Origin of the sequence: Cyclobacterium sp. 1_MG-2023 (genome assembly GCF_030546805.1) — a bacterium.
Lineage (GTDB): Bacteria > Bacteroidota > Bacteroidia > Cytophagales > Cyclobacteriaceae > Cyclobacterium.
Genome location: NZ_JAUOPC010000001.1, coordinates 1 through 461,373, shown reverse-complemented (window position 1 = coordinate 461,373; position 461,373 = coordinate 1). Strand labels below are relative to the sequence as shown.

The 461,373-nt window shown below is 37.8% G+C and carries 337 protein-coding genes, 1 tRNA gene, 1 pseudogene and 1 riboswitch (1 of these 340 only partly in view); of the genes and pseudogenes, 142 read left to right on the top strand and 197 right to left on the bottom strand.

Annotated elements, in window-relative coordinates; all coding sequences use genetic code 11:
- Positions 1-663, bottom strand: partial view of an AraC family transcriptional regulator gene (locus tag Q4534_RS01695; RefSeq protein ID WP_303611435.1) — the 5' portion only. Its footprint begins 207 nt before the window's first position; 663 of the gene's 870 nt are visible here — the first part of the coding sequence; the start codon lies at positions 661-663; its stop codon lies beyond the left edge, outside the window.
- Between the two features lie 508 nt (positions 664-1,171).
- On the opposite strand from Q4534_RS01695, the gene Q4534_RS01690 reads away from it, so the two are divergent.
- The 4 genes from Q4534_RS01690 to Q4534_RS01675 are packed head-to-tail and all read left to right on the top strand — an operon-like array spanning position 1,172 to position 8,443.
- On the top strand, positions 1,172-4,261 hold the full coding sequence (locus Q4534_RS01690) for a TonB-dependent receptor (protein ID WP_303611434.1): 3,090 nt from the start codon (positions 1,172-1,174) through the stop codon (positions 4,259-4,261).
- Between the two features lie 12 nt (positions 4,262-4,273).
- Positions 4,274-5,755, top strand: a complete 1,482-nt coding sequence (locus Q4534_RS01685; protein ID WP_303611433.1) for a RagB/SusD family nutrient uptake outer membrane protein — start codon at positions 4,274-4,276, stop codon at positions 5,753-5,755.
- A 31-nt stretch (positions 5,756-5,786) separates the two neighbouring features.
- Entirely contained in the window at positions 5,787-7,265 is a 1,479-nt protein-coding gene (locus Q4534_RS01680) for a sulfatase (protein ID WP_303611432.1), read from the top strand.
- Complete coding sequence (locus tag Q4534_RS01675) at positions 7,265-8,443, top strand: exo-alpha-sialidase (protein WP_303611431.1); 1,179 nt, start codon at positions 7,265-7,267, stop codon at positions 8,441-8,443. Before Q4534_RS01680 ends, Q4534_RS01675 begins: the two co-directional genes overlap by 1 nt.
- A gap of 1,125 nt (positions 8,444-9,568) precedes the next feature.
- On the opposite strand, the gene Q4534_RS01670 is transcribed toward Q4534_RS01675, so the two are convergent.
- Together Q4534_RS01670 and Q4534_RS01665 are read right to left on the bottom strand one after the other, a co-directional pair.
- Positions 9,569-10,726: a hypothetical protein gene (locus Q4534_RS01670; RefSeq protein ID WP_303611430.1), complete on the bottom strand. Its 1,158-nt coding sequence runs from the start codon at positions 10,724-10,726 to the stop codon at positions 9,569-9,571.
- A 196-nt stretch (positions 10,727-10,922) separates the two neighbouring features.
- A complete protein-coding gene (locus tag Q4534_RS01665) occupies positions 10,923-11,726 on the bottom strand; it encodes an alpha/beta hydrolase (protein WP_303611429.1) in 804 nt (267 codons plus the stop codon).
- A 474-nt stretch (positions 11,727-12,200) separates the two neighbouring features.
- Between Q4534_RS01665 and Q4534_RS01660 the strand changes: the two genes are divergently transcribed.
- Together Q4534_RS01660 and Q4534_RS01655 are read left to right on the top strand one after the other, a co-directional pair.
- On the top strand, positions 12,201-13,097 hold the full coding sequence (locus Q4534_RS01660) for an alkaline phosphatase (protein WP_303611428.1): 897 nt from the start codon (positions 12,201-12,203) through the stop codon (positions 13,095-13,097).
- 539 nt (positions 13,098-13,636) lie between these two features.
- Positions 13,637-15,298, top strand: a complete 1,662-nt coding sequence (locus Q4534_RS01655; RefSeq protein WP_303611427.1) for a DUF4038 domain-containing protein — start codon at positions 13,637-13,639, stop codon at positions 15,296-15,298.
- Between the two features lie 121 nt (positions 15,299-15,419).
- Here the strand turns inward: Q4534_RS01655 and Q4534_RS01650 are convergent, their stop codons facing one another.
- The gene (locus Q4534_RS01650) at positions 15,420-16,670 is read right to left on the bottom strand and encodes a hypothetical protein (RefSeq protein ID WP_303611426.1); all 1,251 of its coding nucleotides are present in this window, start codon (positions 16,668-16,670) and stop codon (positions 15,420-15,422) included.
- A 362-nt stretch (positions 16,671-17,032) separates the two neighbouring features.
- On the opposite strand from Q4534_RS01650, the gene Q4534_RS01645 reads away from it, so the two are divergent.
- From Q4534_RS01645 to Q4534_RS01620, 6 genes are all read left to right on the top strand, one after another.
- Entirely contained in the window at positions 17,033-18,286 is a 1,254-nt protein-coding gene (locus tag Q4534_RS01645; protein ID WP_303611425.1) for an exo-alpha-sialidase, read from the top strand.
- Positions 18,287-18,696: 410 nt separating this feature from the next.
- A complete protein-coding gene (locus Q4534_RS01640) occupies positions 18,697-20,976 on the top strand; it encodes an N-6 DNA methylase (RefSeq protein ID WP_303611424.1) in 2,280 nt (759 codons plus the stop codon).
- Entirely contained in the window at positions 20,969-22,387 is a 1,419-nt protein-coding gene (locus Q4534_RS01635) for a restriction endonuclease subunit S (protein ID WP_303611423.1), read from the top strand. Before Q4534_RS01640 ends, Q4534_RS01635 begins: the two co-directional genes overlap by 8 nt.
- Before the next feature lie 12 nt (positions 22,388-22,399).
- Positions 22,400-23,374, top strand: coding sequence for a hypothetical protein (locus tag Q4534_RS01630; protein ID WP_303611422.1), 975 nt, complete (start codon positions 22,400-22,402; stop codon positions 23,372-23,374).
- Between the two features lie 35 nt (positions 23,375-23,409).
- On the top strand, positions 23,410-24,753 hold the full coding sequence (locus tag Q4534_RS01625; protein ID WP_303611421.1) for an ATP-binding protein: 1,344 nt from the start codon (positions 23,410-23,412) through the stop codon (positions 24,751-24,753).
- Positions 24,750-27,920, top strand: a complete 3,171-nt coding sequence (locus tag Q4534_RS01620; RefSeq protein WP_303611420.1) for a type I restriction endonuclease subunit R — start codon at positions 24,750-24,752, stop codon at positions 27,918-27,920. The genes Q4534_RS01625 and Q4534_RS01620 overlap by 4 nt, the downstream gene beginning before the upstream one ends.
- A gap of 131 nt (positions 27,921-28,051) precedes the next feature.
- Here the strand turns inward: Q4534_RS01620 and Q4534_RS01615 are convergent, their stop codons facing one another.
- Positions 28,052-29,227 (bottom strand): hypothetical protein, encoded by a 1,176-nt coding sequence (locus Q4534_RS01615; RefSeq protein WP_303611419.1) that lies wholly within the window; start codon positions 29,225-29,227, stop codon positions 28,052-28,054.
- A gap of 332 nt (positions 29,228-29,559) precedes the next feature.
- Positions 29,560-29,663: riboswitch (SAM riboswitch) on the top strand.
- A 241-nt stretch (positions 29,664-29,904) separates the two neighbouring features.
- Between Q4534_RS01615 and Q4534_RS01610 the strand changes: the two genes are divergently transcribed.
- The gene (locus Q4534_RS01610) at positions 29,905-30,429 is read left to right on the top strand and encodes an OsmC family protein (RefSeq protein ID WP_303611418.1); all 525 of its coding nucleotides are present in this window, start codon (positions 29,905-29,907) and stop codon (positions 30,427-30,429) included.
- A gap of 970 nt (positions 30,430-31,399) precedes the next feature.
- Here the strand turns inward: Q4534_RS01610 and Q4534_RS01605 are convergent.
- The 7 genes from Q4534_RS01605 to rhuM (Q4534_RS01575) form a co-directional block, all read right to left on the bottom strand.
- Positions 31,400-32,515 carry an ATP-binding protein gene (locus Q4534_RS01605; protein WP_303611417.1) on the bottom strand — a complete coding sequence of 372 codons (1,116 nt, stop codon included), beginning with the start codon at positions 32,513-32,515 and terminating at the stop codon, positions 31,400-31,402.
- 2 nt (positions 32,516-32,517) lie between these two features.
- Positions 32,518-33,318 (bottom strand): alpha/beta fold hydrolase, encoded by an 801-nt coding sequence (locus Q4534_RS01600; protein ID WP_303611416.1) that lies wholly within the window; start codon positions 33,316-33,318, stop codon positions 32,518-32,520.
- A gap of 720 nt (positions 33,319-34,038) precedes the next feature.
- Entirely contained in the window at positions 34,039-35,004 is a 966-nt protein-coding gene (locus tag Q4534_RS01595) for a TIGR03571 family LLM class oxidoreductase (protein WP_303611415.1), read from the bottom strand.
- Positions 35,005-35,104: 100 nt separating this feature from the next.
- Positions 35,105-36,313, bottom strand: coding sequence for an MFS transporter (locus Q4534_RS01590; RefSeq protein ID WP_303611414.1), 1,209 nt, complete (start codon positions 36,311-36,313; stop codon positions 35,105-35,107).
- Between the two features lie 118 nt (positions 36,314-36,431).
- Entirely contained in the window at positions 36,432-37,004 is a 573-nt protein-coding gene (locus Q4534_RS01585; protein ID WP_303611413.1) for a Crp/Fnr family transcriptional regulator, read from the bottom strand.
- Positions 37,005-37,444: 440 nt separating this feature from the next.
- Entirely contained in the window at positions 37,445-37,846 is a 402-nt protein-coding gene (locus tag Q4534_RS01580; protein ID WP_303611412.1) for a hypothetical protein, read from the bottom strand.
- Between the two features lie 108 nt (positions 37,847-37,954).
- Positions 37,955-38,566, bottom strand: coding sequence for a RhuM family protein (gene rhuM, locus Q4534_RS01575; protein WP_303611411.1), 612 nt, complete (start codon positions 38,564-38,566; stop codon positions 37,955-37,957).
- A gap of 835 nt (positions 38,567-39,401) precedes the next feature.
- Here rhuM (Q4534_RS01575) and Q4534_RS01570 point away from each other — a divergent pair.
- Positions 39,402-39,560 (top strand): hypothetical protein, encoded by a 159-nt coding sequence (locus Q4534_RS01570; RefSeq protein WP_303611410.1) that lies wholly within the window; start codon positions 39,402-39,404, stop codon positions 39,558-39,560.
- 47 nt (positions 39,561-39,607) lie between these two features.
- Here the strand turns inward: Q4534_RS01570 and Q4534_RS01565 are convergent, their stop codons facing one another.
- Both Q4534_RS01565 and Q4534_RS01560 read right to left on the bottom strand, forming a co-directional pair.
- Positions 39,608-40,222: a hypothetical protein gene (locus Q4534_RS01565; protein ID WP_303611409.1), complete on the bottom strand. Its 615-nt coding sequence runs from the start codon at positions 40,220-40,222 to the stop codon at positions 39,608-39,610.
- Positions 40,219-40,563 (bottom strand): PadR family transcriptional regulator, encoded by a 345-nt coding sequence (locus Q4534_RS01560; RefSeq protein WP_303611408.1) that lies wholly within the window; start codon positions 40,561-40,563, stop codon positions 40,219-40,221. The genes Q4534_RS01565 and Q4534_RS01560 overlap by 4 nt, the downstream gene beginning before the upstream one ends.
- Positions 40,564-41,568: 1,005 nt before the next feature.
- Here Q4534_RS01560 and Q4534_RS01555 point away from each other — a divergent pair.
- Positions 41,569-41,808, top strand: a complete 240-nt coding sequence (locus Q4534_RS01555; protein WP_368509145.1) for a Fic/DOC family N-terminal domain-containing protein — start codon at positions 41,569-41,571, stop codon at positions 41,806-41,808.
- An 87-nt stretch (positions 41,809-41,895) separates the two neighbouring features.
- Here the strand turns inward: Q4534_RS01555 and Q4534_RS01550 are convergent, their stop codons facing one another.
- The 8 genes from Q4534_RS01550 to Q4534_RS01515 form a co-directional block, all read right to left on the bottom strand.
- Positions 41,896-42,699, bottom strand: coding sequence for a site-specific integrase (locus Q4534_RS01550; RefSeq protein WP_303611407.1), 804 nt, complete (start codon positions 42,697-42,699; stop codon positions 41,896-41,898).
- A gap of 347 nt (positions 42,700-43,046) precedes the next feature.
- A complete protein-coding gene (locus tag Q4534_RS01545) occupies positions 43,047-43,841 on the bottom strand; it encodes a hypothetical protein (protein WP_303611406.1) in 795 nt (264 codons plus the stop codon).
- A gap of 162 nt (positions 43,842-44,003) precedes the next feature.
- A complete protein-coding gene (locus Q4534_RS01540) occupies positions 44,004-44,168 on the bottom strand; it encodes a hypothetical protein (protein ID WP_303611405.1) in 165 nt (54 codons plus the stop codon).
- Positions 44,169-44,210: 42 nt separating this feature from the next.
- Complete coding sequence (gene rhuM / locus Q4534_RS01535; protein WP_303611404.1) at positions 44,211-45,191, bottom strand: RhuM family protein; 981 nt, start codon at positions 45,189-45,191, stop codon at positions 44,211-44,213.
- A gap of 500 nt (positions 45,192-45,691) precedes the next feature.
- Positions 45,692-47,074 carry a tRNA uridine-5-carboxymethylaminomethyl(34) synthesis GTPase MnmE gene (gene mnmE / locus Q4534_RS01530; RefSeq protein WP_303611403.1) on the bottom strand — a complete coding sequence of 461 codons (1,383 nt, stop codon included), beginning with the start codon at positions 47,072-47,074 and terminating at the stop codon, positions 45,692-45,694.
- Positions 47,074-47,526 (bottom strand): thioredoxin fold domain-containing protein, encoded by a 453-nt coding sequence (locus tag Q4534_RS01525; protein ID WP_303611402.1) that lies wholly within the window; start codon positions 47,524-47,526, stop codon positions 47,074-47,076. Before Q4534_RS01525 ends, mnmE begins: the two co-directional genes overlap by 1 nt.
- 160 nt (positions 47,527-47,686) lie before the next feature.
- Entirely contained in the window at positions 47,687-48,358 is a 672-nt protein-coding gene (locus tag Q4534_RS01520; protein ID WP_303611401.1) for a metal-dependent transcriptional regulator, read from the bottom strand.
- A 251-nt stretch (positions 48,359-48,609) separates the two neighbouring features.
- Entirely contained in the window at positions 48,610-49,737 is a 1,128-nt protein-coding gene (locus tag Q4534_RS01515) for a glycosyltransferase (protein ID WP_303611400.1), read from the bottom strand.
- A 36-nt stretch (positions 49,738-49,773) separates the two neighbouring features.
- On the opposite strand from Q4534_RS01515, the gene Q4534_RS01510 reads away from it, so the two are divergent.
- Both Q4534_RS01510 and Q4534_RS01505 read left to right on the top strand, forming a co-directional pair.
- A complete protein-coding gene (locus Q4534_RS01510) occupies positions 49,774-50,589 on the top strand; it encodes a 2,3,4,5-tetrahydropyridine-2,6-dicarboxylate N-succinyltransferase (protein WP_303611399.1) in 816 nt (271 codons plus the stop codon).
- A gap of 14 nt (positions 50,590-50,603) precedes the next feature.
- Positions 50,604-51,206: a tetratricopeptide repeat protein gene (locus tag Q4534_RS01505; protein ID WP_303611398.1), complete on the top strand. Its 603-nt coding sequence runs from the start codon at positions 50,604-50,606 to the stop codon at positions 51,204-51,206.
- 1,014 nt (positions 51,207-52,220) lie between these two features.
- Here the strand turns inward: Q4534_RS01505 and Q4534_RS01500 are convergent.
- On the bottom strand, positions 52,221-52,919 hold the full coding sequence (locus Q4534_RS01500) for a molecular chaperone DnaJ (protein WP_303611397.1): 699 nt from the start codon (positions 52,917-52,919) through the stop codon (positions 52,221-52,223).
- 749 nt (positions 52,920-53,668) lie between these two features.
- Between Q4534_RS01500 and Q4534_RS01495 the strand changes: the two genes are divergently transcribed.
- The 5 genes from Q4534_RS01495 (at position 53,669) to Q4534_RS01475 (ending at position 58,055) form a co-directional block, all read left to right on the top strand.
- Positions 53,669-54,121 carry a DUF937 domain-containing protein gene (locus tag Q4534_RS01495; protein ID WP_303611396.1) on the top strand — a complete coding sequence of 151 codons (453 nt, stop codon included), beginning with the start codon at positions 53,669-53,671 and terminating at the stop codon, positions 54,119-54,121.
- Positions 54,122-54,153: 32 nt separating this feature from the next.
- Positions 54,154-54,561 carry a DUF4332 domain-containing protein gene (locus tag Q4534_RS01490; RefSeq protein ID WP_303611395.1) on the top strand — a complete coding sequence of 136 codons (408 nt, stop codon included), beginning with the start codon at positions 54,154-54,156 and terminating at the stop codon, positions 54,559-54,561.
- 213 nt (positions 54,562-54,774) lie between these two features.
- Complete coding sequence (locus tag Q4534_RS01485) at positions 54,775-56,307, top strand: helicase HerA-like domain-containing protein (protein WP_303611394.1); 1,533 nt, start codon at positions 54,775-54,777, stop codon at positions 56,305-56,307.
- 20 nt (positions 56,308-56,327) lie between these two features.
- Positions 56,328-57,551, top strand: a complete 1,224-nt coding sequence (locus Q4534_RS01480) for an NAD(P)/FAD-dependent oxidoreductase (RefSeq protein WP_303611393.1) — start codon at positions 56,328-56,330, stop codon at positions 57,549-57,551.
- Between the two features lie 153 nt (positions 57,552-57,704).
- A complete protein-coding gene (locus Q4534_RS01475; RefSeq protein ID WP_303611392.1) occupies positions 57,705-58,055 on the top strand; it encodes a hypothetical protein in 351 nt (116 codons plus the stop codon).
- Positions 58,056-58,203: 148 nt separating this feature from the next.
- Here the strand turns inward: Q4534_RS01475 and lhgO are convergent, their stop codons facing one another.
- Both lhgO and Q4534_RS01465 read right to left on the bottom strand, forming a co-directional pair.
- Positions 58,204-59,403 (bottom strand): L-2-hydroxyglutarate oxidase, encoded by a 1,200-nt coding sequence (gene lhgO / locus Q4534_RS01470; protein WP_303611391.1) that lies wholly within the window; start codon positions 59,401-59,403, stop codon positions 58,204-58,206.
- Between the two features lie 112 nt (positions 59,404-59,515).
- A complete protein-coding gene (locus Q4534_RS01465) occupies positions 59,516-60,196 on the bottom strand; it encodes a hypothetical protein (protein WP_303611390.1) in 681 nt (226 codons plus the stop codon).
- A 232-nt stretch (positions 60,197-60,428) separates the two neighbouring features.
- Between Q4534_RS01465 and Q4534_RS01460 the strand changes: the two genes are divergently transcribed.
- Positions 60,429-61,622 (top strand): Gfo/Idh/MocA family protein, encoded by a 1,194-nt coding sequence (locus Q4534_RS01460; protein WP_303611389.1) that lies wholly within the window; start codon positions 60,429-60,431, stop codon positions 61,620-61,622.
- Positions 61,623-61,798: 176 nt separating this feature from the next.
- Positions 61,799-63,976, top strand: a complete 2,178-nt coding sequence (locus Q4534_RS01455) for a DUF5916 domain-containing protein (protein ID WP_303611388.1) — start codon at positions 61,799-61,801, stop codon at positions 63,974-63,976.
- Between the two features lie 13 nt (positions 63,977-63,989).
- Here the strand turns inward: Q4534_RS01455 and Q4534_RS01450 are convergent, their stop codons facing one another.
- On the bottom strand, positions 63,990-64,934 hold the full coding sequence (locus Q4534_RS01450; protein WP_303611387.1) for a phytanoyl-CoA dioxygenase family protein: 945 nt from the start codon (positions 64,932-64,934) through the stop codon (positions 63,990-63,992).
- Positions 64,935-65,198: 264 nt separating this feature from the next.
- Here Q4534_RS01450 and Q4534_RS01445 point away from each other — a divergent pair, with 264 nt between their 5' ends.
- Both Q4534_RS01445 and Q4534_RS01440 read left to right on the top strand, forming a co-directional pair.
- Positions 65,199-67,691 carry a PIG-L family deacetylase gene (locus Q4534_RS01445; RefSeq protein WP_303611386.1) on the top strand — a complete coding sequence of 831 codons (2,493 nt, stop codon included), beginning with the start codon at positions 65,199-65,201 and terminating at the stop codon, positions 67,689-67,691.
- A gap of 96 nt (positions 67,692-67,787) precedes the next feature.
- Entirely contained in the window at positions 67,788-69,518 is a 1,731-nt protein-coding gene (locus Q4534_RS01440) for a sodium:solute symporter (protein WP_303611385.1), read from the top strand.
- Positions 69,519-69,956: 438 nt separating this feature from the next.
- Here Q4534_RS01440 and Q4534_RS01435 read toward each other — a convergent pair whose 3' ends face one another.
- Positions 69,957-70,802 (bottom strand): DUF2911 domain-containing protein, encoded by an 846-nt coding sequence (locus Q4534_RS01435; RefSeq protein ID WP_149393287.1) that lies wholly within the window; start codon positions 70,800-70,802, stop codon positions 69,957-69,959.
- Positions 70,803-71,037: 235 nt separating this feature from the next.
- Between Q4534_RS01435 and Q4534_RS01430 the strand changes: the two genes are divergently transcribed.
- Positions 71,038-71,964 (top strand): glyoxylate/hydroxypyruvate reductase A, encoded by a 927-nt coding sequence (locus Q4534_RS01430; RefSeq protein ID WP_303611384.1) that lies wholly within the window; start codon positions 71,038-71,040, stop codon positions 71,962-71,964.
- A 21-nt stretch (positions 71,965-71,985) separates the two neighbouring features.
- Entirely contained in the window at positions 71,986-72,822 is an 837-nt protein-coding gene (locus Q4534_RS01425) for a universal stress protein (protein ID WP_303611383.1), read from the top strand.
- On the opposite strand, the gene Q4534_RS01420 is transcribed toward Q4534_RS01425, so the two are convergent.
- Positions 72,809-73,516, bottom strand: a complete 708-nt coding sequence (locus Q4534_RS01420; protein WP_303611382.1) for a tetratricopeptide repeat protein — start codon at positions 73,514-73,516, stop codon at positions 72,809-72,811. The two genes, Q4534_RS01425 and Q4534_RS01420, sit on opposite strands and share 14 nt — an antisense overlap.
- Before the next feature lie 121 nt (positions 73,517-73,637).
- Here Q4534_RS01420 and holA point away from each other — a divergent pair, with 121 nt between their 5' ends.
- The 9 genes from holA (at position 73,638) to trmB (ending at position 84,187) form a co-directional block, all read left to right on the top strand.
- Complete coding sequence (gene holA, locus Q4534_RS01415) at positions 73,638-74,663, top strand: DNA polymerase III subunit delta (protein ID WP_303611381.1); 1,026 nt, start codon at positions 73,638-73,640, stop codon at positions 74,661-74,663.
- 14 nt (positions 74,664-74,677) lie between these two features.
- A complete protein-coding gene (locus Q4534_RS01410; RefSeq protein ID WP_303611380.1) occupies positions 74,678-77,680 on the top strand; it encodes a tetratricopeptide repeat protein in 3,003 nt (1,000 codons plus the stop codon).
- On the top strand, positions 77,680-79,353 hold the full coding sequence (locus Q4534_RS01405; protein WP_303611379.1) for a TonB-dependent receptor: 1,674 nt from the start codon (positions 77,680-77,682) through the stop codon (positions 79,351-79,353). Before Q4534_RS01410 ends, Q4534_RS01405 begins: the two co-directional genes overlap by 1 nt.
- Before the next feature lie 138 nt (positions 79,354-79,491).
- The gene (locus Q4534_RS01400; protein WP_303611378.1) at positions 79,492-80,148 is read left to right on the top strand and encodes an SPOR domain-containing protein; all 657 of its coding nucleotides are present in this window, start codon (positions 79,492-79,494) and stop codon (positions 80,146-80,148) included.
- 1 nt (position 80,149) lies between these two features.
- Positions 80,150-80,851: a MotA/TolQ/ExbB proton channel family protein gene (locus tag Q4534_RS01395; RefSeq protein ID WP_303611377.1), complete on the top strand. Its 702-nt coding sequence runs from the start codon at positions 80,150-80,152 to the stop codon at positions 80,849-80,851.
- A 1-nt stretch (position 80,852) separates the two neighbouring features.
- The gene (locus Q4534_RS01390) at positions 80,853-81,245 is read left to right on the top strand and encodes a biopolymer transporter ExbD (protein WP_303611376.1); all 393 of its coding nucleotides are present in this window, start codon (positions 80,853-80,855) and stop codon (positions 81,243-81,245) included.
- 3 nt (positions 81,246-81,248) lie between these two features.
- Entirely contained in the window at positions 81,249-82,202 is a 954-nt protein-coding gene (locus Q4534_RS01385) for an energy transducer TonB (protein WP_303611375.1), read from the top strand.
- Between the two features lie 9 nt (positions 82,203-82,211).
- Positions 82,212-83,519, top strand: coding sequence for a folylpolyglutamate synthase/dihydrofolate synthase family protein (locus tag Q4534_RS01380; protein WP_303611374.1), 1,308 nt, complete (start codon positions 82,212-82,214; stop codon positions 83,517-83,519).
- Between the two features lie 2 nt (positions 83,520-83,521).
- A complete protein-coding gene (trmB, locus tag Q4534_RS01375) occupies positions 83,522-84,187 on the top strand; it encodes a tRNA (guanosine(46)-N7)-methyltransferase TrmB (protein ID WP_303611373.1) in 666 nt (221 codons plus the stop codon).
- Here trmB and Q4534_RS01370 read toward each other — a convergent pair.
- Positions 84,184-84,813: a phosphoribosylanthranilate isomerase gene (locus Q4534_RS01370; protein ID WP_303611372.1), complete on the bottom strand. Its 630-nt coding sequence runs from the start codon at positions 84,811-84,813 to the stop codon at positions 84,184-84,186. The genes trmB and Q4534_RS01370 overlap by 4 nt on opposite strands.
- Before the next feature lie 52 nt (positions 84,814-84,865).
- Between Q4534_RS01370 and Q4534_RS01365 the strand changes: the two genes are divergently transcribed.
- From Q4534_RS01365 to Q4534_RS01335, 7 genes are all read left to right on the top strand, one after another.
- Positions 84,866-85,555 carry a hypothetical protein gene (locus Q4534_RS01365; RefSeq protein WP_303611371.1) on the top strand — a complete coding sequence of 230 codons (690 nt, stop codon included), beginning with the start codon at positions 84,866-84,868 and terminating at the stop codon, positions 85,553-85,555.
- On the top strand, positions 85,542-87,179 hold the full coding sequence (locus Q4534_RS01360; protein WP_303611370.1) for a S8 family serine peptidase: 1,638 nt from the start codon (positions 85,542-85,544) through the stop codon (positions 87,177-87,179). The genes Q4534_RS01365 and Q4534_RS01360 overlap by 14 nt, the downstream gene beginning before the upstream one ends.
- 69 nt (positions 87,180-87,248) lie before the next feature.
- A complete protein-coding gene (gene rpe / locus Q4534_RS01355) occupies positions 87,249-87,902 on the top strand; it encodes a ribulose-phosphate 3-epimerase (RefSeq protein WP_303611369.1) in 654 nt (217 codons plus the stop codon).
- A 119-nt stretch (positions 87,903-88,021) separates the two neighbouring features.
- Positions 88,022-88,534: a hypothetical protein gene (locus Q4534_RS01350; protein WP_303611368.1), complete on the top strand. Its 513-nt coding sequence runs from the start codon at positions 88,022-88,024 to the stop codon at positions 88,532-88,534.
- Positions 88,535-88,629: 95 nt separating this feature from the next.
- Positions 88,630-89,628 (top strand): hypothetical protein, encoded by a 999-nt coding sequence (locus Q4534_RS01345; RefSeq protein ID WP_303611367.1) that lies wholly within the window; start codon positions 88,630-88,632, stop codon positions 89,626-89,628.
- A 165-nt stretch (positions 89,629-89,793) separates the two neighbouring features.
- The gene (gyrA, locus tag Q4534_RS01340) at positions 89,794-92,346 is read left to right on the top strand and encodes a DNA gyrase subunit A (protein ID WP_303611366.1); all 2,553 of its coding nucleotides are present in this window, start codon (positions 89,794-89,796) and stop codon (positions 92,344-92,346) included.
- A gap of 33 nt (positions 92,347-92,379) precedes the next feature.
- Positions 92,380-93,591, top strand: a complete 1,212-nt coding sequence (locus tag Q4534_RS01335; protein ID WP_303611365.1) for a tetratricopeptide repeat protein — start codon at positions 92,380-92,382, stop codon at positions 93,589-93,591.
- Between the two features lie 339 nt (positions 93,592-93,930).
- Here the strand turns inward: Q4534_RS01335 and Q4534_RS01330 are convergent, their stop codons facing one another.
- Positions 93,931-95,391 carry a DASS family sodium-coupled anion symporter gene (locus Q4534_RS01330; RefSeq protein WP_303611364.1) on the bottom strand — a complete coding sequence of 487 codons (1,461 nt, stop codon included), beginning with the start codon at positions 95,389-95,391 and terminating at the stop codon, positions 93,931-93,933.
- 290 nt (positions 95,392-95,681) lie between these two features.
- On the opposite strand from Q4534_RS01330, the gene Q4534_RS01325 reads away from it, so the two are divergent.
- Positions 95,682-98,873 carry a PVC-type heme-binding CxxCH protein gene (locus tag Q4534_RS01325; protein ID WP_303611363.1) on the top strand — a complete coding sequence of 1,064 codons (3,192 nt, stop codon included), beginning with the start codon at positions 95,682-95,684 and terminating at the stop codon, positions 98,871-98,873.
- Positions 98,874-99,128: 255 nt separating this feature from the next.
- On the opposite strand, the gene Q4534_RS01320 is transcribed toward Q4534_RS01325, so the two are convergent.
- The 8 genes from Q4534_RS01320 to Q4534_RS01285 all read right to left on the bottom strand — a co-directional run bounded on the left by Q4534_RS01320 (position 99,129) and on the right by Q4534_RS01285 (position 108,269).
- On the bottom strand, positions 99,129-99,386 hold the full coding sequence (locus Q4534_RS01320; RefSeq protein WP_303611362.1) for a hypothetical protein: 258 nt from the start codon (positions 99,384-99,386) through the stop codon (positions 99,129-99,131).
- A gap of 120 nt (positions 99,387-99,506) precedes the next feature.
- Positions 99,507-100,166: a LytTR family DNA-binding domain-containing protein gene (locus Q4534_RS01315; RefSeq protein ID WP_303611361.1), complete on the bottom strand. Its 660-nt coding sequence runs from the start codon at positions 100,164-100,166 to the stop codon at positions 99,507-99,509.
- A 43-nt stretch (positions 100,167-100,209) separates the two neighbouring features.
- Positions 100,210-101,625 (bottom strand): sensor histidine kinase, encoded by a 1,416-nt coding sequence (locus Q4534_RS01310; RefSeq protein ID WP_303611360.1) that lies wholly within the window; start codon positions 101,623-101,625, stop codon positions 100,210-100,212.
- Between the two features lie 1,874 nt (positions 101,626-103,499).
- Positions 103,500-104,822, bottom strand: a complete 1,323-nt coding sequence (locus Q4534_RS01305; RefSeq protein ID WP_303611359.1) for a fibronectin type III domain-containing protein — start codon at positions 104,820-104,822, stop codon at positions 103,500-103,502.
- A gap of 449 nt (positions 104,823-105,271) precedes the next feature.
- Entirely contained in the window at positions 105,272-105,490 is a 219-nt protein-coding gene (locus Q4534_RS01300) for a hypothetical protein (RefSeq protein ID WP_303611358.1), read from the bottom strand.
- A gap of 55 nt (positions 105,491-105,545) precedes the next feature.
- Positions 105,546-106,196, bottom strand: a complete 651-nt coding sequence (locus Q4534_RS01295) for a hypothetical protein (RefSeq protein WP_303611357.1) — start codon at positions 106,194-106,196, stop codon at positions 105,546-105,548.
- Between the two features lie 168 nt (positions 106,197-106,364).
- Positions 106,365-107,078, bottom strand: coding sequence for a CPBP family intramembrane glutamic endopeptidase (locus Q4534_RS01290; RefSeq protein WP_303611356.1), 714 nt, complete (start codon positions 107,076-107,078; stop codon positions 106,365-106,367).
- A gap of 48 nt (positions 107,079-107,126) precedes the next feature.
- Entirely contained in the window at positions 107,127-108,269 is a 1,143-nt protein-coding gene (locus Q4534_RS01285) for a serine hydrolase (RefSeq protein WP_303611355.1), read from the bottom strand.
- A gap of 272 nt (positions 108,270-108,541) precedes the next feature.
- Between Q4534_RS01285 and Q4534_RS01280 the strand changes: the two genes are divergently transcribed.
- Positions 108,542-109,630: a serine hydrolase gene (locus Q4534_RS01280; protein WP_303611354.1), complete on the top strand. Its 1,089-nt coding sequence runs from the start codon at positions 108,542-108,544 to the stop codon at positions 109,628-109,630.
- A 1,272-nt stretch (positions 109,631-110,902) separates the two neighbouring features.
- Here the strand turns inward: Q4534_RS01280 and Q4534_RS01275 are convergent.
- Positions 110,903-112,141, bottom strand: coding sequence for a S9 family peptidase (locus Q4534_RS01275; protein WP_303611353.1), 1,239 nt, complete (start codon positions 112,139-112,141; stop codon positions 110,903-110,905).
- A gap of 388 nt (positions 112,142-112,529) precedes the next feature.
- On the opposite strand from Q4534_RS01275, the gene Q4534_RS01270 reads away from it, so the two are divergent.
- The 4 genes from Q4534_RS01270 to Q4534_RS01255 are packed head-to-tail and all read left to right on the top strand — an operon-like array spanning position 112,530 to position 116,672.
- Positions 112,530-113,783 carry a lamin tail domain-containing protein gene (locus Q4534_RS01270; RefSeq protein ID WP_303611352.1) on the top strand — a complete coding sequence of 418 codons (1,254 nt, stop codon included), beginning with the start codon at positions 112,530-112,532 and terminating at the stop codon, positions 113,781-113,783.
- Positions 113,784-113,794: 11 nt separating this feature from the next.
- The gene (locus Q4534_RS01265) at positions 113,795-114,466 is read left to right on the top strand and encodes a DUF4956 domain-containing protein (protein WP_303611351.1); all 672 of its coding nucleotides are present in this window, start codon (positions 113,795-113,797) and stop codon (positions 114,464-114,466) included.
- A complete protein-coding gene (locus Q4534_RS01260; RefSeq protein WP_303611350.1) occupies positions 114,463-115,449 on the top strand; it encodes an HlyD family secretion protein in 987 nt (328 codons plus the stop codon). The genes Q4534_RS01265 and Q4534_RS01260 overlap by 4 nt, the downstream gene beginning before the upstream one ends.
- A 2-nt stretch (positions 115,450-115,451) precedes the next feature.
- Entirely contained in the window at positions 115,452-116,672 is a 1,221-nt protein-coding gene (locus Q4534_RS01255; protein ID WP_303611349.1) for a hypothetical protein, read from the top strand.
- Between the two features lie 297 nt (positions 116,673-116,969).
- Here Q4534_RS01255 and Q4534_RS01250 read toward each other — a convergent pair whose 3' ends face one another.
- Positions 116,970-117,842 carry a 3'(2'),5'-bisphosphate nucleotidase CysQ gene (locus Q4534_RS01250; protein ID WP_303611348.1) on the bottom strand — a complete coding sequence of 291 codons (873 nt, stop codon included), beginning with the start codon at positions 117,840-117,842 and terminating at the stop codon, positions 116,970-116,972.
- Entirely contained in the window at positions 117,843-118,814 is a 972-nt protein-coding gene (locus Q4534_RS01245; protein ID WP_303611347.1) for a phosphotransferase, read from the bottom strand.
- Positions 118,815-119,317: 503 nt separating this feature from the next.
- Here Q4534_RS01245 and Q4534_RS01240 point away from each other — a divergent pair.
- The gene (locus Q4534_RS01240; RefSeq protein WP_303611346.1) at positions 119,318-121,057 is read left to right on the top strand and encodes a c-type cytochrome; all 1,740 of its coding nucleotides are present in this window, start codon (positions 119,318-119,320) and stop codon (positions 121,055-121,057) included.
- Between the two features lie 66 nt (positions 121,058-121,123).
- Entirely contained in the window at positions 121,124-123,346 is a 2,223-nt protein-coding gene (locus tag Q4534_RS01235; protein ID WP_303611345.1) for a PQQ-binding-like beta-propeller repeat protein, read from the top strand.
- Between the two features lie 194 nt (positions 123,347-123,540).
- Here Q4534_RS01235 and Q4534_RS01230 read toward each other — a convergent pair whose 3' ends face one another.
- The 8 genes from Q4534_RS01230 to Q4534_RS01195 all read right to left on the bottom strand — a co-directional run bounded on the left by Q4534_RS01230 (position 123,541) and on the right by Q4534_RS01195 (position 135,437).
- Positions 123,541-123,873: a DUF2149 domain-containing protein gene (locus Q4534_RS01230; RefSeq protein ID WP_303611344.1), complete on the bottom strand. Its 333-nt coding sequence runs from the start codon at positions 123,871-123,873 to the stop codon at positions 123,541-123,543.
- Positions 123,854-124,453 (bottom strand): MotA/TolQ/ExbB proton channel family protein, encoded by a 600-nt coding sequence (locus tag Q4534_RS01225; protein ID WP_303611343.1) that lies wholly within the window; start codon positions 124,451-124,453, stop codon positions 123,854-123,856. Before Q4534_RS01225 ends, Q4534_RS01230 begins: the two co-directional genes overlap by 20 nt.
- Positions 124,437-125,132 carry a hypothetical protein gene (locus Q4534_RS01220; protein ID WP_303611342.1) on the bottom strand — a complete coding sequence of 232 codons (696 nt, stop codon included), beginning with the start codon at positions 125,130-125,132 and terminating at the stop codon, positions 124,437-124,439. Before Q4534_RS01220 ends, Q4534_RS01225 begins: the two co-directional genes overlap by 17 nt.
- A gap of 1 nt (position 125,133) precedes the next feature.
- Positions 125,134-129,852, bottom strand: a complete 4,719-nt coding sequence (locus Q4534_RS01215; RefSeq protein ID WP_303611341.1) for a cobaltochelatase subunit CobN — start codon at positions 129,850-129,852, stop codon at positions 125,134-125,136.
- Between the two features lie 59 nt (positions 129,853-129,911).
- Positions 129,912-130,985: an HmuY family protein gene (locus tag Q4534_RS01210; protein WP_303611340.1), complete on the bottom strand. Its 1,074-nt coding sequence runs from the start codon at positions 130,983-130,985 to the stop codon at positions 129,912-129,914.
- A gap of 5 nt (positions 130,986-130,990) precedes the next feature.
- Positions 130,991-133,312 carry a TonB-dependent receptor domain-containing protein gene (locus tag Q4534_RS01205; RefSeq protein ID WP_303611339.1) on the bottom strand — a complete coding sequence of 774 codons (2,322 nt, stop codon included), beginning with the start codon at positions 133,310-133,312 and terminating at the stop codon, positions 130,991-130,993.
- A gap of 90 nt (positions 133,313-133,402) precedes the next feature.
- On the bottom strand, positions 133,403-134,629 hold the full coding sequence (locus Q4534_RS01200; RefSeq protein WP_303611338.1) for a GTP-binding protein: 1,227 nt from the start codon (positions 134,627-134,629) through the stop codon (positions 133,403-133,405).
- Positions 134,630-135,125: 496 nt separating this feature from the next.
- On the bottom strand, positions 135,126-135,437 hold the full coding sequence (locus tag Q4534_RS01195) for a hypothetical protein (protein ID WP_303611337.1): 312 nt from the start codon (positions 135,435-135,437) through the stop codon (positions 135,126-135,128).
- A gap of 195 nt (positions 135,438-135,632) precedes the next feature.
- On the opposite strand from Q4534_RS01195, the gene Q4534_RS01190 reads away from it, so the two are divergent.
- Both Q4534_RS01190 and Q4534_RS01185 read left to right on the top strand, forming a co-directional pair.
- Positions 135,633-136,184: a DUF2911 domain-containing protein gene (locus Q4534_RS01190; RefSeq protein ID WP_303611336.1), complete on the top strand. Its 552-nt coding sequence runs from the start codon at positions 135,633-135,635 to the stop codon at positions 136,182-136,184.
- A 3-nt stretch (positions 136,185-136,187) separates the two neighbouring features.
- A complete protein-coding gene (locus Q4534_RS01185; RefSeq protein WP_303611335.1) occupies positions 136,188-137,321 on the top strand; it encodes an amidohydrolase family protein in 1,134 nt (377 codons plus the stop codon).
- Between the two features lie 210 nt (positions 137,322-137,531).
- On the opposite strand, the gene Q4534_RS01180 is transcribed toward Q4534_RS01185, so the two are convergent.
- The 7 genes from Q4534_RS01180 to Q4534_RS01150 form a co-directional block, all read right to left on the bottom strand.
- On the bottom strand, positions 137,532-137,906 hold the full coding sequence (locus Q4534_RS01180; protein WP_303611334.1) for a GxxExxY protein: 375 nt from the start codon (positions 137,904-137,906) through the stop codon (positions 137,532-137,534).
- 102 nt (positions 137,907-138,008) lie between these two features.
- Positions 138,009-138,743 (bottom strand): LytTR family DNA-binding domain-containing protein, encoded by a 735-nt coding sequence (locus tag Q4534_RS01175; RefSeq protein WP_303611333.1) that lies wholly within the window; start codon positions 138,741-138,743, stop codon positions 138,009-138,011.
- A 6-nt stretch (positions 138,744-138,749) separates the two neighbouring features.
- Positions 138,750-139,784, bottom strand: coding sequence for a sensor histidine kinase (locus Q4534_RS01170; RefSeq protein ID WP_303611332.1), 1,035 nt, complete (start codon positions 139,782-139,784; stop codon positions 138,750-138,752).
- Between the two features lie 5 nt (positions 139,785-139,789).
- A complete protein-coding gene (locus Q4534_RS01165; protein WP_303611331.1) occupies positions 139,790-141,010 on the bottom strand; it encodes an ABC transporter permease in 1,221 nt (406 codons plus the stop codon).
- Positions 141,011-141,012: 2 nt separating this feature from the next.
- A complete protein-coding gene (locus tag Q4534_RS01160; RefSeq protein ID WP_303611330.1) occupies positions 141,013-141,756 on the bottom strand; it encodes an ABC transporter ATP-binding protein in 744 nt (247 codons plus the stop codon).
- Between the two features lie 7 nt (positions 141,757-141,763).
- The gene (locus tag Q4534_RS01155) at positions 141,764-142,966 is read right to left on the bottom strand and encodes an efflux RND transporter periplasmic adaptor subunit (protein ID WP_303611329.1); all 1,203 of its coding nucleotides are present in this window, start codon (positions 142,964-142,966) and stop codon (positions 141,764-141,766) included.
- Positions 142,967-142,977: 11 nt separating this feature from the next.
- Positions 142,978-144,303, bottom strand: coding sequence for a TolC family protein (locus Q4534_RS01150; protein ID WP_303611328.1), 1,326 nt, complete (start codon positions 144,301-144,303; stop codon positions 142,978-142,980).
- Positions 144,304-144,501: 198 nt separating this feature from the next.
- Between Q4534_RS01150 and Q4534_RS01145 the strand changes: the two genes are divergently transcribed.
- The gene (locus Q4534_RS01145; RefSeq protein WP_303611327.1) at positions 144,502-145,176 is read left to right on the top strand and encodes a MarC family protein; all 675 of its coding nucleotides are present in this window, start codon (positions 144,502-144,504) and stop codon (positions 145,174-145,176) included.
- 244 nt (positions 145,177-145,420) lie between these two features.
- Here the strand turns inward: Q4534_RS01145 and Q4534_RS01140 are convergent, their stop codons facing one another.
- From Q4534_RS01140 to Q4534_RS01030, 23 genes are all read right to left on the bottom strand, one after another.
- Positions 145,421-146,878 carry a CotH kinase family protein gene (locus Q4534_RS01140; RefSeq protein WP_303611326.1) on the bottom strand — a complete coding sequence of 486 codons (1,458 nt, stop codon included), beginning with the start codon at positions 146,876-146,878 and terminating at the stop codon, positions 145,421-145,423.
- A 106-nt stretch (positions 146,879-146,984) separates the two neighbouring features.
- Entirely contained in the window at positions 146,985-147,308 is a 324-nt protein-coding gene (locus Q4534_RS01135) for a Spy/CpxP family protein refolding chaperone (RefSeq protein WP_303611325.1), read from the bottom strand.
- Positions 147,309-147,753: 445 nt separating this feature from the next.
- Complete coding sequence (locus Q4534_RS01130; RefSeq protein WP_303611324.1) at positions 147,754-148,182, bottom strand: DsrE family protein; 429 nt, start codon at positions 148,180-148,182, stop codon at positions 147,754-147,756.
- A gap of 46 nt (positions 148,183-148,228) precedes the next feature.
- Positions 148,229-151,339 (bottom strand): efflux RND transporter permease subunit, encoded by a 3,111-nt coding sequence (locus tag Q4534_RS01125; protein ID WP_303611323.1) that lies wholly within the window; start codon positions 151,337-151,339, stop codon positions 148,229-148,231.
- An 11-nt stretch (positions 151,340-151,350) separates the two neighbouring features.
- Complete coding sequence (locus Q4534_RS01120; protein ID WP_303611322.1) at positions 151,351-152,514, bottom strand: efflux RND transporter periplasmic adaptor subunit; 1,164 nt, start codon at positions 152,512-152,514, stop codon at positions 151,351-151,353.
- Positions 152,511-153,980 carry an efflux transporter outer membrane subunit gene (locus Q4534_RS01115; protein ID WP_303611321.1) on the bottom strand — a complete coding sequence of 490 codons (1,470 nt, stop codon included), beginning with the start codon at positions 153,978-153,980 and terminating at the stop codon, positions 152,511-152,513. The genes Q4534_RS01120 and Q4534_RS01115 overlap by 4 nt, the downstream gene beginning before the upstream one ends.
- A gap of 440 nt (positions 153,981-154,420) precedes the next feature.
- The gene (locus Q4534_RS01110; RefSeq protein ID WP_303611320.1) at positions 154,421-155,209 is read right to left on the bottom strand and encodes a phospholipase A; all 789 of its coding nucleotides are present in this window, start codon (positions 155,207-155,209) and stop codon (positions 154,421-154,423) included.
- A gap of 386 nt (positions 155,210-155,595) precedes the next feature.
- A complete protein-coding gene (locus tag Q4534_RS01105) occupies positions 155,596-155,895 on the bottom strand; it encodes a hypothetical protein (protein ID WP_303611319.1) in 300 nt (99 codons plus the stop codon).
- Positions 155,896-156,034: 139 nt separating this feature from the next.
- Complete coding sequence (locus tag Q4534_RS01100; RefSeq protein WP_303611318.1) at positions 156,035-156,667, bottom strand: response regulator transcription factor; 633 nt, start codon at positions 156,665-156,667, stop codon at positions 156,035-156,037.
- Positions 156,660-158,366 carry an ATP-binding protein gene (locus Q4534_RS01095; RefSeq protein ID WP_303611317.1) on the bottom strand — a complete coding sequence of 569 codons (1,707 nt, stop codon included), beginning with the start codon at positions 158,364-158,366 and terminating at the stop codon, positions 156,660-156,662. Before Q4534_RS01095 ends, Q4534_RS01100 begins: the two co-directional genes overlap by 8 nt.
- Before the next feature lie 94 nt (positions 158,367-158,460).
- A complete protein-coding gene (locus Q4534_RS01090; RefSeq protein ID WP_303611316.1) occupies positions 158,461-159,024 on the bottom strand; it encodes a hypothetical protein in 564 nt (187 codons plus the stop codon).
- Between the two features lie 198 nt (positions 159,025-159,222).
- A complete protein-coding gene (locus Q4534_RS01085; protein WP_303611315.1) occupies positions 159,223-159,366 on the bottom strand; it encodes a hypothetical protein in 144 nt (47 codons plus the stop codon).
- Between the two features lie 61 nt (positions 159,367-159,427).
- Positions 159,428-159,595 carry a hypothetical protein gene (locus tag Q4534_RS01080; RefSeq protein ID WP_303611314.1) on the bottom strand — a complete coding sequence of 56 codons (168 nt, stop codon included), beginning with the start codon at positions 159,593-159,595 and terminating at the stop codon, positions 159,428-159,430.
- Positions 159,596-159,643: 48 nt separating this feature from the next.
- Positions 159,644-160,801, bottom strand: a complete 1,158-nt coding sequence (locus Q4534_RS01075; RefSeq protein WP_303611313.1) for an ABC transporter permease — start codon at positions 160,799-160,801, stop codon at positions 159,644-159,646.
- 44 nt (positions 160,802-160,845) lie between these two features.
- Positions 160,846-161,613, bottom strand: a complete 768-nt coding sequence (locus Q4534_RS01070) for an outer membrane lipoprotein-sorting protein (protein WP_303611312.1) — start codon at positions 161,611-161,613, stop codon at positions 160,846-160,848.
- An 18-nt stretch (positions 161,614-161,631) separates the two neighbouring features.
- A complete protein-coding gene (locus Q4534_RS01065; protein ID WP_303611311.1) occupies positions 161,632-162,906 on the bottom strand; it encodes an FtsX-like permease family protein in 1,275 nt (424 codons plus the stop codon).
- A complete protein-coding gene (locus Q4534_RS01060) occupies positions 162,903-164,060 on the bottom strand; it encodes an ABC transporter permease (RefSeq protein ID WP_303611310.1) in 1,158 nt (385 codons plus the stop codon). The genes Q4534_RS01065 and Q4534_RS01060 overlap by 4 nt, the downstream gene beginning before the upstream one ends.
- On the bottom strand, positions 164,057-164,761 hold the full coding sequence (locus Q4534_RS01055) for an ABC transporter ATP-binding protein (RefSeq protein WP_303611309.1): 705 nt from the start codon (positions 164,759-164,761) through the stop codon (positions 164,057-164,059). The genes Q4534_RS01060 and Q4534_RS01055 overlap by 4 nt, the downstream gene beginning before the upstream one ends.
- A gap of 10 nt (positions 164,762-164,771) precedes the next feature.
- The gene (locus Q4534_RS01050; protein WP_303611308.1) at positions 164,772-165,875 is read right to left on the bottom strand and encodes a hypothetical protein; all 1,104 of its coding nucleotides are present in this window, start codon (positions 165,873-165,875) and stop codon (positions 164,772-164,774) included.
- 26 nt (positions 165,876-165,901) lie between these two features.
- Positions 165,902-166,489, bottom strand: a complete 588-nt coding sequence (locus Q4534_RS01045) for a TetR/AcrR family transcriptional regulator (protein WP_303611307.1) — start codon at positions 166,487-166,489, stop codon at positions 165,902-165,904.
- A gap of 316 nt (positions 166,490-166,805) precedes the next feature.
- Positions 166,806-168,335, bottom strand: a complete 1,530-nt coding sequence (locus Q4534_RS01040) for a serine hydrolase (RefSeq protein WP_303611306.1) — start codon at positions 168,333-168,335, stop codon at positions 166,806-166,808.
- 34 nt (positions 168,336-168,369) lie between these two features.
- Positions 168,370-168,855 (bottom strand): hypothetical protein, encoded by a 486-nt coding sequence (locus Q4534_RS01035; RefSeq protein WP_303611305.1) that lies wholly within the window; start codon positions 168,853-168,855, stop codon positions 168,370-168,372.
- A gap of 90 nt (positions 168,856-168,945) precedes the next feature.
- Positions 168,946-170,043 (bottom strand): AI-2E family transporter, encoded by a 1,098-nt coding sequence (locus Q4534_RS01030; RefSeq protein ID WP_303611304.1) that lies wholly within the window; start codon positions 170,041-170,043, stop codon positions 168,946-168,948.
- A gap of 525 nt (positions 170,044-170,568) precedes the next feature.
- On the opposite strand from Q4534_RS01030, the gene Q4534_RS01025 reads away from it, so the two are divergent.
- The 4 genes from Q4534_RS01025 to Q4534_RS01010 all read left to right on the top strand — a co-directional run bounded on the left by Q4534_RS01025 (position 170,569) and on the right by Q4534_RS01010 (position 179,296).
- Positions 170,569-172,755 carry a polysaccharide lyase family 8 super-sandwich domain-containing protein gene (locus tag Q4534_RS01025; protein WP_303611303.1) on the top strand — a complete coding sequence of 729 codons (2,187 nt, stop codon included), beginning with the start codon at positions 170,569-170,571 and terminating at the stop codon, positions 172,753-172,755.
- Between the two features lie 43 nt (positions 172,756-172,798).
- Positions 172,799-174,106 (top strand): sulfatase-like hydrolase/transferase, encoded by a 1,308-nt coding sequence (locus Q4534_RS01020; protein WP_303611302.1) that lies wholly within the window; start codon positions 172,799-172,801, stop codon positions 174,104-174,106.
- Between the two features lie 474 nt (positions 174,107-174,580).
- Positions 174,581-177,601: a TonB-dependent receptor gene (locus Q4534_RS01015; RefSeq protein WP_303611301.1), complete on the top strand. Its 3,021-nt coding sequence runs from the start codon at positions 174,581-174,583 to the stop codon at positions 177,599-177,601.
- Between the two features lie 24 nt (positions 177,602-177,625).
- On the top strand, positions 177,626-179,296 hold the full coding sequence (locus tag Q4534_RS01010) for a RagB/SusD family nutrient uptake outer membrane protein (protein WP_303611300.1): 1,671 nt from the start codon (positions 177,626-177,628) through the stop codon (positions 179,294-179,296).
- Between the two features lie 229 nt (positions 179,297-179,525).
- On the opposite strand, the gene Q4534_RS01005 is transcribed toward Q4534_RS01010, so the two are convergent.
- From Q4534_RS01005 to Q4534_RS00985, 5 genes are all read right to left on the bottom strand, one after another.
- Entirely contained in the window at positions 179,526-179,765 is a 240-nt protein-coding gene (locus Q4534_RS01005; protein ID WP_014022169.1) for a hypothetical protein, read from the bottom strand.
- A 92-nt stretch (positions 179,766-179,857) separates the two neighbouring features.
- Positions 179,858-183,013 (bottom strand): efflux RND transporter permease subunit, encoded by a 3,156-nt coding sequence (locus tag Q4534_RS01000; protein ID WP_303611299.1) that lies wholly within the window; start codon positions 183,011-183,013, stop codon positions 179,858-179,860.
- Positions 183,014-183,021: 8 nt separating this feature from the next.
- Positions 183,022-184,071, bottom strand: a complete 1,050-nt coding sequence (locus Q4534_RS00995) for an efflux RND transporter periplasmic adaptor subunit (RefSeq protein WP_303611298.1) — start codon at positions 184,069-184,071, stop codon at positions 183,022-183,024.
- Between the two features lie 39 nt (positions 184,072-184,110).
- Complete coding sequence (locus tag Q4534_RS00990) at positions 184,111-185,472, bottom strand: TolC family protein (RefSeq protein WP_303611297.1); 1,362 nt, start codon at positions 185,470-185,472, stop codon at positions 184,111-184,113.
- A gap of 66 nt (positions 185,473-185,538) precedes the next feature.
- Complete coding sequence (locus tag Q4534_RS00985; RefSeq protein WP_303611296.1) at positions 185,539-186,000, bottom strand: GbsR/MarR family transcriptional regulator; 462 nt, start codon at positions 185,998-186,000, stop codon at positions 185,539-185,541.
- 391 nt (positions 186,001-186,391) lie between these two features.
- Between Q4534_RS00985 and Q4534_RS00980 the strand changes: the two genes are divergently transcribed.
- Both Q4534_RS00980 and Q4534_RS00975 read left to right on the top strand, forming a co-directional pair.
- Entirely contained in the window at positions 186,392-188,848 is a 2,457-nt protein-coding gene (locus Q4534_RS00980) for a TonB-dependent receptor (protein WP_303611295.1), read from the top strand.
- Between the two features lie 52 nt (positions 188,849-188,900).
- Positions 188,901-190,214 (top strand): PepSY domain-containing protein, encoded by a 1,314-nt coding sequence (locus tag Q4534_RS00975; protein ID WP_303611294.1) that lies wholly within the window; start codon positions 188,901-188,903, stop codon positions 190,212-190,214.
- A 329-nt stretch (positions 190,215-190,543) separates the two neighbouring features.
- Here Q4534_RS00975 and gndA read toward each other — a convergent pair whose 3' ends face one another.
- Positions 190,544-192,442 carry an NADP-dependent phosphogluconate dehydrogenase gene (gndA, locus tag Q4534_RS00970; protein WP_303611293.1) on the bottom strand — a complete coding sequence of 633 codons (1,899 nt, stop codon included), beginning with the start codon at positions 192,440-192,442 and terminating at the stop codon, positions 190,544-190,546.
- 119 nt (positions 192,443-192,561) lie between these two features.
- Between gndA and mnmA the strand changes: the two genes are divergently transcribed.
- From mnmA to Q4534_RS00955, 3 genes are read left to right on the top strand one after another with little or no spacing between them, the layout of a single operon-like run.
- The gene (mnmA, locus tag Q4534_RS00965; protein WP_303611292.1) at positions 192,562-193,776 is read left to right on the top strand and encodes a tRNA 2-thiouridine(34) synthase MnmA; all 1,215 of its coding nucleotides are present in this window, start codon (positions 192,562-192,564) and stop codon (positions 193,774-193,776) included.
- A gap of 1 nt (position 193,777) precedes the next feature.
- On the top strand, positions 193,778-194,503 hold the full coding sequence (locus Q4534_RS00960) for a pseudouridine synthase (protein ID WP_303611291.1): 726 nt from the start codon (positions 193,778-193,780) through the stop codon (positions 194,501-194,503).
- A 26-nt stretch (positions 194,504-194,529) separates the two neighbouring features.
- Positions 194,530-196,026, top strand: coding sequence for a M28 family peptidase (locus Q4534_RS00955; protein ID WP_407933565.1), 1,497 nt, complete (start codon positions 194,530-194,532; stop codon positions 196,024-196,026).
- A gap of 44 nt (positions 196,027-196,070) precedes the next feature.
- On the opposite strand, the gene Q4534_RS00950 is transcribed toward Q4534_RS00955, so the two are convergent.
- Together Q4534_RS00950 and Q4534_RS00945 are read right to left on the bottom strand one after the other, a co-directional pair.
- Entirely contained in the window at positions 196,071-196,832 is a 762-nt protein-coding gene (locus Q4534_RS00950; protein ID WP_303611289.1) for a GDSL-type esterase/lipase family protein, read from the bottom strand.
- A 133-nt stretch (positions 196,833-196,965) separates the two neighbouring features.
- Positions 196,966-198,768, bottom strand: a complete 1,803-nt coding sequence (locus Q4534_RS00945; protein WP_303611288.1) for a sensor histidine kinase KdpD — start codon at positions 198,766-198,768, stop codon at positions 196,966-196,968.
- Between the two features lie 1,841 nt (positions 198,769-200,609).
- Here Q4534_RS00945 and Q4534_RS00940 point away from each other — a divergent pair.
- From Q4534_RS00940 to Q4534_RS00925, 4 genes are all read left to right on the top strand, one after another.
- Positions 200,610-203,984, top strand: coding sequence for a SusC/RagA family TonB-linked outer membrane protein (locus tag Q4534_RS00940; RefSeq protein ID WP_303611287.1), 3,375 nt, complete (start codon positions 200,610-200,612; stop codon positions 203,982-203,984).
- Positions 203,985-203,995: 11 nt separating this feature from the next.
- A complete protein-coding gene (locus Q4534_RS00935) occupies positions 203,996-205,672 on the top strand; it encodes a SusD/RagB family nutrient-binding outer membrane lipoprotein (RefSeq protein WP_303611286.1) in 1,677 nt (558 codons plus the stop codon).
- Positions 205,673-206,558: 886 nt separating this feature from the next.
- The gene (locus Q4534_RS00930) at positions 206,559-209,948 is read left to right on the top strand and encodes a SusC/RagA family TonB-linked outer membrane protein (protein WP_303611285.1); all 3,390 of its coding nucleotides are present in this window, start codon (positions 206,559-206,561) and stop codon (positions 209,946-209,948) included.
- Positions 209,949-209,966: 18 nt separating this feature from the next.
- Positions 209,967-211,643: a SusD/RagB family nutrient-binding outer membrane lipoprotein gene (locus Q4534_RS00925; RefSeq protein ID WP_303611284.1), complete on the top strand. Its 1,677-nt coding sequence runs from the start codon at positions 209,967-209,969 to the stop codon at positions 211,641-211,643.
- 198 nt (positions 211,644-211,841) lie between these two features.
- Here the strand turns inward: Q4534_RS00925 and Q4534_RS00920 are convergent, their stop codons facing one another.
- From Q4534_RS00920 to Q4534_RS00885, 8 genes are all read right to left on the bottom strand, one after another.
- Complete coding sequence (locus tag Q4534_RS00920; RefSeq protein WP_303611283.1) at positions 211,842-213,833, bottom strand: LruC domain-containing protein; 1,992 nt, start codon at positions 213,831-213,833, stop codon at positions 211,842-211,844.
- A 557-nt stretch (positions 213,834-214,390) separates the two neighbouring features.
- Entirely contained in the window at positions 214,391-216,754 is a 2,364-nt protein-coding gene (locus Q4534_RS00915; protein ID WP_303611282.1) for a PDZ domain-containing protein, read from the bottom strand.
- 347 nt (positions 216,755-217,101) lie between these two features.
- A complete protein-coding gene (locus tag Q4534_RS00910; RefSeq protein ID WP_303611281.1) occupies positions 217,102-218,904 on the bottom strand; it encodes an FISUMP domain-containing protein in 1,803 nt (600 codons plus the stop codon).
- 157 nt (positions 218,905-219,061) lie between these two features.
- Positions 219,062-220,837 carry a BspA family leucine-rich repeat surface protein gene (locus Q4534_RS00905; protein WP_303611280.1) on the bottom strand — a complete coding sequence of 592 codons (1,776 nt, stop codon included), beginning with the start codon at positions 220,835-220,837 and terminating at the stop codon, positions 219,062-219,064.
- 485 nt (positions 220,838-221,322) lie between these two features.
- Positions 221,323-222,405, bottom strand: a complete 1,083-nt coding sequence (locus Q4534_RS00900) for a hypothetical protein (protein ID WP_303611279.1) — start codon at positions 222,403-222,405, stop codon at positions 221,323-221,325.
- 126 nt (positions 222,406-222,531) lie between these two features.
- Positions 222,532-224,448: a PQQ-binding-like beta-propeller repeat protein gene (locus tag Q4534_RS00895; protein WP_303611278.1), complete on the bottom strand. Its 1,917-nt coding sequence runs from the start codon at positions 224,446-224,448 to the stop codon at positions 222,532-222,534.
- Positions 224,449-224,650: 202 nt separating this feature from the next.
- Entirely contained in the window at positions 224,651-225,451 is an 801-nt protein-coding gene (locus Q4534_RS00890; RefSeq protein WP_303611277.1) for a response regulator transcription factor, read from the bottom strand.
- Positions 225,452-225,877: 426 nt separating this feature from the next.
- Positions 225,878-227,848 (bottom strand): sialidase family protein, encoded by a 1,971-nt coding sequence (locus Q4534_RS00885; protein WP_303611276.1) that lies wholly within the window; start codon positions 227,846-227,848, stop codon positions 225,878-225,880.
- A gap of 673 nt (positions 227,849-228,521) precedes the next feature.
- Here Q4534_RS00885 and Q4534_RS00880 point away from each other — a divergent pair.
- Positions 228,522-229,844, top strand: coding sequence for an alginate export family protein (locus Q4534_RS00880; RefSeq protein ID WP_303611275.1), 1,323 nt, complete (start codon positions 228,522-228,524; stop codon positions 229,842-229,844).
- 362 nt (positions 229,845-230,206) lie between these two features.
- Complete coding sequence (locus Q4534_RS00875; RefSeq protein WP_303611274.1) at positions 230,207-230,845, top strand: hypothetical protein; 639 nt, start codon at positions 230,207-230,209, stop codon at positions 230,843-230,845.
- A 128-nt stretch (positions 230,846-230,973) separates the two neighbouring features.
- On the opposite strand, the gene Q4534_RS00870 is transcribed toward Q4534_RS00875, so the two are convergent.
- The 14 genes from Q4534_RS00870 to Q4534_RS00805 form a co-directional block, all read right to left on the bottom strand.
- A complete protein-coding gene (locus Q4534_RS00870; RefSeq protein WP_303611273.1) occupies positions 230,974-231,618 on the bottom strand; it encodes a carbonic anhydrase family protein in 645 nt (214 codons plus the stop codon).
- A gap of 206 nt (positions 231,619-231,824) precedes the next feature.
- On the bottom strand, positions 231,825-233,429 hold the full coding sequence (locus Q4534_RS00865; RefSeq protein WP_303611272.1) for a SulP family inorganic anion transporter: 1,605 nt from the start codon (positions 233,427-233,429) through the stop codon (positions 231,825-231,827).
- Between the two features lie 113 nt (positions 233,430-233,542).
- The gene (locus Q4534_RS00860) at positions 233,543-233,791 is read right to left on the bottom strand and encodes a hypothetical protein (RefSeq protein WP_303611271.1); all 249 of its coding nucleotides are present in this window, start codon (positions 233,789-233,791) and stop codon (positions 233,543-233,545) included.
- Between the two features lie 472 nt (positions 233,792-234,263).
- Positions 234,264-234,932, bottom strand: coding sequence for an ABC transporter ATP-binding protein (locus Q4534_RS00855; protein ID WP_303611270.1), 669 nt, complete (start codon positions 234,930-234,932; stop codon positions 234,264-234,266).
- Between the two features lie 40 nt (positions 234,933-234,972).
- Complete coding sequence (locus Q4534_RS00850) at positions 234,973-237,339, bottom strand: ABC transporter permease (protein ID WP_303611269.1); 2,367 nt, start codon at positions 237,337-237,339, stop codon at positions 234,973-234,975.
- Positions 237,340-237,507: 168 nt separating this feature from the next.
- The gene (locus Q4534_RS00845; protein WP_303611268.1) at positions 237,508-239,937 is read right to left on the bottom strand and encodes an ABC transporter permease; all 2,430 of its coding nucleotides are present in this window, start codon (positions 239,935-239,937) and stop codon (positions 237,508-237,510) included.
- 11 nt (positions 239,938-239,948) lie between these two features.
- A complete protein-coding gene (locus Q4534_RS00840; protein ID WP_303611267.1) occupies positions 239,949-242,363 on the bottom strand; it encodes an ABC transporter permease in 2,415 nt (804 codons plus the stop codon).
- Positions 242,364-242,374: 11 nt separating this feature from the next.
- Positions 242,375-244,744 carry an ABC transporter permease gene (locus Q4534_RS00835; protein WP_303611266.1) on the bottom strand — a complete coding sequence of 790 codons (2,370 nt, stop codon included), beginning with the start codon at positions 244,742-244,744 and terminating at the stop codon, positions 242,375-242,377.
- 93 nt (positions 244,745-244,837) lie between these two features.
- Positions 244,838-247,234, bottom strand: coding sequence for an ABC transporter permease (locus tag Q4534_RS00830; protein ID WP_303611265.1), 2,397 nt, complete (start codon positions 247,232-247,234; stop codon positions 244,838-244,840).
- Positions 247,235-247,245: 11 nt separating this feature from the next.
- Positions 247,246-249,678 carry an ABC transporter permease gene (locus Q4534_RS00825; RefSeq protein WP_303611264.1) on the bottom strand — a complete coding sequence of 811 codons (2,433 nt, stop codon included), beginning with the start codon at positions 249,676-249,678 and terminating at the stop codon, positions 247,246-247,248.
- Positions 249,679-249,767: 89 nt separating this feature from the next.
- Complete coding sequence (locus tag Q4534_RS00820; protein WP_303611263.1) at positions 249,768-252,164, bottom strand: ABC transporter permease; 2,397 nt, start codon at positions 252,162-252,164, stop codon at positions 249,768-249,770.
- Between the two features lie 48 nt (positions 252,165-252,212).
- Positions 252,213-252,908 carry an ABC transporter ATP-binding protein gene (locus tag Q4534_RS00815; protein ID WP_303611262.1) on the bottom strand — a complete coding sequence of 232 codons (696 nt, stop codon included), beginning with the start codon at positions 252,906-252,908 and terminating at the stop codon, positions 252,213-252,215.
- A 52-nt stretch (positions 252,909-252,960) separates the two neighbouring features.
- Positions 252,961-254,211 carry an efflux RND transporter periplasmic adaptor subunit gene (locus tag Q4534_RS00810; protein WP_303611261.1) on the bottom strand — a complete coding sequence of 417 codons (1,251 nt, stop codon included), beginning with the start codon at positions 254,209-254,211 and terminating at the stop codon, positions 252,961-252,963.
- A gap of 3 nt (positions 254,212-254,214) precedes the next feature.
- Positions 254,215-255,561, bottom strand: a complete 1,347-nt coding sequence (locus Q4534_RS00805) for a TolC family protein (RefSeq protein ID WP_303611260.1) — start codon at positions 255,559-255,561, stop codon at positions 254,215-254,217.
- Positions 255,562-255,768: 207 nt separating this feature from the next.
- Between Q4534_RS00805 and Q4534_RS00800 the strand changes: the two genes are divergently transcribed.
- The 4 genes from Q4534_RS00800 (at position 255,769) to Q4534_RS00785 (ending at position 261,874) form a co-directional block, all read left to right on the top strand.
- Positions 255,769-257,133, top strand: a complete 1,365-nt coding sequence (locus tag Q4534_RS00800) for a sigma-54 dependent transcriptional regulator (protein ID WP_303611259.1) — start codon at positions 255,769-255,771, stop codon at positions 257,131-257,133.
- Positions 257,133-258,485: a PAS domain-containing sensor histidine kinase gene (locus tag Q4534_RS00795; RefSeq protein WP_303611258.1), complete on the top strand. Its 1,353-nt coding sequence runs from the start codon at positions 257,133-257,135 to the stop codon at positions 258,483-258,485. Before Q4534_RS00800 ends, Q4534_RS00795 begins: the two co-directional genes overlap by 1 nt.
- 277 nt (positions 258,486-258,762) lie before the next feature.
- A complete protein-coding gene (locus Q4534_RS00790; RefSeq protein ID WP_303611257.1) occupies positions 258,763-259,311 on the top strand; it encodes an ECF-type sigma factor in 549 nt (182 codons plus the stop codon).
- Between the two features lie 7 nt (positions 259,312-259,318).
- Positions 259,319-261,874, top strand: a complete 2,556-nt coding sequence (locus Q4534_RS00785; RefSeq protein ID WP_303611256.1) for a serine/threonine-protein kinase — start codon at positions 259,319-259,321, stop codon at positions 261,872-261,874.
- Positions 261,875-262,007: 133 nt separating this feature from the next.
- On the opposite strand, the gene Q4534_RS00780 is transcribed toward Q4534_RS00785, so the two are convergent.
- Complete coding sequence (locus Q4534_RS00780) at positions 262,008-263,546, bottom strand: thiol-activated cytolysin family protein (protein ID WP_303611255.1); 1,539 nt, start codon at positions 263,544-263,546, stop codon at positions 262,008-262,010.
- A gap of 288 nt (positions 263,547-263,834) precedes the next feature.
- Between Q4534_RS00780 and Q4534_RS00775 the strand changes: the two genes are divergently transcribed.
- A tRNA-Val gene (locus tag Q4534_RS00775) sits at positions 263,835-263,909 on the top strand.
- A 12-nt stretch (positions 263,910-263,921) separates the two neighbouring features.
- On the opposite strand, the gene Q4534_RS00770 is transcribed toward Q4534_RS00775, so the two are convergent.
- Positions 263,922-264,212 carry a chaperone modulator CbpM gene (locus Q4534_RS00770; protein WP_303611254.1) on the bottom strand — a complete coding sequence of 97 codons (291 nt, stop codon included), beginning with the start codon at positions 264,210-264,212 and terminating at the stop codon, positions 263,922-263,924.
- The gene (locus Q4534_RS00765; RefSeq protein ID WP_303611253.1) at positions 264,205-265,110 is read right to left on the bottom strand and encodes a J domain-containing protein; all 906 of its coding nucleotides are present in this window, start codon (positions 265,108-265,110) and stop codon (positions 264,205-264,207) included. Before Q4534_RS00765 ends, Q4534_RS00770 begins: the two co-directional genes overlap by 8 nt.
- 115 nt (positions 265,111-265,225) lie before the next feature.
- On the opposite strand from Q4534_RS00765, the gene Q4534_RS00760 reads away from it, so the two are divergent.
- Positions 265,226-265,621: a hypothetical protein gene (locus tag Q4534_RS00760; RefSeq protein WP_303611252.1), complete on the top strand. Its 396-nt coding sequence runs from the start codon at positions 265,226-265,228 to the stop codon at positions 265,619-265,621.
- Positions 265,622-266,344: 723 nt separating this feature from the next.
- The gene (locus tag Q4534_RS00755; protein ID WP_303611251.1) at positions 266,345-270,403 is read left to right on the top strand and encodes a PAS domain S-box protein; all 4,059 of its coding nucleotides are present in this window, start codon (positions 266,345-266,347) and stop codon (positions 270,401-270,403) included.
- A gap of 216 nt (positions 270,404-270,619) precedes the next feature.
- On the opposite strand, the gene Q4534_RS00750 is transcribed toward Q4534_RS00755, so the two are convergent.
- The 13 genes from Q4534_RS00750 to Q4534_RS00690 all read right to left on the bottom strand — a co-directional run bounded on the left by Q4534_RS00750 (position 270,620) and on the right by Q4534_RS00690 (position 288,231).
- Positions 270,620-271,555 carry an RraA family protein gene (locus Q4534_RS00750; RefSeq protein WP_303611250.1) on the bottom strand — a complete coding sequence of 312 codons (936 nt, stop codon included), beginning with the start codon at positions 271,553-271,555 and terminating at the stop codon, positions 270,620-270,622.
- Between the two features lie 104 nt (positions 271,556-271,659).
- Positions 271,660-273,147 (bottom strand): mandelate racemase/muconate lactonizing enzyme family protein, encoded by a 1,488-nt coding sequence (locus Q4534_RS00745; RefSeq protein ID WP_303611249.1) that lies wholly within the window; start codon positions 273,145-273,147, stop codon positions 271,660-271,662.
- A gap of 16 nt (positions 273,148-273,163) precedes the next feature.
- Entirely contained in the window at positions 273,164-274,441 is a 1,278-nt protein-coding gene (locus Q4534_RS00740) for a mandelate racemase/muconate lactonizing enzyme family protein (protein ID WP_303611248.1), read from the bottom strand.
- A gap of 127 nt (positions 274,442-274,568) precedes the next feature.
- Positions 274,569-275,498: an RraA family protein gene (locus tag Q4534_RS00735; protein ID WP_303611564.1), complete on the bottom strand. Its 930-nt coding sequence runs from the start codon at positions 275,496-275,498 to the stop codon at positions 274,569-274,571.
- A gap of 83 nt (positions 275,499-275,581) precedes the next feature.
- On the bottom strand, positions 275,582-276,895 hold the full coding sequence (locus tag Q4534_RS00730) for an enolase C-terminal domain-like protein (protein ID WP_303611247.1): 1,314 nt from the start codon (positions 276,893-276,895) through the stop codon (positions 275,582-275,584).
- 18 nt (positions 276,896-276,913) lie between these two features.
- Complete coding sequence (locus Q4534_RS00725) at positions 276,914-277,789, bottom strand: 2-hydroxy-3-oxopropionate reductase (RefSeq protein WP_303611246.1); 876 nt, start codon at positions 277,787-277,789, stop codon at positions 276,914-276,916.
- Positions 277,790-277,849: 60 nt separating this feature from the next.
- Entirely contained in the window at positions 277,850-279,010 is a 1,161-nt protein-coding gene (locus tag Q4534_RS00720) for a mannonate dehydratase (protein WP_303611245.1), read from the bottom strand.
- A 20-nt stretch (positions 279,011-279,030) separates the two neighbouring features.
- Positions 279,031-280,464, bottom strand: a complete 1,434-nt coding sequence (locus Q4534_RS00715) for a GntP family permease (RefSeq protein WP_303611244.1) — start codon at positions 280,462-280,464, stop codon at positions 279,031-279,033.
- Between the two features lie 4 nt (positions 280,465-280,468).
- On the bottom strand, positions 280,469-281,242 hold the full coding sequence (locus Q4534_RS00710; RefSeq protein WP_303611243.1) for an HpcH/HpaI aldolase/citrate lyase family protein: 774 nt from the start codon (positions 281,240-281,242) through the stop codon (positions 280,469-280,471).
- A gap of 153 nt (positions 281,243-281,395) precedes the next feature.
- A complete protein-coding gene (locus Q4534_RS00705; RefSeq protein WP_303611242.1) occupies positions 281,396-282,928 on the bottom strand; it encodes a SusD/RagB family nutrient-binding outer membrane lipoprotein in 1,533 nt (510 codons plus the stop codon).
- Between the two features lie 50 nt (positions 282,929-282,978).
- Positions 282,979-286,440 carry a SusC/RagA family TonB-linked outer membrane protein gene (locus Q4534_RS00700; RefSeq protein ID WP_303611241.1) on the bottom strand — a complete coding sequence of 1,154 codons (3,462 nt, stop codon included), beginning with the start codon at positions 286,438-286,440 and terminating at the stop codon, positions 282,979-282,981.
- Positions 286,441-286,479: 39 nt separating this feature from the next.
- Positions 286,480-287,514, bottom strand: a complete 1,035-nt coding sequence (locus Q4534_RS00695; RefSeq protein WP_303611240.1) for a FecR family protein — start codon at positions 287,512-287,514, stop codon at positions 286,480-286,482.
- Between the two features lie 129 nt (positions 287,515-287,643).
- The gene (locus Q4534_RS00690; protein ID WP_303611239.1) at positions 287,644-288,231 is read right to left on the bottom strand and encodes an RNA polymerase sigma factor; all 588 of its coding nucleotides are present in this window, start codon (positions 288,229-288,231) and stop codon (positions 287,644-287,646) included.
- A gap of 584 nt (positions 288,232-288,815) precedes the next feature.
- On the opposite strand from Q4534_RS00690, the gene Q4534_RS00685 reads away from it, so the two are divergent.
- From Q4534_RS00685 to Q4534_RS00655, 7 genes are all read left to right on the top strand, one after another.
- Positions 288,816-289,055, top strand: a complete 240-nt coding sequence (locus tag Q4534_RS00685) for a MoaD/ThiS family protein (RefSeq protein WP_303611238.1) — start codon at positions 288,816-288,818, stop codon at positions 289,053-289,055.
- 1 nt (position 289,056) lies between these two features.
- Positions 289,057-289,470, top strand: a complete 414-nt coding sequence (locus tag Q4534_RS00680) for a molybdenum cofactor biosynthesis protein MoaE (protein WP_303611237.1) — start codon at positions 289,057-289,059, stop codon at positions 289,468-289,470.
- A gap of 36 nt (positions 289,471-289,506) precedes the next feature.
- The gene (moaA, locus tag Q4534_RS00675) at positions 289,507-290,496 is read left to right on the top strand and encodes a GTP 3',8-cyclase MoaA (RefSeq protein WP_303611236.1); all 990 of its coding nucleotides are present in this window, start codon (positions 289,507-289,509) and stop codon (positions 290,494-290,496) included.
- A 30-nt stretch (positions 290,497-290,526) separates the two neighbouring features.
- Complete coding sequence (locus Q4534_RS00670; RefSeq protein WP_303611235.1) at positions 290,527-291,723, top strand: molybdopterin molybdotransferase MoeA; 1,197 nt, start codon at positions 290,527-290,529, stop codon at positions 291,721-291,723.
- A 4-nt stretch (positions 291,724-291,727) separates the two neighbouring features.
- Positions 291,728-292,876 carry an XdhC family protein gene (locus Q4534_RS00665; RefSeq protein WP_303611234.1) on the top strand — a complete coding sequence of 383 codons (1,149 nt, stop codon included), beginning with the start codon at positions 291,728-291,730 and terminating at the stop codon, positions 292,874-292,876.
- A 98-nt stretch (positions 292,877-292,974) separates the two neighbouring features.
- Positions 292,975-293,343: a hypothetical protein gene (locus Q4534_RS00660; protein WP_303611233.1), complete on the top strand. Its 369-nt coding sequence runs from the start codon at positions 292,975-292,977 to the stop codon at positions 293,341-293,343.
- A 51-nt stretch (positions 293,344-293,394) separates the two neighbouring features.
- Positions 293,395-294,261, top strand: coding sequence for a helix-turn-helix domain-containing protein (locus Q4534_RS00655; protein WP_303611232.1), 867 nt, complete (start codon positions 293,395-293,397; stop codon positions 294,259-294,261).
- A gap of 81 nt (positions 294,262-294,342) precedes the next feature.
- Here Q4534_RS00655 and Q4534_RS00650 read toward each other — a convergent pair whose 3' ends face one another.
- The 3 genes from Q4534_RS00650 to Q4534_RS00640 form a co-directional block, all read right to left on the bottom strand.
- Positions 294,343-295,431, bottom strand: a complete 1,089-nt coding sequence (locus Q4534_RS00650; RefSeq protein ID WP_303611231.1) for a cytochrome-c peroxidase — start codon at positions 295,429-295,431, stop codon at positions 294,343-294,345.
- A gap of 34 nt (positions 295,432-295,465) precedes the next feature.
- Positions 295,466-296,308, bottom strand: a complete 843-nt coding sequence (locus Q4534_RS00645) for an MbnP family protein (protein ID WP_303611230.1) — start codon at positions 296,306-296,308, stop codon at positions 295,466-295,468.
- Positions 296,309-296,559: 251 nt separating this feature from the next.
- Positions 296,560-296,964, bottom strand: a complete 405-nt coding sequence (locus Q4534_RS00640; RefSeq protein WP_303611229.1) for a hypothetical protein — start codon at positions 296,962-296,964, stop codon at positions 296,560-296,562.
- A 671-nt stretch (positions 296,965-297,635) separates the two neighbouring features.
- Between Q4534_RS00640 and Q4534_RS00635 the strand changes: the two genes are divergently transcribed.
- The gene (locus Q4534_RS00635; RefSeq protein ID WP_303611228.1) at positions 297,636-297,941 is read left to right on the top strand and encodes a type II toxin-antitoxin system HigB family toxin; all 306 of its coding nucleotides are present in this window, start codon (positions 297,636-297,638) and stop codon (positions 297,939-297,941) included.
- A gap of 18 nt (positions 297,942-297,959) precedes the next feature.
- Complete coding sequence (locus tag Q4534_RS00630; RefSeq protein WP_303611227.1) at positions 297,960-298,352, top strand: type II toxin-antitoxin system HigA family antitoxin; 393 nt, start codon at positions 297,960-297,962, stop codon at positions 298,350-298,352.
- 21 nt (positions 298,353-298,373) lie between these two features.
- On the opposite strand, the gene Q4534_RS00625 is transcribed toward Q4534_RS00630, so the two are convergent.
- The 3 genes and pseudogenes from Q4534_RS00625 to Q4534_RS00615 form a co-directional block, all read right to left on the bottom strand.
- Positions 298,374-299,180: an alpha/beta hydrolase family protein gene (locus Q4534_RS00625; protein WP_303611226.1), complete on the bottom strand. Its 807-nt coding sequence runs from the start codon at positions 299,178-299,180 to the stop codon at positions 298,374-298,376.
- A 13-nt stretch (positions 299,181-299,193) separates the two neighbouring features.
- Positions 299,194-300,312: pseudogene (locus Q4534_RS00620) on the bottom strand (Zn-dependent alcohol dehydrogenase).
- Between the two features lie 108 nt (positions 300,313-300,420).
- The gene (locus tag Q4534_RS00615; protein ID WP_303611225.1) at positions 300,421-301,623 is read right to left on the bottom strand and encodes a family 43 glycosylhydrolase; all 1,203 of its coding nucleotides are present in this window, start codon (positions 301,621-301,623) and stop codon (positions 300,421-300,423) included.
- 288 nt (positions 301,624-301,911) lie between these two features.
- On the opposite strand from Q4534_RS00615, the gene Q4534_RS00610 reads away from it, so the two are divergent.
- A complete protein-coding gene (locus Q4534_RS00610; RefSeq protein WP_303611224.1) occupies positions 301,912-302,355 on the top strand; it encodes a DoxX family protein in 444 nt (147 codons plus the stop codon).
- Between the two features lie 301 nt (positions 302,356-302,656).
- Here Q4534_RS00610 and Q4534_RS00605 read toward each other — a convergent pair whose 3' ends face one another.
- From Q4534_RS00605 to Q4534_RS00590, 4 genes are all read right to left on the bottom strand, one after another.
- Positions 302,657-303,427: an SDR family oxidoreductase gene (locus tag Q4534_RS00605; RefSeq protein ID WP_303611223.1), complete on the bottom strand. Its 771-nt coding sequence runs from the start codon at positions 303,425-303,427 to the stop codon at positions 302,657-302,659.
- 710 nt (positions 303,428-304,137) lie between these two features.
- The gene (locus tag Q4534_RS00600; protein ID WP_303611222.1) at positions 304,138-305,154 is read right to left on the bottom strand and encodes a zinc-binding dehydrogenase; all 1,017 of its coding nucleotides are present in this window, start codon (positions 305,152-305,154) and stop codon (positions 304,138-304,140) included.
- 192 nt (positions 305,155-305,346) lie between these two features.
- Entirely contained in the window at positions 305,347-306,387 is a 1,041-nt protein-coding gene (locus Q4534_RS00595) for a sterol desaturase family protein (protein ID WP_303611221.1), read from the bottom strand.
- A gap of 92 nt (positions 306,388-306,479) precedes the next feature.
- A complete protein-coding gene (locus tag Q4534_RS00590; RefSeq protein WP_303611220.1) occupies positions 306,480-307,556 on the bottom strand; it encodes an amidohydrolase family protein in 1,077 nt (358 codons plus the stop codon).
- Between the two features lie 332 nt (positions 307,557-307,888).
- Between Q4534_RS00590 and Q4534_RS00585 the strand changes: the two genes are divergently transcribed.
- A complete protein-coding gene (locus Q4534_RS00585; protein WP_303611219.1) occupies positions 307,889-310,588 on the top strand; it encodes a discoidin domain-containing protein in 2,700 nt (899 codons plus the stop codon).
- Positions 310,589-311,009: 421 nt separating this feature from the next.
- Here Q4534_RS00585 and Q4534_RS00580 read toward each other — a convergent pair whose 3' ends face one another.
- Both Q4534_RS00580 and Q4534_RS00575 read right to left on the bottom strand, forming a co-directional pair.
- Positions 311,010-312,017 carry a metallophosphoesterase gene (locus tag Q4534_RS00580; protein WP_303611218.1) on the bottom strand — a complete coding sequence of 336 codons (1,008 nt, stop codon included), beginning with the start codon at positions 312,015-312,017 and terminating at the stop codon, positions 311,010-311,012.
- Positions 312,018-312,119: 102 nt separating this feature from the next.
- Positions 312,120-312,752 carry a pyridoxamine 5'-phosphate oxidase family protein gene (locus tag Q4534_RS00575; protein WP_303611217.1) on the bottom strand — a complete coding sequence of 211 codons (633 nt, stop codon included), beginning with the start codon at positions 312,750-312,752 and terminating at the stop codon, positions 312,120-312,122.
- Positions 312,753-313,008: 256 nt separating this feature from the next.
- Here Q4534_RS00575 and Q4534_RS00570 point away from each other — a divergent pair, with 256 nt between their 5' ends.
- The 4 genes from Q4534_RS00570 to Q4534_RS00555 all read left to right on the top strand — a co-directional run bounded on the left by Q4534_RS00570 (position 313,009) and on the right by Q4534_RS00555 (position 316,112).
- Positions 313,009-313,455, top strand: coding sequence for a Fur family transcriptional regulator (locus Q4534_RS00570; RefSeq protein ID WP_407933564.1), 447 nt, complete (start codon positions 313,009-313,011; stop codon positions 313,453-313,455).
- Between the two features lie 436 nt (positions 313,456-313,891).
- Positions 313,892-314,491, top strand: a complete 600-nt coding sequence (locus tag Q4534_RS00565) for a hypothetical protein (protein WP_303611216.1) — start codon at positions 313,892-313,894, stop codon at positions 314,489-314,491.
- A gap of 229 nt (positions 314,492-314,720) precedes the next feature.
- Positions 314,721-315,137, top strand: a complete 417-nt coding sequence (locus tag Q4534_RS00560) for a hypothetical protein (RefSeq protein WP_303611215.1) — start codon at positions 314,721-314,723, stop codon at positions 315,135-315,137.
- Positions 315,138-315,248: 111 nt separating this feature from the next.
- Entirely contained in the window at positions 315,249-316,112 is an 864-nt protein-coding gene (locus tag Q4534_RS00555) for an SDR family NAD(P)-dependent oxidoreductase (RefSeq protein WP_303611214.1), read from the top strand.
- Here the strand turns inward: Q4534_RS00555 and Q4534_RS00550 are convergent.
- On the bottom strand, positions 316,109-316,903 hold the full coding sequence (locus Q4534_RS00550; protein WP_303611213.1) for an SDR family oxidoreductase: 795 nt from the start codon (positions 316,901-316,903) through the stop codon (positions 316,109-316,111). The genes Q4534_RS00555 and Q4534_RS00550 overlap by 4 nt on opposite strands.
- Before the next feature lie 117 nt (positions 316,904-317,020).
- Between Q4534_RS00550 and Q4534_RS00545 the strand changes: the two genes are divergently transcribed.
- The 5 genes from Q4534_RS00545 to Q4534_RS00525 all read left to right on the top strand — a co-directional run bounded on the left by Q4534_RS00545 (position 317,021) and on the right by Q4534_RS00525 (position 320,859).
- Positions 317,021-317,482, top strand: a complete 462-nt coding sequence (locus tag Q4534_RS00545) for a DUF1456 family protein (protein WP_303611212.1) — start codon at positions 317,021-317,023, stop codon at positions 317,480-317,482.
- A gap of 28 nt (positions 317,483-317,510) precedes the next feature.
- A complete protein-coding gene (locus Q4534_RS00540; RefSeq protein WP_303611211.1) occupies positions 317,511-318,299 on the top strand; it encodes a polysaccharide deacetylase family protein in 789 nt (262 codons plus the stop codon).
- Between the two features lie 308 nt (positions 318,300-318,607).
- The gene (locus Q4534_RS00535; RefSeq protein WP_303611210.1) at positions 318,608-319,633 is read left to right on the top strand and encodes a sugar kinase; all 1,026 of its coding nucleotides are present in this window, start codon (positions 318,608-318,610) and stop codon (positions 319,631-319,633) included.
- Between the two features lie 22 nt (positions 319,634-319,655).
- Positions 319,656-320,108, top strand: coding sequence for a YhcH/YjgK/YiaL family protein (locus Q4534_RS00530; protein ID WP_303611209.1), 453 nt, complete (start codon positions 319,656-319,658; stop codon positions 320,106-320,108).
- 88 nt (positions 320,109-320,196) lie between these two features.
- Positions 320,197-320,859 carry a bifunctional 4-hydroxy-2-oxoglutarate aldolase/2-dehydro-3-deoxy-phosphogluconate aldolase gene (locus Q4534_RS00525; RefSeq protein WP_303611208.1) on the top strand — a complete coding sequence of 221 codons (663 nt, stop codon included), beginning with the start codon at positions 320,197-320,199 and terminating at the stop codon, positions 320,857-320,859.
- A 270-nt stretch (positions 320,860-321,129) separates the two neighbouring features.
- Here Q4534_RS00525 and Q4534_RS00520 read toward each other — a convergent pair whose 3' ends face one another.
- The 3 genes from Q4534_RS00520 to Q4534_RS00510 all read right to left on the bottom strand — a co-directional run bounded on the left by Q4534_RS00520 (position 321,130) and on the right by Q4534_RS00510 (position 323,019).
- Positions 321,130-321,576: an SgcJ/EcaC family oxidoreductase gene (locus Q4534_RS00520; protein WP_303611207.1), complete on the bottom strand. Its 447-nt coding sequence runs from the start codon at positions 321,574-321,576 to the stop codon at positions 321,130-321,132.
- 152 nt (positions 321,577-321,728) lie between these two features.
- Positions 321,729-322,127 carry a hypothetical protein gene (locus tag Q4534_RS00515; RefSeq protein WP_303611206.1) on the bottom strand — a complete coding sequence of 133 codons (399 nt, stop codon included), beginning with the start codon at positions 322,125-322,127 and terminating at the stop codon, positions 321,729-321,731.
- Positions 322,128-322,668: 541 nt separating this feature from the next.
- The gene (locus Q4534_RS00510; RefSeq protein ID WP_303611205.1) at positions 322,669-323,019 is read right to left on the bottom strand and encodes a hypothetical protein; all 351 of its coding nucleotides are present in this window, start codon (positions 323,017-323,019) and stop codon (positions 322,669-322,671) included.
- Between the two features lie 421 nt (positions 323,020-323,440).
- On the opposite strand from Q4534_RS00510, the gene Q4534_RS00505 reads away from it, so the two are divergent.
- Positions 323,441-324,151, top strand: coding sequence for a class I SAM-dependent methyltransferase (locus Q4534_RS00505; protein ID WP_303611204.1), 711 nt, complete (start codon positions 323,441-323,443; stop codon positions 324,149-324,151).
- 2 nt (positions 324,152-324,153) lie between these two features.
- Here the strand turns inward: Q4534_RS00505 and Q4534_RS00500 are convergent, their stop codons facing one another.
- Both Q4534_RS00500 and Q4534_RS00495 read right to left on the bottom strand, forming a co-directional pair.
- Complete coding sequence (locus Q4534_RS00500; protein ID WP_303611203.1) at positions 324,154-324,720, bottom strand: acyl-CoA thioesterase; 567 nt, start codon at positions 324,718-324,720, stop codon at positions 324,154-324,156.
- Between the two features lie 783 nt (positions 324,721-325,503).
- A complete protein-coding gene (locus tag Q4534_RS00495) occupies positions 325,504-326,670 on the bottom strand; it encodes a hypothetical protein (protein WP_303611202.1) in 1,167 nt (388 codons plus the stop codon).
- Positions 326,671-326,943: 273 nt separating this feature from the next.
- Here Q4534_RS00495 and Q4534_RS00490 point away from each other — a divergent pair, with 273 nt between their 5' ends.
- Both Q4534_RS00490 and Q4534_RS00485 read left to right on the top strand, forming a co-directional pair.
- Complete coding sequence (locus tag Q4534_RS00490; protein WP_303611201.1) at positions 326,944-328,119, top strand: GDSL-type esterase/lipase family protein; 1,176 nt, start codon at positions 326,944-326,946, stop codon at positions 328,117-328,119.
- 56 nt (positions 328,120-328,175) lie between these two features.
- Positions 328,176-331,703, top strand: coding sequence for a PVC-type heme-binding CxxCH protein (locus tag Q4534_RS00485; RefSeq protein ID WP_407933563.1), 3,528 nt, complete (start codon positions 328,176-328,178; stop codon positions 331,701-331,703).
- 537 nt (positions 331,704-332,240) lie between these two features.
- Here the strand turns inward: Q4534_RS00485 and Q4534_RS00480 are convergent.
- The 26 genes from Q4534_RS00480 to Q4534_RS00355 form a co-directional block, all read right to left on the bottom strand.
- A complete protein-coding gene (locus tag Q4534_RS00480; protein ID WP_303611199.1) occupies positions 332,241-333,635 on the bottom strand; it encodes a VWA domain-containing protein in 1,395 nt (464 codons plus the stop codon).
- A gap of 585 nt (positions 333,636-334,220) precedes the next feature.
- Positions 334,221-335,510, bottom strand: coding sequence for a toxin-antitoxin system YwqK family antitoxin (locus tag Q4534_RS00475; RefSeq protein WP_303611198.1), 1,290 nt, complete (start codon positions 335,508-335,510; stop codon positions 334,221-334,223).
- 77 nt (positions 335,511-335,587) lie between these two features.
- Positions 335,588-335,926, bottom strand: coding sequence for a hypothetical protein (locus Q4534_RS00470; RefSeq protein ID WP_303611197.1), 339 nt, complete (start codon positions 335,924-335,926; stop codon positions 335,588-335,590).
- A 249-nt stretch (positions 335,927-336,175) separates the two neighbouring features.
- Positions 336,176-336,553, bottom strand: a complete 378-nt coding sequence (locus Q4534_RS00465; RefSeq protein ID WP_303611196.1) for a hypothetical protein — start codon at positions 336,551-336,553, stop codon at positions 336,176-336,178.
- A gap of 264 nt (positions 336,554-336,817) precedes the next feature.
- Complete coding sequence (locus Q4534_RS00460; RefSeq protein WP_303611195.1) at positions 336,818-337,285, bottom strand: hypothetical protein; 468 nt, start codon at positions 337,283-337,285, stop codon at positions 336,818-336,820.
- 71 nt (positions 337,286-337,356) lie between these two features.
- Complete coding sequence (locus Q4534_RS00455) at positions 337,357-338,124, bottom strand: hypothetical protein (protein WP_303611194.1); 768 nt, start codon at positions 338,122-338,124, stop codon at positions 337,357-337,359.
- 458 nt (positions 338,125-338,582) lie between these two features.
- Positions 338,583-338,879, bottom strand: a complete 297-nt coding sequence (locus Q4534_RS00450) for a type II toxin-antitoxin system RelE/ParE family toxin (protein WP_303611193.1) — start codon at positions 338,877-338,879, stop codon at positions 338,583-338,585.
- Entirely contained in the window at positions 338,876-339,091 is a 216-nt protein-coding gene (locus tag Q4534_RS00445; protein ID WP_303611192.1) for a hypothetical protein, read from the bottom strand. The genes Q4534_RS00450 and Q4534_RS00445 overlap by 4 nt, the downstream gene beginning before the upstream one ends.
- A gap of 554 nt (positions 339,092-339,645) precedes the next feature.
- Positions 339,646-340,191 (bottom strand): dihydrofolate reductase family protein, encoded by a 546-nt coding sequence (locus Q4534_RS00440; RefSeq protein WP_303611191.1) that lies wholly within the window; start codon positions 340,189-340,191, stop codon positions 339,646-339,648.
- A gap of 139 nt (positions 340,192-340,330) precedes the next feature.
- Entirely contained in the window at positions 340,331-340,762 is a 432-nt protein-coding gene (locus tag Q4534_RS00435) for a hypothetical protein (RefSeq protein WP_303611190.1), read from the bottom strand.
- Positions 340,763-341,254: 492 nt separating this feature from the next.
- Positions 341,255-341,662: a putative signal transducing protein gene (locus Q4534_RS00430; protein ID WP_303611189.1), complete on the bottom strand. Its 408-nt coding sequence runs from the start codon at positions 341,660-341,662 to the stop codon at positions 341,255-341,257.
- Between the two features lie 61 nt (positions 341,663-341,723).
- Complete coding sequence (locus Q4534_RS00425) at positions 341,724-342,059, bottom strand: hypothetical protein (RefSeq protein WP_303611188.1); 336 nt, start codon at positions 342,057-342,059, stop codon at positions 341,724-341,726.
- A gap of 366 nt (positions 342,060-342,425) precedes the next feature.
- A complete protein-coding gene (locus Q4534_RS00420) occupies positions 342,426-344,072 on the bottom strand; it encodes an FAD-dependent oxidoreductase (RefSeq protein ID WP_303611187.1) in 1,647 nt (548 codons plus the stop codon).
- 12 nt (positions 344,073-344,084) lie between these two features.
- A complete protein-coding gene (locus tag Q4534_RS00415) occupies positions 344,085-344,357 on the bottom strand; it encodes a UBP-type zinc finger domain-containing protein (RefSeq protein ID WP_303611186.1) in 273 nt (90 codons plus the stop codon).
- A 66-nt stretch (positions 344,358-344,423) separates the two neighbouring features.
- A complete protein-coding gene (locus tag Q4534_RS00410) occupies positions 344,424-344,666 on the bottom strand; it encodes a hypothetical protein (RefSeq protein WP_303611185.1) in 243 nt (80 codons plus the stop codon).
- A gap of 54 nt (positions 344,667-344,720) precedes the next feature.
- Positions 344,721-345,233, bottom strand: a complete 513-nt coding sequence (locus Q4534_RS00405; protein ID WP_303611184.1) for a serine hydrolase — start codon at positions 345,231-345,233, stop codon at positions 344,721-344,723.
- 77 nt (positions 345,234-345,310) lie between these two features.
- Positions 345,311-345,766, bottom strand: coding sequence for an RES family NAD+ phosphorylase (locus Q4534_RS00400; RefSeq protein WP_303611183.1), 456 nt, complete (start codon positions 345,764-345,766; stop codon positions 345,311-345,313).
- Positions 345,767-345,768: 2 nt separating this feature from the next.
- Positions 345,769-346,188, bottom strand: coding sequence for an MbcA/ParS/Xre antitoxin family protein (locus tag Q4534_RS00395; RefSeq protein ID WP_303611182.1), 420 nt, complete (start codon positions 346,186-346,188; stop codon positions 345,769-345,771).
- A gap of 376 nt (positions 346,189-346,564) precedes the next feature.
- On the bottom strand, positions 346,565-347,518 hold the full coding sequence (locus Q4534_RS00390) for a calcium/sodium antiporter (RefSeq protein WP_303611181.1): 954 nt from the start codon (positions 347,516-347,518) through the stop codon (positions 346,565-346,567).
- A gap of 509 nt (positions 347,519-348,027) precedes the next feature.
- Positions 348,028-350,328 (bottom strand): DUF1566 domain-containing protein, encoded by a 2,301-nt coding sequence (locus Q4534_RS00385; protein ID WP_303611180.1) that lies wholly within the window; start codon positions 350,326-350,328, stop codon positions 348,028-348,030.
- Positions 350,329-350,799: 471 nt separating this feature from the next.
- Positions 350,800-351,309, bottom strand: coding sequence for a hypothetical protein (locus tag Q4534_RS00380; RefSeq protein WP_303611179.1), 510 nt, complete (start codon positions 351,307-351,309; stop codon positions 350,800-350,802).
- A 198-nt stretch (positions 351,310-351,507) separates the two neighbouring features.
- On the bottom strand, positions 351,508-351,963 hold the full coding sequence (locus tag Q4534_RS00375) for a hypothetical protein (protein ID WP_303611178.1): 456 nt from the start codon (positions 351,961-351,963) through the stop codon (positions 351,508-351,510).
- Positions 351,964-351,973: 10 nt separating this feature from the next.
- Positions 351,974-352,540, bottom strand: a complete 567-nt coding sequence (locus Q4534_RS00370; protein ID WP_303611177.1) for a hypothetical protein — start codon at positions 352,538-352,540, stop codon at positions 351,974-351,976.
- A gap of 159 nt (positions 352,541-352,699) precedes the next feature.
- On the bottom strand, positions 352,700-353,548 hold the full coding sequence (locus Q4534_RS00365; RefSeq protein ID WP_303611176.1) for a hypothetical protein: 849 nt from the start codon (positions 353,546-353,548) through the stop codon (positions 352,700-352,702).
- A gap of 431 nt (positions 353,549-353,979) precedes the next feature.
- Positions 353,980-354,741, bottom strand: a complete 762-nt coding sequence (locus Q4534_RS00360; RefSeq protein ID WP_303611175.1) for a hypothetical protein — start codon at positions 354,739-354,741, stop codon at positions 353,980-353,982.
- Positions 354,742-355,163: 422 nt separating this feature from the next.
- The gene (locus Q4534_RS00355; protein ID WP_303611174.1) at positions 355,164-363,281 is read right to left on the bottom strand and encodes a malectin domain-containing carbohydrate-binding protein; all 8,118 of its coding nucleotides are present in this window, start codon (positions 363,279-363,281) and stop codon (positions 355,164-355,166) included.
- 222 nt (positions 363,282-363,503) lie between these two features.
- Here Q4534_RS00355 and Q4534_RS00350 point away from each other — a divergent pair, with 222 nt between their 5' ends.
- Positions 363,504-364,724: a multidrug effflux MFS transporter gene (locus Q4534_RS00350; protein WP_303611173.1), complete on the top strand. Its 1,221-nt coding sequence runs from the start codon at positions 363,504-363,506 to the stop codon at positions 364,722-364,724.
- An 81-nt stretch (positions 364,725-364,805) separates the two neighbouring features.
- Positions 364,806-366,425, top strand: coding sequence for an ABC-F family ATP-binding cassette domain-containing protein (locus Q4534_RS00345; RefSeq protein ID WP_303611172.1), 1,620 nt, complete (start codon positions 364,806-364,808; stop codon positions 366,423-366,425).
- A gap of 66 nt (positions 366,426-366,491) precedes the next feature.
- On the opposite strand, the gene Q4534_RS00340 is transcribed toward Q4534_RS00345, so the two are convergent.
- From Q4534_RS00340 to Q4534_RS00330, 3 genes are all read right to left on the bottom strand, one after another.
- Positions 366,492-367,901 (bottom strand): Gfo/Idh/MocA family protein, encoded by a 1,410-nt coding sequence (locus Q4534_RS00340; RefSeq protein ID WP_303611171.1) that lies wholly within the window; start codon positions 367,899-367,901, stop codon positions 366,492-366,494.
- A gap of 56 nt (positions 367,902-367,957) precedes the next feature.
- A complete protein-coding gene (locus Q4534_RS00335; RefSeq protein WP_303611170.1) occupies positions 367,958-369,064 on the bottom strand; it encodes an acyltransferase family protein in 1,107 nt (368 codons plus the stop codon).
- Positions 369,065-369,342: 278 nt separating this feature from the next.
- Positions 369,343-370,437, bottom strand: coding sequence for an SGNH/GDSL hydrolase family protein (locus Q4534_RS00330; RefSeq protein WP_303611169.1), 1,095 nt, complete (start codon positions 370,435-370,437; stop codon positions 369,343-369,345).
- Positions 370,438-370,530: 93 nt separating this feature from the next.
- Here Q4534_RS00330 and Q4534_RS00325 point away from each other — a divergent pair, with 93 nt between their 5' ends.
- The 5 genes from Q4534_RS00325 to Q4534_RS00305 all read left to right on the top strand — a co-directional run bounded on the left by Q4534_RS00325 (position 370,531) and on the right by Q4534_RS00305 (position 380,145).
- Positions 370,531-371,919 carry a sulfatase-like hydrolase/transferase gene (locus tag Q4534_RS00325; RefSeq protein ID WP_303611168.1) on the top strand — a complete coding sequence of 463 codons (1,389 nt, stop codon included), beginning with the start codon at positions 370,531-370,533 and terminating at the stop codon, positions 371,917-371,919.
- Positions 371,920-372,214: 295 nt separating this feature from the next.
- On the top strand, positions 372,215-374,050 hold the full coding sequence (gene glmS, locus Q4534_RS00320; protein ID WP_303611167.1) for a glutamine--fructose-6-phosphate transaminase (isomerizing): 1,836 nt from the start codon (positions 372,215-372,217) through the stop codon (positions 374,048-374,050).
- A gap of 27 nt (positions 374,051-374,077) precedes the next feature.
- Positions 374,078-376,288 carry a DUF4954 family protein gene (locus Q4534_RS00315; RefSeq protein ID WP_303611166.1) on the top strand — a complete coding sequence of 737 codons (2,211 nt, stop codon included), beginning with the start codon at positions 374,078-374,080 and terminating at the stop codon, positions 376,286-376,288.
- Positions 376,289-376,500: 212 nt separating this feature from the next.
- Positions 376,501-378,468: a hypothetical protein gene (locus Q4534_RS00310; protein WP_303611165.1), complete on the top strand. Its 1,968-nt coding sequence runs from the start codon at positions 376,501-376,503 to the stop codon at positions 378,466-378,468.
- Between the two features lie 9 nt (positions 378,469-378,477).
- Complete coding sequence (locus tag Q4534_RS00305) at positions 378,478-380,145, top strand: hypothetical protein (protein WP_303611164.1); 1,668 nt, start codon at positions 378,478-378,480, stop codon at positions 380,143-380,145.
- Here the strand turns inward: Q4534_RS00305 and Q4534_RS00300 are convergent.
- Positions 380,112-381,392, bottom strand: coding sequence for a glycosyltransferase family 2 protein (locus tag Q4534_RS00300; protein ID WP_303611163.1), 1,281 nt, complete (start codon positions 381,390-381,392; stop codon positions 380,112-380,114). The genes Q4534_RS00305 and Q4534_RS00300 overlap by 34 nt on opposite strands.
- Before the next feature lie 107 nt (positions 381,393-381,499).
- On the opposite strand from Q4534_RS00300, the gene Q4534_RS00295 reads away from it, so the two are divergent.
- Positions 381,500-382,087, top strand: a complete 588-nt coding sequence (locus Q4534_RS00295) for a tRNA-(ms[2]io[6]A)-hydroxylase (protein WP_303611162.1) — start codon at positions 381,500-381,502, stop codon at positions 382,085-382,087.
- A 15-nt stretch (positions 382,088-382,102) separates the two neighbouring features.
- Here Q4534_RS00295 and Q4534_RS00290 read toward each other — a convergent pair whose 3' ends face one another.
- The 12 genes from Q4534_RS00290 to Q4534_RS00235 all read right to left on the bottom strand — a co-directional run bounded on the left by Q4534_RS00290 (position 382,103) and on the right by Q4534_RS00235 (position 396,293).
- Positions 382,103-383,104: a 3-hydroxyacyl-CoA dehydrogenase family protein gene (locus Q4534_RS00290; RefSeq protein WP_303611161.1), complete on the bottom strand. Its 1,002-nt coding sequence runs from the start codon at positions 383,102-383,104 to the stop codon at positions 382,103-382,105.
- A 64-nt stretch (positions 383,105-383,168) separates the two neighbouring features.
- Positions 383,169-384,245: a Gfo/Idh/MocA family protein gene (locus Q4534_RS00285; protein WP_303611160.1), complete on the bottom strand. Its 1,077-nt coding sequence runs from the start codon at positions 384,243-384,245 to the stop codon at positions 383,169-383,171.
- Between the two features lie 71 nt (positions 384,246-384,316).
- Positions 384,317-385,144 (bottom strand): DUF1080 domain-containing protein, encoded by an 828-nt coding sequence (locus Q4534_RS00280; RefSeq protein ID WP_303611159.1) that lies wholly within the window; start codon positions 385,142-385,144, stop codon positions 384,317-384,319.
- Positions 385,145-385,178: 34 nt separating this feature from the next.
- The gene (locus Q4534_RS00275) at positions 385,179-388,292 is read right to left on the bottom strand and encodes a PVC-type heme-binding CxxCH protein (protein WP_303611158.1); all 3,114 of its coding nucleotides are present in this window, start codon (positions 388,290-388,292) and stop codon (positions 385,179-385,181) included.
- A gap of 17 nt (positions 388,293-388,309) precedes the next feature.
- The gene (locus Q4534_RS00270; protein ID WP_303611157.1) at positions 388,310-389,191 is read right to left on the bottom strand and encodes a phytanoyl-CoA dioxygenase family protein; all 882 of its coding nucleotides are present in this window, start codon (positions 389,189-389,191) and stop codon (positions 388,310-388,312) included.
- A 30-nt stretch (positions 389,192-389,221) separates the two neighbouring features.
- The gene (locus Q4534_RS00265; RefSeq protein ID WP_303611156.1) at positions 389,222-389,983 is read right to left on the bottom strand and encodes a DUF1080 domain-containing protein; all 762 of its coding nucleotides are present in this window, start codon (positions 389,981-389,983) and stop codon (positions 389,222-389,224) included.
- A 26-nt stretch (positions 389,984-390,009) separates the two neighbouring features.
- Positions 390,010-391,308: a Gfo/Idh/MocA family protein gene (locus tag Q4534_RS00260; protein WP_303611155.1), complete on the bottom strand. Its 1,299-nt coding sequence runs from the start codon at positions 391,306-391,308 to the stop codon at positions 390,010-390,012.
- A gap of 610 nt (positions 391,309-391,918) precedes the next feature.
- Positions 391,919-392,791, bottom strand: coding sequence for an SMP-30/gluconolactonase/LRE family protein (locus Q4534_RS00255; RefSeq protein WP_303611154.1), 873 nt, complete (start codon positions 392,789-392,791; stop codon positions 391,919-391,921).
- A 55-nt stretch (positions 392,792-392,846) separates the two neighbouring features.
- Positions 392,847-393,731 carry a sugar phosphate isomerase/epimerase gene (locus tag Q4534_RS00250; RefSeq protein WP_303611153.1) on the bottom strand — a complete coding sequence of 295 codons (885 nt, stop codon included), beginning with the start codon at positions 393,729-393,731 and terminating at the stop codon, positions 392,847-392,849.
- 22 nt (positions 393,732-393,753) lie between these two features.
- Positions 393,754-394,545, bottom strand: a complete 792-nt coding sequence (locus tag Q4534_RS00245) for an SDR family NAD(P)-dependent oxidoreductase (protein WP_303611152.1) — start codon at positions 394,543-394,545, stop codon at positions 393,754-393,756.
- Between the two features lie 2 nt (positions 394,546-394,547).
- Positions 394,548-395,573: a zinc-binding dehydrogenase gene (locus Q4534_RS00240; protein ID WP_303611151.1), complete on the bottom strand. Its 1,026-nt coding sequence runs from the start codon at positions 395,571-395,573 to the stop codon at positions 394,548-394,550.
- A gap of 21 nt (positions 395,574-395,594) precedes the next feature.
- A complete protein-coding gene (locus tag Q4534_RS00235; RefSeq protein WP_303611150.1) occupies positions 395,595-396,293 on the bottom strand; it encodes an orotidine 5'-phosphate decarboxylase / HUMPS family protein in 699 nt (232 codons plus the stop codon).
- A 444-nt stretch (positions 396,294-396,737) separates the two neighbouring features.
- On the opposite strand from Q4534_RS00235, the gene Q4534_RS00230 reads away from it, so the two are divergent.
- Both Q4534_RS00230 and Q4534_RS00225 read left to right on the top strand, forming a co-directional pair.
- On the top strand, positions 396,738-397,094 hold the full coding sequence (locus Q4534_RS00230; protein ID WP_303611149.1) for a hypothetical protein: 357 nt from the start codon (positions 396,738-396,740) through the stop codon (positions 397,092-397,094).
- A gap of 8 nt (positions 397,095-397,102) precedes the next feature.
- On the top strand, positions 397,103-398,245 hold the full coding sequence (locus tag Q4534_RS00225; protein ID WP_303611148.1) for an NAD(P)/FAD-dependent oxidoreductase: 1,143 nt from the start codon (positions 397,103-397,105) through the stop codon (positions 398,243-398,245).
- 34 nt (positions 398,246-398,279) lie between these two features.
- On the opposite strand, the gene Q4534_RS00220 is transcribed toward Q4534_RS00225, so the two are convergent.
- The 3 genes from Q4534_RS00220 to Q4534_RS00210 are packed head-to-tail and all read right to left on the bottom strand — an operon-like array spanning position 398,280 to position 402,323.
- Positions 398,280-399,305: an SMP-30/gluconolactonase/LRE family protein gene (locus Q4534_RS00220; RefSeq protein ID WP_303611147.1), complete on the bottom strand. Its 1,026-nt coding sequence runs from the start codon at positions 399,303-399,305 to the stop codon at positions 398,280-398,282.
- Positions 399,306-399,309: 4 nt separating this feature from the next.
- On the bottom strand, positions 399,310-400,482 hold the full coding sequence (locus tag Q4534_RS00215) for an aldose epimerase family protein (protein ID WP_303611146.1): 1,173 nt from the start codon (positions 400,480-400,482) through the stop codon (positions 399,310-399,312).
- Positions 400,479-402,323: a glycoside hydrolase family 2 protein gene (locus Q4534_RS00210; RefSeq protein ID WP_303611145.1), complete on the bottom strand. Its 1,845-nt coding sequence runs from the start codon at positions 402,321-402,323 to the stop codon at positions 400,479-400,481. The genes Q4534_RS00215 and Q4534_RS00210 overlap by 4 nt, the downstream gene beginning before the upstream one ends.
- 404 nt (positions 402,324-402,727) lie before the next feature.
- On the opposite strand from Q4534_RS00210, the gene Q4534_RS00205 reads away from it, so the two are divergent.
- The 6 genes from Q4534_RS00205 (at position 402,728) to Q4534_RS00180 (ending at position 419,325) form a co-directional block, all read left to right on the top strand.
- Positions 402,728-408,415, top strand: a complete 5,688-nt coding sequence (locus tag Q4534_RS00205; protein ID WP_303611144.1) for a PKD domain-containing protein — start codon at positions 402,728-402,730, stop codon at positions 408,413-408,415.
- Entirely contained in the window at positions 408,412-409,440 is a 1,029-nt protein-coding gene (locus Q4534_RS00200) for a PorP/SprF family type IX secretion system membrane protein (protein ID WP_303611143.1), read from the top strand. Before Q4534_RS00205 ends, Q4534_RS00200 begins: the two co-directional genes overlap by 4 nt.
- Before the next feature lie 237 nt (positions 409,441-409,677).
- On the top strand, positions 409,678-415,398 hold the full coding sequence (locus tag Q4534_RS00195) for a PKD domain-containing protein (RefSeq protein WP_303611142.1): 5,721 nt from the start codon (positions 409,678-409,680) through the stop codon (positions 415,396-415,398).
- Positions 415,395-416,426, top strand: a complete 1,032-nt coding sequence (locus Q4534_RS00190) for a PorP/SprF family type IX secretion system membrane protein (protein ID WP_303611141.1) — start codon at positions 415,395-415,397, stop codon at positions 416,424-416,426. Before Q4534_RS00195 ends, Q4534_RS00190 begins: the two co-directional genes overlap by 4 nt.
- Positions 416,427-416,599: 173 nt before the next feature.
- Positions 416,600-418,036 (top strand): pectate lyase, encoded by a 1,437-nt coding sequence (locus tag Q4534_RS00185; protein ID WP_303611140.1) that lies wholly within the window; start codon positions 416,600-416,602, stop codon positions 418,034-418,036.
- An 89-nt stretch (positions 418,037-418,125) separates the two neighbouring features.
- The gene (locus Q4534_RS00180; protein WP_303611139.1) at positions 418,126-419,325 is read left to right on the top strand and encodes a Gfo/Idh/MocA family protein; all 1,200 of its coding nucleotides are present in this window, start codon (positions 418,126-418,128) and stop codon (positions 419,323-419,325) included.
- Between the two features lie 101 nt (positions 419,326-419,426).
- Here the strand turns inward: Q4534_RS00180 and Q4534_RS00175 are convergent, their stop codons facing one another.
- Complete coding sequence (locus Q4534_RS00175) at positions 419,427-419,876, bottom strand: KTSC domain-containing protein (RefSeq protein ID WP_303611138.1); 450 nt, start codon at positions 419,874-419,876, stop codon at positions 419,427-419,429.
- Between the two features lie 454 nt (positions 419,877-420,330).
- Between Q4534_RS00175 and Q4534_RS00170 the strand changes: the two genes are divergently transcribed.
- The gene (locus Q4534_RS00170) at positions 420,331-421,566 is read left to right on the top strand and encodes an aryl-sulfate sulfotransferase (protein WP_303611137.1); all 1,236 of its coding nucleotides are present in this window, start codon (positions 420,331-420,333) and stop codon (positions 421,564-421,566) included.
- A 195-nt stretch (positions 421,567-421,761) separates the two neighbouring features.
- Here the strand turns inward: Q4534_RS00170 and Q4534_RS00165 are convergent, their stop codons facing one another.
- Positions 421,762-422,862 carry a PKD domain-containing protein gene (locus tag Q4534_RS00165; protein ID WP_303611136.1) on the bottom strand — a complete coding sequence of 367 codons (1,101 nt, stop codon included), beginning with the start codon at positions 422,860-422,862 and terminating at the stop codon, positions 421,762-421,764.
- Positions 422,863-423,379: 517 nt separating this feature from the next.
- Here Q4534_RS00165 and Q4534_RS00160 point away from each other — a divergent pair.
- Positions 423,380-424,267 (top strand): carbon-nitrogen hydrolase, encoded by an 888-nt coding sequence (locus tag Q4534_RS00160; RefSeq protein ID WP_303611135.1) that lies wholly within the window; start codon positions 423,380-423,382, stop codon positions 424,265-424,267.
- Positions 424,233-425,309 carry an agmatine/peptidylarginine deiminase gene (locus Q4534_RS00155; protein WP_303611134.1) on the top strand — a complete coding sequence of 359 codons (1,077 nt, stop codon included), beginning with the start codon at positions 424,233-424,235 and terminating at the stop codon, positions 425,307-425,309. Before Q4534_RS00160 ends, Q4534_RS00155 begins: the two co-directional genes overlap by 35 nt.
- Positions 425,310-425,561: 252 nt before the next feature.
- On the opposite strand, the gene Q4534_RS00150 is transcribed toward Q4534_RS00155, so the two are convergent.
- The gene (locus Q4534_RS00150) at positions 425,562-425,906 is read right to left on the bottom strand and encodes a helix-turn-helix domain-containing protein (RefSeq protein WP_303611133.1); all 345 of its coding nucleotides are present in this window, start codon (positions 425,904-425,906) and stop codon (positions 425,562-425,564) included.
- A 112-nt stretch (positions 425,907-426,018) separates the two neighbouring features.
- Here Q4534_RS00150 and Q4534_RS00145 point away from each other — a divergent pair, with 112 nt between their 5' ends.
- The 5 genes from Q4534_RS00145 to Q4534_RS00125 all read left to right on the top strand — a co-directional run bounded on the left by Q4534_RS00145 (position 426,019) and on the right by Q4534_RS00125 (position 430,946).
- Positions 426,019-426,396: a DoxX family protein gene (locus tag Q4534_RS00145; RefSeq protein WP_303611132.1), complete on the top strand. Its 378-nt coding sequence runs from the start codon at positions 426,019-426,021 to the stop codon at positions 426,394-426,396.
- Between the two features lie 226 nt (positions 426,397-426,622).
- On the top strand, positions 426,623-427,639 hold the full coding sequence (locus tag Q4534_RS00140; protein ID WP_303611131.1) for a ligase-associated DNA damage response exonuclease: 1,017 nt from the start codon (positions 426,623-426,625) through the stop codon (positions 427,637-427,639).
- Positions 427,636-429,255: an ATP-dependent DNA ligase gene (locus tag Q4534_RS00135; RefSeq protein ID WP_303611130.1), complete on the top strand. Its 1,620-nt coding sequence runs from the start codon at positions 427,636-427,638 to the stop codon at positions 429,253-429,255. The genes Q4534_RS00140 and Q4534_RS00135 overlap by 4 nt, the downstream gene beginning before the upstream one ends.
- Before the next feature lie 266 nt (positions 429,256-429,521).
- A complete protein-coding gene (locus tag Q4534_RS00130) occupies positions 429,522-430,322 on the top strand; it encodes an AraC family transcriptional regulator (protein ID WP_303611129.1) in 801 nt (266 codons plus the stop codon).
- 84 nt (positions 430,323-430,406) lie between these two features.
- Positions 430,407-430,946 carry a cupin domain-containing protein gene (locus tag Q4534_RS00125; RefSeq protein ID WP_303611128.1) on the top strand — a complete coding sequence of 180 codons (540 nt, stop codon included), beginning with the start codon at positions 430,407-430,409 and terminating at the stop codon, positions 430,944-430,946.
- A gap of 227 nt (positions 430,947-431,173) precedes the next feature.
- On the opposite strand, the gene Q4534_RS00120 is transcribed toward Q4534_RS00125, so the two are convergent.
- On the bottom strand, positions 431,174-432,574 hold the full coding sequence (locus Q4534_RS00120) for an acetylxylan esterase (protein WP_303611127.1): 1,401 nt from the start codon (positions 432,572-432,574) through the stop codon (positions 431,174-431,176).
- A 332-nt stretch (positions 432,575-432,906) separates the two neighbouring features.
- On the opposite strand from Q4534_RS00120, the gene Q4534_RS00115 reads away from it, so the two are divergent.
- Together Q4534_RS00115 and Q4534_RS00110 are read left to right on the top strand one after the other, a co-directional pair.
- Positions 432,907-433,977, top strand: coding sequence for a glycoside hydrolase family 43 protein (locus tag Q4534_RS00115; RefSeq protein WP_303611126.1), 1,071 nt, complete (start codon positions 432,907-432,909; stop codon positions 433,975-433,977).
- 88 nt (positions 433,978-434,065) lie between these two features.
- Positions 434,066-435,160: a HAMP domain-containing sensor histidine kinase gene (locus Q4534_RS00110; protein ID WP_303611125.1), complete on the top strand. Its 1,095-nt coding sequence runs from the start codon at positions 434,066-434,068 to the stop codon at positions 435,158-435,160.
- 57 nt (positions 435,161-435,217) lie between these two features.
- Here Q4534_RS00110 and Q4534_RS00105 read toward each other — a convergent pair whose 3' ends face one another.
- On the bottom strand, positions 435,218-436,222 hold the full coding sequence (locus Q4534_RS00105; protein WP_303611124.1) for a bifunctional oligoribonuclease/PAP phosphatase NrnA: 1,005 nt from the start codon (positions 436,220-436,222) through the stop codon (positions 435,218-435,220).
- 43 nt (positions 436,223-436,265) lie between these two features.
- Positions 436,266-439,100 carry an RNA polymerase-associated protein RapA gene (gene rapA, locus Q4534_RS00100; protein ID WP_303611123.1) on the bottom strand — a complete coding sequence of 945 codons (2,835 nt, stop codon included), beginning with the start codon at positions 439,098-439,100 and terminating at the stop codon, positions 436,266-436,268.
- A gap of 406 nt (positions 439,101-439,506) precedes the next feature.
- Between rapA and Q4534_RS00095 the strand changes: the two genes are divergently transcribed.
- The 9 genes from Q4534_RS00095 (at position 439,507) to Q4534_RS00055 (ending at position 448,397) form a co-directional block, all read left to right on the top strand.
- On the top strand, positions 439,507-440,559 hold the full coding sequence (locus tag Q4534_RS00095; RefSeq protein WP_303611122.1) for a CNNM domain-containing protein: 1,053 nt from the start codon (positions 439,507-439,509) through the stop codon (positions 440,557-440,559).
- 294 nt (positions 440,560-440,853) lie between these two features.
- Positions 440,854-441,435, top strand: coding sequence for a Crp/Fnr family transcriptional regulator (locus Q4534_RS00090; RefSeq protein WP_303611121.1), 582 nt, complete (start codon positions 440,854-440,856; stop codon positions 441,433-441,435).
- 85 nt (positions 441,436-441,520) lie between these two features.
- Positions 441,521-442,144, top strand: coding sequence for a hypothetical protein (locus tag Q4534_RS00085; RefSeq protein ID WP_303611120.1), 624 nt, complete (start codon positions 441,521-441,523; stop codon positions 442,142-442,144).
- Positions 442,145-442,596: 452 nt separating this feature from the next.
- On the top strand, positions 442,597-444,444 hold the full coding sequence (locus tag Q4534_RS00080) for a pyridoxal-dependent decarboxylase (protein ID WP_303611119.1): 1,848 nt from the start codon (positions 442,597-442,599) through the stop codon (positions 444,442-444,444).
- 85 nt (positions 444,445-444,529) lie between these two features.
- Entirely contained in the window at positions 444,530-444,919 is a 390-nt protein-coding gene (locus Q4534_RS00075) for a VOC family protein (RefSeq protein ID WP_303611118.1), read from the top strand.
- 351 nt (positions 444,920-445,270) lie between these two features.
- Positions 445,271-446,725, top strand: coding sequence for an Ig-like domain-containing protein (locus Q4534_RS00070; protein ID WP_303611117.1), 1,455 nt, complete (start codon positions 445,271-445,273; stop codon positions 446,723-446,725).
- A gap of 115 nt (positions 446,726-446,840) precedes the next feature.
- Positions 446,841-447,269 carry a (deoxy)nucleoside triphosphate pyrophosphohydrolase gene (locus Q4534_RS00065; RefSeq protein ID WP_303611116.1) on the top strand — a complete coding sequence of 143 codons (429 nt, stop codon included), beginning with the start codon at positions 446,841-446,843 and terminating at the stop codon, positions 447,267-447,269.
- Complete coding sequence (locus Q4534_RS00060; protein WP_303611115.1) at positions 447,266-447,802, top strand: Crp/Fnr family transcriptional regulator; 537 nt, start codon at positions 447,266-447,268, stop codon at positions 447,800-447,802. Before Q4534_RS00065 ends, Q4534_RS00060 begins: the two co-directional genes overlap by 4 nt.
- 52 nt (positions 447,803-447,854) lie before the next feature.
- Positions 447,855-448,397, top strand: coding sequence for a DinB family protein (locus tag Q4534_RS00055; protein WP_303611114.1), 543 nt, complete (start codon positions 447,855-447,857; stop codon positions 448,395-448,397).
- A 29-nt stretch (positions 448,398-448,426) separates the two neighbouring features.
- Here Q4534_RS00055 and Q4534_RS00050 read toward each other — a convergent pair whose 3' ends face one another.
- A complete protein-coding gene (locus Q4534_RS00050) occupies positions 448,427-448,771 on the bottom strand; it encodes a helix-turn-helix domain-containing protein (protein WP_303611113.1) in 345 nt (114 codons plus the stop codon).
- Between the two features lie 94 nt (positions 448,772-448,865).
- Between Q4534_RS00050 and nfsB the strand changes: the two genes are divergently transcribed.
- From nfsB to Q4534_RS00015, 7 genes are all read left to right on the top strand, one after another.
- A complete protein-coding gene (nfsB, locus tag Q4534_RS00045) occupies positions 448,866-449,525 on the top strand; it encodes an oxygen-insensitive NAD(P)H nitroreductase (protein ID WP_303611112.1) in 660 nt (219 codons plus the stop codon).
- A gap of 577 nt (positions 449,526-450,102) precedes the next feature.
- Positions 450,103-451,632 (top strand): tetratricopeptide repeat protein, encoded by a 1,530-nt coding sequence (locus Q4534_RS00040; RefSeq protein WP_303611111.1) that lies wholly within the window; start codon positions 450,103-450,105, stop codon positions 451,630-451,632.
- Between the two features lie 258 nt (positions 451,633-451,890).
- Positions 451,891-453,993, top strand: coding sequence for a prolyl oligopeptidase family serine peptidase (locus Q4534_RS00035; RefSeq protein WP_303611110.1), 2,103 nt, complete (start codon positions 451,891-451,893; stop codon positions 453,991-453,993).
- Between the two features lie 68 nt (positions 453,994-454,061).
- Positions 454,062-455,552 carry an arylsulfatase gene (locus Q4534_RS00030; RefSeq protein ID WP_303611109.1) on the top strand — a complete coding sequence of 497 codons (1,491 nt, stop codon included), beginning with the start codon at positions 454,062-454,064 and terminating at the stop codon, positions 455,550-455,552.
- A 292-nt stretch (positions 455,553-455,844) separates the two neighbouring features.
- Positions 455,845-456,390: a hypothetical protein gene (locus Q4534_RS00025; protein ID WP_303611108.1), complete on the top strand. Its 546-nt coding sequence runs from the start codon at positions 455,845-455,847 to the stop codon at positions 456,388-456,390.
- 360 nt (positions 456,391-456,750) lie between these two features.
- A complete protein-coding gene (locus Q4534_RS00020) occupies positions 456,751-457,647 on the top strand; it encodes a YHYH protein (protein WP_303611107.1) in 897 nt (298 codons plus the stop codon).
- Between the two features lie 83 nt (positions 457,648-457,730).
- Positions 457,731-458,351, top strand: a complete 621-nt coding sequence (locus Q4534_RS00015; RefSeq protein ID WP_303611106.1) for a toxin-antitoxin system YwqK family antitoxin — start codon at positions 457,731-457,733, stop codon at positions 458,349-458,351.
- A gap of 99 nt (positions 458,352-458,450) precedes the next feature.
- Here the strand turns inward: Q4534_RS00015 and Q4534_RS00010 are convergent, their stop codons facing one another.
- Positions 458,451-459,545 (bottom strand): hypothetical protein, encoded by a 1,095-nt coding sequence (locus tag Q4534_RS00010; RefSeq protein WP_303611105.1) that lies wholly within the window; start codon positions 459,543-459,545, stop codon positions 458,451-458,453.
- Between the two features lie 24 nt (positions 459,546-459,569).
- Positions 459,570-460,949 carry an FAD-dependent oxidoreductase gene (locus tag Q4534_RS00005; RefSeq protein WP_303611104.1) on the bottom strand — a complete coding sequence of 460 codons (1,380 nt, stop codon included), beginning with the start codon at positions 460,947-460,949 and terminating at the stop codon, positions 459,570-459,572.
- Positions 460,950-461,373: the final 424 nt, after the last annotated feature.

Here is a 461,373-nt window from a genome sequence, read left to right as displayed (position 1 = left end):
ATATCTAGAAAATGTACTTACGCTCATGTTTGCAATCGCAGCAACTTTTTCTAAACCAATGTCTTCCCTGAAATGTGACATAATAAAAGTGTAAATTTTTTCTAACCGTTCCATCTCTCCATCATTTGCAAGCTGGGTGATGGCATATCCCGGTGATATTGTTTCATATTCTGATGTGGTAGATAAAATTTTTAGTATTCGAAGCAGGTTAATTATTCGATCCAAGTCATTTGAAATAAAGGTTTCTTTCAAAATACCTGTTACTTTATTTTTCGTTTCTCCATAAATAAACATTCCTTTTTTGGCTTTATCAAATAAGGAGGTTATAGTTTGTGCTTCTGGTAATTCTATAAAATCTTTTCCAAAACAGGTAGGTAAAAATTGAAGCACATATGCCTCTACTTCAATATTGGGGTTTCCTTGAAAATACTCTTCTGAACATCGCCATGTATGGGGTAGATTTTCACCAAGTAAAATTAGGTCTCCATCAGAAAAACCCCTTACAGTATCACCAATAAATTGTGTTCCCTGACCATTTAAAATATAATGTAATTCTAATTCAGGGTGAAAATGCCATAATGTTCCGAAGTTTGGTTTTCTATCATATCGAATACTGAAAGAGCGTTGTGAGGAGTTTGGGATTTTATGAAAATGGGGCTTCATTGATTGAAAGCTTGACTGGTTAATTATTTTAATACTATGTTACTTTTACTCCTTTATCATAAGATTTTGCATTATTTAATTATTAAATACGATCAAATACTGCATTTTAATTATCAATATTGATAAAATAGTATAATTTTTTGGCAAAAAATAATAATTAATTCAGTTTGATTTCAGACATATTTGTATAAATCAATTTTGACTTCTTTTCTGCAACAGTTGTAAGAACATCCAAAACTCTTTTTAGTTCCAACAATTGATTTAGGTTAATTGGATGGGGATAATAAAGTAAATGCGATGGATTTACATTTAAAAAGCTGTGGGAGAAGGTATTAAAAAGTTGACTAGAGATGAAAGAAATTACTAATCAGCTGGTATAAGTAAATAGCCTTAAAAGTTTAATTTTATGCATTTTCCAAATAAAATTGGTAGGTGTTTAGGTAAAGATTAAATGCATTTAATATGCATCATAATTCAATTAATAATATTAACCCAAAATCTATTAATAATGAACGTAAAACTGCCTTATTTTAGGGGATTTTCACTTCTATTCACATTGCTTTTTTTTGTGATAGTTTTATCGAATGTTTCCCATGCTCAGCAAATTTCCATTAAAGGAAAGGTGACTACTCAAGATGACCCAATGGGTCTTCCTGGCGTTAACATTTTAGTAAAAAATTCCAATATCGGAACTGTTACTGATGTTGATGGCTCCTATTCGATCAATGTTCCTGATGGTACTCAGGTATTAATTTTTTCCATGATTGGCTATGAAAAACAAGAAATTCAGGTCAATTCCCGATCCATAATCAATGTAAATTTAACGGAGGACATCAGCGCCTTAGAGGAAGTCGTAGTTGTAGGTTATGGTACTGTCAAGAAAAGTGACCTTACTGGTTCAGTTACAGCATTAAAAAGAGAAGATTTTAACCAAGGAGCAATTTCAAGTCCCGAACAATTATTGGCAGGCAAAATGCCGGGGGTGCAGGTTGTACAAAATAGTGCGGAACCTGGTGGGGGAATATCTGTCAATATCAGAGGGGTTGGATCTATCAACTCAGGTACTTCACCACTATACGTAATTGATGGATTACCCTTTAGTAATGGTTCTGCTGTATCCGGTGCCGGAGAAAGATTTCCAGCCCCTAGGACAGAGCGGTCTCCATTAAGTTCTATTAATCCTGCTGATATCGAATCTATTGAAGTACTAAAGGATGCATCCGCCACTGCAATATATGGAGCCAGAGGAGCAAATGGGGTGGTTCTTATTACGACACGTAATGGGAAAAGTGGGAAAATGAAAGTTTCTTATGATGGATATGCAGGTGTTCAGAATGTTGCCAATAAGATTGATTTATTGGATTCAGATGAATACAAGACAATTATAAATGATATTATTAATTCTGGAGGTGGTTCTTCGACAGATTTAGTAGAAAACTTTACCGGCCAAGGTACAGACTGGTTGGAGGAAGTTTACAATCCGAATGCAGGAATACAAAGTCATAATCTGTCACTTTCAGGAGGAAATGAAAGTACTAACTATTTGATTTCGCTTAATTATTTCAACCAAGAAGGTTTGGTTATGAATTCTTCCTTTGAAAGATATGGTTTGAGGTTCAACTTGGATCATAAAATAGATGAGAAATTTCATACAGGTATAAATCTTAGTACAAATTATTCTAATGATCAATTTACTCCGGGTGGTTTCCAACTCAATGAACATGCCGGAGTAGTTTTTGCCTCAATGCATATGGATCCAACCCTTAATGTGCGGGATGAGAATGGAGAGTATGTGATTTCACAACATATTAATGTAGATAATCCAGTGGCCTTAGCAAATGGTAAAAGGGGCTTAGGGAATACCTATAGAACCTTTGGTTCCATTTATGGTGAATACTTCTTTACACCGGATTTCTCTTTTAGGTTAAACCTTGGCGGGGATGTTAGTAATCAGCAAAGAGATTATTATATCGACCGTACAACCATTGATGGGTTGGCTGCAGGTGGAATAGCTACCATTATGCATGGGGTGGCTTCCAATTACTTGGTTGAGGGCTTGTTTAATTATAAAAAGGCTTTTGAAAAACACTCATTTAATGCTGTTGGTGGTGTTACGACACAGAAATTTATTACCAAAAGATTTTCTTCCCAAGGAAGAGGCTTTCCTTCTGACGCTACAGAAACCTACAATCTGAGTCTAGGAAACCCTAGTCTAAACGTTATAAGTAGTTCAAAAGTGGATAACACCTTACTTTCTTATTTAACTAGACTAAACTACACTTTTGATAACAAGTACTTACTAACCGGTTCAATTAGAGCTGATGGTTCGTCTCGATTTGGACAAAATAATAAATTCGGTTATTTCCCATCCCTTGCAGCCGGGTGGAAATTAAATGAGGAAGAATTCTTTTCCTCCCTAGAACAAGTTGTAAGTACCTTGAAGTTAAGAACAAGTTGGGGAAGAACAGGTAATCAAGAAATTGGTAATTTCCGATCTATTACTACTTTTAGTGGTGGTCCTACAGTAGTATATGATGACCAACAACGTTCATCTACACAACCTGCTCGAATTGCTAATCAGAACCTTAAGTGGGAGACAACAGAGCAATTGGATTTTGGATTAGACTTTGGCCTATGGGCAGATAGACTATATGGTAGCATGGATTATTATGTGAAAAACACATCAGATATGCTGTTGTCTTTGCCTATTCCACGATCAACAGGTTTCACTTCTCAATTAACAAATGTAGGTGGTATTAAAAATTCAGGTTTTGAGTTTGCATTGACATCTAGGAATGTCAATTCAGGTAAAGTAAGTTGGATAACGAACGTAGCATTCACAACCTTAAAAAATGAAGTAACGGACCTTGGAGGCATTCAAAGGATCGTTACAGGAAGTGCTGGAGCCACTGGACAAATCGCAATAATTGAAGAGGGTATTCCGCTTGAGTCATTTTATGGCTATAAAGTAATGGGGATATGGCAGACTGGTGATGATTTTGATTCCACTAACGATAATGTAAATCCTGGTGATATTAAATATTTAGATATTAACGGAGATGGTGTAGTAAACACAGATGACAGAACAGTTCTTGGTAATTCGTTTCCAGATTTTATCTGGTCTTTAGGGAATACCATTAGCTATAAAGGATTGGATCTATATGTATTTATTGAAGGTGTGCAAGGTGCCAGTATGCTTAATAATGGTTTGATCGATACCTACTTCCCTGCCGGAGTAAGGAGAAATAGGTACGCAGAACCTTTGTTAAATAGATGGACACCGGAAAACCCATCTAATGAATTTCCGTCTTTTGTAAACCCAAGTAGTCAAGGTGAAAAACGTGTAAATAGTTTAACAGTCGAAGATGCTTCCTATTTAAGGTTGAATACCCTTAAACTAAGTTATCACATTCCGGCCAATAGGGGCATTTTTAGTGCGGCTACGATTAATGTAACTGGACAAAACCTATTCACAATTACCAATTATAGTGGTATGGATCCGGCGATTAACCCTAATGGGGGAGCAAATTTTAGGATTGACTGGAATGCATATCCTGTTTCAAGGACATTTTTGGCAGGAATCAGTTTCACATTATAAATTATTGAAATTATGAAAATCAAGAAGATATATAGAAATTTAGTTATTGTCTTAACTGTATTATTTAATTTTGGTTGTGCAGATTATCTGGAAGAAAACCCATATTCCCAGTTGGCCCCTGAAAATTTTTTAAAAACGAGAGAAGGAATAGAATCCTTAATGGGGGCTGCATATGCAAACGCTTCCAATATGATCTCAAATAACTCTATTTATACTTTTGCGGCGGACGAATGGACTACTGATTTTGCTTATCAAACAGGAGATGGGGTAAATGCAACGGCTGTTCAGTATATTAATTTTACTTGGGATGCCTCCATTGGACTTTTACAAAGCCAAAATTGGGATTATCCCTATAGGGCAATAAGGAATGCCAATTTGGTTTTGGAAAACTTGGATGAATTGGAAGCATCTGAGAGTCTGAAGACACTATATACTGCAGAAGCTAGGTTTATAAGAGCAACCTGTTATATCAAACTTTATTGGAAGTTTGGCCCTGTACCTTTGAGGTTATCTACTGAAGATGACGTACAATTACCAAGGGCTTCCTCAGAAGAACTGGCTAACTTTATAGAAACCGAATTGTTAGCTGCATTGGAAGATCTACCTGATCCTGGACAAGAAGCCAATTATGGTAGGGCTCATAAAGCTGCTGCCCAAGGTTGGTTATCAAATTTCTACTTAAATAATAAAGAATGGCAAAAATCTGCTGAATTTGCTGGTCAAATAATGAACCAATGGAATTATGAATTATTTCCCATTTATGAGGATTTATTTAAAGTAGAAAATGAAATAAACAGTGAGTATATTTGGGTAAGACCTGCCAAAACAAGCGCTGATAGAAGGGCTTCTAACAGTTGGATGAATACTGCATTTCCTGTAGGTTTTGCTAAAGATCCTCGAACAGGTTTGGAGTTTTCAAATGCTTGGAGAAACTGGCCAAATGAATCTCGAATTAGAGATAAATTTTATTTCTCATTTGATGAAGATGACCGAAGGAGAGATTTGATTTTACATGAATATATAAATACTGATGGGGAATTAATTTCTCTATTGGATGAGGAAGATAATACTCGGTCTTTTAAATATTGGCCGGATCCTGAGGGAGTAAATGCTTCATTTGGAAATGATATCCCTGAAATTCGTTTTGCTGAAATCTTATTAAATAGAGCTGAGGCATTAAATGAGTTAAATGGGGTAAACCAAGAATCAATTGACTTGATCAATAGGGTTCGGGAAAGAGCAGGAATTACTACACCATTAAGTCTTAATGATTTTTCCTCAAAGGAAGAGTTGAGGATGCAGGTGCTGGATGAACGAGGATGGGAATTTTATTCTGAAGGAAAAAGAAGGTTAGATTTGATTAGAATGGATAAGTTAATAGAGTTTGCTCATGCCAGAGGTGCGACAAATGCCAAACCCTATCATAGATTATATCCAATTCCGTTTGCAACCATGGATGCAAATCCACTTCTAGTTCAAAATGAAGGATATTAAACCCATTAATATTTTGAAAAAGCGCTTGCTCATGACCTTTTGCCTAGGCACCATTTTTGGTGCTGAAGGCAAAGTGGTTTTTCCACAAGATTCCCCTGAGCAACCCAATATCCTTTTGATCTATGTAGATGATTTGGGCTATGGTGATATTGCCAGTTTTCCGGGTGCCAGTGGGAAATCAATTGCGGAAACCCCCAATATTGACCTTCTCATTAAATCAGGTATGAGTTTTACGAATGCCTATTCCTCAGCACCATTATGCTCACCTGCCAGGGCTGCTTTGCTAACAGGGAAATCTCCTGCAAGGCTTAATTTTGAGTTTGTGACCAAATTCAAAGAAGATAGTCTGGATTGGGAGGATGAACGATGGATAGCCCTTTTTAAAAATAAAAAGCTTATTTCTCCCCCTATTACCTTAAACCTTCCCCTAGATGAGATTACTGTGGCAGAAGGACTTAAAGGGCTTGGTTACGACACAGGTATAGTGGGAAAATGGCATGTGGCTTCACATAATAAAGTTTACAAGGGCTGGAGTTTAACTCATGGTCCTGCACAACAGGGCTTTGACACGGCAAAAGAAACCTTTGGTTCGCATCCTTATAGTGGAACTAAGTCATTAACAGAACTTAAAGAAGGGCAATATCCTGAGGATTTATTAACCACTGAGGCGGTAAAATTCATTGAAAAAAAGCGCGAATCCCCCTTTTTCTTAATGGTCAGTCATTATTTTGTTCACACACCGCACCTGAAAGGTTTAGAATGGATTGAGAAAAAATACAAGGCAAAAGCCAAACGAAATTTAAGTGAAGAAGAGCTTCGATATGCCGCCAATATAGAATTGCTGGACCATTATGTGGGACAGGTAATGGAAGCCCTCGATAAATCAGGGCAAAGGGAGAACACATTGGTAATATTTACTTCAGACAATGGAGGCCATCCAAGGTATGCCTCTCATGCACCCTATAGAGGGAGTAAATGGAATTTATATGAGGCAGGTATTCGAATACCCATGCTTGTTTCCTGGCCTGGGAAGGTTACTGCGAACAGTATTTCAGCCAGTCCTGTAATTCAAACTGACTTTTGGCCAACTTTTATGGAAATTGGAGGAGGAAAGATGGTAAATATGGAAAAGCTGGACGGGCAATCCATTCTTCCTTTGTTAGCAGGAAAGAATATAGCAAGAGAAAAGCCCTTGTTTTGGTATTTTCCTTACTACCACCCGGAGGGGAAAAAGTACGATGAAGCACTGGAAGACATTGGTGTGGAAGATGGTAAAACTAGTCAGACTAGACCTCAAGCGGCTATCCGTAAGGGAAAGATGAAATTGATTTACTTTTTTGACAGAGACCAAATGGAGCTTTATGATCTTGAAAATGACTCCGGTGAATCGATTGATCTTAGCAAGGCGCGCCCCTGGGAAGCTAATAGAATGAAAGAGGCGCTTTTGGATCGGCTGTATGTATCCAATGCGCGTTTTCCACGAATAAATACACAAACAAACTTAAAATAATGAAAATAGTAGCGATTCTAATTACAGTTTTATTTTCCGGTTTTGGCTTGACCGCTCAGGAATTTGATGATTCAAAAGTACCCGGTGTAGTAGTGGCCTATAGCCCTGCTTCCTCTGGCAAATACATTGGATCTCCAAGTCTGGCCATTTTACCCAATGGAGATTACGTAGCATCTCATGATTATTTTGGACCTGAGTCCAATGAACATGTGCGTGCAACTTCTAAAATCTATAGCTCTAGCAACAAAGGGAAATCCTGGAAAGAAATTGCTGAAATAGATGGCGCATTTTGGTCCAAACTTTTTGTGAACCAAGGGACACTTTGGTTAATTGGCCCGGACAGGCATCATGGAAATACGCTAGTGAGGCGCTCAGATGATGGTGGAAAAACCTGGACAGAACCCACAGATGGTAACAATGGCTTAATTCTCGAAGGGGAGTACCATTGTGCACCAATGCCCATCATTGAACACGATGGTAGAATATGGAGAGCCATGGAAAGTGCCATGGGGCCAATCAAGAAATGGGGTAAAAGATATGGGGCTTTTATGCTTTCTGCACCTATTGGTTCGGATTTATTAAAGGCTGATAATTGGACAAGTAGTAATGTCTTATACTATGATTCTACTTATTTGGATGGCAACTTTGGTGGCTGGTTAGAAGGCAATGCAGTTGTGGACAAAGAAGGTCAAGTGTGGGACATATTACGTGTAGATGACCGCTCTACATTAGAAGAAAAAGCTGCCCGAGTAAAAATAAGTGCTGATGGTAAAAAAGCCACTTTTGATCCGGAAACAGGTTTCATCAAATTTCCTGGAGGTAGTAAAAAATTCACCATCCGCTATGATGAGAAAAGTGACTTGTATTGGACCATTGCCAATGTTATTCCGGAATCAATTAAACAGTCCACAGACCGAACCAACCCTGCAGGTATCCGGAATACTCAGGCCTTGTTCTCTTCTCCTGATTTAATTCATTGGGAACAAAAAAAGGTGTTGTTGCAGCATGATGACATAAAAAATCATGGTTTTCAATACGTTGATTGGGTGTTTAATGGGAAAGACATTCTTTTCTTATCCAGAACTGCCTATGATGATGGGGTAGGAGGTGCACACAATAACCATGATGCCAACTTCCTTACCTTTCATAAAATCAAGAAGTTTAGAAAGATTAAGTAAAGTGTTAATTTTCAATCATTTATAGTGTTGGGAGTACAAAAAAGTTTAAAAAACCGTGGATTTTCATCCACGGTTTTTTTTGGTTTTATATGCTTAAGTAAACGAGACAACTCAGGGATGGGTATACACCGGTTTTAAAAATAATATGGTTTGGGTTTATCGAACCGCATATTAATTATTTGACTATAAAGAACCCCTTTAGGGGTGATATTTTTGTAGCCGTTGGCATGAGCCACCGGATTGGAAATCCAACGTCAATCGATTTTGGCGGTATTGTTGCCTTTTTTTCTGCAACAATGCTGACAAAATCTCTCTGACGAACGTTTTCTTATGGAAATGAATTGACCTTGTAATCCTGGTCTCACCTGACTGGTTAATTTTTCATTATTCCCACTGTTCATTTTTTCCCCTGAGAGAGTTATAAATCAGGGCAGGCCCTGAGGGAATTATAAATCAGGGCAGGCTTGACTTAAAAACGAACCAAAAAAATCAAGGCTGTCATATCTTATTTCAAATGATGGTTTAGGTTTAGGGAAAATAGATCATTAGCGTATCCATCATTTGATTTTTGGAGCTGAATTTCGGGCTAAAAATCAATGGATCTCCTTATTGGAGCTAATTCATTTTTTTAACGCCCTCCATCCATCTCCAAAAACAATAAGCTTTGAAGGCCGAAAATACCTGAAATAACATGTGGTTATAAAAGAGTTTCTTTGTCGAGATTCAATGACATACCTAAAGCTATTTAGCCAATTGGACCATTTACCGAACTTGCAACTCTTCCTATTAAAGCAAAATTTTGATCTTTACTATAACCGTAAACTCCTTTAAGGGTGACTTGATTATAGCCGGTGGCCCCAACTACCGGATTAGTGAAGTAGACGTCAATCGATTTTGGCGGTATTTTTGCCATTTCCGCAACAATGCTGACAAAATCACAACGGCACAGTCCTTTACCGAACCATACATTAAACTTTATGCCAACGGAAAACCCTGGTAGGGGTGATATTATTATAGCCGGAGGGATGAGCCACCGGATTGGAAATCCAACGTCAATCGATTTTGGCGGTATTGTTGCCTTTTTTCTGCAACAATGCTGACAAAATCTTCATTTAAAATCGGAATTCAATTTTCTCTGATAAATGAATTTTGGGAATCGCCTACCCATCTGTATTTATACAAGGTAGTCCGCTGTAATCCATTATCGCCTTTTTCATTGTGGGATATATAAAACAAACCATCACCCAAAGGCTGTATGCCTGTCGCTCCCCATTTAAAATGCCAACCACGAATACCTGTATCAGAATCCTTAGGCCCAGCTTGTAGCATTGACAAAGTTTTGACTTTTATTTTTTTATTATCGGAAGGAATTTGGCTTCTCCTAGGCTTTTTATGGCCATCAATAACGAATAAATCAAAATTTGGAAATTGGGTTTTGGATCCCTTATAAACTGCGGCAAATAAATTTCCAGTAAGTGAATCATAGGCCAGGTTTTGGATACCATAACGGGTATTGCCGGTTTTTACAAAATACTTTTCCAATGGTTTTTTAGGACCTGAAGTATGCAAGTTATCTTGCGATAGTTGTTTTTCATATTTACTCCAATTTGAGACATCATACTTTAATATTACCTGATGGTCATTGTCATCCCTTTCTAAATCACCATAAATACCATAGGCAACATACAAATATTTTTTATCAAGATTAGAGCTGCCTATGGAAGGGGCGAAGGTAAGTCCATCGATTCCTGAACAGGCAAATCGGTGCGATATAAGGTTGTCACCTACAGCTACCTCAGCTTCGTAATCTTGCACAACCTCTGTTAAATATACCGTACGCAGCAAGTCCTCTGTTTCGGCATCCATATCTGAATGTACGATTTTGGCCCCATCAAAAATGGCAATATAGAATCCATTAACTCCAGCATTCTCTTCCTTTCCTAAAGTCTTTTTGATCCCTTTACCTATCGCATCATTTTTATACTCCAAAGAACCGTAGATTCTACCATCTTCATCATTGAAATCTAAATCTCCCAGGTGACCGATAAAACCGCTAACACTTCCTACCATTCGGCCAGATAGATTCATTTTAACCAACCTATCTGTAAAAGAAAGGTAAATGAATCCGTTTTTCTTATCCAAAGCCATGCCTTGTACATGCATTTTTCCATGATCTCCAGAAAAGAAAGCATCGGGCCAGTGGCTTGGGATTTTAACTTCTTGTGCTTGAGTGTTCACCAGCATCAAAATAAAAAAGAAGGAGAATAATAATGTTTTTTTCATTGGTATCGTTTGTCTGTGGCAGTTCCACATTGGTAAATGAATCTCATTGTGCTCATTCAAAGTAAACAAGATTTCTGCTAAATTTCCTTATTGGCTGTTAATGTAGTCTAGCATTTCCATGCTTAATGCCATATGAACAGTTATTATCCTTTTTTATGCTGGATAATGGATTCAGTTAAGTATAGCTTTTTTGACTTTAGGATGCCGCATTGTCTAAAAAGAAATTGATTTGCTCGACATACCAACCACCGAAACCTTTGTATTCATAGTCTACCTGGAATCCTGTCAGGTGCTCTCCTGAATATTTCACGACTTCACAATTTTGACCAAGTAACTGGTAAAGGGATTCAGCATCCTGGTGGGTGGTTATCGTGTCATTAGATGCTGTAAAGATCAATAGTGGAATGTCAATGGCTTTTATTGCTTTCTTGTATTTTTTAGGCTTTTCAGGGAGAATCAGGTTCTTCTCCAATGCTTTATAGCGCTCAATGATAGCTGAGGTATCCGTTACATAACCCTCTCCAATTATAAAATCAACTTTATCCTTTATACTTGGAAAAGCTCGAGAAGCAATTGTTGTCCCCATGGACATTCCCAAAACACCAATTTTACTATCATTAAACTTTTCAGCAATGGTATCCACCACAGCTTCGAGGTCCCATGCAAATTCTGTGTAGTAAAGGTATTCTCGTTCAATTTCAAAATCGTCACTTTTACCAAAACCTCTATAATCAAATGTTACTACCGTATAGCCTGCATTGGCTAGAATAGCCGCCTGGTAGACAAAATAGGACATATTGCCAGCATCCGGATAGGCTAGGACAATTACAGTGTCTTTATTGTTCTCTTTATTTGCTTCGTAGATCCATGTGTTTAACTGAAAATGATCTTTTGTTGTAATGCTCAACTGTTCATAATTCCAAGCAACGGAGTCAGGAGTCCTGATATATTCCCGATCAGGGTTAATTGCAAAAGTTGGACTTGCAAATCCTATTAACATTGCAAAAAAAGAAATACAGTGAAAAGCTTTCCTTATGGAAGAATTATTTTCAATAAATGGGATCAAAACGAATGGAATAATTGAAAATCAATATACCACTTATTTTAATAATATTGAGTTGAATTTTTATTGACATAGGAGAATACTTAAATGCTTTTTCATCTCTACAAAGAGAGGTTAAATTAGGGTTACCAGGGCAAGATGTGTTTATTTTTAAGGACTTACAATTATTCATAACTAGATAATTACCTTGTCTTTACCTTTCATATTTTAATTAAGGTCAAATTAATTAAATGAAAGTCAATAACGGTCAAAAGATATTTAAAGCTATAGGCTAAGGCAAACTTTTATATTAGGACTGATTATTTCCCTTCATTGGGATGAACAGCCTTTTGAATTGATAAGTATTTGATTAAACTTGCCCTCGAATACCTAATTTGTACTGAATCAATTAATAATAAACCAAGACAATAAATGAATTGTAAAAGAATAACTTTAATTCTGTTATTGCCGGCAATGTTGCTGACAGCTGGTAACTTGCAAGCCCAAGTGAAAAAAGTAAAACATGTGGTATTGTTGGGTTTGGATGGCTTAGGTTCTTATGCCTTCCCCAAAGCAGAAATGCCCAACTTAAAAAAGATCATGGAATCAGGAAGTTATAGCCTGAAAGCCAGAACGGTTTTGCCATCATCAAGTGCTGTAAATTGGGCTTCAATGTTGATGGCTTCAGGTCCTACAGCCCATGGATATACCGAATGGGGTAGCAAAACACCTGAAATTCCATCTGCGAAAATTGGCAATTACGGGATTTACCCTTCCATATTTGGCCTAATTAGGGAACAAATGCCAAAGGCCAAGACTGCCGCTGTTTTTAGCTGGGGTGGTATTGAATACTTGCTGGAAAAAGGAGCCATAGATATAGTTACCCATGTAGATGGAGATGATTTATGTACGGACAAGGCTGTGGAAATAATTGTTGAGGAAAAACCAAATTTTATGTTTATCCACCTGAATGAGCCTGATGGCGTAGGACATGGGATTGGACATGATACTCCGGAATATTATGCGGAACTCAAAAATGTGGACAAAAGAATTGGGCTTATTTACCAGGCCATTGAAGAGGCGGGCATTGCTGATGAAACTATCTTTATGTTGTCTTCAGATCATGGCGGAGTCGGAAAAGGCCATGGAGAAAAAAGTCTTGAAGAAATATATATCCCCTGGATAATTGAAGGTAGAGGTATAAAAAAGAACCATGAAATCTCGGACTTGATCATGACCTATGATACAGCGGCCACCATTGCCTGGATATTTGGCTTGGAGATGCCACAGGTATGGAGAGGAAAACCTGTATTGGAAAGCATTAATTAAATTTCGGTGGGGGTGGTTTTTCCTTTCCTACAATATCATAGGAAAATTGGCCATGTTTATACACCAAATTAACCATCACGAAGGTCGGATCAAAAGATATCCGGCCTTTGGTTTAATAATAGCAGCTGAGAAGAAAAGTTTAAGCCGATACTGCATTTTCTTAAGTAGAGGTTGCTTTGAATATAAACGTACCTACTTTAGGATTAAAATAAAATACAATTGCCAAACTTTATCCATTTACCATCTTTTTTGAAAAGCATTCATTAAATAGGAGCAATTTCTGTTTATTTGTATTGTCCGGATCATAAGGATGGTTTTTCTATTTACTAAAACCCGGAAACTTTGCAGGTTTTGTTGATAATCAGCGCCATGTTAAAATTCGCTGAGTGAAACCTGAAAGCATTTATCTCAACAAGAACCAATTGGTTAAAGAAATAGGCTGCGGAAATTAGGTATTTGCTATGATTTCGTTTACCTATACACTTAACTGCTGACAGTTAAACCATTACTGTCAAGGCAATAATAAAAATTTGAAGCCCATGAGAATTGTCTTTGCTCTATTTGTTATTAGTAATTTTCTCTTTAGTTGTACTCCCTCTCAATCCGAAAAAGCTGCCATTGAGGCCCCTCAGTGGGAGGAAATAGAGCTGGTTTTTACGGCTGCCAATACCTATAACAATCCCTATACGGATGCAGAAATGTATGCCGAGTTTATAGGCCCTGAGGGACAAAAACTACGCCGACCTGCCTTCTGGGATGGAGGGCAAAACTGGAAAGTTCGCTTTGCCTCTCCTGTTGCTCAAGGCGAATGGAAGTGGCATACCCTCGCTTCTGATAGCAGTGATACCGGCTTGCATGGACAAGAGGGAAGACTAAAAAGTGTGGCCTACACCGGGAATAATCAATTGTTACGTCATGGGTTGTTGCGCATGTCTGAGGGTAAACGAAATGTGGTGCATGCGGATGGTACGCCTTTTATCGTGGTGGGTGATACCCCTTGGGCCATGCCCTGGAGGTCTACCTATGAAAATACGGCCCATTATGCCCAAGATCGTGGCGAAAAAGGTTTTAATACCGCTTTACTTATGACCATTCAGCCTGACAAAGGAGCTACCGGCCCCAATGCCCGGGATACGGATCAAGGTTTTGCTGTTGCTTTTTCGGATTTGATGGAGGGCCATATCAATCATATCAATGCGGATTATTTTCAATACATGGATAGCCTAATGAGTATCCTTGTTGCCAATGAAATTGTACCTGTCTATCAACCGGTATTTCATGGCTATGGTTGGAAAGGACAAGAGGTACTGGGCAAGAACGTTAATCCTGTTGAATATGCCCGCTATTGCAAATACTTGGTGGCTCGCTATGGTGCTCGGCCTGCCATGTGGTTGGTAGGTGCAGATGGAATGGGGAGAGAAGTAGGCGTTAAAGAAGGAGGCGAGACTGTTGAAGCTTGGGATGCTTACCAACAGCCTACCGGCATTCACTACAATCCTTTTGATGATTTTATCCCTAATTGGGCTGACCCGGAGACTTATAAGGTGCATTATAACAAAGCTTATCAAGCCGCCGATTGGTTGGATTTCCAGTGGGCGCAAACCGGTCATACTGCCAAACGTATTTACGATAAGGTGGAGCTAATGTATGAGAACAAACCCACCAAAGCAGTGGCCAATGGTGAACCTACTTATGAAGGTATTCGGGATCCGGAAAATGGTGCCGGTTGGTGGCAAGGGGAAGAAGCCTGGATGCAGTTAATGTCAGGAGGTACCATGGGAGTGGTGTATGGTGCAGGAGGCATTTGGCAGTGGAAAGTAAGTGGTGATGAGGCCGGATGGCCTGAATGGGCCAACTCTGAGGTCTCTTGGAAGGAAGCCTTGGATCTAGAAGGCTCGCGTTATGTAGGTTATTTAGCCAAAGCCCTGGAAGGAATGCCATTTACTGATATGGAAAAGCGAAAAGACTTGGCAGGAGGGAAGCCTTGTTTGGCCAAGTCAGGTGAGTTTTATGTGAGTTACCTTAAGAAAGGTGGTGATATAACTTTAAGTGAATTAACACCTGAAATGCCTTACCAATGGTTCAATCCAAAGACAGGTGCATTCTTAGAGGAAGCCAAAGTAACGGGAACCATTCAGACCTTCACCGCCCCAGACAAGGAACCATGGGTACTACTTGTCGGCAAAAGAAAAACCATTTAAAAAAAATCACTCCATCACCCAATCACCCCATCACTAAATCACTAAATCACTCCATCACCCAATCACTCTATCACTCCATCACCTATTGTTTTTCACATTCATCAAACGGCTAGATTCAAATTTAATTTAACCGATAGTTGACCAGTAGAAAAAAACGATCCGCTCGTACACCCAAATAAATGTAATCGGACACCCCGTTACCTCTCTCATAGCGGAATTCTCCTGATAGTCGTCCTTTGATGGCTCCTAATCCTAGTATTAGCCCTTGCTCATAGCGACGTGTTTTATCCAATAACTTGCTTTCATTATTGGTTTCTGAAGTATAGAATTTTTTAAAAGTGGATTTTTTGATGGTTTCACTCAAGGCATAACCATTTGAAATTCCTGCATTGGCAAAAATTTTAAAACTTTTCAATGGATACTTAAAACGCACTAAATTATTTAATTTAAGGTAACCATAACTCAATTTTCCTTCTACATTTATATAGTCATTTTCATTAGTGAAGTCTTGAAAACCCCCACTTACATTATAATGAGAGTAAAGTAACTCATTATAAATAGACCATTTACGTTCCTTTCTAGGCAGTATTAAATCAACAAAAATACCTACGACTACGCTGTAATCCCTTGGAAAATTAATCCTTTGAATGTCAAAAACTTGGCTACTATTAATTGAAATTGATGTTGAAGATACTCCTGTCAAAATGCCTAAGTCAGCTACAATTTTTTCCCTAACTTTTCTAAATGTGGGCAGTCTATCCGTACATTCATAATATTTCAAAAAAATGCTCTCCAAACTATTGCTATTATACTGAGCATCTTCCAGAGAAGGCATCATGTATAAACAATCACCTAAATAAGAAGCCAGTTGGCGCTTATACGTTAAGTTTTCTTCCTTGAGTTGTATCCCCTTTTGTTCAGTAAGGTACCACTTGTATTTTAGAAGGGTATAATTGTTTCCTTCTTTGATATAATAATTCTCTTTGCCAGAAGACTTCATGCTTAGCAAGGATTTTTTACCCAATACCAATGTCTGTAAGAATACTGTATCCATTCTCACCTGTAAGGCCGAAGATTCACTGTGTACATATACCGTATTCTTAGTAACTTCCTTCTCCACTGCAGCGCCTACATAGATTTCATCCAAAACCCCAAATTCGGCGATGTCTAAGGGCTTGTAAACTTTTATCCTGTCCTGTCCCTTCTGTTTGAAGAATACAGTTTTCGGGTTGTTATCCCAGTTTCTATAGTCAATTAGCCCAGGTATGGTGTCCCCTTCTAAGGTCTTTACATAGCCGGGTAAGTATTTTTCCTGTGATACTGCCTTATTAAAAATCAATGCAAAAAATAAAAATGCAAAAATATATTTCATTGGATAAAAATTGTTAAAATGTCTTACAAATTTCAAATATATAGACAAATCTGGATAATGTCTTTCTAATCTTTCCTAAAATAAATGCATTATAGTTTTCATTATTCATTCTCAGTGGATTACAATTTATGCTTTAATTTTTTTTTAAGAATTCCTGTGCTTCTTTAAACTAATGCAGGATTATTTTCACCTCTGTACAGTTAATTATAGAGATTATGGTTATTATTGATATTCTGGTAGGTACAGTAGACATAAAACCCTATGACTAACAAGGGAAGTAAGCTTATTATTAGCAAAAGAGCGATTGTTTAACTTTACCTTACCTGTTTTGATTTATTATTTGTACCAAAAAAATTACTCTAGTGAGACAATCTGTATTTATCGCACTCCTTTTGATTATGGGTTCCTGTGCCAATCCAAAAACCAAAAATGAATTTTGGAACGATGGCAAAGCGGTTTTTGAGCTAAGCGAGATTTTTGCAGGAGAGCGTTTTCCCAATGTCGTGACGGCCAAAGACGGTTCGATTGTAGCCACATGGGGAAATAAAAGTTACCAGGTACGCAGGAGTGAAGATGGAGGAAAAAGCTGGGGACCAATAAATAAATTGGCTGAGCCCGGATTCCAAGGGGGAGGAGTGATTGTGGATGAAAGCAATGGAGATATTTTGGCCTTTGTAGAAGAAGGGCATCCCATTTCGCCCTATAAAATGTACAGAAGTAAAGACCATGGGAAAACATGGGCTGCAGAAGAGACCACATTGATGCCCGATAATATGGGTAATACACCTTCCATGCACATGAATGAGCATGGCATTACCTTACAATTCGGTGAAAAGAAAGGCAGATTGATTCGGGCAACCCGCAATTATGACGGCGGAAACAACAAGGAGTTTTGGCCCAACCATTATACCAATGCCATTTATTCTGATGATGCAGGAAAAACCTGGCACACAAGCGCCCCTTTTCCTGCCAATGGAACAGGCGAAGCCACGCTGACAGAACTTTCCGATGGAACCATCTACTACAATTCCCGCCGGCACCTGTCCACCGATGGCTTGAACCCAAGAATGAGGCATATTGCGCACAGTAAAGATGGAGGAGAAACCTGGGAAGGCCTATACGTCAGTGAAGAATTACCTGATGGAGACCAAAGCGGTGATTATGGATTGATGGCAGGCTTGATTAGACTGCCAATCGAAGGGCATGATGTGTTGCTATATAGCAATATAGTATCCAATGACGGCAGAAACCATGGCACCGTCTGGGCCAGCTTCGATGGTGGCAAAACCTGGCCGGTAAACAAACTGGTAGAAGAAGGCAAGTTTGCCTATTCATCCATGACCGCCGGAAGAGCCGGTACTCCAAGTGAAGGATTAATTTACCTATTCTTTGAAGGAGAAGGCGAAGATCCAAAAGGCTACTCAGGTAAGATGGCCATTTTCAACCTTGCCTGGCTTTTAGATGGTAAGGATTGGGAGGGTTTTTTGGATAATTGTAAATGGTTAATTGTTAATGATTACGTAAAATTCGGAAACCTTTCAGGTTTTGTTGATCATCAGCCTGCTGTTAGAATTAGACGAGTGAAACCTGGAAGGTTTTATCACTATTGGAATTAATTGAATAAAGAAATTGACTGAGGGTTTTAGGTGTTGATTTTTAGATTTCATAACACCCCTGTTATGGTGAGGTTTTATGGTATGGGGTGAACCCTTGGATTGGTAATTGATTATTTAATGATTTTGTCTGCATTTTAGCTTTCTTTATACGCAAGGGTGCAGACAAAATCGCTTATTGACAGTTTTATCCGTATTTTTTTAGATTGAGGGACTGTTTTTAGCGTTTATTGTCAAATACTTTTGATTTTAGTTTGAATACCTGCGCCAAAGTACATCAAATTCTTGCCAAGTTTTATATCTTTAGGGAAGAGAAAGAAGTCGGAGATTTTTTTTATTCCGGCGGTAAACGCTTGATGCAATAAAGACTGCTATTGTATCAATATTCTATTACTTAATAATTAATTGCATTAATGGCCAAAAAACAGCCCAAAAAGAATCAAAAATCCATGGAGGAAACCCTCTGGGATTCAGCCAATAAATTAAGAGGAACGGTAGAAAGTTCTGAATACAAACACGTAGTACTAGGTCTGATCTTCCTGAAGTTTGCTTCAGACAAGTTTGAAGAACGTAGGACTGAATTGATCGCTGAGGGAAAGGAAAAATACCTGGAGATGAGGGAATTCTACAATATGAAGAATGTCTTCTTTCTCGCTCCCGAAAGCCGTTGGTCGTATGTGATTGGGCATTCCAAGCAGGACGATATCGCACTTATCGTGGATACTGCCTTGCACACCATAGAGAAAAACAATCCTTCACTGAAAGGAGCTTTGCCGGACAATTACTTTTCCCGACTGAATCTGGATCCAAGTAAACTGGCGGCTCTTCTGGATACGGTGAACAATATCGATACGGTAGGCGATGCAGAGGAAGATGTGGTAGGTAGGATTTACGAGTATTTTCTAGGGCGTTTCGCAGCGGCCGAAGGAAAGGGCGGAGGAGAATTCTATACGCCCAAAAGTATTGTAAACCTGATTGCTGAAATGCTGGAGCCTTATAAAGGAAAGATCTATGATCCAGCTTGCGGTTCCGGTGGGATGTTTGTGCAGTCTGTACAATTCGTCAAAAGCCATCAGGGCAATACCAGGGATATTTCCATCTACGGTCAGGAATACACTGCGGTTACCTATAAATTGGCAAAAATGAACCTGGCTATCAGAGGCATTACTGCAAATCTTGGAGATGTACCTGCCGATACCTTTTTCAAAGACCAGCATCCTGATCTCAAGGCCGATTACATCATGGCCAATCCTCCCTTCAACCAAAGCCAATGGAGGGAGAAAAGCGAACTGGAGGATGATTCACGCTGGGCGGGATTTACTACCCCTCCGGCAGGGAATGCCAACTATGCCTGGATTCTGCATATGCTGAGCAAACTTTCCGAGAATGGAACAGCAGGCTTTGTCCTAGCCAATGGCTCTATGAGCAGCAATACCTCAGGAGAAGGAGATATCCGTAGGGAACTGATCGAAAAAGACATGGTGGACTGTATGATTGCCTTGCCGGGGCAATTGTTTTATACTACACAAATACCTGTTTGTCTTTGGTTTATAACTAAAAACAAAACAAGACGTCCTCATCCGGAAGATCCAACAAAAGAATTCCGAGATAGAAGAGGAGAGACCCTCTTCATAGATGCCCGACAAATCGGCTCCATGATCGACCGCACCCAAAAAGAACTCACCAAAGAAGACATATCCCAAATCGCCAACACCTACCACACCTGGCGCAACCACGTCCCTCTTGAAACAAATCAAGTCGCCAAAAATGAACCAGCCCAAAGCTCCCCTCCTGAAACAGAACATGTGGCCAAAGGCCAAACCAATCAAAGCTCCCCTCCTTCACAAGGAGGGGTGGCCGAAGGCCGGGGTGGTTTTATTAACCAATTCACGCAAGCCCAAGGCCGGGGTGGTTTAATTACACAAACCACGGTATCCGAACCCCAAGCAGCTTATAAAATAAACAACCTTCCCCACCTTAAAACCTTCAGAAAAGAACTTAGAAACAACCTAACTCCTGCTGAAGCCAGCTTATGGACACTACTGCAAAACAAAAAACTGGAGGGTAGAAAATTCAGAAGACAGCATAGTGTGGGGAATTACATACTGGATTTTTATTGTCCTTCAGAAAAACTGGCCATAGAATTAGATGGGCAGGGACATTTCAATGTGGTTCAAGAAGAATATGATCGAGAGCGGGATTTGTTTTTAAATGCCTTTGGTATCAAAGTCCTGCGTTTCGAGAACAAGGAAGTTTTCGAGAATACGGAGGCTGTTTTAAATGCCATTCAAGAGGAGTTTGGTTGGTTTGAAGGTCAGGAGGATATAGAAAACCAGGGTGACTTGCAGTCAACTGGTTTAGATCAAGAAAAAAACCACCCCGCCTTGCAGGCACAGCAGGAGGAGAAAGAGAACCACCCCGCCTTGCAGGCACCCCTCCTTGAAAAGGAGGGGAACTACAGGTACGAAGACATTCCCGGCTATTGCAAATCCTCCACACTTTCCGAGATCCAAGCCAACGACTATGTTCTGACTCCTGGGCGCTATGTAGGGGTGGCTGAGGAAGAGGACGATGGGGTTCACTTCGAGGATAAAATGACAGAGCTTACGGCGGTACTGAAAGAACAAATGGCTCAAGCTGAGCACTTGGATCAAGCTATTTTGGAGAACTTAAAGGCTTTGGGGTATGATTGAGTGGAAAGTTGTAACACTTGACCAAGTGACTAACATTAAAAGTGGTAAGAGGCTACCCAAAGGGCATAAATTAGTGCAAAAAAATACAATGTTGCCTTATATTAGACTTGTAGATGTAACAGATGGCATTATAAAGAAAGATAACTTAAAGTTTTTGGAATCTGAAACACAAAATTCAATATCAAGATATATTGTTAATGAGGGAGATGTCTGTTTAGCAATTGTTGGACATACTATTGGAATGGTTTTCCAGATTGATAGTTTTTTTCATGGTGCAAATTTAACCGAAAATGCAGCAAGAGTTACAGACTTTGATAATCAAATATTATCAAAATTTCTTTATTATCAATTAATTTCACCAATTGGTCAACAGGAAATAATCTCTCGAAAAGTTGGGTCTGCACAAGGAAAACTTCCTTTATATAACATTAGATCTTTACCTATCAATCTTCCCCCTCTACCCGAACAAAAAGCCATAGCCCATATTTTAGGGACCTTAGATGACAAGATTGAGCTGAACAGGAAGATGAACCAAACCCTGGAAGCCATGGCACAAGCTTTGTTTAAAAGCTGGTTTGTGGACTTCGATCCGGTGATGGACAATGCCTTGGCAGCAGGCAATGATATTCCCGAGGAATTGCAGGCAATGGCGGAGAAGCGAGCATTAGTCCCACATTCAAAGAAACTTATATCAAAATCCCCTGATCTTGCCAAAGAGTTTCCCTCTTCTTTTGTCTATAATGAGACGCTGGGAAAATGGATTCCTGAGGGATGGGAGGTGAAGAGTTTTGGAGACCTTATTGAAACTACGATTGGAGGAGATTGGGGGAAAGAAGTACCTGATGAAAAACATACAGAAGAAGTAAAAATCATAAGAGGAACCGATATTCCAAGCTTAAAGAATTGCGATTTGGGATCAACTCCCACTAGATTTGTTGAGTTGAAAAAATTGAAAACCAGAAAGCTAGAAGTTGGAGATATTGTAATTGAAGTTTCCGGTGGAAGCCCAACACAATCTACAGGAAGGTCGATAAGATTAACTGAAAACATTCTTGAAAGATTAGGCGGAATTGCTGAGCCCGCATCTTTCTGCAGAAGACTCAAACCGATCAATGAAAAATTCGGTGTTTTATGTGGCGAGCATTTAACTTTTATTTATGGCCTTGGCAAAATGTGGGAGTATCAAAATCAAAGTACTGGAATTGCTAATTTCCAAACTCCTTACTTTTTAGAAGCAGAAATGGTACTAGTACCTTCAGAGGATAAAGTTCTAGATTCATTTTATAGTCAAGTTTTAAATCTTAAGAACAAGGCAACCTTAAACGAAAACATAATTCTAACTCAACTTCGAGATACCTTATTACCAGAGTTGATTAGTGGGAGGGTGAGGGTGCCGTTAGACACTAAATAAAAAAGTAATAATATGGCAAACTTGTTTGATCTAAGTTCAGTAACGTCTATTGAAGATTTTAAGAAGGCGATTCCATCTAGGGTCTTCTTTAATCATTTTTCTGCAATTAATTATCACATTTTTAACAATTCTGACCGGTACGACCTCAAGAAAATAGCCTTCTATAATCAGATAAAAATTAAAAACTCTAAACTTATAATTGATGATTGTCGAAAGCTATTGTGGAACGCTTGGAGTACAGAAGTAGCTTTTAATATGAGTTCCAAAGTGGAAACAGATGACTTTTTTAAGTTTGCACTGCATTGGCACTTTCCACAAGCTTATTATTCGATTTATTTGGCAATGACTGCATTTCATGAAACGCAAGGAATTGCCAATGACAACCATGAAAAGTCCATAAAAATCTTTGGAAATTCAGTTAAAGATGGGCATTTCCCAGATGCTATCAGTTTTTATGCAAATGGATTGTATAAAGACTTTAAATACTCAGGGCTGACTTTAGATTCAAAATTTGATAAAGACTTTAATGGTCTGAAAAAAATTGACACTTTAAAAAAAGCGGAAGGGCAAATAGGAGTGTTTTTAAAGTCGACAAGAAAGGAAAATGCAGAAAATAAAAGAAAAAGAGGAGAAAAGGAGCATTCAAAAAGAAGTGAGTTTCAGAACAGGAATGGAAACCTTGTCAAGTCTTTTCAGAAAAAACACTGGGACATAATTTACAGAACCATCCCTGAAATAACTCTTTTGAATATTTTATATCGACTTCGTCTGAAGGCTAACTATAGAGATATAGAAACTTTTATGAATGCTGATATAGATTTCAGAGAGTTTCATAAATGTCTAGGTGAAATCGTGTTCTATTTAAATTTTATCCATGAAGCATATTTGCATAAAGCAATTGGAGATATAAAATACAAGAAAATTGTTCATGGATTTAAAGGTGAATATCATCAGGATAGATATGAAAACCTTATTTCTAAAATTTAATTTCAGAATGCTAAAGAATTCAAATTGATTGTCCAATGACCGAAAGCCAAAATATAGAATGGAAGCAAAGCTGGCATGACGACTACCTGAAGTGGATATGTGGCTTTGCCAATGCCATTGGTGGTTTAATCTATATAGGAAAGGATGATAAGGGCAAGGTGCTGGGCTTGAAGGATTTTCATTACCTTTTGGATTCTATTCCAAATAAGATTCGTAACTCCATGGGGATTATCTGTGATATTAATTTGATTGAAGAGAATTCCTTGAAATACATAGAAATCAAAGTCAATCCCTATTCTGTACCAGTTTCCCTAAGAGGGCGGTATTACTACCGTACCGGAAGTACCAAGATGGAATTGACTGGAATAGAACTGAATGAGTTTTTGCTTAAAAAGGCTGGGAAAACCTGGGATGACGTGATTGAGGAAGGTGCCTCTCTACGCGATATTGATGATACAAGCCTTGAACAGTATATTGCGGACAGCCAAGAAAAAGGGCGATTACCAAAAACTTCAGGACTTACCACATTACAGATTTTGGAGAAATTGCGTTTGCTGGAAAACAGCAAACTAAAGCGTGCTGCTTTGATTTTGTTTGGAAAAGATCCAAGCCGGTTTTTCCCCAATCTGTTGGTGAAAATAGGGCGGTTCGGAAGAGATAGTTCTGACTTGAAGTTCCAAGAAGTAATTGAAGGGAACTTGGTTTACCTTCTCAGTGAAGTGCAGATTCAGCTTAATTACAAGTTTTTGACTCGTCCGGTGGAGTTTGTAGGGATGCATCGGATCGAAAAGGGAGAATATCCTCTTGCAGCACTTCGGGAAATGTTGCTCAATGCGCTGGTTCATAGGACTTACATGGGAGCTGCTATTCAGCTTAGGGTTTATGATGATAGATTAACTATATGGAACGAAGGTGCTTTGCCCTATGGCTTAGATGTCGCAAGTTTGAAGATAGAGCATAATTCCCGACCTAGAAATCCCAAAATTGCCGATGCTTGCTTTAAATCAGGCTATATCGATGCTTGGGGAAGAGGAACGTTGAGGATTATTAGTGCTTGTACCGAAGCCGATCTACCGGAACCCGAGATTATAGAAAAAGATGGAGGTGTTCAAGTGACTTTATTTAAACCAGATGGTGGTCAAGTAGGTGGTCAAGTAGGTGGTCAAGTAGGTGGTCAAGTAGATAATTTGACAGCAAGACAAAGAGAGGTATTTGAACTTATTGTTTCAAATCCTACAATATCCAGGAGAGAATTAGCTGAAAAATTAAGCATTAATGAATCAGCTGTTCAAAAACATACAGATGCTCTTAAGAAAAAAGAATATATAGAAAGAGAAGGAGAAACAACAGGTCATTGGAAAATAATTTACACCAAATGAAATTCACCGAATCCCAACTTGAACAGGCCTTTATCTCGCTTTTGGAAGCGCAGGGTTATCCTTATGTGCAAGGGGATGTGCTTGTACGTGGAAAGGAAGAAGTGTTGTTGCGTGAGGATTTGCAGGTTTTTCTACAGGAATCTTATGCAGCGCAGAAGATTACTCCAGCGGAAATCTTTGGGATCATTCGTGAATTGGAAAAACTACCAGCGTCCGATCTCTATGAGAGCAATAAAACCATTATGAATTGGGTTCGTGATGGTTTTCTGCTAAAACGTGAAGACCATCAAAAGAAAGATATATTTATCTCTTTGATCAATTACGCCGAACCTGATAAAAATATTTTTAAAATCGTTAATCAGCTTGAAATTCAGGGGTTTGAAAAGCGCATCCCAGATGGTATACTCTATGTAAATGGCTTGCCACTAGTCGTTTTTGAGTTTAAGTCAGCCATAAGGGAGGAAGCTTCCTTGCATTCTGCCTATGTTCAGTTGACTACTAGATACGAACGAGATATTCCAGACCTATTCAAGTACAATGCCTTTTGCGTTATCGGTGACGGTGTGAATACCAAGGCTGGGAGTTTTTTTGCTCCTTATGAGTTCTTCTACTCATGGAGGAAGATCGCAGGTTTGGATAAAGAAATCGATCCACAGTCCGGACTTTCTACCAAAGTGCATGGAATAGATTCAATGTACACGTTGATCCAGGGTATGCTGGACAAATATCGGTTTTGTGACATTGTTCATAATTTTATCTACCTACCTGATAGTTCCAGGAAGGATGAAAAGATCCTCTGTCGCTATCCTCAGTATTATGCGGCTACCAAGCTTTTTGAGAATATCAAGGAGCATCAGCTTCCTTATGGAGATGGTAAGGGTGGAACCTATTTTGGAGCCACAGGATGTGGGAAGAGCTTTACCATGCTGTACCTTACCCGTTTACTGATGAAGAGTGTGGATTTTGCCAGTCCTACTATTGTGCTGATTACGGATCGTATGGACCTGGACGATCAATTAAGTGCACAATTTACCAATGCCAAGGACTTCATAGGAGACAATGTGATCAAGTCGGTAGTAAGTAGGGCTGATCTCAGGGAGGAACTAAAGGGAAGAAACTCCGGAGGAGTTTTTCTAACCACAATTCACAAGTTCAATGAGGATACCGAATTGCTTACAGAGCGGAGCAATGTGATTTGTATTTCAGACGAGGCACACCGCAGCCAGACAAATCTGGATCAGAAAGTCCGTGTTACAGATCAAGGAGTGAAGAAGAGCTTTGGTTTTGCGAAGCATCTACACGATTCCTTGCCCAATGCCACTTATGTGGGTTTTACCGGAACACCTATCGATGCCACTATGGATGTTTTTGGGGACATAGTAGATACCTATACCATGACCGAATCGGTAATGGATGAGATTACGGTGAGGATAGTCTATGAAGGGAGGGCGGCGAAAGTATTGCTTGAAAACCATAAGCTTCAGGAAATAGAGGCCTATTACAATAAAGTCGCTAAAGAAGGAGCGAATGAATACCAGATCGATGAGAGCAAGCGTCAGATCAGCCAGATGAGAACGATTTTGGGAGATCCAGGACGAATTGAAGCCATTGCAAAAGATTTTGTAAATCACTATGAAACAAGAGTAGAAGAAGGAAGCACCCTTCTTGGGAAAGCGATGTTTGTTTGTAGCACCCGTGAGATTGCCTATATGCTTTATCAGGAAATCATTGGCTTGAGACCTGCTTGGGCGGAGGTTTTGGTAGCCGAACAGGGCGTGGAGTTGACTGAAAAAGATCAGAGAGAACTTAAGCCCATGGCTCGGGTAAATATGGTGATGACTCGAAGCAAGGATGATGTTAAAGAGCTTTGGGATGCTTTGGGGACTCAGGAATACAGAAAGGAATTGGACAGGCAGTTTAAAAATGCCAAGAGTAACTTCAAGATAGCCATAGTGGTGGACATGTGGTTGACGGGTTTTGATGTGCCTTTTTTGGATACCATGTACATAGACAAACCCATACAGGAACACAGTCTGATTCAGACGATTTCCAGGGTTAACCGGAAGTTTGAAGGAAAGTCAAAAGGCCTTGTGGTGGATTATATCGGAATTAAAAAGCAGATGAACCTGGCGCTGAAGCAATATTCAACCATTGATAGCCAAAACTTCGAGGATATTGAGCAGTCCATTGTAGTGGTGAAGGACCATATGAATTTATTGGAAGCTATATTTCATAAATTCGACTACAGCAATTACTTCAATGGTTCTCCATTGGAGCAATTAAATACCCTGAATATGGCCGCTGAATTTGTGCAGTTGACCAAGCAATTGGAAAAGCGCTTTATGAATTTAGTGAAACGGATGAAGGCAGCTTATGATATTTGCTCTGGCAGTGCGGCTTTTAGCAATGCCGAGAAAGATAAGATTCATTTTTTTATTGCGGTGAGGTCCATCGTATTCAAATTGACCAAAGGGGAGGTTCCAGATACCGATCAGATGAATGCAAAAGTTCGGGAGATGATTCATGAGGCCATTTTGAGTGAAGGCGTAGAGGAAATCTTTAAGCTTGGGGAGGAAGATCAGAAGCAGGTGGATATTTTTGAAGCTGATTACCTGGCCAAGATCGATAAAATCAAATTGCCCCATACAAAGATCAAATTACTGCAAAAGTTATTAACGAAAACCATCGATGAATTTAAGGAAATTAACAAGATAAAAGGTGTTGATTTCTCTAAGAAGATGCAGCATTTGGTAGAGAAATACAATGAACGAAAAGAGGCTGATGTGCTTCAAAGTGAGGTATTGGAAGACTTTACCAACGAAATCATCGACCTGTATTATGCCATGAAAAAGGAGAAGGATTCTTTTGCTGAGATGGGGATAGATTTTGAAGAAAAGGCCTTTTATGATATACTGAAAGAATTGGCTGTAAAGTATGACTTTGTTTATCCTGAGGACAAGTTGATTCACTTGGCGCAGTTGGTAAAGGATGTGGTAGATGATAAAGCAAAATATACCGATTGGAGCAAGCGGGATGACATCAAGGCAGAATTAAAAGTAGACCTGATTATTTTATTGGCCGAAAATGATTATCCTCCTGTGGACAGGGATGAGGTATACAAAGAGATCTTTGAACAAGCCGAGAACTTTAAGAAGTATCAGAGGTGAGCGAAAGGTAGTTATTATGAAGTATAGACTAGTTTACGGTGTTCATTTTAACAATTATCTTCCATTGCTTCAGTGGTAAAAACAATCTCAAATATCATAGGCCAAGATTTCCTCCATATTATAATATTCCCTCATTCAAACGAAACTCGATAGCGGTAAAAGACATTGTAATCTTTTTCTGTTTCCGATGTTGGCTTGATATAGATGATATCATCAGCGTCCATAAAATGAACTTCACCTGGTATTGGCAGTTCAGCAATGGCAGCCTGATTTCCTTTGGTATCTGTTAAGATGTATTTGGCCAGGTAATACTTTTTTAAAGCTTTCTGGAATTCAGGGTCATTGTATAATTCTCCACCTTTGGTCTTAAAAGTATCCAATATAGACCTAGGGAAGGCAGTATAGAAGTAGATCAAAAAATATTGACCACCAGCACTTAAACGTCGAAAATAAGGATAAAGTAAATAACTGTCTTCATTGATCTCATAGGATTGATCCTCAATGCGTTCGGGATGAGTAAGGGTAATCTCTGACATAGGAGTGAGCCCATTATCATTCAGTTGGAAATAAAACAACTGATTGCCATAAAGTGGGAGTATGGCGACAACCTTATCTGTTTTGGACACTTGAATAAATGGAGTGGTATAACCCACCCATTTTTTCTCTACTTTGGGCTTCCAGTTTTCGGGATAGAGGTTTAGTCGATACAAATCCTCTGAACCTACTTCAAAGATAAATCCCGTTTCTGCTTTGTCATAAAAGTTACCATTTTGTTCTTGAGGAGTCCAAAGATCAGCTTCCATAGCTAGGCGTTCATGGCCCACTATAAGGGTTTTCTCCTCTTTCTCCACAAGCGAAAATTGTCTGCCTGAATTTAACATTTCTGGCATATTCATGCTCCTGGCAATTACTGGGCTTTGGTCTATTTTCTTAAGGTCCTTATCAAAAAAGTTGTATTTCATTTCTGCTGAGACCTCTTTGACCACTAAGCCTTCTTTCCAAAAAGCCACTTGTGTAGGTGACTTTACCTCATTAGGTCCCTCACCTGCCAGCTCAAATTGGGAAAGAACTTTTCCTTTCATGTCTGTAAGAAAAAAGGTCGACATTTCCTTTTCATTCAAGAGTAAGCGTTCCGAATTTGGATCTTTGTCTGTGAGATAGAGTTCCAGCAAGGACTCCACTACCACAGAGTCTAAAAACTCAAATTTGACCTCAATATTTGAAGAATCGTTCTCACTACTTTTTTTACCATTGCTGCAGGAGTAAAACACAAGTACTATAAAAATAGGTATAATGGACTTTAGCATAGCTATCAGGATTAAATAGTGAAAAAGGACCTAAACAAATATAAAATAAAAATTTAGTTTTCAAAGTTTTTGGTAATTAATAATGCTTTTTTTTATTGGATTATAAATCGCCTATTATTAAATAAATCCCAATTATATTATGATACGTTCATTTTTAAAGGGGTTGATTTGGGTTTTAGGAGAAATGCTATTCTTATTCTTGGAACCTGGCTTTTCTTTTTCCAAAAGTTCTTTTATTAAAAGAAACCAAGATAATTTTGTTTTCAGAAATCTATGCCTAAGTTTGTGCCACAATCATGTCAAAGGCATATAAGAAGTAAAATATATGTCTTGATTTATAAAGAAGTAGCGAGAGACTGGCTCTATGACCTACTGGCAACCTTCATCAAATGAAAAGGTGCCAATTCCAGACTCTTAAATAAGAGGACTATAAAACAGACGTAATGAAGACAATTCAAAGCCCCATCATTTACACCTTTTCAAAGGAACTTTTTCGCCACAAGACGATTCATTTGTGTTGCTGTTTGCAGCATAATAGGGATAAGTCTATGCGTGGCCGCATGTAAATTTCATTTTCCAATTTCCGATACTAAGACGATTCAGTCAATTGAGTGATTGCTTCAGCATCACCCTATATAACCCTATTTATTATTTATAAACTTTTAATTTAAATAACCATGTCAGAATTAGTACAGCGAACATTTCAAGGAATTATTGAAGCTACCAACAAAGATGCGAGCCTAACAAAAGGAGTTTTTAGAGTTACTTCCGAAATGGATGAGCATGTCCGAGTTAAAAATACGGCGAGAGATTTTGAGTTTATCGCAGATGAACCAGAAGCTTTGGCAGGAACAAATTTAGGTCCTAATCCTGTAGAGTATTTACTGGCCTCTCTAGGCTCTTGCCAGGTGATTACCTATCAAGTTGTCGCTTCCTTAAAAGGAATTCAGTTAAACAATGTCAAGGTAGAAACCAAAGGGAATATAGACTGGAGGGGATTCCTTGGAATAGACGAAAATGTCCGTCCTGGATACCATAAAATAGAAGTGGAAACGATTATCGATTCTGACGAAAGCCCTGAAAGGATACAGGAGCTTATTAAAGAGGTAGAGGCGCGTTGCCCTGTATTGGACAACCTGGTAAATACTGTAAAAGTAGAAAGCAAAATCTCTATTGTCAATGAGAAAAACCCTGTTGTCTAAATTCAGCAGCCAATAACCAAGCAATTGTATCCGGCGATGGGAGAAAACAGCAAGGTTTTTCAATTCATTTTGAAAAGCGCTGCAGCCCTGACCCGGATATGATTTTTTAATTTAGGGATTAGGAGAAGGTAAGAGGTTGGATAGAGTGGTTCTTTTAGTTCATCCAATAAACGTCTAATTTTCTTTGTCACAATAACATTTCCTCGATTCTATTTAATATGACCTTATACTTTTTCTGACATAACCCGAGATAGGCAATAACCTTCTATTACATGGTGAAACCATTTCCCCTGAAGGGAAATTAGGACAGGCTACTACGAAACCTATCGTTTAAATTCATCTAACGCTTTCTAGAAACAATGATATAATCAATAGCCATGGGTTTTAATCCATGGAATTGAGAAAGATATATAAAACGATTTTGGCGGTATTGTTGCTTTTTTTCTGCAACAATGCTGACAAAATCTCTTAATTTAGCAACATAACGTTAATTTTTGCAGATGTCTTAGAATCTGGGTTTAAGGAGATATTTGTCTAGAAATGATCCTGATCTGATCCTCTACCTTATAATAAATGGTATGCGAGGAGTGAACACCATATCTGTGTACTTTCAAAGTATTCGAAATCAAGGGAAGCATCTTTTGATTTTTACACAGGTCTAAAACTTAAAATCAATCACCGCAAAACCTAATTCATCTTCCACATTGATATAAGACTATAGCTTGCCGTCTTTCCAAAAATAGCTTCCCGAAACTTGCTTTAAGCCTTCAATTTTGGTTTCGCCCAAAACATTGAAGGCTTAGTCATAGGGGAAAATAAAAACCTCCTAAGTAGATGGATCTCTTTTTTCCTGGCCCAAAAAATAATGCTTTGTATTGATGATCCAGTCTAGCTGTAATTCCTCTCAGGTATTGTTTTTCAAATTGTTCAGCGGAGAAAGTTATATAATAAATTAAAAAATGATCATTGCTTACCTTTTAATTGGAAGGGTAAAATAAAAAGTGCTCCCTTTTCCCGGTGCTGAGGTGACACCAATGGTGCCGCCATGTACTTCTACAATTCTTTTACAAGAGGAAAGGCCTATGCCTGTACCAGAAATGGTCTTAGATGTATTCAGCCGCTCCATAAAACCGAAAATTTTATTTTCTTCTTTTTGCTCAAAGCCCATACCATTGTCTTTAATTCTGAAGGTGTAATAAGTATCCTTTTTTTCCCAAGAAACGGTTACAATTGGGTCTGCTTGAGATCGGTATTTTATCGCATTGGAAAATAAATTCTGGAATAGTCGTACCAACTGGATTTTAATTCCTGCTACCTCAGGAAGTTCCGGAATGTTGAATATTGCCTGATTATTGCGTACCGCTTCATCCAAAGTTCCAAGAGCTTCCAAGCAAATTTCATTCAGATGAACCGGTTCAAATTTGCTTGAATTATCCTCTATGCTTGAATATTCCAGCAAATCATTGATCATCATTTTCATGCGGTTGGTATTCACCGTAATTAAAGAAAATAACTCATCCCTATCCCCATTCGGCTCTACTAAATTTTCGTCTTTAATTAAGGCAACAATACTTTCAATTGTATTCAAAGGAGCTTTTAGGTCGTGAGAAGCAATATAAGCAAACCTTTCCAAGTCTATATTGATTCGTTTCAGTCGGTTAGCATTTTCTTCCGCTTCTTTTCTGGCTTTGATTAATTCCTTTTCAAAATTTTTCCGCTGAGTAATGTCAAGTACAGAAATTCTGTAAACGAAGGCATCGGTAGGTTTTCTCTGGATCTTTTTAAAATTGATTAATGCAGGAAAGCGCACGGTTCCTTTTCCTTTTAATTCAAGGTTGATTTCGGAAACCTCTTCCTGCATTTGCAATAATGGCAATACACGCGATTCAAAGAATATTTTTCCACCTACACCTAATAAATCCTGAAAAAACATGGTTTTTAAGGCCTCATCCCGCTTGAAATTCAACCAGTTTAGTAAGGTGTTATTAATATTGATAATTTCACCGGTTACCAAAATGGTTAAATAGCCGAAAGGTGCGTTTTGATAAAGGTCTTCCGTATGCTCTGTATAATTACGCTGTTCCAATACTAAGATTTAAGGTATGATTTTATAGCCGCTATTGTTTTTTCAGGTGCTGTAAGGTGAGGGCAATGGCCGGAGGCTTCAAGCAGAATATAATCTCCATTTTGTAAGTTATCATATACAAACTTGCCAACTTTTACGGGTGAAATACTATCTGGGTGGCATTGAATAACTAACGCTGGAATGCTCATTTTGTTTAGGTCTAGGCGATTATCTCCTAAAAAAGTTACCTTAGCAAAATGTTTGGCAATATCAGGATTCATGCTACAAAAACTATTGTGAAGTTCCTTTGAAAATTCAGGCTTATCTGGGTTTCCTACAATTATTGGCGTAATAAAACTCGACCAGCCAAGATAGTTGCTTTCAAGTGTTTCGATAAGTTCATCAATGTCACTTTTCGAGAACCCTCCAACGTAGGCTTCATCATTAATATAACATGGGGAAGGGCCGATCATTACCATGGATTGGAATAAATCAGGACGCTGTGTTGCTGCAAGTAACCCAATAATGCTACTTACAGAATGGCCTACAAAAATCACCTTTTCAAGCTCTAGGTTTTCAATCAATGAAATGACATCTTCGGCATAACCATTTAGAGAATTGTATTTTTGAAAATCATAATGACTTTCATCGGAATTACCGGATCCTACATGATCAAAAAGAACAATGTCATAATCTTCTTCAAAGGCCGGAGTTATAAATCGCCACATATTCTGGTCGCAACCATATCCATGAGCAAATAGTATGGCTTGACTACCATTACCCATTCGCTTTACGTTGTTCCTTCTTATTATGTCTTTTTTCATCTGACAGTTTGTAACAACAATCGGGCTATTTTATCCATTTAGGCCTATTTTGATAAAATAAATCTTTCTAGATTTTTCAAAGAAAACGGACAAATCTAAGGTATTGATTGCCCTAAAAAATTAGTAATTTAGCTACCTTATTGAAAATCACCATCTATACAGCATTAATGGTTATTTAGGTAACTTAAATAAATTCTATTATTATTTACCGTTTCAATGAAAGCATGTTCAAATTGTCCTTGGATTTAGTGCTTAAGGAATTTGTTGCCTTACTTATGTCCGCCTAAAAATGGGCATTTTGCCCCTACAATAAACAACCTGAAACCTACAACTAAATGCTTGAAGGCTGAGATAAATTTGGGTGTGAATAAAGCTAGAAAGATAAGGGACTATCTACCTCATAGAAGTAGCTTTTAATGATTAACTTAACAATTGTCCGGACTTAGGCTGTGGATAATAGGCAAGACTTCAACAAGAAAATGAAATCCATGGAGTAATCGCTTTTACCTAAGTAAAAATGGTTTTTAGAATGTACTTAAACATTATAAAAATTAACATAAATCATTGAAAATAAGCATTATAAATATTTTTATATAAAGTAAATTTGATGTGTTTTTTTCGGTCTCTTCAATATACAATGTGTTATTAATTTGAATACTTAAATTGAAAATATTTACTTGAATACATTAAACTAAAGGAAAATTGTAGGCAAGTTTTTAATCAAATGCCAAAATAAGGCAAAACCTTTTCCTCTATTTTAGCAATTGACTCACTTACCGGAGTTTCTGATTTGCGCAAGTGCAGTGCCATATGATTCACGCCGATTTCTTCGTAGGTTTTAAGCAACTCCGTTAAATGATTCACACCAACCCCACCACCAAACCGATGTGGTCTAAATTCAGCATTGTCATCTTTTAATAGGTTTAAGTGGAATGCCGAAATGTATGGCTTGCAAGCTTGATCGGTATCATACAAAGCTTCGCACCATTTCTTTTGATTTAGATAGGTTTCTTCAGGTGTCCTGGGATAATTAAACCAACCATTCGCATTTTTGGCAATCCACTCCATACTTTGTCCCGAATGCCCTGCTATTACCAAAGGAATTTTGTTTTTTGGTTTAGGGTAGACTGCTACATCTTGTTTTAAAAACGGATAAAATTGGGATAAATCACTTTCCGTTTTCCAAGCTTCTTGCATTATTTTCAGATGTGCTTTAAACAACTTTGGTCGCTCCTGGTAATTGATACCATACATAGGAAACTCCACAGGTCTGTCTCCCAAACCTAAACCCAAAATAAGCCTGCTTTTACTTAAATTTTCTATGGTAGCAGTAGCTTTTGCCAATTTTATAGGCTGTTGTAGTGGTAATACTATGGCAGCCGTACCCAACAAAACGTTTTTGGTAGCTGCAGCTAAATAACCCAAGTACGGTAAGGTATCAAACAATTGTGCACCATCACCAAAATTAGGGTCATAAACAGGAACATCCCTCATCCATAAAGCGGCGAATCCTGCTTGGTCAATTTGTTGTGCTAAGGCTAAATGATTGGAGATATCTGGCACACCAAAAGGTCTGTTGTCTTCCAAACGTTTGCGATTTCCTTCGGTTGACCAATCATTGTCTAAAGGAAACTCTATACCAAGTGTCATTTTACCTGGTTTGTATAGTTTATCAAATGGATTCATAGTGTGTTTGTTAAATTCATCAGGTATCCGCTAAGACACCTGATGAATAATGTGATTAAGCATTCCAGATACTATCTGCAGTGTATGTTCGCTTTATTAATTATATTTTTTCTTTTTTAAATAGGACAAGTGTCAATAAGAACCCTACGATTACTAGAATACCACCTACCCAAGGAGTAGCTTCAATACCTAGGCTTGATTCTACAACTATTCCGCCTACATAAGCACCAATAGCAATACCGACGTTAAAAGCCGCAATGTTTAATGCAGATGCTACGTCTTCGGTTCCGGGCAAGTATTTCTCTGCCATTTTCACCACATATAATTGCAAGGCAGGCACGTTTGAAAAAGCCAGTATTCCCATAAAAAACAAGGTTACTATGGCAAAAATCTGACTAGAAGCCGTGAAGTATAACACAAACAACACTATGGCTTGTAAAGCAAACATTACCAATAAGGCTTTGCCTGGTTTGTTGTTAGAGACTTTACCACCTATGATATTCCCAATCGCGATGGCAATACCATAAATTAAAAGGAATACACTAGTCATGTTTGAAGAGAAACCGGTTACTTCTTCCAACAAAGGTGTCAAATAGGTAAAAGTGACAAAGGTACCGCCGTATCCAAATGCGGTAATGGCTAATACCAATAAAATAGACGGATTTTTAATTACTTTTAATTGGTCTATAAGACGTAATGGAGCCGATTGTTTGATGTTTTTAGGAACCAAAGCCATACTAGCTATTGCACCTACTAATCCTAAAAGGGCTACACCAATAAAAGTTGCTCTCCACCCAAAATTCTGACCGATGTATGTTCCTAAAGGCACACCGGTTACAATAGCCACCGTTAGACCTGCAAACATTATAGAAATAGCTGTTGCTCGCTTATCTTTTGGCACCAAACTAGCTGCAATGGTAGACCCGATAGAAAAGAATACACCGTGTGCAAAACCTGTTACCACTCTTGATAAAAGAAGCAATTCAAAACTTGGTGCAATTGCTGCTAATCCGTTACCAATTATAAATAGTAACATTATACCCATTAGTAATTGTTTTCTAGGAATTTTACCTGTTAAGGCAGTTAAAATGGGTGCACCAATGGCAACACCAATGGCGTACAGACTTACTAATAATCCTGCTGAGGTTAATGAGGTGCCTAGGTCGTTTGCAACTGTAGACAATAAACCTACAATTACAAACTCTGTAGTACCTATGGCAAATGCACTTATAGTCAATGCCCATAATGCCGCTGGTAGACTTTTCTTTTTGGTTACTGATTTCCCTTGATGTATTGTTATAGTTTTCATAGTAAATTGTATTTAATTGTTCGATACAAAATTCTATGAAAACCAAGGGGTGTGCGAGGACATACATCACCAATTTAATGTGATGTAGATCAATTTTAATTAGGGATAGGATTTACGCTTAATTATTAAAGCGACTTAAAGTTTCTCGGGAAACGCCCAAATAAGCAGCGATTAATTTTTTAGGAACCCGTTGAACCAATTGGGGTAGTTTATTTAATAGGTAGGCATACCTGCTTTCGGCAGTCATGGTAAGCAAAGAAAGGATCCTTTGTTGCAAGTTAATATAACCATGGTTTGATTTAATCCTGAAAAAATTGGCCATTGCGGGGACTTTAAAGCAAATCTTTTCCCTATTCTCTAAAGACAAACAGAAAAACGCTGAATCTTCCAGGCAATCCACAAAAATAGTCCCCGGTTCTTGATGCTGAAAAGCGCAATGATCACTTACCCAATAGTTTTCCATAGCAAATTGAAGAATATGCTCTTTGCCTTTATCGTCTATGGAATATGCTTTTACCAAACCTTTTATAATCCAATACTCAAAATCTACCGCCTGTCCTGCTTGAATTAAAAACTGATGCTTTTTATAGCTTTTAAATTCAAAATGAGATTTGACAAAATGCCATTCCTCATCAGTTATCGAGACAATTTCTTCAATATGTTGCCTTAAAAGGGAGTACTTGTCTTGCATTGCGTAAAATTATACAAAAATCTTAAAGGAAGGAGCCTTAAGATTGAAGGTTTTTCATGAATTGTCTTTATGGCTTTTATTACGAGACGAAATAATTTTGCATGAATATTTCATGCAAGAAAAGGTTCCCCGTTGGTTTATGATATCAACCAAAGGTTTAAAAATGTACAGAGATGCTCTCCTACAGATCCTTTCTCGATTCATTGGATTATGTGATTTAATTCTATTGCGTTAAGGAAACGGGGTGATAATGAACTGACATCCTATAGGAGAAAAAAAATAATGCTTATTTTCAGTTTAACCTTTTCTTGCTTACCGTCCAGTTAATTCGAATGATTAAGCACCTCAACAGAAAAATACAACATTTCTGAAATCTTTTTGATCATATCGATGGATTGTATCTTCTATTTGCTTAAGTATCAGGCTTAGGGTAATTTTCCCTAAAATTTATATCGGTTTGCCATAGCAGTAGAAATCTTTGATTTATTTTTGGAAAAATAAGAAATAAAATCCCCCGGTAATGTCAGGTGCTGATATACTTCATCAAAAAAATGTAATGATGCAGAAAGCACCATGGTTTTCATACCATGCAATCGGAAATTTAGTGGTGCTTCCTCCAATTCTATTTGGGTAACCTCCATATCTGCTTTGCGGTTGAGGTACCGAATCCAACTATTTTTGTAGCCTAATTCTTCAAAATTTTTGATACTTTTGATCTTAAACCCCTCAATGAATTCATGAAGACTTTCTTCTTCGGAAATCAAATTGAAGGAAAATTCCAGTTCTTCAACTACAAAATCGTACACCGTATAAACCGATTTATCAATTAAATAAATAGACAACCCATTTTTTGTTTTATATCCGGATTTTTTGGAGAAAAAGGTATTGAGCTAATTCTTCAACTGAAATGTTTGACATAGTCAAAAATGGCAAATTTTAATCGAATTTCATTACCTTATCAAAGTAAAATCCTTCAGCTGTAGGTGGCATTGCTCAGATGCTTTGTTGGCTTTTTCTTCCAGAGTAGGGCAGAAGTCCTCTTCGCCAAAGCCCTTGCCGATCTGTGAAATGGCACTCTCAAAGCTTCCGTCTTTTTCTTTACCAAATATACCTGACTCAAACTCTGATCTCATGGATTTTATTACCTCTTGATAGTCTGATATTTCTGGGTAGGTTGCTTTTCTTTTGCTTAATCCCTTTTTATCAAGGTTTTCATGATCATAATCATCAAGCAACTCTAGTCCCTTTGCAAACTGGTTTAACCAATCCAAGTTCTGATCTTGTGCTTTCTGCTCAATGGCACGGCTTAAAATCCGAATGCCATCTTTAAGGGTTTGCACTTCCTGTTGCTTCTGAGCAAGCCTATTTTCATTGATTGCATAGCCTTGGATAAGATAATCCTTTAACCGATTGGTTGCCCATTGACGGAAAAGAGTTGCCATTGATGAATTTACCCTATAACCAATTGATATAATCATATCAAGATTATAGAGGTTCATCTTACGCTTTTTACCATCTGCTGCAACCTGTTCCAAAATGGAACAGGTTGATTCTAATTCCAATTCTTTTGACTTGTAGATATTATTTATGTGTTTAACTACAGCAGGTCGTTGAACATCAAAAATAGAAGTTATAGCATGCGCATCGAGCTAAACAGTTTTTTTCTTAAATTAACCTCAATTTGGGTCTGTCCGTCAACTTCCCTGGTATATTTCGATTTGGTTTTCCATTGATCGGTTTTCTTTTTCTTATTCAAAAATGACTTTATTTTCTATCCAGATCCAAAAGTTACAAGTTTATAATCCTTTGACTAATTAGGGAAAAGTTAATATTTGAAAGCTTCGGAAAGCCAAAACAGTTGAACTACCCAGAAATATTCGGGAGTTGATAATTTAATGAATTCAGTTCAAATTAATTGTGACGCTATCATTTCCTTTTTGAATCAACTTATTCCACGTTGTAACAGGTTGAATATGAGAAAAAAATAACAGATTGAAGCCCTAAATGATTTTTGCCACAAACTGTGGTAAAATTGGAAATGGCGTATTTTCAGTCCGATCTTCAAAGTAGGTTTAATTTTTCGCCAAGTAGTTCACTTGAGGAATAGAAAGTTGTTCTATAACTCATTTATAATGTGTTATTGAGCTATTGAAGTAATCATACAGATTAAGGTTTTGAACCCTTCCTCTCTATAGATCAAAACCTTAACTATCAGTCATATTGATGGTTAGGGTTTTTTATTTTGAATTAGTAGCGAAATCAGTAGCGATTAAGTTTAAGTTTTTGAATGAACAGTTCAATTTTAGTTTGCAAGTCAGTCTAAGTAGCTACGAGGAAGTGTCCATAATAATTATGGAGGTCTCACAGAAATAGTGAAAGCTTGTCCCGATTTTTATCGTGAGACTGGACCCTTTGTGTAGCCTTATCTTAAAAGTAATGGAATGGCTGGTGAAGATCGACTATTCTATGCTTGATGAAACGCTATATACAGCCTGTCCCGATCTTTATTGGGAAGAACCGCACTTCGATAGTGTGAGAGGTGCACCTTGGGCTTAAGGCTCAAGGACGTCTACACGAATGACAGCTGTACATTTTTATTTAAATTAAATCTGCTCTATTGATTTTCGGTACATTCGAAAAAACAGGAAAGGCAGAAATCCGAATGCAATTATTAATGTTCCTATAACAACTATTAAAGAACCGTATTGCATTCCGCTTGTCCTTAATATGATACCTAAACCAGTTACAATTGCACCACTGAAGCCTAAAATGATTTTAAGATTTTCAGATAAACCTTTACCCAAGGTCATTTTATATCTATTAATGGCTAGCATTGGCAAAAAGAGCAGTAAAAAGCATATCATACCATAAGTTAACATGTCTCCTCCACCTTTCCAGTTTAAATACTTAAATAACCACCCAAGGGTCATGCTCATAGAGGCTAAAAGACCGATGAAATACATAATCTTTTTCATAGTAATTATCTTTTTAGAGTTTAACAAATAAATAGTTTCCTTTTGAATTTCATCAAATCCATTGGGGCATATGTACTTAAAGGCTTTTACATAAGCAGATTCAAATGAACTACCTTTATTTAGTTCGTTTTCTATAAAGCAGCAAAAATGATCAAGCAAGTCATCTTTAAGTTCTGAAATAGAAATTTTACTTTTTTCAATTTCCCCTTTTATGAAAGAAACCTCTTTGTCCTCTAAAATCATAGAAAAGAAGCTTTTTGATGAGGAAATACAACATGCTGAATTGTCTTAAGAAACTCACTAAGCTCATTATATAAAGCGATCTTTTTTTCCTGCCCCTGTTTTGTTATAGAATAATATTTTCGAATCCGTTTCCCTACATTCACTGTCTCAACTTCCACAAGACCATCACTCAAAAGCTTGTGCAAGGCAGGATACAGGGAACCCTCTTTAATTAATATTTTATTATCTGATAGTTCCTTTACTTTTTGAGTTAGCTCATAGCCATACATTTTCCCATTTTCATCAAGTAATTTAAGTAGGATGGTTGTAAGAGTTCCTTTTATTAGTTCTGTTGAGTTCATAAAGTAAATATACATAGAATTATGACACATCATAATTCTATGTATATAAAATTTAAAAATAGTTCTCAGCGGATTGCCGGCTGTCAACACTTGCATATACGCGCCACCCACAACTCTATTGCGTCTATATCGCAATTGTCCACAGGTCTTCGGGGTTCTGCTGCGAACAACTTAATGATTCCGTCGATGCCAACATGCGTACGTTGGTCAATTTGTTGGAATTTGGCATATACCTCTTTAAAGCTGTCTCAAAAACGACCGTTTGTTGAAACAGTTTCAGGTAAGGACACTGCCCTTTAAAGGCCCCGATTTTTAGTCACATAAACTCATCTCATTGATTAAAATCACATAAATCCATTGACACCCCTTTTATGAGACGGTACTAGCCAAAGTATAGATGATCATAAATAGATTTTCACAACTTTGGATTGTCACGCATTCGTAGGGTTGGTAAAGTAAGAACCACCCAAAACCGTTTTTCCTATTTATTTTTGTTTATTACAGATGAGGTATGAAGAGAACTGCCCTGGTTTTCTTCTGGACGTGGATCAGATGCTGAATTTCATTCTTGATTGTTTCTCTCTTGTCTCTTTGGAATCTTCTGACCCAAATTGTTTTGACTCTTGTTCAAGTAATGTGTGTTCTGGATCAATTTGTCCACTTTCACTGTTAGGTAGTGAATTTTGTCATTGTTGTTCCTGTATTTTCTCCGAAGATTGATTTTGTTTGAAGGTTTGCATTACCAATTTCTTCGCTGTCTCTAGTTTGCTTAAAGTTGATTGATTTTTTGATATTTGACCATCGGAGGTGTCATAATATTCCCATAATGAATACTTTTTTCCGTTTCATTTGTGTAATACCCAACGACTTTATTTCTCCCATAAGATCTTGAGTTATTACTAATTTATCTGAGTTTGGAACCTTAGCTGGTGTGATAAGGGATGAAGCTGGTGTGTTTTGTCTGATTTTAAGTAACGAGTCTGAAATTTACCTTTAAAGTATCGTATGATAAAACTGATCCATTCAATGACCTCCCTAATTCTACCTCCAAATAAAGATTTGAAGACCAAGACAATTTTGTTAAAAACTATATTAGCAAGTAGAGCTTTGGCTCAGATAAATGGGTTCATCCGAAATTTGCCCAATCCTACACTGTTTCTTAATACTATTCGTCTTCAGGAGGCTAAGGCAAGTTCGGCAATAGAAAATATCATCACCACCAATGATGACGCCCAACCGAAATAGGTGGTATTGAGATACTGGATAATGGCATAAAGAAGATAACTGCAAGCAAAAGCCATAAAGTAGGAATTAGAAGTTTAGGGTTTGGTTTTACCGGCCAATGAAAACTCGATCCTTGAAAGACTTTCTATTTCCGAGGAGATCCCTTGCCTGTTTCGATATATTGAGATGTTCCACGCCATCTATTTTTTCCTGCCTGAAATTTACTCTAAAGAGATTTTCTCCTTCATCTCTAACTTCCACCCATACCAAAGTATTGATTTCAGACCATCTTAATCCTACAAGACAGGAGAATATAAAAGCTGTCTTCAAAACTTGATATTTGCAATCTGTATTGACTAGGGCTTGAAGTTCTTCAAAGGTTAGGTATTCTCGTTGGCTTTTTGCCTGCTCAAAAGCTTTTACCCTAGCAGCTAAGTTAATGGAAATGTTTCCATCATCAAAAGCACTTCCCAGACTTGCTTTGAACTTATTGGAATAAGAATATTTGGAGTTCTGGGATAGGGGTAGGTTGCTTTTAGTTCGTGCTTCTGCTTCAAAGTATTGCTTTACCTTTTTTACAAAATTTTCGTCAACTTCATCAAAAAGAAAATTTGGGTTAATGCAATTTTTAAGATGCAAATAAGCGGATTGCCAGACTCCATAGTTCTTAACTGAGTTGGATTTTTCTTCCATCTTCTCAGTGAAAAAATCTAAGAATTGCCGTTTGGTCTTCGAAATGTTTTTGATTTCAAATTTTCCCTGAATGTAATTGCTCTGCCGTATCGATAGGATATCCTCAGCAAGTTTTCGGTTTTCTTTATTCTTTTTTCTTTCACCAGCATCTTTCGGATTCTGGTGAAGGTAAATTTTCAAAAACTCGAAAGCTCGGATATGGCTTCGCTTGCCATTCATGTCGGTGGTAGAGCCCTTTTAATACTCGATATAAAAGCTAATCATTCCGTTTGAGAGCTTTTTCTCTTTCAGAGTAGTCTTCATTTCTTTATGTCAGTTGTACAGTAGTTGTAACAAATGTAAACCTAAACTCAATTAAAGGAAAATGAAAAACCTATAAATAACTGATTATTAATTGAAATCAAAGAAAGTCAAGTAAAGAAGTGTGGATTTATTTCCCGATACAGTAAGTGTTAACCTATTGGTTTTCAATATATTTATATAGTTCGGGTTGTACAGGGGTTGTACAAATCAGTTGCAAATATCAATTTGGCCTCCAATTTAGACTGAAATACAGTTTTCTCGCCTTACAACTGCATGTTTATCAAACATTGAGGATTTATAGGTTCTTTCACGATACTGCCTTCAATAAAATCAGCCTCTATGATCTTATTGAGACATTCTTTGTTATCATACATATTTCCAGGAATGTGATTGCATTCAGTAAATTTGGATTTGCAAATAGAGCATTGAGTTAGCTTAGCTATTCCAGTGATGCTAAACCCTTTAAGTCTTCCTTGACTGATGCGACGTTTAACTTTTTTATCTGTAACAATTCCTTCTGTTCCAAGTCCTTTTTCATCTTCATATATGAGACACCATCCCACAATTTTTGGCTTATGTTCCAAAAAAATAGGGATTGGATATTTATGGAAAGGGGAGATTGTATTGAAGCATTTCTCAAATTCTTGTTTGAATTGTAATCGTTCTTCTAGTAATTTCTTCTTAGTGCTGGTAAGTACTTTTTCCCCCAAATAATTATAAATTTTAGTTGATCTGTCAATGTTAATAATGATGTTCTCAGTTTTAACATTTTTACCACTTTCAAGAAGTTTCTCAACCTGACTTGAAATAACATTTACGGCGACGTCGACCGCCTTACCACACAAATACAAAAATAGGACATCCGAAAACAGTTCGGAAAAGCCCTTTTTATACAAAATTTCTAAGGGCTGATTATTATCTGGAAGTATTCTTACATTATGACCCGCAGCACGAAGATTTTTAATTAGGATTAAAGTTTCTCTTGTTATCAGTTTTCTGTTAGGAAATTGACATTCAAATGGATTGAACGATTCAATTTCGATGACTTCATTTATCATACGCTAGTGAAAGTATTATTGACTATTTAACTTACTTATCGTCCTTGAATGGCTAAGAATATAGATTGCATGGCATTTTAGAAATATGTCCAATTCATTTAGGTAATCTCTCTTAATCTCTCCTGTTTTCTCCCCTTGACTTGTGAATTCCTTATAATGGAATTATTGTTTGCTTCTATCGCCTGTGCCTTCGAACTTTACCTCAATTCGAACCAATTCTTTACCTGCATTTCTTTCGCCTTTCCAAAAAAGCTTTTTCTTCTTATTTCTTAAATGTTTGGCCCATTCACCGGAAACAGTTATATGTCCTCTTTTCTTGTGTGCCATAGTGCTGGGTTTTTATAATTCTTTTCTACTTGACTTTCCCGATTAATTACGATTCCTGTTCAGTACACTAATCACCAATTTTTTCACCGTGTCCATTTCGTTTGGCTTGCTGGATGCTATGAAAAGCGTTAAGCTGGCAAGTGCATCATTGCTAATGATCGAAATTCCTTCACTATTATGAAGTAGCTTATTTGACTGCAAAAAGAGAAGAAAGCAAGCTGCAGCAATCCTTTTGTTGCCATCTACAAACCCATGATTTTTAACGATCAGGTAGAGTAGGGTAGCTGCTTTTTCTTCAAGGGTAGGATAGAAGTCCTCTTCACCGAAGCCTTTGCTGATTTGTGCAATTGCACTTTCAAAGCTTCCATCTTTTTCTTTTCCAAATACACCAGATTCAAAATCTGATCTCATGGATTTGATTACCTCTTGATAATCTGATAATTCATGATAGGTCGCTTTTCTTTTGCTTAATCCTTTTTCGTCCAGGTTCTCATGATCATAATCATCGAGCAACTCCAAACCTTTTGCAAAGTGATTCAGCCATTCAAACTCCAAATTTTGATCTTCTTCTTTTTGCTGAATTGCTCTGCTTAAAATTCGAATACCATCTTTTAGGGTTTGTACTTCTTGTTGCTTCTGGGCAAGTCTATTTTCATTGATTGTATAGCCTTGGATAAGGTAGTCCTTTAACCGTTTGGTTGCCCAGATTCTGAATTGAGTACCTTGTTTGGAGTTTACTCTATACCCAACAGATAGGATAAGATCTAGATTGTAAAATTCAACTTCCCTTTCAACTTCTCTTTTCCCCTCCATTTGAACTGTTGCATTTTTTGCAACAGTTGCATCCCTGATCAGTTCACCTTCTTTGTAGATATTTTTTATATGCCGGGAAATAACGGATTTATCTCTTTGAAACAATTCTGAAATTTGTTGCAAAGGTAGCCAAAAGGTGTCGCCTTCAAAACGTACCTCTATTTGAGTCTGGCCATCACTTCCTTGGTAGATTTCGATTTTGTTTTCCATAAAAGTTGTTCGGTAAATTTCACTCAAATTTCTCCAGTTCAACTTGTTTCACACATTAATAAGCATGGCCATATCCAAATATAGCAATTTAGGAACTGTTCTGGGGTAATGTGAATTTACACCTTAAATGGTAAAAAATAGAAAAAATTAATTTATTGTTTAGTTGTTTCTGCCTACTTTCCAAGCCATATAGTTGAATAAGCACATTTTTTTATGCTTAAATATCAGGCATATGGTTATTTCCCCTAAAATTTATTCTGATTGGAGACAGTTGTAGAAATTTTTGATTTATTCTTGAAAAAAATAAATAATGAAATCTTTCGGTAATGCCAGATGTTCATATATCATCATTAAAATGCAAGGTAGAGGAGAAAATCATGGTTTTCATTTTGTGTATCTGAAAACGTAATGGGGCTTTTTCGAATTCCATCTGGGAAACCTCCATGTAAGCATTCCAGTTGAGGTACCTCATTCAAATATTAAGTATAAAAGGAGTAAGCTTACTTCCCAATACAAAACTTGCTAAAAATATTCGCAAGTAAATCGTCTGTGGTGATCTCTCCGGTGATCTCACCAAGGAAATGTAAAGAACGACGGATGTCCATGGCCAAGAAATCATTGGTTACTTCTTCGTCAAGGCCTGTCAAAACATCCAGCAAGGATTGGCGGGTTCTTGTCAGTGAATCGTAGTGGCGAATATTGGTGACAATGGTGTTTCCCGTCCTGAACTTGTCCAGATTTACCAGCTCCAGTATCCGACTCGTTAAGCTTTCCAAGTTTTCTTTCTTTCCTGCAGAAATGAAAATAGTGTCCGTGTAAGCCTTCTTTAATTCGTTGACAAATAATGGATTGGCCTTGTCTACTTTATTGGCTACTTTAAGGAAAGGAATCCCTAAATTTTCTAATTTGTTGATGTCTTTGCTGATTTCCACCATGTCCGTATCTCCCAAATCAAATAGATAGAGGATCAGTGATGCAGCCTTCATTTTCTCATGCGTTCGACTAACGCCCATGGCTTCAAGCACATCAGAGGTTTCTCTAATTCCGGCCGTATCGGTAAATCTAAAAATCACGCCGCCGATATTGATTTCGTCTTCAATAAAATCACGGGTGGTTCCTGCAATATCCGAAACAATGGCTTTTTCTTCCTTGAGTAAGGCATTGAGTAGGGTGGACTTACCGGCATTTGGTTTTCCGGCAATCACAGTTGGCACCCCGTTTTTTATCACATTGCCCAAGTCAAAGCTGCTGATCAACTGCTCCACCACACGGAGTAACTTTTCTACTAAAACTCGTAGATCATCACGGCTGGCAAATTCCACATCTTCCTCTGTAAAGTCCAGTTCCAGCTCAATCATGGAAGCAAAATGGATCAACTGATTGCGAAGTTCGGCGATTTCTCCAGAAAATCCACCACGCATTTGGTTCATGGCTGCTTGGTGAGATGCTTCGGAATCGCTATGGATAAGGTCGGCCACAGCTTCTGCCTGTGCCAGGTCAAACTGCCCATTTAAAAAAGCCCTTTGGGTAAATTCACCGGGTAGGGCAGGGCGGGCCCCCTTCCGGACAAGTAATTTTATTACTTGGTTTATGATATAAGAAGATCCATGAGTAGAGATTTCTACTACATTTTCTTTTGTAAACGACTTAGGCGCAACAAATAAGGAAACCAGCACCTCATCAATGACTCGCTTTTCATCTCGAATCGTTCCAAAGTGAATGGTGTGACTTTCTTGTTGCTCCAAATCTTTTCCATAAAAGACTTGGTTGGCCAAGGAAATGGCATGCTTTCCGGAAAGCCGTATAACTGCTATTGCACCTACTCCCTGAGGCGTGGCTAAAGCGACAATAGTATCTTCTTTTTGACTAAAATGTAAAGCCATTAATATTCGAAATTTTCGAGTAAGGTTTTCAAAGAGCTAACAAAATTATCCGGTTCCCTATAGCCGGGAAGTTGGGTAATGTTTTCCATAGAGGCATCCATGATGACAAAATTGGGATAAGACATTACCCTCATGTTACGAGCCATTTTTTGTTCCGAATATTCTTTACCTCTAAATTCAAACTTCTTCTTTTTGTTTTCAGCATTTAACTTAACCGCATAAAAGTTTTCATTGACATATTCAATGACCTTGGGATCGGTAAAAGTTTTTCTATCCATTTTTTTACACCAACCACACCAGTCGGTATAAACATCTATAAGGATCATTTTAGGGGTGGCTGCCGTTTTTTCTATCACTTCCTCAAAACTATGCCAGTTGATCGACTCTTTTTGAGCGAAAGAGATTTGATGAATAAAAACCAGCATCACAATAAGTCCAACTACTTTTTTCATGGTTTTTGAATTGTTTTATATTACCCTTTCAAATTCGGTTTTCAGATTATTTTGTTCATAGCCTTTGCAATTCCAATTAGTCAAAGGTATTGTAATTAAACGTGCAATCTTTATGCTAAGGTTTTATGAAACCCATTATCGGTCCAAACGGTTCCCTTTATCAATTTGGGTGGAGCATTACCTGAATGTTGGCTGCCACTTCTTTGGAAACAAAAACCTTTTTTTGGTTGTCAATAAATAATTCTTGTGAACCATCATATTCTATTTTTTCAAGCACCAGTACCTTGGCACCAATATAAATTCCCACCTTATCCAAGTACTTTAAAAAGTTTGCACTTGTATCACTAACAGAAACTATTTTTCCACTTTGCCCCACAGGCACTTCTTGTAGTGTAATTCTGGGTTTGTCACTGAGTTCCCCAAATTCATCCGGAATGGGATCTCCATGGGGATCAAATTTGGGAAAACCCAAATATTCATCCAAGCGACGGACGAGTAGGGGAGCCTTTACATGTTCCAATTCTTCTGCGATGGCATTCACTTCATCCCAATTGAATTTTAATTTGTCCACCAAAAATACCTCCCAGAGTCGGTACCTTCTGATGATAAATAGGGCAGTCTTTCTACCTTCTTCCGTAAGGCTTACTCCATAATATTTCCTGTAGTCAATCAGTTTCTTTTCTGCCAGTTTTTTGAGCATGTCACTTACAGATGCTGCCTTGGTATTGACAGCAGCTGCGATCTCATTTGTAGAAACTTTTTCTAGTCCATCTGTGACTAGCTTATAAATGGTCCTTAAATAATTCTCTTCTGCAGCACTTAAACTTTTCATGACTTAATTTTTCACAAATATAAGTTTTAGACTTGTCTAAAAAAATGTTTAATTTAAATCTAAATCAGCTGTGGATAACTGTGTTTTTATCTTTTTCCTAATTTTAGACACTCTAACAAAATATTTTAGATATGTCTAAAAATTACTTAAAACGTTGATTTACAATGGTTAATAGCGTTAATTTTTTTAAATAAGAAGACAGTTAGCCCTAAATGTAGGCCTTGGAAAAGTACAATTTGGACGTTTTCCCTTTAATTATGGGAGGTAATATTTAACAGTAACTGTTGAAATTTTCTTTTTTCAGCCTCCCAAAAGATGTCTTCATCGGGTTGTAAGCGGTAATAATCAAGCTTTAACAGACTTTTCCACACTGAATTCACCTCCTTGGTGGCCAGAAAATCGATGCACATTCCTGCCGGATACTTATCCACAATGCTTTTCCACAATGGATTTTGACTCATAAGAATTACTTTTTGAAGGGCAATTCCTTCATAAAGTTTAGTGGGTATTTTATCCTTGATACTGGGCAATAGTTGATAGGGCAACATCAAAATATCTGCTTTCATCACCTTGCTTTTGATATGCGCTACAGATAGGGGTTGATCGGAGAGTTCTAGGTTGATGCCCTTTGCTGCTCCATATTCCTTTGTTAGTTGCTTATAAAAGCTATTTAGGGGACAATGACCTATAATACTTAGTTTGGCTTCTGGTAGCGCTTCATTAAGCTTCAAAAACCACTTAACGGCCGGAATTACACCATATACAGGGGTGATGGTGCCACTAATAATAAAATGAGGACTGATTGGATTCGAAAGCCGAAATGTAGGTTTAAATGGGCTTGAAATAGCCGCTTTGTTTTCTATGACCGTATAATTCTTGATGTTGGGCATCTCTGTAACATAACATTTTTCAGCAAGGATATGATGGTCAATGGCGCTTCTGCCAAGCCTTTCTGAAAGGCCAACAAGCCATTTGGCTAAAACCTGAAGATAAGCGGGCATGGTCAGGTTGTAGGCAATGTTTTTTACGTAGTTTTCCTGTACATCATAGATGAGTTTAAAAGATAGAAAGCGCTTGGCTAACCAGGCCATTGGTAACAATTCATAAGTGGTAACAATAACCACTGCAGGCTTTATTTTAATAAGCTGTCGAAGGAATTTAAAAGGAACTAAAAGCCTAGAAAGGTTTGTTCTTGGGCCGGAAAAAATTTCTACCAATCGAATATTTTCAACCTTTGGCGTTTTTTTTGAGGAAAAACCTATGATGTTAAGGTCGTATTTATTTGTTTCACGAATTGAAAATCCGAGCTTGTATAACATCCTGGAATCATCTACCGGTTTAAGGACAGAAGCAATTATGATAGAGGGTTTTTGAGGCATAAAATTGAAAAATCAAACTAAGCTAATATTAAATTTATGGAATTACAGCATATTATCGAAAAAGCCTGGGACAACAGGGATCTATTGAAGGAAAAAGATGTTCAAATAGCCATCAAAACGGTGATTGCAGACTTGGACAATGGTAAAGTTAGAGTAGCAGAACCTGTGTCAGACGGTTCTTGGAAGGTAAACGACTGGGTGAAAAAGGCTGTAATTCTTTATTTCCCTATCCAAAAAATGAGAACAATAGAGGTTGGACCTTTTGAATTTCATGATAAAATGGCCCTAAAAACCAATTATGCCAAACAAGGAATTAGAGTCGTTCCTCATGCGGTTGCCAGATATGGCGCGTTTCTTGCTAGCGGAGTGGTGATGATGCCTTCATACGTGAATATCGGTGCTTATGTAGACGGTGGAACCATGGTGGATACCTGGGCTACTGTCGGTTCTTGTGCCCAGATAGGCAAAAACGTTCACCTTAGCGGTGGAGTTGGTATTGGAGGAGTTTTGGAACCTATTCAAGCCGCACCTGTCATCATTGAAGACGGTGCATTTATAGGGTCCAGAGCCATTATTGTAGAAGGAGTTAGGATCGGTAAAGAAGCTGTTATTGGTGCAGGAGTAACCCTAACCGCCAGTTCTAAGATCATTGATGTAACGGGAGATGAGCCTGTGGAACACAAAGGATATGTTCCTGAAAGATCGGTTGTTATACCAGGTACATTAAATAAAAAGTTTAATGCCGGTGAGTTCCAAGTTCCTTGTGCCCTAATCATTGGCAAAAGAAAGGCTTCTACTGATTTAAAAACTTCTCTCAATGATGCACTCAGAGATAACAGTGTAGCCGTATAATTTTATTTTAATTTATGATTTCGATTAAAAACCTATTAAGCATTATTTTATTGACCGGTCTTTTGGTGGCCTGTGGTAATAGCGCTTCCAATAAAGGGGATGCCTTTTATAATGATGGACAATACCAGGAAGCCATAGCTGCTTATACCAGCTATCTGGAGACCAAACCCAACAATGTGCAGGTATTGTACAACAAAGGTAGGGCCCATGAAGAGCTCGATGATTTCAAAAAAGCCGAAGACAGCTTCAAGCGTGCATTGAAACAAGAGCCAAAAAACACGCAAATTCTTCTCAGTCTTTCCAATTTGTACCATAACAATGACAAACCGGAACTGGCTTTGATGTATGCAGATCATGCAGTATCTGTATCCGGAGCTCCTTCCATGGCATATTTTCTAAAAGCCAGGTCCATGCACAAATTGGGTAATGTTAAGGAAGCCATTAGGGAATACAATACTGCCATTAAGATGAGCCCTACGAATGGTCAAGCTTATTACTATCGAGGTTTGCTATATGTAGCTACCGATCAGACAGCTAATGCTTGTAAGGATTTTAAATCTGCAGTTACCAATAACTATGAACCTGCAAAGGAATCAGTGAAAAAGTATTGTAGATAAATCATCTTTTGTATGATTTTCAAATTGAAAAGGCCTGATTATTCAGGCCTTTTTTTCATGCATTAAAAGTTCTACCTCCCTTTTGTTTTTGAATAGTATTTAAGTGAATTGACTTTAGGTTTGTGCCTGTATATCAATTCTATATGTCATCTTAACTCCACAAAAAATATGCGTTTACTACGATATAACAAGAGGGTAAATTTTTTATCTAATTGTTTCTGAACACAACTACTGAACTTCATTTAATGAGATTAAATATGGTTTAATTAATAAATATATAGCTATACATCAGGTGTTTAAGATTGGCGTCTGTTTCTATTTAACTTGTTGAGCAAATTACAAACATAAAGCTTGGTTGGGAGATTTATTGTATATGACTATTGAATTCAGTTCAAATAAATTGAACTTGAATTAATGAATGCTAATGACTTATTAATCAAGATTGTGTCCTCATACAATGTAATAATAAATTAGGACGATGGGGCTGTTGGTACTTTGTTCATTTCACCTATTAACCCTAGGTTTGATTAGTCTAAAGCTCTAAATGGCTTTAGGTTTCACTGTATAGGGAGTAATCATAGGAGACATGTAAATTATAGTAATGCTATTCTCCGGTTAAGTAAAACGAAAATTATGATTTACCGGATAGGCCAAGTCTAATACAGAATTATTAAAAGATGGTATTGATGATTCTATTTGTCCTCCTTTGATCGGTATTTTTCCATCATAAACAGGTAATGAGACTTTGCTTTTAGTTGTCAATTTACCTTAATATTCCCTGTAAAATTGCTAATTACATTCAATTTTTCATGCTTAAGTTGAAAGCCATTGATTTAAATTTACAAGGAATCTAGTTTCGCTTAAATGCTATTATGTTCTATAATTTTTAAATAAAGCTCAAGTAAATTGAACTTTAACCAATATATGATAAATAATTGTTTACCAGTTATTTAAGAACAATTATTTAAGTTGTTTTAAAATTAAAGTATATAAAAATGACTGAAATAGGATGTATTATTTTTCAGGTGCTGTATGGTCGCAAAGTTCTTCTGTAAGGATATGACCGGTACCTTCACAAACCGGGCAGGTATCAACTTCCACCAAACTGCCATGGCAAGCAGTACAGGTTAATCTTCCTTTTCCTGAGCATCGTTCGCATTCAAAATATTCCAGGATATTGAAAACATTCTTCCTTGTCACCAACCCATCTCCTGCACACCTGCTACAACCAATAACTCCTCTACCTTTACATAGAGAGCAAGCTTGTTCTGATTTTCCTTCTCCATGACAAGTTTCACAGGTTCCATATCTATAACCACGTGCATCACAATATTGGCATGAAACAATTTCTGCTAAGGGGTTTACCAACTGGTTTTGTAGCGCTTTGGCTTGTTTGTAATAGCTTCCTTTAAAACCATTCAAGTCCAAGTATTTATTGACAAAGTTTTGACTGTTATGGTATTGGCCCAAGGCAAACAATGTTTTGGCAAAGAGATAAGGCATTTCAGCGGGGATAGGCTGGTTGCTTTCTATGATTTCTCTAAAAATAGTATTGGCTTTGGTATAATCCCCATTCTCCATGGCTGTATTTGCCCTGCTCATCATTGCTGATGTAGTTCCCAAACTTGGGCTTTGTGCGTAAATACTAATGGGTTGTGTAAGTCCAATAGTAATTAATAGAAATAAAATAATCAGGAAAGGGTGTTTTTTCATTTTTATGTGTTCTTCTGGAAGGCAAAGTAAATACCTTTGAGGTAAAATTCAATTTTAGAATTAAACTTTAATGTTTTTTAACCAATAAGTATTTCTCAGAAAATTAATCACTTTGAATCTGGTTTTAAAATTATTCGAGTAGCAAACTTTCCTTTGGATTTACATATTATGGGTTTTTATCCAATTTATTCAGCATTTGATGGACTGTTTTGCTACTTTTTTAAAGCTTAAAGTTTGGGATTTCTTTCGATAATAAGGGATTATTGTTTCAGAATGGAATAATATGAGTGGCAATAAATTTTTTTCTAATTAATTAATAAAAATTGAATATTAACGGGAGAATTAATAGTAATATTCTGCGATGTCTTTTATTCTTAGTAGATTAAAATAGTTAATTGTATCAATATAATATAGGTAATTATTGGATTAAATTAAGATTTTATTTAGTGCTTAATTTGAATCAATTGGTAGTGTATTTTAAGATGAAATGGTTGAATAAGTTTTTCATTATAGGTATAAAACGCTTCATTTCAACGAATTTTAGCTGGTAGTCTTTCCTCTTTTATAAAAAATGGAACGGTTATTGATAATTGAAAAAATTGAAATGAATTTGTTTTATTTAAGGAAAATGAAAATTTTACTTTATAATCACCTAATGATTTTTGACAAAAAATAGGAATATTTTTAAAGTACAAAATAAACTTATAAATTACAGATTCAATTATTAAATTCTATTAAACTATATACATATGATTTCTTCATTTTTAGAGAATCTGTCACCTGAACTAATTTCAGGATTGACTCAAAAATTCGGGCTTGATCAAAGTAAAGCTTCCGAGGCCGTTAGCACCACCAAAAGTAGTTTGTTTGAAAGTATTTCTAAAGAAGCAACCGGAGGTAATTTAGATGGGATTCTGGGAATGCTAAATCAGGGGAGTGGATTGACACAGAATCCCATGTTCAAGAGTATTTTAGGAAATTTAACTGGTAGTTATGCATCTAAATTGGGCGTTTCCCCAGAAATGGCCATGTCTATTGCTTCTTTTGTTTTACCTAAAATAATTTCAGCTATATCCAGTACTAAAAGTGGGGATTTAGATAAAACTGATTTGGTAAAAATGTTAGGTGAATCTTCCGGAAAGGCCATAGCAGATAAAGCTTCAGATTTACTCAAAGGAGGTCTGGGAGGCTTATTTAAATAATACTTTTATTCAATAAACTTAATTAAATTATTATGTCACATTCTATTACTAAAATTGAGGGTATAGGTCCGGTTAACAAAGAAAAACTTTCTGCTGCCGGAATAGTAACTGTAGAGAAACTTCTTGAAAAAGGTGCTTCTAAAAGTGGTCGTAAAGATATTGCTGCTGCAAGTGGGATTGATGAAAAAATAATTCTAAACTGGGTCAATATGGCTGATCTATTTAGAATTAAAGGAATTGCCAGTCAATTTGCTGAATTGTTAAAAGCTGCAGGTGTTGATACGGTTAAAGAATTGAGAAACAGGAATGCCGAAAATTTACATCAAGCGCTTGTATCCACCAATGAAGCCAAAAACTTGACCAATGCTGTTCCGGCTCTTTCTAGAGTGACAGATTTTATAGAACAAGCTAAAAATTTGGATCCCGTTGTGACCCATTAATTCAATAAAATTATTTATTTTTAAAGAGTAGTGCGGTTTTGAAGTAAAGGATAGATCCTGAATAAAAATTAATTTGTATTTAGTGGTCGATAGTGATAAACCTAAAGATTGGAGATGCTGTTGCAAAACCAATTTGCACCTATTTCTTTAGATTGAGACCTTAATGCAATTTTTTCTATTGCATTAAGGTTTTTTTATATTAATGACAAATTGATGGAACAAATAGACAAATTTAAGGAACATATAAACCTGGGCTATACCTTTAAAAAAGACGCTTTCATTATTGGTACCGGAATGCTTGATCAGCAAGCCCTTAATGGTGCTCAGGTAAAAATCCCATTGAAGACATTAAATAGGCATGGTTTAATTGCCGGAGCTACTGGTACGGGTAAAACCAAAACCCTTCAAGTCATTGCCGAACAACTTTCTTTAAAAGGAATACCTTCAGTTTTGATGGATTTAAAAGGTGACCTTACCGGTTTGGCCTGTCCCGGATCTAACAATGAGCATATAGAAAAAAGATGTGCTAGTATTGGGGTGCCCTATGAAGCCACGGGCCTACCCGTAGAGTTGATGTCAATTAGCAATGAAAAAGGTGTCAAGCTGAAGGCTACTGTATCAGAATTTGGGCCTGTTTTGATGTCCCAGATTCTAGATCTAAATGATACGCAATCCGGAATTCTGTCATTGATTTTTAGGTATTGCGATATGAAGCATCTTCCTTTGCTTGACATAATGGATCTTAAATCCATATTAAAGTATGCCATCAATGAAGGCAAGGCAGAAATTACCAAGGAGTTTGGGGCTGTTTCTTCCAATTCTGTTAATACTATTCTTAGAAAGATCATTGAGCTTGAGCAGCAAGGGGCTGAAAACTTTTATGGAGAGCGTTCTTTTGAGGTGGAAGATTTTGTAAGACAAGAATCCGGTCGTGGAGTGGTATCCATTATTCGATTAACAGATATCCAAAACCGACCTAAATTGTTTTCTACATTTATGTTGAGTTTGCTTTCGGAGATTTACGAGACCTTTCCCGAACAAGGAGACCAAGAAGCCCCAAAACTTTGTCTTTTTATTGATGAGGCCCATTTGGTTTTTTCCAATGCCAGTAAGGATTTGCTTGAGAAAATTGAGGCCATAGTGAAACTGATTCGTTCAAAAGGGGTAGGGATCTTTTTTTGTACCCAAACACCAACTGATGTGCCGGATGAGATTTTGGGACAACTGGGGCTCAAAGTGCAACATGCTTTAAGGGCATTTACCGCAAAAGATCGAAAAGCCATCAATAAAACTGCTGAAAATTATCCTATTTCCCCGTTTTATGAAACCTCTGAGGTATTAACCTCTATGGGAATTGGAGAGGCATTGATTACTGTATTGAATGAAAAAGGTATTCCAACCCCATTGGTGCATACTTTGCTAAGGGCACCTGTCTCTAGAATGGGTATTTTAAGTCCGGAGGAGATTGACCAACAAGTTAAAGCTTCAAAATTGGTCAATAAATACAATGAACCAATTAACAGGGAGAGTGCCTTTGAAATTCTTGACGAAAAGTTAAACAATGCAGCACCTGAAAATCAGGAGAAAGAGGCCCCATCGAGGAGCAAAAGGAAAGCATCTGCTAAGGAAAAAGAAAGTTTTTTTGAAGCCTTGAGTAAAAATACCATGGTAAGACAGTTGGGAAGGACTTTCTTTAGAGAGTTAACCCGAGGAATCATGGGATCATTGACCAATAAGAAGCGATAATTGTAAGCAGATTTAGAAAATTGGAGAAATTAAAGGTTGGAATAGTTGGGGGAGGAGCCTCCGGATTTTTTGCAGCAATCGAAGCTGCCAAAAATGGTGCAGATGTTTTATTATTTGAAAAAAACAATAAAGTATTGTCAAAGGTTTTGGTGTCCGGGGGTGGAAGATGTAATGTCACCAATGGAACAGGTTCACCTTCTGAGTTTCTGAAAGGATATCCTAGGGGTAAAAATTTCATGAAAAAAGTTTTTAAAGCATTTAATTCCAAGGATACATTTGAATGGTTTGAAAGCAGAGGAGTTCCTTTAAAAACCGAGGAAGACGGAAGGGTTTTTCCTGTAAGTAACAGCTCATCCAGTATAATAGGAGCACTAAAAAAAGCAGCGGAAATTAATGGAGTTAAAGTTTTATATAAAACTGGAATACAAGAGGTAAGGAGGATTGATGGGAAGTTTTTATTGAATCCCGGAAAAGAGGATATTCATGTGGATAAATTGGTGATTTGTACCGGAGGAAAGCCTAAAAAAGAAGGATATTCTTGGATACAGCAGCTGGGGCATTCCATACATCCTCCCATTCCATCACTATTTACCTTCAATGCTCCAACTTCTAAAATTATTCACCTAAAAGGCTTAAGTGTTCCCAATGGACACATTCGATTTGAAGGGAGCCAATTGCAATATTCAGGCCCAATATTGATAACTCACTGGGGAATCAGTGGGCCTGCGGTATTAAAGCTTTCTGCTTTTGGTGCGGAATGGCTTCACGACAAGGAGTATAAGGCTGTAGCGTTAATTAAGTGGCGTGAAGAATTTACAGAAGACGGGTTAAGGGCTGATTTATTGGCCTTTAAGCGAGATCATCCATTAAAGGTAGTTGATAAAAATCCACTATTCGCTTTACCGAGTAGATTATGGGAGTTTTTAGTTGATAAAGCTGAAATCAATGCTGATGTTAGGTGGGGAGAAACCAACAAGAAAAAAATCAATAAATTGATTGAAAATTTATTGAGATTTTCTTTAAAAGTCTCAGGAAAAACTACCTTTAAGGAAGAGTTTGTAACAGCTGGTGGGGTGTCGTTAAATGAAATAGATGCCAACACTATGGAGAGTAAATTGGTAAAAGGACTATTCTTTGCAGGGGAGGTTATAGATGTTGATGGAATTACAGGAGGATATAATTTTCAAGCTGCCTGGAGCACAGGTTTTTTAGCAGGCAGCATGTCTAGCGGTAATGTAAATTAATCGGACTAGATTGTAGTAGCGTAAGTATGCAGCATTTGATTTATTTCAAAATTTTTCTAAACCTAGAAATATCTTGGCATATTCGTTTTTTTAATTCAGTCGTTTAATTAATTTAATGACTAGGCAATTTTAGTTTTCAACTAATTGACAACTATGGATAAAAATTACACTAATATTGATTTCACAAAAATTGAAGACATGGTTGAGGATGATTTAGACTTCCGAAACCAATTGCTAGATGCCATAGAAATTGCTGTTGAAGAACTTGAAACTACTTATCTGAAAGGTATTGAAGACAAGGATTCCAATAGCATCAAACTGGCTCGGCATAAAATTAAACCAACTTTAGGACTTTTTGGACTTCAACGTTTGTCTCATATATTGTCTGAAGGAAAAAAATTGATGGAAGAGGGTAATTTTAATTCCTGCCTGGATGCCCATAAGGAGGAATTTAAAACGGCCACTAATGCTGTGATAGCTGATGTTAAAGATTATAGAGATTAAATCTTTTACTCCTAGAGAAAGTAAGTATTGCTTAAATATTAGTAATTATCGGTATCGAACCCATTAATTTTTCCTCGTGAAAAATTAATGGGCTACCAATACCGTGTTATATAATTGGAGCAATAGAATATGCGTGTAAACCTTCTTGTCAAACCTTTTGTAAAGCAAGCTCAGTGATTTTATCGGCAATAGATAGGGCACTGGTAGCGGCTGGTGAAGGGGCATTGATAACATGTACTGCTTTGGCTGTTTCTTGAATGGCAAAATCATCCAACAATCCACCTTCTTTGTCGCAAGCTTGCGCCCTTACTCCGGCTCCGCCAGATACCAAGTCTGCAGAGGTTATGTCCGGAATCAATTCTTGTAATGCCTTGGTAAATTCAGATTTAATAAATGAGCGCTTGTATTCACCCAAACCTGTCCTCCAATATTTTCCGGCTACTTTTTGTAAACCCGGCCAGGTAACGGCCTCTAAAAACTCACTTAAATTAAAATCCGTTTTCTTGTACCCCTCTTTTTTAAAAGCTAAAACCGCATTGGGACCAGCTTCCACACCTCCTTTTTTCATTCTTGTAAAATGAACGCCCAAGAATGGGAAATTTGGATCCGGCACAGGGTAGATCAAGTTTTTTACCAGGTATTCTCTCTCTTTTTTGATCTTGAAATATTCTCCTCTAAAAGGTATAATTCTTATAGGTAAAGGGTCTTTTTCAAGCATGGAGGCAACCTTATCCACATATAGACCCGCACAATTTATTACAATTTTTGTGTCGATATCTCCTGCTGAAGTATTGATTGTAATGGACTGGTTTAAATCTTTAATATCCTGAACCTTATGATTGAATAAAACTACTCCTCCTAAAGCAATAAACTTCTTTTCATAGGCCATGGCCACCCGTTTATAATCTACGATTCCTGTCTGGGGAACATGCAAGGCACCCACTCCCTGACAATAGGGTTCAAACTCCTTCAGTTCTTCAATTGATATAGCGCGGACTCCTTTCAAGCCATTCTGTAATCCCCTTTCCATTAAAAAGTTGAGTTGGGGCAACTGTTCTTTCTTTGTTGCAACCACTACCTTTCCGGTAATTTCAAATGGAATTTCATTTTCTTCACAAAATTGAACCAACTGATGGTAACCATTGATACAATTTTTAGCTTTCATGCTTCCGGGCTTATAATACAAGCCGGAATGGATAACGCCACTATTGTTTCCCGTTTGATGACAAGCCACTTCTGTTTCTTTTTCCAGAACTGCTATTTTCAATTCCGGTCTTTGTGTTATTATCTTTAAACCGGTGGCTAATCCAACAATTCCACCTCCAATAATTGTAATATCGTAAAGCATATTTCTTTTTTCTATGGCAACAAATATACACAGTAGATTGATAAATTATTTCTCCTCTACTTATTTTACTTGGTGATTTGAAGCCTATAGAGGTTAGAAATTGATAAACCTCCTACCAATCGTCCTCTTCTTCAGGAGATTGTGTATCTTTCTCTTTATAATCTGAGAAATAATCATTGAAATTTTCCTCAGGTATTAAGTTTATGCTCTGCAGTAATTCATTGACTTTCAATAGTATTTCATAGCCCGGTTCCTGTATGTGCATGGGTACCTTAAACAACCTGGGGTCATCTTTTTTTAAGCTGCCTTCTGAGGAAAAGAGAAAGGGCCATAAGGTTTTAGAACAGGAATAAGCGATATAATCTACAGGGTATTTGTCCAAGTATTCAGAAACTTTTTCATTGATATCAGCAAAGAATTTTTCTGAAGCTCCAAGTCTTACCCTTGATCCTGCTCGGGATTTTCCTTTGGTTTTTAAGTATTTTATTTGACTTTTTCCCTGCTTTTTTCTAACCATATAGGCCCGAAAAACCTTATGTTCGGTATTAACGCCTTCTTCAAAATAGCCCAGGGCCGCTGTCCCGGCACGGATTAAAAAAATGACCCAATTCTTTTCAACTTTATATACTCCACGCTTCTTTTGATCAAAAGCAAGTGAGAATGGCAACCATACATCTCCAATAATTGTATGCTTCTCATAAAGTCTAATTTTATGCCTTTCAGTGTCATAGGATATGTCTAACCCTTTTTCCGAAACCCATGCTAAGAACTTTTCTATATCATTTATTATCATCAATTGGCTTTTGAAAACAAAATGTTGGTTGAATTCAAATCGACCAATCCTAAATTGATGTACCGTAGGAATCGATTTGCCATCCAAAAATAAGAATAAAGATTACCTTATGGGTTTATTTTGTAAACTGATTTTGCTACATTAATTTTTTATTTTGTCAAGGGTAAGGTTGTATCCCACGGTTTGCCTTGAAAGTTTTTCCAATTAATAATTAAATCCAAAATATAGATTTATGAATATTGCCATGCTTGGTTCCGGGTTTATCGCTCGTTTTTATGCAGATACCCTTCATGCCCAAAGAAGAGTGGATCGGATCATTACTGTTTATTCCAGAAATGAGGACAATGCAAAAAGATTTGCTGCAGATTATGAATTGGAAAGCTACATTACCTCAATGGAGGAGGTAATCATGAATGAATCTGTAGATGTAGTTATCATCTCATTACCTAATCACTTGCATGAAGAGGCTGTGATGGCTTGTGTAAAAGCAGGGAAAGCTGTATTGTGTACTAAACCTTTAGGACGAACAGCCAAGGAGGCAAAGAAAATGCTTGAGGCCGTTGAAAAAGCAGGGATATTTGCCGGTTATTTAGAGGACCTGTGTTATACCCCAAAATTCTTAAAGTCGGTAGAAAGTGTCAATAATGGAAGTTTGGGAAAAATTTTATGGACCAAATCCAGAGAAGCTCATCCCGGGCCACACAGCGATTGGTTTTGGGACAAAGAACAATCAGGGGGAGGCGCCATTATAGATTTAGGCTGTCATTGTGTAGAGATTGGGAGAAATTTTATTGGCAAAAATGTTCGTCCCGTAGAGGTTATGTGTTGGGCAGATACACAGGTACACCCTATAGATGCCGAAGATCATGCCATTGGATTGGTTAAATATGAGAATGGAGCCATAGGTCAATTTGAAGTTAGTTGGACCTTTAGGGGGGGAATGGATTTGAGAGATGAGGTGATGGGAACAGAAGGAACCATCTGGTTAAATAGTTTTCTTCGTACCGGATTCGATCTTTTTACTACCGGAAAAGGTGCCAATTACATTGCTGAGAAAGCGGAATCGGATTCCGGTTGGCTATTCCCGGTAGGTGATGAAGCACACGAGCTGGGTTATCCACATATGTTTACAGATATGTTTGATGCCTTGGATAAAGGTAGTGCACCCAGGGAAACTTTTTATGATGGATACATTGTCAATGCCATATTGGATGCTGCTTTCCTATCTGCAAAGACCAAGAATTGGGAGCAGGTACTTATTGAAGATTGGCGCGGAAACGAGGGAAGTGAGGAAAAGAAGGCATATATCAGCTATGATGCTGAACACTTTTTAATTAAAAAAGAAATCTTGCCCAATGGAGATGAAAAATTGATCTTGAAACACAAAGAAACCGGTAAGTTGATCCAAAAGAGCTTAAAAAAATAACCATTTAAACCCTCATTATGCTGTAAGTCATAATATCCTGCTTTTTTAATAAAAAATCCAATGTGCTGAACTAAGTTTTTGCAATAATTAGGTTATTATTGCGCAGAAAAAGAAATATTTTATTAATTACTTGTCAAATGCTCAATTTTTAGTTTTGGCGGTAAGCGGAATGAATCATGCGAAAGAGTTTTACTTTATTATTAGTACTATTATTGGCCATACCCGGGATGGCGCAAAAAATTAATGATGACTACAGGCTAAATATTAAACGAGCCAGTTCTCCAATAATTATAGATGGGGTAATGGATGAACAGGCTTGGGCTGATGCCGATGTAGCCAAAGATTTTTACATGATTCTTCCCATTGATACAAGTTATGCTGAAGTAAAGACTGAGGTTATGATGACCTATGATGATGACAAAATTTACCTATTGGTAATTAATCATCATGGCGAAGAAGGACCTTATTATGTAGAATCATTGCGCAGGGATTTTACATTTGGTAAAAATGATAACTTTTTGCTATTCATGGATACTTTTGATGACCAAACCAATGGTTTTTCCTTTGGAGCCAATGCCGCAGGAGCACAGTGGGATGGCATCATGTATGGAGGTGGAAGTGTGGATTTAAGCTGGGACAATAAATGGTTTTCTAAGGTTCAAAATTACCCTGATAAATGGGTTTTTGAAGCAGCCATTCCTTTTAAATCCATTCGATATAAAAAAGGAATCAAAGAGTGGGGAATAAACTTTAGTCGTAAGGACCTCAAGTCAACAGAAAAATCTTCTTGGGCTCCGGTTCCTCGTCAATTTCCTTCTGCTTCATTGGCTTATACCGGAATTTTGGTATGGGACGAAGCACCACCGGAACCGGGTATGAATGTTTCTGTGATCCCTTATGTAATGGGAGGAATGGTAAAAGACAATGTCAGAGAATTACCTTCAGATTACCAAAACAGGGTTGGGGTAGATGCTAAAATTGCTGTTAGTTCCTCTTTAAATTTAGATTTGACGGTTAACCCTGATTTTTCACAGGTAGAAGTGGATAGGCAAATTACAAACCTTGATCGTTTTGAATTGTTTTATCCGGAGCGACGTCAATTTTTCCTAGAAAATGGGGATCTATTTGGCAGTTTTGGTTATGAAACCATTAGACCTTTTTTCTCCAGAAGAATTGGGTTGAATGCACCCATTGAGTTTGGTGCCAGGCTAAGTGGAAAAATCAACAAAGATTGGCGTATTGGCGCTATGAATATGCAAACCGGAAAGGTGAATGAAACCAATACTCCTTCGCAAAATTACACTGTTCTTGCCGGTCAAAGGAGAGTTGGACAAAGGTCGAATATAGGGGTGATTTTCGTTAATCGTACGAATATTGGTAGTATTCCTACCGGTGGAGATGGAGTAGAAAACCCGATAGCCAGTTACAATAGAAATGCAGGTTTGGAATACAACCTGGCCTCTTCCAATGGTAAATGGACAGGGAAAGCTTTTTATGTCAAATCATTTAGCCCTATAGTTTCCAATGAAAGTGCAGTACATGCTGCCAATATTAAATATTTGGGGGGAAATTTGATTTGGGAATGGAAACATGAATATGTTGCTCCCAATTACCTGGCCGAAGTTGGTTATGTGCCAAGAAACGGCTATTACCGAATTAATCCGAATGCCTCTTATTTATTTTTCCCAAAAAGTAGGTTAATTCTAAACCATGGGCCAACGGTTAATACTTCCTTGTTTTATGACATGGACCTGAACCAAACAGACAATATAACTTCACTTTCCTATGGGATTAAATTTAGGAGTCAAAGTGTACTGACAGCAAAATATGCTTACAATCACATAATCCTGCAACAAGCATTTGATCCAACCAATTATAGTCAAAATACCCTTGATGCTTTTACGGAACATCAGTGGAATTCTTACGGTTTGGAGTATATTTCTAAACCTCAAAGCTTGTTTACCTATACCCTTTCATCTCAGTACGGGGGCTATTTTGCAGATGGGGAAAGGTTAAACTTAGCCGGTGAATTGGGATACCGTTTTCAACCTTATGTGGGCCTTTCTATAACAGGTAATTACAACCAAATAGACTTGCCTGAACCATGGGGAAATACCAAGTTTTGGCTAGTTGGTCCTAGGGTAGATGTCACCTTTACCAATACCCTTTTCTTTACAGCTTTCGGACAATACAATGAGCAAATAAACAATATTAATTTAAATACAAGGTTTCAATGGAGATTTAAACCTGCATCAGATCTTTATTTAGTCTATACAGACAATTATGTTCCCGCACCATTTTATGTGAAAAATAGAACATTGGCATTAAAATTCACCTATTGGTGGACTTTATAAAGGCTATTGGGAGTTACCATGAAGTAACTCCCAATAATTTTTCTCCCAAAGGGCTTAACTTGGCTCTAGGGTACCGTTTTTTCTCCCATTCTCTAGGATCACCCGGAAAAGCATAACCCGCCGGGGCTATTTTATTTTTCCAAGATGTGATTCTCCAATTTCGCTTTTCTTCATTGTCCTCCTCAGCAGGCATCATGGAGATATACTGGGCCATCCGAACTTGATCTTCACTAATATTTGGTCGAATGCCATGAGGGAGTTTACTGTTAAAAATTAACAAATCCCCTTCCATTAATTCTACCTTTTCCAATTTAAAATCACTGATATCCGGTTTAAAACGGTTCCGATCTTTTGGCTGCCCTTTTTTCCATGTTTCATAGCTCCGGTAAAGTTCAGGCACACATTGAAAACCTCCAACATCCTTATTGTTTTGGTCATTCAATGCCACCAAGCCTTGAACATTTTGAGGGTTGGTTTCCGGGTCATAGTCCCAGTGGATAAAACCTTTGAACTCAAATCCCGGCCTCGATGGAAGATTGAGGTTGGCCCTATCAATGCTTACCCAAAGCTTATCCATGCCCCAAATATCAGTAAAGGCTTCATAGACCTTTGGGTATTGCCTGATGTCCCATAAGTATTGGTGGTTGTAAATTTCCACCATGCCACTGTTGGTCAATTCTTTCATCTCCATATCTATTGAAGGCTTGGCATACCAGGTAGACAAATCTTCCGGATCTTTTTCTTCAAATTCCCATAATAGTTGGGTCAACCTGGCAGTATAAGATTTAGGTACTGCCTGAGGAATAATCACATATCCATTTTTTACCCAAAAATCCCAATCTGACTCAGTCAATATTTGCAATGCTTTTCCATTGGACCTGTCATTCAAGTGGTATTTGCTTGAATATGCTGTTGAAGGATTGCCCGGAATATCTTTGTGGTCTTTATTGCTGTTCATATCGAAAGTTAATTTAAAGAAGAATACCCCTAATCAATTTTAATTTCTAGAATGAAATCATTGATATCGAAATAATCTTTCTCCCTTGAAACTATTTTGGTGAAAATCAGTAAGAATACTGGTGCAATGCTGTGTAAAAGTTAGCAATTTTATTCAGTTTCTCCAATGAGATCAACCATGAAACAAATTCTTAACTTGATCTGCCTATATTTCCATTAATATAATTTAGTTTTAGCCTACATTTCACAATGCTTACTTTTAATTATGATACCAAATCAGTTCAAGCAATTCTATAGAAAACCCATAAGTCTATGCCTACCTTTAGTACTCAGTTTATTTTTTATTGGCCGTCTAGAAGCACAGAGTAGTGCTTCGGTTTATCATGGTCTATTAAAGCTGCAGGAGACAAAAAAAATATTGTATGTAGCTGCCCACCCTGATGATGAAAATACTAGGCTTATAGCTTACTTGGCCAATGATGAAATGGCTGATGTGGCCTATCTTTCTTTAACAAGGGGTGATGGGGGACAAAATCTAATAGGCAAGGAACTTGGGATGGAACTAGGGATGATTAGGACACAAGAACTCCTTAAAGCAAGAGAAACGGACGGGGGAAAACAGTTTTTCTCTCGGGCAATAGATTTTGGCTATAGTAGAAACCCCAATGAAACCTTGAACAATTGGGATAGGAAAAAACTATTGTCAGATGTGGTTTGGGTCATACGTAATTTTCAACCTGATATTATCATCACAAGGTTTAATACTACCCCAGGAATTACCCATGGTCACCACACCACTTCTGCAATTATTGCAGGGGAAGCATTTAAGGTTTCCGGAGATCCTAATGTTTTTCCTGAGCAATTGGAGCATATAAAACCTTGGTCTGCCAAAAGAATATTTTGGAATGCTTACAATTGGGGTGGGGTATATGATAAAAAACCCGGTAAAAAGTATTATGAATTCCCGGTAGGTAGTTTTAATCCCATATTGGGCATGACTTATTCCCAAATTGCAGCCAACAGTAGGACCATGCATAAATCTCAAGGGTTTGGCGCAACTGCTAGCATTGGTCGGGAAATGGATCTTATCGAATTGGTGGATGGTAAAACCTTTGATGTTTTTCCTTTTGAAGACCTAGAGTCACGTTGGTTACAGCTTTCCAATGGAAATTTAATTGCGGATAAAATTAGTAATTTGATCAATTCCTTTGACTTTGTTGCCCCTGTCAATAATATCGATCAATTGATTGAAATAAAAAAGGAATTGAATAAGGTTCGAGAAAACTTACCCTGGGTCAAAGATAAGCAAGAGCTTGTAGATCAATTGATAATGAAAACTTTAGGCTGGAGAGGCTTATTCCTATCAGACAAGGAATTGAATTTCCCGGCTGCTGTAGTGCATAGCAAAATCATTTTAAATCAAGTCACTGACAAAAAAATTAAAATAAATTCTTTTGAAGTTCTTGACCAGGTGATTTCGCTTAACACTGATCTACCAAATAATTTAGCCTTTGAAAGTGAACTGGATTTTACCATTCCTAAAGACCACTTGAACTCCCAGCCGTATTGGCTTAGAGACCAACCTGAAAATAATTTGTATACTATTAAAGATCAGGAAAGGATAGGTAAGGCCTACAATTCACCGACAATATCGGGGAAATTGACTTTTAGCCTATCCGGAGAGGAGTTTCAAATGAACTTGCCCTTACAGTTTCGCTACAATGACCGGGTAAGTGGGGAGGTAATTCAACCCTTTAAAATTGTTCCTGAGGTTGCAATAGCTGTCAAACAAGAAAATGTTTTCCTTCTCAATGAAGCTTCCGGAATAGTGGATGTAATGGTTAATTTCGGCAAAGAAATAAAAGAAGGAGTTATAAAAATTGAAGGATTAAATGATGCGGAATATCAGGTTGAAGAAACCTTTAGAGACCTTAAAAACAAAGCCATACATTTCCAAGTCGCATTAAATAAAGTTGTAGGAGAAGGGAAATCAGCTCATCAAATATCTTATGTTTCCGACAATGGAGAAGTGTTCGATAAAGGAGTAAAAAGGATTTTATATCCTCATATTCCAAATTTAACTTACTTTCCAAAAGTCTCCTTTAATTTAATCCGGCTTAATCTAAATATAAGTCCGCAAACCATTGGTTATATTCCGGGAGCAGGAGACAAGGTGCCGGAGATTTTACAAAATCTGGGATATCAGGTTGAAATGATTGATGGGGCTCAGCTTGGTTCAGACCTTCAAAAATATGGTACCATAATCACAGGAATCAGGGCTTTTAATGTGAACCAAGACATGGTTTCTAATAGAGATGCTTTAATGGATTATGTAAAAGCAGGAGGGAACCTTATCGTTCAATACAATACTACTGCCTCATTACTAAGCAATGAATTTGGACCATACCCCTTGACCCTTTCCAGAGATAGAGTAACCGTGGAAGATTCTCCTGTTAAAGTGCTACTCAAAAACCACCCTGTACTCAATCAACCCAATGCAATTGCGTCTGTTGACTTTGACGGATGGGTTCAGGAAAGGGGTTTGTATTTTCCCGGCTCCTGGGATGAAAGGTACCAAAGTCCACTATTGATGCAGGATCCGGATGAAAATGCGTCTAAAGGAAGTCTTTTGCTTGCCCAATATGGCAAGGGAACCTATACTTATTCCGGCATATCCTGGTTTCGCTTGCTTCCTGCAGGTGTACCGGGAGCCATCAAGCTTTTTGTTAATCTAATCGAACAAGGCCATGAAAAATAGTAAAGCATTTAACCAATGGACCAAGCTATACTGGCTTCAATTGGTAGTTTTAGGACTTTTAATAGGTCTATTTTACTGGCTAACTGAACATTATTCATGAGTTATCTTGACTGGACTGTCTTATTCGGGACTTTGTTTACCATAGCAGTATATGGTATTTATAAGACTTATGGTCCTAAGGATATGGACAAATACATTCGAGGGGGGAATGACATGAATTGGTTGACCATAGGACTTTCCATTATGGCTACTCAGGCTTCTGCGATAACATTTCTAAGTACTCCCGGCCAGGCTTATTCTGATGGCATGCGCTTTATCCAATTTTATTTTGGCTTACCTGTAGCAATGATTGTGATATGCATGTTTTTTTTACCGCTTTATTATCGGTTAAAAGTTTATACTGCCTATGAATTTTTAGAGCAGCGATTTGACTTAAAGACAAGGACTTTGACCGCAGGTCTATTTTTGATACAGAGAGGTTTGGCTGCAGGAATCACCATCTATGCACCGGCCATTATTTTGTCTACCCTACTAGGGTGGAACCTTACTTTTACCAATGTATTTATTGGAATCATAGTGATTATATATACCGTATCCGGTGGTACCAAAGCGGTATCTGTAACCCAAAAACAGCAAATGACGGTAATGATGGGAGGCATGGTATTGGCAGGTATAATAGTCATTCAGATGATCCCTGTAAGCTTTACAGAAGCCTTGCATGTGGCCGGGAAAATGGAAAAGCTTAATATTGTCAATTTTGAATTTGATTTATCAGACAGGTATAATTTTTGGTCAGGCTTCACAGGGGCGCTTTTCCTATTTCTTTCCTATTTTGGCACAGATCAATCTCAAGTACAGCGGTATCTAAGTGGAAGAACACTTACGCAAAGCAGAATGGGGTTAATGATGAATGGGTTTCTCAAAGTGCCCATGCAATTCATTATACTTTTTATAGGGGTAATGGTTTTTGTATTTTATCAATTTTATCAGCCTCCTGTTTTCTTCAATACGATTCAAACTGATAAGTTGAAAGCAAGTGAATATGTAGAAGATTTCGAAGCACTGGAAAATGAATACGCCAGTATATTTGAAAACAAAGAAAAAAGTATTCACAGCTTATTAGGTGCGATTGAATCCGAAGACGAGAAGGCTGTGGAGAAGTACAAAGGGGCAATCAGTAATCAATCCATAGCTCAAGAAGAGGTGAGGGATAAAGTAAAAGAATTGATTATTCAAAATGACCCTTTGGCTGAAACCCGAGATACAGATTATGTGTTCATGCGCTTTGTGATGGATTATTTACCCAGAGGGGTGATTGGGTTGCTCTTCGCTGTAATTTTTAGTGCTGCCATGTCGTCTACGGCTTCTGAACTCAATGCCTTGTCTTCCACCACCACCATTGATATCTACCGAAGATCGATTAAGAAAGAAGAAAGCTCTAAACATTATATGAAGTCTTCAAGGTGGTTTACAGTGCTTTGGGGAGTTTTTGCCATTCTTTTTGCCACTTATGCTACACTATTTGAAAACCTTATTCAGGCTGTAAATCTATTAGGTTCCTTATTTTATGGAAGTATTTTGGGGATATTTATGGTAGCATTTTTTATGAAATGGGTAGGCGGACGCGCTGTATTTACGGCAGCTATAATCTCCGAAATTTTGATTCTAACCCTTCACTATTACAATGGCAAAACCGTAGGAGACTTTAGTATTGATATTGGATTTTTGTGGTACAATGCCATTGGTTGCCTATTGGTGATGTTTATAGCAGCTATTTTAAACTTATTTATCTCCAAGCCCAAGGACCCAATCCTTAAGAAGGATTAATTAAGGATTGCGTAAGTGGTAGCTCATTACTTTTCCACTTAATCCTTGGGAATGGATTGATTTTGGAATGAATTTCTCCACCTTAGGGATGAAATATTTGAAAAAGAAAACCAGCTCTGTAGACTTCTTCAGAGCTGGTTTAAGAGAAAATGTATAGGTTTTAATTGACTAGAAATCATCACCTTAGATTAGTAATTGGATTTCCGTAGTCTACTCAGGGAGTTTTTCAAACACAAGGGATTAGGCTTCTTGCGTATTATAGTAACGCTTCGTTTTGGAGTAATCCTCTGTTGAAAAGAAGGGTTGAAAACTAGCCACGCGGCGGCTGATATTAAAGTGGTTTGAGCTCGGATATGGTTGTCTATTTCATGATTCGGCTTATCAGTGGTGGTAGATTTCCCAAATCAGTTTAATGTTTTAGGAAGTTTCCAAAGTCATTTATAAAGTATCGATCAATCGTTGATTTAGAGCTACATAATCTAGGTTACCTGCTTCTTCTGCTAATTTCATTGAAACCTGGGCAGTTGAGATTGCCTCTTGCTTTTTCCCTAATGCAGCCAAAATTTTTGCCTTCAAATGGACGGTATAATATTTTGGATCTTTTTCTACCGATTTTGTCACCCACTCAAGGGCCTTATTGAGATCCTTCTGTTGGTTGTAATAATAATTGGACGCTTGAAAAAGTAAACCGGCATCATCGCTTTCTCGATCTATCAATAGTTTTTTAATTTGATCCATAACCACACGGTCTACTTCCATTTCAATTGTAAAACCTACTGAAGTTTTGTCCCATGCAATATTGAGTTGTGCACCAGAATCTGTGAGTTCTGTAAAACTTATTTGCATAGACTCTACTGGGCTTTTTAGTTTGGTTACAGGCACATTGATTCTAAGGGCATCGTCTGAAGGATCATAACCCATAGCCCCCCAAAGCTCTGTATTATTTGAAAAAATGATGGTCCATGATTTCTTTTCAGGAATGGTATACATGGCATATTTTCCTGCCTTCAATGGTAGACCATTTACCTTTATATCAATATCAAATTCGAGGGTAGTGGGATTATTGGCACCGGTTCTCCATACTTTTCCAAATGGTACCAATTCTCCAAATATTTTTCTTCCCTTTTTTCCGGGTCTTGAATAATCTAAATGGATGGTGGTTAAACCTACCTGCTGAGATACTTTGCTACTAGGACTCGCCTGAGGCATTTTTATTTGTGAAAATGCATTCATATTAACAATTGTAAACAGCACCATTAGGCAAACAATATTCTTTGTTTTCATTGATTTTATAATTAGATTGTCTTAAAGCTCTATAAAGAAAAGGATAACCTTACAGTATGGGTTATTATTTTGTTTAAACGGTAATATCACCCTTTTGTAAAGATAGTTAATTTGTATTTAATTATTTATCTGTTCAATTTTCGCTGTTTAAATTATCCTATGACTGTATATTTTTACAGATTCTTTTGACGAGTTTTTAATTAATTAGTTTATCCAAAACCAACCAATTCTTTTCATGGCATTAGCAATTGTTGCGCCTAATAAAACTGACAATGAACTCAATTCTTGGAGAAATATTTTCCAAGAATTGGCCCCGGAAATTGACCTTCAAGTGTACCCCGAAATTAAAGATAAAGCCCTTGTAGAGGTAGTGGTATTATGGCAGCATCCCAAAAACATACTTAAAGCGTTTCCTAACTTAAAGCTTATTTGCTCGATGGGTTCCGGTGTAGACCACATTATGGCGGATTACATTCCTAAAGGAGTTCCCATCACCCGGATTGTTGATCCTCGGCTTACTTTTTCCATGACCAATTATGTTGTCATGGGGATCCTCAATTTTCATCGCCAAATCAATAGATATATCGTCAATAAAAGACTTAAAAAATGGGACATGACCCAGCCCGAAATCCCCATATCCGTGGGAGTCATGGGTGTGGGAGAGCTTGGTGGTGATGTTTTGGATAAGGTTCACGGGTTGGGTATCCCGTGCTTTGGATATGGAAATTCACCCAAAACTTCTTTTCGACATCCATACTATTATGGTCCTCAACTTCAAGAATTTCTTGACAAGATAAATGTAGTGGTTTGTCTACTACCTTTAACACCCAAAACCGAGGGTTTCTTGAATGATGAATTATTTAAAAAATTCAAACCCGGAACTTATCTTATCAATGTTGCCAGAGGTAAACATCTTGTTGAGGAAGATCTCATTCCAGCCATTGAATCAGGTCAGGTTTCCGGAGCCTTATTGGATGTTTTTCGTAAAGAACCCTTGCCGGAATCACATCCTTTTTGGGGCAGAGAAGAAATCATGGTCACTCCCCATATCGCCAGCATTACCAATTACAGAGCAGCTGCACCCCAAATCATTGCCAATTATAGAAATGCAATCGAAAAAAGACCTTTAGTAAATGAAGTCAGTACTGTTCAAGGATATTAAAATTTACTTATAAAATTTATTATGAAAAAATATACCATTCTTTGTCCTACTGACTTTTCAGAATGTGCGTTGAATGCCATAGAATATGCCGCAAGGTTGGGTGAAAAATTAAATGCAGAATTGATTTTATTCCATGTCCCTGACACAGAGGATTATAAAAAATTATTTCCGAAAAAGGAATTGGAAGAAAGTCTTCATGCTGCTGTAAGCAAACTTAATTGTTTGGTAAAAACAGTGGAAGAAGAAAGTCTTAGCAAAGGCTTACATGCTTGTAGTTCTCTGGTAAAAGAAGGAAAAGCTGTAAATACCATCCTTGAATATGCTGAAGAAAATAAGGTTGATCTGATCATTATGGGGACAGAAGGGGTCAATGAATTCAAAAAGAATTATATCGGTACCAACGCATCTAGGGTGGTTCAGCATGCAAACTGTGACGTATTTATTATACCTAGAAAAGTATTTTTTAAACCACCTAGAAAAATGGTATATGCTACGGATTACATGGAAGAAGACAAGCTGGCCATACAAAAGGTGGTGAAAATCGCAGGTTTATTTGATTCAGAAATTGACGTAGTCCATGTAAGTTCAAAAGAAAATATCATAGACAAAGCCTTGCATCGTTCTCTAAAAGAGGAGTTGGCACCTTTTGCCCATTATGACAAAATGAACTTTGTACTCAAATCTTACAGAGATGATGCAGCCTTGGGTTTAGAAAACTACTTGATTACCTCTAAGGGAAATGTATTGTTTACCCTCAGCATGAAAAAAACTTGGTTTGAAAATCTTTTCACCAAGAACTTATCAAAGAAAATGTCTTATTTTATCAATAAACCACTTTATGTGATCAAGAACCTTTGAATTTTTCCTTTATAAAAGACTTAAATTCTCCTCTGGTTTTTTTATCCGTAAAAATACTTGACAAAGTTTTAAAATAGGTCCTGAAATTTAGGGCCTTCTTTTCTGAAATGGGAGGGAGGTTCTCATTGGGTGCCTCCTCTTTTATTTTCGGCAACGGAGAAGCTTTTTCTTCTGTTTTTTCGGGAGATTTATATCCGGTAAGCTTGTCAGCTACAGAGAAACTTTGCTGTGATTTTTCCATGTAACCAAGTTTCTCCTCAACAATCCCTTTATTATTGTGGGCCACGGCATCTTCCGGATCAAGTTCAATGGCCTTTTCGTAATCCGTTATGGCACCTTTTAAATCACCAATCCGATCTCTAAAGTAGGCTCTACTAGAGTATCGGTAGGGATTGTTTGGATCCAAGTTAAGCGCTTGGTCAAATGCTTCCATCGCCTCTTTATTGCGATCAAGTAAATGAAGCACCACAGCCTTGTCTGAAATATACGTGGTATTGTAAGCGTCTGCTTCTAGCAATAAGTCAAAATCAATTAATGCTTCTTCCATGGCCCCCAATCTGGATTGAACCCTGGCCCTATAATGCAAGTAAGCAGGTTGAGATCCTTCTTTATTAATTAACCTGTTGAATATTGCCAAAGCCTCTTCAAATTTTCCTTCCTTATAATAAGAGATTCCAGTTTCTATTGTTTCCACCTTTAATTTGATTTGTGATATAATACATACAAAAGTAATGAAGGTATTGTTTCATTCAACAGTTAATAATCCTTTATTCTTTTTATATTTGAACTGTTTTTGTTTCATTTTTAAATCAGGTATGGCCAGTAAACCGGAAAGTATTTTAAAAGAGCTGGAAGCAAATAAATTTGCCCCTATTTATTTTCTTCAGGGTGAAGAGCCCTATTTCATTGATAAAATTACAAATTTCATTGAAAACAATGCCCTAGCCCCTCAGGACCGTAGTTTTAACCAAACCATAATGTATGGAAAAGAAGCGACTATAGCCTCCATTCTTACCAATGCAAAACGTTTTCCTATGATGGCAGACAGGCAAGTGGTCATTGTAAAGGAAGCACAAAATGTTTTTGAAATAGGAAAAGAAAGTGGGGATCAACAATTGATCGCTTATATCAATAATCCGCTACCTAGTACCATTTTGGTTTTTGCCTATAAATACAAAACCTTGGATGGCCGGAAAGCCCTCGCCAAAGAGTTGGATAAAAAAGCCATACTGGTAAAATCAGACAAAGTTCCTGAATACAAACTTTCCCCATATATTGAACAATATGTGAAATCAAAGGGACATTCCATCGAAACTAAGGCCTGCCAAATTCTTGCTGAATCTATTGGCAATAACATGGAAGTACTTACCAATGAAATTGATAAAATGATTATCAATTTTAATGAACCTGTTAAAATTAACCCGGGGCATATCCAACAATACATTGGAATCAGTAAGGATTTTAACAACTTTGAATTGACCAAAGCCCTGAGTTATAAAGATGTAAATAAAGCAAATACCATCATTAATTACTTTGGTCAGAATATTAAATCCCATCCATTAATACCCATTTTAACACTTTTATACATTCATTTCTCTAGACTATTGCTGGTCAAAGCCAATAAAAATCTTGGCGAAAGAGAATTGGCCGGACTGATCAAGGTAAACCCTTATTTTGTAAAAGAATATACCATAGCAGCAAAGAATTATTCTTTAGGCAAGATTATTGATGTGGTGGGATACCTAAAGGAGGCGGATTTACGTTCCAAAGGTGTAACCACTTCAAATGCTGTAGACGATAGTCAAGTATTAAAAGAACTAATTTTTAAAATTCTTCATTGACCACTATTTTGAGAATGAGAAAAACATTTCTATTATATGGTTTATCCTTGCTAATTTACAGTCAGGCTTATACCCAATCCGGTTTACATCAAACAAGCCTCGAAGCTAAATTTCAAGATGCCCTTGAACTGTTTCACAAAGATCAATTTTCTTCCTCTAGAGAGGCCTTTGATAGGTTGTCTTCACATCCGGATACAAAGGACAATAGCCGAGAAGTAGCCATTGCTTACTATAGGGCATTATCTGCCTTGCGAGGTGATTTCCCTGAAGGCTCCTCCTTGATGGATGCCTTTATTTTGGATTATCCCAATGAATCATTAAGAAATGAAGCAGCTTGGATATTAGGGAATGACTACTTTCAAAGCAAAAATTACAAAAAGGCCATTGGCAATTTTGATTTGCTTAGAAATGTACCCTTAAGCACTGAAAGACACCCTGAATTGTTTTTTAAAATGGGTTACAGTTACTTTCAGTTAAAGAATTTTAGCCAAGCCAAAGCCTATTTTGAAAGGGCAAAAACTTATCGTAGCCCTTATCTGGCCAGTGCCTATTTTTATGCAGGTTATTGTTCTTTTGAAGAAGGCGACTTTGAAGCTGCTGCCAAAGATTTTAAGGAGGCAGAGAAATCTGCTGAATACAGTTTAAAGGTTCCTTATATGTTGGCAGGTATATATTACCGACAAAATAAATTGGACACCCTGATAGCCTATGCTGCTCCAATAGTAAATAAGAAGAATTTGGAGAGTAGTGAACAAATTCACTTGTTATTGGCAGAAGCATATTATGAAAAACGGAATTATGCCCAAGCCGCTTTTCACTATATGGGCTTTGTATCTTCCAATAAAGGAAAGCTTTCCAGAGATCAACAATACAAGGCTGGTGTAGCCCATTATGAAAACAAGCAGTTTGCCGAAGCAAGCCAGTTTTTTAAAGAAGTAGCTTTGGTGAACGATGAGCTAGGGCATTTGGCTAGTTATTTTTTAGGTTATGCCTATGTGCAACAGAAAAATTTACCTTTTGCAGCCAATAGTTTCAATGCAGCCTACAAAATGGACTTTAGGCCGGAAATTAAAGAAGAAGCCCTTTTCAATTATGCGAAAGTTAGTTTGGAATTGGGTAAATTTCAAGAGGCCATTACTGCCCTGGACAAGTACCTGAATGATTATCCTCAAGGGAGTCAAAAAACAGCTGCAGAAAACTTGCTCAGTGATGCGCTGGTGAATACCAACAATTATCTCCGGGCCATCGGCCATATGGAGAAAATGAACAATAAGTCCAGAAGGATTCAAGAAGCCTATCAGAAAGTAACTTTCTACCAAGCCATGACCTATTACAGGGACAACAATTTGAAAGGCACTCAACAAATGCTGACCAAGTCCTTGCAATTTCCGGTAAATAAGTCCCTTCAATTTCAAGCCCAATTTTGGAAAGGCGAGGCCAATGCTGCCAATAATAATGCAGCAGCAGCCATACAGGCTTATGAGAGATTGATCAGCATGAACCCTCCTTCAATGGATCCAAGTTTGATCAGGGCTCATTATGGTTTGGGCTATGCTTATTTTAATGATGGACAATATGAAAAAGCGGAAAGGCAGTTTAAAACCTATACCGATAAATTAAAAAACAGCAGTGATAAGCAACACTATGAAGATGCGTTTGTGAGGTTGGGTGATACCTATTATGTTCAGAAGAAATTCACCGATGCAGCCAATGTTTTTAGAAGGGCAGTAGCAGAAAACAATCAATATAGTGATTATGCTTATTTCAGAGGGGGAGTGGTAGCCAATTTCCAAAATAACAATAGAGAGGCGATTAGGCAATTGGACATGGTCATTAACAATTATCCGAATAGTCTATACATGGAAGATGCCCTCTATCAGAAGGCACAAATACACATGGAAGAACTCAACTATAGCCAAGCAAGGGATGTGTTTTCTCAATTGATTAGCAAAAAACCAAACAGTCCATTTATACCCTATGCTTTAGAGGGCAGAGCTGTTGCCAACTATTCTTTGAAAGATTATGATCAGGCCATAGAGGATTATAAAATGATCTTGGATAATTATCCAAATTCAGAAAATGGCGAAACGGCCTTGGTTGGTTTGCAAGAGAGTTTGTCTTTGCAGGGTAGGTCGCAGGAGTTTTCCACTTATCTGTCCGGATATAGAAAATCCAATCCTAGCAATAATAACCTTCAAAACGTTGAATTTTCAGCTGCAAAGAGCCTGGTTTTCAATCAGTCTTACCGAGATGCCATCACTGCATTGGAAAACTTTATTAGGAATTATCCAAATTCAGCTCAAGTTCCGGAGGCAAAATATTATTTAGGAGACGCCAATTTTAGGTTGGGAGATAAAACCAAGGCATTGGCTATTTTCTATGAAATAGAGAATACCAGTGACAACAACCTCAAAAGCCGTGTTTATCAAAAGATAGGACAGATTGAGTTTGAAAATGGCAATTTTGCAAAATCAATACCTTCTTTCCAGTTCATTGCAAAAAATGCTAGGAGCAAAGCGGAGGAATACGAAGCTACCTACGGTTTGATGCAGGCTTATTTTGAAACACAAAATTACAAAGAAGCCATTATCAATGCAGATAAAATACTTGAACTTGGCAGTATCACCATTGATTCAGCGCCCAATGCACTTTTGATAAAGGCCAAGTCATTAGAAAACACCAAGGCGGAAGCTCAAGCAATGGAAGTTTACCGGCAATTAATGGAAACCCATAAGACCGTCCAAGGGGCTGAAGCCTTGTATAAAATGGCACTGAACTTAAATCGAAAGGGTGAATATGAAGCTTCCAATGAATTGATTTTTGATAATTCTCAACCTTTTACTCAGTATGCTTATTGGTATGGCAAGCAGTTTATTGTACTTGCCCAGAATTATATAGCCATGGAGGAAAAATTTCAGGCCAAAGCAACTTTAGAGTCCATCATTGAAAATGCCTCAGATGAGTCGGTCAAAGAGGAAGCAGAAACTTTATTGCAAACCATCAACTTAGCCAATTAATGAAGAATTTAAGAAATTTAATAACTGGGCTGTTGGTATTGACAGGTGTTGTCCAAGGATATTCTCAAGAGGAGACGGACCCGCAAAGAGGAGAAATCAGGGATACGGAATTTATTATTCGTAAAGACAGGGTTTTAAGCTTACCCAGGCAATCCAGGGTTTTTGAAAAAAGCCCTGCCTTACCTCAGGTATCTACTTCCATCAATTATACCTACCAGGTAAAGAATTTTGCGGCAACCCTTGCTCCGGTTGATGTGAATTTTCAACCCTATCAGAAACCCTTTCCTAAGCCTGAAAGTGACCAAACCCAAGCCATTGTAAAGTTGGGGTATGGCAATTATTCTTCCCCACTAATCCAAGCAGATTACCACAGTCTGGACAATGACGATTATACCTATGGAGCACACATTAAGCACCAGGGCTTCTATACCGGCCCTGTGGATGGGAAAAACTCAGCTGAAGACCATACCGACTTATTATTGAATGGTAGTCTTTACAGGGATGATTTTGAAATATTTGGAAGGCTGGGATACGAAAGGGATATGCACCACTTCTATGGATATACGCCGGATCCGGAAACTGATATAATGCAAGACTCCATTCGTCAGGTTTTTGGTACTTTCAAAGTCATGGCAGGATTAAGACGTGTGGATAAAACTGAGCCGTTTGATTATGAGGCCAACCTTGCTTTAAGGCTTTTCAATGATCGATATGAGGCCAAAGAAAGTGAAGTATTGATTCGAGCCAATGCCGGGTTTAGGGCCAATGACTTTCTAAAGGGTGGCATCAATAGCCTTTTGGCCTTTACTTCACCTCAGGATATTTATTATGAAGATATCAAGCGGAACTATTTTAGGTTACAACCTTATGTACAATATGCCAAAGAGTCCTTCAAGATCAAAGTAGGTGCGAATGTGGTCCAGGAGAATGATATTGTTCCCAATAAAACTGAAGATTTTCATATTTTCCCTATTTTGAAAATGTCCTACTTTGTGGTTCCTGAACTTGGGATTTATGGAACTTACGAAGGGGATGTCATTAGAAATACCTATTATGACTTTATCCAGGAAAATCCATTTTTAGGACCTTCAGAAAACCTGAAAAATACCATTCAAAATTTCCAAATAGATGCGGGAATCACCGGCAAAGCCAATGACCAGGTAAATTATAAAATAGGTTTTAAGTATGGCGATTTCACCAATATGCATTTTTATGGAAACAATGAAATGGACAGTACTCGCTTCCAATTAATTTATGACAATAATTCCAAGGTATTGGAATACCATGCTTCCCTAGATCTTATTTTCGATGATTGGTATCAATTAGACGCTTCAGCCCATTATTACCATTATACATTGGATGAAATTAGCTTTGCTTGGCAAAGACCGGAGTGGGAGGTGAATTTAAACAATACCTTTACCCCAGACGATAAATGGCTGGTACATGCCAATGTCAATGCGATGGGAGGGATTAATGCGATAAATTTGGTATCTGACAACCAGAGAATACTTGGTACGCTTGTGGACCTTCAAATAGGTGCTGATTATGCAATTACAGAAAGAATTTCTGCTTTCGCCTATGGTAACAATCTGCTAAATCAAAAATACCAACGCTTTAGCAATTACCCTGTTCGGGGGATTCAATTGATAGGTGGACTGAGTTTTAAATTTTGATAAAAACGAACAATCCGATACAAAAAGAGAGGTAAGTCCCAAAAAATATAATTTGAGGAAGAGGGGATTTATTGGTGTCAATATTGGCGATTTGCTGGTTTTGCTTTAGCTTAGTGGATTAAAATAACAATTTTTAAGATGTCTGACAAAAATTCCAAGGATCATAACAGCCAATCCGATAATGATGAGGACTTTGGCTTGCCACCGGTCAATGTAACACCATTGGAAGGAGCTAAAGCAGCCGGGTCAATTTCAAGCTCAGGAAAGAAAAAATCTGCTAAGCCATCCAAAAATAATCCTCCGGCAGAAGAAGAAAAGAAAGACAATACAGTTGGTATCTTTTTGATCATTTTATTGCTGATATTGGGCTTGGGTTTCGGGCTATATTATTTCGGTCTTTTTGATACACTCGATCAGCAACCATCAAAAAATACAGCCAGTACGGATCAAGTTGAAAAGCCGGCCCCTGCAACCAAAGAAGAAGTTCCGGAAGCGGTAGTTGAGGAATCTGAACCTGCAGAAGAAACAACTCCACAATTGATAGAAATTGATGCCAGAGAGGCTTCACCTAGGTATTTTTTAGTGGTAGGAAGCTTTATAGATGATGATCTTGCTAGAGATTATTCGGATAAACTCAATAAAGCCGGAGAGAATACGTTTTTGATACATCCTTACGGAAAGATTCATTATTACAGGCTGGCCATTGGGCAGTTTGAGAATGTGGATCTGGCCTTGGAAGCCAGAGAAAGCTTTCAGGACAATTTTGAAGAAAACTTATGGGTTTTGAAATATTAATATGACTTTACTACAAACTTTGTCAACCAGTGATGGCCTTCCGGCTGTAGATTCACTTGCCCTTATGGAAGGCACCGGCTCCAATGATATTGGTCTATTAGATTTAATGATCAAAGGGGGCTATATGATGATTCCACTTTACTTACTTTTTATCCTGGCCATTTTTATCTTCGTAGAACGCATCATCACCCTAAAGAAGGCATCTAAGACGCCTAAGGGAATGATAGACCAGGTGAAAATGATGGTTCAAAGTGGAAATATTGAGCAAGCAAAAATGGTATGCCAAGGAGAAGAGACACCGGTGGCCCATATGATTTCAAAAGGATTGGAGAGAATAGGAAGCCCACTTAAAAACATTGAAGTAGCCATAGAAAATGTAGGTAAAATAGAAATCTATAAGCTAGAGAAAAACCTTGGCCTTTTGGCTACTGTCTCCGGTGCTGCGCCTATGATCGGCTTCCTAGGAACCGTTGCTGGCATGATTCGTGCTTTTATAGGAGTAGCCCAAGAGGAAGGAATGGTTTCTCCAAAATTGCTCTCTACCGGTATATATGAAGCAATGATTACGACTGCCACAGGATTGGTGGTGGGGATTGTGGCTTATTTGGGCTACAATTATTTGGTAACCAGGGTTTCCAAATTGATCCACAATATGGAGTACACTACGATTGAGTTTATCGATCTTTTACAGGATAAAAAGTAATATGGCACTTCAGTCAAAAAATAAGATAGAAACTAGTTTCAGCATGTCGTCCATGACGGATATTATTTTTCTATTGCTTATATTTTTTATGCTTACCTCATCCTTTATTACCCCTTCGGGACTTCCGGTGAATTTACCTTCCAGCGAAAGTTCAGACATCGTTATGCAAGAGGTGACCGTTAGTATTACAAAGGACTTAAGATTTGCTGTCAATGACAAGCAGGTAAATAGAGATCAGGTGAAAGCCGAATTAACCAGCTTATTGAATGAGAACAAAGGCTACGTGGTATTGCATATAGACAAAGAAGTTCCTGTAGAATATCTGGTAGAAATTGGGGGAATTGCTGCAAGTTTAGATGCCAATGTAACCATTGCAACACAACCGTTTAAGTAAAGGATGGAAATTTGGGAGGACCATAAAGCTACTGTAGAGAATAATAGAAAAGCAATTATCATTACTTTAATCATTAATGTAATGTTATTGATTGGCTTTTATTTTATTATGGTGTGGAAGCAACCTGATCCACCCATGTCTCAATTTGGACTGGAGTTAAACCTGGGTTTTTCAGATATGGGATCCGATGCAAAACCCACAGAAACACCCCCTTCTACAAGTCAAGAAACGGCCGAAGAGGCGCCGGCCCCGGGTGAGCCTGCTCCTGAACCCACAGAAAATATAACACCTGTAAGCCCACCGCAATCGAATCCTTCTCCCGCTGAGGTTCAAAAAAGTGAGCCAAAAATTGAAGCTGTTTCTAAAGCACCTAGTCCGGTAAAAGCAGAACCTAAGCCGGTAGAAAAGAAGGAAAGTACCAAAGAAACGACCAAGAAGGCAGAAGTACCTGTAAAAAGCGAACCTGAAGAAGAACCACAACCAGAAAAAGTTGAAAAGCCAGAACCTAAAGTTGATCCCAGAGCAATATTTGGAGCGGGTGGGACCACAGGAAGCGGCAATCAAGCTACCACCGGAAGCAGTCAAGGAAACAGTTCCCAGACAGGGGATGAAGGTAAGCCAAATGGCACCATCGATGGACGATCCATTTTACAGTCAGGCAAAGGAAATACCGGAGATGGAGCCGGGTATGACCTGGACCTGGCGGGTTGGGATTTTGCCTCCAAACCCAATATCCAAGACAGGGTGTCCAATAGGAATGGCAAAATTGTCTTTAACATTACCATCAATGATAGCGGAAGGATTGTACAGGCCATTCCAGATACTTATAATGTAAGTAATGAAGTATTGAATTATTACCGTAAAGTAGTCAACAGCTTGACCTTTAAACCACAAAGTGGAAATACCATTGCTGAGTATTCCAAAGGAAAAATCACCTTTATCATCCGCGTAGATTAATTGATCCCCATGAATTATCAATCCTCCCTGGACTTTCTGTTTCAGGCCTTGCCCATGTTTCAGCGGGTTGGAGGTGCTGCTTTTAAAAAAGACTTAAGCAATACCCTAAAACTTTGTGCGCACCTCGGAAACCCCCAACATAAGTTCAAAAGTATTCATATTGCCGGAACCAATGGAAAGGGGAGTACAGCACATGCTCTGGCCGCTGTATTGCAAGCAGCAGGATATACCACCGGCCTATATACCTCCCCACATCTAAAATCCTTTAGAGAACGAATCAAAATAAATGGAATAGAAATCCCCGAAAATGAGGTCGTACAGTTTGTTGAAGCCAATAAAGATTATCTACTGGAACTGAAGCCTAGTTTTTTTGAAATGACCGTGGCTCTCTCTTTTGCTTATTTTGCCAAACAAGGGATCGATTATGCTGTAATCGAGACAGGTATGGGAGGAAGATTTGACAGTACAAATGTTATCCATCCGCTTCTCAGCATCATAACCAATATAGGTTTTGACCATGAGCAGTTTCTGGGAGATACCTTAGATAAGATTGCATTTGAGAAAGCAGGGATTATCAAAGAACATGTGCCGGTCGTAATTGGGCAAACCCAAGATAAGACAGCTAGTGTTTTTCGCACCATTGCGGCTGATCGTAAGGCCAATATCATCTTTGCAGATCAATCTTTGAAAGTGAATTTTACCGGATACAATAGACAATCTAAAGATAAAAGCCTGGCCCAATATTCACTTTCCGGTAGTGCAGCTACTGTAGCCAATATAGAATTGGATCTACTGGGGAGTTATCAAGCCAAAAACCTCCCGGCAATTATAGTGGCCTTGGATCAATTGAATGCATTGGGTTTGCAACTTCATCCCGAACATATAAAAGAGGGCTTGTCCCATATTATCCCTAATACCGGACTGAAAGGGCGCTGGCAAATTCTCTCTACAGAACCACTAACCATTTGTGATACAGGTCATAATGAAGATGGAATTCAAGAAATTATTGACCAGCTGTTGGTATTAAAAGGCCGGAAAAAGCTTTATATGATTTTGGGAATGGTAAAAGACAAGGCCCATTATAAGGTGCTTGAAAAACTACCTAAAGATGCCGAATATTTCTTTTGTCAAGCCGACCAACCAAGGGCTATGCCTGCCAAAGAACTTCAAAGCTTAGCGATTGAATTGGGTTTGCAAGGGGAGGTAATTGAGAATGTTAATCAAGCCAGAATGGCAGCAGAAAAAAAGGCAACAAAAGAGGATTTAATTTTTATAGGAGGAAGTACCTTTGTTGTGGCAGAAATAAATGATTTATAATAATGGGAAGAAATAAACTAGAGCGGTTTAGGCAAAATGAAGAAAATGCCAATGTGGTTCAACCGGGAAAAGACATTTTTGAAGAGATCAAGGGAAATTGGAAATCCGTGCAGTTTAAAAGTGATGCCCCATTGGTGGTAGAACTGGCTTGTGGAAGGGGAGAGTTTACCGTAGGGCAAGCCAGGGTTGATGCCTCAAAAAATTTTGTTGGGGTGGATATCAAAGGCTCTAGAATTTGGAAAGGAAGTAGCATTGCTATTGCAGAAGGTTTAGAGAATGTGGCTTTTTTAAGAACCCAAATTGAGCTTTTGGAAGATTCATTTGAGGAAAAAGAGATTGATGAACTCTGGATAACCTTTCCAGATCCACGCCCCAAAGACAGGGACGAAAGGAAAAGACTTACTTCTCCTAAGTTTTTAGAAATGTATAAAAAAATCATGGGCCGGGAAGGTCATGTACATTTCAAAACAGATAATACCGGACTTTATGAATATACCTTCGACTTATTTGAAAGTAGAGAGGACATTGTCATTTATAAAAATACTAGAGACTTTTACCAATCGGAATGGAAAGACATCCATCATGGCATCATGACGCGGTACGAGAAGATGTTTATGGACAAAGGAGAAACGATTAAATACATTGAATTTGGCTTTAAAGAAGCCTAATCTTCAATTTCTAGGGTTTCTAAAATATCAGCCAATTCATCAAAATCTTTAATTCCCGGTCTGATTTCATGGCCGGCTTTCATGCTGATACCCTTAATCCGGGTTTGGTCCAATAGCTGCTCAATATTCTGTTCATCAAAACCAAATCCAAGCAGTAAATCACATTTCTCAGCAATAGTTTTTAGTTTATCATGAATTGCAGGACTTATTTCCAGTGGTTGGTCAGCTTCTAGGTTCAACATCACATTGTTTTCCTTCAGTGAAACAGCATAATCCATGAGGTCATCCAAGTCTGCTTCTTTATTGATGGTACTCTTGAAAATTAAGCCGTAACTGGAGTTTTTAAGCATGGGAAGGTGCAGTTTTTCTTCTATTTGAATATAAGAAAACCCCTCATACTGCATCAATGTTTCTAAGATTTGAGCAGGATGGCTGTTTGAAAATTCAGCAACATATTCCAGGCCGGATAGCCAATCGGTTATTTCTTTGAATGCGGTAGGGCTCACAAAGTATTCATTTTCATTTTCCAGAGAAAAACCCATTAAGTCGACATACATTCCCGAACAATAACGTGCATCGCTTAAGTTGTTAACATTACTTATCTTTACAAAAGTTTTTAAAGCCATTTTATTTTAGTGGATTATTTGCGTAATTTTCAATTGAATTCAAAGATAGAAAATGAAAATTTTTAATAAAAGGTATTGGTTGCTACCCCTCCTTATTTTTATGGGAAGCTGTGCCGAGGAGACTGAAGATCCTGAATTGATTACTTCCACCTATTTTCCACTGGAAATTGGTAGTTATTGTGAATACAGCGTAGTGGAGACGGTTTATTTTGGGGAGAATGACTATGAAACAACGAATTATTATTATAGAGATGAACTAAAAGACTTCTATTTGAATGAGATGAATGAAATGGTGTATTTGTTTCACCGAAGTAAGTCCACGGATAGAAGTGAGTGGGCCAATGTGGAAGTTTATACGGCCAGTTTTAAACAAAATAGAATCATCCGAAATTTCAATAATCAACAAGAAGTCATCCTCGTTTATCCGGTAAGTTTGGATTTTAGCTGGAATGGAAACAGTTACAATAATAACGGGGAGGAAAATTATTTTATTGAAAGTATTGGCAGCTATATTTTAAATGAATTTGCTTTTTCGGACGCTGTAAAAGTTAGAAAAAGTGAAGAGGATGATTTGATCACCATTCGGGACAATAGATACGAGGTATTTGTAAATAATATCGGGATGGTGGAAAATTTCTATGAAGTATTTCAATACTGCTCTAGAAACGACTGTTTGGGTGAACAAATTATTCAAGAAGGCCGTTCTACTCATATGAGGCTTATTGATTATGGTGAAATTTAGTACAGCACTAGTTTTTTTAATTTGTTTAACTATAGTCAATGGATTGGCTCAAGACAGGTATGCTGTACACTATAAATACAAACCGGATGCGGCTTTAAGCCTTGAACAAGCTGAAGGTTTGCTAAGTCCAAAAAGTATTGAAAGAAGAGTTAGGGATAATATATTATTGGACAGCACAGACTTACCTGTTTCTTCAAAATACATAGCAGCCATCAGTCCTTTTGTGAATAAGTTTATTTATCATTCCAAATGGCTGAATGCTTCCATAATTGAGTCCTCTCAAGATGGCATTAAAGACATTTCATCCCTTGACTTTGTTAGTGAAGTCAATCTTGTAGCCAAGGGAGAAGGAGGTACTTTGGAAAGAAGTACCAAGAATTATAAAGTTAAAAAGAAAAAAAAGCGCAATAACCGTGCTGTAGCCCCTTCAGATTTTGAATTTCAAAACAGCATTTTGGGTATTTCAGCCATGCATGAAGCAGGATTTACCGGAGAGGGTGTTTTAGTTGCTATTTTTGATGCGGGATTTTTAAATGTAGACAAGATACCGGCTTTTGAACACCTGTTTACTGAACAAAAAATTTATGCCACCAAAGATTTTGTCTTGCCGGATTCCGACAATATATTTAGGGCAGATACCCATGGAACGGGCACCCTGTCACTTATGGCTTCTTATGATCCGGAAAACCTTATTGCCGGGGCCTTTGGAGCCAGCTATATCTTATGTATAACAGAGGATGTAGATTCAGAATATAGAATTGAAGAGTACAATTGGGTAAAGGCTGCTGAATATGCTGATAGTCTGGGAGTGGAGTTGATCAACAGTTCATTGGGGTACAATTATTTTGATGATGAGACGATGAATTACTCCAAGGAAGATCTTGATGGGAAAACGGCTATCATTACCAGAGGGGCCAATATGGCAGCTGAAAAAGGGATTTTAGTGATCAGCAGTGCTGGGAATGAAGGAAATATCAGTTGGGAAACCATAACCGTACCTTCAGATGCAGAGAATATTCTATCTATAGGAGCCATCAACAGCAACTTTAATAAAGCAGGGTTTAGTTCTATTGGACCAAGTGCTGACAATAGAATCAAACCGGAATTGGTGGCTTACGGAACGGGCGTTACCCTTTGGCGACAAGAAGAGGGAACCAGTAATTCCAGTGGCACATCATTTTCTGCACCTCAAGTGGCAGCTTTGGCGGCAGGATTGAGAGAAGCAAACCCCACTTGGACCAATGAAAAATTGAGAGAACAAATATTATTGAGTGGGTCACAGTTTTCTCAACCGGACAATGAATTAGGATATGGAGTCCCGGATTTTACCAGGGCCATGTTTGGTAAACGCATTGAAGAAGGAGAGCCGGAAAGTGAATCCATTACAAGGGTGTACCCCAATCCCTTGACTAAAGATGAGTTGCTTATTGAATTTGGGACTTCTATCAACTGCACCATGAAGTTGTTTGCCAATGATGGGAAGCTGATAAGTGTGCATGAATTGGAACGGAGCAAAAGTAATTTTCCCTATAGTGCCAGTATGAAAGTTTTAAACCCCGGAATCTATCTGGTTGAATTACAAGACGATTCCTCAGTATCAACGGTGAAGTTGTGGAAGAAATAAGGAATTGAACTTAAAAATGCCTTTTTTTGTATCCTAAACAACTATTGTATCAACCTAAATACTATCCATATGAATCCATTAATAGCCCCCTCAATATTGGCTGCAGACTTTGCTAATCTTCAGCAGGAAGTTGAAATGATTAATGATTCTGTAGCAGATTACATCCATGTAGACATTATGGATGGTGTATTTGTTCCCAATATTTCTTTTGGTTTGCCGGTGGTGGAAGCCATAAATCGCCATGCAAAAAAGCCATTGGATGTCCACTTGATGATTGTGGAACCGGACAAGTACTTAGAAGCTTTTCAAAAAGCCGGCGCAGCTCAGATTACTGTACATTTAGAGGCTTGCCCACACTTGCACCGAACCGTACAAGCAATTAAAGCTTTGGATTGTAAAGTAGGCGTTGCGATTAATCCACATACACCTATCAGGTTATTGCAAGATATAGTGAAAGAGGTAGATACTGTCTTAATAATGTCTGTCAACCCCGGTTTTGGCGGACAAGAATTTATAGAAAATACTTATAAAAAGATACATGCTTTGGGAGAACTAATCGTGGAAACTGGTTCTCATGCAAAAATTGAAATTGATGGCGGGGTAAGTTTAGCCAATGCAAAAAAACTGTTTGAAGCAGGGGCTAATGTATTGGTAGCAGGTAATTTTGTGTTTTCATCAGAAAATCCAACTGAGACTATCAATAAGCTAAAAAGTATTGTTTAAATTCAAAAATTGTCCCTAATAAATAATTTTTAGCGCATTTTTTTGTTCATTGTTTGTTAAATTGGTTGATTCTGATTTAATTCGAGGGTATAAAGCATTTTATAAATTGAGATAAAATTATGAAGAAATTATTAGGATTGGCCTTTTTATTTGTAGGTCTAATAGGTTTTAATGCACAAGCACAAGACGAAGCTGCTGAAGAAATTACGGATGAGGAAATTGCTAAATTTGCTGCAATGGAGGATTCTGTAATGGCTTTTTATGAGCAAAAGAATGCAGAATTGGTATCTATGATCAAAGACAATGAGGTGATAGATGGTGCTGCCCGTTACAATGAAATAAAAGGTGCGTGGGATGATGAAGCCAAGCTTACAGAAATTGAAATTACAGATGAGGAGAAAGTTGCTTATGAAGCCATTTTAGAATTTATGGGTTCTTTGAGCACAGAGGTTAGGGAAATGAAAATTGGCTTGATCAAAAATGATGATGTGTTGGGAATTTCCACCTTTAATAAAGTGAATAAAGCCATGAAGGCTAATCCTGAAATTAAGGAAAAAGTGGACAGTGAAATTGCTCAATTGAAAGAAAAAAGAAGTACTGAAGAGGAAGAAAGCCCTTCTGACGCAGGATGATATTATTTATTTTCTGTAGAGATAATAAAAAAACCCTCATTTATTGAGGGTTTTTTGATTTTCCTGCGTTAGTAAATAAAAGATTGTTTATTGTTATGGAAACTAGAAAGCATTTGTTTTGCCTTTGCGCCTTATTTCTAACCCTACTATTAATCAATACCTATGAAAGCAGGGCACAGGAAGACATTTTTGGGATTGAAAAAAAGATAAAAAGCAGAAAAAGTGACAATGAAGTTGGCAATGCATTTAGGAATGCTGTCAGCAATTTTTCTTTTGAATTATCTTCCGGAGCAGGTTTTCACGAATACCAGCTTGATTTTTTGAGTGAGGAGCCTGAAAACTACCCAATCACAGATTTGCAAACCATGGAAGCTCCAGAATTTTCAGGACCGGATACAACATTGTATAGAAGCACAGGCTATGCTTATCCGGTTAATTTAGGCGTTCGCTTAAATTTATTTGACCTCATAAGCATTGGTGGTGGCTATGGAAGAGAATGGGGTAGCTTAGACAGGCTAACAGGAAATGGTAATACATTTGCTTTGGAGCAGGAGAAATACACCTATGATAAATTATATGGTACCGTTGGATTGGTGCTTTGGGATTCCAGAAAACGGATTTCTTTTCTAAGGTGGAAATACCGTAAATATTCTGAAAGCAACCTTTCTATCCAAGCCCAACTCAGGCAGAGGGCCAGTCAACATTATCCTTGGAGGTTAACTTTAGAAGGTGAATTTGGTTCAATGACTTTTAAAAAATCTTTAGACCCTCAACTTGCGGTGGTCAAAGGATATTATGGGCTTGGACTTAGAATCGAACGAGATTTGGGCGAATATTCCAAAGTTTTTATAAAACCTGCAGCAGAGTTTAGACCATATGATTATAATATGGTGGACCCCATGGAAATTCAGGGAGTTAAACAATCTCTTTATACCGTACAACTGGGGGTGGCCATAAGTTTGCCGGGTACCAAACGCTGTAAAATCGCGGGTTGCAAGGTGGTTATGAAGCATTTGCACAATGGGGTTGAATACCGGGGAAGTTCTATTTTCAAAAGGCAGAATAGAAAAGTAGGACAGTGGTATGGCAACTGATTTTAGGCTTTCGAAAGCTACTTTTCCAAATTATTTCCTGTAAATAGGAAAATTAACTCTATGAATATAAAAAGGATACCTAATTATTCATTTGTATCAAATATATTATTTTTCTAAACCTGTACTTTTTGCTATCTTGCAGGTTATTAGCGAGAAAATTTAAATATGGCTCAAGGAGAAAACGAGAACATCATCCCGATTAATATTGAGGAAGAAATGCGTGGTGCTTACATCGATTATTCGATGTCAGTAATTGTTTCCAGGGCTTTACCGGACGTAAGGGACGGTTTAAAGCCTGTACACCGCAGAATCCTTTATGGAATGCAGGAGTTGGGGGTTTCCCACAACAAGCCTTATAAAAAATCTGCAAGAATAGTTGGTGAGGTATTGGGTAAATACCATCCACATGGAGATTCGGCTGTTTATGAAACTTTGGTTAGAATGGCCCAAACATGGTCGTTGCGATACCCATTGGTAGATCCTCAGGGAAACTTTGGATCAATTGATGGTGATAATCCGGCAGCCATGAGGTATACCGAGGCTAGGTTGAGGAGAATCGCTGAAGAACTGCTTACAGATATTAACAAAGAAACAGTAGATTTTCAGTTAAACTTTGACGATACCTTAAAGGAACCTATCGTCCTTCCAGCAAAAATTCCGGCTTTATTGCTGAATGGTGCCTCTGGGATTGCAGTAGGGATGGCCACCAATATGGCTCCTCATAATTTAGGAGAGGTCATAGATGGAATTCATGCCTATATTGACAACAATGACATCACTATTCCGGAATTAATGGAGCATATTATTGCTCCCGATTTCCCTACCGGAGGAATTATTTATGGCTATAATGGAGTGAAGGCTGCTTTTGAAACCGGTAGAGGTCGGGTAATTCTAAGGGGCAAAGCTACCATAGAGACCAAGTCTTCAGGAAAGGAAATGATCATAATTAATGAAATTCCTTACCAGGTCAATAAAGCGTCCATGGTTGAGAAAACCGCTCAACTGATCAATGAAAAGAAAATTGACGGAATTTCTGCCATAAGGGACGAGTCGGATAGGCAAGGAATGCGGATTGTTTATGAGCTCAAAAAAGACGCTGTACCCAATGTGGTGCTCAACAACCTTTACAAGCACACCCAACTGCAAACGTCCTTTAGTGTAAATAATGTGGCCCTAGTCAAAGGTAGACCATTCACATTAAACCTTAAAGAACTTATTCTGCATTATGTAGAACATAGGCATGATGTAGTTGTAAGGCGTACGGAATACGAACTAAAAGAAGCTGAAAAAAGAGCACATATATTGGAAGGTTACCTGGTAGCCTTAGACAATATTGATGAAGTAATTCAACTGATCAGAGATTCAAGAGATCCGGAAACAGCCAGAAATGGTTTGATGGAAAAATTTGATCTTACAGAGATACAGGCACGTGCCATTTTGGACATGAGGTTGCAACGCCTTACCGGAATGGAAAGGGCCAAAATTCAGCAAGAATACGATGAATTGATGAAACTTATTGAAGAATTGAAAGATATTCTAGCCAATAAGGATCGAAGAATGCAAATCATCAAAGACGAGCTGGAAGAGATTAAAAACCGTTACAATGACGAGAGAAGGACTACCATTGAGCACAATGCTGAGGACTTCAATTATGAGGACATGATTCCAAATGAGGAAGTAGTGATTACTGTTTCCAATCAGGGATATATCAAAAGAACCGTTCTCACAGAATACAAATCTCAAAGTAGAGGTGGTGTAGGCTCCAGAGGCGTCAGTACCAAAGAAGACGATTACACCGTCTATTTATTTACTGCCTTGACGCATAACTATTTGTTGATATTTACTGATCAAGGTAAGCTGTTCTGGCTTAAAACTTATGCCATTCCTGAAGGTAGTAAAACATCCAAAGGAAGACCCATTCAGAACCTTATCAATATAGAAAGCTCCGATAGAATTAGGTCTATTATCCAAGTAAAAGACCTTGGAGATGTAGATTATATCAATAATAACAATATTGTGATGGTCACCAAAAAGGGTATCATCAAGAAAACCACCCTTGAGCAATACTCCAGACCAAGAACAAATGGAATCATTGCCTTGAATATCAGGGATGATGATCAGTTGCTAAACGTGGAACTGACCAATGGTGATTCCAATATTGTAATTGCTTCTAGCTCAGGTAGAGCAGTTCATTTTCATGAATCGAATGTTAGACCAATGGGTCGAACTGCAACCGGAGTAAAAGCCATAAACCTCGATGGGGAAGAAAACCATGTAATTGGCATGGTTTGTGTTCAAAGAGAAGATGCAACGCTTTTAGTTGTAACCGAAAAAGGATATGGAAAACGTTCCTTTTTGTCTGAATACAGAATTACCAATAGGGGTGGAAAAGGCGTGAAAGCCATGAACATCACTGAGAAAACCGGTGGTCTGGTAGCCATTAAAGAAGTGGTGGATACCGATGATTTAATGATTATTAATCGATCAGGTATTACCATTAGGACTCCTGCTGAAGGAATCAGAGTGATGGGCAGAGCTACCCAAGGTGTTAGATTAATTCGATTGAATGAAAATGACGAAATTTCATCTGTAGAGAAAATCGAAAACATTGAAGTTGAAGAACCAGACAGTACTGTGGAAGGTGAAGGACCCGATAACACCAACGATTCCGAAAGTTCTCAGACAGGGGAAAATGAAGAAAATCCTAATAACGAATAATAATTGAAACCAATAAAGAACCGCACTAGTAACATGAAAAAATTAATTTTATCGTTGGCTGTGGTGGGCATCGCCTCAACAGTTGCCTTTGGCCAGAAAAAGGTAGTTAGATCTGCTGAAAAAAACCTTAACAGGGGAAATCTTGAAGAGGCATATACCGAAATAAAAGCAGCAACTGCTGATGAGGAAACCGGAGCTCAATCAGACACCTATTTTATTAAAGGTAAAATAGAAACCAAGATGTTTGAAGCAGATTCCTCTAATACACAAAGTACTGTGGATTTGGGTAGAGAAGCACAAGGAAGTTTTGTTAAAACCTTCGAAATGGAGGACAATGATTCTACTAGCAAAGTAAGTAAAGATTTGTTCAAAGAGGTTTTACCGGATATGCCTCCTAATTTTCAAGGTGAAGGTATTTACCGTTTGAAAAATGCGTCTTTCAACAAAGCCATAGCCAAATATGAGGAAGAAGACATGGAGCTTTCTCACGAGTTTTTCGCTTTGGCGGCAGACTTGGATCCAAATGATACTTCTATCGTATTTAATGCAGGGTATACTGCCAATATGATTGGCAATACTGAAGCTGCAAAAAAATACTTTACCGAATTATTGGATGTTCCGGAATACAATAAGCTAAACGCCTATTACTTCCTTATACAAATTGCAAGTGCTGAAGACAATGATCCTGAAGAAGCTTACCGTGTGGTAACTGAAGCAAGGGAAGAATATCCTAATGACAAAGGCTTGGCCGAGTTTGAAATTCAATTGCTATTGCAGTTGGATAAAATGGATGAAGCGATGACTTCTATTGAGAAAGCATTGGTAAATGACCCTAACAATCCTGCCATTAGGTTGAGATATGGTTACTTGAAGGAGAAGTCTGGAGATATGGAAGGTGCTTTGGAAGAGTACAAAAAGACAGTTGAAGCTGATCCTGAATTCTTCGAAGGAAACTATTATGCAGGTGCCATCTACCTAGACAAAGCCAGAAACATCATTACAGAAGTAAACAACCTATCTGATGATGAGTGGGAAACTAAATCTGAAACGATGCTTAAAGAAGCTGACGGATTATATTTAGAAGCATTGCCTTATTTCACTAAAGCTTCTGAGTTGAAACCTGACAATACTGATATTATGGAAATTTTATTCCAAATACATACAAGGTTGAAAAATGAAGCGAAAGCTGAAGAATATAACCAAATTCTTTCTGACAAATTGGGAGAAAACTGGCTTGAAAGATAGTATTTCAAAATACTAAATTTGAAAGGCTCGGGTGTTTAACTCGGGCCTTTTTTTGCATTTTTTATAATAAGTCCTAGCTGGAAACTCCTTAGTTCCTTTTTGGAAATCCGTATATAATACGGGTTCAAGTTAATTTTATTGAATACATCTTTGTCTTTCTTATTAGAGCAAAGCCATAGACTTAAACTAATGAAAGTCTTTAAAGTAAACCTTTCTAAGCTCTATTGTTGACAGTAATTCAAATTTATTGACCCCTATTTAATAATAGACATCTTTAATCAAATGGCTTGGTGGTCAAGTATTTGATAATGCCAAAAAAGCGAATACTTTCTATAATCATTACATCCACTCGGAAGGATATTCGTGCAGGTTAAGGTCCCATATCCAAGGTAGATAAAACAAAGCCACAATTAAAATCAAGATTATTGAAAGTAAATTAAGAAACAAGCCTGTTCTCATCATCACCGGAATGGTTAAGTAACCTGATCCAAAAACCACTGCATTGGGAGGCGTTGCTACAGGTAACATAAAAGCACAAGAAGCTGCCATGGTTGCTCCAATCATTAATGCATATGGATGTACTCCCATGGCTAAAGCTACAGCAGATAGTATGGGTAAAAGCATGGATGCAGTAGCCACATTGGAAGTTATTTCCGTAAGGAAATTTACAGCTGCAATAATGATCAGTAAAAACAACCAAAATGGAACATTATTGAGCAATACAAATTGTTCTCCAATCCAATTGGCTAAACCGGTTTCTTGAAAAGCTTTGGCCAGGGATAATCCACCCCCAAATAAGATCAAAATTCCCCAAGGAATCTTCTCAGCCACCTTCCAATCCAATAAGCGCTCATTTTTTTCATTTCCGGCAGGAATTACAAAAAGTAACAATACACCAAAGATGGCGATTATGGTATCGTTCAATACCGGAATATAGGTTTGCAAGATAAAACTTCTAAACATCCAGCAGAAACTCACCATGATAAACACATATAGCACCCTCCGTTCTTGCAAGCTAATGGGTCCTAGCGCCTGCAACTGACGGTTAATCTCTTCTTTACCACCTTCCAGTTGAAGACTTTTAGGAAATTTAAAAGCATAATTCACCAAATAATACCAGCAAACAAATAAAAGAGAGCTAGCCAAAGGCAAACCAATTAACATCCATTGGGCAAAACTAATCTCTATCCCATAAGTACTTTTCACCACGCCGGTTAGGATGATATTGGTCGGTGTACCTATAATGGTGGCAATACCACCAATTGATGCACTATATGCAATCCCAAGCATTAATGATTGACCAAAAGTGTTTTCTGTTCCTTTATTGGTCTGAGACATTTGCACCACAACAGCTATGGCTATTGGAAGCATCATTAGGGAAGTGGCTGTATTGGAAATCCACATGGAAAGGAAAGCTGTAGCTACCATAAATCCAAGTACTATTCTTTTTAAATCAGTACCCAAGTAAGAGATGATTTTTAGTGCGATTCTTTTGTGCAGATTCCATTTCTCTATACTTACCGCAATCATAAATCCTCCCATATAAAGCAGCACCATGGGGTCAGAATAGGGGATAGACGTAGGTTTTAGCTCCATAATTCCCGTTAGCGGAAATACTACCAAAGGCAGTAGAGCGGTGGCTGCTATCGGAATTGCTTCTGTAATCCACCAAATGGCAATCCATAGCGTCACAGCAAGTAATGAAACACCTTCAGGAGACAACCCTTCAGGCGCAATGCCAACATATATACCTAGAAAAACAAAGGGTCCTAGGAACAACCCGATTTTTTGAGTTTGCATACAATTGATTAAAACCTAAGATTACCTAAAATTGATTAAAATCGAAAGCATTCTTTATAGTAATGGTTGGTCAATTTAATTGGAGACCAAATTTTCTAGCTATGCGGTTCCTTTTATAAATGATCTCAATTGTTTTACACTAGATTTAGGAGGTTTATGTATTATTGTTAAAAATAAATGAAAAAATTTACTAATATTGAGGTCAGTCGAAAAGTAAAATCAGTAAAATTCTTTTGCTTGCGCTTAGTAAAAGGAAAAAAAAACTTATGGTCAGATACAAGCCCAAATTTATGAAGCGAATTACAAGTTTATTCTTAATAGGCATTCTATCATTTTTTGCCTTCCAATGTGCTCAGGATGGGCCTAAACTCACCTTAAATAAGGGAGATCATATCATCCTGATTGGTAATAACCTGGGATCAAGAATGATGAACTATGGTCATTTTGAAACAGAAATGCATGTTCGTTATCCGGATTCTTTATTGTACATAAGGAATATGAGTGATGGAGGAGATACTCCTGGTTTTAGACCACATGCAGGAAGAGTTTCCCCTTGGGCTTTCCCAGGAGCTGAAGAATTTCAAGACGAATTGGCTACTAATTCAGGCAGTGAAGGCCATTTTGAAACACCTGATGAATGGATCAAGCGACATGAAGCAGACATTATCATTGCCTTCTTTGGCTACAATGAGTCTTTTGAAGGTGAAGAGGGTTTGGAAATGTATAAAAAAGAATTAGAAGCCTTTATTAATCATACAAAAAACACTGTTTACAATGGTGAAGCCCCACCTCAGCTTGCTTTGGTGTCTCCAATCGCCTTCGAAGACTTAAGTGGTGATTTTGATTTACCAAATGGAGAAAAAGAAAACAAAAACCTGAAAATGTATACGGATGCAATGAAGGAAGTTGCAGACAGAAATCAGGTCTTGTTTGTAGATGCTTATTCACCTTCTTCCTCCTGGTTTTCTTCTGCAGATGAATACCTTACCATAGATGGTTTTCAGTTGACAGAGGAAGGATATAAAAAGTTTTCAACTTTTTTAACCGATAAAGTTTTCGGCTCAGATAAGGCAGTAGCGGAAGATAAAAGGGCCGCCATTCATGCCGCTGTAAAGGAAAAAAATTGGATGTGGCACAATGATTATAAGATTCCTAATGGCGTCCATGTTTTTGGTAGAAGGTACAATCCTTTTGGCCCGGACAATTATCCTTATGAATTGAAAAAAATCCGCCAAATGACGGAAAATAGAGACCAAGCCATTTGGAAAGCCAATCAAGGTGAGCAATTTGACTTGGCAAAAGCAGATGAGAGCACCATAGAATTGCCACAGGTAGAAACCAATTATAACCCGGAAAAAAATGGCGATCTGGAATATCTTTATGGCCAAGATGCCTTGGATAAATTTGAAGTAGCAGATGGGTATAAGGTAGAATTATTTGCTTCCGAAAAAGAATTTCCGGATTTGGCCAATCCTGTTCAAATGACATTTGATACCAAAGGTAGATTGTGGGTGTCCGTAATGCCTAGTTATCCGCATTACAAACCGGGAGATCCTAAACCAAATGACAAGATCTTAATTTTAGAAGATACCGATAATGATGGGAAAGCAGACAAACAAACAGTTTTTGCTGACAGTTTGCATTTACCAATAGGAATGGAGATTGCTCCCGAAGGAGTCTACCTGTCTCAAGGCACCAATTTTATCATTCTAAAAGATGAAGATGGAGATGATTATGCGGAAAAAAGAGAAATTCTATTAAGTGGATTTGACGATCATGATACGCACCACAATATTTCTGCCTTTGTAGCAGACCCTTCAGGAGCCATATATATGGGTGAAGGGGTATTTCTTCATACAGATGTAGAAACTCCTTACGGTCCGGTAAGGGCTACTAATGGCGGTTTTTACCGGTACAATCCAGCCAGAAGAAGATTGGAGAGAACCGCTCAGCTTCCTATACCTAACCCTTGGGGAATTGCTTTTGATGATTGGGGACAGAATTTCTTTGCCGAGACTTCAGGACCTGATGTACGTTGGATGATGCCGGGATCAGTGAAGTCACGTTATGGTGAAGGAAATCACAAAGGACCAAACTTGATCGAAGATGCTCACAGGGTAAGACCAACCTCAGGCTTGGAATTTGTATCCAGTAGACATTTTCCTGAAGAAGTTCAAGGAGACTTGTTGATCAACAATACCATCGGATTTTTGGGTATGAAAATGCACCGAATGGTGGAAGATGGTACAGGGTATGACAGTGAACACAGGGTGGACCTTATCAAAAGTAGCGATGGGAATTTCAGACCGGTAGACATGGAATTTGCTCCTGATGGTTCCCTATACTTTGTAGATTGGCACAATATATTGGTTGGTCACATGCAGCACAATGCAAGGGATCCATTGAGAGACCATGTACATGGAAGGATTTATAGAATCACTTATCCATCAAGGCCTTTGGTGACTCCTCCAACCATTGATGGAGCATCCATTGAAACTTTATTGGACAATTTGAAATTGCCTGAGTTTAGGGCCAGATATGCAACGAGAATAGAGCTAAGAGGTAGAGATACTGAGGAAGTTTTGTCTAAAATGAAAACATGGATTGCCAATTTAGATGAAAATGATCCAAGGTATGAACATCATTTACTAGAAGGACTATGGGTTAGCTGGGGACTTAATGCCGTTGATCAGGACTTGTTGAAAAAATTAATGGATTCTGAAGACCATCGAGTAAGAGCGGCAGTCGCTAGAATTCTACGCTATACCGGTCATCAAGTAGCTGATCAGGTAGATTTACTTAAAAAAGCCGCTGCTGATCCTCATGGACGTGTAAGGCTGGAAGCCATAGTAGCTGCTTCCTGGCTAGACAAAGAGGATGGATTGGCCGTTTTGGAAATAGCCAATGAACACCCGATGGATGATTGGATGCAAAAACCATTTGAGACATCTTTGGCTCACCTAAATGATATGTCTGTCAAAAATATGGTGATCAATCCTGATGGATCTGTGGTATTCCAAAAAGCTTCTGAGGAAGCCAAGGCATCCAATTCAAGATTGAAAGGAGAAGAACTTACCTTATTCCAAATGGGTAAGGCCATTTATAGCAAAGAAGGTTTTTGCATTACCTGCCACCAGCCGGATGGTAAAGGCTTGAGCGCTTCAGGTTTCCCACCATTGGCAGGAACCAAGTGGGTAAATGGAGACGAAGAAAGGTTTATTAAGATTGTGTTGAATGGATTGATGGGGCCAATTGAAGTATTGGGCAAGGAATATCCCGGTCAGGTACCCATGACACCTTATGCAGGTATGCTCAATGACAAGGAAGTTGCAGCAGTGATCACTTATGTAAGAAATAGCTTTGGAAATGAATCCTCGGCAGTAAGTCCCGATAAGGTAAAAGCAGTAAGGGCTGCCATCAAAGACAAAACAGGATTCTATTCTCCTACCGAGCTATTACAAGAGCATCCTATGGAAGAATAGAAGTAATTTGATTAGGGTTTATGAAAGCCCAATCTCACGCCAATTAATAAAATTTCAAAAGCCAGTTCATTGTTTATGGACTGGCTTTTTTATTTCCTTTCTTCGGATCCTCAACAGGTTCATGGTGTGGCGGATAAAAATCTTTTGGCTTGCTGCGCTTGCCTAAGCACAAAAAAACTGTCCATTTCTTTACAAATTTTAACATTACTGTAAGGATTGGATCAAAGAGAATTTCTTGAAGGAATGAATGTTTACTTACTTTCCAAACATTAATTGATTGTAATATTTAAATCTGTATAAGGTGCCCCATTTCCACATCTTTTTAAAATCCTCTTCTTTTATTTTACCTAAAGCTCTAAGTCGGTAATAATCCACAATAGGATGATAGATGAAAGCATAAATAAAAGCAATGATAACAAATTGCCCGGTAGATAAATATCCTTCTCGCCAGGGTTGAAATATCAATATGTGCGAAGCATTAGCCACTAGATGATAGATTAAATTGTTTTTCATAACTCTTTCATATTCTAGCCAACCAAATACAAGTGTTCGTTTCGTAAATATGGTATCTACTATTAATGTAGTGAATTTATTCTGTAATTAAAATGTATATTCTCGAAACCCTTATGTCTGCTAAATAAAATCAGTATACGACATACTTACCGGTATAAAATGCTCATCTACTTGTACTTGGTGTCGTTCTATTTTATTAATCCTATTTTTATTGACCATAAAGGACCTATGGGTACGGATAAAATAGGAGGGAAGTAGCTTTTCCAATTCTTTAAAAGTCATCCTACTCATTATCTTTTCATTTTTCAATTGCAGGCTAACGTAATTTCCTGAGGCTTCACAGAACAATAGCTCATCAAAATTCACCCTTTGTTGGCTGTCTGTAGTCTTGATAAATACAAACTCAGGTTCTTCTGAAGGTTGCAAAGCTTTCCAATCTCTTGCTTTTTGACAGGCTTTTAAAAAGCGACTTAGGGGAAATGGCTTTAAAAGGTAATCCAGTGCATTGAGTTCAAAACCTTTAACCGCGTATTCTGAATAGGCGGTAGTAAAGATAACCATAGTGGATTCAGGAAGCATGGCCATCAGGTCGATTCCTGAAATATCAGGCATATTGATGTCCAGGAAAATAAGGTCTACCGGTTGTTGGCTTTGGTACTCCAGTCCCTGGATGCCATCAGAAAAAACGGCTTCCAGACTAATGAAAGGAACTTTGGAGGCGTGGGATTTGATCACCTCCAAAGCCATTCGCTCATCATCAATTGCTATTGCTTTTAACATAAAGTTAAATTTGTACTAGGTAATAGAAGGTCTTCAGGTTAAATCAATCTAGTTGTAAGGAGAAATGTACGAAAAATTCACTTTCATTGGAAATGGTGGAAAGACTATACTTTCCGGAATAATAGTGTTGAAGTCGCTTTCTTACATTTTCCAATCCTATCCCGGATTCATCTTTGGGATCATCCGTCACTTTTTTTGGATGGATACTATTGACCAAATCCAGGTGTACCGTTCCTTGCATGCAGCGTAGGTTGATCCTTATCCAGGACTTGTTTTTGGTGCTAATGCCATGCTTGAATGCATTTTCTACAAAAGGAATCAATAACATGGGAGCAATTTGTCCCTCACATTCATCCACCGGCAATTTGAAGTCTACCGTTAAGTTTTCCTCATTTTCAAAGCGCAACATTTGAAGGTCTAGGTAGTTTTTAACATAGGCAATTTCTCTTTTTAAGGGGATTTTATCCTGTTGGTTTTCATGGATCATAAAGCGCATCATGTCTCCAAGTTTTTGAACGCCATCGGCCGTTTTTTCTGCATTCTCCATCAATGCAGTACCGTAAAGGGTATTTAGGGCATTGAACAAGAAATGAGGATTGATTTGCGATTTAAGAAAGCTTAAATTGGCGGAGCCTACCTCTACCTGATGAGAGAGGTTTTTTATTTGTCCCACCATTGTGAGATATTTATCAAAAGCCAGGTTAGAAATTGGAATAATTACCAATTGTATCAATAGTCCAATGCCCAGACCAATTAAAAGTGGAATTTCTTCCTGTTCAACTAAGCCAATAAAAATAAATGCACCTGGGAGGATGAATAATAAAGAAATATTAAACCAGTTGGCAGCCTTTCTTTTTCCCACCTGTCGTTTTTTATAAATAAGGAAATAATTATAAACCAATATCAAAACAATTGTTGGTAGTGCAAAGGCCAATACAAGGGCGATCCCCCTATGCACAAGCTCATTAATCTGGAGAAGGAATAATGTCAGAAAAAACAAAATACTACCTAGGCGAATTGAGTTGTAGGGTTGAAAATCCTTCATTTTTGGAGGGGTCAACACTTGCTTCAAAAAGATCACCCAAACCAAATAGCCTAAATAAATGGCCATGATTTTAAAATAGAATGCCGTAAAAGGGGCTTTAGTGATATTTGCTCCATCAGAAAATAAAGTAATGATGATGTAGGAGAAAATGGCAATTAAAACGCTTAGTATAATCAAGCGTGCCATTTTTTTATTCTTTAGGTAATTCGGTATCAGTACCTTATGAAACAGGAAAAAGACTAGAAATAATAGTAGCGGAATAATAATTTTGGCGAAATAGCCAATTAAACCATCATTAATCGAATGATAACCCCCATTACCTGCACTGAGTATATTGACCAAAACAATTATCAGAAAGACCAGGGTAACGATCCACCATTCGATTTGCCGAAATGCCAAAGGTTTATTTTTCATATTTGTTCAATTTATAAATTAAAATTTAAACCGAATATTTTGCATTCGGTTCTGAGTGGGTTTAATTGATTAGAATATTTATGGGCAGCATAAGCCAAGTAGATATTGTACAGTAAGCCTGCAATAATCAATAGTATATAACATTTTTTGTTGGTTTTGGTCATGGCGATTCTTCATTGAAAACATCCGGATCGTGTAATAACAGGTTTTGATGCCTGTTAATATTTACACAAGAATATTGCTTTCAGAAGCTTCAATCAAAGAAATGTGACGAAATGGGGTGATACAGGGATGGAAATGTTCTTGACGACCATTGCTTATTCGCCGCTAGCTGAGTCCCGGTGACGGATCAGAAACGATGACCTGCAGCTGAGCTTGCCGAAGCCTAGAGAAGAAGAATGCTATACCGGTGGCTGAGCGGAGTCGAAGCCATAGGTATAGGTCCACATTATCAATAATAAAAAACGAATCAAATCCTCCCTATTAAGTTGGCTAAGCCTTTCTAGACAATAATCGGGAAGGGGGTTGCAGAAAACCGAGATCCTTTGTAGCATCATAATAAAAAAGAAGGAAAGCAAACCCAATAGAATCACCTAATCAGTAGAAGAATACTATTCCGGTGGCTGAGCGGAGTCGAAGCCTTAGGTTAATGTAAACATTAATAAAAAACGAATCAAAACCTCCCTTTTAAGGTGGCTAAGCCTATTCTGACTTTAATCGGGAGGGGATTTGTCAGGCCCCGAGATCCTTTTCAGAATCGTATTATTTGTGAATTCATCGTTTAGTCCCTTGAGGCGCTTTCGTCAAAATGATTTTGTCAGTATTGTTGCAGAAAAAGCGCAACAATGCCGCCAAAATCAAGAACGTATAGATTTCCATTACCACGGGTTTCACCCGTGGCTATTATAGTTTCAGCCCTTCAGGCTTCTACTTTTTAGGTATGGGAATACCAAAACCGAAATCCGACAATAAAATAGTAGGAAAGCAAACCCAAAAGAATCACCTAATCAGTAGAAGAATGCTATTCCGGCGGCTGAGCGGAGTCGAAGCCTTAGGTAAAGGTCCACATTATCAATAATAAGAAACGAATCAAATCCTCCCTTTTAAGGTGGCTAAGCCTATTCTGACTTTAATCGGGAGGGGATTTGTTGGAAAATCCGAAATTATTTGCAACGTCGTAATCGTATGAGTAAATATGATTTTGTCAGCATTGTTGCATAAAAAGCGCAACAATGCCGCCAAAATCAAGATCGTATAGATTTCCATTACCACGGGCTTCACCCGTGGCTATTATAGTTTCAGCCCTTCAGGCTTCTTCGTTTAGGTTTGGTAATACCAAAATCGAAGCCCGACAATAAAATAGTAGGAAAGCAAACCCAAAAGAATCACCTAATCAGAAGGTTAAATTACTAAAAAAGAACACTACCGAGAAGCCACTCAAAATCTAAATTCATGCAACTCCCCCTTAGCGAAAGGGGGCAGGGGGATTTGTCAGGCCCCGAGATCCTTTTCAGAATCGTATTATTTGTGAATTCATCGTTTAGTCCGTTAATGCGCTTACGTCAAAGTGATTTTGGTGGCATTGTTGCATAAAAAGCGCAACAATGCCACCAAAATCAAGATCGTATAAATTTCCATTACCACGGGCTTCACCCGTGGCTATAATAGTTTCAGCCCTTCAGGCTTCTACGTTTTAGGTATGGGAATACCAAAACCGAAATCCAACAATTTAATAGTAGGAAGGCAAACCCAAAAGAATCACCTAATCAGTAAAAGAATGCTATTCCGGCGGCTGAGTGGAGTCGAAGCCAATAACTGTATTAGAACCTAGGGATTAAGAGATGTAGCTATTTTTTTAGTTTTCAGTATTTGTTCTAGGGGTTTACTTTTATTGTTTCCGGATATTCATCAATGATCTTTCCGTTTTCATTGATCATCAGGAAATGTTGGTGACTCCCTTGTAGGGTAGCGATAATGGCTGAATTTTCTTCAGCAGATTTCCTGAGGTACCAAACTTCCTCCGGACTTTTAGGCTTCTTTTTTTCTACACCCCAGGAACCATCTCCCAGGTAAATGATGCCGTTGGGGTCTATATTATCCCGGAGCAGGGGATAGCTGCGTTTATAAGTATGGTCATCATTTTCCAGGGCTACACGTACACCATATTCTTCAAATAGTGGAACCCAATGTGTGTGGACCTCCTGAGACCAAAACTGGTTGCGGTTTCCCCCGGGCTGCACACGGCCGGAAGGGTAAGCAGGCTTGTGGTAAACCGGTATGATATTGGCGATGTCTTTTCTTTCTTCCAAGCGTTCTAATAGCCAATTGGTTTGACTTCCACTAATAAGGTTGCTATGAGAGCTGTCCAGTATAAATAAGCTTAGGTAATTGCCAAAGTCAATCACTCCATAACCAGGCTGGCCTGGGAAGGCAAATAGTCTGTAGAAAAATGGTGCTTTTTCAAGTCGCATTTCATCGGTAGGTTCTTCCATTTCTCCGCGTTTTACCTTGGCTATAAATGCGGACATGCCTATGCCTTTGTTGATATTGCTTTCTGAAGCAGGGTAATGGTGATTGATTACATCATGGTTCCCTATGCCAACAACCAGTGGTACAACACGGCCATCCTCAGTAACCAGGTCACGCAAAATGCCTTCAAACCACTGGTACCAGGCGGCTATATTTTCCTTTTTGCCATTGGCATAGGCCAGATCGCCACCCCAAACAATAAAATCCGGATTATAATGCATGGCAGCCTGGTTCATTTTTCTAAACATTTCTCCCTGTGAGGTATCTCCACCTGCAGCAAATCGGATAGGGCGGTCATTGGTCCGAGGCATGGTTCGGAAATAGAAAACCCTACTAAATTCCCCTACACGAAACTCATAGTTTACATCAGGTTTTAAACCTGTCAGTTCTAAACGGTGGATTTTACGATCCGAAAAGGGAAAATCAAAAGCAAGGGAAGTAAGGGATGTCCAGCTATTGGTTCCTTTCTCCCGGAAATGCAACAAATCAATCGCCTGATCTTCAGCCTTTGTATGCCAGTCGATGGTCATTGTGCTGGTTGGGTCATTTTGCCAGGTGAGGAATAAACCGGCTGGTGAAGTTTGTGCCGATGCATGCAGGGCAAATAAAAAAAATAGAATCGGTGTAAGGAGCTGAAACCTTAGGAATCTGTTCATCGCTTTGGTCATTGTGAATTTGTTTTACCAAATATACCCCAAAATCTAAAAATGGCCTATTGACAATAATTAAGGGATTGTTAAGGCTGATAAATTAATCGAGTAGCGAATAGAAAGGATCCCATATTTTATTAGCAAATCAGTCTTATCTTGGAGGCGAGGAGTCAGTTGGGGAGGTCTAATTTTATTCTAATTAACATAATATAAATTATATAACAAATATAGTGATTTATGGTCAAACGCATAGCGGATGATTAACATAACCTCAGTTCTATAATGCAGTTATGAATATCAGAAGTAATGTTAAAGCAAATCAAGGGTTCAATTAACCAAACTTTTTTTCCTCAATTAAGATCTTGAAGTTTCAGGACTCATACAAAGTCCAAAAAATTAAAACAGCCACGCAAGGACTTTTAACACTAAAATCCTTACCTGGCTTTCAAAAGTCCTTTGGGTAATTATCAAGTATGGTCTGCTCTTTTCAAAACATACTGTACCAAACTTATTCCACCGCCTACAGCCATTCCTGTGCTGATCCAGAATGTAAGTAGGCTGTTCATGTCTACTTTTAGGATGCCAAGCATGGTAATGCCTATGCCTAAACCTATGGCTATACCTATAGCGGTTCCTATGGCTACTCCGATTGTTGTTCCGATTTGAATGTTTTTGTTAGTTGTCATTGGATTATTATTTTATTGATAAATGAGTTGTACTTAATTGGTAAAGATCAATTGCTTAAAATTTCATACCTATGTAAATATTGGGCTCAAAGAGGAAATAATTTCTCCATTTGTCATCCAAGGCCTTAAAATCTTCAGGCGTATTGGTGTCAAATACCCAAAACTGAGAATGTACCTGAGGTTCAACAAAAAAGCGTTTACTTTTACCAAAACCAATATGGTAACCAAGGTGAAAAGAATTGTACAGCTTAAAACCATTGTCAATTTTTTCATTGTTCTCATCCAGGTAGGTTTTGAATTGTGGCAATACTTCTACCGTGGCAAACAATCCTTTCCATAACATGCGCTGATAGCTAAACCCTATGCCGGTTTCTCGCACATGTCCGGGATAAAATTCGCTTCCGGAATCTACCTTGTCCAAAAGCCCGTCCCACCACAATATGCCCATGGGTTGAAATAACCTCCAGCTGGCTAGTTTTAGGCCAATGATGTTTTTGTTGTCTAAATTGCGCTTTACATGAAGTTCTATATGCTGTGTATGTGTTTGATCGGTCCAGGAATCTTGCACCAACTGAGGCAATATTATTCCGGGAAGACTTACCCTATATTTATACTTAACAGCGGAACCAATTGCTTTTTCATTGTTAGTTTGGGCAAAGCCAGTAAAAACATGAAAGCTGAAAACGAGAATTAGTAACTTTTTCATGATTAAGATGGTTAATTTTTTAAATAAGTTTTTTGTGATTATCAGTGGACATTTGTCCCTATTGGCAGAACAAAAATGGGTAGGAAAACAAGGTCAATCGTCCTGATATGAAATTCTGAACCCTTTGGTGTATTTCAGTACTTTTCAAATTTTGCTTTGATCCTGACCTTATCCAATGGCAAACAATGCCGTGATTATGATGATATCCTGTAAAAAGTGAATCAGCCAGGCCCAAAAGATGCCTTTGGTCTCTAGTATGGACTTGGCCAAAAACCAACCTAGAAATCCCGAGACAATGGCTCCTGTAAAACCTCCAGGGGTTCCAAAATAGTGCACCGAACCAAACAGCAATCCAGAGACAATGGCAATTTTTCCATCATCATAGACTCCTTTTAAGGCCACAATTACTCCTATTCTACAGATGCTTTCTTCCACAAATGAATTCACCAAGGCTGCCAATACGGCCAAAGGAAACACTGCTGCTAATTTTGCTAATGAAGGGTTTGACTCCTCCCCGAAAAGCTGCAAATAGATCACAATTACAGTTACCAAGGAAATAACCAGGGCCCATTCAATGCCGGCTTTTTTCCAGGTTTCATTTGGTTTTGGCCTGATCCCTAAATAAGGGGCCGGTAGAAATCTTTTATTAGCATCTCCTTTACGGAAATAGGTTTTGAACACTTCTTTCCTTGAATAATTAAGGACCACCAGCATCGCCGCAGCTAACAGCAGTGTCACCAATTGATAGCTTAGCTGCTGGTTGATAATCGGGGAAAATTGATCCGATAATTTAATCCCTCGAAGATGAAAAGCAATGCTTGGTAAGGCCATAGTGGCCAAGATGGTTTGAAGCAATAACCAATAGTTTTTTGCGTATTTCATAGATCTGAGGTGTTGATTTTCACAAATAGGTCTTTGCTATTGAGGGGACTAGCGTTTTTTGCATTCCATTAATACTTTTACCATCAGCATTACCGCATCTTTTGAAGCCTCCAATTGATTGAGGGTTCCCACCAAATACATATCCAGATCCGGACAATAATACATCGATGTACCATTCATTCCTGAGTGTCCGATGACCTCCCAATCGGGTAAGATGGGAAAGAGTTGCTTAAAGGAGATTTTCCGTAGACCATAGCCATAGGACATACCTTTGGTTTCTTTGACCCACTTTTGCATTTCCTTAAAGGTTTCAGTGGAGAGTAAATTTCCTTCTCTAAGAGCTATCTGAAAACGGATCAAATCTTTTCCTGTAGAAACGATGGCGCCACCGGCCCAATCTGCACTTAAACTTTCAATCATGCTTATTTCGTGTGTGCCGGCATACATTTCAGCCATCTGTCTGGTAGGATGAATGGGTTTAGGCCTTAAGTTGAGGTAGGTATGATCCATCTTCAGTGGTGTAAAAATATGCGTAAGGAAAAATTCTTGAAGCTCCATTTCACCAATGTTTTCAATGATCAAACCCAATAAAACATATTCCGTATCGGTGTAATAATAGTCAGTGCCCGGAGCAAAAGTAGGTTTGAAATGATCCTTTGAAAAAGATACTAATTCTTCCGGTTCCCAGAATCGGTCGGGTTCGGTTAGTATTAAATCAAGCATCCCCGGTGAACCGTCTATGGGTTCCTCAAGATAATCGGGAATGCCGGAGGTATGTTGCAGCAAATGCGAAATCCTGATCGAATCCCCATAATCTACTCCTTCCATATTATGCAATCCTTCCATTAACTCAGGAGATAAATATTTCGCAATTGGATCTTCAAAGCTAATTTTTCCCTGATCTACCAGTATCCCGATGGCAGTTGCCGTAAAGGTCTTGCCTATGCTGGCAGTATAAAATGGGTTTTGGGTGCTCACTTCCCTCCCATCCTTGAATGCCCCTTTGGCTACATGCCATTCAAAATCATCTGTAGGGGAATAAAGGGAGAGGAAAACATTGTGCACATTTTTCTTTTTCAATTCCTTTTCCAATAATCGATCAATTTTTTGAATCACTTTGTCCTGATTTTCTTGGGCAAGCAATACTATGGTACTTGTCATGCAAATAAGTAATGTCGCTAACTTTTTCATTTTCTTTTGATTTTGTACGCTACAAAGGTCTCTTCAAGGGGAGGAAATATCGTTCTAAATTTCTCTTTCGGTGAAATTTCGGACTTCTTCTACCTTAAAATTCGAGGTTAATAGCTAAAATGCTTGTTGAGGGCTTTCAAAACCTTCCTGTCTCCATAAAAGCCATGAAGTAGTCCTGAATTTCATAAGCGGGTCCCAAAATACAATCTGAGACGATCGCTATACCCCTGCCCGCTAATTTTGGATCATCTTAAAATCTAAAAAAATAAATAATGACAACACTAATGGGAAAATTAAAGGTAATGCTGGCGATGGCCTTCTTAATAAGTTTAGCTTCTTGTATTGAGGAAGATGGCAACCCTGCTACGGATGCTAATTCTGAATATGATACTGCGGAAGCTTACTTGGAAGAAATAGGATTTACGGGAAGTGTATTGGTCAGTAAAGAAAATGAAGTTTTGTTAAGAAAGGGATTTGGTATGGCGGACCAAGCCAATAATACTCCAAATGATCCCGAGCTTATCTATCGCATTGGTTCCATTACCAAATCCTTTACTGCCGGGGCGGTGGTCAAGCTCAAAAGAGAGGGATATATCAATAACTTAGATCAACCTTTAAGTGATTTTGCACCGGATTTCCCTTATGGAGACCAAATTACCATCCAACATCTGATGAATCATCAGTCCGGTATTCCAGATTATGTGGGACCGGTTGAAGACTATGCTGAAACAAACAATTACCACTTTGATACAGAGGAAATTTTTGATATTATCATTGAATCCATTGAAGAGGATGGCTTGGACTTTTCCCCCGGTGAATTCTTCGCTTACTCCAACTCCAACTATTTGATTCTGGGCCTACTTATAGAAGAACTTACAGGCCTGTCTTACCAGGAGTATTTGAACCAAAATATTTATATGCCACTTAATCTAAACCATACGGGCAAAGGCCCTGATACCATAAGTGGAGAAGGAAGGGCCAAAGGCTATGACAATGGGCAGGAAGTAGGTACTTATCAAATGCAGATTGCCTACAGTGCAGGTGAGATAGAAAGCAATATTGAAGACCTTGAAAAATGGGGAAAAGCACTGCTTTCCAATTTTTTCACTGAAAGTGAAAAGGAATTAATATTTGCTCCGCCACTAGCCCAAAACGATATCAATGTACCCGGAGCCGGATTTTTTACCCTAAAAATCAATGAACAGGTTATCTACCATCATGGAGGAGATATCGACGGTTTTACCAGCCTTTTGGTATTGCTACCGGAGTCAGAAGGATTGATCATCCTGCTCAGCAACGAACAAGATAAAAGTGAAGAGCGCTACCAAATCATGGAAACCATTATAAAAAATGAATTTTAACTTGCAAGATGTAATAGGATTTCTTGAGAAAATGAAAGAGGTTACTCTAAGTAAGCTCTTTCATTTTACTCCAAAAATAAATTCTCGTTTACCTCTTTATGGTTTTTTAAGTTAACCCGATGAAAATCCAAAAAGCCCTTGTTTCCTCCAAACCACGCTAAAACTTCGGCTTTATCCAATTTCGTATTCTTCTCCATTTCGCAATATGCATGGTAAGAAGAATATGGATATTTTTCCTCATAGGCTTTGTTTCCAGGTTAAAAGGTCCTAAACTTTCCAATATCATAGTCATTAAAGCATCACTATCTAGAGTAGTGCGGGGGTCTGCCAGAGAACGAGGCGGCGACCGGCCTTGCTGGCAGGAGATTTCTGCTGGCTTGATTTATCTTTGCTTCGTTTCTTTTTAGCAAGTCTTCCCTGAACACCTAAGTGAATCAGGGCCTGCCCTGAAGCCGAGTAACTCAGGGGAAAAGAAAGGAAGCCGCTAAAGCTACCTCTATTGATCAGAACTTAAAGCTTATTATTTACTAATTCTTTACAAATGCCTGGTTGTAAAGCGGTGACTGGGTTGAAGCGGATATTTTTTATTTTAACTTCATTACTTTTTTGCTACAGTTCAAAAAAGTAATCAAAAAAAACCGCCGCTGGGCATTTTTTGGCTAAAATCCGGACTCCGCCCGCACATAGGCAAACTCCTCAGGGCAAAACAAATTCGTGTAATTTAAGTATGCTTTCAGGCCCTTCGTCAAACATACCTATGCCTTTGCCAACGCGCTGCCCGAATTTCTTAACGCCAAAACCTGCAAGGCGGAAAGTTATGTGAAAATTAATAGAAATTACAATATAGGTATACCCTTAAACATTCGTACACTTTCCAGTACCAGGATTATTAAAGCATCACTATTGCAAAAAGAGCGGTGGCCTGCCAGAGAACGAGGCGGCGACCGGCCTTGCGGGTAGGAGATTTCTGCTGGCTTGATTTTTCTTTGCTTCGTTTCTTTTTATCTAAGCCTGCCCTGAAGCCGAGTAACTCAGGGGAAAAGAAATGAAGAGGTCAAAAGATCTTTTACCGAACAGTAGCAAAATTTTCACCTTCCAATAAAGTTAGCCCAATTCCATCTAACTTATTGTAATATTCAGGTTGACGGTTATTAAATTAATCCAATCAAACTTAATTGATCCGCTAAGGTGTTCAGGGAGTACTTGTTGAGAAAACGAGCCAAAAAAATCAAGGCTGTCAAACCTTATTTTATATGAGGGGTTTACTAAAAGCTACTCCCAGCCCTGCACCTCACTGCTTCGGCGATTGCCCGAATCATCAACCCAATAGATATACCAAAGTTTGGCATCTGTTGGCACAGTAACCTTGCCTTTTGCTTTATCGAGTGGAATCAATTTCCATTCTCTTTCCGGACTTCGCTTTTCATCACTGGTATAAGCCATATAAATTTCATTAGAAGCATGTGAAATAGAATACTTCACTTCCCCCCCTTTTTCTTTCAATTTAATTGAACTAACAAATAAGGATTTATCTTCCAACTGAGTACTGATAAACCGGTAAATTTCCTCAGGGGCAGCGCCGTGCAGATGACTATGCTTCATTTCCGGTATTAACGTAAATTGCGCATCCTTGGCCAGGTTGGCTGTTTTTTGCCAGTTTTCAACGAAATAAGCAAAATCATTGGTGCCATTTACAAACAGCATATCAGCTGTTGCATTTCCCACGTAACTGGAAGGATCCCAAAGTTTTACCCACCGTTGGGTTTTAGCAAGTCCAAGGGAATCAAACTGTTTGTCCCAGGCACTGCCTTCTTGTAAAAAGCCACAGCCATATACAGGCACTGCCGCAGCAAAGCGCTGATCAACGCCTGCTGTTAAATTGGTCAGGTAGCCGCCCCAACTTATGCCTGTAATGGCTGTTTGATCCGGATTCACTTCCTCAAATGATCTAATAAGGGAATGTGCGCGGATAATATTGGATACAGAATGGAATTGCCATTGTTCAGTAAAAGCCTCACCTAACCTGAAAAATTTGTGCACATCATCCTGCTTGGGACCACCGTTTTCCATACGGGTTCGTTTGGAGCCCCAAGGATTTTCTTGTTCGGCTGTAGGTAATGGTTGATCACCACCAAGATCCATGGCGATGGCTGCATATCCTCTTTCTGCCCATTCCTTTACCCAAATTTGAAAGGCGGTTCCTCCCCCACCGTGTACCAGTACAATTCCGGGAAAGTCCCCAGATCCTACATTCTCCGCCCCAATTGTAGCCGGACTAGCATAGTAGGCGAATACTTCCGTCACCTTTCCTTCATATTCCTCACCCGTATAGCGCAAAGACCAAACAGAGTCCGATTGGTTTAACCATTCAAAGTCCGGAGCTTGAGATAAGGTTGATAGGTCCCAAGGTATTTCACCTTTAAGCGCTGGAGGCAGGGAAAGTCCCGTTTGGGCCATTACAAGCCCCTGCAATAAGAATAGGGTTAATCCGATTATAATGGGTTTTTTCATGTTCATGATTTTTGGAATAATATGCTCCAAAATAAGCATAATTTGGCTGAAATCATTAATTGTTAAAATGCTAATTGAACTATTTTTTTGCAGTATATAATCGAAAGGCTAAATGCTATGGTTTGTCATTAAATAATTAACAATTATTCATTAACAATTAACAATTAATAATTAACAATTAATCCTCCCATCCTTTCCAAAAAACCATCCCCCCAACTTCAAGTATTTTTTGAATGTGCCTTATTTGGCTGTAAACCTGAATTTTATAGGGTTATAGGGATTCTTTTTCTTTAAAAACTTTATGTTTTTTTGATTTATAGCGAGGGGTAGGTTTGATTTTGGCGTCTAAAACTCCAAAGTAAAACAAAACAAACTAAATCTGTATCCCATGCTAACGATTAAAAACCTTAATCGCATCAAATATTTCTTAACCATTTCACTATTGTCTTTGGCCTGCACTGAAGACGAAGAAATACTGCCCAGTACTGAGGCTGATGAAATTTATATCAATGAAATATATGCATCCGGTGAAGATTGGATTGAGCTGTATAATCCACAGGAAACAAGTGTGGACCTTGGAGGCTATACTTTATCGGATGAAGGCAATGAATATACTGTTCCAACCGGAACAAGCATCGTTGCCAAAGGATTTTTGGTTTTCCTATGTAATGATTTAAACACAGGACTAAACACCAATTTTAAGCTCTCCTCCTCCGGTGAATTGGTTGTTTTGGAAAATGCCTCCGGAACAGTCCTTGACCAGGTGGAGTTTCCTGATTTGGATGAGGAGCAGTCTTATGCAAGGTTTCCTGATGGATCAGGAGATTGGGCAATAACCGGAACGGTATCTCAGGCTGCTTCCAATGGAGATGGTAGTACTCCTGCCATTAACTCAATCGATCGTGACCCTTTGGTTCCCGGACTCGATGAAAGCGTGGAAGTAAGTGCAGAATTAATTTCCACCGCTGCAGTGGCAGAAATGAATCTTTATTACCAGTTTGATGATGGTGCTTTTTCTAAAGTAGAAATGACCTATGAAAGTGGTAATTCCTATGTAGGTACCATCCCTGCCATGTCTACAGAGGGTGTTGTATCCTATTATGTAGAGGTGATCGGAACTGATGGAAGCTCTTCTTATAAACCTTCAAGTGCACCGGAAAATACAGCATCTTATATTATTAATACTGATCCATTGCCACAGCTGTTTATCAATGAGTTTATGGCCAGTAATGGGAATTGCTGTGCTGACACAGATAGCGGAGAGGAAGAGTTTGATGATTGGATAGAAATATTCAATGCCGGTACCACAGCGGTAGATATTGGAGGAATGTATATGGCAGATGATGCTGAAGATCCATTTTTGTACCAATTACCTACAGATGATCCTGATGCCACTACTATTCCTGCAGGAGGTTATTTACTACTTTGGGCTGACGGGTCCACTGATCAGGGAAGTTTACATCTTGATTTTAGTCTGAGCTCAGATGGTGAAGCTATTGGTTTGTTCTATACTGACGGAAGGACCATTGATACTTATACATTTGATGAGCAAAGCGAAGATATATCTTTTGGCAGGACTTCAGATGGAGGGGAAACATGGAGTGCTTTTGAATCACCTACACCAGGACAATCCAACGACTAAAAAGCGCAAATATGTTTGAATTATTTCCGGACCAGCCAGTATATGAATACCCACAGTTGGTAAATATTACCTACGGGTTTATATGGGCTTTTATCCTATCCTCTTTAATCGCAATAACCCATAGGTTAACCTTTATAGGCACGTATTATCCCAACAATTTTTTTCAATCGCTGGTGTTGGGGGCTGTTGTTACCTCATTGGTAATGATGGCTATAGGAGATAGTCTGGCTCGTGGATTGGGAGTTTTCGGGGCCATGGCTATTATTCGATTTCGAACCCGGGTAGATGATCCACGAGATGTTTTGTTTCTTTTTGCGGCATTAAGTACAGGCCTGGCCATTGGAGTATATGGATACACCATATCTTTTGTAGGTACGATTATCTTCTGTTTGATAGCCTTTATGCTTCATGCATCTCCTTTTAGGAGTTTTACACACAACAACCAACTTACATTTTTGTTGGAGGATGGCAATGGGATCAGGCAAATCACCAATCTACTGGATACTTATTGTATGGAGTATAGAGAGTTGTCCATACTTCAAAATGCTGACAAGCAATTTCGATATCAATATGCAGTGACCCTGAAAAAAAACATAAATACAGATGATCTTATAAAGGCCATTCAAAAAGTGGAAGGGGTCATTCAATTAAAATTAGCTTCCAATGAAACTATAAATAGATGATGAAAAAGACAAATTGGTTTTATGTATTTATTGTTTGCATGCTGGTTAGCATGTTGTATATCAGTGCCAAATATTTTAAAGGAAGTGGAGAAGCTTCCATTGGTATTGCAGAAACTACGGAATATAAAGTAAAAACTGAAAAAACCGCATTGGTCAGATCAGTCAATGTGGTGCCCGGAATGGAAGTAGAAGCCGGGCAACTGTTAGTGGAACTGAGCAGTGAGGAACTAGAAGTAGACATTGCAAGGCTTTCCAACCGTATTGCCATGGCAGAAGCTGAATTACGTGAAAAAGCCAAACTAACCAATGCTAAAATAGCCTATATCAAGGCTGAAAATGGCATTGATATAGAAGAGCTGGATGAAAAGCTTATGGAACTGGAAAGTGAAATGCAAATGAATGAGGCTCTTACTAAGCAGTTTATTACCGAAGAAACAGTTGGGACCAATGCCCCTATGACCAGGAAGTTGAATTCATTAAAGATACAGAAGGAAAAACATTTGGAAGCTCAAGCCATACAAATTGAAGATCTGCTACAAGAAAGTGAAGCCGACCAGCATATCCTGCAAAATCAAATCCAACTGATGGAAAGTGAACTTAAGATCCTTCAAACAGAAAAAGATAAATTAAATAAATATGCTACAGCTTCTGGAGTGGTAGAAAAAGTGTACGTGAAACCGGGTGAACAGGTGGATGCTTATACCCCTTTACTAGAAATCAACCCCCTTCACCCAACTACGGTGGTAGCTTATTTAGTGGGGAAAAAAGCCAGTACTTTTGGCGTTGGCAAAGAAGTTAATGTGGCCTCTTATGATCAACAAAGAAACCTAATCGCCGGCAAAGTTATTGGCTATGGTTCTGTGAGCGAACTTCCGGAAATATTACAAAAATCCACTGCCATAAAAGCATTTGGGCAACAGGTATTTATAGAGATTCCGGGAGAAAATACCTTCTTCAACGGAGAAAAGGTTTTGATCAGATAAACATGAAAGGTCTATTATTGTTATGCTTAATTTTGCCCACCTTATCACAAGCTCAGGTGTCTATGGAGTCATTTTTAACAGCCGTATTGGAAGATCCTATGATCCGTTCTTTTGATGAGCAGGACAGCTACCTAAGTGCTTCCCCCTACAGCTTGGCCCCAGTCAAAGAACTGGAATTGCGGACAGAAAGTAACCAATTAGATGGCGGCCGTCAAGAATATGCCTTACGAGTAAAACCCTCCAATCCATGGGAAGTCAAACGAAATAATCAATATTATCAAACCTATCAAGAACTGCTTAGTCTGGACCGTCAACGGGAACTAAAGAATATGTTGAAAATTCGATATGAAACGATTATTGAGTGGGTTTATTTACAAGAGCAGAGGATATTAAAAGAGGAAGACCAGAAACTATCTGCTGCCTTGATTAGTATGCTAGAAGCCCAACAGTTTTCAAGTTTCTTTGATGCCAATGAATATGCAGAATTGAAAATAGAACAGATAGAAAAAGGCGTTTCATTGGAAGACTTGTATTTTGAGGAAGATAAGTTACGAAATACCATCGCTAAATTGTATCCTCTTGCTCAAAATCAAACCATTTCCTGGTCCATGGATGATTTAATTTCTGTGGATAAATTACAAATGATTACTGCTTTGGGAGAAATCAATACCGGAGGAGGAGAAATTGCCTACCGAGAGAAGAAGATAGACTTGGCAAAATCCGAAATGGCATTGGAGAAAACCAATATTGACATGGGATATTTACAGGCCAAATATGAGCAATACCGAATTGAGCAAGATAGAAGTCCCTGGAGTATAGGATTGGGAGTAACCATCCCTATTTTCAATCCCAATAAAAACAAAATCACCAAAAGAAAATTGGAAATGATCGAAGCAGAGGGCGAGTTGGAAGAAGCCAATGTCCTGCAACAGTCTGGATTTAATCTGGCTTCACAAAAAATCAAGCAATTTATAGTACGCTACAGGAAGTTGGAGGAACAACTAGAAATTATGGATGTAGATGCCTTGGCAAGAAGCCTACAAGAAATGGAAAGTAGCAATCCTGTGGTCATGATCCAATTGAAGCGAAGCATAATCAAGTCCAAAACAGTAGCTGCCAGGCTCAAAAAAGAAATCTACTTGGCCTATATAGAGTATTTGGCGTATGCAGAAATGCTTCAGCAGGCTCCTTTTAAAAACTACCTGAGCCAAGAAGTGAATTAGTTGGATTAACCGGTTTAACTCCTCCCTATTATACAAAATGGTCCAAAGATATGACTACGCTTTAAGAGTCAATCATTCATCATTGAATCAAGTGGTTGCATATATCCAGAACCAAAAAGAGCATCATACTAAGAAATCATTCAAAGAAGAATATCTTGATTTTTTAAGGAAATTTGATGTTGAATACAATGAAACGTATGTATTTGATTGGATCCCAGACGAAGAAAGGTAATATTGATTAGGTAAATTTGATAACAATAGTAGCCTAAATCAATCTTATAAATTGAATATTTTTTATCAGGAAATTTTGAAACGCTTTAAATGGTTAGCAAGTTCTCGCTTACTGGCATAAACCACTCCCTGAAGGTGCATAAATGTGGTTTCAGGAGAATTCAAATGTAATTTATCACCCTTATAATTACTAACCGGTAAATTCAACTCCTCAAAAATTAATCGAGTGGCTGCAAAATCCCATATGCTACCCCCTCCTTTTTTCGTTTTTGGAAATTTAAAATAACAGGAATGCCTATGGGTAAAAACAGATAAAGCATTACGGACCGCACCATAACCAAAATGATATACCACTTCCCCGTAATTTTGCGAATCAGCCCATTGTTTCAGGTAAGTTCCTAAATCATTAAAATAGTTTTCGCCTTGCATGCTTCTGTCCATATAAACGTGTAAAGAAATGTCTGCTGAAGGCCTTGAAAGCAAAGACTCCCCATTCAAATATAGCCCCTGCCCTTTGATGGCACTGTAACACAAATCCTCATCAGGAACATATACGACCCCGATGACAGTGTCCCCGGATTTGGAGATAAGAGCGATAGAAACCGCATATCCGGGACGTTGCTCGGTAAAAGGTAAAGTGCCATCGAGAGGATCAATGCACCAAAAATAATCCTTCTCTAAACGGGATTGGTCATCTGCTGCTTCCTCTGTAAGCAAACCCAAGTCATACTGATTTACGCTTGAAGCCAAATGCTTTAAAATTATGGCCTGTGCCTTAAAATCTACTTGAGTCACTACCTGTGAAGCCAGAGAATGCCCACCTTCTTTTTTTTGTCGATGATATGTTGCATCAACTTGAGATTGTATCAATTTTCCTGCAGCAATACTTGCCTCAATGGCTTGCAGGCAAAGCTTATCTAAAACGGTTTTTTCGAGCATTTATTCACTTTCTAGTTCTTCTATTACTGCTTGTGTGAGTTTTTCGCTGTATCCATGCATCTTCCAATGCCCTGTACTCCAGCCATCTAGGAAACGGTAAAGGTCAGCCCAAGCGAACTTATATAGGCTGGCCCACTCTTCTTTAACCTCCTGAAATTCAACTGTATTACCCATTTCTTCTTCAAGTGATTTAAAGTAATGGTCAAGCAATTTTTCCTCAAATTGTTCGCAAGCTTCTTCTTCAAAGCAACTGCTAATAAAATAGGCCACATCCTTTATTCCACAACCTTTGCCAACATATTGAAAATCCACTGCAGCCACTTGATTTTCCAATCCAAAACAGAAATTCGCCAGCTTGGCATCCCCATGAACTAAAGTCTGAAACTTCGCTTCATTCAGTTTTAGGTCAATTTTCGGAGCGACATATTGCAAGGGCTTATTGGTCATTTTGGACAATTCATCTGGTCGAGTATCCAAGTACCAATAAGTACCCTTTTCCCAGAGTCCTTTAGGAGAAACTTTCATAAATACGGCATGAAAATGTGCCAGCCACCTTAAACAGTTTTTGGCCGCTAAAATGCTTACCGTCTCAGGTGTCCTGCGGATTGGGAAACCCAAAGCATTGAGGTCTTCCATAATTAGCAAACGCGTGTTTTCGCCGGCTTCTTCATACAACAATTGCGGGACTTTACAGTTTGGGTTGGTTAAGGAGGCATAATGTTTATACCAATTACTTTCAATTGCATAGGATTTGACCTTTCTTTGATGCGACAAATCTGTATTCCAGCCCCTAGGATGGTTGTCGGATTTCGGCAATTCAATATGTTTTACAATAACCGAACTGTGCTTGCCTCCTTCCAAATAATAGCGCTTGATGGTGCCATAACCGCTCCATAAGGTCTGCACCTGTGTTGTGTCGTGAATGGCTTTGGCACCGGTACAATTTAGAATTTCAGATTCAATGGAAGACATGCTATTGTTTAGGGAAATGGTTTATATTGTTGAAGTAGGCCAATATGGAAATCTGGATATTTTCACTTTCTCGCTTAAGCAAACTGAAATCCAAATTACCGAAATTTTCTTCTTATAGACGAATTCTTCATGGAATTTGAGCAATCTTCCAAATCTCTCTTCAAACGGGCACAAAGCTAAGGAGTCAAGGGGGATTTTTGGAAATGAGTATTTTATGCTTATTTACTATAATTCATCGATTGAAATTGACGGATAATTATACAACTAATTCAGGTTGACAATGCATTTTAACAATTTGAAACCAACCGGTGTAAGGGCGAAAAACTTCGACTACTGTAAAAGTTTCTATAAAAATTGCAAGACTGGTGCGGGTTTTTAGGTTCAGTAAGGTTAAATTACCAGCTCAAAATGCTAACACCACTAATTATTCACAAAAGACCATGATCAGCTTACACAGATTACCCAAATTTGTTTATTTGAAATTTTCCGCTTGCCAAAAATATTTGAGTTATAGCCTTTTCATTTTTTTACTAATCAGCATTTCTTGCGAAAACAAGCAAAATGAATTACCTGCATCCGATGTAGGCAATGGTGGATTGATTCTGCCGGCTGGATTTGAGGCTTTGGTCGTTATCGACAGTGTAGGCCCTACCCGGCATATTGCCGTCAATGATAATGGAGATATTTATGCCAAACTGCGCTTTTCCAGAGATAAACAAGGAGGTACCATTGGTCTTAGGGATCTTAATGGGGATGGAAAAGCTGACTCAGTGGTCCGTTTTGGAGACTATGAAGATGTTGGCGGTTCTGCGGTAGGAGTTACCATTTATAATGGATATTTGTACACGAGCACCGTTAATCAGGTCTTGAGAAATAAACTAAGTCCGGGAGAACTGGTCCCCAGCAGCAAGACAGAAGTTATTCTTACCGATAACCATCCCAACGTAGCCCGTAACTGGCACACAACCAAACCTGCAGCTTTTGATGGAAAAGGAAATATGTATATTCCGTTTGGATCACCTTCTGATGCCGGGCAGGATATTGAAATATATGGTCCAACGGGGACCCCTGAAGGAAAGGGGTTGGACCCAAGTCCGGAAAGGGAGATGAATGCCGGGGTATGGAAGTTTGATGCCAACCGAGAAGGCCAAGTCCAATCAGATGGAGTCAAATTTGCAACCGGCCTTCGCAGTATTGTGGGCATGACTTGGAGTCCATTGGATGATCAACTCTATGGAGTAGTCAATGGAATAGATAATTTTCACACCCTTTATCCAAAGCTTTACTCTTCCTGGCAGGCAGCAGTACTTCCTTCCGAGAAATTAGTAAAAATAACCGAAGGAGCTGATTTTGGATGGCCATATGCCTATTATGACCATCTTCAAGGCAAAAATGTATTGTCCCCCGGGTATGGGGGTGATGGTAAAATAGTCGGAAGGGCAGCGAAGTTTGACCTTCCTGTAGTTGGATTTCCTGGCCATTGGGCTCCTATGGAACTGTTATTTTACCAAGGGGACCAATTTCCATCACGCTACAAAGAGGGTGTTTTCATTGCCTTCCATGGCTCTACCGATCGCTCACCTTATCCACAATCAGGATTTATAGTCGCCTTTGTTCCTTTAGCTGATGGAATTGCAGGTGATTGGGAGGTATTTTCTGATGGTTTTGCCGGAGTAGATACAGTAGAAAATACTGGAGATGCCTTATACAGACCTATGGGATTGGCCGAAGGTCCGGATGGATCCCTTTATATATCCGATTCCAATAAAGGCAAAATTTGGCGGGTAATGTACAAAGGAAGTAAAGCGGAGTTTGGGGAAAAGCAACTGAAAGAAATGGACCAACTAACCGCAGATAAAACATATATCAAAACACCTGTTGAAGGAGTGGATAATTTGGATAAAGGATCATTGCTTGAAGGAGGCATTCTTTACAATACCTACTGTGCTACCTGTCATCAGCGAAATGGGCAAGGGGACAATAACCGTTTCCCTCCCCTCGCTCAATCCGAGCGTGTTATTGGGGACCCTGAAATCCTCGTGGAGTCAATTTTAAATGGCATACAAGGAGAGATCACTGTTCGAGGAAAAACTTTTAACGGCTATATGCCTCCCCATGCAAATATTCTGGATGATCTTGCGGTAGCTTCCATCACCACTTATATTCGAAGTAGGTGGGGAAACAAAGCAAGTCCAATTAGTCCGAGTGAAGTCACTAAAATCAGGGCAAAAGTGGTAAAGTAAATTACTAGGTTCTAGTTTGCAAAAACTTTATTAATTTACGCGCTGTCAACGCTAGAAAACTGTAAAATGAAAACCATCTTCGCAGCAATGCCCAAAAAAATGAGTTACCCTTTACCTTTTAGGCTGGTCCTTATTTTTCTTCTTTTATTATGGTGTGAAAGCTGTAGTTCAAAAAAAGAAGATACCTATTCCAATTGGGGCGTTTATAAAGCCGACTTAGAAAGTAGCAGCTACTCCCCTCTTGATCAGATCAATAAGGAAAATGTATCCAAACTTGCCTTGGCATGGGTTTTCGAACCCAATGACAGCATTTCCGGGGGCAGTCCACAAAACAGTGAAAGTAACCCTATCATTATTGATGATGTGCTGTACACCACCTCTGCACGTGGACGTCTATTTGCAGTTGATGCCGTCAACGGCACATTAAAGTGGAGTTTTGATCCATTTGATGGTGAGCGAGGAGGCGGAGTCAAACGAGGTGTAGCGTATTGGGAGGACGGAACAGACAAACGTATTCTTTTTACCGGTGGGGATAAACTTTTTGCCATTGATGCATCCACCGGAATGCCGATCCCTTCATTTGGGGACGAAGGTAGGGTCAACTTAAACGAAGGCATGCGTGGCGATCCGGATAAAATATCGGTGATCCCCACTTCACCGGGAATTATTTTCGAAGATTTATTGATCTTGGGCACTGAGGTTTCAGAGCTCTACGGAGCTGAACCCGGACATGTTAGGGCATACGATGTACATACAGGGGAATTAAACTGGACTTTCCATACCATTCCACTACCAGGACAAGTTGGCTATGAATCATGGCCAAAGGATGCATATAAGTATGCCGGTGGTGCCAACAGCTGGGGAGGATTTAGTCTGGATATTTCCAGAGGGATAGTTTTTATGGCCACGGGCTCCCCTGCCTACGATTATTATGGTGCAGACCGTAAAGGCATGAACCTGTTTGGTAACTCTGTAGTAGCGGTGAATGCCCGAACAGGAGAATATATTTGGCATTTTCAGACCGTACATCATGACTTGTGGGATTATGATTTGTCCGCACCACCAAACCTTGTAACCGTAGAACATGATGGCAAAAAAATAGATGCTGTTGCCCAAACTTCCAAAGTAGGATTTCTTTATGTATTGGACCGAGAAACCGGAGAGTCTTTATTTCCAATCGAAGAAAGGCCTGTACCAGCCTCCGATGTTTCCGGGGAAGAGGCCTGGCCAACCCAGCCCTTTCCACTAAAACCTGCTCCCTATACCAAACAATATTTGGACGAAACAGATCTTGCCAATTACTCGCCTTCCTCTCGGGATTCGTTGGTGAAATTATTTCGCTCTTATCGATATGAGGGACTTTTTACTCCTCCATCCGTGAGAGGAACCTTACAGTTTCCGGGTTCACGCGGAGGATCAAGTTGGGGTGGTGCGGCTTTTGATGCCAGCACCGGCCTGCTATATGTTAGATCATATAATTCACCGGAAATCATGCTCATGAAGAAGGTAGAGCCGGAAAATGCCATCACCAACCTGTCCGTTTATAGGCAAGGAGAATCGATATATAACACCTATTGTGTCAGTTGCCATGGACGAGATCGAAATGGAGATGAGCAGGGAAATCCTTCCTTAGTGGGATTAAAAGGTCGAATCAGCGAAGGTGATGTGCTTAACAAAATAAAGCAAGGAGGAGGTAAAATGCCTAGTTTTTCCAGTGTTATTACAGACAAAGCAAAGGAAGAAGCTATTTTAGCCTTTCTCTTTGAGAACGAAAATAAAGCACATCCTCAGCAAGAAGAATCCCTTCTAAAAGAAATCAACAGCAATCAGGGAGCATCACCCGAAACCCAATCCGTAGACAGTCTTCCACGATACCTGAACCTTACAGCTTATGGGTATTTCAGGGATATAGAAGGAAGGCCGGGTATAAATCCACCCTGGGGCATGCTACATGCGATTAATTTAAATTCAGGAGAATATGCCTGGAGTGTACCTTTAGGCAATAAGCCTGAGCTTCAGGAAGGTTCGCAGGACACAGGCGAAGCAGGTTCAGCCGGGCCCACAGTTACTGCAGGAGGACTTGTTTTTATAGCAGGAACGCGGGACAACAAATTCCGGGCTTTTGACAAAGATACGGGAAAAAAGCTTTGGGAAATCGACTTACCCGGGTTTGCCAATGCCAATCCAAGTACCTATATAGTGGATGGCAAACAGTACATCGTACTTTCCGTTGGTGGGAATTCAAAAAATACAGCCGGATCGGTAATGGCATTTTCATTGCCGGATTGATTAAATCAAAATAAAACTTTGTAGTCGTCCTAATCGTTTTTTAATTCAAAAGGTTAGATAATGAATTGGGTGGTTTTTTTGCTTTTTTTCTGCAGAAATACCACCCAATTCTCTATCTTAATTCCTTTCAAAACATTTGAGGAAAATGTGGTGTAGGATTAAAAAGAATATTGTTTTTTTTGGAGAAAATCTCATCACTCCGGCACATAAATAATTTCTCCATTGTCCAATTCATAGGCGGTTCCTACTCTTTTGCCCTTATTCCCCTCACTTTTGGTATCTTTATTGGATTTGTATCGGGTGATCTCCTCCCCTTTTTTGGTAATTATTTCCATGTTCTCCTTCCCCGGATTTTTTACCATAGTGAAATCTTCCTGAGTAAATATTTCGGACATATTGAAACGGGTAACCAAAGCAACCATCAGTGCTACAGCAAATACCATAGCAACGTCAAATAGATTGGCTACTGAGGAAATGGGATCATCGTCCGAATTTTGATTTAAAAAACTATTTTTTCTGTGTCTCATTCTCCTCTGTGATTAAATCTGAAATATAAATTAACTGAGAAAGATCTTTAGCAAACCATCGTTGTTTCACTTCAGTGAGTATATAACCAACCGCCCCTACGATTAGTCCTACTACCGTGGTAGAAAAAGCTACCTGCATATTTTCTGCCATGGAAGCGATATCTCCTGAAGCCAATCCTACAAGTGCAGGACCCATTGGGATCAGGGTTCCCATCAATCCCAATACAGGCCCCAACTTGGACATACTCTTGGTAGTTCCCAACTTTTTGGTCATTTCCAATTCAAAATCTGCCAAAGTTTTTTCTCGGTTTACCACAGAGTTTTTGGAAGCAAACAACTGCTGTAAATACCCGAATAATGGAAATTTCCCGGCAGGAATAACTTTATCTCCTAAACCGGAATTTGCTATTTCGCTAAGAAAAGGTGTCAAGCGTTTAGTGGCCTTTAAGCGGGCCAAGTAATCCCCATAAAAACTTCCCAAAGCAGCCAAAGCTTTTAGAAATAAAAACAATAACACTACGATTACCGGCAGCATAAGTCCGGTAGAAATCCAATACAACAGTTTATTTAGTATTTCCATTTAATTTTATTTGTTTACTAATTTGAGACCATAGCCAGCCAAATAGAACCATAGAAAAAGTTGTGGCTAAAACGATCAGCAAAGGGGTCAATTCAAAATTATTTAGTTGTGGTCTATAGGGTAATCGCTGACAGAATATGGTGATGACTACACCTCCTAGGACTTGCCCAAAGCTTAGGGTATACCTTAGCTCCATTCTCAAGTAGTTCTCAGGAATGATTTTCTTTATGCCTAGAGGAATGAAGACAAAACAAGTCACTAAGGCCATAGAAAAGTATATGGCGAGTGAATCAAAATCAATGGTTGAAAAAGAATAAAAGCTAATCATTTGCAAATAAAGTACTGCGGCCATCCAAAAAAGCCCCGGAAAATAACTACCGTATTTAATGTATTTATTTACAGACAGACCAAAATATTTTTTCAATAAGGCCAAGTCAATGCCAATAAATATCAAGGCTTCGATGACCTGAATAACCGCTAAATTTTGCATTTTTATTGGGTCTTCTAGCCAAGTTTCCAATTGTTCCTTACTCTGTTCAACTGTCCATGGATGCAAGAAATAGGCTATCAAGCCTATGGTAATAGCCAAGATAATTATGCCTAAAGTTTCCCATTGGCTTACCTGAAAAAGTAGGCTTAACAAAGCCAATGCAAAAAGCAATTGTATGACCAAATCCATATTATTCTTGTTTCCTTCTTTTGATGATCAGGAATACAAAAACCAATAATAGTAGTCCGACAAGTCCGTAGACAACTAGGTTTCTGTTTTCTTCGAAAGTTTCATCTTCCACTCCCTCGGTAAGGGTTTCTTTTTCTAACACCATTCCATCTTCAATATTCCGGGATTCCTTCACGGAATTGAGTGCGGCTTCATAGGTGGCAGCGGCTTCTTCTGAAAGATTTTCAGTGATGAATGCTTGCAATGCTTCGTTATTACATACAAATCCACTACAGCCTGCTTTATGGGAACTAATCAGCTCGGTATGCAAACTGCTGAGCTCCTTGATCTGATTTTCCGAGGCATTCCAATATCCTTTGCGAATAGTTTCAAGCATCACCGCTGTCATGTCTTGCAGGGCATATGGATTTTCTCTTTCAAAAAAGCCTTTGACATTAAGGTTTAGCTTATCATTTACATACACATCATGCAAATTATTCCAAAGTGCATCGGCCACATCTGCAGGCTTCATTACATTCCATCCGTAAGTATTCCGAAAAGTTTCTGCAAAGGTTTCAGCAGAACTTGCCCCTCCTTTCATGTATTCACTGATGTATTTAGGGTTTAAAAGTGTGGAACGGGCTTCCACCCAAATGGCCTCTTTTAGTCCTTGAATAGATGCCTTGGAAGGATTCCTGAAATCGTTGAAGTAAGCATCCGGATCATTGCCAGTAACAGAACGAACTGCCATGCTCAAGCCACCCATAAATTCATACACATGGTCTAAACTTAATCCACCCCAAGTATTGTTTTCCCTTGGCTGAACCACCACTTCAGTATTTTGTAGTGCAGCTTCAAAAACTCCTTTTTGAAATTCACCCCAGTTTTCTCCCTCATCATATATAGCACCCATATTGTTTAAATAGGTATCCGCCACTTCTTGCTCATCATCCCAACCATTGCCATTCTCAACCATTCCCATGATATTGGTTCCATAGTTGCCATTCACCCCACCAAATACACGTTGTGTGGACCATTCACGCGCTTGTTTTGGAGACATTCCCTTTTCCTTCATCACTTCCTCAGCTGCAAGAACTCCTGCTTTCACAAAGTTCTCTGCTGAATCTTCTGCACCGGCTGCCATTTTTACAGCTTTATTAATCATAAACATCCTTGATGCTGCCAAATCACGGAACTGACCGGAAGTCTGCACGATCACATCTACCCTAGGTCTTCCTAGCTCTTTCATAGGAATTAATCGAATATCTACTACTCTTTTAAAGGGATCACGTACCGGCTCTACGCCTAGTAAATAGAATATCTCAGCCACCATGGCACCTTCTGTACCAATGAAGTCTCCGGACCAAAGGGTAAAGCTTACTTTTTGAGGATATTTTCCGTGCTTTTCCAAATGGGTAGCTAACAAAGTTTCGGCAAGGGTAACGCCTACATTCCATGCTTCCGGAGAAGGGGTTTTTTCCGCATCAATAGAAAACAAATTACGTCCTGTAGGTACGGTTGCAGGATTGGTTATTGGATCTCCTCCCGGAGAAGGGGCGATATAACCCCCATCTAACCCGGTAAGAACTGCCTGCAATTCTGCTGAAGTGCTACTTTCTAAGTCCCTATGATATTTAGCTACAGAACGAACTGCTTGCTCAATATTTAGCACTGCCCTTGCAAATTCTTCTTCCTGTCTATCTAAAGCTAAAATCTTCAATTCAATTTTATTTATGGTTTCTCCCAATTTGTTTTCAAAATCAGCTTGGGAAAAATAAGTAGCTAAAGGTTCAGGTTTAGTTTCCTTTACCAAAGCCCAATTTATCTTATAGGTCTTAAGTTGCGTTAGATGTGTTAGTAGTTCTTTACGTGGGAGACGTTTTAGGTCGATGGAATTATTTGTTAGGCCTAGAGAATTGATGGATCCACCTTTGGTTAGCTTTTCAATGAGTGCTTTATCTGCTCGTTCTTTTTCTAAGGCTACCTGTTCCGCAAGGCCCTCATCCTGAAGAAGCTCAAAGGTCATTTGTCTAAGCGGTTCTTTCTGCATCATTTTTAACAAAGCAAAAACATCTTTCTGCTGGCCTACCTCTAGGGCTTTTGCCATAGCAGGAATGGCTTTTGCTACGGTTTTCGCCTTTTCCAGGGTTTTTGGGTCCAGTATACCGGAACTCTGTTTAAACTGTTTGTCAGAAGTCAAGTTCATAATAAATTCTACCCGATCAGGATGGGGAGAAATGGCGATAACCAGTCGTTTAAGTTCTTCTATTTCATTTGCACTAGGTCCTTTTGTCTCACTTTTTCCTTTCCTCTTTGAATTTTCTTTACCACTATCGTCATCTCCCATACTTATAAAACCTTTCACTATATCTGCATCGGACATACCAAGGGTACGTTTTTTCCATGCTTTTGCAGCAGCTAAATCCTTTGGATTAATCAGGCTTTTCAACACCTGCTCCACATCTTGACCATTTTTCAATTTACCTATGGTGGCTTTCGCCCGCTTGCGGTAATTTTGATCAAAATAGAGCTGATTGTCGAGTTGATTTTGTGTTACTTTTCCATCGAGTTTGTCCAAAAAGGACAAGCTATAGGCTATAGGATCTAAGGCCATTAGCATGGTAGTATTCTCTAGCTGTTCATCAGAATAACTATTGCCAATGGTATACAGCCCACCGGTTACTTTAGCGTTTCTTACTTCTTCTATATGATTGGAAAGGTTAAAAATGGTTTCATCATCTAGTTTGCTTGTGCTGTCTAAACCTAGATCCTTGTGTAAGTCAAGGTCAATGGCTAAATCTGAAATTGAGCTTCTGTATTGTTCACGAACAGCTCCTTTTGCAGCTACAAAAGCATTGAGCTTATCTCCTAGTTGTTTTAGATCTCCGGAGACCTCTGATTCCATAAAAGGAGGTGTGAGGTAACTTAGGGTAATGGCATAGCTTCGGCGTTTGGCTATAATCCCTTCTCCAACATTACTGATGGTATAAACATAAAAATGTGGTGAAACACCGATAAGTGCATCTGTCCAATCATATCCTGACAAGGCCACCTGCTTGCCGGGAGTAAATTCCAAACTTCCATGGGTACCCCAATGTATGATAGCATCTGCCTGAAATTCGTTTCGGGTCCAAAGGTAAGAGGCAATGTATGGATGTGGGGGAGCACTTTCAGTGCCATGGATAATACGGAAGGTGTCTTCTCCCAAACCTGCCAAAGGTTGGGGAAGCAGCACAATATTGCCAAATTGCAATCTTGCTACGGCAATATAATCTTTCCCACCTTTGCGACTGGAAAGGTATTCTCCGGGAGCTTTTCCATATTTCTCTATTACCTGCTGGTATCTTTCCTCTTCAAGATCCTTGGCCACCCACTGCTCATATTTAGAAGTTTCTATCATAGCTGGATTTCCCTTTTCGAGAAAATCATCAAAAGCTCCTTTGGCATATGGGCCAAGAACTGATCCTTGGGTATTTATCATTTCCCATAATTCATCTGGTGAATCCGGGAGATTTTCTACGGTATATCCCTCTTCTTTAAGTTTGACCAATGCATTGTATATGGAAGGGACTACTTCCATATTTGCAGCCACCATAGCATTGAGTCCGGGACCTTTAAAATAGTAAATGGCTATTTTTTTATCCTTATTGGATTTTGCTTTTAATGCCAACCATTTTTCAACCATATCCCCAAATTTTTGAAGCCTGTCCGGTATAGTTTGAAAAGACAAATACCCCATTTCATCTTCATATTGAGCAATAATCGCATAAGGGTTTATGCCTCCATCTAATTCCGGTAATACCACACTCATAGAGAGCAAAGCTCCTTCAAAGCCTTGAGGGTCATCTACCCACTCTTCATATGGTTGAAAAACACTAAGAGGAGTAAGCAAAGGGATATTTTTATCCTTAAGCCAAGAGATGGCTTCATTTTCTTGACCCAATGTAAGTCTTCCATGCGGCATCAAAATCACCAAGTCAGGGTTTACTTCCTTTAGAAATTCTAATCTTTTGGTTGCAGCAGAAATTGTATACACATTGAGATTACGTGCCTTCATCATACGTATAAGATCATCAATGTGCTCTCTATTTGAATTGAAAGGTCCGGGTACGCTGGTAAGTAAAGCCACTTTGGGTTGACCTGCTTTTATTTGCCCATTTTCCGTAAGGTAATTGTTATAAGTATTAAAATCCTCAAAGACTGCATCCTCTTCCAAATGGATAAATACATCTCTTGGGATTGGTTTTGGGTCTTCCGGAGCATTTACAAACCATGATTTTTTATCCATCTCTTGCCTTACATAAGACAAAAGGTTGGTGTAATTAGCTGTACCTCCATATTTAAAATAATCTGTCACCTTATCCAAAACTTCTCCTTTCAAATTGGTTACATCAACATTGGGGTTTGTTGCAGACTCTACAAAGAGGTTTACCCCTGCATACCCGGCAGATTGGAGCTGTTCCATTTGGTCAGGTGACATTTGGAATCCACGGCCAAATACAAATACTGCTGCATAGTCACGGACTTTGTCAAGTTCATTCATCTCAAGCACATCAATTTGAATCCAATTGCTTTTATTGGATCTACTAATTCGTGAGAGTTGAAATTCTTGATAGTTGATAAAGGCAATCTTGGTAGTACTTACATGCTTATTATATAAGCTGGACCCAATGAAATACAGGATCACAATGACGAGACCAAGAACTATCTTTTTGAGCAAGGGTTTTTTAAGGCGTTTCATAAAGGAGATAAAGTTAAGCCCTGAAGGCAAAAGCCTACAGGGCCATTAATAAAGATGAATTATTCCTCTAAAAGAGCATATTCAAAGGTTGGATTGCCATTTTCAGCATTTTCACCTCCTTTATATGCGAGAAAACGAACTTTATAAAAATTATCATCTTGATCTTTAACCAGGTAGGTTACAAAATCATAAATTTTATATACTCCGGAGCTGTGCGGGGTCAGAATATGTAACCAAGATCTTCCAATGGCATCCCCGGCACTAGAACTTCCAATGCTGTAAAAGTCACTCAACCCAAGTGAATTATAATTGCTTTCCTCTATGGTTTTGAGGTTCTTCTCTGATTCCGGATCATCATTTAGTTCCAAAGAAGCAAATGGATCATCTACAGCTACCTCTACACCACCGTAATGATTGATCAAAGCTGCAGCAGACAAACGGTAAACATCACAGTTAATACCGGGCATAGCTCCGCCCCCTAAAGCAACGCAAGGCGCTCCTGTTCTGACGGACACCCCTGTTAGCACAAAGTCCCAATTATCGGGCTCCACCGATACGCTTTGTTGAGAGATAAGGGAATAAAATGTAAAATCACCCGCTCCAAATGTTAGGTCGGTGGAAATAAAATCAGTGCCATCCAGGTTGGCATACTGTAAGGAGGCACCTGTAGAAGAATGGGATGTAATCATGACTTTCTTTTTACCCAAAGTATTCCCATTTTGGTCTATTCCCATATCCAAAATAAACGGTACATTTACTTCCCATCCGGCCAATGCTGTGTTTGACAAGTCTCCGTCCTCAGCATCATATGCGTAAACCAGACCTCCATCAGTATTTATTTCATCGAAGGATTGTCCTTCAACATTAGTTACCGCAACTTTTTTAGCAGTATTGGTTTTAATGGCCGTACCATTATTTTCAAAGGCAATTTCCCAGGTATTGACCGGAACTGTTGTTAATAAACCTTCAGATAGATTTACATATACCTGTGTAGAAAGGTCTGACCCCATTGAAGCGGTAAGGGTGGCACCTAGTTCAATTTCATCGTCTTGAGGAATCGGATCATCTTCCGTGCAATTGCTTAATAAAAGGATGGCAAAAACCGCCAAAACTAAAGATTGTAATAATTTCATTTTTTCTAATTGATTAAGTAGTTGATTTTAATGAATATTGTTCTTCCCCAACTAATGGGATAAAATGCTTCTCTTCCTGTTTGCAATACCAAGCCTTTAGAACCCTCTCCTTCCAAACTGATATCGGTTACATCGAAAAGGTTTTTTGCACCTAATGTGGTAAATATCCTTCCACTCATTAAGGGTTTGGACAAGCTTATATCTAAGGTTTGATAAGGATCCAATGTCAGCACTCCAATTTCTCCGTCTTGGTTTCGAGAAAACTCAGAAATGGCGCCGTTGTACTTATAAAAAAGATTGATCTTTGTATCCCATTCTTTCAAATAATGACATGCATTGATATTGGCTTCAAGACTATTGTAAAACCTGTCATCTGCTTCACTACCCGAACGTGCAAGTAGACCCAAACCGGGATTCAAGCGGAAGCCATTAGGCCAGGCAATTTCAGCGGTAAGATTCATACCATAGGATTTGAAATTGGGTATGTTCTCATAAACCCTGGCCACAGGCACGGTTTTAGGAACTTCATCCGGCAGGTTATCTCTGTCTACAATTTGTATAAGGTCAATTTTATTGTCTATTCTTGAAAAGAACAGAGATGAGGTAAATGCAGCCTTTGCCCCAAATATCTCCCTTCTGAATGTACCGGAAGCGTTGAGATTGCTTCCTACCTCAGGCCTAAGGTTTTTGTTGCCGACGATATAATGATTGGCATCAATAAACTCATAGTACAATTCACGTACTGAAGGGGTTCGATAGCCTTGACCATAGGATAGTCTAAAATCAAAATTCTCATCCTTGGTGTACATGACATTTAAGGAAGGAAGTAATGGCAGGTTGGCATTTAAAAAGTTTATTTCACGGGTATCATAACTATTGCTATAAGTGTAACGTACAGAAGGTTGTACTTTAAACCTTTTACTGATTGGGATTTCTAAAGCAGAGAATAAACCATATTCATTGACATTGCCTTTTGCCTCAGTACTTATCCTTCCACCTTCGGCATAATTGAGGGAAGCTTCATAGCCTGTTGTCAGATATAGCCCTTCTTTTTTATCTGTATTTCCATAAACATAGGTCCCTCTGAAAGTATAAGTCTCAAAGCGGGTGGTATCATGATCTTCAGCATCCGAACTTAACCACCTGATATCATCGATGATGTCCTGGAGGTATTTTGTACTTGATTGTTCGAATGAAGAAAATCCATTGACTAGATTTAAATATCCTTTTTCTGATAGCTTGCCCTCTATTACGAATGAAGCATTTAAGCGGTCCGTATTGTTATAATTGTCATTTGCAATGTCTGAGATTTTATTGGTACTGTTGTTAAAGGCTCTCGTGGCATTTCCGTGGCTTGTAGAGTTTTGCCATAATCTATCCACTGCGGCAACCAAATTTAAGTTTCGAATTTTCGTTCTTAATTTTGCATTGACAAGGTATTGCGTTCTTGGAACCCAGTTTTTTTTCCTTTCTTCGGTAGATGAAAATCCATTGAACTGGTTTCTAGCGCCTCCAATACTTACAGAAGTATTGTCCCAGCCTTTAGCCAAGGTAAAGTCTGCATTGTACTGCCCTACACTTTCATAATATAAACTGCTATTGACATTCCAATCTTCGCCGGTATGTGCCTTGGTAATGACATTAATGGTTCCGGCCAAAGCATTGGTCCCGTATTGAACGGAGAGTGGACCTTCCACTATTTCTATACGCTCCACATTGTTCATATTGATCTGACTAAGGTCAAATTCACCACCGGTACCATTCACTAAAGGAATCCCGTCAATAAGGATTTTCACGTTTGGACCTGAAATTCCCTGCATAACTATTCTGGTTCCTAAAACATCATCCTGAATGGTTTTTAGATTTAACTGTGTTTGTAAAACATCACTTAAGTTAACTGCCCCCCTGGCTTCTATAAGGGCTGCATCAAACTTCTTGACTTTGTATAGTGAATGGCGCATGGTGGTAGGTGCAAATGCCCCGGTAACCACTACTTCATTGAGACCCAGTAAATCTTCTTCTAAAGAAATGGTAACTGCTTCCCCCGGATTAATTGTCTTATTGACTCCGATAAAGCCCAAATAACTAATAGTAATCTCAGAAGACCTTTCCAAGGGGATTACGGCTGTTCCGTTAGCATTAGTTAGCCAGCCACCGGGGGAATCCTGATTGGTCAATTGAATAGTAGCTCCAATAATTGGCAATTGATCATTGGAGGCTATCACTTTAATGGTTGTGCTTACCTCTTGACCAAACAGCGCTAACGGAACCATAAGAAGGATTAATAAGAAGCCTGTTAAAGGCCTAAGGGTAATTAATTTATTCATAGGGTGATAGGTTGAGATGTGGTTAAATTCTTACTGTAAGCCAATAACTTCAAGGGCTAAGCAATTGACAGGCTGATCATTCGTAAACGTTTATATTGGCCAGGTATCGTAGAATGGTGTACCCAACTCCAAGGCCCTTACTTCATCATCGGTAAGCAAACAATTATTAAGGTCTGCAGTAATTCCATCTCTATCCATTTCTTGCCCTATAAACACAAGCTCAATCATCCGATCCCCCCATTGATGGTCCCATTTATCCATGATAAAAGCTTGATTTTCTATAAATAATGGATTGGTTTCTCTTTCTACTGTGGAGAGCCCCGCCCACCATCTTCCGTAAATTTCTGCTTTTAGCGAACCTCCTGCCTGGCTCCATAATATGGCTTTATCAGGTCGGGAAGCCATCCAGAATATTCCTTTGCTTCGGATAATACTGGTGGGAAAATGCTGACCGATGTATTGAAGAAATCTTTCCGGATGAAATGGTCTGGGGTTCCTAAATACAAAAGAGCCTATTCCATATTCTTCTGTTTCCGGTTGATGAGCTATTCCTTCCTTAGCTCGGTCAAGCTCAACCTGCCAACCGGCTGCCTCTTCGGCAGATTCATAATCGAATAGACCTGTATTGAGTATTTCTTTGGGATCAATATTGCCATTTGAAGTACAGATTATCTTAGCAGTAGGGTTAAGTTTATGAAGGGTGTTTTTCAATAATCCCAACTGACTTTCATTCACCAAATCCATTTTATTTATTACCAAAACATTGGCAAATTCCACTTGGTCAGTGAGTAGGTTAACAAGAGACCTTTGATCCTCCGGATCGTCGGTCATCTTACGCTGAAAAATATTTTCTGCACTGCCAAAATCTTTAAAAAAATTACAAGCATCTACCATGGTAACCATGGTGTCCAGGCGACTGTATTTAGTAAGGTCCAAAAGTTCTTCACCACTGGCAAAAGTAAATGTTTGCGCTACCGGAATGGGTTCTGAAATACCTGTACTTTCAATGAATAAATAATCAAATTTATTCATCTTAGCCAGTTTTTCCACCTCAAGCATAAGGTCTTCTCTCAGCGTGCAGCATATGCAGCCATTGCTCATTTCCACTAACTTCTCCTCAGTTCTGGAAAGCATTCCTGAATTTTTAATTAATTTTTCGTCAATATTTACTTCACTCATGTCATTGACGATGACAGCAACTTTAAGCCCTTCTTTGTTATTAAGCACATGATTGAGTAAAGTAGTTTTTCCTGCCCCAAGAAATCCACTAAGGACCGTTACAGGTAGTTTTTTGAGTTGACTAAATCGATTTGTCATGTTTGTTCTAAGCTTGAGTAGATAATTTCATTATATGAAACCCCTTTATTCAGATGGATACAAGATTTTTAAATTATGGTGTTTTTTATTCAACTTTTCAGTAGGGCAAATCCAGTAATAGGTGATCTCAATTCTAGATTATTTGTGAAAAGAAAAATAATTTGGTACTAATATTATCATTGGCTATAGAGAATTCCTGTTTCCATAAATTATTAATCTACAGTTACAATGAGTTTCATAAACCTATTATTGAACGGAAGCAAAACTCTCTAAATAACCTCTGCCATTACTGATTTGGAAACTTAAATTTCACTTCAGAATAGGCAATAATTCATTCAATGCAGTTCTAACTCGGGGAATTAATAATAGTTAAGTGTGTTCAAATAAGTGATCGCTTTCCCTTACTAAAGGTGTTCAGCAAGAAGTTATTTTAGATTGGGTAAGGCCTAAAATAGAATGCGATAGCATGGTGAATGATAAGAAAAGGGATGATACGCTAAGAAATAACCGGAGGGCCCCTTAGAAAATTGAAAATTGCATTTTTTCCAATTAAATGATTGATAGAAACTGTATAGAAGGATGGATTTGGGAAATAAATTTCCGAGAAAAATGCAATATGAATATATGCCGTTTGACTTTCATATAAATCACAAAGGGAACAATCTACAGTGGAATCAATGGTAATTGCTTCTTGCCTATCCGAAGTCTGATAATGGGAATGGCCGTATGTGTAAACACCAAACAGGAGCGGCACAACCATAAAATAGGCAGCTAAATATTGGGAAGCGATATGTTTGCTGATGTTCACTTTTGTAAAAGTAGGATAAATTTAAATTTAACGCAACACTATTGCATTAATAAAATTTACGTATGTTTTATTTATTTTGGTAATAAGCTCCCATTAATTTTTGTCTTATACAACATATGTACCTAGTATTGTGAGGGCTTTCCTGAAGCTAAAGCAATAAAAATTGTGTAAATTCAAATTCTAAACAACGCAATCATGAAAAAGAATATTTTAATTGGAGCAGGTGTAATTGTTTTAATTTTTATTATTTGGGTAATCTATGGATTATTTATAGCCACACCGGCAAGTCCTCCATCCACTACAACTTACAATGAAGGTGGATTGGAAATTACTGTTGATTACAGCCAACCATCCAAAAAAGGCAGGCTAATTTTTGGAAAAGCAGAAGACGATGCCCTACAACCATATGGTGAATATTGGCGATTAGGAGCTAATGCAGCCACAGAAATCAGTTTTAACAAAGATGTTGTTTTTGGTGGAAAGCAGTTGGAAGCAGGTACTTATAGGATGTATGCAGTTCCGGGCCCAGATGTATTTAAAGTCACCTTAAACAGTGAAGTTGATGTATTCTTTGGTGTAGCAGAACCTGACCACGAACTTGATGTTTTGACAATAGAGGCACCCGTAGAACAGAATCCTACGATTGTGGAGACATTTACCATTGCTATTGAGTCATCAGGACCAGGGGCAGTGATCAACTTTAAATGGGACGATGTGATCTTTACTATACCTGTAGCGCTTCAATAAACGATGGCTTTCTCCAAAAAGAAATGGCTGTGGTTGGCCTTTTCAATTTTGTTTTTTCTGGGATTCAGCTATTGGTTGATTGGAAAGATTCAATATCGACTGCATGTGATGGACGTGGAAGCGTACGAACCTGTGTCTACTTTAAAGGTTCCGGAACATCTATTGACCCAAGCCAAATATCCTTTCGTAGATGTTCACAATCATCAATTTACCATGCCCATCCAAAACCTTGATAAATTGGTGGCCGAAATGGATGAGCTTAATATGGCCGTGATGGTTAACTTAAGTGGTTTTAGGGGGAAGTACTTAGAGTGGTCCTTAGATAATGTCAACAAAAAGTATAGTGATCGATTTGTACTTTTTATGAATATTGACTTTGAAAAACTGGATGATGAAGGTTGGCCGGAAAATACTCTTGATATAATGGAGAATGCCGTAAACATGGGAGCCAAAGGACTAAAGGTTTATAAAAGCCTTGGCCTGACAGATAAAGACAATGATGGAAACAGGATCCGAGTAGATGATCCTCGGTTAGACCCTATATGGGCCAAATGTGGAGAATTAGGTATCCCGGTTTTGATCCACACCGGTGAGCCGGCGGCTTTCTGGTTACCTAAAGACAAATACAATGAACGATGGTTGGAGTTAAAACAGTACCCCAGCAGGTACAAGGACCCAGAAAACAACCCTTCGTTTGAAGAGGTAATGGCCGAACAACATAACATCTTTAGAAAACATCCCAAAACAAAATTTATAGCTGCACACCTGGGTTGGTTTGGGAATGATTTGACCCGCTTAGGAAAAATTTTGGATGAAATGCCCAATGTATATACGGAGTTAGGGGCAGTGCTTGCTGAATTGGGAAGGCAACCTATTACCGCCAGAAATTGGTTGATTCAATATCAAGACAGGGTTTTGATGGGAAAAGACAGTTATAATAAGCAAGAGTATTATACTTATTTTAGGGTTTTGGAGACTTATGATGAATATTTTGATTATTACAGAAAGCGGCATGCCCATTGGAAGATGTATGGCCTAGGCCTCCCCGACCCTGTCCTTCAAAAAATCTACTATAAAAACGCCTTGAAATTGATACCGGGAATTGACGCTTCTTTATTTGAAGAGGTAGTCGATTAATATAAGGTCGGAATCACGGATTTAATTTGATTGCACGGATTGTGCGGATTTTGGAACTTGAGTAATTATTATTCACGTCTGATCCGTGGTTCATCTTTTTTTTTCATCCTTTCCCGTTTGAATCACTGATTTTTGGCGGATTACACGGATTGCACAGATTTCTTGGAACCCTAATCAGTGAAATCCTTTAATCCGTGATTCAACGATCATTTACAACACCAATCGCTTAAATGTGAGACTTTTACTTCCGAAGTTAATCAGTAGCCCGACTTTTAACCTATAAGCTTTTAAATAGTTCAGCACTTGGGCCAAATGAACGTCTTCTAAATGAATTTTAGCTTTGAGCTCCACTAAAACTTTTCCTTCTACTACAAAATCAGCTCTTCGAGTTCCGATTGGTCTTGTTAGGTCTTTGTAAAAAATGTCTTGTTCAATTTCTCTGGCAAATTCAAGATTCAACTGTCTCATTTCCCATGCTAGAGCCCGCTGATAAATGACCTCTTGAAAGCCATTGCCCAAAAATTTATGAACCTCAAAAGAGGCTCCGATAATCTTTTCTGTGATATCACTATGTTTCAACTCCATATTAAAACCAAGAAAATATTGAATTCGCCTATTACTAAAGTTAATAAAAAATATACATAGAAAGAAAGCCACAGAAAACTAGCTTAAATCATTTTTAGAATCTTAATTAAATGAATGGCCATTGATAAAAGCTAAAAATTTGGGTTTGTATTGATCAGAAACGGTGATGCGCTGATCATTGATTAGGATCTGGCTGCGTTCGATTACATTTATATTATTAAGAGAGACAATATAAGACCGATGCACCCGCATAAATTGACTTTCAGGTAATTCGTCCTCCAACGATTTAAGGCTCATCAGGGTCAGAATAGGCTTGGATTGGTCTTTTAACCAAATTTTGATATAATCCTTCAATCCCTCAAAGTACAATACTTCAGAAAGTTTGATCCGAACTTGCTTGTATTCAGACTTTACAAATAAAAATTCATTACTCTCCACTTTCTCAGGAGCTGTTTGTTTTCCTCTAACCAAATTAAACCAAGTACTGGCCTTATTTGCTGCAGCCAAAAACTCTGCATAATCAAAGGGTTTCAATAAATAGTCCAAGGCTTCTACTTTGAACCCTTCCAATGCATACTCGTCGAAGGCCGTAGTAAAAATTACTCTGGTTTCTTTTGGAAGCAATTTCGAAAATTCTATACCTGTAAGATCAGGCATCTGAATGTCCAAAAATAGCAGATCAACAGGTGTGGCTTTTAAAAATTCCATGGCTTCAATGGCACTACTACATTTTCCTTTTAAATCCAGAAAGGGTGTTTTATTCACATAACTTTCCACAAGGTTCAATGCCATCGGTTCATCATCTACAATCAGACATGAAATTTTCAAATTCTTCATTCAATTTTAAGAAGTTTCTATAGTTAAAGTAACCAAAAAACGATTATCAATTAGCTCATGCTTAAATTGATATTTATTAGGATATAATAATTGCAATCGTTTTTCAAGATTTTGAAGCCCGATTCCAGAACCACTTTTATCTGCTACTTTTTTCGGAAAGTTATCATTTTCAATTTTAAAAACCACAATATCATTGTCCAATTTCATATCCATTTCTATCAAATTTTCATTTCTGGCTGAAATGCCATGTTTGAATGCATTTTCTATTAAGGAAATAAATAACAAGGGTGCTACCGTTATGCCTGTGTTGATAGTGGGGAAATGATAGTTAACTGTTGTTTTATCAGAAACCCTAAGCTTCATCAACTCAATGTATTTCTTCATAAAATCAATTTCTTTGGATAAGGGGACTTTTTCCAAATTTGTTTCATAAAGCATATAGCGCATCAACTTACTTAAACTGTGGATGGATTTTTTGGCTTCTTCCGGAGAAATATCCACAAGCGAATAAATATTGTTTAATGAGTTGAAGAAAAAGTGGGGTTGCAACTGATAATGCAGGTGTTGTAACTCAGTTTTTAATTTATAGTTAGCGGCTTCCTTGCTTTCAGCTTCAGTTTTCACCCATTGCTGGGTAGTTTTTATGGCAATGGCAAATATCAATGGAGCCATATAGGAAAGTAACTGAACATAAATAAACATCTTAAAGGAAGGGCCATTGTCTCCATTCTCACGAGGTTTTCTTACAAGCTCAGCAAAGAAAGTATTGTCAATGCCTTCTCTCAACCATAATAAAATTACCAGCAAGATAATATTGAGCCCGATAAATTCAAGCATTTTCTTTTGGAACAAAAATCGGTCAATAAAAAGAAAATAATTGACATAAAAGATAATGGCATAAAATACCAGAGGAATCCAGAAATGAGCAATTACTCGACTTAACTCCTGCTCTTGTCCATAAGATAAGACATATGGCATGCTGAATAAAACAAACCACACCAAAAGGTGAGAAAAGGTCGTTATTTTCTTGTTATACTCCATAATAATTATTCGTATCGTAATGCTGTGATCGGATCCAGTGCTGCAGCCTTTCTAGCCGGATACCATCCGAAAAAGATACCGGTTATTGCACACACTGCAAAAGAAATAACGATTGAATACAAGGCTACACTGGTTGGCCAATGTAAGAACTTTTCAATAAAAACTGTAGCACCAAGTCCCAATACTACTCCAAGCAAACCACCGGTAATGCTGATAAGTATGGCTTCAATTAGGAATTGCATTAATATATCTGCTCCCCTTCCCCCAATTGCCATGCGGAGTCCAATCTCCTTGGTCCTTTCTTTTACAGAAACATACATAATGTTCATGATACCTATTCCCCCAATCAATAAGGATATACTTGCAACAGCTACCAAAAGTATGGTCAGCATTTCTGTGGTAGAACTAAAAGTGGAAATTAACTCTTCCATTGAACGTACGCTAAAATTATCCTCTTCGTCATCCCTTAATTTATGCTGTGTACGCATGATATCAATCACCTGAGTTACGGCTTCCGGGGCATCTTCTTCGCTTACAGCTGATGCCATTACCTGATTCAAGTAATCTATGGCAAGAATTCGTTTCTGAACTGTTGTATAAGGTGCAATAACTACATCATCTTGATCTTGGCCAAATGTATTTTCTCCTTTTTCTTCCAATACTCCGATTACTTTAAATGGGATATTGTTAAATCGAATCATTTGCCCCACAGGATTGGTGCCATCGGGAAATACATTTTCCACAACAGTTTGCCCAATTAAGGCAACCTTGGCGGCAGCTTGTACTTCAGCATTGGTAAACATACTGCCATTTTGAAGATCCACCACTTTAATTTCCAAGTACTCAGGGTTTACACCATAAATAGTTGAGGGCCAGTTATTTGATCCATTGATCACTTGCCCCCCACCATTGACCATAGGGGTTATATGGCTCAATAAGGTAGCCTCATCCCGGATGGCTTCATAATCCTCGAAGGTTAATGTTTGCATGTCACTAGCACTTCCTCTTACCCCTCCTCGCACCTCAGCTCCCGGACGAATGGTGATGATATTAGATCCCATATTGGAAATACTTTCCCTTATACTGGCCTTTGAGCCTTCCCCTATGGCCAGCATGGCTATAACTGAGGCCACACCAATAATGATCCCAAGCATCGTCAATAGACTTCTCATTTTATTGAGAACAATGGCTTTAAAAGCAACTTTCAATAAGTTTAAAATTCTCATGATTAATGATCTTCAATGGGTAATGCTGCCAATTCTTTCTCAGCAGATAAAATATTAGTATTGAAATAATCCTTGATTATATTGCCATCTTTGAGTACAATGGTCCTGTTACTAAAAGATGCAATATCAGGCTCATGCGTAACAAAGGTGATGGTGATTCCTTTTCGATTTAATTCCTGAAACAAGGACATGATTTCATAGGAGGTTCGGGTATCCAGGTTACCTGTAGCTTCATCAGCAAGAATCATGACTGGATCGTTAACCAGAGATCTTGCAATGGCTACACGTTGCTGTTGTCCACCGGAAAGCTGGGAAGGGGTATGGTGTAACCTATCCCCTAGCCCTACCATTTTCAATGCTTTAATGGCTCTAGATTTTCTTTCCGTCGAATTAACTTTCCTATTGTACAATAGTGGCAATTCTACATTTTCTATGGCTGTAGTTCTGGGGAGTAGATTATAGGATTGAAAAATAAACCCAATTTTTTCATTTCTTATGTTCGCCAACTGGTTTTTACTTAAATCCTTTATACTGACACCATCTATCTCATAACTTCCGGAACTTGGTTGATCCAAACAACCTAATATGTTCAGCAAAGTACTCTTTCCGGAACCACTTGAGCCCATTATGGTAACAAACTCTCCTTTATTTATTGTAAATGAGATTCCTTTAAGAGCGTGAACAGTTTCCGTCCCCATGGTAAAGGAGCGTTTAAGCTCATTTATTTTAATGATTTCTTTGCTCATGGCTATTTTATTTTTTACGGTCTCCCCCTGGTCTTTGGGGCATAAATGGACTTTCGCTACTAGCTTCTTTTGCAACTTCTTGGCTGGTTTGTTTTAAGCTGTATACCAATTCATCACCCTCATTAATACCGGATAGGATTTGAACATTTACCCCATCACTAGCTCCAATATCTACAGTTTTAGCAGTCAGTGAACGGTCTTGATTTAAAACCCACACCTGGGTCTTTTCGCTCTGCTTAATTGATTTAGTAGGTGGCAAATTATTTTGCATATTGTATTCATTCAAACTTTCAACATCCGGAGTAAAATTTATAGCCTTGGCCTCAGCGCTAAGCACATCATTCAATTCAAGGGTATAAATAGAAATTGTTGCTGTCAATCCGGGTTTCAATTTAAGATCCGGATTATCTGCTCGGATCACCACAGTATAAGTCACCACATTTGAAGTAATTGTTGGATCCAATCTAACCTGGGTCACTTCACCCTCAAAAGTTTCTCCAATATATGCATCAACAGTAAAGGTTACGCGTTGGCCCTCTTTGACATACCCGATATCTGCTTCATCCACATCTGCTTCCACTTGCATTTCTTTTAAATCCTGCGCAATGGTAAATAATGTCGGTGTACTATAACTGGCCGCTACTGTTTGCCCTTCGTCGATGTCGCGGGAAAGAACCACCCCGTCAATAGGAGAATAAATATTGGCATAACCCAAATTGGTTTTAGCCGCTTGAAGATCAGACAAACGCTGCGTGACAGTACCTTTGGCTGTTTCATAACTGTAAAGCGCTTCATCATAATCTGACTTACTTATCACTTTATTTTCATAAAGCTTCTTTTGTCTTTCAAAAATGGTTTCAGTATATTTTTTTTGACTTAAAGCATTATCATAAGCAGCTTGGTTTTGGGTAAGGGCAGCTTTGAGGTTTGTCTTGTCCAACTCGGCAATAAGTTGCCCTTCTTTTACTTCACTGTTATAATCAACATATATTTTTTCTACCACCCCAGATACCTGTGTACCCACTTCCACCTGAGTAATAGGTTCCATGGTGCCGGTGGCGGTGACCAAAGTGGTAACATCCGCCTTTTTGGCTTTAACCGTTTTCGCTTCCATTAACACTGCATCCTCTCCATTGATAAATTTATAAGCCACAAGAGCAAGTATTACCAATAGAATGCTGCCAACGATGACATATTTTTTAGTTTTCATGTTAAAATTAATTATAGTTTAATGTCGTTTCCTTGATAAAATTGTAACAATTGGTTGTACAGAATATTTAAATACTTGGCTTGCAAGTAATTTTGTCTGGCATTGGTATAGGTGTTTTGACTGATTACCAAATCTGTAGTGCTCAAATCTTCAAGTTCATATTTTTTCTGGGCAAGCCTGTAAGATTGTTCAGCCGCTTCCTGAGAAGATTTTGCAGCAAGCAATTGCTCTTGGGCTGAAACGGCATTTTGATAGGCGGTTTCAACATTTTTGTAGATGACTTTTTCTGTATTTTGTTTTTGAATCTGCGCTTTTTCTATATTCAAAGCGGCTGATTTCACTGCTGATTTGGTTTGATTTCTGTTAAAAATCGGAATGGTTAAGGTCAATCCAAGTCTTTGGTTAAAATTGGAATTGTATTGATCTGAAAAAGAAAGGTAATTGATGCTGGTATAACCGGTACCTACACTACCATTCAAGGATAAGGTAGGCTTGTATGCACCTTTAGCAATGGCCAATTCTTTTTCATTGATTGCGATATTTAGATCGCTAACCTCAACTTCCGGTAAAAACTGAAGCGCCTTGTAATAAATGGCTGTCTTATTAAGTTCAAGATTTATTAAATCCAAGTCTTTGTCAATGGTTTGGATGGCAATCTCCTGTGTTGGAGACAATTCCAACAATTGTTTTAGGTCAATGATGTATTGCTCATAGGTGTTTTTTGCCGTGATTACATTGAACTTGTTTGTTGCTGCCTGGCTTTGTGCTTCAGTATAATCCGATAAGGCGATGGTTCCTGCATCCAATCTCGCTTTGGCACGTAGGACTTCCTGTTCAGAAGCTTCCAAGTTGTTCTCTGCAATGCTAATGCTTTCTTTGCTGTACAGGGCTCGTAAATAGGTCTCCAAAATATTTAGGGCAATGTTATTTTTCTCCACTTCTTCTTGAAAAATACTTTGCTCCATCAGCAATTTATTTTGTTCAATCTGGTTGTTCAGTTGATTGCCTTGATAAAGGGTCATGGAACTGTTTATACCTAAATTGTTACTATTAATTTTTTCAGAGACGAAATCACTGGTAATGGGATCTATACTGTTACCACTTGTAAATGTTTGTGAAGCACTTCCAAATAAATTCGGTAATCTAGCGGATTTGGCCCTGTCGTAATCGACTTCCGCCAAGTCTGTGTTCAGTACAGCATCTTTAACAGTGATATTATTTTCTAGGGCATAATTTATACAATCTTCCAGTGACCAAATTTCGGGGCTGGGTGCAACTTCCTGTGCATTGATGGGCTGCACAAAAAATAAGCTAAATATAAGAAGGTACCGTTTCATTTTTTAAAGTGTTTTAGATTAACACTTTAAAGGTGGGATAATATGCTATTTTATTAAAGTACAATAGACGTTTGCCACTTTTGCCTATACAAACACGCTTTTTTTGCCGATGGGGGATTTTGGCAGCTAACTGTCCAATTCAAAACTGGCATACATTGTGCTAAATATTTCTGATGTTTAATCCTAATACGATTTAATATGGATTGGAATCTAAATCTAAACTTTTTAGCAGCAATGTTGGCCATGGTAAATCCCATTGGCCTTATACCCATTTGGTATGAAATGACCGGAGACGCCACACCAAAAGTAAGAAGAAAAATTGCCCTTATGGTTACAGGGACTTCCTTCGTGACCTTACTTTTATTTTTAATTTTGGGAGAATATATTTTGGTATTTTTTAATATCGATATAGAAGTTTTTAAGATTGCCGGTGGGTTTCTTTTGATGTTCACTGCATTGTCAATGATCAATGGATCTGCTACCAAACTAGAAGAGTTAAAAGAAGAGGCCGATACCAATCTAGGCTTGGCCAAGCTTAGGTTTGAAAAAGTAATGGTTCCGCTTGTCATTCCGATGTTGGCCGGGCCCGGATCAATTACTACCGTATTATTGTACAGTTTCCGAGCAAGTGGTTCAACTACTTATGTAGGATTATCCGGTGTTTTATTGCTCAGTTATTTTTTACTTTTTATCGTCTTCAGTTTTTCCTATAAAGTAGAAAATAAGGTAGATGATATTGTTTTTGTAGGATTTACTCGATTATTTGGTTTAATAGTTGCTGCAATTGCCGTTCAGTTTATGGTCGAAGGATTAGGAGAGGTTTTCCCGAATTGGATGGAAGGTGGCTCTGCTGTGGAAATAGAAGATAAATGATGTTGTGCAAGCCTTTCAATTGACAGGATAATATATCGTTTTTTAAGGGTGGTCAATAATACGGACCTGATATCTAAATAATGCATGGTTAAGCTTAATTATAGGGTGATTTATAAGCATAAAAAAACCAGCACCTGAAGAAGGTTTTTCTAAGAAATCACTTCTCCCGGTACTGGTGAACATAAACAACCTAAACTTACTTATAACTATAATCGGGTATTAAATATTTGAATGAACTATTTTTTTAATCATTAAGGTAATTACTTACCGCATTTGCTCTGGATGTGGCATGAGACATTAAGGTGCTTACTGCATTTTGAAAGTCCCCACTGCTATTCAAGAAGGTATAGCCATTGTTTTCACTGGTGGCATATTGTTCTACCAAAGCAGCATAAGTGGTGTATTTTGATTGTACTGTACTGGTATTGAATGCACCATTGATAACTTCTGCTACATAGGCATCATATTTTTCCTTGTATACCGCGTCTGCATATAAATAGCCAATCAAAGGCCAACTAGAGGCATTCAAGCCAGAGAAATTTAATGGTAAACTTCCCTGCTGGTTTCCACTTTGAAGGGCCTCATTATGGTCCCAAGGAATCCAGTTCAATTTATCAGTGTCAGGATCATTGTATAAAAAATAATTATGGGTCATCCGTCCATAAGTATCCCAATTTTGAATAATTGTATTAACTGCCAAGTATTTAAGGAAAACGTCAGTATCAAACACTTCCTCAAGATTTGATCTCCAGATGGCCGGATCAGATGTTCTGGAAGCATCATGCAATACGGTCAATAAACTTTCTACATCGGAGAAATCTGCCTCGTCCTCATTGGTCTTTTTCACATATTCATCTTCATCGTAAGTCCCATAAGCAAAACTGGCTGCATCACCATCAGGTTTGTACAAGTTGCCATCATTATCAGCGTATTGGGTATCAATAAGGGTATCATCTACCTCTTCTACCATGGTATATAATCCAAAATAAATCGGGCCATCTCCATAGTCAACATATACTGTATAAAAGGCCGTATGTGAAGCAACTAATCCTGCATCTCGAAAAATCTCGGTCGCCACCTTTTCTCTCAGCATGGATTTATCGTTGTAGTTGTTCTTCAAACTTAACTTCTTGAAACCATAAAAGCGTTGGTTTTTAATTTGTGGATAATCATCCTCAAATTCATCAAAATCTAGTTTAAAGGACAACTTTAAAATACCTGATTGCCAACTACTTTGTAAACTTGAATTGCCTTTAAAGCGGACACCTACTCGGTACCATTCTTTCCCTTCATAATATACTTCAGCAGGTACAAAAACGGGATCTTCATCTGAGAAATTACTGGTGCCACCGCCAAATCCACCACCACCGGGACCACCGCCCCCACCACGAGAACCAAAGGTGCCATATATATTGGTCATATCCCCTAGCATGGTTTGCCAGCGATCTTCACTGATAACAATATCCAGCCTTTTTACCGCCTGATCATTGAATACTTCCTCAAAATCAGGGGCTGCATCATTGCTATGCGTAGCTGTGGTCCAGTCAGTAGCTTCAAAATCAGTATCATCAATGATGACCTCAACTTCTTCTTCCTCCCCATCTACAATATCCTTAACTTCATCCACACAAGAAGCTAAAGCAAATATTAAAGGCAATAAATACAGGTATTTTGAATACCCTAATAATGATTTTACTTTCATTTTTTTCATTTTAGTCAAATTTGGGCTCAAACAATACAACATCAATTTCTTGCTGCTGAATGAAAGAAATAATTGAGTCCTTTCATTAAAGATGAATTAAATCATATTATTCCCGAGGTCCCCTAGCAGGGCGGCTTTCTCTTTCTTCCTTTTTTTCTAAATAAGTTTCCAGCTGGTTTTCAGTTAAAGTGGCCTGCAATTCCGTATCGATTTTTTCTCTCGCTTCTTTGGCGGTTTTTCTGGACTTCATGTCATCAGCATATTTTTCGTGAATGGTTTTCCATTCTGTAACCTGCTCATCGGATAAGCCCAGCTCTTTGGTAGCCATCTCTATGATTTCATCTGTTGTTGGAGGTTCAGGTCTCTTACCTTGAGCATAAGCCATTGAAGTAAAAGCAACCATTGCGAGCATTATGAATATCTTTTTCATTTTATTGTTTTTTTATTTTCTTCTTTAGACGCAGGTGTATTCAAAATCCCTCTGTGATAAAGAAAAAAAAATTAATTTGACTGAAATATTAATGTATAGGGCTTAGGATTTCAAAAAATAGATTTACATAAATAGCTGATATTGTATTGGTTAAAACAATTTTAACCCTTATAAAAAAAATAGAAAAAAATTAACTCCCAAAATGAAATTAAATTTAGTTCGGATTATTTAGTAAACCCTGAGCCCTAAGAAAGACTGGATAAAAAAATCGTAAATGATTAGGGATGTTTGAGAATGATAGACCTTCTACTTACTATGAGGAGATTATATTATTGAAATTGTTAAAAAATTCCCCTTTTATTCTTATAAAAGGGGAATTAGCCAACTTATTTTTTTTGATTTGAAATAGTGTATAATTAGAAATAGGCTAACAAATTTTACCCAATTAATTACCTGCCTTGATATATGCCCATCCTTGCTCTTGCCTAATGATGATTTCTGCCAATCCTGAGGGAACAGTAATGGATCCGGGTATCAGGTCATCTTTACTTACCTTGGCCCTTTTCATCGTGTTCTCACAAGCAGCAAAAATTACTCCTCTTTGCTGTAAATCTGCTATTCCCTCTTTTACTTGACTCTCTGTCTTCAGTAACATTGGAAGGGCGTTTCCATGACAAATTACTTCAATTTCAGCCTTTGGTAATGCTTTTAAGATATTATTTAGTTGTCCGATGGCTTTATTCTGGTCTTTCATTTCACCTTTAGTGACTTGAAAAATGACTTGATGTACTTTTTGATCAACAACCTGTGCCTTAACTAAGAATGAGCTACTTATCAAAAGAACAAAAAAGGATAAATGAATAAATTGTTTCATGAGTGCTATTTGTTTTCAAATATAAACTATTTGAAAACAATTGTTCTTAGGCATTTACTTTTTCTTTGGGCTTGACCGCAGCTACCAGATCTTCAAAAATCATATATAGACAAGGAACGATTACCAATATGATACCCGTTGCGAATATGATTCCAAAGCCTAATGAAATGGCCATGGGAATAAGCTGAAATGCTTGACTAGAGGTCTCGAGAATGATTGGGGTCAATCCTCCAAAAGTGGTCAAAGTAGTTAAAATAATTGGCCTGAAACGCCTTACACCTGCTTCATGAATGGCCTCGTAAGCGGAAAACTCTTTTCGGGTTTTATTGGCATAGTCAATCATAATTAAGGAATCGTTGACCACCACTCCTGATAAGGCGATTACTCCCATAAGGCTAACCAAAGACAGATCGTAGCCTAAAAGAATATGTCCAATAACTGCACCAACAATTCCAAATGGAATGGCCAACATTATTATGATAGGTTGGGAATAACTATTCAATGCAATTGCCAAAAGACAGAAAATCAAAAGCATGGCGATTATAAAGCCCGACCAGAGGGCTTCAGTCGATTCCCGCATTTGTGCTTGACTTCCTTCATAAGTCCAAGCTATTCCGGGAAAATCAGCCCTGAGTTGTGGCAATACTTGTTGGTTTAGGGCTTTAAGTACCCTGGTTTGTGCGGCTGGAGGCTCCACGTCCATTCCTACATTCACCACCCTTTTTCCATCTCTTCTATTGATATTGGTAAAAGTCTCCCCTTCCTTGACCCGAACTACATCCAACAATGGAACAGAAACACCATTGGGCGCCTGAATGATAAATTCCTCAAGATAATTGATGTCTTTCCGTTCCTCAAGGGGAAGTTTTACCCTTACCTCAAACTCATTGATTCCCCTCAGTTGCCGCATGGCCAATGCACCAAAAAAGGCATTCCTCACTTGCTGACCCACCATATTGGGCGTTAAGCCTAGGTTTCGGCCTTCAGGGAGCAATTCAAAGCCCAGCTGTCGTTTACCCTTATTGTAATTGTCGCTTACATCACGGGTTTCCGTAAAGGATTCTACCCTTTCCAAAAATGCCTGACTGGCCCGTTCCAAAACTTCAATGTCGGGATGACTGAGATCTACGCTAATGTCTTGCCGGGCTCCACCCGGACCACGTTCGGCCTCAAAATTAATTTGATCCACCCCTTTTATATCACCAATATTGTCCCGCCATATTTCTATCAATTCTTTGGGACTCATGTCACGCTGATCCGGTGGTTTCATGACAATTTCAACATCAATAAAATCCTTACCACGGACATTTGTTTTGACTCCATAGGCCACTTCATACAAATCATAAGCCTCAAACATCTTGTGGGTATTGTTTGTAATTTCGACGGCTACTTTTGCTGCCTGGTCATTCGTTGTACCCACTGGGAGGCGAACAGCAGCTTCTATTTCATCAGCGGCTACTTCCGGCATCAAGACTGTTCCCATATGGTCACTGTAAGCAAAACCTCCTACCAGCACCAATAATGAAATGGCAGCTGAAAAAGTCAGGTATCTATTCCTTAAACAGAGGTCCAGAAAAGGTTTGTAATGTTTGTTGATAAACCTGTTAAAACCGGAGGCTATAGCTCCTTGCCAGGTCTCCAGTTTTTGTACCCAAGCATGTTTTTTCACTCTAGGTGATTTGGTTACATGGGAAGGTAAAATAAATAAGGCCTCAAATAAGGATACAAACAAGACCACAATAACCACTACAGGCAATGGCCACCAATATTTCCCGGTTTCCCCCGGAATAAATAACAATGGCACAAAGGCGATTACAGTGGTTAAAATACTAATGATTACCGGCTTGGAAACATCTTTTGCCCCCAAGATGGCTGCATCAATATAGGAGTAGCCCTTCTGCCTAAATTCATAGATGTTTTCTCCTACTACGATGGCATCATCAACCACAATTCCCAATACAATCAGAAAGCCAAACATGGAAATCATATTGATACTTAGCCCCACAATGGGAAGAAAAAGCATGGCTCCAACAAAGGACACCGTCATCCCCATCATTACCCAAAAAGCCAACCTATATTCTAGAAATAAACCTAAAATGACCAAAACAATGACGATGGCCATCAGTCCGTTTTCTGTTAACAAAGAAAGTCTTTCTCTAAAATCTTCGGCCCTATTGCTTTCTATCCTCACTTTTACCCCGGGTGGCAGGCCGGGCTCAAATTCGGTTAGAATATTTTTGACTTTTTCCTCGATTTCCAAAGGAGATTGATCACCTATCCGGAAAACTTCTAAGTCAACAGTGTTTTGTTGTTCAAATTGTCCATTGAACCCCACCTCTTCAAAACCATCTCTAATGCTGGCAATGTCTCCCAATTTAATGGTAGCCCCCGAAGCTGATGAAATAATATCTATGTTGGCAAATTCTTCGGCTATAAGCTTCCTTTCTTCCATACGAAGTAGGATTTCACCAGACAATGTTTCTATAGACCCTGCAGGAATATCCCTACTTGAAGCTTCAATCAAATCAGCTACCTGACCCAAGGTGAGGTTGTATTGTAACAAGGTATTTCTAGGAATTTCTATATGAGTAACGAAATCCGGTACATTGCCAATCTCCACTTGTGTAATCTGCTCATCACTAAGCAATCTGGTCCTTAGGCGTTCGGCCAAAATCCTAAGGGTCCAGACATCCACATTGCCATAGATCCCTACTTGCATCACATCCATCTGTTGGTTTTGCAAAACAATTTGAGGCCTTTCTATGTCATCAGGAAAAGTTTGTATCCGACTTACGGCTTGGTTGATGTCCTGTAAGGCTTTCATTCGGTCTGTGCCGGGAATTAACCAAATTTCTACGGTACCTGATCCCTCATTAGCCGAAGAAATTATTTCCATGATCCCTTGTACTTCCCGCACTTTTTCCTCTACTGGAAGGACAATACCTTGTTCAACTTCTTCAGGGGCAGCTCCGGGGTAAACCACAGATACTTCAACTATGTCCAATTGAAACTGAGGAAAGACTTCTTTTTGGACCGTATACATGGTGTAAATTCCTCCCACCAGGAAAATCACCATCAGAAGGTTGGTGATGATCGGGTTTTTGGCCATAAAAGCAATGGGACCTCTCTCTAACGCATGATTTGATTGTTCTTTCATGGTTTTACCGTTTAATCTTCTTCCAATCGAAGTGGAGAACCTTCCACCACAGTGGCCAAATCAGTGGCGACGATTTGGTCTGAAGCTGACAGACCATCTCTAATATAGGCATACTGCCCATCTTCAAAAAGAATATTGACTTTCCGAATTTCCAGTTTCCCCTCCTTTAAAACCCAAATTGTATTTCCGGGTCTAATGAATTGCCTTTGCAGTCGGGCTACATTTTCCAATTTTCGAGCTTTAATTTGAACTTCCACAAAGGTGCCTATAATCAGCTGTGGTTTATTAGAATCCGGATTTTTACGCAATAGTGGGTCGGGAACACTTACAATTACCCTAGCCAATCTTGATTGACTGTCCAATGCTCCAACCAATCTTGAAACATTTCCTTCTCTAAATTGTCCATCTTCCCAAGCAGAAGGGTGAACAATTTTGACAGGTGCCCCTGAACCTTCTTTGCCCTCACCTATATCTAGCCAGTTAATTTTGGATAATGGTACATTGGCAATGATCCAATATTCATCGATTCCCACCAATCGGCCCAAGTCAGATGCTGTGGCGATTTGAGAACCTAGATTTACATTTCTAGACAATATATGCGCATCAAAAGGAGCTCGAATTGCCGTCCTTTGCAAATCCAAATTGGCCTGGTTTACAGCTGCTTCTGCCGCTTTAACATTTGCCTTTGCTGCTTCAAGTTGGGGTTTCCTTAATACCAAGTTTTGGTTTTTGGAGGACAACTCATCACCTATGAGTTCATAATCTTTGACTGCTACATCCTGCCGTCCCAATTCCACTTCATAATCCGATTGGGCCAAAGCCAGATCACTTTTTCGAAGTATTAAAGTATTTTCATAATCTGCAGGATTAATTTGCAATAGCATCTCTCCTTTTTTTACATAAGCTCCGGGTAGAAATTGAGAGGCAATATGCGTCACTTCCCCACCGACTTGATTGCTTAATGAAATGTCTGTAGCGGGTTGTACCAGCCCTGTAGCAATCACAGAAGGGTTAAAATCCCCCTGTTCTGCTTGTACCACATCTACCAACATTGCCGTGGTTTTAGAAGCACCTTCCATTTCGGCTTCAGGCGCTGTCCAAAAAAAGATTAGGGCTATAAGAATGCTGCAAACCAATAATCCCAAACTTATCCATATGGTTTTTTTTCGCGTCATTTTGTTGAGATTGAGTTTTCTTGTATGCTAAAATCTTCTTCATTTTCAATCGGACTTTCAAAACCTCCGGCAAGTGCCCGGTATAAGCTAAGTCGATATAGCAATAAATTTAATTTTTCATTCACCAATTCTCTTTTCAATTGTTGCATTTGATCCAAGGTTACAAGAACATCCAAATAAGCAATTGATCCATTCAGGTATTCTACCCGCAATTGATTAAAGGCACGTTCTGCCAAGTCCAATTGGCTTTCAAGTTTCATGATGATCTCTTTTTGAAGGTTTTCACGAACCAATGCATCCTCAACCTCTTGAACTGCCACCAAAACCGTTTGGCCATAGGCGTTGAGCTGCTCCTCGCGAAAAGCCTTGGCTCGTTGAGTCTCCGCTTTTAACCTTCCTCCATAAAATAATGGCATCAACAAACTACCTGTAAGCGATGCAGCCTGAGATTCAACAAGATTGGTAAGGGTATTGGATCTTAGGGCTCCGGTTAAGTTAAATGTCAAGCGAGGATAGGTATTACTTATGGCTACAGCCACTTCCCTATCGGCTGCTTCCAATTGGTTGAAACTGCTTTGAATATCCGGTCGTCTATTGATCAATTCCATGGGTAAACCGGCATTGGGTATGGGGCTTAAAGTAGGAAGATTGACCTCTTCGCTGATGTTCAGCATTCCCGGAGCTTTTCCCAAAAGCACAGCAAGCCTATTTTTCAATACTTTAATTTCCATTTGTAAGGCCAAGGCCTCTTCTTTGGTATTTTCTATCAACTGTTCTTGTCTCAAAATATCCACTCCCCTAACTTGTCCGCTGGCAAATCGCGTCCGAATAAGAGCTAATATTTGCTGATTGTATTCGGTTTGCTCTTTAAGCAAATTCATCTGTTCTCGATAGGCCTGCAAAGAAAACCATGTCAATGTCACTTCACCAGCAATGCTAATCCCCATGGTTTGATAATCCAAGTAAGTAGCCATCAACCTGTTTTCAGCTGCCAGCTTACTTTGTTTCACCCTTCCCCACAGATCTACTTCATAGCTGGTTCTCAAGGAAAGTTGGGTATTTTCTCCCCCTACGAAATCAGGCGCAGGCCGACTGGCCCCGCCTTGTAATTCTAAAAACACCTGAGGAACTCTTTGGGAGGCAATAATGGCGACATTACTGGCTTCTTGCGCCACTTGAAACCACGAACTTTTTAATTCCAGGTTGTGATTTATGGCAGAATCCACCAAGTTATTAAGTTTCGGATCTTGAAATGACATCCACCAACTTGAATCCATAGGGCTGGATCCGGTAGGCAAAGAATAGGCTTGCGGTAGTTCTACAGGAACATCTCCGGTGGTCACCCTATTCCCGCAGCCTAAAGTCACACAAAATATGGTGAGACCAAAAACTAAAGGAAGGAGCAATTTTCTGGTGATATTGATGGCTTTTAAAAGCGTAAATTTAGGGTCTATAAAATGATACAAAGGATTGCATTTTTTTTTAAGATAATAAAAATCAATTGGGATGCAAAGCCAACTTTTTACATTATAAATTATAACCTATTTTAATAAATAATGTTTTAGGCTAAAAAGTTATGTTTTTCGTTCTATTTTGATGCATTGAACCCCATTCAAATATTGTATTTGTGGAGAAAAAATGGTTTGATTGGTTGATGAGTATTTATTGATTCAAATTATAACCCATTGCATTTGCCCCTTAATTAGTAGGCTATCTCTTCTTCAAACTTGATCCTGAAAAGATCAATGGTTTACAGTAATAAGAATGACTTGATAAATTTCGACACTGTAGGGGCCGTACAAATTGATGGCTAAGCTATTCCTTTAAACATTTGACCTCTTTGTGATCCGTTTAAAATATTGTGTTTTTTATTTAATGCGAAAAGGAAAGATTGGAATTGATAAGATCAGTAGAAATTTCTCATGGCCGGTTTGATACATAATCCAAACCTAAGCATAGAGGTATATTGGTTATAGTCAAAAAGGTTTTCACCATAACCATTGTACCATTGCAGGAATATATACTGGTTGGCGGAAGGAATTGGTTTAAAATTCAATTCTAGAATGGTATTTACCCTGCTAAAATTGTTATTTGGGTTAATAACGAGGCTCCCCCAGAAATTATCATTGAAACTTCGATAATTAAAGGCCATTAATCCATATCCTCTGTAATCAAAAAGGTCTTTGTTTTCATCCCCTAATACCCCTGCCCATATCTTCCCTTGCACAGAAATATTTGCATTATAAAAATACACAGCTGATAAGGTAGCAAAATTCCAGCTTCTGGAATTGATAGTGTCCAGGCCGTTTGATTCATGTTCAAATGATAGAGCAATACCACCTTTCAACTTTTGTTTGCTGAGAACAGGTCTAATCAGGGTTATTCCCGGGTTATAATTGTTATCTGCAAAAGGCGAAGAATTTTCGTAAATGTCCCAAAACGATTTTTGGGTATAGGTTAGCAATAGAGAAGTTTTAAACGGCAACCTTGATTTGGTTAACCGTTGACTGATACTGATTTGGTATTTCGCATCAGCGGTTTTCTTATTAATTTCTTTATTGGTCGGTACACCTGTAATAAAATAATTGTCTCTGTACATACCGAAACTAGGCTGAGCATCATACAAACTTAAAAATTCCTCTTCTGATATTTGGAGGTATTTTATGGTCCGAAAATCATACTTACTGGTATCCATTTGCTGTTTCCACATGGATTCCAAATCCCTAATTTGAGCATGGACTTTGAGCGAAAAAGCACATAAAATAAATAGAACAAGCCATCCACTTTTAAGAATTGGTATTATGCTTTTGAATTTACTCAAATTATTAAATTGATTTCGCTTACTTAGGTTGGTTTTCTAAATGGGAAGTTTAATAGTTGCCCGGGTGTTTTTTTTTCAATAATAATCAAAAGCTACTCAATTTATACCATATTAAAGTATTAAAAGGAAATCACATGGTCTCAAAGGCCAAATAAAAACGTAATTTGGGATAAAATTTTAGTAATTGAGCCAAATTTTAAGAATAAAAAAAGCCTTGCCATTTAAAATGACAAGGCTAATGTAAGTTGCTTGGTGTATTTTTAGTTGCTCCAAACTTTGGCATTTTTTGCTTTAGGTCCGGTTACTTTTGGTCTGGTTGAAACCAAGGCTGTTTCTTGATAATTTTTGGTTTCAATTTCCCAAGATTTTTTATTTTTCGCGGATGGTCCTTGTAGTTTGGTTGCAGTTTCTAAAGTATAAACCTTTATTGCAGGAGCTTTATCCTCTTGTTGCCAAGGCTTATAATTCTTCGCAGCTGGACCTTTTAAATCACTTTTGTTTTGTGCAAATCCAACTGATGCTATGGTTAAAAAAGCGAATGCAAATATTAAACTTTTCATAGGAAAACCGTTTTTTGTTAGTGTCTTATTTATAGTAAAATTAACGCTAAACAGTCTCCGGAGATACTCTAAGAAAATCGGTAAATTATAGTCAGATGAATAACGGATAAGAAACATCCGTATAAATACGTAGGATATTTTATAGTAAATTCAATTGAGCGGCTTTATTAATAAGTTCAGGAGTGTTTTTTACATCCAGCTTTTTCATCATATTGTTTCTATGGGTCTCAACTGTCCTAGTACTAATAAATAGCTTTTGAGCAATTTCTTTTGTGGTTTGACCATCTGCAATCAATTTTAAAATCTCCATTTCCTTGGGAGACAGCTTTTTAGGACTTACCCCTTCCAGAGACATGATATTGATCATCCGCTGGGAAATATCCTGATTAAAGTATTTGTTTCCTTTAAGAACAGTATCGATTGCAAGAAGTAACTCCTCCTCATCGGTATTTTTTAATAGGTACCCATAAGCACCTCCCCTAATAGATTGCATGATATAGTTACCATCATCATGCATAGAAATAGCGATTGCCTTGATGCTTGGATATTTTTTTTTCAATTTGACTAGCACCTCAAATCCGTTCATTTCAGGCATTGTCAAATCAAGCAATAGTAAGTCCGGTTGAACACCTTTTTTTAGTTTTTTAAAAAAATCTTTACCATTTTCAGAACTTATTACCACCTCAAAATCTTCCTGCTTTGACAAAAGCGAATCTATTCCATCACGAAACAATTGGTGATCATCAACGATTGCAATTTTGTATTTATCCATCTTTCAAAGGTATTTCAACTTCCACTTCAGTTCCGTACTGGTCAGAACGAATACTAAGGTAACCATTAAAAATTTCTACCCTCTCCCTAATATTTCTTAAACCAGCCCCATATTTAATTTTATTGGGATCAAAGCCTTTTCCATCATCAAGATAATACAATGAAATTTTATCATTAAATTCTGTCAAAGAAATGGTTATTCTATTCGCATTGGCGTGTTTCAAGGTATTGTTGATTAGTTCCTGGCTTACCCTAAAAATACAAATATCCAGATCCATGCTCAACTTGCCGGCCTTTCCTTTGGTGGCGTCATCATAAATAATTTCGATTCCACTGGATTTTTTCATTCTTTCAATAAAACTAGCCAAAGCTCTACCTACCCCAAAATCCACCAATACGGATGGCATCAAATTATAGGTCATCCTACGGATTTCATCGATGGTGCCATCCACTACAGTATTGATTTTCTTTTTATCACAGGAAGAAAGTTCAGAGGTTTGCACCATTAATTTAAGACTAGTAAGTAAAGGGCCTACACCATCATGCAAATCCTTGGACAAACGTTTACGTTCGTTTTCCTGTCCTTCAATTAAAGACTTTTTAGCCATTAATCGACTTATCTTTTCTGCATTTTCATATTCCATTAATTTCTTCTGCATTACCATTAAGGATTTACCCAATACATCACCTTCCCCTGAAAGCTGATACTTGGCTTTCATGTTCATGTTTCCAATTTCCGTAGAAAAATAAATGGCCTCTCTTATAGATTTTTGAAGCTTTTTTAATGCCACAAACATTTCCTTTATTTCCTTGGTCTGGTAGTCATTTTCAATATTAAAATCATAATTCCCGCGTGTCATAAAGTTGAGGAATAGCCGCATCTTTAATAGAGGTTTTGACAATACAACCGTAATTAAAAATGAAAATGTCAAAGCGAAAAGCAGTACCAAAAATGAAATAAGGAATAACTTATTTCTCATTATCAACAGTGGAGCTGTTACTTCTTTTACATCAATTTCAGACAATATCGCCCAATCTAGATTGCCTATATCCAATTTATGGTAAGAACTGTAGACAGAAATCCCTCGATAATCATCGATGATGCCAAAACCGTTGATGCCCTGCAAGGCATGTTTCGCTCCCAAAGTCGATGCTTTAATTTGACCTGGAGGTGTATCAGGCATAAATCTAGAAAGAGAGCGCATGCGGAAATCTCTACCCACCAAATAGGTTTCACCACTTTCCCCCATTCCTGTACGCTCCATCAAAATATCCTGGATAGCATCAGAATTAATGCACTGAATCTGTTGTATTTTATTACCTTCCTTTTTGATCATGGCGAGTTTTACGACGCCTCTTCTTGCACATGAGGTAATATCAAAAAAACTTTCTCCATTTGGAATTAAGTTTAATTTGTCTTGCAAACATTGAATATCCACCTCTTCAGCAATTAAACTGTAGGGATCTGAAATGGAATCGGCTGATCCTAGGCTCAGTTGTTTTTCAAATTCTTCCATTTCTGCTTGTAAAAAAGCTTCGAGTTGAATTCGTTTCAGTTTTTTGATGGAGGAAAGTTGAAGTAAAACCCTTTCATCAAGGGCGTTTTTAAACTCTTTGTAGGAAAAAATTGAAAGGGTAACTACAACCAAAAAAACCAAAGAATTGATTAATAGGATTATCCATGACCTTAAGCTTTTCATTGATTAAATAAATTTTTCTTCCGATCTGTAATAAATCTATTGACCTCTTCTTACTTCAAACAAACGCTCAACAAGTAAATAAGGTTATTTAAAATTAAAGTCGCTTTTTCGAGTTATAAACTTCAAAACTTAAAACTTGGACATCACCCTTGGAATGGTCTATTTCAAGTTTTATTTCCGTATTATTTTCAGGAGAAAATGGTACAATTAATTTATGACCTATTTCAATTCCATTAAATATATTCACCCAATTACTATCAAGCTTTCCTTTAAGGCTAAAAGACCGTATCCTTTCGCCATGACGAATATTTTCCATGATTACAACATGGTCAATAGTGGCCTTGGAAGGCAAAGTTAAACTAAAAATATTTCCCGAACCAGACGATTTTGCAATGGGGTTCGAAAATCGTTTCTTTATTTCTTTGCCCCATTCCTTCAATCTTTTAACGTCCAGTTCCGGAAGTAAACCTTCAGGGTCAGGAGTTACCCTACAAGGATAAGGAACTTTCTCACTTTCGCTTCCACCCCAACGAATATTAGCCCTTTGCAGATTGTGGTAAAATAGGCCATTGGGTTGGTATTTGTCAAAAATAGACAAAACATCAGGTCCTCTTTGTTCAGGTCCGTGTGCTCCTCCTTCAAACCAAACAATGGCCAATTCACCATACCGCGATATTGGTTCTTCAACGATCCCTTCCTACATACATTATAATGGGCTTGCCTTTCTTTTGCAGATTGATTTGTTCCGTTTAATTTAAAATCATGCGCCCCGTAAAAAGAATTCCATCCAATACCAATATAGATCCCCGATAAAACACCAAATTTTATACAGAACGCCACAAAATCCCTGAAAAGGTCACCTTTGCCATTTTACTGCTATTAGAGAATAAGCATTAACATCACTTTGGTACAAAGCAAAACGGGTTTCATGGGTGGCCGTAAGTATGGCAATTTTACAACCTGCATCTTTTGCTGCTTTTAACCCATTGGTCTTTGTCAAGCTTTGTAGGATTGAAAATATTATAATCAGGAATTGGTATAATTCTATTCTTCGTTTGATTTTATTTTTCTCCATCAAATTCATGCAGATCATAATGAAACACTGCCTCTTGCTCCTCATTCTGCCAGATCAGCAGGGCTTCTGAAGGCAATGGTACTTGTGCATAAAGGAGGCTTGAACTAAATACCAAAAATAAAAAAGCAATTTGGAATTGAAGGGAGCTGATCATTGGTTTTTTTTAGGGCTAAAGATATTGTATTAAAGTTAATCAAAATATTTATTGAAGTTTCCCTTTCAAAGCATCTATAGGATTCATGGTAACAATCTTACGGGCAGGAATAAAACTTACTATAGTGGCAGAAATTATTACTATGAGGGCTGAAGAAACCAAAAGTGAAGGACTAAAAGATGGATAAATTCTATCTCCCATCCCTATGCCCATATCCGCGGTAAATGCGCCGAAAGAAATTCCTTTTTGGGACAAATAGCCAAATAAAGGCACTCCAATTAGTGTACCCAAAAACATGGAGAATAAACTGTACATGCTGCCTTCGAGGGTAAAAAGTCCTGTAACTTCATTCTTTGTCATTCCCAAAGCGATATAGGTGCCTATTTCCTTTTGTCTTCGAAATACGGACAATACCTGAGTATCAAAAATAGCCAATAAGGCGATGGCCAATAATATAAAATAAATAATCCTTGCACTGGCTCTTTCTATTTCAATGACATTGTTAATGTTCTGTAAAAGCTTTTCCTGATTTACATAATTCCAATCTTTAAAACTGGTATCAGGCATAGGCTGATCAGCAATCATAATGGTCGCTTCATTGTTCATTCCGGTTATCCTCCATAGGTCCTCCAAACGCATCCAAATTTGACCTTGATCCACTGTACTTATGGTTGTATTAAAAATGGCAGCCACCTTCACATTTTCTGCATCGAATGTGCCATTTTTATCCCGCCAACGTAAGCTTATTTCATCTCCTAAGGAAAGTTTGGCTGTTTTTGCCATTCTTTTACCTATGGCCACAGGTATGGCCCCCTCTTGTTTATCCAATCGATCTACAGGAATTTTTAACTGTCGTTGATTTTTAGGTAAACCTTTTAAAGTAACGGACAGCATTCTACCATTGGGAAATATTGATGCCGGCCGCATCAATAGAGGAGTTAAACCTTGTGCATTTCTTGCATCAAATACACCATGAGCATTTTGCAAACTAAAAGGATCGTATGGATCATAATCCTTGTGTTGAAATTGACCGTAACCAAATTCCCAATTGATTGCATCTCTCTTGGCCTGTAGGTTCCAGCCATCCAATAATCCATTGTAGAAAAGTATAACCAAAAAAGTAAAAGTCAAAATTCCCACGATAAGCCAAGTTCTTAACCCGGCACCAATAAGGTTTCTAAAGGCAAGTTGAAAGGATAATTTCATGGGCAATTCAATTGACTATTGAAATTTTCGGTTAATTTATTCGGTTATTTTTTTAAGGATGCTTTGGTGAAAATATACGCAGGGATGGCTGGATTGAATTGAATTTTCTTAATAATAAAATCTGTTCCATTGCCTGATTTTAATACATCCTTAAAGTTGATTTTTTTTGGATACCACCGACCGTCAATCTGTGAAATGTCAGACAATGTTGTTTTTTTTAGGAGTTGCCCACTTTTGGCAAACAATTCTTCTTTAAGCGGAATAAATCGTTCCTGATCTACCCATATCTTACGCTTGTGATAACTTACATTTTCTACCGAAGCAGTTAATTCCAAAATCCAAGTTTTCCTTTCATCAATGGTTTCTTCTCCTAAAATGATTGCATCATATATTTCCTTCAGTTTTCGATCTTCCATCATGTCTTCATAAGACAAATCGGAACCCATAACAGATTGCCGAAGCATATGACCTGACAGCTGTATGGTCCTGTCTGTGGATGGGGAATAGATCCATAGACGGTCTTCCAGTTTTAACATCTTTGTTCCTCTCTCCCGTTCCGGGTAAAGGTATTCTGTAAAAGATTTTTTGTTGCCTTCGGTATAGGATTTTGAACCTATGGTTTGGACATTTCTTTTTCCTCTTATGATCATCTCTGATTCTGTTATTTCTGTTTTCGAAACCATGTTTTTATCCACCTTGTCAAGGATGATCTGTGCATCCTGGGCCTGCCCGGACATTATCCCCAAAAATAAAAAACTGAATAAAAGGATGATTTTTTTCATTTTTCCTGTAAAATTTCTTGCTGTATTCATAGATTAATAATCTTGATATTACACTTCCAACTCATTGAATAAACTGGCTGTTTCTCTTTTATATATTCCTATACCTGAAAGCATATTTCCAAAAACCATGGCAAATACCCCCGGAATAAAACCAATATAATAGAGATTAGGGGTTACCTTGGCACGCATTACCGTAGGCATCATCATGGAAGAGTTATCCACCATCCCTGCAATGTTGATTCCATAATTTTGCAAATAAAAAGCACCTACTAAGCCAATACCTGTACCAATCAAAGAACCAATCATTCCAATAAGGGTAGCCTCCATTACCAATGAACGATAGATTTTGCCTTTAGACTCCCCTAAAGCCAGTCGAATTCCAAACTCCTGATAACGTCTAAGCCCTCCTATCAAACCTGTATTCCACAAAACCACAGACATGGCTCCTACAAAAATTAACACAAAAATGGCCGACATGCTATTGGCATAATCCAGCAAATCTCCCAAATTATTTTGTGAGCGAAGGGTAAACATCTGGGGCGCATACTCATCCGGATTGCTCTTTAATTGATTGTTAAAGGAGTTCTCCATGGCCAAAGCAGCTTTATCATTATAAACACCATTGTGAAAAAAGCCAAGTATTTCCCCAGCTCCATTCTGCATGTCCAGCATTTGTCGAGCCGCTGAAATGTCAAGCAAAATGGCTCCTTTATCCATGGCTGCAATGCCAAACCGAATGGTACCACTGATGGTGAAATTCTGAAAAGTCATGCTGCCATTCATGGTAGTACCAAAATAAGTAACCTCATCTCCTATGTTAAGCTTTAGTTTTTTCGCAAATTCATCCCCAATAAGTGCTTCATTGGCATAATCAGGCAAAGCTCCTGAAACGATGGCCCTTTCAATATTCATTCGCTCTACTTCTCCACTGGAAGCATCCAGTAAATTGATGGCTATGCCGGCGGCAGGTCCCTGGCCTTTTGATTCACCATCGGCATCCGGAGCGTCCAGCAGGCCTCCAAAGCGAATTCTTTCCACCCATTGTAAATCCGGATAATTGGACCTTAGATAGGAAATCAAACTGTCAACTCCCAGCAAGGCCAAATCATTGGGTAGTTGTTCTTTGTTTTCAGCATAGGCCCTGGACATAACCTTCACATGACCGGTTTCAAATCTTGCATTTTGATCTACCATATCCGTCATTGCACCACTGAGAAAACCGCTCAATACAATGGTAAGCGATACACCAAGAGAAATGACAACAATTGGAAGTATGCTCCTACTCTTGTCCCGAATAATTCCTTTAAACAAAAATTTAATCATTGTAACTTTCCTTTTAAGGCCTCAACTGGATTCATATTTGCTATTTTTTTAGCAGGCAAAAAGCTAACGATGGTTGCAGAAATAATCAACAATAACATGGTTCCTGCAATTAGCTGAAGGCTAAAAACAGGGAATATTCTTTCGGCCATGGTCACCCCCATGCCTTGCGTTACTTCAGGAAATGAAATGCCTTTCACGGCCAAGAAACTAAGCATAGGTATTCCTACTATAGCCCCAAGGAGCATGGCAAGAAGACTGTACATATTGCCTTCTACTGTAAACAAACCTACCACTTGTAATCTGGTCATTCCCATGGCAATATAAGTTCCTATCTCTTTCTGTCTACGAAAAACAGACAATACCTGGGTATCAAAAATGGCCAATAAGGCAATGGCCAATAGCAATAAATACATTATCGATCCGGAAATCTTTTTGGAAGCAATAAGCTTGTTTATATCCTCAAGCAAGGTTTCTTGTGGGATAAAACTCCAGCCTTTTCTTTCTTGATGATTGTAATTTTTATTGGCAACAAAATAAGTGGCTTCTGCTTTAAAGCCGGTCATTTCTTGAAGTTGAGCCAAGCCTATCCACATTTGACCGGAATCTATACTCCCCACATCGGAATCAAAAATCTTAACGATGGTAACAGGCAAGGCATCAAAGGTTCCATGCTTATCTCTCCAGCGCAACAGTACTTCTTCTCCTTCTTTTAATTTGGCGGCGGCAGCCATCCTTTTGCCAATGATTACAGGAATTTCACCTTGCGAGGGGTTTAAAAAAGTGGTTGGCAATTTCAGCTGCTCTTGATCATGGGGTATCCCTTTAAGAGAAATGGACAGCATTCTTCCATGAGGATAAATGGAAGCCTGTCGGATCAAAATGGGCGTTAACATATTAAAGTCTTCCGGTTTGTAAGATTGATGCCCATCTTGTATGGAAAAAGGATCATAGGGATCATAATTGGCGGCACGCAATTCGCCATAGCCATACTCCCATTCAATTGAAGCCAGCTTGGCCTGTTGGTTCCAACCATCCAATAAGCCATTGTAGAAAAGGATAAGTATAAATGTAAAGGCTAGAATACCAACGTTCAGCCAGGTTCTTAAACCTGCCCCTATTAGGTTTTTGTAGGCAAGGATAAAGGCCAATTTCATGATTGAATACTTTGGTTATCCCATACATCAGAAACAACCTTTCCATCCTTTAAGGATACTGTACGATCAAGATAGGTCATCACTTTTTCGTCATGTGTTGAGAAAAGAAAGGTTGTCCCCAATTCCTTGTTCAAATTTTTCATGGTTTTCAATATGGCATGTGCATTGGCTGAATCCAGATTGGCTGTTGGTTCATCTGCCAGCAATATTTTAGGCTTTTTCACCATGGCCCTGGCGATTGCCACCCTTTGCCCTTCTCCTCCTGATAATTTGTCAGGTCTTTTATGGGCCATCTTTTCCAGACCAACCCATTCCAAAGCTTCCATAACTTCTTTTTTTCTGGTTTCCTTGGGTACATCTTGAAGAAGTAAAGCAAATTCTACATTCTCAAAAACTGTGTAAACAGGAAGGAGGTTGAAAACCTGAAAAATAAAGCCTATGTGCAGGTTCCGTAGGTTGGCCGAAGCCTTGTGACTGAGTTTGGCAATGTCTTTTCCCATAACAATGGCTTTGCCATCGGTGGGACTATCCAAGGAACCAATAATATTTAATAGTGTGGTTTTCCCTGAACCGCTGGGGCCTACAAAGCCAGCGAATTCTCCGGATTTAAAGGTTAATGAGACATCATTTAAAGCTGTGAAATAACCATCTCCAACTTCAAATTTTTTGGTTACATGTGACAATGAAATGATATTTTCCATAATGCTTTTGTTAATGGTTATAGACCAGCATCAACCTAATACCGGGACCTTTAAACTGGTTAAATAACTCATTTTGTTGAATACCGGTTTGTGTACTTTCAGGGTTATAAAAGCCCATAAGGTAACCGGTTAGTTTTTTAAATTGATGTGAATAATTTAGAAAGAAACTAGTATTTTCTGAACTCCAATCGTAATAAATAACAGTGCTAAGGTTATCAAAAAAGCTTAGTGGATACATAAAAGTAGCAGCAGATAAGTGCATACCATCATTTACTGAAAATTGCTCTTCATCAAAATTGATTTGCATGTGTTCAACTACCGCATTTAAACCTGTACCTAAAGAGAAAGTATAGTCTACGCCAAGGTTCAGTAAGGTTTGGTTGGTCAGGTTCCCAATGTTTTTTTTGCGATGGATATAAACTGATTCAAACCATAAACCTATGCCCACATCCCATTTTCCATCCAAAGCCAATCGGTTTTCCGGAATTTTACTAAAAGTATTGACAAAGTCTAGTTTTGTGGTATTTGCGCTACGATGGTGATAGGAAAAAGCCAACTCTCCTTTGGGGACCGGGTGTTGTATTCTCCCTCCAAATTCCGGGATTGATTTATTGGTAGGGACCACATCAAATCCCCTGGCCTTTTCATTGCCATAGAGTCCCCACAATCTAATATTGGCATTGTTTAAAAAGGTATACCTACCCATAATTCCATAGACACCATTAGTCAATTGTAACGGATCTCTTGGATCTATTTGATTGAACCATTGCAAGGGCCGTAGAATTGATGCTGATCCAAAATCGATTTTTTGTAAGCCCAACCTTAATTCAAACTGTTTGGAACTGTACCTGAGCCATATTCGATAAGGATTGATGTTAAAATTAGTTTGGGATTCATTTAAGTCAGAAAAAAGAACCGTACTTGATAAATTGGCTGAGGCCAGCAGGTCTAAATTTTTTGCGGAATCTATTTTAGTCGTAAGCCTAAATTCAGGAATATACCTTGTTCCGAAAAAATATGGCAAATCATTTTTAGGACTGAAACTACCTACCATCGAAGCTTGTCCATGAAAAGATGCCTTTTGGGCAGTGGAAGGCCTAATCGACAAACACATTATAACCAATAAAAAGCCTGAAACCTTCATTTTAATTTTTCATGAGATACAATGCCATAAAAAAAGAAATTAACCAATTCCATGATTAAGTCTTCTAAACTATCATACATGGCAATTAATTTTTCATCCCTTAATTTGATGTTGATGTCGTTCATCATATGGATAAGAAATGGAAAATGCAGGTCTTTTCTTACCCATCCCTCCCTCTGCGCCTCTTTCATGTGATGAATAAATTTTTGTTGGCCTTTTTCATTGGCTTCTACCATTAGTTGTCGTAATTCCTCATCCTCATTATTGGTCACATCTTGGATAAACTCCTGACTAATGCCACGAGAAAACTCATGTTCCAATACAATGACCTCTTTGATTTTGTTCGGAAAATCAATCTCCTTACTCATGATTTCATCATACAATTGCTGGCTCCTGGAGATGACATCTTTTAATACCATGATGGAGACAACCTTTTTATTGGCAAAATTTCTATAATAAGTCATTTTGCTTACCCCTGCTTTCTCACATATTTCTGCTACAGTGACTTTATTGATCCCGTACTTCCAGAAGCAGTCCTTGGCCGCTTTTAAGATAGCCACTTGGCTTTTTGTTCTTTTTGTCAAATTTTTTGTTACTTAATTTTTATGAATATACGTTTTTAGTAACATTATTCAAAATCAGTAACATAAATTAAAAAGGGTGAGTATTTATTTGTTAATAAATAAGGTAGTGATTTGGAGAAAAAGCACCCTTATAATTCAAAAATTCCACCTTACCTATCTATAGGATCAATCCTATTAACAAAAGAATTTTAAGTAGAAAGAGCAATGAAGTAGGGATAAATAGAAAAAATTAACAAAACACTAATGAGAATTAATTTCCGTAGGTAATAGAAAGTATATTACATCTTTCGTGTTAAATTAAAAGTCGAAGAAATTGTTATTCAGTTAGCATTCCATGAAACACTTTACTTTTTCCCCTTTTGACAAGACTACTTGTTACAAAAGTAACTTTGTTATTATCAAAGGAAAATTTAATCGTTTCGGTATGGGGGCTTTCAATGTATTTAATCTCAATTACTAGGGTTTGAAAATCCTCCCAGTGATAACTAGAAAAGATCTTATAAGGGGCAAGTCCACTTAAGGCATTCTTGGCTTGAGAAACCAAATAAGGTTGTTTTCTTTCCGATATTCCTGAAACCCAATGGCCATTTCCTGCCATTAAACGGTGACTTTTTTGACCTTCAATTGAATGTATCTTCAAATTATCTTCTTGAAAATTAAAGCTAAATTCCACCTTTCCTTCATTGGATTCAAAAGCTATGAATTTATGATCCAGCATTGCTTCCATCCATTTATTCTCAACGCCTATTGCCGGTTGATGAGAAAGGTTTTCTAGTCGTTTTTGTAAAGTAAAATCATCGGAAATATTACTTTCTCTATCAAATGCAGGCAATATATGGTTCCATACTTCACTTAGTAAGCCTTGAAGATTTGAGGTTTCGGAAGTAATAACAATTACTGCTTCCTGTTTGGGTAATATTAATATATATTGGCCAAAAGCCCCATCTGCACGGTAAGAATCATGACGGCTTCTCCACATTTGGTAGCCGTATCCCTGAAGCCAATCACTGTTGGCTTTTTCTTCCTTACTTGCTTCAGGATTTTGGAGTATTTTTAAACTTTTTGCTTCCTTTATCCAGCTTTCAGGCAGAATTTGTTGTCCATGCCAATTTCCATTTTGCAAGAAAAGTTGACCTAATTTGGCCATGTCCTCCGTTTTTACCCTAAGTCCATAACCTCCGGTATTGATCCCTTGCGGACTTGTTTCCCAATCCACTCCTTCGATACCTAAAGGCTCAAAAAGTCGAGGTTCTAAGTACTCCAAAAGGGTTTGTCCTGAAACTTTTTGCACAATTGCAGACAACATATAAGTAGCTATGGTGTTGTATATAAATTGCTCTCCCGGTTGATTTACAATTGGCACAGCAAAAAATGACTTGGCCCAATCATCGGTTTGAACAATAGAAAAAGTATAATCTCTGGCATGCCCAACACTCATAGTCAACAAGTGTTTTATTTTTAGGTTTTTAAGGTTATCACTTACTTCTTCAGGCAAGGACTTTGGGAAGAATTGAATTACTTCATCTTCAACCGAAATCAGTCCTTCACTTACGGCAAATCCGATGCCTGTAGCAGTATAAGTTTTGCTGACAGAATACATGGTATGCTTTAATTGAGGACCATAGGGTTCCCACCAGCCTTCTGCAATGACTTTCCCCCTACGCAAAACCATCAAACTATGTAGCTCATGTTCGCTTGCATCCACCTTATCCAAGAAAGACAATATTCCTTGTGCATCTACATTTTCTTTGGAAGGGCTACTGTATAGAAAATCTGTCGCATTTTCCTGTCCAATAACCTGAAAAGAAACGAGTAAGAACAATATAAATTGATAGGTGGACTTCATGGCATGGGTTATTTTGGCTGGGGGATTTGGTTTATTATCGAATGTGATTTTGATAATGTTGCAAAGTTTCTTGGTAATCGAACTGAAGATCTTCGTGCAGTCCTGAGATTAATTTCTCCATTTTCTTAACCTGTGCGGCATAAAGATTATCAATGACAGGATGGTGGAAGCCAAGATAACCATATTCAATTAAGTTTTCACAAAAATAAAGGAGTACTTCTAAAGTTGTTACCTTGTCTTTGTTGAGTTTCAAGTTTTTGTTCATTAACCTTCGAATAGCTTGAGCAGATTTTTTGGCAGTATAATAGCTCCTTCTATTTCCATTCTGAAAGGCTTCCTCCAATTCCTCTTTGACCATGTTTAAATACAATTCATGGTTACCGTCTTCAAAAAGTTGAAAGTACAAAAAAGCTTTATTGTCTCGGTTTAATTTGCTCAGTTGCAAAACCAAATCTACCAATTCAGCTTCATTTCTTTGTTTGAGTTCCTTTTTTATTGTAACCAGGCTTGGAATTTTCATTATAAAAATGCGTCTTTTAAATGATTCTTAAGGCTATTAATAGTAAAAAACTGTAGGAAAATAAACCTGAGATTTGATTTATTTAATTTGTTACCTACTTTTTCTATCATCCCCGTTACTTAATAAATAAGTAAATGCTTTGGCATCGGGAGTTTCCCGGAGAATAACAGTGATTATGGCAATAATTGGGATGGACAAAACCATCCCTATAATTCCCCATATGGCATTGCCGATAATCACCGCTAAAATAATAAAAAAGGGATGCACATTTACCTTATTGCCTAAGATAATGGGTTGGAATACGTAGGAATCTAAAAATTGAACAAATAAAAAAGTGACCGTAATTCCTACCAAGGTATCTACTTCACCTCCTGACAGCAAACCGATAAAAAGTGCCAAAACATAGCCGGCCATATTTCCAATAAAAGGAATCAGTGAAAGAAAGGCCGCGATAAAACTTATGAGAAAGAAATCTTCAGCTCCTGAAATCCACATCCCCAAACTATAAAGTACTACAAGGATCACCATTAAAATTAAACGGCCATTCAGGTAATGTCTTACTACTCGAGCAGAGTCATGCATGGCCCTACTTACCTTATTTTTAATGGAATCAGGAAATAATTTGATAAAAAAAGTATAGAACATGTGTCTAAAATGAATAAAAAAGAAGAGGTAGACAAACATCAATAGAAAATCAGCTGCGGTTCCCAACACTTTCCCAAGCATCAAAAATGCTTCCTCCTGAGCAATGTCCGGTGTTTTTTCTACTTCTATTGATTTTTCATCATTTAAGCCATAGGTTTCTTTATAGGCTTCCAATTTGCTCCTTTCCAATGGGGTATGCGCCAATACAAACAGCTCAACTTTTTGTGCCACAGGACTTAAACGTTCCTTCATCACATCTGCATCCTCCAAAAATGACCTTACTTGCAAAGATATTACACCGGAAATCCCTATAAAAGCAACAAATACTACCCCCACAACAAAAGAAGTACTTAAAAGACAGTGTAAGCCTTTTTTTTCCAACAGCTGAGCAATGGGATATACCAATAAGGCCAATACCCAGGCCAGGACTAATGGGGCCAAAACCTTTTGGGCAGCCATTAACCCTAGAACTAAAAAGTACAAAGCTATAATTATTAGGGCAGATAGGACTATTGGGCTAAATCGGGTAATTTGTTTTCTCATGGGTACATTTTAGAACTAAATACTTATTTAAAAAATGCAATAAATGTGCTACAATTTTTCACTTCAACTGATTGATGCCTTTCAACCGTAAACCTTTACCGATTGTTCAAAAAATAATTTATGTATATGGAAGCTCTTGAAATTTCTAATACCTAAAGCCTGGCTAATAATCCTGGCTTCATTTAAATATATAGAATATTGGTACTCTATTGATTACGGCGTATATCTATCACTTTTTTTGTTTTATCGTTTGTTTTCATCTGATAAAATCGCAGTCAAATCTATTGCCGGAAAAGGGAATTTAATTAAATTGAAATTTTGAAAAAATATATAATATTGAAATTTATGTTTGATCAATAACACGATCTATTGCTTTGTGATGCTAGTCATTCTTAAAAAACAATATAGTATTTTGCTCCTCAATTTATTTGTTCAACTGTTGGTCAAGTATTCTTTCAAATCATATGACCAACAAGGCTAAAAAAATACACTTAATGAAAACATTTATTTTAACCTCCTGAAATAATGACAATTAACAATTTACCCAAAAAGCTTATTATCATTATTCAATTTTTACTTGTCCTACTAATCTGTACCGAGGTATGGGCTCAAGTGGATGAGATAGCCTTAATCCGCCAAAGAATAGTCTCACAATTGAAAAGTAATCCGATAAAGACCGATGAAGTTATAAGGCTGATGAAAAATATTCAATCGGATGGAAGTTTTAAGGATATTAATTATGCGGATTTAAGTAGAACAGCGAGTTTTCCCCAAAGAAAACACACCGCCGGCCTGGTAACTTTAGCCCAAGCTCACGAATCCGAGGGCAACCCCTATTATTTAGATAAAGATCTGTTGGATAAAATCATATTGGCTACCAATTTTTGGGTAGAAAATGATTTCGTTGGGGATAACTGGCACAATAACCAAATAACAACACCGGGAAACTTGGTCCATTTAATGTTACTTATAGGAAGAAAATTGCCGGAAGAACTGGTGGTTAAAGCGCAACCCATTATAGGAAGGGCCAATATGAATGCTTCTGGTGCCAGACCTAGTGGAGATCGAATTGTAATTGCAGGAATTTTAGCTAAAAACTTGCTCTTTATCGAAGACAAGGCAACTTTCGACGAGATAATCAAAATTATAGCGAATGAGATAAAATTCAGTCCGGAAGAACGTGGGATGCAACAGGATTATAGTTTCCATCACAGGAAAGACAGGGTAAACAATACTACCTCCTACGGATATGGAAAATATGCCAATGCTTTTGGAGAATGGTCTGATTATGTGGCAGGTACCTCCTATGCCTTTGAGGAAGATAAAATCAATCATTTGGTCGATTATTACCTTGATGGCATTTATAAACAGTTGGTTTATGGAGTATACGAAGACATAAGTGTAAAGAATAGGAGCATTGCAAACAGGTCTACCTTCAAAGCAAAAGGGACTTTGGAAATAGAACGTTTACTACGAAGTACTTCCTATCGGGATAAAGAATTAGAAGAAATAATAAAATTACGAAAAGGGGAAGTCACTCCTGCCCTATCCTTTGCCAAGTTTTTTTGGCAATCCGAACACTTTGTTTTGCAAAGACCCAATTATTACACCACTGTCCGAATGTTTTCCAGTAGGAATAAGAACATGGAAAAACCTTATAACGGGCCGGGAATAACCACCCATCATAGGGCCGATGGCACCAATTACCTGATGCTCAAAGGAGATGAATACCATAATATTTGGCCGATCTACGACTGGCAAAAAATATCCGGAACAACCATTCTACAAAAACCGGAATTACATAATGGTGAAAGTATACAAAAGGCAGGAACAATGGATTTTGTAGGGGCTGTAGAAAATGGTAAAAATGGTGCGGTAGGTTTTGATTTCACCAGCCCTCATGATGATACCAAAGCAAAAAAAGCTTGGTTTTTCTTTGACCAAAGTTATGTTTGTTTAGGAACTGCCATAAAAGGAGACAAAGATCTACCTGTGGCTACTACCGTGGATCAGGTGCTAATTAGATCCCCAATAAGCACCATGCAAACCGGGGAAAAAGCTGCACCACTCCCAGAGGGTACCCATGAGATTAGCCAATTAAAATGGCTGTATCACGGGAATATAGGCTATGTATTTCCTGACGAAAGTAGTGTACATGTATCAAATCAAGTGGAAACAGGTCGATGGTCGGATATTACAGATCAAAAAAACATATCAAACGAAATCGTCTCAAGAGAAGTATTGAAAATATGGTTTGACCATGGAGTGAATCCACAAAATGGAAGCTATATTTATATGGTTTTTCCCGGGATTTCAGAAAGTGAGTTAAAATCCCTCTATGTATCCGGAACCCCTTATTCCATATTATCCAATACAAAAGAACTTCAGGCGGTAAAGAATAAGGAAGAACAAGAAGTGCAGGCAGTATTCTATCAATCCGGGAACTTACTATTAGAAAATACATTAAATTTGAAAATGGATAGTGCAGGTATTATTTTGCTTCAACTGAACCATGGAAAGGTGCACTCCATATCCATCTCGGACCCAACTAGAAAATTGAAAGAAATAACATTTACGCTCGATGGACTATATAAGGTATTAAATAAAAACATTAGTGCCATTAAAAACAAGCAGTCGAATACAACATTTTTTACCCTTAAAATGCCTGAAAAAGAATATGCAGGGAAAAGTATTACCTTTCAACTTAAATAGTCAATATAAATCCTGATTGTTAAAGATTAACTCATTTATAAATATGAAAAATGCACTAGTACTTTTAATTCTTATTTCTTGTTCATTAACCCTCCTAAATGCCCAAGATAAGCCAAATATTATATTGATCATGGCAGATGATTTGGGTTACGAAGCACTGGAAGCATATGGCAATGATTTTAACAAAACCCCACAAATTGATAAAATGATTGCGAAAGGCATGAAGTTTGAAAATACGCACTCTATGCCATTGTGTACTCCATCTAGGGTTCAGTTAATGACTGGAAAGTATAATTTTAGGAATTACCTGGGGTTTGGGATTTTGGATCCTAAAGAATCAACTTTTGGACATCTATTAAAAGCGGAAGGCTATGCTACTTGTATTGTTGGCAAATGGCAGCTTTATGGAAATGAGGTACAAAGAAAATTGGCCAATGGGCAAGGAGGAAGCCTACCTCTTGATGCCGGCTTTGATAAATACAGACTTTGGCAGGTCAAGGACCTTGGCTCCAGGTATAAAGATCCATTATTAGATAGCCGTGAGACAGGAGTGGAATTCTTTGAAGGAAAGTACGGTCCGGACTTGTTTGTGGATTATATGGAAGATTTTATGGAGAACCAAGGCAATAAACCATTCTTTGTATATTACCCAATGGTCTTGACTCATGATCCATTTGAGCCTGTTCCTGCATCAAATGCATTTGCCTCCTATGATCCAAAAACCCGACTAAACCATCCGGAACTATTTCCTGACATGGTAACACATATGGATCATTTGATTGGTAGAATAATAAAGAAAGTAAATGATTTAGGAATTGCTGAAAACACCCTGATTTTATTTATTGGGGACAATGGAACAGACAGAGATGTGGTGTCTACTGTGAATGGAAAGCAGTTGAGGGGAAATAAGGGTTATACAAATGATTTGGGCACACATGTACCCATGATTGCTTACTGGCCGGGAACAATTAAAGAAGGTAGTGTCAATAATAACCTTATAGATTTTACAGATTTTGTACCTACGTTAATGGATGTTGCCGGGGCTAAAAATAAAAAGTCATTTACTGATGGAATCAGTTTTTATCCACAACTCACTGGTAAGCATAATATTAGGGAGGTTAGGGAATGGGTTTTTTGCCATTATGATCCTAATTGGGGAAAATTTGCTCCAAGAACATTTGTTCACGACACGAAATATAAGTTGTATCAAAATGGAGAAATTTATAATCTTAAAGAAGATTTGTATGAAAAGGATGCCTTGAAGAAGAATGACCTAAATAAAAAAGAAAAGAAAATAATTAGCAAATTTGAAAAGGTTTTGGATGAAATGAATTTAAGTGAAGGAGATTAAGTTCAATCTCCAATTACTTTGATTATTCAAGACAAAAAAATATATTTTTTCCCTTTTAGTTTCATTCTTATAATACCTACTTTTTTATAGGTATCAATTAATTTAAAAAAGAATTAATAAGGCCTGGAAGTTCAAATCCGGGCCCTTTCATATTTTTTAATTTTCTTATTTTCATATAAAAAATATAAGAATTGCTTGCCCCCTATTTTCCGTAAAACTATAAGAATAATATATATTGCAAATTTAGTTGGTTTTGTCTAGTTTTGATAAATTTTAAAATTTATTAAACCTAAATCAGCTTATGAATAAACTCAAATTTTTATTGCCAATGTAAAATCCATTGAATGGATTAAAGCCCAAAGGATTACTAGTTAAAACGTCTAACTTTTTATTTAAAATATCAAATAATTAGCTGGAACAAGTAAAATCCTATTAATATTACCTAAACAATTAAAAATTAAACCTAAAATTACCATGCAAAAATTATCCTTAAAATTAGGGTATTTAATCCTTTTGATTGGATTAAATACCCAATTGCTCATGGCCCAAAATGTGGAGATAAGTGGGAGAATTGTAGATGAAAATAACATGGGCATACCAGGAGCTTCTGTACTGATTAAAGGTACTTCCACCGGGGCTGCTGCTGATGTAGAAGGGAACTATAACCTTTCAGCCCCTTCCAATGCGACACTTGTGTTTTCCTTTATAGGATATTCATCCAAAGAAGTAAAAATTGAAAACCAGACAATAGTGAATGTTCAATTAGAACCGGACATCTCCGATCTCGATGAGGTGATTGTTGTTGGTTATGGTACTACTAAAAAAAGTCAACTGACAGGTGCCATTTCTTCTGTAGGAAATAAAGAAATTTTAGAACTACCAATTACAGATGCGAGACAAGCCCTACAAGGACGTGCCACAGGGGTGGACGTCACACAGGCTGGTAGTAAACCAGGAGCTGAACCACAAGTAAGAATCAGGGGCAGACGTTCATTTAATGCCGGCAACGATCCCCTATACGTTGTCGATAACATTCCTATTGTAGGTGGAATGACTGACTTTAACCCACAGGACATTGCCTCAATGGAGGTGTTAAAAGATGCTTCAGCTACTGCCATATATGGATCGAGGGGTGCAAATGGTGTGGTTATCATTACCACCAAAAGAGGAAATGCAGGAAAGACCAGGGTCTCGGTAGATTCTTATTATGGAATCAGTAAAAGTCTTGGAAGAATCCAAAATTTTAATGGAGAAGAGTTTGCAGAATATAAAAGAGAGTCCAGAAGAGCTGTTGGAGAATATCCTGAAGGCCCTGCAACTCCGGAGGCGGACGCTTCTCTATTTGAGCCTAATGAATTAGAAAGCATAGAATTGGGAAGAAGTTTCGATTACATTGATGCTTTAACTAGAACAGGATCCATTCAAAATCACAATGTAAGTGTAGGGGGTGGTAATGAAAAAACCACTTTCTTTATTTCTGCAAATTTTTTTAAAGACATTGGCGTAGTTAAGTTACAAGATTTTACCAGACATACTTACCGGATAAATCTTGACCATAAGTTCAATGATAAATTTAGAATTGGTACTTCTACTTTAGCTACCTACAGTGAAAGAAACGGTGCTAATTTTAATCCTATCGGTGGTGCACTCCAGGAAAATCCTTTAGGAAAAACCTTCAATGATGACGGGACCATTAACTTCAAACCTACCCAGGATGGTTTAAGGACAAACCCGTTGGCTGAAATTGTACCAGGTGCTCATGAAGACTTAACCAAGAGGTACAGGATTTTTAATAGTTTTTATGCAGTTTATGACATTACACCTAGTTTAACTTATCGATTTAATTTTGGTCCTGATATAGGTATAAGTAGAAGTGGCAGATTTATAGGATCTCAAACCAATGCCAGGCGGGAAGGAGATCCTACAGGTAGTATTTCTGAAGAATTTCAATTCAACTACACAATTGAAAATATCATCAATTACACCAAAATTCTAAATGAATCCCATACTTTTCAATTTACAGGACTACAATCTTTACAAAGAGACAATAGGGAATATTCAAGTATTAATGTATTGGGAATCCCTGCAGAAAGCCAAAGTTATCACCAATTAGGCGATGCAAGTCAAATAACAGGTGCCAATACCAATTTAATTCAATGGACTTTATTGTCATTTTTGGGGAGGTTAAATTACGATTACCAAGGTAAATACCTGATGACTGCTACTTTAAGAGCTGATGGTTCATCAAGGTTTGGTAAAAACAATCGTTTTGGCTATTTCCCTTCGGTAGCATTAGGCTGGAATATTGGTGATGAGCGCTTCCTACAGGAAAGCACAGTTTTAGACCAGTTAAAACTAAGGATAAGTTACGGAGCCATCGGCAATCAGGGTATTGCACCTTACCAAACTCAACCTTTGCTTGCTAGAACTTCATATGAATTTGGATCAAATGCTGCTTTTGGCTACTTACCCAACACCATTGGTAATCCGGATTTAAAATGGGAAACTTCTACTACAGCCAATGCCGGTCTTGATTTTGTTTTCTCACAGGGAAGAATTGCAGGTTCTGCAGAATATTATATTACCACCACCACTGACCTATTGGCTCCCCAACCCTTGCCTAATTCAACAGGTTTTGGAGGTTTTATTACCAATATAGGTAAAACGCAAAATAGAGGTATTGAATTGACTTTAAACACAATAAATATCGATAAAGGAAATTTTAGGTGGTCCACAGATTTTATTTTTAATAGAAACAGAGAGGAAATTCTAGAATTGGCTGATGGAGATGATGTAGGTGCAGGACGCTTTATCGGAGAACCTTTAACGGTATTCTACGATTGGAACAAGATTGGCATTTGGCAAGTAGATGAAGCAGATGAAGCCGCAGTTTATAGTGATCAACCCGGTATCATTAAAATAGAGGATGTGAATAACGACGGACAGATCAATGCAGACGACCGCCAAATTCTAGGTTCACCGGTTCCTGATTTTGCAGGAGGAATCACCAATAGGTTTTCTTACAAAGGGCTTGATTTATCCTTTTTTATTTTTGGAAGGTTTGGGTCCATGATCAGAAGTGGTTTTCATACAGGCGGGTTCAATGCACTTGCAGGTAGATACAATAATTTAAACGTGGATTATTGGACCCCGGCCAATCCAACGAATGATTATCCTCGTCCAAATGTAAACCAAGAATTTCCAAAATATTCCTCTTCTTTGCAATATTTTGATGGCACCTTCCTTAAAATTAGAAATATAAATTTTGGTTACACCATGCCGGAAGGCATTGTTGAAAGACTCAAAATGGAAAGCCTTAGGGTTTATACCAGTATTCAACAACCATTTATTTTCTCAAAATACAGAAGCCGACATGCAGGAATTGATCCTGAAACCTTTATAGATGGAGAACAGGGCGTAGAAGGTGGAGTTATCAATTCTAATATTGCTCCTGCTGTTACACAGTTTACTTTTGGAATTAATGCTAAGTTTTAAAACTGAACCTAAATTTTGCTAAAAATGAAAATTAACTATAAAAATAAATTATTAAGCTATTTTAAAGCCAGCTTGATAAGTGCAGCAATTTTTGCGGCAGTAAGCTGTGAAGGTTTATTGGAAGAAAATGTTGTTTCAAACATTGGAAACGATTACTTAAACACACCCAGTGGGCTGAATGATGGGCTGCAAGCCGCTTACAGCTCTTTTAGGTCATGGTATGGAACCGAAAGGGGAAATAATTTTACCGTTTTCGGTACTGATACTTATACCAATGGATCTGATGGCTCCTTTAAATACATGAATTTTTACACTTCTGATTTTGATTCTCAAAACTCACATGTAAGAGAGGTTTGGGACCAGCTTTATCAAGGGATTAATACGGCCAATGCTGTTATTGAAAGAGCACCGGAAGTTGAAGGTCTATCAGAAGAAATTCGGCAAATTAGAATCGCAGAAGCCAAATTCATTAGAGCCCATCATTATTTTATTTTGGTGCAGCTTTTTGGTCCTATTGACTTACAGCTTTCCGAATCAGTCATTCCAAATAATGAAGTAACACGGACACCTGTTCCGGAAATTTATGCTGCAATTATTAATGATTTAGAAACAGCTATTCCTGAGCTGCCAGCAGTTTCTCAAGCGGATGATTATGGAAGAGCCACCCGACCAGCAGCAGAAAATTTATTGGGTAAAGTTTATGTTACTAAAGCTACTTCTGAGGCAGCCGCCAATGATGATTACGCCAAGGCTGAATCCCTACTACAATCTGTGATTGAAAATTACAGTTTTAGGCTTCTGGATAATTATGGGGATATACATGCCTTTGGAAATGAAGTAAACGACGAGGTAATATTTGCAACGCAATACAGCAATAACCCATTGACCAATGGAACTGGCAATAATACACATGTTTTCTTCTTAATGGAATATGATGTTCAGCCTGGAATGCGAAGGGATACAGAAAATGGTAGACCGTTTAAAAGGTACATGCCTACTGATTATACCTTAAATGTAATTTTTGCAGATAGAGAAAATGACAGCAGGTATCAACAATCTTTCAAACACACTTATTATTCTAACAATCCGGGAACTTTCAATACTAGTTTTGATCACTCCAAATCTCAAGTAAATTTTGCTGCAGGAGATACTGCTATATATGTGCCAGGTTACGAGATGTCAGAAGAAGTAAGGGCACAAAAGCCTTTCCAGGTATTGGTGCCTAGTGCCTATACAGAAAGGTTGTTCCCTACTCTCAATAAACACCTCGATCCGGGGAGAGCAGACTTAACTCAGTTTCAAGGTACGAGAGACTATATCTCATTTAGGTTGGCAGATACTTACCTTCTTTTAGCTGAAGCTCAATTGAAGCAAGATAAAATTGCAGAGGCCACCGAAAATGTCAATATGGTAAGAAGAAGGGCTGCTTTTCCCGGCAAAGAAGGGGAAATGGAGATTTCTACTTCAGATATGGATATGGAAATGATTATTGAAGAAAGAGCAAGAGAACTATTGGGAGAGCAACAAAGATGGTTAGACTTGAAGCGATGGGGCATTCTTGTGGAAAGAGTCAGGGCACATAACCCTAAATCTATCGGAATAGAAGAGTTCCATGTTTTAAGACCTATACCTCAAAATCAAATAGACCGCGCCCAAGGTAATAGTGCAAATTTCCCTCAAAATCCAGGGTATTAATAGATATCGAGAGAGTCACTGGTTCTTTCTGAGCTGAAGATTTCACTGGTAGTTGAGACCAAAAGTCATATAATAATTTATTCACAGACTTAAGGGTTTTTACTTATTTAGGAGATCTTCGGATGCACAAGAATTACAAGAGAATAAGTTTTAAAGTAAAAGGTCTGGATAGAATCCAGACCTTTTTTTATGACCTAACCTAAAAAGGTTATATTGATAATAAATGTTTTTAGTTCTGATGTTGAAGAAAATATTGAATTAAATCTTCTGGTTTTTTCAAGGAATTCACAATTTCCTCATTTAGCTCCATCTGGAGAACATTTTCCACATCAAAGATCAATCCATTGAGGAAAACCTTGTCAAACCCAAGATCGTCTACAAAATCAGCTTGTCTTACCTTGGCTACAGGAGAAATACCATATTGTCCCATTACCTCTACAATTGCTTTTAATCTAGTGTAATTGTTCATCTTATTTGATTTAATTGTATGTAGTAAGCTAGTATTAAGCTGTTTAGGAGTAAACGGCCTAATACTAACTTTTATTTTAAATATGATTCTATTTATACATAAGCAGCTACTTCGGAATCTTCTTCGGACAATTCCGTTTCTTCTACCACAATTTCCTTTTTCTTATCCATACCAAACTTGGCCAATATCCTATCAAAAACATAATAGATAACCGGTACAATTACCATGGTCAAAAACATAGAGGAGATTAGTCCACCAATCAAAGCCCATGCAAGTCCATTTTTCCATTCAGCACCGGCACCGGAAGCAAGAGCAATAGGAAGCATACCGAAAACCATCGCAAGAGTGGTCATAAGGATCGGTCTAAACCTGATCTCAACAGCCTTAAATAGAGCTGTTTTAACTTCTATGCCTGCAGCTTTCAACTGGTTGGCAAAATCCACCAATAAAATCGCATTTTTAGCAACCAGTCCCATTAGCATAATCAATCCAAGAATACTAAATATGCTTAAAGAAGAACCTGACAATGCCAAGGCTAACAAGGCACCTATGATAGCTAGGGGAAGCGAGAACATCACCACCAAAGGATATACGTAATTGTCATACAAAGCGACCATAATTAAATAAATCAGTAAAATGGAAGCCAATAAAGCGATACCCAAACTTCCGAATCCTTCATCTTGCATTTTCATATCACCCTCATAGGAAATGTTCACTTCATTGGGCATGTCAAGCATTGCAATCCTGTCCTTAATCTCTTGTCCTACAGTACCGGTAGGTCTACCTGAAACCTGAGACTTTACAGAAACGGAAGTGATTCTATTTTGACGCTCAAGTTGACTTGGCCCTTCAGATGGTATGGCAGAGGCGAATTGTTTTAGTAAAATCACTTCTCCCCTTTTGTTGACAAAAGCTAGGTTTTCTATGTCAGCAACAGATTTTCTATCAAACTCATCCAACTTAATGTTAATGTCATATTCAAAGTCACCATCTCTATATTTGGTATCGGTATTGCCATTGAAAGCAACTTGCATGGTTCCTCCTACCAAAGCCATGTCTAATCCCAAATCAGCCATTTTTGCTCGGTCTACTTGAACGCTTATTTCAGGATTTCCTTCTTCAAGAGAGCTTTGAACCTTTCTGGTACCTGGTACCTTACTCACTTCGTCCAATACTTTATCCGAAAAAGACTTTAGAACGTCCAAATCCGGACCTGATAGTAAAATTTGTATAGGTGCATCACTTGCCGTACCAGTAATGGCAATCGGCACAGCAGTAAACTCAGCGCCCACAATACTTTCTTCCAAAGCAATTTCCATTTCCCTGGCAAATTCCGGGGCTGTGATATTTCTTTCCTCTGCCGGCACCATTTTAACTGTTAGTTCAGCAGCATAAGGTGTGGAAGTTGCCCCTGAAAAACCACCTGTAGTTTGTCCAACTGAAGTAAAGATTCCGCTTATTTCCGGGTTTTTCCTTAAGAAATGTTCCGTCTCCATGGTTTTAAAATTTGTTTCCTCCAGAGTAGCAGATTTAGGAAGCTCAATCCTCATCAAGAATTCTCCTTTATCACCTTGACCTACAAATTCGCTCCCAATAAAACCGTTGCTTACTAGCATAAAGGAGGAGACAAACATTACAAAAGTCAAAATTAACGTAATGGCTTTGTTGTTAAATGACCAGCTAAGAATACCTGTCAACCAGGCTACGATACTGTCGAGTATTTTTTCAAAGCCATTGATTATTTTACCGAAAATACTTTTGGCATCCACATGTTCTAATTTTGAAAACCTGGAAGTTAAAAGTGGGATTAAGGTAAAAGCAACCAATAAACTTATCAAAGTAGCCACAGCCACAGTTATACTGAATTGAGTCAATATACCGGCAATCAAGCCCCCCGTCATGGACAATGGAACAAATACCACCACAATTACCAGTGTAATGGATATTACCGTACCTCCAATCTCTCGAATTCCATCATAGGAAGCTTGTACGGCAGTTTTTCCCTTCTCCATATGCCGATAGATATTTTCAATCACCACAATGGCATCATCCACTAAGATCCCCACCACTAGAGAAAGGGCCAATAAACTCATTAGGTTAAGTGTGAATCCGGCTAAATACATTATTGTAAATGTAGCTACGATGGAAGCAGGTACTGCTATCATTACAATCACGGCATTCCGGATACTGTGTAAAAACAATAACATGATTACTGCCACCAATACAACCGCTATAATTAAATCATGAATCACAGCATCTGCAGCTTCTAAAGTAAAGGTTGAACTGTCTTGAGAAACTTCAAACTTTAGGCTATTGTCTTTGTACGTATCTTCAAGGCCGGCCAAGGCAAGGGTAACATTTTCGGCCACGTCCACCGCATTGGCGTCCGATTGTTTTTGTATGGATACACCAATCGCGGCATTTCCATTTAATCTACTTAGGATTTCTTCCTCTTTATTAGAATCAACTACCTCAGCAAGATCTTTTATTTTAATAATAGAGGCCCCATTTTGCGCCACCACAAGGTTTCTGATTTCATCAACTGAAGTAAATTTTCCGGCCAATCGAATCAATATTTGCTCATCATCACTAATAAGCTTTCCTGTAGGAAAATCTAAATTTTCCGTAGCTATGGCTTGGTTCACCTGAATTGGTGAAATCCCTAAAGCTTCAAGCTTATTTTGATTCAGGTTTACCTTAATTTCTCTTTCAGTACCTCCCAATAAATTTACTTGTGCCACACCATCAACCTGGGCCAGGGTAGGCTGGATTCGCTGATCCATCAAATCATAAAAATCAGTGGCACTCATTGTTGAGTAAGCTCCCAACTGCATGATAGGCATATCATCTAAACTAAACTTGCCTAATGAAGGTGGATCTACATCATCCGGAAGATCTCCTAATATAGCATCTATCTTACGTTGTGCATCCTGTAGAATAACATCTACATTTACTTCATCTTTAAGCTCAATGGTAATGATAGAAAAACTTTCCAGAGAAGTAGATTTCATAACATCAATCCCTTCCAAGGATGCCAATGCATCCTCCAGTTTTCGAGTAACTGAATTTTCCACCTCCGATGGAGCAGAGCCCGGGTAAAGTGTGGATACGGTAACTACATTCGGACTGAACTTCGGTAATAGCTCATAGGACATTTGACTGTAGGAAAAAATCCCCAGGGAAGTCAAAATGGTAAAGAGCACCACCACTATGGTGGATCTTTGTATAGATATTTTAGTAATTTGCATCGCTTCTACTATTGAATTTCAGTTACCGCCATTCCATCTTTAAGGTTGATCAATCCGGAGGTGATCAACTTATCGCCAATATTTAAACCTTCAAGAAGCATAAGCTTGTTATTCCCTACTTGCGCGATTTTGATTTTCTTTAAATTGGCTTTACCATCTTTTAATACAAATACTTCAGGATTTTTTATTCCTCTGATAAGTGAAGTTCTTTCAATCATTATGGCTTCCTGTGCAGGGTATTCAAATGTAGCATAGGCAAACATTCCCGGTTTGATTTTTTCCGATGCATCTTCTAAATCAATCTCTACCTCATATTTTAAGGAAGCATCTCCTTTACTACTTGTAAACGAAACTTTACCGGTGAATTCCTGATCAGGAATGACACCGACTTTAACTTTCACAGTATCTCCAACTTGTATATTTGCAATTTCCATCTCGGATACATTCACTACCAATTTTAGTGGCATCACATTGACGATTTCTACTACATTCATTCCCGGACTCATTAAAGTTCCTATTTCAATAAAATCCTCATTGATAAATCCGGAAATAGGGGCAGTAATTACGGTATTGGCAAGCCTTCTGTTGATCATTTTGATCTCTGAAGCACCCATTTTATGTGCATTCTGAATTTCCTCAAGTTGCTTTTCAGTTATAGCCTCAGTACCTGCCAAGTTTTCATACCTGCTTAAATCTCTGGTATATTGATTAAATTTAGTTTCAGCAATGGCCAATTCAGCTTGTATCAGTTCATCATCTAATTTGGCAATGACTTCTCCCTTGGAAACATGGTCTCCTTTACCTTTATAGATACGCGTTACTTTGCCACTTCCTTCAGACTTAAGCAACAATTCTCTACTAGGAATAAATGTACCATTAATAGTAAATGAAAGGGCATTAGAAGTTTTGGCAACTTCTTGTGTTCTCACAGGAATTGACTCACTTGTTTTCATGGCTTCTTCTGCTTTAACTTCCATTTCTTGCTTGTTTTTATAAAGTGTAAAACCGATAACTGCGGCTATAAACACAAATACCAAGGGTGTGATTAATTTTTTCATACTTATTTGAAATAAATTTCTTTTCGATTTCTATTTATTTTATTCTGCTATCTTTTCAATTTTACCAATGGATTGGTAGAGTTCTGCTTCTGCAGTTTTTACATTGATAATTTGATTAAAATAAGCGGCTCGGGCTTCTCTAAGTGCAGTTTCTGAATCCAAAACATCTGTCAGTGGAGATAATCCCTCTCTATACAGTTGATTGGTTTGATCAAAAACGGTTTCTGATAAAACCAAATTGGATTGTTGTGCTTCTAGACTTTTTAAACTATTATTCATTTTCTTAACTGCATTCAAATAGGAAGCTTGTGCGTTTTGCTCTGCCAAATATTGATCGTGTTTCAATTTTTCACTTTGCATCCTCGCTTGAGCAATCTTATTTTTTTTCTGGTTTCCATCGAAGATGGGTATGTTCAATTGTATGCCAACCAAAGAGCCCCTATACCACTGGTGACTAGTTGATAAAAAATCAAAACTATTTGAAAATGCATTGTAATTTAGATCTGCAAAGGCAGCAATGGTGGGATAATATCCGGATTTTATATTTTTAATATTAAGGGCATTCAGTTCCTGTTGTTTGTCCAATACCTTGAGGTCATATCGATTGCTTAAATCTGGATCTTCAAGCAATATTGCCTGTTGATCGTGTTGCTCTTCAAAGTTATATGGTGCAAGAGCCAATTCATCTGCTACAGGAATACCCATTACTAATTTTAAATAATTGCTTCTTTGTTCTATAAGCGTTTCTAGATTATCCATTTGTGTCTCTAAACTCGTCAGGTTTACTTTAACACGATTATGATCTACTTTCCTGGCTAAATCATTTTCATATTGAGACTTTATAATTCCTTCCAACTTTACAAGTTTGTCATGGTTTGCTTCCAAATTTATCATTTGAAGTTGGGTAGCAATCACCCCATAATAATTCATGGCGATATCATAAATGATGTCTTCGGTCGTCATTTCGGTGATAAGCCGATAAAACTCTTCTGAAGTTTTTGCCGCTTTTAATCCTATAAGATAAGATTGACTGAATACCAACTGGCTTAATTTGACTCCTCCCTTTAAACTTTGAGGAACTCCAAAAGCAATCACGTCCACACCATTTGGATCAGAATTTGGATCCAATATTCCTCCGGGAATTGCTTGTGGATACACATCCAGAAAATTATTATAGTTACCATAAGCTTCTACCTGTGGTAAACCGGTTCCGGTTATTTCTTTCCTTAAATATCCTGCTTCTTCCTCATCCAATATCGATTTTTTGATTTGAGCATTGTTTTTTAATCCCAGTTCAATACACTCTTTTAAAGTAAACCCATCATCAATGCCCCCTTGTGCATGCACCACTCCTCCCAAAAAGAGCATTATGATTAGTGGTATCAAGTTTTGTTTTTTCATTTTAATTTATTATGTATAGTAAAGTATAGTTTGTTCTATATTTTGTGAACCAAAAGGGTAAAAAAATTATTTGCAAGACTTTTTATAACTTTCAATCAATATAGGAAGCTCAGCTTTTAAAAATTTCATGAAATTTGAAACTTCAACCAAGTATTTATTGAATTCTTCGTTTTTATCACCCCTCATCGCAATTATCTCCTCGAGAACATCATTAAATTTGAAAACATTTTTCATGTCCTCTTGTATATCTGTTTTCCAATTTCTGATTTTTAACCTGAAATAACGTTTGCGTTCTCCCGGTTTTGTTATGTATTCTACTTTATTTTGACTTTGCAATAAAGTAAGCGCTTGACTTACTGCACTCTTACTTACAAACAAACATTTCTGAATATCTTCAAATGTAGCTTCAGCATCATCGGCCACCATCAATAAGCCAATGATCCTACCAAGAATAGGTTGATTTCCTTTGGTCTCAAAGAAAACACCAATCCGTTCAATAACTTGCTGTTGATCTGTGCTAAGTGTCATAATTCTTTTAGTTATTTTTTGTAATAACGGCACAAAGATACAAAAGGTTTTTTTGGTTCATAATTTTGTGAACTAAAGTTTAGAATTTTTTTTAACAGACTAAACATATGATTGGGTAATATAAATAAGCCTTTATTTTTTTTGAATCAAAATCCATTGAGTACTCAAGCGTGAATTGAAAACCCATCCAAATAAAATTGAGGGTACTAAAATTTTTATACCCACTACACTACCAACTTAAAAAATAAGACTAAAGAAAATTAATGAAAACCAAATTCCTTGCTTTCTAACTTTATTTGGATTGAATCCAAATAAAGTTAGAAATTGCTTTGGAATATAATCAATAGCCTCTACTTTTGCCACTGTTAAGAATAATTCTAAATAATAAACTATGAAATATATTATACCATTATTACTATGCCTAATAGCTACTCCTGCTTTGGCACAAACCGGAGCCCTATCAGGTTCAATTAAAAACAAAAAGGGAGAACCTCTAGAATTCATCAATGTACTGATCAAAGACACCCAATCAGGTACCATTACAAACAAGGATGGGTATTATTTATTTAAAGGCATACCATCAGGTAAAATAACAGTAACCATTAATTCCTTGGGCTATGAAACCAAAGAAAAGTCAATAGAAATTAAAGAAAATGAAACTACGGTTTTAAATATTGAATTGGCCGCGACTGAGTTAACTTTACAAACCGTCGAAATATTGGGAAGGTCTGAAACATCTTATCAAAATAAATCTTCTTTTATTGGGACAAAGTCTGCTACGGCACTAAAGGATGTACCTCAATCCATAGGGTATGTAACGAAAGAATTGGCCTTGGATCAAGGAGCTTTTCGAGTAAATGATGTTGTAAAAAACATCAGTGGTGTTAACCAATTTACTTTTTACAATGACATCACCATACGGGGTCATCGCATTCAAGGCCAAAAAACTTCCGGAAATTTAGTCAATGGTATGAGAGCCATGACTAGCTTTTGGAAACAACAATTAATTCCACATATTGAGCGTGTAGAAGTAATTAAAGGCCCTGCTTCTGCTTTATTTGGTAATGCCTCTGCAGGAGGAACCATAAACAGGGTAACTAAAAAGCCTTTGAAGGAATCCAGAAAGTCAGTAAGTTCCACTATTGGAAGTTTCAACACCTTTAGGGTATTGGGTGATTTCACCGGACCTATGACAGAAGATGAAACATTATTGTTTCGATTGAATTTGGGGTATGAAAATTCAGGAAATTTCAGAGACCTACAATACGACAAAAATTTGGTTGTAGCCCCCTCTTTTTCATTTCTACCTTCAGAAAAAACAAGACTCAACTTAGACGTTGTTTATCAACAGTCAGATGGAAGGTTAGACAGAGGCCAAGCGGTATTTGGGAATGGGGATTTATTTTCTGTCCCTATAACCAAATCCTTAAATGCTGTAAATGATTACCTGAAAGAAGAAAGTGTAAATGCTACCATTTCTTTAAATCACCAATTTAATTCAAATATTAGCTTCAATTCCGTTTATATGCGGTCAAACTATGCAGAAGATTTACTTGAACATAGATCTAATAATGTATTTGCCTTAAATGGGGATGGTAGTATTGACCCCGAGAAAGTGGGTATGCGTGTTGGCATTCGAAAACGAAATTGGAGCAATAACAATTTTAGCAATTATTTCAACTTTGATTTTACAACCCAACAGGTCGCTCATAAGTTATTGCTAGGATATGATTATTTTCAGCAAGTCTTGCTTCCCGGAGGGTCTCAATTGGCAGCAAGAGGATATTATAGTGCTAATGGGCAGCGTTCCATAAATTCCTACAACCCGGAGAACAAGTCCGATTACTTACTTGACAGCAATGGAAACCCAGTTCCAATTGTGGGGCATTTTGACCTGACAGATCCTTTTGGCAATCAAATGAGGGACATGAGTAAATACATTTACAGCACAAGTAATTTTGCTCCTTCAAAACTTAATTCTCATGGTTTTTATATCCAAGAACAAGCCAGTATTGGTAACCTTAAAGTGCTTTTAGGTTTAAGGCAAGAATTTTACAGGGACGTCCTGAATTATAAAGTAGGTACGGAAGAAGATGTTACCCAAAACGCTTTGATTCCCCGTCTTGGACTTGTATACAGCCTCAGTTCTAATATCAATGTTTATGGTACCTATGTCCAAGGATTCCAACCACAAACAGCCACGGTAATTAATAACCCGGATGCGGGAGGCCCATTTGATCCATTAACCAGCGAATTGCTAGAAATGGGGGCAAAAAGTGAATTTTTTGATGGAAAATTAAGTGGAAGCCTTGCCCTTTATAATTTGAAAGAATGGGGTTCCCTTTACAATGCAAACGAACCGGGCCAACCTGATCTTTTGATACAGAATGGGGAAGAGGTATCCAAAGGTGTAGAAATTGACTTGGCTGGAAATATCACTCCTAATTGGAGCATAACAGTTAGTTATGCCTTCAATGATGCGGTCATCACACAGAGTGACGACGAAAACCTAATAGGAAGACAAAAACCAAATGCGCCTAAAAATACCGGGAATATTTGGACTAAATACTTGATCAAGGAAGGGAATCTTACAGGCTTAGGTTTTGGTTTTGGTGCCAATTTCGTTTCCGAAAGATACGGGTCTTTAGGATCATCCGATAATCCACCTATATTTCCAAGTTATGAATTATTCGATGCTGCCATTTACTATAAGATGAATAGGTTTCAAATCCAAATGAATGTAAACAACCTGTTTGATAAGACTCATTGGGTAGGAGGATACGATTATCTCCGCGCATTCCCGGGTGCGCCTAGAAATGCAATGACAACCATCTCCTATATATTTTAAATAATCAAACCACCTTTCTTGTACCATTCAAGAAAGGTGGTTTTACTTTAGTATGAATAAAAACCTTCTCTGGAAAATTCACAATTGGTTGGGCCTGTATACCGGTATTGTCATCCTATTTCTGAGTATTACTGGTGCTGCTGCTTTATTTAGACCTGAAATTGATCAATTGCTTAACCCTAACCTTAGGCAGGTAGAACCTGGTAGTGAAAAAGCTTCATTAACAGAGGCTGTAGCCAAAGTGCTTCCCATGCATCCGAACAAATATCTTTTTGAGGTAGAAATGCCAAAGGCTTATTTAGATACTTGGATAATTCGCCTTATGCCAAAAGAAAAGAGCCAGTTGAATCCCATGATTTGGGAAGTTTTCATTAACCCGCATACGGGCGAAATTCTAGGTGAAAGGAATTATTTTAAATCTTTCAGCTATTTTTTAAGGAACATCCATGTCCGATTTTATGAAGCATATTTTGGAAGACAAATTGTTGGCTTGGCCGGAATTGCACTTTTCCTATCCACCATAACTGGTTTATTTATTTATGGTAAGTTTATGAAAAAGCAGCCTTTTGGGAAAATTCGCTCAAATAAACTGAGAATTACCCAAGCCGATTTACATAAATTTATCGGTATAAGTGCCCTTGCTTTCAATATGATGATTGGTATTACAGGTGCATGGCTAGGGCTTCAATCCTATATAATGTATGGACTAGATATCTCACAACCCAATAATTTCAGCCGAAACGAAAAGGTTTTTACAGAAAAAGAGGACATGAATTATATTCTGGATTTTGATGCCATATATCAAAAATCTCAGTTAGAATTCCCCAATATGATTCCTTGGTTTATACGGCCTACTACCAATGGTGAGGGCATTGTTCAGGTCTTGGGAAATGTTCCTGGACAAGCTTATGAAAGGCGTTCAAACAAACTTGTTTTTGACAAGCAGAAACAGGAACTTCTATTTAAATATAATATCAGTGACCAGAATTTTGGAGCTAAATTATACTTTGTTCAGGAGTCTTTTCATTTTGGGGATTTTGCCGGAATCTCATTGAAAATACTTTATTGCCTGTTGGCCTTAAGCTCAGGCTTTCTTTCTTTGAGTGGCTTTATTATTTATTTAGAGCGTACCAGAAAATCAAAATCAAGGCTTGGAAAAACAATCCCTTTAAAATCTAAACTTAGCCGATGGACCATTGGTATTCTAGGTACCATTGCCGGCATCGCCATCATGAGTATAAAGTTGGGTTTAGGTATTCCTTCCTTATTGGTAGCCATAGCTTTCTATGGTTTTTTGATTGCTATAATTATTAAAAAACTACTACTCAAAACTAAGAGAAGCACATTTAAAAACCTTGAGGTATGAATACCAAGACAGATAAAATTACAGAACACTACCTGATACCTCTCCTTCTGTTTTTTGGTAGTATCTTTTTTGTTGTAAGCATTTTTTTTTGGAATGAATGGATAAATGTGCTTACAGAAAACTATCTATTTCCTTTTTATCCTCTCCAAGAACTTGGTGGGCGCAAACATTTCCTTGCTTCCACAAGTTTAAATGGTTTATGCTATTTGGCAATTACAGTTATGTGTTTTGTTTCAATTGCACTTAAAAATAAAGCCTTCTGCATTTTTAGCATTACCCTTTCCTTGATAGGCTTTATCCTTTTGTTCATTTGAATAAAAGCTGTTCTTTTACTCTTTCCAATTGGTATGGAAAGCCTGGTCTGCGTCTTTGTCATTTCTTCGGTAAGTATGGGCCCCAAAATAATCCCTTTGTGCTTGAATTAAATTAGCCGGCGAATTAGCAGTGGTTACACCTAGCAAATAGTTAATGGCATTGGATAAAACAGGAACTGCAAATCCATTTTGTAAGGCTTGACCTACTACATAGGATAAATCACCTTGGTAACTTTTAAGGGCGGTAATGGCTTCATAATTAAGAAAAATATGGTTACTTTCCTCAAATATATCCACCAATTCTTCCATTAACTTTGAACGGATAATACAACCACTGGTCCAAATCCTGGCTATTTCGGAGAAATTTAAAGCCCATTGATTTTTTTCTGAAACTTCCAGCATGAGTGAGAAACCAACTTCATGGTTAATGATTCTCGTCGCTTGATAAGCTGCCTGCAATTTGTCTAAAAAGTTGTCAACATCTTCTATTCCCGGGAACCTTTCAAGATCATAAAGTCCCGATGAAATCATCCTCAGTCCTTTCCTTGCTGAAAGATTCCTGGCCATCACAGCTTCCCCTAGCACGCCATAAGGCACGCCATATTCCAAAGCAGTGTTTAATGACCATCCTCCGGTTCCTTTCTGAGCTGCTTGATCTAGTATCTTATCTATTAATGGTTCTCCATCCTCATATTTCCTCAATATATCAATGGTGATTTCTAATAAATAACTGCTCAAGTCACTGTCCATCCATTTTTCAAAAATGGCAGCAATTTTGATCGGATCTAACTCCAAGTAATTTCGCATTAAAAAATAGACTTCTGCAATGGCCTGCATTTCTCCATACTCTATGCTATTGTGTACCATCTTGACAAAATGACCGGCACCTTCGGGGCCCACATAGGTAACGCAAGGATTGCCTTGAAAATCCTTGGCTGCAATCATTTTTAGATAACCTTTTATCTTAGAATAACCTTCCTTATCTCCTCCCGGCATTATTGAAGGTCCTCTTCTCGCACCTTCTTCACCTCCGGAAACTCCTGTTCCCACAAATAAAATCCCTTTTTCTTTTAGTAAGGCGGACCTTTGAATGGTGTCTTTATAAAATGAATTTCCACCGTCAATGATAATGTCCCCCGCATCCAATAAGGGAAGCAGTTCCTGAATTTGGAGATCCACTGCTTTTCCTGCAGGAATCATCAACAATATGGATTTGGGCGAGGAAAGGGAAGCAACAAATGCCGAAATTTCTTCAAATGGCTTAATATTTTTATAATTCGGATTTTCCTCCAAAACTTTTGCAGCTATGCCTTCTTCCTTTCCCTCAACATATCTATTGTATATGGATAACTCCACCCCATTATCAGCCAAATTTAGCGCTAGGCTTTTGCCCATCACTCCCATACCAATCACTCCAAAGTCGGACTTACTTTCCATTTTCTTAAAATTTTTGATGATGTTTTGAACAATTATTTCCGGCGAACTATCGATGGCCACCTTTAAACCATAATCAGGAACTTCCAATGCTTCCATTTGTGAAGCCAGTAAGGCAGGATTCATAAAATGCCCTACCCTTTCTCCCAATCTTTTTTCAACTATAGATTTACTGCCATCTAAAAGCACCCATTCTATTTTTGATGTTACTTTTAAAATATTTCTGTATTTTTCATTCAATGCCGAACAAGCCAAAACAGCTCCTCTTCCTTTGGCAGCATCCTCCAATTTCTTAGCAACATTCTGTAACCAAGGGATGCGGTCTTCGTCATCCAAAGGCTTGCCGGCATTCATTTTGGTTTTATTGGATTTGGGGTGAAAATCATCTGCATCAAGAAAAGGAATTCCCATTTTATTTGCCAATAATTCTCCAATGGTACTTTTTCCACAGCCTGTTACCCCGTAAACAATTATAATCATAAACGAAATTATGAAATTCAACCGGATCAAACCATTTTAAATAGTAATTTTACGATTTGAACCATATCATTTATTTTGTTTGTTATCAATAGAATTTGGGTTCAAGGATAATACAAATTATGACTCAGCGTAAAAAAAGAGTAGTAGTAGGCCTTTCAGGAGGCGTAGATAGTTCCGTTACCGCCTATTTGTTAAAAGAGCAAGGCTATGAGGTAATAGGTATGTTTATGAAGAATTGGCATGATGAATCGGTAACCATTTCTAATGAATGTCCCTGGGTTGAAGACAGCACTGATGCCATGTTAGTGGCTCAAAAGTTGGGCATTCCTTTTCAGGCGATAGATCTAAGTGAAGACTATAAATCCAGGATTGTGGCTTATATGTTCTCGGAATACCAGGCAGGACGAACACCAAATCCGGATATTCTCTGCAACAGAGAGATTAAATTTGACATATTTTTAAAAGCTGCAATGAAGCTAAAAGCTGATTTTGTGGCCACAGGCCATTATTGCCAAAAAGAAGAAACAAGTGTTGACGGCAAAGCCATGTACAGGTTGATAGCCGGAGCAGATAACAACAAGGATCAAAGTTATTTCCTCTGTCAATTGGATCAAGAACAATTGAGTAAGGCGCTTTTTCCCATTGGTCACTTGCAGAAGGCAGAAGTTAGGGCGATCGCCAAAGAACAAGAATTAATAACGGCGGAGAAAAAAGACAGCCAAGGTTTATGCTTCATAGGTAAAGTGAAGTTGCCTGACTTTTTGCAGCAGCAACTCAAACCAAAAAAGGGTGATATTCTCGTTGTACCGGCCGAATCCCCTGTTTATGCCAATAAGGGGATTCCGGCAGGGATCGCCTTAGAAGATCTGGATAGTAGCCAATTGAATGAAACTTGCTATCCATTAAAATATGATGCAAGCATGGGTGAAAAAGTAGCTGAACACAACGGAGCGCACTACTTCACCATCGGACAACGAAAAGGCCTAAATGTGGGAGGTACAGGGAAACCGTTATTTGTGATTGCTACAGACACGAAGGAAAATATTATTTATACGGGTTTGGGAGAAGACCATCCCGGTCTTTTACGTTATGGGCTTTTTGTAAAAAAGGAAGACATACATTGGATCAGGCCCGATAAAACATTGAAAGTGGGAGAAACAGCTTTCTATTCTGCCAGAATCCGATACAGGCAACCCCTTTCCAAGGCTACTCTATTTATGAAAGAAAATGGTTTGTATGTATTGTTTGAACATCCACAAAGAGGAATTGCATCCGGACAGTTTGTTGCATGGTACGAGGGAGAAGAAACCATTGGGTCCGGTGTAATTTATTAAGATGGAACAACTCCCAATTGTATATGAGGACAATCAATACATCGCCATCAATAAACCGGCCGGTGTATTGGTTCATAAAACTCCTTTGGAAAAAGATCCGGAGGCTTTGTTTGCCGTACAAATCTTAGAAAATCAAGTCGGCTACAAGGTTTATCCTTTGCATCGAATTGACCGGCCGACTACCGGAGTTTTGCTCTTTGGGAAAAGTGCCCAAGCTGCCTCTGCCATCCAATCTCAATTTATTGACAATAGTATAAAAAAATATTATTTGGCAGTGGTAAGAGGTTATTTACCTGAAGCTCATGGTATGATAGATCATCCCTTGGCCAAAGATTTGGAATTTGTACTTCAGGAAGCTAAAACGGAATATTGGGCTTTAAATCAGTGTGAAGTTCCTTTTGCTTCCACCGGGAGATATCCAAGTAGCAGGTATTCTTTAGCAAAAGTTTATCCCCATACCGGAAGAATGCATCAAATCCGAAGACATTTTGCACATTTAAGGCATTATATTATTGGGGATACCACACATGGTGACAATAGGCAAAATAAGTTCTTTACCAGTCAATTTCAACTTGAAAATATGCTTTTGCATGCTTGGGAATTGTCTTTTCACCAACCATTTTCTAATGAAACAATTACCATAAATGCCAATACACCTTTACATTTCCGTAGGATTATGGCAGAATTTAAGTGGCCTGAGAAGGAAATAAGTAATCATTTAGTATAATTGTAAGCAAACCTGAATAAACACCTATGACAAACCTTAAGCATTCACTATCTATAGTTTTTTTGTTCTTATTCGCCATAGTCAGTTTTCAAGGCATGGCACAAAAAACTCAAATTGATAAAGTCATTGAAAGAGCTGAGGCACTGTCTCATTTCAAATTTCTTGCTTCAGATGAATTGAAAGGTAGGGACCCGGAGCGTCCTGAAATTGATATTGCAGCCTATTATATTGCCAATCAATTTGAAAAATATGGTGCCAATCCGCTTTCTTCATTGAATGCTTATTACCAATATGTACCTTTTGTGTCTTCCTCACCTCCTACTGTTGGGGATTTAAAATGGAAAGGTTCCAAGTTTAAACATGGAGAAGACCTATTGGTATTGGGTGGAAAGGACCTGTCCGGAGAATATGAGATGGTGGTCGCCGGCTATGGTTTTGAAGAAGACTATGCCAATAAAGAGGTCAAAGGAAAATGGGTAGTGGTTAGGGTCGGTGCACCGAATAGGCTTACACCTACAGCACTTTTTAAAGCAGGGAGAGAGAAACTAGCGCTGGCCAAATCCAAGGGGGCCATTGGTTTAATAGAAATGTACAATGTTCCTACTACCCCTTGGAGGATGTTGGTCAATTACCTTAATAAATCTCAATTGACCTTAGATATAGACCCTGAAAACGATGTAGATTTACCTTACCTTTGGATGAAAGACCTGAAGGGGGAAATTATAAAATCCATTGCCGGCGGCAAAAATGAAATGTCAATTGAAATTAAAGGTAAGCGGAATAGAAAAATTCAGGGAAGAAATGTGGTTGCTGTTATCGAGGGAACCGATCCACAATTAAAGAATGAATATGTGATGCTTTCAGCCCACTACGATCATCTGGGCGTAACCAAGCCCAATGCTGAAGGAGATTCCATCTACAATGGGGCAAGGGATAATGCAGTAGGAACAGCAGCTTTGATCCAAGCAGCCAATTATTTTGGAGAATATCCTCCTAAAAGATCGATTCTTTTGTGTGCATGGACTGCCGAAGAAAAGGGATTGCTAGGCTCTTCTTATTTTGCCGACAACCCTCCTTTGCCTTTAAAAAATATAGTATTCAATCTTAATATAGACAATGGTGGCTATAACGACACCAGCTTGGTAACCATCATAGGCTTAGGAAGGTCCTCAGTAGATCATCATATTTCAGTTGCTGCAGAAGACTTTGGTTTGGAAGCTATTGCCGACCCTTCACCGGAACAGGGCTTATATGACCGCTCAGACAATGTAAGTTTTGCCAAGAAAGGTATCCCGGCCCCTACTTTTAGTTTAGGGTTTACTGCATTCGACGCGGAAATAGGAAAGTATTACCATCAAGTTTCTGATCAGGTAGATAATTTTGATTTGGATTACGCCCTCAAATACTGGAAAACTTATATTCTTTCAGCTGAGAAAATTGCCAATGATCCGGAAAAACCGCTTTGGAAATCCGGAGATAAATATGAAGAAGCTGCCAATACTTTATATGGTTCCGGAAATTGATCATCCGGATTTCTATTGGAAGGAAATGATCAAAGGTTGACAATTTATTTCATCAAATCCATAATTTTAGGATATAAGGCTTCAAACATCAATTCATGTCCCTTTGGGTTTGGGTGTAGGAAATCGGGCATCAATTCACGAATGACCTTTCCCTGATCATTGTAATATACTTCTGAAATATCGATATAATGAATATTGGAATTATCCTTAGGAAACTTAGAAATCAATCGATTGGTGGCTTTATTGATGTTGTCTCTATGATTGGGTTTATAGCCATAAGGTAAAATCCCCATCAATAAAATTTCTGTATCAGGTAATTTTTCTGAAATCAAACTACAGATTTTGTTGATCCCTTCTGCAAGCTCTTCCGGAGTACTTATGCTTAGGTAATGATTGCCGTCTGTATTATTGGTTCCTATCAAAACGACAGCAACCTTAGGGTTAATATTTTCTAGTAAACCATTTTCCAACCTCCAGATTACATTTTCGGTTCTGTCGCCGGATATCCCCATATTGATTGTTTGAAACGGGTTCAAATATTTTTCCCACACTTTGTTTCGATCATCTTTATCTAAGGAATGGAAAATAGAATTGCCAACCAGAATTAGTTTGGCTTCCGGAGTACGCCTATCTAGGATGGTTTGGTGTCGTTTAAGCCATCCTTCATCCTCCTTTTTTTGAGCCATGGCAGCTGGGTTATCTAGGTTTTCTGCTATTTCATGTTCAATTTTTGAGCTATCTTTTTCGCTTGGGCTACAGGCCAATAAAAAAAGCGCAGGAATAATATAGATTAAAGGTTTCAACATGCCGTATTTTGAATTTTGATGAGCTTTAAAGATATTATAATTTTACAACAAATATTTAAAAACAAAAGCTAACACTCTACTCTTTTAAACGAACAAAGCTAATTCGCCATACCATTACAATTTAATAACCTTATCAAACATTGGGTAATTCTACGATAAATACGGTTCCAACTTCAGGTTTGCTATCTACGTAAATCTTGCCACCATTCAATTCGATAAACTCCTTACAAAGGGCAAGGCCTATACCTGTTCCCTCCTCATTATTGGTCCCTTTAGTTGATATTTTTTCTTCAATTTTAAATAGCTTCTCTAAGTTCTCTTGAGGAATACCTATCCCATTATCCTGTACATATACCTTCACCATTTTCCTATTGGGAGATGATTTTATTTTAACCTTTCCTCCCGGGTTTGTGAATTTTATCGCATTGGATATTAGGTTTCTAAAAACAGTATCTATGGTATTTCTATCTGCAAAAACATTTAAACTTTTATCAATTTCATTGATTAATTTTATTTCTTTATTGTTTGCATTTTGTAATTGTAAGCTAAAATTCACCTCAATAAGGTCGTGAATTGAAACTTTTTCCGGGTTTAATGTAATCTCATTCGTTTGAGAACGAGACCAGCTTAATAAATTTTCTAAGAGCTTAAAAAGCTGTTCGCTTGATTTAAAAATTTCCTCAAGCATATTCGTTTTTTCCTCCTCTGAAAAAGACTTTGGATTCTTCAATAACAAGTCCAATAAGACCAACAAACCTGAGAAGGGACTTCGCAAATCATGAGCAAGAATGGAGAAAAATTTATCCTTTGTTTTAATATTATGTTTTAACTCTTTGGTCCTTTCTTCCACGATATATTCCAATTCCCGCTTGTTCTCTTTTAAAATGTTTTCCTCATTTTGTCTGGCGTTCACAATAATATTGATCATGATAAAACCCATTATAAAAAGCCCTACAATTATGAGTATCAATATTTTACGCATAAAAAGATAACCTTTCAATGCCTCTTTAGAATCTATTCGCGTAGCCACCCCCATATTTAAAGTGTCATCCCAAACGCAAACTTCATAAATATTTTCACCCTGATCATCTTCAATCTCACTGAGTACATAACCCTTACACGGGGAGAATTTATTTTCTTGGCTACCCATAATTGAATCTACTTCATCTTCTAGCCGATGCTCAAGGTTAAATTCTTTAATGCCTTCAAGTTTTTCCTCAAATCGACTATTGGTAACAATTTTTCCTTGACTATTGAAACCATATGATTCCCCGCTTTCTCCAATCCTACCCATCTCAAGTATTCTAGAAAAATCCTTCTGAGTATCTAAGCGAATGGCAAATGCTGCAATGATTTTTTCTTGATGATAAATTGGAGTAAGCAAAAACATGGTATGCCATTTGTCCTCAGTGTATTTGCTTTCCAAGGCTACATCAGACTTTATGGGTGGAACAAGGATAGTTTCACCCTCAAACAGCACTTTATCTAACAATGATTTACTTTCTTTTGCAATAAGGTTAAAACTACCCGTGTTGGAGTCCCTCATTGAAAAAACACTTATATAATTAGGAGATATTAGGAACACTCCTAAATCTTCATTTAAATCTAAAATAGGTTGAAAAAATGCTCGTAATTCGGAGGTTATAGGGGAAGATATCAAGGCAGATGAATCCTGAGGAAGATCCAAGATTTCCTCTGTTTTATTAACTAAAAACGCATTGCTCCCTAACTTTCTAATATTATTTTTTCGAAATTGCATCCATTGTTTAAGTGCCTCATGTGAGGATTTATTGACCGTAATTAGGGATGTTTCTGCCGATTGAATACTAAAACTTTTTAATTCTTTTAAACTGAAAATAATTAAAACAACTGCAATAAGGAAACTTATTACCATCAATAAGTATTCATGCTTTTTTAAAGATAGTATTTTTTTCATGAAAAATATTATTTTACAAATACTTGTATTTCACTCCATTTCGGAGGCTAAAAGAGATAAAATTAAAGTTTAACCATTAGTAAATCATTCTTTACTCTTTGGTAGTTTTCAGGTTAGTTTAAGGGGTAAATCTAAAGAATAAGCCTTGTAATAGGTGATTAAATGCTTTTTATGACTAGAAAAACGAAGAGCAATAAATTATTGGGTAAAAATTAAATTAAGCATGAAGGCAAGGTAAGAATTTTTCATCTAAAAATACACTGTATAAGCCAAAAACTGATTATAATATTAATGCGAAAGTAGATTTAATTTGGATTATTTTAAGACAATTCCTTTTAAAATTGAATTACCAATTAATCTAGTGTGAATTTCCAAAAGGAGAAATTTTAGTCAAATGTAATGGGTAAAAATCCTGTGTATGATAGGTCTCCTTTTTTCACTGCTAAACACAAAGTTTTTGGGAAAATTGCTTTCATAATAAACGAAAGACCTTTTCATTACGCCAGGTCGAATATAATCACCATTAGCTAGGGCTAATTTTTTATTAAGCAACTTGAAGTTTGAGGGCTTCTCCCAATTAACTCTATCAGCATAATAAACCAAACCTACCAGTGAAGTAGAAACGGCAATGCCGGTACTTTGGTTTCCCCTTAAGGTTTTACGCAATAAACTTTGATCCAAAGATTTACCGTGGCTAGCTAATAGATCTTCATCTGTATATTCTATCTCGCCTAAATTGGTAGAAATATGTTTTTATTCAAAATGCTTTATTTTAGGATGATGTGCTGTAATGACATCCCAGCACCCTTTTCCCCTACCCTTTAATACAGTGTCTGGGTATTTCTGATCCTTTAGGGCTATTGGAGGTGGCATGGGCAACCTCAGAAAATGTCAGCCAAGCATAAAAATCAACTTGTCACCTGGAATAAAACAGGTGATAAAAGTCAACTTCGCCTTTAATTATAGAAGCACCCCAGGTTTATAATTACTCACCTATAAATACAATATTCTCTGTATTTGGGTTAAAATCACCATTGAAAAATAAAAGCGTTTCCTTTTCCTGTGTATTTCCATTGAAAATATTGTCAATAAAAAATAAAACCATTCACCTACATTCCATCCTTTTAATTCTTTTATCAATCCATTGAGGTTACTTCTTACTAAAATCAATTTGAAATTTTCTAATTACAATTTAAAGTAAAATTTAAAACTATGTCTAGTTATTATATGGTATAGCTTAACATTTTTCAGCCAACTAGTGAATTAAGAACCATTTCCCTATGGAAAAGCATTAACTGAACCTTCCCAATCAAACATCTTTTTTCAAGTAAACAACCCTAGGTTAAATTATCAACAAAATAGTTTAAACTAGAAAAGCCATATTTTTTTTGATTAAGTCCCTTCTAAAAGATAAGATTTTAGCATCTAATCCTATCTAAAAATTGGTATAAAGCCTCATTTAAGAAAAAAACAGTTTTTAATACTCCTCAATAAATGGTGCTATTATTTTATTAACAAACCAAGCCAATTTTCACGAAATAGCTCTCTTATTTAAACAAAAAATTATTCAAATATTATCAAATAATGATGATTGTAGAAATCCTGAAATCAGGTCTTGCATTTGATTTTGTATTTACAATCTTGCCGAAAATTTAATCAGATGGTCAAAATTTTTCACCCCCTTTCGGCCTTTATCCCTGATAAAGTATTAACAAATTAACCTTAAAAAAAATAATAATCAGCCTATGACATAAAACCAAACAAATTGAAATAACTATTATCTAGCGCTCGAATAAAAAGCGCAAAGAGTCATAATAATTTTATTTAAGAATTCAGAAAAAATGAAAAAACATCTATTTTGTGAAGATTTAACCCGTCTTCCTTATAAAACGAATCAGGTATTGCGGTTGTGCTTGATTCTGTTAGTACTACAAACTGTATTATTAAAAAGTAATAGCGTATTTGCTCAACAGTCTCAAAACAAAACCATCACAGGTGTTGTAACGGATTCGGAGGGATTTCCACTTATAGGCGTAGCGGTCCTAGCCAAAGGGACTACCAACGGTACCGTAACCAAGCTTGATGGTGATTATTCCGTTGAAGTTCCTGCCGACGCCGAAGTGCTTCAGTATTCATACATTGGCTTTAAAGCTCAAGAGGTATCCATCGGATCACAATCCATAATCAACGTAACCCTTGAAGATGCTGTAGTTGGTTTGAATGAAGTGGTCATCACAGCCTTGGGTATTTCTCGTGAAAAAGAATCCTTGGGATATTCCGTTGGAACAGTGGATGGAGAAGATTTAAATAGAACACCACAGGCTAGTGTCCTTAGTTCAATGCAAGGAAAGATAGCAGGTGTGCAGATTTCTCAAACCTACGGAGTTAAAGGTTCTTCTATGAACATGGTGATTAGAGGAGCATCATCTTTAAACTCAGACAATCAACCTTTGTTCGTTATTGATGGTGTGCCCGTTTATAATACTACAAACAACCTATTTAACCAAGCTGACCTTGGAAATGCTATTTCTGACATTAACCCGGAAGATATAGAATCCATGTCTGTATTAAAAGGACCCAGTGCTGCCGCTCTTTACGGTTCACGTGCAGCCAATGGCGTAGTATTGATTACAACCAAATCAGGTACTGGTGAGAAAAAAGGTTTAGGAGTAGATTTCAACTCATCATTTATTGTTGACAATCCTTATGAATACCTTCCTGTGCAAACTGAGTTTGCTTCAGGTCAAGAAGGGGCTTTTGTTTTTGAAAACGATGCTTATGAATTTTGGGGACCTAAGTTAGACAATGGTTTTATTGCCCAACAAAGAAACCAAGATAGCCCGGCTGAATTGGTTTCTCATGAAAACAATATAAACCGTCAGAAGGATTTTTATCAAAACGGTTGGACTCAAGTAAATAATGTTGGGGTTACCGGTAACTATGAGAAAGCTAACTTTCGCGTTTCTTTGGGTAACTACCTCAACAAAGGTATTATGCCGAATGTAGATTTGAAAAAGAACAACATCAGCATCAATGGAACCATGCACCTAACGGATAAATTGGAGGTGACTGTAATGACTTCTTTGAATGAGTCAAGCTCAGGTAACAGGCCAAATTCCAATGATAGTTTTCTTACGCCAACAAGAGCCATTTTAACTGTTGGACCACAAGTTGACATGTCCCTTTATAGTAATCCGGAAACATGGTGGATGCCCAATCAAGAGGGTATTGTTCAAAACCGTTGGAAAGAAAGATGGAACAATCCTTACCTGATGCAAGAGTTGGCCACAACTAGTTTTGATCGTGTACAGGCAATGACTAAAATACAAGTGGGTTATGAGTTCGCTAAGGACTTGCGTTTTACAGCAAGATACTTAAGAAGTCAATTGAATCAAAGAGCAGTAAACCAAAGGCCTTGGGATACAAATAGTGCGCCTAAGGGAAATTACGACCTTCAAAATTCCAGCTTTAGGGAACAAAACTGGGAGGGCCTTTTCTCTTATAACAAAACCTTTGGGGATTTTGACCTTCAAGCCAATGCCGGTGGAAACCTTAGGTATAACTACCAAGAGAATATTCATAATTCGACCACTAACCTTGTTATTCCCGGCTTGTATACCATTAGTAATGGTGGACCGGGTTCGGTCATTTACAACAACTTTTTGAGTAAAAAGAAAGTGAACAGCCTTTTTGCTCAAACCTCTATAGGCTATAAAAATACGGTATATCTTGACCTGACGGCCAGGAATGATTGGTCTAGTACATTGCCAAAAGAGAATCGCTCGTATTTTTACCCTTCAGCTTCTTTAAGTGTGTTGGTAAACGAAATGTTTGAGATGCCGGCTTGGGTTAGCCTCGCCAAGGTTCGTGCAGGTTATGCTCAGGTAGGTAATGATGTAGATCCTTACCAGCTTCAAAGGTATTATAATTTTGGTACTGATTGGGGAGATACCAAAAGAGCCAGTATTGCCAAAGTTGCTAAAAACTCTCAGCTAAAACCTGAAATAGCTACTTCCAAAGAAGTTGGTGTTGACCTGTCTTTGTTCAATAATAGATTAACACTAGATGCCACCTACTATACCATGGATAATAAAAACCAGGTACTTGGCATTAGTACACCAATTACCTCAGGGGCAAACAGTAAATTAATCAATGCAGGATTGGTAAAAAGTAATGGTTGGGACATCACGCTAGGAACCTCTGTCATCAGACAAAAAGATCTTTCATTTGATTTAGGATTAAACTTCACTAGAAATAGAACTACCATTGTAGAGCTAGCTGATGGCGTAGAGTACTTTGGGTATAGCCAAGGGTACGCTTATTTCTATACTTATCCGGGAGATCAGGTAGGAGATATTTATCAAGCACCTTACTTTAAAGTGGAAGATCCAAACTCTGAATACTATGGTCATGCCATCATATATAGCAATGGTAAGCCTGAAAGAGATCGAAATCCTGAAAATTTAGAAAAAATCGGAAACTACAACCCTGATTTTATATTGGGAATTAACCCTAATGTGCAATACAAAAACTTCAGTTTTTCTGCTGTGATTGATTGGAGATCAGGAGGTGAATTTTATTCAGAGACATTGAGGCAAGGTAAGAATGATGGTAGGTTTCCGGAATACATTAATGGAAGTGTGGATTATGACCCCAATGTAGACATCGTACAGCAAATCAAAGATAACCCTGAGAAATTTTCCCATGGATGGGTTGGTGGACGTGATGCTGAATATGGTGGTTTTGTATGGCAAAACGAAGAACAACGAGAAGCCAGAAGCTATATCAATGCTGATGGAGAAAAAGTATATGTAAACGATGCCAGTTTTGATGTAGGCGTTAGAGAAGATGGCGAAGGTGGATATATTGAGAATTTTGGAGGTCCTGAAACAATATGGCTCAGTCCGTATAATGCCCAAAAAGGAGCGGATAGATACTTAGCATCTGCTAATCTTTACAGTGCAACTTATGTGAAGTTAAGAGAGGTTTCCATAACCTATAGATTTCCTAAGGCTATCGTAAATAAATTTAACCTTCAAAATATGTCCTTATCCCTGCTAGGACAAAATTTATTTATGTGGACCAAGCACAATGTATTCATCGATCCTGAAACTGCTTACACTGCCGTAGGAAATAGAAATGAACCAGGTTATGAGTTTTACTCGGTGATTCCACGTACCCGTAGCTTAGGGATGAAATTAAATGTTGGTTTTTAATAACATTGATCATGAAGAAAATTATTATAATAATATTATCCATTGCATTCATTCCAATTTTAAACTCTTGTAGTGATTTTGATAAATTGAATGTAAGTCCCAATGATGTAAACGAAGTTGATCCAAACTTTCTATTGACTACCAATACCTATAATTTTGCTAGTACTTATAGTGAATTTGGTTATTGGGGTTCGAGGATTCCTTCCTTATTGCAGTATTACCAAGTGGGTGATGGTTATAAATCTGAGGAATTTAATGCACTGTATTGGACGCCGGGCCAAAGTAGTCCGTGGGGATCGATTTACTCTAATTTAATAGATGTCCAAGCCATGGCTGACCTTAGTGTGGAGCAAGAGAACGTTTTTACTGAGGCTGTAGCCTTGGTATATCAGGCCGGACTAATAGATTTAGCTACAAAGATTTATGGTGATGTTCCCTTTTCAGAAACCAATCAGCTGGAAGAAGGAATTGTTTTCCCTAAATATGACCAGCAAAAAGAGATTTATGAAACCCTCTTGGTCAATTTGAAAACAGCGAAAAATATGATAGAGGCGATTCCCGGATCTGAAGTTCCTGTATTAGAGGGCTATGACTTATTGTACAACGGAGATAAAGATAAATGGGTGAAATTTGTTAATTCGCTCAGAATCAGAATGTGTTTGTTATTAAATAACAAAAGAAATGAACTAAGTATTGATTTAGATGCGGAGTTCCAAGATGCTGCTCAAAATGTATTCACGAGTACTGATGACAATGCTGTTTTAGATTATATAGGGAATTCTTCGGCAACTTCTTTTCGAGGAGGACCTTTTAGGACTTCTGCACTTACTTATGCCAGAAGAATGGGCTTAGGATTTCTTAATTCTTTAAGAGATCAAAACGACCCTAGATTGTATAGGTGGTTAAGACCTGTTGAAAAGAAATGGGATATGGATATTGCTGAAGCAACAACGATCCAATATACCGATCCATTGGGGCAAACTTTCCCTGTTGAGGTATTGCCCTACCCTAGTGGGTATGATGACCTGGATACTAGCCTTTACGTTGGATTACCTGTAGGTAGCCAAGCTTCATGGACAGCTTATAATGCAGGTCCCCAAGCAACATCTGTTGAGCCCAAAACTACTCCGTTTAATAGTCGTCTCAGTGAGATATATTTTCAAAATGCCAATCAATATGTTGGCATGAACATTATTACCTATTCAGAAGTGGAATTTATTTTGGCAGAAGCTGCGGCCATTGGGGCATTTGGTGCCAGTGATGCAGAAGGTCATTACAAAAAGGCGATTGAAGCTTCTATGGATGAATGGGGTATATACGGTGACTATGTAGGAGGATTTGATTTTGAAGAATTTTACAGCCAGGAAGAAATAGACTTAAGTCAAGCAACCAATGAGCATGAGCGCATTATGACGCAAAAATACGTTTCCATGTTCTTCAGACCTGAGCCTTGGTTTGATTGGCGTAGAACAGGTTATCCTGATTTTGTACCTCCTGTAGATGGAGCACAACCTGCCATTCCTATCAGGTACCACTATGATACTCCTACCCCTCCGGATCCTCAAAATGTTGAAAAATACAATGAGGCTGTGGAAAGATTGGAGAAATCTGAATTTGTACAAGTGCCTACAAATGATGATACCCGCTCGAGAATGTGGTTACTTCAAGGCACCAATCTGCCTTATTAAAATTATAAAATAGGAAACCATTTTTTAAGCATTAACTATTTATTGGAAGGTTTACTGAAAGCAATTTCGGTAAACCTTCTTTTATTTGGTGGGACCAAAAAAACAAATCATTCAATTGCAAAAAAATAAAAATATTACTGAATTAGGTAATATTTGGCCCCCATCTTACTCTCAAATACCAGTTTTCAAGGCTTCTATCTATTCTTAGTAGATAATATTTATTTTTTTGATTCTGCTATTAACTATAAATTATTAACAATTCCCCATTCAATTTTATAAATATTATTTACTCCAACTATTCAAATTTCATCATTAATTGGATTATTTTAATCCTTTGCCTAGCTATGACCAAGTAATAAATTATTCTGAATTTTATCATTTAATATGTCATACATTTGTATTTTATATAAATTTGCATAATATTTAAAACTGTTTTGTGCACATAGCTTGAGCATAGATCAGAATTACAGACAATAAACCAACTATTTTTAGGTAGGTGATGAACCTACAAATTTACTATATCCACCTGACATCCAATAATAATTGAGATGCCGGGATGGTAAGCAATACTATTTTGAATTGCCTTACTAACAAAGTATTTTCTACCTGTTTCTTAAATTAATAACTGCTACTACTTATCTTATTTTAGCCTCCATTATCACCCAATAATGCTCGCTATTAATAAGAAAAAGTGAAGAAAGACTTTGACTATAAACCAAAGAATCAACACCAATTAATAACATTTGAAAAATATTCCTTAATCAATTTTAACCCCATAATGTCTGCCTATGAAATAAACTAAAACAAACGATCAAATAGTAATGGCAACCGAGAATTACTAAAAAAAAGCTCGGTTTCAATTGAATTTTATTTAAAATCGAAAAAAATGAAAGAAAATTTATTAAAAAGAGATTTAGTAAGTCTCCCCCATAAAACAATACGGATTTTGCAGTTAGGTCTGTTTTTGTTTGTATTAAGTACTGCAATGCTCTTTAGTACAATTACTTATTCCCAAAATACAGGCATTGGTCAATCTCAAGGTAATACGATTACCGGAGTTGTAACAGATTCAGAAGGTTTTCCACTAGTTGGTGTGGCAGTTTTAGCTAAAGGGACTTCAAACGGTACCGTAACCAAATTAGATGGGGACTTCTCCATTAGCGTTCCTTCCAATACTGAAGTGCTTCAGTTCTCTTATATAGGTTATCAGAGCCAAGAAGTGAGCATAGGGTCTAGGTCCATAATTAATATTACTTTGGAAGAAGACTTAGTAGGATTGAATGAGGTGGTCATCACAGCCTTGGGTATTTCTCGTGAGAAAGAATCCTTGGGGTATTCAGTAGGTACAGTTAATGGTGATGATTTGAATAAAACGCCTCAGGCTAGTGTACTTAGCTCCATGCAAGGAAAGATAGCCGGTGTTCAAATTTCTCAAACCTACGGAGTTAAAGGATCTTCTATGAATATGGTGATTAGAGGAGCATCATCCTTAAACTCCGACAATCAACCTTTGTTCGTAATTGATGGTGTGCCGGTTTATAACACTACGGATAACCTATTTAATCAGGCTGACCTTGGCAATGCTATCTCAGACATTAACCCGGAAGATATAGAATCAATGTCAGTTTTAAAAGGACCTAGTGCTGCGGCCCTTTATGGTTCACGGGCAGCGAATGGTGTCGTGCTTATTACAACCAAATCAGGTTCAGATCAGAAAAAAGGGCTAGGTGTAGATTTCAATTCATCATTCATTATGGATACTCCATATGCCTATCTTCCTATTCAAACTGAGTATGCTTCAGGCCAAGAAGGAGCTTTTGTATTTGAAAATGATGCTTATGAATTCTGGGGACCTAAGTTAGACAATGGTTTTATCGCCCAACAAAGAAACCAGGATAGTCCAAGCGAATTGATTTCTTATGAAAATAATATAAATCGTCAGCAGGATTTTTATCAAAACGGCTGGACTCAGGCAAATAATGTAGGTGTTACCGGAAACTATGACAAGGCTAACTTTCGCGTTTCTATGGGTAATTACCTTAATAAAGGCATTATGCCAAATGTGGACTTAAAAAAGAACAACATCAGCATCAATGGAACCATGCACTTAACGGATAAATTGGAAGTGACTGTAATGACCTCTTTGAATGAGTCAAGTTCAGGCAATAGGCCAAATACCAATGATGGTTTTCTTACCCCAACAAGAGCTATTTTAACTGTTGGACCACAAGTGGACATGTCACTTTATAGCAATCCGGACACCTGGTGGATGCCAAACCAAGAAGGTATCGTTCAAACCCGCTGGAAGGAAAGGTGGAACAACCCTTATCTGATGCAAGAGTTGGCCACAACCAGTTTTGATCGCGTTCAGGCCATGACTAAAATACAAGTGGGTTATGAGTTCGCTAAGGACTTGCGTTTTACAGCTAGGTACTTAAGAAGTCAATTGAACCAAAGAGCAGTAAATCAAAGGCCTTGGGACACAAATAGTATGCCTAAGGGAAACTACGATATTCAAAATTCCAGTTTTAGGGAACAAAACTGGGAAGGTCTTTTCTCCTATAACAAAACATTTGGAGATTTTGATCTACAAGCCAATGCCGGTGGAAACCTAAGGTACAACTACCAGGAAAATATTCATAATTCAACAACTAATCTGGTTATTCCAGGCTTGTATACCATTAGTAATGGAGGCCCTGGTTCTGTAATATATAATAACTTTTTGAGTAAAAAGAAAGTGAACAGCCTTTTTGCTCAAACCTCTATTGGCTATAAAAATACGGTATATCTTGATCTTACGGCTAGAAATGACTGGTCAAGTACATTGCCCAAAGAAAACCGCTCCTATTTCTACCCTTCAGCTTCTTTAAGTGTGCTAGTAAATGAAATGTTTGACATGCCGGCTTGGGTTAGCCTTGCCAAGGTTCGTGCAGGTTATGCTCAGGTAGGTAACGATGTAGACCCTTATCAGCTCCAAAGGTATTATAATTTTGGTGTAGATTGGGGAGATACTAAACGGGCCAGTATTGACAAGGTTGCTAAAAATGCTCAGCTAAAACCTGAAATAGCTACATCCAAAGAAGTTGGTATTGACTTGTCACTTTTCGATAACAGAATATCGTTAGATGCGACCTACTATACCATGGATAATGAAAATCAGGTTCTTGGAATTAATACGCCAATTACTTCAGGAGCAAATAGCAAACTAATCAATGCAGGTTTGGTAAGAAGTAATGGCTGGGATATCACGCTAGGTAGCTCTATTGTTAGAAAAAAGGATTTTTCATTTGATTTAGGAATAAATTTCACTAGAAATAGAACTACCATTGTAGAGCTAGCTGATGGGGTTGAATATTTTGGTTATAGCCAAGGATACGCTTATTTCTATACTTATCCGGGAGATCAGGTAGGAGATATTTATCAAGCGCCTTATTTTAAAGTGGAAGATCCAAATTCTGAGTATTATGGTCATGCCATTATATACAGCAATGGTAAGCCTGAAAGAGATCAAAATCCTGAGAATTTTGAGAAAATAGGTAACTACAACCCTGATTTTGTATTGGGTATTAACCCAACTGTACAATACAAAAACTTTACCTTTGCTGCAGTTTTTGACTGGAGATCAGGAGGTCAGTTTTATTCAGAGACTTTGAGGCAAGGTAAGAATGATGGTAGATTTCCTGAATATATTAATGGTAGTGTAGATTATGATCCTAACATAGATATCGTACAGCAAATCAAAGATAACCCTGAGAAATTTTCACATGAATGGGTTGGAGGTCGAGATGCTGAACTGGGAGGTTTTCCTTGGCCAACAGAGGAACAAAGAGAAGCCAGAAGTTATATAAATGCTGATGGGGTAAAAGTTTATGTAGAAGATGCCAGTTTTGATGTAGGCGTTAGAGAAGATGGTGAAGGTGGTTATATCGAGAATTTTGGTGGTCCGGGAACAATATGGTTAAGTCCGTATAATGCACAAAAAGGCGCTGATAGATATTTAGCATCAGCTAACTTGTACAGTTCAACTTATGTGAAGTTAAGAGAGTTATCCATTACTTATAGGTTTCCAAAAGCTGTAGTAAATAAGATGAAACTTCAAAACATGTCTTTGTCTTTGTTAGGTCAAAATGTATTCATGTGGACAAAACACAATGTATTCATCGATCCTGAAACTGCTTACACCGCCGTAGGAAATAGAAATGAACCTGGGTATGAGTTTTACTCGGTGATTCCACGTACCCGTAGCATAGGTTTGAAATTAAATGTTGGGTTTTAATTGTAATAAATATTGATCATGAAGAAATTTATAATAATAATATTATCCATTGCATTCATTCCAATCCTAAACTCATGTAGTGATTTTGATAAATTGAATGTAAGTCCTAACGATGTAAACGAAGTTGATCCAAACTTTCTATTAACTACAAACACATATAATTTGGCTAGTACTTATAGCGGGCTGGGTTATTGGGGTTCAAGGATCCCTTCCTTATTGCAGTATTACCAGGTTGGTGATGGTTATAAATCGGAGGAATTAAATGCACTTTATTGGACGCCGGGACAAAGTAGTCCTTGGGCAAGTATTTATTCTAATTTAGTGGATGTTCAAGCCATGTCTGACCTCAGCAAAGAGCAAGGAAACGTTTTTACTGAGGCAGTAGCTTTGGTATATAGGGCTACATTAACCGACCTAGTTACGAAGATATATGGAGATGCTCCCTTTTCAGAAACGAATCAGCTGGAGGAAGGAATTGTTTTCCCAAAGTATGATCAGCAGAAAGAGATTTATGAAACCCTTTTGATGGATTTGAAAACAGCAAAAAATATGATTGAAGGAATTTCCGGCAATGAAGTGCCGGTTTTGGATGGATATGATTTGCTTTACAATGGAGATAAAGATAAATGGATAAAGTTTATTAACTCCCTTAGAATCAGAATGTGTTTGTTGTTGAACAATAAAAAAGGAGAGTTAAGTGTTGATATAGATGCTGAATTTCAGGATGCTGCTCAAAATGTTTTTACTAGTAGTGAAGACAATGCTGTTCTAGATTATATTGGAAATTCTGCGGCTACTTCTTTTCAAGGGGGCCCATTCAGGGCTTCTGAACTAACTTATGCTAGAAGAATGGGCTTAGGTTTTCTTAATTCTTTAAGAGACCAAAACGATCCCAGGTTGTATAGGTGGTTAAGGCCTGTTGAAAAGAAATGGGATATGGATATTGCTACAGCCACAACAATCCAATATACGGATCCTCTTGGACAGACTTTCCCTGTTGAAGTGTTGCCCTACCCTAGTGGGTATGATGACCTGGATACTAGTCTGTATGTTGGATTACCGGTTGGTAGTCAGGCCTCATGGACAGCCTATAATGCGGGTCCTCAAGCTACATCAGTAGAGCCCAAAACTACTCCATTTAATAGTCGTCTTAGCGATATTTATTTCCAAAATGCTAATGAATATGTGGGTATGGATATTATTACCTATTCTGAAGTTGAATTTATATTGGCAGAAGCTGCAGAAATTGGGGCATTTGGAGTCAGTGATGCAGAAGGTCATTATAAGAAGGCTATTGAAGCTTCCATGGATGAATGGGGAATATTTGGTGACTATGTAGGAGGTTTTGATTTTAATGAATTTTACAGTCAGGAAGATGTTGACTTGAATCAGGCAACCAATAAACATGAGCGCATCATGACTCAAAAATACATATCTATGTTTTTTAGGCCCGAGCCTTGGTTTGATTGGAGAAGAACAGGTTATCCGGATTTTGTACCACCATATGATGCAGCACAGCCTGCTATTCCAATTAGGTACCATTATGATTCACCAAACCCTCCCGATCCTCAGTATGTTGAGAAATACAATGAAGCGGTAGAGAGACTGGAGAAATCTGAATTTGTTCAGGTGCCATCAAATGATGATACCCGCTCAAGAATGTGGTTATTGCAAGGAACAGGCTTACCTTATTAAACACCTATTAACCACCAACTAAATTAAAAAGGTTTACTAAAAGTAATTTCGGTAAACCTTTTTTTAGTTTCGGTATAAACGCTTAAAGGGATAAAGTCAAAAACAACAATTAAGATTAACTTAGTTACTGCAAAAAAAACACCTTGGAAGATGATCTTCTCAAGGTGTTTGCGGTGATATTAAACAATAATAATCTCCCTATTCAATTAAATCTTCATTCCTATTTCCGGGATTATCTTTGTACCAATCCTCATAGGCAGTTCCTCCAGATTCCGCCCAAGCTCCAAAGAAATTATAAGCTGAAGTAATATCCACTTTCTCTTTGGGAACTTTAAAATCATGAATAATGCTTATTGCCCATGGGTAGCCATTTTCAGAGATAAAATTCCCATCGATGTCTTTGTTATCCCCCGTGAATACATAGCTTTGATTGCCCAAGCTGGTAATGCTTTTATAAGGTAGATGTACTTCTTTTTCCCTCTCCTTGTTTATGATTATAAACGGATTAAAAGGTGCTACACCGAGTTCAGAGGTACTAATAGATTCAACAAAACTAATCGTTATTGTGGTTTCGTTCAATAAATTGTCGACATCATCGGCTAAAATAATAACGGTATTCTCTTGGTCAGCCTCGGTACCATTGTCATTGGTCGTAATATAACCTTGATTCAATACTGTACCTGTAACACTCGCCACTTTAGAAGGATTAAGACCTTCTATTTCAAAGCCTATGCCATTGGTATAGCCCGCCCCATTGGCTTTTATATTACAAATAAGCTCCAACCTAACTGCTAGATTGTCTGAATTTAAAATTGCGATGGCTTGATAACTCAATGCAGCATCATTAAAATCGTAATCACCGGAAGAAGGCCATAAATCTTCAAAAGCAATGGTACCTCTACCATACTTACTCGGAGTAAAAGACTCAAAGGCAGCATCTGCATCATCTGGAAAAGCATCATCAGAATCTTTAATGCCATCACCATCCGAATCCGTTTCATCAACCACATCGGAATACACCCTAAATGTAGTTAGGTCATTTAACTTCCTTCCATAACTTGTACCATTATTGGCCCTTGCACCATATTTGTATTCCCATCCACCTGTTTCTGTGTCCATTATAATCAAATCTGCACTTGAGGAGGCTTCAGCCAACCATAATTCTTTGTTAGAATCAAAGGTCATTGAGGTTGGGGTAAATGGTAAATTATCGGCACTGATTCTAGTACTTGAATAATCTCCATCATCATTTAATTCCAACTCATATAAACCAGAAAATGTACAAATGAAAAGTGTTCCATCTTCTGCAAATGCTAAATCCCCACCAGTAGTATTGTGAAGTCCTAGAATACTCTTTTTATCTAAATTTTCGCCGGTAGCAGGATCAAATACAAAAAGGTTGGCGCTGTTATCAGAAAAATACAACAAACCGTCTTTAGTGTTAAAATCCAATCTAGGACCTCCCATACCAAGATTCGCTACCGTTTCCCAACTATTATCCACTATCGAATACTTCATTAATGGGTAAGGTTTAGATTTACCAATCGAATACAGCACCTTATTTTCTTGGTCTATGGCACAGGTGTAACTTCCCATAGGCATAGTTGACAAATCTGTTAAATCACCTGTTAACGGGTCAACTTGAAACAACTGTCCATTTCCATTGACACAGTATAAATAATCGGTAACATCCCCTTCCGCCAAAGTTCTTTCATTTGGATTTGAATTGTTAAATGAAAAATTTACTTTTTGGTCCACAATCTCCTCTATAGTTGAAGAGTAATTTAAATTCTCATTTCTGCGGATATATACTTTATCATAAAATTTAGGCAAATTAATTGTTTGCTCCAACACACCATCATTAGGGACACCGGTAAAAAGTAGCTTTTCCATAACTTCAGATTTGTAGATGGTTTCTGTGACAGTTTCACCAAACTCATCTTCAAATGTTTCAGTGCCTGCATCATATAAATCTTCTGTATAAGCAAAAATTTCATATTTCGCATAGTTGCCATCGTCTTCTATATTGATGGTCACATCATGATATGTACTGAAATCAAACCCTGATGGAATGCTCAAGGATAACAAATCGCCATCTGTATCTACCTTGTCTTCGGGAGAGAAAAGATTACAACCATTTAATAGCGATAAAACTATAATCGTTAATAAATTTAATTTAATTTTTTTCATAATATTAGGGCTGTTATAATTAAATGATATAAAAAAATTATTCTTTATTTTTCTATGTATTAATTTATATAAATTAGGATGTGCAATAAAATAGTTTATTTATAATAATAAAAATCAACTACTAGAGCATTACCTAAATGGGAGAAAGTATTCCTTTCTTTATCTGCAGAAAAAAAGCAGCACCTTACTAGTTTAACCACCTAAAAAACCATTTATTTGGATATTTAACCATTCACGTACAAAAAACATCATTCCAAGAAAGCTGATAGATTTCCTAGAATTTCACTCAATTGTATATGCAAAATTAACAATTTTACTATATATAATATATGATCAATGTTAATTTCCCAAACTTTATTTAGAAAAAATATTCAAAGAACAAAAAATAATATCTAAAACACAAAAAAGAAGATACAGTCTATATATTTATTTTTTGAAAAAATTATTCAAATAATAATTTTACTACATATTTCAATAAAATCTTATGAATACTGAAGCAAAACCCATAAAAACTTCGCTTTAAGGAGTTAAGAAAATGGCTTTTGTCAACTTAAAACTCACTGTAAATTCACATTAATTTTCCGTTTTTTCTGATTACGGATAATCGTTAAATCTAAAACACCACGCCATAAATTTTCCTGGTACTTAAGAAGTAAACCCGAAATGTTTTCTATTTCTTCCCCTCCTACTTCCACAATAACATCAGCATCTTCAATGCCTGCCATTTCCAATTTACTTTCTTTAGCCACACTTAAAACAATTACTCCAGCCTTTTTATGTAAACCCGAGGCAGATTGTTCAGCTAGTGTTTCTACATTCTTAAGTTTAGCTCCCAACCAGTTTTTTAAATTTGTATCATCATATTGAGCATACAAAGCATTTAATTCAGGAATATTGGGTTGTTTAGCTATCTCTTTTAAATTAGCTATTTGAACACCAAAATTATCCATTGGGATATTTTTAAACCCCAACTGAAGTGCCGGAGAATTATTTGCTATCGTAAAATCACCTGTTTCAGGAGAAAGAAATTTTGGATTTCCATAGGTACTATTAAAATCTGTTCCATTTTTTCTCGCTAATGCTAGGGAAATTGAATCAGGTAACAAATTATAATCTACTTCTTCACCCCATCCTTCAAGGCGAATAGGGAAATGTTTGGTCATGCTTATATTCTTTCTAAACACATCTTTACTGTCTTCAAACCAAACATGAGGGTGGAAACCATTGTTTAGCATAATATTATTTTCCACCTTTCTATTAAAACCTTCGCGTAATTTTATCCCTCCATTTAGACATAAATTATTGAAAATATGATAGTTGGAAGATCCATCATCCAAATCAATGTCCCATCCATGGTCGCAACGAAAACGATTATTTCTGATCACCGTTGTATGTTTGGCATCCCAATAAGGCATTTGAGGGTTTACTTTTACAAGACTATCCATTTTCTTCCTTTGGGGATGCCAGAATCTATCTCTACCCCAAGAGTTAAAAGCCCCATGATCCCCGGTTTCCAAAACAGTATTGAACACGTCATTATTTTCAATTAAATGACCTCCCCATGTTCCTTCACTCACATTAATTCCTGCCCTAGGTACATCATAAATACTATTATTTTGAACATGAATATTCATCGCCATAGATACCTGTACCCCTGCCACTTGCTTTTCAATACGGCCTATTCTATAGATCAAATTATTCGCAACTTTGGCTGTTTCAGGGTACAGTTCATTGGCCGGACCGGGGATAGTATCCATGTCTTCAATAGGAACAAACTCCTCATATTGATAAGCTCCTGAACGAACAGCCGTAGGATCCCCAACAAAAGCAATGGCCGTTGCGCCACAATCATGAATGTGATTTCCTACAATCCCTGTATTTCGGTTGTAACCATTTACAAAAATCACATTTCCACCCAATTTGGTAAATTCACAATCCAGAATTGAAACGGAATCGGTTCCGGTTAATAAAATGGCCCCACCTCTATAAATGGTCCAGTCACTTCGCAGCAACTTATCATAACCCTCCATAAAAGTAGTCTTAGTATGGGCAAAGCGTATGCCTTCAATCTTGATATTTTTAACCGGTTCTTTGCTATTTCCTGTAATTTCTATCAGGTGTTTGAGCCATGATACTTCGGTGATTGAATTGGATAAATCTGTTCCTTTTTCTACCCATAAGTATAGCCTGTTTGTTTGCTTATCAAAATACCATTCCCCTTCACTGTCCAACTCCTCAAATATATTTTCCACCATTCTGAGTTCCGGGTGCATACTTGAAGGTCGATTGTTTTGATGCCCACCGCTGAGTATCAGTTCGCCTTCAGCATCAACTCCGGTAATTAAATAATGAAAACCTCCCCACCTGCCACGGTGCATGGCATGAACAAATCCACCTGCAGGATTTTCCCATGTGCTTACACGTTCTTTGGAGATGGCATCCGCAGCATGACCTTGCCAAGCACCGCCATTTTCATTATAATTAGGATACCTGGCAAGAATTTGCTTTTTGCCATTGATAAATAACTGGCTAAAATCAATAGCTTCACTAAGCTCAGTAAAGAAAATATGCTCATCAAAAGGCTTCCAATTCGTTTGAAGCACTTTTGACCCTTTTACGCTAACTTTTTCTGCCCCTTCACCAATGATCGCTAAATCACTTAAGACATTCGGAATAACTAAAGGGGCGGGTAAATGGTACTCACCTTCCTTTAAGTAAATGCTTATTTTTCCTTTTTTATCCGCTCTAATATCCATTGCCATTTCCAAAGCTCGGTCAATGGTCTGCAGAGGAAAATCTTCGGTACCTTCCTGTGTGTTGATGCCATCTGGACTTACATAAATCGTATAATCACTCTCTCCACAACTTAATAGGGAAAATAGAACAAGCATTAAAGACAGTCTGGATCTAATTAATTTCATCTTGGGTCAGGTCTCTCTATTTCAAAAAACTAAATATAAGTGATACTAGCCTTTATTAGTCAAATCAGATTTAAAAAAGTTAATAGAAAATATTTGTAAAATATTTCAAATACAGAGTTAAAATTTTTATTATTAGATGTTTACAATATTTTAATTATTATAGCTTTAAGTTTTATAAATTTTTTTTTAAAAAATAGTCAAAAATAAAAATAAATAAATATTCCACTTCTTTGGCACCAAATAATAACAACTGATTTATAACTAACGAAACGATCACCGAATCCCACTAGTAACAATAAGTGAAATCCATATAGATCAAGAATATTCTAATATTTGACCAAGTAATTTCATAACTCACTGGTTGCTATTGCATCCATCACACATCTGCAATTCATCATTTTGTTGTTTCCAGTATTTTCACCCAATACCATTTTGGAGTCTTCTCCTGTTCTAACTAATGGATTTTCAACGCCGACTTTTCTTGGTATTGGATTGCTAGATTGAAAAAATTCAATATAGTCAATTTTAGTCTCTCTTTCGGCCCCTTCATAAGCTGTATATTCAGAAAGTGATGATGACCAGTAAACGCCATAGTACCCTCCAGTCCATTTTTCGCACGGGTCCACCTGTTGGTCATACATTTTTAATGAGTTTGATCCACTAAATTCGGGGTTGAAAATACTCCAGTTAGCATCATCACTTACTATCATTTCCTTTAAATTTTTCCAATCTTCAGTAGAAGGTACTCGCCAGCCTACTGGACATATTCCTTTGATTCCATTGGAATTCGCTGACCCCTTAGTTGCCACAGAGTAAGTGTAAAAGGCACTTTCCTCGTCAATAAATCTTTTGTCATCAGGGTTTCCTCCGAAACAATAAAACTGGTACTCAGCACCTACGGCGTAATTTAGGTTTTTCGTCATCCAAATTAAATCACCAATTTGCGCTGAGGGATAAATTTTGGCATCTCTCGCGTCTTTATAATAAGTGAGTCTTTTCGCATTCGCTATTAAAGTTTCCACATCCTTGTATTGTTCATCTATATTGATAAGCCTTTCTAAATAAAACAAGGCTCTGTGGCTATTCTTAAACGATTCAATACCGACATTTGAAGCGTTAATTGAGCTTACTGTTGATACCTGACTTAGCCCAGAATTTGAAGTTTGTTCAACATTTTCTGAAGAGACACCAGTAATTTTTTCCTGTAGAGCACTAAGTAATACTGTTTTATTTACTTTCAATTCGATGCCTTCTACATCATTTGACTCGGTTTCTTGTATTTGTTTTTCAGGAATATTTTCAGGAGTACTTTGTTCTAAAAGCAGATTACTTGCCTTGGTGTAGTAGAATTCACAGAGTTCAAGTTTAATCTCATTTTCTCTATTTACAACATCCCCATTTTGAGTATAATAGGATGCACTTTTAAGTAAAGTATAAGCGCTATCCAACTTATATTCATTTTGCGAGTTTTCCAGTAGTTTATTGGCTTGGTCCAAAATTTGAAGACCTATAAGATCCCCTAAACTGGTAAATTCAATTTTTATTTCAGACTTAACTTCAGGATTAAGCTCTCGGGCTTTTTCGTAATGAGAATAGGCTTTTTTTAAGAGATCAATGTTTTTTTTGGGACTTATAAGTCTTGCTTCCTGTATATAATCTTCTGCCGCTTTTGATTTTACATCTAACAGCGCAACTTGCGCCTGTTTAAATTCATCATCATAGCTTTTCTTCACCACAGTTATTGGTTTACTTTTTTTGTTAGGTGCGGCAAGTCTTTCCGGACTAATTTGTTCCAGGTTTTCTTGATATTCTATAAGCTGCTTAATCAATGAAACTACGTTGGATAATTTGCTAACGGATGCATCACGATGATATTTTGCAGCTTGACTTTCTAAATCCTTAATAAAACTTTGCATTTCTTCCGGACCTTCATCGATGAATTCAGCTAAAATTTCATGCGAGTTTCTAACCATTCTTTTCGAAGCATCCTCATGTAGCAGCACCTCAGTAGCAGCATAGGCAGCTACAAATTTTCGGTCATTTTTTTTTGCCTCTTTTGCTAGCTGAAAATTTCTTTTCTGAGCAGTAAGACTACTTGCTGAAATAATAAAAACACATAATGTTGGTACTAATATTCTAAATATTCTCATAATTCAAATAGCTTAATTATAGTAATTTAAATTTTACATATCTTAAAATTTATCGCCAATTTCAAACCTACTCCCTAACGGTTACGTGATTTTAAAAAATCACGTAAAGTGGATCATATAGGTCTATGTCTTTTGAAATTCTTCTAACGCCTTATCTTTACTCAAAGCAACCTTTTGTTGGTAATTGATCAGGAGTTAGTCCCGAATCAGAACTAAAGCCATTGCAACTTGTAACGCTTGAAGTATTCCAATCTGACAGATCTTGACTAAATGCTTTTGCGTTATTAAACATATAATACATGTCGGTTACATTGATTACATCCCAACTACTTAAGTCGCCATTGAAGTTAACGGCAGACCGGAACATCCCTTGCATTCTTGATACGTTACTTACATTCCAAGTACTAATATCGCCATTAAAAGCTTCGGCTCGAAAAAACATGTCTTGCATGGTGGTTACACTAGTTACGTCCCATTCGTCAAGGCTACTGGTAAATGAAGTTGCGTTTTCAAACATTCGCCCCATTCCTTCTACACTACTTACATCCCACTTATTGAGATCACTATTGAAGGAAACAGCGTCCTGAAACATACGATCCATATAAATTACATTGCTTACGTCCCAATCATTAAGATCGCTATTGAAGGAAATAGCGCCATTGAACATTCCATTCATGTCGGTTACACTACTTACATCCCAACTACTAAGGTCGCCATTGAAGGAAGTGGCCTCGAAGAACATCCCATACATTTCGGTCACGTTACTTACATCCCAAGCACTAATATCTCCATTGAAGGAGGTTGCGCCAGAGAACATTCCATTCATGTTTGTAACGCTGCTTACATTCCAAGCGCTTATATCGCTATTGAAGGAAGTAGCACCGGAGAACATCCCATTCATATTCGTTACGGCTGATAGGTCAGGCAGATCAGATGCATTAAACCTCAAATAAGGGCTATCAGAAAAAGCATATTCCATAGATTTCCATTGGGTATGGCCCCATTGTTCAACAGTCTGAATCTTGCTTAAAGATTTAAAAACGGCAGGAAATTCGCCAGTGATTTCAACTGTATAAGTATCAGCTAAAGCGTAGGAATGTCTAACATCAGAAGTTTGACCATTTTCTATAGTACCATCACCCCAATCTATCGAGTAGTTGTAAGTGAAATCTGGATTTGTATTTATAAATATAGTCTCATTAACTCTAGTGGTCTTCCAAGTAGTAATAAATCCTGTACCTGTTACGGTCGTCTCATCTACATCCGTAACATTAATGGTCATCTCTGCTTCCGTAGCAAGCTTACCATCTGTCACGGTGATTGTAATGGTATGTACAGTAGCGGTTTCAAAATCCAAGTTTTTTCCAGTAGCCAGACTTAGCTCACCCTCTGAGGTGATTTCAAATAGGTCACTGTCATTGGTAGAGATGCTGAAAGTAAGTGCATCCCCATCCGCATCTGTAGCAACCACAGTCCCAATTAGATCCCCGACCGAAATGTCTTCCGCTACAGTAAAGGGCTGTCCGGAAATTTCAGGAGCTGTATTCTCGTTTTCGTCTGTTACAGTAATAGACATATCCGCTTCGGTGCTCAGCTCCCCATCAGAAACGGAAACCGTGATGGTATGGCTTGTAGCTGTTTCAAAGTCCAGGCTTTGTCCTGTGGCCAAACTTAAAGCTCCTGAGGAACTTATGCTAAACAGATTATTATCGTTTGCAGAAATTCTAAAGGTAAGCGCATCCCCATCTGGGTCAATTGCACTAACTGTACCCAATACATTTCCCGAAACGGCAGCTTCTGACACATTAAAGGATTGGGCGGTCATGGATGGTGCCATATTCTGTGGTGTCATCTCTTCCCCATCAGTACAAGATTGAAGGACAAGTAGCCATGTAAAAGCGATAAGGCAATATTTTAAATTGAAAATCTTCACAGATGAGCATGTTTTATATCATATTTATTACTCTTCGTTATTTTCATACCTTATGACCAGCACCCATGGCCTTTAAAGGGATTAACTTATAAAGAAGGATTGGGTAATCGTCTTTATAAGTTCGGATCCCAATCGGGAAGCCTGGCCTTAAAAGGAGATCCATTTGGAAGCAACACCAAAGGCTTTCAAAACCAGTAAACACTGAACTCAAATTATATTAAAATGCAAATGCTTTGATTTATTCAGGTTCCAGCAACAGTCTCATTTTGTCCATGTTAATCAACATCTATATATTTAATTAACAAAGAAAAATTTTAGCTAGTTAAAATTTTTCTAACTTGAAAGCCTATATAGTGATTTTTTTTCGACGCAAGAAATTTTCCATTAGTTGAAAATTATGGAGGATATTAAGGCTTTATTACTCCTGTACACTATAAGGGGCTACAATTAGTACAGTGCTATAAAACTACCCTAATGTTGTTTTCCTAATTAAGCTTCGCAATACCATAATATCTCTCTTCTAGAACTGCTGTTCGTTCATATAAATTATTTGCAGAATTCATCTCTGTTTTGAAACTTTTAGCTTTATCGCAAAAGGTATAGACCATCTTCCAGTCTTGCATCATAAAATAGGCTTTCGCAATATTCATAAACAATGCACCAGCAATCTTATCGTTAATTCTAGCCTTTTTTTTGTTTGGTTGATACTCATTTAATGCTTCTTTCCAAATTTCCACACATTCTTGCAATTCCAGTCTATACTCATTTGACATATCAGAGACCGGGTATTTCGATGCTAAATTTTTAATTTTAGAATAAGCACTGTTGAGATCTTCATATTCAAATTTTCTGGCTTTTCCTGTTGCAATCTGAAATTTGAAATTTACAATCGGAAAACCATAATCATTATTTACTCTATCAACAAACTCATTAAAACGCTTTTTGTAAATAGAAGCATATTGATAAGGTACATTAGGTATTCCACTCACTTTAAGGCCTTTTTCGGCTAAGGCTTTAGACTCAAGAAAACTTGATTCCCATTGATCTACCATTTCAAGTCCCTCCTGAAGAATAAGAACTTTATCATTTCGTAAATCTCTCATTTCAACACTGGTGTTGAGTTTTGCGATGACTCGAAAAGTATACTCAGTCACCTCAATAACAGTCCCGTCTTTTTGTTTTTTCTTTCCTTTGTATGATTCTATACTCTTCTCATAATTAGCCCCATTAACGGTAATAGTTAATAATACATCAGCTGACAACTTACTTTCTGCTCGTTTATATCCATAAAGCACAATTCTTTTACCTTCCTTTTCTGGATCGTCAGAAGAGAGTGTTGAAGTCCTGAAATTTGAGGTTTTATTCAAATACTCACCATAGTAGGTTTTAACATTGGTAGGTAAAGGATTTGAGGGAGGTTGCCTTATATCGAATTTAATCGCTTTTGAGTTGGGGCGTTGCCCATATGTAGCAAATAATGTCATTATAAAAAATAAAAAGAATAGAGAGATAGTCGTTACATTATTTATTTTTATGATCATTAGATAATTATTAAATTCACTTTTCATTATTTACAAATAGAATGTTATGATAGGTAATACTGTTTATTAATATATTTTAAAATACTTATATAAGTAAAGTTATATTTGATTCAATTACACTGTAATTATCTAGATAGGTTTGGTGTGATTCCATTACAATTGGAAAAACATTATAGACTCATCTTTTGTACTAATAATGATCTCAGACGCTTCATCTACTACATAACTGAAATTTTTACCGTTTTCTAAATTCAACTGATATAGTTCAGTACTTGTTTCGGTATCTATGATGCGTAATCCCCAACCTGCTTCATCAAGTTTATCCCTATATATCCACAATTTGTCCATTTTAGCATAGGGATTATTTACAGGTTTATTTCCTTCAAACATGTCAGCAACATTATAAATAGCCTTACCAAGAACAGCAGCTGAACCAATCCCTCCGACAGCCATTAGTTCAAGATTCGAAAAGAACTCATCACTATCGATTAAACCACTTTCATAAACCATTCTATTCATTCTGGCTATATCGTCTTGAAAAGCAACACCAACTGCAATAATTGCAACATTTGCCAATACATTCAAAACCTTAGATGAAGTATTATAATTAATATGGCCAGTTTCATTGCCGTGGTAGTCATATTGAACCATTTCCTCCCTTGTTATAAGAGAATATTTATCTTCGTAGGCCTCAATTCTCCAAATTGTGTCCTTTTTAGAACGAAAAGAAGGTTTATCAATCAACATAACCGGTTCCTTCTGATTTTCAGCTAAGCGATAGGCTGAATGGTAATCAGTAAAAATTATGTCCTTATTCAACTCATTAATGGCAAATGCCTGATTCTTATACAGTGAATTCTTAGCTATTATTTTTCCTTCTTGTAAATTAAATGTATAAAAATCCCTATCTGTTATAAGGATTAAATAACCATTCAAATTAATTCCTTCACGGATATTTGAAGTAGGGATAGGATATGATTCTTCAAATGCAAATTTTTGATCTTTATCCAACCAATTCACTGTATATTTATAATCTTTAGTTGGTTGAGGCATTTCTTCAATTATTAGAAAACCTCCATCTTGTTGGTATATTTTTACAATTTTACCTTTAGTCTTTACACTTTCGTTCCATCTATAATTTCCTTTGTAATCCACATAATTAAAGCCATTTGCAGATTTTACTAAAATTGATTCTGGCCCAAAAGTAATACTATAATATCTTCCAAAATCAATTGGTTCTTCCCATAGAGGATCACCATTTTCAAAGTCTATAAGATCCATTTCTAAATTATCCTTTTCAGGGTTATTATAGGTAAGAATAAACCCCCTTTTTTTTATACCAGTCCCTGGGACGCGTAAATGCGTTATGCCTTCGGCATCGATTTCTTTTTTCCACCGTAAACTTCCATCAGTAACATTATACGCATACAAATCTAGTCCATAGGAAAAAACTACTACCTCATCGTTAGCAACTGGACCAAACTCAAAATCATAATTTTTAGCAAAAAATTTTCCTTTCCCCTCATATTCTGGCAATTTAATTGTCCATAAAACTTTTGAATCACCAAGTTTTATCAAACTCAAGTATTTATTAACTTGTTTATCGATCCCCTTCTTCTTATCTTTTTTAATTCTTTCAATTCTAACCAATAGAGCATACTTATGGTCAAGAGAGTAATGAATCTGAGTGTCTTCAAATTCTTCCATTTCAAATGTATTAAAAAGCACTTCTCCTGTAGTCCTATTTAAAATTACCGATTTTTTAACTTTTTCATTAAATGTAAAAGCTTTTTCTTGTGTGAGTTGTATATTTGGATTACTAAGGGAATATTTATGATCTGCACCCTTAAAATTAGGCAAATCTACCTGCCAGGCGTATTTTTTATTGATGTAGTCATAGGCGTGCAAGCGCTCATCATCATAATAATATAGCATTTTCATTTGTAAATCTACAGATTTCCAAATCGGTTTTTTTTCAAATTCTAGAATCCACGAACCTTCTGATTGTTGCGCTATTAAAGGTGAAACTTGCGCAATAATTGAAATCATATAAAGTAGTAATTTTTTCATAAGCCACGCATATTATAAGTGGGGTGACAAAATATATTAGTGACATGTTTTTTTTAGTCCCTATATTTGTCTAATATTTTAGAATTATGGATTTAACTTAAATGCAATAATGACATATTTATCAAATGCAATTAACACCATATTATAATATTTATGGTCACTCAAAAAGCGTATTTATTTTACAATTTCGAGTTTATTTATTTTATAGAATCCCTTCGGAAAGGCATTTCGCTATTAATTCAGCTGTATTTGATGCATTTGCTTTGGAGAGTATATTTTGACGATGGGTTCGTGTAGTATTAAAAGAAATATGGAGTTTCTCTGAAATTGCTTTTGCATTTAAACCTTGACTCATCAATTTTAAGATTTCTAACTCCCTTTTAGTAAGATCAAAAATACAGGAAGGTTTATCAAGGTTGGCTAGCTTTGGATCAAAACGCCCGTGATGTGCTTTGATTTTTAAGTATGATTTTTTACCGTTAAGACTTCTAAAAGATATCCAATCAGTACTCACATTTCCAAGGTGGCTGATATCAGAATGTATAACAAATAAATGCTCGATTTTACAGGTTTCAGAAAGTGTAAGTGGTGTTGTTTGAATCATCATAGTTTGAATTTTTCCTTTTACCCCTTTGCACTTATAAGTATATACTATCTTGTAATTAAGCAAATCATTATGATCTGAAAAAGTTGAAATAAACTCAGATATAATTTTTTCTTTCTTTATTATAATTTCTAGCTCTTTTGGTAAGGTTGATTTTAATAAGCAGCCTATTGAAGCATCCTCAGGTTTGATTCCCAAAACATATTCCACGTTTGGATGAATAAAATCTAAACTAATATTGTTAATATTTAAAATGTAATAGAAGAATTTTCCAGGAGCACACATATTAGCAATTTGATGAAATTGCTGGGATGGATTGTATTTTGTGGGTTTGTTTAGTTTAGATGAATACTCTTTTTTCCAAAGGTCTATTACGCGATCACTTGAAAATTCTTTCATAGAATATAATGTGATTTATTAAACTAAATCTCATTATAATATAAAAGCTTTTCATATACAAAAAATAGTAGGTAATAAATACAGATAATTGATAATTTCGGACTTTTACTGTAATTTATATGGAATCTTTATTTAATTCTAACCTAAAAAAGGTGATTTGAGGGAAAAGAAAATAACACTTTCTTCCTATTTATGATAGCATATCATCTTTTTTTTTGAACAGCTTCACTATATTTCTAAAAACCATTTTTACGTTGGAAAATATATAGTTAAATGATTTGGCCAAAACCAGGCTAATTAATTTTTAAAAGAAATCAATCTAATTCCACAGCATAACCCTCATTTTCATGCTAAATCAACCGAACTACCACCCACTTCTCACTGCATCACCCAATCACCCCATCACTCAATCACTCCATCACCCTCTCACTCCATCCACCTCTGACTTGCCAAAGCCTCTGAAACCATCAAAGCCCGATCAAAAAACCTCACATAATTCAGTTCTCCACTCATACTTGGACCTAGCAGTAAAGTACTTGAACCTTCAGGAGATTTGAAAAAGGGACTGAACCTCCCCCAGCCAAATTGCCGATCCTCTCCCCCATCATTGAATTGGCCATCTGTTACAAATGAAATGATATTTGGACCTCCATCTATTATGATACTTGCCTGATGTTGGGTGTTCGGTTGTATGGAACCTGGATCAGAGCTCCATCCGGCCTCGGTTTGTCCATCGTTCATCTGAAACTTAATGTTGTTCTTTTCAGAAATGCTTATCCACCAACCTTTGCCTGAGCCATCTCTAGTATCGGCAAGTACCTGCCCTGCTTTTATTTCATTTAGCAAAAATCCCAGTTCAATAGTAAAGCCTACATTGGAGCTTTTCCCTCTATAATCAGCAGTATTGGTATCCCTAACACGAAAGGTGGGTACATTCGGGGCCGGAAGTTTTTGCGGTAAGCTTTTGCCCTCTGCTGACCAATTGATCAGTAAGCCATCACGTATCCGTACAGGTTCATCAAACTGTGCCCAAAGTCGTTCCAAAAAAGCATTGTCAATCTGATGGACACGGGCAATGTCTTTTTGGGTTTCCGTAATATAATAATTTCCATTTTCCTCAATCAGGTCAGGATAACTCATGCGAACCAAAGGATCATCATCGTATAGTAAAATCTCGGGTTGACTCCATTGAATAACTTTCCCATCTTTCCCATCCACTTCAACCCCTCCAGCCATCCATACCGGGTTCCGGTCATTGTAGCCAATTGAACCAGGATTGGGATGCTCCCTAATAAATCTCCCCCCATGGTTATGAAACCAATAAAGGTATTTACCATTTTCACATTTCCATGCAAAATTAGCAGCTCTAGGATTTTTCATTAGGCGGCCATCTGCATACCTCATGTATTGGGGTTTGTCCCAAGTTTTACCTTGATCTCTGCTATAGCTGTATACAGGATGCCCATCCAATGAACGGTAAACCACAAAAAAAGAGCCATCACTAAGTATGGAGTAACTATGTTCTGCAGCAATTGAACCTCCATTTTTCGGAGTTCTTAAACCTATATCTCCTTCGGGTAAGGTTTCCCAATTGGCATTAGCCGGATCATCCACTTCCAAAAGGTTGTCACTTTTTAGTAAAACGCCTTCATTTGAGGTGAAAAAACCATTGCCAAATCCACCCACTTTGGTCAAGGGGACAAAGGCAGTTCCCTGATAGGTAAAGGCTTTTCCAACATTCCAAAAAAATCGGATATCCCCCCGATAAACGTTATTACGGTCGATTTCAAATTCCCGTACGGGTATGGTATACCTGTCTTTTGACCAGGATTTACCATTGTCATCTGAGTATTTGAACACATAATAGCCCTGGCTATCTACCCTTTTTACAATTCCATCTTTATAGGGAGGATCGTCTCCTTTTACTTCCCTTAAATTATCTGTATTGTGGTTGTAGAACACAAATATTCTTCCAGAAGGGGCTTTCAAAAGCACTGCATAGGAGGCTTCAGGGCCATCAGAAGGTTCTATTGCTATCATGTCTTCCCAAGTAAGGCCTTGATCCATACTTCTTTGGCTGATGATATGCTGACCACTGGCGCCTTCATGGCCGGACCCTGTGGTCATTACGCATAGCCAAGCTCCATCATTTGTTTTTACGATATAGGGTTGGTCACTATAGCTTTTGTCAGGTATAATCCTACCATTTTTAATATTTCTCCAATCAATTTGCTGTGCGTTTACTGAAGTAATGTAAACCACAAATAAGACAGATAAAAGCAAACATTTTCCACCATAAGCCCAGCATTTTATGCTAAAAAATACTTGAAGAGAATAAAAAAAGCGATCAAAAACATGCATGATATTTAAGTTATTAATTGGGTTTATTTCTTTCATTTCCAAAATGATAAATCTAATTTTTATTAAATTGAAACCATCAATAAACGATTTGCATCTCGAATTACTTTATATTTTTAAAATTGAGAAAAGTACAATAAAGTAAATAAATCTACTTCAACTTTGCCCAAACGAATTTTGTTTCCAATAATACTACCAAAATTTAGGACCTGTTTTACCCTACTAAATTCAAGTTTTAAATTATTGAAAATCAATTTAAAACGACCCATTTGCTATTACATTTAATCAAATAATGAATTAATTATAAAATGTATTTATTTAATAATCATTAAACTGGAATTGAATTTCAACCTAAACTTTATGAATCAAGGCTAATATTTAGATTAAATGTATTTTTTTAACCCTAAATTTCATTATTCATTATATAATAGTCATTTTTAAGATTAAATTTTTAACAACTACATTACAAAGGATATTTGATTCATTTAAAATTAAATTTATTCCTCAACGACTTGCACAAAGGATTCTTTTGGTATTGACTTAATGAAAATATACCACCAAAGTTGGAAAAGAATCTAAAAGATTAAAAATCCAAAAGAATAGATCTGTCTTCTTAGAGTATTCTAAGGAAATAACACTCTAAATTATGGGTAAAAAGGCACCTATTATTTAAATACCTAACGACTATTAAAACTCACTTACACCTTAATTTATGAAAAATATATACCATGTCATTGCAATACTAACTGTAATAATCTCCTTCCCAAACCAAAGTATTGCTCAGTTCACCTTGGATGGACAGATGCTTGTCCGAAGCGAATACCGTAATGGCTATCAAAAATTAATGAATGAAAATGCTGATCCTGCAGGTTTTATCGCCCACAGAGCTAGAATTCAAGCAAGTTATAAGGTCGATCGCCTTACTTTTTTTATGAGTATTCAGGATGTTCGCACCTGGGGAAGTAGCTCTACTGCCAATATTTCCGACAATTATTTGTCAGTGCATGAAGCTTGGGCTGAAGTTAATTTCGGGGAATATTGGAAGTTGAAACTGGGTAGGCAAGAGTTAAATTATGACAATGCACGATTTCTGGGAAACCTAGATTGGGCACTTCAGGGTAGATCCCACGAATTTGCCCTGATGAAGTATGAAAAAGAAAATGCAAAACTGCACATGGGTTTTGGTTTCAACCAAGACAATCAAAAAATTCAGGATCATGTCTATAGTTCCTACAATAATTACAAGGCAGCTCAGTTAGTTCGCTTTGAAAACAAAACCGGGAAATTTAATTACGCCTTCCTTTTTTGGAATGATGGAAGACAGTATCAAGAAATTGACAATATTAACAACATCACCAACACAGGAATTCGCTACTTACAAACCTTAGCGCTACCAACCTTAAAATATACATTGCCTAAAACACAGGTTTCAGGCTATTTTTATTATCAGTTTGGAAAAGATTTCTTTAACAGGTCTACCTCAGCTTATGATATTAGTGCACACATTACCCATAAATTAATAGAAAACAAAGAGAAGGGCAGCAAGTATACGGCTACGGCAGGTTTTGAACTGATAAGTGGAACACCGACAAACGACAAACAAAAAAACAAGTCATTTGCCCCCCTATATGGTACCAATCACGCTTTTAATGGGTTTATGGATTTGTTCTATGTGGGCAATCACTTTAACTCAGTAGGCTTAAGAGATATATACTTAAGAACTAGATATAATTTTGATTCGGGATTCTGGATACAAGGGGATTACCATAATTTTGCTGCGAATGCTACCTTACTTAGAGATGAATACGGTGGTCCTGAAATGGACAAGGGATTTGGGTCAGAAATCGACCTTAGCATAGGCAAGGTAATCAGTGAATCTGTTTCTATACAAGCTGGTTATAGTCAATTCTTAGCCTCTGATACTTTTAATCATATTCAGTACAATGGTGACCTTAAAGAAAACCAAAATTGGGCCTATATTATGTTTGTTTTCAGACCAAATAATAAAGCAAAATTTATTGGCGTTCCATTATAGTATCCCATAGGCTCAATGTCACTTGTCAATGAATAGAGAATAAGTATTGCCAAGGCCATGTACCAATCACAAAAGATTTAAAATGTGCGGAAGGAAAAGAATAAGAATCTTTTCAAGACGTAAGGAAAGAAAAGTTGCTAAATTGAACAGCTGTGCATGCTCCTACTTTTAGCTACAAAAAATCCTTTTGAACCTAGATTATGCAATAGGATTCGTCTTTTCTTACCTGAGCTTTCTCAGGGAAGGTTGCAATCGTAAGAGAATCAGTCTGTTTGAAGCGATTGCAGTACATGACAGCAGGTTTATAGTATATTTCTGGTGGAACAAAGAATAATTAAACTCCAATACCATACCATTCAAAAATGAAATTGTCGATTGTTCTTGTGCTCCTTTTATTTAGTACCTTCTCTTTTGGACAGGAAATAATCATTCCAAATGGTTATGAATTGCTTGCAGAAATGGAGGGGGACTTGGACAAGGATCAGGTCTGTGAAAAAGTTCTTGTATTTGAAACCTCGGAACCCTCAGAATATGGAAATATCAGGGAAATTCAAGTGCTGAAATATTCAAATGGAAAATGGGTGGTCTGGAGAAAATCAAGACAAGCAATTTTAAGAAGTCAAGAAGGGGGCATTATGGGAGATCCTTTTGAGGAAATCACCATTGAAAAAGGAATTTTAATCATAAGTTTTTCCGGGGGAAGTAGTTGGAAATGGGCTTTTAAAGACAAATACAGGTTTCAAAACAATGAATTCCAATTGATTGGGCATAGTAGTATTTTTGGGAAAAATTGTGAATACTGGACAACTTTTGATTTTAACCTTTCAACTGGAAAAATTGATTACAACAAAACCTATGAGGATTGCGACAATAACCAAAATAATCATAAAAAAGAAGCTGAGGTTTTCTACCATAAAAACCTAAAAATCAATCTTTCCAATAGAAATTTACTTGAAACAAAGATCATTACTCCAAAACACAAGCACGAATTGTATTTTTAATTAATAGGCCGGCAACACCACCCTCAAAGCTTAAAAAAAATAATACGTATAGTACGTATAGAAGGAATAAAAAAGCAGATTTAAAAACCAAAAATAGGTTTTAAATCTGCTTTTAAAAATTTTATGATTTACGACTGCTCACCTAAAACTGCTTTCATAAAAACAACCTCTCCGGTATCTACATCATAATATCCTCCGGTCATTCCAATCTCTCCATTTTCATACAACTCCTTCAAAACCGGACTTTCTTGTAAAATCAAGTCCATAGTGGTGATCACATTTCTTTTCTCTACGGCTTTAATAAATTCGGGATCTGTATGTTCTTTACCCGGCATTTGTGAAGTAACGTCATGTATTGCAGGGTCTATTTTCTCCAATAAACCGGACAAATTTCCAATTTTCACTCCTGCACAAGCACCTTTTATTGCACCGCATTTACTGTGGCCCAAAACAACAATTTGCTTTGATCCGGCAAGCTTGCAAGCAAATTCCATACTGCCTAGAATGTCTTTATTTAATACATTTCCTGCAATCCTTACACTGAAAATATCTCCCAAACCTTGATCAAAAATCAATTCTGCTGAAGTTCTACTGTCTATACAACTTAAAACAATAGCAAATGGAAATTGACCATCTTTGGTAGCATTGACTTGCTCAAGCAGGTTTCTGTTTACTTTTAAATTACTTACAAATCGTTGGTTTCCTTCCTGTAATATTTCCAAGGCCTTAGCCGGTGTCATGGTGGCCTGAGTTTCTGCAGTATGTGCTTTCATTCTTTTAGTTCTGTTTTTTTAAATATTGGGTTGTTTGCTCCATTAAAGACAATAATTATTCCATTTGTCCCCTTTCTAATTCAAAATTACCAATTAACTATCATTTTTTATCTTCCAATAGTTTAAAAGATTAAGGTAAATTGACAATGATTTGAACCCAAATGCACTTTTTAAAAGGCAACTTTATTGTCTAATAATGGATAAAATTAATTATTAAATAGTTGACTGATTTTTTCCTCGGATAAAAGGTTTTTATCGATGTAGACCTTATTATTGGCATCAATGTCATTGTCTAAGCGGTAAGCATCTTTAAATCCCACCAATACCACTTTAATACCTCTTTCTTTGGCATTCACCATCTTAAATTCATGGATTAAATCTAGCACATCTTGTGCAATATAAACCGTATCAAAGGCATTGATTATTACTTTGGAATTGTCCGGAAGCTTATTCAATGTAAGTTTAATGGCCGCTTTATTTAAGAATGACACCTCTTGCGCCAAATCTACATGAATCACATCACCACTACTGTATTCTTCTTTCCTAAAGAAATATGCTTTTTTGATATTTCCACGTAAGATGAAAATAACACTTATGATCATTCCAAGGGCTACGCCATTCAATAAACCAAGGAAAACTACTGCTAGCATGGTAGCAATAAATGGTACAAACTGGTATTTTCCACGGTCCCAAAAATGTTTAATAGTAGCTGGGTTGGCTAATTTATATCCTATTGTCAATAAAATGGCTGCTAGGGTGGCCATAGGAATTAAATTGAGTATCATTGGTATGCTTAATACACAAATTAGAAGCAGAAAACCATGTATTATAGCCGACATTTTAGTTTTGGCACCTGAATTGGCATTTGCAGAGGATCTAACCACTACAGAAGTCATTGGCAGTCCACCTAAAACACCGCTAATCATGTTTCCAACTCCTTGTGCTTTCAACTCAACATTGGTATTGACAAACCTTTTCAATGGATCCAATCTTTCCGTTGCCTCTATACACAACAATGTTTCTATGGAAGCTACAATAGTAATAGTAACTGCCACAATCCACACACCGGGATTAAATACCGCTTCATACGAAGGGCTAACAAAAATCCCTTTAAACTCTTCTATACTTTTTGGAACCGGCAAGTTAACCAAGTAGTCTGCACCTACAGCAAAAGAACTGTTTGTGGCAATAAATAAACCATTAATAAATATCCCTAATAATACTGCTACCAAAGCTCCGGGCACCAATTTCAATTTCTTTAATGCCGGCGTCTTTTGCCAAGTGATTAACACAGCCAAGGAGGCAACTGTAATAATGAGAATTCCCGGCTGAATGTCTAGAAATGCAGCAAATATATCAGTAAAAATGGCTAAACCAGAGCCTATTTCCACATCAGATCCTAGGGCCAACGGGATTTGCTGAATAAAGATAATTACACCTATACCGGCTAGCATTCCTTCGATTACATTTGAAGGAAAATAATTTGAAATTGTACCGGCCTTCACAAAGCCAAGTATTAACTGCATGGCTCCTGCCAAGATCACAGCCACCAAAAATGACTCATAGCCAAGATCAGCTATGGCTACAAAAACAATGGCAGTAAGGCCCGCAGCAGGCCCTGAAACACTAATATGTGATTGGCTTAAGGCACCTACGACTATACCACCAACTATTCCGGCAATAATTCCTGCAAACAAGGGGGCTCCTGAAGCCAATGCAATTCCCAAACACAAGGGCAAGGCTACCAGAAATACCACCAAACCTGATGCAACATCTGATTTCAGATGTGCAAATAGATTGTTACTTTTCATGTAATTTAATTATGAGTTTAAAATTTCTTTCCCTTAGCTAAATGAAAGCCAATGAACTAAGGGGTGATAAAAAACCACGGTCAACTTAATGTCGACATGGACAAAAAGAAAATTTAATTAAACTCCGGAGGTGGTACGATTATGCCGGGATCATAAAGGCTATTGACAATATTGTCAATATTAAACCTTCGAGAAACAACATCATCAAAAGACTTGGCCAATAATAGATGATTGGTTGGGAAAAAATCGTCTACATCCAACTCACACTTTACTTCGTGTTCTTTGGTTTCTTCCTCGGTGAAAGAAAAAAACATGGAAATATTGACCTCATCATCTATTGCTGCAACCACTAAGCTGGGCATAAACAATAGAGATAAGAAGAGGGTTAAAAACCCAAATGCTATACTCCGATATGTAGACTTCTTGAAATTCAATCTAAAATATTTGCACTTGCAATATAACGAATAACTCAAAAATTAACGTCATACCGTCAAAAATGTTTAGATATTTTTGTCAATTTGACACTTTTAAGCGAGAAATTTATCCTAAAATTAAAAAATTATTAAAAGTCACTTCCAATTTTTAATTCAATATTAAGTTCACACCGGATGATGCGATGGAATTCCAGATACTTGTCCTCAATATTTTCAGGTAACGTTGAAATTAAAAGAAAATCAGGCTGTTTTGAAACTATAGTATAACATTATGATAGTGAAATTCAAACAGAAACGAAGTAGATGATTTTAAAGCAATTTCAGCATTTAATAGATGGTCAATTTCGTATTTTGGAGTCAAACTTTTTCTTTAATTCCATAACAGTTCACAATGAAGGATTCATATTTTTTCCATTCTTCCATCCAATAAATGGATTATTTTTTTTCCATAGGCCGCATTTTTTTTCGAATGGGTTACCTGTATAATAGTGACTCCTTCTTCGTTCAGTTGCCTAAAGAGGTCCATAATTTCTTCTCCCTGTTTTGAATTCAAATTTCCGGTAGGTTCATCGGCCAATATCAATTTTGGTTTACCAATTAAAGCACGAGCAATCCCAACCAGTTGTTGTTGTCCGCCGCTTAGCTGTGTAGGAAATAAATCCTTCTTGCCTACAATATTAAATCGATCCAACATATCGGCAACAAGGGCCTTTCTTTCAGACCCCGAGTATTTTTTATAAAGCAATGGCATCTCCAGATTTTCATAGACAGTTAACTCATCTATCAGATGGTAAGCCTGAAAAACAAAACCTATGTATTGTTTGAAAAGCGATGCTCTTTTCTTTTCTTTTAATTGATGGACAGGTTCATTAAGAAAGTTATACTCCCCTTCATCAAATCCATCCAGCATACCAATTATATTCAATAAAGTAGACTTTCCGGAGCCTGAAGGTCCCATAATGGAAATAAAATCTCCTTCCTTTACCTCCAGGTTAATGTCTTTAAGCAAAAACACCCTTCTTCCACCTTGTTGAACCCATTTGAAAATATTTCTTAAGTTTATTAACATCGAATTATTTAATAATTTTTAAAATCTATTTTGTAATTAACTACTCATCCTTTAGCGCTTTTATTGGATTGGCAGTGGCTGCTTTGAAACTTTGCCAGCTGACAGTCAAAATGGCAATGCCTATGGAGACAATTCCTGCAAGCAAAAAAATAGTCCAATTGATTTCAGTTTTAAAGGCAAAACCTTCCAGCCAACTTTTCATGGCATACCATGATATTGGAATGGCTATAAAAAAAGCCAGCACTACCCATTTTAGAAAATCCATGTTAAGCAAAAGAAGAATTTCAGAAATTGTGGCGCCATTTACCTTTCGGATACCAATTTCTTTGGTTCGCTTGGCCATTGAGTTGGATGCTAGGGCAAATAGACCCATGCAAGAAAGTAGCACCGCCAGAATAGAAAACCAAGCAACCAGGGTATTGATTTGGACGTATTCTTTGTATTGTTCATTAAGCTTTTCATCAGCAAAATAGAATTTAGGTTCAATTCCTGAAAATGCACTCTTCCATTTTTGTTTCAATTGTTCGAGCATTTGCAAGCTGGCTCCTTCCTTGGCCTTTATGGATAAAAAGCCCCAATTGGTATAGTCTTCCTGTTCTGAAAAAATATGAACCAAAGGTTGAGCTTGATGCTGAACACCCTGATAACTGAAATCATCTACAATTCCGACTACCTTTCGGATATCTCCTTGTTCAGAACTTTCATTTAAAATTTGTCCATTTGCCTCATTAAAGCCAAGCTTTTGCGCAGCAGCTTTATTAAGTACTATGGCATTTTCATAATTTATATTGCCTTTTTCAAAACCATTTCCTGACAATTGTTGAATGCCAAAAGTTTTGAAATAATTGGCTCCGACATAAGCTTTTCTCAGGTGTATGGATTCCGCTGAGTTTTTTCCATGAGGGAAAAACACATTGTAGTTTTCACTATAATACCCGGGTATGCATTGAGAAAAACTTACCGATTCTACCAAAGGGCTCTCTTCCAATTCCTTGGCAATTCGCTCATAATTATTGCCGGTATTCTCCATATTGGGAAACTGCCAGGGTTGTAATTCTGTAATGATTACATTTTCTGTATCGAATAGTGGATCTTTTTCCAGCATGCCTTGCACCTGCTTCCTTACCAATAATGTTCCTGAAATTAAAATTATCGCTATGGCAAACTGAATTACAATTAAAGAATGACTCCCTGAAGAAGACCTGATACCAGAAAAAACATTCCCTTTAAGGCTTTCAGTCAATTTTCCTTTGGTCCAAAAAAGAGAAGGTATTAATCCGGACAGACCTCCAACAACAGCCCAAATTAATAATGGAATCCAAATAAATATTGGCTTTTCAAAAGGTGTGAATTGCAAACTTGTATCATTGAGTGTATTAAATGTTGGCAAAAATAAGCCCATCAACATAAGCCCTAACAGCAAAGCTATAAAGCTAACCACAAAAGACTCTGTCAATATTTGTCCGATAATGTCACTTCCCGAAGCTCCATGTACTTTTTTAATTCCAATTTCCTTTACTCGGGACTGTACACTATTAATGGTCAAATTTATAAAATTAACTATGGCTATACTTATGATGCCCAATGCAATTATACATAAGATAACAATCAAAGTTTGGTTGGATTCTTCAGTGGAATGATAGGCTTGGAGCGGTAACAAATTGAGGTTTGTTTCATTTTGACCTACAGGTAAATAATTTTCTTTAACAATCTGCTTTAATTTTTCATCAATTGCTTCCGGTTCTATCCCATCTTTTAATTGAACATAGCTTATGGAAAAAGTATTGTACCAGTCATGAATTCCCTTTATCCAAGGAGAAATCTCTTCACCTGTTTCATAGGAAGAAACGATATCAAATTTTATGGATGAATTAGAAGGAATGTCTACTACCCCTTTTACTTCCAAAAAAACCTCTTCAAATTTTATTTGGAGTTTCTTACCTATTGCCGGTTCATTCCCAAAATACTTTTTAGCAAAGTCTGTACTTATCACCACACTGTATTTTTCTTGGATAGGATTTATATCGGACCCCTCGGTGAAAGGAAAACTAAAGATGGAAAAAAAGCCTTGGTCAACATAATGAATATTTTCCTGAAAAGCTTTGTCACCATGGCTGATCCGAAAACCCTCCCAATCGAATATCCGCGTGCCATTGACTACTTCCGGTACCTCCTCCAACAACTTCGACAATAAAGGCCCTTTGGTTTGAACAGATTCTCCATCCCTGAGCCTGTAGATATTATCATAATTATCATGAAACTGATTATAGGTCAGGTCATTGTAAACATAAAGGGTTAAAAGTAAAAATGAAGCTATGCCAATGCCTAAACCAAAGGTGTTGATCATAAAAGATCCTTTGTTGTGCTTAATGTTTCTGAAGAATAGTTTTAAGTTATAGCTTAGCATTGTATACAAATTTCTAGTTAGGATTGGCCTTCTACATTACAATTACGATCTTCATGCCACAAATTCAATCAGTTGATTTTCAGTTTTTTACATCCATTAAATTATTCATTTAAATTTTACGTGTAAAATTTTTTGACAGAATATGTACAATAAATTTACAACGCCCCCCTATTCCGTACTTAAACTCTTCACAGGATTGGTATTGGCTGTTGCAAATATTTTGATACTGATGACAGCCAATGCAATTATTGAAATACCTAAGCCACCAAGTAGAAAGACCCACCAACTCAAGGCTGTTTGGTTGGCGAATTCCTGTAACCAGGTGCTTATGCCCCACCAAGCTATAGGAACAGCAATAACAAAGGCAATGCCTACCAATACCATGAACTCCTTACCCAGCAAGAGGTTAAGTTGCATGATGGAAGCGCCAAGGACTTTTCTAATACCAATCTCTTTGGTGCGCCTTTCGGTGGTATGGATAACTAAGCCAAAAAGTCCTAAGCAACTGATAAGTATGGCTAAACCTGTGGCCCATTTTAAAAGTGTTGCTGTCTTTTGCTCTTGGCTATAAAATTGTTTTACATCTTCATCCACGAAATTTATTTTAAACGTTTCGTCAGGAAAGAACTCCATCCACTGCGTTTCTATTTTATTAATTGCCAAAGGCCAATTTTCTGTATCGTTGGCTTGAAAGGAAAAGTGTAAGGTTCTATTTTGACTATTCTGAACAAATGCCATAGGCTCTATTTCCTCTCTTAGGGAACTTTGGTTAAAGTCTTCCATTACCCCTACAATAGGTATATTTTTATCGTTCACTTTGAATTGCTGGCCAATGACCTCTTCCGGTTTTTGAAATCCAATATGGCGCATCAATGTTTCATTGATTACATATTCCGAAATGGAATCATTGAGAGGTAAACGACCCGTCAAAAGGTCTACGCCATATAAGTCGAGGTAATTTTCATCCCCAAAGAGCAATTGTATTTGAACATGGTTTTCCTTTCCCTCAGAAAAATAGCTCACACCTCTTCCTGAATAGCTTTGCGATGCGGGAGGGGCTCCAGCATTACTTAAATTTTTAATCTCAGGAATAGTTTCAAGACCCTCCTTAAACGCTTCATATTTTTCAATCGAAGCATCACTTCTCGGAGCTCTAATATAGGCGATGGACTCCGATTTAAATCCCATATCCTTATTTATCAGGTAGTTTATCTGTTTTCCTACCAACAGTGTAGCTATAATAAACACCTGGGCAATAACAAACTGGAAAACAGTTAAGATTTTTCTTAAACTCCCCTTGTCTCCATCCAAAACCGATTGGTTTTTGAGTACGGATACTGGTTTAAAATGAGACAATACAAGGCCTGGATAAAATCCCGCAAAAAAAGTAATGAGGACTAATAACAGCAATAAAGAAAGAATAAGCACCGGGTTTTGCATTAAATCCAAACTAAGCCCAGGAGGAATAAAGTCGGCAAATACACGAAGCAATAAAGAAGCTAAGAATAGGGACATTATAGCTGCCGCAAAGGTCAAAATAAAAGTTTCGCCCAGGTATTGAATCACCAACTGTTTTTTGGAACTTCCTAAAGTTTTTCGAATACCAATCTCCTTGGCCCGCTTAGCAGATTGAGCTGTATTGAGGTTGATAAAATTAATGCACCCTAAAAGCAATAGAAAGAGGGCAATAAAACCCAAACCAAATAAAACATCAGCACTTGCCCGATAAGGGCTGCTATCAAATACACCGTAATTATCGTTAAGGTGCAGGGCTTTCAAAGGTTGCAGGTTGAAGGATCGGATATAACCCATGGCAACCATTTCTTCATTACTGTACTCTTCTGCCAATGCATCCAATTGAGCTTTTACTGCATCTTTACTATTAAATTTATCCGTTTTAATAAACAATTGGGTGGATGAACTGATACTTCCCCAACTTGTATCATAGATATAGCCATACTTCTCTGAATTTTGAAACGACTTTCGGGAGAGGAACTCCTTGAAGGTAAAGTCACTGCGTTCTTCAAATTCAGCCACAATTCCTATTACTTTTACGATTAAAGAATCCTCATAGATCATGGTATTACCGATAATTTCTTCGGGTGATTTGTCAGGGAAGTATTTTTCCGCCCTACTTTTGCTCAATACTACTTCATACGGGTTTTCCAGCGCTGCATTGGATGATCCGGCAAGCCATTGGTATTTGAATACTTTAAAATATTCCTGGTCAGCAATCACTATATCTCCGGGCCAGTCAAATTCTTTTTGACTGGATGCTACAGTTACTTTATTAACACTAAATAGAAAAAAAGGGCTGACATGATCAATTCCTGTTCTATTGGCTTGTAAAACATCAATCAGCGGTACCGGAACACCTCTAGAATGTCCTTCCTGATCAGGTCCCTGAGTGTCTACTACCACACGGTAAATCCGGTCTCTATCCTCATGAAATTTATCAAATGTAAGGTCATAATAGATCATGATACCAATTACAAAAGCAGCACTCAAACCTATGGAAAGGCCAATTACATTGATCAATGAAAAGGTTTTGTTTTTCCAGATACTTCGAAAAGCAATTTTTAGATAGTTCTTATACATGATTTTCGGGATTATTCGGTCCTTAAACTCTTCACAGGGTTTGCAATTGCAGCTTTAATGGCTTGAAAACTTACCGTTAAGAGCGTAATAAGTAATGCCCCGCAAACTGCCCAAATAAAAGTCCACCAAGAAATACTCATCCGGTACTCATAATTCTGTAACCATTGACTCATAAAGTAATAGACGATAGGAATCGCAATCAGACAGGAAATTATAACTAGGGAAATAAAATCTTTGGAAAGCATCTGCCATAAATTTAAAACTGAAGCTCCGAGTACCTTCCGTACACCAATTTCCTTGGTCCGTTGCTCTGCAACATAGGAAGCCAAGCCAAAAAGGCCCAAACAGCTAATAAGAATGGCCAAAAGGGTAAAAACTCCCGCTAAATTGCCCAGCCGTTCTTCGGATTCAAACTTTTGACCAAAAGCCTCATCTACAAAACCATAATCAAATTTGGCAGAGGGAACCACTTGGGCAAAAACTTCTTCAATTTGGGCAATGGCATCACTGGCGATGGCCTCGGGCTTTATTTTAATGTTAATATAGTCTACCCTATCGTAATCAATATAGAAAAATGCCTGTTTTACTGGTTGATAGGGCGACTGCATCACCATGTTCTTCGTAAGGCCAATGATCTCTGCACGGTCACCGTTTCCAAAATAAAAAAAGCTTCCTACCGGATTTTCTAGACCCATGTATTTGGCCGCTGCTTCATTGATTATAACTGCAGAAGAATCAGTAGCAAAGTCCCTGGAAAAGTCCCTACCTTCCAGAAATTGCCATCCCACTGTATTCCCATAATCATGGGTCACCCGTAAAATGCCAAAGTCAGGTGTCATCTCAGGATCTTTGCCCTCCCAGCTGATGCCACCACCTCCATTGCTATAAACTCCCATTAGTGGGGAAGAAGATTGGGTCATGTCTTCTACTACTCCGGTATTTATCAAATCATCCCGCAAAAGGTTGTACTTGCCATTGTACTCAGGATTGTTCATTTGTATCGAAATAAGATTGCTTCGGTCATAGCCAATTGGCCGGTCCTTGGTAAATTCAATTTGGTTAAATACAATCACTGTCCCTACTGCCAACATGATAGATACGGCAAACTGAAAGACTACCAATACCTTTCTGGGGACTGCAGAATAAGCTCCTGCTTTAAATGTTCCTTTTAATACTTTAATTGGACTAAAGGAGGAAAGATACAATGCCGGATAACTACCGGCCAATAAGCCTGTAAGCAAGGTAGCACCAAATATGGATGCCCAGTAGAATGGATTGGCCCAAGGTATCTCCATACTTTTTCCCGCAAGTTCATTGAACCATGGAATGGTGAGCAGTACCAATGTCAATGCGAAAAGTAGGGCAATACCTGAAATCAATATGGATTCGCTTAGAAATTGGAAGACCAATTGCTGCTTATTGGAGCCCACTGTTTTTCTAATGCCTACTTCTTTTGATCGCTTTTCAGAGCGAGCTGTACTGAGATTCATAAAATTAATACAGGCCAAAACCAATACAAATAAACCTATGGCAATAAATAACCACACAAATGTGATCCTACCTTCTGTAGGCTCTCCCTGAGCATCAAATTGAGAATACAAATGCCATTTGTCCATGGGATAAGCAAAAGGATGTAGGCCACGTCTCTCAAAACCTTCCAATGATTCCGCGGGTCCGTATTGAAAATACAAATCCTTTAAAGCCGCATTGGCTGTTTCAAAATCAATTTCCGGCCTCAATTGTACATAAAACTGGAAAGACCAATCGTCCCATACTGTTTTTACTCGTTCGAATCTTTGGGGCTCATTGGCCTCTGTCAATTTCCAATTCGCAAAGAATTTCACATTGGCAAAACTATTGTTTTTGGGGAGATCCTTGTAAACGCCATTTACGACAGCATCCATCTCATTGTTGATTTTTATAGATTTACCAATTGGATCTTCTCCACCAAAAATGGCGACTGAAGCTGTTTCAGACAAAACTACTGCATTCACCTCATCTAAACTCGAATAAGCCCCTTTTATCATTTCGAAAGAAAGCATCTCTAAGGCTTCGCTTTCAATAAACTGTCCTGTTTGGGTGTAATTTTCTCCATCATTGGTCAACACATAATTCCCTACCCAAGTGGCACGTATTGCATGAGTAAAATAATCTGAATAATTGTCTTTTATAACGCTACCCATGGTGTATATCGTAGAGGGAAAAGACTCAATTTCACTTGTATCCAGATTTTTAGTTCTATTGTAAATCTGAGCAATCTTATCATGATTTTTATGGTAGGTATTGAAAGTAAATTCATCCAGTACCCATAGACCAATCATGATAACTACTGCCATTCCAAGTGCCAACCCTCCGATATTAATTGCAGAGTAGCCCCTATTGCGTGTAAGATTTCGCCAGGCTATTTTTAGATAATTTTTGTACATGGTTGTATGGATTATTCGGTTCGTAAACTTTTAACTGGGTTTGCATACGCTGCTTTATAGCTTTGCCAACTCACTGTCACCAGAGAAATTAATAAGGTAATCGCACCAGCCAGGACAAATACCCACCAACTTATACTGGTTTTGTAAGCAAAATTTTGGAGCCAATTTTGCATTAATAAATAGGCTATTGGGCTAGCTATAATAAATGCCCATCCAACCCATCTTATGAAACTGATATTCAAAAGGGAAATCACTTCCCAAACCTGAGCCCCATTTACCTTGCGGACTGCTATCTCTTTCACCCTGCGGCGGGTATCATAAATAGCGATAGTAAAAAGTCCTATTGCAGAAATAATCAAGGCAATAACTGTAAACAATATGTAATTAATACCCAATTGCTTTTCTTTTTGATAGAGTGAAGCTATGTCATCTTCTAAAAATGTATAGCTGAACGAAGCTTGAGGATTATTATTTTTAAAAAATTTTTCAAGAAATTCCAATCCGCTTTCAATTGAACCCTCATGAAATTCAACAATATAAGGATCATCAATATTTTCCATATAAATCATAATTAAAGGTTGGGTTATGGAAGAAAGGTGTTGATATTTAAAATCTTGTACAACACCTATGATTTTATAATCTCCCCAGGATTCATGCTCCATTATAGTATTGTTGATATCTCTTATGTTCCAATACTTTTTTGCAGCCTCATTAATCACAATCTTATTTTCACGAGAACGATCTATATCATTATCAAAAAAGCGACCTTCTAATAATGTCAATTGAAATAATTCTTTATAATTAGGAGAAACCTTTAGCATATTATGGGTTTCAAGTTCATTTTCATCATTTTTATTCTTCCAATCCATTGTAAAGGAGTCGATAGGCTTATCACCTTTTGCAAAGAATTTGATATTTCCATTCCTTCCTAATTCATTCTTACCAAGATTAATCTTAGTTAAAAATTTATCATAATCTTCTCTAGATTCAATATTTGAAGGAATCGTCCACAATTTTGCGCTCAATATATTTTTTTGATTAAATCCCAAATCCATATCCAGCATTAAAGACAATTGCTTCGCTACAACCATAGAAGATATCAATAATAAAAAAGCCAATGTGTATTGAAAAACAACAATTGTCCCCCTCCATTTAAGGTTTCTATCGTTTATAACCATATTTTTCAACCCATTTACCAAAGGAACTCTACCCCCTATTATAAATGGATAAATCATACCCATTGTGGCTATTAATAACAGTACCACAAAGTTTATTATAATAACTTCCAATAAAGAGGGAGAAAGATAAATATTTGTTAAGCTCGTAAAGGTTGGTAAAACTGAAACGTAAGCTATCGTGGTAATTATAGTACCTATTATTATCAAAAATAGCATTTCAACAAACATTTGTTTTGCTATATGATTTTTATTAGCACCATTTACAATCTTTAAGGCCGCATCTTTTATTCTTGAATTTGTATTTATAATTTGTAAATTAGAAAAATTTAATGCAGATATAGTAAGAATAACCAGCATAATAACAATTTGTATATACAGGTTCTTTTCATTCACTAAACGACTAAAAATACCAATACTTTGAACATTGCTTTTATTTATCTCTTTATAATCAAAGGGTAAAATATCCACTGTGGTTTCTTGATATCGATTGTATTTATCTTCAAATTGATTTATTTTTTCTTTAAACAAAGTCTCATCGAAGCTATTATCTACCAAAATAAAACTACCACCCATCCTGTTGAAAAAATTGCGATCGTTATATTGTTGAGGCATAATAAAATCAAACTCTATAGAACTATTAAAAGGTACTTTGTCTAGAATACCCCTAACTGTGAATTTTTTTATCTTCCTATCACCTACGTCAATGCTTTTACCAATTGGATCTTCTTCTCCAAAGATAATATTAGCAAAGTCCTCTGTTAATAAAATGGCGTCTGGTTCATCCAGAACATTGTTGACATCCCCTATCAATAATTTAAAGTCAAAAACCTTAAAAAACAAGCTATCTGTTACCAAACCTCCCGCTGAAACAGTTGTATTGTCATAGGTAAATAATAATTCTCCATCAGAATATTTACTTACCCCCGTATGACTTCTCAATTCAGGGAAATCTTTGTATTCAATATTTAAATTTAAGGTAGGGTCGAAAACCTCTGGCAAACTCTTGGCTGAAATCTTTTTAGTAATTACATAAATATTATCTTTATTCTTATGAAATCCATCCATGTTTAATTGGTCTGGCACATAAGAATACAATAAAGAAATACACAAGGCAGCTAAGGATAAGGTTAGAATGCTCCCTATAAAAATTACATTGTTATTTCTGAAGTTTCGTAATGCAAATTTGATGTAGTATTTTAGCATTATTTCTTTATTATAATTAAAAATTATTTACTAATTAAAACGGAATTAACCATATAGTTCTTATCTCAAAAGACCGAGAGTTATTATAGTTTTTTATTCAGACCGTAAACTTTTAACTGGATTTGCAATTGCTGCTTTTAATGCCTGAAAGCTTACTGTTGTCATTGCGATAGCTAAAGCAATACCTCCGGAAAGCAAAAACATCCACCATTTAATTTCAATGTGGTAGGCAAAGTCCTGTAACCATCTATTCATGCCAAACCAAGCAATGGGAAGGGCAATTAAAGAGGCAATCCCAACCAATTTTCCGAAATCCTTGCTCAGCAAAAGGGTTACAGAGGTAACGGAAGCCCCAAGTACTTTTCTTATACCAATTTCCTTTCTACGTTGAGCAGTGACAAAGACCACCAGCCCCAATAGCCCTAGACCTGAAATGATAATAGCCAAGACTGTAAAGACCAGTGATAATCTCCCCTGCTTCTGTTGAGCCAAGTATTGTTGGTTGAAATTTTCATTGAGAAAATGGACATTTGCTTTATTCTCCCCATCAAATTGTTCCATTGTACTTTTTACAAATGCGATTCCTGCAAGTGCTTTACCTTTTGATATTTTTATATAAAGATTGTCTCTATCCCTATCATTCGGCGGCATCAACAGTACCATAGGTTCGATTTTATGCTGCAAAGAAGTTGAATGAAAATCTTTGATCACTCCGATAATATGTCGATTTACCAGGCTGTCATTTCCGGATTTATAATTAATTTTCTTTCCAATGGCATCGGAATAGCCAAGGGATTTCATCAATGTTTCGTTAATGATTACAGTGCCTTCTTTATCTGTTGCCCTATCAGTTGAAAAATTCCTACCCTGTAATAACTCCATTCCATTGGTTGGTAAAAAATCCTCATCGATGTATAGAAAATTTGCCATAGTGGCAGTGCTTTGCATTTTTCCATCCACCTCAAAAAAGAAATTAAATTTACCTAGATAATTGGTACCTAAAGGATTACCGGCAGTAGCCGCACTTTCTACTAAAGGGCTTTGCAGGAGTGTTGCTTTCAATGTGGGTATTTTACTTCGGACTTTTGGATCATCAATATGGCTGATCAACACTTGGTTTTTATCAAATCCAAGGTCTTTTTCAGAGACAAATTGCATCTGCTTATGAACGATATAGGAACCACTAATCAGGCAGACTGTAATTACAAATTGGACTACCACAAGTGTTTTCCGTAAGAAAATACTTGTCCCCATATTGACTATCTGCCCTTTGAGTGAAGGAATCATCTTAAGCCTTGACAAAAACAAGGCAGGATAACTCCCACACAAAACCCCAATCAAAACAGTAAAAAGGACAATTATCCCAATGGTTTTAAAGGCTCCAAAATACAATAGAGTCAAATCTTTTTCTGCCAATTGATTGAATACAGGAAGGCTTAATTGAACAATAAAACAAGCTAAAATTGAAGCAATAAAGGTGACCAAAATTGCTTCGCTTAGAAACAGCCCTACGAGGTGTTTTATTTCAGATCCAACCACTTTTCGTATTCCGATTTCCTTCACCCGCATGACAGCTCGTGCTGTAGATAGGTTCATATAATTGATAACCGCAATCAACAATACAAGGAATCCAATTACAATAAACAAGTAGACCAATTCAGCCTTGCCATTGGCACTGAACTCATAATCCAGATGAGAATACAGATGAATATCCGTTAGTGCTTGTAATTCTATTTTAAAATCAGAAAAATTCATTCGTTTGGCCAGATCCTTTTCAAAAGGAACAAGCTTGTTTGCAAATGATTCTGGGTCAGTTCCTTTCTGTATTAGGAGGTAAGTATAAAGATACGCTGCATTCCAATTTTCACTACTTAGATCTTCCCTTGCAAAGGAACGGATTGCACTGAATAGCATATGGGAGTTTTTTGGAATATCATTTATTACTCCTGTTATTTTGATAGGCAATTTATTATTGCCTAAGGCAATTGTTTTATTGATTGCTTTGGAGGCTTCTCCGAATATTTTAATGGCAAGGCTTTCGGTAATGACCATGGTTCCCGGATTTATTAAAGCTGTTTCGCCATTTCCATGCAAGAAGGGATAATCAAAAAGTTCAAAAAAAGTATTTTCAGCAAGCCAAATGTCTTCCTGACTAAAACTTTTATTGCCGTAATTGATCAGGTCGCCACCTTCAATATTGATTCTTACTGCCTCTTTCACTTCAGGGAATTTATTTTTTAAAGCAACTGCAAATGGTGGAGAAGTAAGGGCAATTTCCATTTTTCCATTGTCCCAATTCGAATGCTGAACAACCCTAAAGATTTGATCCGAATTGCTAAAGAATTTATCATAGCTAAGCTCATCTGCTACATACAATGCAATCAACCAAAAAGCAGCGAGACCTATGGAAATACCACTGATATTCAGAAAGCTGTAGCCCTTGTTCCGCTTTATATTTCGCCAGGCAATTTTCAGATAATGTCTCCCCATGGTTTTCGGATTTATTCGGTTCTTAAACTATTAACTGGATTGGTTATCGCCGCCTTTATACTTTGGTAACTTACCGTAAGAATGGCAATACCTACAGCTAAAATGGCAGCATAAGCAAAAATACCCCAACCAATTTCGATCCTGTAGGTAAAATCCTCAAGCCATTTGGACATGGTATACCAACCGATGGGTAAGGCGATCAAAATGGATAGGCCGACCATTTTCAGAAAGTCAGTTGTCAGCCGGAAAGTAATTTGCCCGACACTTGCTCCTAATACTTTTCGAATACCAATTTCCTTCATACGCTTTTGGGCGTTGAAAGCAGCCAGACCGAAAAGGCCTAAACAAGCAATCATTATGGATAAAACAGTAAATACCATGAAGATCTGTCCTAATTTTTGTTCGGATTCGTAAACCCTATTGAAGGAATCCTCCATAAACCTGTAGTTGAAAGGTTGGCCGGGCGCCATTTTGGTCCAAATTGACGCTATTCCTGTAATGGTATTGGAAAAATCACCGGATTTTATCCTAACAGCCATTGTACTTGATGAACTTCCTAAAGAAAGGCTCAATGCACCAATATCTTCCCTTAAAGATTCAAAATTGAAATTTTTTACTACCCCGATAACTTTATAGAAAACTGGGTTTTCTTCACCTAAATCCCGGGACAGTCTCAAGCCCAAAGCTTCCTTGGGTTTTAGCCCTAAAATTGCCAATGCGGATTCATTTAAGATTATCCCAGTAGAATCTGTAGGGTAGCGTTTGTCAAAATCACGGCCCGCAATTAATTCCATATTCAAGGTGGATATATAATCATGGTCTACCATCCACCTTTGCATTTGCAAGGCATTTTCCTGCGCTGTGGATCCTTCTTTAAAGAAAGAGTGATCTTGTCGATAAGAAGGCGTAGGCAAATACCCACTTAAAGAAACACTGGCCACCTGACCTAACTGTTGAACTTCCTTTTTAAAGGCTTCAATTTGGTTTCCAGTTGCATAAACATCATCTACGATCAGAATTTGATCTTTGGTATAGCCCAGGTCTTTACCCTGAATAAAATTAAGTTGCTGAAAAACAACCAAAGTAGCCACGATCAATAAAACCGAAATGGCAAACTGGAAAACGATAAGTGAGTTTCGAACTCCTGCTCCCCCAATGCTGTTTTGTCCACTTCCTTTAAGGACTTTTGCAGCCACAAATTTCGACATGAAGAACGCAGGATAGCTACCTGAAAAGAGGCTTAATAGTATGGTAGCCGAAAACAAAATGATCCAGAAATAAGGAGCTGTATATGGTAGACTCATTGATTTCCCCGAAAGCGTATTAAAAAAGGGAAGTGCCAAAGTTGCAATCCCAATGGCCAGCAGCAAAGAAATAAAAGAGATCAATACGGCTTCGGTCAGGAATTGCCCAATCAGTTGAGACCGGTTAGACCCCAGGGTTTTGCGGATGCCAACTTCTTTGGCTCTTTTAAGTGAGTAGGCCGTTGACAAATTCATAAAATTAACGCTTGCCAAAACAATTAAAAACAATCCTATGAATGAAAGTATATAAACATTTTGAATACTGCTATTGGCACTGAGCTCATGGTGACGATTGGAATGCAAGTGAATATCGGATAAAGGAATGGTACTGTACCTTAAATAATTACCGGATGCGGCAAAGGATTCTTCTGTTATTCCGGGATAAAATTGCTGAACATAGGGAAAGATGTATTTCTCCATGATGGAATGCAAAGGCGCTTTAAAATCTTCAATACTAGCCCCCGGTATCAACTTGATGAAGGTAAAATAATTGTGGCTGGTCCATAACATTTGCTGAGCATCTTCGTATCCGGCCAATGCCATAAATAGAGAATGATCTCTTAATAAACTATTCTTGGGCAGGTCGTCCATTACCCCTGTTACCGTATAAGTATCCTCATTGTTCACCAATAGGCTTTGTCCCAATGCATTCTTAACTCCGAAGTGTTTTTCCGCAGCTGTTTTGGTCAGCACCATGGTATTTGGCTCAGTAAGTGCAGTTCTTGAATCCCCTACCAACAGGTTTATTCCAAAAAAATCAAAAAGCGTTGAATCTGCAAAAGCTACCTGCTCTTCTTTGGTGTTTTCTTCAGTACCGGTTTTCCTGAGAAGTAAACTTCCTTGATTCCTGATCCGGGTAACCTCTTCAACTTGGGGAAAATCATTGCGTAATGTTCCGGCCATTGGAGCACCGGTTTCGGCTAGTTGCATGACCTCTCCACCAAATTTTATATCCGAATTGATTCTGTAAATGCGGTCAGAATCAACAAACATTTTATCAAAGCTCAATTCATCGTATACATATAGAGCTATTAGCATGCCCCCCGCAATACCTATGGTAAGGCTGAAGGTATTGAGAAAGGTAAAGAAAGGTTGTTTCTTCAAGCTTCTCCAGGCAATTTTAAGATAATTTCTAAACATGATTTCAACCTTTAATTTTTATTGCGTTCTGGAAAGTTCAAGAAGCAATTCACTATTATTTAAACCTACTGAGTCCTTAGCCATACTTTTTAATCCTCTTTTATTGCTTTGATAGGATTAAGACTGGCCGCCCTAAAGCTCTTATAACCAATCGTGGTAAATGCTATAAAAAGCGTGATAAAGCCTGCCAAAGCATAAATCCACCAATGTATAGCTATGCGGTAGGAAAAACCTTGTAGCCAATTTTCCATCAGGTAATAACCCAAGGGAAAAGCAAACAGAAAGGATATGGATACCAATAGAAGAAAATCCTTGGTCAACATGGCAATCACCTGCAAGACAGATGCTCCCAGCACTTTCCTAATTCCAATTTCTTTGTATCGCTGTTCGGAGGTATAAGTGACCAAACCAAAAAGACCTAAACAGGCAACTACTATGGTTAGCAGTGCAAAGCCATTTAAAACCTTCCCCATATTTTGTTCCGTTTGATAAGCCCTTTGATAGGATTCATCCATAAGGGAAAAGCCAAAAGGTTCTGCAGTACCGAAAGAATTCCACATTGATTGGGTTTCCGCAATTAGAGCCTTCATGTTCAATGGTTTGGCTTTCACGAGCAAGCCACCATACGGTCTGTAGTACATCAACAAAGGCTCTATGGGTTGGTGTAAAGATTTAAAGTGAAAGTCTTTTACCACGCCTATTACTGTACTTGTATGGGTCCCATCTGAGATGGTTTTTCCTATTGGATCTTCTCCAAATCCAAAAACCTCAACTGCCGTTTGGTTAATGATTACATTGGATGAATCAGCGCCGAAATCTCTTGAAAAATTTCTTCCTGCAACCATATCCATTTCCATTGTAGGAATATAATTTTCGTCTATATTAAAAACAGGCATGCGCCGATTAAACTGCCCATTAATGTAAATCTGTGTCACATTATTGTCCGAAGGGCCTGCTGGCACAAAGGAAGACTGGGTGACAGCGCTTACTTTGGGATTTTTCATCAACTCATTTTTGAAGGCCTCTTGGTTATTTTCCAACAGATAGGCATTCCTAATAACCAAAAGCTGCTCCCTATCATAGCCCAAGTCCTTGTTTTGAATATATTTCATTTGCTGATTGACTACCAAAGTTGACAAAATCAAGCCTGCAGAAATTACAAATTGAAATACCACCAAGGCACTTCGCAAACCTTTATTTGATCCCCCCGAAGCACTATTGGTTAATCCTTGAATGGCACGAAAGGAAGATAAATAGATGGCCGGATAACTTCCTGCCAATAAACTGATTAATAAAGTAAATACAGGCAAAGCCAATAGCAACTGTGGCTGCAAAAAGTAGGACAATTCCAGTCCTTTTCCGGAGAAATCCACATATAATGGACGTATTAGAATTATGAAAACCACTGCAAGGAGCATGGCTACTGAACTTGCGATAAAAGCTTCGGATATAAATTGATAAAAAAGTAATTGTTTATCTGCGCCCAATACCTTTCGAATCCCCACCTCTTTCGCTCTCTTAGTGGCTGTAGCGGTAGAGAGGTTGATAAAATTGACACAAGCAATCAAAAGCATAAACAGGGCTATCGCACTGAAAATATAAACATACTTTATGTCTCCTCCCTCTTCCAATTCACTGTACGAGGCATTGTCGGAGTGCAAATGAATGTCACTGAGCGCTTGTAAAGCAAAACCAAGTTGGTTGTCTTTGGTAAATTCTTCAAAGGACACCCCCATTTCTTCCTGCATGGAAGGCCCCATATATTTCCCAATCAAACCCGGCAGTTTGGCCTCCAATTGTTGGTGATCAAATCCCTTTTCTAGCAAGAGATAGGTGAAAAAGTTACCTTTGAACCAAGAATTACTGTTGGCTTCAGGGAATCCTTTCATTGAAGCAAAGAGGTCAAAATGAAAATGGGCATTTTCAGGCATCTCCTCAATTACACCTGTAATGGTATAGGGTTGTTCCTGACTTTCCAGGTAAAACAATTTCCCTATTGCATCTTTGGTTCCAAAATACTTTTCAGCCAATGTTGTTGTTATAACGACCGTATTCGGTTGCTCCAATGGGTTTCCAGCATCCCCGGCTATAATAGGCAGGCTAAAGATTTCGAAGAAATTTGGATCTACGTAGGCAAATCTTCCATCTCTAAAGGCCTGCTGACCGACAGTGATCTTTGGAGTTCCTAACCTTCGAATTCTAGTTGCATCCAATACTTCGGGAAAGTTATTCTTTGCCGCTTGAGCCACCGGGGCCATCACCACCCCTTCTTTTATTTCCTCACCATTTACCTTGGCTCTAAAAACAATCCTTGCAATCTGATCTACCTTATCATTGTACTGATCATAGCTCAATTCATCCAGCACAAAATGAGAGATAATGACACAGGATGCGATGCCCAAAGCCAATCCAACAGTATTGATGGAAAAAATGGCTTTATTTTTCAGAAGGCTTCGCCAAGCTATTTTAAGGTAGTTTTTAAACATTTTTGAAGGATTATCAGGGATTAATTTATCATGGTATTTGAATAATAATCACAGTGCAGCACCTATGGCCCTATTTTGACTTTCGGTGACAATTTGTCCATCAAAAAGATTAACCACTCGATGGGCAAAGTGTGAGTCATGGGCCGAGTGGGTCACCATTACGATAGTAGTTCCTTCCTGATTGAGCTCAGTAAGCAAGTTCATTACTTGCAAACCATTTTTAGAGTCCAGGTTTCCTGTTGGCTCATCGGCTAATATCAACTTTGGCTTGGTAACCACAGCCCTTGCAATGGCCACCCGCTGCTGTTGTCCCCCGGACAATTGGTGTGGAAAATGCTTTTCCCTATGGGCAATTTTCATTCGCTCCAAAACCTGTATTACCTTTTCTCTGCGTTCTGCCTTACCCATTTTCAAGTAAATTAGTGGCAGCTCCACATTTTCAAATACGGTCAACTCATCAATCAAATTAAAGCTTTGGAACACAAAACCCAGGTTCCCTTTTCTTAACTGTGTTCTTTGATTTTCACGGAGTCCTGCCACCTCATTTGAAGCAAAATTGTAACTGCCTTCTGTTGGGTTGTCCAACATGCCTATGATGTTAAGCAAGGTGGATTTCCCACATCCTGAGGGGCCCATAATGGCCACAAATTCTCCCGACTCTACTTTGAGGTTCACTTTATTTAAGGCTAAAGTTTCAACCTCTTCTGTACGAAAGCTTTTTACTAAATCTTTAATGATTATCATCGTTAATTATTTTTTTCAATACCTAATTTTAGAAAATGCCTTTTTATGTTGATTATTTAAGCACAATTCTATCTGCTTCACCAAAATTGTCATAGTTGCTGGTAATTACTTGTTCTCCCGGCTCTAAACCTTCGAGGACCTCATAATACCTTGCATTTTGCTTGCCTATTCTAATGTTTCTTTTAATTGCTTCATCACCCTCCGTATTCACTACAAAGACCCATTGTCCACCTGTACTTTGGAAAAAACTACCTTTGGGCAACAAAATGGCATCAGAAGACTCTCCTAATTGCAATTTAATATTATAGCTTTGTCCTGTTCTTATGTTTTCTGGTTTGTCTGATGTGAATACCAGATCCACTTTAAATTTCCCACTTCTCACCTCCGGGTAAACTTTCCTAAGCCGCAAGTTGAAATCATTATTGTTTCTTTCTAATTCCGCCCTTAAATCTCTCTGAACCCGGTCAATATAATGCTCATCAATATCCGCTTCAATCTTATAATCAGTCAATACATTGATCTGACCAATGCGTTCTCCCTGAGCGATGCTCTGACCAATTTCTGCATCAAGGAAACCCAACTGTCCATCTGCAGGAGCACGCACATTCAAATGATCCAATCTTTCATACACCATCGACAGAGTTTTTTTCATGCGTTCCAAATCTGTATCAAGACCGGATAAAGAAGTTTCACGCAACTCTTTGTCCTGTTCCGTCTGTAGTTTCACAATTGCATATTGCTCTTCAGAAAGTTCATAATCCTCTTTAGCGATCAGGTATTCTTCTCTGGAAATCAACTCCTCTTCATACAAGGCTTTGTTCTGCTCATAATTTCTTTTAAACCTTTGTAAGTTAGTGCTGGCTGTTGCAAGGGATTTTTTGCCTTCTACTTGCCGGGAATCGAAGGCCAATTTAGTAGACCTTAAATCATTTTGTTTGAGGGCAAGGTTACTTTCACTTGCCAAGATCTGCTCGTAAAGATTCCTATTTTCCAAAACCAGAATAATGTCACCTTTTTTGACGGTAGCTCCTTCTTCTATTAATTTCTCAGTTACCCGCCCACCTTCATAGGCATCCATATAAATGGTGGCAATGGGGGCTACATTTCCATTGATGGTGATATAATCATCAAATTTACCCTCTACCACCTCAGCTATAGATAATTTACCCTTTTCAGTACGGAAAGTAGCAACAGAACTAGTAAACCATAGCTGATAAGCTGCATAGATCAACAATGCTCCAAGGGCAATGTATCCGTAATGTTTTGGCCTTAGGCCTTTTTTCTTTTCAAGTATAATATCCATAAGTTATTGAATGTTAAAAAGGGATACTCCCCTATAAAAATCTATGGTACTGTTGTTTACTTCTAGGCTTAAACCTACCTCTAGGTTTTCATTCTGTGCCGCGGCAAACAGGTTTTTTGCATTGGTCAATTCTAATACACTAACCAAGCCTTTTTCATATTTTCTTTGGGCGATTAGGAAAGCAAGCTCTTGCGCTTTTAGCTTCTGAAGACTTTGGGCATATTCTTTTTGCAAAGCCCTATTTTCTACTACCAACTCCTGAATATCATTATAAACCTGTTGTTTCTGAATTTTAAAGTTGTTTTCAGTCCGCCTAAGCGCTATTTTACTCTGCTTGACCGCAGATCTACCGGCCCAGCCCCTACTGATAGGTATATTTAAACTCAATCCTATTGACCTATAGGTATTGTCGCGAATTTGATTCCTAAATTCTATGGTATTTCCCATGCTGTCTCTGGTAGTTTGGAAATACCCTGTGCCAATATTTGCATACATTGAAAGGGAGGGATATAGCAAAGAACGGGAAACAGCCACTTGCTTTCGGGCGGCGTCAACCCTATACCCTTGTGCCTTGAGCATAGGCAAAAAACTTTCGGCTTGCCTGTATATAGAATCTGTATGTATGGTGTGAAAAACCCAATCTAAATCCTGATTATCCCTTTTCTTTGCAATGGAAAAATTTTCCCTGTCTTCTAAATTCATGGCTTGCACCAATTGAAGTTTAGCCAGTTCCAGTTTGTTTTGGCTTTGAGTAAGGACCAATTTGTCAGACAATAATAGGGACTCAGACTCATAAAGATCAGCACCTGCTTTTAATCCCAATTCAATTTGTCTTTTAACCAAGTCGTAATTGGCTTGTGATACACTTACCTGTCCCTTGCTTACGACAATCAACTCCTCAAAAAACCGGACATCATAAAATGCCCGCATCACCCTAAAGGCCAGCAAATACTTTTGCTGCAATGACTCCTGCAAACTTGCCTCAAAAATGAATCTTGACGTTTTGATGGCATTCATCTTTAAGAATCCCTGAAACAAATCAATTGAGGAATTCAAAGAATAGCCATTGGAAAAGAATTCATTTGTTACCACGTCATTGGTAAAAGGATCTGTACTTCTACCATAATTGATAGTATACCCTGTTGAAGCATCTATTCTGGGAAGAAGATTCCGGATAGATTGCCTGTAATTTTCATTTTCCGTTTGGGAAACGTATTCATAATCCTTTACTTCAAGATTATTCTCTAGGGCGTAAGCCACACATTCTTCCAAAGTCCAAGAAGCCTGTGCCTGCAACTTAAAGTTGATTATGCTTAACAGAAGTAGAAATGTCTTTAATTTTAGTGCCATAGGTTAATCATTCTGAGAAACTCATATACCAGCAGTATGCCACAATTTTAAATACCTTATATACAGATACTTATATCATTTTTATATTCAAAAAATGGTTTATCTGTAAAATTTTTGTACGTGAATTGTAAAATTTTTTTACAGTTTATAGCAGCTTGATAATTTGAATAGTAGATTTAGCACTTTGCATATTAAAAGGAAATAGATATGATTGATGCTAAAATCCTGGTAATTGATGACAATAAAAGCATGCTCAGTGCTTTGGAGATATTGTTACAGTTTGAATACAAGCATGTAGCAACCCTATCCAACCCAAATCAAATTAGCTCTTATTCCGGATTTGCAGATATAGACATTGTTTTATTGGACATGAATTTTTCGGCAGGAATAAACTCCGGAAATGAAGGGCTCTATTGGTTAAAGCAGATCAAAGAAAAGGCGCCATATATCTCTGTAATCATGATGACAGCTTATGGCTCCATAGATTTGGCTGTGAAGGCCATCAAAAATGGAGCGGTAGATTTTATTTTAAAACCCTGGAGTAATGAAAGAATGTTGGCAACAGTCAGATCTGCTTACCAGCTCAGAAAATCCCAAAAACAAGTCATCCAACTTCAAAAAAAAGAGAACAACCTGAAACAGGTCATCAATCAAAATAAACATTCAATAATCGGTCAATCTGAAAGCATAAAATCTGCCTTAAAACTAACCAGAAAGGTGGCACAAACGGATGTGAATGTATTGGTAACAGGAGAAAATGGTACGGGAAAAGAGCTTATTGCCAGGGAAATTCATCGGTGTTCCAAAAGGAATAATGAAATATTTATCGGTGTAGACATGGGCTCCATTTCAGAAACACTTTTTGAAAGTGAGCTTTTTGGTCACCTTAAAGGGGCTTTTACAGATGCCAAGGAGGATCGTGTCGGTAAGTTTGAGGCAGCAGATGGAGGTACTTTATTTTTAGATGAAATCGGCAACCTCTCTCTGAAAATGCAGACCAAGCTACTCTCTGTTATTCAAAATAGGACGGTGATTAAAGTAGGGTCTAATCAACCCATCCCTGTAGATATTCGACTGATCTGTGCCACCAATTGCGATTTGGAAAAGATGGTCAGTGATGGACTGTTCAGGGAAGATTTGATGTATCGAATCAATACGATACATGTAGATGTACCCCCCTTACGTAATCGAGGAGAAGATATCTTGGTCTTGAGTCGGTATTTTCTGAAAAAATTTATGTATAAATACGCTAAGCCGGATTTGCGTATTAATCAAGCTGCAAAAGAAAAGCTATTGAATTACAAATGGCCCGGAAATGTACGAGAATTGCAGCATACCATAGAGAGGGCTGTTATTTTAAGTGAAGGCAATGTATTGAAGCCTTCTGATTTTTTCCTAAATTCAGCAGCCATCTCTTCATTTGACAGCTTCCCAAATTCACTAGAAGAAATGGAAGCATTGATGATTGAAAAGGCCTTGAAAGATTGTGATGGAAATTATACAATGGCCGCAGATCGACTGGGTATAACCCGACAAACACTCTACAACAAAATAAAAAAACACAAAGATTGATGGCCAGTAGGAATTTTTATTTTCAAATGATCTTTAGGGTTGTACTGATTTGTGTTACAGCCTTATTGATGGCCTTTTCCTTTACAAGAGAATGGTATAGTTTTGGGGTTATTTTTCTTTTCTTGATTGGCCTTCAAACGTCCTTCCTTATCCGCTATGTAAACAAAACCAACCGCCAAATAGCCTATTTTTTTGATGCTATCAAAAATGAGGACTTTACATTAAGATTTCCTGAAAAAGTTCAAATTAAATCTTTTAAAGAACTAAACCAAAGTCTAAATAGAATCAATCAATTGATTTTAGATGTGCAAATTGAGCTTCAGACAAGAGAAAGGTATTATCAAGAAATATTGAAACAAATCGATATTGGCATTATGACTATCGATGAAAAGGGACATATTTTATATACCAACCCTTTTTTGGAGAAATTACTCCATTTCAGCCCTTTACTACACATCAAGCAATTGCTACAAATTGATCAAAATTTATTTGACTTGGTTGACAAGCTTAAGCCCTTTGATCAGAAGTACTTACAAATGGTAAATGAAAGAGAACAAAACCAGTTGCTTTTCAAGACAGTGCCGATAATTAAAGAAGATAAAAAGCTATTACTTGTAACCGTTCAGGATCTACAAAAAGAACTAGATGAGAAAGAAACAGATTCTTGGGTAAAATTGATCAGAGTACTTACCCATGAAATAATGAATACCATCACTCCTATCACTTCCATTTCGGAATCCTTGTCTAACTACTATAAAGAGGATGACAATGGAGCCTTAAAATGGGGGAATTTAAGCGAAGACCAAATAAACAATACCGTTAAAGGATTGAATGTGATTCGAATTCAAGGGGAAGGTCTCATGGATTTTGTCAAATCATACCGAAGTTTCTTGGATGTACCCGCTCCCGACAAATCTATCGTAGCAATTAAACCTTTATTGGATAGGGTTAAAGTATTGATGCGGATGGAAAATATTGAGCCAAACCTGCAATTTAATTTATTGGTAACTCCCGAAGATCTAGCGTTTTACATAGACGAAAAACAAATCGCACAAATATTGATCAACCTTTCAAAAAATGCCATTCAATCCATGGCAGGTCAAAAAGAGGCTATCCTAAGTATTAAAGCAGGCATTAATGATGAAGATAAAAAATATATTGAAGTAAAAGACAATGGACCCGGAATACCGGCAGATCAATTGGACGAAATATTTGTCCCTTTTTTCACAACCAAAAGAGGCGGAACAGGAATAGGCTTGAGTTTATCCAAACAAATCATGCATTTACATGGAGGCAGCATTAGGGTGCACTCAGAAATTGACAGGGGAACAGGGTTTGTTTTAATTTTTTAATCAGGCTTCGAAGTAAAGACAATATAATATAAGAAGCCGACCCAATTAATGAATCTTCATAGTTCTGTGAATTACATCCGTGGATGTGTTTTTTCGCCTTTTCTAGCTAATGAAGAAGAATCAATACTATAATTTTACTTTGATTACTCCAAGTCTCAATAGATTTAGCTGGAATATTTAGGGATAAAATAGAGAAAATCGAAGAAAGATTTTACCAATATAATTTGCTGAATTCGCCAATGTATGTTAATTTGTACAGAATAATAGTTGGCAAATCATGGATATGATTGACTTAAATAATCCCAAAAATAACGAAATCCCATATTCTCATAAAAAAAGGATGTTTCAGGTTTGCTATGAAGAACTTTCATTGAAGGCAAGTATTAGATTAAAATATGAGTTTAATGCTTTAACCCTCGACACCAGTGCTTTGGTGCATGAGGTTTATATGAAAATGGACAAATACCAGGGAGAAATCAAAAATAAAAATCATTTTTTAGCCATTGCTGCAATAACCATGCGTAGATTTTTAGTGGATTATGCAAGACAAAAGAACCGAGTAAAGAGAGGTGGCCATCAGATCCAATTAACCTATGGAGATGGCAGTGAGCAGATAGTAACTACAACGCCGGAAGGTGTAATTAATCTTAATGACGCTCTGAATGGCTTAAAAAGGATAAACAAGCGTTATTCTCGCGTGGTTGAATTTCATTTTTTTGGCGGGTATAAATACCAAGAAATTGCCAATATGCTAGGGGTTTCAGTGGAAACCGTTAAAAGAGATTGGAGATTGGCAAAGGCTTGGTTGAGCAATGAACTTAAATAATTGCTAGATGACATCAAAACATGTTGAATGGGAAAAAGTAGAAAATTTATTCCATGAAATTGCTGACAAAAGCGAAGTGGAAAAAAAACTATTGTTGGACAGCCTTGAGTACACTTCACCTGAAACTTGTTTCACTTTAAAGTCACTGCTAATAGCAGATAATTCTCCAAATTCCATATTTAAAATCTCTCCTAATCTTTTGCTTAGAACCTGGGAAAATAACCAATTCCTTATCGGTAAAAAAATTGGCGCATTTAAATTAGCTGAAATAATTGGCTCCGGTGCCATGGGAACAGTATTTAAAGGCATTAGGGTAGATGGCCAATTTGAACAAGTAGTGGCCATAAAATTGATGAACTCACAGGTAACAAATTCTTTTCTCAAAAATCGTTTTTATAAGGAAAGGCAGATACTTGCAAAACTTAATCACCATGGAATTGCAAGGTTGTATGATGGGGAGTTCAATGAAGAGGGAAGACCGTATTTTACCATGGAATACGTCCTCGGTCATACCTTAATTGAATATTGTAAGCTTAATATTTGTACCATTACCCAACGATTGAATTTATTTATTCAAATAAGTGAGGCAATACAATACGCTCATCAACTGTTGATTGTTCATCTTGACCTAAAACCCCAAAATATTTTGGTCGATTCATCAGGAACAGTCAAATTATTGGATTTCGGCGTAGCACGGTTACTGGTAGACACAAATGATTTTAAAGGAAGTTATACTTTGGCTTATGCAGCACCTGAACAAATCAATAATTTAGCACCATCTATCTTCACAGACATTTATGCCTTAGGAATCATTTTATTCGAACTCTGTACTCAAACCCATCCTTTTCAATTAGCACTCAATGACCAAAAATTACTAACACATCAAAAATTGAGGGGAGATTCATTGCCATTTTCCATGGAAGGAATCCAGGTATCCAAATTGATGCTTAGTGACCTAAAATTTATTTGTAATAAGGCCATGGCTTTAAAACCTGAAGATAGGTATGTATCAATAAGCGATTTAATGCGTGATATCAAAGCTAGCCAATACAATCATCCAATTTCCATTCGGAATAAAGAATGGAAATACAAGGCAGAAAAATACATTAAAAGAAACAGCAAAATTCTGACTTCAATTGTTGTTGGTGTATTATTCTTTTTTAGTGCGGTTATTTTTTATACCTATCAGTTGAAAATGGAACGAAATTTATCGATTAGGGAAGCTAAGAGAGCCAATCAAATAACGGATTTAATGACTGATGTTTTTATGGCTGCAGATCCAAATATTGGCGGAGCAGACACGATTACTGCTGTTAATTTATTAAATCAAGGTCTTGAATCTTTGGAAAAGAACCTAAGTGAAGATAATTATTTATACGCCGACATGTTAGGACGGCTTTCACCAATATATTATAACCTGGGAAAATATGAAAAAGCCCAGGAACTTGCTTTTTCAGCATACAATATCAACAATAAATTACCTTTTATTACCCAAAATGTTTTGGCTCAAAATGAAATAGAAATAGGCAAATCATTTTTTTACTTTGGAAAACTGGACAGTGCCGTCCGCTATTTAAATATGGCCATTCTAAGACTAAAGAAAAACGATCTAAGTCATAGTAAAACCATGGCTCATGCATTAACGGAGCTAGGGAATTCATATTATGATAATAGAAAATACCAACAAGCTGATTCAGCAATCAATGAAGCCTACAATTTATATAAAGCTTTGACTACCCCGCCAAATACCGATCTGGCTTTTTCATTGCATATGCTTGGTGCAATAGCCAGAAAAACGGGAGATTTAGATAAAAGCGAAAGCTACCTCCTAGAAGCATTGGCAATGAAAGAAAATTTATTTATTCCACCCCATTTGGAAATTGCCTATACGTATAACTTTTTGGGTAGTCTCTATCAATCTCAAGGAGAATTCAATAAAGCCATGAAATTTATTAGGGCATCTCTGGATCAACGAAAATCAATACTAGGAGAATCCCATGTTGAAACAATTGCCAGTATGTCCAATTTAGCGAGAACTTATGGTTTTCTTGAGCAACCACATGAAGCAATACCATTGTATGAAAAAGCATTGACGAAAATTGATTCCTTGTTTGGTAAAACGCATCCTTACTATGCGGGAATATTAGAGAGTCTGGCGAAAGTTTATTTAAAAACAGGGGCCATAGAGAAGGCAAAGGCTAGTTTAATAACCACAATTTCAATAAATCAAGAGTTGTTTCCCCAAGAAGATCCTCGACAAGCCTCACCGGTAATTTTTTTGGGAAAAATTGCCATGCAAGAAAATGATTTTCCAAAAGCAAAAGAATATTTAGTGAAGGGCCTAAGGTTTAGGCAGGCTTCATTGCCGGAGGGAGACCAATTAATTGCTCAGAGCCAAAGGGATCTTGCTTCATGCCTGATGGCTTTAGGCGATTTTGCAGAAGCGATTTATTATTACGAAGCAGCTTTACAAACCTATGCTTCAGCTTCAAACCCATCTAAAGAAACTATAGACAGTATTAAATCAGAATTATTAAGTGCCAAACAAAATAATATTAAATGATTTTTACGATAGGATTGGAGAATCAACAATGCCACCGCAAAAATCATTTATTGTTAAGTCTTTTAAACAAAGGCTTATTTAAAGCTTCAAAAATCTACCCAAGCAGGTCTTAAATAAATTAATGGAATATGCCCTAACAGGGAACAACATCAACATTCACTTTAGTAGGAAAACCTTTTTGGGTGGATTCCAAACAGATTTTGGTTGGCTTACTAAAATTTTCATCCGCCCTAAACTTCCATATCAAACCATCTTTATATTCTACTGCAATCCTTATACTATAAGCTCCGGCTGGCACCGTTTTTACTTTTTTTGTACTGGTAGGAATATTTCCGCTTGAAATACTTTTACTCTTTACACTTCCATCAACAAGAATTTTATAGGTTATTGTAAAACGCATGGTCATCCCTAAAAATCCATTTCTATTATTTAGTGAAACAGTTTGAGAAGGGTAAGCACTTTCAGTACAGGTTTCTATTTCATATTCTGTGGTATAACCCAATTTTGCATTGGTATTGTCTTTAAGGTATTTTAAGCTATAAGCTATGGGTACCCCCGGGTTTTCGCGGCTATAGACGGCATTTTCTCCCTGCAGGACATCCTCTAAGTCACCGAAATTTTTGGCAGATATTGCGGATGAAGTTGCTTGAGCCCCGCCTCCCATGGTAACAACAGTTATGGAAGCCTTATTCAGGATCGTTTTGTATTTTGTTTCAATATCTCCCGAAGCAGAAGATAATCCTGTCACATAATTAAATGCTCCTTTCAATTCTCCATCTGTGGCCTCCTCGCTCGTTACCATCCTAAACATAATTATTCGACCATAGGATACCGAATGCACATAGGCCGGTGGTCCATCTTGACTAAATTTAGCTTTAACATCAGCAATGGTAGCATTCCTTCCAAAGAATTCCCCCGGATTTTCAGGCGCATTCATGGCTATGGTATAGAACCGCTGTTTGAATACCATCATGGCCACTTTTTCCGTTTTACTGGAAGTATAGTTAAATTGTGCCTGTGCATCTCCCCTGGCCCACTCTACATTCAAACCGACGTCCAAACTTAACTGCTTGGAAGAATAGGAAGTAGCTGCCGTATAAGATGAATTAGACGCTATGGTATAGCCATCTGGTTTGGCATTTGCATTCCACCACTCAAGGGCCTCATCAATTTTGGCCTGAACGCTGGTATTGCTTGCATTTTCTATTTCTATATTGCCTTTCTCCCCAATTCCTGGTAAATCAAGCCTGAGATTAATGGGTGAGCGATCAATGGTCACTGGAGTTGGCAAACCTCCAAGGGTGGCTTTATCAGCAATAACAAGTGCTCCCGGATATATTATCCCATCCGTAGGACGGAGAATGGCTATTTCCTCAAAATTATTTTTCAAACTTATTTTCTGAGTCAAACAGGTGGTTACAAAACCTTTCCCTGATGTCACTCGCCTGACAGGTGCTCCAACTTCCTCTCTACTTTGGTTGCCGGCAATACTTTGTTCATTGAAAAGTTCCTTTTTATCAAAATCAAGGTCCTTAACAAATTCACTTATGGTAGCTGCATCCGGCGAAATCTTTATGGGTACATCTTTGACAATTAACTCACAAGCAGTAAGTACAAACCAAAAGCAAATACAAATAGACGAAGTTGTTCTGATTGATATCGCATTTTTCATAGTTTCTAGAAATTAGTTGAGTTATATTTCTAGAAGCGATAAAAATTAATGAAAAGGTTAATCCGGATCGAAAAAAAAATTCTTTAAGTTTAAATTTTATGAACTAGACAAACTAACCTTTTCAAGATAACGTTGCCTGATATTTCTCTATTTCATGAGATAAAACAAAGGCAATTGATAAGGTTCTTTTTCCAAGAAGGAATTAGAAAAGGTTTCAAAAAAGTGCAATAGATATAATAATTTTAATTGCCAAATTATCAAAATTGAATTATCATTGTATATCGAAATAGGTCGTTAGCTCAGTTGGTTCAGAGCGCTGCCTTGACAGGGCAGAGGTCACCAGTTCGAGCCTGGTACGACCTACATTTTTCATTATTAGCTATTGAGTTTTCTTGTTAAATAATTAACTTCTTCTTTTAGGCTTTCAATTTTCCCTTGTAGATGAGCGATGGCATATAATCCTTCCATATTGATTTCCAGCTCATAATGTAATCGCGATAATCGCTCTAAAAGTGACAAATCATCCTGTAAGACATACTGTTTTTCTTCCACTACAATAATTTCACAAAGGTCATGCTCTGCAAGGGAATAGACAAAAGTCAGGTCAATATTACAGGATTTGCAAAACCTATCCAATGAAACTAGGTCTTCATTTAAATTATCCATGATTTCTAAGCTTAGCCAATTGTTCAAATAGTTTTTTCTCTTCTGCTGTTAAATTTTTAGGGATATTAACAATATATTGTAAGTACAAATCTCCAAAAACACCTTCTTTACTATAAACCGGGAAACCTTTGCCTTTTAGTTTTACTTTTGTGCCATTTTCTGTCCCTGCCGGCACTTTTAATTTAACCTTACCGCTAAGTGTCGAAACAATTATTTCACCACCTAAAATGGCCGTGTACAAATCTATTTTAACCTCTTTATGCAAATCACTTCCCTCCCTTTTGAATTCTGGATCCGAGTGGATTTTAAAAGTAATGTATAAATCTCCATTCGGCCCACCATTGACTCCTTCACCTCCATGGTTTTTAATTTTAATGGTTTGCCCATCTTCAACTCCTGCTTTTATGGTCAACCTTATTTTTTTACCATTGATCTCTAATGTACGCTTGTGGGATTCAAGCACATCTCTTAATTGGAGTTCCAATGCAGCGTGAAGGTCTTGACCTTTAAACTTAATGCTTGAGCCGGAAGAACTTCTCCCCCCTCCTCCAAACATGGAATCAAAAAAATCAGAAAATCCTCCATCTCTAAAAGCCTGTTCAAAATCAGCATTATTGTATTGATTTTGACTACGCCCTCTCCCTCCATTACCTGTATTTTGGTAAGCTTCCTGGTGTTTCCAATTCTCACCATACTGGTCATATTTCTTACGCTTTTCAGGATCGCTGAGTACTTCATTGGCTTCATTGACAGCTTGAAACTTTTTTTCTGCTTCTTTGTCATCCGGGTTAAGATCCGGATGGTATTTCCTTGCCATCTTCCTGTAGGCCTTTTTTATTTCTTCAGAAGTAGCTGTTTTATTTATTCCCAAAAGTTTATAATAATCAATAAATTCCATGGTATATAAATAGCGTTAATTTTAGATAAGGTAGCTTGATACAATAATTCATGAATATACGAAAATTGTGATTTATTAGTATATTTGCTCAGCCTTAACTTCAATTGAAATCATAATGAAAAAATTAATTGGTCCTGCGATCATTCTATTGCTTATTGTACTTGCCGGAGTCTTTTGGTGGAGGTATTATTTTGTTTTTGCGGAAGGAGTCAAAGCAGGAAACCTAAATTATTTTGAGAAGAAAGGTTTTATTTTTAAAACTTGGGAAGGCAGGTTAGTGCAGGACGGTTTTCAAAGTCCAAACCCCGGCGCCTTGCAAAGTAATGAATTTCGATTCAGTGCTGCAGGGGATTCAGTAGCCTTGATCTTAGAACGCTCAGGTGGAAAGTTTGTTGAACTACGGTACAAAGAGTATCTAAACCCAATCCCTTGGAGAGGGGCTAGTGAATATGTAGTTACAGAGATCATCCAAGTAGGTGATTCAAGAACTGATAATTTTCCAATAAAATAAACCTTTGAATATTTGGAGTTTTTTCTGTCCATATTCTTTAAAAAATGTTCTTAATCACCTTTAAAACCATAATTTAATAAAGAATCCAAGAACCATATTAAATTTGCTTATCACCCAAAACAATAAGTATTAGAAACTTCACTGTTAGGTTAATTTAACCTTATGTTCGTTTCTTTTTCACCCATTATAACAGCCCTAATTAACCAATAAGTATAATTTATCCTATCAGCTTAATACCTATTTAATCTGTTTTGTAAAATAAGTGCGAATTGTTTAACCTTAATATAGGGTCAGTTTATTTTAAATTTTAACATAAATCATTCATTTTTTTAATGTAATCTATGTTATCAGGTTTAGCCCTCGGATTAGTTGGAGTTCAGAAAACACATAAACTAATGAGTGGTTCAATTATTGCAGTATAGCAATTATAATTTAAACTTTATTAAATCAATAGTGTTAAGTACAGGGATAATTATGGGTTATTTAAACTTTAATAATTTAATTAAATTTTGTTATTAAAATACTGTCAATATTTAATTTTTAAATTCCATAAATAAATCCTTTTATACAATTTATAATTTGTTTAAAAGAAAGATAATTGGATCCGTAAAGAAAAATTTATTGTATGGCAGTGTAAGCACATTACATTTATTATTTGATCAAATGAAAAACCATAACTTTAAAAATATTTTAATAATCACAAATGACACAAAACATTATTTGTTGTTAAACAAAATATTTGAAGAGTTTAAAGAAGCCGATCAGCAACTTATATGGAGCAATTCGGTCACTGATATACCTCGATTCAATTATGATAGCGTTTTATTTACTTTAGAAAACAAGGATCAAAATTATGGTAATATTATTAGGCAATTAAAACATAGACTTGTCAAAGTTCCGCTTATCTCTTTAACCTATGAGGAAAATCTAGCATTTACAATAAATTTATTGGATCAGGGTGTAGAAGATGTTTTAGTATTGGAACGTTTAGATAAATTTCAACTATTCAAAGCCATAACCCTCTCCTACCGGAAAAATAGATCTGAAAAAAACACCTCCCAAAAAAATGAATTGGCTAAGTATCCTACCTACACTTTGGACCATAATCTATATTATTTACTTTTCAAAGAAAGTAATGTAGCTCAATTTCTCTGCAGGGAAGACGATTTATCAATCATAAAATCTTCCAAAAAGGCTACGGAATTATCGGCCTTGGCCGGACAAAACGTTGAATATATATATGAAGTGTTTTCAGCCGCAAAAGAAAGCTTAATTCAAAATATAATAAACAAAAAATCCTTCAAACCCATTGCTACTATTCAAACAATTTTAAATCCACGGGATGACAATACCGAACCATTATCCTTAAAAATTAAAATACAATGGATTGAAAATAAGGATTATCCATTGATCCTATTTTCTTGTCTCGATATTACCGAACTTGAGAAAACCAAAGAATCCTTAGACAGAGGTAAAAACCGCTACCAACTGATTCTCCAAGCAACAAATAATGCTATCTGGGAATATGATATAGCAATAGATAAACTAGAGTGGAGTGATAATTTTTCCTCTTTATTTGGACATAGGGCGGAACATATTAATAATATCACCAATTGGGCTGAAAGAATCCATCCGGAAGATCGTCAAAATACTATAGAAGATTTTAAAATGGCTTTATCCGGAATAGACCAAAAATGGGATGGGAACTACCGCTTCCAAAAAGCAGACGGGGGTTATGCTTATGTTTTCGAACAATGCGTGTTCATAAGGAACCGAGAAGGCAAGGCCATTCAGGCATTTGGAGCGATGCAAGATGTCACGAGGAAAAAAGAAAGAGAACATCAATTGAGCCTAATGGAAAAAGTGGTAAAAAGCGCTAATGATCCAATATTAATTACAGAAGTAGATGCCATAAAACCTTCAGGCCCACGAATAATTTTTGCCAACGATGCCTTTTTAGCACAAACAGGATACCAAAGAAAAGAAATACTTGGACAATCCCCTCGTTTTCTTCAAGGTGAAAAAAGTAATCGGAAAGAATTAAAAAAATTAAAGAAGGCTTTGATCAATGGGTATCCCTGCAGAATTGAAACCATAAATTACAAAAAAGATGGAACAGAATTTTGGGTAGAATTCTCTGTAGTACCTATTTCTGATGAAAATGGTTTGATAACAAATTGGATAAGTATTCAACGACAAGTTACGGATGTCGTTAAAAAAAGAGAATTGGAAGGAGTTTACAAAAAAATGAACTTGGCTGTTGGCCAACCCAAGAATATTGAGGATAAGTTTTCTGCCCTTCTAAAAGTAATATTAGATTTTACCGGCTTGGAAGTAGCTGAGGGCTGGATAATGAATATTGACAACAGCAAGCTCAACAAAGTCATCACTAGTACCTCCAAAGCTAAGTATGAGGATTTCCCTAAGCTCCGCTCTTCTTTTAAGGAAGCAAAATATGGTGCTCGGTTGCCTGGTATTGCCTGGGAAAAAGGACAAATTATTTTTTGGGAAAACATCAAAAATAATGCTGATATCGTAGGCATTGATGAAATGAAAATTTTCGGATTAAACTCTGCCATTGGAATTCCAATTTTTTATAACAAAGACTTAGTGGGGGTTATAACAATATTCACAAGTAAAAAACAAATCCAACTGGAACAACATTTCCCATTTTTTGAAAGCCTAAGTAATCGGTTAGGCCTTGAGATAATGCGATTGAAAAGTGAAAACGAGCTACTTACCATATTTGAATTAATACCCAATCTGTTATTTGTAACAGATGCTAAAGGAGTAGTGATCAAAGGAAACAAAGAAGCCTCAAAGACATTTGAATGCCCTGAAACTGAATTAAAAGGCATCTCTTTCAAAAACATGATTCCAATTTCTAATCGAATAAAATTTGAGGATTTTGTGGTCAAAATAGAGCAATCTAGAAAGATAGATGAGATTGACATTCCTATATTAATAAATGACCAAATAAAATGGATCAACCTAACTGCCACTTTCCTTCCATCTGAATCATTTATTTATTGTGTGGGGAAAGATATAACCCATCAAAAAAACCTGGAAGATTTAATAAGAAGAACCAATGAAATAGTTAAGATAGGAACTTGGGCAGTTACACTTTCTCAAAACAAATTATATTGGTCGCCAATGACAAAATTTATCCATGATCTGGATGAAGAATATGTGCCAAAACTAGAAGATGCGATAAGTTTTTATAAGGAAGGGTTTTCTAGAAAATTAATACAAGAAAAGGTTGATTTAGCTATAAAAGGAGAGATAAGCCACTTTGATATAGATACCCAATTGGTCACATCAAAAGGAAGGTTAATTTGGGTGCGGGTACAAGCAGAAACTGAATGGTTAAATGGCAAGCTTTTTCGAATATATGGTAGTATTCAAGACATTGATGAAAGAAAAAAAACAGAGCAAGAAATCAAGGACGCTAAAATGCGTTATGAGTTGGCTTCAAAAGCTTCAACAATTGGTGTTTGGGACTGGAATATTGAAAAAAATACCGTTGTCTGGGATGAAACCATGCAAAAATTGAATCAAAGAAATATAAAAGATTCAACAGACCATTTTAACGAATGGAAATTAGGGCTTCACCCTGAGGATCGAGAAGTCCAAAATTCATTGATTCAAGATGCCCTACTTGGCAAAAAAGACTATAATACACAGTTCAGAATCATATTACCGGATTCAGGTGAGGTAAGATTCATTAAAGCGGTGGCTTATATCATTCGAAATAATACAGGTAGGCCAGTGAGAATGGTAGGGATAAATTATGATGTGACAGAGGAAGTTGCCTATAAAACGAAATTAGAAAGCGTTAACCGAGAAAGAGAAGAAATCTTGGGTAGTATTACCGATGGTTTTTTCTCGGTGGAAAAAGACTGGACAGTAACCTACTGGAACAAGGCCGCAGAAAAAATATTAAAAATGCCTCGAAAAAATATTGAAGGAAAAAATTTGTGGGATATTTATTATGATGCGGTTGATCTTAAATTCTATTCTGAATTTTCAATAGCAATGGAAAAAGGCGAAGAAAGGCGTTTTGTTGAGTATTATCCAACAGTAGACATCTATCTTGAGTGCTCTGCCTTCCCAAAAGAAAATGGGATAGTGGTCTATATGAAAGACATTACAGGCAGAATAAAACAGCAGCAAAAACTGGCCGAAATTAGGCTGCTACAAGAGCATGTAATAAACAGCACCGATGATTTAATTTTTGCAATTGATAGGGAATTTAAACTAATTATTGCCAACAATGCTTTTAAAAAAGAAATGAAAGCTTTAACAAGAAAAAAATATACGTTGGGTCAACTTGTATTCGACCCTAGCAAGGATATAATCTTTAATTATTGGAGGGATAAATTTGATAAAGTACTTGAAGGTCATCAACAATTTTTCACCTATGAAACAGGTAATAATGCCTTAAGGTCTAAAACCTTTCAAATTGGAATGTACCCAATCATCGACAACCAATCAAAGAAGAAGTCAGTCACAGGTGTAGCGTGCTTTTCTCGTGATATCACAGATAAAATAAGGCATATTAATGCCATAGAAAAACAAAATAAAAAACTTAAAGATATCGCTTGGAAACAATCTCATATAGTTCGGGCACCAGTGGCTAGGATAATGGGACTTATAAACCTTCAAAATGAGATGAAATACACTGGTGAAGAGCTTGATGAAATATTAACTTTTATTTTGAAATCCACTGAAGAATTAGACCAAATCATAAGAGACATATCAAAAAGTACGAATGAAGAATAAATTTTATCTCATTCAGTAATTAGGCTTCAATTATTTAAACCTCTTCAGTTTATATTTAAATATTACTTAGATAAATTTCATTTCTGGTAAACATCTGTAGGAAATTGTAGGGATAGTTAATGCCTATCCATTGAACCTTATTCAATTACCTTAAATATTGTTCAGGGAATAGGTAAAAAAAACCTCCTTTGTACTAATAAAGGAGGTTTTTATATTTTACCAGTTTCTATCTTCTAGGTAAGCATCTAGCTCTTTTTTACTCATTGGAAGGTCATTTTTCTTATTTAACCATTCCATAAAATCAGCTTTAATTGCTTCACTCCACCTACTGTCAATTTCACCTGCAGTATATTTCTTTTCCTTCAACCTCATGTGGCCAAATTGATCTCTTAGGGCAGTAAACTCAGCATTGATTACCAAGTCTTCCACCAAATGAGCAGGAATAAATATTACTCCCCATTTGTTTGCCAAAACAGCGTCACCAGGCAAGACCGTAGCCCTTCCAATCCTTACCGGATAATTTATCGTTGTAAGCATCATCTCTTGAATATAAGAGGGATCATGACCCTTAATCCAAAGATTAAATCCTTCAATTTTAGATAAGCCTTCCATATCCCTTACAGCGCCATTAAAAATCACTCCTCTTTTGGAATTAGAATAAATGGCAGTACCTAGGTTGTCACCAATCAAAGTACCATCAGCAATCTTCCCGTAACTGTCTGCAATATAAATGTCACCATCTACTAAACCATCAATCGGCCAAGAGTTGGTTCCTCCGGATTGAGCACGCCCCTCTTCTTTACCAACCTTCTTTACTAGATTGTCTACATCTTCTCTGAATGGCATATACTGAGCAGTAACTGCCCTACCCGTCATCACTTCATTTTCATCCATAATCACCCAGTCATTTTCAAACTGATTGTTATAACCTTTATTTCTTAATATACCCCATGCTTCTTCCATGGAAATGGCTTTTAACCTTTCTAAGTGTTCATCTGAAACTTTAGGTCTTCCGTCAGGAAATCTTTCCCCTTTCCATTCGGCCGTAAGTGCAATTATCTGTTCGGGACTAGGTGAAATCTGCTGGGAAAAACTTTCCCTATTAAAAGCAGACAAGCATACCAAGCATACAAGCAAAATCTTCTTCATCATTTTCTATTTTTTAACTAATTAAACGTGAATTTCCTGAAAAGAATGTAATAAAACAACCAGTCTTTCATCTAAATTGATAACCATCAATTTAGTAAAGGATTTTATTAACTCCACCACCTGTCATTCGAACGATCAGTATTCCATTCTTCTGTAGGTGCAAAGTACTCAGTACCATCTTGTAAGTGTTCCTTTATTACCTCCTCATTCAAGTCAATACCCAGACCCGGACCCTCCGGAACTTTAGCAAAGCCATCTATGACGAGTGGTTTGGGAATGTCTTTTACCATGTCCTCCCACCAAGGGATATCGACAGAGTGATGTTCCAAAGAAATAAAATTTTCTGTAGCGGCCGCACAATGAATATTGGCCATAAAAGAAACAGGAGTGCCTGCAAAATGCATGGCCATCGGAATACCTTTTTCTTCTGCATAATCCCCAATTTTTTTAGTTTCCAAAATTCCACCGGAAGAGGCCAAATCAGGTTGGATCATATCGATGGCCCGCGCATCAATCAACTTTATAAACTCTTCTTTAAGAAAAATATCTTCCCCTGTCAAGGTAGGTGTTTTGATGGCATCCGTAATCTGTTTCCATTTTTCAGTATAAAACCAAGGAACCATGTCTTCAAGCCAAGCCAAACGATAAGGCTCCAAAGCTTCACCCAAGCGGATACATTCCTTATAATCAAAATGTCCAAAATGATCCGCAGCTAATGGAATATCATAGCCTACTTTATTTCTTACAGCAGCAACATATTCAACCATTTCAGCAATCCCTTTATCTGTAATTTGTACCCCGGTGAAAGGATGGCCGGTTCTACCATAACTCCCATATTCTGAATCCCAAGCCTTGCCTTTCTCAAAAGCCCTTGTGTTCACAACAGATCCCTCATTGTCTTTTACCATTTCCACACCAAAATCCATTTTTAGAAAGGTATAGCCTTTGTCTTTTCTGGCCTTTAACCGGTCTGCAAAGACTTCCGGGTCACTGGATTTAGTAGTATCTGAATAAAGCCGGATGGAATCTCGGTATTTACCGCCCAACATTTGGTAAATTGGTACATTATAAGCTTTTCCTGCCAAATCCCATAAGGCCATCTCAATGCCGCAAACCCCTCCTGCTTGCCTGGCATGATTACCAAAAAGCTTAATTTTTTTAAAAAGCCTTTCGACCTGACAAGGATTCTCACCAAGTATCCGACTTTTAAGAACCAAAGCATATCTGGCACTGGCCCCATCACGAACTTCTCCTAATCCATAAATACCTTGATTGGTATCGATTCGAATAATCGGACACCGCATGGGAGCTCCTGCAACTTCTGCAATTCTTAAATCAGTAATCCTTAAATCTGAAGGGTTTGAATTTCTATTGACCTGCTGCATGGAATGTGCCAAGGTGTCTTCAATGGGCATAGACATAAAAGCACCCAGCCCCAGCCCTCCAAGTGCCGCCTTTTGAAGAAAGGTTCTTCGGTCGGGAATATTTTCCTCCACAAAGCTGCTGTGTGGAGACTTTTTCTCGACTTTTCCGGTATTTTTTGGTAGGTCAAAAAGATGTTTAAATTTTGGATTGTTTTTAGGTTTCATTGTCATGGTCTTTGTTATTTAATTATTCAAAAAAAGGAATATCTTTCACTGCGTATTTTTTCATGCCTTCTTCATTAATTTCCACTCCTATTCCGGGTTTTTCGGAAAGTTTAATAAATCCATCTACCGTCCTTTCTCCCTCATAACTCACAATGTCTTGCCACATCTGGTCTGTGTCCATATAAATTTGCCATTCCATGATTTGAAAATTAGGAACGGAAGCACAGACATGGCAAGATGCCATGGCTCCTAAAAATGAAGCAACCATATGGGGACTAAAGGGCACATAAAACAAATTAGAAAGGTTGGCTATTCTTTGTGCTTCACCAAGGCCCCCTGCTTTCTGAATATCAGGCATAATTATATCCGCCCCACCTTCACTTAGCAGGTTGACAAAGCCATAGGCCAAATAGACATTCTCTCCGGTACAGATCGGCGTACTGGTTTGTTGGGTAAGCTGTTGATAAAGCTTGGGGTTATCTGCAGGAATGGGCTCCTCCAGCCACATCAAGTCGAGGTCTTCATACATACGGGCCATTTTCACTCCTGTGATATAATCATACCTGCCATGCATGTCTACACAGATATCAATATTCTTTCCAACTTCCTCTCTTACAGCAGCTATGGCATTGTACATCCGATCAATCTCGGCCGGACTTGCCGTCCAGTTAAACCTATCGTATTTGTTCGGATCTCTCCCATCATCTACATCAAACTTAACCGCAGTATAGCCTCTATCCACTGCTCCCCTGGCAGCTTGCGCATAATCTTGAGGGCTTGGATTTCTGGATGTGTACAGCGCAGTATCACAATACACCCTGATTTTATCTCTAAATTTCCCTCCCAACAACTGGTAGACAGGGACACCAAACACCTTACCCGTAATATCCCAAAGGGCTGTTTCTATGGCTGTTAGTACAGCCACAAATACTCCCGATTGAGCGCCTCCGAAAAATGCTCCCTTCCTTAACTGTTCAGCAAGTCGATTGGGGTTAAGTGGGTTTTCACTTTTGATTTGTCCACCAAGTCTTTTTACAAGGTGGTAAGTACCATGAATGGCATCAACTGCTTCTCCACATCCATAAATATCTTGATTGGTATAAACCTTTACATACAATGCTCCCCTCACATAGCCACATTTCACATCGGTAATCTTTAAGTCAGAAGGATTGGAATAAGCTGGCATCTTTTCTACAGCTGCAGAAAGAGAGGATCCGTATCCGGATAAAAAAGCGGCTCCGGTCACTCCCGATAAAGCGGCTTTTGACAAGAATGATCTTCTTTTTAGGTTTTTGCTCATGTTAGGTCATTTGGGTTAAATCAATCATTGAAATAAAGTCAATGTTTTTAAATATAATTCAATAAATAGCCCATTGAATAGTATAATAGCCTATTAGACTATTCATTAGGGACTTAATTTTTTAGAATTACCAGGTCCTTTCCTTAAGAATTTCTTCAATTTGTTCCTTAGGAATTGGTAAATCTTTTTTGTGCTTATTGAGCCATTCAGAAAAATCTTTTTCAATTTCGGGAGACCAGCGGGTATCGATCTGTCCCGCAGTATAAACTCCTTCTCTAAGCCTGCTGTGGCCAAACATATCTCTAAGCCGAACCACCTCTGAAGTAATTACTACCTTCTCGGCTAAATGAGGAGGGATAAAAGTAACTGCCCCATCTCTTCCTAAAACCACGTCCCCGGCCATTACAGTTACTTGTCTAATTTGCGTAGGTGTATTGATTCCAATTAACATGGTATTTAAATCGCCGGCCTGATTGTGATGGGAAGGATGATAGCTGGAAAAGAAGGAAACAAATCCACCAATCGCTTTTAAGCCATTGATATCTCTAACTGCCCCATCATAGACGATCCCATTACCTGACTTGGCATATATGGCATTGCCAACATTATCGCCTATTGTTGGTCCTCCTTTGTGAAGGCCAAATTGGTTGGCCACATATACATCTCTGGGCACCAATAGGTCTACAGGCCAACTATTTTGTCCTCTTTTCCCCTCAGCCTTCCCCCTTTTATCAATTGCGTCATGGATATCTGGCCTTCCAGGCATAAAAGTGGCTGTCAAGGCCCTCCCAACCAAAACGCTATCAGAATGGATGGTTTGCCAGTTTTCTGCATATTGGTACTTATAACCTTCATTCTTTAAAACCGCCCAGGCTTCCTCATGTGTTACAGCCTTCATCCTGTCCAGAATTTCATCGGAGACTTTTGGGCGACCATCTTCAAACCTTTCTCCAAGCCAGTTTGGCGTGAGAAACAGCATCTCTTCCTTACTAATTTGTTGCCCATTTCCGGGGATAATAACTAGGAAAAAAATAATAGATCCTAAAACTATTGACATCCATTTTTTCATGCAAAACCGGTTTAAAGTAATACAATAATAATAACCCATCTCAACACAGAGATGGGTATAAAAAGACCTTTTTACCAACGGACTTTTTGAAAAGTCCAATCAGGATGAACTTTTCGCATTTCAATTTGATCATCCCTTTTTGACAAACCAGCTTGAAGGTATTGTTGATGAAGCTTTGCCAAAGCTTTTCGGTCAAGTTCCACCCCGAGTCCGGCACCTTTAGGTACTTCAACTGAGCCATTGACAAAGGGAATACTTCCACCTAAAATCACCTCTTCTGATTGCCATGGATAATGGGTATCCAAGGCATATGGGACTTCAGGAAGGGCAGCCCCTAAATGTACCATGGCTGCCAAGGAAATCCCCAAGTGGCTATTGGAATGCATGGAAAGTTTCCTTCCGAATGTACTACAAAGCTTGGCCAATTCCATAGAAGCTTTTAACCCACCCCAAAAATGGTGATCGCTCAATATGATATCTTCCGCGCCCAAACGAACACTCGCAGGAATTTCCTCGAATGAGGTCGTACACATATTCGTAGCAAGGGGAGTTTGAATGGCTTTTCTTAACTTGGCCATTTCTTCTTGGCCACGAACCGGATCTTCCAAATACTCTAAAATGGGTTCCATTTCTTTACCGTATTGTAGGGCTGTTACCGGCTTCCATATGGCATTGGGATCAAACCTTAATGGCATTTTATCTCCGAATGCTTCATGCAAAGCAAACATGGCGGCCACTTCTTCCTCCGGTGGAAAGGCCCCACCTTTTAATTTTATAGATTGGAACCCAAAGTGTTTGCACATGGCTTGGGCTTGAGCAACAATTCCTTCAGGGTTGATGGCCTCATCCTGCCTGGCTGCATCCCAGCCTGTGGCATTTTTATCGGTACCAAAACCCAGTGACCCTCCGGCACCCTCATATTTATAAAAAAGGTAGGCCGCAAAGGGCACAGCATCTCGCATTTTTCCTCCCAACAGGTCTACTATTGGTCGGTTTACTACTTTGCCGATAATGTCCAGGCAGGCTACTTCCAATGCCGAGAAAACATGCACCAGTTTTCTTTGATCCCAAGGTGCATCCCCCCTATCCTTACTTGTATCGGTACCAAAATAGGCATTAATTGAAGCTTGCAATTGATTAAGCTGATAGACATCCTTTCCAATAATTAATGGGGCTGCTTCTGCTAAAGAATCATTGATGGCATCATTTCCCGGAATTTCACTAATTCCAACAATTCCATCCTCAGTAATCAACTCAACTATTGTTCGCAATGCATAAGGTGCATGTAATCCTGCTGCATTAAGTAAGGGAGGATCCTTAATCGCAATAGGGGTAATGACCATATCCTTTATGATCGGCCCCCTACCTGATAGATTATTGTTCATAATTTTAGACTTGAAGGTTTAGTCCACATTGGAAAATTTTTCCATTAACAATGCCAAGGCGCTATGGTCTTTTTCATCCATTCCCGCAGCCAATACAGCATCCATATGGCTCGCTACAAGCGCTGAACCATACAGTGGCACTTTAAATTCTTTGCCCGCCATTAAGGCAATATTCATGTCTTTTCTGTGCAATTTGATCTTAAAACCCGGCTCAAAATTTCGATCAATTATTCTTTGACCATGGAGGTCTAGAATTCGACTCTGGGCAAAGCCACCTAATAATGCTTCTCTCATTTTTTCAAGATCTACTCCTGCTTTTTTGGCCAAAGTAAAAGACTCTGCTACAGCTTGGATGGTCATTCCCACAATCATTTGATTGCAGGCTTTGGTCATCTGTCCGGCTCCGGCATCACCTATCAACACTGCACTTTTTCCCATCACCTCAAACAATGGCTTGGCAGTGTCAAAAGCTGACTGCTTTCCTCCTACCATAATTGAAAGATTTCCTTGTTCTGCACCTACTTGCCCACCTGAAACAGGCGCATCTAAAGCATCTACACCTTTTTTAAGCATGGCCTCCGCAACTTCTCTGGCAGTGGAAGGAGCAATGGTAGACATATCTACAAACACAGCACCTGACTGAATACCTTCCAAAACCCCTCCTTCTCCAAAAACAACTTCATTTACTTCAGGGGAATCAGGAAGCATGGTGATAATAATTTCTGCATTCTCGGCTACTTCTTTACAGGTGGAATAGGCTTTTGCGCCTTTTTGGGTTAAATCTCCCGCTGCCTTGTTGCTATCCAATACGATAAGATCATACCCTGCATCAATTAAGTTAATGGCCATGGGTTTTCCCATGATTCCTAATCCTATAAATCCTACTTTTTTCATAATAGTTGCGTTTTATTTTAATTGGTCACTTATTAATTCTTATTGATAGTCGTTTGTTAATCAAGCGTTTTCGGCCTCATCTTTTAAAGCCTGAAGAATGCCTATAATATGTCCATAAGCGAAAGCAAAAGCTTGTTCACCCGAACCTTCAGCTTCGTGTTTTGGGACATGATCGGGCATCACCATCCCGTCAAATTCTACATCTCTTAAGGCCCGCATTACTTGGAAAAAGTTCATCTCTCCATTGTCCGGAAATACTTCTTGGAAATTGTTATAATTTCCTTTAATATTTCTTAGGTGTACATTAAATATTTGCTTTTGCTTACCGAAATATTCTATAATTGGGAAAATATCATTCTTAGGATCTCGAAGCCCCTCTGCAATGGAGCCAATGCAAAAATTAAAACCATGATAGGGACTGTCCGACAATTTAGCAAACCTCTTCATTCCTTCAAAAACTTCAGGACTATTCCATCGCATTATTCCCTTGTATTGATCCGGTACTGGTGGATCTGCAATATGGTTTCCCAACTGAACTTTATATTCCTCTGCCACCGGAACAACCCTATCCAGCATATATTTTATGCGTTCAAAAATTTCATCGGCATCCACATTCCCCGCTACTGTCATTGGTTGCTCCCTTTTGAGGGCTTCTTCATAATTCCAGGTACTGTAAGAAGCATTTCCTCTTTTAGGATCAATGGTTCTTCCTGTTCGTAAAACAGGTAAAATGGTGGTGTTATAATTCAATAATTTAACCCCTGTTTTGGCTGAAACCTGAATCATCTGCTGAATCATCTCAATTTCTCTGTCTCTTTCAGGGGCTTTTCCTAACATGATATTGGGAACCAACACACGGTCAATTCCTGCCGAAGTAAGCGGAAGATGATAGGCATCTAAACTGATACCATATTTTTCACATGCATCCCTTTTTCTCAAGGAATCTTCCAGATCCCAGCCTTTTCCCGGAATAAATTTTGGCATGCCTCCATCCATATTATAAACACCATGCCTGGCTTTAAAGGCCAAGTTCTCTTCTGAAGTCCCACCGGACTGGCAGCCTACTTTCATTAAAACCTTTTTTGCCTTTCTGTTCGCAGGTTTCAGTGTTGACCTATCTGCTCCTAAAGCTACACTAGCCGTTGTGAGCGCTCCGGCTGTACCGGAAGCAAATAGCTTCATAAACCTTCTCCGCTGTAAAATTTTTAAAATGTCTTTCATATTACTTTGGGTTAATAATTTTAAACTAAAGGAAATATTTTTGCGGCTATCATTATGGTTACCAATCCTACAATTCCCATAATCGTAAGCAAAGGAGAAAAAGTCCGCAAAGCTTCTTTCTCAGTTAAATTACTCATTTTACATACAATCCAAAATCCACTGTCATTCATCCATGGAACCAATTTAGATCCACAAGCTATAGCCAATCCTAAATATAGATGATGAAAATCCAGGCCGGTGGTAGACATACCCGATAAAATACCGGATGCAGTGATCATGGCCACAGTAGCAGAACCTTGGGCGGTTCTCACCAAAGCTGTGATAAAGAATGCCAAAGGTATTAGGGCCATTTGATAGCCTGATGTAAGCTCGGCAATTCTTAAACTAATCCCTGTTTGTTGCAACATGGCGCCAAAAGCTCCACCTGCAGCGGTTATCAAAATAATAACTCCACCGCTAGTTAATGCAGACTGAACAGCCCCTTTCATCCCTTTATCAGCTTTTTGATTTTGAAGATAAAGTGTCAACAAGGCAGCCATAGCCCCCATGATTAACGCCATATTTTTCTCTCCAAAAAACTGAAGTATTAAGATCAAAACATTGCTATTTCCGGCACTGTCCACATCCATAAAAGTGTGGACCATAGCACTACCTGTAATCAGCACTAAAGGCACCAATATTGGAGACAAAGAGATTCCCAATGATGGCAATTGAGCAGCATCTTTATTTGCCAGCGCTTCAATTTCACTTAAAGGAGCATCAATAGATTCCCTCAATGGAATTGGATTTCTTTTATTTACCCACACAGCAAAGAAATAACCTACAATAATGGTCACCGACCCCACTAGGAAACCACCCACCATCATCATGCCTATGGGAATATCCATTTCAGCAATTAAAAATAGAGGCCCAGGAGTTGGTGGCACCAGTGAATTGGCCATGGCTGCTCCTGCTGTTATACACAATACTAGTAATAAATAACTCTGTTTCAGCCGCATGGCCATGGCTTTCGCCAGTGGTATCATCAAGTAAAAAACAGTATCAAAGAAAACAGGTATGCCCAAGAAGAAACTACCGCTCAAGAATGCCAAAGGGGCATTTTTTTCACCTGTCAATCCTAGAATAGACCTTACGATCCGTTCTGCAGCACCACTCATTAACATGGCTTTACCAATGATGGCAGCCATGGCTATTAAAATACCTATTTTTCCTACTGTGCTTCCGAAAGCCGCAGCAATTCGTTCTCCGATTGAGGTATTGGCCAAAGCTTGTGCCGCCGATTCAGATTGGCCCTTGCTTAATGCAAAGTCAACTATAGCTGCTGAAGGAGTCAACCAAGCCACCACCAGGGCAGCCACTATCAGCGCAATAAAAGGGTTTAATTTCCCGACTATGATGCCACCGATTACGATGAGCATCCCTATGACTAGAATAATTAAAGGGTCTTGCAACATCAGTTTACCCTTTCTTATTTTTAGCCGAATTCAACTGGCTAGCCATGGCCCTTGCACCGTTGGCTACAAAGGTAGCATCTGCTCCACATGCGATAAGCTGAATACCCAGGTCGTTGTATTTTTGGAAATCGTTGGGATCGAAAAGCAGAATACCGACGGCTTTACCAGCCTTTTTTGCAGCCTTCACAATTTTCTTTACTGCGTCTATAAACAAAGGGTGGGACAAGTCTCCATCTATTCCTAAAGCCATGGTAAGGTCTGCAGGACCAATAAATAACACATCTACACCCGGTAGCGCAGCAATTTCATCCAGCTCATCTAAGGCTTCTACTGTTTCAATTTGGATAACCCCTAATAGGTTTTCCATTGTACCTTTTTTATAGGCGTCGAAGTTTTTACCGAAACCTGTTGCCCTGACCATTTTTGCCACGCCTCGCACCCCGTTAGGAGGATAATGGATTCCTGCAATGGCAGCTTTGGCTTCTGCTGCTTTTTTTATCTGAGGAACCATAACTCCATTGGCTCCCAGATCCAATACCCGATGAATCCTTTCTTTTTGATGACTCTCAACCCGAACCAAAGCTGTAGCGGGAGTATTCGCTAAGGCCTGAAGTTGGTGCAATAAATCGCTCTGTTCACCTGAACCATGTTCTAAATCGATCAGCACCCAGTCGTAACCTGATGAACCCACAATTTCTGCTGTTACAGAACTGCCTAAGTTTAGCCAACAACCGGCCAATGTTTCACCGGATTTTAATCTTTCTTTTATATTTTTCATTTTAGGTTTATTGTCAATAACAATCCATACAAAACAGCCTCACCATTTTATATTCAGCTGAAATTCAGTTGATTTCTTATAACCTTGGCTATGTCATTGAATTTTCAACACATAGCCAAGGTTTTTAAATAGGAAATAATAGGTTGTTAAATACTATTGCTCTACGTCCCACCAAACCCTAGTATCAAGAATATCAGGCCCCATTCTACTGGTGGCTACATCTATATTATCTTTGTTTACCGTCAACTCAGCGTCAGGATAAGTAAGCCTTCTGATAAAGTCTTCTTCTTTAAGATCACTGCCTGGATATGGATTGGGAGTTAATATGGGATAACCGGATCTTCTGAAATTTGACCAGGCTTCATGACCTATTAAAAAGGAAGAAACCCAATATTGTGTATTGATCAATTCCAGTTCCTTTCCTACCTCTAAAGGGTGATTAGCAATATAGGCATCTATCTCATCAGAGGGGATGGCTACATTATTACCCCATAATGCCATTTGTTCCATATGGGCTCTTATGCCCGCATGGTAGAGCTCTTCCGGATCTCCCGGAGCCCAGCCACGATAAGCCGCCTCAGCCCAAAGAAGTAAAGTTTGAGAATAAGTTACCAAAAAATTGGGTGCTTCGGGGTTTCCCATTCTGCTCCTATCCAATTGACTATAATCAAAAAGGCTGGCAAGTCCTTCATCTTCCACTACAGGGATGATGGTGGTATTGTCATAACCTTGAGGCATTCCTATTTGTGCATCAAAAGCTCTTACTGCATTGGCTTCTACCTGGTCGTTGCCACTAAGGGCACCAATATATCTCACTCCTATAGATGTCAACCTTGGGTCTTCGTTGGCTTTGAAGAAATCAACAAATTCCTTATCAAGGTAATAAAATGGGGCTTGCCCCCCATTCAAGTTTGTTCCAACACCATTTCTGTAGTCGGCATTGTGTCTAACCACAGCGTTGTCATCATTGGATTGCATCAAACCTCCTGCAACCGCCTTGCTTGCATAGGAAGCTGCTGCTGAAGGGTCAACTTTTGACAAACGCATTCCGGCACGCAACAATAAAGAATTCCCTAACCTTTTCCACTGTATGATATTGCCACTGTACATAACTTCTTGACCAATATCGTCTTTGGAAGCATCAAGTCCTTGGACTGCAGCTTCTAAATCGTTTAATATGGCATTGTAAATACTTTCCTGAGAATCATATTTAGGAAATACTACACCATCGATATAACCTTTTCCGGCTTCAGTATATGGAATATCACCATAGGTATCTGTCAAAACTAGAAATGCATGGGCTTTCCAAATTTTCAAGATGTGTTCCAAGTTGGTTCTATCCGGCATATCCTCCAGTGCTGATAAGCCATCCACCAGATTTTTAATTATGGTTTGATAATAGGTATACCAGTTACCTTGGGTGGCAGCTCTATTGTCTTGATTTAAATTCCCTCCTGTTCCAACACCTTGGAAGGGAGTAATCATTTGCCTAACTATGGTAACTTCATAGGTCAAATTATTGTAACCCGGAGAACTGGTAATGATCGCCTGGTTTAATTGAAAGGTGGGGTCAATTGATGTTAACCTGACCGGGTTGGTATTCATTTCATCAAATCCTGAATCACAGGAGAACAAAAGGAATAGCAAAATAACAGGGTATATATATGATTTTTTAGACTTTTTCATCGCTAATTAATTTAGTTGTAACTCACATTTCATGGCTAGCAGCAAAGTCATTAAAACTTCACATTCAGGTTAAAACCAATACTTCTGGTAACCGGTAAACCGGTAGCTTCCAAACCTGCACTATTATCGGAGATAATACCATTTTGGTCCGGATGGATATGAGGTACCCATTTTTTTATTACCGCAACATTGTTTGAAACAACATTCAATCTCAATCCTTTGATAAAATTGTTTTGTGGAATCAAGTCAGTTAAGTCATATCCCAAGGTCAACTGACGCAACTGCCATGAACCGGCATTAAATACAGACTGTTCAGACATTCTTCCGGAACGAATCGTTTCATAAAATGTCTGTACAGGAGCTTGAGCCGTATTGATTTCCCCATTAGGGTTAACACCATCGCCAACAACATATCCTTGCTCTCTACCAACAAGGGTAGCCTTGTCTAACCCATGTCTATAAGCATTGGTATGGGTGCCTGAAATCAACTTGTGTCCCAGTTTAAAATCTATCAAGAAGGAAAAGCTAAGCTTTTTATAATTGAAACTATTCGTAAAGCCGCCTACCCATACAGGGATTGCTGAACCAAAGTTTAATTGCTCATTTGATCTCAATGGTCTACCACTGTCCGGATCAAAAACTTGTCTTCCTTGGTCATCTCTTAGGTAACCCCAGCCATACAATTGCGCCATGGGTTTCCCAACCTCCTGCCTTAATTCGCCATGAAACTCTGCCAATCCAACTGTAATAAAAGAACCCTCAACATCATCACCAAGACTTAAAACTTTGGATTGATTATAAGAAGCATTGGCTCCAAAATTCCACTCAAAATCAGAAGTTTTTATAGGTGAAATATTCGCATACATTTCTAGTCCTTTATTCTCACTTTCCCCGACATTAATCAATTGATTGACATATCCGGAACCATTTGAAATCTGAGCCTGCAGAATTTGATCAGAAGATAACTTATCGTAATAGGAAACTTCAAAACGCAGGTTATCAAACAAGGTCATTTCCAACCCAATTTCCTTTTCCCGAACTCTCATGGGTCTTAAATTGGAATTGGGCACCACTGAGCCACTTACACTTCCCACTGGCTGTGCCACTCCGTTGGAGTTGGGGAATTGCTGCTGGTTGATATTGTAAAACAGATTGTTTGCATAAGGCTGAACATCTGTATCACTACCTACTTCCGCATAAGCCACCCTAATTTTCCCAAAGGTCATCCAGTTAGGCAGGTTTTCAAATGCCTGAGAGAAGACAAAACTACCGGTGATAGAAGGGTAAACAATACTTCTATTTTCAGGAGAAAGGGTAGAAAACCAATCGTTTCTAACTGTACCATTTAAGTATAAATAGCCTTTCCAAGACAATTCAGTGCTACCATATAAGGAATTCACTTGTCTTTCAGAAATGCTGTAATTGGTAGTAATCTTACTGGCATTTCCTATGGTATAAAGGTCTCTGGTATAGAAGTTTTCTCCCAAAAGGGTGTTAACATCCAACCTCCTATACATTTGGTTTCCACCAAGGTTAACCATTAAGCCAAAGTCACCAAAAGATTTATTCATTCCTAATAGAAAATCTGTATTAACCTCTCTAAACCTTCTGATATCCTGAACATATTGTCCATTGACAAATCCGGGAGGTGGTGATGATTGTCTTTGAGAGCCTGTTGGTAAATTGTATTCCGAATCTCTGGAATAAAAATCTTGTCCAAACCTACCCTGAACATATAACCAATCTGTAATGTCATACCTGGCAGTTATATTTCCATAAACCCTATCTCTGATATTGTTTTCAAATCTGGAAAGGGCAAAGTATGGATTGGTTCTGTTGGTAAACCTTGAATAAGGAAATTCATCCCCATTTTCATCAAATGCATATTGCTCCAATAAATCCAAAGGCATACTACTAGCAAGTGTATAAATGACCACAGGACTAAAATCCTGCTCTGCTATATTGGGGGGATTGATTCTATCCTCTTTGGAATAATTGATATTTCCGGAAACCGTTAACTTGTTGATGTTTTGGGTAAAGCCCAAGTTTATTGTTTTTCGATTGTAATTGGAGCCCGGCAAAATGGCTTTACTGTCCATGTTTGCAACTGACAAACTAAAGCCACCATTTTCTCCTCCTGAGGACAAGGTGACAGTATTGGAAAGGGTCGAACCATTTCTATAGTAATCTCTAATCTTGTTGGGTTGAGCAGTGTAAGGCACTTCAATTCCATCAAATAAGATTTGTGTCATTCCGGGCTCAATTTTTTCCCCAAAGCTCCAAACGCCAGAAACCGGTCTTGGTGAGGTTGGCCTTAGTCCACCTTCACCTTGTCCATATTCATACTGGTAATCAGTAAAATCAAGCGGGGTGTCATTGGTATAATTGGTATTGAGTTCTATTTGAATTCCTGAACCTGTGGCCCTGTTTCGGGTAGTAATCATTATTACACCATCTTTTGCCCTTGCCCCATATAATGCAGAAGCAGCAGCACCTTTCAATACTGACATTGAAGTGATATCATCAGGGTTTATACTGCTCAATCCATCTCCACTATCCGATTTCCTGTTACTTCCAACCTCAGATACATCTCCACTTACACCAAAATTAGTATTGTCTATGGGAACGCCATTGACAACGATAAGCGGGCTATTATTTCCTCCAAATGAAGAAACCCCTCTAATCCTAATTTTACTACTACCCTGAGGTCCGGAACCCATGGAAGAAATGTTTACCCCTGCAACTTTCCCTTGAAGGGAATTGATAAAATTGGGGGTCCTGTTGATGGTCATTTCTTCAGATTCTACCGTAGAAGTAGCATAACCCAGGCTCTTGGCCTCTCTTTTAATCCCTAAAGCAGTCACCACAACTTCTTCTAAGCCGGCGATGTTCTCCTCCAGGGTAACATTAATGATGGACCGGGAATTGATTTGAATCCTTTGCGTAGTGAACCCTATATAAGATACCATCAACTCTCCATCTTCAGGAGCCGTTAATGAAAAATTACCGTCAATGTCCGTTATGGTGCCAACTGTGGTTCCGATAACGGATATGGCAGCCCCCGGAATAGGTTCTCCGGATTTATCTGTAACCTGACCTTTTACGTTGATGTCAGCACGTTCCAGAATAATTTCAACCTTTTTCTGATTTGGTTTTTCCCCCAAATACTTCACACTAATATTATTGTTAACCTGCTTGAAATGCAAGTTTTTAAGACGCGCCAAGTCCTTTAAAATATCTGCGACAGTTCCCTTGCTTCTATCCAAGGTAAGGACTTCGGAATCTTCAATCGCCTGATCTGTGTAGAAAAACCGATAATCTGTCTTACTTTCTATATTATTTAATAGATCTTTCAAATTTCCTTCAAGGAAATCCATTCTAATTTTTACATCTTCAATACTCTTGGCAGTATTGGCAGCTGATGTAGGCAGCACGGTGATTATGCTTAATAACCCAACGATAAGTATCCTATACTTTAGGCTATTAAACTTGTTAAATAAAACATGTTTCATGGAATTTTGGGTATTGGTTAGAAATAATTATTGTACTACTTATTCATTCATATTATTGGTATTTATAGTTACTTGGTTCATATTTATATCAAAATGGAAATTCAAGGCATGGCCCAATACATTTAAAACATTTGTCAGGTAAGTGTTTTTCTGAAAATCTCCATTGCATTTTTCTTTGGGGATCTCTCCTTTAACTGTAATTTCAACCCCATACCAGTTCTCCAATTTTTTGACTACTCGTTCAAAATCTTCATTGTTGAAATGCAGGATACCTTCTTTCCATGGGGCGATTTTTTTGGGATCTACACTGTATTTTATCATTTCTCCTTGTCCGGAAGCTATATTGCTAGCTTCCCCCGGGGCCAATATTAATTCTTCACCTGAGCTAGCGTTTAAGATTTTTAATGAACCTGTGGCCAATCCAATTTCAACGGATTCAGGAAAAACTGAATTGACATTAAAAGAGGTACCCAATACTTGTGTTTTGATGTGGGAGGCTTCTACCGTAAATGGATGATCTTTGTCTCTAAAAACTTCAAAAAATGCTTCACCTTTTAAAATCACTTGTCGGTTAACTATAAAGTTTTCCGGGTATTTAATTTCACTTCCTGCATTAAGATAAACCCTTGAACTATCTGGTAATAAGATCTTAGATTTGATTCCCTGAGGATTGGATTTACTAAGCCATACAACTTCTTGCTCAACTTTCTTTTCTTCCTTATTCCCATCCGCCCAAAAATCAAGGGTCTTTAAAACCAATAATAATGCTACTATACAGGCAGCATATTTAAAAATAGATTTAAACGCAGAAATTTTTGTAGAATGAAAGCTATTAAAAAAATCTTCAGTGTTGTTAGAAGGCAGGTCTTTGTTGGACTTTGAGCGAGAAGGTTTTGAAAGGTGAGTTACTTTTATTGATTTAATTTCTTCCTCTTCAGCCCAAGTTTCTTTCAGTAGTTTTTGATAGCTTCTTTTTCCAAGATCGCTTTCAAGAAAATGCAAAAATTCAATCGCTTCCTTTTTTGAAAGTTTGCCTTCATGAAAATCTTGCCATTTTTTGGTGAAGTTATCCATCTAAAACCAATTGTTTATATGGTATATATCCTCTACTACCTACATTTACTTACGTCAATTATTATTTTTACTATATATTTAATATATTCTTATTTTTTTTACAAAATAACCAACTAATTATAAGTCTGTTTAATAAATAAACAATATTAAAAGCATTTCATAGGGAATTAATTCATTGGAGATAAACTGTTTTTTTAGCTTTTTAGTAGCTTTATACAGTTGATTTTCAACAGTTCTTTTGGAGATATGTAGTTTTTCCGCAATTTCATCTGAGGTCAATTGTTCCGAATACCTTAGGGAAATGACTTCTTTTTGTCCTTTGGGTAGTGAAGCAATCGCTCTGTTTGAGAATGACTTAATTTCTTCAAATAGAATTTGTTCCTCGGTACTATTGTCTGATTTTTTTAAAAAATGAATATTGTACTTTTGATAAGCAATCTCCAATGCCTGCTTTTTAGATCGCTTAAAAATCCTAGACTTCATTATGGAGAGCAAGTAAGCATTAAAAGACAAAGTACTGTCCAATGTTGCTCTTTTTTCCCATACTTTTAAAAACACTTCTTGCACCACCTCTTCTGAATCTTGCCGATTTAAAAACATTTTCCTGCAAGTATTAAGAATTTTAGGACCGAATAGTTTATACAACTTATTATAGGCTTTTTGATCTCCGGTCTGCAATAAGCCTACTAGCTCAGGAACGGATAGGTTATTGTCCATTGGGTTGATATATTGGTAAATAAAACAATACAAGTAATGAATTTTTCCTGAAATACACAATTTATACCTATCACCTTTTATTTTTACCAGTTATAATACTGTTAAAATATTTTTTTATAAAAGATTGTTAATTAGTTGAAATTTTTTATAATATTTCCTATAAATATTTTAATTTGCCTTAGCTTTTTAGAAAAATATGTGAATATTTATCAAACGAAAAATACAATCAAGTATTTTTTAATCACTTCCTGCTTTAATGTTGTACCTGTTTCCTTAATTTACTTTGATTACCCTATTTCTTTTCAGCTTACAAAGAGAAGTAAACCATTAAATAAATAGGACCATTAATAAAAAATTTAGTGAGCTAACTAGCCTTTTCCTATGACATACTTTATAGGTGAACATGCGGTGAGGACACTTTTCGAAACCTATAAAACCAAGAAGGGAATGGGAAACCTATAAATTAACCTTGCCGGAATGAGAGGCTCAGATAAGTTATTTTCCTAAGAATATACTCAATTTTTATGTTTAATCGAATGCTTATGTTTAGCTTTATCATTAGATTAAAGAAAATTACTGAAGGTATGAAAATTCAATTATTTGGAATTTCTAAGGACATTGTTGGTCAAAGAGAATTGGCCTTGCCCAATGATCCTTCCCTACAAACTGTTATGGATTTGAAAAAATGGATCTTGCACCAATATCCAAGAATGGGAAATCTTAGCAGTATTGGCATAGCGGTTGACTTGGAATATGCAGAGGACGATCAACCCATTGGGCAAGCGAAAGAAATAGCATTAATACCACCTGTAAGTGGCGGATAATATGATACACATTAAATTGGTGGATAATATAGTCTTGGATGAGGCATATTCCTACTTACAAGATCCAGAAGCCGGAGGCATGGACCTATTTATTGGGAGTGTAAGAAACCATGCTTTAGGAAAAGATGTTGTTAAACTAGAATTTGAGGCCTATGAACCTATGGCCATTTCGGAAATGAAAAAATTGGCACAACAGGCCATCGAGAAATGGCCACTAAAAAAAGTGTTAATTATTCATGCTTTGGGAGAAAAACAAGTCGGTGAGCCTGTAGTGGTTATTGGGACCTCTTCCGCACACCGACAGGATGCTTTTGAGTCTTGCAGGTTCCTAATTGATGAACTTAAAATGACTGTTCCAATTTGGAAAAAAGAATATTTTACAGATCAAACCGTATGGGTAAATGCACATCCTTAGCCCAAAAGGTGTCAACCAATTACCCATCAAATTAATATGGAGCAAAAGCTAATCGACAAATACGGTAGAGCATTAGATTATTTGAGATTATCAGTGACTGATCGCTGTAATTTCAGGTGCTATTATTGTATGCCGGAGGAAGGAATGAATTTTGTTCAGCGAAATGACCTACTTAGCTATGAAGAACTAGATTACCTTACCCGCATATTTGTTGACCTTGGGGTCAAAAAAATCAGAATTACCGGTGGAGAACCCTTTGTAAGGAAAGGCATTTTAGACTTCATCGAATTGCTCTCTAAAAATCAAGGACTTAAAGAAATAACCCTCACGAGTAATGGTTCCATTACCAAGGCTCAAATCAATCAATTGGCCAAGTTCGGGGTAAAAAAGGTAAACATTTCTTTGGACTCTTTGGACCCAAAACGCTTTTTTGAGATTACAAGAAGGGATAAGTTTCAGGAAGTGATGAATTGTATTTTAACCTTAATTTCCCAGGATTTTAATGTAAAGCTCAATTGTGTAATTGATGGAAAAAAGAACATTGAGGACATTGTTCCTTTTATCAATCTAACGAAGGATCATGCTTTGTCGGTCAGGTTTTTGGAAGAAATGCCCTTCAACGGTACCGATAAATTTGATATCCCTGAGTGGAATTACAAAGCCCTTTACAATTATATTGAAGCCCATTTTCCCGGCATTCAAAAAATAACTGATGGATCCAATAGTACCTCTGTCAATTACCAAATACCTGGATTCAAAGGCTCTTTTGGAATAATTCCGGCTTTTAGCAGAACTTTTTGTGGTACATGCAATAGGATTAGGCTTTCTGCCACCGGAGAATTAAGAACATGTCTTTATGGACCACCCGTAACCAATTTGAGAGATATATTACGAAGTGGCTGTGGGGAGGACCAACTCAAAGCTTCGATTTTAGAAGCAGTTGCAAATAAGGCGAAAGACGGTTTCGAAGCGGAAAATCAAGTTTCAGACCAAGCTAAAAATTCCATGTCATTTTTAGGAGGATAGTTTTTTCTTTAAACCCAGACAATTTACCCGATGATACGTGTAAGTGAAGCCCAAGAAATATTGCTAAAATTTTCGAAAAAAGGCCCCACAGAAAGGATTCCTTTTGAAAATTGCCTGAACCGTATGCTTGCAGAAAATATATTTGCAGATCGTGATGCCCCACCTTTCGACCGTGTGGCCATGGATGGGATTGCCATTCAAAGTGATCAGCTTCAAATACGTCAACAATTTGTAATCGAAGATATACAGGCTGCAGGGCAAGAACAAAAAAGTTTGAATAATCCTGAAAATTGCCTGGAAGTCATGACAGGTGCAGTTTTACCTGCGCATACAGACTGTGTCATTCCCTATGAAAAATTGACCATCAAGAATGGTGTGGCTCGATTAATTTCTACGGATCACAAAGCTTTTCAAAACACACATAAAAAAGGAATTGATGCGAAAAAGGGTGAACAATTGCTTTCTTCAGGCACTTGGATTCACCCCGGTGTAAAAGGCGTTCTGGCCACAACCGGTCACACTGAAGTAGAAGTGGCGCAACTACCAAAAGTTATGATCTGTTCTACAGGAGATGAACTGGTACCTATCCAGAACACACCCCTTCCCCATCAAATTAGGCGTTCAAATGTTTATATGCTTCAAGCTGCACTCAAAGACTTGAATATTGAAGCACATACTACTCACCTGCCTGATGATAAGGAACAGCTTAATGCTTCCATAGGGAAACTGCTGGAAGAATATGACCTGCTTATGTTTTCGGGAGCTGTTTCCAAGGGAAAATATGATTTTCTACCGGATGTTTTTGAGGAATTAGGTATTCAAATACACATTCATGGCGTAAAGCAAAAGCCCGGGAAACCATTTTTATTTGGCACTAAATCCACTAAAAGTATTTTTGGCTTTCCCGGCAACCCCAGCTCCACGCTGGTTTGTTTTCATCTATATTTTAAATGCTGGTTCAATCATTACTTGGGAAATTCTCCAAAAAGTAATTATGCCTACCTTAATAAAGAGGTTACATTTAAAAAGCCCTTAACCAACCATCTGCTTATTAAAAGTAGTTTTGAAGATGGAAAAATTCTTGCTGAGCCTGTAATTAATTCAGGTTCAGGAGACCTTGTACACTTGGCCTTGGCAGATGGCTTTCTTAGCCTGCCACCGGAAAAAGACACTTTTAAAAAGGGAGAACTATTTCCCATCACTTACTTTCACCAAACAGGTTTGTAGGGACATGAAAGAAATAAAAGAAATCCTCAAAGCATATGATTTGGCAGTGCAGCACAATGAAAAAACCGCACTGGCTACGGTCGTAAAAGTGGAAGGATCTTCTTATCGTCAACCGGGAGCCAGAATGCTTATAACGGAAAACGGGGCCCTAACAGGAGCAATTTCAGGCGGTTGTTTGGAAGGAGATGCGCTCAAGAAAGCACAAATGGTAATTTTTAAGCAGCAATCCATGCTTGTCACTTATGACACCACAGATGATGACGATGCTAAATTTGGAGTAGGTCTGGGCTGCAATGGAATTATCCATATATTGATTGAACCAATCGTGGAAAGCAGGAAAAATAATCCAATCCAATTGCTCAAAGTCTGCACAACAAACCGATCACCTAAAGTGCTGGTTACCCTATTTGATTTGAAAAATAAAAGGGCAAATCAACCCGGCACCCTGCTCCTTTTTCAAGAAAAAGAAAGCATTTACAATCAAACGTTTAATCAAGTAAAAACCGAGGTACAAACTTCCATTTTAGAGGCATGTTCAACTGTTTTTACTAACAATAAAACCCTAATTCAATCCATTGAACAAACAAATTTTACTGCTTTTGTGGAAAATATGCAGCCTTCCATCCGATTGAACATCATTGGTGCAGGGAATGATGTATTGCCCCTTGTAAAATTGGCCAAAGCCATGGGTTGGGATATTGTCATTGCAGATGGGAGAAGTAATTTGGCTACTTCTACGCGTTTTTCAGAGGCAATTGAAGTATTGACGGGGAAAGCAGATGAGGTGGTAGGCCGATTAAAAGTGGACCGGAAAACAGCTGTTGTACTCATGAGCCATAACTTCAATTATGACCTGGGAATTTTAAAAGGTCTGTACCCTTACAAATGCCCCTATATAGGTGTACTTGGCCCCAAAAAAAAGCTGCTAAAGTTAATGGACCAATTAGCTAATCAGGATATTGCCCTTCAGGAAAAGGAAGAAAACTTGATTTTTGGCCCGATGGGGCTGGATATAGGTGCGGAGAGTCCTGAAGAAATAGCCTTGTCTATATTGTCCGAAGTGAAGGCGGTAATGGCCGGAAACGTTGGCGGGCATCTCAGATCAAAAAATGGCCCTATTCACAACCACCCAAATGGGTCAGTTAGGTCCTGAGAAAGGACGACAATAATTATCTTACCCTTTAATTTTTCCTTGAATCCGACCTAAAACTATTTTTTTAGCGACATATATTTTTTAATTTTAGAAAATAAATGAGAAAGTCACTGTCCATATTATTTGTATTATTGTTTATGCTCCAAAGCACAAGCAAGTTATGGATAATGGCCTCTTTCTATGCACAGAGAGACTATATTATAGAAAACTTATGTGAAAACCGATTTGAGCCAATGACAATGTGTGGAGGGGTATGTTTTCTTGATAAACAATTGGCAGAGAATGAAAAGGAAGAGCAAAATTCACAGAACTTCAATGAAAAAGAGGTGCAATTTTTTTGTCCAGAAGTGGGTTCATATGCTCTTAATCAAAGTTTATTAATACCCATTAGTCACCATAAGCCAAGCTACACTTCAGCCTACAATATTGGATATATCCATGGTATTTTCCATCCGCCCAAAGCTTGATATTTTTTTACTTATCATCCATCTAATTTTATTATCTAAACATCAAATTTCATGCAGGAAATGGACATTTCCTTTTGTGACATGGGCTTGTTTGGTGATGGTATTGAGCATTTCTGGGTAGAAGATTTGAAAGGTTTATTAGAGGAATATCCGGATTTGGAAAATCCCCACAAACAAGACTTCTATGTACTTCTTTTGATCAAAAAAGCAGAAGGAGAAGTCATGGTTGACAACCAGAAAATTCGCTTAGACAAAACCAAGGCCATTGTCATAAAACCACGAAGCATTAATCAACTCAGTATCAACAGAGAAGCTGAAGGAAAAATCATTTGTTTTACCGAAGACTTCTTCTCCCTAAGGTACAATAACAATCAATTGAGTAGGTTTACTTTTCTTAACAAATCAGGAGGATGTTTTGTGAGAATCAAGGCTGCAGATTGGGAAAAGTGTGAGCTATTATTATCCCTTGTGTACAATGAATTCAAGCAGAAAAAAGGTGAATATACCCATTTATTGAGGTCATACCTCAACATCATTCTTTTCGAACTAGAACGCCAATGCCCTTATTCGGGTAATCAGAAATCAAAATCAGTAGGCCGTAGTAAAATTAAGAAGTTTGAACAATTGATAGACCAACATTATAAAAAGGAAAAGTTACCCTCCTTTTATGCAGATAAACTCAATGTGAGTGCAAACTATTTGAATCGATTATGCAAGGAAGAAACCGGATTAACGGCAGGAGACTTGATAAGGAAAAGAATAATCACTGAAGCCAAGAGGCTATTGATCTATACAGACAATATGGTGAATGAAATTGCCTATGCGTTGGGTTTTGAAAGCACCTCCTACTTTGTAACCTTCTTTAAAAAATACGATAACCATAGCCCGGAAAAATTTAGAAAAAAATACTTGAGTTAATTTAATGCCTAGATAACAATTCCTTTTGGACAGATTAAAGCCTATGTTTGACGCTGTTGTATTATTATTAGCTTTAAAAAATTAAAACCCAGAGAAATCAGGGTTGTATAGGAACTCCTCATCCGTTAGGGTATGTAAAAAGGCGATTATTGCCTCCTTGTCGGAATCAGAAAGAGCTAAGCCGGCTTTACCATTGTTTTGGTACAGTAGTCTACTCGTGGTTTTGGCAGCTTTGACTCCTTCGGAATAATGTTCCAAAACTTCTTCGATTCCGGAAAAACGGCCATCATGCATATAAGGTGCACTAACCATTGTATTTCTTAGGGTTGGTGTTTTGAAAGCCCCTAGGTCTTCTAGTTCAAAAGTTATTCTATACCTACCTTGGTAGCTCAACTCGTGGGATTCATCAGTAAAGCTGTTATCTAAACCATTATTATGGAAGGCGTTATCAGTGAATAATTCTCCACTATGGCAGCTTGAACATTTTTCCTGAACAAGATTCAATCCTTTTAACTCAAGGTCATTAAGGTTTCCTCCCCTTTCATTTCGAACGTATTTATCATACCTTGAATTGGATGAAATTAAGGTTCGCTCAAATTGAGCTAAGGCTTTGGCTATATTTTGAAAAGTAAGACCATCCTCAAAAGCATTTAAAAATAATTCACTATACTCAGGATCAGCAGTCAGTCGTTTTTCCAAATTATCAAGGCTCATCCCCATTTCATCGGCATGTGTTAAAGGTCCAAAAGCTTGAGATTCTAGATTTTTGGATCCTCCATCCCAGAAAAACCCTTGGTCCATCCAAGCCATATTGATCAAGGTTGGAGAATGACGTACCAATTCCTTCCCGGAAACCCCAAAATTCCCTAAGGAAACCCCATCAGAAAATGCTAACTCCTGATTATGACAGCTGGAACAAGAAACTTTGCCGTCTAAAGACAATTCGGGATCATAAAAAAGAGTTCTACCCAATAACACACCTTCTTTACTAATTGGATTATCCGGCATTACTACCGGGGAAGGGAAATTCGCAGGAACTTGTATACCAATTAGCGTTGGGCTATATAGAGGTTCAGGAGGATTTACATCACCAATAATATCACAGGAGGCCATGAATAGGCCTCCTGCGAATAGCATCAACAACCATTGTAATGAATGAATTTTCAACATATTTAATTCACAACATACATTGCACTGTTTTTACTTATTTAACCTCAAAATCGGCAGATACCAATGAAATGGCCGCTATATGATTGTTAGTTAATTTCTCCATTAAATCAGGCTTGCTAGCCCCAATGAAATTGTTTTCCCATGGAGCATCCACTTCAAGGGTCTTTTCAACATCAAATTCAAGATTTATAGAAGAGGTAGTTTTAGAGCTTATGGTTATGGGAGAATCAAATTGAATATCCTTCTGGCTGTAGTAATCATTTGAACCTACTTCCCAGATGAAACTTTTAGCTTCCGGCTCATCTTTGATAACTTCCATTTCTCCGGATATGGAAGTAAAGATATAGCTTGTATGCCAATGCCAACTTGATTTTGACATACCATTAAGTGGATTTAACTCCCCGGCTTGTAAAGAAAGGTTATCGTTATATTCCGGTGCAACACCAATGCTAAACTTGATTCCGGTGTAATTCCCTACAGGAATATCTGAAATGGAAATTTCCTCTCTCTTTTTGGCAGGATAAACTTTATTATAACTTCCATCCTGAATAGGTATCTCATTGGTTTCTTCCACGAGATAGTGAGAATCAGGCACTAAAAATTCTTCTCCATCTTCATTTACCAATATCACATTACTTACCCAATACCTCAAATTCGTAAATTCATATTTAAGGTCAATTTCCTCATCTCCTTCAACAAATTTATAATCCATCGGTTTATTGAGCTCGAAATCAATATCACCATACCTCGCATCCAATACAAGGGTAGTTTCACCTGCAGTGGCCATTTCAATTTCCTTTTCTATGTATTCTACTTCGGTTTCTGTACAAGATATAGAAGCCAAAACTATCGTTCCAATAGCTAAATATTTTTTCATTTTTATTATCAATTTTTATTATATTATTATTTATAATTACCCCATGCTCAATAACATTTCTAATCTCTGAAGTAAACTATTGCATGCAGGATTGAGCCTTGCTGTTCCTACTAAGCATACTTATTCAAGAAGAAACCAAGGAAATAAATAGTACAGTAAGCCTACAATTAATTATAGCGCATGGGCTTAGTAAGCATTTCAGGTACTAAGTTCAACAAGGGACTTAGTCTTGTTTTTGACGGACTTCGGTATTATAATCCTTTCCATAAATCATAACCTGAATATTTCCCAATAGGCGGACGGAAAATGGATCGAGAATGATTGTTTCCAAAAAACAACTGTTGGTAAGGCAAATAGGTAAAAACATTAATCCTATATTCAGGTAAATATGCTGCTAGAACTTCTTCAAGATATACAAACAAATGAAATCCCTTTAAATCAATTTCGGCTTGATCTTGCTTTCTGTCCTGTTCCTGTTGCAACTTCTTCATTAACACACATTGTCCACCACAAGCACTATTTGGTACAAACCGGTTAACACATTCATTCTTTATAATGTAATCCCTATTTGCATAAAATGAAGCCATTATCCAGAAGGATACTGACCCTTGGATCAACATCATAATGGACATAAATAGAACAGCTGTATTTTTCATTTTGGCTTAAAAGGTAGACAAACTATTGACTTGATTAGGAGGATAACTACCTAAAAAAGAGTCAATCAAATAACTGAATTTTAATATTATTTTTTTTCGAAAACAAAGTTATAATTTCCAGCCGGCATGATCATTTATCTTTTTGTGCCAATTATTACACTAGACCATCAAGTTTATGTAGTTTTTTAGTTCTTATTTTTAGGTTTACAGCACCCCTTTACATAAATACTTTATCTTATTATTACATAAAATAGGCAGGAACTTGCTTAAACCTAGATGGATGGAAATGTAAGAGAAAAAGAAAATTAATTTTTACTTGCCAATTACGGTAACTTGGAACAATTAAGTTAATGGGCTATGTTAAGTTTACTTGTTGTGCTGGGAAAAAATGAATGTCATTTAAATTAATTGAATAAAATCAAAAATTTTAACAGCTTAAATAAATTTATTAAAGGTAATTTATTAGAATACATACATTAAATCAAACACAATACAATTAAAACATTATGGTTGTATTGTTTATATCGATTTTACTTTGATTAAATACTTTGTTATTCAATCAATAATCAGTAATTTTAAGAAATAGTTTTAACCTCAATAAATTATTTTCGTACTTTTGTTTTCAATTTGAAAACTTTTTCCTACCTTCCATCGTTGTAAAGTTAGCTGTATTGAAAAATATCGTTTCAATCAAAAATCTGATTGCATTTTACGAAAAGTATCCGGATGCTAAAACAAGTATAGAAACTTGGGTTTCAATTGCAAAAAGTGCAAACTGGCAAAAACCATCGGATGTGATTAATGATTTTTCAAAAGCTAAAACATTGAAAAATAAGCGAATAGTGTTTAAAATTTCAAAAAACAGATATAGAATTATTGCACAGATTTCTTATCAAAGGCAGTGGATTTTTATCAGGTTTATTGGAACACATGCTGAATACGACAAAATTGATGCAAATATTGTTGCACAATATTAATATTGACAAATAGTAATTATGAAGTGGGAAAAAACAATCACTACGGAACAAGAATATGAAATTGCTTTAGCAAGACTTTCTACAATTTTCGATGCTGACCCCGATAGTGCAGAAGGAATGGAAGCGGAATTATTAGTGACACTAATAGAAAAGTATGAAAAGGAACATTACCCTATTTCACTTCCTGACCCAATTGATGCCATTAAAGACACAATGGAAAGAAAAGGCCTAAAAGACAAAGACTTAATCCCAGCTATTGGAAGCAAAACCACTGTTAGTCTTGTGCTCAATAGAAAAAGACCTATGAAGGTAGAAATGGTTAGAAAATTATCAGCTCTTCTTGGTTTATCGGTGAATTTATTAATCCAACCCTATACACTAGTTGATAAACAGGAAAAGATTAACCAATAAGCTTATAGCCATTTAATTCTATTATTTATTCACACAGTTTCGATCAAAAAATCTTAAGGTGCTTTCCAAGTGCCTCTGCCAATAAGGCCATTCATGTGCTCCTTCAAATTCCTCATAAACATGAGATACACCCAATTCCAGTAATTGAGCATGTAATAAGCGATTGCCTTCAATCAGCTCATCCCCTTTACCACAGTCAAAGCGTAAGGCAGGAATAGTTTTGGGATTTTTTCTTATAGAATCAATCACATCGTTATTCTTATGCATTAAATCATAAGCATTCAAAGGCTCTTCAACAAAAGCCTCCATCTCAGAAAATTTGGTGATGGCACTGTGTGCAGAGATGGCCTTGAAAACTTCCGGATATTCAGCTCCCATCCTTAAAGCACCATAACCTCCCATAGATAAGCCAGCTATTCCAAGTGGAGATTTCTCACTTGCAGGGGGAATATTCTCATAAACAGCTTTTGGCACATCTGATACGATCCATTGCTCAAAATCTCTGTTATTATGCCCTAGATAACCTGATCCATCTCCCCAGAGCCCATCTGAAGGCATGGCCAGAATAGCAGGTTTAATTTCACCGGAAGCCATCATCCTTTTGGCTGTTTGATGAGCGCCGCCCTTCATTGCCCAAACCCATGAACTCCCATAAACACCATGGAGTAAAATATAAATGGGCAGATCGGCAAGTATCTCCGTTCCATCAGGAATAAATAAACAAATGTCTCCCCTACCTTTCAGGTTTGGTGTTTTGACAGTGAGGAAGCGCAAACCATCTTTCTCAAAAGCTTTGTCTGACAATTCACTGGTTCTGAAACTACTCATAGAATAGGCTAAATTAATTAAATACAATAACTCCTTTTGCGTTTTTCCCTGCAAGCATGTCGTCAAATGCTTGTTGTAAATTCTCAAGCGGATATTCCCGTGTGATCATCTGATCCAACATCAAATCACCCTTTTTGTAAAGTTTCATGATTTTTGGAAAATCGATCTGAGGTCTACATTTCCCATAAAGAGGATTAATATAGACTTTGTCCCATTCAAATAGCCTCATGTCAATGCTTATTTCTTCCTCAATTCCACTCACCTGCACCGCTGTCCCGGCATTCCTAACCATGGCCAAAGGTGCGGCACCCAAGGCAGGAATGGCCGTACACTCAAAAGAATAATCTGCACCTCGACCTCCTAATAATTCTTTTACTTAATTAGCCGCCGACAATAAACCTATATCCTCCTTGTCTGCTAAAATGGTATCAGTCGCACCGAATTTTCTTGCCAGTTCCAATTTGGTAGGGCTAATGTCTACTGCGATAATTTTCGCCGCTCCTGAAATTTTACAGGCGTTGATCACGTTCAGTCCAACTCCCCCGCAACCTAAGACCACCGCTGAACTTCCTGCTTCTAGCTTTGCCGCATTGACAACAGAGCCAAAACCTGTCATTACACCGCAACTCACTATGCTTGCTGCCGAAAAATTAAGTTCAGGCTCATCCACTTTCACCACTGCCGCCTCTTTCACAAGGGCATACTCACTTAGGGTCCCAAGATTAAATGAGCGCTCAATGCTTTTTCCATTCCATTGGCTACTCTCAAGCTTGGCATGCCCGGGGGTATGTCCATTTGCTCCGGCTACAACCGGTGAATTGTTCTCACAAATGTGCTGATTCCCCTCCTGACATTGAAAACAATGCATGCAAGGGGTTGCCCAATTCAGAATCACCTGATCCCCTACTTTGAGCGCTTGTACAGCCGATCCAATTTTTTCTACGATCCCTGCCCCTTCATGGCCCATCACAAGCGGCTTTCCCCAATTGAGTGAATCATAATCTGTATGGCAAAGTCCTGCAGCCTTTATTTTAATTAAGACTTCGTCTTCTTGAGGATCAGACAGGTTGACCTGAGCAATAATAAAAGTCCTGTCCCCTTTGGCTACGGCACTTTTTGAAGTAATTGACATGGTGAGTTCGTTTTGGGATAATAGTAAGGATAAATCTAGTGGTAAAGATAGCAGTCCAAATAAAAAATCTTTATTAACAACTGTTAAATCCAGTACCTCTATGTGCGATTATTCCCCCTTGGCTTTATGGGAAGTTCTTCTGGCTGAAGAAAAACGCATGATACTTTGGTAATCGGAGTTATTGTAAATATGTGACAGCCCCCATCGAAGAATTTCTGTAGGTTCTTTTTCTGTATCCGCACTGCGATTCAAGCCAATGGCATGAGGAGCTCCTTTGATGGAGGACATAATTTCAAAGTTGATACCATCAGGGGCCCATTGAATGGTGTTTTTCTCCGGGCCATCTGTAGTGATAAGGGAAGCTATACCACCATTGTACGGCCAAACACATATCTCATGTCCACTATTACTGATAGGGTTGTAAGGAGATTTAATATAGGGTCCTTTGGGATGGTCTGCAATTGCTACTCCATGTCGAATCTGTCGACCTCCAAAAGTGATCTCCTCCCCCATTTGTTCCCCTTTGTAATAAAGGTAAAACTTGCCTTTATAGGGAAGAATGCATGGGTCATGGACTTTATGACTGTCAAAGTCCCCTTTTTTCTCTACAGCAAACCTATCCTGTTCTTCCCCTTTCCAAATGCCATTGTCTGCCGGACTCAATATAGGTTCTTCACTTTTGGTCCAAGGGCCATCAGGTGAATCAGACCAGGCTAGTCCAATTTGATTTTTTACCCGCACATTGTAGGGAGATTTCACTGTTTGGTAGGTCAGGTAATACATATCCTCATGCTTCATGATCTCCACAGTGAATACCGAACGATCATCATAGGTTCCTTTTTCCCCTCTGCCTACTGCCATTCCTTCTTCCTTCCAGGTCCAACCATCTTCTGAAGTCGCGTACCAGATATCACATCTATCCCAAGGGAATACTTTGTCTTTTTCGATGTCCCCGGCAAACCCATCCGTTGGTCCGGTACTTTTGGAGTACCAAACATAGTATTTACCATTTTCAAAAATCATGGCACTTGGGTCTCTCCGAACCACCCCTTCTTCATAGGCCAGATCTCCTTTTAAGGGCTGTAATTTTGAGAATTCTATAAACCATTCATTCCCTATATCCGGCCAGTTCAGTGCCCGCTTGGAGGCGGCACTTAAATGTTCCGCATTGGTAATCCCCAATTTATCCATCTCCTCCGGGCTGACGGTAATTTTAGGGTTAGTTTCCTGGCTTTCAGATTCTGGTGTAGACTGACATGATTGAAATAAAACAATACTTAAAGCACAATAGATAAGTAATTTAAATTCCATATTTAATTATTTTAGGGCTGTACCAATTGTTAATTTAAAATAAAACTGAAATTGTACGGCTTTAATTTACACTTATTTATTTGGTCAAAAAAAAATCTAGAATTATATCGAGGTTTTCCCATAATATTACCGATTTAATCAAATTCTCGCCAAGTGATAGATTGCATACTTTCACCCCGAAAAGGGATATTAATTCGAAATAAACCTCCATAGAATTATCACTCGATTTAAAGAAACATTTGCCGGTAAAAAATCGTATACACCTATGAACCCAAAATTTAATGTGCCATGGACACCATTCATAGAATAGAACATTGGGCAGATTTACATCATCCAAAGTGGATCGATTTTTTTCGAGTTGCCTTAGGATTATTTATTCTTTATAAGGGTATTTTATTCATCTCCAATACAGATGCTCTTATGAACCTGATACGAGAAGCTGATATCAGTTTTTTCCATATGGCATTGGCCCATTACGTTTCCTTTGCTCATTTGGTCGGGGGGCTTTTAATAGCAATGGGCTTGCTGACAAGATTGGCTGTAATCATTCAAATCCCCATATTATTGGTCGCTGTTTTCTTTGTAAACATTGAACAAGGTTTCTTTTCGGTTTCTAATAACCTTGAATTTGAGATTTCACTGATGGTACTCCTACTGCTGTTTGTATTTTTGATCTATGGATCTGGAAAATTTTCGGTGGATAATTTCATGAAAAACCACCCTCATTGGTAAAACATATATATTCCCCAGACCAAGTGTATTTTGCAACTACTCCTAGATTTGGTAAGAACTAAAATTACTTCCGACACCAAGGTAAAACAGCCTTACAACCCTAAGTAATTTCTAATTCTTTGCCAATCAACATTTTGTAGGTATGGGAGAAGCCCATCAAATAAGAGATCAGGAATTGCCTTATTTCCTTACTTTTTAGGTGGTAGGTTGGGCAGCTATTTTTACTAGAAAAAGAAAAAGACTTGTGCTGTAAACAAGTCTTTTCTTACTTAAATATCAATTCAAAAGGAATTTTTATTCACTACCTTCCCATCCAGCCGCCATCTACCAACATCGTGGTACCATGCATATAAGATGCAGCCTCAGAACATAAGAATACGGTAGGCCCGGCAAAGTCTTCCGGCTTGCCCCAACGGCCCGCAGGGATCCTTCCAAGAATACTGGCCGATCTTTCCGGATCATTGCGAAGTGCTTCTGTATTGTCTGTTTCAATATAACCTGGAGCAATGGCATTAACATTCACTCCTTTGCCTGCCCATTCATTGGCAAATGCCATGGTCATCTGTCCTATAGCCCCTTTACTTGCCGCGTAACCGGGTACGGTAATGCCTCCCTGAAAAGTTAATAAGGAGGCAGTAAATACAATTTTACCCGCTCCCCTGTTCACCATGTCTTTACCAATTTCCCTAGTAAGGATAAATTGGGCATTTTGGTTTACTTCGATGACTTTGTCCCACATTTCATCAGGGTGCTCAGCAGCCGGTTTTCTAAGAATGGTGCCTGCATTGTTGATAAGGATATCTATTACAGGAAAATCTTGTTTGACCTCAGAGATAAAGCGATAAAGTGCTTTTCTATCACTAAAGTCACAGGCATAACCTTTAAAGGTCTTTCCCAAGGCTTTTACTTCCTGTTCCACTGCACTGCCTGAGGTTTCGAGGCTGGCACTTACGCCAATGATATTCGCACCTGCTTCTGCCAAGCCTATGGCCATGGCCTTGCCTATCCCTCTTTTGCAACCGGTTACCAAAGCTGTTTTACCTTCTAAACTGAAAGAATTCAATACTGACATTTCAAATTGTTTAAATGTTAAAATTTCTAATACCTCAATACAGGTAATTTCGTGATGATTTTGTCAGTATTGTTGCAGAAAAAAAGCAACAATACCGCCAAAATCAAGATATGCTTATTCTTTTATACCAAGGGCTTTCACCCTTGGCTGTGATATGACGCCCCGTTGGGGCTTGGTGAGGTCTAATGAAATAACCCCCAACCCCAGTAATAAATAATCCTTGTAATTTTATCAACATTGTTGCAGAAAAAAGCAACAATATCGCCAAAATCTAGCTGTGAATATTCTTTTATACCAAGGGCTTTCACCCTTGGCTGTGATATGGCGCCCCGTTGGGGCTTGGTGAGGTCTAATGAAATAATCCCCAACCCCAGTAATAAGTAATCCTTGTAATTTTGTCAACATTGTTGCAGAAAAAAGCAACAATACCGCCAAAATTTAGCTGTGCTTATTCTTTTATACCAAGGGCTTTCACCCTTGGCTATGATATGACGCCCCGTTGGGGCTTGGTGAGGTCTAATGAAATAATCCCCAACCCCAGTAATAAGTAGGCGTTATGATTTTGTCAGTATTGTTGTCTAAAAAAAGCAACAATACCGCCAAAATCAAGGTCTGGTTTTTTTCCTCTGTCTATGGGGTAAAACCCATGGCTACCAATTAAATCCTGGATATTTGAGCAAGAAAGATGGAAGATAATGTTGAATTTTATTTTATAGCTGGCAATCCATTAATACTTTCAAACCTGAAGGGTTTTTATCGATGGACTCAAAAACCTGCTGGATATTGCTCAAAGGTTGCACATCGGTAATCATTTTTTCAAAAGGAAGTTCATTGGCAGTAATCAGCGCAATGGCTTTCTCGTAATCTTCCTTTTCATACACCCTTGCCCCTATTAGCTTCAACTCTTTCCAAAAGAACTTGAAAAGGTCTACCGGTTTCTTCTCCCCGTGAATGGCCACCATTACAATTCTTCCTCGTATCCCTGCCAATTCGGTCATAACATCTAATGCAGGCTGCACACCTGCTACTTCAAAAACCACATCTGCCAGTTTACCTTCTGTTTGCTCCCGCACCAATTCAACAATATCCGTTTTGGTTGGATTCACTGCCTGCAGTCCAAATTCAGCCGCTTTTTTTATTCTGGTCTCATTGACCTCAGAGATAATCACATTTGCACCGGTATTCTTAGCGACCAAAGCCACCAATAAACCTATTGGCCCACCACCTAGCACTACGGCAGTTTCTCCAGGTACCAAACCACTCATTTTCACATCATGCACAGCCACTGACAATGGTTCAATTAGGGCCGCTAATTTCAAGTCAGTTTCAGGTTTCAGCTTGTGTAATACAAATGCCGGAACATTCCAATATTGCTGCATGGATCCCGGACTGTCAATGCCTATAAACTTAAGTTCTGCACAGATATGGTTATAGCCTTTATCAGATGGTTTTACTAACCTGTCATCCAAAGGCCTAACAACTACTTTTTCACCTATTGAGTATTCACTGACATTTTCGCCAACGGCATCTATGGTCCCTGACATTTCGTGCCCTATGGTTTGTGGCATAGCCACCCGCTTGTCCATCATGCCATGATAAATATGCACATCGGTACCACAAACACCGGTGTAAGCTACCTTTATGCGTACTTCATCCGCTTTGGGGGCTTCCATATTTTTATCGATTACAGAAAAAGTGCCATTCCCTTTATAAACTGTTGCTTTCAAAATAGTATAGGTTAAATTAAAATTTCTTTGTTAATTATGATATAAAGCAATCTTTAGAATGCTTAAAAATCAGGGGCAATTTATGACCCTATAGGATCTCATAAGTACAACGTATCATTCCTTTTTGGGTTTTTAAGGATATTATCCCATCCAAAAATAATGCTATGCTAGGTTTGTACAAGGTATAACTTATCAGGCAGAATGCTTGTCCTTTAGTTGAGAGTCACTGTTGGTCAACTTTTTTTCAGCCACCTGCGATTGTAAATAATCAGCCCTCAACTTGCTAGCCAATTGGTATTCGCCAGAATGATGCCATCCCGGAGGTTTGACCATGTACAATAACTTGTTTTTCCAGCCGGGAGCATTAATAATATCCTTGTAAAGGGCTATAAATTCGCCAAAATAGACGTCCATAAAATTCCCCGAATCCATTTCCCGGGTAATCCCATATTCAATTTCAACATTTTCGTCCTCATCCTGAAAAGTGCCAAAAATTTTGTCCCATATAAGCAATAGATTACAGAAATTCGTGTCCATGTATAGCGGATTTTTAGCATGATGCACCCTGTGGTGGGATGGGGTAAGGATTAACTTGTTGAGAAATCCCATTCTCCCGTCCTTCATCAAATTTTCACCTACATGAATAAAAGCACCATAAGTTCCATCTATTAACATAATTGCAAACAACATTTCAGGTGGAACACCCATGAGTATACACACTGAAGTACGTATCGTGTCAGCATAAGGTGCTTCAAGAAAGAAATGCGCATAAGTAACTGAAAGGTTCATGTCCTCCGGTGCATGATGTGTAGAATGAAGGCACCAAAACAACCGGACTTTGTGACCCCAATAATGGTAAAGAAAATGTGCAAACTCCCAAACTATATAGCCATAAATAAACCAATACCAGGTAAGTTCCGCATGGAAAATCGCGTAGGGTTCTAACAAGCCTATGAGTAATACCACCATGGCAATGGCGATAAACCTACCGACAACCCTATTGAAAACATAAATCAGGAAATTGACTTTATAAACCTTTGTTTGGGGTTTTTTATAAATCAAACTTAAAGCCAATTCCAACAAGACCAGTAAAGGAATAATAGGAAAGATCAAAGAAGTGATACCGTCGTAGGTTTTAAAGGCTGCATAGTCCCCGGAGCTTAAAATCTCCATCAATCTGTCGATTCCTAAAAATCCTGTTATTTCACTGAGTAAATTGTATACAAATTCCATTAAATTAATAGGTGATCAAGGTTAAAAGATGGTGAATGAACTTTACTTTAATATTTTCCAATCCTATACCATCTACATTGGGTTATAAATAATTATGGTTTTAAGGCAAACCAGGTATTGGCATTTTTATAATAAATCTTGTCAATAACTTCTTTTGGCAATTGAATGCCTTGAAATGGTGAATTAATTAAGTCACTTTCCATCATGTTGTCAGTGGCAAAATATTCCCAATCCCTTTTCCAAGTATCTTCCATTCGGTTGACCAGCTCTTCTTTGGTGATTGTTCCATTGTCTGCCAAGTCTGTTCCATACATGATCCTGTCCTGGTATTTGATAAAGAAGTCCCTGACTTTTTCTCTATTTTCAACTGTTTGATAAAATACTTGCCCCATTCTTGCCGCAAGGCCTATACCCATATTGGGAAATTTTTCAAATCTTGCCGCCAAAGAGTCTACACTGTATTCAAGACTTCCCATATGAGCCCCAACAAACCTTAAATCAGGGTGTTTTTCAAGCATCTTATCCCTACTGGCAATAATTTCCTCGTGGGAAGGCATTTCAGGGTGTTTGTACATATGGTATTCCGGGTGTTTCTCAAAATAGGTTCTGTCATTATTGGTTGTCATTTCCTCCAAAGGAAGCCAGCAATTTTTTGGTTCTCCCAAATGCCCCAACAATGTCTTTCCACTTTGCTGTATGTGGTCAATTATAGGATCAAATTTCTCATCATCGATTGTAATTAGATTACCGGCAGAATCCCTTGAAACCATGCCTATGTTTTTCCAGACCTTCACTCCCACTGCTCCTTCATTAAAACAACTGTCAAGCCATGAAATTACCCTACTCTCCCAAGCAGGATCATCCCAGTCCGAGACCGCAAAGGCAGTAACCAAATCTACTGTTTCCGGGTTTTGTTCTTGTTGGTTCTTGCCATGATTGTACTTAAAGTAAACATCCTCCCAGCCTTTATTAATCTCTAGTGCAACATCTAATAAGTGAAAGTTATCCGCTTTGGCTTTTTCCACAAAAGTAGGTCTGTCTGCCGTGATATGGATATGGATGTCGGTCTTTTTGACCGATTGATAATCCTCCAATGAATAATTAGAATTCTTCTCCGCACAAGAGGCAAATATTGCCAATGAAGACACTATAGATAAGAACTTTTTCATTTCTACTATATAAAAACTTTCAGTCGATAAATTAGGAAAAGGTAAATTCCGGGCCCGATTTAGTAAATCAAAACATTGACCCTATGGGGCAAACCTTAAGCCTTCAATGCCCCAAATGAAGGGTACTAATCCGCTTAATTTGGCATAATTTAAAAGAAATAATTACCAGTAAGAAAAAAACGGTGAAAAATAATTTTTTAAACCCCTATTTATTTAAAAAAATAGTATACTTTGTCGCTCTAAATTTTAATCAAAACCATATGTTCTTTGATTAAATAAGCTTATCATCAGAACCTATACACTTTTAAGTAAGTGTAGCAAATTTAATTTTAATGCACTTTTCCGGAAAATCATTCCAATACCTATTGGTTGCTGCTGCACTCCTATCCAGCTGCAAACAAGAAAGGCCTTATACAGAAATCTCACCCTTAGAAAGAATGGATCCGAAACGGATGGAAGCTCCCTTTCCGGAGGTGCCTATACCTGAATCTGCAGACCTAACTTCTCCCAGATGGAATGGTATTGACCTTAGTCCAATTGCTCCATTGAACCCTCTATCAGCTTCTGATGAACAAAAGACTTTTGTTTTACAGCCGGGTTATTCCATGACACCCATCCTAACAGAACCCCTGATCAAAGAACCTGCAGCCATACAGTTTGATGGGAATGGAAGGATGTATGTACTCGAATTAAGGAGTTATATGCAAGACATAGATGCAGTTGGTGAATTATTGCCCACCAGTCAAATTTCCAGATGGGAAGACAAAGACAATGATGGTATTTATGAAGATGGGGTGGTCTTTTTAGACAGCTTGGTTTTCCCGAGGTTTGTTGTCCCCTTTGGGCCGGGTACCATCTTATCCATGGAGTCCAATGAAGACAATGTGTACAAATACACAGATACTGACAATGACGGCAAAGCAGACAAAAAAGAACTGTTTGCTACCGGACTGGGCAGGTCTGGCAATGTAGAACACCAAACCAGTTTCCTTACTTGGGCCATGGACAATTGGATGTACAGTACTTATAACTCCAAAAGAATCCGTTGGACACCTGATGGGGTAATTCAAGAACCTACGGGAAACCCCTATGGGCAATGGGGTGTGACCCAGGATAACTATGGACAAGTATGGTTTCAAGATGGTGCAGGTGGTGTACCTAGAAATTTTAACTTCCCAATCGTTTATGGCAACTACGCTGTAGAAGAACAATTTCAAAAGGATTTTAGGGTTCCTTTCAGTTTGGTAAGATTAGCTGATTTTGAGCCGGGAATGAGAGAAACAAAACCGGATGGCTCATTAAATAATGTTACTGGTTCGGCGGGAAATGATGTCTTTAGGGGTGACAGATTACCCAAAGCGTTGGTAAATCAATATTTTTATGGGGAACCTGTAGGCAGAATAGTTAGGCAGGTTTATTCAGAGAAAAAGGAAGGAATTACCTCTATTCAAAACCAATACTTAGACATAAAGTCTGAGTTTATACAATCCACAGACCCTTATTTCAGACCTACAGATATGGCTACAGCCCCTGATGGTACCATGTATATTGTAGACATGTATCGCGGTATTATTCAGGAAGGAAACTGGACGCAAGAAGGAAGCTACTTGCGCACCAAAATTCTTCAGTACCAAATGGATGATGTAATTGAAAACGGAAGAATATGGCGGGTATCTTATGAGGGAATGGAAAGAGACAAAACCCAGCCGAAAATGTTTGAGGAAAGTGCAGCAGCACTTGTCAAGCATTTGGAACATCCCAATGGCTGGTGGAGAGACAAAGCCCAACAACTCCTAATTCTGCGACAAGACCAGTCAATAGCGGCAGACTTGGTGAAAATGGCTCAAAGTTCAGACAATGAACTGGCTAGAATTCATGCGCTGTGGACTTTGGAAGGTTTAGGTCTTCTTAAAAAAGAATTGGTGTTGGATTTCCTAGCAGATAAAAGTGTAAATATCCGAATCCAAGGCTTGAGGGCAGGTGAAACCTTGTACAAATATGGAGAGAAAAGTCTCGAAAAATCATATATAGAAATGACAGCAGATGCTGATCCATCTGTAGTCATTCAGGCTCTGCAAAGTGCTTATTTTTTAAAAATCACCGATTATGAGGACTTGTTAAAAAAATTGGAAGCATCAAACCCTGCCAAGGGTGTACAATTGGTAACCAAACAACTATTAGAAAAAATTGATGAAGCCAAAAAATTGGCAGAAACGCAATACTCACCTGAAGAACTTGTTTTGTTTAACCAAGGGAAAACGATATTTGATAGTTACTGTGCCACTTGCCATGGAGTCAAAGGACTTGGAACACCTACAGGTGCAGCCGGCGGACAATTGATTGCTCCGGCCTTCTCAGGTTCTCCACGAATTCAAGGCCACCCGGAATACATCGTAAAAACCCTTCTTCATGGCTTAACCGGTGCCATAGAAGGCAAAGAATACGAAGGTGTAATGATTGCCATGAGTAGCAATGATGACCAATATATCGCTTCCGTAGCCTCTTATATTAGAAATGAATTCGGAAATTCAGGAAGCTTTGTAACTCCCGAATATGTAGCAAAAATCCGTAAAGAAACCGAACAAAAGGATGGAAATTACCAATACGATGCATTGCTTGCTGAAGTACCAAAAGCACTTGCCCCACAGGACAACTGGAAGGTAACTGCCAGCAGTACTTCATTACAAGGAGTGGGATCCACTAGAGACCCGGCTTATGTATTTGGTTTTAAAGGTTGGAAAACGGATGGAAACCAAAAGAATGGCAGCTGGTTTCAAGTAGCGTTACCTCAAGCAGTTGCACTTACAGAAATATTCTTTGAAACAGGCAATGATCAATACCCTAGAAAATACAAGGTATCCATTTCTAATGATGGCAATCAATGGACGGAAGTAGCTGAGCGAACCGGTGAAAATGGTGCCATAACCATTTCTTGGTCAAACAACACGAAAGCCAAATTCCTAAAAATTGAGAATTTAGAAGATGCTGACAAGCCTTGGAGCATGCGAAAATTAAATATCTACGCAAGATAAAAAATACAATGGTGGCAAATTAAGGGGCTTTCAGCTAAGATTTGTCACCATATTATTCTAAAAACGATTGTCATTTTTTTTCGGGTTATTAAGCCGAATGCTAAGACCCCGCCATTAACTTTTAAATCTTAAGATTTTGTCAGCATTGTTGCAGAATAAAAGCAACAATACCGCCAAAATCATGTAGTGCTCATCATTTTTTCACCAAGGGCTGACACCCTTGGCTAGGTTATTTCGCCCCCTTGGGGCTTTAAAATTCGGAATAATTAATCTTCATTTAATTTATGAGAATTTCTGTATTGAATAAAAGAGTAAGATGGGATTATTAATTAAGATTCTCTAACTTTTATCAGCCCAAATAGATCATTATTCAAAAAGATTAATCGCAATAGGTAATAAAAAATTGATTGCCTATTTCAAGTTAAAACTTTACCTTATAGTCCGATATTTCTGGTGTAGCTATACTTCCGTAAAGGTCTTCAGGCATTCCCAAATCATAGGGAGATGGTTTCATCCATGTACTCCTTACTCCTTCCACAATTAATTTACCTGAAAGATCCACCGTAACAAAGGCATACAATGGGTTTTCATAAGCAGCAATATGTGGTAGATTTGGATACTTTTCGTACGCTTCTTTGGGAAATCTATCCAAACTAGTATATTTTTCTCCTATCCATTGATAAGACATGCTATTGATTTCAATATAATCTATCCCGTTCAGGTGGCGGTGAAAATCGATATGATTATGCCCATTGAAGCAACAGATAACTTTCTCAGCCTGTGCTTCCATAATTTCCTGAAGTCGCAAACGATTATTTACCCCCCATTGATGGTGCCATAGACTTTGATGAGAAAGTACAATTGTGGGTAGTTTTGTAGCTTTTAGGTCGGCCTCAAACCATTCGATCTGTTCGTTATCAATGAAAGTTCGCATGGAACTATCCACATAAAAATTGGCATTTTTATAATCGATGAACTCCCCATCTTGGTATAAAAAATTGGCGTCTAATACAATAAAATGGATTCCTTTTATGTCATAGGAATAATAGGTTTTAGGCATACCCCAAAAATCCAACATTTCTTCCTTAGAATTTCGATCCATATCATGATTCCCAAGCACATGGTATTTTGGACCTTTGAAAGTGTCCCAGATGCCCATAAAATCTTTGTTTTTATTGTCCCCCATACAAAAGTCACCCAACTGAACAACCATATCCACTTCTTTGTCAATGGACTTCTCTATAAACGTTTCCAGTCGTTGGTTTGCATCAGGAATTAAATCTTTATGCACATCAGCCACCAATCCGAAACGCAATGTTTGGTTTTTTGTCTTATTCGTGGCATTGGCTTTAAAAGACAATGTAGTAAAAGGGAGACCGGTTAGAAAAGCCCCTGCTCCAAATTGATTCAAAAATTTTCTTCTGTTCATGAATTAGATAAATCGTTACATTAATATAGAAAGGCGGTCAAATCATCTTAATTGACAATATAAGGCCTACTCTTTAACTTAAAGTAAGTTTTTTGATTCTTATCAATACAATCTTTTTTTATAGCTCTCTTCCAATACGGTTTGTATTTCATCCTTAGAAAAATTTGAGCTATTGATATGATCAGCCAAAACTTTCGCCACCTTTGGGAGCTGTTCTTTCTCCGGCCAAGTTTCTGCTTGCCATAATTTAGACCTTAAAAAAGCTTTTGCACAATGAATGAAGCATTCTTCGACTTCTACAATAATTCCTACCTCCGGACATTTGCCATTAACTTCATATTTATTCAATAGGTCTTTGTCACGGCTTAAAATGGCCTTGCCATTGACCCGCAATGTTTCCTTTAATCCCGGAATGATAAATATCAATCCAATATGGGGATTGGAAAGTATGTTTACCAAGGAATCACAACGTTTATTACCTGGACGCTCCGGTAAAACAAGGTATTGCTCATCCAACACACCTACAAAACCGGCGGGATCACCTCTAGGAGAAACATCACAACTGCCGTTTTCATTGGCTGTGCTAATAAACAACATGGGAGATTTGGCAATAAAGTCTTTACAATGTTCATCAATGAAATTGATGGACTTTTTTTGCACCATCTCCCTAGGAAATCCCATCACCTCTCTCAACTCACCTATACTCTTGATTTGATTTTTAAACGTAACTTTCATTAAATTTTGGTTTACTTTCCCGGTGAAGGAATGGCTAGCTTTAGTATGGCTTCAAATGAATTTGTTCATTATGCATTCCAAACTAAATTTAAGAATAATTCCCTATTTATTGTCCATTAAAAGGAAGATAGGTTTTAGAATATTTTTAAAGGTTTTTATAGGAGGAAGTAATCCATCACCACAATAAAAAATGATTAAATTCATGAATTTTTAAGTGGAACTATTTGTGAAGAGATCAGCTTTTATTACCAGGTAAATGCCTGATCGAATAAGATCAAAAGCCAAAATATTTATGGGGCCTGAATTGGAAATAAAACTCGAAGAAAAAAGCATCAAACCAACTACCATGAGATTATTGGTATTAAAGAAATTGGTGGAATCAACGGTAGCAGTTAGCCTCAATGATCTTGAAAGCAAATTTGATCGGGCAGACAAAGCCACCTTATACCGAACCTTAAAAACCTTTGAAAAGAAAAAACTGATTCATAGTATTGAAGATGGCACCGGAGCTGTTAAATATGCATTATGTGAAGAAGGCTGTGCCTGCGAGCCCAAAGATCAACACACTCATTTCCATTGCATTAAATGCAATGAGACTTTTTGCCTTACCCAATCCAAAATCCCACAGGCCAACATCCCAACAGGGTTTAAAGCACTAAGTGTTAGCATGGTTTATCAAGGCGTTTGTGATAATTGCTCCTGACCAATTTCACCTTAGTTTTTCATTTTCCCAGCTTAAAATTTAAATCATTACGGCGCTAAATTCAATAAAAATGCCTTAAAGTCATTTACTTTTCAAAGTAGGAAATGCTATCTAACCCTCCTTAAATAAAAGGTCAAGATTCCATAACCTTACCTAATATACCCTTTGTAATTAACAAAAGGACAATGAATGACTATAATTCAAATAGGTTAACCCTTAGTCAGAACAGTAAACGCCGAGGCATTCCAAATTAAAGGAAATGTCCTAAATCCACTCTGCTTCTTAATCATCTAATCTCATTGATCCAAAACTTTAGTTACTATGGACTATAGTTTTAAAACTAATACAAATATTTTTCACCCTTGGCTATAAATTTTGAAAATTAAATCTTTAATATTGGGTTTTATTAGACTATTTTTAATTTAGAACTTTTACTATGCGTTTCAAAAGTACAATTATTGGAATGCCATTTTTGGCAATTATTTTAATTTCAAGCCTTAACCTGTCCTGTATTTCAGATGATAATGAGCCTGATGAAGGAGTGTGTGGGGGAAGTGATCATTTTCCCTATATGGAAGAAGGAAATCAATGGACCTACCAACTGGAATCATTTTTCATGGCCGATGCCGAGATGACCGTAACAATAGCCGAACCATTGGAACCGGGGAAATTCAAGGTATTGATTGACTCAGACCTAATTGATGAACAAATTGAAAACTTTTGGTATGCCTGTGGAGAAAATATTTCGCAGATGAATACCGCTACAGATGACCCTATAAATAATATTTTCAGAAAAAATGACCCTGCCATAGGGACCATCTGGGAAGGGAATAACAACAATGAGGTTGGAAAGTACGAAATCATTGATAAAAATGTGACGGTTACTACTGATGCAGGATCTTTTGTTTGTGATAAAATTACTTTTCATATTGAAGATGCTTTTAATGTAGATACCATTTATGAATCATCAAACTATGGAACGATTAAGTACGACGGGATATTTTTAAAATATGAATTATCCCAAAAGAACTTTTAAATAGTGCTATAGATAAAATAGAATTGGCATAAGTTCAGAAATACGGTTAGCTATTAACCATTCTATTTTGGGTGGTTTACTATGACTCGTTATAACTAAGAACAAATGGCACATTCTTTATGCCCATTTTTAAGATCCTTTGGCACCAATTTCCACAATAATTTAATTCGTATTCCCATGGTATTTAACTAAATTGGCTCATACGAACCAATTTTAAGAACAGCAAAAAATGGAGATCTTCAATACAAAATTTAAATGGGGTATTTTTCTGGGTATGCTCTATCTTTTGATGCCTGGTTTTAGTCAAGGACAAACCGATACCCTTTCTACTCCTTCAGATAGCATTATGATTACCATCATGATGAAACACCACCAGGATAAAAACATTGAAGAGTTAAGAGAGATCCGAAACAAAAATGGATTTTTAGAAAAATTCCCACCAGCTTCTGCTCGGGTTATCAATTGGTATGTAATGATGGGAATAGGTCAAGTGGTAACCCTCAAATTACCGGCCAGTGAACTAAGGAACCTCAATATTGCGGTGGAACAAAGTGTATGGGGCGCCTTCTCAACTGAGTTCTACCCCACCTACGATCTTTACCCTGTAATTAAGGAAGCAAAAGAAAAGCTAAACAAGAGTCAGTAAAGTTAAACTTAATTTAACTATTCTTATCCAACTGATTTACTATACGTTAAACCACTTGTTTTTAATGGTTAATGATGACATTAAAGAAAATTGAAGCTTAATGAAATCGAGATGAAAAATAAAATTTGCCTAATCACAGGGGCCAATGCAGGCATAGGATTTGAAACCGCCAAAGCACTTTCTGCAAAGGGTTTTAAAGTAATCTTAGTTTGCAGAACCAAAGAAAAAGCCCTAATGGCCATGGAAAAAATTCAGGCAGATCAGGCCAAGGCTGACTTGGATTATGCCATTGCCGACTTAAGTTCTCAAGCGGATATTAAGACCCTAGCCAAAAATATCCTCAGTCGTTATCCTATATTGGATGTGCTGATCAACAACGCCGGTAGTTGGTATTCCGATATGCAATTAACAGCAGATGGAATAGAACGACAATGGGCCATCAACCACCTTGCTCCTTTTCTTTTAAGCCATTTATTATTACCTCTGCTGGCAAAAGCAAATGACCCAAGAATTATCACGGTTAGTTCCGACTCTCATTTTCATGGGAAAATTCATTTTGAGGATGTCAATCTTACTAACAATTATCATGGCCTTCGGGCTTATGCACAGTCTAAGCTGGCCAATGTACTCTTTACTAAAGCTTTTGAACGGCTCAAACCGGATAAAAAAATTTCTATTTATGCAGTACAGCCAGGCCTAGTGAAAACAGATATAGGCTTAAAGCACACCTTTTCCTTTCATGGATTGATGTGGAAACTAAGAAGACTTACCGGAAAAACTCCTGCCCAAGGTGCAGCAACCTCTGTCTTTCTGGCATCAGATAATTCCGTAATAGGTGTTTCTGGTAAATACTGGGATAAATGCAAACCAAAAGCCACTTCCAATAAAGCCAACTCTATTACAGATGCTGACCGGCTTTGGACCTTAAGTTGTGAGCAATGTGGAATTGCTGATTATTTTGGAAATTTTTCTTAATGGGTACTGTATACCCTAAAAAGGCGCTCAAGCAATCGCATCTTTACGGCTGTTGGAAAAATACGGGATATTTTCACCAGTAGCCAATTGATTTTACCGGGTATTATAATGGTTTTACCTTTCAATAAACCATTTAATCCTATCTCAGCCACCTCATCAGGCATCAACACTACCAATTTTGCCCGTTTTCCATGTGCCTCCATCCTTTGCAAGCCTTCAGCATTGGTTACCACCGGTCCGGGACAAACCACAGAAACACTGACCGGACCATTTTTAAGCTCCTCTCTTAAGGCAAGACTAAAGGCATATACGAAATTTTTTGATCCGGTATATACTGCTTTATAAGGTAAGGGTAAATTGGCTTCCATGCTGCTCATATTCAAAATATAGGCTTTCTTTTGTTTTTTGAGTAGAGGCAGAAAATAATGACACATCCGAACCAGTACATTATTGTTCAGATTTATAATTTGTAGCTGTTTAACCAAGTCAATATTCTCAAACTTCCCTCCCGTTCCTATCCCGGCATTATTGATCAACATTTGAATAGAAAATTTATTTTCCTGACAAAAGGAAAACAATTTTTGAATGGCATTATCTTCCGTTAAGTCGATGTTAAAAAGGTGTACTTTTACAGTGTAAAGGGATAAAATATCCTTTTTCAGCTCATTTAGGAGATTGTCAGGTAAGGCCACTAAAATAAGGTTCATGCCTTTGGCAGCACAAGCCATGGCAAATGCCTTACCAATTCCCATACTTGCTCCGGTAATTAAGGTGAAGTTTTCCTCTTTCATAGGCTTAAGATAAAAAATCCGAATCAATTACTCCACTAATAATCGATTAGGAAATAAAATATCTTTTCACTGTGAAAATTTTAACCTTTTCATCCCCTTTGTTTATCTTTATGCCCTATGCAAAACAATGATGTGATAAGAAGTTTAAGGTACACCTTCGATTTCGGAGATGACCAAATGATTAAAATTTTCAGCCTTGCTGACCTTGAAGTAACCCGAGCGGAAGTGAGCGATTGGTTAAAAAGAGATGATGACCCGGAAGCAAAGCCTATTAGTGATTTTAAGTTGGCCGTCTTTTTAAATGGCTTGATTAATTATAAAAGAGGCAAAAAGGAAGGCCCACAGCCGGTGCCTGAAAGTAGGCTTACCAACAATCAAATCATTCGGAAAATAAAAATCGCACTCCAACTACAAACTGAAGATATCATTGAAATTTTAGCTTTGGCTGGGAGGAACATGAGCAAGCATGAAATAAGTGCTTTTTTTAGAAAACCCGATCAACACCAATACCGTCTTTGCAGGGATCAGGTATTAAGGAATTTTTTACAGGGGCTACAAAAAAAATTAAGGGCAGCTTAGAAAAGCAGCCCCTATTAAAGTATTTGATATGATAAAGGTTTTCTTGTCCTTGCTCCTGCTTTTGGCTTGCTTGCCCGGTATTAGCCAAGTTTTGAAGCAACCGATTCCGGACAAAACTTTGGTCTTGACCTTTGATGATGGGGTAGCCAGCCATTATTCCAACGTAGCACCTTTATTGTTGGAATATGGTTTTGGAGGAACCTTCTTTGTTTGTGAATTTCCTCCTAATTTTTCTGACAGTACACTTTATATGAATTGGCGACAGATTCAACAATTGGATAGGATGGGTTTTGAGGTGGCCAATCATACGCAAAACCATGCACCTGTAGGGAAATTATCTGAAGAAAAGATTCTACAAGAGATCAACTATATAGAAGAAAAATGCGATTCCTTGGGGATAAAAGTGCCCGTAGGCTTTGCTTACCCGGGTTATTCCATGAGTGAAACTGTACTGGAAGTTTTGGCCAAGAAAAATTATTTATTGGCCAGAGCCGGAGGAGAAAGGGTATACAAGCCATTAGAGGACCACCCTTATTTAATCCCAAGTTGGGCTACTGAGCCCGGAAATGAAAAGAAAATAATGGAAGCCCTAAAGCAGGCAAAGGATGGAAATATAGTGGTCCTTACAATTCACGGTGTACCGGACTTGGAACACCCTTGGGTAAATACCCCACCTGAAATGTTTAAAAGGTTTTTGGAATTCTTAAAGCAACACAATTATAATGTGATCTCTCTGGAGCAATTGACAGTGTATATTGATTTCAAAGAAGCAAGAAATCAACTCAAAGCCGACCTAAATAAACGGTTGAAAAACTAGGCTATCTAAAGGGAAAGGTCAAAATAAAAGGTATTTGTGGCACAAGTACGCAAAATGAATTCAAACCTGAAAACAGGTACCATACCTGTGAATCATTCCCCTACTTTCCTAGTCAAAAATACACCTAAATATATGTGATTGATAGCTAATTAGATGCTTTGTTGTTCGATAAATAGATTTGGTTTTTACAAAATAAAGCAGTAGTCTTGTCTTGAAAAGGGCTTTTTTATGTAAATTGCCCTTTAAATTTTTCTTTGTAGCTTTGAATTACAAGAATTTCATTTAATCATAAAATTTATACAACAATCATGTCCAAAAAAGTAGTTACTCTTGGTGAGGTAATGCTTCGCCTTTCTACCCCAGATTTTAAGCGTTTTGTACAAACTGATACATTTGACATAACCTATGGTGGTGGTGAAGCTAATGTAGCTGGAGCCCTTTGCAATTATGGGCTGGAAGGAACTTTCGTGACTAAGGTGCCTGACAATCCAATTGGCCAATCAGCCATCAATCATTTACGCAGGTATGGTGTGGACACACAATTTATTGCCAGAGGCGGAAAACGACTAGGAATCTATTTCCTAGAAACCGGAGCCTCTATGAGAGCTTCTCAGGTAGTATATGACAGAGCTGATGCATCCATTTCAGAAGCTGAAATTTCTGACTTTGATTTTGATAAAATATTTGATGGTGCTGTTTGGTTCCATACCACAGGTATCACCCCTGCTCTAAGTGACAAAGCTGCTGCTTTGACCGAAGCTGCCCTAAAAGCTGCAAAAGCAAAAGGTGTTACCACCAGCATTGACTTGAACTACCGTAAGAAGTTATGGAGCAAGGAGAAAGCCAAGGAGGTAATGACCAGACTTTGCCAATACGTAGATGTATGTATCGGAAACGAAGAAGATGCTGAAACCACTTTAGGCTTCCACAGCAAAGAAACTGATGTTACCAAAGGTGAGTTGAACCTTGAAGGATACAAAGATGTCTTCAAACAAATGAAAGAGAAATTTGGATTCAAATACATCGCTTCTACTTTAAGAGAAAGCTACAGTGCTTCTGACAACGGTTGGAGTGCTTTGGTATATGATGGTGACGAATTTTACCATTCCAAAAAATATGATGTAAGAATCGTTGACCGTGTAGGTGGTGGAGATTCATTTGCCAGTGGATTGATTTATGGTTTGATTCAAGAAATGGGACTAGAAGGTGCTACTGAATTCGCCGTAGCTGCTTCAGCATTGAAACATACCTTCCCTGGAGACATGAACCATGCAACACTTGCTGAGGTTGAAGTTTTAATGGGTGGAGATGCTAGTGGTAGAGTACAACGATAAAAACCACTCAATCTAAAAAGTCATGATACTTGATACATTATCCAATGCAAGCAGATACTACAGTTTGCACCCATTGTTTGAAAAAGCTTTTGCCTTTATTCAGTCCAATAACTTGGACGAAATAGAAGATGGCAAATACGAAATTGATGGGGATGAGTTAATTGCTGCTGTATTTGAAAAAGCAGCAAAAACTGAAGCTGAATCCAATCAGAAATTTGAATGTCATGACAAGCACATAGACATTCAAGTATGTATCAAAGGTAAAGAAAGCATTGGCTGGAAACCCAGAGAAAAATGCACCAAAATAAAAGGCGAATACAATCCAGATAAGGATGTATCTTTTTATGTGGATTCTCCGGAAATGTACTTTGGTATGGAGCCCGGGCAATTTGTAATTCTTTATCCTGAAGACGTTCATTCTCCGATGATTGGCGAAGGTAGTATCAAGAAAATGGTTGTTAAAGTTAAAATCTAACAATCATACATATATCATTAAAAATCAACACTTTAATAAAGATTACCTCGGGATTTTCCCGAGGTAATTTACTTTAAATTTAATCACGATGAGTAAAAACGAAACCATATTAAAAAAAATAACGGATCAGGCCATCCTTCCTCTTTATTTCAATGCAGATGAAACTGTAAGTATTGAAGTTCTTAAGGCCCTTTACACTGCTGGAATTCGCGTGGTGGAATACACCAATAGAGGTGAAGCTGCTTTGAACAACTTTAAGAAAATGGTTGCTTTGAGGGATAGCGAAATGACCGACCTATTGTTGGGTATCGGTACCATCAAAAATGCAGAGATGGCAGAAACATATGTAGATGCCGGTGCAGATTTTATCATATGTCCGGGCTTGGTTGAAGAAGTTGTAGAAGTAGCGAATAAGCACGGTATGATATGGATTCCAGGTTGCATGACGCCATCTGAGATCATCAGAGCTGAGAATCTTGGTGCAAAAATGATCAAATTATTCCCAGGTGACATATTAGGCCCTAAATTCATGGCCGGTATCAAATCTTTGTTCCCGAATTTGATCTTTATGCCTACAGGTGGTGTTTCTCTTGACAAGGACAACGTTCAGGCTTGGTTCTCTGCAGGAGTTAGTGCAGTAGGTATGGGAAGTAAATTGGTCAGCAAACAATTATTGCAAGATAAAAATTACACGGAAATTCACGAGATGGCTAAAAAAGCCATTGCATTAGTGAATGAAGTAAAAGGGTAATTTTACCCATTCCATTAAAAGAAAAGCGACCAAATTTTGGTCGCTTTTCTTTTTTCAATGGTGTATTTTTAACTAAAATTATACAGTAGAATCTAGATGCCTATCGTGATTTTTTTTAGGTAGTGTTGTAATCGCAATAAAATCAGGATATTTAGAGACATTAGCACAGTATCGCTAAGGGGAAAAATGAAAACAGTTTTAATTGGTTAATTTTAAACCGATTTCAGAAAGTAAAGGAAGGAAGGGCTATAGGATATTACTGTTTTCAGCTTATTCAGCAGGTTTCATATTTCTAATCGCTGCTATTTTCCACCGTTTCCCCTTTTTCACTGTTACAAAGGAACTCCACATTTTTCGCTCTGTTCCATCGGCATTTTTAATTGTATAGCGGGCATCGGCTATTGCCACATCCTCTTTAACATAACGCACCCTTTCTACCTTCAAAACCCTATCACCCGGATTGCTGCGGGAGCTTGCGGCCATCCCTTTGACAGCAGCTTCCACTCCATGTCTCCACTCCCCATTGGAAACCAACTGATCAATATCCTCCGTCACGATGTATCTAAGCATTACAGTGTCTATGCTTTCCCTTGCTTTGGCGTAACTGGCTACTAAGCCAATTATGGCTTTACCATCTTCCAGGTCTTGCCCATGCACATGGGTAGCAACACCTGAAAAGAGCAATACAGAAAAAACAAAAACTTTAGATAGATACATATGAAGCTGGGTTTGTAATAAAAGTAAGAATTTTTGTAAAATTTCCCTACATTTTTACTACTGAATATTCAATAGTTAGCCTGTTGAATACCCAAAAATCATGAATATACCTGTTCTATGAAACAGATGTGAAGTATTGTTGCGGTTGAATATTATTTCTTTATACCATCCAATTCAATCGAATACCCTATTCGTATCTTGGTAACGATTGGCATGTTTGAATGGAAATCATTAGAGAATTCTTTCATTTGCATATTGGAGGAGTAATTCTTTGATAAGTCTAATATGACCATATTTGGATCTTCTTCATTTTCACCAACCACAATTTCACCAGTATCATTTGGCTCATCCTTATCCGTTTCTATACCCTTAAAGGTTGACTCACTCTTGGGTTCTTCAAAGTTGAGAAACAACTCAGGTTTATACTTTTTAATGGACTGAATATCAACCCCTGAAAAAATATCGCCTTGTTGGTAGGGATAGTGAACAGTTTGTCCAAAAGAAGCAGTTGATAAAAATACAATTCCAAAAATAAATACAATTCTAATCATGACATTTTATTTTAATGAAAGATACTCTCCAATTCATATTTACACGTTAAATTAACTATTAAGTTTGGATAAAAATTTATAATTTCATTAAATAGAGCTGTTTATCTATAAATTTAACAATAAATAACGGATGGAAGAACTTTTTTATCACACATCCACTTTGTTCATCATTTCCCCATTTTTCGCTTCTTTGTCGCCAAAAAATTTCATTCAACAAATAAATTCTCAAATTCAAAAATCATTGTTCAGTGATACTAAACCTGGCAGTTAGGCAGTAGTGATATACATTTACCAACTGTTAGGCTCTCTTGACTTTTCGTTTTTAAGTTTTGGTGAAATTTTGAATAGATTTGAAGGTTCTTGATAATTGAATCTCCACAAATAGTTGGACAAATAATCATTAAAACTATCCATGTCCATTCTTGATCAAGGTTCCAAAAAAAATAAACCATCACAATTGACCCGGTGAAAAACACAATGGATGCTGTTAGGATGACAAAGTATTTCATGGGGCCATTTAGCGCCTAACGAAAGAAAAAAACTATTTCTTTATACCCTCCAATTGAATCCCAACTTTCACTGGTTTCTTGCTAAACTTACGTATTCTGGAGGGGAAATCTTTGACAGGCATATTGGAAGAAGAATCCTTTGAAGGGCTTAAAATGGATACATTTGTTGAATCTTCCTCCAATTTATTATCACTAGCATTTGACTTAACTGCTGGAACTATATGGCCAAGTGATGACTCAAACTTAAGGGTGCTATAGCTTAGGTTTTCAGGTACATCCAGGTTACTTTGTATTGAATGGGGAATATGGCGGATAATTAATCCCTGTCCATAAGCTACCGATGAAAATAAAAAGATTCCAAAAATGAGTACCATTCTAATCATGACTTTATATTTTAATGAAAGGGCTTATCCTATTTTCACAAGTCAAATTAACTATTAAATTTGGATAAATTTGGATAAATTTGTATAATACCGTTAAAATAAGCTACTTATAAATAAATTTAACATTAAATAACACGCAGAAGGGCTTTTTCGCCACATATCCGCTTTGATCATCATTGTCTCACTTTTCGCTTCTTTTCAGACAATAAACTTCATTTATTAAATCGCTTCTGAAGTCCATCCAGTACGCTTTGTTCCTTATGTATCTTTTCAATTTTTAAATTCCACTTACTCCTGGCACATTTGCCTCTATTTCTTTTAAAATCATGACTTTTGGGATACAATTTGCCAAATATCAGAGACACTTTCAGGTATTTATGGTTAAATTAAGCAAACAATCAACAATAACAGTGTAAAAGCCATGAGATACCTACTAATTGTTTTGTCCTTATTTTTCCTACCCCTATCCGGAGAAGTAACTGCACAAAGCGGCAATGAATATTCCCACAAAGAGCCATCGAGAGATGGAATTGGTAAAATATATAGGGGAAGGGAAATTGCTCAGCTCATGAGTTTTCATGGGGTTGCTTGGTTAGAAAGAGACAGTCGCACGGAAGAAGAAAACACCGAGCTTGCCATTGCTAACCTTCCGATCAATAAGAATAGCCATGTAGCAGATGTAGGGGCGGGTTCTGGCTTTTATACTTTTCGCATTGCATCAAAAGTACCTGAAGGAAAAGTTTACGCGGTAGACATTCAACAAGATGCCCTAGACTACATCGAAAACAAAGCAATAAACCAAAATGTAGACAATGTATTTACTGTTTTGGGGACAGAAAAAGGCCCAAACCTACCGGAGAAAACAATGGATTTGGTAATTATGGTGGATGTTTACCATGAATTGGCATTTCCTAAAGAGATGCTACAAAATATCAGAAAATCCCTAAAGCCTGATGGTAAACTATTGCTAATAGAATACCGTGGGGAGGACCCCAAAGTGGCCATAAAGCCCTTGCATAAAATGACTGTTAAGCAGGTAAAGAAAGAATTGGAAGCCAATGGATTCAAATTGTCTACCAATGGACAATTTTTAAACATCCAGCATTTTCTTGTTTTTGAGAAAGAGGACTAGGATTATTTAATATCTAAGGAAATTTCGCAGCGTTGCCCTACTAGCATGGTGGAAATGGCTTCTTTGTCCCAGGTACGTTTTAATTCCTTAAGGATTGCCCCATATTCACTTTTATACTTTTTCCTTTTAATGGCCTCTACAAAGCGCCTGACATCTGTTCGCGTTTCCAATAATAATGGTGGAACAGGTGTTGGCTTGTCGTCCTCCCCTTTGGCTACCATGGTAAAGTAACAGGTATTGGTATGCTTCACAACACCGGTTTTCACATTTTCTGAAATCACCTTAATCCCGATAATCATGGAGCTATTGCCCACATGATTGACTGAGGCTTTTAAGGAAACCAATTCTCCAACTTCCACGGGTTGTAAGAAATCGACCGTATCCACGGAGACAGTTACACAATAAGCCCCACTGTGTTTGGTGGCAGCAGTGTAAGCCACCTTATCCATCATGGAAAGTAAAATGCCGCCATGAATTTTCCCCCCAAAATTAGCATATGAGGGAATCATAAGTTCTGTAATGGTAACGCGTGAAAAACTGGCCGGTCGGGCACTTAGGGATGCACTCATCAAGTAATAGAATTAGAATAAATCAATAAAGTGGAAGTATTTTCCAGAGACAAATATATATATGATTTTTATAAATAATCCGGAATATCGTAATTGGATTTTTATATTTCCACTGTTTTGGTTGAATCAAAGCCAAGAAAACAAGGAAGACGTTGGGATTTTGTCAGCATTGTTGCGAAAATAAGCAACAATACCGCCAAAATCAGATACTTTCCTCATGCATCATCCAAGGGTTGTCACCTTTGCCTACAAAAGTGCCACCCCTATGGGGTTACTCGTTTTCGTAAGGGATGATAATTTCTATTGATGAGAAAAAGTAAGCAAGTAATTCAGTTTCTAAGCGAACCTAACAATTAACAATCTTGGATAAATTGAATTGTACCGATAAAGAAAACTTTCTAGGACAGTGTGATATATTAGGTGTTTTTGGCCTTCAAAGCTTATGGTTTTCGGAAATGGATGGTGAACGCTAAAAAAATGAGTTAGCTCCAATGAGGAGATACACTTATTTTTAACCCCATCAGACCCAATAATTAAATGATGGAAACATAAATGAAATATTTTCCTTATGTAGCTTTTGTCAGCATTGTTGCAGAAATAGCAATAATACCGCCAAACCCAAGCAATGAATATCATTTGCTTTCAAAGGCTTAAACACTTGACTATTTAATACCGCAAACACAAATTGATTAAAGCCTATCCATCCTAAATCACCAAATCACAGATCACTACATCACCAAATCACCAGATCACCCCATCACAGATCACCACATCACCACATCATCAATTCTCCTCTTCAATAGGCCTTAATTCATAAATATAATAACACTGGTATTCTTTTTCCTCTTCATGAATGTCGGCTTGATCAGCATAATGTAAATAGCGGTTGTTTCCTAAGCCCAGTTTTAGCTTTCCCGGCTTATCCCAGAGAACAGGGAGGCCAATCTGAACGCCATCTTCTATGGGGTAATAATAGATTTTTCTTGTATTCATTATAGCCATTCTCTCTCTGTAATCATCTGTTTGAATGTTGTCTTCCGGGGCTAACCCGGCGGTATATTCAACGATAAATGCATCCCCTTGCCCTACCATATGTGAAAAACCGCCTCCTAAGGCAAATTCATCAACAATGGCTCCAATCTCATTTCGATTGGCCATTTCCATAGGTACCTTTGCAAGTTGATCCGGTTCCTCACGTTCCAGTTTGATTTTATTGACTAGCTCCAGCTTTTTATCATATTGAAATAAAATCGTATCTGCCGGTAAAATTAAAGAGATTACTTTGGATTTTATATCTGAAAAATAAATTGGCTTATACTTCCATGGGTAAAAATAACTCTGTTTGAAAATACTGCTATCATCTATTTTCCCTCCTTTGATTACGGATCCATCCGCGGGGTTTACTAAATGAAAATAGTTTAAAGTATCAAAATAATCCATGGGATATTCTTCCAAATTTTTGTCACTCAAATTGGCAATTCCGTAAGAGACATCGTCGATGTTAACTTCATTTAGATTATCCAATGGCGTGTGGATCATCCTTACCCTTGTATCTTGTTCAAAGGGAAGTTTTCTCAGTTGCTGCAATGCTAAATCATACATAAAAATTTCTTGATCGCTTACAAACATTATTTCATTCCCCACAAAGCCAGCGCGGTGCAAAACCATCCCAAAAGCATTGGGCCCTTCACTTAAGAGTTCTTCAGCAAGCATCTCCCCATCACTGTTGAAAATAAAATACCTGCCTTCCACACCTTTGGTAACCATAAGATAAATATCCTGCTCCGGATGATAGTCCAGCACATTTAATATTTGTAATTCGTCAAATACCAATGAATCAACCTTGACAAACTCCATTTCTTTAAGGACTTTGCTTTGATTCTCTACATTGTTACAAGAAGCCAAAGAAATGGATAGTAGAACCGTGAATTTCAAGTATTTGTATAACATATTAAATTGATTTTATATTAAAACTAATTAATTAAAAATGTAATTACAAATTTAATCCGAGGAACTGATTGTGTTGCGTTATTATATGGTCACCTAAGCCCCTCCATAATATTTACACAAGAAAAAAAATCATTAGGCAATATTTTGTACCAGCCACTGGTCTAATAAACCAACCAATAATATAATTAACCCAATAATGTACCTGATATTCTTAGTTCCTTTTTATATTTATGGGTTGTTTTAACAATAAATACCACTTGCCTAATTAATCCCATGAAAAAATATTACCTCCTATTATTTCAACTTATCTTATTTCATACTACTGTACTTTCTCAACAATCTTTTGATCCAAAAAATGGGGACAGAATAACTCTATTAGGCAATGCCTTGATAGAAAACGAGCAGGAATTCGGATTCCTTGAGTATGCACTTACTAGTTACTGGCCTGAGAAACACCTCACTTTTAGAAATCTGGGCTGGTCCGGGGATACTGTATTTGGAGATGCAAGAAGCTACTATACCAATCCTCCAAGTCCTTACGACTTGCTTATTTCTCAAATAAAAGCTACAGAGCCAAATTGGGTAATTATAGGCTATGGGAATGTGGAAGCACAAGAAGGGTCAAAAGGTGTGGATGCTTTCAAAAATGGCTTGAACCAATTGCTGGATAGTGTAGAAGCCATAGGTGCAAAAGCAATATTACTCTCTACCATTCCACAAGTTTCTGCAGGAACGGAGGATTTATTGGCCTTAAGAAACAAGACATACAGCGACTATAATCAGTCAATTCATGCCATTGCTCAAAGTCGAAAATTGGCTTTTGTTAATGTTTTTGATGCTTTTACAACAACTACTGCTGCTGAATTTTACGAGAACAATGGGATTCACCTTAATGAAAAAGGATATGTTCAGCTTGCTGAAACAATAATGAATCAATTGGGGCTTAGTAGGGAAACTCCTACCATTGAAATTGATGCTGCTACTAAAAGCGTTGAAAGTAATGTACCGGTAAATAAGCTCTCCATTGCCGATAAAGCCAGAAAAATTTCCTTTAATAGTACTCAAAACCCGGCTTCTAAACCTAATGTAGGTAATGAAACAATTAAGGTGAATGGCTTGAAAAAAGGAAATTACTCCTTGTCTGTGGACGGAAAACTCATTGCCGTCGGAAGCAGAAAGGCTTGGGAAGCAGGTATTCCCTTGGCACAAGGGCCTAGCTTACAGCAATCAGAACAAATGCTGAAATTGATAAGAGAAAAGGATAAAATCTATTTCCAGCAATACCGGCCTCAAAACAGAACCTATATCCTGGGCTTCCGCTCTTATGAGCAAGGAAGACATAAGGAGGGTTTGGCAGCTTTGGATACATTGATCCTTTGGTTGGATGATAAGATCAATCAAACCAAAAAGACCAAAATCCTCCATTACCAACTAGAGCGATTGCCCTAACTACAGGATTTTATTCAATTGACCCATTTTATCAAGATACAAACCATACCATGATTTTGGATTTAAAAATATATATAAAACACCCGACTAAAAAGCCTCAGAGTACACCTTATATAGCGAGTGCTGTAGGCATGAAAGTCATTTTAATGTTGATCGTACTGTTGGCAAACCTTCCGGCCTATGGGCAAAATGCTCTCCGTGACATACCCTCTTCAGATCCACAGGATCAAATGGACAGGTTTCAAGTGGCAGATGGCTTTGAAGTCAATCTATTTGCGACGGACCCCATGGTGGTCAAGCCCATTCAAATGAACTGGGATGCCCAAGGAAGATTATGGGTAGTGAGCAGTACCATTTATCCTCACATCAGGCCCGGTGAAACAGCCAATGATAAAATACTTGTCATAGAAGACACCGATAAAGATGGAAAAGCAGATAAGTCCACTGTTTTTGCTGAAGGCCTCTTCACTCCCACCGGCCTTTTGCCAGGTGATGGTGGGGTCTATGTAGCCAATTCTACAGAAATCTTACACCTAAAGGATACAGATGGAGATGGCAAAGCAGATGAAAGAACCAAAATACTTTCCGGTTTTGGTACCGGTGATACCCACCACCTTATCCATACTTTCCGTTGGGGACCTGACGGTCTGATGTATTTCAATCAATCCATTTACATTTACAGTCACGTAGAAACGCCCTATGGCATTCGCCGGCTTGAAGGTGGGGGTGTTTGGCAATACAATACCAAAACACAGCAATTGGAAGTATTTGCCAAAGGATTGATCAACCCCTGGGGTTTGCAATTTGACAAATGGGGTAAGAGCTTTTTAACAGATGGTGCAGGTAGAGAGGGAATTAACTATGCCTTTCCGGGTGCTACTTTTGCTACTGCACCAGGGGCTGAACGTATTTTAAGTGGCCTGAATCCCGGTCAACCCAAGCACAGTGGCTTGGATATCGTTTCAGGGGCACATATGCCGGAAAATTGGGCTGGAAGTTTAATTACCAATGATTTCAGGGCCAACCGGGTAAACCGTTTTGTCTTGGAAGAGCAAGGAAGTGGCTTTGTCTCCAAGCAAGCAGACGATTTGCTATGGACAGATCATATTGGCTTCAGGCCTGTAGACATCCTAATGGGCCCTGATGGGGCAGTATATATTGCCGATTGGTACAATCCTATCATTCAACATGGGGAGGTTGACTTTTTTGATTCGAGAAGAGACCAGCAGCATGGCAGGATCTGGAGAGTAACTAAAAAAGACAGTCCCCTAGTTAAGTATCCAGAATTAGAAGGAAAGTCTATTCCGGAGCTTTTGGAGGCATTAAAATCAGTGGAAAACTGGGAAAGGTTACAAGCAAAATTAATCCTAAAAAACAAGGACGAGCAAGAAGTAAAGGAAGCATTAGGTAAATGGATCGAGACACTTGACCCTTCAAATCCCGAATACGAGCACCATTTATTAGAAGGACTTTGGCTACATCAGGCCATTGGTGCGGTAAATGTACCATTGTTGGAGAAGCTTTTAAAAGCTAATAATCCGGAAGCCAAAGCAGCTGCCATTAGGGTTCTGGTGCATTGGAAAGAACAGATCCCGGAAACCCAATCCCTACTGGCCAAAGCCATTCAAGACAGCCATGCGACGGTAAGGTTGGAAGCGGTAGTTGGTCTTCAAAATTTCAGCACTTTAGAAGCGACCCTTGCCGCACTGGAAGCTTTGGATCAACCCATGGATGTTAATCTGGACTTTGCCTTATGGCATACGGTAAATACCTTAAGCCCGGTTTGGCTACCCAAACTATTGGAGGACCCGAACTATTTTGGGAATAAGGACAAAACCATCTTTGCCCTCAATACCGTAAGTGATCCAAAATCTACTTCTTTGCTGGCTGAATTGTATAGCGACAATAAAGTACCGGATAAATACCTGGAAATGGTTCGGGAGAAATTGGCCAAATATGGCACAAGAGCTGATTTAAGCAAAATATACCTGCTTGCCATCAATTCAACTGATACAGAAAGCCAATTGAAAAACCTAGAGCTACTGCACAGGGCAGCGAATGATAGAGGGCTGGCACCACAGCATACTTCAGGGCAGTTAAGAACTTTGCTTACAAGTAAAAATGAAGCAGTTGAAATAAAAGTATTGCAACTGGTAGGCTTGTGGAAAAAAGCAGATCTGATGGATCTTATCCTACAAAAGAACCAAGACAGCAATGAAGAGGTCAGAAAAGCGGCCATGGAAGCCATGGGTAAGCTTGATGATGCCGATAGCCAAGAACTTTTGCTCAACATGGCCAATACGCATAAAAAGGAAAGCATCCGGATATTGGCCATCTCTCAGTTGGTGAAAACAGCCCCTGAGAAGGCTGCCGAGGCTGCCACTACTCTGCTTTCCAATAAGCCTACGGACACCGGCACGCGAGATCTATTTGCTGCTTTCCTTTCTTCCAACAATGCCACGGCAGTTCTGGCCAATTCCTTGTCCAATACCCGCATCCCATCAGAAACGGCCAAAAAAGGAAGAAAAACCATGCAAGAATTACTGCCTATGCATAGAAGAACCAAGGCTGGAGCCCTACAACTTAAAGATGCTCTAGAAGCCTCTGGTGGGGTTTTACCTCCTGAGAAAATGCCACAGCAATTAAGCGAACGAGAAATTTATCTCCTTGGAATCGAAGTAAAAACCTCAGGAAATCCGGTAAAAGGCGAAGCCATTTATAGGAGATCTTCAATGATGTGTCAAAACTGCCATGGCATAGGCGGTGCCGGTGGTCAGCTGGGACCGGATTTAAGTTCTTTGGGCACCAGTTTACCTATAGACAATATTATCAAATCCATACTCGAACCTACAGAATCAATCAAAGAAGGTTTTGAATTACAAAAGGTTACCAAAAATGATGGAGGAATAGTGATGGGCTATTTAATCAATGATGGCGCAAGAGAAGTTGTCATTCGAGACATGGCGGGTAATGAAAACGGCATTCCTAAATCACAAATTAAAAACGTAGAAAAGGTTCCCGGTTCCTTGATGCCTGCAGGAATCACGGCAAATCTGGAAAAAGAAGAATTTATCAATTTGGTAAGTTACCTTTCCAAACTGGGAAGCAATGGAGATTTTAGGGTTACCAATGAAAAACTGGTAAGGCGCTGGAAATCAGCCCCTGATTTTAAGGCATTGGGCAAAATAGACGGGGTGAATACTTGGAAAAACTTGCCCACTAAAAACATTGGCCCAAGCAGCAAGCCCTTGTACAGCACGGTGGCCGGAGGCCTGCCATTGGGAGATATTCCTGTGATTACAGACAATACAGGCAAAAAATTCAGCCTTGTTCAATTTGAAGTAAATATCCTTAAAGCGGGTGAATTCAGTTTGAAATTAACGGGCATTGATCGGGCCAAGGTTTGGGTAAGTGGTAAAGAAATCCCTCTCAATAAGGGTACAGGAGCTACAAACCTCAGTGTGGGCAAACAATGGGTGAATATTGCCTTTGACCGAGAAAAAGCCGTATCAGGTTCATTAAAGGTTTTGATAGAAGATGGAAAAGCCAATAGTGCCCAAAGTCAGGTGATTGTAGGGAATTAATACAACACGAGTTATAGTGATATTATACTCTTTTCATATGATTTTAATATTAAAGCCATTGGTTACCCTTATCTCTTCCTGTTCATTTTTGTCCACTGATCCGCTTCGCTACTCAGGGCAGGCTATGACACAAAAACGAACCAAAAAGATCAAGGCTGTATGTAAATCTTAACGCAAAATGAATACTCACTGGCTAAACAAAAAAAAACTCCGCCGAAAAGGCGTCAGACAGATTTTTTGTTCTTAACGCCATTGAGCAATCATTTTACTAATTTCCATAAGGCCGGAATAAAGAAAATAGCACTGATAAAAATTAACTCCCTAACATTGTAAATTACCGATGTATTAGAATTCTATCTGATTCTCTATTGATTTAAATTCTGAGCATGTCGATTTTACCCTTACCCAAAACTCCGGAGGAGTGATATTTTTGTAGCTAGGGGTGCAAACCCCTAGGAGAAATAACATATACAACTTGATTTTGGCGGCATTGTTGCTTTTTTTCTGCAACAATGCTGACAAAATCTTAAGACACCCTTAGAAATTTAATGTTTTGCTAATGGTTTCCGCTGCTTTGACTTCCACTTCTATGGTTTGTGCTGCTTTTTCTTTATGTGCTCCCAGGGGCCTTACGGTTACCATATAATTGCCCGGGTTGAGTAGAAATTTCGCTCCCTTATTATAGGTCCGGGCTCCCCCTACACTTTTTCCGGATTTTTTCTCCTTAACCGCAACCACCGTATCAATGTCCTCTGCTCCTACCCGGGTAAAAATTTCAAAATTGCCCGTTTTAAAATCGTATACCAATGGGGAAGATTTCCCAGCCTCTATGGCGATGCTATCCATTGCTGTATTCGTATGCAAACCCTCCATAACCAATGCCTGAATGGCTACTTTATATACGCCGGGATTGACTTCCATTTCCTTCTCTCGCCCATAGGTTCTGGTTGTGGCCACTACTTTTCCATTGCTATCAATAATTTTCACCATGCTGTCCCAACCTTCCCCGTTATTTGTAGTCAACACATTCAAAGTTCCCCCATCAAAGGAAATGGTTTGGTGTCCGATGGTATTTTCATGGCTTTCCACATTGTTAACCGTGATCATGTTTACATCGCTTCCCTCCAATGGCATCACTTCCAAATTGTATTTGCTGGGGGGAAGGTAAAAATACCCGGTATCTTGATAGGTCCTGAGCATAATGGGCTCTCTTTTGGCAACTATATCATAAGCCTTTACAAAGACATCCAATGGCTCGCCATTTTTTAGTGCATATACCGAGAAATTATTGGCAGGCTTGTCTACCGTAGAAGCTGTGGCCACATTCAGGATTTCACCAAAATTTTCAGCATTCTCAGCACTAAAGTAGCTCCCATCCCCTGCTCCTGCTGCACACCTCAACTGTTGGGTATCTTCCTCCTTTAAGCCAAAGCCAATAATATGCAACTTGAAATCTATGCCCTCATCCTTGGCCGCTTCAACTATCTCACAAATATTCCCATCGCAGGATTCTATCCCATCTGTAATTAGGATAATGGTGGCTTTCTGCTTGGCCGCTCTCAATTGATCAATGACCAATACTGCAGAATAGGCCAATGGTGTCTTGCCCAAGGGTTTGATTCCTTTGACGGCCGTGATCACCTCCTTTTTTGTTCCGGTGGCTGCATCCACCATAAATTCCACATCCTTACAATCCCCTTCCTTTCGGTGCCCATAGGCTACAAACCCAATTTTTTGTTGCTCAGAAAGATTATCTATGGTACTGCTCAAGGCATTGGCAGCTATTTCCATTTTGGTTTTCCCTTGCATCTGTCCCCACATGGAACCACTGGCATCGTATATAAAAATAATGGGGGCTTGGTTTTCCGGGCTTTGTCCTTGGGTATTGAAAACAATAAATAGGGTCAGGAAAAGGAAGGTTATCTTTTTCATGAGAGGGTCATTTGTTTTGTAGATCGAGTTGGTGAAAGGGACCTAGAACAAGAAGGATTTAGGGACACTTTCGGGAATTGGCTGATCTAAAATAACCATTATATTTTATTATCCCTCTATCTATCACGTACTTATGTAATAAAAATAATATAACGACATTTTGATCCTAAAGGGATTATAGGTTAATAGGAAGAAATGGGTTTCTCTGATATTAGACCTTGTAAGGGTCGTATACCAAACCTGAAAGCATTGACTATAAACATTTGTCCCTTTTCGGGTCAAATTTAATCCATCACCTAAATTTTAAAAAATATCCTAAAAATATCCGCTGTGGATAGGTTTATTCTTTCTAGCAACAAAAGCATAAGCACTTTTTAAAGAATCATTCGGATCAATTTAAAAGGTTTAGGAAAAGGCATATGCCATATTTAAAAAAACAGGGCTCGGAAACTAGAACCTCCTTTTTCATTCCTTCGTGTTACTATTGCATTCCCGCAGGTTTCTTTCCGATTCCTGTACTTTCCTGTCACTTCGGGTATTTTTACCTTCCTTCAGTCGACTAATGCTTACCTTTTATGTGTTTTACTATTTAGGAATGGTGGCAAAAACATCCTTGATAGACTTGCTTAAGTTTTCAGGAGTAGGCGGTGAAAACATCGTAACCAGTCTTTTACCCTCTTTGTCAAATACTTTATGGGTAAGAACATCTCCGGCAGCACTCACCAAACCAGAGCTTGATGGGTTGCCATTTGGGTAATAGGTTTCCCATTTCCCAAGCAATACTCCTTCGGAAGCTGTCATCAACAACCATTTTTCATCTCCACGGATGAATAAGGTTTCTCCATGAACCAGGTCGTTTTTGTAATGTACCTCATAACTAAACCTAGCCCCATTATTCTTGATGTAATCAGGATAAATCCATAAACCATCTTTTTTACCTTTGGCATATTTGCCTTGCATTTTAGTGGTACCATCCTCATTATAATGCGTACAGTCACCTTGAAGCGCTCCATTGAAATAGTACATTTCGGATTTTAAAGTGCCTGACGAATAGAAGGTTTGTAACTTTCCAACAAGCTGCTCTTTGGCATTGCGATAGCCTTTCTCATGAACTTTCCCATTGGCGTGATAAGTGCTAAAGGGGACGGATTTATGTGTAACTGTCTTATTCTCATAGGTGACCTTGGACGTCGACTTTATTTCTTGTTTAGGGATGGACTTATAAAACGTTCTCATGGCTTCTAAAAAAGTTTCGGTTTTTTCCTTACTGACCCCAACCTTGTCCACAAATTTCCCCTCTTCCGTATATAAGCCCCTCAAGGTAAATTGATTGTCATCGGAAATGAAGCCAACAGCCCATAAATTATCGCTATTATCGTAATACATTTCCCATATTGTATTCGGTGCGGGTTTACCTAAAAATGCATGTACGGAGCGGATTTTATGTGTTCCTTCATAAAGGATTGTCTCTCCATGAAGTTGGCCGTTTTTATAATTCACAGTGAAGCGATAAGGAAGACCATCTTTAGATTCAGCATAGTTATTATAGATCCAAAGCCCTTCTTTTTTGCCTTGTGCATATAGCCCTTCCCTACTAATTGAGCCATCCTCATTGTAATGAATGCATAACCCATTCGGCACCCCATTGTCGTAAACGGCAGTCATCGATAATTTTTCAGAGGGAAAGAAAATGGCTAGCGTATCAACGAATTGATTGTCGGCATTCACAAAACCTTTTTTGTAAATATTGCCATTGGGATGGTATTCTACATAGGGGTTGGGTTTAAACACCACCCTATTGTATTTTACTTGTGCCTGGGCAAAATTGACTATGGAAAAGGAAAAAACAAGAAGGGTAAGCGCACGTAAAACCATGATAGAACACCTTTTATAGCGGATAATGCTAAAGGTATAAAAATGTCATTAAAAATAACCTGTTATACTGCCAATTACTAATCTAATCCGCTTAGGTGGACCATGTTAATAAAGTACTCCTGATTTAAAATCAGTTCATTTAGGATTTTCTCCATGTTTTTACTCAATTCATAATCGCTGGTATAGGAGACAAAGACATCTCCTTCAGGGGCAAAATAGACCTTTGAAACATCTAAGTTGCTATCCCTGGCACCGGTTTTTAAAAGAATTCCCCACAGTTCCCCTTGTAATAAATCATTTTTATCCACCAACAGATCAACAAAATCATCGTCCGGTTGTTCCGGTAACCAAACAGTATAATTACCGTTTATTTTCGACCTTTCCACTCTACAGAGATATACTTTACTGGTTTCCATTTTATTACCAATTTTAAAGAAGGATTGTATTTTCACCTTACTCACACTTAGCTGTAGGCCATACATTAAAAGGAAATCATTTACCCTAGCAAGTCTAATTTAAACACAGCCAACAGCACCCATTGCCTAGACTAGAACTGGTCCCTGAGCTTGTCGAAGGGATATTGATATATTCCCTAAACTTTTCATTGCACTCAGACTAGGCTGTTCCAAATGTCAGAATGCTTAGTTATTAGCATACCATTTTTTTTACCAAGCACCACTTATTCCTGCTTTGTCAATACTCGTTTTGTGTGGATTCTCTATAGTATTATTTCGCATTCTAATATTCATTCCTCCATCAATTCGGATTCCGTGTGCATTAGCACTAACGGCTTTTCGAAAATAATTTTCAACTTCATCTCTAAATTGTCCATAGTTGATTATTTTTTTTAATTCTTCGGGTGCTTCAACTTCAATTGGATCCTTTTCAAATGAAAAACTTTCTCCATAAGGTTGTCGAACATTACATTCATATTCTTTTTCATCAACTGTGAAGTATACTCTTGAAATCATATGCTCATTATTACTCCCATAATCTTGAGAATCTTGAACAATTTTGCAAAAGTTTAATTCTATTTTACTCATAGTTTTTTTAATGTATGCTAACAACTGTAAATAATTAAGTTTATCCAAGTAGTTACATAAATCAGCTATGTACCGACTGAATTGATTTCTTTTTAAATTAAGCGTTTATGACTAGGTATCCAATAGATAGACTAAGAATTTAATGGAAACAGTTGAATATGGTCAGGAATTGGCTAAGCTATACCGATCGATTGGGACTATAATGAACCGAAGGCTAAATCGCATAATTATAGCTTAATTGTTGCCAAACGTATTTTATTTTTTTTATCCGGCCATAAAGTCCAATTTCAAGTCCGTAATTTTATGGTTCACAATTTGAAAAGAATAGGAATATGAGGTTTCAGGACACCAATCTAAATCAGTTTCATAAAATTCTTCATAGACCCATAGTATAAATCTGTCATCCGCTTTATCATAATAGATTTTTATTTTGTCAAGGCAGTCACATTTATAGTCTTCGAAGAGCATTTCTTTTTCAAATTCCTCTCCCTCTTTTAAACTCAATATATCTAGATTTTTTAAAATGCTCTCAAGATGGTTTTGCTTAAAGTCAATATCAAATCCAGAGTCTAATTTTTCATAAAGTAAGGTTATAATTTCATCATCAAAAGTTTCTGATTTGATATTAGGTTCTTCTACTTTCAAGTTATCTGCTTGTGGTCCACTTTGAATATCAGCCTGTCCACAAGAGGTCATAATTATAAATGTTAATCCAAAAGCGAAATGTTTCATGGTTCGAATAAGTGTGGCAACGTTTCGTGTAAAATACGTTTTAATGCATTTTTACACAATTGTGTAGGTAGTTACTTTATTTTGTCAATTGTTTTTAGATAATCGTCTATTGTATTAAACCCGGGTGGAATGTATGTCCATCCTCTATCTTCATCAGTAAAGTCAAAGTCCTGTATTCTATCCGGAATATTAGGTTGAGGCGTGACTTTATTTAAATACCCTTTAAAGAGATGATTAATATGACACTCTCCAACTCTTCCTCTTAATTCGTGCCATCGGTCATCTTCATCCATCCCATCATCAATAAAAGATGTCATTACCCAACCCCAAATCTCTACTTCAGCATCATTAATATTGCATCCTAATGTTGAAAAATTTTCCTTTGTGTAATATTGTTGTGGGTCAATATGAACTCCCAACACCACATAACAATCATGAACAATTTCAAGCAGCTTTATAAAGTGTATTCGACAACTTGAAACAATATCACCATGCTCCAGTTTGTCCTGTTCCTTAAAACGATATTTAGATTTACCATGGTAAAATGATACTCCAACAACTGGGTTCGGTCCGCCATGCACATTATCATTTCGAATTTCAAGAAAAAATTTAGCTAATGGATCTCCCTTAAGAACTGACTGGTGTGGTTCATACCAGTCATTAAATCCATCTATAAATTTAAATCGTTGAAGTGCGAGTGTAATGGTTCTTGATGCAGAAAGGAATGCTGTTAAATAGCAAGAGAATTCGAACCAATTGCTCTCAGCTTCAACCATCTTTTTCAAAAAGAATTCAGTTTCATTTACTTTTTGATCAACAATATCAAACGAATATGCCATTTACATTTTTTTCAATTACCTACAATAAATGTATATAAGTAAGTTTATCTAAGGAGTTATGTATTTATCAACTAAGCACTCAGCCACTTCTGCTTAATTTCCCTGCCAAATTAAGCATTCCAGACAAAGTATCCAGTTAATAGACTAAGAATTTAATGGAAACTGCTGAAAATGGTCTGGAAATGGTTAAAGGATTTGCTGCATTGGGTAGACAATTAATGCGAGATTTATACAGTGTCAAATTGTACCTTTAATTGCCCATAAAGCAAAAACTGATCAGTTTGAGACTAACACATGCTTGAAAGAAAAAGCCTTCTAAATAAAGGGCAGACACGGAAAATGTTCTGCTTAGGCTAATTTTTTTAAGGGTACCTTGTCCCCTATATTCGGGATAAATCGTAAGGGAAACTCTGTAGGCTTTTAGTTAGTAGCCAATCACTCAATTACCTCTCGTTTTTTTAAAATTTTCTCTTTTTCGGATTTTGCCTAGTGTCCCAAAATTTTAAAATTTCAATGTGTTCATCGCAAATTTTGTAAATTAAATAGTAATTATTTTCAACAAGTCTCATTTTTATATTTGCTGAATTTGAATTTACTCCCAATTTGGGGTGTTTCTCTATTATTTTAATAACTTCTTGAGTTAATTTGAACAATTTACGGCTATATAAATTTGAATTGTTTCTTTTGTCCCAGTATTCACAAATAGCTTCAAATTCATAAATTGCTTCTAATGACCAAATTGTTTTCAATTTCATTTGTTAAATCTCTTTACAAAATCTTCGTTTGTCATAAAATTTCCTTTTTTAATTTCTGCGCTTCTTTTTTCTAGCTCCTGCTGCACTTCTTCCGACAATTCGATCGTCCCATCAGCACTTAATTGACTCACCATATTTGATATTGATTCCAATAGCTCCTCATCGTTTAAGGATGTAATTTGATCTATAAGTTTGTCTTTTACCTTTGACATAAGATTGTATTTTATGTTTCCAAATTATTAATAATAGTGTACTTTTTAATTTTTTAGCTTATGAGAAGTGAAACTGAGATATCTTCTGTTTGAAGAATACAATATAAGAACTACTAAAGCTTGTACAAATTACTAAATGCCTAATGTGGGAATTATGCCTTTTTTTGCCATGTAATAGCACGACTTTCTCTTCCAGATCCCACCCGTAAATTTAATTAAAAACCGAAACCGAACAACCTTACCGCTATTTCGGTTTTTTATTCTAGTAAATTAAGGATTTCAGGCAAGGAATCCATTGGATATCCTAATGTTTTAATGGAAACTGTGGGAAATGGACTAGAAATGGATAAGGGAACAAAAAGCTCTAATTGGTCATATTTATTGGCACTATATAAAAATTCAATTGCTTCCTAATTCCCCCAACAAAACTATCCAATATCCAACATAAAAAGCTAGCAGAGGCCGAGTCCAATACTGATCGAACAGGACTACAATGAACCGAGGCCTTAATCGAGTCATAGGGGTTGAACTGGGAGTGTAAATTAATACTGTGTTCAATTCGTATACTTTAAAACGGTTATTCCACACTCATAAGCTTTTGCTTCTTCCAACTTCAACTCCTTATTATAGTCAGTTTTCTCAAATATTGGCATTCCGTAACCTAAAATAGTAGGGTTAATAAAAAAGTAATATTCATCAATCAAATTTTCTTTGATTAGTGATGAAACAAATGCTCCCCCACCATAGGCTATCATGTCATTCCCAGTTAAGGATTTTAATTTTTGTATCTTATCTGTCAAATCTCCCTTTTCCAAAATGGTATTTTCCCAGTTCGAGCTTTCAAGTGTTTTGGTAAAAACTATTTTCTTAGAATTATTAATTTTTTCAGCACCTTCCAACTCCTTATTTGATCTCCAGTATGGAATAAATCCTTCTGCCAGTTTGCGACCCAAAACTATAGTATCAGTTGATTCCGTTAGTTGGGTTACGAAATCCTTTAGCTTATCATCCCAATTCCAAATCATCCAGTCCATTTCTCCATTAGGACCAGCGATGAATCCATCAATTGAAAGTTGAATTTGAAGTTTTAATTTTCTCATTTTCAATTGTTAAAACATATGTATATACATAATTGGCATAGAAGTTTTGCTTATTTGGATTATATCCCTTCTACTTTTGCTTAATGTATTTGTTAAAATGAACATTTCAAATCAGAAATTCAACGACGATCCTAAATTTTTAATTCAAACTATAGTATACAAGTTTAGGTTGTTTTTTTGGATGCTTCCAGCTTCTGTAAATCAGCCTCGATTTAATTTCCCAATTTTTTGCTTCTTTCTTCAAGCTGACGCGTGTGTTGTTACATGAAGCTGTATAAAATTTCACTATAGCCTTATTCTTATTAATTTTTATCTTTTTGATAATTCCTTTTTGTATAGCATTACTATTGTTACCATTATGTTCTTGAAATTCAACATTTCCATCATTAAAGATATAATACCCAGATCCATGAAATAATTTATATTCATTAATATCTTCTTTCCCAATACCAGCCATATATTTATTAATTACTGAATCAGCCAAAACAATCTTCATCAATGAAGTCTTTGAATCCTGTGCAAATGCGCATAATGAAAAAAATGTTAAACTCATAGAAAATAAATATTTCATAGCAGATCTTTTTGTTTTACTAGATTAAGGTATTGAATCGTCTTAAAATGTTAAAATAATATTTAGTTTTATATTAACCAATTTTGGAACTACATATTGCATTGTTAAACTAAAACACCGGAGATGATACCGAAAATTAGCAATGCCTTTCCAGAAGAGTAATAGCTTTTGATTATACGCATCCATCCTTCTTAACTTACTTTTTAAATTAAGAATTGCGAAAACATCAAACCGTAAAAAGATTTAAAAAACCTTATAAAATGAGCTAAAAACGGATTTAATACGTTCAATTTGAATACTTTTCGGCAAAAGGGATAAAAATATTTCATTATACTAAGCCAATACCTCTCCATAAACAAGGAATTCCGGCTCTTTGGCTCAAGATTTTTCAATCCATCCGTTTTTCATTATAAAAAGGACTCTTCGGCAGGTTCAGGATCCGGTTTGGGACTGTTCCATTCGCCAGGATGCTTGGTATTTTTTGCAGAGGCATTATTTAAATTCTTTTCCGCATTTTTTGCATTTGTAAATGGACTTATAATAAATCGGATAAACCATCAATAGGAATGAGGTAATAGCTGATATTATCCCCTTTATTCCCTTCATTGATTTGAATCCACCATAAACTTCTTCTGAATGGCAAACCGGACAGATGATAACTTCGCCAATTTCATTGGTTAACCTAGCTTTTTCAGTCTCCTTTAAAATTAAACTCGCCTTATCAATGTCTGATTTAATAACCTTTAACTTTATCCCACCAACTGCTATGTTATATACAGGATTAAGCCCTACTATATTTTCATCAAATAAAAAGCACACAATATTCTCACTTTTGAGTTTAGATTTCATCAAGTGAGCCTCAATTGAATTATCAAATGTTTTTAAAGTTATTAGCTCCAAGTTTTGTATTTTTATTTGGCCAAACGGTTTAGTTAAACGCAATAGGTTTTGTAGGTCAAATTTATTTAAGTATTAATTCTTCTTTCATAGTAAAGTGTTGAGCAGTTGCATCATATCGTGACAAAACACGTTTAGCATTATCCGGGATATATGCCAATTCATATTTTTCACCCGCAAACATTTTCACAGATTCCAAAGATTCAAACTGAAGTATAAGAAAAAATTCTACCTCATCATTTTTTTCACTTGTCGAAATACTCACTTTCTCCAATCCTGCCACACCCTTCCTTTTTACTTCAGGAAACACTTCATTGATAAGCATATTTTCATAAATTGAAGCATTATCTAATGTAGTCCATCCCTTCCAAGTCCTGATGATTTTTTTCTTTCTGTTCATAGCTTGCAATTTAAGGCTAACATTAAGGAATCTAAGGTTTGAAGAAAACAATATAAGAACTACTCAAGCGTATTCTAATCGTTAGACTCCTAATGTTGTATGGTACTTCGCTTTAACATTTTGAATATTACCCCTTCTTTTCCATTTCAAAGCCCATCTTAAATTAAGCATTTCAGCCAAGGAATCCTGCTCTCTCACTAAAGTTTTAATGGAAACTGTTGAAAATTGACTGGAAATGGCTAAAAGGCTGTGCTTCGTTGGATCGACAATAAATACGAGATTTAAACAGCATAAAATTTAACTTAAATTGCCCATAGAGCAAAAACTGATCAGTTTGAGACATCCCTTCTATACTGCATAGATGGTTTAATTTGCGGTAGTAGCAAATTTGTCTTGGGCCAGAAATTTATGAATATCACTTACAACAATAGAACCTTCACCTACGGCAGAAGCTACACGTTTTACAGAACCTGAGCGTACATCGCCAACTGCAAATAATCCCGGTAAACTAGTTTCAAAGGTATACGGCTTTCTCTGACCAAACTCAGGTTCGCTATTTAAAGCATTGTCACAAATGGCAAGTCCCGTATGTACAAAACCTTTGGCATCTGTATCAATAATAGTATCTAACCATTCTGTGCAAGGCTTTGCTCCTACAAATGTGAAAAGATAACCAATATCATTTTCAACTAAGGTCTCATTTTTCTTGATTTCAACCTTTTCTAAATAGGTGCTTCCCTCAACTGTTATCACGTTACTACCGGTCAATACTTCAATATTTTCACAAGCGATAATACGCTGTACCAGATAATCGCTCATTTTGGCACCTATGTCCTCATTTCTAATTATCACATAAACTTTATGCGCATAATTTGCCAAGAATAATGCTGCTTGACCTGCTGAGTTACCACCACCCACAATACCAATTTCACTATTTCTGCACATATTTGCATGCATAGAGGTGGCGCTGTAGTATATACCGGAACCTTCAAATTTTTCAATACCTTCTAAGGGTAACCTTCTATAGGCTGCACCTGTAGCCGCAATTACTGTTTTAGCTTTTAAAATAGAAGTGTTGCTAGAACTGATTTGATAATAATTGTCTTTTCGCTCTATGCCCTCTACCCTATGTGGTACAGAAATGGTACAGCCAAACTTTTGTGCTTGTATATAGCCATTATTCGCTAAATCCCTACCGGAAATTCCTGTAGGAAAGCCCAGGTAATTTTCAATTTTAGAACTCTTACCAGCTTGTCCACCCGGGGAGTTGCTATCAATAGTCAACACTTTTAGTCCTTCTGAAGCTGCATACACACTAGCTGCCAATCCTGCCGGGCCCGCTCCAACTACCAGTACATCGTAAATTTCATCATCTAGCTGTAAACGAACACCGGTACATTCTCCAATTTCATCTATAGACGGACGAATAGAAATATCATTCTGACTATTGATTAAAACAGGTAAATCAGATTCCTTAAGATTGAAAGTGGCTAACATTTGTACCAATCCTTCTTCCTTATCAGAATCTATAAAATTGTACCAGATATCATTTTTATCCATGAAATCACGAATGGCATAAGTTTCATTAGAGTGTTCAGAACCAATAAGTTTTATGCCTTGTACGTTATTCTTCAGTGCATCTTCACGTTGTAAAAAAGCGTTCAAAAGCACATCACTAATATCACTGAATTTAGCAATGGCACTTTTTAATTTTTCTGGACTTATTCTTATAAGCTGTGTGTTTTCTAATGTTTCGCCACAAACACCAACCGTTCTATGAGACAAAATACTACTAGACCCAGAAAACTGATGTCTTCTGTGGATGGCAATGCTATCCTCTCTTTTATAAGGATCTATAATTCTTATTCCACCGGTGAGTACTACAAAAAAATCGTAATGCTGATCACCAAAATCCAACACCACCGTAGGCTCTTTGTAAAATTCAACCTCACCATAGGTTTTAAGTTTTTCAACTTGTATTTCGGTTAACTCCGGATATTTAGAATCTATCATAAATGGTTTGGTTTAATAGGTTACAAAAGCTTTATCGGCATAACACCAAAGCCACCTTTCATTAAGTTCTCCTGAACTAATAACCGGGTGGTTAGTGGAACGATAATGAGCTGTTGCATGCTTGTTTTTAGAATTGTCACAACAAAGCGTAACACCACATTCCTGACATGTGCGCAAATGTACCCAACCATCACCCAATTTTACACATTCTTCGCAAACATGCTCATTGGCTGTTTTAAATTCTGAGATAGCAGTGATATGCTTGCAAGAAGTTTGTGACGTCATAACCCTTTTTTGGTATTTTATAAATTTAGCGAAAGAAGTTGATACTAGCCACTTGGCATTATAAGGTTAATGGTTTAATCTTCTTATAAAAGAAGGAACAATAAATTTCTCCATTTCTTTCCATGCCATGGTATGGCTTAATTCCAAATCTTTTGGATTATGATGCAAGAACAAAGTTACAAGGTCCAAATCAGGAACTATAAATAAAAATTGTCCACCGTAGCCGGCTACATAAATTATAGGGAATTTCATTTCATCTACATTCAATTCACCTCGCCACCATTGATAACCGTAACCACTGTTTTCCAAGTGTGGTAGATGAAAGGCAGTAGATTCTTCTATCCAAGATTCAGAAATTATCTGTTATTTATTCCATTTTCCCCTACCAAGTACCAATTGGCCCATTTTCAGAAAATCTCTGGGCTGTAACCAGAGTCCACCACCTGTATGAACTTCGTCTGTAAGGGAAAACCAATTGTAATGTTGGATTCCCAATTGATTGAACAATGTTTTTTCGGCATATGTATCAGCTGGCATTCCGGTAGCATCTAGTATAACACCACCAAGCAGTACCGAGAGGCCACTGTTGTACTCGAACTTATCTCCCGGTTGAGTTCCGGTGACAATATTTCGTTTCAATACATAATCATACATGTCTTGACTGAAAAGCATTTTTATTACTTCATTTTCCGGGTCTGATATAGGAAGTTCCCATTTATTCCAGTCCAATCCTGCAGACATTGTAAGTGCATCTTTCAGGCTTACCGGCCAGGTAGCGGTGTGCAGGATATCGATGTATTTGGGGAAAAAATATTGAATGGGTTGGTCCAAGTCACCTATTAAACCATTGTCATGTGCAATCCCCAGATTTTCCAATCGATACCCTTCGACAGCCTCAGGGACCGGTTTGGGTAAGCGACAATCATAGGATATTTAGTTAAGAAATACAGTTTTTATTCAAACAATCTTTCATCAAAAAAATATTCTTCGTTTCTAACTAATAAGACATTCGTATTGAAGGTAGGATGTTTTGTGTTAATAATATAGTTGTATTCTTTTGGTATTACCGCAGAAGGTACTTTCAGTACTAAGGAGCTTTGTTTTTTATACCAGGCTGAACCTATTTTTTGTAATTTAAAATAGGATGTAAATGAACGCCAATTAGCCGGTAATTTTTTGATTAAAATTTGCTCCATTAAATTATCTTCATCAGCTATTGACAAGATCATCATTTCATAATCAGGAAGCTTTTTAATGGAATTTCTATGAACAATTAACTCCAATGTTGATAATGACCTGGAAGAACCTGTATAAATAACATATTCACCCTCATAATTCCACCTGTTTGATGAACCAGCACTTGATAATACTTTTGAGTAATCTTTGTGTGAAATTCTGTATACTTCCATAATTAAGCATTATCTCCATATAGCATTCCGGTTAATCTGTCCTCAATATATCTAATACCAGAAATGGTTTTAAAAAAATCTACAGGTTGTTTATTGTTAAAATGAAAATTAGGTTTTTCCAACCAATCATTAAATGCTTTTTTGGAGCCGAAAACTCTTTCTCCTAGTTTATACAAGGATATTAATAAAAGTAGTTTTTCTTTGAAATTTATATTTAATTTTGCTGTAGTGGTTCTATAACTATAGAAAGTTTTTTCACTAACATCAAACCATTCAGAAATGACTTTATCGCTTGAATGAGTCAAGGTTTTGAAGAGTTTAACTTGTTTTGTTCCTAAATCTCCTGAATGTATATAGGTAACCACCTGGCTATCTGAAATTTTCTCAGGAATATCTTTAATTGAATCTTTGGTTGAATTCATATCTTTTCCCTTTTGCTTATTATACGAAAAATTACAGGCTAATGGGTGTAAAATTACTTATTTTTTAATTGAGTCGAACAACTGTTTACCTACCTATTTATATTAGGAGTAGCATTTAAAGGCATATACACCAAACTCCATGGTTTAAAACACTTGTTAAATTAAACATTTCAGACAAGGAATTCTTTAGTCAAACTAAGGTTTTATTGAATTTCTATTTTTGTCCACACTAACCTCATAGGTCAATTCTACTTTAACTACAGAATCCGGTTTATCCCGGTAGATTTTTCAATCCATCTGTTTTTCAGTATAGAAAGTACCCTTCGACCAGCTCAACGACCAGTATCTGGTCATAGGATTTTTAGTTATTGGTTTTTTATATTTCTTTTGATACCAAAAAGGTCGTGTAAATCAAATAGAAACTTAATAAGATTAAAGCCTCCCACCGATCAAGTTTTTTTCTTTTTCCGGTAAACATTGCCAAAAGTAGAAAAACAGTACCTCCTATTAATATTAATAAATCCTGATTAAAATTCGGGTTGTATTCAATTGGATTTACAAACGAACTGATGGAAAGTATTAACAGAACATTAAAGATATTTGAACCAATTACGTTTCCAATGGCGATATCGCTATTCTTTCTTATGGCTGCAACCATTGATGTAACCAATTCCGGAAGGGAGGTTCCGGCAGCAACTATGGTTAAACCTATTATTTTTTGACTAACGCCTAATTCAGTCGCCATATTTATACTGTTGTCGACCACTAATTTCCCTCCAATGATAAGCCCAGCCATGCCAACTATAATTAATGCCCCAATTTTATAATTTGATTTTTCTTCATAGGCAATCACTTCAGATTTTTCTTGTTTCAATTGGGTAAAAACATAATAAATAAAACAAACAAATCCGGTCAATAAAATCAGGCCGTCAATGTTTGAAAGTTCAGGGTTTTGATTTATAAAAAAATCGTTGGCCAGGACCAACAATAATAAGGCGACAATCAGGGAAATAGGAATTTCTTTCCATGCTGTGGAAGATTGAACGGTAATTGGATAAATGAGACCTGCAACACCGAGTATAATGAACAAATTGAAATTATTACTGCCGATAATATTTCCAAAAACGATGTCAGAAAACCCATCAAATGAAGCTACGCTATTAACGATCAATTCAGGTGCAGAAGTGCCAAATGCTACAATTGTCAATCCTATAACCAGATCAGGAACATTATTTTTTTTCGCTAATGAAGAAGCCCCGGATACAAGCCAATTCGCTCCAAAAATTAGGCTTATAAAACCTATAACAATCATTAAAGAAGCTATTATCATATTATGTCTCCATATATTTAATGTACCACCACTATTGCTTAAATACCTAAATGATTAAAGAGTTGCATAAAAACACCTATGCGCTCCGCTACTTACACAAATTTCACCTGTTAAATTACGTTTTTCAGACAAGGAATATAGAAGATACGCTTAAGTTTTAATGGGAAGTTTTTAAAATGCTATGCAAATGGCTATAAGGTAGTATCTGCTCGGCAAACACTCTGGCGCGTTTACGCATTTCGGCTTGAACATTTTAGCCTGCTAAGCTTCTGCGAAACCATCTAAAGTTTACTGATAGAAGCCCTTCTAAGGGAACAGCAAATTATTTAGGTAAGATTTACAACTAAAGGATTACCACAGCTTCATGGCTCATTAGGGTTTGGGTAAAAGAATAGTAGAGGATCTTTGAACTGCAACTATTAGGTTAAACACGGTCCTTTTATAGGTATACTTTGTTTAGACTGAGCGATTAAGCGGCTAATATTTTTTCACATTGATGAACCAGGTTTTTATCGGTTTCTTCTAGTCAATTCTTCTTCTGTAATATAACCGTCTTTGTTTTTATCTCGTTGATCAAAGTTTTCTTTCAATTTACCCCTTGCTTCTGATTTAGCGATTTTCCCATCCTTGTTGGTATCCATATTCGTCAGCATTTTTTTGAAAGAAGGGGCTGTGGTTTTTAAATTCTGGCCATTATTCTTTTGTTGATTTTGCTGCGCCTGTTCACTCTTTTGAACTGATTCCTGGGTAGTCTCGGTATTTTCTTTGTGGTTGATATCTCTAACAGATCTTACATAATTATAAACATATCGAACATCACCTTGTGGCCCAAAGTATTCAGGATAGTCATTCTTATTCCCGCTTTTTGGATCACTTCTTTGCGCTCCCGCACCATGAACATCCATCAACCTACCATTCATTTTTCCTTGTGCTTCCCCGAAAGCAACATAAACAGCATGTGCAGAGGGGTTTTGTCCATCTAAGTGTGTTGTACTCGTCCAGTAAAAAGGATACTGTCCAGGGTTTCCATCCGGATCTTTGATTTGAGTAGATTCAAAAACAGGATTTATTGCAGGTGAATTGGTTGTTTTTGGGGAACGTGTATAATCCACGATACTCTGTAATTCTTTTGCATTAGGTAAACGCCAATCTGAATGTGAGGCTAGCTCAATGTTTTCGGCGTAGCGTAGGGCTTCTTCCCAATCTTTACCCCTACCATCATCCGTTTTTTGCCACATTAATCCAGTAGCGTAATCACTCACCGTTCCATCGCCATTATCTATAAAATTATTTTTGCCATATTCTGTATTTCCACGTACCAAACGGAAATACATTTTGTTGTCAGCACCTGTTTTTGGATTGTATTTCGGATAGCCTTTAATTCGGCCATCTACAAAATTAACTCCGAAAATCGTTGCATCAGATCTCATGGTTTTTCCAACATATGCTGTTGAAGACCAAGTCTGTGCATCAATTTCCCGTTCTCCTAATTTACTGTTTCCAAGTGGTTGATTAAAGTAATCTGTATCAATAAACATTTCTATGGCAGTAGCTCCTTTAACTTTTCCGGTGAACTGTATCAGCGAATAAAGCTCTTTAATTGAGGGTACTCTCCAATCAGAATAACCGCCTAGTTTAGTGTTTTTTGCTTTCTGAGTGGCTTCCTCCAGTGTCATTTTTGTCCCCATATTTTGTTCCCACATTAAGCCTGTGACATTATCTGTTATTGTGCCGTCGCCATTGTCGGTGTATGAGGGCTGATTACCAGTATAATTGGCATCTTGTCCATAAAAAGGTTCTCCAATAGATGGTCTGGAAATTTCTTTTGTATCAGAGTAAAAATTCTTAATTCCTGTATCAACAATGGGGTAGCTATACTTTGAACTGGTACGCTTGTTTGTAGTCCTATTTTGTTTGAGAGGCAATGACATTAAGTCTTTTCCAAATATAATGGTGCCTGAATAATGATTACGTATTTCGGCTGATGTAGCTTCTTCATCAACAGTTGTAAAGTTGAAATGTGTTAAGACTAAATTTTTAACATTGGCTTCTTTAGCCATTCGAGAACTTTCTGCTAAATTAACGTGCGCTTTTTCTTTAGTACTGTTCCTATTGTTATTTTTTCTTGTAGCATTTCTTTTCCTTCCTAACTCAATAGCTCCACCAGCATCCATTATTAAATAATCGGCATTTTTAGCCAAGATAGGTAAAGATTCAGAATAGGTTAAGTCTCCAGAAATTACGATAGATTCATTTCCTGCATCAAAACGATAGGCGTATGTTTCAATGGTATGGTTTACAGGTATGTAGGTGATTTTTATATTTCCAATATAGAATGGGCTGTTTCCGGTCAAGTCTTTAGCGGTGAAGTTGGATTTAACATCGCTTATACTTCTTCCGGATTTTGAGAGTCGATAGGCAATGTCTTCTTCATAAATGGTAAGGATTTGATCTACCATTGTTGTAGTAGGTTTTGGTCCGGCAACAATTATGCTGTTTCCCCCAAGAAGCGACTGGATAAAAATAGGGGTAAACTCCTCATTATGGTCTAAATGATGATGTGTAAAAAGGAAGCCATCAATGTCCTTAATTTTAGTGTTGTTTTTGGTCAAATTGGCTTGGGTACCATTTCCCATATCCACCAAAATTTGCGTGTTTTTGTAAGCTATTAGTACAGAAGGTCCCGAGCGTTCTATGTTAAATTTAGGTGAGCCAGAGCCAATTATTGTAGCGGATAAATGCTTGTTATTTTCTTGAGCAAAAAGTTGTGAGCCAAGGCAAGTTATTATTAAAACCAAGTATTTTATCATTTGAAATCTTTTGCTTTTTAGACAGCTGTTTTTCAAAATGGTTTAATTTGGACAAGGAAGTAAGTTTATAATATCTGGGCTTGTTAGGTTGGTTAGTAGAGTAGAACCTGATAGCCTACTTTATTAATACCTATAAAGATAATAATAATAAGCAATAAATTATCAGCGCCCCCTTCATCAAACCGTACCCTGTTAATTACAGGGCAGGCTATGAACTTTTCGCTCATACGGATTATCGATACCCTTTTTTATTTTCTTTTTACATATATACACATAAGGTGTCTTCTAAAGGAACATCAAATTATTTAGGTAGGTAATTACAGCTATTGGATTACCACAGCTTCATGGCACACTAACGCTAAGTGTAAACTCACAGTAGGGTGGTCGAAGTGATTCATTATCCCGCGTATTAAAACTGAAAGCACTTAACTCACAAAACCCTATTGAGTATATACAATGTTGCACACTGGGTTAATCAATCCCCTTAAATTCTACTATTTGTGTCAAAGAACTTCCTTTGAATACATAATCTAATTCTTGGCGAGTCAATTCTATTTTATCTTCAGTAACAACAATCCCCCAAGTAGCGTGTATTGAAGGTAAGCCTACAGCGTCATAAATAACAACACTATCTTGATTGCTATTTAACATCCACGTTTGTAAATCGTTGAAAATTTGAGGGGTATCCTCATTATAATGGATGGCACCTTCAACTAATTCGGCCTTACCATCTGGGTAAATTATAGTAACATTATCTTTGATAGACTCAGGGTAATTAGGCCAAGAATCAATAGTATCGAACTTGTTAATATCCCAAGTAAAATAGTTTGAGATTGTAACAAAACTAATCATTTCCCATTTCTTACCTGAATAGGTGCCTCCAGAAAGGAGTTGAATTTTATCTACTTTTGGTTCAATCTCTTCCTTTTCACATCCGAAAAGAAAGGTTAACATGAGGAAGGCAAGGAGTAATTTTTTCATTTTATTAATCCCTTAAAAATTGAAACAATTAATTAGAATAATTATAAAAAAACATTAATTTTAAACGTGTAGGATATCCTTTTATGGCAATTCCACCTTGTGCCCAACGGCACGGCTATGAAGCCGTAGGCTTGTGTTGCGCCTGCGGCAAGCCTATGCTTTATTAACTATTGTTGGCAACTGGGCTTTATTATTACTCTAGTATCTATTAACCAAGGTCACGGTTGGATAAAAACTCAAATTGTCAACCATCATTGTCTCATTGTTAATAATCTTAACATATCCTGTTGAAACGTGATTCGGTGCATTGGGGCCACTAACTTGTTGCCATGATTGTCCATTGCGTAATTCATATACCTTATTTGGTTCAAAGCCGTCAAATTGATTGACAGTTTGGCTTTCAATTACCTCAATAGGTTCAATGAATGTATAATGGTGATTATCTAAAAATACTAGAACTAAGCGACCTTGAATTCTAAAGACTTCAATATCTGGATTAAAACCAACTGGTTGTAAAATGTGACTATCTGCTCGTATGAAGTATTCATTCGACGATAATCTAAATATTTCTGTGCCATTGAAGTAAAACCGTTCAGATACTTTTCCTCTAAATAACTTTTGACCACTTTTAAAATCATCGTATGTTAAGCTCATTATAGTTTTATTATTTCGTATTATTTAGTTTAAATTGATTCTCTAAGGTATTTAAGGTGAAAACAGACTTAATTAAAATTTCTTTTGCTACTTCAATATAGTTTTCATCATTCAAGGCAAAATAAGCTATTGCCTTCTTACAGTTCTTATCTGATTTACTGAATGTATGTGCCATTAATCCTGAGCGAAGACTCTGTAAGTTTCTCAAAAATTCAAACATCTGCGGTATTTCTATTTCATAGATTTTTAGAAACTTTTCAAGTTTTGTAATCCCTTTGTCTCCTTTTTCTATAGTTATTTCATTTTGTAATTGCTTTTCGTTAAGCCTATCAATTGTCAATTTTACAATAGTTAAAACCTGTTCGCAAAAGGCTTTCACATTATTAGTTGTTGGAATATGTAAAGATGTATAAAGGTGCTTGTCTTCAGCTGCTAAAGGCTTATAAAACTTCCAACCGAATTTATCCTCCCATTTTTTATTAAAATCTTCATATTTAAACTTAAAGTATAAATCATGAGTTTCGGGATATCCTGCCCAACTACCCTCAATCATAGTTTTATAATATGTTGAACTCATGCCAAATTCATCTTGATGAGGAATATTATATTGTTTCCAATGCAGTTGTTCCTTATAAGGCAGATACCCAAGTTCTACAAGGAAAACAGGGACATACTCTTCTATATTATTATCTATTTTTAAAGAGAAGAACTTTGAACGAATCTCAAAAGAATCAACTTAATATTTCTGAGGTTCATTATAATATTTATTAAGCACTTCCTTTTTAAAATAAGTTAGTTTGAAATATTTTTCATTTGTCTTTTCACAGCTTTCAAAAAGCTCATCTCCATTTTCATCATAACCTATTGAAAAAGTTTCATAATCATCACTTAAGTCTTGATGATACTTTTTGTGAGTGTTAGGTTCAATAAACACTTTACCCAATACTGCGCTTTGCATTCGATTATCCAAAGGTCTTATTATCCTATGATAGATATAATGGTCCTCACTAATAACTTCATCTTCGCTATTGATTTCCCAATCAATTTTATCTGCTTTTATAAACCTGTCAAAACTATATTTCACTATAAAATACATTTCTCTAATTGTTATGTATTCTTTTAAGTACTTCAGTTTTACACGTATTCTTTTAGGCTCAAAAATTAGAACCTCGTCAAGATTACCAAGGTCATCAATATAGTAATACTTTCTATTTTGTTTATTATCACCATTTTCATACAGATTAAAGTATAAAATGAATTCTTCAGAAACATCAAAGAAACTTTCATACCTATCTGACAAGGAAAAATTTCGTTGTACTAAGAAGGGTTTAATTCCTGTTTCAGCATTGGTAGTATATGAATTATCACCCCATACACTTGGCTTTCCTTCACTTCCGATATGAAAATGCCAACTATTATTTTTTTTGGATTCTTCTTTTTTGTCTTTGTCAACTAGACAACAATAAATAAGTGAAGATTCATTTTCATTAGAACTGCTATCATAAATAGTCACCCAACCATCTTTAGTGAACTTGGCATTAATATCTTTTAGCTTATCCTCAAAGAAAAATGATTCTTTTTTCATAAAATTTCATTATTTGCAGTATCCTTCTTGCCTTGTTGCCAACAATCTGTATATAGCTATGTTTTAGCTAGGGAGTTGCGTATATATCGTCTATGCACCCAACCCCTTTTGCTTGTTTTATCTCTTAAATTAAAGATTCCGGAGAAGAAAACCAGTGGATATACTAAAGTTTTAATGGGAAATGTAAAAAATGATACACCATTTGGTGCTAGAATGGCCGTATTAAATCCAGTTACATTTTCAAATCACCCAAGGCTTAAAAAACAATCAGGGAACTCATTTCCTAAAATACCCACAATTACCCTAAAAACTGGGTCCTTTGACAGGCTCAGGGTCCAGTTTGGTGACTTTTACAGTTGTGAGGAGAATTGGTTATTGTAGGCCTTATTTTCTTCTAGTATTGGCTATTTATTATATCTTTTTCTCTCTAATTAAACCAATTCGGGTAGCTTTAAAAGTTGGCCTGTAAGCCAAAATTGACCTTGTACTACTCCTCCAACCTGTGGATCGGTGGAAAAGAATTCTAAATCTGCTACTACATCAATTTCACCTCCCAAAGTATCCACAAGCATCCATTGAAATTCCTGACCGGTTAAATCATTTCTTTTCTTCTCTGATTCTTTAATTGTTCCGGAAATTAGTCCAACTGCTCCTGCACTAGCATCAGGGTTTTCATTAGAATTAAACAATCCACTCGGCACAAAGGATTGAGCTGCCCATTTTTGTTCCCCTTCTTGCCCCTGTTCAAATGCTTTTTCATTTTCATAGTAATCAATGTCTTGAGCAAAGGCTGACAGTTGTATTTCAATGCTTTGTGGAAACTTTATACTTCCCAATGATTTATGGTTTGGCACATCAAAAACAAATGGATAAGCCCCACTTTCAGGATTGCCTGATTCAGTTGGTGCAGCCCATGAATGAAAAGCTCCATCTAAGGCACTTATTTCCCTATCAATATTAGCTGTCAAGCAAACGGTTCTTTTACTAATTCCTTTATAATAAGGGTTTACACCAATCAATTCGTGCTTCGTATTACTTTGAATCCAAAGTTCAGCTCCGGAAGAATCTGAATACTGAAAATAAGTACCTTTATCAGTTTTGATCGAGCTAGCTTTTGCATAAGCTTTCTTAGCCAAAATATAAAATTCCTCTTCGCTATCAATGTCAAATCCTATAGCTGATAAATTACTCATTCTTTCTCTTTTTAAATGCCCCGTTAAATTAAGGATTCCGGACTAGGAATCCGGTGAAGCAATGGATTTTTAATTTGAATCAGTAATAAATGGTCTTTAAATCTCTAAATGGATGTGCTGTAGTAGGTCAATAAACATAGCGAGAGAATTTTATGAAGAAGCAATGTGAAAATTAATGTTTAACCCTGTAGCGTTCGGATTCCTAAACCTAAAGCAAGCCTTATTTACATATGATTCTGTTTGGCTCAACATTCCATTTTTGATTTCCTGATCCCTAATCATGAAACCTTTTCCGGTTCTCTACCTAATTATTTCAACTGTATGATGTTTTCTCCACCCCCTCTAAAAAAAAGAAAGGCCTGGTGGGATACCAGACCTTTCGGGGTAGTTGATTATTTTAAAAAGTGGATTATAAATTCATTTTAGCGATTGATAATTAACCTCAATTGATCAATCACACCTTCTTTTCCAAGAACTCTCACCATATACACACCTTGTTCAAGCCTATTCAATGGAAGGGTGTATTCATGAGTATTATCGCTACTTACATTGAAATTCATTACTTGTCGTCCTTTCAAATCATAAATATTGATCCATACAGCTGAATAAGTTTCAGGTAACCTGATAAATGCTTCATATTTTGCCGGATTAGGATAAATTATGGATTTTGACAAAGTATTATTTTGCATTTCATCATTGCTTTCCTCCTCATCGGTATCCTGAGAGGATGCTTCAGAAGTCATGATTCTTTGGTTAATTCCACCTTCACCATCTTTAGGCTCTACACGCTCTAGAATAATTCCTGAAACGCTAGCATTATTAGCAGAGGCGATGAAAGCCAAATTAATTTCCCCATCAGTGACTACGATATCCTCGAAAATCAATTCCGTTTCCTCGTAGTTGCTTTCCAGGTAAAGGTCAAAATCATCTCTAACCAAACTGTCTTCAATCATGATATCAAAAACGCGTTGTCCCGGTTGACCGGAAGGGCCACCCTGTCCAAACCAAAGTTCATTATGGAAGGTTCTGACCCTATAAGTACCATTGTCTACAGGTACAGAATAGGTTAAACTTTTTCCATACCTATCAGTCTGGAACATTTCTACATTACTAGAAGCTGAATTACTGTAAGTTTTGGTACTATTGTACAGTTCAGGGAAGACATTGTCACCTAGGAATAATTTACCTTGATAGGATGTATTAACCGAAGAACCTGCATTCAATACCATAGACCATACCGGAGCTTCTTCCCAAATATTTATTTCTAAACTATCTTTATCCATTACGGCCATACTGTCCATTACTGTCAAAACAACATTATATGTGCCGGCTGAATCATACAAATGATCAGGATTTGCCAATTCGCTAGATCCTCCGTCACCAAAGTTCCAATTGTATATTAAATCCCCTGTACCTGTAGAGGATGACCCATTGAAAGAAATTTCAAATGGAGCTGATCCTTCCACGGCAGAAGAGTTAATGATAGCAACAGGTGGTAAATTTACTGAGGTTACTTCCTCAATTACAAAGCCATTAATTGTCGCATTATTTTTACTCGCTTGAAGCTTGATATTTAATTCACCGTCCCTCACTTCTATATTTTCAAAGACAAGTTCAGTAGGAGCATTTCCGGACTCAACAAACAAGTCGAAATTGTTTTTAACCACTTCTCCTTCTATACTGATGGTATATACCCTCTGCCCTGCTTCTGAATCCGGACCGGATTTTCCAAACCACAATTCGTTATGGTATGTCTTAATGGTGTAGATACCATTTTCTAATGGCGTAGTGATGGTAAAGTTTTTACCCGACCTTTCTGTCAAGAACAATTCAGGATCTCCTGCACCAAAGTTATTCCAGGTAGCAGCATTTGTAAAAGTAACTCCAGATTCGGATTCACCTTCAAAGTCAGTACCCATATAGCTTGTAGGCAAGTTGGTTCCTGCATTTACACTCAATGAATAAGCCGGAACAGTGATATTCTCTCCAACAATGATTTCTACCTCATCCGTAGCAATGTTTCCATTCTCATCCGTTACCTTAAGGCTTACCTCATAGCTTCCATTTTCCGTAAAGGTATATATCGGCTGAAGTTCATTGGAGATGGAATCATTTCCAAAGTTCCATTCATACGTCAGATCACCCGTTCCGGTAGAGTTTCCGGCATTAAATGTTACTTCTAAAGGAGCTGAACCGGCCATTGTACTGGCTTCTGCTAAAGCTTCAGGATAGGTAATCACATCCTGCTGAGCCATTATTGAAAATCCGGATAAGTTAGCATTGTTAATCACTGCCACCATTTGGATATTTAGTGTATCATCTTCAACCACTATATTTTCATGGGTCAACTCAAGTGGTTGGTATTCATTCTCAAGATACAAGTCAAAGTTTTCTCTAACTAACTCACCTTCAATATATATATTGTACACCCTTTGATTAGCTGTACCAGCAGGGCCGTCTTTACCAAACCACAATTCATTATGGTAAGTTTTGACTGTAAATACTCCATTTTGTACAGGAACTGAATAGGTAAAGTTTTTACCCCAGCGTTCTGTTAAAAACAATGGAGGATTGCCTGCTGCATTATTGCTAAGTGTTCTGGATTCAGAATAGCTTACACCGGCATTATTTTCACCCAAAAATGATTCGGTATTGTAATCAACCGTAATATCACTTCCTGCATTAATGTTTAATACAAATTCTGATGGTGCTATCCCATTGACAGCAATAGAGTCGATCGCTACATCTCCAAAAGCACTTGAAACAGTCAACTTAACATTGTATTCTCCCGGCTCTTCAAAAATATGCGTAGGGTTTTGCTCAGAAGAGGTATTTCCATCCCCAAAATCCCAAGCAAAAGTAAAGTCCTGGGGTCTTGAAATTTCATTTTCAAAACCCACTTCCAAAGGCACAATTCCACCAACCGTAGAGGATGCAATATTGGCAATAGGTATGGCTCCAATTTCACCTTTATTAACTATAGAGATTCCGGCAATTGAGGCATTGTTAACCTTTGCAACAAGGTTCAAATCCAATATACCATCCGTTATCTGAATGTCTTCAAAAATCAAGGCAATCGGTTGGTTGCCATTTTCCACAAACAGGTCAAAATTAGGTTTTACCAAATCATCTTCCAAGATGATGTCATAAACACGCCTTCCCGGCTCATTGGGCCCTCCATTTGGCATACCAAACCAGGTTTCAGTATGGTAAGTAGTCACCGTGTAAACACCATTTGGCACCTCAATTTGATAGGCAATATTGGAGGCATACCTTTCTGATTTATACAATTCGCTGCCAGATACATTTTCATTTCTGTATACTGCCCCGCCATTATGGATAGATGGCAGGTTAACATCTCCTTGGTAAGTGTTTCCTTCTAATTCTACATTAGCAGTAGATCCGGTATTATAAAACAAAGAGACTTCTTCAAAATTACCATCTGCAACGATTGGTACAATTACTTCTTCATCATTCCTTAGGGTAATCACTAAATTAGCTGAACCTGAAAGACTTTCCCCAATAAAATCAAGTGTCAAATTATAAGTATCACCTGCTTTTAACAATACTTCACTGAGAAGTTCCCCTGCAGTGACTTCGAAATCTTCCGCACTTTCTCCGGTCAGGCCAATAGATTTAATGTATAAACCAGTTTGACCATTGGCTAGGGATATAGAAATTTCCTCAGGCTTACCTTTTTTGACCAGTATAGATTCGGGCAAAATCAATTCACTTTCTACCAAATAATTGGTATTTGGATCATCAAAGCCAAAGTATTCCATGTTCCCAATATTACCTCCTCCTTTTCGAGGGGAACCGGCTACCACATACAATCCCTTACCTGAGACGATACCTTGTGTACCATGGCGGCCAAAATTAAGGGTATCAAGTGTTTCCCAAGTTTGTGTCAAAGGATCAAACATTTCTGTTGTAGAAAGTGCCAATGGGTTTGTTGCAACTTCTCCTCCGGCCACGATCAATTTACCTAGGTAATTGTTAACTACTGCTGCAGCTCTTGGAGTAGGCAAATCCAAACTGTCCGGTAAAGTACTCCAGGTTTGGGAATTAAAATCATATACATCTACTTCCGGTAATACTGGAGCAAAGGTTCCTTCCGGTCCTCCGGATTGTCTCCCGGACACAGCATACAATTTATTTCCTATGGTAGCAGCAAAGAAATGATCTCTGGCCCTTGGTGCATCATCTAATACCGTCCATTCTCCTGTTTCAGGATCATAGCTGTCGAAGTAATTTACATAACCTCCATCATGTCCATCGGTATTACCCCCTACTATGTAGAATTTACCTCTATATTCTACCAAACCTGCAGATCCTCTCCTCCTATTTTCAGGAATTTCGGGTCCTTCTATCCATATCTCGTTCACCGGATCAAACATCCAAATATTTGATGCAGGTGTTTCATTTGGAAAGTCATTGGTATCAAAAGCACCGATCACCCAAATAAGTCCTTGATAATATACTGCCTGAAAATGATTGAAACTGTATGGATTAATATCTGTTAACGAACGCCAAGAATCATTTTCAATATCGTAGATATCAATGGTAGTAGAACTTTCTCTACCTCCCATTAAGTAAAACTCATGTCCTGCCTGTACAAAGCTACCTTCATGCCTTGGGTGGTAAGAGCGGTTCTCATTTTTTTCATGCCAGGTTTGACTCGTCAATTCTGGACTAATGGTCCAATTAAAGTTAAATGAAACTGCATCAGAATGAATTTCATCTTCATCATCGATGGTAACTGTGATCCTATACGGACTATTGGCCAAAGCTCCTTCCTCGATTGTACCATAAATCGTCCCATTGGTGGGTTCCAGGTAAATTCCCGGAGGTAATCCGGTGGCAGAATAGCTTAAGTTTCCATTTCCACCAGAGGCTTGTACATACATACTTCCGTCGGTCTCATGTCCCACGAAATTGATTTGATCTTCCACTTTGGTGAAAGTAATTGGTGTTTGTATAGGTTTTCCGAGGATTTCAATACCATTGAAAAGCGGGTTTTCCTTTTGTTTATCAAATTTGATATTCAATTCCCCATCTGTAACGTTTACTTGGTACTGTTGCATTCCCCCTACCTGATGACCAAACCTTTCAATTAAATCAATAGAGGTTTCAACTACTTCTCCTTCTATACTTATTCCATAATATCTCTTGCCTAATGCTGATGTTCCAATGTATCCATTACCCAAATAGAGGTTTACGGCATATTGGCCATCAGGAAGGGGAATAGAATATTCCATACTGGCATCTGTGGTATAGCGTTCAGTATTAAATATTTGAACATATTCTTGGTCTGTAATATAGCTAGGTATGGATTCATGCCTGTTTTCCAAAGGAAAAACGTTATTACCACTTTTACTGCTTGTTGCTTCAAAGAGCGAAGTATTGACGGGGCCTTGGACAGAATTTTCTACCCAAGACGGACTTCCATCCGTAGTATTGATAAGCTCTCCTCCTCCATTTATTCTTAACAAGACGGTGAAATCTTGTTCTACCATTACTTCAAATGTTTGCTCTATATGATAACCATTTTGGTCGGTTGCCCTGACTGTAATTAATGAAGTAACTTCATCTAAAGGAATATCAACTGAAAGTATTTTATCGTTAACACTTGCTCCAACAACTGGATTGGTGTTTTCTGACACAGTAAAAGTCAAATTATTTTCTCCATCATTATCCCCAAAATATTCTGTAAGATCAATGACCACATCATCATCCCCCAACAATCGGTTGATATCTTGTAATTCGCGTATGTTATATGGTTTTTCACCAACCACACGCATAAAGTTCCAGACACCTATAAAACTTTTGGTTGTATCATTTGACGTACCGTATATGCCAAATGCCAAAGGTTGGTTAATGTCCTGAATGGCAGTAAGGATCGCACCCGATGCTTGAATGGTCCCAAGTGGCACCATTTCTTGATTGCTGTATTTATAAAATGGCTTCACTGTTCCGTTTACCGGATCTACATCAAAAGAAAGTTCTATAAGCGTATTAGCACTAGGTCTTTCATTTTCTGGAATAGGCAAAAACAAGGGATTGGTATCTTCAACATCATTCACCTCTTGAGCGGCGAGCACCCCATCTTCATTAAAAACAAGCTTTATAAAATTACTTTGCGTGCCATCTCCTATTTGGATTCCTACCTCACCATCACCATCAAAATCATACAGTTGTCCCGGAGAAGATAAGCCAATAACCCCTGAGGTCAAGACATAATTTCCGGTCTCACTTCCTACATTAACCCCCAACTGAAAGCCTTTTTCTTGGGTATTAGCCAAGCCATTGGCAGTTCCGCCGGTCATGGAAACCTGAATCGCTCCTGCAGTACCTCCATAAATGTCAGGAGGACCCGGGCTATCATTGCCTTTGTCCAGCCAATCCAACCAGTTAGGGTTTGGATCTCCATTGTTCATTAAGCCGGTAAGTCCAAGGCCTAAATAGCCAAACTCATCACCTGAAGCATCCGATTGATTGGTAAACAATTGGTTTTCAAGCGGTAAATCACTTGAATACCCTATTTGAAATGCATCTAAATGATCCAATATTCCGTCTCCATCGTCATCATCATCATTTAGGTTAGATATTAAGTCTTTGTCATAATCATCAGGAGCAGATCCTCCTGAACAATAATCGGTTCCATTGTCAATTTCGTCCTGATTGGTATACCCATCATGATCATAATCAGCCAATGGATCAAATTCCGGATCATCTTCAGCAATACAAAAAATATCATCGGCCGGAGTCAAGACCATTATCCTATTATCAAAGGTTGCTGCCCATATGGTTCCAGGATAGGAAGTACTGTCTCCATTTGTGGTAATCCCCAAGGCATTGCCACCATTTAGGTTCCATTTATTAAATTCAGCTTCTTTTAATGTTCCATCTTCATTGAGATGAATCAAATGTAATATTCCTCCATTCTTGCCCACAATTAAGGAACCCTTTAGTGCTCCATCAAAGTTGCTCGCAGTATATTCATCAATCCCATTGGAATTGTTGGGTACCACTGTGAGAATATCTGGCTGAGGACCATTTGAGTTGGGCAGAGTTGGCGAAATAAAATCAGCTTCAACACCATTCGCTAAAGCCAATGGCACCGGAGGCCAGTTGGCAGGTAGGGTATTGGCTGCATATTCTTCAAATCCGGGCTGTCCGGGTGCAATAGGTTCTAATATTTGTGTTCTAAACTTATCCGTCGGTGTAACAGGGGGTGTGATATTGGTGAAATCCTCGTCATCACCAACAAATTTTGTATATAGCCCTGCACCTCCCGGTGAAAATGGAAATGCGCTGCCAGCTTGGTAAGGCTGCCCGGGATTCGCCCTAATAGGCGTAGGGTGCCCACCATAATAAGTACCGGGTGTATAATTTTCCAGATCATTTGTAATCATTAATAAGTGATCTTGGTTGTCTACAAATTCTCCTGAAGAAGTTGGGTTTAAAGGACTGGCACCGGGTTCTAAGGGATCATAGGCATTGGTAACCAAAGAGGAATCACCTTCATTTTCAGGCATTCCACCCCAGTTAATATTGGCTCCGTTGTCCGTTAAGTAAACCCTTTTGCTCTCTGTTACTACAAGGTCGTAGGTATTCCTATATCCGGGGGAAAATATTTGCACAGGTCCATCCAAGGTCACCATCCCCATATTTAGCCCATCATTTCCTCCAAAAGGATCATTGACATCAATACCGTCGTAGCCAGGATCATTAGGGTCATATATTCCATTAACATTTTCCCTAGTCGGGTCATCTAAAGTAGGAACATCATATTTATAAGCTCTTCCTGAATGATTATCATACTTTGTAGGAAGAGCTTCCAATGCATCCAAATCAATTTTTAACACCACTCCTGCCAAAGCATATTCAGATATATAAGTAAAGTTTTTGGATGGGGCACCTGCATTGGTAAAACCTCCATTACTTATTAACAAATAAGGCTTCCCTCCTATGGTGGTATACTCTATTCCGTTAATAGCGTGATTTTCCTCTGAACGGGCCAGACCACGCACCAAATCAATTACTTCCCATTCAGTTCCTGTCCAACTCAACTTCGTAATCATGCCGGAATTGGTATCCAACATGGTATCTCCACTGGGACCTCCCCATTTTGGATCACTTGAAGTAGCGTAAATCACAGGGTTTTCTTCCGTACCTGTTACGGTTATACCTGTAATTTGGCGCCCATACCTATTATCAAATGCCAAGAAACCATGGTCATCATAATTAGGAATTTCTTTCACGCCTAATAAAACTTCTTCTCCAACCACATCGTATTGGTTGGGACCTTCCTTTGAAATCGTATAAATTTTGATTTCGCCTTTTAATTGAGCTACGTAAAGTCTTTCATCTGGACCAAATTCTAATGAAGTTCCCAATTTGATTTCCTCAAATTCATTAAAATTTAATGCCGTTTGATTAAAGCTTATCGTTTGACTAAACAACACTCCTGAACTACCTAAACCAATCAAAAGTACGATAAAAAACAATTTGACCGGAATATTTACCCGCTTTTCCATTTTAAATAAAATTAAATATCATTAAACTGCTTAAAAAGAAAAATATAAAAATTTTCAACTGTTTATTTGATACAATATTAAACATTTAAGTTAAACAAATCAAGTTTGAAAAGCATTTTAAATTATTTAAAATGCATTTTTGATGCTTTATTTATTTTAATTGTCTTGATTTGTCCAAAGAAGGTCAATTAAGTATTTTAATGGTTACTTTTGTACGTATCTATGAAGCAACAAAAGAGCTATTTTATATTGGTCTTAATTCTTGGTGCCCTAAGCACAATAAGCCCATTCTCTGTAGACATGTACTTGCCTGCCTTTCCAGCCATAGCCAAAAGTTTATCCACAAGTATATCTAAGGTTCAATTGTCTTTGACGAGTTACTTGATAGGGATTGCCATAGGGCAATTATTTTATGGTCCTCTATTGGATAAATTTGGAAGGAAAAAACCTTTATATATAGGCCTTTGGATTTATGTTGCTGCCTCTATTGGCTGTTCATTTACAGGATCTGTAGAATCCCTAATATTTATGCGCTTTATGCAAGCTGTTGGAGGATGTGTAGGTATGGTGGCAGCACAAGCCCTAGTTAGGGATATTTTTCCGGTAAATAAAATTGCCCAGGCTTTTGCTTTGCTCACATTGGTCATTGCTGTTTCTCCAATGATTGCCCCTACCTTAGGTGGTTATATTACGGCCCATTTTCATTGGCATTGGTTATTTATAATTTTAGCTATAATCTGTTCTCTTATAATTTTTGCTTGTAAATGGCAGCTTCCGGATGGAGCTGCTCCTGATAATAGCCTTTCACTAAAACCCAAGGCTGTCGCTATTAAATACATCGAAGTATTAAAAAATAAAAAATACCTTACTTATATATTGGTAGGAGGAATTGCCGGTGCTGCACCTTTTGCATATATCGCAGGCTCCTCAGATGTATTTATAAATATATATGGTTTGTCAGTCACTGAATACGGTTGGTTATTTGCTTTTTTATCCGTGGCAATGATTGGGGCCACCCAATTAAATCATATTCTATTAAATTATTTTAGCAATAGGAATATTGTGGTTACAGCATTATGTTATCAGCTAGTAATTGGCTTTGTTATGATATTAGGCGTGTGGACCAATGCTTTGAATGTTTATTTCCTTATAGGATTAATGTTTATATTTTTAACGGGTCACGGTTTAAGTGTACCGAATTCTGCAGCCATATCTCTGGCTCCATTCGATAAAAATGCAGGAAGCGCAGCTGCCATGATGGGCTTTATGCGAATGGCTATGGGTGGCATAATTTCCGCATTGGTGAGCTTATTCCATAATGGCACTGCCATCCCAATGGTTTTCTTAATGGCCTCCTGTATACTGATAGCAGGTTTGATATTGCTTTACTACCTCTATTCTACCGGAGAATTAAGATTGATGCTTAAAAGAAAAGATCAATAGAGGGCAAATTGCCATATAATAGGTGATACTCGAATAATTTTTTAACTTTGCACTTTCTTAATATAACGCTAGGCAAATAGAATGATTTCAGTAGATAATTTATCCCTAAAATTCGGCAAAAGAACCCTGTTCGAAGAAGTTAATTTAAAGTTTACCCCAGGAAACTGTTTTGGCGTTATCGGAGCCAATGGTGCTGGTAAGTCAACTTTTTTAAAGATTCTTACAGGAGAAATGGATAGTACTACGGGTAATGTAAATATTACTCCCGGCCAAAGAATGGCAGTATTGTCCCAAGATCACTTTGCCTTTCAGGATGAAGAGGTACTTAGGACAGTTATAATGGGTCATAAGCATCTTTTTAATATCATGAATGAAAAGGATGAAATCTATATGAAGGAGGACTTTAGTGAAGCTGATGGAATCAAGGCAGCTGAACTAGAAGCTGAATTCGCTGAAATGGACGGTTGGAATGCCGAAAGTGATGCTGCAGCTCTCCTATCAGGACTTGGAGTTACAGAAAGTTTACATGGAAAACTGATGAAAGACCTTTCAGGTGACCAAAAGGTTAGGGTTTTATTGGCCCAAGCACTATTTGGAAATCCTGACATCCTTATTCTCGATGAGCCTACCAATGACTTGGATGCAGAAACCATAGGTTGGTTAGAAGACTTTCTTGTAAATTTTAAAAACCTTGTTATCGTAGTTTCTCACGATAGGCATTTCTTGGATGTGGTGGCTACCCATATCGTGGATATTGATTTTGGTAAGATCAATATTTATTCCGGAAACTATACTTTCTGGTATGAGTCATCTCAACTTGCTGCCAAACAAAAAGCGGATCAAAACAAAAAGGCTGAGGACAAACGTAAAGAGTTACAATCCTTTATTGAGCGATTTTCTGCCAACGTTGCAAAATCAAAGCAGGCGACCGCAAGAAAGAAGATGTTGGAAAAACTTAATGTGGATGAAATTAAGCCTTCCACAAGGAAATATCCGGGTATAATTTTTAAACCTGAGCGTGAAGCAGGGGACCAAATCCTCCTTTCTGAAGAGCTTGAGCTAAAAAATGATGGCACCACCTACTTTACCGACCTTAACTTAATGGTAGATAAAGGTGATAAAATTGCCTTCCTTTCTAGAACCAAGCAAGCGGTAACAAAATTTTTCCAAACAATAATGGGAGAAATCCCTGTTCAGTCCGGAAGTTTTAAGTGGGGGGTAACCATCAATAAAGCCTATATGCCCAATGACAATTCTTCTTATTTTGAATCTGATCTAAAATTAATTGACTGGCTCAGTCAATATTCAGAAAATCAAGAAGAAGCTTATGTTCGGACATTCTTAGGAAGAATGCTTTTTACAGGTGAAGAATCCTTTAAAAAGGCATCGGTTCTTTCAGGAGGTGAAAAAGTAAGGTGTATGTTGTCAAGAATGATGCTTCAAAACCCAAATTTATTGGTTTTAGATGAACCTACTAATCACCTTGATTTGGAATCCATACACGCGCTTAACAATGCCATGATAGATTTTAATGGAACGGTATTGTTTAGCTCTTATGATCATGCCTTTGTGCAGTCAGTAGCCAATAGAATAATTGAATTTACTCCAACAGGTACCATTGATCGAAGAATGGATTATGAGTCTTATCTGGAAAGTGCGGATATTAAAGCCCTTAGGGACAAAATGTACAAGACTACTTGATAGTACCATAAGATAAAAAAAATATAAAAGCTGTGGAAATAATTTCCACAGCTTTTTTTATTATGATTAAACACTAACGCCGGTAGTACCGCCGCCTTTTAAAGTTAATTCTACAGGGGAATTTGTTTCCCATGAGCCTGCAGTAAAGTCAGGCACATCAATAGAATTGGACCTATTGGCTACCGACCATTCACTCAATGGTCCAATGGCACTCCACAAAGCTCCATCGTATACATCTTGGTCAAGAGGTAAACCATTTCTAATACAATCTATCATTCGCCAATCCATCATAAAGTCCATGCCACCATGTCCTCCAATTTGTTTGGCCATCTCACCAACTTTTTTAACAATTTCAGGAGTATATTTCTCCTCAAGAGCCTTCATTTCATCAGCTTTAAACCAGCCCTCATGTCCGGTAGAAATTCCCGGAACAGGGTATTTGCTTGCGGCACCTTTGGTACCACTGAGCAAGTGAATCCTAGAATAAGGACGAGGGGAACTCACATCATGTTGAATCATAATTGATTTTCCCTTTTTAGTTTTCACCATGGTGGTATTCATATTTCCTCTATAACTTTTTGTAGCAAAAGAGTTATAGAAATTATCTGTTTCAGCTAATTTTTGGGCATGGGCTTTCATTAAGAAATCATTGCTGGAAAGGGAGGTTAGATAATCCATTTGATCTCCCCTATTAATATTCATGGCCTGACATACAGGTCCCAACCCATGCGTAGGATACAGGTTACCATTCCTGAAATTCTCTTTTAAACGCCACATGTCTTCGTAGCCGGTTTTACTAAAATTCAATCCCAATAAGTCATGAATATAAGCCCCTTCTCCATGAAAAACATCGCCAAAGAAACCATCTCTAGCCATATTGAGCGTCATCAATTCAAAAAAGTCATAACAGCAATTCTCCATCATCATGCAATGCTTCTTTGTGCGCTCTGAAGTCTCTACTAACTGCCAACATTCTTCCAAGGTAACCGCAATAGGTACCTCACTGCAGGCGTGTTTTCCAGCCTCCATGGCATAAACAGCCATCGGAGTATGCCATTCCCAAGGGGTAGCAATATAAATCAAGTCCAGGTCATCCCTGTCCACCATTTTCTTCCAAGCATAAGCAGATCCGCTATAGGTTTCAGGCTTATGGGAAGTGCCTTCCAAGGATTTTACCACCTTGTCCACCATATCAGGTCTTAAGTCACAAAGGGCCTTAATTTCTACTCCTTCAATTTTGCTCAATCTGTTAACAGCACCCGGTCCCCTACTTCCTAAACCAACAATACCAACTCTCACCACTTCCAATTTAGGGGCAGCGTAACCTGACATATTGAACCTTTGGGCATGTTTTTTCTTGCTTTGGGCAAGCACTTGTTCCTGCTCTTCCAGCGACAATCCTTTAAATCCAGTTCCCACAACTCCTAATCCGGCAAGGCCGGAGAGCTTCAAAAACTCTCTCCTTTTATTACTCATAAGCACATTTATTTTTAGTTGATACCTTAAAATTATATTTAAATTCAAATTTTTTATCAGATTCTAAAAAACAATTTCTTTTTGTATAGAAAATAACACAAATACCACATTATGGCCAACGTGAAAATTCCATTCATCAGGGCCAGCACATTTTCCGGAAAGCCTAGAGGCGCAAAAAATCCGTAATTGAAAACATGAACCGCATCATAAAGCCAATTGTGTCCAAGTAAATTGGCAAATAAATAGATGAATATGGAATTCATGCCTACAACAATAAACATAAAAGGCCATTGATTGACTTTTTTCACATCAATAAGCCAAAAAAAGAATGCAAGTACAAGAATGGACCAACCTCCGGATGCAAGCACAAAAGAACTTGTACAGATTCTTTTGATAATTGGCGTAATTCCTGACCAATCCAGAGAATAACCTAGTACCAACCCTATCAGACCTGCCGATACCAAATATTTAATTTTTAAAGTATTGTCCCTGTTGCTTAACAAAATTTTCCCACACATTGCCCCCCAAAGTGTGTGAGCAGCTGTTGGCAAGCAATTGATGGCCACCCATCCCCCTCCGCTTAATTTACCCATCAAAATCAAATCAACAAAAGACCCAAAATTTTCTCCTTTTACAAAAGGGGCTGAGGGATCATATAATCTATACATCAATTCAGTGATAAGCAATAGTGCAAGAGAAACCGAAAGTTGGGTTTTTAAGGACTGGTTGATTAAAAAGTAAGTCAATAAAATGGTGAATGACAATTGGGTAAGTACATTCCATAACTCAAATACCAAGGCGCCGGAACGCAAACAGTGCAACCCGGTGCCAAAAAGAAAAAGCAAAAGACACCTTTTAAGGATATGCTGGGTCACTTTTCTTCTATCCCCTTTTTTTTCTAATCTCTTATTCAGAGAAAATGGCATGGCAACCCCCACTATAAACATAAAGAAGGGTTGAATTAGGTCCCAGAATCTTAAACCATTCCAAGGATGGTGGGTGAATTGGGTGAAAATTGTTTGCCAACCGCTAAGTTCAGGAAATAGCCCCTCAAAAGCGCCATACAACCTGGCTGACTCACCAACCAACAAAAACATGGTAATGCCTCTGTAGGCATCCAAGGAAACTAATCTTTTCTTATTGGCTTTCTGTATAGCGGTCATTTATAGTTAGGGGAACAGGTAGAGCTTGCTAATCCAAAATACTAATATCTCAAATATAAGTTATCAGGGTTCAGGTTCAAACAGAACATCCTATAAATTATATAATTGGTCAAAGTTAAATATTAAAATTTTTCACTTTGTTTGCCCTTTAATCGAAAATTAGTTAATAAATAAAGTTATTAAAATAGAATAAAACCTTTGTCTAGATTGTCCTTTTAAACTTGTTATGGGATTAATGTAACGCTAGCCGTAAAACTACAAGCTTCGCTTGGTCGGTTTCAGTCTAGAATTTCATTAACAATAGAATAATATCCTCTGGCATGTTGATCCATTCCCAAATCAGTTGGATGTGTTCCATCAACAGTTCCATCCATGCTAAGTCCAAGTTCATCTTTTTCAAGGTAATAGAGCTCTTCAATTCCTTCAGCAAGTAAAAGCTTATAGGCATTTTTGGATAAAATATTTCTGGATTGATAGGCCGCCTTTCTTTCATCATTTACCCATTCGTCTGTATATCCAGCATGTTCTACCATTAAAATTGGGGTACCCGGTTTCTTTTCTTTCAAAGTACGTACAGCCGCTATTATCCTTTTGGTCACCTCTTCCTCAGTAAAGGTATTTCTGACCAAGTTGGGTAAACAGTCAAGAACATATAGGCTACTATTTATTGAGGCCATGTATTCAATAAGTGGGGTTTCTAACAAACCATTTCCTGAAAACCCCAAATTGATCAAGGGCTTATTTATCATACGCTCCAATATGGCTGTCCATGCCATACCGGGTCTGGAAGCACATCCGCCTTGGGCAATCGAAGTTCCATATACCACTACCGGACGTTCCTCTTTTGATGGACTAATAAAACTAAACTCTGATTTTTTATCTATCCCTATTTCAAGAAAGGTTACCTCATTGTACAAGGGAAGGTAAAGATCAAAATCTTTGGATGTGATTTTGTCTTTCTTAAGCGGAAAGGTGTATTGAATGGTATCACCAAAAGAATAACTTCCTTTTACCCACACCCAATTTTTTTGATCGTGGATATAAAGATCCAGTCCACTAACTCCTGTAGCCGGCATATGAGGCATGGACTGTCTTGCTGAAACAACATACTTTACTTTTATTTCCTCTGCATTGGTATTAAACTTTAATTTTACCCCTGCTGCATGTCGAGATAAATTCCAAACGGCTTTTCGAACTTTGTTTTCGGCATCATCAGGTAGTCTATGGTAATCCAAGCCGGACCAACCTTGACCGTGTACAACATTAGCTTCAGGTGATTTCAGTGGATTTATCCACCTTAAATCTTCCTGAGCTTGCAACATTGAGAAATGACAAAATATAAAGGCCAATGCCAAAATCATTCTTAGCTTCATTTTAATAAAATTTAAGAAATTATTTTTTAGGAAAGTTTAAGCAACTAATTTAGAAAAATTAAGAAGATAAAAACCTAAATAATTCAATTAACTGTGAACCGAATTTTATATTCTAGCCTAATTTTAGGGCTTTTTCTATGTCAGTCAACACTGGCCCAACAAAAAAACACCTCCAAAAAACCAAATGTAATTGTAATCCTTACAGATGATCAAGGGTACAAAGATCTTGGTAGTTTTGGAGCCAAAGACCTGGTTACAACAAATATTGACAGATTGGCTGAGGAGGGTGTAAAGTTCACTCAGTTTTATGCAGCAGCACCGGTTTGTTCTCCCTCTAGGGCAGCACTCATGACAGGCAAGTATAATTTTAATGCCGGTCTCTTCGGTAATGTTTCTCCCCCACATTCAGACCCTGAAGGAAAGTCCGGCCTACCCACTGAGGAGATTACCATGGCGGAGATGTTCAAATCAAATGGCTACCGAACAGGCTTAATTGGCAAATGGCATTTGGGCCATACCCCTGAAAAATTACCTAATGGGCAAGGTTTTGATTATTTCTTTGGTCATCAAAGAGGCTGTATAGATAATTTTTCTCATTTCTTTTATTGGCATGGACCAAACCTTCATGACTTGTACAGAAACGAGACAGAAATTTACAGACCGGGAGAGTTTTTCGGTGACCTAATGGTACAAGAGATGAAGCAATTTATTAGTGAAAAATCATCTCAACCTTTTTTCACCTATTGGGCCATCAATATGCCCCATTACCCTTATCAGGGAGATCCAAAATGGCTTGACTATTATGCTGATTTAGAAAGTCCACGTAAGGAATATGCAGCTTTTGTATCTACAATTGATGAAATGGTAGGAGAAATTTACCATCACCTCAAGGCAATAGGTGAACTGGAGAATACCATCATTGTTTACCAATCAGACCATGGATATAGTGTTGAGGAACGTGCTTTTTTTGGAGGGGGTGATGCAGGGGCTTTAAATGGCGCAAAATTCAGCATGCTTGAAGGAGGAATAAGGGTTCCGGCCATTATCAGATACCCTTCCCTACTGCCAACAGATGAAGCCCGACACCATTGGGCCAATAGTATAGACTGGATGCCTACACTAGCAGAATTGACTGATATTAAAATTCCGGCAAGCCAAAAAATTGATGGAAAAAGCCTGCTTCCTTTAATTCTAGATGCCAAAGTACCAAGTCCTCACGAGACCATGTTTTGGGGTACCGGAGATCCCGAAAACAAAAAGCATGCTTGGGCAGTCCGTAAAGGCCCTTGGAAATTGTTAGGAAATCCAACTGATCCCACAGGAAAGCTGACCTTTACCGAAGGTGACAGGCTCTATTTAACCAATATGGAAATGGATTCCACAGAACACAAAAATCTTAGTCAACAATTTCCCCATAAAATGGAAGAGTTGTCTAAAATGTATGAAAACTGGATTAATATTATTAAAAACGAAAAAAAGTAAGGAAAATATTTAATATTTTTTCATTAAATAGTTTTTCCATTCAACGAGTATAAGGGTAAATAAAGCTACATTATACCTCCATTTTATAAAATTAACAGACATATATAAGTAGTTCCATAAATTTTTCACAAACATGGGAGAGAAAATTAAATTGAAAGGATAACTTTTCCTCACTTTATAATTTTCTCTCCTAAATGGATCAAAATTGAATATTGTAAATCATCATTTTTATTCATTAATTTTCGAGATAACAATATTTAAACTTTTTTTCGAAACAATATTCTGATATTTTATTATGTGTGGAATAGTAGCATACATTGGATCCAGAGAAGCCTATCCAATAATTTTAAAAGGACTTCAAAGACTTGAATACAGGGGATACGACAGCGCCGGTGTCGCTTTATTAGACAAAGAACTGGCTGTCTACAAAAAAATGGGCAAAGTAGCAGAGTTGGAATCTTCATTAATAGGCACCAATCTGCATGCACAATCAGGCATTGGTCACACCCGTTGGGCGACACATGGTGAGCCTTCAGACAGAAATGCCCACCCTCATCGTTCATCATCCGGGAAATTGGCCATGGTACACAATGGTATCATTGAAAACTTTGCCCCTATAAAAAAGGAATTATTACAGAAGGGATATGTTTTTGAAAGTGATACAGATACTGAAGTATTGCTTCATTTCATCGACGATATTTATCAAAACGATGCTAATAGTCTTGAAGAGGCTGTCCGGATAGCCCTTAAAAGAATTGTTGGTGCTTACGTAATTATATTGTTGGATCAGGACCAACCTGATACACTTATTGCTGCGAGAAAAGGAAGTCCTCTCGTGATTGGGATAGGTAAAAATGAACATTTTTTAGCTTCTGATGCCTCCCCAATCATAGAATACACCAAAGAGGTAGTGTATATCAATGACTATGAGATGGCCATTGTTAAACCCGATGAATTAATCTTAAAAAACCCGGGTAATGAGCGGATAACTCCTTTTATCACCAAACTTGATATGGAGTTGGCAGCCATTGAAAAAGGAGGTTATGAACATTTTATGTTGAAAGAGATCTTTGAACAACCCACAGCCGTATTTGATTGTCTTCGGGGAAGGTTGGATGCAAAGAAAGGAACCATCACCATGGGAGGCATTGACCAACATCTTGACTTGTTGCGTGAAGCCAAACGGATAATCATTGTAGGATGTGGCACCTCATGGCACGCTGGTTTATTGGCTGAATATGTATTAGAAGAACTTTGCAGGATCCCTGTAGAAGTAGAATATGCTTCAGAATTTAGGTATAGAAATCCGGTAATTAACCCCGGAGATGTGATCATTGCTGTATCCCAAAGTGGTGAAACAGCAGATACCCTGGTGGCATTAGAAAATGCCAAGAGCAAGGGAGCCTTTATTTTTGGAGTGGTTAATGTGGTTGGTTCAAGTATAGCCAGGTTATCCCAGGCCGGTGCCTATACACATGCCGGCCCGGAAATTGGTGTTGCCTCTACCAAAGCCTTTACTGCCCAACTTACTGTTCTTTATATGATTGCCATCAAGCTTGGTTATTCAAAAGGGACTTTATCCAAAGAGAGGTACCAGCATTTGATAAATGAATTGGCTTTGGTTCCAGATAAAATTCAGGATGCTTTAAAAGAAGCAACTTCCATTGAAAACTTAGCCAAGAAATACCAAAATGCACGAGATTTTCTATTTTTAGGTAGGGGTTATAATTTCCCAATTGCCTTGGAAGGCGCTCTTAAATTAAAAGAAATAAGCTATATTCATGCGGAAGGTTATCCTGCAGCTGAAATGAAACATGGACCAATAGCCCTAGTAGAGGAGACTTTACCAGTAGTGTTTGTGGCTACAAGAGATATTTACCATGAAAAATTAGTTAGCAACGCAAGGGAAATTAAAGCTAGAAAAGGCCAGGTTTTGGCGGTGATAACAGAAAATGACGATTTGTTTGAGGAAATTGCAGATGATACCATTTCTGTTCCGGCAGCAGATGAATTGATCGCACCTTTAATAAGTGTGGTCCCCTTACAGTTATTGGCCTATTATACAGGGCTAGCCAAAGGACTGGATGTAGACAAACCTAGAAACTTAGCAAAATCTGTTACTGTGGAATAGAATTTTTTAAAAACAGCTAATTGAAAAATGAATAAAATAACACGCCATCCCATATCAGCTTTAGGTTACCAATTCATAGACCCAAAATACCTTCCCGATGGGGCCGATGAATATTACCTCCGGAACAAGCAAAACAGGACTAAAACTCAATTTCGTAACCTCAATGCAAATGAAATAGAACAACTTGTTCGAAATCAAAACCAAGCCGATGATTGGAATAAAATTATGGTTTCTGACGCATTCAATCCTGAATTGGTCAAAAACTGCAAATTCTTTGGACTGATTAGGATTGGGAAATTGGAACCCTTTTTCTTGGAATACCATAACCTAAGAATGCCTGTAGGGCTATACAATAGTCATATCATAAGTTGTGATATAGGAGACAATGTAATCATTGATAATGTTAGTTACCTCTCCCATTATATCATAGGTAATGAGGCCATTCTGGTTAATGTCAATGAGATGTCTACTACGAGCCATGCAAAATTTGGCAATGGTATTGTAAAAGAAGGTGAGAACGAGGACGTGAGAATTTGGCTGGAACTTTGTAATGAAAATGGAGGCCGGAAGGTAGCTCCATTTAGTGGCATGCTTCCCGGAGATGCTTGGCTTTGGTCAAGAAACAGAACGGATGCAAAATTTCAGTCCAGACTTCTTGAATTTACCCAAAATGCATTTGATGTAAAGCGTGGCTATTATGGCAAAGTGGGAGATCGATGTATCATAAAAAACACCTTAATTATCAAGGATGTATGGTTCGGTTCGGATGCGTATATAAAAGGTGCCAATAAACTTAAAAATTTAAGCATCCACTCTACACCTGATGCAAGTACCCAAATTGGTGAAGGCTGTGAACTTGTCAATGGGATTGTGAGTGAAGGTTGTACTGTTTTTTATGGAGTAAAAGCTGTGCGATTTTTTATGGCAGCCCAAACACAGCTTAAATATGGGGCACGATTAATAAATAGTTATTTGGGTTCAAATGCTACAATTTCATGTTGTGAAGTTTTAAATTCCTTGATTTTCCCCTCCCATGAACAGCACCATAACAACTCGTTTTTGTGTGCAGCATTGGTACAAGGCCAAAGCAATATGGCAGCAGGGGCCACCGTAGGTTCCAATCACAATTCCAGAGGTGCAGACGGTGAAATCATTGCCGGAAGAGGTTTTTGGCCGGGGCTCTGTGTGAGTCTGAAACATAATTCACGCTTGGCCACATTTACCATTGTTGCCAAAGGAGACTACCCTGCAGAATTAGATATCCCCATTCCCTTTTCATTGCTAAGCAATGATGTTACACATGATGAGTTGGTGGTAATGCCGGCCTATTGGTTTCAATACAACCTTTATGCATTGTCTAGGAATGCATGGAAATATGAAGCCAGAGACAAAAGGATAGAAAAGTTTCAAAGATTAGAATTTGATTTCCTAGCTCCTGACAGCATGATGGAAGTGCTTAATTCCATTGCTATTTTAGAGGAAATTTGTGGGACAGCTTATTATCGGGAATTTTCTTCGGAGAAGAATGCAACTATTCCATCCGTGCAAGAAAAAGGAAAAGAACTACTTAACTCAAATGATCCTGTTTTACAAGAATTAACCTTTTTTGCTTCAGGCTGGGAAAACAGCAAAAGAAAAATACGAGTTATCAAATTGACCGAAGCTTACTTGCGCTTCAAACAGGTCATTAACTATTACCCAATTTACTGCTTGACAAAATACTATGCTGACACAGATTTAAGGGATGCTAGTTTGATAGAAAAATTGACCTCAGAGCTTTCCCAACCGGAAATATGGGTTAATCTTGGTGGTCAATTGGTACCAAAATCAAGTATGGATCAATTGATTACAGATGTAAAATACGATAAAATCAACTCTTGGCAAGAATTACACATGTGCTATAAAAAGCTTGGAAACGAATATGAAGAGGCAAAAACCAAGCATGCCTTCGCCATTTCATTTGCTGCCCAAAACTTAAATCCGGTTGAATTTACCAAAGAGAAGTTAATTCAAATGTTGGAACAAGCGAAATCTTTCCGGCAATGGATGTCAGATAGCATATACATCAGTAGAAAGAAAGATTATGACAATCCATTTAGAAACATGGTTTATGCCGATAAAAATGAAAGGGACCAGGTTTTAGGCGCCTTGGAAGACAATGGCTTTATCCAGTCAGAAAAGAAAGAAAGTAAGAAATTCATGGCGCAAATAGATCATTTCCTGACAGGCCTACAATAGTTCTTATTTGCTATTGACCTTCCTTTTGGAGCAAAGGATGGAAAAGCTTTACTTCCAGCGTTCATTCTATTTTTCCTATAAAATGACACACAGGTGTTACTGCCTACCGACAATAAAATCCTTATGCATTGAATGCATAAGGATTTTTTATTTCCCCAATAAATTTCTTAAATTAAATAGCAATATAAATCTGGTCTAAAACCATTGAAATTATGATAGGTAAAGCTCTTATTCGGGTGATTTTTATGGCAATTTCATGGTTAATGGTTACCTATCCAATTTATGCTGAACCTTGTCCCGATTTAGATCCAAACCCTTCCCTCACCAGCAGCTATCTGGAAATCAAATCACCTGAGGGCAATCAAAAGATACCCTTTGCAGAAATAATGGTTTTCCCTGAGGGAAAAGAACGCATTTACTGCCTTTTACCTGACCTTTTGACTACTCAAAAGAACCCTATCATCGAATGGAATGAACTGGTACTTAAAAAAGGCTTAAATTCCAATGAGCAATGGCAAGGAGGAGTAGACAGAGCAACCTTCCACCCTACCCCATGCTTTCCCCAACTGAAAACCGCACATTTTGCCAAAGGCATCTCATCCGAAGATTTCAACTATACGGTACAAGGAAATAAAGTTACCTTGCAAGGCAGCATTTCATTTGCAGCTTTGGAAGGGATAAGCATTCAATTGCACCTTAATATAATCGAACAGATAATACCCATACCAAAAATAAATAATTTACAAGGAAAACTATATGGACCAGCGGGAGAGTTGGAGGTTATTTCAGGAGAAGTAAGCTTCAAAAAAAACGATGATCTGCTAAGAGGATCAGGACTGGCCTCATCCTCCAATGGAAATCAAGGTTTTGAATTTTCAATTCCAAACTACAACGGGCAGGCGGGAACATTTTTTGTTAACGAAGGAAGTGAAAAACACCCTTTATATTCCGCCTATCTCATTGAAGGCGAACCTAATCAATCACTAAAAATTTTAAAATATGAAATACTTGCTGAGGATTTAGATTTTAAATCATTTTTTGATCCATCCCCTTATAATGTTGATTCTTTAGATTTCAATGAACAGCTTTTAAGAGCTGAATTATCCAGCTCTTCCATCGCCTTGGACCCAAAGCCCGCTCCTGTGCTTGTCCCCCTTTCCAGACCTACTTATCAAGAAGATCAACCCAATTTGATTGCCTTGCATGCAAGCATTGATAATGACCTAATTAAACCTGAAACTTGGCAGGAAGAATTAACAATAAAATTAAATTCCTTTCCAATCTATAAATATGAAGTCAAACAGGTTATATCCGAGGATGAAAAAAACAAGTTCATTGTATCCAATGATATTGCCACTGGATCTGGAAAAATGAAAAGCAGTGTCTCCCTTACTTTAGAACAAGTAAAAGAAATGAACAACGGCTTTAGTAATATTTTTGAATCATTTGATAATGGCCATGATACATTGCAATTAAAAGAATCAATTTTAATGCTCTTTTCTAAAAATAACTTGTCAACTTCCGCATCCAAGGAGGATAATTTTGAAGATTTTTTGGTGACGACTGTTTCTGAGTTTAGAAAACAAGAAGAAAAGGCATTGAAAACACCCGAGAATGCTTTCAGTAATCTTGCTTCAAACAATAGCGAAGATTCATCCTATTTGTTGTGGTTAGATGCGAATAATCATTTTCCCACAAAAAGAGTATTTGAATATGAGGATACTAAAATTCAAATTCAATACGGTGACAGCATTACCTTAATAGCCGAAAACCCGATACAAGGTGAACAAACTTATTCCCTTGCCGGTAATCCGGGATTATTAGACATCTTACAATTTCATGGAGCATTGAGGTCACTCCCTCTCACTCAAGGGTTGAAAGTTAACTTGGGATTTTTTGACCTTTCTGTCCAAAGCCAAATTCTTACCATAAACAATAAGCCTATAGAACGAAAATTGATAGTTCCTGAGGTTATTCAGGCTTCAATAATTGTTGAAGAAGAAATAATGGTAAAAAATAAACACGCATTTAAAATATATGTTAAATTTGAAGGATTGAATAACAATCTTTTTGTAGAAAGCCTACAAAATGAAAGTTTTGGTTATTACTACCTCAGTAAATCATGGCCACATCATCTCATAAAAGCCACTTACCAAGAAGGAATAATTTTAGAACAATAGATAAACACAATGCGCCAGCAATTAAAAACCCAAAGCCTCCGGAATATATGTTTTTTTACTACAAGTTTAATTTTCTTCTTAGGTTCATGTAGGGAACCCGCAACTAAAGTCAGTGAGGTAAGTGAAAATTTAGCCATTGAAAATGGTTATTTGGCGCATGAAGGCTATCGTAGAAGCATGCTTTTTGTGAATGCCTGGCTGCCTTATGCAGACAAAGAAAGTGGATTGATCCCTCGAAATCTTAGAGAAAGCATTGACATTTGGAATGCTAAAGACGCAGCAGCTGATAATTATCCATTTATGGTGCTTACTTCTGCGATCTTAGAACCTGCCTTATATAAAGGTAAAATGGCACAAATACTCCAAGCGGAAATAGAGCTAACCTCCAGACTTGATAGGCTACCGGACACCTATTCTTTTACAAAAAAAGACTTTGTTAGGGAAGAAATTGACAAGGATGAAATTATTTTTGGAGCCTCAGAGTACATTAAAGATGGTCTTTTGCCTTTAACGGAGTACATTGGGCACACTCCTTGGTCAGAAAGAATGATTGCATTAATTGATGATTTATGGAAAAATGCTTCTTATGAAACTCCATTTGGCAACATTCCATCATTAAACGTAGAGGTTAACGGTGAATTACTTCAGGCTTTATCCCGTGTATATTGGATGACCGGGGAAGAAAAGTACTTAAACTGGGCCAAACGCTTAGGTGATTACTATTTATTAGGAGATCAACATCCTACAGATGATGTTGAGGTACTACGACTCAGGGATCATGGATGTGAAATCGTATCAGGTCTATGCGAACTTTACATAGCGGTAGCCAATAGTGATCCGGAAAAAGCGGCTACTTACAAGCCCCATATTTACCGGATGTTAGATAGAATTCTGGAAGTTGGCATAAATGAAGACGGCCTATTTTACAACCAGATCAACCCACAAACCGGTGAAATTTTAGATGAAAGAATTGCAGATACTTGGGGTTATACCTACAATGCATACTATAGCGTATACCTGCAAGACCAGTACGAACCTTACCAAGAGGCGGTTATGAAAGCCATGAAAAATCTTCACAATTATACCCATTATGATTGGGAAGATGGAAGTGCAGACGGATATGCAGATGCCATCGAAAGTGCATTGAATCTTTACAATAGAGAAGCATTACCGGAGACCAAAGATTGGATTGATAGTGAAATTCAGCACATGTGGTCTTTACAGGATTCATCCTATAGAAAAGATACAGAAGCTTTTAGAAATACCGGAATAATTGAAGGCTGGCACGGAGATGGGAATTTTGCTAGAACCAGCATCATGTATTCATTATGGAAAAGTCAAGGGGTGACTGCCTCTCCATGGAAAGAAGAGCTATATCTAGGAGCAAGTCCTTTAGAGAATGGGATTTTAATAAGCATGGTAAGTGACGAGGATTGGGAAGGGAATATCAAATTCGATCACCCAAGGCATCAAAGTGTATTTAAATTACCTTTAGATCACCCCCGGATCAACCAACTCCCTGAATGGTTTACGGTAGATAAGGATCAAAAATACAGGGTCACTTTCTCAAAAGGAGAATCTAGTCAGACTTACAAAGGAAAGGAATTGATTGATGGCTTTGAATTAAAGTTAGAAAAAGGGCATCAGGTATCATTTGTTGTTAGTCCCCTAGAATAATCCCTAAAATCAAACTGTTGATATCTTTCTAGTAATTCGGTCAATGACAAGGGGGGGTAACTTTCTTCTAATTTCCTTAATAAGAAGTTGCAAGCCATGTCTATTGGGATTTCAGGATAGCTATTATCCCTCAAAAAATGCGTCATCTTAAGCACCATAAAACCATCCATCCATTGCCAAAAATTCTTGGCAAAAATATTTGCAGTTTTGGATTGGCTAATTATGTCTTTCAGCCTATTTTCAAACCCCTGTTCAAGAAGGAATTTGTGCAAATGATCAGGCAGTTCCTCTAGCCCTTCATCGGTATGATACAGGCTTGGGACAAGCTCAAAGAATTGCTTCAATGAAGCATAGGTTTCAGGATGGTAAGTATTTCTAACTTGAGCACCTGCATCCAAAAATTCCAATTGTGCTCTTCCTGTGCCGAATGGCACCCTGTCCGAAGATCGACAAGAGGGATAGACAAAGGCCGGGAGATAGGTAAATTGGCAGACAGGGAGAAGTTTATGCATAAAATAAAAATCCTCCCCTGCTTTTCTCCTATTCATTCCACCGGACTTCGCATAAGCAGAAGCCCTTACAGCCATACAGGAACCTACCGTATGCATTGCATTGGGATATCCGGCCCACTTTAAACCTTGAATATGATATCTCAAATGAAGTTCATATTGCACAATGCCATTTATAAGATTTTCATCTTTTTCCTGTAAGAATAGGTGTTTAAATTGGTAATGTGCAAGCTTGGTCAAAGGGTTTGAAAAAGCCTTTTCAGCTGCAATTAAATAATCTTTAGAAACTGTACAATCTGCATCTAAACATACAATTGGTCCATCCTTTTTTGCCAAAGTCCACCTTTGTAAAGCTTCATCCATCCCAATCTTTCTTGCCAATCCGGCACCGGCAAACTTTTTAGGAAGGTTTTCTTCTTGAATCAGCTTAAGACTGATTCTATTCTCGACCAATTGTTTTTCTCGGCTTCTTATTTGACTAATGGTATGCCTGTTCATTTCCAAAACATCTGAGGAAGCATTCTCGGGTGCATTGATGACAACAATTAATTCCACCATTCCTTTGGGTGCAATACATTGAGAAAGAGAGGATAAAGTGTATGAAATATCCGGCTCTTTGTAGGAAGGAATCACAATGATAAGCGAAAGTTCTTCAGCAGGTGATTCATCAAAATAAGGATCATTGACATTGAATCTATGTTTATAATTGGCTGAAATTTTAGCTATATCTTGAGACATTTTAGTAATATTTTAAATAGAAAAGCAATGGAACACCTGCCCAAAATTGAAAAAGAAATGGTACATTTACTTCTTTAAGCCTAAAAATAATTGTAAAATATTTCCACATGAAATACGCCATCGACCTTAAAGTACCATCCTCACAGGAGTGGCTAAATGCAGTAATGCAAGATTTCGATACTTTCTTACAAGATCATGCAGATTGTGAAAGAAAAGCCTCTGCAATGGCTACTTCATTGATTGCTAAATATCCGGATAGGGAAAAAATAATTCCGGAAATGATCGAGACAGCGATTGAAGAATTGGAGCATTTTCAGGAGGTTTTTGAGCTGATGCAAAGCAGAGGTGTTCCGCTAAATAAAGAAATGAAAGAGGACCTCTATATCAAACAACTGATGCCTTTAACCCACGGAGGCACCAATGAAAGCCGCTTTTTGTCAAGGTTATTAATGGGTTCTATTGTGGAATGTAGGGGATGCGAAAGGTTTAAAATGGTCTCTGAAGCGCATGAAGATCCTTCCTTAAAAAAGTTTTACAAAACCCTTTGGACCTCTGAGGCCAAGCATGGTAATATTTTTGTGGAATTGGCTTTGCAATATTTTGATGAGGATACAGTTTACAAAAGATTGCATGAAATGATGGAGTTTGAAGGAGAGGTTGTCAAAAACCTCCCCATAAAACCTGCCTTACATTAAAATCTCAGCTATTTACTATTGATCGTCATCCTGTTTTTCCTTCAGTTTTTGCTGTACAATATCTGCCGGATATTTTAAGGTAAGGTCTCTGATTTCAAAAGAAAAGTCGTTGTATAATTTTTGCCAGATCTCTTTTTCTTCTTCTGTGTATTCATAGAAACCCTTGCCATTGAAAATGCCTCTTCCACCTTCCTCTACAATTTTGTTCATGAGTTTACCAGGTGCATCCGCATTGTTAAGGGTGGGAAAAAGATCTTTCATAACCTTATGATAAGAAGCAATCCCTGTAAAATCCATCCAACGAAAGACTCCCATCATGGGAATAAAATATCCTGCTACATTTCGGCAAGCCCGATCCACATCTTCTACTGAAGCATAGTCTTCGTCTACTAAGTGCATGGCTTCACGGTACATGGCGTACATGAGCCTATTGGCAATAAATCCCGGTATGTCTTTTTTCAACAAAACGGTTTCTTTCTGCCAGAGTTCCCCCAAATCATAAAGGAACTGGGCCTTTTTCAAATCGCTTTTATCCCCACAAATAACTTCCAAGAAGCGGGTGGTAAAGGCTGGTTCCATCCAGTGTAAGCCAAAAAATCTTTCCGGATTACTCACGAAAACCTGTAGATCACTTATTGGAATTGCCGATGTATTGCTCGTAATAAAGGCGTCTTTGGCTACAATGGCATCTACTTTTTCAAAAACTTCCTTCTTTATATTGATGTCCTCCTTGATTGATTCCAACACCAAGCGGCTATCTTTCAATGCAGAAAGGTCTGAAGATATGGTAAGCTTTTTCAGGTAATCCTCAGGAGAACCATCCAAAAGTCCTTTTTCTGCGGCCAATTTAAAGTGCTTATTAATTCGTGTTTTAGCTCCTTCGAGCGCATCTTCTACCAACTCCACACCTGTTACTGGGTGCCCTGCTATTAGCATACAAACAGCAATGCTGCTCCCCATCATTCCTAATCCAATGATTCCTACAGGAAAGTCATTAGGGTCAAATTCACTCGACATATAAATATTTTAAGAGATAATTGGCCGACTATACGATAGCCGGCCCGAATTCAATGAAACAATTTTATAAATGTACAACTTTTCCTGTTCTTACAGATTCGTCGCAGGCAAAAGCTATCCTAAGGCTATTGACTGCATCTTCCATATGATCCGTTAAATCAATATCCTCTTTGATGGCCTTCAAAAAATACTCTTGTTCTCGTTTACATAAGCCATTGTGATCCGGCTCATCTGTCAAATCAATCCATTCATCTTCATGAGCAAATTTCTCGTTGGCATCCAACTCAGATCTATGGTATAAAAGTGATTCGGTTTTGGTATGTGCTTCAATACTATCTGATTTTCCGGATCCACCAGCTTCTTTAGCAACTATCGACACAGATCCTTTTGGACCAAAAACATCTTTTATAAAAAAGGCTGTTTCACTGACCATAGGTCCCCAACCTGCTTCATACCAACCAACGGATCCATCTTCAAATCGGATTTGAAGGTTTCCGTAATTATAATTTCCTTCAGGAATTTCTTCTGTTAATCTGGCCCCTATGGCATACACTTGTACCGGCTTAGAACGGGTCATTTGACACATTACATCAATATAATGCACACCACAATCTACTATAGGGCTAAGACTTTTCATAAGATTTCTATGCAAAGTCCACATTTTATCCTCACTCTGTTGATTCAGGTTCATTCGCATTACCAAAGGTTTGCCTAACTTTTGACTTACAGAGATAAAATTCTCCCATGAAGGATGATGCCTCAAGATATAACCTACCACAAGCTTTTTATTGTGTTTGGTGGCTGCATTCACAACTCTTCTGGCTCCTTCCACTGTATCAGCCAATGGCTTTTCAACAAACACATCACAACCACTTTCAATAGCTTTAATGGCAAAGGTCTCATGCGTATCAGGATAGGTAGATATACTTACAGCATCAGGTTTGGTTACTTCCATTGCTTTATAAAAATCATCATACAGGGCATATCCCCCTCCGAGTTTTTCATTCAATTCTTCCTTGGTTTTACCTCCGGATACAAGTCCTACAATTTCATATCCATCCAACTCATGGTATGCAAGGGCGTGAGAGGCTCCCATATTTCCACATCCAACTACTAATACTTTAACTGATTCTTGGCTCATGGTTTATATTTTTAATAATTAAAGATTAAACTTATTGAATACATGCAATTGATAAAAATAATTCTTCGGGTTTATTTAATCAAAGGGTAAAGCGTTATTTCTTTAAATGCTATGGTTGCCCCTTCAGATTGTACCTGTATTCTTCCAAATTCAGGTTCTACTTTGGTGGCAAAGTTGACAAGCTTACCATTTAAAAAGACAGCGATATTACCTTCCCAGGTTTGAATTTCTAAATCATTCCATTTACCCACTTTCTTCTCCACTTCTTTTTTTCCTCTAAAGCCAATGGTGTCCGCCCATTTTGGTGACCTACCATACCAGTTGATCCTACCTCTGTTGATCCGTTTCAAATCTCCACCGGGCTTATATAGGTGTGAACTTCCCTGCAATTCCTCTGCTACCGGTGCGCTTAGGCCAAAAGTCTCCGTACCATCTCCGACCACTAAGAAATCTCCTGTACCACCTTCGATGATTTGCACTTCAATACCATGCATCCAAATTCCATTGTATCCACCATCTTTACCTTTGGAATGAATTAGAAACCCACTATCTCTAGCTTTGGTTTTTCGATCCCCATAAGTCTCTCCTTCCCAACGAAAAGAAGTTTTTAATATATAATTATCATAGGGATTTATGGTAGTAATACAGCCCCATTCTTCACCACTTATGGTCAGTATGCCATCATTCACTTGAAACACATTTTTAGGATCTTCATCCCTTCCTCTATCTTTAATAAAGGTATACCAGTGATCCAAATCATTGCCATCAAACAAGGCAATTGCTTCCCCCTTTTCCCAGCTATCGGGAAGGTCTATCGGGAAACTTTGGGCTAGGGCAGAAAAATTCACCAAACTAAGGGCAAAAAACAATACTAAACAAATACTTGGCTTTCTAAGCATAATTGCATTTTTACATTGGTTTATAATAATTTAACTAGTTATCTCTGGTAAAAATTCCATCAGGTAAGGATTGAAGGTAATGCATTAAGTCACTGATTTCTTGATTGTTCAGATTGCTTAATAAACCGGCCGGCATCAAAGATTGTTGGGCCTCCTCCAATGCTACTATATCCTTTTCATCAACAGTTATTAAACTGCCCGGACCAATGGCCAGCTCATACCTCCCATTTTCAAAACGCTTAACAATCCCCAAGTATTTCTGAGACTTTGTTTGCAAAGCAACCGTTTCATATTCTCGAGCGAAACTAGCCCCAGGAAAAAGCATGGCCTCCAATATATCATGTTGGGAACGAATCTCACCAATATTCGTGAGGTCCGGCCCAAAGGTCTCTCCTTTTCCAGATACAGCATGACAAGTACTGCAAGCTCCTACTCCATAAAATATAGCCCTGCCCCTGTCTACATCTCCTTTTACCAAGCCTGAAGCCATCTCTTCTAATTGGATTAATCGCCCCTCTTGTCTCGTTTCAAGACTGTCCAACAAGGTCTTTCCGGCATTACTTTTTTCGAAAATTAGCGCCAACCGATCGGTGGATAAATTAGCCCAAACTTCTTGACGATTCAATAATTTTTCTTCCAATTTGACTAAAATACTGACATCTTCAACAGTATCAAATAATTCAAGTAAATAAGACACATCACCATTCGAAGATTTAGGAAAAATCTCCTGTAAAAGCCAGGATAAATCCTGTGAATTTAAATTTAAATTTCTTAGAATACTTAAAGCTTCTCCATGAAGTGGCTGCCTCCCTTCCAATAGTAGTTGCTTAGCAACCCATTTAAAATCATTTGTGGACAAGGACTCCCCAAGGCTTACTAAACCTTTATAAGCAGCCAATTTTAAAGAGGCATCATCCATGATCTCAGACAATATTTCATTAAGGGGGGCAATAAATGCTTTTTCTTTTAATTGGACAGCCAAATTAATCACCGCTTTTTGGATACCCTTTTCGGGACTATTTAGCAAAAGGAATAAACTGGTTTTGAGCTCGGACAAAAGTTCTTTAGGAGGATTATTCTCCAATAAATGCAAAACCTGCAATTTCTCTTCTGTGGTTTTTTTAGCATTGCCCAAAACATTGGCTAAGTATTTTTGAACGGAAATTGCATCAATAAAAGTGGGTAATATGCTTGTTAATTCACTAATCCGACCTTTGCCCTCAGTGAAATAGTAATCCAGGTAATCGGTAAAGGCAACTTCCCATTCGGGATGATTTTTAAGCACCCAAAGGGCGGTTCCTCTAACTGTATTATCGGATTTATTCAAATAGTTTCGAATCAAGTCTTCACTTAATAATGTACTTTGTTTTTGATCCAAGGCAATTAAGGCTGCTTTGTTAAAGTTGCCATTCTGCAACTCCTCCAAAAGCAATTCTTCATTCTCCATTTGAATCAAAGCAAAAATTACTGCATGGGACAAAAACCTATCCGTGCCATGAGTCTTCATTACATTCAGTAGAGGGTTAGTTGCCTCAGGATCCCCAATTTGACCTAGAGCAACGGCTACTTGTCTTGCCAATGCCGGGTTGGATTGATTATCCAATAATTGAATCAATTCCTCTTTAGCAGAAATTACCTCAGCCATGCCTACAACTCTTGCTGTTGCAATTTTCACTTGATCACTTGGATCTTTTAATCCCTTGACGAGTTGATTCCAAGCCCTAGGGTTTTGGGTCCTAAATAAAAGAAAGACCGACTTTGTCCGAATGGCTTCATCCGGGTGTGTTTCCAGTAGATCAACCAAATAAGGTATGGCAACAAGGGGTTGTTTCAACAGGTATTCCCCAGCCCTATCGGAGACCTTCCAGCGAGGATCTTCCAAAAGCCCCACCAATTCCGGAACAGATAAGGATTCCCAAGCTATTTTATTTCCCCATGGATCTTTACCCGACTTGTTCTTCTTTTTACGAATCCTAAATATTCCACCGGACACTTCAGGCTTGGCAGTTCTACTTAAAGGACAACCGGAAATAAACCAACCACCGGTATTTACTACCAATAGATTACCTCCCGGTTCTTGAAGGACATCAGTAGGATGAAAATCAGCAAGACTAGAGGTCATAAAATGTTCACTACTGGCTTTATAGCTTGCTCCCGAAGGAGAAAGCACTGTTTTCACTATTCTGCCGGTATTGAATTCAGCATGAAATAAATTACCTTCAAAAGCGTCTCCCCATTTGTTCCCCTCATAACGCATTAAACCTGAAGGAGAAACCCTAGCCATTTTATGCATAACCGGCATTAAACTACCCGTACGAACCAAGTTATCTTCACCAATCACTGCATTTGGTTTTGGGTATACTCCATCTTCCACCCAATGCATAAGTGCATCCCTGTATCCACCCTGAGGATCGGTAAAATAGGTCATGGTCCCCAAAACATCACCCGAGGGAGTAAAAGCCAACTCTATGGAGTTATCAAAACCACCCCCGGCAAAGCTCTGTAATTGAGTCCCATTGGGTAAACAACGCCATATTCTTGCACCTTTTCCTTTAAAGTTGACAAACTCCTTGCTTTGGATATCAAAGCCTCTTCTGGCATCTGCCATATATAACCAACCATCCGGTCCCATAAATGGTCCACTTAAAATGGCCGCATTGTGATTCAATGTCCATCCGGTTAGCAATACTTCCTTTTCGTCGGCAACGCCGTCTCCATCATTATCCGTAAACTTGATCAAATCCGGAGAAGCTGTAACGATTAAACTCCCCTCAACAAATGCCCCTCCCATCGGAAATGGCAAATTGTCAACGTAAACGGTTTTCTGATCAAAAATTCCATCTAGATTTGAATCTGTCAATAATAAAATTTGAAAATTCGGTTCCTCTAGAATTTCTTCCGTACCTTCTGTATGGCCACTCGATTCCATTACGAACAACCTACCTTGATCATCCAATACCCCAAACATGGGGTATTGAACAAGGCCGGGCATAACAGCCTCTTCGATCACGAAGCCTTCAGGAACTTCTATACCGGGAACTGGCTTTGAAGCACTTTCCCAAATATCCAAAGTTGACAAAGTGACTAAGGTTGCAACAAAGGCAAACAAGGCGATCCAAATTTTGTTCTTATTTGTAACTTTTTGCATCTATCTGGAATTCATCATTAATGCTTATTTCTATCGATAAGCTTGGGGAAAAATTGACCTTCCAATTTTTCACCGGGAGAAAATACAGGCACTCCTTTTAAAAGCTCTTTGTCTGTATTTGATTTGGTTCCATCGGCAAATACATTGAGCACAAAGGCCCTTCTAGACCTCTCCGATTTGTTTTCATAGGAGCCATGCACCATTAAAGGATGATGGAAAGTCCCATAACCTCTTTCCATTTCTATAGGAACAGGTTTGAATTCTTTTTTCTGCTCTTCTGTAAGGTATTCCATTAGCCCTTCCATATCTCCTGCCAATTCCGGTTTATCCAATAATCCCCAATTGTGACTTTTAGGAACATAATAGAGACAACCATTGTCAACATCTACGTCATCCAAGCCCACCCAACAGGTCAAGTGTTGCATGGGCACAGATCTGGTCCAATAAGAATAATCCTGGTGCCATGCCACTACTCCACCATGTTTGGCAGGCTTACAAAACAGTTGGTCATGCCAAAAGCGTACGGATTTATTCCCCAATAATTGGCTAGCGGCCATAACAAAGGCAGGATTCCATAAAATATCATGAAACCCTTCTTTAACTCTCCAATGTCCCAATGAATGAAATAAAACGGTATCCGGATTGGCTGATTCATTAGAAACAAATTCGTAAAATAAGTCCATTCCCGGTTGATTGGGATCGGTGATACTTTCCAATTCTTTGTTGAGGCGTGCTACCTGCCAGTGTTCCAATAACTTTATATTGGGTAAGTAGCCATTCTCATCAAAAAAGGCAATTTGTTCCGCTGTTAATTTATACTTATCCCATTCTTTTTCACTTTTTGGCCATTCAAAAAGGTCTGAAATCAGTTCATGAACTTTTGATAAATCACTTATCATTGGTACTATAATTTAATTTTAATGATGTGTTTATGGGTTGGTCAGTAGTGGAGCGATCTGCTCTGCTGAGGTCACCCCGGGAGGTAATTCGGTTACGGTCAGGTTTCGAAAATGAATAGGAGCTCCTTCAGATTCAAGACAGATATATCCCTTTTTTTGTGTGGCTTTACTAATCCCATTTACAAATTTTCCATTAACAGAAAGTTTAACTACACCATCCACTGCTACGACCACATACGTATTCCACTGACCTTTACCTAAACAACGGTTTTCAATAGATTTACTTCGTGTTCCTCTTGGGGTGTCCGGTACCGTTTCTACACCGCCAACGCCGAATAATTCACCATGAACATAAGCTATGGGAGGTAACTCCCCTTTTTCATTTTTATGTTGGTTTACCCAGTCCAGTTCAAGCATCTGAACTTCCAAGCCGTTGGGAAGATCATTTGGCCCTGGAGTAGCATCTGACCAAACAAAGGTCCCGGAATTGCCACCATCTGACATGTGTTTCCATTCCACGTACATGATGAAGTTTTCGTATTGATTTTCCGAACGGATCACCCCAATTGGTAATCCCTCGCAAATCAGTTCATCTCCCTCAAAACGCCAGGTATCCTTGCCTGTATTTACATCAATCCAATTGATGGCTTTTCCTTTGTCTTTTTTACCCTGAATTAAGGCACTCAGGTCTTGTTGTACTCCAAACTTAAACAGCTTTTCTTGGGCCATCGCAGGTTCCAAGAAGAAACACATAATGAGAAGAATGGAGAAAATTTTATAAATTGTCTTCATTAGTTGAATTTTATAATGGTAAGGTTTTAGACAGCTTTGGTGATTCCGGGAATGGCTACTTGAGGTACATCTACTACCAAATCCCATCGGTAATCAGCTGCCGCAGGTCCAAGCTTGACTTCACTCTTCATTGCTTCTTCCCAAGTAATTGTTTGGCCACTGTAACCTGCCATTCTACCAATGATGGCAAGCATGGTACTATTGGCCATCAATTCTCCTTCATTCATTGCTTCACCAGACCTGATAGAAGCAAAAAGCTCTTCGTGTTGGGTTTCATAAGGATTGTTTGATGGACCATCATAATCCCAACGTTCAATTCCCATAGTGGCATGAACCCTTTTACCCACATCAATTGTGGCAAAACCTTCAGTCCCTGTAATATTTACTTTATTGGTATTGGAACAACCTTTTTGCTGTCTGCTAAAATGCACACCCTTTAGGTTATTTTCATATTCGTACTCCACAGCAAAGTGATCATAAATATTCCCCCACTTCTCCTCGGTTCTGGCCTGTCTACCTCCGGTTGCAGTAACTTGAATTGGCAAACGATCACCAAATGCCCAAGACATTAAGTCCAAACTATGAACCATCATCTCTACAATATAATCTCCGGATAACCAGTCGTAATAATACCAGTTTCTCAGTTGATATTCCATTTCTGTCCAACTGTCTTGGCGTTCTTTGTACCAAAGTCCACCACCATTTCTTGCAGTGAAAACATCAGTAATTTCCCCAATTTCTCCTCCCTTAATTCTTTCAAAAATAGCTCTTTTAGGGAAATCATACCTGAAGGTGAAACCTGAAACCACAGACAAGCCCTTTTCTTTGGCCAGCCTAGCCGACTCCAAAACGCTTCTTACACCCGGCGCATCAACTGCCACCGGTTTTTCACAAAAAACATGTTTACCGGCTTCTACAGCAGCTTTAAAGTGGGAAGGCCTAAATGCTGGAGGAGTAGTTAAAATAACAACATCCACTCCCGAATCAAGCACTTGCTGGATGGCATCGAAACCAATAAATTTATGTGCCTCGTCCACTTTCACCTGTTCCGGATTAATCTTTTTAAGAGACTGGTATGACTCCTCTAAGTAATCTGAAAAAATATCTCCCATGGCAGTAAGCTCCGCATCTTTATCTGCCTTTAAAGCTTGGGCTGCGGCTCCTGTTCCTCTTCCACCACATCCAATAAGCCCTACCTTAAGCTTAGCCCTCTGGCCGGCAAATCCTTCCCTGATATTGAATCCAAATGGCAATACAGTTCCTGCTACCAGTGCTGTACCTGTAGATTTTAAAAATGATCGTCGATTCTTATTATTTTGCTCCATAGTGTGTAACTGTTTTGAGACCGATAGGTCCTATAGAATAATGAATATTGCGTAAAATACAATATGTCTCATCAACTTCAAACAATTTTTATATCAAAAGGTATGGCATTTGATAAATAAATATTTGTACTTGTTTGGTTTGGGTAAAAAATAATATTTTTATATCAATTGACAATAGGCCTTCTATAACCTATCAATACAAAGATTCTTAAACCTTCTCTTCTATTTTACCTCGCCCTTCAACGTACTGATCTTTTTTTCAACCAATCTTTATTGTATGGCCATCTATACAACTATTGCAAAAATTTATTAAACCTAAACCCTTTCCGATAAGCTAGACTACAATTGCTAAATCCATTGGAAAACAAACCAATTTATTTACAAAAGAGGGCCAATATCATTAGATGGCTGATATTGTAGGGAGAATTAATGTACTAAATGCTTTACTATTTTTTGTAATAAAATGAAGGGTCAAATGTATAAATCTCTTACCCCTATTTTGTTAAGAATTTATGGTTAGGAAAGATGGTATAACGGCTTTGAAAATAAGCAAAAAAAATGATCAAGAGAAGTTCCCTTGATCACCTTTATTAATTATTTGGTTTTGAATTTAAAACTGAACACCAAAAACTTTGGCACCACTAACAGGCATATCGCAAGTAAAAACGCCTCCACTTAAAGGATACTTTTCCAACATTTCAGGGCTCATATTTTCCTGAGCTGTCGTAATCAATAATTGTTTTCCATCCCTTCCACCAAAGGCACAAGAAGTAACATGGGGCGCAGGAACCTCAATTTTATCCAGTTGCTCCCCGGTCTCAGGGTCCCACTGATATACACCAAACCCACCGTAATGCGCTACCCAAAGTTTTCCATTTTGGTCCATACACATTCCATCAGGCGTACCAAGTGCCTCAGGAACATTTACAACTACTTTTTTAAACTCAATTTCCCCGGTGCTAGCTTCATAAGCAAAGGCCTTTATTTCCCTTGTTGGGCTGTCTATAAAATACATGGTCTTGTGATCCAATGACCAACAAATCCCATTAGAAATAGACACATTATCCACTTTCTTCTTTACAGAAAGATCCTTTTCTACACAATATAAAGCTCCGGCGTGATCTGTAAATTTTGTACTCATGGTCCCTAGCCAAAGTCTTCCTTGACTGTCACAAGCTCCGTCATTACACCGATTTTCAGGCTTATCATTTTCAATATCGCAAAGCCAGTCAAATTTTTCAGTATTGGGATCAAAAACAGCTAGTCTTGCATCCAAGGCCAAGATAAAGTTACCTTTATCATCAGGAACCACTAAACTTAGTCTATGGGGAAAAGACCATTTCTTAACCCCCGATTCCTCAGGTATCAGTTGGTATAAATGTCCTTTTTCTATATCCACCCAAAGGTAACAACCGGGATCCTCCAACCACGTAGGACTCTCAGCCAAAACACATTGTGCGTTCAATAATAATTTTGCTTCCAAATCTCAAAGGTTTCAATCCGTGCAAAAAAATTGCACGGATTATTCAAGTAATTTATTAAGGCCAGTAAACAGCAATTTTCTTTTGTAAAAAAGCTACGCTTCTTTCCAATTGGTCCATCCCATCTACACCATCTTCAATACTTATCCAACTGTCGAACCCTACGCTTTTCAATTCAGAAAAAATGGCATCATAATCATTCAGCCCTTTTCCAATTTCACCATGGCTCAATCTCTTGGCATAACCTACTGCTCCATCTTCTTCTTTTCTTAAATCTTCGATGGTTCCTGTTTTTAAATAGCGGTCACTCGCATGCATGGTAACCACCCTTTTAGAAACCCTTTTCAATAATTCAAGAGGATCTTCTCCTGCTAGAAAGGTATTACTAGGATCATAATTTACACCAAAATTTGGATGATCTATGCTGTCTACTAACTTACAAAATACGTCCATTTGCTGCGCAAATTCAGGGTATTCCCAAAAATCATCTTTATAATGATTTTCAAGAATCAAGGTAATTCCCCTCTCTTGAGCATAGGGAATACATGCCATGATTGAATCTGCAGCCAACTTGACACCTTCATCTAATGTTAATTCAGGTCTTTTTTGTCCGGACAATACTCTACAATAGGAACCTCCCAAAATGTGAGTCATGTCTATCCAATGTTTTTGTTTTGCAATTTCTTTTTCACGAAAAGATTTGTCAGGATGTGTAAAATCCGGTGAACAACACATCATGGGAATAACTTTCCCTGTATCCTCCACCATTTTCCTATAGGTAGGCCACTTGGACTCGTCTTCCATATCCAGAAAACCTGCGTACCACTCAAGCCCCTCTACTTCCAATGTAGAGGCCAACTGGATCCACTCTTCAAGTTTCATTGTTCCATCTTTGCAGAGTGCCTGCATAAAGGCTTTTGGAAATGCTGCTAATTTAGGCATATTTATAACTGTAATATTTGAATTAATTAATTGTACTTGTGTCTTTGGGAGCATTTCTCCCTATTAAAGGGTACTGCTCCAATTCCATTACTTGTCCACTTACAGGACCGGACTCATCTGATAGCCAGAAAATAGCTGCAGCAGCTATTTCTTCAGGAGCTATAATTCTTCCGGCAGGAGCATACATTTTCGGCAAGTCTTCAAACCACTTGTCAGAAAGCCCATGTTCCTTTTTTCTTTGTTTTTCAGTTTCAGTCAATACCCAGCCCGGGTTGATTTGATTGACTCTTACTCCATGGTCACGGAAGAGACTGTCACCCAGATTTCTGGTCATGGTCATCAGTCCACCTTTGGAAATACTGTAAGCGAGCAAATTCGGCTCCCCACTCCAGGCATTCACTGAACCGATGTTCAATACATTCCCTCTATTGGCTTCCATTTGCTTTAATGCTGCTTTGATTAAAAGCAAGGGTGCTATGGTATTGATGGACAATACTTTTTCCAAAAACGGCCTGTCCACAGCTTGCAAATCAGATGAAACTACCCACGCGGCATTATTAACTAAAGCATCTAATTTGCCGAAAGTGCTTACAGCCAAATCAACCAACCTTTCAGCACATCCCTCCTTTTGTAAATCTTCAATATGAAGTACCGCCTTATCAGGTCCAATGGTTTTCACAACTTCTTGCCCCCAATCTTCTTCTAAGCCATGAATGACCAATTTGGCTCCCTCCTTGGCACATTTCAATGCTATGGCTTTCCCAATACCGGTAGTGCTTCCGGTAACGATAATTACTTTATCTCTTAGGCGCATGTTTAAACAGGTTTCAGCACACTTTTTACCACCTCACCATGGTGCATTTTCTCAAAGGCTTCCAACCAAGAGGTCACAGGCCATACACCACCAATAATCGGTTTTACATCTAAGGTACCTGACCCCATCATGCCAATAACTTTTTCCCAAATTGGCCAGTTGTGACTAAAACTGCCTTGTAATCTTACATTTTTCTGGACGATAGGATCCAAAGAAAAATTACATGGCTGTGGTCCCCATCCCACTTTGGTGATTTGCCCATTTGGTCTTACCAGATCCATGGCGATTTTAAGCGTAACACTTGCTCCCGCTGCATCAATGATTAGATCGGCACCCAATCCATCTCTTTCTCTGGCCCATTCAGTAGCATCACCAATAATGGCCTCACAGCCATAGCTTTTGGCAATTTCCAATCTACCTCTATCGGCTTCTAAACCTACTACTGCTACTTCTGCACCATTAATTTTGGCCATTACAGCACATAACATCCCTATCGTTCCGGGACCAATCACCAAAACCCTGTCTCCGGGTTTGATATTTGAATTGACAACAACTGCACTATAGGCCACACAACAAGGTTCTGTCAGACAAGCTTCCTCAAAAGGCACTTGTTCAGGCACATTGTGCAAACAACGTGCAGGCACCTTTACATACTTTGTCATGGCACCATTCACTCCGTAACCAAAACCTTTTCGAGTTGGGTCTAAGTTATAGAGACCAATTCTACTCATTGGATTCAATGGATCTATCACTGCAGCAGTTTCACTTACCACCCTGTCACCAACTTTCCAGCCTTCTACTCTTGGGCCTACTTCTAGAATTTTACCACCAAACTCATGTCCTAAAACTACCGGATAATTAACCGGCCAACTGTGGTCAGAAGTCCATTGATGCAGATCACTACCACAGACACCTACATTGGCCACTTCTAATAATACCTCACCTTCACCTATTTCAGGTTGTTCAATTTCTCTAATTTCTACGGAACCTTTGGCTTCCGCATAATTCACTACTGCTGCTGCTTTCATTATTTAATATTTTTATTCTGATTATATTTTTACATCTCCATAAGCATGGATCGCATCACATATTTTCCTTAAAGATGCTTCCAAGTCTCCATCAGCAGTTTTAAAAGCATCTGCATCGATGGTTAAAGGAGCTCCAAGGACAACAAGTGGCGCACCATATTTAGGAGTAGATATGGCCTGCTCTAAACTTAAACCACCAACTGCCTGTACAGGTACATCAACAGCTGCAACAATTTCTTCCAATTGATCCAGTGGGCTAGGCATCCTTTTGCCTTGTGCAGCAATCCCCCTTCTTTCATCATAACCAATGTGGTGAACAATATAATCACATCCGTGATCTTCTAAGAATTTTGCGCCGGCCACCATGTCCGGGCAACCTAAATTGTCCCCCATCACTTTTGCACCATGGTCTTTACCCGCTTGCACCACACATTTAATTGTTTCTTCATGGGCTCTTGCCATTACCACTACATGAGTAGCACCTGCCTTGGCCATCATTTCAGCTTCAAGATATCCACCATCCATGGTTTTTAAATCTGCTACTATGGGCGTATTAGGAAAAGCTTCCCTAAGTTTTCTGACGCCATGAAGACCTTCCGCCAATATTAAAGGGGTTCCTGCTTCCAACCAATCCACTCCAGCGCGCATGGCAAGAGCAGCCGTTTCTAAAGCTTCGTCAATGTTGGTTAGGTCTAAACTAATCTGAACAATTGGTTTCATTTATTTAAGGTTATTGTATGAGAAATATGTATTATTTATTACTGAATGATTATTTAAAATGAATAATAAGGGGATATTATAAAGTTGAAAACCTAATATTATGGAAAAAGCCTAATTAAATAAACATAATTTGGCTCAAAATCAAACAGTCAATAGGCCTGTTTTTACCTACCTTCCCGAAGAAACTCCAAAAAAATCATACTTATACCAAATGACTTTGATCTAAAACTTATAATTAATAAACAAAATCTTGGGTAAAAATACTGTAGTTTATTTTTGGTTATTTTTCAGGGATAAAGTTTTTTTTATTCCTTTTCAATTTAATTATTTATTTTTGATCACAACTGATATTTTCAATAGAATTACGTCAATTTATCATGAATGGGCTATTGTTTAAATTAAAGGTTTTTCGATTACCTTTACTATTCAAAATTTGATATCATAATGCAAGAGAAGTGGATTTTTAAAAGTGAAAACATAAAAAAGGCAGATAATATTCTTACTGCACTTTCTTGGGTTTTAAAAGAGAAAAAAAATGAATTGGAAATTTTTTTAAGCCTTTATGCCAAGTTGGATGGTGCATTGGCTGAAAACATCCAATTAGTAGATCCAATAGTTTCTCCGGAACAACACACTGGATCTTTTTATTTAAGCTTTAACAAGATTTTTTATAACGCCTGTCTAAATATTAATGAGACTGATCTCGATAAAATAAAATTGACCTATGAATTTAGCCCTGAAAAAAGTCAATTAGTATTGATCGGTCCTGATATTCCTGAGAGAGAAACTGAAGATTTATAAAATTACCCATGAAAGAGTATGACATTGCCATAATTGGTACCGGCCCTTCCGGTGCCATGGCCGCCTACCATGCGGCAAAAAATGGAAAAAAAGTAATTTTAATTGAAAAAGAGAAACTTCCACGCTACAAAACATGTGGGGGAGGTTTGGTACATAGAGGCCGAATTCGCCTACCCTTTTCCATTGATGAAGTAGTTGAAAAGGAATTTTATGAACTTGAAGTTTTTTTTGAAAAAAGTCCTCATTTTTTTAAAGCAAAAAGAGATGAACCCATCATTTCCATGGTCATGAGAGATACTTTTGATCAATTTCTGGTCAATAAGGCAATGGAAAAAGGAGCTCAAATCATAGCCCAAACCAGCATGGTAGGCTTGACAAAAGAAGTAGATGGGTTGCATATAAAAACCTCCGGTGAGGATATTAAATGCCAATACCTAATCGGGGCTGATGGTGCCTTAAGCCAAACTGCCAAATTGGGAGGCTGGAAAGAGAGCCGCAAGCTGATTCCTGCATTGGAATATGAAGTAAAGGTATCTGAAGAGGATTACAACCGATTATCTAAAAATGTCCGCTTTGATGTGGATGCCGTTCCCGATGGTTATGCCTGGTGTTTTCCTAAAAATGGCCACCTGTCATTGGGTGTTGGTACTTTAAAAAAGCAAAAGATTGATCTAAAAAAATATTATAAGGAATATTTAAAAAAATTAGATATTAAAGAAATTTTAGAATCAGAGGCGCATGGATTCCAAATTCCAGTAGGCCAAAGAAAAGATGCTTTTTCAAAGGATAGAATTTTTCTTTCCGGGGATGCGGCAGGTTTTGCTGACCCCCTCACCGCCGAGGGTATTTCAAACGCTATTTTATCAGGAGAACTGGCAGCAAAGGCCATTGTAGAAAATTTTGAGAATGAAAAAGATGCCAATAAGGCCTACCAGCAATTGCTCGATCAACATATTCTAACCGAACTGGGCAATTCGGCTATTATTGCATTTATCTGTTATGCCCAACCTGCCATTAGGAATATGCTCCTTAGCAAATACGGACAAAAAGGCTGTGAAATCTTAACAGATATCTTTATGGGCAAAAAAGCCTTTCCGGATGACCTCAAAAATAAAATAAAAAGCCGCGTTCCCTTACTGAAATTCATTTAACGGCAAGGGAGCACGGCCTCGATATTAGTAAAACTTATTTTAAAGGAATCCGGAGCACATAACTATCGGCCGTTGCAAATAAAAAGTCCTCCTTTTTATTCAAAGCAACGTTGGACACTAGTTCTGAAAACTTAAGCCTGCCTAATAAAATTCCATCAGGTCCAAAGAACCAAATTCCGCCGGGTCCTGTTGCGATGACTGTCCCATCTTTCATGATTTTTAGTCCATCCGGTAGACCTGCTTCATTATTGGCTACTTCACTTGCATCATAGAAAATCCTTCCTTCTTTCAGCCCTTTATTTTCATCCAAAGTATAAAAGTACCAAATGGGTTTTTCCGGATCAGAATTGGCTATAATAAGCCTTTCTTCATCTGGAAACAAAGCTATACCGTTGGGTCTGGTAATACTATCAAGTAGCAGTTGCAAATCCCCCTCCTTATTCAACTTATAAACACCTTGAAAATCGATGGCTTTCTTTGGGTCATCCATCCGATGCTCCAAACCATAAGGAGGATCAGTAAAATATAAATTCCCTTTAGTATCGTAAACAGCATCATTGGGGCTATTGAAAGGTTTTCCATCATATTCTGTAACAATTCCTTCATATTCAGGGGCCGGAGCATCCAAATCTGCAAGCATCCTGGCCAACCTCCTGTCTCCATGTTGACACAACACCAGTTTCCCATTGGGATCCAAAAGTAGGCCATTGGAACCTACCTCCCCTCCTCTATTTTCATCTGATGTTAATCCTGCTGGTTCAAGGTATACTTCAGGAGCAGCACCTTCCTTCCAAGAATGCACCTTATTGGCAGGGATTTCTGAAAACAATAACATTTCCTCCTCTTCAATCCACAAGGGGCCTTCAGTCCATGCATAACCACTTCCTAAAATTTCCGCTTGTATTCCCTCTTCTATAATTGAATAAAGTTTATCTCCCTCAGAAATTATTGTAAATGGCATCAATGCTTTCTTATGCGCTCCTTGCTTATTATTGCCTCCACAGGAATATAACATTCCTGCAAAAAGCAATATCAAGATATAAATCGAGGAAGTTTTCATACGATCAATCAATCACAGAAAATTTATAAATACATTCATGTGAATAAGTCTCTTCCGGTCTTAGGGTAACAGAAGGAAAAGAAGGCTGATTTGGAGAATCAGGATAATGTTGTGTTTCCAAACATATGGCCCCTTGCTTACCATAATCTTTGCCGGCTTTTGAAGGTCCACCCCCCGTCATAAAATTACCTGTATATACCTGTACTCCGGGTTGGTCCGTATAAACTTCCATCTTACGGCCATTTTCAGGAACCCAAACAGAAGCAATTTTAATGGTTTCTGTATTCCCTTCTTCACGGTTAACCACCCAATTGTGGTCATATCCTCCTCCTTTTTTTAGCTGCTCATTGTCTGCATCTATGCGCTCTCCTACAAGGTGAGGTTCACTAAAATCAAAAGGCGTTCCTTTAACAGACCTGATTTCACCCAGTGGTATCAAATTATCATCCACAGGAGTAAAATTATCGGCATTCAACTGAAGCTTATGGTTTCTGACACTCCCTTCACCATGTCCATTTAGATTAAAAAAAGAGTGATGGGTTAAGTTTACTATTGTGGGCTTATCAGTAGTGGCCTTATAGGTGATTTTAAACTCATTGTCATCTGTCAGGTAATAATTCATGAAAACCGTTAATTCACCAGGAAACCCTGCTTCTCCATCCGGCGAAACATACTTCATTTCCAATTTTTGATCAGTAGCTTCAAGTACTTCCCAAACCACCTTATGGTAACCTTCCGGAGCACCGTGAAGATTGTTTGGGCCATTATTAGCCTCCAGGGAATACGTTTTACCGTCTAATGTAAATTGAGCATTGGCAATGCGATTGCCATACCTACCAATGGGGGCGCCATAATATCCACCGGGATTAATGCTATATTCATCGAGATCATCATATCCCAAAACAACATCCTCAAAATTCCCGTTTTTATCCGGAGTGAACAATTCTACTACCCTGGCGCCAAAATTGGTTACGGTCATTTCCATACCATTTTTATTGGTAAGGTGATACAATTTCACTTCTTTTCCGTCTATTGTTTTTTCAAATGCTGAATCTTCCATTGCTGTTAAATATTTCGGTTCTGTTTGTTGTTCGGTTACGGCTTGCTCTTTATTGTTTTGTCCACATGCTGTCAATAGACCGGCAATAAAGAGTGCCTTTAAGGTTAAATTTTTCATTTCTTAGGGATTTTAATTGTATACAACTCCATGTGCAATTGCTTTAAGAATTGAGGCTCAATTTTGGTAACTTTTCTATCATAGGTCATCAAGCCATTCGTCTCCACTTCTACATCAGTTGTTTGGGTATAAATGGCTGCAGAAAGTCCCATGGGAATAAGTGGTTTAAGGTCTTGAATCAGTTTACTGTATCTTTCTCTCAAAGCACCTTTATCTTTAAAGCTTTGGTATCCCCAATTGTCTTTATCCTGCCAGGTATGTCCTTCTATTGGCAAACCCAAACCACCAAATTCTCCCAATACAATAATTTGACCTTGACCCCAGATTTTGGGGTCAGGCATCACAGGGTCCGGGTAATTGTGCATGTCCATAATTTGGCCCTCCAAAGTATAATTCCCTCCACTGGCTCCGTTTACCAATCGTGAAGGGTCATATTCTACGGTCCATATTACAATTTCCTCTGTATTGAACTGGCCCCAAGCTTCATTAAAAGGCACCCAAACAATAATCGATGGGAAATTATAATTGGCATCCATAATGGCTTTCCATTCTTTTTTGAAAATAGCAATAGATTCCGGGCTTCTCTTCTTCTCTGTGCCTTTACCTACCACACCGGGTCTGGATTCCCACCTATTCCCCATGTCTCCACTAGGCATGTCTTGCCATACCAGCATTCCTATTTTATCACAGTGATAATACCACCTGGCTGGTTCCACTTTCACATGCTTTCTTATCATATTAAAACCCATCTCTTTGGTTTTATCTATATCATATATCAAAGCCTCTTCAGTTGGCGCGGTGTATAGGCCATCAGGCCACCACCCTTGATCCAAGGGGCCATATTGAAATAAAAATTTATCATTCAATAACATGCGCTGATTACCATTGGCATCCGGCAACATGCTTATTTTTCTCATGGCGGTATAGCTTTTCACTACATCCACTGCTTTTTTACCAACCTTCAATTGCGCTTCTATGTCATACAAAAAAGGGTTGTCAGGGCCCCAGATATTGGGGTTTTGAATAGAAAAAGTTGTGGATTCACCTGCAGGCACCTCCTGCTCTTCTACCAGCTCTCCATTGGCTAGGAGGCGAACGCTTATCATTTGTCCGGGTTTAGGATCATTTACCTGTGCATGCACAGATATCTGCTTATTGTCCAGATCAGCTGTATTTCTTATATCGGAAATATATTGATCAGGAACCGATTCTAACCAAACCGTTTGCCAAATGCCAGTAACCGGTGTATACCAAATGCCATGTGGTTTATTGATTTGTTTTCCTCGAGGTTGGGGACCTTCATCAGTGGGATCCCAAACCCGAATGCTTATTTGTTGTGTTTTTCCGGATACCAAAGCCTCACTTATTTCAAATGAGAAAGGATCGTAGCCACCTTGATGCTGGCCTATACGCTTTCCATTGATAAACACCTCCGCTTCCCAATCCACCGCGCCAAAATGAAGTAACAATTTCCCTCTCCTCATCCCTCGGTCAATTTCGAAGCCTCTATGGTACCAAAGTTCCTGGTCTTTACCTACTGTTTTACCCACCCCGGATAATGCAGACTCTATTGCATAAGGAACTAAAATATCCCCTTGGTAATTGCCGGGTTGCTTGGTGCCTTTCTCAACAATGGCATATTGCCAAATGCCATTGAGATTTGTCCAATTTTCTCTGCTCATCTGTGGTCTTGGATATTCAGGAAGTGGGGCATTAGGGTCAATATCCATTGCCCATTCTGACAAGATTTTGTCATTTATTGGGTGCCAGTTTTGTTGTTGGCTGAATGCAGGAAAAATGAAAAAAACATAGGCAATCCAGCAAGTAATTTTTTTTATCATGGGTTATAGTTATTTCTGGAATTGTGAGTTCCAATTGACATAAAATAAAAGGATAGAAGCGAAAATATTAAAAAATCAGATCAATTAGGTTATAAATCAAATGAAAATAAAAAAAAAATATGGTCCTTATGAATTTAATTCTTTATCCCACTTTCTTCATTTGATACTGGCAAAAAAGAGATTGAAAATAGGAATAATGAATCTCCTAAATAAACAACCATTTTCTTTAGGTTTTCACAAGTCCAAACCTCTAAGTTTACATCCATAATAATTTATCATTCAGTTACTTATTAAATTTGTATTATCTACTTTTACATATGGATTGATAAAAAATCCAAGCTATACTTTCTTAAATTTTGGCATTTTTATGATTGTATTTTTTATAAAAATCTTCGGTAATACAGTTGAAAATAAATAGTAAATATATTATTCCCGGTGTCATTTTATTTTTAATTTTTGGCGTACAAATTTTTAAAATTAAAGGTGAACTAATTAATCCATTTGCATCCATTACCATTCAGGATCAAATTGAAGCTGAAGTAAAGTTCGATGGAGACTTGACCTTGACCCTTGATATGTTGTCCATTAATTATTCCGGTGACATGTCCAAACTTCACTTGGAAGTACTGGCAGGAAATGGATATTCTTTGTCTAATCAAACCATTTCCCCGGCAATTCAATACACCGAAGATTGGGAAGCAAAAGGCAAAGAGATTATTGTCAACATTCAAGTTACAGACGGTATAGACCAAAGCCAGATATATCCTTTTAAGGTCCTTGTTTTCCCTCCAATATTGCCTTTGGCCTATTCTGAAAACAGCTGTAAAGGTATTATTTCACTTACCTTGAGTGCTTATAAACCTAACCAAAGACATGAAGAATCATTCCCCTTTACTTTTAAACTAATTGATGATTTAGGGGATACCCTGAAGGTTGTCACGGTAAATAATACAGCCCCCTTTCAAAGTTCAGCGACTGCTACTTTCGGTCAAGATTATGAACTTGACCGAGACATAGAATACCAAATATATGCAATAGATAATTTGGGAAGGGAATATTTAAGAGACTCAGGCCCCTTAGGTCAGGCATATTCTTTGGATTTTGAATTGAATTTCGCCGGTCTACTTTGCCCTGAAGACAAAACAGGCCTGGTTGAGTTCATTATATTCAATGCAACCCTTCCAGTAAACAACTTTATTGTGATTGACAGTGAAGGAAAGGAAAAACATACAGATTTTGAAGTAGTGTCAGATTCAGATGGTTTTGTAGTGATTCAGGCTCAAGATCTGGAACCCGGTGCTTATACCATAGAAATAGAAGATCGGTTTCAATGCAATGGTAGAGAAAGCTTTGAAATTGTCATCCCTGAACCTATGGATGCTGAAGAAACTGTAAAACATGTAACATGCTTTGGAAATAATGATGGAGAGATTAGTCTCTTAATTAATGGGGGCTGGTCGTCTCCTTTTCCCAAAAGCCACCGTGATGAATGGGCCAATTATGAGATAACATGGTTTGACAATGAGGAAAACGAAGTTAAAACTGTAGCCAACTCATTTGTAAGTTTGGCAGGTACAATTATCGGGGTGGAAAGCAAAATTTATAACTTACCACCAGGTGATTATTATGCCAAAATTCAAGACAATGGAAGGTTGTTTGAAATCGCCGGTGCAGCCCCGTTGGTTTGTGAAAAAACAACCGGTTGGATAACTGTTGAGGGCCCTGAACCATTCACCCTTTCAGAAACCATTGAAAATATATCTTGCAATGGTATGGCTAATGGAAGTATTAGCATAAACCCCTTAGGAGGTTCTCCTGAATATATTATTGAATGGTTTAAAGGAAATTTTGCAAACCTAAACTCACCCACATCAGGAGAGTTGCTCTCTTTTCCCCTCAATTCGGAGGAAGGCGAATTATCCAGACAAGGCTTAGACCCGGGTGAATACGCTGTATTAATAACAGATCAAAATGGATGTATAGTAGCAAACAATTACGCCATCAATGAACCTACACCACTAACATTGAATGAATTAAGTGATCTCAGGGAAGATGTAAGGTGTTTTGGGGAAGAAGCAGGGACCATAGCAATTCAATTATACGAAAACACCCCCACCCCATTTTCAATAGAGGTTTATAGAAATGGAGCTTCTTTCAAGTCATTAGGTCCCATAAACAAGGTCGATTCAGACACCCTCTATTTTAAAAACTTAAAAGCAGGAAGCTATGATTTTAGAATTGAAGATGACCAAGGATGTGATTTCTTTTTGGAAGGAATAATAATTGATGAACCGGAAACAGGTTTACTCATCCAAGATACCCTCGTATCAAATTACAATGGATATCAGGTTTCATTTCCGGGAGCAAATGATGGTAGCATTGCCCTTGAAATTGTGGGTGGAGAAGGCAATTATAAGTACGAATGGAATGGGCCGAATGGCTTTGAGGCAAATTCCAAAGACATCAGTAATCTAAGCCCCGGAGAATATACATTTATTGTAACGGATGATAACAATTGTACCGCACGATTAACTTCCATAATCCTAGAAGCTCCACAACCCTTAACTTTGACACCCAACATTCCTGAAATAAATGGTTTTCAGATTAGTTGTAATGGAGCTGCCACCGGTAGCATTAAACCAAACGCCGCAGGAGGAACAGGAAATTACAACTATAGCTGGTCCGGTCCGGACAACTTTTCTTCCTCAGAGAGCAACTTAGAAAACCTATCTGCAGGTTTTTATTCATTGACACTAACTGATGATAATGGAGCAACCATCCAAGCTACTTACAAGATTTCCGAACCCAATGAATTGATCCTATCTGAACCAGAAGATTTAAGGATTCCCGTGACCTGTTTTGGTGAGCACAATGGGGCATTCACCCTATTGATAGATCAAGCCTCAATGGCTCCATATACCCTTACATTAGGAACAATGGGGAATGCAGAAGCAGTCCTGTCCATACCCAATTTCAACAGTGAGGAACATACCTTTGACCAACTACCCGGAAACCTTTACTGGGTAACAGTTGAAGATGCCAATGGTTGTATCAAAAAAATAGAAAACATTTTGGTTGAGCAACCTGAAACAGGCCTAGAAATCAGCAATTTACAATTGTCAGACTTTAATGGATATCAAATCACCTGTACAGGAGGCTCAGACGGGACGATTTCTTTCAACATTTCCGGAAATCAAGGCAATCTAACTTATAGTTGGACAGGACCAAATGGTTTTACCTCAAACTATCCCCATTTGGAAGGACTGGAAGCAGGAACCTATCATGTCTTAATAACAGATGAAAATGGCTGTACACTGCAGAGAGACTTTGACCTCAAATCTCCACTTCCACTGGTAGTTGAAGAGGAAATATCTGACTATAATGGATTTGGAGTGCATTGTAATGGAGGGAATGAAGGATTTATTTATTTGGATATTTCCGGAGGAACCGGGAGCAATCAAATAAAATGGGAAGGCCCAAATAGCTTCAGTTCAGAAGCTGACAGCTTAAAAAACATTTTGCCGGGCAATTACCAAGTCACCGTTACTGACATCAATGGTTGCGAAATCAGTAAAAGTTATACGCTTACAGAACCTCAGGGACTTGAAATCGAAGAGTTAGCAGACCAAAGGGTTGATATTTCTTGTTATGGTCAAGAAACAGGAGTATTGGCTGCAAGCATAACACGGACTTCTGCAGGACCATACAGGTATGAATTATCAAATGATAATGGAGATCTATTAGAAACATCTCCCCCAACCACACAACAGAATTGGTTTTTCAGGAACCTTGCTGCCGGCATTTATAAGATAAGTGTAATTGATGCCAACAACTGTTTCAAAGAAATTGACCAACTAGAAATCACCCAACCTAAAGCCGGGTTAACCATCGATAAGGTAGAAGTTTCTTCATTTAATGGATATAATATAAGTTGTTATGAAGCAGCAGATGCTTGGATAACCATAATAACTTCCGGAGGTTCCGGTAATTTAAAATTTGAATGGTCAGGTCCGGGTAATTTTAAAGCCTTTACTCCTTCCATTGAAAATTTAACTCCCGGAGATTACCATCTTACCATTATTGATGAAAATGGCTGCGAAGCACTAACAGATTTGATAAGCATCAAGCAACCGGAGCCATTGATGATTACTCCCACAGTAAAAGTCAATAATGGTTTTGAAATCAGTTGTAACGGGGCCAATGATGGGCAAATAGCATTGAATATTTCTGGAGGAAGTGGAAATTACCATATTAACTGGTCAGGACCGGAGGGTTTTACCTCCAATGCAACAGCAGTAAATGACCTTTTACCTGGAAATTACCTGGTAAATGTGAAAGATGAAAATGGTTGTGAAATAAGTGAACGTTTTTCTATAAATGAGCCTGAATCCCTATCCATCAGGCTGAATATGAAAACGGATGTCTTCTGCCATGGAGCGCCATCCGGCAGCCTATCTTTTATTGTCTCCGGTGGGATAGCTGATAGTTATCAATACCGATGGACTAAAGATGGTGTGGGCTTCGATTTAGATTCACCCAATGCTGAAGGGCTATATTCAGGCACTTACCAAGTTACTGTCCTTGATGCCAACGGCTGTCAAATCAGCAGCTCGGAAATTAGCATTACTCAACCTACTGCTCCCTTGGAGGTATCAATGGAGCAAACGGAGGTATCCTGCTATGGTGCCAATGATGCAAACCTGTCCCTTGACATTACCGGGGGGGTCAAACCCTACCAAATCAAATGGAATACCGGCGAAGATCAAAGTTCATTTGAAGGAATTGGTCCCGGATTATATCAAGTCACCGTAACAGATGCCGCCGGCTGTATAATCTCTAAAGAAACCAGCATAAAGGAAGTTCCGGTATTTAAGGTAGATCCTATAGTCAATCCAATTTCCTGCTTTGGTGCTCAAGATGGTAGCATTTTGCTTAACCTTGAAGGGGGTAAAGCCCCTGTAACGGCTATTTGGGAACATGGTCCGGAACAATCGTCAATTTATAACCTTGGTCCGGGAGTATATAGGGTCTATTTAAAAGATGCCAACAATTGTACAATTGAGAGGACTTTTAATCTGATAGCACCTGAGCCTTTGGTAGCAGTAGGTCAGGTTGAGGATGCTTCCTCTTGCCTAAATGGTCAAAGTGGAGAGATTTCCCTTGAGGTGTCGGGTGGCAGAGCTCCTTATAGCTACAAATGGAGCAATGGAGCAAGCAGCCCTACCGTTTCCAATCTGACCAATGGTACCTACTCAGTTGATATAATAGATCAGTCAGGCTGCTTTGTAAGCCAAACATTCAAAGTAAATCGACCTGACCCACTCACCATTAGCTTGACAAATACAATAAGTTCTCAATGTGAACCCAAAGAAATTTTGGAAATCAATAAACTGCATATTGAAGGTGGGGTTGCTCCTTATAGTATTCAATGGAGCAGTGGAGAGGTGTTTGAAGAAGGCTACCGAATGGAGGCCAATGCACCCGGAAATTATCAGGTGACAGTGACCGATAGCAAGGGGTGCGTACAAATTCAAAGTTTTGCCGTTCAGAACAATGTTATATTGGTAAAAGGAGAATATTTATCTGAGTCATTTCCACTTTACGGTGAAAACTTGGTCAACTTTGATGTTCAATTTACCAACAAAAGCAATGGAAATATTGGTTTATATTATTGGGATTTTGGCGATGGAAACAATTCATATGAAGCTTCTCCTACCTACCGATACAAGCTACCCGGAACCTATCAAGTCACCTTAATTGCTACTGATATTTGGGGATGTGAAACCAGCACTTCTTTTCCAATAAAAATCACTGACTTTTTCTTAGAAACACCTAATGTATTTAGTCCTAACGGAGATGGTCTCAATGATTATTTCTTTCCAAAGTTTCTAAACATCAATAGTTTATCGCTAATTATAATGAATACTTGGGGAGAAATTTTATACCAATCTACGGACATAAAAGATCCCGGCTGGGACGGTTCTTTCCGTGGCCAAAAAGCCGCTCCGGGTAATTATGTTTATAAGTTAAATTACACCACCGCAGACGGAAGAAATTTTAGTAACAACGGTGCTTTCATGCTTTTGGAATGAGAAATTTAAAATTTATAATGCTGTTTGTAAGTTACTTTTTATCCTATCCTTTGGATTTATTGGCACAGGATTTTCAATTTACACAGTTTTACGCAGCCCCACTAAATCTTAGTCCTGCTTTTGCAGGAGCCATGGAAACTACTCGTGTTGGCATCAATTATAGAAAACAATGGCCCGGTTTAGGTTATGATTTCACGGCTTCAGGAATCTATTACGACAATTTTGTAGATGAGACCAATGTTGGTTTTGGTTTTTCCGCATCTCAATTTTCTGAGTCTTTGCTAAAGATCAGGTCAACTGATATTGCAGGATACCTATCTTATAAATTATTGCTAAATAATGAAAGCTTCTTAAGGTTTGGAGGTCAATTGGGAATTGTCAATAGAAGTTTGACTTTACAAGAAATGGTCTTTGGCGATCAGATTGACCTTTTAAACAGGACTGTAAATTCGGCAACCATCGACCTGCTACCGGGGGAAGACAGTAAATGGTATCCCGATTTAGCATTTGGTGCTTTATTACAAGCACCCGATTTTTGGTTTGGGATAAGTAGTAGTCATGTATCTCGACCCAATATAGGCTTTCTAGAAGATGGAATAGGAAATGAACTCCCCATAAAATGGGATATTCACGGTGGTTATGTTAAAAATTTGGACCGAAGAATGTTTAAATCCGGAGAGGTACGTAAGGTGTTTTCAGTCTCTTTTAATTATAAGAGACAAGGTACCTTTCAACAAATAGAAGTAATACCCCAAATACAAGTTGAAAATTTTATTGGTGGTTTAGGATTCAGGAATATAACCCGATTCAATGAATTACCGGATCAAAACTCAATCAATGCAGTATTGGGATTTAGTTTAATGAGTGGTATCACCATGGCCTATAGTTATGACTATATGTTGAATAAGTTTAGCAATCCGGCCCATGTATCTCATGAAGTCTCCATATATTTTACAGATCTAAGAAGGAAAAAGTTTATGCAAACAATTCTTCCCTGTCCTACCAGCAACGGAAGAAGGTATTGAATGCCTCCTCAATTGGATGGGTAATTCCGAAAGAATTACTTTTTACCAGTTATTTTGATTATGATGTTATCCGTAAAAGATCATTTTAACAAATGCCCTAACCACTATGTTTATAGGGCATTAAAAAAATTTTATTAAATTAAAAATAACATAATTTTTTAATAGGTATTTTCTAAATTTAGTTGTTGATATGGGTTCAGCTTTAAGTAAGTATAATTTTTAACAAACGTTTTAATATTGAATATTTTTACAAAAATTTTACCAAAGCAGTTTAAAAGTACTTTCAAGCTCTTACTTCCTGGACTGGTATTATCTTTAGTACTTACCTATCAAATTTTTGAATCAAAAGGCGAGATATTCACTCTATTTGCACCCATTACTATTTCTGACCAAGTGGAAACCCAAGTACTTTATAATGGAGACCTGGAAATTACCCTTGACATGCTTACGATTGATTATTCAGGTGATAAATCTAATTTGAATTTGGAAATCCTTTCCGGTACAGGATATTCATTTTCGGGTCAAACCATTGATCCGAACGTAACTTATGATGACAGTTGGGAGGCTGAAGGGAAAGAGATAACGGTCAATATTCAGGTCTCTGATGGTGTAGATGTCAGCGAAACTTACCCTTTCAAAGTACTTGTTATCCCCCCTATTTTACCGCTTTCCTATTTTGAAAATAGTTGTCAAGGTACCATCACTTTATCTGTAAGTGCCTATAAACCGGATCAAAGGCATGAAGAATCTTTTCCCTTTACCTTTAATCTAATAGGCGAGTCAGACAATATTCTTTCTACTGTAACAGTAGACAATACTGCACCATTTCAAAGTTCAGCGTCTGTTACCTTTGGCTTAGACAATGAATTGGACCGAGAAGCCCAATATAAAATTGAGGCCATAGACAATATGGGCAGAGAATATTATAGAAATGCCGGTCCGCTTGGTCAGGCTTATTCATTGGATTTTGAACTAAACTTCGCAGGGTTTTTATGCCCTGATGATGATACCGGGGTAGTTGAATTTATTATTTTCAATGCCGCTCTTCCGGTAAACAATTTTGTGATTATAGATGAAGATGGAAATGAAACACCCACCGCTTTTGATGTGGTATCAGACGATGATGGCTTTGCTGTAATTCAGGTCCAAAATTTAGAAGTAGGAACCTATACCCTTGAAATCGAAGATCGGTTTCAATGCAATGGCCGTGAAAGTTTTACAATCGTTATACCGGATCCGTTAGAAATGGTTGAATCAGTTGAACATCTTGCCTGCTATGGCGATACCAATGGAGAAATAAGCCTACTTATTAGCGGCGGTTGGTCCCAGCCTTTTGCAGGAAATCCTCGTGAAGACTGGATCAAATACGGGGTCACCTGGTTTAACGAAAATAGTGAAGAAGTAGAAGGTGACATCAGTACTTTTGTGACTGAAGATGGTGAAATCATTGGCATGGAAAGTAAGCTTCAAAACTTACCTGCTGGAGATTATTATGCGACGATTTCAGACCGTGGCAGGTTATTTGACATTGCAGGAGCCGATCCCCTAGCGTGTGAAAGATCTACCCCTTGGATAACTGTGGAAGGTCCGGATGCCTTGGTACTCTCTGAAACCATCCAGAACATCAGTTGTAACGGGGCCAATGATGGGGAAATAAACATCAATCCTTCAGGTGGCGTTCCGGGTTATACAATTGCTTGGTATACCGGTAATTATGACAATATAAATGTACCAAATACAGATGATCTGGATGTTCTACCACCTGGTCCAAATGATGATGTTTTTACGAGGCAACAATTAGCACCCGGAAACTATGCCGTATTGTTAACGGATGAGAATGCTTGTATTTTGGCTAAAAATTTCACTATAACAGAACCGGATCCTTTAACCTTAACAGAACTTGAGGAGCTTAGGCAAGATGTAAGGTGTTTTGGAGAAGAAACCGGTATCATTGCTCTGCAATTGTTTGAAGACACCCCTACTCCATTTTCCATTGAAGTCTTTCTTGATGGTGAATTAATGGAAGTATTTGGACCTGTAACGACCACTACTTCAGACACTCTGTTTTTCAGAAACTTACCAGGCGGTACCTACGATTTCAGAATTGAGAACAGTCAAGGATGTAATTTCCTTTTGGAGGGTGTAGTAGTAGATGAGCCAACCACAGGCTTGTTAATTGAAAATACTATCGTTTCGGATTTCAATGGATATCAAATATCCTGTGCAGGTGCTGCAGATGGAAGCATCAGTCTGGACATAAGTGGAGGTATTGGAGACTTGGATTATTTCTGGACGGGGCCAAATGGTTTTGAAGCCACTAGTAAGGATATTGACAATCTTGAGCCGGGTGAATATCAGTTCATTGTTACTGATGAAAATGTATGTACAGCGAGTATTGAAAGCATTTTCGTAGAGGAACCTGCTCCATTAACGCTAAATGAAATTATTCCGGAAAGCAATGGTTACAATATAAGTTGCTTTGACGCTGCCGACGCCAGTATAGATCCCAACCCTTCCGGAGGAACTGGCAACTATACTTATGTTTGGTCAGGTCCCAATGGTTTCACTTCTGAAGAAAGTAGCTTAACCAATCTTTTAGCCGGATCCTATTCTTTGTCTATATCTGATGAAAACGGATGTTTAATAGAAACAAACTACGAAATTACGGAACCGAATGAATTAATCGTAAGTGAAGACCTAGCTGCACGCGTACCGGTCACCTGCTTTGGGGAGAAAAATGGTGAATTTACAATTACTTTTGACCAACAGTCCCTACCTCCTTATACCATTACCTTAAAGTTAATGGACGAATCTTCAACTTTACAGAGGATTACAAACTTTAATGAAAATAGTTATTCATTTACAGGATTAGCAGGTGGGCTTTACAATGTGGATATTGAAGATGCAAATGGCTGTAATCTACTAATAGAAAACATTTTAGTCGACCAACCGGAGACAGGTTTACAACTGGCCGACGTCCAGATCTCTGATTACAATGGATATGAGATTTCATGTGCAGGAGATAGTGACGGGTCAATTTCATACAATGTTACAGGAAACCAAGGCCAAATTAATTACAGTTGGACAGGGCCAAATGGTTTTACCTCCACGGAAGCCAATTTGCAGGGATTAGTAGCAGGAACTTATGAATTACTTCTGGCCGATGAGTCAGGCTGTACCCTTAGCCAAACCTTTGAAATAGCAGAACCGGACCCTTTGGTGCTGTTAGATGAAGTTTCAGATTACAATGGCTTTGGTGTCCAATGTAATGGAGGAAATGAGGGATTTATCTACCTTGATATTTCAGGTGGGACAGGAAATGCTACAATTAGTTGGACCGGTCCGGATGGGTTTTTTTCTTCTGAAGACCGTATAGAGAATATTTTCTCAGGAACGTATAACCTTACCATTACAGACCTTAATGGTTGTGAAATCGTCAAAACCTACAACCTCACGGAACCACAGGGTTTGGAAGTGGCTGAGCTTACCGATGAGAAAGTCAATGTTTCCTGCTTTGGCCAATTTACAGGAGTGCTCGCAGCAACAATCACTAGAAGTTCAGCAGGACCTTATCAATATACTTTATTTGATGAGGATAATGAAGTGATCAGTGTCTCTCCTCCTACCTCTGAATCAATCTGGTATTTTACCAACCTCTCGGCCGGGAAATATTCCTTTACCGTAAGTGACATTAATAATTGTCTCCAAGCAGTAGAAAACATAGAAATCACCCAACCTGCCACAGGTTTACAAATCGAAGAAGTAGAAGTTTCAAATTACACAGGTTTCAATATTTCCTGCTTTGGAGCAGATAATGGTTGGATTGATGTAAGCACTTCAGGAGGTTCAGGTAATTATATCTATGAATGGACTGGACCTGAAGGATTTATGGGCGATAAACCTTCCATTGAAAATCTAAAGCCCGGAGCCTATCAGCTTACAATTACAGACCAAAATGGGTGTGATGTGGTTACTGATATCATAAATATTAATGAACCGGACCCTTTAAGGAGCAATTCGGATGTGTCTTTTCAAAATGGATACGAAATCACTTGCCACGAAGCTGATAATGGAAGCATATCATTGGCTCCTACCGGCGGTACGGGCAATTATACCATAACTTGGACAGGTCCAGCAGGATTCACTTCCAATAATGAATTCGTCCAAGATCTTTCACCAGGCAATTATGAAGCGACCATTTCAGATGAAAATGGATGTGAAATAACAGAACAATATACAATTTCAGAACCTGAGGCATTGTCCCTGCAAGTTCTTGAAACAATAGATGTTTTGTGTTATGGTGAAGCAACCGGAAGCATCAATATCCTAGTAGAGGGAGGAATAGTGGATACTTACACTTATGAATGGAGCCGAGATAGGCAACCCCTTTCGGCTACCAATCCGAACCTTGATGGACTTTTGGCAGGTGCATACTCGGTAATTGTTACCGATGCGAATGGCTGTCAGATAGGTCAATCGAATATTATTATTTCACAGCCGGATGAAGCACTGGAAGTCAGCATGACACAAACGGAGGTATCTTGTTACAATGCCAATGATGCCAACCTTTCAATAGACATCCGGGGAGGCATAGAACCCTATCAAATAAGTTGGAACATAGGATCCACTCAAAGTTCTTTTGAGGGCATTGGTCCGGGATTTTATCAGGTTACCGTAATTGATGCCAATGGCTGTACAGTAGTAAAAGAAACCACCATTGCTGAAGTACCTGTATTTGAAATTGATCCGGTTGTTAACCCTATCTCCTGCTATGGTGAAAAAGACGGTAGTATATTATTGAACTTAAATGGAGGGCTTGCACCTGTAAAAGCAACCTGGGCACATGGTCCTGAACAGTCCTCATTGTATAACCTTGGTCCGGGTGTTTACAGTGTGTACTTGGAAGATGCCAAAGGTTGTACCATTGAAAGAACTTTCAACCTGCTGGAACCAGATTTACTAATGGCTGTAGGCTTGGTAGATGATGCCTTGGACTGTGAAAACAGTGAAAGTGGTGCGATCAATCTAACCGTCTCAGGAGGAAGACCTCCCTATAATTACTCTTGGAGCAATGGAGAAAGTACCCAGTCCATTTTCAACCTCACCAATGGTAGTTACTCAGTAGAAGTAATTGATCAGTCAGGTTGTTATGTTACCCAAACTTTTGAGGTAAGAAGACCTGACCCAATTGTTATTAATTTAGCCAGTACCACATCTACCCAGTGTGAACCAAGAGAAATATTGGAGACAATTGACTTAAATATCGATGGAGGTATGGCCCCTTATACCATCGCTTGGAGCAGTGGTGAAGTAAGCAATAATGGGTACCGAATGGAAACCAATAGCCCTGGAAATTATGAAGTAACTATCACGGATGGCAATGGCTGCATTCAGACCCGTAGCTTTGAAGTCGAAAACAATGTGGTCTTAGCAGAAGGGGATTATTTATCCTCATCATTTGAACAATATGAGGAAAACTTGGCCAACTTTGAGGTGCAATTCACCAATAAAAGCAGTGGGAATATAAGCAATTATTATTGGGATTTTGGAGAGGGTAACAATAGCTTAGAGGAAAACCCAACACATAGTTATCAAGTTCCCGGAACCTATACGGTTTCATTGATGGTAACTGATTTTTGGGGATGTGAAACTTACGATACTTTTGAAATAGTAATCACTGATTATTTCCTGGAAACCCCCAATGTTTTTACGCCAAATGATGATGGAGTTAATGATACCTACTTCCCGAAGTTTGTACATGTGGATCATATTGTCTTCACGGTAATGAACAAGTGGGGAGAAATTTTATTTCATTCTGAGGATACCAGCGATATTGGTTGGGATGGCTCATATCGCGGACAAAAGGTAAGTCCTGGAAATTATGTTTATAAGTTAACCTATACCACCGCAGACGGAAGAGATTTTAGTGAAACCGGTGCATTTATGCTTTTAGAATGAGAAAGATTAAGATCATATTGCTCTTTATTGCCTGTATCGTTTTCTGCTCGAGAGACCTAAAAGCGCAGGACTTTCAATTTACTCAATTTTATGCGGCACCCCTAAACTTAAGCCCTGCTTTTGCTGGGGCAATGGAAGTAACCCGGGTGGGGATCAATTATAGAAAACAATGGCCAGGCCTGGGTTATGATTTCAATGCTTATGGTTTGTATTTTGACACTTATATAGATGAAACCAATGTCGGCTTTGGCTTTTCAGCATCCCAGTTTTCTGAAAGCTTACTGAATATAAAGTCAACAGATTTTGCCGGTTACCTCTCTTATAAACTCCTGTTAAACAACCAAAGCTTCCTTCGATTTGGAGGACAACTTGGACTAGTCAATAGAAGTTTAACCTTACAGGAAATGGTTTTTGGGGATCAAATAGATTTACTTAACCGTACCGTAAACCCTTCCAGTATGGATCTATTGCCCGGTGAGGACAGCAAATGGTATCCTGACATAGCTTTTGGAGCATTGCTACAAGCCCCGGATTTCTGGTTTGGTGTAAGCAGTAGCCACCTGTCCCGTCCAAATATAGGCTTTCTCGAAGATGGAATAGGAAATAACTTACCCATTAAATGGGGCGTTCATGGTGGCTATGTTAAGAACTTGGACAGAAGGTTGTTTAAAACCGGAGACATGCGTAAAGTATTTTCGGTCTCATTCAATTACAAAAGGCAAGGAACCTTTCAACAAATAGAAGTCATTCCACAAATACAAGTCGAAAACTTTATTGGTGGCTTGGGCTTCCGAAACATCACCAGGTTTAATGAGTTGCCAGATCAAAATTCCATCAATGCTGTATTGGGATTTAGCCTTTTAAATGGTATTACTATGGCCTATAGTTATGATTATATGTTGAATAAATTTAGCAACCCTGCACATGTATCACATGAAGTATCGATATATTTTACAGACCTTCTAAAGAAGCGATTTATGCAAACCATTCTACCCTGTCCACCAAGTAATGCAGATTGGAGGTATTGAGGGAATTCCTTAGTCTATTCTATAATTAATGGTTATTTATGGTTTAATACAATAAATTATCATTGAATTCTATAACAAATTATAAAGACAGACCTTCAAGTCTTTTTTGGATTTGAAAAACGCTGAATTTCACCTTTATTAGCTTATTGATTATAATCCTAAAAAACCCATATATGACTTTTAATAAAAGAAAATTGCTCAACTCTTGCTTTATTTTTACGCTATTGGCAATGGTAAGTAATTCAATGGTATTTGCCCAAAACAATCCCTTGAGCCAATCCGAAGGAACTGATTTAAAAGAAAAAGTTGACGCTGCATTGAGAAAAGGAGTAGCTTTTTTCCATAGCGTTAATACCCAAGGAGGTTATGTGTACTTTGTAACACCTGATTTGACTTTGAAATGGGGAGAGGTTCCCCTAGATGATAATGCTATAGAAGTTCAGCCTCCAGGTACTCCGGCAGTAGGCCAATCATTTTTGCGTGCATATCAGGTTACTGGTGATAAACAAGCGCTAGAATTCGCCAAAGAAGCAGCATATGCCTTAATCCGCGGTCAAACCAAAAGTGGTGGTTGGGACCATACCATCAACTTTAAAAAATTGGATAAAGATGTGGTAAGTTTTGATGACAATCAAACCCAATCTGCCGTCAGTTTCTTAATGGCTTTAGATCAGGAGATTGACGACCCTCTTATTAGTTCGGCAACCCAAAGGGCATTGAAAATGATGATTCACACCCAATTAAGCAATGGTGGTTGGCCTCACAGGTACCCGGAACGCGGAGACTATCATGATTATGCTACCTTCAACGATGGAGGAATTAATGATTGTATCCGGGTTATGATAGAAGCTTATCAATACTATCCCAATGATGAAGCAATTGAGAAAAGCTTGAGGAAAGCGGCAAGATTTATGAATATTTCCCAACTCCCTCCTCCTCAACCCGGTTGGGCACAACAATACAATGAATTTTTACAACCTGCCTGGGCCCGCACATTTGAACCTCCGGCAGTTTGTCCATTAGTGACCGTTCACAATATCAATACCCTAATTGATTTGTACCTTGCCTTAGGTCATAAAACTCTACTTGAGCCTATTCCTGACGCTTTAAGGTGGCTTAAAGAAATAAGAATGGAAAATGGCATGTGGGCAAGGTTTGTAGAAATCGGAACCGGCAAACCACTTTATTATGACAGACCTAGGATTCGTGTAGATAATTTAGAGGACCTTCACCCTGAACGACGGACAGGCTATGGTTACCAAACTGATTTGCAGGCACGTCTTGAAGCAAGTACTGCGCGCTACGACAAAGCAATGACTTTGGGATACAAAGACTTATTGAAAGGGCAAGAAGGCTTACAAACCAAAGAAGTAGTAGCTAAACGTTTAGAGGAAATAAGTTCAAAAGTAATCCAAATCATTGATGAGCAAGAAAAATCCGGTGCTTGGATTACTAAAAATGACACTTTCAAAAAAAGAATGCCAAGTGGGGTCAGATGGAATGGTCAATACTTAACCATGGATCGGATTAGTAGTGAAGTTTTTAATAATCATATAAGCCTTTTGACCACATATATTGAGCTAAGCAATCAACTGAATAAATTTGAATAGTTTTAAGACTTGTTTTAATTTGAGACGGTGTTAACAAAATACCTTTATTTAAAGAAATTAATTACAAAGGAAGAAAAAGCTCTTAATAAATGACTAAAAAAACGCTAGGAATAGGAATGGTTGGTGCTCGTTATGGAGCGCGCATGCATCACGCAAATTATATGGGCTTGTCCCCTGGGCTGGTTGAAATCAGAGGTATCTGTGCATTAACAGAAGAAAGCGCAAAATCTTTTGCGCAAGACATTGGGGTATCTTTTGTAACAACTGAATTAGATGAATTGTTAGCTCGAGAAGACGTTGATATTATCGATATCTGCACACCTACTGCCTCCCATCATGAGATTGCCATAAAAGCGGCAAAAGCCGGCAAGCACATTATCATGGAAAAGCCGCTTACCGGATACTTTGGTGAACCGGGAGATACCGAACCTATCGGGCGGCATGTCGCTCGGTCAAAAATGAGAGCAGGAGCAAGCAAAAATGCAGAGGCAGTAAGAGAGGCTGTTCGAGCCAATAAAGTGCTTTTTTGTTATGCAGAAAACTGGGTTTATGCACCACCAATTGTGAAAATGCGTAATTTGATAGCCGCAGCTAAAGGATCCGTATTGGAATTAAGAGCAGAAGAAAATCATTCCGGTTCCAATTCGGTTTTTTCCAAAGAATGGAAATACATGGGAGGAGGCGCTTTGCTAAGAATGGGTGCCCATGCTGTAGGTGCCTGTCTATACTTGAAACAGTGGGAAGGACAACAAAGAAGAGGTAAAAGCATATTACCCGTTTCTGTTATGGCGGATACAGCCGATCTCATCCATACAGATGCCTCTGAAAGGGCACAAAAAGTCAATGCTCATCAGTGGATTAGTTCTGACCCTGTAGATGTAGAAGACTGGGCCAATTTAGTAATCCGCTTTGATGACGGATCACGAGCAACGGTACTTGTAAGTGATGTTGGACTAGGTGGGCTAAATACCAGGGTAACGGCCTATATGACCGATGGTGTCATTAAAGCCAATATGACAGCAAATGATGTTATTGAAACCTATGCTATAGACCCTAGAACATTTGAAAGCGAAAATTTCACAGAAAAATTAGAGACCAAAGCAGGATGGAATCGGCCTAGTTGTGATGAAGATTGGTTTCGCGGTTTTTCTCTGGAGATTGAGGATTTTATTCATTCCATACATGACAACCGAGAACCTCGTTCAGGAATCGATTTGGCTGTTGATGTGGTGAATGTAATCTATGCGGCCTACCAATCTGCAGAGGAAGGAAAGGTCATTCAATTGTAGTAAAAAATCAGCCTTTTTCATGTTTAATCCATTTAAAAAAAGGAAGCTAAACCATTGTGTTCAGCTTCCTTTTTTGATGATAAACTGGTATAATTTTGCCCTTATGCAGTTTCCAAGCTTTTTTTGGTTTTTCTGAAGATGTATTTGGGATAAATATTTCGTTTAGCAAAACGATTTACCTTATCACTATTAATCATTTTTTGATAGACCTGTTTGGTAACACCGAAGTACTCGTAAGTAGATCCATCCATAAAGGTGATTTCCATCAACATACCCTTGTGCCAATAATCAGCAATCCCAGCCTTATTGATGGTTTCTGAATACGCTTCAGAATTCGCAGCAATAGTTTCCGGTGCTATGCTCACCAAAAAATGATACCCATCAATAATTCTACGGCTTTGTAATTCTGCCTCTACCTGTAAAGGGTCCCCATTTTGAAATTTATCCGGGTGCCACTCCTTTACCAACTCACGGTATTTCTTTTTCAAAGTACCTAATTCGATTTCCTTCTCAACTCCAAAGAGTTTCTTGTATTCATTTATGCGCTTCATCCGATTCTTTTATTCTCGGGGGCAAAAGTAAGCCTTAATTTGACTTTCATCGCTATAGAATCTTAACTTTATTTTAAGCTGGTGAAGGTGTACCCTTTTTAACAATTCAAATAAAAGCAAATAGATAATCTTTAAACCGGTTTTTTATAATCTATTAGTAACAAGGGAGTAAAGTTTAATATTCCCCAAATAGGCAAGCCCCTTAGCTCCTTCGGAAAATTGAAGGAGAAACTTATAATCTAAAGTTCATTTCATAGTTTATATGGCAGATACCTCATCCTCAAAAATTGCCCTAGATTCTGTTTTTGTAGATCAATAATTTAACCTTAACATTTCTTAACAATTAATTAACTTCTCTACCAAGGGTTTTGAATCTAAACGACGTCTACAATACCAAATGGTCACCCTTTGTTCAGGTTAGGCTAATTGTTAAATCTAAACCAATGGATTAATTATGAAAAATGTATGGATGTACACCGCAATTTTGGGATTGTTAATTTTTAGTGCTTGCAATGAGGAAGTTGAGGAGGTAATGAACGAGAAACAAGAGGATAATACAGATACAGAAACACTATTTCTTGTTGCAGATCAACAAAACAATGCTGCCCATATAATTAATTATGATGGAGAAGAGCTTTTTAATTGGAATTTCAATAGCGCCTTGGGCAATGACATCAACCTCCTTTCTGATGGAAGTTTACTGGTTTGTCTCAAAGCAACTGATGCTGCCATTACCTACGGTGGATATGGAGGGGTATTTCGAAAAATCAACGCCGACCAATCGGTGGCTTGGGAAACTTCCTATTCAACTGAAGATTATACAGCTCACCATGATGTGGAATACCTTTCAAATGGGAATATTATCTTTCCTGCTTGGGAAGAATTAAGCCAGGTTGAAGCAGCAGCAGAAGGTTTTGGAGGCAGTTATAAACTCAATCCGGAAACAATTATTGAAATGAATCCCATTACCCAGGAGATTGTCTGGGAATGGCATGCTATGGATCATATCATCCAAGATGAAGATCCTTCCAAGGCTAATTATGGAAGTGTTGCTGATAATCCCAATAAAATTGATGTAAATTACAATTACCGAACTAGGAATAATGGAGACATCATGCACATCAATGGGCTAACTTTAGATGAAGAAAATGACTTACTCTATTTAACTGTAAACAATTACAGTGAAGTTTGGGTATTGGACCATAGCACCAGCACAGCAGAAGCTAAAACCAATTCCGGAGGTAATTATGGACTGGGTGGCGACCTTATCTATCGTTTTGGTAATCCTGAAACTTATGATAATGTAGGAGATGCTACTTTAAGCAATGTACACTATCCAAATCTTTTAGAAACAGGCAATATGCTGGTGTATGCCAATAGTGTATATGGCAATCAGTCTGAAGTGGTAGAGTATAACTTGAATCCTCCCTATAATCTGGTAGCAGGTCAAGACAATGAACCGGATGTAGTATGGACATTTACAGACAATGACCTTTATTCATCAGGCATTTCGAGTGCAGTAAGGATGGACAATGGAAATACACTTATCACAGAAGGAAGGGAAGGCACTTTATGGGAAGTAACAGAGGCAGGTGAGATAGAGTGGCTCTATAAAACAAATTATTCCACAATTTGGCGCACCTATGTTTTTTACTATGACGACCCTGCCATTACGGCTTTGGGTTTATAAAAGCACCTTTCTATTAGGCTAATTTTCATCTACTATTGGATTCCCAACCAAATCAGCATTAATGATGTATTCAATCATACTGATTTGGTTGGGAATTTTATTTTAAGTCATAAATCCTTAGGAAAAAACAATAGTTAAATATTGTCCTGCATTTTGGGTATTCAAGACATTTTCAAATCAGATTTACGAATACAATTATGGCTTAATCATTTCAAATTGGTCTAATCCACCGGTATCAGCCCCAGTTTCAAACTCTCCCCTTACCCAAATTGAGGTTACGTCTGACAGTATAGCTTCCATTTCCTCCTGTGTCAACCCTACTCCTGATGCATTGACCCATCCACCAGCTACTTCAATTGGCACTGTAAAGGAAGTCCAATCTAAACCAGGAAAATCTTCGTGATAATAGGCCATTTCATTCCCATTGCCCCTGATGATAACATCTTTAGAATTAAACTGATTCCTCATTCTGCTATCTTGGATGAGCCAAAAAGAGAGTGCTCCTCCATAATAATCAGTCCTATCTCCCAAGTATTTAGAAGGGGCATTAAAATACCAGACACCTCCGGTTACTTTATCTTCGGCATAGATATAGCCAGAATCATCTAGACCTTCAAACGGTGAATAAGAAGCTTCAACATTTGACCCTCCTTCAGCATCTCCCACAATGGTCCATCCATCAGGGTCATCTGTAAAACCAGAGGTAATCTCAACATTAACAGTAATAAAACCTTCTTTCGTTTCGGTCGCTTCAGTGTCACCATTAGAGACAGTTAGGCTTACCTCATAAGAACCTTCCTCTGCATAAGTTACTGTGGGATTTTGTTCAGTGGAAGTAGCCGGGTCTCCTCCTTCAAATACCCAGTCCCAAGAGTTAGGGTCGCCTTCCGACTTATCCTCGAATTCAATACTTTCCCCCACATTTACTTTCGTAGTATCTGATTCAAAATCCGGAATCACCTGAACCAGTTCTTCAACAGTAACTGTCCCTGTTGCTTTATCACTATTATCCTCACCAGTTACAGTCAAGGTCACTTGGTATTCCCCTGGAGTATTATAGATGACTATTGGAGACTTTTCAGTAGAACTGGATGGATCTCCCCCTTCAAAAATCCATTCGCGTGTTGTTGGGCTATTTGTAGACTCATCAGTAAAGGAAACTTCTCCATTTTCTTTGATTGTACTTAATTCTGGGCTGATGGCTGCTTCAACCAATACCGGCTCAGGTACCTCTTCCTTACATGCCAATAAAGCGAAAATTATGAAAGTTTTACAAAATTTAATTTTTGATCGCATAGTTATCTAAAATTATAAGTTAAACTAAAAAATAAATTTAATAAAATAAGGTCTAAATCCTATAAATATTATTTCAATCATTGTCCTTTAAAAGAAATTATACAAATAGGTGTTACAAACGCCAAACTGCATTAAAGCTGCTGTTTTAAATCAATTTCAGCAGGTAGTAGACGATCAATTGAATAGTTTAGGTTTAAGGTATTAAAGGAGTTACAATTGTATTTAAATTCTTGCCCATAACCCTTGAAAAAAGGGCAGATAAACCTAGTCAAATTAGGAACACAAATACCAATAAAAGAGAAAAATTCAAACCATTGCTGTAGAAAACAACACTAAACTGAAACCATTGCTCACCAAAGATCAATAGGTCAAATACATTGAGCAGAGAACGGAGTTCAAGAAACAAAGGCTAGAAAAGGTATAGGATAAATAAAAAATTAACTTTGATCTTGGATACTTTTGGTCCAATAAATGAGGAGTATATTGCAAAGCTATTATTTTTGCAAAAATTGATTTTATGAAAAGAAAATATTCTATAGCCGTCGTTCAACTTAACCTCAATGATAGTCCGACAAATAACTTAGCAAAGTGTAAGGATTGGGTTATAAAAGCAGCAAACCAGGGTGCTGAAGTCATATGCCTACCGGAATTGTACAGTAGCCATTATTTTTGTCAAAGTGAGGATGTGGATAATTTTGATCTAGCAGAACCTTTATACAGCACTTCATTTTTGGCCTTTAGTGAATTAGCGAAAAAGTTAGGCGTAGTTATTATTGTGCCATTCTTTGAAAAAAGAATGGCAGGAATCTACCATAATAGTGCTTACATCATCGATACCGATGGAACTGAAGCAGGGCTTTATAGAAAAATGCATATTCCTGACGACCCTCATTTTTATGAGAAGTTTTATTTCACACCCGGAGATTTAGGTTTTAAAACTATCCCAACGAAAAAAGGGAAAATTGGCACTTTAATTTGCTGGGACCAATGGTATCCTGAAGCGGCTAGGATGACAGCTTTACAGGGTGCTGAGGTATTGTTCTACCCTACTGCAATAGGTTGGCATCCCGGAGAAAAAGCAGAATTTGGAACCAATCAACATGGTGCCTGGATGAACGTAATGAAAGGTCATGCAGTAGCAAATGGGATTTATGTGGCTGCAGCCAATAGGATAGGTTTAGAAAAATACCTCCCAAATACTCAGGGAATAGAATTCTGGGGAGCATCATTTATCGCAGGACCACAAGGTGAAATATTGGCGCAGGCCTCCCATGATAAAGAAGAGATCTTAATGGCTGAAGTAAATCTGGACCTACAAGACAATGTCAGGCAGAATTGGCCATTCTTCAGAGACCGTAGAATAGATTTTTATGGAGACATTACCAAAAGAGCAATTGATAAATAACACCATGAATAAAGGGCGAAGGTTTCCTGCAGAATGGGAAAAACAAAGGGGAGTCTTATTGTGCTTTCCGCATAATGGAAATGACTGGCCAGGTAAATACCAGGCCATCCAATGGGCATTCATTGAATTCATCAAGAAAATAACCCAGTATGAAAGTGTTTTTCTTATCGTTAAAGATGATTCACAGCAGAATAAGGTTGGCGGCATGCTTGCAAAAGCAAACGTAAATCTAGCCAAAGTCATTTTCATCCAGAAAAAAACCAACAGGAGTTGGATGCGAGATGCAGGACCTATTATTGTCGAAACCGCAGAGGGAGGAAAAGAAGCCATTAACTTCAATTTTAATGGGTGGGCTAAATACGCCAATCACTTATTAGACAAACATGTCCCGGAAGCTGTGGCCAATACCTTGGAAATCCCCATGACCGTGGCCAAGTACAAAGGAAATCCTGTTGTATTAGAAGGTGGAGCCATAGATGTTAATGGAAAAGGTAGCCTTCTGACTACCGAGGAATGTTTGCTAGATCCTATTACCCAAGTTAGAAATTCTGGTTTTACAAAGTCAGATTATGAAACGGTTTTTGCAGAATACCTTGGAATAACAAATGTGATTTGGTTAGGAAATGGTATACAAGGAGATGACACTCATGGTCATATTGACGACCTATGTAGATTTGTGAATGCAGATTCCATCGTCACTGTAGTTGAAACTAACAAAAAAGATGCAAACTTTAAACCGCTTCAAGACAATCTTAAAATCCTCCAAAACGCTACATTGGAAAATGGGAAATCGCCTAATATCATAGAGCTTCCAATGCCACAAAAATTGATTTTTGAAAACATACGTATACCTGCCAGCTATGCTAATTTTCTGATCATCAATGGTGCCGTATTGGTACCTACTTTTAATGATGCCAATGATAGACTTGCCTTAAACACATTGGCAAATTGCTTTCCAGACAAAGAAATAATTGGCATAGGTGCCATTGATCTTATTTGGGGATTTGGAACCTTACATTGTCTCAGCCAACAGATTTATTAAGCAAGATTAAGCCTTTTATTGAATGAAGGGGATGTGGAATCCAATTAGAAGAAATTAAAAAGTGGCCATTCTACACGAAATATTTAATTGACCTACTACTGTAATACCTTCAAAATAAGCCACTTACTTCTTGTTTTCAATTCACCAAAGCGATACTATCCTAAAATCTTCAAACAGTCTGATTTTCTTAGGAATGCAGCCCTTCCCTTAAATACAGGACAGGCCCTAGAAATCAATTTTAAAACTGAAAAACTATTCGGAAAAAATTTTCTTCCGGTGGTTTATCCCCCATTGCTGCAATTCCAAAATTACTTTTTCCAAAGTTTTGGAGTAATCAGTGGGTTTGTATTCTGTACGAACAGGAAAGCCATTTATAACACTTCTTGTAATCAAATGATTGGCCTCCAAATCCTTCAATTCCTTAGACAGCACCTTAGTGCTTAATTTTGGTATACTGCGCTCTATTTCCCTAAAATGTTTGTTACCTTCCCAAATAGAAATAAGTATCAAAATTTTCCATTTCCCTCCTATAATATCCAGCGTATCCCTTACAGGCAATAAGGCGGACATACACTCCTTATGTTCCATTTTTTTCATCTCCTCTAGTTAATAGGTTACTTAAAGGTAACTGATTACCTATGGGTAACTGATTACAAATTGTAATCAAAAATAGTTAATTTTGTACATTAAATAGCTAAAAAAAGAAATAATGAAAAACAAAATCCTTACAATACTATGTGTCCTATTTGGGCTTATGATGATTAACTCAGGGTTAAACAAATTATTCAACTATATGCCCATGCCTGAAATGTCTGAAGAAATGATGCAAATTATGGGAGCTTTTGCAACCATCAAGTGGATTTTTCCTTTAGTGGCAGTTGTTGAAATAATAGGTGGTTTATTAATAGCTATACCAAGAACAAGAGCATTGGGAGCCATTGTCATATTACCTGTAATGACAGGCATTTTTATCCATCATTTGGTTCTTGATCCGGCCACTTTAGGAATAGCTGTGATCCTTTTAGGTATCAATATTTGGGCGATTTTGGACAATTATAAAAAGTACTTGGTCCTTATCAAACACTAGTAATGCCTTAATATTAAAAAAATGCTAAGCTGATAAAACAGAGGGCATTTCATTGGTAACAAAGCCATAATAGCATAAATTCAGGCATGTTATTATGGCTTTTTATTTAACACCGGTTTATTTTTATTAATCAAATTTTTATTTCTTCGTGCTAACTACCTAATATTAAACCCGCAAAAGGCCAGGGAAAAACCGAACATAAATAACCGAAACAAGTTATAGAATTATGGCCTTATTGCAATTTACAGAAAAAGGAATTTTTTGCGAAAGAGCAAATGTATACATCGACCCATGGAAGCCGGTCGACTATGCTATCATTACGCATGCGCATGCCGACCACTCACGTTGGGGAAACAAGTTTTACCTCAGTCACCATTTATCTAAACCAATTATCCAACACCGTTTAGGATCAGATATTCATATTGAATCAATGGAATACCTGGAAAAAAGAACCATCCATGGGGTTTCCTTTAGTTTCTATCCTGCCGGTCATATTATTGGTTCTGCTCAAGTACGGGTCGAATACAAGGGCGAAGTTTGGGTAGCTTCCGGGGATTATAAATTGGAAGACGATGGGTTTGCAAGCCCTTTTGAACCCATAAAGTGTAATACCTTCATCACTGAATGTACCTTTGGTTTACCGGTATTTCAGTGGCAGAATCAAAAGGAGGTATTCGACGACATTAACAAATGGTGGAAAAAAAACCAAGAAGAAGATAAGGTCACCATTCTTACCGGATATTCTTTAGGGAAAGCTCAGCGCTTAATTCAAGGAATAGATCCTTCTATTGGAAAAATCTTCACCCATGGCGCCATAGAGAAAACCAATGAAATCATTCGGAATATGGGCGTTAAGCTGAACCAAACAACTTATGTAAATTCTGAAATTAGTAAATCTGCGTACAGAGGTGCTTTAATAATTGCTCCACCTTCCGCATTAGGAACTTCTTGGCAAAAAAAATTCCAACCTTTCGAAGTTGGCAATGCTTCCGGTTGGATGAAATTGAGAGGGCCAAGAAGAAGACGATCATTGGATAGAGGATTTGTTTTGTCAGATCATGCCGACTGGGATGGGCTAAATGCAGCCATTAAAGCAACTGCCTGTGAAAAAGTGATTGTAACTCATGGATACACCAATATATTTAGCAAGTGGTTAAATGATCAAGGGATAGAAACACAGATTGAGGCAACAGCCTTTGAGGCCGAAGGAATAGAAAACACGGATAAAAATAATGCAGAATGAAAGATTTTGTCCAACTTTTTACCCAGCTTGATCAAACTACCAAAACCTTAAAAAAGGTAGCTGCTTTGGTGGACTATTTTAATAAAGCGAATGATAAAGATAAGCTTTGGACCATCGCCATTCTTAGTCATAGAAGGCCTAAAAGAAGTGTAAGAACTTCCTTACTAAGAGCTTGGGCTGCCTCAGCTGCAAATGTACCACCATGGTTGTTTGAGGAGTCTTATCATATTGTGGGTGATTTGGCGGAAACCATGGCTTTGATGCACCCAAACCTTGAAAGTAAACATGACAAGAGCCTTAGTGAATGGATTGAATTTATCATCGATTTAAAAAATCTTGAAGACGAGCATCCCACCGAATCTGAAGATGTTTTGGCAACAAAAAAAGAAAAAGTGCGCTGGGCTTGGAATCAGCTTGACGAAACTGAACGCTTTATTTTCAACAAGCTAATGACCGGAAGTTGGCGGGTGGGAGTCTCCCAAAAACTGATGACAAGAGCATTGGCTCGGCACAGTGGTATTGACGAAAACACCCTATCCCATCGATTGATGGGCAACTGGAGGGCAGAAACAAGCTCCTATCATCAATTGATCATTGCAACAGATCCTGCTGATAAAATATCACAGCCTTACCCATTTTACCTCGCCTATGGATTGGAAATCAAGATAGAAGAATTGGGAAAGCCCAATGAGTGGCTGGCCGAAAGAAAATGGGATGGAATTAGAGGGCAATTGATAATCCGAGAAAACCAGCTGTTTTTATGGTCTAGGGGAGAAGAATTGGTAACCGACAAATTTCCTGAATTTGAAATACTTACCGAAGTCCTTCCTAACGGAACCGTCATTGATGGAGAAATTATTGCTTATCAAGACAATCAACCCCTAGGTTTCAATGTATTGCAAAGTCGAATAGGCCGTAAAAATGTAAGCAAAAGCATATTAGATAAGGCTCCGGTAATAATGATTGCTTACGATTTATTAGAGCTAAATGGAAAGGATATTAGGGAATCTTCCTTACAATATAGGCGACAGGAATTGGTAAGGCTGGTGGACAACGCCGCCTCTGAAAAATTGCTTATTTCCGAATTGGTAGAATTTAAGGAGTGGAAAGATTTATTAAAGGAAAGAGCCGATTCACGGAAATATCATGCAGAAGGGCTAATGCTTAAAAACAAATCCGGCACTTATAAAGTAGGCCGAAAAAAGGGAGATTGGTGGAAATGGAAAATCGATCCACTGACCATAGATGCTGTACTTTTATATGCCATGAGAGGACACGGAAGAAGGGCCAACTTATATACTGATTACACTTTTGCAGTGTGGAAAGGCAAAGAACTGGTACCTTTTGCCAAGGCCTATTCAGGCCTAACAGACAAAGAAATTAATGAGGTAGATGCATTTGTAAAACGAAATACCATAGATCGATTTGGGCCGGTAAGAAGTGTTAAACCGGATTTGGTGTTTGAAATAGCCTTTGAAGGAATAGCCAGGTCATCCCGCCATAAATCAGGTGTAGCCTTGCGGTTTCCGAGAATGTTTAGATGGAGAAAAGACAAACCGGCCAAAGAAGCCAATACATTAGAGGATTTAGAAAAATTATTGAATTTGTATGGCTAAAATCCTTAGCAAACCACAAAAATAAAAAATAACTTTCCTAGCTACATTTTTCAGAAAATAAATTCAAAAAAGCATAATTAATACCAGCAGTGATATTCGGTGTTTGCACACTTAAGCAACTATTTTTATCTTGATCATGGGTTTTCGTTAAATAACCAATTAATTCTATACCGAATACTTATAAAAGATGATTGAACAAATACATCAGATTAAAATTCTCCCCAATATTTAATGAAGTTATCCCTTTCCTAATTTTAGCGCAATTTATGGACCTTAATTCAGTAAAAATCGCTCCTATTAATAGCAAGCTTTGCTCAAAACAAAGCCACAGACCATATGCAGTCTGTTGGATAAAAGAGGGTATTACATGCATTGAGATTGGCAACCATCTTTATGAAAATGTTTCTAATTCTATTTTCTTTTTAAACCCTATTCATCAGTGGAAAATAATTAGAAATAATAATGAATCTACGGGTTTTATCATGTATTTAAGCAAAGAAGTTTTGGAAACTCCTGTATTAAAAAACTTACACATCAATAAAGTCAGACTTTTTCATCAAGATGAAATCCCGCTTTTTAAATTAAGTCCGGGAATAGAAAAGAGAATACAGTCAATTCTTGAAATGATTGATGAACTTTCTGGATCTCAACTTAACCACAAAGAAGAAGCCATATTGTCTTTGCTGAATACATTCTTTGTTTACTGTGATGGGCAGTGTAATATCAAATCTGTGGTTTCAAATTATAATGCCAAAACCAATATAGTCTATAACTTCAAAAAACTCGTAGACAAGGAAGTTTGCGAATACCATAAAGTAAGTCATTATGCCAACAATCTAAATATCTCGTCAAAATATTTGAATGAGTGTGTCCAAGAAATTCTTTCCACAAGTGCTAAAAGTATTATTGTAGAACAATTACTGATGAGGTCACGGCATGAATTAAAATTCTCCAACAAAACCTTAAAGGAAATCAGTTTTGGTTTGGGTTTCTCCTCACCTGATTATTTTAGTTATTTTTTCAAATCCCATACAGGAATTAACCCTTCCATCTTAAGAAAGGAGTAATTGTTCTTATTATCTAAGGTTTTACCGTACTTTTCACATTGTAAAACATCCTTTGCTGTCATAATTTGCATAAAAACTTAAAATATGGACAGGAAAAAATTTATTAAGACTTCAGGCTTGGGGTTAGCATTTGTCCTGAAGCCGGAAATTTCGCCTTTTCATTCGAATGGCTTGAAAAAAAGCTCCAATGAAAAATCTAAAGTAATTAAAGCTTCAGAAGGGAAAGTTTTAAATGTAATCGGTGATATTCAAACCCACAAATTAGTAGGTATTGAAACCGGCAATCAAATTGTTGAATGGGTAGACAATGTTGAACCCGGCGTAGGAATACCGCCTCATGTTCACAGTAAAGAAGATGAAATATTCAGGATAATAGAGGGTGAAATCGAAATAATGGTGGGCGGTAATACCTCAATTTTGAAAGCAGGAGATGTAGCGTATGCTCCCAAAAACATCCCGCACTCATGGAAAGTAGTTGGAACAAATAAAGCCAAAATGATTACTTCTGCTTTTCCAGCAGGAATCGAACATATGTTTCAGCAATTAGCAGATTTACCGGAAGGACCACCGGAATTTAAAAAGGTGGCTGAAATTTGTCAAAAACATGGGGTTAGTTTTGTTTAGAAAAAAACCTAAAAACGTAACATTTATAGGATATAGAAACCCGGAATTTTCAATTCCGGGTATAACTGCTTTTAAAAAAGCAGTTTCAGAAAAAAAAGTATTCAGGTTGCTTTATGCCCCCTTTGCCAAGTCCAGTTCAAAACGGTCATTTGATCCAGCTTTTAATTCCCCAAGGAGTGGTGAGAGCAGCAAAGTAAGAAGTCTTTCAGCAAAATTATTAAGTTTAATTATTTCTTAAAATGGAGGTCCAAAAATTGGAGGTACTGTTTCCAGTCAAATCGTGTAAGGTCATGATCTCCGGTCCGAATATGGTAGCGAATTTGATTGCCAATTGAAATATCAGGTGAAGGCATTTCAGTAGATTCCAAGCCACGAAATCCAAAAAGCTCATAAACAGGCCCTGCATTCAGCGCACTAAGAAACTCTCCTTTTGGGTCCGCCAAAAGATCTTCTGTGGCACTGCCAACGTAAAGTGGCCGTGGTGCAATCATGGCAAGCAACATGTGCTGATCAAAAGGAAGTTCGTCTTCCTTATCAACGAAATTTTTAAATTGCTCACAATACCTCCAAGAGGCATGACCAATACTGTAGGCAATATTTTCTCCAAAATTCCGCCTTGCTAAAGCAGCTCCACCTTCACCACTATTATTGGAAATGACTACTGCAAATCGTTGGTCTTGCGCCCCTGCCCAAAGCACAGCTTTGCCATGACGCGAATGGCCAATTAAAGCCACCCTGTCTGCATCTACCGAAGGAAGATTTTCTAAACAATCAAGTGAGCGGCTTATCCCCCAAGCCCAAGCACCCAAAGCTCCCCATTCATTAGGTTTCAATTGTGTGTTTCCTGATTTTCTCATTACATAGCCTCGGATACCATCTTTCCATCCATCAATATGGTCCGGCTCCACATCCCCATAATAGAAGGTAGCAAGGCCATAACCACGTTTCATTAACTCTTTCAAATTTGGAAATCGATAGGCATTGATTCCTCGAGTTGCTTCAGTTACTTGGTTGTCTAGGATGCCCTTCTCTGGAATAGGCCTCATCCATTTGGTAGAATGTGGGATAGTGATATCCCTTTCCAGACTACTGTTGCCATACCAATTCATCTTCATTACTATCGGAACAGGAGCCTTTGCTGAATTGGGAATGTATACCATTAACTGTATTGTTGGCGCAGTCGGGTCCTCAAAAAAGCCAAGCTTTATAATTGTACGCGTAGCAAGACCATCCAATGCATCCTTGCGAATGGAAATAACTTCTGCCTTCTGTTCAAAATCAAATTCAGGCGTATGGCCATACATCAATTCTGAAAAATCCTGCATGATAGCTATTCGTCTATCGCCTTGCCAAGATCTTTTGTCAACAATTTTTTTCCCATTGTTGTTTATCAACGGATCAGGAAGTGTAAATGCTTTCACATTGCCTTCCTCCCAATTTCTACCATAACTTGTTGGCCAAACTTTGCCATTTATTGTAATTCCCTCAGATGAATCGAGGGGTTTTGATTGGGCAAGGCAGAATAAGGGCAAAGCTATAATTATACCTACCAAAATATTTCTTACAAACATAAAACCAGAATCGTATTTTAGGTAACATGAAAAATTAAAATGTCTTCTGATTGACATTTAAAATTTATACTTAAATTACCTTCATATTAAACAATTCATGGATAGGTACAAAAGGTAAATCCATAAAAAACTTTAAATTCTCCTCTATAGACAGAATCAGAAGGATAGCATAAAGGCGAGAAAATATTTTTTTGTAATATCAACAATCACTTAAGAAAGCCTATTACGATTTTCAGGACTATAATCTTTAGCTACCATTCAACCAAATCCTTAATATTTTAAAGGGCTAGGTTGAGGACCTTTCCTAATTTGCAGGACCATCTTTTTGACCTATATTCACTATTACAAATAAATTTCCACCATCGAATCAGCAAAAATAATCAAGCCCAATGAAAACCATAAACTTTGCCATTCCCTTAATAGTTATCCTTCTTTACTCCTGTCAACCAAATAAAAATGAAGAAGAAAATGCCGTTTATTCCGGAAATCCCGTATTTCCCGGCTGGTATGCTGATCCTGAGGGTATAATATTTGACAATGAATATTGGATTTACCCTACTTTCTCTGATGATTATGCTGAGGAGAATAACCCTACCTCAGAATTAACAGAAAAGCAGTTGGCACTCCAGAAAAACACCATCAACCCTCAATACTTAAAACAAACTTTTCTCGATGCTTTCTCCTCAAAAGACCTTGTCAATTGGGAAAAGCATGCACGCGTATTGGATATAAAAGATGTTTCATGGGCAGCTTATTCCATTTGGGCCCCTTCCATCATTCAAGCCAATGAGAAGTACTACTTGTTTTTTGGTGCCAATGATATTCAAAGTGATGATGAAATGGGAGGAATTGGTGTTGCCATAGCTGATAATCCGGAAGGACCTTTTAGGGATGCCCTAGGAAAACCCTTGATCAATTCCTTCCACAATGGTGCACAACCGATAGACCAGTTTGTATTTAAAGATGATGATGGAAAGCACTACATCTATTATGGAGGTTGGAGACATTGCAATATTGTCAAATTAAGTGATGATTTATTAAGTCTAGTGCCTTTCGATGATGGTGAAATATATAAAGAGGTAACCCCTGATCAATATGTTGAAGGACCTTTTGTATTTAAAAGAAAGGGTAAGTATTACTTTATGTGGTCCGAAGGAAATTGGACAGGGCCTGATTACAGTGTTGCCTATGCCATCGGTGATAGTCCTTTCGGACCTTTTGAGCGAATAGGCAAAGTACTGCAGCAAGACCCAAGTATCGCTACCGGAGCAGGCCATCATTCTGTAATCAACATTCCAAATACGGATGAATACTATATGGTTTATCATCGTCGGCCTTTAAATACTACAAACGGAAACCACCGCGAAACTTGTATCGACAAAATGACCTTTGATAAGGATGGTTTTATTAATCCTGTTAAGATGACTATAGAAGGAGTGAAAAAGAAATTACTTAAATGATTAAGCTTATTGAAAATACCGAAATTTTTAATGTGTTTTTATAAACTCCTTTTATTTGGCATGGTTTTTTATCTAACTGGCAGAAAAAATGGTGAATAATTTCGATATACTTGACTCTGTATTCGAATCAATGGCTGTTATAAATAAAGAAGGGCAAATCATTTATACAAACAAAGCCTGGCGTGATTTTTCTTCTGAAAACAGAGGAGATGATGCTAGTACAGGAATCAATAACAACTATTTATCAACTTGTGAAGCTGTTAAAGGAGAGGAAACCGGAATGGCAATGGATGCAAAAACAGGTATTCAACAGGTTATTGATAGGGAACTTGACAAATTTGAATTGGAATACCCTTGTCATTCTCCCACAGAAAAAAGATGGTTTATTTTACGGGTTACTCAAGTTCTGGAAAATCCCGATTTGACCTTAATGGCGCATATCAATATTACCAACAGGAAAACGGCAGAGTTGGAAATTGAAAAAAATTACAAGCAGTCCCTAATTCTTAATGAACGGTTGCAAACAACTTTACAGAAAATTGTCCATGACATTCAAAATCCCTTGGCTTCAATAATGGGATTGATCAATTTATCAAAATCAGAAAATGATAGGGAAAGTGTAATGGAATATTTGGATCTCATAGAAAAAGGAAGTGCAAACCTAAGATCCTTTGTCAAAGAAACCCTAAAGCATATTGCTTCAATAGGTATTGTACAAGCCATAAACATGGAACAATTGGTAACCAAATATTTGGAGACAATACCCCACCTTCTCAATCAGAATGCAATTGAATTAAAGTTAGACATTCAACAAGCCGAGGATTTTTATACCAACGAAATTGAGCTTCAATCCATCTTATCCAATTTGGTAAGCAATGCCATAAAATATTCAGATCCCTTAAAATCTAATAAATTTATTGCCTTGCATTTTAAATCCGATGAAAATAAAGGGGTATTACAGGTTGCCGACAATGGGCTAGGAATAAAAAAAGAGGAAATTCCTAAGCTAATGAATCGCAATTATCAGGTAAACGGAGAATCAAGCGAAGGTGTAGGATTAGGTTTATTTTTGGTTCAGAAATCGATAAGAAATCTAGAAGGCTTTATCAAAATAGATTCTGACTTTGGCGTTGGCACAACATTCACCGTTGAAATTCCAAACAAAAACCACCCTCAAAGTTAAAGGAAAAAAAACGTCACTTTGATGATATAAATGACGCTTTTTTAAAGGGTCAACAGATTAATTGGCAGGGAAGTACAGTGGTACCAATCGCTTGATTTTATCCAATGTTTCAGAAACTGATAATTCACTCATTCCTCCGGAGGCATTCATATGACCACCACCATTAAAATTTTCTGCAGCCATTACATTAACCGGATTCTCCTGCCCTTTTGAACGAAATGATATTTTCATAATGCCATCTCTTTCAGTAAATACAATAGCTGCTTTCATTCCTTTTATTGACAAGGCTTGATTTGCTAAGCTATCGGTATCTCCTTTTTGATACTTAAACTTTGCCAATTCTTCTTTTGTCAAGGAAATAATAGCTACCCTATGGTTTTCCATAATTTCAAGCTTTTCACTCATTGCATATCCTTGCAAACGCAATCGGCTTTCAGTATTGTTATCACTCAACATTTCATGAATCAAATGATGCTCCACACCTGAAGCCAATAATTTACCCAATATTTCATGGGTACGTGGGCCTGTAGAAGGAAACCTGAAGCCTCCTGTATCCGTCAGTATGCCCAAGTAAAGTGGTGTTCCAATTTTCTTATCAAGTAATGCTCCATTTCCTGACTGTTCAATTAATTCCACTATTAACTCAGCTGTAGAAGAAACAGCTGTTTCAGACATTGTAATAGTGGGGAAATCCTCCGGATCAAGATGATGATCAATCATGATAGTCTTACATGTCACTGCCTCCAATAGCTGTTGCATGTCATGACCTACTCTGTTCGTTCCGTTATAATCCAGACAGAAAACCAAGTCGGCGGCAGCCAAAGCCTCAGCAATTGCCTCACTTTGATCCGTCATCGTTAAAAATGCTGAAGTATCTAACCAATCCAAAAACCCGGGAGCAGGATCCGGGTGGCATATTGTGGCATTTTTCCCCAATTTTTCAATAAAATAAAGCAAGCCCAAAGAGCTGCCTACCGAATCACCGTCCGGTGATTTATGGGAAGTGATAATTATATTTGAAGCAGCTTTAATGGCTGCCACTATTTGTTCGTATTTATTCATGTTTTTATTATTTTTACATAGATATTCTATTGCCAATAATTGGCTAATTGTCTCCTTCTCGAATCAATTGAATTGCATCGATTCTAATCCGAGCATTAGCGATCAACTCAGTTAACTCCGTTTTTTGCTCCAAAGCAGACCTTATTTCATCCGGTCTTATGGCCTTATTTCTTTTATACAAATACGCCAATCTCCCAATCTCATGATCCATGGTTTGGTTCATGTATTGAAGTCCCATATCGATTTCTTTGTCCTTCATTTGGTCGGCTATTTCTTTTGTAGTCTTGAGCATTTCAGGAAATATTTCATCTACAAATCGTTCATTGCCTATCAATTCACTGACCTGTCCGGGTACCAATTGTTTGTTCAACAAACCAATAGGGTAACTTTCAGTAACTTCTTCCGCCAGATGATTAACAATTACCCGCAATGGAGTATTGGGCAGGAACCGGTCCACATAAATACCTTCTCTTCCTGATGTTTCAAGTACAAAAATCACTTCCAAGAGAATTCCGGATTTCCCAGTACCTTTCAAATGGCCAAAACTAGCGGCTCCCGTACCCATTCCCAGCACCATATCAATGGCTCCAGTCACCATGGGGTGGTCCCAACTTATAAAACTTATGTCTTCCCTGCTTAATGCTCGTTTACGGTCGAAGGTAATCGCAATGCCCTTGTCCGGTATGGATGGAAATGCAGTATCATTGGCCTTACTTGGACGCAGCCAATAGGTCCGTGGGGCCAAATCTTCCATCTCAATACCAAATTGATCAAAAACTTTGGCCATATAATTCTCAAGGTTTAAATCTTTATCAGCGGATCTTATTTTAGCCACCAATTCCTTGGCTATCTTAGGTCTAAAGGAATTCATCTCCAGCAACCTGTCCCGTCCATTGGCTAAAGTCTGCTTAAGCGCTCTTTGGTAGGTTTCAGTCTCTCTTATTAAAGCTTCTAAATCCGATATAACATCTTCCCTAATTGAAGTCATTGCAAGCTCAAACAAGCGGTCACCAAACAATTGTCCAATTTGGTTACCCCCTTCTATATTTTCTTCAAAAGCATTCAGGCCTTCATGAAACCAACGCGCTAAAATTTCTTGAGGACTACCTTTCAGGTAGGGTACATAAATCCGAATGGTTTCTTTTTGCCCTATCCTATCCAGGCGTCCAATCCGCTGTTCCAACAATTCAGGGTGCATCGGCAAATCAAACAATACCAAATGATGTGCAAATTGAAAGTTTCTTCCTTCACTACCGATTTCAGAACACAATAATATTCTTGCTCCATTTTCCTCGGCAAACCAAGCCGCATTCCGATCTCTTTGTACAATGTTAAGGTCTTCATGAAATACCCCTACTTTTGCACTACTAAGGTCTCGCAAGGCATTTTCCAATGCCAATACTTTCGCTTTGCTTCTGCAAATCAAAACCACTTTTTTAGGATTCAATTGATCCAATAAATCGACCAGCCAGGTCACCCGTGGGTCCTTTGAAAAATGATAAGGACGCTTTACATCCCTTCCCGGTCCATTGCTTTTGTCCAAGATAAATTCGGCCGACATGCGTTTTGCCCACTCTTGCTGAGAGGGTCCTGTTTTTAAAGGGATTAACTGTACTTTCCTGATAGGAAAACCACTCATGGCTGCGCGGGTATTTCTAAACACTACCCGACCTGGTCCGTGCTGGTCCAGTAAATCTTCTATCAATTGATTTTGACCTATTTGCCCTTTTTCTTCAAGTTTTGCTACCCTCTTGTCACCAAATAAAGTTTTTAGCAGGGTTTTGTCCTTATTATTTATTGCTTCACCTGATGCCAATTTCTCAACTATATTGGCAATGGAAGCATGGTCTTGAGATTCATTGACGAAGGCATGGTAATCGGCATACCTTTCAGGATCCAATAATCTTAATCGGGCAAAATGACTTTCTGCACCAAGTTGTTCAGGAGTCGCTGTCAATAGTAACAAGCCTTTGGCAACCTTACTTAAAGCCTCTACAATGGCGTACTCAAGACTTATTTTTTCCAATGACCAAGCCAAATGATGAGCTTCATCTACAACAAGCATGTCCCAGCCTGCAGAAATAGCCTGTCCTGCCCGCTTTTGTGATCCTGCCAGAAATGAAGTACTACAGAGCACCAATTGATCATCCAGAAAGGGATTTCCCTCAGGTGCACTTTCATCCAATGCCGCACACCTTTCTTCATCAAAAATATGAAACCATAGGTTAAATCGCCTTAACATCTCCACAAACCACTGATGGACCAGGGAATCAGGAACCAGAATGATTATTCGTGAGGCTTGACCACTTAACAATAAACGGTGCATGATAAGACAAGCCTCAATGGTTTTGCCAAGGCCTACCTGATCAGAAAGCAATACTCGAGGAGCATACCTGGAGCTAACTTCATGGGCAATGTACAGTTGATGGGGAATAAGGTCTATTCGACCACCTATAAATCCATTAATAGGCGAAATTCTACGTTTATGGTCATAGGCCAAAGTTTTCCTTCGCAAGGCAAAAACAGCAGGTTTATCTACTTCCCCTAGTAAGAGGCGATCATCCACCCCGTGGGTAATAGCAACTTCCCCTAAATCTGCCTCCGATAAGGTCCCCTCGTTATTAATATACAAGATAAGTTCACCATTGTCCTGGACACGCTCAATTTCAAAAGGTCGTTCTTGGGAATCCATTACTGTATCCCCGGGCTTAAATATCACCCTACGCAGAGGTGCACTATCTAATGCATACTGTCTCGTCTCTCCGGCATTTGGGAAATTGACTTTCACTCGGTTTTTACTTACTTCAATTATTATACCTACACCTAAGTCAGGCTCTCCTTCACTTGCCCATCTCTGATCAGTATAGAAATCCATCATATACGCTATTGATTTAACTTACTTTATTAATAATCCGAAAAAGGGATTACTAAAAAAATGCAAGTTCTTTAATTTTTAGCCGCTTCACTAAGAACTGAAGCTTTTTATTTTCCTTTTGTATTCCAGTATTGCTAAAATTTTCTAGATGGATAAAATTTCCCTTTACAGAATTCTAAAAAATGCCCGCGATTATTTTAAGTTTTAAGCTTCAACTAAATCTTCAAACCAGCTTGATTTTTGCATTCGCCTAGTTCAGGTATAATTATTGCAACACAAAAATCCAATAAAAACCTTAACGTTTTTTAGATAGTTATGTATTTCTAAATTAGATGATTAGATTTTATCTAACCAAATACTTCTTGAATCTAGACGTTTAGATTAGTAAAACTTATCCTTAACCTATACCATGGCCCTATTATTATTTTATCTTTTTATTGCCCTATTTATTTCATTTTTGTGCTCCATAATGGAATCGGTGTTATTGTCAGTTCCTGTGTCATTTCTAAAGTCACAGTCTAAAAGAGGAGACAAAAATGCAGATGCCATGCTTTTCCTGAAAGAAGATATCGACAAGCCTCTTTCTGCCATTTTATCCTTGAATACTGTAGCACATACTGTAGGGGCAGCAGGCGTGGGAGCGCAAGCTACAGTGCTTTTTGGGGAAGCTTATTTTGGAGTTATTTCTGCCATCTTAACCATTCTAATCTTAATATTTACTGAAATAATTCCCAAAACTCTGGGCGCCAATTACAACAGAGATTTGATTGGCATTACCTCAAAAATCATCAGAGCAATGATTTTCCTTACCTATCCATTGGTTTGGCTGTCTTCTATACTAACAAAATTGCTTTCTAGAGAAAAAACCGTCCTTACTACCAGTAGGGAAGAGATTTCCGCATTGGCCAGTATCGGTACTCAAGAGGGAATTTTTGCTGACAAGGAGAATAAAATAATTCAGAATTTAATCAAACTTAAAAACTTAAAGGTAAAAACAGTCATGACACCGCGAATTGTGGTGGTAACGGCCAATGAAGAAATGACTTTGAAAGAGTTTTTGAAAAACAAAGAGTTCTTACATTTTTCAAGAATCCCTATATTTAAAGGTAATAAAGACAATATCACCGGCTACGTTTTAAGAGAGTTTGTTTTCGAAAAATTAGCTGAGGATCATTTTGATTTAAAACTTAAAGACATCAGACGTGAAATTTTAATATTTTCAAGTAACATCAGCCTATTTGATGCTTGGGAAGAAATGCTTCAAAAAAAAGAACATATTTCTCTAGTGGTAGACGAATATGGTGGAATGGATGGAATTGCCACCCTTGAGGATATCATAGAAACATTGCTCGGCTTTGAAATTGTAGACGAAAAAGATAAAATAGAAGACATGCAGCAATATGCCATGAAACGCTGGAATGATAAGCAAAAGAAATACAAGATGCTCAAAAATGATGATTAGCCTTTAAAAATAATCAACAGTTTTGATATAAAATGACCACTTCTTTTCATTTCCATGGCAATGCTTTCATACGGTAATTTTACCTGAATTTTACTACCATAATTTTATTCTATTATAGTTCAAAATCTGACCTAAAAAAGCTTAGGTTAAACATATTGTCTTCTCTTATTCAAATCCTAGGATTGAAAAGCAAGTCAAACTTTTATTTAGTTAAAAAAGCAGGTAGATTAGTACGATAAATGGTGAAATTCACAAAAGCTCCTTATCTCTAATACTGCTCAATATCAAAATACCATGCACCAATTACTTTTTGATTATATTTCTAAATACATGCCCTTAACAGCTGAAGAAAAAAATGTCATTCAAGATTTAGACTTGTTCAGAGAAGTAAAGAAAGGCACCATCCTATTAGAGGAAGGACAACAGTCTGACCTTGGTTTTTTCGTACTAAAAGGCTGTATAAGAAAATATTATATTATTGATGGAGAGGAAAAAACCACCAATTTCTTTACAGAATTGCAGGGGGAAGTGCCGGAGTGCGCCATTAATAAAAAGCCTTCTAGTTATTATCTCTCATGTATTGAAGATTCAATTATTTCTGCTTCTACCAGTGAACTGGATGATGAAGTTTTTGCCAGATTCCCCAGATTTGAATCCCTATGCCGCATTATATCGGAGGAATTGTTGTTAAAAAGTCAAAGCTCTCTAGATAATTTTAAGTACTCCCCCCCTGCCAAGCGCTATGAAAATTTGGTAGAAACCAGGCCCGATTTGATCCAAAGAGTACCACAACATCAATTGGCAAGTTTTCTGGGAATTACTCCCCAGTCTTTAAGTCGATTAAAAGCAAGACTACAGAAAACAAAAAAGAATTAAAATTCATTTGTTAACTTAAGTGAACGTTTTTTAGGGCCTTTCCGCTGCAACTTTGCATTATCTTTTAACTTAAAACATTAAAAAAATGCAAAAATTGATAGTAGTATTTAGCTTCATCTTCTTAAGTGTCTTGCCTATACAGCTAAAAGCGCAATATGCAAAACAAGACACCTCTTACAGCAAGTTTTTCATAGGGAGCACATTTTTTATATTATCCAATTTAGTTCCTGACGACAATTCTCCGAAATTCGTACAACTAAACCTAGGCTATCGATTAGGCCCTAAAGATGCTTTATCCTTAGAGCTTAAAACTTGGGAATATGGCTGGTCCCTAGGAATTCCTTACGGAGATAAATATGAAGCACCGGAAGAAAAATTTCCCGGAAAAGTTAGTGAATACGGATTTGCTTTTGCTTACCAGCATTTTTGGTGGAAGGGATTGTACACAGGTATACATGTGATGAATGCCTTTCAAACATTTAAGAATGAAGAGGGAGCAAAAATTAAAAAAGGCTTTCAAATTTTCAATACCTACCGCCTTGGATATCATTTCAAACTCTTCAAGAATAAATTTTTTATCGAACCCTCAATAGCCATAACCCACAGACCTTACCATTCCAAAATGCCTGATGATTTTAAAGCCTTGGATGATAAATGGCCAAATTATTTTATTGGTGAACCGGGGCTTCATTTTGGTTATAACTTTTAATTCTTGTTTGGGCTGTTCGGAAGAATAGCCGGCCTTAGTGTATTATTTGTCAGCATTGTTTCAAAAATTGTTACAATGCTGACAAAATCATGTTTACTTAACTTGCCCTGAAAATAAATCAAATTTAACTACCCCATTAGCATAAGACTTTTTTGAATTAAAGTATCAACATTTATAGCCACTCATTGGTTGATAGAATTACTCTCCATTGCACAAAAGGGATTTGTACTAATAGATAACTCTCTGTATATTAGACCAACAAACCTGAAAACCTTTGACACAGTTTTTGATTTTGTAAGGAAAGCGGTATCCTCAGGATTTTGCCTTTCAAAAATGTTAAAATAATGCAAAAGAAATGGCATTCACCAGTCTACCTATTTTTCTACCATTTTTTGCCAACGAATCACTAATGATTAACCAAACAGCTGCCTTTTAAACTAAAAAAAACAACCATGCCAGCAGTAAACCCAAATTCTCAGCAAGTACCTTATGGCCCTAAACAACTTCCATGGACTGATCAGGTACCGGAAGGAGCCATAGTATCCAAGCCAAGTAATGATCCAAAGGAGGTATATGATTCGGTACCACCCAAAGATGTCTGTGGAAACTTCCCCCAAATAAATTACAGTCAGTTCGAAATCCCTCCTACAGGCTTGTCAGATGAAGAACGAGAAATAGCCTTGGCTTCTTTTAAAGAATTTATTGAAACCCAACATTCCCATTTTGCAGGATTTCAGGGAAATCAAGACCAGAACTATGCAGATCGATTTCCATACCTTATGGACATGCATGCCAATAATATTGGTGATCCTTTTAGCAGTGGTCGATACACTCTAAACTCTAAATTCTGTGAGCGTGCAGTCTTAGATTATTTTGCTGCCCTGTGGAATAACAATTGGCCCCATACAGCAGCTATCGATCAACAGGATGAAGATTCAAGGTATTGGGGATATGTACTTACGATGGGTTTTACTGAAGGAAATATCTACGGTCTTTTCAATGCCAGAGACTACCTCAAAGGCAAAACCATTCTTGAAGATCAAAAAACGAATGCGCAAATTGATGCCTATACCAGAAGAGGCAGAGAAACAAGAGGACAGCATTTTTCTTATAAAGCCCCTATACAAACTGAGGAAACTTCTGAAAATGCCTACAGCCCTGTGCTTTTCTATTCAGAGGATGTTCATTATTCCATTCAAAAAGCTTCGCACTTGTTGGAATTGCCTACATTTCAGCAAATTGGACAGAATAAATATCCCGAACAATGTCCCATTACCGATGATGGAAGTTGGCCTGAAATGGTTCCCTCCCATGATTTTGATAAAGGCAATCCCCAATCAGGGTCGGTGAAAATTGAAGCATTAACAAAGTTGGTTCACTTTTTTGTGGATAAAGGCTATCCTGTTGTAGTTGTAGCCAATATAGGAACCACGTGGAAAGGTGCATATGATGATGTCCCTGCCATTAATGCCATGTTTGAAAAATTAGGAGAAAAATATCCTTGGTTGTGGGAACGCAAGGTGGTATATGGGAAAGATGAAAAAGGAAATCCATTAATTGATATTCGTAGAGGTTTTTGGCTCCATGTGGATGGCGCGCTTGGTGCTGCTTATTTACCTTTTGTGGAAATGGCACACAACCAAAACCTATTGAATGAAAAAGGCCCTATGTTTGACTTTCGCAATCCTGCTGTGATGAGCGTGGGTTGCTCCATGCACAAATGGCTTGGAGGTCCCTGGCCTTCAGGTATCTTTATGACCAGAACCGGATATCAGTTATTACCCCCGGATGCAGCAAGTTCATTTTTAGGTACACCTGACACCACACTGGGAGGCTCTCGTTCAGCCTTTTCCCCCATGATCCTATGGGATTATTTTTCTAGAATGAGTTATAAGGACAATATGAATAAGGCCGTAGAAACAGAAGATGTTTCAGCCTATCTAGAAGCAGAATTGTTCAAGTTTGAATCCGAATTAAAAGCAAAATTTGGTTCAGAGGTAGATTTATGGATTGCCCGATCACGTTTGAGTCTGACCGTCCGTTTTCGATTGGTTAACGAAACATTAAACTACAAATGGTCCTTGGATACAGATAGGCTTTGGGTGCCTATATCCGAAAATGAACGTCAGTTGCGGTCTTATTCCCATATCTTCATCATGCACTCTGTTGGCAAAGCGAGAATTGATGCCTTTATGGCTGATTTAAGAGAAAATTGCAAAACAGATTGGCATGTAGCCTTTCCTAAGATAGATTATAGCGCAGTACCTCCAGCCCCAAACCCGGAACTGCAGAAGCCGTAAAATCACCAAGTTTAGGTGGAGAAATTTATGTCAGGATTTTCTAAATGTTCTTCCATCCTAACTTTATATCCGTTAATCAAAAAAAATGCAGCGAATAGAACACATAGCCATTTGGACAAAGGATTTAGAAAAAATGCGCGCCTTTTATTTGGAGTTTTTTGAATTATCCTCCAATGAAAAATATTATAACCCAAAGAAAAAATTTAGCTCCTACTTTTTGTCATTCAAGGAAGGTGCACGAATTGAATTGATGCATTCACCATTATTAAATGAAATTTTAGAACATTCAGAAATAAACTTAGGCTTGACCCATTTTGCAATTTCTGTTGGATCTAAAGAAAACGTGGATTTCCTTACAGAAAAAGTTCGTAAAGGCGGTTACAAGGTAGCCGGCGAACCAAGATTTACCGGAGACGGTTACTACGAAAGTGTTATTACGGATCCGGATGGAAATACCATAGAAATAACCATTTAAAAACCAGTACCTTGATAAATAAAAATAATATTGCTTCCCTTTTTTAGAATTGCTTGCTGATTAACCTAGTTATGCAATAGGATCTTAAAGCCTTTTTCATATTTAATGGAAATGGGGAAAATTCTAAGGGGCAAAAAAATAACTGTATTGGAAATAATTTCAGCACTATATAGATTCTCTATTGCAAATTTAGGGTTTAATTTATCTAGATTTTTTGGGTAATAATGGAGGAAATAGTTTAAAATTTAATACTTTGCACGCAGAGATAACATTCTTTTTCCTCTTAAATGAAAACTACTTATTTTATTAAATTAAAGTAGGGTGAAAATTAATTTTTTAAAAAAAGACAAAATGCGTTGGGTTAATATTTCAAAACAAATATTATTTTTTTCTACCTTCACCATCCTTTCATTCATTTTATCTTCATGTGAAGAGGACCGTACGGTTCCAATTGAAGGTTTGGATAAAACTAATCCAGTTATTGAAATAATAGAACCTCTAAATGAGGAAATCACTTCGGAGACCTTTGAGGTATTGGTAGAAGCTTCGGACAATGTAGGTATTGAGAAGGTCGAATTATTTCTCGATAATCAGCTTGTCGGTAACTTATGGAGTCCACCCTATAATTTCACTGTAAATGCCAGTAATTTTTCATCTGCAGAATATACTCTTAAAGCTGTGGCTACTGACAGTTCAGACAATTCAGTTAGTATTGAAACCACCATTACACTTATATTACCAACAATGAATACTCCTTTCCACCTTCAAGCATCAAAGGGCGAATTTGGCGGTAAAATAGTATTGAACTGGTTTAAAGACAATCAGGCAAAAAATAATCAAGTATTCAGATTAAATGAAACCTCTGATCAATATGAATTGATCGGGGAAACCGAGGATAATTACTTTGTAGACACTACTATTTCTACGGCCATGACTAATTATTATTACAAGGTTAGGGTCTATAATTCTAAATCAGCATTCAGCGAACTTAGTAGTAAAGTTTATGGCTTTACCAACGAAGATCTTTATGATGTCATGACCACATTTGGCTCCCAAGGCAGTGACAATGGACAATTTTATTTCAATGAGCACGTAAGTGTAGATGCAGAAGACAATATTTATGTGGCTGATGCAAATGCCAACAAAATTGAAATGTTCAGTAAGACAGGCGAATATATCCGGAAATTTAGAAGCATAAAGGCTCCAAGAGACATATACTTTTTACAAAATGGAAATGTCCTCATCACCCGGTCAAAAGACAATAAAATTTCCATAGAAAATAAAGAAGGAAACAAAATTGTAGAATGGGGAGCAACAGGAAATGGAAATGGTCAATTTGAATACTTCAGGCAAATAACAGTAGATAAGGATGAAAATATATTTGTAGTGGATCATGGAAATCACCGCATTCAAAAATTTGACAAACAAGGAAATTTTATTTTAAAATGGGGACAAAATGGTACCTCTGATGGGTCATTTCAATACCCTTGGGGAATTGCAGTTTTGGGAGAAAGGGTGATTGTATCAAATAAAAATGCGCTTCAGATTTTTGATCTAGAAGGTAACTTTATCGAAAAAGTTATTATCCCAAATATTCGAGAAATATACGATATTGCTGTAAAGGATGACAAAATTTATTTGGCATGTATCAAGGTAATTATAAGGACCGACATCCAATTTAATAAAATGGAAAGGATCAAAGAAGATTATTTCTCAATAGCCTCAGGTATTGATATCAATTCAAAAAACCAAATCATTGTGAGTGATGTTGGTGATAGAAGAATTATTATTTTAGATGAAAACTAGCTATATTTTTAGCGGAAATTTGAATGCTGAAAGAAAGACTACCAAGCACATTTTAATTTACATGCCCCAACCTATGCATAATAGCTTCCTTTAAGGAGATTAAAATCGCCCATTTATGACTCGTATTGAAGTAGTTGCAGGTATAATTCTTTATAAAAACAGCATATTATGCGTTCAAAAACCCGAAAGCAAACAACAATATATTTCGAAAAAATTTGAATTTCCGGGAGGAAAAATTGAAGCAGGAGAATCCCATACAGAAGCGCTAAGTCGTGAATTGTTGGAGGAATTAAACCTATCTACCGTCAATCAATCCTACTTTCTGACGGTAGTTCATCAATACCCAAACTTAGAAGTTACCCTGCATGCATACCTTTGTCAGGTAGATTCGGATGCACTTATCCTTCATGAGCACATAAGCCGTAAATGGCTAAAAGCTGAAGAATTGGGCACATTAGATTGGGCCGCGGCAGATATACCCATAGTAGAAAAATTGATGGCAATTAAATCCTTGGATTCAATTGGAATAAAAGCTAAAAAATGAGTCTTATTTCAAACTTTATCGCAAAAATTGACCAATTACAATTGTGGGACAAAAAGCTAGAATTAAGCCGAAATGAATACCTGAAAGTGAAAGGAAGCATAGATACAAACCTCTATTTTGTTGTCAGCGGGAGCTTGAGAATCTATGTGTTAGAGGAATTTGAAGAGAACATAATAAGGTTTGGATACCAAAACAACTTCATAGCCGCTTTGGATTCATTTATCAGTGAAAAACCTTCTGACCTCTACATTCAGGCAATCAAAAAAACGCAATTGAAGGTAATCAAAAAAGCAAGCTTCATGGCCTTTATTGACAGTTCAACCGAAAACACCAAAATCTGGCAAATGATGCTTGGCGATCTGATTTACCAACAAATGGAAAGAGAGCGCGACATTTTAACAAGTTCGCCCCTGGAAAGATACAAAAGGGTTTTGGCCAGAAGTCCTCAATTATTTCAGGAAATCCCTAATAAACACATCGCTTCTTACTTAAGAATGACACCGGAAACCTTGTCTCGGCTCAAAAAGTCTTGATTTAAATCAATGTTTTTTTTCTGATTTAGCGCGAATTTTGACAAAAAAAACGATGAAAATAGCCTCAGAAAAATTAATACAAGATTTAGTAGAACGCACACGGATTAACATCAATCAGGTTGAAAGATTCAATACCTTATCTGAAGAGCTACTGAATCGAAGACCGGGACCTGATAAATGGAGCATTTTGGAATGCATAGCGCACCTGAATCTTTACGGGGATTTCTATATTCCGGAAATAAGCAAAAGGATAGCAAAATCAAAAACCGAATCGAACAAAACCTTCAAAGCAGGTATTCTTGGTAACTATTTTGCCCAAACCATGTTACCAAAGGAGAAATTGAACAAAATGAAAACCTTTAATGATAAAAATCCTATGGGTAGTTCTTTGGATAAAACAACCCTTCAACGGTTTCTTAACCAACAAGAACAACTTTTAGATCTTCTCAATAAGGCAGGCAAAATAGACCTTAACAAAACCAAAACGGCCATCAGTATCTCAAAATGGATCAAATTAAAACTCGGAGATACTTTTAGGGTCGTCATCTACCACAATGACCGTCATATGGTGCAAGCCAACAAAATTCTACAATAGCCAATTCAGCACTAATTAATAGAAATTATTTACTCAGAAACTTCCGTGCCATTGTGTACAACATTGTGTCCCCAATCTGCAATGGATTGAACCACAGGAATCAATGTTTTCCCAAAATCAGTCAGGGAATAAACTACTTTAAGTGGGGGTTTACTGGTATAAACCTTTCTTTTTATGATACCATCTTCTTCAAGGGTTTTCAACTGCAAGCTTAAAGTTCGCTCTGTAACTGTTGGCATTTCTTTCCTCAGTTCATTGTACCGCATGGGTTCAATTCTTAGGTGAAATAGTATCACTGTTTTCCATTTCCCACCGATTAGCCCCATCGTTAGACTGGCACAGCACGGGTATTCCTTACCTTTAAATTTATACATTCTTTTAAAATTTTATACTATCCTATTTGACCGTTATTGCAAAGTTATAACACTATCTTTACTTTTGCAACTATAAAACTTATAGTATAAAATTATGGACATAAAAAATGTTTTAGACTGGCGTTATTCCGCAAAAGAATTTGACCCAAACAAGAAAATCTCAAAAGAAGATTTTGAACAGGTAAAGGCACTTTTAAGGATGAGTCCTTCTAGTACTAATTTACAACCTTGGCATTTTATAATTGCTTCAACTGAAGCAGGTAAAAAACGCATTGCCAAAGGAACGCAAGGATTTTTTTCTTTCAATGAAGCAAAAGTTTTAAATGCTTCTCATGTGGTATTGTTTTGTTCAAGAATTACAGCAGATGAGGATTATATGCAACATCTTTTATCTGTAGAAGAAATGGATGGTAGGTTTCCAAATGAGCAAGTAAAACAAGGCATGAATGGTGGAAGAAATGCTTTTGCCAACATACACAAATACGATTTAAAAGACCTCCCACATTGGATGGAAAAACAAGTATATTTAAATATAGGTAATTTCTTGCTAGGTGTTGCTACGCTAGGAATTGATGCCGTTCCTATGGAAGGCATTGATGTAAAAGCCTTGGATGAAGAGTTTGGCTTGAGAAAAAAAGGATTTACAGCAGTAACGGCTGTTTCCATTGGGTACCGAGCAGCCACTGATTTTAACATTACCGATAAAACACCCAAGTCACGGCTTCCTGAAGAGGAGGTTTTCACACTTGTATAAGTAGAAAAATAGGAATTGTTAAAGTGGATTTACTCCGTTGAATCCATTTTTGACAGGTTGTTTTGTTTGCTTTTGGTTTCTTGATAGGGCAAATAAAGAACGACTACATTAAAATGACCTTTATTAGGTCATTTTTTTTTCACCTTGACCTATGATCCCGAAATATGCAATAGACAATCTATTACGTGCTGAAATCGCTTCAAAATCAGCCACTTCGTTGCTGTTTTCAATTTCACCATAGCGGTGCTATGCTAAAATATCAAAACAACCTGATTTTCTTGCGATTGCAACACTCATCACGAATCCTATTACATAATCCGAGATGAAGGAATTATGCCATAGCACACGCAAATATTCCAAGTATATCAGGCTGGTTGTTTTTTATTAACCTACAATAGATTGAACATCAATTTATCAGTACATAACTTTTAAAACGCAAAAAATCCAATTAAATTTAGGGACAACCAATTGGCCTGCAGCTACTGACATAAATACTTTTTTGTTTTCTTAGGAGAAAGGAATCTATTCGGGAGTAATAAATAACTCAGCCTTTACAATGAACCCTGACCATATCATTATGAGATCATTAATAGCATTATTTCTCCTGCTTTTTCAGGTTCATACAATACATGGGCAAACCTCATTAAATAAAATCGATCTGGATAAAGGTAGATACGAAGTAGGGTTTCGGCATTATTCCAGTACCGACAGTACCAGAACCTACAGTAGAATTTACGATTATACCAATCAAAAAATCCCTAGACCTATTCCTATTAGCCTATGGTATCCCTCATCTCAAAATGTTGTAAACAAACTCCCTTTGCAGGTACTTGATTACCTTGAAATTTTAAAGGAAGAAGAGGAATGGGAAAACCTACCCAACGAACAAATATTGAATTGGTTTTATTACGCCAATAACCCTGCAAACCAAGCACACATTAAGGAAAATACCAAAGCTTATTTTGGTTTAAAGGAGGCCCAAGGTATATTTCCTTTAATCATATATAGCCCAAGTTTTCAGGCCTCTTCCATTGAAAATTTCGCGATGTGTGAATATCTGGCAAGCCAGGGTTTTATAGTCATTGCGAGTCCCAGCAGAGGTACGGAAACAAGGTGGTTTGGAAATAATCTTGCAAAGGAAGTAGAAACCCAAGCAAGAGATGTTGAATTCCTAATAAAAGAAGCCGCTTATATCCCAATTAGTGACCTTACAAAGGTAGCAGTCATGGGTTTTAGCTTCGGGGGACTAGCAAATATTATTGCTCAAATGCGCAATGACAACATTAAAGCCGTCATCAGCCTAGATGGTACGGAAAGGTATCAGTATGACTTATTAAAGAAATCACCATTCTTTGAAGTAAACAAAATGGATGTGCCTTACCTGCATATGGCACAAAAAGACATACCTGAAAAGGTTCTCAATGAAGACAAGATTGATTCCACGCTCAATACCAAATTTGTTTTATACGACAGCCTTTCCCTCAACCGAGCTTACCGCTTAAAATTCCATGATTTAACCCACTCGTATTTTAGCACCCTCGGGGTTCTTTTTGAAGCCAGAGATGTCAGACAAGACAAGAGTGACCATAAAATCATGAATGCTTATAAATGGGTTTCAATACTTGGTTTGAGTTTTTTGAAAGCTTTTTTATTGGAAGAAAGTACTGCTAAAATAGCCTTTGAAAGTCATTTAGGACAGGTTGGAACGGATAAAAATTTAATAAGCTACAGAAAGAAGGGGCAAAAAAGCACTCCCTTTACTTTTAAAAATTTTAATGAGTTGGCCACAGCTCAGCAATACAATAGCCTATGGGAGCTATACGAGGAAAGTAAAAAAAAACACCCCGACCTAAACCTTCCCGAAGGAAGCTTAAATACGCTAGGGCTTCAATTAATATTTAACCCCAAAACCTCAACACAAGGTATCAATGTCTTCAATTTGGCAATCCAATTGTATCCCAAATCTGCAAATCTATTTGATAGTTTGGCAGAAGCATATTTATTTATGGGCAACCATAAAAAAGCCATAGCCAATTTTAGAAAATCATTGGAATTGAATCCTCAAAACCAGAATGCCATTGATAGGCTAAAAACAATGATAGAGTAATAGTGGTATCCCAAGCTACGCTTACCTTAGCTTAGCCCCACGTTCTTAACCCTATATTTTAAAAGCCACCATAAGTACGATAAACTAAAACAATCTAATTTTTGCACCATTTCCCATTTTCTCTTATGGTTTTAAATACAAGTAAAAAATCTAACACCATTAAGTAAATTTGTTTAATTACACCACTAATAAAAAAATTAATTGTATAAACCACTTAAAACAGTTAATTAGAATCCCTTAAACTATTCAAAATCAAGTATGATGCAGAAGTACATTTGGTTAAAATTTATTTTCCTTTTATTAATTCATTCGGTAAATGGTCAGGTTGGTGTCACGGTTGATGATTTGAAGGTTTTAAAGCAACCTGCAGACACCATGATGAGGAGCTACCTCACCAAAAAGGTAGATTTACAATTTGAAAAAAGAGACTCCCTCCTGTCCACCTTAAAATCAGCTGAAGATTGGGACAATAGGGCCTCCATCATTAGAGATGCCATGATAGAATGGACCGGAGATTTACCTGAAAAAACACCATTAAATGCAAAGGTAACGGACCGAATTGAACACGAAGAATACATCATCGAAAAGATCTTGTTCGAAAGTCGCCCCAATTTATATGTTAGTGCTAATTTGTACCTACCCAAAAACTTCACCGGTCCTAGGCCTGCCCATTTAAATGTAATAGGCCATGCTCAAAATGGAAAAGCCAATGAACGTTACCAAAGAATGAGCATAGCACAGGCGAAAAATGGTTTTGTTGTTTTGACCATTGACCAAATAGGTCAAGGAGAGCGGGGACTGTTGGCTTCTCACAAAATATTGGGTACAAAAGCATTTTTAAGTGGCACCCACTTGTTCAATTTTATGGTCTGGGATGCTATCAGAGCCATCGATTACTTGGAAAGCAGAAGCGAAGTGGATGCTTCAAAAATAGGCATGACGGGAAGTTCTGGAGGAGGAATGATGACAACCTATATTCTGCCCTTTGACGATCGCATCACAGTTTCTGTACCAACATGTAATCCCAATACCTGGTCACACCGTACCAGGGCCAACCTTGCCACAGACCATGAGCAGGTTTTCTTCGGTGCATTCGATGAATTAATTGACCCTAGAGGAGATCCTTTGTTTTGTCAGGTACCCAATGCATTATTGCTCAATACAACCACAGATGACAATTTAAATCCTATTCTGGGTGTTTGGGAATTGGACACCTGGCTCAATAAATCCTATTCAGCACATGGTGTTCCTGAAAAGTTTAAAACAAGTATGGTACAGGCAGGGCATGACTATAACCAAGAACAAAGAGAAGTCACCTATGGCTGGATGCTAAAATGGACCGGAGGCGATCCGAGGAAATTTTGGGAGGAAGACACTCCACTAATGAAGGAGGAAGAACTATGGGCAGCACCCGAAGGAAGTGTATACAACGAGCCCGGAAGTATTAGCGAACTTGATTTAATTAAGGAACATTTATCTCAAAATAAAGCCAGTTGGAAAAAAATCCACTCAAAGCGTGACCAAGAACAGCTTCAAAGAGATTTGCCAAAACTTGTTGGTCAGGTTTTGAATACTTCTTTATCTGATTTTGCAGGAAAATGTGAATTGGAAGCACCCATAGACCTAAATGGAATAAGCCTAAGAAAATTTACGATGGAACCGGAAGCCGGAATAATTATCCCAGGAAATATTTTGAGCGCAGAAGAAGACATCGAAGGCAAGGAAGTCATATTGTATGTTCATGAAGACGGAAAATCTAACCTACTGGAAGACATGGATTTGATTCATCAATTATTGGATAAAGGATACTTGATTTGTGGAGTGGATCTGAGAGGTATTGGTGAAACTGGTCCGGATTATGCCAATAAATTCTGGGATTTCCTTTTAGGGAAACCCATATTCGGACAACGTGTAAGAGATATTCTTACCCTAACAGACTGGCTGAAATCACCAGAAATTAATGCCCAGAAGATAAATTTTTGGGGTACAGGTATGGGGGCACTTTATGGTGCTTTTGCAGGGACAATTGATAAAAACATTTCTTCATTCCTTTTGGAAGCTCCCCTTATTTCATTTGAAAGCATTGTAGAAGTAGAAAGTCCACAATACTCACATGAAATTATATTACCCGGAATTCTTAACTATTTTGATCTCCAAGAAATTTATCAGGCTCTTGCTCCAAGAAAATTGATGGTACTAAACCCATTATTAGGCGACAAAACAGCGGCCGGAGATTTAGCAATTGGGCGTTTGGAACAATCAGTAAAACCTGCTTATAAGGTACATAAAAGCCTTAAATATTGGCACACAGGTTCCTCAAAAGTAGAAGATAGAAAAAATTATATTTTAAGTCATTATTAATTAACATACTTATGTTATTGCAACCATTTTTTACAATTGATTTAAGGGTTCTCAGACGGATTGTTCTGATGACAACATTTATTGCATTGTCCGCTTGTTCTGCGAATAAGGAAGAGACCAAAGAAGAAAGGGTTCCGAACATCATTTTCATCCTGAGTGATGATTTGAGCTGGGGAGATTTAGGCTGCTACGGTCAGGATAAAATCAAAACCCCAAATATTGATAGGATTGCGAAAGAAGGAGTCAAATTTTTGAATGCCTACGCCGGCAGTACAGTATGTGCTCCGTCCAGATCCTCACTCATGCAGGGATTGCACCAGGGTCATGCGAGGGTTAGAGGAAATTCTTACCAATCTTACAGGGAATCTTTACAAGAGGAGGATTATACCGTGGCAAGGCTATTGCAGGAAGCGGGATATCGAACAGGTTTGTTCGGCAAATGGGGATTGTCTCTGGAAAACCAACCGGGGATTCCAAATAAAATGGGTTTTGATGAATTTTTTGGTTACCTCAACCAGCGTCAAGCACATACCTATTACCCTGAATTCTTGTATCACAATCAAGACAAAGTCTTTTTCCCCGGAAACAAAAACCATTACGAATATGAAAATTATTCCAAAGCCAGTACTTATGATGAAGAAGGTAAAGTAATTCCAAACGGCATTGAAGACCCCTCATCCGCTGTTTATTCTTTTGATATCATCAATGAAAAAGCCTTGGATTTTGTAAAGGAAAACAAAGATCAACCCTTCTTTTTGTACTTAGCAAACACAGTTCCTCATGGCCCTCTTATCGTACCCGATCTTGGAGAATACAAGGACAAAGACTGGCCTATCCAACACAAAGAGTGGGCTGCAATGGTTTCTCGAATGGACAGAGAAGTGGGCAGTTTAATGGATGTATTGGACAGCTTGGGTTTGGATGATGACACCATCATTTTCTTTGCTTCTGACAATGGTAATTCCAGTCAAGGTTACGAAAAAAGATACCTAGACATACAGGAAGGTCCTACATTAAGTGATTTTTTTAAGCATCGCTCCCCTACCCGAGGACAGAAAAGCAATGAATACAATGGAGGATTTCATGTACCTGCCATGGTACGATGGCCAGGGAAGATAAGGGCAGGAACTGTAAGTGATCATATCTGGGCATTTTGGGACTTCCTCCCTACTGCCGCTGATTTGGCAGGCGTTCCCTCTCCTACTTTTATAGACGGGATTTCTATTTTACCAACCCTTACCGGGCAAGGTGAGCAAATAGCACATGAATACCTCTATTGGGAGCATAAACAAAATCAAGCTGTAAGGTTTGGGGACTATTACGCACACAAAGCCAACGGTGGAAAATTGGAACTGTACAATTTGATAACTGACCCTCAACAGCAAAATGACATCAGTGATGAAAACAAGGATCTGGTAGAAAAGATTGACAAAATGATGGCAGACGCTCATCGTCCTAGTGATGTCTGGCCTAGCCCAGGAGAAACCGAGGAGGCTTTTAATAAAAGAATGGAAAAGCAAAACATTCCTAAAAGACCCAATAATGTTGGCCACTATTAAACCAGAAACAGGCAATAGCCCTTCGATTATGAGATGAAATTCTAGTTTTGGTTTCAAGGCTACACCAAGAATCGTTGTGGCTTTGAAACCTAATTTAATAAACTAAAATTGAAGAATTTACCCTTTTCTTTCAGCTATTATTTTTATTGAAATAAAAACCTATTAGGTTTGTAAAACAAACAAATGCAGCTCATTTTTTCATTTGGGTAGTGAATGAGAGCTAAGATTAATCCCCCACAAGATCAATTGAATAGCTGCTCAATAATTGGTTAATTTTCTAAAATATATTTTTATGTCAAGATTATTATTTTCGTTTATTCCAGTGCTATTAGTTGTTTTTTCAAGTTGTGCTTCTAAATATGCCCTATTGGATCGCAATTTTGAGAAAGAAGGAATAACAATTCCAGGAAAGTTAATAGATCTGGAAATTGTTGATGAAAGACCGAATGTTACAAGTGAGAAAATTAAGTTGAATGTAATTTCTTTTCCGGGACAGTCAGATAAAGTTTCACCAATTTTAACCAAGGATCAAGAGCAATTAATCACTGAGCAGATTAAGTCCTATTTTTCTGAGGGTGATACTGAGATTAAAGTTAAGTGTGTCATTATCGGTGGGTTTCAAGAATTTTCTGCCCATATGTTTAACGAAAGGGAGTATGTTGAATTCGAAACCAAGATAGAATTGTTAAACGCGTCTGGCAACTTGATAAAGTATTGTACATCGACCGCATTTTTTGAGGCAAAATCCATGGATGCAAATTATGACTTTATAAATAAGCTTTACCTAAAAGCAATCAGAACATCAATTAATACCTGTTTTGATAAATTGGACGATTAACCTATTAAAACTCCCCCACTCCTTTGAGGCAAATGTCCTCGGAAAAATCTAAAAAGTCCCTCATAAGTTTTAGGATAGAAAAAAAACAGCCTTCTTTCAGTGAAAAAGGTAGAAAATTTTATAGGGATACGGCAAGGTAAATAGGTGATTTTGGAAAAGCTTTTGCGTCAATCTTAAAATTGCCCTAAGCATTTGTTTACAATCTGAAAACAAAATGATTACATCAGAAATAAACAGGCATTAACAGGCTTTTCCTTATAAAAACAGAAAATTTTTTATTTGTACCGAGGGATAGAACAGACTACAACGTCTAAACCATTAAATGATTCTATTCAATAGCAATTTTTAATTTTAGGAATAATGAAAGTCACCAATTTATTAACACTCGTTTTTGTAGCAACAAGCCTATTGTTTCCTTCTTGCGCTAGTGATGAAGAAACCTGTTCCGAAACTACATGGTATCAAGATTCAGATGGTGACGGATTAGGAAATCCAAGTGTTAGTACAACCTCATGTACCCAGCCCAGCGGGTATGTGGCAGACAGCAATGATGATGATGATTCCATTGCAAGCTCCACCGGTAGCACTCCTGTAGCAGCCTTTGACGAATTTAATGAGGATGCGGTAACTGTTTCTTTTGATGGGGATGAGATAACCATTGAATCCAACGGACTACCAAACCATACCTCACCCTACTGGAATGAAAGCAGTAGCTTGTACATAGCACCAAGTGTGGCCAATGAAAGTGAAATGTCTCCAGGTAAAATTTCAAGCACTAGTTACACCCTAACTGTGCAAGCTACTCCGGCCAAAGCTTCTTCTACTTCAGCTACCGGGTTGGGTGCCATAGGCATTGCCGTCACCGGAGCCCCAATTTTTAATGATGAAGAAGGGCCAAATATCGCATTAACTGCCAATGTAGCCTCAGGATTTGATTATGCCGGTGCACATATGGGACCTACCGGTTATCATTACCATTTGGAGGCTTCAAATGTGACGGAAAACACCAGTTTGTCCTATGACGATGAGAAGCTTGTAGGAATTTTACAAGATGGGTTTTTGCTCTATGGAAGGAAATGTGATTCAACAGATGACCATCCATCAAATCTAGATGCATCCGGCGGACATATTGCTGCTACCCAACATAGCGATGGGGAAGAATTTTACCATTACCACATCATCAATGAAACGTATATCGGTTCTTACATTCTATTGTTTGGCGTTGACTTACAAGGAACACCCAACACCATCATGTAAGTTTATTCTTACTGTTTTAATAATTTGAAGTTGCCCCTGTATTTCACCTGATTAAAAAGGTAAAGGAAGATATCGAAATAACAATGAGAAACTTAATGTATATGCTTCTGATTTCTGTACTAGTCAGTTGTGGACAAGCCTCAAAAAAGGAGGATAAAAGCCTTGAGAAGGACAGTCCCAGCAGCTTGGAAGTACCCTCCAATACTATAGATAAATCAATGCTTGTTTATCATAATAAGCTTTCGATTTGGACCTTGGATGGGGAAAAATTTTCAGGTTATGCAGTAACTTATTTTCCTGACAGTACCTTAAAACAAAAGATAGGCATACTAGATGGGCGAAAGCAAAATAAAACCATCGACTGGCACCCTAATGGGCAGGTCAAACACATAGCCCATTATCACATGGGGAAACTGCATGGTGAAAAGAAAACATGGTCTCCGGGTGCTGACCATCTTTTAATTTCTCACCTAAATTATTACCAAGGGAAATTACACGGCATCCAGAAAAAATGGTATGCCTCAGGCAAAATATTTAAAGTTTTAAACATGAATATGGGCAAAGAGGAAGGCATTCAAAAAGCCTACAGGGAGAATGGGGAACTTTTTGCCAATTACGAAGCTAAGAATGGTAGAAATTTCGGACTTAAAAGAGCCATGCTATGTGTAGGCCTGGAAGATGAAAAAGTCCAATATGAGAATTAGGCCTTAACCGGTTTCTGAGCGGAGTCGAAAGAGTAGGTAAAACGGGCAAGTATTCTTATGGCATCGGCAAGCTCAGCCGCCGGTAAGGATTTCCTCCAATTAATCAGCAATTTCGGCTTGGTTTTCTAGGTACTGCAGCAACTGACGCTCTACAAAACTATTTTCATTGGGCACCATCTCATTTATTGCCTGATTCAACGCTGCATTTTTTACTTTGTGATGGGTAAAAACCTTTAGCAATTTCCCAAGTTGTGGGCCGCTCAATTCTTTAAGAATGGGAATTGAAGCCCCGACAATAGATCCATGTAATCGCGGTGCCTCAAGCAATTTATCAAAAATCATGTTTTCAATGCTATAGTCAACCTTACCCAAAATGCTGAAAAGCTGAAGCTGCAAATGCTCTGATTCCAATTGCTTTGTAGAAAGTGATTTCAACAACAGGTAAGCTTGAAAATGCTCCCCCTCAATGAGTATTTTTTCTATGGTCTTAATTACTGAATTATCTAGATCTGAAAGCAAGGCGATCCTTTCCAGAGCCCAGGTTTGGTCACTTTGATCCCTGCTCTGCAGGATTTTATTAAACAATGAGGAATCTAGCTGCTGCTCTGTCAGGCGGATCACTTCTTGTTGAATGGGACCATGAATCAGATTCCATAGTTTATGGGTGGTATAGGCAGCTCCGGGCACAATGTATTCCAACACATCTTTCATTGTAGCGCCCGAAACACCATCCATGGATTGACTGACAGTATCCGGCCTTTTTACCAATTCCTCAAAAGTATAATTACCCAATGGCAGAAATGGGTCTGCCAACAGCTGATGCAGTTTTTCGTATTCTGTTTGAGAAAAGGGTTCATGGTCATACTTACTCAGAAACTCTCCGTCCACCAATTTAAAGCCTAGGTACCTACCGGTAATGTTCCAATAGATCAGAATATCCAATGGGCGACATTCATTTTCGAAACATACTCCTTCCTTAAGTTCAATATAATAATGTACCGGAGTACCAGTTGATGTTTTTACTTGGTAAATGTCCTGATTTGATAAGGAATCATAAACAGAGGTTACGATTACATCAGAGGAATCAGTTAGCGGTATGGTGGATTGTTGAAAATATCGGATATCCTCTCCATTTTCAAAAGAAAATGGGAGCAATAATGCACCAACCAATAAGCCTTTGATCCAATTGATCATCTATTTATTTTTTGAATGAACAACTTATGCATTGGGTACTATGCCTCCATGTTCCTTTAGCATATTTTTCAATTCTAGAAGAGGAACATTTGCCGGTGTTACCTTATGTTTGATGGCCAATACTGCCGCGGCCGCTGCTGCCTGTGCCATTCCCATACAAGATGCCTGCACCCTTAGTGCGGAATTGGCCAACCTGTCACTGCTCAGACATCGTCCCGCAACCAAGAAATTCTGACTATTTTTGGGTATCAATGCCCTAAGAGGAATGGTGGCAACCACGTCTTCCTTTAGGTATTCTTGGTAAATAGACTTCCCGTTTCTATGCAAATCAATTGGATAAAATGAATAAGATAAGGAGTCTTCAAATACTTTCCCGGAAACATAGTCATTATGCGTGATTTTATAAAGTCCGTCAATTCGGTAAGTTTCCCGAATGGCCGTCTCAGGTCGCGCATCCAATAATTTTAATTTTTCACAACCGGGAAATGTTCTTAATTTTCTAATCAATTGCAATAGCGATGCCCTTCCCTCCAGGTTTGCCTTGGTATGTAACTCCGAGGTGGAGGAGTCCGCTCCATGTACGTAAACATAATTATAAGGGGAAGTAGGCGGAAAGTTATTAACGGATGATTCCACTTTCACATCACTATTGATAAGCATATTTTGCTTGAGCCTGGAATGGTATTCTTTTGGAATCTTAGAAAGGTCCAGCTTTTCCAAATCATAACCACCAATCCTGAAGACAAATGATCCGGGTTGGGTATCTTCTTCTTTCAATAGCTTAAAACCTGCTATCGAGGCAGCGGTAGCATTACCGGTACAATCTATAATCTGATCACAAATAATCTCATTGCTAATCCCTTTACCCACTGTTTTCACAGACCATTTCCCATTGTTAAAGGTTATGGTCGTAGGCGTTTCGTAATAACGAATTTCAACGCCTGCTTCCACACATTTTTCTTCAGCCAACAAGGCATAAAGAGCTGGATTGACGGTTACCTGATGTCTCCAATGACGAATAGTCGTATTATTGGGTACAATGGAAAAGTTAGGCAAGATATCATCGTTTAGATTTACGGCCTCCATCACCAGTTCCCAACCTATCCCTCCGATAACCTGTTTTCCCCAGGCATGGAAAATACCGGGGAAGGAAACACCTCCGGTAGTAGTTGTTCCACCAAGCTGACTACCACTTTCAACCAGGATCGTTTTAGCTCCTGCTCTTCCTGCCTGAATGGCTGCCACCACCCCGGCAGTACCACCTCCAACTATCAGAATATCAGTTTCATTTGTTTTCTCTGTTATCTTATATGGTTTTTTTACCACCTCTGCTTTGGCAAGAGGTGAAGAGGCAATTCCAAGGGATATGGCTCCCATGGTTGCCATCATCTTTCTACGTTTCATATGTTAATATTTTCAACCTTAATTTCAGATATAAGGACAATTGATTATACAGGTTTTTTTCCCACAAGACATTCTTGCATTGGTACCACAAGACAACTTTGATTCAACTTAAATTTCAAGCAGACTAAGGTAAGGATATCCAATGGAATTCTATAGTGCTAAGGTCTACAAATTCCTTTGGCTTCGGCTCCGCTCAGCTGCCGGAAGGGATTAACCGGTTCCTGAACGGTGTCGAAGGAGTAGGTTTAACGGGTACATACTCCTTTGGCCTCGACTCCGCTTAGCTGCCGGAAGGGATTAACCGGTTCCTGAACGGTGTCGAAGGAGTAGGTTTAACGGGTACATACTCCTTTGGCTTCGGCTCCGCTCAGCTGCCGGAAGGGATTAACCGGTTCCTGAACGGTGTCGAAGGAGTAGGTTTAAC

What these genes read in the sequence shown, in the direction of transcription:
- Q4534_RS01525 (WP_303611402.1), bottom strand. Translation starts at nt 47,526, where the DNA reads ATGAAAAAAGTAGTTGGACTTATTGTGATGCTGGTTTTTATTCATCAA.
- Q4534_RS00050 (WP_303611113.1), bottom strand. Translation starts at nt 448,771, where the DNA reads ATGTATAAATTTAAAGGTAAGGAATACCCGTGCTGTGCCAGTCTAACG.
- Q4534_RS01095 (WP_303611317.1), bottom strand. Translation starts at nt 158,366, where the DNA reads ATGAAAAGCTTAAGGTCATGGATAATCCTATTAATCAATTCTTTGGTT.
- Q4534_RS00155 (WP_303611134.1), top strand. Translation starts at nt 424,233, where the DNA reads ATGGAGACATTACCAAAAGAGCAATTGATAAATAACACCATGAATAAA.
- Q4534_RS00730 (WP_303611247.1), bottom strand. Translation starts at nt 276,895, where the DNA reads ATGAACAATAATCTATCAGGTAGGGGGCCGATCATAAAGGATATGGTC.
- Q4534_RS00830 (WP_303611265.1), bottom strand. Translation starts at nt 247,234, where the DNA reads ATGGGGAGACATTATCTGAAAATTGCCTGGCGAAATATAAAGCGGAAC.
- Q4534_RS00630 (WP_303611227.1), top strand. Translation starts at nt 297,960, where the DNA reads ATGAAGTGGGAAAAAACAATCACTACGGAACAAGAATATGAAATTGCT.
- Q4534_RS00545 (WP_303611212.1), top strand. Translation starts at nt 317,021, where the DNA reads ATGCAAAACAATGATGTGATAAGAAGTTTAAGGTACACCTTCGATTTC.
- Q4534_RS00385 (WP_303611180.1), bottom strand. Translation starts at nt 350,328, where the DNA reads ATGATAAAATACTTGGTTTTAATAATAACTTGCCTTGGCTCACAACTT.
- Q4534_RS00140 (WP_303611131.1), top strand. Translation starts at nt 426,623, where the DNA reads ATGGCCTTATTGCAATTTACAGAAAAAGGAATTTTTTGCGAAAGAGCA.
- Q4534_RS00345 (WP_303611172.1), top strand. Translation starts at nt 364,806, where the DNA reads ATGATTTCAGTAGATAATTTATCCCTAAAATTCGGCAAAAGAACCCTG.
- Q4534_RS00460 (WP_303611195.1), bottom strand. Translation starts at nt 337,285, where the DNA reads ATGAAACATTTCGCTTTTGGATTAACATTTATAATTATGACCTCTTGT.
- Q4534_RS01550 (WP_303611407.1), bottom strand. Translation starts at nt 42,699, where the DNA reads ATGAATGGCAAGCGAAGCCATATCCGAGCTTTCGAGTTTTTGAAAATT.
- Q4534_RS01130 (WP_303611324.1), bottom strand. Translation starts at nt 148,182, where the DNA reads ATGAAACAATTTATTCATTTATCCTTTTTTGTTCTTTTGATAAGTAGC.
- Q4534_RS01145 (WP_303611327.1), top strand. Translation starts at nt 144,502, where the DNA reads ATGGATTGGAATCTAAATCTAAACTTTTTAGCAGCAATGTTGGCCATG.
- Q4534_RS01120 (WP_303611322.1), bottom strand. Translation starts at nt 152,514, where the DNA reads ATGACGCGAAAAAAAACCATATGGATAAGTTTGGGATTATTGGTTTGC.
- Q4534_RS00835 (WP_303611266.1), bottom strand. Translation starts at nt 244,744, where the DNA reads ATGCTAAAATACTACATCAAATTTGCATTACGAAACTTCAGAAATAAC.
- Q4534_RS00360 (WP_303611175.1), bottom strand. Translation starts at nt 354,741, where the DNA reads ATGAGTAATTTATCAGCTATAGGATTTGACATTGATAGCGAAGAGGAA.
- Q4534_RS00670 (WP_303611235.1), top strand. Translation starts at nt 290,527, where the DNA reads ATGATACGTGTAAGTGAAGCCCAAGAAATATTGCTAAAATTTTCGAAA.
- Q4534_RS00490 (WP_303611201.1), top strand. Translation starts at nt 326,944, where the DNA reads ATGAAAAAATATTACCTCCTATTATTTCAACTTATCTTATTTCATACT.
- Q4534_RS01180 (WP_303611334.1), bottom strand. Translation starts at nt 137,906, where the DNA reads ATGGAGTTGAAACATAGTGATATCACAGAAAAGATTATCGGAGCCTCT.
- rpe (WP_303611369.1), top strand. Translation starts at nt 87,249, where the DNA reads ATGAATCCATTAATAGCCCCCTCAATATTGGCTGCAGACTTTGCTAAT.
- Q4534_RS01685 (WP_303611433.1), top strand. Translation starts at nt 4,274, where the DNA reads ATGAAAATCAAGAAGATATATAGAAATTTAGTTATTGTCTTAACTGTA.
- Q4534_RS00075 (WP_303611118.1), top strand. Translation starts at nt 444,530, where the DNA reads ATGCAGCGAATAGAACACATAGCCATTTGGACAAAGGATTTAGAAAAA.
- Q4534_RS00170 (WP_303611137.1), top strand. Translation starts at nt 420,331, where the DNA reads ATGAAAAATGTATGGATGTACACCGCAATTTTGGGATTGTTAATTTTT.
- Q4534_RS00515 (WP_303611206.1), bottom strand. Translation starts at nt 322,127, where the DNA reads ATGATTAGAATTGTATTTATTTTTGGAATTGTATTTTTATCAACTGCT.
- Q4534_RS01370 (WP_303611372.1), bottom strand. Translation starts at nt 84,813, where the DNA reads ATGGCTTTAAAAACTTTTGTAAAGATAAGTAATGTTAACAACTTAAGC.
- Q4534_RS00160 (WP_303611135.1), top strand. Translation starts at nt 423,380, where the DNA reads ATGAAAAGAAAATATTCTATAGCCGTCGTTCAACTTAACCTCAATGAT.
- Q4534_RS00625 (WP_303611226.1), bottom strand. Translation starts at nt 299,180, where the DNA reads ATGAGTAGTTTCAGAACCAGTGAATTGTCAGACAAAGCTTTTGAGAAA.
- Q4534_RS00540 (WP_303611211.1), top strand. Translation starts at nt 317,511, where the DNA reads ATGATAAAGGTTTTCTTGTCCTTGCTCCTGCTTTTGGCTTGCTTGCCC.
- Q4534_RS00780 (WP_303611255.1), bottom strand. Translation starts at nt 263,546, where the DNA reads ATGAAAAATGCGATATCAATCAGAACAACTTCGTCTATTTGTATTTGC.
- Q4534_RS00900 (WP_303611279.1), bottom strand. Translation starts at nt 222,405, where the DNA reads ATGAAAAGTGAATTTAATAATTATCTAATGATCATAAAAATAAATAAT.
- Q4534_RS00705 (WP_303611242.1), bottom strand. Translation starts at nt 282,928, where the DNA reads ATGAAAAAGTCTAAAAAATCATATATATACCCTGTTATTTTGCTATTC.
- Q4534_RS00305 (WP_303611164.1), top strand. Translation starts at nt 378,478, where the DNA reads ATGCGCCAGCAATTAAAAACCCAAAGCCTCCGGAATATATGTTTTTTT.
- Q4534_RS00945 (WP_303611288.1), bottom strand. Translation starts at nt 198,768, where the DNA reads ATGAAAAAAATACTATCTTTAAAAAAGCATGAATACTTATTGATGGTA.
- Q4534_RS01435 (WP_149393287.1), bottom strand. Translation starts at nt 70,802, where the DNA reads ATGAAAACAAAGAATATTGTTTGCCTAATGGTGCTGTTTACAATTGTT.
- Q4534_RS00335 (WP_303611170.1), bottom strand. Translation starts at nt 369,064, where the DNA reads ATGACCGCTATACAGAAAGCCAATAAGAAAAGATTAGTTTCCTTGGAT.
- mnmA (WP_303611292.1), top strand. Translation starts at nt 192,562, where the DNA reads ATGACTCAGCGTAAAAAAAGAGTAGTAGTAGGCCTTTCAGGAGGCGTA.
- Q4534_RS01200 (WP_303611338.1), bottom strand. Translation starts at nt 134,629, where the DNA reads ATGACAAATCGATTTAGTCAACTCAAAAAACTACCTGTAACGGTCCTT.
- Q4534_RS00185 (WP_303611140.1), top strand. Translation starts at nt 416,600, where the DNA reads ATGACTTTTAATAAAAGAAAATTGCTCAACTCTTGCTTTATTTTTACG.
- Q4534_RS00145 (WP_303611132.1), top strand. Translation starts at nt 426,019, where the DNA reads ATGAAAAACAAAATCCTTACAATACTATGTGTCCTATTTGGGCTTATG.
- Q4534_RS01670 (WP_303611430.1), bottom strand. Translation starts at nt 10,726, where the DNA reads ATGAAAAAAACATTATTATTCTCCTTCTTTTTTATTTTGATGCTGGTG.
- Q4534_RS00555 (WP_303611214.1), top strand. Translation starts at nt 315,249, where the DNA reads ATGAAAAATAAAATTTGCCTAATCACAGGGGCCAATGCAGGCATAGGA.
- Q4534_RS00400 (WP_303611183.1), bottom strand. Translation starts at nt 345,766, where the DNA reads ATGGAAGTATACAGAATTTCACACAAAGATTACTCAAAAGTATTATCA.
- Q4534_RS00525 (WP_303611208.1), top strand. Translation starts at nt 320,197, where the DNA reads ATGAGTAAAAACGAAACCATATTAAAAAAAATAACGGATCAGGCCATC.
- Q4534_RS01660 (WP_303611428.1), top strand. Translation starts at nt 12,201, where the DNA reads ATGAATTGTAAAAGAATAACTTTAATTCTGTTATTGCCGGCAATGTTG.
- Q4534_RS00275 (WP_303611158.1), bottom strand. Translation starts at nt 388,292, where the DNA reads ATGCAAAAAGTTACAAATAAGAACAAAATTTGGATCGCCTTGTTTGCC.
- Q4534_RS00310 (WP_303611165.1), top strand. Translation starts at nt 376,501, where the DNA reads ATGATAGGTAAAGCTCTTATTCGGGTGATTTTTATGGCAATTTCATGG.
- Q4534_RS01450 (WP_303611387.1), bottom strand. Translation starts at nt 64,934, where the DNA reads ATGAACAGCAATAAAGACCACAAAGATATTCCGGGCAATCCTTCAACA.
- Q4534_RS00225 (WP_303611148.1), top strand. Translation starts at nt 397,103, where the DNA reads ATGAAAGAGTATGACATTGCCATAATTGGTACCGGCCCTTCCGGTGCC.
- Q4534_RS00020 (WP_303611107.1), top strand. Translation starts at nt 456,751, where the DNA reads ATGAAAGTCACCAATTTATTAACACTCGTTTTTGTAGCAACAAGCCTA.
- Q4534_RS00380 (WP_303611179.1), bottom strand. Translation starts at nt 351,309, where the DNA reads ATGAAAAAATTACTCCTTGCCTTCCTCATGTTAACCTTTCTTTTCGGA.
- moaA (WP_303611236.1), top strand. Translation starts at nt 289,507, where the DNA reads ATGGAGCAAAAGCTAATCGACAAATACGGTAGAGCATTAGATTATTTG.
- Q4534_RS01405 (WP_303611379.1), top strand. Translation starts at nt 77,680, where the DNA reads ATGAAGAATTTAAGAAATTTAATAACTGGGCTGTTGGTATTGACAGGT.
- Q4534_RS01540 (WP_303611405.1), bottom strand. Translation starts at nt 44,168, where the DNA reads ATGGCACACAAGAAAAGAGGACATATAACTGTTTCCGGTGAATGGGCC.
- Q4534_RS00800 (WP_303611259.1), top strand. Translation starts at nt 255,769, where the DNA reads ATGATTGATGCTAAAATCCTGGTAATTGATGACAATAAAAGCATGCTC.
- Q4534_RS00795 (WP_303611258.1), top strand. Translation starts at nt 257,133, where the DNA reads ATGGCCAGTAGGAATTTTTATTTTCAAATGATCTTTAGGGTTGTACTG.
- Q4534_RS00710 (WP_303611243.1), bottom strand. Translation starts at nt 281,242, where the DNA reads ATGAAAAATATAAAAGAAAGATTAAAATCCGGTGAAACATTGGCCGGT.
- Q4534_RS00130 (WP_303611129.1), top strand. Translation starts at nt 429,522, where the DNA reads ATGGACCTTAATTCAGTAAAAATCGCTCCTATTAATAGCAAGCTTTGC.
- Q4534_RS01015 (WP_303611301.1), top strand. Translation starts at nt 174,581, where the DNA reads ATGCAAAAATTATCCTTAAAATTAGGGTATTTAATCCTTTTGATTGGA.
- Q4534_RS01080 (WP_303611314.1), bottom strand. Translation starts at nt 159,595, where the DNA reads ATGATCAGCTCCCTTCAATTCCAAATTGCTTTTTTATTTTTGGTATTT.
- Q4534_RS00495 (WP_303611202.1), bottom strand. Translation starts at nt 326,670, where the DNA reads ATGTTATACAAATACTTGAAATTCACGGTTCTACTATCCATTTCTTTG.
- Q4534_RS00465 (WP_303611196.1), bottom strand. Translation starts at nt 336,553, where the DNA reads ATGAGTAAAATAGAATTAAACTTTTGCAAAATTGTTCAAGATTCTCAA.
- Q4534_RS01330 (WP_303611364.1), bottom strand. Translation starts at nt 95,391, where the DNA reads ATGCAAACTCAAAAAATCGGGTTGTTCCTAGGACCCTTTGTTTTTCTA.
- Q4534_RS01250 (WP_303611348.1), bottom strand. Translation starts at nt 117,842, where the DNA reads ATGCTCGAAAAAACCGTTTTAGATAAGCTTTGCCTGCAAGCCATTGAG.
- Q4534_RS01290 (WP_303611356.1), bottom strand. Translation starts at nt 107,078, where the DNA reads ATGAAATACGCAAAAAACTATTGGTTATTGCTTCAAACCATCTTGGCC.
- Q4534_RS01070 (WP_303611312.1), bottom strand. Translation starts at nt 161,613, where the DNA reads ATGAATACAGCAAGAAATTTTACAGGAAAAATGAAAAAAATCATCCTT.
- Q4534_RS00030 (WP_303611109.1), top strand. Translation starts at nt 454,062, where the DNA reads ATGACAACATTTATTGCATTGTCCGCTTGTTCTGCGAATAAGGAAGAG.
- Q4534_RS01590 (WP_303611414.1), bottom strand. Translation starts at nt 36,313, where the DNA reads ATGAAAACTATAACAATACATCAAGGGAAATCAGTAACCAAAAAGAAA.
- Q4534_RS01390 (WP_303611376.1), top strand. Translation starts at nt 80,853, where the DNA reads ATGGCACTTCAGTCAAAAAATAAGATAGAAACTAGTTTCAGCATGTCG.
- Q4534_RS01220 (WP_303611342.1), bottom strand. Translation starts at nt 125,132, where the DNA reads ATGGATTTGGTCATACAATTGCTTTTTGCATTGGCTTTGTTAAGCCTA.
- Q4534_RS00720 (WP_303611245.1), bottom strand. Translation starts at nt 279,010, where the DNA reads ATGAAAGACATTTTAAAAATTTTACAGCGGAGAAGGTTTATGAAGCTA.
- Q4534_RS01155 (WP_303611329.1), bottom strand. Translation starts at nt 142,966, where the DNA reads ATGAAAACTAAAAAATATGTCATCGTTGGCAGCATTCTATTGGTAATA.
- Q4534_RS00725 (WP_303611246.1), bottom strand. Translation starts at nt 277,789, where the DNA reads ATGAAAAAAGTAGGATTTATAGGATTAGGAATCATGGGAAAACCCATG.
- Q4534_RS00270 (WP_303611157.1), bottom strand. Translation starts at nt 389,191, where the DNA reads ATGATAAGTGATTTATCAAAAGTTCATGAACTGATTTCAGACCTTTTT.
- Q4534_RS01230 (WP_303611344.1), bottom strand. Translation starts at nt 123,873, where the DNA reads ATGAGACACAGAAAAAATAGTTTTTTAAATCAAAATTCGGACGATGAT.
- Q4534_RS01055 (WP_303611309.1), bottom strand. Translation starts at nt 164,761, where the DNA reads ATGGAAAATATCATTTCATTGTCACATGTAACCAAAAAATTTGAAGTT.
- Q4534_RS00505 (WP_303611204.1), top strand. Translation starts at nt 323,441, where the DNA reads ATGAGATACCTACTAATTGTTTTGTCCTTATTTTTCCTACCCCTATCC.
- Q4534_RS00875 (WP_303611274.1), top strand. Translation starts at nt 230,207, where the DNA reads ATGAAATTGTCGATTGTTCTTGTGCTCCTTTTATTTAGTACCTTCTCT.
- Q4534_RS01170 (WP_303611332.1), bottom strand. Translation starts at nt 139,784, where the DNA reads ATGGAGTATAACAAGAAAATAACGACCTTTTCTCACCTTTTGGTGTGG.
- Q4534_RS00910 (WP_303611281.1), bottom strand. Translation starts at nt 218,904, where the DNA reads ATGAGAATATTTAGAATATTAGTACCAACATTATGTGTTTTTATTATT.
- Q4534_RS00660 (WP_303611233.1), top strand. Translation starts at nt 292,975, where the DNA reads ATGAGAAAGTCACTGTCCATATTATTTGTATTATTGTTTATGCTCCAA.
- gyrA (WP_303611366.1), top strand. Translation starts at nt 89,794, where the DNA reads ATGGCTCAAGGAGAAAACGAGAACATCATCCCGATTAATATTGAGGAA.
- Q4534_RS01345 (WP_303611367.1), top strand. Translation starts at nt 88,630, where the DNA reads ATGGAAACTAGAAAGCATTTGTTTTGCCTTTGCGCCTTATTTCTAACC.
- Q4534_RS01395 (WP_303611377.1), top strand. Translation starts at nt 80,150, where the DNA reads ATGACTTTACTACAAACTTTGTCAACCAGTGATGGCCTTCCGGCTGTA.
- Q4534_RS01005 (WP_014022169.1), bottom strand. Translation starts at nt 179,765, where the DNA reads ATGAACAATTACACTAGATTAAAAGCAATTGTAGAGGTAATGGGACAA.
- Q4534_RS01595 (WP_303611415.1), bottom strand. Translation starts at nt 35,004, where the DNA reads ATGAATCCATTTGATAAACTATACAAACCAGGTAAAATGACACTTGGT.
- Q4534_RS00175 (WP_303611138.1), bottom strand. Translation starts at nt 419,876, where the DNA reads ATGAAGCGCATAAATGAATACAAGAAACTCTTTGGAGTTGAGAAGGAA.
- Q4534_RS00980 (WP_303611295.1), top strand. Translation starts at nt 186,392, where the DNA reads ATGAAATATATTATACCATTATTACTATGCCTAATAGCTACTCCTGCT.
- Q4534_RS00930 (WP_303611285.1), top strand. Translation starts at nt 206,559, where the DNA reads ATGAAAGAAAATTTATTAAAAAGAGATTTAGTAAGTCTCCCCCATAAA.
- Q4534_RS01425 (WP_303611383.1), top strand. Translation starts at nt 71,986, where the DNA reads ATGAAAAAATATACCATTCTTTGTCCTACTGACTTTTCAGAATGTGCG.
- Q4534_RS00645 (WP_303611230.1), bottom strand. Translation starts at nt 296,308, where the DNA reads ATGAAAAAATATTTAGCTATTGGAACGATAGTTTTGGCTTCTATATCT.
- Q4534_RS00440 (WP_303611191.1), bottom strand. Translation starts at nt 340,191, where the DNA reads ATGAGAAAATTAAAACTTCAAATTCAACTTTCAATTGATGGATTCATC.
- Q4534_RS01060 (WP_303611310.1), bottom strand. Translation starts at nt 164,060, where the DNA reads ATGAAATTGGCCTTTATCCTTGCCTACAAAAACCTAATAGGGGCAGGT.
- Q4534_RS00040 (WP_303611111.1), top strand. Translation starts at nt 450,103, where the DNA reads ATGAGATCATTAATAGCATTATTTCTCCTGCTTTTTCAGGTTCATACA.
- Q4534_RS00105 (WP_303611124.1), bottom strand. Translation starts at nt 436,222, where the DNA reads ATGAATAAATACGAACAAATAGTGGCAGCCATTAAAGCTGCTTCAAAT.
- Q4534_RS01185 (WP_303611335.1), top strand. Translation starts at nt 136,188, where the DNA reads ATGGCTTTCTCCAAAAAGAAATGGCTGTGGTTGGCCTTTTCAATTTTG.
- Q4534_RS00615 (WP_303611225.1), bottom strand. Translation starts at nt 301,623, where the DNA reads ATGGAATTTAAATTACTTATCTATTGTGCTTTAAGTATTGTTTTATTT.
- Q4534_RS00820 (WP_303611263.1), bottom strand. Translation starts at nt 252,164, where the DNA reads ATGTTTAAAAACTACCTTAAAATAGCTTGGCGAAGCCTTCTGAAAAAT.
- Q4534_RS00595 (WP_303611221.1), bottom strand. Translation starts at nt 306,387, where the DNA reads ATGGAATTTGTATACAATTTACTCAGTGAAATAACAGGATTTTTAGGA.
- Q4534_RS00300 (WP_303611163.1), bottom strand. Translation starts at nt 381,392, where the DNA reads ATGTCTCAAGATATAGCTAAAATTTCAGCCAATTATAAACATAGATTC.
- Q4534_RS00995 (WP_303611298.1), bottom strand. Translation starts at nt 184,071, where the DNA reads ATGAAAAAATTAATCACACCCTTGGTATTTGTGTTTATAGCCGCAGTT.
- Q4534_RS00025 (WP_303611108.1), top strand. Translation starts at nt 455,845, where the DNA reads ATGTCAAGATTATTATTTTCGTTTATTCCAGTGCTATTAGTTGTTTTT.
- Q4534_RS00520 (WP_303611207.1), bottom strand. Translation starts at nt 321,576, where the DNA reads ATGTATCTATCTAAAGTTTTTGTTTTTTCTGTATTGCTCTTTTCAGGT.
- Q4534_RS00420 (WP_303611187.1), bottom strand. Translation starts at nt 344,072, where the DNA reads ATGATAGATTCTAAATATCCGGAGTTAACCGAAATACAAGTTGAAAAA.
- Q4534_RS00240 (WP_303611151.1), bottom strand. Translation starts at nt 395,573, where the DNA reads ATGAAAGCAGCAGCAGTAGTGAATTATGCGGAAGCCAAAGGTTCCGTA.
- Q4534_RS00375 (WP_303611178.1), bottom strand. Translation starts at nt 351,963, where the DNA reads ATGAGCTTAACATACGATGATTTTAAAAGTGGTCAAAAGTTATTTAGA.
- Q4534_RS00865 (WP_303611272.1), bottom strand. Translation starts at nt 233,429, where the DNA reads ATGAAAAGTAACAATCTATTTGCACATCTGAAATCAGATGTTGCATCA.
- Q4534_RS01235 (WP_303611345.1), top strand. Translation starts at nt 121,124, where the DNA reads ATGAAAACCATCTTCGCAGCAATGCCCAAAAAAATGAGTTACCCTTTA.
- Q4534_RS00070 (WP_303611117.1), top strand. Translation starts at nt 445,271, where the DNA reads ATGCGTTGGGTTAATATTTCAAAACAAATATTATTTTTTTCTACCTTC.
- Q4534_RS00810 (WP_303611261.1), bottom strand. Translation starts at nt 254,211, where the DNA reads ATGGATATTATACTTGAAAAGAAAAAAGGCCTAAGGCCAAAACATTAC.
- Q4534_RS01150 (WP_303611328.1), bottom strand. Translation starts at nt 144,303, where the DNA reads ATGAAACGGTACCTTCTTATATTTAGCTTATTTTTTGTGCAGCCCATC.
- Q4534_RS01135 (WP_303611325.1), bottom strand. Translation starts at nt 147,308, where the DNA reads ATGAAAAAGATATTCATAATGCTCGCAATGGTTGCTTTTACTTCAATG.
- Q4534_RS01225 (WP_303611343.1), bottom strand. Translation starts at nt 124,453, where the DNA reads ATGGAAATACTAAATAAACTGTTGTATTGGATTTCTACCGGACTTATG.
- Q4534_RS00220 (WP_303611147.1), bottom strand. Translation starts at nt 399,305, where the DNA reads ATGAAAACTTCCTCGATTTATATCTTGATATTGCTTTTTGCAGGAATG.
- Q4534_RS00715 (WP_303611244.1), bottom strand. Translation starts at nt 280,464, where the DNA reads ATGTTGCAAGACCCTTTAATTATTCTAGTCATAGGGATGCTCATCGTA.
- Q4534_RS01285 (WP_303611355.1), bottom strand. Translation starts at nt 108,269, where the DNA reads ATGAAAAAGTTAGCGACATTACTTATTTGCATGACAAGTACCATAGTA.
- Q4534_RS01410 (WP_303611380.1), top strand. Translation starts at nt 74,678, where the DNA reads ATGAGAAAAACATTTCTATTATATGGTTTATCCTTGCTAATTTACAGT.
- Q4534_RS01440 (WP_303611385.1), top strand. Translation starts at nt 67,788, where the DNA reads ATGAGTTATCTTGACTGGACTGTCTTATTCGGGACTTTGTTTACCATA.
- Q4534_RS00665 (WP_303611234.1), top strand. Translation starts at nt 291,728, where the DNA reads ATGAAAGAAATAAAAGAAATCCTCAAAGCATATGATTTGGCAGTGCAG.
- Q4534_RS01555 (WP_368509145.1), top strand. Translation starts at nt 41,569, where the DNA reads ATGATAAAACTGATCCATTCAATGACCTCCCTAATTCTACCTCCAAAT.
- Q4534_RS00840 (WP_303611267.1), bottom strand. Translation starts at nt 242,363, where the DNA reads ATGTACAAAAATTATCTAAAAATAGCCTGGCGAAATCTTACACGCAAT.
- Q4534_RS00990 (WP_303611297.1), bottom strand. Translation starts at nt 185,472, where the DNA reads ATGAAAAAACAAAACTTGATACCACTAATCATAATGCTCTTTTTGGGA.
- Q4534_RS00890 (WP_303611277.1), bottom strand. Translation starts at nt 225,451, where the DNA reads ATGAAAGAATTTTCAAGTGATCGCGTAATAGACCTTTGGAAAAAAGAG.
- Q4534_RS01035 (WP_303611305.1), bottom strand. Translation starts at nt 168,855, where the DNA reads ATGAAAATTCCAAGCCTGGTTACAATAAAAAAGGAACTCAAACAAAGA.
- Q4534_RS00005 (WP_303611104.1), bottom strand. Translation starts at nt 460,949, where the DNA reads ATGAAACGTAGAAAGATGATGGCAACCATGGGAGCCATATCCCTTGGA.
- Q4534_RS01545 (WP_303611406.1), bottom strand. Translation starts at nt 43,841, where the DNA reads ATGATAAATGAAGTCATCGAAATTGAATCGTTCAATCCATTTGAATGT.
- Q4534_RS00655 (WP_303611232.1), top strand. Translation starts at nt 293,395, where the DNA reads ATGCAGGAAATGGACATTTCCTTTTGTGACATGGGCTTGTTTGGTGAT.
- Q4534_RS01040 (WP_303611306.1), bottom strand. Translation starts at nt 168,335, where the DNA reads ATGAAGTCCACCTATCAATTTATATTGTTCTTACTCGTTTCTTTTCAG.
- Q4534_RS01640 (WP_303611424.1), top strand. Translation starts at nt 18,697, where the DNA reads ATGGCCAAAAAACAGCCCAAAAAGAATCAAAAATCCATGGAGGAAACC.
- Q4534_RS00560 (WP_303611215.1), top strand. Translation starts at nt 314,721, where the DNA reads ATGGAGATCTTCAATACAAAATTTAAATGGGGTATTTTTCTGGGTATG.
- Q4534_RS01025 (WP_303611303.1), top strand. Translation starts at nt 170,569, where the DNA reads ATGACAATTAACAATTTACCCAAAAAGCTTATTATCATTATTCAATTT.
- Q4534_RS00065 (WP_303611116.1), top strand. Translation starts at nt 446,841, where the DNA reads ATGACTCGTATTGAAGTAGTTGCAGGTATAATTCTTTATAAAAACAGC.
- Q4534_RS00125 (WP_303611128.1), top strand. Translation starts at nt 430,407, where the DNA reads ATGGACAGGAAAAAATTTATTAAGACTTCAGGCTTGGGGTTAGCATTT.
- Q4534_RS00680 (WP_303611237.1), top strand. Translation starts at nt 289,057, where the DNA reads ATGATACACATTAAATTGGTGGATAATATAGTCTTGGATGAGGCATAT.
- Q4534_RS00395 (WP_303611182.1), bottom strand. Translation starts at nt 346,188, where the DNA reads ATGAATTCAACCAAAGATTCAATTAAAGATATTCCTGAGAAAATTTCA.
- Q4534_RS00860 (WP_303611271.1), bottom strand. Translation starts at nt 233,791, where the DNA reads ATGCCCAGCTTAGTGGTTGCAGCAATAGATGATGAGGTCAATATTTCC.
- Q4534_RS00640 (WP_303611229.1), bottom strand. Translation starts at nt 296,964, where the DNA reads ATGAAAAATACAGCTGTTCTATTTATGTCCATTATGATGTTGATCCAA.
- Q4534_RS01260 (WP_303611350.1), top strand. Translation starts at nt 114,463, where the DNA reads ATGATGAAAAAGACAAATTGGTTTTATGTATTTATTGTTTGCATGCTG.
- Q4534_RS01460 (WP_303611389.1), top strand. Translation starts at nt 60,429, where the DNA reads ATGAATATTGCCATGCTTGGTTCCGGGTTTATCGCTCGTTTTTATGCA.
- Q4534_RS01300 (WP_303611358.1), bottom strand. Translation starts at nt 105,490, where the DNA reads ATGACAACTAACAAAAACATTCAAATCGGAACAACAATCGGAGTAGCC.
- Q4534_RS01350 (WP_303611368.1), top strand. Translation starts at nt 88,022, where the DNA reads ATGAAGAAATTATTAGGATTGGCCTTTTTATTTGTAGGTCTAATAGGT.
- Q4534_RS01010 (WP_303611300.1), top strand. Translation starts at nt 177,626, where the DNA reads ATGAAAATTAACTATAAAAATAAATTATTAAGCTATTTTAAAGCCAGC.
- Q4534_RS00805 (WP_303611260.1), bottom strand. Translation starts at nt 255,561, where the DNA reads ATGGCACTAAAATTAAAGACATTTCTACTTCTGTTAAGCATAATCAAC.
- Q4534_RS00925 (WP_303611284.1), top strand. Translation starts at nt 209,967, where the DNA reads ATGAAGAAATTTATAATAATAATATTATCCATTGCATTCATTCCAATC.
- Q4534_RS01075 (WP_303611313.1), bottom strand. Translation starts at nt 160,801, where the DNA reads ATGAAATTATCCTTTCAACTTGCCTTTAGAAACCTTATTGGTGCCGGG.
- Q4534_RS01315 (WP_303611361.1), bottom strand. Translation starts at nt 100,166, where the DNA reads ATGTTAAAAGCAATAGCAATTGATGATGAGCGAATGGCTTTGGAGGTG.
- Q4534_RS00770 (WP_303611254.1), bottom strand. Translation starts at nt 264,212, where the DNA reads ATGGATAATTTAAATGAAGACCTAGTTTCATTGGATAGGTTTTGCAAA.
- Q4534_RS00695 (WP_303611240.1), bottom strand. Translation starts at nt 287,514, where the DNA reads ATGGATAACTTCACCAAAAAATGGCAAGATTTTCATGAAGGCAAACTT.
- rhuM (WP_303611404.1), bottom strand. Translation starts at nt 45,191, where the DNA reads ATGGAAAACAAAATCGAAATCTACCAAGGAAGTGATGGCCAGACTCAA.
- Q4534_RS00445 (WP_303611192.1), bottom strand. Translation starts at nt 339,091, where the DNA reads ATGTCAAAGGTAAAAGACAAACTTATAGATCAAATTACATCCTTAAAC.
- Q4534_RS01455 (WP_303611388.1), top strand. Translation starts at nt 61,799, where the DNA reads ATGCGAAAGAGTTTTACTTTATTATTAGTACTATTATTGGCCATACCC.
- Q4534_RS01655 (WP_303611427.1), top strand. Translation starts at nt 13,637, where the DNA reads ATGAGAATTGTCTTTGCTCTATTTGTTATTAGTAATTTTCTCTTTAGT.
- Q4534_RS01380 (WP_303611374.1), top strand. Translation starts at nt 82,212, where the DNA reads ATGAATTATCAATCCTCCCTGGACTTTCTGTTTCAGGCCTTGCCCATG.
- Q4534_RS01445 (WP_303611386.1), top strand. Translation starts at nt 65,199, where the DNA reads ATGATACCAAATCAGTTCAAGCAATTCTATAGAAAACCCATAAGTCTA.
- Q4534_RS01215 (WP_303611341.1), bottom strand. Translation starts at nt 129,852, where the DNA reads ATGAAACGCCTTAAAAAACCCTTGCTCAAAAAGATAGTTCTTGGTCTC.
- lhgO (WP_303611391.1), bottom strand. Translation starts at nt 59,403, where the DNA reads ATGCTTTACGATATTACAATTATTGGAGGTGGAATTGTTGGATTAGCC.
- Q4534_RS01275 (WP_303611353.1), bottom strand. Translation starts at nt 112,141, where the DNA reads ATGAAAAAACCCATTATAATCGGATTAACCCTATTCTTATTGCAGGGG.
- Q4534_RS01610 (WP_303611418.1), top strand. Translation starts at nt 29,905, where the DNA reads ATGTCAGAATTAGTACAGCGAACATTTCAAGGAATTATTGAAGCTACC.
- Q4534_RS00470 (WP_303611197.1), bottom strand. Translation starts at nt 335,926, where the DNA reads ATGGAAACCAGTAAAGTATATCTCTGTAGAGTGGAAAGGTCGAAAATA.
- Q4534_RS01310 (WP_303611360.1), bottom strand. Translation starts at nt 101,625, where the DNA reads ATGAAAAATAAACCTTTGGCATTTCGGCAAATCGAATGGTGGATCGTT.
- Q4534_RS01485 (WP_303611394.1), top strand. Translation starts at nt 54,775, where the DNA reads ATGGAACAAATAGACAAATTTAAGGAACATATAAACCTGGGCTATACC.
- Q4534_RS00915 (WP_303611282.1), bottom strand. Translation starts at nt 216,754, where the DNA reads ATGAAATTAATTAGATCCAGACTGTCTTTAATGCTTGTTCTATTTTCC.
- Q4534_RS00265 (WP_303611156.1), bottom strand. Translation starts at nt 389,983, where the DNA reads ATGAAGACAATTTATAAAATTTTCTCCATTCTTCTCATTATGTGTTTC.
- Q4534_RS00735 (WP_303611564.1), bottom strand. Translation starts at nt 275,498, where the DNA reads ATGTCAATAGTTTTAGGATCTATTATTTTTTTCCTAGTTATTATCCCC.
- Q4534_RS01465 (WP_303611390.1), bottom strand. Translation starts at nt 60,196, where the DNA reads ATGATAATAAATGATATAGAAAAGTTCTTAGCATGGGTTTCGGAAAAA.
- Q4534_RS01105 (WP_303611319.1), bottom strand. Translation starts at nt 155,895, where the DNA reads ATGAAAAGTTTAATATTTGCATTCGCTTTTTTAACCATAGCATCAGTT.
- Q4534_RS00825 (WP_303611264.1), bottom strand. Translation starts at nt 249,678, where the DNA reads ATGTTTAGAAATTATCTTAAAATTGCCTGGAGAAGCTTGAAGAAACAA.
- Q4534_RS00165 (WP_303611136.1), bottom strand. Translation starts at nt 422,862, where the DNA reads ATGCGATCAAAAATTAAATTTTGTAAAACTTTCATAATTTTCGCTTTA.
- Q4534_RS00110 (WP_303611125.1), top strand. Translation starts at nt 434,066, where the DNA reads ATGGTGAATAATTTCGATATACTTGACTCTGTATTCGAATCAATGGCT.
- Q4534_RS01280 (WP_303611354.1), top strand. Translation starts at nt 108,542, where the DNA reads ATGACAACACTAATGGGAAAATTAAAGGTAATGCTGGCGATGGCCTTC.
- Q4534_RS00365 (WP_303611176.1), bottom strand. Translation starts at nt 353,548, where the DNA reads ATGAAAAAAGAATCATTTTTCTTTGAGGATAAGCTAAAAGATATTAAT.
- Q4534_RS01050 (WP_303611308.1), bottom strand. Translation starts at nt 165,875, where the DNA reads ATGTGTTTGTCGATTAGGCCTTCCACTGCCCAAAAGGCATCTTTTCAT.
- Q4534_RS00350 (WP_303611173.1), top strand. Translation starts at nt 363,504, where the DNA reads ATGAAGCAACAAAAGAGCTATTTTATATTGGTCTTAATTCTTGGTGCC.
- Q4534_RS00985 (WP_303611296.1), bottom strand. Translation starts at nt 186,000, where the DNA reads ATGACACTTAGCACAGATCAACAGCAAGTTATTGAACGGATTGGTGTT.
- Q4534_RS01000 (WP_303611299.1), bottom strand. Translation starts at nt 183,013, where the DNA reads ATGCAAATTACTAAAATATCTATACAAAGATCCACCATAGTGGTGGTG.
- Q4534_RS00575 (WP_303611217.1), bottom strand. Translation starts at nt 312,752, where the DNA reads ATGAAAGTTACGTTTAAAAATCAAATCAAGAGTATAGGTGAGTTGAGA.
- Q4534_RS01125 (WP_303611323.1), bottom strand. Translation starts at nt 151,339, where the DNA reads ATGAAAGAACAATCAAATCATGCGTTAGAGAGAGGTCCCATTGCTTTT.
- Q4534_RS00290 (WP_303611161.1), bottom strand. Translation starts at nt 383,104, where the DNA reads ATGTCGAGTGAATTTGACCCTAATGACTTTCCTGTAGGAATCATTGGA.
- rapA (WP_303611123.1), bottom strand. Translation starts at nt 439,100, where the DNA reads ATGATGGATTTCTATACTGATCAGAGATGGGCAAGTGAAGGAGAGCCT.
- Q4534_RS00605 (WP_303611223.1), bottom strand. Translation starts at nt 303,427, where the DNA reads ATGTCAGTATTGAATTCTTTCAGTTTAGAAGGTAAAACAGCTTTGGTA.
- Q4534_RS01385 (WP_303611375.1), top strand. Translation starts at nt 81,249, where the DNA reads ATGGAAATTTGGGAGGACCATAAAGCTACTGTAGAGAATAATAGAAAA.
- Q4534_RS00745 (WP_303611249.1), bottom strand. Translation starts at nt 273,147, where the DNA reads ATGACAATGAAACCTAAAAACAATCCAAAATTTAAACATCTTTTTGAC.
- Q4534_RS00455 (WP_303611194.1), bottom strand. Translation starts at nt 338,124, where the DNA reads ATGGCATATTCGTTTGATATTGTTGATCAAAAAGTAAATGAAACTGAA.
- Q4534_RS00055 (WP_303611114.1), top strand. Translation starts at nt 447,855, where the DNA reads ATGAAAATAGCCTCAGAAAAATTAATACAAGATTTAGTAGAACGCACA.
- Q4534_RS01160 (WP_303611330.1), bottom strand. Translation starts at nt 141,756, where the DNA reads ATGAGCAAAGAAATCATTAAAATAAATGAGCTTAAACGCTCCTTTACC.
- Q4534_RS00885 (WP_303611276.1), bottom strand. Translation starts at nt 227,848, where the DNA reads ATGAAAGAAATAAACCCAATTAATAACTTAAATATCATGCATGTTTTT.
- Q4534_RS01650 (WP_303611426.1), bottom strand. Translation starts at nt 16,670, where the DNA reads ATGAAATATATTTTTGCATTTTTATTTTTTGCATTGATTTTTAATAAG.
- Q4534_RS00200 (WP_303611143.1), top strand. Translation starts at nt 408,412, where the DNA reads ATGAGAAATTTAAAATTTATAATGCTGTTTGTAAGTTACTTTTTATCC.
- Q4534_RS00955 (WP_407933565.1), top strand. Translation starts at nt 194,530, where the DNA reads ATGACAAACCTTAAGCATTCACTATCTATAGTTTTTTTGTTCTTATTC.
- Q4534_RS00090 (WP_303611121.1), top strand. Translation starts at nt 440,854, where the DNA reads ATGCACCAATTACTTTTTGATTATATTTCTAAATACATGCCCTTAACA.
- Q4534_RS00550 (WP_303611213.1), bottom strand. Translation starts at nt 316,903, where the DNA reads ATGAAAGAGGAAAACTTCACCTTAATTACCGGAGCAAGTATGGGAATT.
- Q4534_RS01190 (WP_303611336.1), top strand. Translation starts at nt 135,633, where the DNA reads ATGAAAAAGAATATTTTAATTGGAGCAGGTGTAATTGTTTTAATTTTT.
- Q4534_RS00295 (WP_303611162.1), top strand. Translation starts at nt 381,500, where the DNA reads ATGAAATACGCCATCGACCTTAAAGTACCATCCTCACAGGAGTGGCTA.
- Q4534_RS01020 (WP_303611302.1), top strand. Translation starts at nt 172,799, where the DNA reads ATGAAAAATGCACTAGTACTTTTAATTCTTATTTCTTGTTCATTAACC.
- Q4534_RS00015 (WP_303611106.1), top strand. Translation starts at nt 457,731, where the DNA reads ATGAGAAACTTAATGTATATGCTTCTGATTTCTGTACTAGTCAGTTGT.
- Q4534_RS00880 (WP_303611275.1), top strand. Translation starts at nt 228,522, where the DNA reads ATGAAAAATATATACCATGTCATTGCAATACTAACTGTAATAATCTCC.
- Q4534_RS01305 (WP_303611359.1), bottom strand. Translation starts at nt 104,822, where the DNA reads ATGACCAAAGCGATGAACAGATTCCTAAGGTTTCAGCTCCTTACACCG.
- Q4534_RS00235 (WP_303611150.1), bottom strand. Translation starts at nt 396,293, where the DNA reads ATGAAACCAATTGTTCAGATTAGTTTAGACCTAACCAACATTGACGAA.
- Q4534_RS00085 (WP_303611120.1), top strand. Translation starts at nt 441,521, where the DNA reads ATGCAAAAATTGATAGTAGTATTTAGCTTCATCTTCTTAAGTGTCTTG.
- Q4534_RS01625 (WP_303611421.1), top strand. Translation starts at nt 23,410, where the DNA reads ATGACCGAAAGCCAAAATATAGAATGGAAGCAAAGCTGGCATGACGAC.
- Q4534_RS00010 (WP_303611105.1), bottom strand. Translation starts at nt 459,545, where the DNA reads ATGATCAATTGGATCAAAGGCTTATTGGTTGGTGCATTATTGCTCCCA.
- Q4534_RS01520 (WP_303611401.1), bottom strand. Translation starts at nt 48,358, where the DNA reads ATGAAAAGTTTAAGTGCTGCAGAAGAGAATTATTTAAGGACCATTTAT.
- Q4534_RS00500 (WP_303611203.1), bottom strand. Translation starts at nt 324,720, where the DNA reads ATGAGTGCATCCCTAAGTGCCCGACCGGCCAGTTTTTCACGCGTTACC.
- Q4534_RS00740 (WP_303611248.1), bottom strand. Translation starts at nt 274,441, where the DNA reads ATGAGCAAAAACCTAAAAAGAAGATCATTCTTGTCAAAAGCCGCTTTA.
- Q4534_RS01690 (WP_303611434.1), top strand. Translation starts at nt 1,172, where the DNA reads ATGAACGTAAAACTGCCTTATTTTAGGGGATTTTCACTTCTATTCACA.
- Q4534_RS01400 (WP_303611378.1), top strand. Translation starts at nt 79,492, where the DNA reads ATGTCTGACAAAAATTCCAAGGATCATAACAGCCAATCCGATAATGAT.
- Q4534_RS01205 (WP_303611339.1), bottom strand. Translation starts at nt 133,312, where the DNA reads ATGAATAAATTAATTACCCTTAGGCCTTTAACAGGCTTCTTATTAATC.
- Q4534_RS00415 (WP_303611186.1), bottom strand. Translation starts at nt 344,357, where the DNA reads ATGACGTCACAAACTTCTTGCAAGCATATCACTGCTATCTCAGAATTT.
- gndA (WP_303611293.1), bottom strand. Translation starts at nt 192,442, where the DNA reads ATGATTATAATTGTTTACGGGGTAACAGGCTGTGGAAAAAGTACCATT.
- Q4534_RS01675 (WP_303611431.1), top strand. Translation starts at nt 7,265, where the DNA reads ATGAAAATAGTAGCGATTCTAATTACAGTTTTATTTTCCGGTTTTGGC.
- Q4534_RS01255 (WP_303611349.1), top strand. Translation starts at nt 115,452, where the DNA reads ATGAAAGGTCTATTATTGTTATGCTTAATTTTGCCCACCTTATCACAA.
- Q4534_RS00035 (WP_303611110.1), top strand. Translation starts at nt 451,891, where the DNA reads ATGATGCAGAAGTACATTTGGTTAAAATTTATTTTCCTTTTATTAATT.
- Q4534_RS00475 (WP_303611198.1), bottom strand. Translation starts at nt 335,510, where the DNA reads ATGGTTTTACGTGCGCTTACCCTTCTTGTTTTTTCCTTTTCCATAGTC.
- Q4534_RS00190 (WP_303611141.1), top strand. Translation starts at nt 415,395, where the DNA reads ATGAGAAAGATTAAGATCATATTGCTCTTTATTGCCTGTATCGTTTTC.
- Q4534_RS01110 (WP_303611320.1), bottom strand. Translation starts at nt 155,209, where the DNA reads ATGGATACCAGTAAGTATGATTTTCGGACCATAAAATACCTCCAAATA.
- Q4534_RS01360 (WP_303611370.1), top strand. Translation starts at nt 85,542, where the DNA reads ATGGTGAAATTTAGTACAGCACTAGTTTTTTTAATTTGTTTAACTATA.
- Q4534_RS00535 (WP_303611210.1), top strand. Translation starts at nt 318,608, where the DNA reads ATGTCCAAAAAAGTAGTTACTCTTGGTGAGGTAATGCTTCGCCTTTCT.
- Q4534_RS00815 (WP_303611262.1), bottom strand. Translation starts at nt 252,908, where the DNA reads ATGATAATCATTAAAGATTTAGTAAAAAGCTTTCGTACAGAAGAGGTT.
- Q4534_RS01140 (WP_303611326.1), bottom strand. Translation starts at nt 146,878, where the DNA reads ATGAAAGTAAAATCATTATTAGGGTATTCAAAATACCTGTATTTATTG.
- Q4534_RS00180 (WP_303611139.1), top strand. Translation starts at nt 418,126, where the DNA reads ATGACTAAAAAAACGCTAGGAATAGGAATGGTTGGTGCTCGTTATGGA.
- Q4534_RS01630 (WP_303611422.1), top strand. Translation starts at nt 22,400, where the DNA reads ATGGCAAACTTGTTTGATCTAAGTTCAGTAACGTCTATTGAAGATTTT.
- Q4534_RS00330 (WP_303611169.1), bottom strand. Translation starts at nt 370,437, where the DNA reads ATGAAGCTAAGAATGATTTTGGCATTGGCCTTTATATTTTGTCATTTC.
- Q4534_RS00760 (WP_303611252.1), top strand. Translation starts at nt 265,226, where the DNA reads ATGAAAAAATTAATTGGTCCTGCGATCATTCTATTGCTTATTGTACTT.
- Q4534_RS00435 (WP_303611190.1), bottom strand. Translation starts at nt 340,762, where the DNA reads ATGAAATATTTATTTTCTATGAGTTTAACATTTTTTTCATTATGCGCA.
- Q4534_RS00565 (WP_303611216.1), top strand. Translation starts at nt 313,892, where the DNA reads ATGCGTTTCAAAAGTACAATTATTGGAATGCCATTTTTGGCAATTATT.
- Q4534_RS00250 (WP_303611153.1), bottom strand. Translation starts at nt 393,731, where the DNA reads ATGCCTAAATTAGCAGCATTTCCAAAAGCCTTTATGCAGGCACTCTGC.
- Q4534_RS01615 (WP_303611419.1), bottom strand. Translation starts at nt 29,227, where the DNA reads ATGCTAAAGTCCATTATACCTATTTTTATAGTACTTGTGTTTTACTCC.
- Q4534_RS00210 (WP_303611145.1), bottom strand. Translation starts at nt 402,323, where the DNA reads ATGATAAAAAAAATTACTTGCTGGATTGCCTATGTTTTTTTCATTTTT.
- Q4534_RS00950 (WP_303611289.1), bottom strand. Translation starts at nt 196,832, where the DNA reads ATGTTGAAACCTTTAATCTATATTATTCCTGCGCTTTTTTTATTGGCC.
- Q4534_RS01335 (WP_303611365.1), top strand. Translation starts at nt 92,380, where the DNA reads ATGAAAAAATTAATTTTATCGTTGGCTGTGGTGGGCATCGCCTCAACA.
- Q4534_RS00765 (WP_303611253.1), bottom strand. Translation starts at nt 265,110, where the DNA reads ATGGAATTTATTGATTATTATAAACTTTTGGGAATAAATAAAACAGCT.
- Q4534_RS00870 (WP_303611273.1), bottom strand. Translation starts at nt 231,618, where the DNA reads ATGAAAGCACATACTGCAGAAACTCAGGCCACCATGACACCGGCTAAG.
- Q4534_RS00590 (WP_303611220.1), bottom strand. Translation starts at nt 307,556, where the DNA reads ATGAAAAAGTTCTTATCTATAGTGTCTTCATTGGCAATATTTGCCTCT.
- trmB (WP_303611373.1), top strand. Translation starts at nt 83,522, where the DNA reads ATGGGAAGAAATAAACTAGAGCGGTTTAGGCAAAATGAAGAAAATGCC.
- Q4534_RS00940 (WP_303611287.1), top strand. Translation starts at nt 200,610, where the DNA reads ATGAAAAAACATCTATTTTGTGAAGATTTAACCCGTCTTCCTTATAAA.
- Q4534_RS00690 (WP_303611239.1), bottom strand. Translation starts at nt 288,231, where the DNA reads ATGGACAATAACCTATCCGTTCCTGAGCTAGTAGGCTTATTGCAGACC.
- Q4534_RS01365 (WP_303611371.1), top strand. Translation starts at nt 84,866, where the DNA reads ATGAAAATTTTTAATAAAAGGTATTGGTTGCTACCCCTCCTTATTTTT.
- Q4534_RS01265 (WP_303611351.1), top strand. Translation starts at nt 113,795, where the DNA reads ATGTTTGAATTATTTCCGGACCAGCCAGTATATGAATACCCACAGTTG.
- Q4534_RS00510 (WP_303611205.1), bottom strand. Translation starts at nt 323,019, where the DNA reads ATGATTAGAATGGTACTCATTTTTGGAATCTTTTTATTTTCATCGGTA.
- Q4534_RS01505 (WP_303611398.1), top strand. Translation starts at nt 50,604, where the DNA reads ATGATTTCGATTAAAAACCTATTAAGCATTATTTTATTGACCGGTCTT.
- Q4534_RS01560 (WP_303611408.1), bottom strand. Translation starts at nt 40,563, where the DNA reads ATGAACTCAACAGAACTAATAAAAGGAACTCTTACAACCATCCTACTT.
- Q4534_RS00530 (WP_303611209.1), top strand. Translation starts at nt 319,656, where the DNA reads ATGATACTTGATACATTATCCAATGCAAGCAGATACTACAGTTTGCAC.
- Q4534_RS00685 (WP_303611238.1), top strand. Translation starts at nt 288,816, where the DNA reads ATGAAAATTCAATTATTTGGAATTTCTAAGGACATTGTTGGTCAAAGA.
- Q4534_RS00650 (WP_303611231.1), bottom strand. Translation starts at nt 295,431, where the DNA reads ATGTTGAAAATTCATTCATTACAATGGTTGTTGATGCTATTCGCAGGA.
- Q4534_RS01245 (WP_303611347.1), bottom strand. Translation starts at nt 118,814, where the DNA reads ATGTCTTCCATTGAATCTGAAATTCTAAATTGTACCGGTGCCAAAGCC.
- Q4534_RS00960 (WP_303611291.1), top strand. Translation starts at nt 193,778, where the DNA reads ATGGAACAACTCCCAATTGTATATGAGGACAATCAATACATCGCCATC.
- Q4534_RS00355 (WP_303611174.1), bottom strand. Translation starts at nt 363,281, where the DNA reads ATGGAAAAGCGGGTAAATATTCCGGTCAAATTGTTTTTTATCGTACTT.
- Q4534_RS00895 (WP_303611278.1), bottom strand. Translation starts at nt 224,448, where the DNA reads ATGAAAAAATTACTACTTTATATGATTTCAATTATTGCGCAAGTTTCA.
- Q4534_RS01495 (WP_303611396.1), top strand. Translation starts at nt 53,669, where the DNA reads ATGATTTCTTCATTTTTAGAGAATCTGTCACCTGAACTAATTTCAGGA.
- Q4534_RS00850 (WP_303611269.1), bottom strand. Translation starts at nt 237,339, where the DNA reads ATGCTAAGCTATAACTTAAAACTATTCTTCAGAAACATTAAGCACAAC.
- Q4534_RS00280 (WP_303611159.1), bottom strand. Translation starts at nt 385,144, where the DNA reads ATGCTTAGAAAGCCAAGTATTTGTTTAGTATTGTTTTTTGCCCTTAGT.
- Q4534_RS01100 (WP_303611318.1), bottom strand. Translation starts at nt 156,667, where the DNA reads ATGGATAAATACAAAATTGCAATCGTTGATGATCACCAATTGTTTCGT.
- Q4534_RS00230 (WP_303611149.1), top strand. Translation starts at nt 396,738, where the DNA reads ATGCAAGAGAAGTGGATTTTTAAAAGTGAAAACATAAAAAAGGCAGAT.
- Q4534_RS00260 (WP_303611155.1), bottom strand. Translation starts at nt 391,308, where the DNA reads ATGGAGCAAAATAATAAGAATCGACGATCATTTTTAAAATCTACAGGT.
- mnmE (WP_303611403.1), bottom strand. Translation starts at nt 47,074, where the DNA reads ATGGCTTTACATTTTAGTCAAAAAGAAGATACTATTGTCGCTTTAGCC.
- Q4534_RS01490 (WP_303611395.1), top strand. Translation starts at nt 54,154, where the DNA reads ATGTCACATTCTATTACTAAAATTGAGGGTATAGGTCCGGTTAACAAA.
- Q4534_RS00610 (WP_303611224.1), top strand. Translation starts at nt 301,912, where the DNA reads ATGGACACCATTCATAGAATAGAACATTGGGCAGATTTACATCATCCA.
- Q4534_RS00785 (WP_303611256.1), top strand. Translation starts at nt 259,319, where the DNA reads ATGACATCAAAACATGTTGAATGGGAAAAAGTAGAAAATTTATTCCAT.
- Q4534_RS01175 (WP_303611333.1), bottom strand. Translation starts at nt 138,743, where the DNA reads ATGAAGAATTTGAAAATTTCATGTCTGATTGTAGATGATGAACCGATG.
- Q4534_RS00115 (WP_303611126.1), top strand. Translation starts at nt 432,907, where the DNA reads ATGAAAACCATAAACTTTGCCATTCCCTTAATAGTTATCCTTCTTTAC.
- glmS (WP_303611167.1), top strand. Translation starts at nt 372,215, where the DNA reads ATGTGTGGAATAGTAGCATACATTGGATCCAGAGAAGCCTATCCAATA.
- Q4534_RS00370 (WP_303611177.1), bottom strand. Translation starts at nt 352,540, where the DNA reads ATGAGTTCAACATATTATAAAACTATGATTGAGGGTAGTTGGGCAGGA.
- Q4534_RS00080 (WP_303611119.1), top strand. Translation starts at nt 442,597, where the DNA reads ATGCCAGCAGTAAACCCAAATTCTCAGCAAGTACCTTATGGCCCTAAA.
- Q4534_RS00450 (WP_303611193.1), bottom strand. Translation starts at nt 338,879, where the DNA reads ATGAAATTGAAAACAATTTGGTCATTAGAAGCAATTTATGAATTTGAA.
- Q4534_RS01065 (WP_303611311.1), bottom strand. Translation starts at nt 162,906, where the DNA reads ATGATTAAATTTTTGTTTAAAGGAATTATTCGGGACAAGAGTAGGAGC.
- Q4534_RS00150 (WP_303611133.1), bottom strand. Translation starts at nt 425,906, where the DNA reads ATGAAAAAAATGGAACATAAGGAGTGTATGTCCGCCTTATTGCCTGTA.
- Q4534_RS00790 (WP_303611257.1), top strand. Translation starts at nt 258,763, where the DNA reads ATGGATATGATTGACTTAAATAATCCCAAAAATAACGAAATCCCATAT.
- Q4534_RS00315 (WP_303611166.1), top strand. Translation starts at nt 374,078, where the DNA reads ATGAATAAAATAACACGCCATCCCATATCAGCTTTAGGTTACCAATTC.
- Q4534_RS00585 (WP_303611219.1), top strand. Translation starts at nt 307,889, where the DNA reads ATGCACTTTTCCGGAAAATCATTCCAATACCTATTGGTTGCTGCTGCA.
- Q4534_RS01325 (WP_303611363.1), top strand. Translation starts at nt 95,682, where the DNA reads ATGAAGCGAATTACAAGTTTATTCTTAATAGGCATTCTATCATTTTTT.
- Q4534_RS01500 (WP_303611397.1), bottom strand. Translation starts at nt 52,919, where the DNA reads ATGAAAAAACACCCTTTCCTGATTATTTTATTTCTATTAATTACTATT.
- Q4534_RS00215 (WP_303611146.1), bottom strand. Translation starts at nt 400,482, where the DNA reads ATGAAAAATTTAACCTTAAAGGCACTCTTTATTGCCGGTCTATTGACA.
- Q4534_RS01510 (WP_303611399.1), top strand. Translation starts at nt 49,774, where the DNA reads ATGGAATTACAGCATATTATCGAAAAAGCCTGGGACAACAGGGATCTA.
- Q4534_RS00920 (WP_303611283.1), bottom strand. Translation starts at nt 213,833, where the DNA reads ATGAAAAAAATTAAATTAAATTTATTAACGATTATAGTTTTATCGCTA.
- Q4534_RS00135 (WP_303611130.1), top strand. Translation starts at nt 427,636, where the DNA reads ATGAAAGATTTTGTCCAACTTTTTACCCAGCTTGATCAAACTACCAAA.
- Q4534_RS00935 (WP_303611286.1), top strand. Translation starts at nt 203,996, where the DNA reads ATGAAGAAAATTATTATAATAATATTATCCATTGCATTCATTCCAATT.
- Q4534_RS01600 (WP_303611416.1), bottom strand. Translation starts at nt 33,318, where the DNA reads ATGAAAAAAGACATAATAAGAAGGAACAACGTAAAGCGAATGGGTAAT.
- Q4534_RS00700 (WP_303611241.1), bottom strand. Translation starts at nt 286,440, where the DNA reads ATGAAACATGTTTTATTTAACAAGTTTAATAGCCTAAAGTATAGGATA.
- Q4534_RS01620 (WP_303611420.1), top strand. Translation starts at nt 24,750, where the DNA reads ATGAAATTCACCGAATCCCAACTTGAACAGGCCTTTATCTCGCTTTTG.
- Q4534_RS00390 (WP_303611181.1), bottom strand. Translation starts at nt 347,518, where the DNA reads ATGATAATAGCTTCTTTAATGATTGTTATAGGTTTTATAAGCCTAATT.
- Q4534_RS01165 (WP_303611331.1), bottom strand. Translation starts at nt 141,010, where the DNA reads ATGAGAATTTTAAACTTATTGAAAGTTGCTTTTAAAGCCATTGTTCTC.
- nfsB (WP_303611112.1), top strand. Translation starts at nt 448,866, where the DNA reads ATGGACATAAAAAATGTTTTAGACTGGCGTTATTCCGCAAAAGAATTT.
- Q4534_RS00750 (WP_303611250.1), bottom strand. Translation starts at nt 271,555, where the DNA reads ATGATGAAGAAGATTTTGCTTGTATGCTTGGTATGCTTGTCTGCTTTT.
- Q4534_RS00060 (WP_303611115.1), top strand. Translation starts at nt 447,266, where the DNA reads ATGAGTCTTATTTCAAACTTTATCGCAAAAATTGACCAATTACAATTG.
- holA (WP_303611381.1), top strand. Translation starts at nt 73,638, where the DNA reads ATGGCCAGTAAACCGGAAAGTATTTTAAAAGAGCTGGAAGCAAATAAA.
- Q4534_RS00245 (WP_303611152.1), bottom strand. Translation starts at nt 394,545, where the DNA reads ATGCGCCTAAGAGATAAAGTAATTATCGTTACCGGAAGCACTACCGGT.
- Q4534_RS01270 (WP_303611352.1), top strand. Translation starts at nt 112,530, where the DNA reads ATGCTAACGATTAAAAACCTTAATCGCATCAAATATTTCTTAACCATT.
- Q4534_RS00580 (WP_303611218.1), bottom strand. Translation starts at nt 312,017, where the DNA reads ATGAACAGAAGAAAATTTTTGAATCAATTTGGAGCAGGGGCTTTTCTA.
- Q4534_RS00340 (WP_303611171.1), bottom strand. Translation starts at nt 367,901, where the DNA reads ATGAGTAATAAAAGGAGAGAGTTTTTGAAGCTCTCCGGCCTTGCCGGA.
- Q4534_RS00095 (WP_303611122.1), top strand. Translation starts at nt 439,507, where the DNA reads ATGGCCCTATTATTATTTTATCTTTTTATTGCCCTATTTATTTCATTT.
- Q4534_RS01635 (WP_303611423.1), top strand. Translation starts at nt 20,969, where the DNA reads ATGATTGAGTGGAAAGTTGTAACACTTGACCAAGTGACTAACATTAAA.
- Q4534_RS01320 (WP_303611362.1), bottom strand. Translation starts at nt 99,386, where the DNA reads ATGAAAAACAATTTAATCTATCATCTAGTGGCTAATGCTTCGCACATA.
- Q4534_RS00845 (WP_303611268.1), bottom strand. Translation starts at nt 239,937, where the DNA reads ATGTATAAGAACTATCTAAAAATTGCTTTTCGAAGTATCTGGAAAAAC.
- Q4534_RS01295 (WP_303611357.1), bottom strand. Translation starts at nt 106,196, where the DNA reads ATGAAAAAGTTACTAATTCTCGTTTTCAGCTTTCATGTTTTTACTGGC.
- Q4534_RS00425 (WP_303611188.1), bottom strand. Translation starts at nt 342,059, where the DNA reads ATGAACAGAAAGAAAAAAATCATCAGGACTTGGAAGGGATGGACTACA.
- Q4534_RS01210 (WP_303611340.1), bottom strand. Translation starts at nt 130,985, where the DNA reads ATGAAATTATTACAATCTTTAGTTTTGGCGGTTTTTGCCATCCTTTTA.
- Q4534_RS01585 (WP_303611413.1), bottom strand. Translation starts at nt 37,004, where the DNA reads ATGCAAGACAAGTACTCCCTTTTAAGGCAACATATTGAAGAAATTGTC.
- Q4534_RS01475 (WP_303611392.1), top strand. Translation starts at nt 57,705, where the DNA reads ATGGATAAAAATTACACTAATATTGATTTCACAAAAATTGAAGACATG.
- Q4534_RS00285 (WP_303611160.1), bottom strand. Translation starts at nt 384,245, where the DNA reads ATGAGCCAAGAATCAGTTAAAGTATTAGTAGTTGGATGTGGAAATATG.
- Q4534_RS01565 (WP_303611409.1), bottom strand. Translation starts at nt 40,222, where the DNA reads ATGATTTTAGAGGACAAAGAGGTTTCTTTCATAAAAGGGGAAATTGAA.
- Q4534_RS01680 (WP_303611432.1), top strand. Translation starts at nt 5,787, where the DNA reads ATGACCTTTTGCCTAGGCACCATTTTTGGTGCTGAAGGCAAAGTGGTT.
- Q4534_RS01430 (WP_303611384.1), top strand. Translation starts at nt 71,038, where the DNA reads ATGGCATTAGCAATTGTTGCGCCTAATAAAACTGACAATGAACTCAAT.
- Q4534_RS00120 (WP_303611127.1), bottom strand. Translation starts at nt 432,574, where the DNA reads ATGTCAATCAGAAGACATTTTAATTTTTCATGTTACCTAAAATACGAT.
- Q4534_RS01515 (WP_303611400.1), bottom strand. Translation starts at nt 49,737, where the DNA reads ATGCCTCAAAAACCCTCTATCATAATTGCTTCTGTCCTTAAACCGGTA.
- Q4534_RS01665 (WP_303611429.1), bottom strand. Translation starts at nt 11,726, where the DNA reads ATGTTAATAGGATTTGCAAGTCCAACTTTTGCAATTAACCCTGATCGG.
- Q4534_RS01030 (WP_303611304.1), bottom strand. Translation starts at nt 170,043, where the DNA reads ATGAGAAAACAAATTACCCGATTTAGCCCAATAGTCCTATCTGCCCTA.
- Q4534_RS00855 (WP_303611270.1), bottom strand. Translation starts at nt 234,932, where the DNA reads ATGTTAATAAACTTAAGAAATATTTTCAAATGGGTTCAACAAGGTGGA.
- Q4534_RS00975 (WP_303611294.1), top strand. Translation starts at nt 188,901, where the DNA reads ATGAATAAAAACCTTCTCTGGAAAATTCACAATTGGTTGGGCCTGTAT.
- Q4534_RS00570 (WP_407933564.1), top strand. Translation starts at nt 313,009, where the DNA reads ATGCCTGATCGAATAAGATCAAAAGCCAAAATATTTATGGGGCCTGAA.
- Q4534_RS00480 (WP_303611199.1), bottom strand. Translation starts at nt 333,635, where the DNA reads ATGAAAAAGATAACCTTCCTTTTCCTGACCCTATTTATTGTTTTCAAT.